Genomic DNA, 446504 nt, shown 5'->3' with positions numbered 1-446504 from the left:
GTGCGGTTGTCACCGGTGTGGACGATGGTCTGGTCCGGGGTGGACTTGTTGTTGAAGAAGACGAAGTGCGCGTCGGAGGCGACCTTTCCGGCGGCGTCCACGCCGATCGCGGAGGCGTCGAGGTCGAAGTCGGTACCGGTGGTCGTACGGACGTCCCAGCCGAGGCCCACGGTGACGGCGGTGAGGCCCGGAGCCTCCTTGGTCAGGGAGACGTTGCCGCCCTTGGACAGGCTTACAGCCATGGGAAGTCCCTTTCGTCGTGCTCTTCGTGAGGTCGTCACCCGGGATAACGCGGACGGGGCCGCCCCGGTTCCAAAACAGGATGACGGGCACGCCCCCGTCCGGGGAACATGGAGGACATGTCTGGTCCGTATCTGATCCGCGGCTCCGTCTCGCTGCCCGAGGCCGAGCTCATGTGGCGTTTCTCGCGGTCGTCCGGGCCGGGCGGGCAGCACGTCAACACCAGTGACTCGCAGGTGGAGCTCCGCTTCGACCTCGCGTCGACGGAGGCGCTGCCGGAGGTCTGGAAGGCGCGCGCCCTGGAGCGGCTGGCGTCACGGCTGGTGGGCGGGGTGGTGACGGTCCGCGCCTCGGAGCACCGCTCGCAGTGGCGCAACCGCGAGACGGCGGCGGTGCGCCTGGCCGCGCTGCTCGCGGAGGCCACGGCGCCGCCGCCGAAGCCGCGGCGCGCGACGAAGATCCCACGGGGGATCAACGAGCGCCGCCTGAGGGTGAAGAAGCAGCGCGCCGAGACGAAGCGGGGCCGCCAGGGCCGCGACTGGGGGTGACGGGGGCCTCCGGCGCCCCGTCGTACCCCCCGGGGTTACGGCCCCGGTTCGTCGCGCGCCCCCAAGGGCGCCCCCGTGCAGGCGCCTCTGCCCCGACCGCCCCGCACGTGAGCGCGGGCCCTCTGGGTGGACGGGGCCCAGGGAGCGGAAGCGCCGGCAAGGGCGCCGTCGTGTGTGCCCACCCGCCCTTCCCCCCAGGGCTTCGCCCTGGGGGGACCCCAGCGGGACGATTGCCCACACGGGGGTGCCCCCGGGCTCAGGCCAGTCGGCGGTACTTGCCGCGGAAGTACGTCAGGGGGTTGCCGTCCGAGGACGGGAACGAGGCCGTCAGGACGCGGGCCACGACCAGGGTGTGGTCGCCGGCCACCACGCGGTTCTCGGTGCGGCACTCCAGGGTCGCCAGCGCGCCGCCCACCAGGGGCGCGCCGCTCTCCTCGCCCCGGGTGTACGGGATGTCGGCGAAGAGCAGGCGGTCGCTCACGCGGCCCTTCATCGCGAAGCGGCCCGCGACGTGGCGCTGGCTCTCGGCGAGGACCGAGACCGCCCAGACCGGGATCTCGGACAGCAGGTCGTCCATCCGGGAACCGTTGCGCAGGCTGACCAGGACCAGCGGCGGGTCCAGGGAGACGGACATGAACGCGGTCGCCGTCATCCCGACGTCCTCGCCGCGCGGGCCGTCGTCGGGGTCATGGGCCGTCACCAGCACCACGCCCGCCGCGAGGCGGGACATCGCCGCCCGGAACTCGTCGTTGCTCACCCCCTCAGCATGAGGGATCGCCAGATCCGAGGTGGGGGGCGAGTCGGAGGTCGTCGTCAACACACCTCGCACGCTAGCCCCGCCCCGCGCGCCCTCACATCGGGCCCTGGGACCAGTCCCGGCCCCCTCGCCGGTCCTAGGACCTCCGGTTCCGGGGCCGTCCCGCACGGCCGTCCCGCACCGTTCGCTTTGCGTTCAAGAAAGAACGGGAGCGCTTTCCGACAGCCCCTGACAGTCTTCATCATCTGTTGTGACTTGAGTCACAGAGAGCAGTATTTGTTGACCCTGTGTACCGGGTGGACAGCTCGCTGTGATTCAGTGGCGGGGACAATGCAGCACGAGAGCCGATGAGAACCCTGGAGTTGCTGTCGAGGTCAGTCTCGGGGAGAGCGAGCGATGGAGACCGAGTCGGAGCCGTACGTCCGTCTTGCGACCCTGAGGCAACTGCATCAGGTCGTAGCCGACCTCAATACAGCCCGCAGCCTGGCGGACACCCTGCAGACCGTCGCCGACGGCATCGTCGCCGGCCTCAACTACGAGCTGGCCTGCGTCAACCTCGTACGACCCGACGGAGACCTCGTCGTCGCCGCCTTCGCCGGCAGCCCCGCCGCCGAAGCGCTGATCACCGGCCGCGTCGGCTCGCGCGCCTCCTGGGAACGCCGCCTCGCCATGGGCATCCCCTGGGGCGACCTCCGGTTCATCCCCCACACCGAGGGCTGGGTCCTCATCGAGGACGACGTCCCGCAGTGGCACACCGAGGGCCCCGCCCCCCGCTTCGAGGACGAGTGGCACCCCCACGACCGCCTCTACGCCCCCATGTACTCCCCCGGCGTTCGCTCCGCCCACCCAGGGGGTCCCCCGGGCTCCGGCCGCGAGCTCCTCGGCGTCATCTCCGTCGACCGGCCGCGCAACGGCAGACACCCCGGCCCCTGGGGGCAGGAAGCCCTCCAGATGTACGCCTCCCAGTCGGCCATTGCGATCAGCAACGCCCGGCTGCGAGCAAACATGCAGCGCGCCCTCGTCCGCCTCGAGCGCGAGCAGCAGGCCCTGCGCGCCAGCGAAGAGTCGTTCCGGCAGGCCTTCGAGTACGCGCCCTCCGGCATGGCCATCGCCGAGATGGGCGGCGACCAGCACGGCCGCCTGCTGCGCACCAACGACGCCCTGTGCCGCCTCCTCGGCCGCCCCGCCTCCGTCATGCGCCGCTACTCCTTCGCCGACCTCGTCCACCCCGAGGACATAGGCACCCTGCTGCGGACCTCCGCCGAGGGCGGCCGCGCCGAGCTCCGGCTCGGACGCCGCGACGGCACCTACGTCTGGGTCTCCCTCCGCAACTCCGTCGTCGCCGACACCGCCGACGGCCCCCGCTTCCTCCTCACCCACGTCGAGGACATCGAGGAGCGCAAGCGCCACGAGCTCCAGCTCGCCCACCGCGCCTCCCACGACGCCCTCACCGGCCTCCCCAACAGCGCCGAGCTCCGCTCCCGCCTCAGCGCCCGGCTCTGCGAGCGCCCGAACGCCACGCCGGAGACCGACTACGACGCCCCGTACGGACACGAGCACGGCTTCGGCTTCGACGCCGGGCCAGGACCCGCCGGACCGTACGACCACCACGTCCACACCGTCGCGCCCACCGGCGGCGAGATCGACGACGGCACCAAGGGGCTCGCCGTCCTCTTCTGCGACCTCGACGGCTTCAAGTCGATCAACGACCGCTTCGGGCACCACACCGGCGACGCCGTCCTCATCGAGGTCGCCCGGCGGCTCACCAGCGGCGTACGGGACGGGGACACCGTCGCCCGGCTCGGCGGCGACGAGTTCGTCGTCCTCGCCGACGGGCTGGGCGCCGCCGACGCCGCCGACCTGGCCGTACGGCTGCGCAACGCGATCATCCCGCCGATCCGGGTCGACGGGCGGGTCAGGGTCGGCGCGAGTTTCGGCATCGGCTGGGCCGAGTGCGGCATGACCGTCGAAGAGGTCCTGAACTCCGCCGACCAGCGGATGTACATCGAGAAGCGGTCCCGTGCGAAGGTCCACCGCCGCGCCGGATAGGCTCCCCGGCCGCCGCACTTGTCAAGGACCGGATCGCCGCGTTCCCCGTACGAGGTAGGCTCGGCCGGTCGGCGACGGCTGGCGAGCATGGATAGGAGTGACCCGGATGGCTGCCGGTAACGACGGCGCGAGCAAGCCCGAGGACGACGATCCGTTCGGCTACCTGTACGCGGACGGCCAGGCCGCGGGCGCCCAGCCGCCCGGCCAGGGCGGCGGCTACGGCTACCCCGGACCGGCCGCGCAGCCAGGTGTCCCCAGGACCTCGTACAACCAGGTCAGAACGGTCGGCGAGCGCCAGTACGGGCAGGGCGGACCGGGCGGGCACGCGCCGCACGGGCAGGTCCCGCACCAGCCCGCGTACGGCCAGCCGCACCCGCAGTACGCCGCTCCGGAGACCTACCCCGGCGGCGCGCAGACCCGTCAGTCCCCGATCCCGTCCCAGCGCGGCGGCTCCGGCCGCGGCCCCAACACGCGGGGTCTGCTGCTGGGCGCGATCGCCGTCGTCGCGGTCGTCGTGATCGGAATCACGGTGGCGGTTCTCAACAACAACGGCGGGAACGGCGAGACCGGCGGCACCGCGGGCGGCAAGCCGACCGGCGGCTCCACGCAGGTCCAGGAGGCCCCCAGCACGCAGCCCAGCGCCGAGGAGACCCCGGCCGAGCTGCCGCAGCAGGACGCGGCGACGCTCAAGCTGGGCGGTTCCGCGCTGCTCGCCAAGGACATCAAGGGCGCGGAGGGCGCGGACGGCGCCTATGTGACCGGGTTCAACGCGATCGGCTCGTCCGCGACCTGGCAGACCGAGGTGCCCGAGGCCGGCACGTACAAGATGGAAGTGCGGTACGCGATCCCCGCCAAGGACGCCAACGCCACCGTGACCGTCAACGGCAAGGCGAACACGAACCCGATGAATCTGAAGAACTTCATCGGCTCCTCGGACCCCAACTGGGAGAAGAACTGGCAGACCACCTGGTCCCAGGTCTCGCTCCAGAAGGGGCAGAACACGATCAAGCTCTCCTGCGAGCAGGGGAACCAGTGCGACGTGATCTTCGACTGGGTGAAGATCAGCAATCTCTGAGCCGTACGGCTCCGCTACGGCCCCGTGGAACCTGGTTCCGCGGGGCCTTCGCTATGCCGCCTCGGCCCCGTCGGTCACCGTCACCCGCGGCAGCAGCTCCTCGTACGCGCCCCGGTCGAACTCGCCCGCCACCGGCGAGAGCACCGTCGCCGCCGATAGCGCGACCGCGCGGGTCAGCCGGTCCGGCCACGGGAGCCTGTCGACCAGGCCCGACAGCAGGCCCGCCACGGCGGAGTCACCGGCGCCGGTCGGGTTGCCCTTCACCGCCGCCGGCGGGGACGCGTGCCACAGGCCGTCCGGGGTCGCGGCGAGCATGCCCTGCGGGCCGAGGGAGGAGACGACCGCGTGCGCGCCGCGGCGGCGGGCGTCGCGGGTCGCGCGGTGCGGTTCGCGGGAGCCGGTGAGCTGGGCGAGCTCGTCGGCGTTGGGCTTGACCAGGTCGGGGCGGGCGGCGATGCCGCGCCGCAGGGGTTCGCCGCTGGTGTCGAGCAGGACGGGGACGCCGGCGCTCCGGGCGATCCGGATCAGCTCCGCGTACGCGCCGACGTGGATGCCGGGCGGCAGGCTGCCGCACAGGGCCACCGCCTGGGCGCCGGTGAGCAGCTCGGTGTAGCGGGCGGTGAGCGTGGTCCACTCGGTGGGGGTGATGGCCGGGCCCGGCTCGTTGAGCTGGGTGGTGTCGCCGGACGCGGTGTCGACGATCGCGACGGTCCGGCGGGTGGGGCCGGCGGTCGGGACGAGCGCGTCGGCCAGCGGCAGGCCGGCCAGGTGGGCGCGCAGGACCTCGCCGGTCGGGCCGCCCGCGAAGCCGGTCACGACCGTCTCGTAGCCGAGGGCGGCGAGGACGCGGGCGACGTTGAGGCCCTTGCCGCCGGGGCGTTCGATGACCTGGGTGACGCGGTGGGAGGCGTGCGGGGTGAGGGCGGGGACCCGGTAGGTGAGGTCCAGTGCCGTGTTGAGGGTGACCGTGAGAATCACCTGTCTCACCCCCGTAGAAGCGCTTACTTTGCTGCTCGGCCCGCTGTTCGCGCCCCGATCATGCCAAAGAGAAGGCGGTTGGCCCAGTCCCCGGGTCGAACGCCTTCACTTCGGCTCGAAGTCATGCGTGGACGAAATCAGCCCAGTTGGGGCGGGGCCACCCAGGCGCCCCGGCGCATCACGCCCTTGACGTCGAAGCGCTCGTCGAGAATCACCAGGTCGGCGTATTTGCCGGGCTCCAGCGAACCGACCTTGTCGTCGAGGCCGAGCAGCCGGGCCGGGTTGGCGGAGATGGCCTGGACGATGGACTCGACGGGCAGCTTGTCGATGGTCGCGGCCCGCTTGAACGCGCGGTCCAGGGTGAGGGTCGAGCCGGCGATGGAGCCGCCCTCGACGAGCCGCGCGACGCTGTCCTTCACCTCGACCTCGAGCGTGCCGAGCATGTAGTGGCCGTCGCCGAACCCGGCCGCGTCCATGGCGTCCGTGATGAACGCGACCCGCTCCGCGCCCGCGTGATGGAACGCCAGCTCCAGCGAGGCCGGGTGCAGATGCGTGCCGTCGTTGATCAGCTCGACCGTGATCCTCTCGTCCTCCAGGAGCGCGGCGATCGGGCCGGGGGTGCGGTGGCCGAGGCCGGGCATCGCGTTGTAGAGGTGGGTCGCCACGGTGGCGCCGGCGTCGATGGCCTCGACGGTCTGCTCGTACGTCGCGTCCGTGTGGCCGATCGCGGCGATCACGCCGTGTTCGGCGAGGAGGCGTACGGAGTCGATGCCGCCGGGCAGTTCGGTCGCGAGGGTGACCATCTTGGCCTGCCCGCGGGCGGCGTCGACGAGCTTGCGGACCTCGGCCGGTTCGGGGTCGCGCAGCAGCGTCTCGTCGTGCGCGCCCTTGCGGCAGGGGGAGATGAAGGGGCCCTCGAAGTGGATGCCCGCGATGTCGCCCTGCTCGGCGAGTTCGGACAGGAGGCCGGCGCGCTGGGTCAGGAAGTCCATGTCGCCGGTCACGAACGAGGAGACGACGGTGGTGGTGCCGTGCAGCCGGTGGGTGTGGACGCCCGTGAGGATGTCCTCGACGGTGCCGGAGGTGAAGGACGCGCCCCCGCCGCCGTGGTTGTGCATGTCGACGAAGCCGGGGACGACCCAGTGGCCGGTCAGGTCGAGGGTGGGGGTGTCCTCGGGGGTACTGCCCGAGATGCGACCGCCTTCGACGATCACGCGTCCGTTCTCGACGATTCCGGTCGGCAGCACTACGCGGGCGCCGGCGAGAACTGTGCGATCGGCCATCAGGCGGATACCTCCGAGTCGGACTCGTTGTGGGTGGGGCCCTCGTGGTGGGTGGGGCGCTGATCGGTGGGGCGCTGATCGGTGGGCGTTCGCGCGGCGAGCAGGTCCCAGGCGAGGAGGCCCGCGCCCAGGCATCCGGCGGTGTCCCCGAGGGCCGCCGGCACGACGGCGGGCAGCTTCTGGAACGTCACGCGCTGCTCGACCGCGGCCCTGAGGGGTGTGAACAAGGTTTCCCCGGCCTCGGCGAGACCGCCACCGATGATGAGCGTGCGGGGGTCCAGCAGGGTGAGCGCCGTGACCAGGCCGTCCGCGAGGGCGTCGACGGCGTCCTGCCAGACCTGTGCGGCCCGGGCGTCGCCGGATTCGACGGCCTTGGCGCAGTCGGCGGCGTCCGCGTCCGGGTCGCCGGAGGCCGCGGCCCAGGCGAGGGAGACGGCGGAGGCGGAGGCGTACCGCTCCAGGCAGCCGCGCTGGCCGCAGCCGCACTCGGCGCCGCCGGGGCGGACGACGATGTGGCCGATCTCGCCGGCGTAGCCGTGGGCGCCGGCCTCGATGGAGCCGCCGATCCCGATGGCGCCGGCGATCCCGGTGCCCAGGGGCACGAAGAGGAAGCGGTCGGCGCCGTTGCCGGCCCCGATCCGGCCCTCGGCGAGGCCGCCGGTGCGCACGTCGTGGCCCAGGGCGACGGGGATGGCGTCGAGGCGCTCGCTGAGCAGGGCGCGCATCGGCACGTCCCGCCAGCCGAGGTTGGCGGCGTAGACGGCGATGCCGTTCTCGGCGTCGACGATGCCGGGGACGGCGACTCCGGCGGCCGCGGCGGGCTGTCCGTACCGCTCCAGGCCGTAGGCGCGCAGCTCGGCGGCGAAGTCGAGGATCGTCTCGACGACGGCCTCGGGCCCGCGTTCGCGTCCGGTGGCGCGCCGCGCCTCGTGGAGCAGGGTGCCGTCCGCCCCGACGAGGGCGGCCTTCATGCCGGTGCCGCCCACATCGAGGGCGATGACGTGTCTCACGGGGACAGTCTCGCGCGTGAACGCCTGAAAGGTCTAGTCCACTGGCCGATATTGTTGCGCGGTCATACAAATCCGGTTCGCGCGCGCCGGGGGAGGCGTCCGGGGGCGTCCGCGCGTAGCCGAAGCGATACCGAAGTGGTGTAGACCTTATGCTTTCTCTCCTGTGAAAATCACAGCTCAACGACGAGCAGAGGGTGGGACAACGCTGTGCAGCGGCGATTCCTTGGACTGACCGCGACCATCGCCGCGCTGGGCCTGACGGCGGCACTCTCCGGCTGCGGCCTGACCGGCGAGGACTCCGGCGACGTGACCCTGAAGCTGGTCGCCGCCGACTACGACCTCACCGGCGGCGACACCACCCGGAAGTACTGGGACGGCCTCGCCGCCGCCTACGAGGCCAAGAACCCCGGCACGAGGATCGACGTCCAGATCGAGTCCTGGAACGACGTCGACCGCAAGGTCGCCGACATGGTCAAGGCCGGCCAGGCCCCCGACATCGCCCAGATCGGCGCCTACGCCGACTACGCGGCCGCCGGCGACCTCTACTCCGCCGACGAGCTGCTCTCCATACCCGTCCAGGCCAACTTCCTCGCCCCGCTCGCCTCCGCCGGCGAGAACAAGCGCACCCAGTACGGCCTGCCGTTCGCCGCCTCCACCCGGCTGCTCTTCTTCAACCAGGAGCTCTTCGACCGGGCCGGGATCACCAAGCCGCCGGCCACCTGGGCCGAGCTGGCGGCCGCCGCGGAGAAGCTGAAGGACGACGACGTCCCATACCCCTTCGCGCTGCCGCTCGGCCCGGAGGAGGCGCAGGCCGAGACGATGATGTGGCTGCTCAGCGGCGGCGACGGCTACACGGACGCCACCGACCGCTACCGGATCGACTCCGAGCGGAACATCGCGACCTTCGACTGGCTGAAGAAGAACCTGGTCGAGAAGGAGCTCACCGGCCCCGTCGCCCCCGGCAAGCTCAACCGCAAGGACGCCTTCGCCGCCTTCTCGCGCGGCGAGGTCGGCATGCTCAACGGCCACCCCTCGCTCATGCAGGAGGCCGAGAAGAAGGGCGTCAAGGTCGGCAAGGTCGCGCTGCCCGGTACGACGGGCAAGGCCAAGGCGTCCATGGGCGTCGCCGACTGGATCATGGGCTTCAAGCAGAACGGTCACCGCAAGGAGATCGGCCGGTTCCTCGACTTCGTCTTCAGCGACGAGAACGTGCTGAAGTTCGCGGGCGACAACGACCTGCTGCCGGTCACCGTCAGCGCGTACACCCGGATGGAGAACGAGGAGGAGCACAAGAGCCTCCGCGAGTTCCTCGCGGAGCTGCCGAACGCGCAGCTCCCGCCGGTCGGCAAGACGTCCTGGGCGCAGGTCAGCGAGAACATCAAGAAGAACATCGGCAAGGCCGTCACGCCCGGGGCCAAGCCTTCCGAGGTCCTGGGGAAGATCGCACGCGAGGCGACGGCGGCGGAGAGCGCGGAGTAGGAGCGCCGAGCAGGAGCGCGGAGCAGGAGCGCGGAGCAGGAGCGCGGAGTAATAGGTTGTTCGTATGACCGACTCGAGCGACTCCGGACTCGGCGAACGGGAGCGGGCCGTCCTCGCTCTCGAACGCCGCTCCTGGCCCGGCCCCGGCGCCAAGGAGCGGGCCGTCCGCGAGCGGCTCGGCCTGTCCGCGACCCGCTACTACCAGCTCCTCAACGCCCTCCTCGACGACCCGCGCGCCCTGGAGCACGACCCGGTGACCGTCAACCGGCTGCGGCGGGTCCGTGCGGAGAAGGAGCAGCGCCGCTGAGGCCGCGTCGGTAGGGTCGTCGTATGGTCAGCAGCCTTCCGCACCCGACCACATCCGCAGGCCGTGACGGCCTGGCCGCGCTTCTCGCGCGGCCGGACAAGGCCGTCGTCGCGCTCGACTTCGACGGGACGCTCGCCGAGATCGTCCCGGACCCCGAACAGGCCCGCGCCCACCCCGGCGCCGTCCCCGCGCTCTCCGCGCTCGCCCCCGAGGTCGCCTCGGTCGCGGTGGTGACCGGCCGCCCGGCCGGGGTCGCGGTCCGCTACGGCGGCTTCGCCGGAGTCCCGGGCCTGGAGCACCTCGTGGTCCTCGGCCACTACGGCGCGGAGCGCTGGGACGCGCGCACCGGCACCGTCCAGGCCGCCGCCGTCCACCCGGGCGTGGCCTCCGTCCGCGCCGAACTCCCCGGCTTCCTGGACAGTGTCGGCGCCTGGCCGGGCACCTGGATCGAGGAGAAGGGCCGCGCGGTCGCCGTCCACACCCGCCGCGCCGCCGACCCCCAGGGCGCGTTCGAGGCGCTCAAGGCCCCGCTCGCCGACCTCGCCACCCGCCACGGCCTGGTCCTCGAACCCGGCCGCATGGTCCTGGAGCTGCGCCCGCCGGGCATGGACAAGGGCGTGGCGCTGGCGGAGTACGTACGGGAGGTGGGCGCCGGATCCGTCCTGTACGCGGGCGACGACCTGGGCGACCTGCCGGCCTTCGCGGCCGTGGAGAAGCTCCGCTCGAACGGGACCCCGGGCCTGCTGGTCTGCAGCGGCTCGACGGAGGTCCAGGAGCTCGCGGAACGGGCCGACCTGTCGGTGGCGGGCCCGCTCGGCGTGGTGGAGTTCCTGACGGAACTGGCGAAGGCGGTACGGGAGGCCCGCTGAGGGACCGCCCGCACCGCCTTCACAGGGTGGCTGTGCCGGTGCCTTACGACGCCGGGTTGACGACGCTGATCGTCAGGTCGTCACCGGCGTCGCCGGTCACCGTGACCTTCACGCCGTGGCCCGCGACCTTCACGCTGGCCTGCGGGGCCGTCGTGTCGTAGTACGCGTTCGGGTTCGTGTCGTCGAAGACCGCGATGCCCGGGACCGACGGCGCGCAGGCCGCCATGGTCACGACCGTCTGGGCCTTGCCCTTGCCCGACAGGGCCTCCTTGTGGAGGCAGGTCGCGTCCGTGGCCTCCAGGCCGAAGGTCGCGTCGAAGGGCTGACGGCGGTTGCTCGGCGCGGTGCCGTCGGCGTACCGGAACGGCGTCGGACGGGCGTCGACCGCCATGGCCTGGCCGCCGCCGGGGTGGCTGCTGACGTTGTTGTCGTCGAAGGAGCGGTCCACGTACCAGACCAGCATGCCGTTCTGGTAGCGGAAGTACTCCACCCAGTCCGGGGCGGTGATGCCCTTGCTGAACTGGTACGGGCCCTCGGCGAGCAGGGCGTCGCTGCCGACGTACTCGCGGTTCTCGACCAGGTAGTAGCGCGGGTAGGTGGCCGTCTCCGTACCGGTCGAGATCTTCCACCGGCCGTCGGCGGTCCAGCCGCCCACGCCCTGCTCGACGTCGTCGGCAAGCAGCGTCGTGCCGCCGGACGTGAAGCGGATGTCGTCCAGGAACGCGCCGGCGAAGTGGACGCCGCCGTCGGTCTGGTAGCGGAAGCGGAAGAGGGACTCGGCGCCGCCCGCGTTGTACGAGTAGCGCAGGCTCGTCCACCTGCCGGCGGAGGAGCCGTCGACGGCCGCGCCCGCGCGGGACCAGTTCTTGCCTCCGTCGAGGGAGTACTCGGCGAAGAGGTAGTCGTAGTCGGCCTCGATCTCGTACCAGGCGCTCGCCTGGACGGTGACGCGCGAGGTGGCCGGGAGGGAGCGGGTGATCGACTCGTTCAGGCCGTCGGCCGAGCCGGTCCACCAGGCGTGCGAGCCCGAGACGGGGGTGGCGTAGGTGGTGCTGGCCGTCTTGTCCGGCAGCGCGATCCGGACGGCCTGGTCCTTGCCCGGGACCTGGAGCTGCGCCGGGTTGAGGGTGTAGGTGCCGGAGCTGCCGAGCGCGGCGTCGGAGTAGTCCAGCCAGCCGAGGAACATCTTCTCCTCGGCGCCCATCAGACCCGGGTGGGTGCCGATGCCGGCGTTGGCCGCGGCGCCGTGGCCGAGCCAGGAGCCGGAGCTCATCAGGGTCCAGAAGGCGGTGGAGTTCTCGCCGCCGTTGGTGTCGTAGTAGTCCGGCAGGCCGAGGTCGTGGCCGAACTCGTGGCAGAAGACGCCGAGTCCGCCGTTCTCGCCCTCGGTGGTGTAGTCGCCGAGCCAGTACTTCGACTGGCCGATGCGGGCGCCGCCCGCCTTGTTCTGGGCGCCGGAGACGTCCGGGCCGGTCAGGCCGTAGTCGTCGCCGTTGACGTACCAGCGGTGCGACCAGATGGCGTCCTCGCCCTGCGCGCCGCCGCCCGCGTCCTCGCCCATGCCGGCGTGGACGGCCTGGAAGTGGTCGATGTAGCCGTCGGCCTCGTCGAAGTTGCCGTCGTGGTCCCAGTCGTTGCGGTCCCAGACGTCGAACTGGGCGAGGTAGGCGTCGATCTCGGCGGGCGTCTTGCCGGCCGCGATCTGCGCGTTCCACCAGGCGTCACCGGTGTCCTGGATGAAGGCCCACGAGCCGCCGTTGTCCTCGACGGCGTTGTCGCCGTAGAAGGAGGCGTTGTAGGGGACCTTGACCCAGTCCTCGACGGTGTTGGTGACCGAGTAGCGGCCGTTCGAGAGGTTCTCGTAGTACGTCTTCATCGACTCGCCGGAGCCGTTGAAGAGGTTCTCGTAGTACGCCTTGTCGAAGTCGGCCGTCCAGGCGTTGGAGTTGTCCACGCTCCGGTCCGGCTGGGCTATCTGGTTGTGCAGGGGGCCGGGGGTGGAGCCGTACCGTCCGGCGCTCTGCTCGCCGAACTCGGAGAGGATGGTGAAGATCTTCTCCTGGCGGACGGTCGTCTCGGTCGTGGTCTCCACGAACTTGCCGGGCGCGATCTCGACGACGCCACGGGCGTTCGCCTTGGCCTGCCCCTTGGCGATCTTGTCGATCGCCTGCTTGCGCAGCTCGGTGCGCTGCTTCGTGAGCGGTCCGGGACGGTTGTCGCTCCGGGGGGAGGCGGCCCCCGGTGCGGTGTCCCGGGCCTCCTGCGCGGCGGCGGGCTGTAGCCCGGCGGCGAGGAGGGCGGTGAGCGCCGACCCTAGGGTCATGCCCACGACAATCTTCTTCACGTGCGCGATCCCTTCGCATGGTTCGCATGGTGTGCGCGATACGCGTGGTTCCGTATGAGCGTGTACGGATCGCCTGGGGGAACGATCGCCGCAGAGTCTGACACGAAAGGAGTCGTGGAGAGGAGGGGTCGATCGCGTAAATTCGCCGCCCCGGGCCGGGTTTTACCGGGAGGCAACGCGGCGCGGGCGCGGGCCCGGCCCCGAGGTCGGTCGCGCGGTCAGTCGCGAGGTCAGTCCCGAGGTCGGTCGCGCGGTCAGTCGCGCAGCGCCGCCAGCTGGTCCAGGAACCACCGCTGCGGCGGCAGCGCGGTCGCCGCGGCCGCGAGGCGCTTCGTGCGCTCGGCGCGCTCGCTCGCCGGCATCGTCAGGGCCCGGTGCAGGGCCTCGGCGGTCTCGGACACGTCGTACGGGTTGACCGTCAGGGCGTCCTCGCGCAGCTCGGCGTAGGCGCCCGCGCCCGTCGAGAGGACCAGCGCACACCCCGCCTCCGACACCACCGGGATCTCCTTCGCGACGAGGTTCATGCCGTCGCGGATCGGGTTGATCAGGGCCACGTCCGCCATCCGGTACGCCGCGAGCGAGCGCGTGAAGTCGTCCCTCACCGACAGCAGCACCGGCCGCCACTGCGCCGTGCCGAACTCCGCCTCGATGTCGTCCGCGAGCGTCGCCACCGCCGCCGTGTAGTCGCGGTACACCGCCAGGTCCTGCCGGGACGGGTACGCCGAGGCCAGGTGGACGACCTCGCCCCGCCACTCCGGCCGCTCCCGGAGCAGCTCCCGGTACGCGAGCAGTCCCCGCACCACGTTCTTCGACAGCTCCGTACGGTCCACCCGCACGATCGTCTTCCGGTCGCCGACCTCGGCCCGCAGCGCCGCAAGCCGGTCGTCCACCTCCGGCGTGTGGGCCAGCGCCCGCAGGTCGTCGCCGTCCACGCCGAGCGGATGGACGCGCACCCGCGTACGTCGCTTGGGACCGCCCCACCTGCGGTGCTCCACCCCGCGCCACGGGTCGCCGCTCGGCCAGAGCCCGTCCGCCGTGCCGCTCGCGCTGTCGATGCGCGCGCCGCTCATGAACGACGAGGCCCATCCCCAGGTGTGGAAACCGAGCTCGTCCGCGCCGAGCATCCCCCACACCAGCTCCTCGCGGACGTCGTCCGGAAGCATGCGCATGTACTCCGACGACGCCCACGGCGTGTGCGTGAAGTGCGCGATCCGCAGGTCCGGGCGCAGCTCGCGCAGCTGACCCGGCACCAGCGCCAGGTGGTAGTCCTGCACCAGGACCGCCGCGCCCTCGGCCGCCCGGGCCGCCAGCTCCTCGGCGAAGGCGAGGTTGTAGGCCCGGTACGAGTCCCACAGGCGCCGGAACTCCGCGTCGAAGACCGGCTCGCGCGGCACGTCCCACAGGTGGTGGTGGAGGAACCACAGCACCGAGTTCGCGATGCCGTTGTACGCGTCGTCGTAGACCGCCGGGTCCACGGCCAGCATCCGGACGCCCGGCTCGGAGACTCCCCGGCGCACCGCCTCCCGGTCCCCGTCCGACAGCGCCGCGCACACCCACAGCGCCTCCGGCTGCTCGGCGAGCGCGGACGAGAGGCCGGAGACGAGGCCGCCCCCGCCGCGCCGGGCACTGAGCGTGCCGTCGGCGGCGAGGGCGTACGAGAGGGGGCCCCGGTTGGAAGCCACGAGCACAGATGCCATGTGGCGAACCTAGCCCGTCCCGGAAACGCTCAAACGTACGTATACAAGGCGTGGCGGGTTGTCGCCGCCGTGCGACGCCGGCGACATCATGGTTCGCGCCGGCCGCGCTGCGCGGCCTTCGCCACGACGCCCGCCGCCGCCAGGGTCAGCGCGAGACCGCCGAGCAGCCACAGCCGCTCGCCGTGGGCGCCGGTCGCGGCCATCGAGCCGCCGGGGCCGTGCGGGGCGGACCGTGGCGGGCGGGCCGTCGGCGCGGGGTCCGTCGGGGTCGGCGTGGGCGTGGGCGCCGGGTCCCCGCGCACCGGGTCCTCGACCGGGTCCCCGCGCACCGGGTCCTCGACCGGGTCCCCGCGCACCGGGTCCTCGACCGGGTCCTCGATCGTGACCGAGTAGGCGATCGTGGCCGCATGGGCGGCCGGGGCGGACGCGGCGAGGGAGAGCGAGCCGGCGGCGAGGACGAGCGCCGCCGGCAGCGTGGCCAGGTGAGCGTGGAACCGCATGAAACGGAAATTTAGGCAAAAAGCATCATCGTGCGGCGCTACGCCACGCGGCGGTGCGCGTACTCCGCGATGTCGATCATCGGCGGCCGCTCCTCCGTGTCCACGTCGTACGTCCGCGGGGTGAACCCGTCGTCCTCCCGCTCGAACTGCGTCAGCTTCGGACGCACCAGATGCCCGCGGGACAGCCGCAGCTGCGCGGTCCGGTAGATGGCCGCCGCCATCCGGCCGAGCGCCCGCCCGTCCTGATGGCGGTGCTTGCGGACGCCCACGTCCACCTGCCCGAGCGCGTCGAGGCCCACCGTGTGCAGCGCGTCGACGAGCAGGCCCAGCTCCACTCCGTAACCGACGGGGAAGGGCAGCCGTTCGAGCAGCGAGCGCCGCGCCGCGTACTCGCCGCCCAGCGGCTGCACGAAGCCGGCCAGCTGCGGCCAGTGCAGATTCAGCAGCGGCCGCGCCACCAGCTCCGTCACCCGGCCGCCCTGACCTGGAGTGTCGCCCAGCGGCCGGTCGTACATCGCCTTCACGAAGTCGACGTCCGGGTCGGTGAGGAGCGGGCCGACGATCCCGGAGACGAAGTCCGCGGAGAAGTCCCGCAGGTCCGCGTCCACGAAACAGACGATGTCACCCTCGGTCACCATCAGTGACCGCCACAGCACCTCGCCCTTGCCCGGGACGGCCGGTATGCGGGGCAGGATCGCGTCCCGCGCCACCACCCGCGCCCCGGCCGCCGCCGCGACCTCGGCCGTACGGTCGGTGGACCCGGAGTCGATCACCACCAGCTCGTCGACGAGCGGGACCGCGTCCGACATCAGCTCGCGGCGGATCACGGAGACGATGTCGCCGACCGTCGCCTCCTCGTTGAGCGCGGGCAGCACGACACTGACCGTGGCGCCGTGTTTGGCCGCCAGGATCCGGTCGAGCGAACGGTCCGCCACGGACCAGGACCGCCGCCCCAGCCAGCGCTCCACTTCATCCAGCACGTGATCTCCATCTCGCGGTTCGGACGACCATCTCAACCGTCCGGGCCTTCGGTTACAGTCTTGAACAACGCGGATGCCCGATGCATGTCGGGGTGCCGCCCGCGTCTCACAATCGAATACCGCTCATCCAGAGGGGCAGAGGGAAACGGCCCGTTGAAGCCCCGGCAACCCTCCAGTCGGTCTCGTCCGCGACACAACGCGCGCCAGCGAGGCTCCCGGCTAGGGAAGGTGCCAAATCCGTCTCATGGCGACGTTCGTCATGGGAAAGATGAGGAGAAAGGGCCTCGCCTCCATGGCTGTACAGACTGTTTCCACCCCTGAAGCCACCACCACGTCGGTCGACCTCGGTCCCGCGTCCGGACTTTCCTGCCGGGAATGTGGTGAAGTCTTCGCTCTCGGTCCCATTTTCGCCTGTGAGCTCTGTTTCGGTCCGCTCGAAGTCGCGTACGACCTTCCCCTCGGTGACCCCGAGGCGCTGCGCAAGCGGATCGAGGCCGGCCCCGCCAACATCTGGCGCTACGCCCCGCTGCTGCCCGTCCCCGCCGACGTCGCCGAGAAGCCGAACCTGAACCCGGGCTGGACCAAGCTCGTCCAGGCCGACAACCTCGCCCGCGAGCTGGGCGTCGAGCCGGGCAAGCTCTACGTCAAGGACGACTCCGGCAACCCGACGCACTCCTTCAAGGACCGCGTCGTCGCCCAGGCCCTCGAGGCCGCCCGCGCCTTCGGCTTCACCACCCTGTCCTGCTCCTCCACCGGCAACCTGGCCGGCGCCGTCGGCGCCGCCGCCGCCCGCGCAGGCTTCCGCTCCTGCGTGTTCATCCCGCACGACCTGGAGCAGGGCAAGGTCGTCATGGCCGCCGTCTACGGCGGCGAGCTCGTCGGCATCGAGGGCAACTACGACGACGTCAACCGCTTCTGCTCCGAGCTCATCGGCGACCCGCTGGGCGAGGGCTGGGGCTTCGTGAACGTCAACCTGCGCCCGTACTACGGCGAGGGCTCCAAGACGCTCGCGTACGAGATCTGCGAGCAGCTCGGCTGGGTCATCCCGGACCAGCTGGTCATCCCGATCGCCTCCGGCTCGCAGCTCACGAAGATCGACAAGGGTCTGCAGGAGCTCATCAAGCTGGGCCTCGTCGAGGACAAGCCGTACAAGATCTTCGGCGCCCAGGCCGAGGGCTGCTCCCCGGTGTCGGCGGCCTTCAAGGCCGGCCACGACGTCGTACGGCCCCAGAAGCCGAACACCATCGCCAAGTCGCTCGCCATCGGCAACCCGGCCGACGGCCCGTACGTCCTGGACATCGCGCGCCGGACGGGCGGCGCGGTGGAGGACGTGGACGACGAGCAGGTCGTCGAGGCGATCAAGATCCTGGCCCGTACCGAGGGCATCTTCGCCGAGACGGCGGGCGGTGTGACGGTCGGTGTGACGAAGAAGCTGGTCGAGGCCGGCCTGATCGACCCGAACCTCACCACGGTCGTGCTGAACACGGGCGACGGCCTCAAGACCCTCGACGCGGTGGCCGATACCTCGCAGGCGACCGCCACCATCCGCCCGAGCCTGGACGCGTTCCGCGACGCCGGCCTCGCCCACTGACCACCCCCGTTACGGAAGGCAGCACCACGATGAGCGTCAACGTCCGCATCCCCACCATCCTTCGCACGTACACGGGCGGCGAGTCCGAGGTCAAGGCGGAGGGCGCGACCCTCGCCGAGGTCATCGCCGACCTGGAGAAGAACCACACGGGCATCGCGGCCCGCGTCCTGGACGACCAGGGCAAGCTGCGCCGCTTCGTGAACGTGTACGTGAACGACGACGACGTCCGTTTCGAGCAGGGCCTGGAGACGGCGACGCCGGACGGTGCGGGCGTCTCGATCATCCCCGCGGTCGCCGGCGGTTGCTGAACCGCGAGGCGTGAAACGCCGAGCGCCGAGTTACCCGCGGTCATCTGAATTGCCCCCTCCGCACGAGAAGCGGAGGGGGCAATTCTGCATGGTTGAGCGGGGTAGAGTTGGGGAAGTCCCCTCAGCTCCCCTCCGCTGCTCATGCCAGGCGCATATGAGAATGCGTCCGCAGGCGACAAGAAGCAGCCAAAGTGTCCGAGCGTTGTGCACCTTCTGCGTACTTTGCCGGGCCCGACTTGCCCCGGGATTCAGTGAATTCTCCGCAATTCTCCTTTACGCCGCGCCCAGAATTCTCGTCCGATTGACCTGTTGCAGAGGGCAGTTGGGCAGATACATTCAGCCGCGGTCGACGCGTTCCGGCGCAGGGTCTGACCCGGGTCCGCGAAGTGCGGTCCCGCGCAAGGGCCAGTAATAGGGGAGTTAGGCATGGCTCAGGGCACCGTCAAGTGGTTCAACGCGGAGAAGGGCTACGGCTTCATCGCGGTCGACGGTGGTGCGGATGTTTTCGTCCACTACAGCGCGATCCAGATGGACGGGTACCGCACCCTTGAAGAGGGTCAGCGGGTCGAGTTCGAGATCTCGCAGGGCCAGAAGGGTCCGCAGGCGGACATGGTCAAGCTCGCCGTCTGAGCACGGCGCGATCGGCCACCACGTACGCACTCACGCCGAGGGGTCCGCATCCTGACCAGGATGCGGACCCCTCGTGCGTGCGCGCCCGGTCTTCCCGATCCATGAGAGTCGCTTGCACTCGCATGGGTCGAGTGCTAATCATTGCGTTAGCACTCTGAAGGTGAGAGTGCTTACGAGGATCGGGCAGACGAGGCCCGCTGGCCAGGTGGGGCAAGGAACCGCCGGGCAGGCAGGCCGTCCGTCGCGGGCGTCGGCGCGGTCCTGGAGCGTTATCCACCCCATGTCCGGGAGGACCACTTCACATGGCCAAGATCATCGCGTTCGACGAGGAGGCACGGCGCGGTCTCGAGCGCGGGATGAACCAGCTCGCCGACGCCGTCAAGGTCACCCTTGGCCCCAAGGGCCGGAACGTCGTCCTCGAGAAGAAGTGGGGCGCCCCCACGATCACCAACGATGGTGTGTCCATCGCCAAGGAGATCGAGCTCGAGGACCCGTACGAGAAGATCGGCGCCGAGCTGGTCAAGGAAGTCGCCAAGAAGACGGACGACGTCGCCGGTGACGGTACGACCACCGCGACCGTTCTCGCCCAGGCGCTCGTCCGCGAGGGCCTGCGCAACGTGGCCGCCGGCGCCAACCCGATGGCTCTGAAGCGCGGCATCGAGAAGGCCGTCGAGGCCGTCTCGGGCGCCCTGCTCGAGCAGGCGAAGGATGTCGAGACCAAGGAGCAGATCGCTTCCACGGCCTCCATCTCCGCCGCCGACACCCAGATCGGCGAGCTCATCGCCGAGGCCATGGACAAGGTCGGCAAGGAAGGCGTCATCACCGTCGAGGAGTCCCAGACCTTCGGTCTGGAGCTGGAGCTCACCGAGGGTATGCGCTTCGACAAGGGCTACATCTCGGCGTACTTCGCGACCGACATGGAGCGCATGGAGGCGGCCCTGGATGACCCGTACATCCTGATCGTCAACTCCAAGATCTCCTCCGTGAAGGACCTGCTCCCGCTCCTGGAGAAGGTCATGCAGTCGGGCAAGCCGCTGCTGATCATCGCCGAGGACGTCGAGGGCGAGGCCCTGTCGACCCTGGTCGTCAACAAGATCCGCGGCACCTTCAAGTCCGTCGCCGTCAAGGCCCCGGGCTTCGGCGACCGCCGCAAGGCCATGCTGAACGACATCGCCATCCTCACGGGCGGCACGGTCATCTCCGAGGAGGTCGGCCTCAAGCTCGAGAACGCCGGCCTGGACCTGCTGGGCCGCGCCCGCAAGGTCGTCATCACCAAGGACGAGACCACGATCGTCGACGGTGCCGGTGAGAGCGACCAGGTTGCCGGTCGCGTCAACCAGATCCGCGCCGAGATCGAGAACTCGGACAGCGACTACGACCGCGAGAAGCTGCAGGAGCGCCTGGCGAAGCTCGCCGGCGGTGTTGCGGTCATCAAGGCCGGCGCCGCGACCGAGGTCGAGCTCAAGGAGCGCAAGCACCGCATCGAGGACGCCGTTCGCAACGCGAAGGCGGCCGTCGAGGAGGGCATCGTCGCCGGTGGTGGCGTGGCCCTGCTGCAGGCCTCCTCGGTCTTCGAGAAGCTCGAGCTGGACCTGACGGGCGACGAGGCCACCGGTGCCAACATCGTCAAGCTGGCGCTCGAGGCCCCGCTGAAGCAGATCGCCGTCAACGCCGGCCTCGAGGGCGGCGTCGTGGCGGAGAAGGTCCGCAACCTGCCCGTCGGCCACGGCCTCAACGCCGCGACCAACGAGTACGTGGACCTCATCGCCGAGGGCATCATCGACCCGGCGAAGGTGACGCGTTCCGCCCTGCAGAACGCGGCCTCCATCGCCGCGCTGTTCCTGACCACCGAGGCCGTCATCGCCGACAAGCCGGAGAAGGCCGCCGCGCCGGCCGGCGGCGGCATGCCGGGCGGTGACATGGACTTCTGATCCTTCTGGATCGGAAGCTCCTCGCTGACGCGACCGAGGGCGGCACTCCCTGCTGGGGGTGCCGCCCTCGGGCGTTCGGGGTGATGCTGGTGGAGTGGCATCCCTCACGACGGGAGCGGATCCATGATCACGTTGCTGACGACACCGGCCGACCGCGAGCTGGTCATCACCCGGACCTTCGACGCCCCGCCCGCCCGCGTCTGGGAGGCGTGGACGAAGCCCGAGCACGTCCGCCAGTGGTACGGAGTGGCCGCGCTGCCCACGGTGGTCTGCGAGATCGACCTCCGGGTCGGGGGCGCCTGGCGCTGGGGCCAGAGGGCGCCGGACGGCCGGGAGATCGTCTTCTCCGGCACGTACGAGGAGATCGTCCCGAACGAGCGCCTCGTCTACACGGAGGTCTTCGAACTGATGCCGGGCCCGCCGGTCCACGTGACGCTCACCTTCGACGACACCCCGGACCGCGGCACGGCCCTGACGAGCACATCGATCTGGCCGTCCTCCGAGATCCGGGACCAGGCGCTGGCGACGGGGATGGAGGCGGGCGTGAAGGAAGAGTACGACCGCCTCGCGGCGTACCTGGAGACGATGTGAGCCTGGACGTCCCGCGCCTGGCCGCCGGGGCGTTCGAGCTGCGCCCGTGGGAGCGCGCCGACCTCCCGCTGGTGGAGGAGGCGTCGACGGACCCGTACATCCCGCTGATCACGACCGTCCCGCCGGTCTACTCGCCGACGGAGGGCGAGGCCTACCTCCGCCGCCAGTGGAGCCGCGCGGAGACCGGCGCCGGCTACCCCTTCGTCATCGTCCGCCGCCGCGACACCCACCCGGTCGGCATGATCGGCCTCTGGCTGCGCGACCTCCCGGAGGGCCGCGCGACCCTCGGCTACTGGATCGCCCCCTCCTACCGCGGCGAGGGCGCGGCGGCCGCGGCACTGACGGCGGTGAGCGACTGGGCCCTGACCGAACTGGGCGTCCCCCGCCTCCAGTTGCTCGTCGAACCCTGGAACGACGCCTCGTCCCGCACGGCGGAACGCGCGGGCTTCGCCCGGGAGGGCCTGCTGCGCTCCTGGCAGGAGGTGGGCGGTGAGCGGCGGGACATGGTGATGTACGGGCGGGTGCGGGGAGGCGGGGGTCAGCCGTAGTCCTTGGGCTTCCGGGCGTTCAGGGCAGCTCGCGGCGGACCAGCGCGCGGGCGAAGGGCTCGCCCGTCCTTCGGGCGTACGTCATCCGCTCACGGACCTCGCCGAGCGTCCGGGGCCGGTACCCGGGGCCGCCGCAGCAGCTCTTGTGGAACCGCACACCCGCGTTCAGCAGCACCGAGAGCGTGCGCCACGCCGCTGTGTCCCGGCGGCGGGGAGCGGCGAAGGCGGAGCCGACATGGATCAGTGTCCGCGCGCAGCGCGGGCAGCGTCGCTCGCTGCTGCTCTGCCGGTCGCCGTAGGGCTGCTTGTACGAGGCCCGGCACGGCAGGCAGACGCAGGAGGTCTTCGCGTAGCCCATGGGGGAAGGGTAAGGGGGATCAGGGCCGGGTCTCCCACCACCCTGGGCACGACCGACGGCTGGTCCGACCGATTCGGGCCCTGTTACGGCTGCGTGGTCACGGCGCAGGTGACCTCGGCCGAGCCCGGCGCGACCACTCGCACCGTCACGCTGGAGTCCACCCGCGAGCTCAAGCCCGTGCGCTTCTTCAGCGCCTCGGGCCGGTACGTGCACTTCCTCGCCACCGAGAACTCATGGGGCCGCTCGGTCGTCGCGGACATCGAGGCGGGCCAGGTGCTCCGAGTCGCTGTGGGGCAACCGGCTCTGGGTCGCGTCCACGACGGACGACACCGTCTCCGCGATCGACCTGCGCACGGGCGCGACCATCGAGACGATCGACCTCGGGACTGACTGCCGGTCCTACAGCTTCGACGTCGTCGGCAATGGATCTACTCGCTCTGCCCGGACGGAACCTCCGCGACGGTGTACGACCGGGACAAGAAGGCCTCGGTCGACTTCCAGATCCCCCGCTCCACCCAGGCACACCTCGGTGACGGATTCTCGCCTACTCCACCACCGCGGGCCTGGCCGGGGACGACGGCTTCGGTGACCTGCTGGTGATGGACACGGCGGGTCTGGTGTCGATGTACCGGGGTACGGGCGCGGGCGCTGTGTCGGCGCGGATCGCGGGGACGGGGGCGGCGTTCCCGACGTCCTCGGTGCTGGTGCCGTTCGGTGACGTCGACGGCGACCGCTGCGCGGACGTGCTGGTGAAGGTCGGCGACCAGCTGCGGGCGTACCGCCCGGGGTGCGGAAAGCTGGTGTCGGCGTCGTCGCCGTACACGCTGATCGGCGCGGGCTGGGGGCAGTACGACGTGCTGACCTCGCCGGGCGATGTGAATGGCGACGGGTTCGTGGACCTGGTCGTGCGTCAGGCGTCGACCGGTGACATGTACTTCTACGCCGGTACGGCCGACCACCGGGTGAAGGCCCGGGTCCGGTTCGGTACGAACTGGAAGCTGTACACGAAGATCGTCGGCGCGGGCGACCTGAACGGCGACGGCCGCGGTGATCTGCTGGGCGTGGACGCGTCGGGTGTGTTGTGGCGCTACTACGGCACGGCGACCGGCGGCGTGTCGGCGCGGGTCAAGGTCGGCGGCGGCTGGGGCGTGTACTCCTCCCTGGTCGGTGTGGGCGACCTGTCGGGTGACGGTCGCGCCGACCTGGTGGCACGGGACACGGCCGGCAAACTGTGGCGGTACAGCGGCACGGGAACGGGCCTGTACGGCGCGCGGGTGCTGATCGGCACGGGCGGCTGGAACGGCTTCAAGGGCCTGTACTGAGCCGGGAGGCTCCGCTGTCGATCTGGGGCTTGGCCTCTCTCCGTACGGTACGGAGAGAGGCCAAGCCCTTTCGTTCGGGTCAGCGGGCGTAGTCCTTGAGCTTCTCGGTGTCGAGGGTGATGTCGACGGGGCCGGGGAGGGGCGCGGTGGCGCCGAAGGGGTACGCGGCGCGGTGCTGGTAGACACCGTGCCGGGGCTCGCTGAAGACGATGAGGGAGCCAGCCTCGCGGTCGACGAGGAGATAGACGGGGATCTCGGCGGCGGCGTATCCGTCGCGCTTCTCGATGCGGTCGCGGCGGTGGGTGTCGGAGTCGTGGGACGTGATCTCGACGACCATGAGGACGCCCTCGGGCTCGCCCCACTCGGGCTTGGCCGCGAAGTGCCCGAGTGGGGCGAGGGTTCCGTCCGGCTTCGCGCAGCCTTTGCGGTACGTCTTGATGGCCATGCCCCACTCCGGGTAGAGGCCGAGCTCGGGACGGTGCTGCATGCACTGGCGCATGAGCCACATGTAGATCTCAGCGTGATCGCCGTCAGGCACGGGCTTGACCCTCAGTTCTCCGTTGATCAGTTCGAGGGTGACGCCCTCGGGTGCCACTCGGGCGAGTTCCTTGAAGTCGTCGACGTCGATCGGGCCGTGTCTGACGACGAGCCGGCCGTTCAGGAATTCGAGCTCCACCCCTTCCGGAGCGCGCTCGGCGAGTTCCTCGAAGTCCTCGACGGAGATGTCCGGGCGGTCATTGGCGGTGCTGGGGGTCATGGCTTCGCCTCCTCCCCTCCATCGTGCCCCGCCATCGGTGCGGATGAGCTGAACCGTCATGTGGGAGTCCCTTCTCGGGCACGGATGGCCGCCGCGTGGGCGTGGACGCGGGCGGCGGGGAGGGGGATGCGAGGGCGCGGGGTGGGGGGTTCGCCCCGGCAGGGGCCGCATTCGCCCTCGTGCAGGGCCTCGGCGTAGCCGGGGGCGCCGCACCTGGTGCACTCCAGGAGGCGGAGGCGTGGCCGGTCGCGACGGATGGGCTCGGGTGGGAGCTTGGTGGTGAGGCGCCTGCGGGCGAGGGCGGCCGGGTGGTGGACGGGGGTCGGCAGGCCGGTGGTGAGGGCACGCGTCACGTCGTCCTCGGTGGCGTCCCGGGCGAACCAGTCGTTGACCAGGGGCGCGAGGGCCTGGCACTCGGCGTGGGAGAGGGACATCGCGGAGTTCGTACGGCCGAGGGCGGCGAGGAGGACGTACGCGCGGGAGAGGGTGGGTCGCTGCCTCGGCACGTCTCCGCGCTCGAAGGCGGACCACCAGGCGTCGTCATGTGCCGTACGGGACCACCACGTTCGGGTGATCCAACGCCCGTTGAGGCACTCGCGTCCACGGCGCAGATGTCCGGCCCGGGTGATGCGGGTGAGGGCGGTGCGCACGGCGCACTGGCCGTAGGGGAGGTGCTTGGCCAGCATCTTCACGGACATGTCGCTGCCGTCGGGGAGGCGATCGACGTACGCGGCGATGGCGGCCTCGCGGGGCCGGAGGTGTGCGAAGTCGGTGGGGGAGGGCGGGAGTTGGTGCGGGGTGGAGCGTTTGCCGTAGCCCGGGTTGGCAAGGGGGTGGGGCTCAGCACTAAGCTCGGCGACAGCCATGGATCGGACCTCGTCAGCCTTCGATCGGTGGTCAGACCCCCGCAGGTGTTCCCGCACCTGGTGGGGGTCGTTCGTTTTCCGGACACGCTAGAGGCATATGACGCTGCGTGGCAAGTCGGTCGCGTGGAGTCAACTCTTGGGGTGGGCGGGCGGGTTGAACCCAGACCCGTACCCCTTCCGTAGAACAGGGCTCGAAGCCCGGAGCTTGAGCTTCGGGATGGTCGGATACGGTGACGGCGTGACGGAAAGCCTGCCCCCCGACGTGGCCGAGGTGCTTGAGGCCGTCCTGAACACGGATGATCCGCTTCACCTTGCGCTGCGTCGGCAGATTCCGTACCTCAGTGTCCACGGTCGCTGCACATGCGGGTGCGGCACCGCGTACTTCGACCTCGACACGAGCGCCGTTCCGGCGGCACCTACCGAGACCACCACGGGCGTGGCAGCCGAGGCGCAGCTGTTCACCGAAGCCGGGGAGTGCCCCGGGGAGATCCTCGTGTTCACGCAGGGTGGGTACCTGTCGTGGCTTGAGGTCTGTTCCTGGAGCGATGACATCGAGGTGACGCTGACCGCCGCCCGGCGGTGGCTGCGGCCACACCGCTGACCCGCGTTCGGCCGCCGAGGCCGTAAAGCGGTGGACAGTCCTCTGGTGCTGGGCGAGCATCGCCGCGATGAACAGCGAATCTCTCTCCATCACCAAGCGCGTCCGCTTCGTCGAGCTCAACGCAAGGGCGCTGCGGGCGCTCGCCGACGGTGACCTCGCCGGCGGCAGCGCCGAGGCCGGGGTCGTCCTCGACGAACACTTCGTAGGGGACCGGGCCCGTGCGATCTTCGGGTATCGCGCTGACCAGCTCGCCAAGGACCCGTCCGTCGCTCCCTGGACCGTGCGGGCGGCGGTGTCCGAGCCGGACGGGGTCGTCGTCGGCGACGCCGGGTTCCATGGGCCGCCGGACGAGGCGGGCATGGTCGAGGTCGGCTACACCGTCGTGCCCGGGTACCGCCGCCGGGGCTATGCCCGCGCCATGCTGAGGGAACTGCTCGTCAGGGCCGCTGCCGAACCCGGTGTCAGGACCGTGCGGGCCACCATCAGATCCGACAACGCCGCCTCCCTGGCCACCATCGCGGGCTTCGGTTTCACGCGCGTCGGCGAGCAGGGGAACGAGCGCGACGGGCTCTCGATCGTCTTCGAGGTCCCGGTGGACGCGATTCAGGCCATCAGCAGGCGCCGTCGGTGACGGTCGCGGTGGCGCGGTAGAAGGCGAGGCTGCCGGGGGTGGGGGGCGGCGGGTCCGGGGCTCCCGGCAGGAGGACAGGGGGCTGCTTGTCCAGGGTCAGGGTGATGCGCACGCAGTACTGGGTCTCGGTGTCCTCGGTGCTGACGTTGTAGCCGTCCTCGTCCCGGCGCGCGTCGACACCGTGGCCCGGACCGGTACCGCTCTCCCGGATCGCCTCCGCGATCAGGTGGCCGTGGTCGCTGTCCGGGGTGGTGCGGTGGCGCTTGCTGTTCACGTCCTGGACGCCCTTGTGGACGGCCTCGCGGAATTCGCCCTCGCTCCAGTGCACGCTGCTGTAGTACCCGTACAACACGCCGATCGCGACGAACGGCGTGAGGATGAAGAGGGCGCGTCCGACCGGGTTGCGACGGTTGTACATGTACTGGCCGGACCGCCCGTGTCGTATGAAGACGGGCTCGTCGTTCAACGAGCTGCCCTCACGCCGCCGACGAACTCCGCCCAGGCGGCCTCCAGGCAGTTGCCGCCGTCGACGCCGCTGTAGCTGGACGTGAACCAGACGGCCGTGCCCAGGACGTCATCGGATGCGCTGATCTCCATGGGCGTCATCCTCCACCACGGACTCGATCAGGGCCAGGGACTCGCGGGGGCGGTCGCCTTGACCAGACCCCCACCCCGCCCCGGGGGGTAGCCCCACCCGGGACTGTCCCGGCTGCCGGATGGGGGTGTGAGGCTCCGTCAACAAGGCTTGTGCCATGACGACTTACGGACGCACCAGCCTGGCTCTCGCCCTCTCCACCGCCGCTGTCGCGGCCTCCCTCACTGCCCTCACCGCCGTCGCCCGCGCCGCCGAACCCGTCGCCCTCCTCGACTGGAAGGCGTGCGGGCCCGCCGGGCTCGGGCAGGAGTGCGCCACCCTGTCCGTGCCGCAGGACTACCGCGACCCCGACGGGCCCCGGCTCGACCTCGCCGTCTCCCGGATCAGCAGCACGCGGCCCGAGGCGCGGCGCGGGACGCTCATGGTGATTCCGGGCGGGCCCGGGAGCTCCGGGGTGCAGCGGCTGTCGCAGAAGGGGGCCGCGCTGGTCGAGGAGCTGGGTGGGGCGTACGACCTTGTGGCCTTCGATCCGCGGGGGGTCGGCGGCAGTTCGACCGCGCGCTGCGGGCTCCCGGACGACGACCGGCGACTGGTGAACCTGCGGTCCTGGCCCGCCGCCGACGGGTCGATCGACGAGAACGTCGCACGGTCCCGGCGGACCGCCGAGGCCTGTCTGCGCAACGGCGGGGAGCGGCTGCTCAGCTTCACCACCGCGAACCAGGTCCGCGACCTGGACCGGCTCCGGCAGGCGCTGGGGGAGGAGAAGATCTCCGCGTACGCGGTCTCCTACGGGACGTACGTCGGGGCCGTGTACGCGCAGAAGTACCCGCGGCACACCGACCGCTGGGTCCTGGACAGCAGCAGCGACCCGGACCCGAAGCGGGTCGCGCAGGGCTGGATGCGGTACATGGCGCAGGGCGCGGAGGAGCGGTTCCCCGACTTCGCGGCGTGGGCGGCGCACCCGGACCGGGCGGAGGTGGGGCTGCGGCTTGCCGAACGGGCCGAGGACGTACGGCCGTTGGTGCTCGACCTCGCAGCGCGCCTGGACCGGGAGCCGAAGGAGTCCGCCACTCCCGGCGTACCGCTGACCGGGAACGTGCTCCGGCAGGCGCTCCAGAACGCCCTGTACTCCGACGGCGCGTTCCCGTCCTTCGCCCGGCTGGTGCGGGACGCCCGGGACCCGCGCGCCACGCCCGTCCTGCCCGGGGCCCTGGTCGCGCCCCTGCCGGATACGGACGCCGCGATCACCATCGGCGTGATCTGCAACGACGTGAAGTGGTCCGGGTCCGTACGCGGCTACGACCGCGCCGTCGCCACCGACCGTGCCCGCCACCCGCTCACCGCCGGGTTGCCCGCCAACATCACGCCCTGCTCCTTCTGGAAGGCCCCGGTCGAGAAGCCCACCCGGATCACCGACGACGGGGCCTCCGACATCCTGATGATCCAGAGCCTGCGCGACCCCGCCACCCCCTACGCCGCCGGCCTGAAGATGCGCGCCGCCCTGGGCGAGCGCGCCCGCCTGGTCACGGTCGACCAGGGCGGGCACGGAATGTACCTGGGCAACGGGAACGCGTGCGGGGACCGGGCGGTGACGGCGTTCCTGCGCGACGGGGTGCGGCCGGCGGCGGACACGTACTGCGGGTAGCGGCAGGGCCCGCTCCTCCGGCCAGTACGGCGGAGGGGCGGGCCCTGGTTTCCTGGGTGGGCCGTCATTCACACGCCGATGAGGCCGGCCGCCGTCCCGCAGACCGCTGCGCCGAGGGTGCAGAGGTCGGCGATCCAGGAGATCCTGACCTTCTTGGACATCGGGACGCTGCTCGCGCGGGACCGGTTTCGTCTGACACGCGACTCGATGCGTTCGACCGCCCGGTCCGCGGAGCCCACGAAGTTGTCGATCAAGGAGCCTCCGAAGGAGGTCGCGTGGATCTCGTGTCCCGCGCGCGTCACGATGTTCAGCGTCCCTCCTCCGCCTCCGCCTATCCGTGCGATGTCCGTGTAAGGAACGGTGTAGGTCATCAGCGGATTGACGACGACGAGGCTGTCGTCACGCAGGGTGATGCGGGAGCCGCTGACACGCTGCGTGAGGGCCACGATTCCGAGAGCGACGGCTGTGCCTGACAGCGGACCTCCTTCGAAGCCCGTGGAGAAACCCGCCGCGACGAGACCGGCAGCCACGGTCCCGAAAACGAGAGTGAGGGACCAGGAAAGGATCTTCTGGGACGTCCGTCGCAGAGTCTCGTCGGAATTCTTGCGTGACATGGGGATACGTTCTTCCTGATATTGATGGTCCCATGGGCACGGAGTGGGGTGGTGGGGATATGCGCCCGCCACCCCACTCCGACGCGAAAGCTAACAGCCTCCGAACAGGTTTCCGGCGCTCAGGCTACCCGCACCGCAGAAGCCCGCGTTGAACCCCGCGTTGATGCCCATGTTTCCGTAGGTGGCGCCCCAATTGATCGCTCCCTTGGGATTGTCGATCAACACCGGCGACTTGCGGCCTCCGCCGACCCCGCGGACACCCGGGACCTTGGTCTTGATGACCTGGGGAACACGTGCGACGGCGTTGCCGCTATAGGCCGCGGACCAGCTCCTCGCGGCACCCGTCGCCCGGCCGAACGCGGCTGCGGCACCGCCGCCGACCGCTGTCCAGGCGAGGTCCTTGGCGAGTGCCTTGCCATCCCACTTTCCGTACCCGAGTCCGTCGCCGAGGAATTTCGCCCCGGCTATCGCCGCGCCGACCGCGATGCAGGTTCCTGCCGAGGCGACGACGCAGACTCCGAACGCGACAAGAGTGGAATAGAACTTGATGTCCTCCCAGTTGTCGCCGACCCATTGGCCGACGGACGATTCCTTCGCGTTGTCCCAGGCGTTGCTGAAGTTGCCCTTCATCAGGCTTCCCCAGACGCCGTCCTTCTTGCGCTGCTCCCGCTCGGCCTTCGCCTTCGCCTCGGCGAGGGCCTTCTGACGGGCGGCCGCCTGCTGCGCGGCCCGCTGCTGGGCGGCGCCGTCGTCGATCAGGTAGTGGGTGGGGTTCGCCTTGTAGGCCGCGTACTTCTGCTGGGAGACGGGGTCGTTCTTGGGCGTCTCCTTCCAGTTCCACTTCCCGCCCTCGTAGGTGTACCCGGCGTCCATGCCGCGGTCCTTCGCCCACTGGTTGTCGTGGTCGATGCCCTCGCCGGTCGGGCCGAGCGGACGGAGGCCGTCCGGGTCGGAGAACGTGACCGGGGAGTTGTTGGCGTAGCTGTAGCCGTTCAGCGACTGGGGCTGCTCCAGCGCGAGGAGCGGGTCGACGCTGATGAACTGACCGATGGACGGGTCGTACTCGCGTGCCCCGATGTGGGTGAGTCCCGTGCCCGCGTCGGCCGTCGCGCCGAGGAAGCCGCTGTCCGTGGGCCAGCCGCCGCCCGTCGTGGTGCCGCGGTCGGCGCCGAACGGGGCGGAGCGGCGCTTGACCGGCGCCTGGGTGGTGTCGGAGGCGATCGCCAGCGACTGGGTGCCGTGGTGGTCGCCCGCGAGGTAGAACAGCTTCTGGCTGCCCGACTGATTGGTGCGGACCGCGACGGTCTGGCCGGCCGCGCCGTAGCTGCGCTTGGCCCAGGTGGTGCCGTCGGCCCTGAGGTGCAGTTCCGTGGCGCCGAGGTAGAGGACGCGCTCGCCGCCCGCGGCCGAGCGGATCAGCAGGCTGCCGTCGGCGTCGTAGAGGTAGTCGGTGTCCTTTCCGCTCTCGGTGACCTTGCTGACCTTGCCCTCGGGGGACCAGGCGAGGTCCTGGGCGCCGGTGGCGCCGGGCCGCTTGGTGGTGTTGCCGCTGGCGTCGTACGCGTACCCGGGGGTGAACAGCCCGCAGCCGGAGCCGCTGGTGCCGCTCAGGGTGTGCGGCTTCGCACCGGTGTAGCAGTAGTCGGTGGCGGTGTCGCCCGCGGCGGTGTGCCGGGTGTGGCGGGTGCGCTGGCCCGCCGTGTTGTACGTGTACGAGTCCCAGTACGGGGCCGGGCCGCCGAGCGCGGAGGCGTTGCGGGCGTCCGCGCAGTTCTGCGAGGACGGGGTCCACGCCTCGGTGAGACGGCGGTGGCCGTCGTACGCGAAGCACTGGGTCTCGGCACCGGTGGTGCCGCCCAGCGTGGTCGGGTCGGCGATCGAGGTGATGTTGCCGGCCTGGTCGAAGCCGTAGTTCAGGTCCTGCAGCATGTACGGGTGTGTCTGGTCCGTCACATGGCTGCGGGTGAGCCGGCCGGTGCCCTCCTCGTAGGTGTTGGTGATGTAGACGTTCTTGGCGCCCGTACCGCCGGTGCCGAGCGTGAGCTGCTGCACCTGGCTGAGGGCCGAGTAGTCCGCGGCGCGCAGGTAGCCGGTCGCGCCGGTCACGGAGGTGACGTTGCCGAGACCGTTGTAGCCGTAGCCGACGATCTCGGAGGGCAGTCCGCCGAGTGCCGGTTCGGAGCTGTTCTGCAGGGTGCCGTCGATGTTGTAGTAGCTGGAGAAGTCGACGGTCGTGGGCGCGCCGGCGGCGACCAGCGGGTCGGAGGCCGGCAGGGTGAGCCGCGTCCCGGTGGGCCGGGACAGGCTGTCGTAGGCAGTGACGGACTTGGTGTACGCCGCGCCCGCTGTGCCGCCGACGTACCGGGTCGTGCTTTCGGGCAGGCCCTTGAGCACGGTGTCGTACGTCCGCGCCGTCAGCTGGTTGGCGTCGGTCTTGGACCCGTTCCAGGTGCCGGTCTGGCGGCCCAGCTCGTCGTAGGCGGTCAGAATCGACGTGCCACGGGCGTCCGTGGTCTTCACCGGCTGGTCGAGGGCGTCGTACTCGGTGGTCGAGGTGCCCTTGTCCGGGTCGCCGACGGTGGTCTGACGGCCGAACAGGTCGTAGCCGTACGTCCAGCCGGCGCCGTCGGGGCCGGTGATCGTCGTCTTCTTGTCGTCGAGCGTGTACGTGTACTTCACCGAGGCGTAGCCGGTGCCGAGCCCGCCGTACTGGGGGTCGGAGGGGCTGGTGGAGGCGTACTCGCGCGATTCCACCATCCGTCCGCGGGCGTCGGTGATGGTACGGGTGGCGTTGCCGCCCTGTACGGCGCTGGTGGCGGTGGAGTCACCGGTGTAGCTCGTCGTGGTGGTCCACTTCTTGACGCCGTAGACGTGGAGTGTGCTGGAGACGGCGCGGCCGGCCCCGTCGAAGACGGTCTCGGTCTGCGTCGGCGCCTCGCCGTACTCGGCCCGCGTGTACGTGCCGTTCGGCGCGGTGGTGGGGTCGAAGATGTCCGTGTACGTCTCGTAGGCGTGGCCGCGGGAGTCGTACCGGGTGTCGGTCAGCAGCCGCCCGCCCTGCGGGCTCGGCGCCTGGGTCTGCAGGGGACGCAGCAGCGCGTCGTACAGCGCGTAGCTGGTGTTGTAGGTGGTGCCGTCGGCCTTGAGGGACGAGGACGACACCCACGACGGGGCACTCGCCTGCATCTGGTAGGTGAAGGTGGTGGTCGCGGCCTGGCCCCCGGCCTTGGAGCGGTCGGGACCCCAGACCCCGGTCAGCCGGCCGAGGGCGTCATAGGCGCGCTCGGTCTTCTTCAGGTTCGCGTCGTAGGAGCGGACGGGGACGCCACGGCGCGGGTCGAGGTACTCGGCCGTGCGGAAGCCCTTGGCGTCGGTGTGGATGGTCCGGGTCAGCGGACCCTCGGTCGCGGGGGTGTAGGCCGTCGACGAGGGGTGGCCCGCGGCGTCGGTGGTCGACAGGGTGCGGCCCAGGACGTCGTACGTCTCGGTGGCGAGCGTCTGCCAGCTCGGGGTGCCGGTGCCGTCGTAGCCCTTGGCCCGGCCGGTCCAGGTGGCCAGGCCCTTGGTGGGGGTCTGGTTCTCGGTCCAGGTGGTGGCGTTCGGGTCGTCGTAGACGGTGGCGGTGTCGGAGAGGACGTCGCCGCGCGTGCCGGTGTCGGCGGGCAGGTCGAGGTCGGCGTCGGCGACGGTGCACTGCTTGCCCACGGTTCGGCTGCGGGAGACCAGGTCGGTCAGTCCGGCGGCGTCGTTGCGGGCGTACCAGGTGCGGGTGCAGGTCTCGTCACCGGCGGTGCCGTACAGGCCGGAGTCGTACTCCGTGACCGGCATGCCGTAGTCGTCGAAGGTGGTCTGGACGGCCCGGCGACGCCAGGTGTCCGAGGCGGTCAGGTACGTGTACGTGGTGGTCTGCTTGGTACGGACGTACCGGGCGACGTGGTCGGCCGAGTCCGGCACACCGGTCTGGCGCGCGGTCTCCTCGGACCACGGCTGGTAGGCGGCGACGGAGATCGGCTGGGCGCCGTCGTAGACGACCTTCTCGCGCAGCTGTCCGGCGTACTGGTCGCTGTCGGTGAGGGTGGCGAGGCCGACGGCGGGCTGGGCCAGCGGCGCGAGCGTCACCGACTTGGTGGTGCCGTCCTTCTTCTTGTCGCCGTGCATGCCCTGCATGTAGAGGGAGACGGTCTTGTGCTGCGGCTTGGTGGTGCCGGACGCGCCGCTGTAGACGGTCACCTCGCGGTAGCCGCGCCAGTCGGACCAGGTGCGCTCGCTCTGCGGAGTGAAGGGGGAGTCGCTGTGGTGCCAGGCGGCGCCCGCGTACGCGTACGAGTTCTCGACCGACTCGCTGTGGCCCGCCGGGTCGGAGGTGACCACGGCGAGGACGCGGTACTTGTGGAACCAGTCGACGGAGGCTTCCTGGGCCCCGTTGATGTTCCAGAACTGCGGGTAGCAGCTACGGGTGTTGGTGTCCTCGGCGGCTCCGAGGACCTCGCTGCGCACGCACTCGGGCGCGGAGAGGGTGACCGTGGTGATGGCGCCGGTCTCGGACGTGATCGTGGAGATCCGGGGCCGGGTCAGCGGCAGGATGTCGTCCGTGCCGTCCACCCGGTTGGGAAGCAGCTGGTACGTGAAGCCGATCGGGGCCACCGTGATGGCGGTGCCGGCCTTGGCGGTGCGCTGGAGCGACTTCAGCGTCAGCACGTGGTCGGAGGAGTCGCCGATGTCACCGCCGTCCAGGTACTGCTGCGTGAGCTTCCAGGAGTCCACCGGGTCGTAGGCGGCGGTCGAGGCGTTCCAGGTGAAGGTGTCGACGCCGGTCAGCCGCTTGCGTGAGAAGAACGACGGCGAGGTCGTGTAGCAGCCGGTGGCGTCCTTGGCGCAGAGCGCGTCGAAGGGGACGTCCGGCCAGTTCTCGGCGGTCTCCTTGGTCAGCGAGGAGCAGTCGGCGGCGGTGCAGCGCTCGGCGTGAGCGAAGGTGACCTTGGCGTCGGCCTTGTCGGAGAACAGGGCGGCCGCGCGGAGACCGTAGTCGATCTCCCTCAGGTAACCGCCGCGCGTGTACGGCGTGTTCGCCGTGGTCGCCTTGTTGCGGGGGTAGTGGTTGGTCTCCGCCGTGTACCAGTACGTGGCGGCGTTGCCGTAGGGGTCCTCGACGTAGTCGAGGTTCCAGCGCCAGGCCTGGTTGAGCCAGCGGTCGGCGAACGTGGAGCCCTTGGAGTAGCCGGGCTCGCCGGAGTCGTCGCCGAACACCGGGACGGTCCAGGTGGAGTTGGTGCGCTCGGTGCCCGCGCCCGCCAGCTTGTTCAGGCCGAAGACGTACTTCGTTCCGTCGCCGGTGGTGACGGTCCAGTGCTCGCCGTCGTCGTCGCCGTTGTCGGCGCCGGTGGAGCGGACCACTTTGGAGGCGTCGTCGTCGGACAGCCGCCACGCGCCGGTGGTGGAGTCCTTCACCAGCTTCGACGACTTGCCGTTCAGCACCAGGGTGGCGTTCTCGTACTTCCAGCACTGGTCGTACAGACCGCTGTGACCGTCCTTGTCACAGCTGCCGTAGGCGCGCTCGATGTACGACTCGGTGATGCTGAAGCCCTCACCGGTCGCGCTGCCCTGGTTGTTGGAGGTGGCGGTGCGGCCGTCGATACTGCCCGAGTCGTAGGAGAGGGACAGCGACGGGGCGGGGCCGGCGGCCGCCGACGGCAGCGGGAACTCGTGGGACCAGGAGAACGATCCCGAGCTCTTGCCGGCCTCCCAGGACGACGACGCCGCCAGCGGGGTGGCGGAGTAGTTGCCCGTACCGGAGGAGGACGGGCCCGAGCCGCCGGAGGCGGTCAGGGCGAACACGGAGCCGCTCTCGACGCTCTGCGTGGACACGCCCGCCACGTTGGCGCGGTCGAGCGAGACGGCGGCGGTGAGGGTGTGGGCGGAGATGTCGTTGGTCGACTCCACGGCGGTCTGCGTACGGCACTCCGCCCTTTCGGGCGTGGTCAGCGCGCAGTCGGGGAGCTGGACGAGCCGCAGCCGTCCGCCCCAGCCGCCGCCCACGGCGCCGGCGAGGGTGCTGTAGTCGATGCGCAGGTCGGCCCGGCCGGGCTGCTCGGCGGCGGCGGTCAGCAGGACGCCGGTGATCCCGACGCGGCGGGACGCGTCCTGGTTCAGGACGGCCACCTCGACGGTGCCCGCGGCCGGGTTCTGCGCGCCGGCGTCGGCGGTGGTACGCGTGGAGGGGCCGGTGCTCTTCGGTGCGGAGAGGCTGACGGGCAGTCCGCCCGGCGTGGCGGCGGCGGCCTTGCCCGGGGCGAGGCCGACGGTCGCCTCCCCTCCGGAGGGCCAGGAGGACGTGCGCTCGGCCGCCGCCTCGCGGGCGAGCGCGGCGTCCGCCTTCCGCTCCTTGGCCACGCGGTCGCGGTCGCGCTTCGCCCCGAGGGCGGACACCTCCTTGACCTTGCTCGGCCGGGAGTCCGGTACATCGGGCCGGCCCAGGGCCTCCGCGGCCACCGCGACCGGAGCCAGCCCGGTCGGGACGGCGAGCGCCATGGTCAGGACGGTCGCCACCGGGCGGGCCCGGAAGCGGGCTCTGCGCCGCGCCGTTCCGCCCGGTGGGCTCGTCGGGGTGGGTATGCCGAATCTCATGGGTGCCTTCTTCGTCCTTCGTCCGGTCCCCGAAGCGGGGGACAGATGGAATCGGCGGCGGGCGGAGCCGGACCGGGACCGGGACCGGATGGAGAAGGGAGCCGGGAGGGTGCCCTCGGCCGTGGTGCCGGGTCACGAGGGCGCGGCCGAACCGGCCCGCCGCAGGGGCGTACGCCGGGACCGTGCCCGGGGTACGCGTTCCCCGGAGGGCCGTCGCTGGCGGACGGCCCTCCGGGGAAGGGTCAGTCGCCGATGAACTCGGTGATCTGCGTCGGCGAGGCCATGGCGCCGGCCCACACACGGAGGTCCGTGAGGCGCACGGGCAGGTGGTGCTGCCAGGAACCACCGTCGAACGCCATGCCGACGGCGAACTCGCCGGAGCCGCTCACCGGGGCGAACGGGGTGGAATCACCCTGGCGGTTGTGGCCGAGGTAGAGGCTGACCTTCGGTTCTCCGCCGTCAGAGGCGTCGAACACGCCGGTCAGCCGGACGGCGCTGTCGAGCGCGGCGGGGGCACTCGACGTCACCGAGGTGAGGGTGCCGTCGCTGTTGAGGCGTCCGAAGTGCCACGTTCCGATGGGGATCGTGCGCTCCTCGAAGGTCTCCTCGTCGAGGACCGTCTCCTTGCCGGTCAGCTTGAACCACAGACCCCAGGAGGAGCCGTCGGCGGTGCGCTGGCCGAGGACCTGGCCCGTGTAGCCGATGCTCTTGGACGCCAGTGCGGTGCTGTCGAGTTCGGCCAGGGTGGTGACGGTGAACGAACCCGTGTCGTCTACCAGCGGTCCGGGGGCGGTGCCCGCGTCGTCCGTGCCGTCGAGCACGATCTGGCCGTCGGCGAGGGAGGCCCCGCCCGAGAGGGTCAGGGTGCGCCCGTAACCGGAGGTGCTGTCCGGGATGGTGGTCCCACTGCCCTGGGTGGCCGGCCAGTCGGCCACCAGCTCGGCGCCGGCGAAGCTCTCGGAGGTGAGCAGCTTCGACTCGTCGGCGATCTCGGTGGCGCTCAGCGTCCGCTGCCAGACGGCCACCTCGTCGATGGAGCCGACGGCGGGGTCGGTGTAGACGTCCGACCAGAAGACGCGGCCGATCTGGAGCGGCCCGGTGGAGGCCCAGGTCGTCGTGTAGGGCGCGGCGCCCTGAAGCCTGCCGTTGACGTAGAGGGCCACGGTCTTGGCCGTCCCGTCGTACACGCCGGTCAGATGGGTCCACACGCCCAGGGTGGCCGGGGCGGTGGACTTCACCCGGCTGTAGGACCAGCTGCCGTCCTTGGGGGCGTCGTTGTTGACGGCCCGGAAGGTCCACGCACCGTAGCTCTGCTCGTAGCCGAGGTAGAACAGGCTGCGATGGGTGCCGTTCTGGCTGACGAAGGTGCGATTGCGGCCGGCCTGGTCCATGCGGACCCAGGCGGAGACGGTGTAGGAGGAGCGGGTCTCCAGGACCTGACCGGAGGTGGCCGCGTAACCGCCGCTGCCGTCGAGGGCGAGGCCCTTGTCGGTGACCGGTGCGGGCAGTTCCGTGCCGTTGGTGTCGTGGGTGATCAGCCCGCGCCGTCCGCGGTCGTCGCGGATGGCGGCGCCGCCCAGCGACGCGTCATGACCGGAGCCCGTGGCGTCCAGTGCCGCTCCGGAGGACTCGTCGAAGTGCCACCGCGCGAGGGGCCCGGCGCCCGCGGCGACCAGGAAGTCCACCACGTTCTCCGCACCCCAGCGGCCCAGGTTGTCCTTGGCCTGCACGTAGAGCCGGTAGGTGCCCGAGCTGTCCGGGGTGATCTCCGCGGTCGCCGTGGAACCGCTCAGTGGCGTCCAGCCGGCGGTCTGGGTCAGCCGGTACTGGTAGGCCACGTTCGAGGTGTCCCCGTCCGCGGGGGAGAAGACGAAGGTCCCCTTCACGCCCGGACCACCCGCGCCCTGGCAGGCGTTGGCCGTGCATTCGGTGTAGGGCCCGCTGAAGGCGATCTTCGGCGCCTTGGGCGCGGTGGGGTCGACCTTGAAGTAGCACCAGCCGGTGGTGGAGGCGTTCGACGGACCCGAGAGGTAGTCGGTTCCGTTGTCGTAGTAGGAGCGCGTCCAGGCCCGGTAGCGGTAGAGCTTGCCCTCGCTCAGGGTCGACCAGTCGAGCGTCACCTTGACGTTGTCACCGACGAAGCCGCTGGTCGGTCGCACATCGCCGTTGCCCGGCGGGGTGTCGGACCAGGTGCCGTCGCTGTTCTTGTGGTCGATGTCGTAGCCGACCCGCAGCTTGGCACCCGACTCGCCGCCCGCCATGGTCTGGGGCGTCGCGGTCAGCGCCGGGGTCGGGTCGGAGACGACGGAGGGAGCGGACTCGGTGGTCGAGCACACCTGGCTGGTGCCGGCGACCACGCCGATGTTGCTCGGCTTGTCCGGCAGGCCGACGTACGTGACGGCGAGGACGGCGTCGTTCTTGAACCGCTTCCAGGCGGAGGTGTCGGACTCGTCGTGTGCCCGCAGCTCCAGGGTGAGCCGGGAGAACTTGCCCGCGGCGAAGTCCTTCACCGTCGGGGTCAGATTCTCGTTGGTCTCTTCCGGGTTGTCGTGGAACTCGATCGCAGCCTCCGGCTGCGAGGGGCTGCAGGCCGTGCCGCGGCCGGCCGAGACGTACCGGTCGCCCATCCAGTCCAGCTCTGTGGGCCGGCTGGACCAGGTCGTGGACGAGGAGATGTTGTTCGTACGGACCAGGTCGACCCAGCGCGCGTCACAGGTGAACGACCAGGTCTCGGTGGCACGGAACGTGGCGTCCAGGACTTGCTTGCCCTTGAGGCTGGCCGGCGAGAACTCGAAGTACAGCTTCTGGACGTAGCCGGGCCCGCAGTAGTAGCCGTTCCAGGTGCCGCACTTGCCGACGCCCTGGCCGCGGCCGTCGGAGCCGTTGTCCCAGCCGTACGACTCGTAGCCGTCGGAGCGCAGCAGAGTGCGCTCGGACTCGCCCCAGGTCACGGTGGGGTCGATGTAGAGGGGGTACTGCTCGGCGGGGGTCTCGCGGATCAGCTCCGGGTCGGGGACGACCGACACCGAGCCACGGCCGACCGTGGTCTTCATCTTCCGGACGGTGTCACCCTCGCCCGGCCGCTGCGAGCGGTCGACGTGCAGCTCACCCGAGTGGCCGCCGTTCGTGCCGGGGGCCGCGGGGCCGGCGTGACCGGAGGGCGGGGCGGCGCGGAGGAGTTCGGGGCGGGCGGTCTCGTCGGGCCGGCCGGCGGAGTTCCACATCTGGGCGGCGGGGGCGCGGAACACCGTGCGGCCCTGCTCGTCGGTGGCGGCCAGCGCGCCGCCGGGCATGGTGCGGATGGTCAGGCCGTCGGCCCTGAGTCCGTAGTCGATCTCGCGGAGCTGCGGGTTACGGGCGGCCTTGGGGGTCTTGACGACCAGGACCTGGCGGAACCCCTCCACGCTCGCGGTCATCTTGAGGTCCACGTCCGGCAGCACGTTCTTGTAGAGCGCGCTCGGGCCGTCAAGCTCGGGCGCGGGCAGCTTGCCCGGCCAGCCGAGGCGGAGGGAACGGCCGTGCTTGGTGATCGTCACCAGCTCGTCGCCGCTGCCGCCGCCGGAGAAGTCGACGTTCACGGCGGCGGCCTTGGGGGACACGGTGCCGTCGGCCTGACGGACCAGCGTGGCGTCGGGCTTCTGCCAGCCTCCGCCGGACTTCGTCACGCGGACGGGCACGGAGGACTGTTCGAGGGTGAAGGAGAAGCCGTCCGGGTTGGCGTAGGTCGTCGCGCGTTCGGTGCGCTCGCCGACCACCTCCACTCGCTGTCCGGTCTTCAGGGCCTCGGCGAGCGCCCTGTGCCCCTCGGTGAGGGCCGGTCCGTCCGCGGCGGTGGCGGCTGCGGACGGAGCCGCCGTCAGCGCGGGGATTCCCCCGACGAGGGCGGCGGCCACCATTCCGGCGATCGCGCGTCTACCGGAACTGGATCTGTCGCGTCGCCGAAGACCCGGCCACCCTCTGGCCATGGAGAACCCCCACACATATCGATCACTCAAAACGGAAGCAGAAGCAAAACCGTCTGACTCGCCGTTGGGCAAGTGAGGATCGAGGGGGTGTTGTATGCCGAGAAGTGAGCTGAAATGAGCTTATAAGGTCCAGAGCGATCTCCGGTTGATCTTCGTGTCGAGTGTGGATTTCCGGGGGCTCTGATGGGGGATTCGAACGCGAGGAGGGATGCGCCCGGGCATTAACCTTTGGCCTGTGCAAAGGAATTAATTCCCCGTCATGTTCGGGGGGTTGGTTCCGGGAGGCGGGCGCCGGCGGGGCATGCAGGGGGAGCGGGGCTCGCAGAGTTGTGATGGAAAGGTGACCTTCGGGTTTCGGGCGCGGCGGGCGGGTGGGACTCCGGCATTCCAGGTGATTCGTCCGGATTCATTCGCGTGACGTATTCGCGTGACGTATTCGCGTGATGTATTCACGTGACGAAACGTCAATCGGCGTCCGGGGTTTCTCCTTTGCGCAGGGCGGCGCGCAGGTGGCCCTGGGAGTTCTTGAGCCGCTGGTCGGCGGCCTTGGCATCGATGTCGGCGAGGATCATCAGGATCGCCGTCTTCACCTCCCCGTCCGCCGCCGCGAGGGCGCTTTCGATCTGCTCGTCCGGCGCGCCGGTGGCGAGGGCGACGATCCGCCGCGACCGTGCCTGGAGCTTGTCGTTGGAGGCGCGTACGTCGACCATCAGGTTTCCGTACGTCTTGCCGAGCCGGATCATCGTGATCGTCGAGATCATGTTGAGGACCAGCTTCTGGGCGGTGCCGGCCTTCAACCGGGTGGAGCCGGTGAGGAGTTCGGGGCCGGTGACGACCTCGATGCCGTGGTCGGCGGCCGCCGCCAGGGCGCTGTCCGGGTTGCCGGACAGGCCGATCGTCAACGCGCCCTTCGCGCGGGCGTGTTCGACCGCCCCGATCGCGTACGGGGTACGGCCGGAGGCGGAGATGCCGACCACCGTGTCCTCGGCGGTGATGTGGAGGGTGTCGAGGTCCCGCGCCGCGAGGTCCTTCGAGTCCTCGGCTCCCTCGACGGCCTTCACCATCGCCGTCGGGCCGCCCGCGATCAGGCCGAGGACCTCGGAGGGGTCGGTGTTGAAGGTGGGCGGGCACTCGCTCGCGTCGAGGACGCCGAGCCGGCCCGCCGTACCGGCTCCGGCGTAGATCAGCCGGCCGCCGCGGGCCATGCGCGCGGCGGTGGCGTCGATCGCGGCGGCGATCGCCGGGAGCTGGGCGGCGACGGCGGCGGGGACGGTCTGGTCCTCGGCGTTCATCAGCGCGGCGATCTCGGCGGTGGGGAGCTGGTCGATCTCGGCCAGTTCCGGACGGAACGCTTCGGTGGTGAGGGAGGCCAGTTGGGCGCGCAGTTCGGAGTACGTAGCAGACACGTGCGGCTCTTTCGCGGTTTACCGGGTGCGGGGGGAGTGCCGGTGGGCCAGGGCTTCGTACGACGCCGCGAGGGCGGGGGCCGCCGTCTCGTACGTACGTTGCGTGACGCAGGTGAACAGGCAGTCCACGACCAGGAGTTGGCTGGTACGGGACGACATGGCGGCGGGGCGCAGTTCGCTCTCGCGGGCCGTGGAGGTGGTCAGTATGTGATCGGCGTACTGCGTCACCGGCCCGTCCGGGCGGCCGGTGATCGCGACCGTGGTCGCGCCGTGGTCGAAGGCGACGCGCAGCGGTTCTATGACGTCGCCGGTCGAGCCGGAGTGGGTGATGGCGATGGCGACGTCCCCGGAGCGGAGCTGCACGGCGTTGGTGACGGCGAGGTGCGGGTCGCTGTGCGCGTGCGCGAGCAGGCCGATACGGAGCAGCTTCTGGCCGAGGTCCTGGGCGACGAGGCCGGAGGCGCCGACGCCGTAGATGTCGATGCGGCGGGCGGCGGCGAGGGCGGCGACGGCGGCGCCGAGCTGGACGGTGTCGAGTCCGGCGGCGGTGTCGGCGAGGGTCTGCTGCTCGTCGTAGGCGAGCTTGGCGACGACGTCGGCGATGGGGTCGTCGACGGCGATGTCGGCGGTGACGGAGGGCGCGCGGCCGGACTGCTGCTGGGCGGCGAGGCCGGCGAGGGCGAGGCGCAGGTCGCGGTAGCCGGGGTAGCCGAGGAGGCGTGCGGTGCGGACCACGGTCGCCTCGCTGGTGCCGGTGAGCTCGGCGAGGCCGGTGACCGTGAGGGCGGCGCAGCCGGCCGGGTCCCCGGCGACGGCCTCGGCGACGCGCTGCATGGAGCGGGTCATGGACGGCGCGAGGGTGCGTACCTTGGCGGCGAGGGCGGCGGGCGCGGGCGGGGCGTCGCGGCCGGGCTGCCCGGTGAAAATTTCCTTCACGTCATTGGTCACACCTGAAAGATATTTTCGGAGGTAGGGGGCGTCAAGACCCCCTGGGTCCCCACCGGGGAGGGGGAGAATGGCCGCATGGACGACATCGACCCCGTGGAACAGGCTCTTCATGCCGCCCGCGCCCTCGTGCTCGCCGATCTGGTCGCGCGCGAGGTCGCCATGGCCGAGGTCGTGTCGATGGTGGAGGACGCCGTCACGCACCGCCGCTGGTGGGTCGAGCAGTGGCCCGAAGGGCTCACGTACGTGGCCGGCCTGATCGCCCAGGACGTCCAGGACGCCCTGCTCGAACGGTACGGCCGCTGGCCGCTCTGCCCGGTCTGCTCCTCCGGCGACCCGCACGCCCTCGACGTCGAACCGGAACTCGGCCCCGACCCGCACTGGGTCTGCGGCAAACAGGGTGTGGTGGTCGCCCCCGTGGGCGGCCTCGCATGACCCTCTACATCGACCCGCCGACCTGGCCGGGCCATGGCCGCATGTGGTCGCACCTGGTCAGCGACGTCTCGTACGACGAACTCCACGCCTTCGCCGCCTCGATCGGCGCCCCGCCGCGCGCCTTCGAGCGCGACCACTACGACATCCCGTCGGACCGGTACGCGGACGCGGTGGCGGCGGGCGCGGTCGAGATCGGCTCGAAGGAACTCGTACGCCGGATCACGGAGGCGGGACTGCGGCGGCCGAAGTTCCCGCGACGGGAGCCGGAGCCGGGCGTCTGAGCCCTACTCCGTGAGGGCGGGAACCTTTTCCGACTGAGCGGTGGCGGTGGTGGCCTGCGGGGTGGAGGAAGCCACCACCCGCGAGCGGGACTTGTGCAGCCGCAGGGACAGCGCGACGGTCCCCAGCGCCACCACGGTCATCGCCGCGCCCGCCCACGCCGTCGCCGCGAAGCCGAAGTCCGCGTCGATGACCGTGCCGCCGAACCAGGGGCCCGCGGTGTTGCCCAGGTTGAAGGCCGCCGTCGTCGTGGCGCCCGCGAGGGTCGGGGCGGCGCCCGCCACGTTGAACATGCGGGCGTTGAGGGCGGGGGCGGTGTAGAAGGCAGAGACGCCCAGGAGGAAGGAGAGGGCGATCACGGCGACCGGGCTGGAGGCGAAGAAGGCCAGGGCGACCAGGAAGACCGTCGAGGCGGTGACACCGCTGAGCAGCACGCCGAAGAGGTGGGCGTCCGCGACCCGGCCGCCGATCGTCGTACCGATCAGTGCGCCGATGCCGAAGAGGCCGAGGATCGCGGAGACCCAGCGGGTGTCGATCCCGGCGACGTCCGTGATGACCGGGGCGAGGTACGAGAACGCGCAGAAGACGCCGCCCGCGGCGAGCGCGGTGATCACGATCGAGAGCAGCACCTGGCGGTCGCGGTAGATCACCAGCTCGCGCTTGAGGCGGGGCTTCGTCGCCGGGAGCGGGATGTGCGGGATGCGGGTGACCACGCCGACGAGGGCGACGGCGGAGGCCACGCCGACGGCCCAGAACGCGGAGCGCCAGCCGAGGTGCTCACCGAGGAAGGCGCCCGCGGGGACGCCGAGCACGTTGGCGATGGACAGCCCGCCGATCATGACCGCCATCGCCTTGGCGCGGGCACCGACCGGGACCATCGCGATGGCGACGGCGGCGCCGACCGCCCAGAACCCGGCGCAGGCGAGCGCGCTCACGACGCGCGAGGCGAAGAGGACGGCGTAGTTGGGCGCGAGGGCACCGGCGACCTGGCCGAGGCCGAAGACGGAGATCAGCGTGACCAGCGTCGTCTTGCGGGGCAGGCGCAGGGTCGCGACGGCGAGCAGCGGGGCGCCGACGACCATCCCGACGGCGAAGGCGGAGATGAGCAGGCCGGCGCGGGGGATGGAGACGTTCATGTCGTCGGCGATGGGTGGCAGAAGGCCGGACAGCATGAATTCGCTCGTGCCGAGCGCGAAGACGGAGAGGCCGAGGATGTAGACGGCGAGGGGCATCCGGGCGGGGCGAGCGCGCTCGGCGGAGGGTGACGGCATGACATGCGTCAACGGGCCGTTTGTGCCTGACATTCCCCCGCACGGGGATGTCTCGCGATCCGGACCGGGGCGCCACGGGGGCTTCGTCGTGGATCAGTAGTGGTAGCGGGCCTGGGCGATCTCCACGGCCTCATCCCGCACGCGGTACACCAGGCGGTGCTCGTCGGTGATCCGGCGGGACCACCATCCTGAGAGGGTTTCCTTGAGCGGTTCCGGCTTGCCGGCGCCCTCGAACGGCGTTCGCTGGATTTCCTTGATCAGACGGTTGATCCTCTTGAGGACCTTCGGGTCGGCTGTTGTCCAGTAGGTGTACTGGTCCCACGCCCGGCCGGAGAAGACGACCTTCACGCGGCGGACCCTTCGGTGTCGTCTGTGTCGATCAGTTCCCTGGCCTGGCCGCGGCCGGCGTCCAGCTCTGCGATGGACTCCATGAGGATCTGTGCGTTGCGCGGCGAGCGCAGGAGATACACCGTCTCCTGCCAGGAGCGGAAGTCCTCGGCGGACATGATGACGATGTCCCCGTGCTCGCGGGAGGTGACCTCTATCGGTTGGTGATCTTCGTTGACCTGCTTGATCAGCGGGTAGAAACGCTGGCGGGCCTCGTTCGCCGAAATCGACACGGTCTGACCTCCGAGCATGCCTGAACTTCGGGACTAGTCGTACGGCATTACCGTACCAGTCCCGAGTAGGCCGTGCTCAGCTCGCTCGGTCCGCCGGAGTGCCAGGCCAAGCACCCCAGCCCGCGCGAGGTTCCGGCCGTGCCGGGCCGGGGGTGGGCCCCCGCCGGCCGAGCGTTCCTGGGCACTGTGGGCTGACAGAGCGCTGCCCCGGGCTCCTGTCGGGAGGTCCGGGGCAGCAGTGCCGTCAGCGGCCGCCTGTCACCCGAGGGTGAGCAGGCCGGTCCAGCCTCCTTCGCCGACGAGGGTGGAGGTGCCGTGGGTGGTGCGGGCTCCGGCGTAGAAGCGGAGGGTGCCGTCGGCCATGACGGCCCAGAGGTCGGGGATGCCGTCGCCGGTGGCGTCCGGGGTCCCCTGGATCTTGGGAATGCCGGCTCGGTTCCAGCCGCCGGTTCCGTAGACCTCGTCCGCGCCGGTGCCGGAGCTCGACGCCAGCGCGAGCGAGTTCAGGTCGACGCCTCCACCCGTGGCCGCCTTGCCGTGCCGGAGCAGAAGCCCACGCCCGGTCTCCTCTCCCCGGAAGAGGAGGTCGGCGACGCCGTCACCGGAGATGTCCCCGACGGTGACGATGTCGCGGGTGTCCCAGGCGCCACCGGCCAGGAGCCGGGCGTCGGTGAAGCTGCCGCCGGTGTATCCGGTGAAGGCCCACAGCTGGGTACCGGCCCGGGCGAACATGTCGGGCAGTCCGTCGCCGGTGATGTCGCGGGTGACCGCGAGCTGGGTGAGGGAAGCCGGGCTGGGCGAGCCGGCGGGGAGGAGGATGTCGACGCGCTCGTCGACGTTGAAGCTGCCGTATCCGTCACCGGGGTAGAGGTAAAGCTTGCCGTCCGGCATACGGGCGACGATGTCGTTGATGCCGTCGCCGGGGAACCAGTCGGTGGCGTGGCTGATGAGCGCGGGCTTCTGGCCGGTGGAGTCCGTCCAGTAGCCGTCGTCGAGTTCGCCCGACGTGTTGTAGGCGCCTGTCATGTTGACGTTGACGTCGCCTCCGGGTTCGGCGGGGTAGGTGCGCAGGTTCCCGGTGTTGTCGATGGCGAGGAGGTCGGGTGTGCCGTCGCCGCTGAGGTCACCGGGTGGGTCGATGACCTTGCGTGGGGTGACGAAGAAGGCGTACTTGGCGGGCTGGGAGCGGTTGCCCGCATTGTCGACAGCCCATGCGTACAGAATGTTGACTCCGGCCATCGGCGGCTTGAGGGTCTTGCCGACTGTGGCTCCCTGGGTGGTGGTCAAGGGAGCGTTGAGGGTGTGGTTATTGGTGTTGAGGCTGTATTCGTAGCGGACGACGCTGGCATCCGTGGGGGCGGTGGCGAAGGTGAAGTTGCCTTCCGTCCCGAACTCGACCGTGCTCCACGTGTTCTTGTCATCCCCAGGCGGGGGGAAGCGACCGTCAGAAGAGGTGATGACCGGGCTGCTGGGGGCTGTGTGGTCGACCATGAACTGGCAGTAGGACGTGGTCCCATACGGGCCCCACGACGATCCGGATTGCTCCCAGTCGACGGTCCATGCGGTCCAGGAGTAGGTCTTGCCGCCTGTGAAGGATTCCCAAGGGACCAGCTCGGAGATGACGCCATCACTTGCCGGCACCTTGGCCTTGTCGATCACGGGGTGGGCTGGGTCGCCGGTCGGCCAGACTTTCAGGTGCACTTCCTTCAGGTCGCCGTCGATGTCTCTTCCTGTGACGGTGAACCTGATGTCGGACTTGCCGACGGAGGGGAAAGGAGCGCTGTAGTCGCAGGTGCCTCCGGGGGAGAGCTTCATCTCCGACTGCAGGGGCTCGTTCGGCTTGTGGTTGAAGAGGGTCTCGATGTACGGCGAACTTTCGCCGTTGGCCATGAACTTCTTCCAGGCGGCGGTGTCCCCCTCGTTTGCGGCCCGCAGGCCCAGCGTGATGGAGGTCCAGTGCTTCGCGGCGGCGTTCTGGGCTGCGGAGTCGATGCGTACCCCGACCCACTTGTCCGGGCAGGTGTCGGATCTGTAGCCGTGCCCGTTGGTGACGTTGCCGACGACCGCGCCCCAGCTGCTGTTGGGGAAGGTGTTGAAGGTGGTGCTACCGGAGATGGTGTTGGTGAGGTGAATGTTGTACTGGCGTGCGGAGCAGCCCCAGGAGTAGGTCTGCAGCACGCGGAAGTACGACTCCTTGATGGTGGCGTCGTACAGCTTCTTGTCGTGCTCGAAGGTGAAGACGGAGCGGGACAGCCCGCCACTGTCTGCTTCGTACCCTACGCGTGCCTCGTTGGTGCCGTTGTTGAAGTTCTGCCCGTTGTAGAAGCTGGAGTTGGGGTACTTCTGGTAGAGCAGGGTCCAGTTCGCCTTGCGTCCCTTGAAGGACGGGTCGATGAAGACCGGGTACACGGTGTCGGGGTCGGCGAGAACCTTCGTGTTCACGGCCAGGTCGAGGACACCGTCTGTCGTGAGGGTGGCGTCGAGGACACTGTCGTGGCTGCCGGGCTGCGGCCCGGCGAGGCCGGGCAGTGCGAGGGCCGTGTCGCCGATCGCGGGGTCGATCTGCGGGGCCGGTTCGCCGATGGTCGCCCTGACGGCGCCGGCGGAGTCCCACAGGTAGGGCGTGGGCGAGGTCGCCATCTCCTGGCCCGTGCTGTCCATCGCGCTGACGACATCGGAGGTGTCATTCAGCTTGAAGGTCAGTGTGGGAGAGGTCAGGCGGTAGTCGAGGTCGGCGAGGAGCGGGTCCTTGGCCGCCTCTGGGGTGTGGACGATCAGCACATGGGAGTAGCCGCCGTCACGTGCGGTCAGGAGCAGGTCGATACCGGGGCGCACGTTCTCGTACAACGCCCTTGGGCCGTCGACAACTGGTGCTGGCAGAGGGCCTGGCCAGCTGACGACGAGGTCGTGCCCGTCCGTTGTGAGCCGGACGAGTTCGTTCCAGGAGCGGCCGTCGTCGGTCGTGGCGGCTGAGAGCATCGAGGTGCGGTGCACGCCTCGTGAAGCACGCGTCTGGCCGCTGGTCGTGCCGGGGCTGCCGGCGCTGAACAGCAGTGGATCGTTGACGGCGGCGGGCGCGTAGCCGTCCTTCACCCGCTTGAGCGTCGTGTCGATCTTCTTCCACTCGCCGCCGACCTTGGCCCGGATGGTGTCGCTGTAGGTGCGGATCCGCATCAGGCCGTCGGGCTGCGCCCAGGTGGTCGAATTGGTCGTTCGCTCCGCGGTGACCTCGACGTCCTTCCCGGTCCGCTTCGCCTCCCGGGCTGCTTCGGCGGCGCTCAGCGGGTGCGGCTCGGTGTTCTCGAGCTCCGCCTGGGGGCCCGTCGGTACAGGCTCGTCCTGAGCGAGGTGCACGGCCAGGGGCAGCGCGACAGCGGCCGCGATCACTGCCGACAGCGCGGCGTATCGGCGTCGACGGCGTGCTGCCTTGCGTTCACCTGCCGTGGGGGCGGTCTGTCCCGGTGCCTCTTCGGGAGCGGGTGCCTGTCCCGTGGTTTCCGGTGTGGTCGAGGCGTCCATGAGTTCCTTTCCCCCCTTGGGCGCCTGGATGCTGAGCGGCCCGCGGAATTCCTGCTGTGCGCACACGTGTGCCAGCAGAGCATGACTCATCTTCACGGTTTCGTCACCGCTCGATTTCGCTGGCGAGGAATGGAACCGGGGTGTGGCGGCATGCGTTTTCCCCGGTGGAGCCTCTCTCCCCATGGGGTGTGTTGGCGCAGGTCAACCAGATTCAGATGGTGCACAAAGGGCAAAATCGCATGCGGTTTGCCCCAGCTGAAGCACGGTCAATCCTTAAGTCGTGCATGACGCATTGATCCTCTGTCTCAGAATATGTCACCTATCTTCCTTAATTAATCCGGCTGATGATGAATTGACGCCTGTTGCTCCTGTGATGGACGCCACGCATGTGGGCTACATGTGGATTTTCCGTGCCTGTGCCCTGCACAATCTGCTGGCTATTCATCGTTTTTCCCCGTGCGCATGGATCCTCTGGTCTGTTCGGCGGTGGAAGTGGGGGTCTCATGTCCTCGTCCGGTAAGGGACGTCCGTTCCGCCTGCCCGCACGCGGAAGCCGACGCACAACGCGGCCGGGCGGGTTCCGATTCGCCAGACGTGGAGTGCGCCGAGTTGGCGTCGTGCTTTCGGCGCTCGTGGCTTTCTCGTTGCTACCGACGCAGGCGTGGGCTTTGCCGCCGGTCGACCCGAAACCCGACGCTGTCGAACTGCCCGCGCTGCAGGAGACCGACGAGGCAGCCGCGGACCAGGCAAAGATCGACGAACTGACCAGTTGGTCGGGCGCGCCAGTCGAGCCTCCCGCCGAGTACAACCCCACCGCCGTGGCGCCGCCGGCCCAGGATGCGGGCTCGGTCAGCCTCGACCAGGCGGGCGATCAGCTACTCCAGGTCGAAGACCTCCCGGTGAAACTCGGCCAGGCGACCCCGACGGCGGAGGAACCCACTCCGCCGGCGCCCTCGGGTAGTTGGGCTGTCAGCGTCGAAGCGCGGGAAGCTACCGAATCCGCGGGCGTCGACGGTGCGATCATTAAGGTCACTCCCCCATCGACCGGGGCTACTCCAGTCGATGTCGAGCTGGACTACGGCACGTTCGAGGACCTGTACGGCACTGAGTGGGCCTCCCGTCTGGAGCTGACGCAGCTTCCCGAGTGTTTCCTCACCACTCCCGAGCTCGAGGAATGCGCCACTCCGGTGGAGGTGCCGAGCACGAACGATCCTGCGACGGGCACAGTGCGGGCCACCATCGATCCTGCCGCGGGGCAGGTACAGGGGTTGTCCACGCAGGCCGGAGGCGGTTCTGTGGTGCTGGCCGCCACCGACTCCGCGTCGGGTGCGGGCGGCACGTACAAGGCGACCTCGCTTTCCCCGTCCGGCTCCTGGACAGCGGGCGGCAGCGGAGGCGGCTTCTCCTGGAGCTACCCCCTGACCGTGCCTGCCCCGCCGGCCGGACCGGCCCCGAAGATCGCGTTCTCGTACTCCTCCCAGTCCGTGGACGGCAAGACGTCGGTCGCCAACAGCCAGGCGTCCTGGATCGGTGACGGTTGGGACTACCACCCCGGGTTCGTCGAGCGGCGCTACCGCTCCTGCTCCGAGGACCGGAAGAACAGCCCGAACAACGACAACGCGACCGACAAGAAGAAGTCGGACCTGTGCTGGGCCAGCGACAACCTGGTTCTGTCCCTGGGCGGTTCGACCACCGAGCTCGTACGCGACGACGCCACGGGCAAGTGGGTGCCGGCCAACGACGACGGTGCGAAGGTCGAGTATCTCGCGAAGGACGACACAGCCAAGGCCAAGCAGACCGGCGGGTACGACGGCGAGTACTGGAGGGTCACCACCCGGGACGGCACGCGTTACTACTTCGGCCGCAACGACGTCGACGGCAGCGGCACCCGAGCGGTCACCAACTCGGCCTTCACCGTCCCCGTCTTCGGCAACCACACCGGCGAGCCCTGCCACCAGGCCACCTACGCCGCTTCCTTCTGCACCCAGGCATGGCGCTGGAACCTCGACTACGTCGAGGACGTCCACGGCAACGCCATGATCATCGACTGGAAGAAGGACACCAACCGCTACGCCAAGAACGGCAAGTTCAAGCAAGCGGTGGATTACGTCCGCGATGGCTACCCGACCCAGATCCTGTACGGTCTGCGCGCAGGTAACCTCGATGGGGCCCCGGCCGGCAAGGTCGAGTTCGCGGTCGACGAGCGCTGCATCAGGGAGGGCACGACATCCTGCTCCCTCGCGGAGTTCGAGTCCAAGAACTACGAGGAGAAGCAGCCCTGGTGGGACACACCCTCCACGCTGCACTGCAAGGTCGGAGTCCCCGACTGCTACGTGACCGCTCCGACCTTCTGGAGCCGGATCATGCTCAGGTCGGTCAAGACGTACGGCCAGCGCACCCCGGGCTCCACCGCGCTCTCGCTCGTGGACACCTGGAACCTGAAGCAGTCGTTCCCCAAGCAGCGCACCGACACCCACCCGCCGCTGTGGCTTGAGTCGATCACCCGCACCGGGTACGGCACCACCAAGGACGAGAACGGCAACCAGACGAGCACCCCGCTCCCCGCGGTGTCCTTCGTCCCCAACGTCATCGACATGCCCAACCGCGTCGCCACGAGCACGACGGACGCCACTCCGGACTTCGACCGACTGCGCGTGGAGACGATCCGCACGGAGACGGGCGGCGACATCTATGTCGAATACTCCGACCCGTGCCCCGTCGGCACCACCCACCCCACACCTGAGGCGAACACCAGCCGCTGCTTCCCCGTCCACTGGTCACCGGACCCCGACCTGGAGAAGCCGCCGCTGGAGTGGTTCAACAAGTACGTCGTCGACCGCGTCGTCGAGAAGGACCGCGCTACCCGCCAGCCGGACGTCGTCACGACGTACACCTATGAGGGCGGCGGTGCCTGGGCAAAGGCCACCGACGAGTTCTCCAAGCCGGAACTGCGCACCTACAACCAGTGGCGCGGCTACGCGAGCGTCACCGTCACGCGTGGAGAGACCGCGAACACCGGCGGTACGGACGCCACCGTGCAGTCCAAGACCCAGACTCGCTACTTCCGTGGCATGTCCGGGGACGCCGGCCGCGCGACCGTCATGATCAAGGACTCGACCGGGACCGAGACCCTGGGTGAGGACCTGCCCGCCTACCAGGGACGTGTCGCAGAGACGATCACGTACACCATGGCGGGGACGGGTGGCACCGTCCACGCCCGCCAGCTGTCCTGGCCGTACGTGAAGACGATGGCGACGCGGGTGCGCGGAGACGGCCTTCCTGATCTGAAGGCCTACCGGACGAGCACCGTCCGGAGCGACGCGATCGAGACCGTCAGCACGGGCAAGCGCACCGCCCGCACGGAGACGACGTACGAGGACACGTACGGTCTCCCGACATCCACGTACTCGTACACCCTCGGCACGGACGGCACCACGAGGGCGAACGAGTCCTGCACGAAGCCTATGTACGTCCACAACACCATCAAGAACCTCATTGGCTTGCCCCAGCGGGTCCGGACCACGGTCGGCCCCTGCACGGTCGCGCCGCTGGTGACCGGTGACGGGATCATCTCCGACAGCCGCACGTCCTACGACGCTCTGAACGCCTTCGGTACCGCGCCGACGAAGGGTCTCCCCTTCCAGACCGACACGGTCTCCGGTGACGGCACCGGTTGGATCACCTCGGCGCGGACGGAGTACGACGCGCTCGGCCGCGCCCTCAAGGTCACCGACGCCAAGGGCAACGCCACCACCACCGCCTACAGCCCGACCACCGGTCCGGCCTTCCAGGTCACCACGACCAACGCCAAGACCCACACGGGGATCTCGACCCTCGACCCGGCCCGTGGCTCGGTCCTGTCGGCCACCGACCCCAACAATCGCAAGGTCACGAGCACCTACGACGACCTGGGCCGGGTCACGGCCGTCTGGTCGCCCTCGCGGCAGGGCAGTTCCAAGGCATCGGTCTATTTCGACTACCAGATCAGCAACAGCAAGGTTCCGGCGGTCACCACCCGGACTCTGCGGGACAACGGCACCTACGAGGACTCGGTCGTCCTCTACGACGGTCTGCTGAGGCCCCGTCAGACGCAGACCGAGGCGCTCGGCGGCGGCCGGATCGTCACCGACACCCACTACAACTCCAGCGGCACGGTCCGCGAGACGTGGAACGGCTACCTCGCCGAGAACGAGCCGACGGCCGAGGTCTTCGTCCCCCTGTCTCTCTCGGACATCCACAACTCCACCAAGACGGCCTACGACGGACTCGGCCGCGCCGTGCGCAGCACGACGCTGTACGAGGGCAACCCTCAGCACTCCAGCACCGTCCAGTACGGCGGTGACTGGACCCTGGCCCGCACCGCCATCTCGGTCGAGGACGGCACGACCCCGTTGTCGGGCAGCCGGGCCGTCAGGACCGAGACCGACGCCCTCGGCCGCACGGTCAAGGTCCAGCACTACACGAACGTCACCGGCCCCGCGGCCACCATCGACACCCAGTACACGTACGACCCCCGGGGCAAGCTGGCCAAGGTCACCGACCACGCTGGCAACAACTGGACGTACACCTACGACGTGCGCGGCCGGCTGATCGCCTCCTCGGACCCCGACATGGGGGCCGCGAGCTTTGGCTACAACGAGCTCGACCAGCAGATCTGGTCCGAGGACACCCTCGGCCGCACCCAGCACACCCTCTACGACGAACTCGGCCGCACCACCGAGCTGCACGACGACTCGGCCACCGGCCCCCTCGTCGCCAAGTGGACGTACGACACCCTGCCGGGTGCCCTGGGCTACCCCGTCGCCTCCACGCGCTACAACGACGGCGCCCCGTACACGAGTGAGGTCACGGGGTACGACACCGAATACCGACCCACGGGGACGAAGATCACCATCCCGGGCGGCACCGCCACGGCCGGTCTCGCGGGCACGTACGCGTACGCCAACACGTACACCGAGACCGGGAAGCCCCAGTCCGTGACGCTTCCGGCCACCCCGGGCGGCCTGGCGGCGGAGAAGATCATCACCCGCTACAGCGGTGAGGGCGCGCCCCTCACCACCTCCGGACTGGCCTGGTACACCGGCGGCACCACCTACAGCCCCTTCGGCGAAGTGCTGCGTACGGTCTCCGGCGAGGCACCTCGCCGGATCTGGACCACGAACGACTACGACGCGAACACCGGCCGTCTCACCGGGACGACGAGCGATCGGGAAGCCACCATCCCGAACTCGCGCATCTCGACTCTCACGTACGGCTACGACACGGTCGGCAACGTCACGTCCATCAAGGACGAGCAGTCGACCGCGGCGATCGACCAGCAGTGCTTCGCCTATGACCCCATGGGCCGCCTGGTCCACGCCTGGACGGGCACCACCGGATGCCCCAGGGCCTCCGGTGCCCAGGGCGACGGACCGAACGCCACCCAGGTTTCGCCCGGGATCAACGGCGGCGGCTACTGGCAGTCGTACGAGTTCGACGCCATCGGCAACCGCACCAAGCTGACCGTCCATGACCCGACGGGCGTCAAGCCGGCGGAGGAGTACGCGTACACCTACGGCCGGACGGAAACCAACAACGGCACCCAGCCCCCCACGACGGCGCAGCCTCACACTCTCACCGACATCAAGAGCAAGCAGGTCATCGAGGGATCGACTTTCACCCTCCGCCAGAGCTACGGCTACGACGCGTCGGGCAACACCACGGAACGCATCACGGCGGGTGGCGACACCCAGGTGCTCGAATGGGACCGCCGCAACAAGCTCACCAAGGCCATCGGCTTCGCCAACGGCAAGGGCGCCCTGGTCAGCCCGTCCGGAAAGTGCCTGGACGTCCAGAGCGGCAGCACCGCCGACGGCACCCCGATCCAGCTCTACACGTGCAACGGCACCGCCGCGCAGCAGTGGCGGCTGGTCGACGGCGCCCTCAAGGCCCTCGGGAAGTGCGCCACCGCCAGCGGCATGAATCTGGTGCTCTCCACCTGCAACGGCGGCGAGGCGCAGAAGTTCACTCACCGCCCCGGTGACGCCTCCCTGTTCAACCAGGCCGCCAGCGCCTGTGTCGACGTCCCCAACGCCGACTACACCGACGGCAAGGACCTCCAGCTCTCCGCCTGCAACCAGAGCGACCAGCAGAAGTGGAACCCCGGCGACACCACGAGCTACCTCTACGACGCCGGCGGCAACCGCCTGATCGAGACCACGGCGACCACGCGCACGCTCTTCCTGCCGGACGCCCAGATCACCGCGACCACGAGCGGAACCCCGCTGCGGGCCGAGCGCTACTACACGCACCCGGGCGCCCCGACCACGGTCCGCACCACCCAGGGCGGCACCACCGGCCACAAGCTCACGGTCCTGCTCAGCGACCACCACAACACCGCGACGGTCGCCGTCGACCAGTCCGAAGGCCAGCCCCTCACCCGCCGCGCCTTCGACCCCTACGGCAACCCCCGAGGCACCGAACCCACGAAGTGGCCCGGCCGCCAGACGTTCCTCGGCACCGGAACGGACGACCCCACGACGGGCCTGACCCACATCGGCGCCCGCGAATACGACTCGACGACGGGCCGCTTCATCTCCGCCGACCCGCTGATCGACATCACCGACCCGCTCCAGATGAACGGGTACACGTACGCCAACGGCAGCCCCGTCACGCTCTCCGACCCTGACGGGTTGCGGCCCATAGGCGACTGCGAGCGAGGCTGCAGCAGCAGCAACGGAAACACCACCACCTACAAGCAGGACTACTTCTACCTGGGAGGCAACGGAGAGTACATCTACAACTCCACCAAGACGGCTGTCACGACAAACAACAAGTTCCGCACCACCGTCACAGTCAAGGGCACGTACAACCCGCGCAAGGGGCGAACCGACCACGCCACAGTCCGGCAGGAAGTGAAGTCGACCGGGAGTCGCAAGGAGGGCACGGTCGGCGGGTGGAATCCCGTCAAGGTATACGACAGCGAGGGGATGCACCTGGCTCTGGACGCGGTGGGACTTGTTCCAGGCGCCGGGGGCCCTGCCGACGTAGCCAACGCCATCCTCTATATGTCAGAAGGAAACTGGACGGAGGCAGGCTGGAGCCTCGTCGGCATCATCCCCATCGTTGGTGAATTCGCCACCGTAACCCGCAAGGGGGACAAGCTCCTTGACGTGGGATCGGCTTCCAGGAAGGGTCCGGGCACCTGCCCGGTAAACAGCTTCGTCGCAGGCACCAAAGTCCTGATGGCCGACGGCTCCATCAAACCCATCGAGGATCTGCAAGTCGGCGACGAGGTCATAGCAACCGATCCCGAGACGGGCGAGACCACCGCCAAGACGGTGACTGCCACGATTCTCACCGAGGATGACAAGTCCTACGTCGACCTCACCGTCTCCACGGAGGACGGCGCCGAGATCATCGCGACGACGGACCACCACCCCTTCTGGTCCGAGTCGGACCAAGCCTGGCTCGACGCAGGCGAGCTCAAGCCGGGCATGACCCTTCGCACTGACACCGGCGCCACCGTCACCGTCGCCGCTGCACGCTCCTACGCAGCCCGCCAGGACACCTACAACCTCACCGTCGCGGACCTCCACACGTACTATGTGCTGGCGGGGCAGACTCCGGTACTCGTTCACAACAGCAACTGTCCGACCGCGTCAAAATATGAGGACATCACTAGTCCTGGCGCCCGCATGCTGAACAAGTCGACGGACGTCGGTCCCGTGGAGTTCGGAAAGAACCTTGAGGCCAATGGGTGGGCTCGCACCGACAAGGGCCCGAACATCATGTACGAGAAGGATGGGGCAAGGTATTTCCTTCGCGGGAAGGCGAACAGCCACGAGGGGTGGACGGCTGACTACTACAATCCGGGGTCCAAGAAGGCCGACATCAAGATCAGGCTGGGTGAGGACTAATGGCAGAGGCGGGTTCGATAGTGATCGATCGCAACGGCTATCTGGATGTTCGCTCCCGTAGCGCAGCCACCTTCGATCTTGATGCCAGGCTGCCTGGCCAGGTCTTCAAGGAGGGTGCGGAGGACTCGCTGTTCTGTGAGTTCGATGCGGTCCTCACCCCGGAATTCTGGCCGGCGCTCTGCACGATGGCCCGGTGGCATGGTGACAGGCACGTCGAACTGCTGGTTCTTGAGCCGGACTGCGACGCGTTCTACCTCCCGGAGTATCGGATGTACCCGGCGTTGTCGTTGCCCGTCGAGGCCGACGTGGACGACTACTGGGCGGCGATCGGTCATGAGCCGGACGGCGACATCATGGGGTCGATCGCGATCTCTGCGAACGTCATCGCTGTGACTGGACCTTCCGGAAAGTGGGGGTGTTGGGGTGAAAGGGATCCCGAGGTTGCAATCTTCCGGGGTTTTCCGAACGTGGCCGCACGGAACAAATGGCGCGCGCAGTTCGGGCCCTTCCTGGAGGTGTCAGGCGCACTGGAGTCGTATCTCCCGCTGACCTTCGCGGGGCGGACCGTTCCGGACGAGTACGCCGCAACCCTGACCGTCAACTATGGACCTCCGAGCGGTAGATGGCCGTAACGTCACGGAGCGGCCCGCCGGAGTCGATCCGGCCCAGGTGCTGAGCCCTGTGCAGTAGTACGCTTGTGCAAATCTGAAGCCCCGCCAGGTGTGTCCTGGCGGGGCTTCTGTGTGGGGTGACGGCAGTAGTTGACGGCAACGTCAGCGGACGGGGGCGGCGCAGGGCGGCGGTTCGCCGCCATCGGTACTGGCCGCCATGACGGTCACCGGGCTGTCGAGGGCAGTGCTGAGGGTGTCGATGGCGTCGCGCTGGAGGCGGAGCCTGACGTGGGCGTAGACGGTGGCGGTGACGCCGATGTGGGCGTGGCCGAGGAGTTCCTTGATCACGACGAGTTCGACGCCCTGTTCCAGGAGCAGGGTGGCGGTGGAGTGGCGGAGGTCGTGGAAGCGTATGCGGCGGAGGCCGGCCTTGCGGAGGAGTGTAGTGAAGGTGCGGGTGAGGTTGGTCGGGTCGATCGGTCGGCCCTGCGCAGTGGTGAACACGTGCCCGTCGTGCTGCCACGTGGTGCCCGCGGCCTCACGCTCGGTCTTCTGCTGCTCGTGGTGGAGCTTCAGCGAGTGGACGCAGCGGGTGGGGAGGGCGATGCGGCGCTCGGAGGCCCGCGTCTTGGTGGGCAGCGTGGTGAGCCCGCCTGCGGTGGTGCGCTGAAGGGTGCGGCGGATTGCGGCGGTGCCCGTGTCGAGGTCGAGGTCTTCCCAGCGCAGTCCGAGGAGTTCGCCCTTGCGGAGTCCGGTGTGGAGGGCGAGTTCGAACAGCGCGTGCAACCGGTGACCTTCCGCGGCGGTGAGAAACTGCCGGGCTTCTTCGGCGGTGAGGGGTTCGAAGCGGCGGGGCCGCGGAGTGCCGGTGCGGACGTTGCGGGCCACGTTGCGCGGGATCTCTTCCTCGCGCACGGCGTGCTCCAGGGCGGACTTGAGCACGGAGTGGACGTAGGTGAGCGTCAGCGGGGAGAGCAGCTTGTGGCAGCACTGGCCAGCGGCGCAGCAGCGGGGCTCATCACGCCGGGCGTCGATGCCGCGCGTGCAGCACTGGCAGGTGGTACGGAGCTGGTTGAGCCAGGTGCGGACGTCCTTGGCGGAGAGTTTGGCGAGCTTCTTCTTGCCCAGACCGGGGACGAGGTACCGGCTGACGCAGGTGGTGTAGCGGGCGTGGGTCTTCTCCCGGAGCTGGTAGACGGCGACGTTCTGAAGCCAGTACGTCAGGTACGCGGCCACGCTGCCTTGCGCGGAGGGGACGGGAAGGCCGCGGTTGCTGGCGGCGATCTTCTCGGTGAGCTTGGCGAGGGCTTCCTTGCGGGTGGTGCCGTAGACGCGGATGCGCTTGCGGGTGTTGCTGGCGGCGAGGACGTATCCGGCGGCTTCCCAGCGGCTGTCCTTGCGCTGGTAGACGGTTCCGTCGCCATTGGCGCGGGTTCGGCGGGAGGCGGGGGTGTCTCGGGGTGTGGTCATCAGGCGGCGGCTTCCTGGTCGAGGCGGGTGCGGATGAAGTCGGTGAGGGCGTGGGTGGGGATGCGGCGGGCGCGGCCGAGGGTGATGGAGGCGAGCTGGCGGGTGCGGAGCAGGTCGTAGACGGCGGAGCGGCCGAGCTGGAGGCGGGCCATGACCTGGGGAACTGTCAGCAGTTCCGTGCCGGCGGTCACGCGGCGGCCCCAGGCCGGACAGCACTGGACAGCCGATCAGTGGAGTGACCGACCGGCTGACCGGCGCGGTCACCGGAGCGCTTCGAGCGTCGGGTTCGGGTCGGTTGCTCGGGTCGGGTCTGCCACGTCGCGGCCAGGAGGTCGGCGAGGTGTTCGAGTTCGGGCAGGAGGCCGGTTCCGGCGTACTGCCAGTGGGAGATGACCAGCGTCGTGCCCGAGCCCACGCGCTGACCGGCGATGTTGCCGTGACCGAGACGGTGACCGGCGGCCAGGTCAATGGAGTGTCCGGCGCGGTCACCGATTGGACTGCCGCCTGTCTGACCGGCCTGCGTCTCCGCCGACGCCGACGCCGACGTCGGGGCGGGGGTCTGGGCGTCGTGTCGGCCGATTCGCCAGGCGGTGCGTTCGGCTCGGAGGTGGGCGTGGGTGGTGGAGTAGTTGCGGGTGCGGGTGGAGAAGTGGCCTGGGAAGCCGAGCATGTGGGCCCATTGGCGCAGGCGAAGGTGGGCGTGCTGGGCGTGGGTGGCGAGGTGCCAGGCGGTGTGGATCACGCGGCGGGCGTGGTCGGTGATGTCGTGCGTGACGAGTTCTGCGAGGAAGCGGAGGCGCCGGTCGAGGGTGCCGGTGGTCGTCTCGGCTCCCTTGGTGGCGTACTTGGCGATGTAGGCCGCGACGTGCCGCTCGGTGACCGGGCCGTCTCCGGTGAAGTCGGTGCCGCGGATCGCCCGGACATCGACCTGCCGCCCGAACCGGAACACCAACCACCCACTGCGGCCTTCGTCCTGGGGCTTACCTGCGTGGTGGACGCGGGTGCGCGCGGCGGCGGCACGGACGGCCTGGTTGAGGAGCTGGGTGGTTGCCCAGGCGGGCGGCTGACTGCCGGGGCCGGTGGGTCCGTCGAGGCGGATGAGGCGTGGAAGTGGACCTGGCCGCGTTTCTGGTACTCGGCGACCTGGCGTACGAGAGCGTGGCGTAGTGGCGCAGGGCCCGCTGCGTGAGCCCAGCGGCTTTGGCGATTTCGCGGCGCAAGTGGGTGGTGAAGCGGGCCCACAGGGCCGGGGCGTGCGCGTTCCACAGGACCGCGCCCGCGTAGTCGTAGCGCGCGGGGTCGAGCGGGGCGCCGAGGAGCTGGTCATTGTCGGGGTGGGTGTGGCCGCAGTGGCAGCGGCCGGTGTCGGGCTGGTTGTGGACGGGCCCGAAGCCAGGTGCGGTGAGGGTGGCGAACACGCGCGGGTGGGCGGCGACGCTGGTGGGGACGGTCTTGCCGCCGCGCAGGCCGGCGGCGATGAGCTGGTAGGTGTCGTAGCGGTAGACCGTGGAGCAGGCGGGGCAGCGGGTGCCGCGGCGGTTGCCGCAGCGGACCAGCAGCTCGCCCGCTGGGAGCTGCCCGGAGTCGAAGTGGTCGAGGACCTCGCCCGTCGCGCTGTCCAGGCGGGTTCGGTGCCCGGTGAGGCGGATCGGGTGCGCGCAGCCGCCGAGCGTGCTGATCTGTCGTGCGAGGGGTGCGAGTTGGTCGGTGGCGGCGAGCTTCGCCAGCTTGCCGGTGAGCCTGGCGCGGCGCTCCAGCGCCGACCGCCCTGCCGCCGAGGCGGTGACGTCCGCCGGGCTGCTCGGCATGGTGAACGCCGGCGACGGACGCGAGGCGGTCGGAACGGTTGCCGGGTACGGGAGTTGGAGCTGTGTGGGCATGCGGAACAGGGCCTTTCGGCGGGAGTGCGGAAGCAGCACGACGTGACGGTGGGCAGGCCGAGGTGATCGGCTCACAGGGAACGGGGCGCCTCGAAGTTGGGCGCGGAGGCCGGGGCCGGCGGGGCCTGGTCGGCGGGGCGCGGTGGTGATCACCGGCGGGTGCGTGACGTTAACATCGCCCCACTGGCACATTCAAGTGCATCCCTCCTCATTCCTTTCTGTGGGTGGTGGGACGCGGGTAGTGTGGGGCCGGTTTCCCGGTTTGGACGGGCCGGAATTGGCTGGTAGTGGGCACGGAGAGCGGGGTCGCAGGCGTGGTGACGACGCGGCGCGGGCGCAGGCCGGCGGCCGGCGGGGTACCGCTGACATTCGAGGTCATCGCTGAGACCGTGCGCGAGCTCATCCGCTCTGGTGGGCTGCGGCCCGGTGATGCGTTGCCCACGCAGGCCGTGTTGATGCGGGAGTTCGGGGCGTCGAGCCTGACCGTGCAGAAGGCCATGGCCCTGCTGAAGCACGAGGGGTGGGCCGTCTCCCGCCCCGGCAAGGGAGCCTTCGTCGCCCACCACGACCACGCCGACCGCGACGCTGATGACCTCGACGCCCCCGAGGCGACCGTGCCCGCCATCGGGACGACGGCCCGCGTCGAGGCGCTGGAACGTGCGATGGCCGAGGCCGCTCAGCAGATTGCCGACCTTCGTGGCCGCATCGAGGCCCTGGAGTCAGGCAGCGACGAGCGGGGCCGCTGACCCACCCGTGCCGCGTGGCTCAGGACCGGACAAGCATGACCCGGGGGCGTGCGTTCAGATTTTCTCTACGAGATTCAAGGCGGGCCCGCCCGCCAAGGCTGGCCGCCGTCGCCGACAAACCCCGCCGTCTACTCCCGCGATCACGCGCCACCGGAGGACCGAGCCGAAACGGTAGCTGGGCTGCGAAAGCGGCAATCAGCCAGATTGCCGGATGACCTGAGCCGGGCTCCTGGCGGAGCAAGCTATCGCCTACGACCGTCCTACGGCCGGATCGCAGGCAAGGGCCGACCAGGGGGCCGACCCTTCACATGCGTCGCGCAGGCTCACCGGGGGCGGTGGCCGGCACCACGCCAGCGGGGGTGAACCTCTGTCGATCCAGCTGCCCCAGGCCGCAGGGTCGTCCTACACTGCTGGCGTGACCGCTGCATACGACTACGAGGACATGCACCACCTGGTGGACCGGCTCACCCCGACCCAGGTGCGACGCCTGCGCCTGCTTGTCACCCAGGACGAGGAACTTTCCCAGGTCGCTCAGTCCCTGCCGGCAGTCGAGGCGAACGAGGACGAGGAGTCGGTCCCGGCCGGGCTGCTCGCCCTGATCGGCAGCGTGAACGGCCCAGAGGATCTGGCTGAACGGCACGACGACTACATCCGCGAGCGGATGCGCGAGCGCTTCGGCGACTCGGCGTGATCGCCACGGTCCTGGACACCGGACCCCTGGCTGCGGCGTTCAACGCGGCCGACCGGCGCCACCCGGAGTGCGCCTCCCTGCTGACGTCGCTGACCGGCCGCCGTCTGCTGCCCAGCCCGGTCATGACCGAGGTCTGCTGGCTGCTGGAACGCTGGCCCCAGGTCGAAGCGGCGTTCCTCGCCGAGGTCGCACGGGGAACATTCGAGCTGGTCCACCTCACTCCCGCCGACCTGAAGCGCATGGGTGAGCTGGTCCTCCAGTACGCCGACTTCCCGCTCGGCGGGGTCGACGCCTCGGTCATCGCGGTGGCCGAGCGCTTCGGCGTGGACCGGGTAGCCACCCTCGACCGGCGGCACTTCAGCGTCGTCAAGCCCGCCCACGTTCCCGCGCTGACACTCCTGCCGTAGCTCGATCGGTGGTCTATACCGCTGACGGCAACAAGCGCGTACGCCAGGGCACGGCCACGGACGCCAGCGGAGCACGAAACCACCGCTGACCTGCGAAAACGCAGGTGGGGGTGGGGTGCGTAGCACACGTACTATGTGCTGGCAGGCGCCACGCCGGTACTCGTCCACAATTGTGGCGGCTATTTCCCGGGGCACGCCGACTCGTGCACATGTGAGGGCATCGGTGACATCACACCCAGGGCGGTCCCTAAGGCTGCCAATCCGGCTGATGACTTCACGCGTCACGCAATGCAGCGTCTGGAACAGCGTGGGGTTTCGGCAGAGGATGCTCAAGCCGTTCTTAGGAGAGAGCCCTTCTCCTATCATCATGATGATCAATGGAAGATGGGCTACTGCGATCCCAATTCCAAGGTGTTCGTCGCCAAGACCGTCGATGGGAACATAAACACGGTGATGACCAATGTGGACAGGTCATACATCAACCGCCTCCAGGGAGGGCGCTGACCATGGCGGACGTCCGAATCACATACGACCAGAAGGCGAACGCTGCGTACGTCTACTTCGCTGATCCGCAAGCGCATCCGAAAGTGGCACGCATGTATCCCTGCGATCCGGTCGAAGTCGGAGGCATGATCAACCTCGACTTCGACGAGAACGGGTGCCTCATTGGCATCGAAGTGCTGGCAGCCAGTTCAAAGCTGCCGCAGTACATGCTCGATGCAGCGGAGCGACTCGACGTAGAGGGTGCATGAGCGGCGCCAACAGTTTCGAATCGATTTCTCGAATTTGGAGATTTCCTTTCTGAGGGTGCTGCCCGGCGTCTTCGGAAGTGAGCAAGCCGCCCCCATCGGAGACGAATCCAGTGGGGGCGGTTGCGGCACTCTGGGATACCTGACGGCAGTAGTCGACGCTGGGTTTGAAAGGCTGGGGTGACAGAGTTTTGGGAGCGCCAGGACACAGTCCGGTCTCGCCGAAGACGGCCTCGAGGGCTCCCGAGTGGCGCTGAAGGTTCCACAGCTTCGCCGGTAGGGGGGCTTCGCTCCCTGGCCGGGGTGTCGGGGCTACCGGCATTGGTGGTGCTTACGTGGGGAGGCGAACATCAGGGGGGCGGACGCTACCGAGCGGTCCAGGTCCCCAACGTGCTCTTCGGACGAGGTGCCACGGCCAGTGTCCCGCTTTGGTCTTGGAGTTGGCATGAGTGGATCTCAGGCGGCGTGCGCGAAGTCCGGTGGGGGTGCGAGTTCGCACCAGAGGAGTTTGCCGCCGCGGCCGAAGAGGTCGTCGCCCAGGGGGTAGCCGCCCCAGTTGTCGGCGCAGAGTTGGACGAGCAGGAGGCCGCGGCCGGTGTCGCTGTCGGCGGTCGGGTGGGTGGGGACAGCGCGGAGTGCGCCGGGAGGCCGGTTGAACGGGGCCGGGATCGTCGGGTTGGTGTCCCAGACGCTGATGCGGAGCCAGCCGCCGTCCATGTGGCGCAGGCGGAGCATGGCGGGTCCGTGGGAGTGGCGGTAGGCGTTGGTGATCAGCTCGCTGGCGAGGAGTTCGGCGGTGTCGAGGCGGTCGGTCATGCCGTGGCCGGCGAGGGCGGCGCGCAGGGTTGTGCGGGCGATGTGGGGTGCGCGGGGGTCGTGGGGGAGGTGGAGGGCGTTCGACCAGGGGGCGTGCGGGGATACGGTGGTCACGGAAGTCTCCTGTGGGGAGGTGGAGTTGGATCACTCGACTACGGCCCTCGGTATCAGCCAGGCGCGGGTCAGTAGCATCGAGTCGGGCCGCTATCCGGTGAGCGCCGAGCGCGTGCGCACCTTCGCCCGCACGTACGACTGCGCGGACGAGGCGCTGATCGAGGCACTCTGTGCGATGACCGGTGGGCGGACCCGAGGCTGGTGGGAGGAGTACCGGGAGCACCTGCCGGCCGCCTTGGTCGATCTGGCCGAACTGAAGCATCACGCGACCGAGTTGCGCGTCGCTCTGGTGATCCACATTCCGGCCCTGCTGCAAACCACGGACCATGCGCGAGCCCTGTTCAAGGAGGTGGCCCCCCCTCTGCTGCCCTACGAGGCGGAGCATCGGCTGTCCCACCGCATCAAGCGCCAGCAGATCCTCTACCGGTCTCGACCCATTCAGTACACGGCGCTGATCCACGAGGCCGCGCTGCGCATGGGTTTCGGGGGACAGGAGGTCGCCCGGGCGCAGTTGGAGCACATTGTTGAGATGAGCGAGCGGGACAACATCTCCGTTCGGGTGCTGCCCTTCGGAAGCGGCGCCTTTCCCGGCACGGGGCAGCCCATCGACTACGTATCGGGTGCGGTGCCCAAGCTGGACACCGTCCAGGTCGACACCCACTTCGGCTGCGAGTTCCTTGACGCTGAAGCTCAGCTGATCAAGTTTCGGTCCGTGCTCGATCGGCTGGAGGCGTCAGCCCTCAAGCCGCCCGAGTCGCGGGACTTCATCCACCGGATCGCTCGTGAGATGTGAGGAGGGGCGCGAAATGCCCACGTATCAGTGGAGGAAGTCCTCCTATAGCCCTGACGGCTCCAACTGCGTCTGCGTGGCACTGGCGCCTGACGGAACGGTGCGGCTGCGCGACAGTAAAGCGCCGGAGAGGCTCGTCGCGGTCGGCGGCGGTGCGCTGCGGGTGTTCGTGGAGGCGGTGAGGGGCAGCGGGATGCAATCGTGTTCTGGCTGGTGACCCCGTGGTCACTCCGGCTCGCTCATTCTTACAAGAGGATTACAGACCTCCACATCGCTCGCACGATCCGCGAGGCTGACCCGATGCTCAAGCACACCACCAGCGTCACCGTCGCGTCGCTCGCTCTCCTTACCCTGACGTCGTGCGGTGGCAGCGAGCGGAGCGACGCGCCCTCCACCGTTGAGGCGCCTCGCTACACGGTCATCAAGGAGACTGACCGCGTCGTCGAACTCCTCCTGGAAGGCGCCACCGCCGAGATCGCCACCGCCGCTATCTGGGATTGGATCGACAAGGGGGTTGGGGACCGGGAAGTCTTCACCATCCAGGTCGTCCGGGACAGGGAAGCCGGCGCCGTCGTCTGTCGCGGCGAGTACTACATTTCCAAGCACCACCAAGAGTTCTACAGTGGCAAGTTTGTCGACAACAAGGGCGTGTGGCCCCGCACGCTGATCGACTGCCCGGACCCGGCCGGCCCCTGACCTGGCTGTGTCGGGCAAGCCCTGATTCTGTCCGCATGACGGCGAACGCACAGCCGGCTCCGTCGTTCCGGGGTGCGGGAATCCCCCCGACCGCTCAGGCCGTCAGGCCCGCCAGTTCCCGTTCCAGGTTCGCGCGGGCGCGTTCCTCCCAGGCCGCCGCGCCGTACGGGGTGTGGAACAGGCGGGGTAGGGACAGGAGCTGGCGCAGGACCGCCGCGCGGCCGTCCCTGAATGCCGCGTCCGGGACGAAGGCGTACTCCTCGCGGACCGCCGACGCATACCCCCTGTACGTATCCGGGGCGCTCGCCAGGATCGCCAGGTCCGCGTCGCAGAGGATCTCGCCGTTGATGTCGCCGTCCGCCGGGTCGTGGGTGAGCGTCAGGCGGACGAGGCGGGCCACCTCCGCCACCTCGTGGGGGGTCAGGCCCGCCTCCGTCAGGGCCTTTTCGGCCAGGGTCGCCGAGCGTTCCTCGTTCTCGGAGCGGTCCGGGCGGTAGACCGCGTCGTGGAACCAGGCGGCCAGCCGGACCAGCTCCAACTCCCCGCCCTCGCCGCCCTTTTCGGCGAGTTCGTCGATCCGTTCGAGGACCGCCCGAAGGTGGTCGACCGTGTGGTACTTGCGCTGCGGCTCCGCCCAGCGGGCCAGCAGGTTCCGGCCGTACGGGGCCGGGTCGGGGCCCTCGCGGCCCGAGCGGGCCGCCAGGAGCGTCGAGGTCCAGCGGGCGAGGAGGTCGTGGTCCGCATCGGTGGTCATGAGGGGATCCTCTCACTCTTACATACCCCCCGTGGGTATGTTACGGTGCTCCGCGAGGTACCCCCTAGGGGTATGTAACCGAGTGAAGGAGCAGGGCAATGTCAACCGTCAATCCCCGGCGCTGGTGGGCACTTGTCGTGCTCGCCGCCGCCCAGTTCATGGTCATCATGGACACCTCGATCATCGGGGTCGCGCTCCCCGAGATGCAGAAGGACCTGGGCTTCTCGCAGAGCGAGCTCCAGTGGATCTTCAACGCCTACGTCATCGTCTTCGGCGGTCTGCTGCTCCTCGGCGGCCGCCTCTCCGACCTCGTCGGAGCCCGCAGGATCTTCGTCTCCGGCTGGGCGATCATGATCGCCGGCTCGGTCGTCGCCGCCGCCGCGCAGACCGCCTGGGTCGAGATCGTCGGGCGCGCCGTCCAGGGCGTCGGCGGTGCGCTGATCGCGCCCTCCGCCATGACCCTGCTGATGATGCTCTTCATGCACGACCCGAAGGAGCTCGGCAAGGCGATGGCGCTCTACGGCGCCGCGGCCCCCGCCGGCGGTACCGCGGGCGTCTTCCTCGGCGGTGTCTTCACCGAGTGGATGAGCTGGCAGTGGGTCTTCATCATCTACATCCCGATCGGCCTCGCCACCCTCGCCGCCACCAAGCTGCTCCCGGACGTCGCCTCCCGTCGCGGCTCCGTCGACATCCTCGGCGCCGTCGCCGTCACCGCCGGTCTCGCGCTCGCCGTCTTCGCCGTGGTCCGCGCCCCCGAGGTCGGCTGGGGCGCCACCGCCACCATCCTGGAGCTGGTGGGCGCGGCCGTCCTCCTCGGCCTGTTCTTCGTGATCCAGAAGTCGGTCCGCGAGCCGCTCATGCCGCTCAGCGTGTGGCGGGTCCCGCGCCTCGGCTCGGCCAACCTGGCGATGACGCTGCTCGGTGCCGCGTGGATCCCGATGTGGTACTTCCTCAACCTCTACCTCCAGCAGGTCCTCGGCTACGGCGCCTTCGCCTCCGGTGCGGCGCTGCTCCCGATGACCGTGCTGCTGATGATCTTCATGACGGCCATCACAGCCCGCCTCATGGGCAGGTTCGGCGCCAAGCCGCTCATCGCCGGCGGTCTGCTGGTCCTCGCGGCCGGTCTGGTCTGGCTGGCGGCCGTCCCGCCGACCGGCACCTTCCTCGTCGACGTCCTGCCCGCCTCGCTGGTCGCCGCCCTCGGCATGTCCCTGGCCTACATCCCGGCGATGATCGCCGCGATGTCCGGCGCCCCGCAGGAGCAGGCCGGTCTCGCCTCCGGCATCGTCAACACCACCTACAACGTCGGCTCCGCCCTCGGCCTCGCCGCGCTGACCGCGCTCGCCCTGTCCCAGGGCGCCGACCAGCTCGGCGACCTCCCGGCCCTCACCGACGGCTTCTCGGCCGCCTTCATCGGCGCCGCGGTCATCGCCGCCGTCGGCGGGGTCATCACGCTCCTCGTCATGAAGAGCGACAAGGCCCTCGCCTCCGAGTCCCCCGCCCCCGCCCCGCAGCAGGGCGAGAAGGCCTCCGTGTGACTCCGTGTGACCCGCGCGCACCCGCGTGTTCCCAAGGGGCCGCCCGATGTCCGTCCCGGACATCGGGCGGCCCCTTTTCCGCAGAGAAGGAGAAGAGATGGACATCCGTACCCGGGCCGTGCACGTCGTCAACGAGCCGCCGGCCGCCGGCAGCCGGCCGCTGACCGTGCCCCTCGTGCAGTCCTCGGCCTTCGCCTTCGACTCGGCCGACGCCCTCGCCGAGGCGATGGCCGGACCCGACGGCCCGTACGTCTACAGCAGGCGCGGCAATCCGACCGTACGGGCCCTGGAGAAGACCCTCGCCGGGCTCGAAGGCGGCGCCGGAGCCATCGCCTTCGCGTCGGGCATGGGCGCCATCAGCGGTGTGCTGCTCGCCCTGCTGCGGCCCGGAGACCGGGTGATCGCCCAGCGATGTCTGTACGGAGGGACCTACGCGGTCCTCTCCGACCTCTCGGCGCGCTACGGGATCGAGGTCACGTACGTCTCCGGGGACGACGTCGCCGAGTTCGAGGAAGCGGCCGTCCGCGAGCCCCGGCTCCTCGTCCTGGAGACCATCGCCAATCCGACCGGCCAAGTGGCGGACCTCCCAGGCCTGTTGGCGGCGGCCCGGCGCCTCGGGGTCACCTCCCTCGTCGACAACTCGCTCGCCTCGCCCGTCCTGTGCCGACCCCTGGAGCTCGGCGCGGACATCGTCGTCCACTCCACCACCAAGTACCTCTCCGGCCACTCGGACGTGCTGGGCGGCGCGGCGGTCTTCGCCGACGACGCGCTGCGCCGTACGGTCTGGCCGCGCACGGTCGAACTGGGCGCCTGCGCCGACCCGTTCGCCGCCTGGCTGACGCTGCGCGGGATACCGACGCTCCCGCTGCGGATGCGGGAGACCTGCGCCAACGCCGCCGTCCTGGCCGGGCGCCTCGCCTCGCGCGCCGACGTGACGGCCGTCCACTACCCGTGGCTCGCGGGCCACCCCTCGTACGACACCGCCCGCAAGGTGCTCTCCGGGGGCGGCGGGCTGCTCTCCTTCGAGCTCACGGGCGGGCGGGAGGCGGGCAGGGCCTTCATCGAGCGGGTACGGATCGCCCGGCTCGCGCTCTCCCTCGGCGGGGTCGAGACGCTGGTGACCCACCCCGCGTCCACCTCCCACCGGGAGCTGGACGCCGAGGCGCTGGAAGCGGCCGGCATAGGGGCCGGTCTCGTCCGGGTGTCGGTCGGCATCGAGGACGTCGAGGACCTGTGGGGGGATTTCGAGCGGGCGCTCGGCGACAGCGGCGGTGAAGAGCCGGGCGACTGGGGCCACATGAGTCTTCTTTTGGGTTGACAAAATAAATGAGCAATTCGTAGATTGGGTGATGCCAGGGAACGACCATCCTTTAGGTCAAGGGGGGCGCGGATGCGCTACTTCGAGGACTTCCGGCCCGGCGACGTCCATGAACTGGGCACCGTCACCGTCACCGAGGAAGAGGTGCTGGAGTTCGGCAGGCGCTTCGATCCGCAGCCCTTCCACACGGACCCCGTACTCGCCGCCGGTTCGCAGTTCGGCGGACTGATCGCCAGCGGCTTCCACACCCAGGCGATGTTCATGCGGCGCTACGTGGACGGACTGCTCGCCTACAGCGCCTGCATGGGCTCGCCCGGCATCGACGAGGTCCGCTATCTGCGTCCCGTACGACCCGGGGACGTCCTCACCGCCCGCGTGGAGATCCTCGGCTCCACCCCGTCGCCGTTCAACCGCGCCACCGGCACCGTGAAACCCCGGTGCACGCTGGTGACCACCGACGGGACGGCCGTGTTCAGCATGATCCTGCACAGCATCTTCCGGCGCCGTCCCGCCGGTACCGAGGCCGAGCATCTGTCGTCGATGCCCGCGGCCGAGGACCCCGTTGCCTGTGCGCGCGTGAGTGCCTGAACACGGCCGTCCGTACCTTTTCCCACCAAGTGAAGGGGGACCTCCTGTGGAGGCCGTATCCCGCACCGCCCAGTGGACCGCCGCCGCGCGCGCCCTGGAGACCGAGCGCGAGGACCGGCTGTTCGCCGATCCCTACGCGCGCACCGTCGCCGACCGGATCGGCTTCGAACTGCTCGAGCGCTACGCCGGGGCCGGCACCGTGCCGTTCCTCGCCATCCGCACCACCTACCTGGACCGGGCCGTCGTCAAGGCGGTGGAGGAGCGCGGCATACGCCAGGTCGTCTTCCTCGCCGCCGGCATGGACACCCGCTTCTTCCGCCTGCCCTGGCCCGACGGCGTCACCGTCTACGAGCTCGACCGCCCGGCCCTCCTGGAGGCCAAGGCGAAGATGCTCGGCCAGGAGCCCCTCCCGGCCGGCCGCACCCGGATCACCGTCCCGGTCGACCTGACCCAGGACTGGACCGGCCCCCTCAAGGAGGCCGGCTGGAAGAGCGACGAGCCGGTGCTGTGGGTGGTCGAGGGGCTGCTGTTCTTCCTGCCCGAACAGGCCGTACGGACCCTCATCTCGACGCTCTCCGCGCACGCCGCGCCCGGCTCCGTACTGCTCGGCGACGTCATCTCCAAGGCCGCCCTGGAGAACCCGCTCTCCCGCCCCTTCCTGGGCGCGCTGAAGGAGGACGGCAACCCGTGGCTCTTCGGCACCGAGGAGCCCGAGGCGCTGCTCGCCGACGGCGGCTGGGAGGTACGCGAGGTCAGGCAGCCCGGAGAGGAGGGCGCCGACTTCGACCGCTGGCCCTACCCGGTCCCGCCGCGTTCCGTGCCCCGTGTCCCGAGGTCGTTCCTCTTCACGTGCGACCTGCCGGCGGTGTCCGGCACGGGTTCGGGGGCAGCCGCGTGAGGTGCGTGTACTGCGTGAGGCGCGTGTGCCGCATGAGCCAAGCGACCCATGTGAGGCCCAGGACGGCCGGCCGCCGTACCCCGACCCGAGAGGAGATACCCGCATGAGCGCGCACGACTTCCACCAGAAGGTCATCACCGACGCCGGGGCCGCCGTGCGCGGCCTGACCGTCGCCCTCGGCGAGCGGCTCGGCCTCTACAAGGCCCTTGCCGAGCACGGCCCGCTCACCTCCGGGCAGCTCGCCGAGAAGACCGGCACCAACCCCCGGTACATCGAGGAGTGGTTGCACGCCCAGCTGTCCGCCGGATACGTCGAGCGCCACCCGAGCTCTCTCACGTACACGCTCCCCGCCGACCACGTCGAGGTCCTCGCCGACCCCGAGGCCGTCACCTTCGCCGCCGGGTTCTTCACCGCCCTCAAGGCGCTGTACGCCACCGAGGACCTGCTCGTCGACGCGTACCGCACCGGCGACGGCGTCGGCTGGGCCGAGCACGACGCGGCCCTCGACACCGGCATGGGCTCCTTCTTCCAGCCCACCTACGAGCACAAGCTCGTACCGGACTGGCTGCCCGCCCTCCACGAGGTCACCGACAAGCTGGCCGCCGGCGGCACCGTCGCCGACGTCGGCTGCGGCGTCGGCCACACCACGCTGCTGATCGCCAAGGCGTTCCCGCAGGCCACCGTCCACGGCTTCGACTACTCCGAAGAGGCCATCACGATCGCCCGGCAGCTCGCCGAGGAGGCCGGCCTGTCCGACCGGGTCGTCTTCGAGGTCGCCTCCGCCGACGACTACCCGGGCACCGGCTACGACCTGGTCTGCTTCTTCAACGCCCTGCACGACATGGGCGACCCCGTCGCCGCCGCCCAGCACGTCCACAAGTCCCTGGACGCGGACGGCACCTGGATGCTCGTCGAGTCGAACGTCTCGCCCGCCGACATCGACACCAACACCCCGGCCGCGCGCATGTTCATGGCCCTGTCCGCCGTGATGTGCCTGCCCGTCGCGGTCGCCCAGCGCGGCCCGCACGCACTCGGCAACCACTCCGGCGAGAAGGCCTTCCGCGCCATCGCCGAGGAGGCCGGCTTCACCCGCTGGCGGCGCGCCACCGAGACCCCGGTCAACGCGGTCTACGAAGTCAGGCCCTGAAGTTCCCCTGATCAGCGAGGAGTTGGCTATGGGCGTCAGCGCCCCCCTGCCCGTCACCGACCGGTTCATGGAAGTCCTGGAGCGGCTCAGTTCCCGCTCCATCGAGGAGTACTACAACCCGTACCAGCAGTTCGACTGGCCCGAGCGGCTGGAGGAGAAGCAGCTGTGGATGACGCCGGAGCTGCTCACCGTCCACGGCACCCCGTACTACGACGAGCTGGGTGAGGAGACCATCCAGAAGCTGTCGAAGTGGGAGTCGATCAACTTCTACAGCCTCAACGTGCACGGCATCCGCGAGCTCCTCATCGAGGTCGTCGGCCGTATCCACATGCCCGGCTTCGAGGTCCCCTCGGACTTCTTCCACCACTTCATCGGCGAAGAGAACGAACACATGTGGTTCTTCGCCGAGTTCTGCCGCCGCTACGGCAACAAGATCTACGGCTCCACCGCGATGCGCGCCGACTCCGCCTGGGAGCCGGAGGTGGAGAACTTCCTCGTCTTCGCCCGCATCCTGTTCTTCGAGGAGCTCGTCGACCACTACAACACGCGGATGGCCCAGGACGAATCCCTGTGCCACACCATCCGCGAGGTCAACCGGATCCACCACCAGGACGAGTCCCGCCACATCGCCTTCGGCCGCGAGCTCGTCTCGCTGCTCTTCACCCGGATGCGCGAGGCGGTCCCCGCCGAGCGGGTCGCGGAGGTCGAGGCGTACCTCAAGCGGTACGTCGTCTACAGCGTCAACTCCCTCTACAACCCCCACGTCTACCGCGACGCCGGCGTCGCCGACCCGCTGGCCCTGCGCAACGCGCTGGTCGCCGACGAGCGCCGCCGCCCGTACGAGCGCAAGGCGATCCGCAAGCCGCTCGCCTTCTTCCTGAAGACCGGGATCTTCTCCGACGACACCCTGCCCGTCGTCTGAGCGACACCCTCACCCGAGAGGTGCACCGATCATGACCGTGACGACCCCCGCGAACGTCGGGGAGACCAGGGGCCTGCCGTCCCTGGGGCCCGAGGCGACCGCCCTGCTGCGGCTCCTCGACGACACCTTCGAGAGCTGGGGGGTGGCCGCGGGCGCCCGCCCGATGACCATGCCGCCGCTGCTGCCTGCCGCCGACCTCGCCCGGCTCGACTACTACGACAACTTCCCCCACCAGGCCGTCGTCGCCGCCCCGCTCGACCTGGAGCGCCGCGAGACCTCCGCCTTCCGCACCGACACCGGCTGCTTTCCGTGCGACGCGCTCGAACCCGCCGCGCTCGGACTGCCCTCGGCGTCCTGCTACGCCGTCTACCTCGACCACCAGGGCCGGCGGGTCGCCGACGACACCCTGGTCACCATCTGCTCCTGGTGCTTCCGCAAGGAGACGCACTACGAAGGCATGCGGCGCCAACTCGGCTTCCGTATGCGGGAGATCGTCGCCATCGGCGCGCGCGAGCACGCCGAGACGCATCTCGCCGACTTCACCGCCCGTATCCACTCCTTCGCCGAGGCGCTCGACCTGCCGCTGCGCCGGGAGGCCGCCTGCGACCCGTTCTTCGACAAGGGCGGATCCAAGGCGGTGCTCCAGCGCCTCACCCCGGTGAAGCACGAGTTCCTGTACGAGGACCTGGCGATCGCCTCGGTCAACACGCACCGCAACTTCTTCGGCGAGCGGTGTGCCATCACGCTGGAGTCGACCGGCGGGCCCGCGTTCACCAGCTGTGTCGCCTTCGGCCTGGAGCGCTGGCTGTCCGCGCTGACCCGGCGCCACGGCAGCTGGGAAGCGGCCACCCGGGCGGTACGGGACGCGGCCGGGCCGGTGATCTGACGTGCCGGCCCGACCCGTCGCCCCGCCGGCGGGCGGCCTGGGCTGGGCGAACCTCGGCATGGACATCGTGTCCGTCAACCGTGTCCGCCGACTGCTCGCCGAGTACGGCGAGCCGTTCTTCGAGCGGATGCTCACCCCCGGCGAGCTCGCCGACTGCCGCACCTCCACCGGGCTCGACGTCCTGAGCCTGTGCGGACGGATCGCGGCCAAGGAAGCGGCCTTCAAGACCCTGCGGGTCAGGGGCAGGTTCCTGCCCTGGCCGGACATCGTCGTACGGCGCTCCGAGGGCGGCTGGCCGCTCGTGGAGCTGCACCGGAGCGCGGCCGTGATGGCCGCCGAGTCCGGCATCACCGAGATCACCGTGTCCATCAGCCACGACGTGGACTACGCGGTGGCGGTGGCCGCCCCCATCATCGCCCCCACTTCCGTACCCAGTAGCGAGACCCAGTAGCGAGAAGGAGAAGCACCATGGCCGACGGCCTGCAGCAGGTGAAGAACTGGATCCTGGACCGTCACCCCGAGCGGAACGACATCGCTCCCGACCTCGACCTCATCGAGAACCGTCTCATCGACTCGCTGTCCTTCGTCGAGTTCGTCTTCCTGCTGGAGCAGCAGAGCGGCACCTCCATCCAGATGGAGACCCTGGAGGTCGACGAGATCCGGACGCTCGCCGCCATCGAGACCCACTTCTTCGCGGGCACGCGTGCGGAGGTGGGCCAGGCATGAGCAGCAGCAGCCGCCGCCTGTTCACCTCGGAGTCGGTGACCGAGGGACATCCCGACAAGATCGCCGACCGGATCAGCGACACCATTCTCGATGCGCTGCTCGCCGAGGACCCGGGCTCGCGGGTCGCGGTCGAGACCCTGCTCACCACGGGTCTCGTGCACATCGCGGGCGAGGTGACCACGACCGCGTACGCGCCGATAGCGAAGCTGGTGCGCGAGGCGATCCTCGACATCGGCTACGACTCCTCCATGAAGGGCTTCGACGGCGCCTCCTGCGGTGTCTCGGTGTCCATCGGCGCGCAGTCGCCGGACATCGCCCAGGGCGTGGACACCGGTGGCGCCGGCGACCAGGGCCTGATGTTCGGGTACGCCTGCGACGACACGGCCGAGCTGATGCCGCTGCCGATCGCGCTGGCCCACCGGCTCGCGCGCCGGCTGACCGAGGTCCGCAAGAACGGGACGGTCCCGTATCTGCGGCCCGACGGCAAGACGCAGGTCACCATCGAGTACGACGGGGACCGCCCGGTCCGCCTGGACACGGTGGTGGTCTCGTCGCAGCACGCGGCGGACATCAGCGTGGAGGGTCTGCTGGCCCCGGACATCCGGGAGTTCGTCGTCGAGGCGGAGCTGAAGGCGCTCGCCGAGGAGGGCGTCAACCTGGAGTCCGACGGCTACCGGCTGCTCGTGAACCCGACCGGGCGCTTCGAGGTCGGCGGCCCGATGGGCGACGCGGGCCTGACCGGCCGGAAGATCATCATCGACACGTACGGCGGCATGGCCCGCCACGGCGGCGGCGCGTTCTCCGGCAAGGACCCGTCGAAGGTGGACCGCAGCGCCGCGTACGCGATGCGCTGGGTCGCCAAGAACGTCGTCGCGGCCGGTCTCGCCCGGCGCTGCGAGGTGCAGGTCGCGTACGCGATCGGCAAGGCGGAGCCGGTGGGCCTGTTCGTGGAGACCTTCGGCACCGGAACGCTCCCGGACGAGGCCATCCAGGACGCCGTGTCGAGCGTCTTCGACCTGCGGCCGGCCGCGATCATCCGCGACCTGGACCTGAAGCGGCCGATCTACGCGCAGACGGCGGCGTACGGCCACTTCGGCCGCGAGCTCCCGGACTTCACCTGGGAGCGCACGGACCGCGTGGAGGCCCTGAAGAAGGCTGCGCAGAAGGACGAAGGGGTCTGATTCCATGCGTATCGCTGTCACGGGATCCATCGCGACCGACCATCTGATGACCTTCCCCGGCTGGTTCAGCGAGCAGCTGCTCGCCGACCGGCTCGACCGGGTCTCCCTGTCGTTCCTCGCCGACAACCTGGAGGTCAGGCGCGGCGGAGTGGCAGCGAACATCGCCTTCGGGCTCGGGGTCCTCGGGCTGCGTCCGGTGCTCGTGGGCGCGGTCGGCGCCGACTTCGAGCCGTACCGGGTCTGGCTCAAGGACCATGGTGTGGACACCGACTCGGTGCGCGTCAGCGCGTCGCTCCACACCGCCCGGTTCGTCTGTACGACCGACCGGGCGCAGAACCAGATCGCCACCTTCTACGCCGGGGCGATGGCCGAGGCCCGCGAGATCGACCTGCGGGAGGTCGTCGCCCGGACGGGGCGTCTGGACCTGGTCCTGGTCTCCCCGGACGACCCCGAGGCCATGCTCCGGCACACCCGCACCTGCCGCGAGCTGGGGGTCCCGTTCGCCGCCGACCCCTCGCAGCAGCTGGCGCGGCTCGGCCGGGAGGAGGTGCGGGAGCTGGTGGACGGGGCGCGATGGCTGTTCACCAACGAGTACGAGACGGCGTTGCTCGGCGAGAGGTCGGGCTGGTCGGAGGCGGAGATCCTGCGCCGGGTGGGGACATGGGTCACCACGCACGGCGCGGCGGGCGTCCGGATCCGAGGGGAGGGCCGCGAGCCGCTGGCCGTGCCGGCGGTGGAGATGCCCGGGGTCGTCGACCCGACCGGGGTCGGGGACGCGTTCCGTGCCGGGTTCCTCGCCGGGACGGCGTGGGGCGTGCCGGAGCGGTGCGCGGCGCAGCTGGGCTGCGCGGTCGCCGCGACCGTCCTCGACTACGTGGGCACGCAGGAGTACCGCCTGCACCGGGACTCCCTCCTGGACCGGATCAGGACGACGTACGGCGTCGGGTGCACGGCCTCGCTCCTCACCCATCTGAGGGGGCTGTCATGAGCGCGATCACGAGGCGCTCGCTGCGGGAGGAGTTCGCCACGCGGGTCGTGGTCGCCGACGGGGCGATGGGCACCATGCTCCAGGCCGCCGACCCGACGATGGACGACTTCACGGGCCTGGAGGGCTGCAACGAGATCCTGAACGTCACCCGGCCCGACATCGTCGCCTCCGTCCACGACGCCTACTTCTCCGTCGGCGTGGACTGCGTCGAGACCAACACCTTCGGCGCCAACCTGGCGGCGCTGGGGGAGTACGGGATCGAGAACCGGGTCTACGAGCTGTCCGAGGCCGGCGCCCGGATCGCCCGTACCACCGCCGACGCCCACACGGCCGCCGACGGCCGGCCCCGCTGGGTCCTCGGTTCCATGGGCCCGGGGACGAAGCTGCCGACGCTCGGCCACATCACGTACGAGCCGCTGCGCGAGGCGTACCGGCAGAACGCCGAAGGCCTGATCAGGGGCGGCGCCGACGCCCTGCTGATCGAGACCTCGCAGGACCTGCTCCAGACGAAGGCGGCCGTCATCGGCGCCCGCCGGGCCCTGGAGTGGTGCGGCCTCGACCTGCCGCTGATCGTGCAGGTGACGGTGGAGACCACCGGCACCATGCTGCTCGGCTCGGAGATCGGGGCGGCGCTCACCGCCCTGGAGCCGCTCGGCATCGACATGATCGGCCTGAACTGCGCCACCGGCCCTGCCGAGATGGCCGAGCACCTGCGGTATCTGTCGCGGCACGCGGGGATCCCGGTCTCCGTGATGCCGAACGCGGGCCTTCCGGTCCTCACCTCCGACGGCGCCCACTATCCGCTGTCGCCGGCCGAACTGGCCGATGCCCAGGAGCGTTTCGTACGGGAGTACGGCCCCGCGCTCGTCGGCGGCTGCTGCGGTACGACCCCGGAGCATCTGCGCGAGATCGTCGAGCGGGTCCGGGGCGCGGCCGTCCCGGCGCGCACTCCGGTCGCGGAGCCGGGCGCCTCGTCGCTCTACAGCCATGTCCCCTTCCGCCAGGACACGTCGTATCTGGCGATCGGGGAGCGGACCAACGCCAACGGCTCGAAGAAGTTCCGCGAGGCGATGCTGGAGGGCCGCTGGGACGACTGTGTGGAGATGGCCCGCGACCAGATCCGCGAGGGCGCGCACATGCTCGACCTGTGCGTGGACTACGTGGGCCGGGACGGGGCGGCCGACATGGCCGAGCTGGCGGGCCGGTTCGCGACGGCCTCCACCCTCCCGATCGTGCTCGACTCCACGGAGGTGCCGGTGCTGCGCGCCGGTCTGGAGAAGCTCGGCGGCCGGGCGGTGATCAACTCGGTCAACTACGAGGACGGCGACGGGCCGGAGTCGAGGTTCGCGCAGGTCACGGCGCTCGCGAAGGAGCACGGGGCCGCGCTGATGGCGCTGACGATCGACGAGGAGGGCCAGGCCCGGACGGTGGAGGCGAAGGTCGCCGTCGCGGAGCGGATCATCGCCGATCTGACCGGGACGTGGGGCATCAGGGAGTCCGACATCCTGATCGACACCCTCACCTTCACCATCTGCACGGGCCAGGAGGAGTCCCGGCGCGACGGCATCCACACCATCGAGGCGATCCGGGAGCTCAAGCGCCGCCACCCGGACGTCCAGACGACGCTCGGCCTGTCGAACATCTCCTTCGGGCTGAACCCGGCGGCGCGGATCGTGCTGAACTCGGTCTTCCTCGACGAGTGTGTGAAGGCCGGTCTCGACTCGGCGATCGTGCACGCGTCGAAGATCCTGCCGATCGCCCGTCTGGAGCCGGAGCAGGTCGAGGTCGCGCTCGATCTCGTCTACGACCGGCGGCGGGAGGGTTACGACCCGCTGCAGAGGCTGTTGGAGCTCTTCGAGGGCGCGACGGCGATGTCCCTGAAGGCCGGGAAGGCCGAGGAGCTGCTCGCGCTGCCGCTGGAGGAGCGGCTGAAGCGGCGGATCGTCGACGGCGAGAAGAACGGCCTGGAGGCGGATCTGGACGCCGCGCTGGCCGGCCGTCCCGCGCTGGAGATCGTCAACGACATCCTGCTGGGCGGGATGAAGACGGTCGGCGAGCTGTTCGGCTCCGGGCAGATGCAGCTGCCGTTCGTGCTCCAGTCCGCCGAGGTCATGAAGACGGCCGTGGCGTATCTGGAGCCGCACATGGAGAAGGTCGAGGGCGCCGAGGGCAAGGGCACGATCGTCCTCGCGACCGTCCGGGGCGACGTCCACGACATCGGGAAGAACCTCGTCGACATCATCCTGTCCAACAACGGCTACAACGTCGTCAACATCGGCATCAAGCAGCCGGTGTCGGCCATCCTGGAGGCCGCCGAGGAGCACCGGGCCGACGTCATCGGCATGTCCGGGCTCCTGGTCAAGTCCACGGTGATCATGAAGGAGAACCTGGAGGAGCTGAACGGCCGCGGGCTGGCCCCGAAGTTCCCGGTGATCCTCGGAGGCGCCGCCCTGACCAGGGCGTACGTCGAGCAGGACCTGCACGAGCTGTACGAGGGCGAGGTGCGCTACGCGCGGGACGCCTTCGAGGGCCTGCGTCTGATGGACGCGCTGATGGCGGTCAAGCGGGGCGTGCCCGGAGCCGTACTCCCGGAGCTGAAGCAGCGCCGGGTGCCGAAGCGGGAGACGCCCGTCCTCGACGTGCGGGAGCCAGAGCCGGCCGGCCGCTCGGACGTGGCCACCGACAACCCCGTACCGGAACCGCCGTTCCTCGGCACCCGGGTCGTCAAGGGCATCCAGCTCGCCGATTACGCCTCCTGGCTCGACGAGGGCGCCCTGTTCAAGGGCCAGTGGGGCCTCAGGGACGCCGGGACGATCGAGTCGGAGGGCCGGCCGCGGCTGCGCGGCTGGCTGGACCGGCTCCAGACCGACCAGCTCCTCGAAGCGGCCGTCGTGTACGGCTACTTCCCCTGTGTGTCCAAGGGCGAGGACCTGATCGTCCTGGACGAGGACGGAGGCGAGCGGACCCGCTTCTCCTTCCCCCGCCAACAGCGGGGCCGCCGCCTCTGCCTGGCCGACTTCTTCCGCGCCGAGGACTCCGGGGAGGTCGACGTCCTCGCCCTCCAGGTAGTGACGGTCGGCTCCCGGATCGGCGAGGAGACGGCGAGGCTCTTCGCCGCCGACCGCTACCGCGACTACCTCGAACTGCACGGCCTGTCGGTGCAGTTGGCCGAGGCCCTGGCCGAGTGCCGGCACGCGCGGGTGCGCGGGGAGTGGGGCATCGCGGGCGCATCGGAGCCCGCTGACATCGAGGGGATGCTGCGCACCGAGTACCAGGGCTGCCGGTACTCGCTCGGCTACCCGGCCTGCCCGGACCTGGAGGACCGGGCGAAGATCGCCGACCTGCTGCGGCCGGAGCGGATCGGGGTCCGGCTCTCGGAGGAGTACCAGCTGCACCCCGAGCAGTCGACGGACGCGTTCGTCGTCCACCACCCGGAGGCGAGCTACTTCAACGCGGGAGGCCGGCGGTGACGCGGGCGCCCTCGACATGCATCGCACGATCCAGAACTCAAGGAGTCTCAGTGTCCGCTGAATTCACGGACTTCAAGGTCGCCGACCTCTCGCTCGCGGAGTTCGGCCGCAAGGAGATCACCCTCGCCGAGCACGAGATGCCCGGCCTGATGGCGATCCGCCGCGAGTACGCCGCCGCCCAGCCGCTGGCCGGCGCCCGGATCACGGGCTCGCTGCACATGACGGTGCAGACCGCCGTCCTCATCGAGACGCTGGTCGCGCTGGGCGCCCAGGTGCGCTGGGTGTCCTGCAACATCTACTCGACGCAGGACCACGCGGCCGCCGCGATCGCCGCCGCAGGCATTCCGGTCTTCGCCTGGAAGGGCGAGACCCTGGAGGAGTACTGGTGGTGCACGGAGCAGGCGCTGACCTGGCCGAACACGCCCACCGGCGGCCCGAACATGATCCTGGACGACGGCGGTGACGCCACGCTCCTGGTCCACAAAGGCGTGGAGTACCAGAAGGCCGGCGAGGTGCCGGACCCGTCGACGGCCGACAACGACGAACACCGCGTGATCCTGGAGCTGTTGGCGAGGACGACGCTCGACTGGTCCGCGCTCGCGTCCGAGATCCGGGGCGTGACGGAGGAGACCACGACCGGTGTCCACCGCCTGTACGAGATGCACCGCGAGGGCGGGCTGCTGTTCCCGGCGATCAATGTGAACGACGCCGTGACGAAGTCGAAGTTCGACAACAAGTACGGCTGCCGTCACTCGTTGATCGACGGCATCAACCGTGCCACGGACGTCCTGATCGGTGGGAAGACGGCGGTCGTGTTCGGGTACGGCGATGTCGGCAAGGGCTGTGCGGAGTCGCTGCGTGGCCAGGGCGCGCGTGTGATCGTCACCGAGATCGACCCGATCTGTGCGCTGCAGGCGGCGATGGACGGCTACCAGGTCGCGACGCTGGACGATGTCGTGGAGACGGCCGATATCTTCATCACGACGACCGGGAACAAGGACATCATCATGGCGTCGGACATCGCCAGGATGAAGCACCAGGCGATCGTGGGGAACATCGGTCACTTCGACAACGAGATCGACATGGCGGGCCTGGCGCGGATCCCGGGGGTCGTGAAGGACGAGGTGAAGCCGCAGGTGCACACCTGGACCTTCGCCGACGGCAAGGTGGTCATCGTGCTGTCGGAGGGCCGGCTGCTGAACCTGGGCAATGCGACGGGGCATCCGTCCTTCGTGATGTCGAACTCGTTCGCGGACCAGACCCTGGCCCAGATCGAGCTGTTCACCAAGCCGGAGCAGTACCCGACCGATGTGTACGTGCTGCCCAAGCACCTGGACGAGAAGGTCGCCCGTCTCCACCTCGACGCGCTGGGTGTGAAGCTCACGACCCTGCGTCCCGAGCAGGCGGCGTACATCGGCGTCGACGTCGAGGGTCCGTACAAGCCGGACCACTACCGCTACTGATGTGTGCCGCCGACCCGCGTGACCCGTGGCTCCCGGACCGGCTGCTGCGGACGGAACGGGACGCGCTGATGCCCCTGCTGCGCCGCACCCCGGAGGCCTCCTTCGAGCTGCGCACCGCCTGCCCGGGCTGGACGGCCCGGCAGGTGCTCGCCCACTGCGCGGCGGCCCTCGTCCGGATCGTCGAAGGCCGCCTGGAGGAGGGCGTCTTCCTGCCCGAGGCCAACGCGGCCGACGTCGCCGAGCGGGAGTCCTGGCCGCTCGGCCGGATCCTCGACGAGCTGGAGCGCGGCTTCTCGGAGGCCGGCCCGGTGATCGCGGAGACGGACGACGGCACGCTGGACGCCGTCGCGCTGGGGGAGTGGGTCCACGCCGGAGACGTACGGGAGGCCTTCGGCGAACCCGGCGCGTACTGCGGGGCGAGCCTGGAGCTCGCCCTCCCGCTCCTGGAGGTCACCAGCCGCAGACGGGACACCCCCCGGCTGGTGGGCGTCCTGGACGGCCGCCCCGCGCCCGTGGACCTCGGGAACGCGATCGAGGGCCGCCCGCCGGCCCGGTACGAGGGCGACGCGGCGACCCTGATCCGTCTCTACGCGGGCCGCCCGCTGGTCCGCACCCGCTACGCACTGACGGGCGCGACGGAACAGGAACTGCTCATCTACCGCTGAGGGGTGGGGACGTCGTCCGGTTGGCCGCGGTCGCGGTGCGGTGCTCCTCCGCCGCTGTTCGACTGAGGGGTACCGCATCCCCGTCCCCGCGGATCAGAGAGCAGGTACCACCATGGCGATCATCGTCGTCATCGAAATGCCGGGCGTCACGAAGGAGCAGTACGAGGAGAGCTGGAGGAAGATCCACTCCGCCCCGTGGTGGCAGGCCGACGGCTTCATCTCCCACGCGGGCGCCCCGGGGGACAACGGCTGGCTCGTGGTGGACCTCTGGGAGTCGGGGGAGGCGTTCGAGAAGTTCGTGGAGAAGGCGACGCCCATCTTCGAGGAGGCCGGATTCCCCCGGAGCGTCCAGCCGAAGATCTACGAAGCGGTGCACGTGGACACGCGCTGACGGTCGCCCCGGAAAACTCGTTGCGGGTTCGAGGCCGGGCGCGCCACGCTTCCGCGCATGACCTCCCATCCGATGCCCGGCCCCGTGGCGGACCTGTTCTCCGCCGAAGGACGCCTGAAGGCGATCCCGCGACGGGCCCCGCGCCGTGCCCAGCTCCTCGCCCATCTGGCCGAGACGCTCTTCGAGCCGGACCGCTCCTACAGCGAGCGCGAGGTCAACGAAGCGCTGCTCAGCGTCCACGAGGACTTCCCGGCCCTGCGCCGCTACCTCGTGACCGACGGCCGCCTGGCCCGGACGAAGGACGGCGCGAGCTACCGCCGACAGCAGCAGCCCGGCTCCCCCGGAGGCGCGATCCCGTCCGTCGCGTGACGGCCGCGGTGGTGGCCGGCCTGCTGGCCGGTTACGGCATCGCGATCCCGGTCGGCGCGGTCGGCGCCTACCTGGTGGCGGTCACGGCGCGCACGAGCTGGCGTACGGGAGCGGGCGCGGCCCTCGGGGTCGCGACGGCGGACGGCGTGTACGCCCTGGTGGCCGTCCTCGGCGGCTCGGCCCTTGTGCCGCTCCTCGCCCCGTTCATGGTCCCGCTGCGCTGGGTCTCGGCGGTGGTCCTCGTGGGCCTGGCGGTCCGCTCGGCGTGGACGGCGGTACAGGCCTATCGCGTACGGAACCTGACGTCGCGTGACGACGGTGACGGCCCGCTCGGCCCCTTCCGCGCCTACCTCACGTTCCTGGGCATCACGATCCTGAACCCCATGACCGTGATCTACTTCGCGGCCCTGATCCTGGCCACCGGCCCGTCCGGCCCGGCCACCCCGCTCGACCGGACGGCCTTCGTCGCGGCGGCCCTGGCGGCCTCCGCCAGCTGGCAGCTCTTCCTGGCCTCAGGGGGCGCGCTCCTCGGCCGGGGCCTGACGGGTCCGCGCGGCCGGCTCGCGACGGCGCTCGCGTCGAGCGCGCTGATCACAGGCCTGGCGGTGCACCTGGTGAGCTGATCAGGCGGCCGTAGCCGGGGCGCGACGAGTGGTCCACGCCGTGCGCGGCCCATGTGTAGAGGTGGAGTTCGAGTCCGTCGGGGTCGTTGAAGACCAGCAGCCAGCCGATGGACGCCTCGATGACGGGCGAGTGCGGAATCTCCAGTGCGTCGAGGTGCGCCGCCCAGGCGACCACGTCCTCGCGGTCCTGGAGGGCGAAGCCGACCGGGTCGAAGCCCTGGCAGCCTCGGGCCGCCTCGGCGTTCTCACGGAAGCCGACCAGGGTGGTGCCGAGGCCCGGCATCTCGCCCGCGACCCCGCGCACGGTGCCGTCCGCATCCGGGAACTCGATCACGGGCTTGAACCCGAACACGCGGCCGTACCACTCCACGGCCCGAGGGAGTTCGGTGACGGGGATCTTCACATGGTGGATTCCGGCGAGTTCCGGCATGGTGAGCGCCTCCTCGATGCCGCCGATTTCACCACAGTGCGACTGCGGTTAATTTCTCTTACACTCCTCCTCATGGGCGAGGACGTCAAGAGGCGGTACAGGTCGTCGAAGCGGGCGGAATCGGCGGCGCGGACCCGCGCCCGTATACGGGAGGCGGCCGCGCGGCTGTTCGTGGAGAAGGGGTACACGGGGACGCGGATGAAGGAGGTCGCGGCGGAGGCGGGAGTGGGGGAGCGGACCTTGTACGACGTCTTCCCGACCAAGGTCGAGCTGTTCGGCCACACGCTCGGTGTCGCGACCGTCGGCAACGAGGACGCGGTCGCCGTCGCCGACCGGCCCGAGATCCGGGCCCTGCGGGAGGAGGGTGATCCGGCGGAAGCGGTCACCGCCATGGTCGTGTACGCCGCCGATCTCCTGGACCGCGCCGGCGACCTGATCATGGTCAGCGTGGAGGCGGCCGGAGCCGACCCGGACATGCGGGCCGCGACGGAGGCCGGCGCCGCCGCCACCCACGGAGTCCATCTCTCCCTCACCACGGCTCTGGCCGCCCGCTCCGCGCTCCGCCCCGGCCTGGACGCGGCGGACGCCGCCGACATCCTCTACGCGCTGGCCTCCCCCCACATGCACCAGCTCCTGCGCCGCCACCGCGGCTGGCCCCCGGACCGCTACCGCGCCTGGCTCACCCGCGCCGTGCTCCACGAACTCCTCGGCGCGGGTGCCTAGCTGATCGAGAAGCAGGCGACGGCCCGCGATGGTGACCGATCGCGACCAGATCCCGCTGTACCGCGCTGATCTTCGGCCAGGGGCCGTCCCGTGCGGGGACGCGGCCGAAGCTCTGGCTGAGCATGGTGAAGAGCGGTTCGTAGTCGCGTTCGACCCGCAGGCCGAGCATCAGCTCCGACTCCGCCGGCGGGCAGAAGGCCACGGTCCCACGTGCCACCCGATCCGGCCGGGGGCGCCGGTCGTCCGCGCTGATCGCCGCCGCCATGGTCAGCGCCGGTCGCCTAACCCTCCGGCGCGGGGGCGATGTTCTGGGTGTGGTGGAAGACGTTGTCGGGGTCGTACGTGCGCTTGATCAGCGCCAGCCGGTCGTAGTGGCCCCGATACGTGGCCTTGACCCGCTCCTCGCTCTCGCCCGCGCCGAGGAAGTTGACGTACGCGCCGCCCATCGAGTGCGGGTGCAGCTCCTCCCAGTACTCCACGCACCACTGGCGGATCCGCTCCGCGTCGGCCGGATCGGGGCTGATCCCGCCGATCACCCCGGACCAGACGGCGTCCCGGTACGCCCAGGCCGTGTCCATGGGGCCCGCCTGGTGCGCGGCGCCGTCGACCGGGTAGAGGTGCATCGTCGACAGCTCGGTGGGGATGTTCTCCAGGTACGTCGCGTGCACGTCGATCGATTCGTCCGCGATTCGGTCGAAGAAGTCACCGCGCCAGTACCACTGCAGACCCTTCGGGATCAGGTGGTCGAACATCGCCTGCTGTGCCGGGTACGGGATCGGCGTCGCGAAGTGGAAGGCCGGCCGCGCCGGCGCGTTCACCGGGGCGAAGACCTCCGCGAGCCGGACGTCGTCCGCCTTGCCGGAGTAGCACCACACCACGCCGCACATCTTCCGCCCGTACAGCTCCTCGGGGAACGGCGGCTCGGGGGCGATGACGAGTGTCGCGAAGAAGCCGTACAGCTCCGGTGGCGCGGACGGCAGGAACTCCCGGTACCAGCGCAGGACGTCACCGATGTGCTCGGGGTCCCACACGGTCACGCCCAGACCGACGGTGTCCACCGGATGCAGTCGGTACGTGAACGAGGTGACCACCCCGAAGTTGCCGCCGCCGCCCCGCAGTGCCCAGAACAGCTCGGGGTGCTCGTCGGCCGACGCCGTGACGAGCGAGCCGTCGGCGAGCACCACGTCCGCGGCGAGCAGGTTGTCGATGGTCAGCCCGTGGGCGCGGGTCAGATACCCGTGCCCGCCGCCGAGCGTGAGCCCGCCCACGCCCGTGGTCGACATGACCCCGGCGGGGGTGGCCAGGCCGAAGCCGTGCGCCTCGTGATCGAGGTCCCCGAGCTGTGACCCGCCGCCGACCTGCGCGGTTCGGGCCTCGGGGTCGACCCGTACCCAGCGCATGCGTGAGAGATCGACGGTCAGGGCGTCGTCGGCGACGCAGAGCCCGCCACCGCTGTGGCCACCGCCGCGTACGGCGATGTCCAGCTCGTTCTCGCGGGCGAACCTCAGCGCCGCTCTGACGTCCGTGACGTCCGCGCAGCGCGCGACCGCGGCGGGCCGACGGTCGATCATCGCGTTGTAGACCGCGCGGGCGTCGTCGTAGGCGTCCCCGTCCTGCGGTCCGACGACCTCGCCGCGCAGCGTCTCGCGCAGGGTGTCCAGTGCAGTGACGTCCATGGGAGCTCCTCGCCCCCCGGTCACCGACCGCGCCACGTCTTCAGTCTCCTCCCGACGGGGCGCCCGCGCGCGTCGTGCCCGCGTACCCTGCCGTCCGTCCCGCATGCTGACGGAATGAACGGTGACGGCTCAGGCGGTGGTGGACTTCAGGCGTCGGCGCGCGGGTGGCTGACCCTGCAGCTGGCCGTGCTGGGGTTCGTGGGGCTGTGCGGGGCGCTCAAGAGCGGGGGCGGGACGTCGGCCCCGAGGACCGTGGAGGCGGTGGCGGGCGTGCTCGTCCTGCTCGCGCTGGCCGTCGCCTGTGCGGCGACCTATCTGGTGGCGCGAACCGCCTGGCCGCTGTTCGGTGCCCCGGGGACGGACGGTGACGCGGCGGCCGCGCGGCGGCTACGGGTGGGCATCGGGCTCACCTTCGTCGCCGTGGCCCTGACGGCGGCCGCCGCCACGGCCGCCTGGTGGCCGGAGCCGGAGCAGGAGTCCGGGCGGTCCGCCGGGCTGGTGGAGGTCGCCACCTCGTCGGGCACCTGGTGCGGGGCGCTGCGGCCCGGCACCGAGGGCGCGGTCCGGCTGCGCGCGTCGGGTCAGTCCGTGGACGTGCCGCTCGCGGGTGTGCTCAGCGTGACGCCCGTGGCGGCGTGCCGCTGAAGGGTGTGGGCTCGGGCCCGGCGGACGACGAGATGACCGACAGCGACCTTCAGCAGGACGGCGAGCAGGACGGCGCCGACGGTCCAGCCCGTCCATGAGAGGGAGGCCAGGGCGGCCCCGCCGAGCCCCAGGTGCAGGGCGACGATCAGCACCACGGCTGCCGCCAGGACGACCGTCCTGCCGCGGCCGCGGCCCCGGCCTCGGCCCCGGCCGCGGCCTCGGCCGCGGCAGGGGGCGGGTGAGGGTGAGTCGGAGGCGTCGACGGATTCCGGGGTGGCGTGGTGCCAGGTCACGGTCAGCCCCTCGCGCCGGCCGATCTTCTCGATGCGCCCGGCGATGCCGTCCTGGAGCCTCCGCAAGGTGTCCTCGTCGTCCGCCTCGACGTGGAGCGTGAGGGTGTCCGGGGTGGCCTTCAGGGTCCACCGGCCGTCGGCGAACCGGACGGTCCCCTCGGTGTCGGACCAGTCGACGTGCCGGATCTCGGGCGCCCTGTGGTGCGTCATGTGCTGCCGCGGGCCGCCGCTCATGTGACCGGCGTGCCGGCAGAGCTGGACGAGGTAGCGGCTCGCGCGGCCGGTCGGGATGCGTGCTTCGGCGGTGGGCATGTCGACAGCTTTATCGAGACACATTGTCTCCGTCAAGTCATCGTGTCGCGGTCGCGCCGCTGCGTATCCTGGCAACGTGCCGAAGCTGTGGAACGAGACGATCGACGCGCACCGCCGCGCGGTGCGCGACGCGACCCTGGAGACCACCGCGGCGCTGGTGGCCGAGCACGGACTCGCGTCGGTGACGATGTCGCAGATCGCCAAGGAGACCGGCATCGGGCGCGCGACGCTGTACAAGTACTTCCCGGACGTCGAGTCGATCCTGGTCGCCTGGCACGAACGCCACGTCGGCGCCCACCTCGAACGCCTCGCCCACGTCCGCGACCAGGCGGACACCCCCGGAGAGCGGCTCGCGGCCGTCCTGCACGCCTACGCACTCATCACCCACAAGCGCCCGCGCGGCAGCGAGATCGCGGCCCTCGTGCACCGGGGCGAGCACCTCGCCCCCATCCAGCAGCACCTCACGGACCTCGTCCGTGACCTGGTCACCGAGGCCGCCGAGACCGGAGACGTCCGCACGGACGTCTCCGCGGACGAGCTGGCGGCCTACTGCCTCCACGCCCTCGCGGCCGCCGGCGGCCTGCCCTCCGAAGCCGCCGTCCACCGCCTCGTCGAGGTCACGCTGAGCGGCCTGCGCCCCTGATTCGGCCGGCGGGAATGTTCGTCCGCCCGGTGGGACAATCACGAGGGGGAAGCGGGGGACCGCAGCGTAGGAGTGCGCATGAGTCGTGGTGTCCCCCGCCGCGTGGCGGAGACGGCCGTCGTGGTCGGCGCGAGCATGGCCGGACTGTGCGCCGCGCGCGTTCTGTCGGAACGCTTCGACCAGGTGGTCGTGATCGACCGCGACCCCCTCCCGGACGAGCCCCGCCGGCGCCCCCACGTGCCCCAAGGCCGCCAGCCCCACCTCCTGCTGTACGCGGGGGCGGAGCTTCTGGAGGGCTGGTTCCCGGGCATCGTCAAGCAGTTGTACGACGGCGGAGCGACCGAGTTCGACGTCTGCCGGGACTTCTACTGGCACCAGAGCGGCGGCGTGCTGACCAGACCGGAGTCCGAGCTCCGCGGCCCGGCCATGTCGCGGCCGCTCCTCGAGACCACGGTGCGAGAGCGCCTCGCCGCGCTCCCCTCCGTCACCCTGCGCGACCGGACCACGGTCGAAGGGCTGGAGGCCGACGCCACGGGCACCCGGATCACCGGTGTCCGGCTCGCCGGACAGCCCACCCTCGGCTGCGATCTGATGGTCGACGCCACCGGGCGGCAGGCACGGAGCCTGGGCTGGCTCAGGGAACTGGGATTCCCCGAACCGCCCCTGTCCGTGGTCACCGTGGACACCCACTACGCGAGCCGGATCTACCGCCGCGACGAGGCGACGGCTCCGGACTGGAAGGCGGCCGCGGTGATCGGGGACCCCGCGACGCGGCGGCTCGCGATGGCCCTCCCGCTGGAGGGCGCCCGGTGGATCGTGGCCCTGGTCGGCATCAACGGCGAGGTGCCGCCGACCGACGAGGCGGAGCGAGTGGCCTTCGCCCGCTCCCTGGGCTCGCCGGTCATCGCGGACCTCATGGCCGCCTGCGAACCGCTCACCGAGCCGGTGGCCTACCGATTCGCGTCCAACCAGCGGCGCCACGTGGAACGGTTGCGGCGTTTCCCCGTGGGCTGGGTGCCGGCCGGCGACGCCGTCAGCAGTTTCAACCCGATCTACGGGCAGGGCATGACCTCCGCGGCCCAGCAGGCGACGGTCCTCGGAGCCTGCCTCGACCACACGGGGAGGGTCGACCGCCACTTCGCCCGCCGGTACTTCCGCGCCGCCGCCCGCACGGTGGCCGTCCCGTGGTCCATCGCCGTCGGCGGCGACTTCGCCTACGCGGGCACCACCGGGAAGAAGCCGCCGGGAACCGACGTGCTCAACCGGTACGTGGATCGCGTCACCCGCGCCGCCCAGCACGACGACACGGTCACCCGCCGCTTCAACGAGGTCGCCGGCCTCGCCCGCCGGCCCGAGTGGCTCCTCGCCCCCGCGTTCGTCCTCCGCGTCCTGCGCTCCGGACGGTGAGGCGCGGGACATCCCCCGCCATGTTCGTACGGGCCTGGCCCGCGAATGATGGGGGGCGATCTCCCATGTGCCGGACCGGGCCCAGGGCGTTTCATGAACGCACGCCGATCACACGGGAGGTGAACCACATGGCAGTCCTCAAGCTTCAGTCGATGCGGCCGACCGTCGCCGCGTACAGTGCCGGCGTCTCCAGCCTGACGAGCAGCGTCGCCCACTGCTGCAACAAGGATCCGGACTGATCGCCCGTCACCGATCACCCTTCGGGGGGCGCTGCGCGCCCCCCGAAGGCCGTGGAGTGGAGGAAGGGCCGCGAGGCCCCGGTGCCCTGGAGGGTCAATTCATCCGGCCGCCGCGAGGGGGAGCGGCACGGTCGGGATCCGGACACAGGTGGCAGCGCCCCGGTCGTCACGGAACGCGACGGAGAGGTGGCGTCGGCCCAGGTGAAGGGCGCCCTCCTCGCCCGCCGTGGCTTGAGGTTCCTCTGAGGTAACCGGCCGCAGAAATGGCGCAATTCGATCCCCTCGCGTGACCCGCGTCACTTCTGATTGCGTCGCCTGATCGCCGCGCGGTAGGAACGGCCAACGCACCTCACCCCGAGCTTCTCTCATGCATCGCTCAGGGTGACCGCTTCGGCTCCCTGACCAGGAGTCAGGAGCGAGGAGGTGTCTCCATCCACTCATGAATCGGGGAAACATGAGCCACATCGCCATGCGCACCGCGCTCCCTCTCATAACCGCCGCAGCCGTGCTGCTGGCCGGAGCCGGCGCCAGTGCCGCCGCTCCGGTCGACGTTCCGGTCGGTGAGCCGGTTCCGGCCGAGGGGGCGCGGATCGTGCTGGACGACGGGCGGGTCGTCGGTGTCGGCGACTCCGTCAGCTTCACGTTCGAGGGGGACGAGGAGCCGGCGGTCCAGCCCAAGCCGGGCAAGGGGGACATGGCCGCGATGGCCTGTCCCGAGGTGAACGACCGGCCGACGTACACCGTCAAGGGATCGCCGTACTTCATCCCGGACAAGGCCAAGCCCCAGTCGACGTGGCTCCTGCCCCGTCAGACCGTGTCCTGGACCGTGACCGGCAGCCACACCTTCACCTGGGACATCGGCGGGAGCGTCGAGGCGGAGGCGGGGGCGATCCTGGCCAAGGCCAAGGTCAGCGTCGACACGAAGATCAGCAACTCGTGGACGTGGACCGGGACGCAGACCGTCACCGACACGAACACCACCTCGAAGGGGTACCGTGCGGTGCTCGGGCAGGTCGGCTGGAAGCTGACGGGCGTCAAGACGTGGATCGCCCCGCCCTGCACCGTCAAGAAGAAGACCATCGTCGTGCTGGCTCCGCGCAAGGGCGACATGTCGATCGGGCGGCAGAACTCGTGACGCGGACCAAGGGACTCGGACTCTCCGTCGGCCTCTGCGCCGCCGCGCTGCTCTGCGCGTCGGCGTGCGGCCCGGGCGAGGAGGCGAGCAAGCCCTCCCGGAGTCCCGGCGTCACCGGGTCCGCCTCGCCGACGGCGTCCGCGAGGCCCGGCGCGGACGTGGCGAAGGCCGTCCTGGAAGGGGCGTTCGTCGGACGGGAGTCCCTCGGGAGCGGGTCCGGACAGCTCCAGCGGCAGTTCGGCAACACCCACCCCGCCACCCCCGACGGCGTGCTGAGCGTGACGTTCGCGTTCACCTGCACGGGCGGCGCGGACACCAAGGTGGCGCTGAGGTTCGCCGTCGCGGACGCGTACGTGCCCTCGGCCGAGGACACCGCGGTCTGTGACGGCTCCGTCTTCCAGCGGAGTATCGACGTGACCAAGTCCGGTCCGTTCCGCTTCGAGGCCGGGCTCACCGGCTCCGAGGACGGCGGGTACGCCTACGCCTACTACGTCGAGAAGAAGCAGCTTCCGTAGCCGGGACGCCCGGTCCGAGCTCTGAGCCCCCTGCGCTGCCTGCCCGGGCGCGGGGGGCTCAGTCGATGTGCACGATCTGGAACGCCTCCGCCATCCGGCCCGCCGGCAGGCCCCCCGCCGTCGCGTGTTCGCTCAGCCACTCCCGTAACAGGCCCGCCAGGTCGTCGAAGTGGGCCGTCTGGGACGTGTGGATCCGCAGGGCCTCGACCTTGCGGTCGAAGACGCCCGTGACGTCCACGTACTGATTGGGCGTCGGGCCCGTCATCAGCCACAGTTCATGGACGATCCAGGGCTCCAGGCCCTCCTGCTTCAGCAGGGACGCGTGGGCGAAGGGGTTGCGGGCCTCCGGGTAGATCGCGCGGAGGCAGGCGTCGCCGACGGCGCGGTGGTCGGGGTGGAGGTCGGCGACGCGGGCCCAGTTGATCTCGGGGGAGGGGATGATCGCCCGCTGCGGGCGCACCTCGCGGATGATCCGGCACAGGTCGCGGCGCAGCTCCACGCTCGGCTCCACGAAGCTGTCGGGGTAGCCGAGGAAACGGACGTCCGCGACGCCGCTGAGCTTGGCGGAGTGGACCTGTTCGGCGCGGCGCAGGTCCGCCATCGCCTGGCGCGGGAGCTGTTCGTCGTAACCGCCGGCTCCGCCGTCCGTGACGATGCAGTACGTGACGCGGGTGCCGCGCGCGACCCACTGCATGACCGTGCCGCTGACGCAGAACTCGATGTCGTCCGGGTGCGCGGCCACCACCAGCAGGGATTCGGGGGCGGTGCGGTTGAAGTCCTCCATGGGGCCAGCCTGTTGGGGTGGCGGGGGCGTCGCAAGGCCATGTCGTGGCGTGAACCGGACATGGCACTTACGCGCCATTCAAAAACTTGGTAGATTCAAATCATTGGTGAACTGAGAACAGGCAGAGACGCAGACGAACCGGAGGCGACCGGCATGTGCAGGATTTTCGGCTCCTTCGCCGCCGGGGCGGCGGCCCACGCGGCCCGCCCCGAGCCGGCCGAGCTCTCGGCGGTCTCCGCCCGCCAGCGGCACGGCGGCCCCGACGAGCACGAGGTGCTCAGCGGGGCCGGCTGGTCGCTGGGGTGCGACCGGCTCGCCGTCACCGACCCCTGCGGCGGGCAGCAGCCCTACCGGCTGCCGCACCTGCCCGGGATCCTCGCCGTCCTCAACGGCGAGATCTACAACCACGCGGCACTGCGCCGGCACCTGGCCGCCCGCGGACACCGCTTCCCCGACCGCTGCGACGGCACGGTGCTGCCCGCGCTGTACGCCGAGTACGGCCCCGGGTTCGCCGAGCACCTCGACGGCATGTTCGCCGTCGCCGTCCTCGACCTGCGGGCGGGCAGGCCCCAACTCGTCCTCGCCGTCGACGACATGGGCATGAAGCCCGTCCACTGGCACCACGACCCCGCCGACGGCTCCACCCGGTTCGCGTCCGAGATCCCCGCGCTCCTCGCCTTCGAGGGCGTGCGCATCGCCGTACGCGAGGACTCCCTCGACACCGTCCTCGCCACCCGCACCTCGTTCTCGGCCCGGACCGCGCTCGACGGCATCGAGGTGCTGCCGCCGGGCGCCACCGCCGTCGTACGGCCCGGGTGTCCGCCCGCCGTACGGCGCCGGGCCCCGCAGACCCCGGCGGTCGCCCCCGTGGGCGACACCGAGGACGTGCTGCGGCGCGAGGTGCGGCGGCTCACCCAGGCCGAGGTGCCCGTCTGCGCGATCACGAGCGGCGGCCTCGACTCCGGGCTCGTGACCGCGCTCGCCGCCGAGTACGCCCGCGAGACCGACGCGCCCCCGCTGCACACCTTCCACCTCACCTACCGCGGCAAGTGGCCCGACTCCGAGTCCGCGTACGCCCGTTCGGTCGCCCGCCGGACCCGGACCGTGCACCACGAGGTGGCGCTCGACCCCGACGAGCTCGGCTCGCTGCTCACTCGTACCGTCCGCCACCTCGGCCAGCCCAACGCCGACCCCATCGCGCTCTCCACCTACGCCCTGTTCCGCGCCGTCCGGGAGGCCGGCTTCACCGTCGCACTCGCCGGTGACGGCGCGGACGAGCTCTTCGGCGGGTACGAGCGGATGCGCGCCGCGCTCGCCGCACCGGAGGGCGCGGACTGGGCGGGGGCGTACGCGGACGCGCTGTCGGCGGCCCCGCGGATGCTGCGCGAGCACCTGTACACCGCCGGGTACCGCGCGTACATCGCCGAACAGGGCTCGGCCGCCGACCGGATCGAGCAGGAGCTGCGCTCGGCGGGGCCCGACAGGATGGCGGCCCTCACCGCGTTCGAGACGCGGTGGCGGCTGCCCGCGTACCACCTGCGGCGCGTGGACCATCTGTCGATGGCGTGGGCGGTCGAGGCGCGGCTGCCGTTCTGCCAGCCGGGGGTGGTGGCCCACGCGCGCTCGCTGCCGCCGGCCGCGCTGCGGGGCAAACGGGCGCTGTACGAGGCGGGGCGCGAACTGCTGCCGGCGGCGGTCCTCGCCCGCCCCAAGCAGCCCTTCACCCTCCCGATCGCGGCGATGCTGACCCCCGGCAGCCCGCTCCTCGACACCGTCCGCGACCTCCTCTCCCCGGCCCGCCTGGTCCTGGGCGGCAAGGTCCGCGCCGACCGAGTCCAGAAACTCCTCACCCGTCACCTCGAACGCCCCTCGCACCAGGACGCCCTGGCCCTGTGGGCCCTCGCCGTCCACGAACTGTGGACGGACGTCGTCCAGGGCATGCGCATCCCGGTGGGCTGCGCGGCGTGAGAGGCCCGGGCCCGGGCTTCGTCCACGCCGCCGTCGTCATGGCCGAGGGCGCGCCCGGGCCCACGCTCGTCGTCGCGTTGGGTGAACTGCCCGCCGGGGCACTCGCGTCGGGCGGGGAGCTCGCCGCGGTGCGGGGTGCCCTCGTCGGGACGGAGTACGCGGGGGTGAACAAGTTCGCCCTGTACGGGGCCTCGGCGTACCCCGGTTGCGAGCTCGACTACCGCTTCGTCCAAGGGCTCCCCGGCGGCCGCTTCGACTTCCGTACCGGATGCGGGCACTCCCTCCTCGCCTGCGTCGTCGCCGCCGCCCGCCCCGGCCGCCCGCTCGCGGTCCGCGCCGTCACGACGGGCGACCTCGTGCGCTGCGTCCCCGAGGCGGCCACCGGTGCGTACGGCCTCCACTTCCTCCGCGCACCCGACGACCCCGGCACCCTGCCCACCGGGCGGCCCGTCGACGTCGTCGGCGGGCTGCCGGTGTCCCTCGTCCGGTACGGGAATCCGTACGTCTTCGTCGACGCCGCCCACGTGGGCATCCCCACCGCCGACGCCCTCTTCCGCGCCGGGGACGACACCCTGCGCCGGCTCCTCGCGCTGCGCGCGCACGCCGCCCGCAGGCTCGGGCACCCGCCCCACTCCGCCCTGCCCAAGATCGCCGCCTTCACCGTCCGTGACGGGCGGACCGCCGTCCGGGCCCTCACCGTCGGCGGCTGGCACCCCCGCCTCGCCCTCACCGGGGCCGCCGCCCTCGCCGCCGCCGCCGTGATCCCCGGGACCGTCGTGCCGGAGCTCCACGGGCCCGTCCGCACCCCCGGCGGCCCCGTCACCGTCTCCGCCGGGCCCCGCCACATCGGCGTCCACCACAAGCGCGCGACCGTGCTCGACAGGCTCCGGCTGCCGTGGCGTATCCACGCAACGGCGTGAACGCGCACCCCTCTCACCGGGCCCCGGCCCCTCTCCCTCTGCCACGCTGAATTCGACCGCATTCGCCCGCCGGGCAGGGGAGACCAGACGAGCATGAAATTCGAGAATCTGCGTGTCGTCGTGACCGGCGCGTCCCGCTATTTCGGCCGCGCACTCGCCGTCGGATTCGCGCATCTCGGCGCCGAGGTCTATGTATCGGCCCGCACCGTCGAGGCCGCCGAGCGCACCCGTACCGACGTCATGGGCTCCGCCCGTGACCGTATCCACGCCTTCGGCTGCGATCTGAGTCGACCCGCCGAGATCCGGGAGTTCGCCGCCAAGGTCGGCGAACACACCGACCGCGTCGACCTGCTGGTCAACAACGGCGCCCGCTGGCTCGACGGCATGGACCTGGAGGCGGCCAGCGACGACCAGATCGTGGAGACGATCGAGTCGACCGCCGGCGGCACCGTCCTGATGGTCAAGCACTTCCTGCCGCTGCTGCGCGCCTCGCTGCGACCCGACATCGTCAACATGGTCGCCGTACGGGATGCCGAGGGCGCCTCCGCCGCCACAGCGGGCGCCGCCCACGAGGCGTTCTGGACGGCGAAAAGCGCGCAGGCCGGTTTCGCGGACATTCTCTCCCGCAGACTCCGGCCCTCCGGAGTCCGTGTCTTCTCGCTCTACCCGCCCGACTTCTCGACCTCCGATCCGCGCTTCGCGGAATGGGACGGATCGAATCCGGACGGAATAGCCCCGGACGAGAAGCTCACCACCCAAGCCCTTTTCGAATGCATCGTCTACGCGGTCGAGCAGCCTCGTGACTGCTTCATCCGGTCCTTTCACTTCGAACCTCGCTGACGCTCAGGAGGTCCCCCATGAGCACCCCTGTCTGGATCACCGCGACCCCTCCGGCCACCCACGGCGAACTGCACATCGGTCATCTCGCCGGGCCGTACGTCGCAGCCGACGTGCTGACCCGTTTCCTGCGCGCCGAGGGCGAGCCCGTACGGTTCACCACCGGCACCGCCGACCACGCCAGCTCCGTCGAGGTCCGGGCGCTGCGCCACCACCGCAAGCCCGAGGAGGTCGCCGAGGGCTACCGCGCGGCGATCACCGCCGACTGGCTGCGCTCGGGCGTGGAGTTCGACCACATCGTCCGGCCGCGCCGCGACCGCGGCTACGGCCGCTGGGTGCAGGACCTCTTCGGCCGGCTGTACGCGCAGGGCGTCATCGCCCCGCGCACCCGCCTCCTGCCGTACTGCGAACCGTGCGAGCGCTGGCTGTACGGCGCGCACGTCACCGGCACCTGCCCGCACTGCGGCGCGGTCAGCGACGGCGGCATGTGCCACGAGTGCGCCCGCCCCAACGACGGCGGCGACCTGATCGCGCCCCGCTGCTCGCTCTGCGACACCCCCGCGCTGTCCCGCCGCTGCCGCCGCCTCTACGTGCCCCTCGAACCCTTCCGGGACGCGCTCTCCGACTACTGGGCCGCCGCCGGTCTCCCGCCCCGCCTCGCCGCGCTGTGCGAGTCGCTGGTGGAGGACGGGCTGCCCGACGTCGCGGTCGGCCACCCGGGCGAGTGGGGGCTCCAGGTGCCCGTCGAGGGCTTCCCCGACCACCGCGTCGACGGCTGCTTCGAGGCCGCCGCGATGCATCTGTTCGGCTACGACACCAAGGGCCCGCTGCCCCGCCGCGCCATCCACTTCTGCGGCTTCGGGCACGCCTTCTGCCACGCCGTGCTGCTGCCGGTGCTGCTCCTCGCCCAGGACATCAAGCTGCCGCAGGACTTCTGCGTCAACGAGTCGTACGTCATCGAGGACCCGCAGCACGTGTGGGCGCTCGATCTGCTCACCGAGTACGGCTCCGACACCCTGCGCCGCCATGTCCTGCAGGCCCGCCCGACGGGCCGCCGCACGGTCTTCCACCGGGACCGGCTCGCCGCGGCCCGCCGGGAGCTGGACGAGTCCTGGAACAGCTGGCTCTCGCGGCTCTTCGCCTCCGTACGCGAGGAGTGCGCGGGACTCGTCCCGCAGGCGCTGCCGGGCGGCACCGGCTGGGAGATCCTGGAACGGCGGCTGCACCGGGCCGTCGAGGATCTGCGGGAGGCGTACGGCCCCGACGCCTTCGACCCCCGGCGCGCGGTCGCCGTCCTCGACGAGATGGTCCGCTCGGTGGCCGACTTCGGCCATGTCAACGCCCACGAGCGCTGCCGGCCCACCACCGCCTGCCGTCATCTGCCCGCGCTGGCCGCGCAGTTGGCCGTGGCCTCGGCGCTCTCGGCCTGGGCGCGGCCGGTGATGCCGGAGGGCGCCGACCGGCTGGCCGCCGCGCTCAGGGTCGAGCCGGGACGGGCGATCGACCCGGCCGCCCTGACCGCGCCCCTGCCGGGGACCCGGCTCGCCCCACCGTCCGGCCCCGTCTTCGGTTTCTGACCCACTGTTCATCCTCACCGCCGCGTGGCCGTGCGCGACGCAAACGCAGGGACACGTGGCCCGCCCTCACAGGAGCCCCACGTGTCCCTGCGCGTCGCCATGCTCAGCGTCCACACCTCCCCGCTCCACCAGCCCGGCACCGGGGATGCCGGCGGCATGAACGTCTACATGGTCGAACTCTCCCGGGCCCTCGCCGAACAGGGCGCCGAGGTCGACCTGTTCACCCGCTGCCGGGGCGAGGGCCGCCCTCCGGCGGTCGATCTCGCCCCGGGCGTCCGGGTCCGCCATCTGCACGCGGGCCCGCGCGAGGCACTCCCCAAGGAAGCCATGCCGGGTCTCGTCGTGCCGTTCTCGCTGGCCCTGCTCAAGGAGGACCGGCGCTACGACCTGGTGCACTCGCACTACTGGCTCTCCGGGCAGGCCGGCCGCATCGCCTCGGCCGGCTGGCGGATACCGCTCGTCCACACCGCGCACACCCTGGCCCGGGTGAAGAACGCGGCCCTGGCGGACGGGGACACCCCCGAGCCAGAGCTGCGGATCCGCGGCGAGCACCAGGTCGTCCACTCCGCCGACCGGTTGATCGCGAACACGGACGGCGAGGCCGAGGCCCTCCGGTCGCTGTACGGGGCGGCGGCGCCGCGCACGGAGGTCGTCCGGCCGGGGGTCGACCTGCGCACCTTCGGACCGGGGGACGGACCGGGGGACGGGCCGGACGCAGGCCGGGCGGCCGCGCGGGCTCGGCTCGGCCTGCCTGTCGATGCGTTCGTTCCCCTCTATGCCGGGCGCATCCAGCCCCTCAAGGGCCCCGACGTGCTCGTACGGGCGGTCGCCGAGCTGCTGCGGATGGCGCCGGAGCTGCGTCCCCGTCTCCTCGTCCCCGTGATCGGCGGCCACTCGGGGGCGACCCGGGAGGGCACCGCCTGGCAGCTGGCGCACGAGCTCGGGGTCACCGATGTGCTGCGCCCCTGTCCTCCCGTACCGCAGGAGCGGCTCGCGGAGTGGTACCGGGCGGCGGACGTGCTCGTGGTGCCCTCGCGCAGCGAGTCGTTCGGCCTGGTGGCCCTGGAGGCGCAGGCGTGCGGGACGCCGGTGCTCGCGGCGGCGGTGGGCGGGCTGCCGACGGCGGTGTGGGACGGGGTGACGGGGCTGCTCGTACGGGGGCACGACCCGGTGGAGTACGCCCGTCGGCTGCTGTGGCTCGCGGCGCATCCACGGGCGCGGGCGACGATGGGGGAGGCGGCGGTCTGTCACGCCCGCGGGATGAGCTGGCGGGCCTCGGCCGCGCGGACGATCGAGGTGTACGAGGCGGCGCGCGGGGAGGCGGCGCGAAGTGGGGCAGGAGCGGCGGCACGCCCCTGCCCCGGCGGCCCCTCTCTCCTGGAGGAACGAGAAGGCCGTACCACAAGCCTAGCATCTCTTTTGGTCTAACCAAAGATATGGGACGCTCCGGATCCCTCAATTCCGTTGTTCCGGCGGCGCATTGACGCATCCACGCCATGGCGAGTCCACGCATGGGGAAACTATGGATTCGCTTCCGGGGCCGGGCCAATATGGAGATGTCTTCAGGGAGCGCCCGGCGGCACGGGCCCCCAGAAGCGGAATTCCCATTCCAACTCCTGGAGGAATCATGTCTGCTGTGCGTCACTCCGGTATTCGCAAGACCGTCCGCCAGTTCTGCGTCGCCATGGTGGCCTGTACGGCCGTCGCGGCCGGCGCCGCCCTGGTGGCCGCGCCCGGCGCGACCTCGGCTCCCCGCTACGAGATCGCCGGCGCGGAGACCGACCCGACGCCGGCGCCGACGTCGTCCCCGTCGAACGGCAACGAGTGGAATTCCGCTTCCCCGGCTCCCGCTCCCGCCAACTGATCTTCCGGCGGACCTCAACAGGCCTGAACAGACCTGCCACAGAACGGCTCCGTGGTCACCGAATGGGGTGGCCACGGAGCCGATTTGTTTTTTGGAGGCGACTCGTCCGGTCAGTCCAGCCAGCCGAGCCGGAATGCGCGCACGCCCGCCTCGAAGCGACTGGTGGCACCCATTTCCTGCATCAGCTCGGACAGCATGCGGCTCACCGTGCGCAGGGAGACCCCCAGATTGCGGGCGATCTTCTCGTCCTTCATGCCCGAGGCGAGCATCCGCAGCGCCGCGCGCTGCTGCTCGGAGAGGCCGTCGCCGCCGTGCTCGGGCGCGATGCCGTCGCCGTACGGGGTCGCGGTGTGCCAACAGTGCTCGTACAGCGCCAGATACGAGCGGACCAGCGCGGGCCCGCGGGCCAGCACCGCACCCGCCATCGGCTCCGCCGGGTTGGCCGGCAGCACGGCGAACTGCGCGTCCGCGATGATCATGGTCATGGGGACGACGGGCGAGACGCGGATCTCGACGCCCAGCTCCACCCTGCGCCGGAGCAACTCCGTCACCTCGGGGGAGGCGTTGACCCGGTTGCTGTACAGGGCGCGGACCCGCACCCCGTTCTCCAGCTGGCGACGGTCCCGGCTGAGCACCCGGTCGGCGACCTCCCGGACCAAGGACGTCGGGTGCATCGACGCCAGACTGTGCTGGATGACGTCGGTGATGTCCTCCAGCACCTGCTGGATCCGCCGGTAGTCGCCGAGAACCTCCACCTCGACGTCGGAGCGGGCCAGGGAGCCGGCCCGCAGATACGTTCCCGCGAGCGTCTCCAGGGTGCTGTACGCGCGGTCGGCCTCCTCGAGGTGGACGCGCAGCCGTTCACGCTCCCGCTGTAACAGCCGGAGCAGGGCGATCTCCGGGTCGATCACCGCCACCGTGTCGTCGTCCGGTGCCCAGGTGCCGCCCTGGAGGTCCTGGCGGGCCGCATGCGTGGCCGTCGTCGGCACGATGAGCCCGAGGGAGATCAGTTCGCCGCGACATCGCTCGTACTCCTCGGGCGCCAGCGCGAGTTCCTCGTAGACCTCTCCGAAGCTGGAGACGCCGCGCCTGCGCAGCTCCTGATAGAGGGTCAGCGCGGGATCGACCGCCTGACTCCCGACGCCGCCGCCGCCCGTCGTGACCATGGCGAAGTGACCCCCCTTGTCGTCCGAGTCGCCCCGCCTCACCTTGTCATACGGCTCGGCGGGTGTCCGTCATGCCGATCTTCCCAGTGTCACCCGTCACGCGATACGCCACCCGAACTCCCGCGCCTACCCGACCCGTTCGTAACCCTCGCCGTCGAGCAGGCCGAGCCGCGCCGCCTTCACGCCGGCCTCGAAGCGGCTCGCGGCGTCCAGCTCCTGCATCACCTCGGACAGCAGCCGGCTGACCGTGCGCAGCGAGACGCCCAGATTCCGTGCGACCTGTTCGTCCTTGATCCCGGAGGCGAGCATCCGCAGCGCGGCCCGCTGCTGTTCGGAGAGCCCGTCGCCGCCGTGCTCGGGGGCCGCCTGCCGGTCGCCGTACGGGCCGGCCGCGTGCCAGCAGTACTCGTACAGCGCGAGATACGAGCGGACCAGACCGGGCCCGCGCGCGAGGATCGTCGCGGAGTCGGGGCTGTGCGGATCGGTGGGCAGCATCGCGAAGTTCTCGTCGGCGAGCACCATGTTCATCGGTACGACGGGGGAGAGCCGGATCTCGACCCCGAGGGCGGCCCGCTCCTCCAGGTGCTGCGCCATGTCCGGTACGGAGCTGATCCGGCGGCTGTACATGGCGCGGACCCGCAGCCCGCGCCCGGTGCGGCACCGGTCGCGCGCCAGCTCCTCGGCCATGTCCTCGCGCCGTAACGAACCGGTGTGCATGGAGTGGACGGAGCGGCGCACGGTGTCGGTGAGCCCGGCCAGTTCCTGCCGGACGCGCTGCGGATCGGAGACGATCTCGACCTCGACCTCGGAACGGGGGACGGCACCGGCCCGGAGGAAGGGGCCCGCCAGCGTCTCCAGTGTGGCCTGGGCCCGGCCGGTCTCGGCGAGCCGGTGCGCGAGCCGGTCGCGTTCGTGCTGGAGGAGGCGGACCAGGGCGAGGTCGGGGTCGATCACCGGGCGCTTCGCGGTGGGTTCGATCAGGCCGAGGGTGGTGAGTTCGCCACGGCAGCGGTCCCGCTCCTCGGCGGAGAGGGCCAGGCCGTCCGCGACCTCGTCGAAGGAACAGGCGGGCCGGGCGCGGAGCTCGAGGTAGATCGCGAGGGCCTGTTCGCTTCCCGTACGCGTCCCGGTGGCGTTTTTGGACACAGCGCAGCAGACTCCCCTCGGATCCCTGAGGATCCCGTTGAATCGCCCCGCTAGACCCTGCCATACATTCGAACGCCACGCATGGGGTTCAAGTGGTCTCGGACGACGCCTAGGACGACGTCTCGGACGACTGTGCACAGTCGGGGCACAGTCCCTTGAAGACGATCTCGGCGTCGCTGGTCCGCCAGTCGGGCAGGGCGCCGCGGGGCGGCTTCGGGGCCGGGGCGTCGACGTTCTCCACGCGGCCGCACCGCACGCAGAGCGCGTGCTGGTGCGGCGGTCCGGAGATCTCGAAGACGGCCGGGAGGCCGGGGCGGTCGAACTTGCTGACCAGGCCGGTCTCCTGGAAGTGGCGGAGCATCTCGTACACGGCCTGGCTGGTGAGCGTGCCGAGGCGCTCGCGGGCGGTGGTGGTGATCGCCTCCACGTCGAGATGGCCGGCCGAGGCGAGGACCGTGAGCACCTCCAGGCGGGGGCCCGTGACCCGCAGACCGACATCGCGCAGGCGCTGGATCACCGCCTCGCGGCCCGTCAGCTCTTCCACGACTGCCATCTTCTCCGCCCGCCACCTGGTCGGCTCAAACGTTTGTGGGCATCGTACCTCTTTGTCAATCATCCGTCCGGCAGACGAGCAGGACGCTCTCGGTGCGTTCGTCGATACGGTGCCGCCGCCGGCCCTCGATGTGCAGGCCCGCGGAGTGCAGCTCGGCGGCCAGGTGCTCGGGGTCGACGATCCACTTGTCGGTGGTCAGTACGGCCCGTTCGGTGGAGAGCTTGCCGGTCCTGGCCGCGTAGTAGGTGATCCGCTCGCTCATCGCGCGCAGATCGAAGACCTGCCGGGCCACCACCCACTCGTCGATCCCGTCGAACCGCGGGACCTGGAAGGCCCAGGTCCGCTGCGGCTCGGCGACGAGACCGGGGAGCAGGTGGGCGGTGTAGTCCAGGGCGAGGGCGCCGCCGGTGTCCAGGTGCGAGGCGATCTCGCGCAGCAGACCGGGGCGGGCCTTCGGGGGGACGGCGGACACCATGGCGCCGGCGAGCAGCGCGAGCCGGTAACTGCCGTGCAGGCGGAGCTCGGTGAGGTCGGCCCGGGTGGTGACGATCAGCTCGGCGACCTGGGGGCCGATGCGCCGGGCCCAGGCCTCGAGCCGCTCCAGGGCGGCGGCGTCCCGGTCGACGGCCTCGACGGCGAAGCCGTGCCGGGCGAAGGGGACGGCGAGCCGCCCCGCACCGGAGCCGAGGTCGAGGACGGGGCCGCCGGTGGCGCGGGCGAGGCCGAGGTAGCGGACGATGTCCGCGCTGTGGGGGCCGAGGAGGGCGTCGTACAGCCAGACCGAGTGCTCGTCGCCGGGGGCGACAGACTCCAGGCCGGGGAGGATGTCGGCCACCGTGTCGTATCGGGACGGCAGGACCGGCGCGAGCGCGGCGCCGCTCGGTGTGTGCATCGCTCCTCCAGGGGCTCGCTCGGTCCATGCCGTCCGGACGAGGCACCCGTGCCGCCGGGGTCCACGCCGCTGCCCCCATCCTGAATCGACGGCCCCCCGCCTCGCCAGCGCTTCCCACGGCGCAAACACGCGATGGCGCACATCTGCCACGCCTGCCCGCAACCCGGGGAGGGGAGGGTCAGAGCGCTTGCGTCAGGCGGGTCGGGGTCAGTGGGGTGAAGCCGCTCGCTTCGTAGAAGGGGAGCCACGGGTCGCGCTCCGACGGGAGGGTCACGCGGAGTTCCCGCGCCCCGAACCCCCGCATCCGATCCGCCGCCGCCGAAAGCAGCGCCGCCCCCACCCCCCGCCGTCGCGACCCCTCCGCCACGCACAGCGCGTACAGCTCGCCCTCGCCCGGGACCGGCACCCCACCCGCCGCCGCGCCGACGAGCGTGCCGTCCTCGGCCGTCGCCACCAGCCAGCCCAGCCAGCCCGGCGCGCCGCCGGGAATTTCAATTTCCGCGCGGATACGGGGAAGTGCGCATTGCGTCGAGATCAGACGCCGGACGGCGATTTCGTCGAGGATTCCGTCGTAGCTGCCCCGAATGGCGTCCGCCAGCAGCCTGGATATCGTCGTCGCGTCGGACGCAGCCGCCGTCCGCACGTCAGCCAGCTGCATTGGTTCGTACCCTTCGACGTGCCGAGCCTGAGCGCCAACGTACCCACGATAGCCGGGAATTCAGACCGATGTGACCGATGTGAAATCTACGAATTCACTTAGTAATGAGGCGATGAACCGAGTCAATTACCCGGGCACGGAACAACACGCGATGGCCAGCGGCGTCACGGCCCCCGCCCCCGCCGCGATCGTCAACAGCCCCCGCAGTACCGGATGTCCCGCACTGTGCGGAGCGAGAATGCGCCGCATCCGCAGCGCCGCCGACGGCCCGCCCGCCCCGAACGCCTCGCGCGGTGCCTGGCCCGCGGCGAGCGCGTACAGCGCGGTGGCCAGCGCGTCGCGCGAGCAGCGGCGCAACGCGCGGTCGTCCGCGGCCATTTCGAGCAGCAGCGGTACGGCCGTCCCGCCGTGCCGTGCCAGCGGGAGCCGGGGGAACACGGCCGCGAAGGACTCCGCCGCCGCGACGAGCAGGTGGTGCCGGCCGGCGATGTGCGCCCGCTCGTGCGCGAGCGCCGCCGCCAGCTGGGGCGCGGTCAGGGTGTCCACGGCGCCCGAGGAGACGACGACCCGGCGCGCGCGGCCTGGCAGGCAGTAGACGGCGGGCCGCGCGTGGTCGAGCACGGTCGCCCGCAGCGCGGGGTCGTACCGTCCGACGAGCCGCAGGACCCCCGCGTGCCGCTGCCGTGCCCGCCGGGCCCGCAGCACCTTCCGTACGAAACCGCAGGCGGGCAGCGCGAGGACCGCCAGGGCCAGGCCGAGGGCGAGGTATTCGCGCCCCGACAGGGCGAGCAGGGTGGCGGGGGAGGGGAGCGAGAGCGTGAGGAGCGTGTCGGTCAGCCGGTGGCTGCTGTCCCCGGCGAGCACCAGCTGGGCGGGGAGCAGCGCGGCCGAGAAGGCGAACACCGCGCCGCTCGCCGCCCACACCGCCAGACCGAGCCGCGGCACCTGCTGGGCCCAGCGGGCCCGTACGAGGAGCCAGGGGATCAGAAGCCCGGTGGACAGGGCGAATCCGAGGGGGAGCAGCGCGTGGTGGTTCACGCGACGCCCCCACGCATGGTCGCCTCGTGCGTCCCGCCCCCGGGACCGCCCCTGGGGCCACCCCCGGGCCCGCTTCCAGGTCCATCCCCAGGGCCGCTCCAGGGTCCGCTTCCAGGTCCACCCCCGGGGCCGCTCCAGGGTCCGCTTCCAGGTCCAGCCCCGGGCCCGCTCCCGGATCCGCTTCCAGGTCCAGCCCCGTGCCCAGCCCCGTGCCCAGCCCCGTGCCCGCCCTCGGCGCGGCCGCGCGCCGTACGCAGCGCCGCGTCCAGGGCCTGCATGTCCTCGGGCGAGATGGTCTCCACGAAGCGCAGCAGCGCGGCCGGGCGGTCCGCGCTGTCGCCGAGCGCGTCCTGCATCAGGGCCGCGGTGTACTCCTCGCGGCTGCGGACCGGTTCGTACAGCCAGGCCCTGCCCGCCTTCTCGCGGCGGAGCCAGCCCTTGCGGTGGAGTATGTCCGCCACCGTCATCACCGTCGTGTAGGCGACGTGCCGCCCCAGATTGATGTCGTCGACGATCTCGCGGACGGTGGCGGGCCGTTGCCAGGCCCACAGCCGGTCCATGATCTCGGCCTCGAGGTCTCCCAGCCGGCGCACGCGCATCCCCTCCCCCTACGGGCCGCCCATCGTACGGGCCGCTCACCCGGCGGAGATATACCCCCTAGGGGTACGATGACCGGATGTCGACCCTCATGAGGAACCGCCCCTGCGCGAAGGTCTGCGGCCCCGGCCTGCCCGGTTCGGTGGAGCTGACGCTCCTCCGCCAGGTGCTCGGGCTCTGTCTTCGCCTGAGCGTCAAGCTGTCCGCCGACTGCCCTTCGCACAAGGGCGGTTGAGATCCTTCTCGTCCGGTTCTACGTCCTGATCAGCCGGGCGATGGCCTTCGAGGCCTCGCCCACCTTCACCTTCGCCTGGTCCCCGCCCTGGGCGATCGCCTCGGTGACGCAGCAGCTGAGGTGCTCGTCCAGGAGGGCCACGGCGCAGGACTGCAGGGCCGCGTTGATCGCGGAGACCTGGGTCAGTACGTCGATGCAGTAGACGTCCTCGTCCACCATCCGCTGCACCCCCCGGACCTGACCCTCGATGCGCCTCAGGCGCCGGATGATGTCTTCCTTGTGCTGTACGTAACCGGCCACGGCGAACTCCTCATCGGTCGGCGGCCTGGAAGCCGCGCAGGCGCAGGCTGTTGCCGACGACGAAGACCGAGGAGAAGGCCATCGCGGCACCGGCGATCATCGGGTTGAGCAGTCCGGCCGCGGCGAGCGGCAGGGCGGCCACGTTGTAGGCGAAGGCCCAGAAGAGGTTCGAGCGGATCGTGCCGAGCGTCCTGCGGGAGAGCCGGATCGCGTCGGCCGCGGCCCGCAGGTCCCCCCGTACGAGCGTCAGGTCGCCGGCCTCGATGGCGGCGTCCGTGCCCGTGCCCATCGCCAGGCCCAGGTCGGCCTGGGCGAGCGCGGCGGCGTCGTTGACGCCGTCGCCGACCATGGCGACCGAACGCCCCTCGCCCTGAAGGCGCTTGACCACGTCCACCTTGTCCTGCGGCATGACCTCGGCGATGACCTCGTCGATGCCGACCTCGGCGGCGACGGACTCGGCGACCGCCTTGTTGTCACCGGTCAGCAGGATCGGGGTCAGGCCGAGCGCGCGCAGCCGCTCGATGGCCTCCGGGCTGGTCTCCTTGATGGCGTCGGCGACCTCCAGGACCGCGCGCGCCTCGCCGTCCCAGGCGACCGCGATCGCCGTCCTGCCGGCCTTCTCCGCCTCGTCCTTCGCGGACTTGAGGCCCTCCGGGAGCTCCATGGCCCACTCTTCGAGCAGCTTCTCGCGGCCGACGAGGACGGCGTGGCCGTCGACGACGCCCTGGACGCCGAGCCCGGGGATGTTGGCGAAGTCCTCGGGGGTGGGGAGCGTACCGACCTTGGCCGCGGCGCCGGTGGCGACGGCCTGGGCGATGGGGTGCTCGGAGGAGTGCTCCAGGGCGCCCGCGAGCCGCAGGACGTCGGTCTCGTCCACGCCGTCGGCGGTGTGGACCTTGATCAGGGTCATCCGGCCGGTGGTGACGGTGCCGGTCTTGTCGAGCACGATGGTGTCGACCTTGCGGGTCGTCTCCAGGACCTCCGGGCCCTTGATCAGGATGCCGAGCTGCGCGCCGCGGCCGGTGCCGACCATGAGCGCGGTCGGGGTGGCCAGGCCCAGGGCGCAGGGGCAGGCGATGATCAGGACGGCGACCGCGGCGGTGAACGCGGCGGTCAGACCGGAGCCCGTACCCAGCCAGAAGCCGAGCGTGCCGAGCGCGAGCGCGATGACGATCGGCACGAAGACGGCGGAGATCTTGTCGGCCAGGCGCTGGGCGGCGGCCTTGCCGTTCTGGGCGTCCTCGACGAGCTTGGCCATGCGGGCGAGCTGGGTGTCGGCGCCGACGCGGGTGGCCTCGACGACCAGGCGGCCGCCGGCGTTCAGGGTGGCGCCGGTGACGGAGTCGCCGACGGAGACCTCGACCGGTACGGACTCGCCGGTGAGCATGGAGGCGTCGACGGCGGAGGAGCCCTCGACGACCGTGCCGTCGGTGGCGATCTTCTCGCCGGGGCGGACCAGGAAGCGGTCCCCGACCTGGAGTTCGGCGGTCGGGACGGTGACCTCGCGGCCGTTCCTGAGAACGGTCACCTCCTTGGCGCCCAGCTGCATCAGCGCCTTGAGCGCCGCGCCCGCCTTGCGCTTGGAGCGCGCCTCGAAGTACCGGCCGGCCAGGATGAAGGCGGTGACGCCCGCCGCGGCCTCCAGGTAGATGTTCCCGGCGCCGTCGGTGCGGGCGATCGTGAACTCGAAGGGGTGCGTCATGCCGGGCGTACCGGCGGTGCCGAAGAACAGCGCCCACAGGGACCAGAGGAACGCGGCGATCGTGCCGACCGAGATCAGGGTGTCCATGGTGGCCGCGCCGTGCCGGGCGTTGGTCCAGGCGGCGCGGTGGAAGGGCCAGGCTGCGTAGACGACGACCGGGGCGGCGAGCGTGAGGCTCAGCCACTGCCAGTACTCGATCTGCAGGGCCGGGACCATCGCCATCGCGATGACGGGCACGGCGAGCGCGACCGCGGTGATCAGGCGCTGCTTGAGGGGCCGCAGCTCCTCGTCGGCCTTCTCCTCGTCGGACGGCCCTTCGTCGCCGGCGCCGGCGGCGGCGACGCGCTCGCGCTCGGGCTCGGCGGCGGTGTAACCGGTGGCCTCGACCGTGGCGATCAGATCGGCGACGGAGATGTCGGCGTCCGCGTCGAAGGTGACCTTCGCCTTCTCGGTGGCGTAGTTGACGGTGGCCTCGACCCCGTCCATGCGGTTGAGCTTCTTCTCGATACGGGCCGCGCACGAGGCGCAGGTCATGCCGCCGATGGCGAGCTCGACCTGGGCGGCGCCGGGGGTCGTCGTGGTCATTTCCTGCTCCTCGGTACAGCGGGAGGTCGGGGGCCGGGGCCCATGGATGGACGGGCCCCGGCGGCCGGGTTCGTGGGCGCGCTGGATCAGGCGCGGCCGGTGAGCTCGTAGCCGGCGTCGTCGACGGCGGCGGCGATCGCGGCGTCGTCGGGGGCGCCGCCCGTGGTCACGGTCACCAGGCCGCCGGCGACGTCGACGTCCACGGAGATGACGCCGTCAAGCGCGGAGACGGAGGTGGTGATCGCGGTCTTGCAGTGTCCGCAGGTCATGCCCGACACGGCGTAGACGGTGGCGGTGCTGTCGGCGACGGCGGTGGCGGTCGTGGCCTCGCCGGCGCCGGTCGAGCAGCTGCCGTCAGGAGTACAGCAGGAAGACATGTCTTCTCCTCCGAATTCAGCGATGAATACCCGTGGGGGGTATCTGGAACTGACTCATGTATACCCCCCAGAGGTATTCCACGCAAGCGTTCGCCTCGGCTTGACTTGATACCCCCCAGGGGTATGGTGTGGGCATCGAAAGGTTACTCACGTACGGGAGAGCTGCCATGAACACCGGGCTGAAGATCACCGCCTTCGCCGCCGCGCTCGCCGCGACCTTCGGGACCGCGTACGGGGTCGGCAAGGGCGTCGGACCCGTGAACGAGCCGGCGAAGGCCGCGCACGGGGAGCACGCGGAGCAGGGGGAGCAGGGAGAGCAGGGGGAGCACGCGGGGCACGAGGAGGGCACCGGCGCGGCGAACGCCCCCGCGGCCGGGGGCCTCCAGGTCTCGGAGGGCGGCTACACGCTGGCCATGGAGACGCCGAGGCCGGCGGTGGGCAAGAGCGTGCTGAGGTTCACGGTCAAGGACGCCGGCGGCAAGAACGTCACCGCGTACACGACCGAGCACGGCAAGGAACTCCACCTCATCGTGGCCTCGCGCGACCTCACGGTCTACCGCCATCTGCACCCCGTACGGGCGGCCGACGGCACCTGGTCGGCGCCGGTCGACCTGCCCGCCGCGGGCGGCTACAAGGCCTTCGCCGACTTCAAGCCCGCGGTGAAGGGCGCGCAGGGCGTGACGCTCGGCGTCGACCTGGCCGTACCGGGCGCGTACGCGCCGCAGCCGCTGCCGGCCGCCGCGCCGACCGCGACCGTCGACGGCTACCAGGTCACGCTGGGCGGCACCCTCGACCCGGGCAAGGCGGGCGAGCTGCGGCTCACGGTCAGGAAGGGCGGCAAGCCGGTCACCGACCTGGAGCCGTACCTCGGGGCGTACGGCCATCTCGTCGCGCTGCGCGACGGCGACCTCGCCTACCTCCACGTCCACCCCAACGAGGGCGGCCCCGGCCCGGACGTCTCCTTCACGGCGACGGCGCCGAGCACGGGCACGTACCGGCTGTTCCTCGACTTCCAGCACGGCGGCACGGTGCGGACGGCGGCCTTCACGGTGCACGCGGGAGCGGGTCCCGCGCCTGCGCCCGCCGCCACCACCGAGGCGACGCGCGATGCGGGCGGCCACACGCACGGCTAGTCTGTCCATTGGACTAGACCTGTAGCCGCCCCTCACGGAAGAAAAGGTGCAATGAGCAACCGTGCAGTCCTTGAGGTGATCGCCCTCGACGAGGAGGACGCGGTCGCCGCCCAGGCCGGCGGGGCGGACCGCCTCGAACTGGTCACCGACATGGCGGCGGACGGGCTGACCCCGTCCCGTACGGGCTTCGCGGCGATCCGCGCCGCCGTGGACATCCCGCTGCGCGTGATGCTCAGACTGACCGACGGCTTCGCGGCCGGCGACGTGAACGCCCTGGTGGCCCGCGCGTCCGACCTCCGGGACGCGGGTGCGGACGAGTTCGTGCTCGGCTTCCTGACGGCGGAGGGCGACGCGGACCTGGTGGCGGTCGAGCGGCTGGTCGCCGTCCTGGACGGCTGCCACTGGACCTTCCACCGGGCCATCGACCGCGCGGCCGACCGCGACACCCTGCGCAAGCAGCTCGCGGACCTGCCGGGCCTCGACACCTACCTCACGGCGGGCGCCCCGACCGGCGTCGACGACGGCCTCCCCGTCCTCAGGTCCGAGGCATCCCGCACCGGCCGCCCGGGCTACGAGCCCCAGATCCTCGTCGGCGGCGGCCTGCGCCTGGACCACCTCCCGGAACTGCGCTCCGCCGGCCTCACCGCCTTCCACATCGGCGGCGCGGCCCGCCCCCACGGCTGGACGGCCCCGGTCTCGACCGACGCGGTCCGGACCTGGCGCGCGGCGATCGACGCGTAGACCGGCCAACACCCGCCACCGGCCCCCCGGCACGACGGGACCGCCACCCGGCACCCGTCACCCGGCACGTCGGGGCATCGCGGACCTGTAAGGGATCCCTGTACTTCACCGACGAGTGAGGTACGCGTGGATCCCGGTGGGGCCGGGCGGTCGAGTGCCGGCCGGCCCCCCGGCCGCGGTCCCGTCAGCGGCCGCCCGCTACCCGCAGGACCGTGCCCGTCGTGTACGAGGCGTCCGGGGAGAGGAGCCAGGCCACCGCCGCGGCGATCTCGGACGGTTGGCCCGGGCGGCGCAGGGGGATCGTGGTGGCGGCCTTCGCCGGGCGGTCGGGGGCGCCCATCGTGGCGTGCATGTCGGTCTCGATGATGCCGGGGGCCACCGCGTTGACCCGGATGCCGTCCGGGCCGAGCTCCTTGGAGAGGCCCATGGTCAGGGCGTCGGTCGCCGCCTTCGTCGCCGCGTAGTGGACGTAGTCGCCGGGGCTGCCGAGCGTGGCGGCGGCGGAGGAGATGTTCACGATCGCGCCGCCGCCGTGGGCCGTCATGTCGCGGGCGGCGCGGCGGCAACACAGCAGGTAGCCGAGGAGGTTGACCTCCACCACCCGGCGCAGATCCTGCGTCGTGGCGTCCGCGAGGCGCCCCAGCGGGCCCGTCACGCCCGCGTTGTTGACCAGGCCGGTCACCGGGCCCAGTTCGGCCTCCGCCGTGTCGAAGAGCCGTTCCACGTCCGCCTCGACGGAGGTGTCCGCCCGGACCACGACGCAGCGCGCGCCCGCTGCCCGGACCGCCCGCGCCGTCTCCTCGGCGGCGGCGGAGTCCCGTACGTACCCGAGCACCAGGTCATGGCCCTCGGCGGCGAGGCGTACGCAGGTCGCCGCGCCGATCCCGCGGCTGCCGCCCGTGACGACGGTCGTGCCGGTCATGGTGTTCCGCCCTTCTCTCGGTCGCGCCGCCCCCACCGTAATTCGATGGCCCGGCGAAGATCGCGCTGGCTACCCTCCCCGTCATGGTCGACCTCGTGCGCAGACTGATCGCCGCCCAGTTCCCGCAGTGGGCGGAGCTGCCCGTCACCCGGGTGCCGTCGGCCGGCACCGACAACGACATGTACCGCCTCGGTGACGGCCTCGCGGTCCGGCTGCCCAAGACCGCCGAGACCGCCCGGTCCATCGGCAAGGAGCAGCGCTGGCTGCCCCACCTCGCCCCGCACCTCCCGCTGCCCGTGCCGGTCCCCGTGGGCAACGGCGTCCCAGGGGAGGGCTACGACCTGCCCTGGGCGGTGTACGACTGGCTCGACGGCGCCAACGCCTTCGACGAGCCGATCGCCGATCTCGCCCACGCCGCCGTCGAGTTGGGGCGCTTCGGCGCCGCCCTGCGGCGCGTGGACGCCACCGGCGGGCCGAGGTCGAGCCGGGGCGGCCACGTCACCGAGTGGGCGGACGGCTCTATGGAGGGTGCGATCCGGGACCTCGGCGACGAGGGCGTCTTCGACCCGGACGTCGTGACCGAGGTCTGGGAGTCCGTGCTGCGGCTGCCGCAGTGGGACGACCGCCCGCCCGTCTGGGTCCACGGCGACCTGCTGCCCGGCAATCTGCTGGCCCGGGACGGCCGGCTGAGCGCCGTCATCGACTTCGGCGCCATCGGTACCGGCGACCCCGCCTGCGACATGATCGCCGCCTGGAGCCTGCTCACCGCCGAGACCCGCCCGCTGTTCCGCGAGGCCGCCGAGGTCGACGACGCGACCTGGGCGCGGGGGCGTGGCTGGGCCCTGTGCTGGGGCGTGGTGTCGGAGCACTACTTCCGCGACACCAATCCGGTCCTGGCCACGGTCGCCCGCCGTACGCGGGCCGAGGCCCTCGCCGAGTACGAGTACGAGTACGTGTAGGAGTGACCAGGGCGTGAACTCCGGTCCTGCACAGGGCTGTTCATCCATGACCGCAGGCCCCACCATGCTCCTCACTACTCGTGCGTAACACCTCGTAGGGGGAAGCGTGTTGAGGACCTGCGTCAGGATCGTCCCGTTGTTCGCCCTGGTGGCGTGCCTGCTGGCGCAGGCTCCCGCCGAGGCCGCCGCCGCCCGTACCCCCGTCGTCTTCGTGCACGGCTACAACGCCGACCCCGGCGTATGGGGCGGCCTGCGCGAGGACTTCAAGGCGGACGGGTACACCGACGCCGAGCTGTACTCCTTCGGGTACGACACCCACCGGTCCGTCAACGAGGTCCTCTCCGGTGAGCTCGCGGCGTACGTCGAGAACGTCAGGCGGCAGACCGGCGCGAGCCAGGTCGACCTCGTCGCCCACTCCTTCGGCAGCCTCGTCACCCGCTGGTACGTGAAGTTCGACGGTGCCGGCCAGTCGTCCGTCGCCCACTGGGTCTCCCTCGCCGGCCCCAACCACGGCACCAGCACCGCCTGGGCCTGCGCCCTGTGGGATCAGGCCTGCCGGGACATGACGCCCGGCTCGTACGTCCAGAAGCGGCTCGCGGAGGGCGACGAGACGCCCGGGGCCGTGCGGTACGCCACCTGGTGGTCGAACTGCGACGAGGTCATCAACCCGGACAGCAGCGTGCCGCTGACCGGGGCCACCAACAACGCCGCGGGCTGCCTCGACCACAACGCGCTGCTCGGCGACGACGGGGTGTCCCAGGGCGTCCGCGCCTTCCTCAGCTCCTGATCCGTCAGGTCAACTGCGCGGGCAGCGGCGAGGAGTGAAGGACCGTCAGGCCCGACACGGCGCGCGTCAGCGCCACGTACAGCCTCCGCAGCCCGGTCCGCTCGTCGGGCTCCCCGTCGACGACGGCCGCCGGGTCGTCCAGGACGACGTAGTCGTACTCCAGACCCTTCGCCAGCGAGGCCGGGACGAGGGTCAGGCGGGACTCGGCCGTCGTCTCCTCGCCGGGGGAGAGGTGCGCGAGACCGGCGGCGGTCAGCGCCTCCGCCAGCGGGGCGATCCGCGCGTCGGCGGCGATCAGGCCGATGGAGCCCTCGTGGGCCAGGGACTCCACGCAGGCCGCGACCACGGCCGTGTCCAGCTCCGCCGGCGTGCAGGGGCGGACCGCCAGCGAGCCCGGGTTCTCGCGGACCGACTCGACGGCGGCCAGGCCGGGGGACATGTGGGGGAGCAGCCGGGAGGCGTACGCGATGACCTCGCGCGGCACGCGGAAGCCCGCCGTCAGCTCCTCCACCACGGCCTCCGGCTTGCCCAGATGCGCGAGCGCCTGCGTCCAGCTCTCCGTCGCCCACGGGGTCGTGCCCTGCGCGAGGTCGCCCAGGATCGTCGCCGAGCCGGTCGTGCAGCGGCGGCCGACCGCGCGGTACTGCATCGGGGACAGGTCCTGCGCCTCGTCCAGGACCACATGGCCGAGCGAGTGCGTGCGCTCCACCAGGTCCTTCGCCTCGTCGATCAGGACGGCGTCCGCCGCCGACCACTTCGCCGACTTCGCGCTGCGGGCCGGCTTCTGCCAGAGCAGCAGCTTCTGCTCGTCCTCGGTGAGGATCCCCTCGGCGTGCTCCGCGAGGAACGGGGCGTCGCTCAGCAGCCGCAGCACCAGCTTCGCGGGGTCGACCGGCGGCCAGACCGCCTTCACCATCGCCTTCACCGCCGTGTTGCGGGCCACCGCGTCCTGCACCCGGTCGTCCGGGGCCTCGCCCGCCTGCTCCATCCGCACCAGGACGGCGTGCGCGACGCGCTGCGGGAGCGCGTCGCGGGCGGCCCCGTAACGGATGTCCCGGTCCAGCAACTCGCGGACGATCTCCTCCAGTTCGTACGCGGGAACGCGCCAGCGGCGCGAGCCGCGCACCACCATCAGCGGCTCGGCCGGCAGCGTCACGTGCGAGCGGACCGCCCGGCGCAGCACCTCCGCCATCCTCGCGTCGCCCTTGACGACCGCCGTCGCCGCCTCGTCCGCGCCGCGCACCTCGACATGCGCCACGAGATCGTCGACGGTCGCCTGCTGCACCTCCAACTCGCCGAGTGCGGGCAGCACTTGCTCGATGTAGTGGAGGAAGGAACGGTTCGGCCCGATGACCAGCGTGCCGGTGCGGGCGAGCCGCTCCCGGTGTGCGTAGAGCAGATACGCGACCCGGTGCAGACCCACGGCCGTCTTTCCGGTGCCGGGCCCTCCCTGCACGCACACGGTCCCGCCGAGCCCGGACCGGACGATCTCGTCCTGCTCGGGCTGGATGGTGGCGACGATGTCCCGCATCGGGCCCACGCGCGGGCGCTCGATCTCCGCCTGAAGCAGCCGGCTGGTCTGTTCCAGCTCCGCCGGGTCGGAGAGATGCTCGTCCTCGTACGCGGTGAGCTCGCCGCCCGTGTAACCGAACCGGCGCCGCAGCCCCACGTCCTGCGGGTCCTTCTTCGACGCCCGGTAGAACGGCTGCGAGACCGGTGCGCGCCAGTCGATCACCATCGGGTCGCCGCCGGCGTCGTGGACGTGACGGCGGCCGATGTAGAAGCGCTGCCCCTCCTGCGTGGTGTGGAGGTAGTCGAGCCGGCCGAAGAAGAGCGGGGTGTGGGAGAGGTCGGCCAGCGCCTTGATCCGCTCCTCGATCTGGCGTCCGAGCACCACGGAGTTGACCCAGTTCGCGGTGACGTCCTTGATGTCGAGCGATTCCACGTCCTCGCGCATCGCGCGCAGCGCGGCGCGCGAGTCGGCGAGATGGGCGCGTTCGCGCGAGAGCGGATCGGACGTGGACATGCGGAAGCCTCCAGGTGCGTACGCGGACATGCCAGGGCGGCCGCCGGTTTCCGACCGGGCGGCGGCACTCCACTCGGGGAGGCGGGGAAGTCGGAGATTGTAGCTCTGGGGCTCGGGTGGCGGCGAATGGTTTTCGTCGGGTCGGGCGCAGGGACGACCCGTAGGGGTCGGGGTCCGACGTGAGGGGGACCCGGGTTCCACCCCCAGGGCGATGTGTTCGGAATGTCCGAATTCCATCATGGAGGCATGACCACAGCGACCTTCACCCCGGACCGTACGATCCCCCGCTCCCGCCGCCTCGCCACCGCGCTGCGCGGCATACGCGCCTTCACCGGCGCGGCCGTCGAAGTCGTCGTCCTCGGCCGGTACGCCGAGGAGGCGGGGGTGCGGAACCCGCGTCCTGAGTACGTGGGAGGCCCGGACTGAGTACGCGGGCGCATACCGCGGCCCCGGCCCGGCTGATGTGATCGGGGCATGACGACCTCGGCAGCGACCACGAGCACGAGCACGACCACGAGCACGACCACGAGCACGGCAACGACATCGACGGCACCGGCGCCGACCTCCCCTTCCACCGGCGGGCTGCGCATCATGGCCCTCGGCGGTTTCCTGGCCCTGTTCGTCTCCTTCGTCCTGACCGCCGTCGTCGCGCTGGAGGACGCCATCGGGGGTGACGGCGTGAGCGGTCCCGCTGTCACGGCGGGCTTCTGGGCCGTGGGGCTCGGTGCCGTGGCCGGCGCCCTGGCCGCCGTACTGCCGGGCAGCGTGCTCGGGTACGGCGCGCGCAGGGGCGCGGTGGTCCTTCAGTACGCGCTGGCCGTGATCGCCCCGGTCATCGCGCTGATGGACTGACCGCCGTCGGTCATCTCTCCGCGGCGTCGTCGGCTTCCCAGCGCAACAGATCTCCCGGCTGGCACGCGAGCACCTCGCAGAGCGCGGCGAGCGTCGCGAAGCGCACCGCCTTCGCGCGGCCGTTCTTGAGGACCGCCAGGTTGGCGGGGGTGATCCCGACGCGTTCGGCGAGCTCGCCCACCGACATCTTCCGCCTGGCCAGCATCACGTCGATGTCGACCACGATCGGCATCAGATCACCTCGTCGAGCTCGGCCTGCATCCGCGCCGCCTCGACGTCGCGCGCCACGGCCTGGGCGAGCAGCATCCGCAGCACGAGCACGATGAGCGCGACCCCCAGGATGGCCACGCCGACCCCGCCCATGATGACGGTGACGCCCGGGTCGTCCCGCTGGCCCGGCGCATTGACGGCCGTGACCGCGAACCACAGGAGGGCGGCCGCCACGATCGCGCCGATCACGCCGTCCACGTACCGGAAGGCGGCGTGGGAGAAGACGGTTCCGCGTCGCACCATCGTCACCAGCCGCCATACGCAGACCAGGGCGGCCTGGACCGACGCCATGCCCAGGATCGTGATCACGCGCAGCGGGGTCAGCGGGAGCGACCCGTCCTCAGGGTCGGTGGCCAACGCCCACACCATCAATGCCTGTACGAACACGGTGCCGGCGAGCACCATCACGAGCACGGCGCGCAGCGCACGCATTGCCAGCTTTCCCACGCCCCATCCTTCCATCGAGTTACGATGGGAATCTATCGATTTTCGATCGGTCCGGCAAGGGGCTACGCGGTCAGGAGGCCGCGAGGCCGCGAGGTCAGGTCAGTCGGCGCACCAAGGCGACGGCCTCGTCCGCGCGCCCCGCGCCGCAGGTGCGCAGGATCTCGGCCAGGCCGGGATGCCGGGGCTCGACAAGGGCGGCCGCGTCCAGGATGTCGACCGCGCCCGCCGTCGAGGTGAGGAGGTCGCGCAGCCGCCGCGCGAACCGGAGGTCGGCGTCCGCCGCGGACTCGGCCGGGTCTTTACGGCGAACTGCCCCCGCCCGTCGGCCTGTTGATCGCCGAACAGCTCCTCGACGCCCTCGCCGCTGTCCACGCCGCCGGGCTCGTGCACCGCGATGTGAAACCCTCGAACCTGCTGCTCGCGGCGAGCGGCCACGGCCGCCCGCACGCGTTCCTCGGCGACTTCGGGGTGGCCCGGGTCCTGCCGCATCTGCAGCTCACCTCGCCCGCGCTCGTGGCGGGCACCCCCAACTACCTCGCGCCGGAGGTCCGCGCCGGGGCGGGCAGCTCGCCCGCCCAGGACGTGTACGCGGCGGGACTGGTCCTGCGCGCCCTGGGAGGCCCGCCCGCCCTCGTCGCCGCGCTGGCCGCCGACCGGCCGGAACAGCGCCCGTCGGCCGCGGCCGCCCGCGACGAGATCGCCCGGGCACGACACGCGCTCGGCCCGGAGCGGTGGCCGGTGATCTGGCAGGACGAGCCTGTCCTCGTCCCGGACCGGTTCGGGGACGCCCCGCCCCCGCCCCTACCCCCGCGCCCATCCCCGCCCGCGCCCGTCGCCGTACCGGGCCACCGCCCCCGCGTGGGGTGGGTGGTGGCTGCCGTCGCCGCCGCAGTGGCGCTCGCCGTGGCGTCCGCCGTCGCACTGACGGCCGACGCCACCGAGAAGGACGGCCCGCCCGCCCGTACCGTCCCGGCCGACACCGTCATGGGCCCGCCGGACCCCGAGGGCCCGACGGCCTTCACCGAATGCGCCGCCGAGAAGTACCTCGACGTCGCGTTCAGCCCCGAGGGCTACGCGCTCCTCTGCACCCGGACACCCGGCACACGACGCTACGAGTGGACCCCGACCACCTAGTTCTCCTTCTCGCCCGCCATCAGCTCGTCCGCGTCGACGATCCGGTACGCGTACCCCTGCTCCGCCAGGAACCGCTGCCGGTGCGCCGCGAAGTCCTGGTCGATCGTGTCCCGCGCGACGACCGAGTAGAAGTGCGCCTGGTGCCCGTCGGCCTTCGGCCGCAGCACCCGGCCCAGCCGCTGCGCCTCCTCCTGGCGCGAGCCGAAGGTGCCCGACACCTGGATCGCGACCGTCGCCTCGGGCAGGTCGATGGAGAAGTTCGCGACCTTCGAGACGACAAGCACGCTGATCTCGCCGTTACGGAAGGCGTCGAAGAGCTTCTCGCGCTGCGCGTTCGACGTCTCGCCCTTGATGACCGGCGCGTCCAGGTGCTCGCCGAGCTCGTCCAGCTGGTCGATGTACTGGCCGATGACGAGGATCTGCTGCCCGGCGAACTTCCTCACCAGCGCCTCGGTCACCTTCCGCTTCGTCGCCGTCGTCGCGCAGAAGCGGTACTTCTCCTCCGTCTCCGCCGTCGCGTACGCGAGCCGCTCGGAGTCGGTCAGATTGACCCGGACCTCGACGCAGTCGGCGGGCGCGATGTACCCCTGCGCCTCGATCTCCTTCCACGGCGCGTCGAACCGCTTCGGACCGATCAGCGAGAACACGTCCGACTCGCGCCCGTCCTCCCGCACGAGGGTCGCCGTGAGCCCCAGCCGCCGCCGCGCCTGCAGATCGGCGGTGAACTTGAAGACCGGCGCCGGCAGCAGGTGCACCTCGTCGTAGACGATCAGGCCCCAGTCGCGGGAGTCGAAGAGCTCCAGGTGCGGATAGATGCCCTTCCGCTTGGTCGTCAGGACCTGGTACGTCGCGATGGTGACCGGCCGGATCTCCTTCTTCGTACCGCTGTACTCGCCGATCTCGTCCTCGGTCAGCGAGGTCCGCTTCACCAGCTCGTGCTTCCACTGCCGCGCGGAGACGGTGTTGGTGACCAGGATCAGCGTGGTCGCCTTCGCCTGCGCCATGGCACCGGCCCCGACCAGCGTCTTCCCCGCGCCACAGGGCAGCACGACGACACCCGAGCCGCCGTGCCAGAAGCCCTCGACGGCCTGCTTCTGGTACGGGCGCAGGGCCCAGCCGTCCTCGGCGAGATCGATACGGTGCGCCTCACCGTCCACGTAACCGGCGAGGTCCTCGGCCGGCCAGCCCAGCTTCAGCAGCGTCTGCTTGATCTGCCCGCGCTCGGACGGGTGCACGGCGACGGTGTCCGGATCGATCCGGGCGCCGACCAGCGGCTGCACCTTCTTCGACCGGAGGATCTCCTCAAGGACCGGCCGGTCGGTCGTGGTCAGCACGAGCCCGTGGGTGGGGTGCTTGGAGAGCGTGAGTCGCCCGTAGCGGGCCATGGTCTCGGCGACGTCCACGAGCAGCGCGTGCGGCACGGGGTAGCGGGAGAACTCCACGAGCGCGTCGACGACCTGCTCGGCGTCGTGCCCGGCCGCCCGCGCGTTCCACAGCCCGAGCGGGGTCACCCGGTACGTGTGAATGTGCTCGGGCGCCCGCTCCAGCTCCGCGAACGGCGCGATGGCCCGCCGACAGGCATCCGCCTGCTCGTGGTCCACCTCCAGGAGCAGCGTCTTGTCACTCTGGACGATGAGTGGTCCGTTCACGCCTTCAGGGTCCTTCCCGCCGTGCCGTGACGCGAGTGCCGCGACGGCCAATCCTCCAGTGTGCCCGACGGCAGCGCGGTGTGCGGCTGAGCAGCGCGTCTGAGTACGGGGCGTGGGGGGGGATTGAGTACGTGCGCGGTGGGGCGGGGGTGGGGTCGGGCGGTGGGATGGGGGCATGACGTTCAACGCCTCGATGCCCGCCGTCGCCCCCTCGGTCCCGGGGGACGAGCCCGACCCGCGCTGGTGGGTGGCCCCGCTCGTGGGCAGCGTGGTCGCGCCGGTGCTCGCGGTGGCGGCCGCCGGCTCGCAGGGCATGTGGGCGGATGCTCCGTTCATGCTCGTCGGGAGCCTGGTGTCGGCGTTCGCGCTGATCGTGCCGAGCTGGTTCCTCGCCCGGACGCGGCGGCGGCATCAGCGGCGGATCACGCTCGCGGCGCTGGGCTGTGGGCTCGCGGCGGGGTTCCCGCTGCTGCTCGCGACGGTCGGCTGGACGGTCTTGATCGTCATGCTGCTGACCGGCAACGTGCACTCCTGAGCGGGGCCGTGCGGGCCGTGCGGGCCGTGCGGGCCGTGCCGGCTCAGACCTGGTCGTCGGCCAGTTCCGCCACGCCCGTGATGCGGTGCAGCGGGTACGTGCGGACCTCGTCCGCCGTGTGGTCGTAGCCCGTCACGAAGCCGCCCTCCACGCGGACCGGGGCGATGACCCGCTGGCTCGCCGCGCCCTCCGCGTTGACGTAGCCGATCCAGACGGCCGAGCCGGTCATCGCGGCGGCCTGGACGGTGGCCAGGGTCTCGGCGGGGGAGGTGCGGGGGAGTTCGCCGCCCGCGAGCGGCCGGCCCTCCGGGCGTTCCTTGCGGACGGCCGTCGAGGCGAGGTCCCCGGCCCGGATCGCCCGGACCGCCGCGGCGAGCAGGGTCGTGTCCGGGGCGGGCGGGCCCTCGGGGACGGGCGCGGGCGCGGTGCGGGGGCCGGTGCGGTAGGCGTCGGCGCGGGTGATCAGGACGTCGCCCTCCGAGGACTCGGCGGCCGGGGCGTACCCCATCGACCGCAGCCCGTCGAGCAGCGCCGCCGGGTCGGTCTGGGCGGCGAGCACGGTCGGCGCGAGGCGGCGCAGCCGCAGCGACGCGGACCGCTTGTCGGCGAGGATCTCGCCGAGGAGCGCGTCGTCGTCGCAGCGTACGTAGGCGGAGGCGGCGCCGATCCGGAGGTGGCCGTGCTTCCGCGCCACGTCGTCGATGAGATACGCGAGGGGCTGCGGAACCGGCGTACGGGAGTGTGCCGACAGGAAGTCGTGCAGATCGGACGCGCTGCGTCCGGCGTCGAGCGCGCGGCGCACCGAACCGGGCGTGAACCGGAAGACGGTCGCGCCACCTTTCGATTCCACGTCCGCGAGCACGGAGAGCATGTCGGCGAGCGGGCGCCGGAGCGGGCCGGGCGCGACGGCGGTGAGGTCGGCCTGGAGGAGTACGTGGTCGACGGGCTCGGGGAGCAGCGGCGCGAGGAGGGTCGCGGCCCGGGAGGCGGCGACGGACAGCTCGACGCCGTGGACGGCCACCGGTTCGGTCGCGGCCTCGGCGAGGGGCAGGTTGAGCAGCGCCCGCGCGGGCGAGGCGAGGGCCCCGCGGCCGGTGACGCCGAGCATCTCGGCCTCGGTGAGCGTCCACACGGCGATCCGGGACCGGAGGTCGGCGGTGGCCCCGGAGGCACCCTGGCCGTAGGCCGTACCGGCGCCCGCGCCCGCCCCTGTGCCGTAGGCCGTACCGGCGCCCGCGCCCGCCCCTGTGCCGTAGGCCGTGCCGGGGCCCGCGCCCGTGCCCGTACCCGCGCCTGCGCCGTACGCCGTGCCGGCGCCCGTGCCCGCAGCGGAGCCCGTACGCGTACCAGCCCCCGCACCGCCCGACGCGACCGCGCCCGCCCCGCCCGCCCCGCCCCGCAGCGGGCGCTCCCACCGCAGCCTGGCCAGCAGCGCCTCCGGGTCCGCCGCCGAACCCGGCGGCAGCGTGGCCTGAAGCGTCAGGACCCGGCGCCGCACCTCCGGCGCCGCGCCCCGGTCGAGGTCCGGGCCCAGGGCCGACAGTGTGCGGCCCTTCGCGTCCTGGCCGCCGACCAGGCCCGCGGTGCGCGTCCCCACCATCCAGGACGTGACGAGCCGGGCCCAGCGCTCGGCCGGGGGCAGGTCGAGCCAGTCGTCGTACGCGGGCGTCGGCGCGTACCGCTCGTCCGCCTCGCCGTCCGAGGCCAGCAGCCCCGCCCCGTGACAGAGCTCCAGCCAGAACGCCGCGACCGGCTCCGCCACGTCCAGCGCGACGGCCGTCCGCTTGAGGTCCCGTACCGACAGGCCTCCCGCGCGCAGCACGGCGGGACCGCCCTGGTCCCACCCCTTCAGCAGCTCCTCGACCGTCGCGAGCGCCGTGGACGCCTGGCCGGCCGCCGCGTTGTCCACAACCTGGGGACGGTACTCGCGCAGGACGGTCAGCTCAGGTGCGTGCGGCTCCGGCGCCCGGTGCGCCCGGCCGCCCCGCAGATGCAGCGCGGCCTCCCTCGGCAGGACCACCGTCCGCGGCGAGGCGGGCAGCAGCAGGCCGCGGTCGCGCAGCCACCGCACGGGCGGGGCCGGGTTCGCCGTCACCTCTCCGTACGGCGGTCCCCACACCAGCCGGTCGAGCACGGCCAGCGCCTCCGGCGGCGCGGTGTCGAGCAGCGCCCCCATCCGGTCCCGGTCGGTGAACAGCTCGGTCAGCGCCGCCACCGCCGAGACCGGGTCGTGCGTCGCGGGCAGCCCGGCCGTCGCGATGATCTCCTGGATCCGGCCCGGCGACATTCCGGCCGTGGCCTCGGCGACGGTCGGCCCGAGACCCGTCGGGGAGGGGTGCTGCGGCGAGGGCGCGAGCAGCTCCCGCGCGGTCCGTACGAGCCGCAGCCGGTCCTCGTCGCCCCAGATCAGGGCCTGTTCGCGCAGCACCTCCACCGCGCGCGGCAGCGCCGCCTCGATGTCCGGGTCGCCGTCGTCGCCGCTGAGCAGGCCGAGGAGTACGGGATACGGGGCCGGGTCCGGGGCCACGGCCAGCGCCTCGGCGGTCTGGAGCGTGAACCGGTCGAGGCGTTCGAGCGCGCGGACGACGGAGCCGCGCGTGCCGGCCCGGGTGGCGAGCTGGGTCAGGTCGTTCGGCACCGGGGAGAGCAGATCCGGGCGCGCCCGCAGCAGCGCGGCAAGCCCTTCGTCGCCGCGTGCGCGCAGCGCCTCCGCGAGCGTGCGCGGCGCAGCGGCAGCGCCAGTTCCTCCGGGCACGTGCGCCTCCCGATCGAGCTCACCGATCCCCATCCGCCCCACGTTAGCCCCTGTGCGGGCGCTAACGTCGGGGCGTACCGGCCGTGGAGGGGCACTGTGGGGATCGAGAGCGACCAGTTGGTCTTCGACTATCTGAGCCGGGTCGGTGATCTGGCGCAGCAGCGGCAGCTGTCGTCGAGCGCGCGGATGCGGCTGGTGTCGGGGCTCCGGGGCGAGATCGACCGCCGGCGCGCCACGTACGGCCAGGAGAGTCCGACCGTCGTGCGCGGCATCCTCGAACAGCTGGGAACGCCGGACGAGGTGGTGGACCGCGCGGCGGGGATCCCGCCCGTACCGGCGCCGGCCGGGCTCGAGCGGCCGGAAGTGCCGCGGCAGCGGGGGCGGTCGCGGAAGAAGCGAGCGGTACCGAAGCCGCGTACGGAACCGCAACCGCGCCCGCAACCCGAACCGAGTCCTGGGCCTGACGCGTGGGCGACCGCACCCCACCTGGCGGGGACGGACGAGGTCGGGGTGGCCGACACCGAACCGGACTGGTGGCGCCTGGACGACACACCGCGACCGGGGGACGACCTCGTACCGGGGTTCAAGGGCGGCGTGGAGATCCCGGAACTCCTCAAGCCGCCGGTGGAGGAGACGGACGAGGCCGATGAGCCCGTCGAGGAGGACGAAGCGCCGCGCCGGGGCTGGAAGCGTCTGCTGCGCCGCCCTCGTAAAGCCTCCGTACCTGCCGCCGACCCGGATCCGGACGCGGACGAGGACGTGGACGCCGCCCCCGCCACCGAGGCAGCGCGCCGCGTCCGCCTCGGCAACCCGGTCCTCCTGCTCGCCGCGCTCCTCCTCGTCGGAGGCGCCGTCTTCGGCTCCCTCCTGGCCCTCGCGGGCGGCTGGCTCCTCGCCTACGCCTCCCGCCGCCTCTCGCGCGTCGAGACCCAGTGGGCCGTCGTCGTCCTCCCGGCCCTCGCGGCCACGGCGGGCGCCGTCTGGATCTGGGGCCGTATCGGTCGCCGCTGGGGCGCCCCGATCGCCGAGGGCGGCGAGGCGATGGGCGCGGCGATCTCGGAGACCTGGCCGTGGACCCTGCGGTCCGCGGCGGTGGCCTCAGCCCTCTTCCTGATCTGGCGCGCCCGCCGCCACTGACTCACCCCGGGCCTCCGCGCCCCACGGCGCCCCGGGCACGACCAGCGGCGAGCCCGTCACCGGGTCCGGGACCACCACCGAGTCGAGGCCGAACACGTCGCGGACCAGGTCCGCCGTCACGATGTCGTCCGGGTGGCCCTCCGCCACGACGCGCCCGGCCTTCATGGCGACCAGGTGGTCGGCGTACCGCGCCGCCTGGTTCAGGTCGTGGAGCACGACGACGACCGTCCGGCCGCGCGCCACGTTCAGGCGGCGCACCAGGTCGAGGACCTCCACCTGGTGGGAGATGTCCAGGTACGTCGTCGGCTCGTCGAGCAGCAGCAGGTCCGTCTCCTGCGCGAGCGCCATCGCGATCCAGACCCGCTGCCGCTGCCCGCCCGACAGCTCGTCCACGGACCGTTCGGCGAGCGCGGTGACGTCCGTCCGCTCCATCGCGTCGACGACCGCCCGCTCGTCCTCCTCCGACCACTGCTTCCACCAGGCCTGATGCGGCTGGCGGCCGCGCGACACCAGATCGGCGACCGTGATCGCCTCCGGGGCGACGGGGCTCTGCGGCAGCAGACCGATCTGCTGCGCGATCCGCTTCGTCGGGATCTTCGCGAGCTCCTCGCCGTCGAGCAGCACCGCCCCGCCCGCCGGCTTCAGCAGCCGTCCGAGCGCCCGCAGCGTCGTCGACTTCCCGCACGCGTTCGGGCCGACGATCACCGTCACCTTGCCGTCCGGGACGGCGAGGTCCAGATCCTGCACGACCGTACGGTCCTCGTACGCGAGCGTCAGCCCGCGCGCGGTCAGCCGACTCACGACGCTCCTCCAGCGATAGCGGTAGCGGTACGGCTCCGGACGATGAGCCAGATCAGATACGGGGCGCCGACCGCCGCCGTCAGGACGCCCACCGGCAGTTCGGTCGGCGAGAACAGCCGCTTGCCGAGCAGGTCGGCCAGGACGACGATGAACGCCCCCGTCAGGGCCGAGCACAGCAGCGGGATCTGTGCCGTGGGGGCGCCCCCGCCCCGGCGCAGCCGGGAGCGGGGGAGAGTCATCCGCCGGGCGATCTGCGGCGCGAGCAGCGCCACGAAGTCCACCGGCCCGGCCACTCCCGTGGCCACCGACGCGAGGACGACCCCGACGCCCACGAGCCCGAGCCGGACCCGCCCGAGCCGCACGCCCAGCGCCGTGGCGGTGTCGTCGTCCAGGGAGACCGTCCGCTGCGCGCGGGCCGCCCACAGGATGGCGGGCAGCAGCACGATCAGCGTCCAGCGGATCGGCGCGGCCTCGTCCCAGCCGCGCCCGTTGAGCGAGCCCGTCATCCAGATCTGGGCCTGCTGGGCCACCAGGTAGTCGCCCTTCGTCATGAACAGCGTGATCAGTGAGCGCAGCGCGATCGCGAAGCCGATGCCGATGAGGACGAACCGGGTCGCGTGCAGCCCGCCGCGCCACGCGAAGACGTAGACGAGCGCGGCGGCCGCGATCCCGCCGAGGACCGAGAGGTAGGGCAGGACGGCGTACGAGGTGAGGCCGAAGGTCATCGCGCCGACCGTCAGCGCGCCCGCGCCCTGGCTGATGCCGATGATGTCGGGGCTGGCGAGCGGGTTGCGGGCGACGGTCTGGATGAGGGCCCCCGCCACCCCGAACGCGGCGCCGACCATGAGTCCGACCGCGAGCCGCGGCATCCGCAGCTCCTCGACCACGAACGCGGACCGCGAGTCCTGCCCGAAGAGCACCTTCAGGACCTCGGACGGTTCGACGAACTTCTCGCCGACACAGAGGTACGCGACACAGGTCGCCGCGAGCACCAGCCCGAGGGCCAGGGCGACGAACGCCGAGCGCCGGTGCAGCAGGAACGATCCGCTTCCGGAGCGTACGACTCCGTACCCGGCGGGCCGTACAGAAGTCGCCGTCATGCCGGCACCGCCTTCCGGCGCACCAGCGTCACCAGGAACGGCACGCCGATGAGCGCCGTCATCACACCGGCCGGCACCTCGCCCGGCGGGAACAGCACCCGCCCGATCACGTCCGAGACCAGCAGCATCACGGGGCCCACGAGCGCCGCCATCGGCAGCACCCAGCGGTGGTCGCTCCCCACGATCGCGCGGGCGATGTGCGGGACCGCGAGGCCGACGAACGCGATCGGACCGGCCGCCGCGACGCCCGCGCCGGTCAGCACGGTCGCCCCCAGGCCGCCCACGATCCGTACGGTCGCGACCCGCTGGCCGAGCCCCTTCGCCACGTCCTCGCCGAGCGCCAGCGCGTCCAGGCCGCGGGCCACGGACACCACGAGGACCGTGCCGAGCAGCAGGAAGGGCCAGACCTGGCCGACGACGCCGACATCCCGCCCGTCGAGCGAGCCGATCTGCCAGAACCGGAACTCGTCGAGCGCCGACGCCCGCGTCGTCAGGATCCCGGTCGTCACCGAGAGCAGCAGCGCGTTGATCGCGGCGCCGCCGAGCGCGAGCTTCACCGGCGTCGCCCCGCCGCGCCCGCTGGAGGCGATCGCGTACACCGCGACCGAGGCGAGGGCCGCGCCCGCGAAGGCGAACCACACGTACCCCGTCAGCGTGTGCACCCCGGCGAAGGCGATCGCGAGGACCACGCCCACCGAGGCGCCCTGGCTGATGCCGAGGATCCCGGGGTCGGCGATCGGATTGCGGGTGATGCCCTGCAGGGCCGTCCCGGCCAGGGCCAGCGCGGCGCCGACCATCAGCCCGATCAGGGTCCTGGGCACCCGCAGTTGGCGTACGACCTGGGCGTCGTCGCTCGTCCCGCCGTGCAGCAGCGCGTCGAGGACGGTGGAGGGGGCGATGGGCCGGGCGCCCACGGCGAGACTCAGCAGGATCGCGAGAAGGAGGGCGACGACGGCGGCGACGGCGGCGAGGACGCGTCGGAAACGGAAGGCGGCTGTCATCGAGGCCCATCGGGAGATACGGGTGGTGCACGTGCTTGCTTCGGTAAGGCTTGGCTCAGTAGCCGGTGGCTCAGTCTAAGCAGTGGCCTGATTCGAACACCCGGGCACAATGTCCCCCATGACTCTCACCGTCGGCTTCGACCTCGACATGACGCTGATCGACTCCCGCCCCGGCATCAAGGCGGCCTTCCAGGCCTTCTCCGCCGAGACGGGCGTCCCGATCGACGCCGACCTCGCGGTCTCCCGGCTCGGGCCGCCGCTGCACCACGAGCTGGCGCACTGGTTCCCGGAGGCGGAGATCGAGGAGCGGGTCGTCCAGTACCGCGCGCTTTACCCCACGTACGCGATCGGTCCCTCGCTCGCGATGCCCGGCGCAAGGGATGCGATTCAAGCCGTTCGCGACGCGGGCGGCCGGGCGATCGTCGTCACCGCGAAGAACGGGCCACACGCCGAACTGCACCTCTCCCACCTCGGCATCGACCCCGACGCCGTCATCGGCGGACTGTGGGCCGAGGGCAAGGCGGAAGCCCTGCGCGAGTACCGAGCGGGCGTGTACGTCGGCGACCACACGGGCGACGTGCGCGGCGCCGCGACCGCGGGCGCCGTATCGGTCGCCGTGGCCACCGGACCGTGCGACGAGCGGGAGCTGCGGGCGGCCGGCGCGGACGTCGTCCTGCCCGACCTGACAGAGTTCCGCCCCTGGTGGGAGGCGTATCAGGCCTGACGGGCCGGGGCCACGGCCGACTTCGCCTGGCGTCGCTGCGCCGCGATCGAGCGGAGCACACCGGCGCCCGCGACCAGGAATCCGACGCCCATCAGCATGCACACCGCGTACGCGACCGGCGGGAACGGATCCGTGCCCAGGAACAGCGGGGCCACCGTGACCAGCGTGGCCACCGCGCCGATGATGAAGACGATCGCACCGGCGCGGACGAGCCCGTCACCCGGAGCGGTGTCGTCCGACGTGGCCGAAGGGGTTTCACTATGCATTCGGCCAGGGTAGTTCCCAGGCCGAAGGAACAAACCGGCGACGTCTTGTCACCGGCCCGAAGCCCATTAGCCTTGGTGCCGGCGGGTCGGGCGACCCGCTGTATCGCTCTCCAGAGCCGGAATCCCGGCGCATCCATCGAGTACGAAGACGAGGACAGACGTGCCTACCGGCAAGGTCAAATGGTTCAACAGCGAGAAGGGCTTCGGCTTTCTCTCCCGCGACGACGGCGGCGACGTCTTCGTCCACTCGTCGGTGCTCCCTGCCGGAGTCGACGCCCTCAAGCCGGGGCAGCGTGTGGAGTTCGGGGTCGTCGCCGGCCAGCGCGGCGACCAGGCGCTCTCCGTGACGGTCCTCGACCCGACCCCGTCCGTCGCCGCGGCGCAGCGCCGTAAGCCCGACGAACTGGCGTCCATCGTGCAGGACCTGACGACGCTCCTGGAGAACATCACGCCGATGCTGGAGCGCGGCCGTTACCCCGACAAGGTGCACGGCAAGAAGATCGCCGGCCTGCTGCGGGCGGTCGCGGACCAGCTCGACGTGTAGGACCCGTTTCGGGTCAGGGGAACGCCAGCGCGTCCGGGCCGAGGGGCGGTACGAGCCCCTCGGCCGCCGCGCGCGTGAGCAGCCCGCGTACGGCCGCGTAGCCGGCCTCGCCGAGGTCGGCGGTGAACTCGTTGACGTACAGGCCGATGTGCTGATCGGCCACCTTCGGGTCCATCTCCTGCGCGTGTTCGAGTACGTACGGACGTGACGCGGCCGGGTCGTCCCAGGCCATCCGGACCGACGCGCGGGCCGCGTGCGCGAGGCGACGCAGCATGTCCGCGCCCAGCGAGCGCCTGGCGATGATCGCGCCCAGCGGGATCGGCAGGCCGGTGGCGTCCTCCCAGTGGGCGCCCATGTCCGCGAGGGCGTGCAGGCCGTAGTTCTGGTAGGTGAACCGGGCCTCGTGGATGACGAGTCCCGCGTCGACCTTCCCGTCCCGCACGGCGGGCATGATCTCGTGGAACGGCATGACGACGACGTTCCCGACGCCGCCCGGGACGACGTCCGCCGCCCAGAGCCGGAAGAGGAGATAGGCCGTCGAACGCTCGCTCGGCACCGCCACCGTCTTCCCGGTGAGTTCGACTTCGGGCTCGCGGGTCAGGACCAGCGGGCCGCAGCCGCGGCCCAGCGCGCCGCCGCAGGGCAGCAGCGCGTACTCGTCGAGGACCCAGGGCAGCACGGCGTACGAGACCTTCAGGACGTCGTGCTCGGACGCGCCGCTCTCCGCCCAGCCGTTGGTGAGGTCGATGTCGGCGAACGTCACGTCGATGCGCGGGGCGCCCGGGACGCGGCCGTGGGCCCAGGCGTCGAAGACGAAGGTGTCGTTCGGGCAGGGCGAGTACGCGATCTTGAGCTTGGAGGTCATGGGGCGGGCTCCACGAAGACGGTGTGGCTGAGCAGCTGGAACGTGCGGCGCAGCGAGTCCAGCGCCTCGCCGATCCGCCAGGCGCCGCGGTCGCGCGGGCCGACGGCGTTGGAGACGGCGCGGATCTCGACGACGGGCACCCCGTGCGCGGCGGCGGCCTCGGCCACCCCGAACCCCTCCATCGCCTCGGCGGCGGCGCCCGGATGACGCCCTGCCAGCTCGGCGGCGCGCTCGGCGGTGCCGGTCACGGTGGAGACGGTCAGGACGGGCGCGACGGTGTGGGCCTGCTCGCCCCGGGTGAGGGCCGCGGAGATCCGCCGGGTGAGCGCCCCGTCCACGGGGTGCACGGACCGCCCGAACCCGAGCTCCTCGACGGTGAGGTAGCCGCCGGGCGTCTGCGCCCCGAGATCGGCGGAGACGATCGCGTCGGCGACGACGACGGACCCAAGGGGCGCGAGGGGCTGGAACCCGCCGCCGATCCCGGCGGAGACGACGAGGTCGTAGGGGAGGCGCCCACCGGAGCCGCCCAGGGCGGCCGTGTCGCCGTGGCTCTGCGCGGGTGCCGACGGTTCGGGAGTGGGTGCGTGGCTCTGCGCGGGTGCCGAGGGTCCGGGGGCCGCGGCGTGGGCGAGCGCGGTGGCGGTGGCAACGGCGGCGGCGGCCGGCCCGACGCCGCCGGTGAGGACGTCGAAGACGACGTCGACGACGGGACGCACCTGTGTCTGCGCCGGCATGCCGGACCGGGCCCCACCGGGCCGGGCCTCGGGCGGCGCCAGGGGTGCGGGTGTGCCGTCGGTGGCCTGGCCGGTGTCAGGGCCGTTGCCGGGCGCGGGAGCCGGCCCGGTCACCTGCCTGGTGTCAGGGCCGTTGCCGGGCGCGGGAGCCGGCCCGGGCGCTTGCCTGGTGTCAGGGCCGTTGCCGGGCGCGGGAGCCGGCCCGGGCGCTTGCCCGGTGTCAGGACCGAAACCGACGCCGGAGGCGGGCTCGGCGCTGAGCGCGCGGGCCGGGCGCACAGCACCGGCCGGAGGCACGGCGCCGGGCAGCGGCGCGGTGCCCGGCCTCGGGATCGTGCCCGTGTGGCGGTGCAGGGTGAATCCGCCCGGGAGAGGGATCTCGCCCGAGCCCGGTCCGCCGGAAGGAAGGCCGCGGGCGACGGAGTCCGCCTCCGCCGCCACGGCCGTCACGATCAGGATCCGGAGGATCACCGGAGGATCAGGAGTCCTTCTTCAGCTCGAAGTGCCAGATGCCGGTCAGCTTCTTGCCGTCGGTCTCCACGATGGTGACCTGGGTCTTGTCGGTGGTCTCGCCGGTCTGGCTGGAGAAGAAGGCGCTGGCCGGAATCGTCCGGTACGTCTTCTTGTACGGCTCGGGCTCGGCCTGCTGGCCACCGAGGAAGATGGTCCAGCCGTTGTCGGCGATCTCGGGGTCGACGCCGAAGCGGACCTTGTCGTCCATGGAGACCGTGATGGTCTTCTCGGCCTTCTTGTTGAGGCACTGCTGGATCTGCGACTCCTTGATGGCGTCGCCGTCGTTGTAGCAGGCGGCCTCGGAGTGCACCGAGTTCGTCCCGACCGTCACGGTCGCGAGCGGAGTCGGCTTGTCGCAGGCGGAGAGTACGAGGAGCCCGGCGGAGACGGCCCCGAGGGCGACGGCGGCCCGGCGGCGCGAGCTGGTGAAGAACGCAACGGTCATGGCCCGAAGGCTATCGGGCGTGTCGAGCTGCGCCACGCGGGGGTGCGGCGCGCCGCGTTTTCCGCCCCGTCCGCCAGTCCCGGCTCACGCGGCCAGTCCCGGCTCGCGCGGCCAGTCCCGGCTCACGCGGCCTTCGTCTCCGGGCCCTCCGGCTTGCGCGCCGCCGACAGCAGGCCGCGCACCGCCAGCAGGGCGCCCAGGCCCAGGATGCCCGCCGCGACCGACATGCCCACCGTGCCGGTCAGGGGCAGCGAGATGCCGATCGCACCGCCCACCACCCACGACATCTGCAGCAGCGTCTCCGACCGCGCGAACGCGGACGTGCGCACCACCTCCGGCACGTCCCGCTGGATCAGCGCGTCCAGCGACAGCTTCGACAGCGCCTGCGTCAGGCCCGCCACCGCGCCCAGCACCGCCACCATCAGCCCGCTGAAGAACACCGCGGCCAGGATCGCCGCTGACAGCACGATGGTGATCATCGTGGCGATGATCACCTCCGGCGCGTGGCCGCGCTCCTTCAGGAGCGAGCCGACCGCCGTCCCGCACGCGTTGCCGACCCCGGCCGCCACCGCCACCATCGCCAGCGACACCGCGGCGCTCTGCCCCGGCAGCGGATGCTCGCGCAGCAGGAACGCCAGGAAGAAGATCAGGAACCCGGACAGCATCCGCTGCGCCGCGTTCGCCTGCAGCCCGTGCAGCACCGACGGGCCCACCGTCCGCAGGCTCGGCTTCTTCTCGCCGTGCGTCAGCAGATGCGCCGGCCGTTCGCCCTTCGCCGAGTCGACCTTGTGCGGCATCCGGAACGCCCAGTATCCGCCCAGCAGGAACAGCGCGCACGCCCCGTACAGCGGGTACGGCGGGCCGATCTGCTGCAGCCCCGCCCCGATCGGCGCGGCGATACCGGTCGCGAGGAGGCCCGCCAGAGTGACCCGGGAGTTCGCCTTCACCAGCGAGAAGCCGTGCGGCAGCAGGCGCGGCACGACCGCGCTGCGCACCACCCCGTACGCCTTCGACGCCACCAGGACGCCCAGCGCCGCCGGATACAGCTCCAGGCCCCCGGTGGCCACCGCCCCCGACATGGTCAGCGCCAGGACGGCCCGGGTCAGCATCGCCCCGGCCATCGCCGCGCGGCGCCCGTGCGGGAGCCGGTCCAGGAGCGGACCGATCACGGGGGCGAGAAGGGTGAACGGGAGCATCGTGATCGCCAGGTAGAGCGCGACCCTGCCGCGTGCCTCGTCCGTCGGTACGGAGAAGAAGACCGTGGAGGCGAGCGCGACGGTGATCATGACGTCGCCGGCGCCGTTCACGGCGTGCAGCTCGATCAGCTTGCCCAGGCCCGACTCGCCCGCGCCGTGGGCGTGCGTCGCCCTTCTGATGCCCTTCGCCGTGCCGGTGAACGGCAGGTGGAGGGCGCGCCCGACCGCCCGGGACGCTCGGTTGAGCGGCCCGGCATGATCGTGGGATCGTGCGGACGACCGTGCGGCTGCCACTCCGTCATAGTGCCCCACACCTTTCCCGTACGAACCGTGGCGCGGCCTCGCGCCGCCTTTTGGGACGGGCAGGTGGGCGGCGGCCTGAGAACGGGGTAGCGTGCGTAGCGCGCCACCGGCGGAAGTTCTCGGCCGCGCGCCTCTTCGGCATCCCGCAGAATGGATGACGATAGGTGTGCCCGAGACGCGCGAGACATGTCGGGTGCGGACGTCGATGCGGCCCTCTGGTCCGCTCCGCCCGCCGCCCGCGGCTTCGCTCCCGTGCCTCGGCCGGCGCACCCGTGAGACGGCGTAGGAGAGAAGCGAGACCTGTGAGTGCTGCGACGACGCGAAGCCGTACCCCGCGTACCCCGCGTACCCCCGACCGCCTGTGCGCCGAGGCGGTAGACCTGGCGCGGGCGGCCGCCGAGGAGGCCGCCGCACCCGGCATCGTCGGGCCGCACGTGGAGGTCGTCGCCGAGGGTGACCGGGTCGTCACGCACTTCTTCGAGTGCGCGGAATCCGGCTACCGCGGCTGGCGCTGGGCCGTGACGGTCACCCGCGCCTCCCGGGCCAAGAACGTCACCCTTGACGAAACCGTCCTGCTGCCGGGCTCCGACGCCCTCCTCGCCCCCGAGTGGGTGCCGTGGAGCGAGCGCCTGCGCCCCGGCGACATGGGGCCGGGCGACCTGCTGCCGACGGAGCAGGACGACCTCCGTCTCGAGCAGGGCTTCTCCGGCGAGGACGCGCCCCCGCCGAACTCCGCGGTCTCGGAGGAGATGGCGGACCACCTCGACGCCGAGGACGCCGAGATCGTCTCCCGTACGCCGTCCCGTGGCGCGATCGCCTCGGTCGCCGAGGAGCTCGGCATGCGGCGCGCGCGGGTGCTCTCGCGGTACGGGCTGCACGTGGCGGCGGACCGCTGGGACGAGGCGTTCGGAGCGAAGACCCCGATGGCACAGGCCGCGCCCGCGTCCTGCGAGTCCTGCGGCTTCCTGGTGCCGCTGGCCGGCTCGCTGAAGCAGGCCTTCGGCGTCTGCGCGAACGAGTTCTCCCCGGCGGACGGGCGGGTCGTCTCCCTCTCGTACGGCTGCGGCGGGCACTCCGAGGCGGCGGTCATGCCGAAGCCCCCGCGCCCGGCGCCCCCGGTCCTGGACTCGATGGGCGCGGACTCGTTCCCGCTCCGCCCGGCGAAGGACTCGGGTTCCACGACCGAACCGGACGGCGTCTCCGAGGATCTGGGCCACTCGTAACCCGAGGGGCGAGACCCGAGGGCGAGACCCAAGGGCGAGACCCAAGGGGCGGACGGCTCCGGGGCACTCACCGGGCACTCGCCGGGCACGCGCGTGGCACTCGCCGGGCACCCGCCCGGAACGGGCGACGCGAGAGGCCCGCAGGTCGCGGTACCTTCGGGCCCCGGCACAATCCCGCCCCGCAGAGTGGAGTCAGACGTGAGCGTCAGCGTCAGGACGTCGACCGACGGAGCCGACCCCTTCGGCACCGCCCGGCTGCGCCGAGGCGTACTCGATTCCTGGGGAGCCGGCCCCGCCCGGTTCCGGGAGGACGCGAACGCCGAGGAGGACCTCGCCCTCGGCGGCTACCGCGACCGGCTCGTGGTCGAGCTCGCCCAGAACGCCGCCGACGCCGCCCACCGCGCCGGCGTCACCGGCCGCCTCCGGCTCACCCTGCACCCCGCGGGTGCCGACACCCCCGCCGTCCTGGCCGCCGCCAACACCGGCGCCCCGCTCGACGCCACCGGCGTCGAGTCGCTCTCCACCCTCCGGGCCTCCGCCAAGCGCGAGCACGAGCGCGGAGCGGTCGGCCGCTTCGGCGTCGGCTTCGCCGCCGTCCTCGCCGTCAGCGACGAGCCCGCCGTCCTGGGCCGCCACGGCGGTGTCCGCTGGTCCCTCGCCGAGGCCCGCGAGCTGGCCGCCGAGACCGCCCGGCACAGCCCCGGCCTCGGTGACGAACTGCGCCGCCGCGACGGCCACGTCCCGCTGCTGCGTCTCCCGCTGCCCGCGGAGGGCACGGCCCCCGACGGCTACGACACCGTCGTCGTGCTCCCGCTGCGGGACTCCGCCGCCGTCGACCTCGCCGAGCGGCTCCTCGCCTCCATCGACGACGCCCTGCTCCTGACCCTCCCCGGCCTCGCCGAGATCGTGGTCGAGACGCCGGAGGGCGTACGGACGCTGCGCCGCTCCGAGGAGGACGGTTACGTCCACATCGCCGACTCCGCGACCGGCACCCACCGCTGGCGGACCGTCAGCCACGGCGGCCCCCTCGACCCCGCGCTCCTCAAGGACCGGCCGGTCGAGGAACGGCTGCGCCCGCACTGGTCGGTGACCTGGGCCGTACCGGTGGACGGCGAGGGCGCCCCGCTGTCGCCCCGTACCGCCGCCGTCGTCCACGCCCCCACCCCCACCGACGAACCGCTCGGCATGCCCGCCCTGCTGATCGCCTCGCTGCCGCTGGACACCGCCCGCCGTCACCCGGCGCCCGGGCCGCTCACCGACTTCCTCGTCGAGCGCGCGGCCGACGCGTACGCCGAACTCCTCGCGGACTGGCAGCCCGTGACGGTCGCCACGATCGACCTGGTGCCCGGCCCGCTCGGCAAGGGCGTCCTGGACGGGGCGCTGCGCTCGGAGATCCTGCGGCGGCTGCCGCGCGTGGCCTTCCTGGCGCCCGAGGCGCCCTCCGAGGAGCTGCCCGCGCTGCGGCCCGTGGAGGCCGAGGTCGTCGAGGGCGCGGGCCACGAGACCGTCGCCGTCCTGGCCGAGGTCTTCCCGACCCTGCTGCCCGCGGGCCTGGAGCGGCGGACCGAGCTGCGCACGCTCGGGATCGGGCGGGTGCCGCTGACCGAGGCGATCGACCGGCTCGCCGGGGTGGACAGGGCGCCGTCGTGGTGGTGGCGCCTGTACGACTCCCTCGCGGGCGTGGACCCGGACCGGCTGACGGGCCTGCCGGTCCCGCTGGCGGCCCCGGACGCGGACGCGGGCCCGGACGCGGGGCCGGACAGCCCGTACGCGGACGGCGGGGAAGGCCGCGAGGAGCAGGCCGCCCGGATCCGCACCACCATCGGCCCCCGGCACGTGCTGCTTCCCCAGGACCGCACCCCCGCCGACCTGACCCGCCTCGGTCTGAAGGTGGCCCACCCGGAGGCCGCCCACCCGCTCCTGGAGAAGCTCGGCGCCCTGCCGGCCACTCCGCGCGCCGTGCTGACGACTCCCCAGGTCAGGGCGGCGGTCGCCGGATCCCTCGACGCGGGGGAGATCTGGGACGAGGACGCGGACACCCTGGACGCCGACGAGCTCGCCGAGACCGTCCTCACGCTCGTACGGGACGCGGAGCTGGAGCCCGGCGACGAGCCGTGGCTCGGCGCGCTGGCCCTCCCCGACGAGGACGGCGAACTCGCGCCCGCCGGTGAACTGGTCCTGCCCGGCAGCGCCTTCGCCGCCGTGATGCGCGAGGACGAACTCGCCCTGGTCGACGGCGAACTGGCCGCACGCTGGGGCGAGCAGCCGCTCGCCGCCTGCGGGGTGCTCGCCGGCTTCACCCTGGTCAGGGCCACCGACCTCGTCCTCGACCCGGACGAACTGGAGCCCCGCGAGGGGGACTTCGCCGAGCCCGACGACGCCGGGCTCCTCGACGCGGTCGACGTGTGGTGCGAGGACGTCCTCGACCGGCTGCCGGAGGCCCCGGTGCCGCCGGTGGCGACCGAGATCGTCGCCGTACGGGACCTGGACCTGGTCGACGACGACGCCTGGCCGCAGGCGCTCGCGATGCTCGCCCGGCCGCCGCTGCGGGACGCGCTCACCCAGCCCGTACGGGTCCTGATGCCGGACGGGACGACCGAGACCGTACGGTCGTACACCGCCTGGTGGCTGCGCGACCACCCCGTCCTCGACGGCCGGCGCCCCGCCGGTCTGCGGGCCGCCGGCACGGACCCGCTGCTCATCGGCCTGTACGACTCCGCCGACGCGACCGGTTTCGAGGACGAGCAGGTGCTGCGGGCGCTCGGCGTGCGTACCTCGGTCACCTCGCTCCTGGACGAGCCGGGCGGCGCGGCCGAACTCCTGGCCCGCCTGGCCGACCCGGCCCGCGAGGTGTCCGGTGCCCAACTGCACGCCCTGTACACGGCCCTGGCCTGGCTGGACCCCGAGCAGGTCACCCTCCCCGACGAGCTGCGCGCGGTCGTGGACGGCGCGCTCGTCGTGGTCGACGCCTCCGAGGCGCTGGTCGCGGACGCCCCCGACCTCCTGCCGCTGGCGGGCGGGCTGCCCCTGCTGCCGGTCTCCCCGTCGCGGGCGGCGGACCTGGCGGAGCTCTTCCAGGTGCGGCGGCTGAGCGAGTCCGTCGAGGCCGAGGTCACCACGGTCGGCGAGGAGCACGACGTACCGCCCTCGGTCCACGCGCTCCTCGGCCCGGCGACCCCGGCCTCGTACATCGAGCACGAGGAACTCCGCGCCGCCGGCGTCGAACTCGACTGGCGCCGCACCCCCGACGGGACCATCCACGCCGCCACCCTGGAGGGCGTCGCCGCCGGCCTGGCCTGGGCGGCCGGCCAGTGGCCCCGCCGCTTCGAGGTCGCGGCGCTCCTGGAGGACCCGTCGAGGACTGCGGAGCTGGCCCGCGACCGCTGGTTCGACTAGCCCTTGTCGCGGCGGCGGCCGAAGAGCACCGCCGCCGCGCCGAGGACGACGACCGCGCCGCCGATGACGGCGAGCGTGGTCGTCGCCCCGGAGGCGCCGGTCTCGGCGAGCCGGCCGCCGTGGTTCGGGGCGGGCGTGTTCGACGCGGTGGCCGTCGGGGTCGGCGTGGGCGTCGGGCTCGCGGTCGCCGTCGGCGTGGGAGTCGGCGTCGGCGTCGGCGTCTTGCTCGGCGTCGGCGTCGGCGTGGGCGTGGGCGTCGGGGCCGTGGTCGGCTTCGTGTCGACGGGCTTGATGCGGAAGGTGTCGTTGGCGCGGGCGTATCCCGTGCAGTCGACCTCCTTGCCGGTGTCCGGGTAGCGGTAGACGTCCGCGAACGCCCCGGAGAAGGCGAACTCCGCCCACGTGAGGTCGGCGGGTAGCTTGCCGACCGCCTGGACGCGCAGCTCGAAGCTCCGGGTCTCTCCGGCCTTCAGCAGCGCGATCTCCCCGACGCCCGCGGGCCCCGTCCCGAGGTCGTGCCAGCTTCCGTCGGCCGCCTTCACCTGCGCCTTCACATAGTCCCTGAGGTCGTACTCCGGGAACTCGACCTGCCGCCAGGGGTAGCCGCTCACCGTGACGTCCGGCAGGTCCTCGGCACCGATGTTGGTCACCGCCCCCTCGACCGGCTGCCAGCCGCTGCCCGCGACGAGCGTCTCGGGGACCACGTTCACCGTCGCGGTGAGGGACTTCTGCTCGTAGTCCCCGTAGGCGGTCGAGACGTCCTCACAACTGGGCAGCGCCGCCGGAGCCTCCGCGGCACGGCCGGCGGGTACGGCGAGGAACAGTACGGCGGACGTGAGGGCCACGGTGGCGGCCGGGCGAAGTCTCATGGGGTGTTCCCTCCCGCAGGCGCCCGACGACACCTGCTGTGCTCTCAAGACGCTCTCAGGACGCTCTCAGGACACGCGTGCGCACAAGGAGGACACCCGAGCCGGCCGAAGGGTTGTCCCGCCGGGCCCGTCACTCAGGCGGGGAACCGCCGGTCCACCCACCGCCAGGCGAACTCCAGGAGCGCCGCGCCCGCCGCCGCGATGCCGACCGCCGTCCACGGCATCGTCACGCCCACCAGCTTCAGGGCGAAGAAGTCCTGGAGCCAGGGGACGACGAGGACGAGGAGGAAGGCGCCGCCCATGGTGGCGACCAGGGCGAGGCGCCACCAGGTGTAGGGGCGGGCGATGATCGCGAGGACCCAGAGGGAGACCAGGAAGAGGGTCAGGGTCGCCGCGCTGGTCTCGGCGTCGAGCGCGCCCGTGCCGCTGTAGTGGGAGCGGGCGAGCAGATACGTGGTGAAGGTGGCCGCCGCCGCGACGATGCCGCCCGGGATCGCATACCGCATCACCCGGCGTACGAAGTGCGGCTTGGCGCGTTCCTTGTTGGGGGCGAGGGCGAGGAAGAAGGCGGGGACGCCGATGGTGAGGGTGGACAGCAGGGTCAGGTGCCGGGGCAGGAAGGGGTACTCCACCTGGGAGCAGACCACCAGCACGGCGAGCAGCACGGAGTAGACGGTCTTCGTCAGGAACAGGGTCGCCACGCGCGTGATGTTGCCGATGACGCGGCGGCCCTCGGCGACCACCGAGGGCAGGGTGGCGAAGGAGTTGTTCAGGAGGACGATCTGGGCGACGGCCCGGGTCGCCTCGGAGCCCGAGCCCATGGAGACGCCGATGTCGGCGTCCTTCAGGGCCAGGACGTCGTTGACGCCGTCGCCGGTCATGGCGACCGTGTGGCCGTGGGACTGGAGCGCGCCGACCATGTCCCGCTTCTGTTGCGGGGTGACGCGGCCGAAGACCGCGTTGTCGTCGAGGGCCTGCGCCATCTCGTCCCGGTCGGTGGGCAGCCGGCGGGCGTCGACCGTGTGCTCCGCGCCGGGCAGGCCGAGTTTGCCCGCCACGGCTCCCACGGACACCGCGTTGTCGCCGGAGATGACCTTGGCGGCGACGTTCTGGTCGGCGAAGTAGGCGAGCGTGTCGGAGGCGTCGGGCCGCAGCCGCTGTTCGAGGACGACGAGGGCGGCGGGGCTCGCGTCGTGGGCGGCCTCGGGGGAGTCGAGCTCGCGGGTGGCGCGGGCGAGGAGCAGGACGCGCAGGCCCTGTTCGTTGAGGCCGTCGATCTCGGCGAGGACCGGGTCCCCGGTGTTCAGGAGGACGTCGGGGGCGCCGAGCAGCCAGGAGGAGCTCTCCCCGTTGCCCTCGCTGAAGGCCGCCCCGCTGTACTTGCGGGCGGAGGAGAAGGGCAGCGACTCGGTGCAGCGCCAGTCCTCGGAGTCCGGGTAGGCGTCGATGATGGCCTGGAGGGAGGCGTTGGGGCGCGGATCGGACTCGCCGAGGGCGCCGAGGACCTTCCGTACGTACGCCTCGTCGCTCCCGTTCAGCGTGCGCAGCTCGGTGACGTCCATGCCGCCCTCGGTCAGCGTGCCGGTCTTGTCCAGGCAGACGACGTCGACGCGGGCGAGGCCCTCGATGGCGGGCAGTTCCTGCACGAGGCACTGTTTGCGCCCGAGCCGGATCACGCCGATCGCGAAGGCGACGGAGGTGAGGAGGACGAGCCCCTCGGGGATCATCGGGACGATGCCGCCGACGGTCCGGGCGATGGAGTCCTTGAAGTTGGTGTCCTTGACGACGAGCTGGCTGATGACGAGGCCGGTCGCGGTCGGGACCATCATCCAGGTCACGTACTTGAGGATGGTGGAGATGCCGGAGCGCAGCTCGGAGTGGACGAGCGTGAAGCGGGAGGCCTCCTCGGCGAGCTGGGCGGCGTAGGCCTCGCGCCCGACCTTGGTGGCGGTGAACGCGCCGCCGCCCGCGACCACGAAGGAGCCCGACATCATCGGGTCGCCGGGCTTCTTGACCACCGGGTCGGCCTCGCCGGTCAGCAGTGACTCGTCGATCTCCAGGCTGTCGGCCTCGGCCACCTCGCCGTCGACGACGACCTTGTCGCCGGGGCCGAGTTCGATGAGGTCGCCGAGGACGATCTCGGAGGTGGAGACCTCGGCGGCGACCCCGTCGCGGCGGACGGTCGGTTTGGCCTCGCCGATGACGGCGAGTCCGTCGAGGGTCTTCTTGGCACGCAGCTCCTGGATGATGCCGATGCCGGTGTTGGCGATGATCACGAAGCCGAAGAGGCTGTCCTGGATCGGCGCGACGAAGAGCATGATCACCCAGAGCACGCCGATGATCGCGTTGAAGCGGGTGAAGACGTTGCCGCGGACGATGTCGGCGGTGGAGCGGCTGGAGCGGACGGGTACGTCGTTGACCTCGCCGCGGGCGACGCGCTCGGCGACCTCGGCGGAGGACAGTCCGGCGGTGCGGTGGACGACGCGGGGTCGGTCCGCCGCGATCTCACTGCCGTCCGTGTCGATCTTCGCCCGCTGAGTCATGTTCTCGACGTTACGACCGGAATGGGTCGTTCACCCGCCGAGAAAGCAGAACATCAGACCACGGGAGGACGGAAATGGTCCCCCGGTACTACGGGGGCCGCGGGGGGCCCACGGTGCCGAGGGGGCCCACGGTGCCGAGGGGGGCGAGGGTGCCGAGAGGGCCGCGGGCGGCTAGTGGTGGTCCCGCACGGGGACGTCCGGTGCGAAGTGGGTGACGGCGGCGAGCAGCCGGTCCTTGTCGAGGCGCCACCCGACGACCGCCCGGGACGCCTGCGCGACATCGGCGGAGACCGGCGTGAGGAACTCCAGGACGGCACGGTTCGCCGGCCCGCTCCCGGGCAGCGGCGGTGCGCCCTCGCGCCGGGCGACCCCTACATAGGGCACGGTGGTGCGGCCGGTGCGCTGGCGCCAGAGGACGACGCCCGTGATGTCGGCCCAGGGCACATGGGCGGTGGTGGCGCGGTACCTGGCGGCGTTCCCGCCGAGGAGCACCCCCGTCTCGTCCACCCGGAACGCGACCTTGCGGCTCATGGCGACGTACGCCAGGAAGAGCCCGCCCGCGCCGAACAGCGGCAGGCCCAGGATCCGCCCGAGCAGGGGCATGTCGGGGAGCAGCAGGACCACGGTGAAGAGGGCGGAGAGCGCCACGACACCCGTGGTCCTGCGGTCCCAGCCGTAGCGCGCCCGGTACACGGGCGTCGTCGTGTCAGCCATGGCTGGATCATGACAAGGCAGGGGGCCCTGGGGAAGGCCCCGGGCCTAGGAGTCCGACGCCTTCGCCGCTTCCGCCGCCCGCTTGATCGCCGCGTCGCGCTTGCGCACGTACCAGATGCCGATCAGGCCGAGGCCGGCGCCGGCCAGGCAGGTCCACACCCACCAGGTCAGGTCCCGGTCCTCGAACCAGCCGTAGAAGGGAACCTGCACCAGGAACAGGACGAACCACAGGATCGTGCCGCCGGTGATGGTGGCGACGACGGGCCCCTCCAGGGGCTCGGGTGCCTCGTGCTTGGGGGTCCACTTCGCCATGCGGTCAGTCTAGGCGGCCGGAAATCGTGTCTACGCGCGGAGATGGACGCTCACTCGCTCATGTGTTCATACTGAAACGGTTTGCCTCTGGCGGGTTTCTCTCGTATGAACCGCCACATTGGACGCCCGAAGAGGAACCCCATGAGCACCACGGCCACCTCCCCCGCAGCCGCAGGCGGCGCGGGCGGTACCCCCACGGCCATCACTCCCGAGCCCGCGAGCCCCCAGGGACCGGCCTCGGGACTCGACCGCTTCTTCAAGATCTCCGAGCGCGGCTCCACCGTCGCCCGCGAGGTCCGCGGCGGTTTCGCCACCTTCTTCGCGATGGCCTACATCATCGTGCTGAACCCGATCATCCTCGGCAGCGCCAAGGACATGTACGGGCACCAGCTCGACGGCGGCCAGCTGGTCACCGCGACCGTACTCACCGCGGCCTTCTCGACGCTCCTCATGGGTGTCATCGGCAACGTCCCGATCGCTCTCGCGGCCGGCCTCGGTGTCAACACCGTCGTCGCCCTCCAGCTCGCGCCGAAGATGTCCTGGCCGGACGCCATGGGCATGGTCGTCCTCGCCGGCCTCGTCGTGATGCTGCTCGTCGCGACCGGTCTGCGCGAGCGCGTGATGAACGCGGTCCCGGTCGGCCTGCGCAAGGGCATCGCGATCGGTATCGGCCTCTTCATCATGCTCATCGGCCTCGTCGACTCGGGCTTCGTCTCCCGTATCCCGGACGCCGCCCACACCACCGTCCCGCTCCAGCTCGGCGGCGGCGGTCACCTCACCGGCTGGCCGGTGCTCGTCTTCATCCTGGGCACGCTGCTCACGCTCGCGCTGATCATCCGCAAGGTGCCGGGCGCCATCCTCATCTCCATCGTCGTGATGACGATCGTGGCGATGGTGATCAACGCCGTGGCGGAGATCCCGTCCTGGGGCCTGACCACCCCGACCTGGCCCGGCAACCCGGTCGCCTCGCCCGACTTCGGCCTGGTCGGCGAGGTGAGCCTGTTCGGCGGGTTCGAGAAGGTCGGGATGCTGACCGGCGTCCTGTTCGTCTTCACCGTGCTGCTGTCCTGCTTCTTCGACGCGATGGGCACGATCCTCGGCGTCGGCGACGAGGCGAAGCTGATGGACAAGGACGGCAACCTCCCCGGCATCAACAAGGTCCTGCTCGTGGACGGCCTCGCCGTCGCCTCCGGCGGCGCGACCTCCTCCTCGGCCACCACCTGCTTCGTGGAGTCCGCGGCGGGCGTCGGCGAGGGAGCGCGCACCGGCCTCGCGTCGGTGGTCACCGGCGGTCTGTTCTCGGTGGCGCTGTTCCTCACGCCGCTCGCCACGATGGTGCCGTCCCAGGCCGCCACGCCCGCGCTGCTCGCGGTCGGCTTCCTGATCCTGGCCGGTTCGGTCAAGGACATCGACTGGAGCGACTTCACCATCGCCGTGCCGGCGTTCCTGGCGATGGTGATGATGCCGTTCACGTACTCGATCACGAACGGCATCGGCATCGGCTTCATCGCCTTCAGCGTGCTGCGCCTCGCGGCCGGCCGGGGCCGCGAGGTCCCGGTGGCGATGTACGTCGTGTCGGCGGTCTTCGTCTTCTCTTACGCGATGCCGGCGCTCGGCCTCACGTAGCGCTCGTGGGCTTGGCCCCGTAGAACTTCTCCGTCTCGTCGACGGCGGACTTGAACCGTTCGTCGAAGTCATCGCGGACGAGCGTCCGGACCACATAGTCCTGGACGCTCATTCCGCGTTTGGCGGCGTGCCCTCGGAGCCGGTCGAGCAGCTCACCGTCGATGCGCAGGCTGAGCACTGTCGATCCCATGTCCATGTCCGTCAGGGTCGTGGCACAGACGGCCCGCGTGCGTCACTTTCCGGAATCATCTCACTCGTTTGGGTGACACATTCGGTCATGCGCATTCCGAATGGTATTTAGACTGGGTAATGAGTTACGCTAACAAACATGCCTGACCTGTCCCACGGCACCGCCGACGACGCCGCCGCCGTGAACGCGCTCCGCTCCTCCGTCATGCGACTGAGCCGACGCCTCAAGCACCAGCGCGTCGACGAGTCGCTGAGCCCGACCGAGATGTCGGTGCTCGGCACCCTGGCCCGCTGCGGCACCGCCACCCCCGGCGAGCTGGCCCGCAAGGAGCACGTACAGCCGCCGTCGATGACCCGCATCGTCGCCCTGCTCGAAGCCAAGGGACTGGTCCGGCTCGAGCCGCACCCCGACGACCGACGGCAGAAGGTCGTCAGCCGGACCGAGCAGGCCGAGGCCATGCTCGAAGAGTCCCGCCGCAAGCGGAACGCCTGGCTGGCCTCCCTCGCCGAAGGCCTGGACGAGGACGAATGGGCCAAGCTGCGCGCGGCCGCCCCCGTCCTGGAGAAGCTCGCACACCTCTAGTCGAACGAGCCGAGGAGGCGACGCACTTTGAGTACGGGACCCGGAGCAGACTCCGCACCCGTCCACAAACCCGACACCGACACCCGCGGGCGGGGGGAAACCTTCTCCTCACTCCGCATACGCAACTACCGGCTGTTCTTCACCGGAGCGATCGTCTCCAACACCGGCACCTGGATGGCCCGGATCACCCAGGACTGGCTGGTGCTCAGCCTCACCGGCTCCGCCGCCGCCGTCGGCATCACCACGGCACTGCAGTTCCTGCCGATGCTGCTCTTCGGCCTGTACGGCGGTGTCATCGCCGACCGCTACCCGAAACGGCGCATCCTCCTGGTCAGCCAGGCCGCCCTCGGCCTCTGCGGACTCGCGCTCGCCGCCCTGACCCTCTCCGGCCACATCCAGGTCTGGCACGTCTACCTGGTCGCGTTCCTGCTCGGCATGGTCACCGTCGTCGACAACCCGACCCGGCAGTCCTTCGTCTCCGAGATGGTCGGCCCCGACCAGCTGCGCAACGCCGTCTCGCTGAACTCCGCGAACTTCCAGTCCGCCCGGCTCGTCGGCCCGGCCGTCGCCGGCCTGCTGATCGCCACCATCGGCAGCGGCTGGTCGTTCCTGCTCAACGGCCTGTTCTTCCTCGCCCCGCTCGCCGGCCTGCTGCTGATGCGCCCCGCCGAGTTCCACAAGGTGGAGCGCGCCCCGCGGGGCAAGGGCCAGCTGCGCGAGGGACTGCGGTACGTGGCCGGCCGGCCGGACCTGATCTGGCCGATCGTCCTCGTGGGCTTCGTCGGCACCTTCGGGTTCAACTTCCCGATCTGGCTCACGGCCTTCGCCGACGACATCTTCCACGTGGGCGCGGGCACGTACGGCTTCCTCAACACCCTGATGGCGGCCGGCTCGCTCGCGGGGGCGCTCTTCGCCGCCCGGCGCGGCAGCACGCGGCTGCGGATGCTGGTAGGCGCCGCGGCGGTCTTCGGCCTGCTGGAGATCGCGGCGGCCGTGTCCCCGTCGTTCTGGCTCTTCGCGCTGCTGCTCGTCCCGATCGGCATGTTCGGCCTCACGGTCAACATCACCGCCAACTCGGCCGTCCAGCTCGCGACCGACCCGGCCATGCGGGGCCGGGTGATGAGCCTCTACATGATGGTCTTCGCGGGCGGCACCCCGATCGGCGCGCCGCTCCTCGGCTGGATCACCGACACCTACGGGCCCCGCGTCGGCTTCGCCACGGGCGGCCTGGTCTCGCTGGCGGCGGCGGGCGTCGTCGCCCTGATCCTGGCGAAGGTCGGCGGCCTGAGGATGGCGGTGGGCTGGCACCACGGCCACCCCCAGGTCCGCTTCGTCGCCCGCGAACGCCTGGCGACGGCGGCGTAGCCGGTGACGTGGGCGGGCCCCGCCCGGGCCCCGCCCGGGCCCCGCGTTGTTCCGGCCCGGGCCCCGCCCCCTCACCCGTCAGACCCGCCGCTCCAGCACCTGGCCCGGCCAGTCGCCGACCTGGAAGGGCACCGTCCGCGTGAAGCCCTGGCGCTCGTAGTACGCCACGAGCCGCCCCTCGCTCCCCGCGAAACAGTCCACCCGCAGCAGCGACACGCCCTGCCGGCGGGTCTCCTCCGCCGCGTGGGCCAGGAGCGCCGCGCCCACGCCCCGCCCGTGGAACCGGGCGTCCGTCGCCAGGATGCGGACGTACAGCTCCGGCTCGTCCACCCGCGGCACGCCCGGCCCGGGATGCGGTGTCAGCGTCAGCGTCCCGGCCGGCACCCCGTCGATCTCGGCGATCCACGGCGTCCCCTCGGCGACGGTCTCCTCGACCCTCTTCACCGCCGCGGGCCGCGCGGACCACGGATCGGTGCCCCACTGATCCGTGATGCCCTGGCTGTTGAGCCACACCACGGCGCTGTCCAGCAGCGCGAGTATCGCGGGGACGTCCTCCGCCCCGCCCTTCCTGATGGCGATCTTCATCCGCCCGAGGTTAGTCGTACAACTCTTCGATGCGGTGGTGAGTCCCTCATGGCATATCCGTGTTGTTAGGGGAGGAACACGCCTTGCGTACTGCTTTGTCCCGAGGACGGCTCGCGGTTTCGGTCGGGATCGTGCTCGCCGCCGTGGCGGCCACCCCGCTCACCGCCCCGGCCGCGTCCGCCGCACCCGCGGCCTCTGCCCCGCTCACCTCCGCCGCCCTCACCTCCGCCGCCCGGACGCAGACGGCCGGCGACCCGATCCCGGTGCCGTTCCTGGCCGTAGGAGGCGACCTCGTCAGCGCGGGAACCACCGGCTTCCTCTCCACGGACCGTGACGGCACGTCACGCTGGACCCGGTACGCGGACGGGGTCTCGAAGGTCGTCGAGGTCCCGGAGTCCGGTGCCGTCCACGGCTCCCGCTCGGACATCGTGGTGGTCGCGAAGAACGCGTCCCAGCGCCACTACACCGAGTCCGTGACGCTGTACGACATGGCCACCGGCGCCGCGCCCGTCACCATCGACCTGCTGCAGCCCGCGGCCTCCGGCTACGTCATCGGTGCCGTGGGAGCGACCCTTCTCGTCGAGTCCGGCTCGACGCTGAAGCTCGTCAGCAAGGCCGGGGGCTCCGTGTCCGTCCGCACGGTGACCGGAATGCCCTCCACCGAAGGCTTCCATCTCTACGACAGCCTGCCCGGCGCCGCGCTCGTCACCTACCAGACCCTCGGCGAGCGGGACGAACAGGCCGTCGTCGACCTCGCCACCAGCCGCGTCGTCGAGACCTACCTGATGACCCCGAGCCTCTATCCGCGACGCGTCTCGGTCCTCTCGCCCGGCCGCGTCGCGTGGACGGAGCGGACCGACGGCAAGACCGTGCTCGCCACGGCGGCCCGGGGCTCGGGCGACGTCCAGCGGACCCCGCTCGGCCCCGACGACCAGGCGAACATCACCGGCGGCCTGCTCGGCGACTGGTTCGCGTTCGGAGCCGACACCACCCCCGGTCACACGCTCACGGCCCGCTCGCTGACGGACGGGACGACCGCCGAGCTTCTCGACATCGTCGAGGACGTCGTGCCGGGCCCCGACGGGAACCTGCTCGTCCTCGGCGGCACGTCCACCCAGGGCGAGGGCCTCTACCGGATCACGATCGGCGCGGACGGGAAGCCGGCCGCCGAACTGGTCGCGTCCACCGGCGAGCCCATCGGCGACGTCGCCCCCGTCACCTACAGCGGCAGCGGGATCCCGGCCGTGCTCGACCTCGACGGTGTCGCCCGGTCCAGCCTGACGTGGACGTTCTCCACGACCAGGGCGGACCTCTCCGTCGAACTCACGCACAAGGAGACAGGACGGACCTTCCGCAAGCTCGTCCGGCCCACCCCCGAGTCCGCCGGCACCGGCGTCCACCCGGACGGCCGACTCGGCCTCGACTGGGCGGGCGAGTTCAACGGGTACGGCTCGCAGGCGCAGGCCGCCTTCAACGGCGCCTACACCTGGAAGGTCACGGCGATGCCGTGGAACGGGACGCCCGACGTCACCGCCACCGGCGCCTTCACGGTGGTCCGTACTCCCCGGGCGCACGACTACAACGACAACGGCTCGCCCGACCTCTTCGCGCGGGACACCGCCGGTGACCTCTGGCGGATCGACACGCGCTTCGACGACGCCACGCGACGGCTCGTCGCCGCCGACAACGGGAGCTACGCCGGCGCGTTCGGCAGCGGATGGCACATCTACGACCGCCTCGGGAACGCCGGGGACATCGCCGGGTCGTCCGCGGCCGACACGATCGCCCGTGACAAGAGCGGCGTGCTCTGGCTCCACCAGGGCACCGGGAGCGACTCACGGGTCGGCTTCGAGTCGCGGGTGCGGATCGGCGGCGGCTGGCAGATCTACGACAAGCTCGCGGGCGGCAGCGATCTGACCGGCGACGGCCGGGCCGACCTCGTCGCCACCGACAGGGCCGGCGACCTGTGGCTCTACCAGGCGACGGGCTCCACCACGGCCCCGTACGCGCCCCGGAAGAAGATCGGTTTCGGCTGGGGCATCTACAACCGGCTGACGGCCGTGGGCAACGTCGCCGGAGCCCCCGCGGGTGACCTCGTCGCCCGCGACACCGCCGGAGTGCTGTGGCTGTACCTCGGCAAGGGCGACGGCACCTACGCACCCCGCGTCAGGGTCGGCGCCGGCTGGAACGCGTACACCGACCTCGTCGGCATCGGCGACGGCGACAAGGACGGCCGCCCCGACCTGTACGTGCGCGGTCCGGAGAACACCTCGTACTTCTACGCGGGTACGGGCGACTGGCGGGCCCCCTTCAAGCCCCGCAGCTCCACCTCGGTCGCGCAGGCGCCGTACAACCAGGTCTTCTGACCGAGGCCCGGTCCCGGCCAAGGGGTTCCGGCGGCTCACGGGCCGCCGGAACCCTGCCAGACTTCCCTCATGAGGCTTTTCGCTGCCGTGCTGCCACCCCAGAAGCAGCTCACCGAACTCGCTCATGCCGTGGACCGCCTGGCCCATCTCCCCGGCGCCAAGCGCTTGCGCTGGACCTCCCGGCCCGGATGGCACTTCACGCTCGCCTTCATGGGCGAGGTCGACGAGGACCTGCTCCCCGACCTCCACGCGCGGCTCGCCCGCGCCGCCCACCGCACGCGGCCGTTCGGCCTCCGCCTCCACGGCGGCGGCCACTTCGGGCGGGCGGTGCTGTGGACGGGGGCCGCCGGGGACCTCGACGAGATGCGCCTGCTCGCCGAGCGCGCCGACGCCGCGGCCCGCCGCGCGGGCGTCCCGATGGACGAGCACCGCGCCTACCACGCCCACCTCACGGTCGCCCGCTCGCGCGACGGCGTCGACCTGCGCCCCTTCGTCGACGCGCTCGCCCCCTTCGAGGGCACCCGCTGGCAGGTCCCCGAGCTGGCGCTCGTCCGCAGCAACCTCCCGGGGGGCGGCGCGCCGGGGGAGCAGCCGCGCTACGAGACGGTCGGCGCCTGGCCCCTGGGCGGGGCTCCCGAGGGGACCGGGTGACCTCCGGGTTAACCTCGAAGGTGTGGACCCGAAAACCCGTAACCGGATCATGGCCGGTGTGCTCGTGCTGATGTTCGCGATCGTCGCGCTGTCGTCGGTGCTCGGCCAGTAACCGCCGAGCCGGCCGGCAACCGCCGGGCGAGCCCGGCCAGTACCTCCTCCGAGCGCTCCGGCTCGACGACCGCCCGCGGCGCGCTCTCCAGCCGCGCGGCTCACGCCGTCACCCCTGCTCCGTTCGCGCCCTCGCCCGTACCCCCGGTCGGCTGCGCGGGCGGGGCCGGCGCGGGCTGCCGAGCGTCCGACGGGCCGGTCGTCCCGGCCTGCCTGATCTCCCTCAGGTAGTCCAGGGCCTGTTTCCTGGACACCTCGCCCAGGAGCCGGTTCTCGTGCAGCCCGCGGCGCGCTTCGTTGCGGGCGTTGACGAGCGCCTCGGCCCGCAGGACCAGCAGGCCGCCGAAGGCCAGGGCGCCGATCACCCACCAGGGCGCCTCGGCCATGACGCCGAGCCCGGCCGTCAGCAGGCCGCCGAGGGAGGCGAGAAGGCGGGAAACCGTCATGGGTGAACTCCTCGAAGGTGACGTGGCGCGTGCCTCGGACGGCGGGCGGGGCGCGGGCGGCTCCGGCGGATCCACCAACGAATGCCCCGAACCCCGCCGTTGGCCGTACAAGCGCCGCTCGGCTGGCCAAGATGGTGCTTCGGGCAGAGACGGCGGGCCCCGGCGACTCGGCCGGCGGCAACTCCCGCCGACCACGTTTCTACGCCCGCCGCACGGCGCCGACCAGGGACTTCCGGCAGCGGTGAATGAGTGAAAGCCAATGAACGGGCCACGAACGAGGAGAGCGAATGGCAGGACCTGGAGGCTTCCGACCGAAGGGCCCCCAGCGCCCCGACCCGGCGGCGGCCGCACCGGAGAAGCGGTCCTGGGCGGCGCTCATGCGCCTCGTGTACGACGAGCTCTACGAAGGGCTGGCCCCGGCCGAACGCCCCACGGTCACGGCCCTGGGCAGAGCGGCCCATCTCAGCACCTCCTACGTCTCGGAGTCGTTCTCCGGCAAGAGGCGTCCGGAGCTGACCGCGTTCCTCTCGATGGTCACGGTGCTGCGCGGGGATCCCCGCGAGTGGGAGCCGCGCTGGCACAGGGCCGCGGCGCAGCAGGAGCCGGCCGCCGACGTGGAGCCGCCGCCCCTGCCGCTTCCCGGGGTCGAGGAGGAGACCCCTGAGACCGGCGGGACGGAAGAACCCCTGTCGTCTCCCGGCACGGAACTCCGCCGCTACCCCCTCCGCAGGTTCGTGCGGGCCACCCTCGCGTGGGTGGCCGCCGTGTTCGCCTGGCCGGTCCGGGCCCGCAGGGACAAGGCCGCCGTGCGGATGCGGCGCAGGCTCGTCAAACAGGTCATGAACAGGGCGGCGGCCGACTTCGGGCGCGCCGAGACCCACCACTACCTCGAGCCGCGGTTCGTGATCCTCGCCGAGCCGGGGGAGGACGACTCCGGGAGCAGGCGTCGGGGCAGGAGACAGCGGCGGGCCGAGCCCGTGCCGGTGCCGACCTCGGTGAGCAGCGTCCGCGCGCTCTACGGAGCCATGGACGAACTCGTGGTCCTCGGCAGGCCGGGCATGGGCAAGACCACACAGCTCGCCCGGCTCGCCCACCGGCTGGCCGAGGAGGCCCTCGCGGGCGAGGACGAGAGCGAACCCCCGTACATTCCGGTGTACCTGCGCCTCGACGGCTACCGCGGCGAGCCGATCGAGGAATGGCTGGCCGCGGAGATGAACAACGCCTTCCGTGGGGTCTCGGCGGTGCTCGTGCGCAGTTGGCTGGACGAGCACCTGCTGCTCCCGGTGCTGGACGGCCTGGACGAGGTCCCGGAGGCGGATCGGCCCACCTGCGTCAGGGAGTTGCTGCGTCTGCGCGAGCTCTGCCCGGGCATGGCCGTCGGCTGCCGTACGGACGAGGGCGATCTGCGCCGTCTCGCCCGCAGCCTGTGCGCGCTGCGTTACGTGGAGATCCAGCCGCCCACCCGGCAGGACGTCCAGGCCTTCCTCAACGCCGACAAGGCGGCCCTCGCCGACGTGCACGCGGCGCTGGAGGAGGACCCGGACCTGTGGCCGCTGCTGCAGTCGCCGATGATGCTCAACGTCATCCGCATCACCTACGGCAACCGGTCGGCGGACGACCTGCGCCTGCGGGGCAGCCTCGCCGACCGCCGCAGCCGGATCTTCGACTCCTACATACGGGAGTGCCTGCGGCGTGGGCGCCCGCTGCCGGACACGGCTCCTGAGCGGACACTCGCCTGGCTGACCTGGCTGGCGCGGACGCTCACCGAACGCGGGGAGCACGTCCTGTACCTGGACCGGTTGGACCTGAGCTGGCTGTCGCGCAGGGAGCGGACGCTGCCGCGGGTCGTCCCGACCGTGGCCATGGCGTCCTTCGGCCTCGGGGTCCCCGTGCTGTGGGTGGCGGTGGCCGACCGGGCCGGGGTGCTGCACACCAGCGTGTCGAGCGCCGCGGTGGTGGCCCTGGCCATGGTGTGCAACACCGCGGCGCAGGCGTACAGGTCGGAGGAGCATTTTCTGCGGACCCCGGAGGGCGGGGGCAGGGCCGACAGGAGGGAGCGCGGTGCCCTGCTGGTCCCCATGAGGGACAACGGCCCGACGATGTTGGTCATCCTGTTCCTTCTGCTGCTGACGGGCGTCGACCTGGTCACCCCGGGAACCATCGTGGTGGGACTCGCCTACCTGTGGGTCATGGCCACACAGATCGAGGGCACCCTCACCGACGTGTTCTCACCCGTGGAGCAGATGCGGTGGACCTGGCGGCGGCGCGAGCGCGCGATCTCACCGGGCCGGTTCGACGTACAGCGTTTCGCGCTGTCCGTCTGCGTGTGGATCGCCGTCGAAAGCCTGGTGGGCTACGTCGTCCACCTGCTCTCCCCGGACCCGGAGTGGATCGCCCCGGTCGCGGCGCTCATGCTGGGCCTGGTCTACATCGTCGGCAACCAGTTCGAACCCTCGCTCCAGGACCGGCGCCCCCGTCCCAACGAGGGCATCCGTCGGACGGTCCGCTTCTCCCTGGTCCACGGGTTCGCGGGCCTGGTCGTGGCCGCCGTGTGCCTGACCACGCTCATCGGCCTGGCCTCACCCGACCGCGACCTGCGCGCCGCCGCCTTCGTCGCCGCCCTGCTGGGCATGCTGTTCGCCGTGGTGCGGGCCTTCCGCTACGGAGGCCTGGCGGTCGTACGCCACTGGACGATCCGCGCGGTCCTCGCCCACCGGGGGCGCACCCCGTTCCGCTACCGGCGCTTCCTGCACACCGCCGAGCAGCGCATCCTCCTCTTCCGCACGGACAGCGGATACTTCTTCCCGCATCGCCTGATCCAGCTGCACATGGACACCACCGCCGAGGCCCTGCTGCCGCGCGTGGTGTCCCGGGCAGGCGCCACGTCGGGCCCGGCCCCGGAGGCGTGACGCGATGGGAGGAGGTGGGCGGCTCTTGCCTGGAGTGGACTCGAAGCAGTTGGCTTGTGGTCCATGAAGTACACGCAGCTCGGACGCACCGGACTCAAGGTCAGCCGACTCGTCGTCGGCACGATGAACTTCGGTCCGCAGACAGACGAACCGACCAGTCACGGCATCCTGGACGCCGCGCTCGACGCGGGCCTGAACTTCGTGGACACCGCCAACGTCTACGGGTGGGGCGAGAACAAGGGCCGTACCGAAGAGATCATCGGCACCTGGTTCGCCCAGGGCGGCGGCCGGCGTGAGAAGACGGTCCTCGCGACCAAGGTCTACGGCTCCATGTCACGCCGGAGCGAGACCTGGCCCAACGAGGACCGGCTGTCGGCGCTGAACATCCGGCGGGCCGTCGACGCCTCCCTCAAGCGGCTGCGGACGGACTACATCGACCTGTACCAGTTCCACCACATCGACCGGCGGACCCCCTTCGAGGAGATCTGGCAGGCGGTCGACGTCCTGATCCAGCAGGGCAAGATCCTCTACGCCGGGTCCTCCAACTTCCCCGGCTACAAGATCGCCCAGGCCAACGAGACCGCCGCCCGGCGCGGGATGGTCGGGCTCGTCAGCGAGCAGTGCCTCTACAACCTCGCCGAGCGGCGCGCCGAGATGGAGGTCCTCCCGGCCGCGCAGGAGTACGGACTCGGGGTCATCCCCTGGTCCCCGCTGCACGGCGGGCTGCTGGGCGGGGTCATCAAGAAGGAGGCCCAGGGCGGACGGCGGGCATCCGGCCGGTCGGCCGACGCGCTGGCCAGCACGGCGGTGCGGGCGCAGGTCCAGGCGTACGAGGACCTGCTCGACAAGCACGGCCTGGAGCCGGGCGAGACGGCCCTGGCGTGGCTGCTGACCAGGCCCGGGGTCACCGGCCCGATCGTCGGTCCGCGCACGGTGGAGCAGCTGGACAGCGCCTTGCGCGCCCTGGAGCTGGAGCTGAGCGACGAGGTGCTGACCGCTCTGGACGAGATCTTCCCCGGCACGGGTCCGTCGCCGGAGGCCTTCGCCTGGTGATCACGTAGGGGGTCGCGAGCGGCGGTCACTCACGGGGGAACCCGTCGGTCTTGAGGACGAGGCCGAGGGGCGTGCGGGAGAGGTCCAGGTCCGCGCCGAAGTCGACGACGAGTTCGCTGACGTACTGCCCGTCCTTCGGCTCCGTATAGACGTGGCACCTGCCCTGGTAGGGGTCGGCGATCAGGTAGACGGGCACTTCGGCGGTCGCGTAGGCGGCCTTCTTGGGCTCGTAGTCGTTGCGGGCGGTGCCCTTGGAGATGACTTCGGCGACGAACTCGACATCGGCGTGGTCCCAGTGCCCCCGACTGTCCGGAACGGCTTCGTCGCTGAGCTTCGCCACGTCGGGGCAGAAGCCGTTCTCCCCGCCCGGGAAGTCGATGCGTACGTCGGAGAACACGCGGGCCCTGCGGCCGAACTTGTCTCCAAGCGCCCAGAGGATCTCCCGGATGATCTCCCAGTGAGTGCTCCGCTGCGGTGTCATGAAGACGTCCCCTTCGACGATCTCGACCCTGTATCCCTCGGGGACGGGCATACGCTCCAGAGCCTCGAACATCTCGTCCAAGGTCGGCCGCTCACCGCTGGTCTCGGCCATCTCGATCCTGTCGTCTACGGCAGTCATCGTGGCGCTCCTCCCCGGCTGCCGCTCGAGTGCGGGCAGCCGCGCACTCCAACGATACGCACGGCGGCGCCGACACGCGGGTGGCGACAACACGCCACCGGGGCGTGGAGGTCAAGGCTCAGGCGCTCGGCGTCGGCGTGTACGTGCCGCCCACGCCCCACGCCTGGTGCATCGCGTCGGCGAAGGCGCCCGCCAGCTTCTGTTCGCCGGTCGGGCCGGGGTGGGTGCCGTCGTAGGTGTCCGTATGGATGTCGTACGACTCCGGTGTCGTCGCGAGCAGCAGGGGCGACGCGGCCGTGTCCAGGTCCGCGACCGCCTTCGCGAGCAGCTCGTTGAAGCGCTCGCACTCATCGGCGAAGGGGGCGTCGTACTCGGCCCGGATGTTGGGGATGACCGGCATCAGGACGGCCTTGACGCGCGGGTTCGCCGCGCGGGCGGCGGCCGTGAAGGCGCGGACGTTCTCGGCGGTCTGGTCGCTGTTGGTGTAGAAGCCGAGATCGATCAGGCCGAGGGAGACCAGCAGGACGTCCGCCCCGGTGGCCGTCACCGCCTCGCCGATCAGCGGCGCCATGTGCAGCCAGCCCTCGCCCCAGCCGGCCAGATGGCGCCGGGCGGGTGCGGGGAAGTCCGGGTCGGCGTAGGCGTGCGACAGGGGCGCGTCGGCGGCGGTGTCGTACAGCTCGCTGCGCGGGCCGACGATCTCGTACCGGCCGCCGCCGAGGGTGGATTCCAGGTGCTGCCACATGCGGTAGCGCCAGGTGAAGTCGCCGGCGCGTCCGATGGTCATGCTGTCGCCGACGAACATAAAACGCATGACGCTCATCATCGCCGAGAGCGACGAGAGCGCCGAGGCCCGGCGACGTGATCCCGGACACGGCGACTCCATCCCTTCTTGACGCATTCATGACGCATTCATGACCACATGGGCGGCCCGGTACCGAAGATCACCTCATGTCACCTCTTTGCGGTCGCTCCTTCGCGATCCTTCCGTCCTTCTCGGCCAACTGACCGCCCTGGCTGATGAATTGGCGTGTGCGGCGAGGTGAACTCGTGCACTATTTCCCGCGTGCAACAGATCACCGAAGTGACACTGACCGCACGAGGAAGGGAAGCCGTGCAGAGATCCACGGGCAAGGGAAACCGCCGTCGGGCGGCGGGACTTGTGGCCTTCGCCAGCGCCATGGCGATAGGCGTCGGTGCCGGCGTGGCATGGGCCGCCGTCACCGACAACATCCATCCCACCGCGAACAACACCGGTACGTGCCACAACGACCCGGACGGCGGTGACGGCCGGGTCACCTGCCGCACGGACAACGCCACCGTGACGTACTACATGGACAGCAGCGGCGAGTACGAGCTGGAGACCCCCGACCGCGACGCGGTCCGGAGCACCATGACCAACGACTACGCGCCCACCGACCTGACCATCTCCTACGACTCGTCGCCCACGTTCAGCGGGTCGGCCGAGACCGACATCATCTACCAGGAGGGGTCCACCAACCTCTCCGACAGCTCGGACGGCGTCACCTGGTGCAACGACGCCGTCGACGGCAGCAGTTACGGGTGCGACCAGCAGTACGTCCGCATCCGGGGCAACGGCCACTACACGCGCGGTCTCTCCTGCCACGAGACAGGCCACGCCATCGGACTGCTGCACGGCGCCCAGGCGTCCCCGGCGCTCTCCAACACCAACACCGCCCTGGGCTGCATGGTGACCCCCGTCAGCTCCGGGACGGGGCTCGGCTCCAACAACCGGGACAACATCAACTCCGTCTTCTAAGGGGGAACCGTGAGACGCCGTACACGTATCGCAGCCGTCGGGGCGACGTCCCTGGCCGCGGCCCTGGTGACCGCGACCCTGCTCAGCGGGTCGAACGGAGCGGGCGCGCCGACGGAGCTCGGGGCGAAGAGCCAGGCCGGCTCCGTCCTCCTCGCCGAGGCCAGCGACCACCTGCCCAGCGAGACCGCCACCGACTGGGTCACCTACGCCGACCACGTCGTCGTGGTCTCCGCCGTCTCCGAGCGGCGCGTTCCGGCGAGCCGCGCCGAGGTCGAGCGGGGCGAGGGCGTCATCGGACGCCAGGTCACCCTGAAGATCGACAAGGTGCTCTGGTCCCGCGCCGGGGCCCCCAAGGCCGCGCCCAAGACCTGGGACTACAACGCCACGGGCTGGCAGTTCACCGACGGCAAGGTCGACGCGCCCCGGAAGATGGCCCTCCACGAGCGCCCCCGGGTGGAGCCCGGACACACCTACATCATGGCGATGGTGTGGGAGGAGGCCAGGTGCTCGCCGGGAGACACCCCGGAGCCCGCACGCTGGCGCGGCCTCGGCGCCGGTTCCGAGATCCCGTACGACGCGGGCATCATCGGCAACGGCGAGTTCGAGGGCGGTACGCAGAAGGTCGCCAAGGCCCAGAAGGCGCCGGCCCCGGTCTCGCCCCTCGGTCTGGACGCCACCGCCGCGGTCCTGGAGGAGCGGCTCGACGGCCAGGCCGCCGACGTGCTGGCCGCGGAGCTGAAGTCCGCGAAGCCGGGCGTGAAGCGGCAGTTCGCCGCCGCGGCGGGGACCACCTGCGGCTGACGTCCGTAGCGGAGGAGTCGTCCCCGGGCGCGATCAGCGTCCGGGGACGGCTTCACCGGCACCCATGGCAGGCTTGATCGCATGCGATCTGCTCTGTGCGTCTTCGGTGCGGCGGCTCTCGTCCTGCTCACGACGGGCGCCGGCACGGCGTCGGCCGCCGGACCGGCCGACGAGGACTTCACGATCAAGGACTCCCGGATCACCGAGTCCAGCGGTCTCGCGGCCAGCCACGCCCACCCCGGCGTCTACTGGACGCACAACGACCAGGACCAGCCGCTGATCTACGGCATCGACTCCCGCACCGGCGAGACCGTCGCCACCCTCACCATGAGCGGGGTCGGCACACCCCGCGACATGGAGGCCATCTCCGTCGGCCCGGACGGCGACATCTACGTCGGCGACATCGGCGACAACCGCGACGGCACCTGGGACCACGTCTGGATCTACCGCTTCCCCGAGCCGAAGCAGCTCAAGGACCAGACGGTCCGCGCGAAGCAGTACGTCGTGAAGTACGCCGACGGCCCGCGCAACGCCGAGGCCCTGATGGTCCATCCGAAGACCGGCCGCGTGTACATCGCCAGCAAGAACGAGGACACCGGCGGCCTGTACGCGGGCCCGGAGCGCCTCTCGTCCACGGGCACGAACGTCTTCCGGCGCGTCGACGACGTGCCGTGGGTGACGGACGGCGCCTTCTCGCCGGACGGCGGCACGCTCGTCCTGCGCGGCTACTTCAGCGCCAGGGCGTACGCGTGGAAGGACGGCCGCCTGGGGGACGACGGCGAGTCCGTGGGGGCGCCGTTCCAGGGGCAGGCCGAGTCGGTGACGTACACCGAGGACGGCTCGGCGCTGATGTTCGGCTCGGAGGGCAAGCAGAGCCGGGTCGTACGGGTGGAGGTCGACAAGGACCGGGCTTCGACGCCGCCGCCGTCGCAGGGCGGTGGCAGCAAGGCCCCGTCCGAGCCGTCCGGCGCCGCGCCCGCCGACGGCGACACCGGCGGCTTCGGCCTGGGGATCGTCGTCCTCGCCGTCGCCACCGCCCTCGTCATCGGCGGCAAGCGCCTCCTGCGCCGCCCGTGAGCCCGTGAGCGCGTGAGAACGAAAGGGCCCGGCATCGACCATGTCCGATGCCGGGCCCTTCGTACGTACAGCGGTTACAGCTTCTCGATCACGTAGTCGACGCAGGCCGTCAGCGCCTGCACGTCCGCCGGGTCGATCGCCGGGAACATCGCGATCCGGAGCTGGTTGCGGCCCAGCTTGCGGTACGGCTCGGTGTCCACGATGCCGTTGGCGCGCAGCACCTTGGCGACCGCCGCCGCGTCGACCTCGTCCGAGAAGTCGATCGTGCCGATGACCTGCGAGCGCTTGGCCGGGTCGGACACGAACGGCGTCGCGTACTTGGACTCCTCGGCCCAGCCGTACAGGTTCCGGGAGGACTCCTTCGTACGGGCCACGGCCCAGTCCAGACCGCCCTGGCCGTTGATCCACTTCAGCTGCTCGTTGAGCAGGAAGAGGGTCGACAGGGCCGGGGTGTTGTACGTCTGGTTCTTCAGCGAGTTGTCGATCGCCGTCGGCAGGGAGAAGAACTCCGGGATGTGGCGGCCCGACGCGTGGATGCGGGCGGCGCGCTCCAGGGCGGCCGGGGAGAAGGCCGCCAGCCACAGACCGCCCTCGGCGGCGAAGGACTTCTGCGGGGCGAAGTAGTAGACGTCCGACTCGGTGATGTCGACCGGCAGGCCGCCCGCGCCGGAGGTCGCGTCGACCAGGACCAGCGCGCCCTCGTCGGCGCCCGCGACCCGCTTGACCGGGGCCGCGACACCCGTGGAGGTCTCGTTGTGCGTGTACGCGTACACGTCGACGCCCGCCTCGGCCCGCGGCTCCGGGTGGGTGCCCGGGTCGGAGGAGATCACGGTCGGCTCGGCCAGCCAGGGGGCCAGCTTCGCGGCCTTCGCGAACTTGGAGGAGAACTCGCCGAAGGTGAGGTGCTGGGACTTCGACTCGATGAGCCCGTGGGTCGCGATGTCCCAGAAGGCGGTGGAGCCGCCGTTGCCCAGGATCACCTCGTAGCCCTCGGGCAGCGAGAAGAGGTCACGCACGCCGGCCCGTACCTCGCCGACCAGGTTCTTGACCGGAGCCTGGCGGTGGGACGTGCCGAGGAGGGAAGTGCCGGTGGCGGCCAGGGCGTCCAGCGCCTCCGTACGCACCTTGGAGGGGCCCGCGCCGAAACGGCCGTCGGCGGGCTTGATGTCAGCGGGAATCCGGATCTCAGCCACGAGGCGGAGCGTATCCGGTCGCAGGAGCCGCGGCGGACGATGTCCGCCGGATGAGACGACGGGTGAGACATCCTGACCTCGTGCGAAAACACCACGAACGGTCGGAGCTGGAGGCGGCGCTGCGCGCGGCCGTGGCAGGAGACGTCGACTTCGGCACCTCGGCGAGGGCCCTGATGACGATGGACGCGTCCAACTACCGGCGCGTGCCGGTGGGCGTGGTCGCCCCCCGGGACGCCACGGACGTGGCGGCGGCACTGTCGGTCTGCCGCTCGAACGGAGTACCGGTGGTGGCGCGGGGCGCCGGCACGTCGATCGCCGGGCAGGCGACCGGCACGGGCGTCGTGCTCGACTTCACCCGCCACATGCGCGCGATCGTGTCCGTCGACGCCGAGGCACGAACGGCCGTCGTCCAGCCGGGTGTGGTCCTGGACCGGCTGCGCGACGCGGTGCGCCCGTACGGACTGACCTTCGGCCCCGATCCGTCGACGCGCAGCCGCTGCACCCTCGGCGGCATGATCGGCAACAACGCGTGCGGGGCGCACTCCGTGGCCTGGGGCACGACCGCCGACAACGTGACCTCGCTCGACGTCCTGACGTACGGGGGCGAGCGGCTCCGCCTCGGGCAGGACTGGCAGGGCGCGCCGGCCGGGCTGCGGGAGCTGGTCGGGCGGAACCTGGCGGCGCTGCGCACCGGCTATCCGCCCGGCCTGCCGCGCCGGATCTCCGGCTACGCGCTCGACGCGTTGCTGCCCGAGCGGGACGCGGACGTGGCGCGCTCGTACTGCGGCAGCGAGAGCACGCTGGGGGTGCTGACGGAGGCGACCGTACGGCTGGTCCCGCTGCCCGCCGCGCCGGTCCTGGCCGTTCTCGGGTACGCGGACGAGAGCGCGGCGGCGGACGCGGCGGCGGGGCTGCTGGCGTACGGGCCGCTGACGGTGGAGGGGATGGCGTCCGACCTCGTGCGTGACAGCGCGCGGGAGCTGCTCCCGAGGGGCGGGGCGTGGCTCTTCGTCGAGACGGACGGGGAGGGCGCGGCGCGGTCCCTCATGCGGGGAGCGGACGCGCTGGACGCGACGGTCGTGACGGACCCGGCCGGGCAGCGGGCGCTGTGGCGGGTACGGGAGGACGCGGCGGGCACGGCGACGAGGATGCCCGACGGGGCGGAGGCCTGGCCGGGGTGGGAGGACTGCGCGGTGCCGCCGGCGCGGCTGGGTTCGTACCTGCGCGAGTTCCGCAGGCTGCTGAAGGAGTACGGGCTGCGAGGGTCGCCGTACGGCCACTTCGGCGACGGCTGCGTCCACGTCCGTATCGACTTCGACCTGTACACGCCGAAGGGGGTGGGGCACTTCCGGCGCTTCTCGGAGGCCGTGGCGGACCTGGTGGTGGCACACGGGGGCTCGCTGTCGGGGGAGCACGGGGACGGGCAGGCGCGGGCGGAGCTGCTGCCGAAGATGTACGGCACGGAGCTGGTTGGCCTCTTCGGGGAGGTCAAGGACGTGTGGGACCCGGAGCGGGGTCTGAACCCGGGGATGCTGGTGCGGCCGGGGAAGCTCGACAAGAACCTGCGGTTCAAGGGCCTGGGTTCGGTGCCGGAGGCGGCCCGGTGCGTGGGGGTCGCCAAGTGCCGGGTGGAGGGGCCGAGTACGGGTCCGGGGGTGATGTGCCCGTCGTACCGCGCGACCGGGGAGGAGAAGCACTCGACGCGGGGCAGGGCGCGGCTGCTCCACGAGATGGCGCTGGGCGAGGTGATCACGGACGGCTGGCGCTCGGAGGAGGTCATGGAGGCGCTCGACCTGTGCCTGTCGTGCAAGGGGTGCCGGAGCGACTGTCCCGTGGGCGTGGACATGGCCGCGTACAAGGCGGAGTTCCTCGACCGCCACTACGAGGGCAGGCGGCGGCCGTGGTCGCACGTGACGATGGGCCGGCTGCCGCAGTGGCTGCGCCTGTTCGGGCCGGCGCTGAACCTGGGCCGGGCGCTGCCCTCCCGTTTCGTGGGCGTGACCCCGGAGCGGGAGCTGCCGCGGGTCGCGTCCCGGACGTTCGTGTCGTGGTTCGGCACGCGCCTGGAGACGGTCTCCGACGTCCTGCTGTGGCCGGACACCTTCACCAACCATCTGGCGCCGCAGGTCGGCCGGTCGGCGGTCCGGGTCCTGGAGGCGGCCGGGGTGCGGGTGGGGCTGCCGCCGGGGCGGGTGTGCTGTGGGCTGACGTACGTCTCGACGGGCCAGCTCGACCGGGCGCGCACGATGATGCGCAGGACGCTGGACGTGATGGACGCGGTGCGGGAGCCGGGGCATCCGGTGGTGGTCCTGGAGCCCTCGTGCGCGGCGACGCTGAGGACGGACCTGCCGGAGCTGCTCGCGGACGACCCGCGGGCGGCGCGGCTTGCGTCCTCGGTACGGACGTTCGCGCAGGCCTTGGAGGAGTTCGCGCCGGAGTGGGAGCCGCCGCGTGTCGACCGCCCGGCCGTCGGCCAGACCCACTGCCACCAGCACGCGGTCCTGGGCGACGCGGCCGAGCGCCGGCTGCGGGAACGAGCGGGCCTGGCGGGCGAACTGAGCGGCGGCTGCTGCGGCCTGGCGGGCAACTTCGGGTTCGAGCCCGGCCACTACGAGGTGTCGGTGGCCTGCGCGGAGGACCAACTGCTTCCGGCGCTGCGGGACGCGGACCCGGAGGCGGTGGTGCTCGCGGACGGCTTCTCCTGCCGCACGCAGGTGGCGCACCTGACGGACCGGCGGGCGCGGCACCTGGTGGAGGTGCTGGCGGAGCGCCTCGCGGGCCACTGAGGCGGGCGGCCGGGAACGTTGCCGGGCGCGGGCAATGTGCGGGGCCGGCGGGCCGACGAGAGTGGGGCCCATGAGACGGAGCTTCCTCGTGCACGCCGGTATCGCGGGCGGTCTGGGCGCCTTGATGGTGCTGACCGCCGCCCTCACCCTCCTGCCGGGCCCCCTGCCGCTGCCCGGCGCGGGGGTGTTGATGGGGGTGGGCCTCGCCGCGACCTTTCCGCTCTTCGGCGTCGCGATCGTGCGCGGCTTCGTGGTGCCGAAGGAGGAGCAGTGGCCGGCCTTCCGCTGCCTGCCGGGCTGGGTGCAGCTGACGCTCGCGCTCCTGCTCGGCGCGGGAATCGCGGTGAACATGGTGCGCGGCGAGGAGGTCCGCGGCCAGGACGCACAGATCCGCGACGGCCGCTACCAGGTCTTCGTGACGGCGCAGGGCAAGCGGGGCTGGGCCGACGTGGGCCGGGACGAGTACCTGCGCGTCCGCGAGTCCGACCAGCGCTCGGCCCTGGCGATCCCGGGCACGCTCCTCGCCGGAGCCGCGACCCTCTCCCTCATCACCGGCGAGGCCCGCCGCGCCTGAGCGCGGCGGGCGGGGGAGGCGTGCACTCCTCCGGCCCGGTCCCTCACTCGTCCCGCGTGATCTCACGGGCCAGGGCCACCAGCAGGTCCGTCGCCGGGTGGGGGGAGGTGTCGCGCCAGGCGAGGACCACGTGGAGGGGTGGGGCGTCGGGGAGGGGGCGGTAGGTGACGCCCGGGTGGGGGTGCATCGCGGCCGTGGAGGCGGAGGAGACGCCGACGCCGCGGGCCGCCGCGATCGCCGTGAGCCAGTCGTCGGTGTTGGCGACCGTGAGCGTGGCGGACGGGCGGGTGTGCGGGGGCCAGAGGTCGAGGGTCGTCGTGCCGGAGACCGTGTTCAGGACGATCGTCTGCGTGGCCAGGTCCGCCAGCGTCAGGGACGCGCGGGCCGCGAGGTCGCTGTCCGCCGGGACCGCCGCCACCCGGGTCTCGGTCGTGAGCTCCGCCGTCGCGAGGCCCGGCGCGTCCACCGGCCCCCGCAGCAGCGCCGCGTCCACCTCGCCCCATACGAGACCGGCCGTGCGGTCGTCGACGCGCAGGAGCTCCAGCGGGGTCTCGGGGTGCTCGCGCTGCCAGCGCCGTAGCAGGGGAGTGGTGTACGGGCCGAACGCCGACCACGCGTGGCCGAGCCGCAGCGGCCGGTGGCGCAGCCGTTCCGGGTCCAGGGCCGCGTCGAAGGCGGCGACGGCCGCCACCGCCCGGTCGTGGAAGGCGCGGCCCTCGGGGGTGAGGGAGAGGTGGTGGGTGGTGCGGTCGACGAGCCGGACGCCGAGGTGTTTCTCCAGGGCGGCGAGCGTGCGGGAGGCGGCGGGCTGGGTGAGGTGGAGCCGGGCCGCGGCCCGGGTCACGTTGCCTTCCTCGGCGATGGCGAGGAAACAGCGGAGGTGGCGGAGCTCGATGCTCGTGCGACTCATGCGTCCGGAGCATAAGCGCAGCCCAATCGGCATTTCACGCGCCGCGCGGTGACTCGTAGCGTGAAGATGGGCGCCCATGGGCTGGGTGCATTATTCTGGACCTCAAGTCCAATGAATTGGACCATCGATCATGCAAGGGGAGTGAGCCGGTGGACACCCCGGTCAAGGACATCGCCGCCGTCTCCGTACCCGAGGCCGTCTCCGTGCCCGAGGCCGTCTCCGTGCCCGAGGCCGCCACTGTGCCCGAGGCCGCCACTGTGCCCCGCGTCCCCGCGAGGTCCACCCGCCTCGGGCCCGTCGCCCTCGTCGTCGCCGGCGGGCTGTCCGTGCAGTTCGGGTCCGCCGTCGCCGTACTGCTCATGCCCCGCGCCGGCGCCCTCGGCGTCGTCACCCTGCGGCTCGTCCTCGCCGCCGCCGTCCTGCTGATCGTCTGCCGCCCCAAGGTTCGCGGCTACGGCCGCGCCGACTGGGGCACCGTCCTCGCCTTCGGCGCCGCCATGGCGGGCATGAACATCCTCTTCTACCAGGCCGCCGACCGGATCCCGCTCGGCGCCGCCGTGACCCTGGAGGTCCTCGGCCCGCTGATCCTCTCGGTGATCGCCTCGCGCCGGCCGGCGAACCTGCTCTGGGCCGGGCTCGCCCTCGGCGGCGTCGTCCTGCTCAGCGGCGGCGGCTTCGACCGGCTCGACCCCGTCGGGGCCGCGTTCGCCCTCGCCGCGGGCGCGATGTGGGCCGCGTACATCGTCTTCAGTGCCCGCACCGGCCGCCGCTTCCCGCAGGCGGACGGCCTCGCGCTCGCGATGGCGTTCGGCGCCGTCCTCAGCCTGCCGCTCGGGATCGCGGAGGCGGGCGACACGCTCCTCGTCCCCTCGACGATCGGCCTCGGCCTCGCCGTCGCGCTGATGTCCTCCGTCCTCCCCTACACCCTCGAACTCCTCGCCCTGCGCCGCCTCCCCGCCCCCACCTTCGCCGTCCTCATGAGCCTCGAACCGGCCATCGCCGCGACCGCCGGCTTCCTCGTCCTGAGCCAGGCCCTGTCGATGACCGACGCGCTCGCGATCGTCCTCGTCATCGCGGCGAGCATGGGCGCCGTCCGCACCCAGACGCGCAGGATCCCGCCGCAAGGCTGAGGATCAGGCCCTGTCCCGATCCTGGCGATCTTCGGCCCGCGCGGGGGCTTTCCGCCGCCCCGCCCGCAGGCAGGATCGAGCCATGGCCCTGGACATGCGCACCCTGTGCGAACGCTGCGAGATCACGACCCTGCCCGTCGACGCCGCCGCCCGCATCTGTACGTACGAGTGCACCTTCTGCGTGCCGTGCGGCGAGGCGATGGACGACATCTGCCCCAACTGTGGCGGCGAGTTGGTGCCCCGCCCCCGTCGCGCCGTCCCGAACGAAGAGGCCGCGCATTAATCAAGCAAGCGTGCTTGATTGTTTCCTCTCCCGCTGCCATGCTCCTCGGCACACGCCCGTGTCCCACCCTGCCGAGGGGAGCGCACCGTGTCCGACCCTGCCGTCGTCCTCGACGACCTGCGCGGCGAGAGCGAGGAGGTCGACCGGCTCGTACGGGAGCTGGGCGACGAACAGTGGGCCGCGCCCACCCCCGCGCCCGGCTGGACGATCGCGCACCAGATCGCCCATCTCGCCTGGACCGACCGGGCGGCCCTGCTCGCCGTCACCGACCCCGAGGGCTTCGCCGCCGAGGCCGAGAAGGCCCTCGCCGCCCCCGAGCGCTTCGTCGACGACGGCGCCGAGGAGGGCGCGGCCCTGCCGCCCGGCGAGCTGCTCGGACGGTGGCGCGTGGGGCGCGAGCGGCTGCAGATGGCCCTGCGCACGGCCCCGCCCGGCGCACGTTTCCCCTGGTACGGGCCGCCCATGAGCGCCACCTCCATGGGGACCGCCCGGCTCATGGAGACCTGGGCGCACGGGCAGGACATCGCCGACGCCCTCGGAGCCGTACGCGAGCCGACCGCCCGGCTGCGGCACGTGGCCTGGATCGGCATCCGGGCCCGCGACTACGCCTATCTCGTACGGGGCCTCACCCCGCCCGCCGAACCCTTCCGGGTCGAACTGACCGCCCCCGACGGCGAGGAGTGGGTGTACGGGCCCCAGGACGCCGCCCAGAGGATCACCGGGCCCGCGCTCGACTTCTGCCTCCTCGTCACCCAGCGCGTCCACCGCGACGACACCGCCCTGCGGGCCCACGGCCCCGACGCCACGCACTGGCTCAGCGTCGCCCAGGCCTTCGCCGGGCCGGCCGGCACCGGCCGCCCCGCCCAGGGGCAGGCATGACCCTCCGCATCGGCAACGCCTCCGGCTTCTACGGCGACCGCTTCGACGCCGTCCGCGAGATGCTGACGGGCGGCGGACCCGGAGGCGAACTCGACGTCCTCACCGGCGACTACCTCGCCGAGCTGACCATGCTCATCCTCGGCCGGGACCGGCTGAAGGACCCGTCCGCCGGATACGCCAAGACCTTCCTCCGCCAGATGGAGGAAGGACTCGGCCTCGCCCACGAGCGGGGCGTCCGCATCGTCACCAACGCCGGCGGCCTCAACCCCGCCGGCCTCGCCGACGCGCTGCGCGAACTCGCGGACAGGCTCGGGATCCCGGTGCGGATCGGTCACGTCGAGGGAGACCGGCTCCCGCCCCGCGACGGAGTCCTCACCGCGAACGCCTACCTCGGCGGCGCCGGCATCGCCGCCTGCCTCGCCGAAGGCGCCGACGTCGTCGTGACCGGCCGGGTCACCGACGCCGCCCTCGTCACCGGCCCCGCGCAGTGGCATTTCGGCTGGCCGGCCGACGCGTACGACGAGCTGGCGGGCGCGGTCGTCGCCGGGCACGTCCTGGAGTGCGGCACCCAGGCCACCGGCGGCAACTACGCCTTCTTCCGCGACCACGACCCGCGCACACTGCGCCGCCCCGGCTTCCCGATCGCCGAACTCCACGCCGACGGCACGGCCGTCATCACCAAGCACCCCGGCACGGGCGGGGTCGTCGACCTCGGCACGGTCACCGCCCAGCTCCTGTACGAGACGTCGGGCGCGCGGTACGCGGGACCCGACGTGACCGCCCGGCTCGACACCGTACGGCTCACCCAGGACGGCCCGGACCGGGTCAGGATCGACGGCGTACGCGGGGAGGCCCCGCCGCCCACCCTCAAGGTCGGCCGGGGCCGGCTGGGCGGCTTCCGCAACGAGGTCGTCTTCGTCCTCACCGGCCTCGACATCGAGGCGAAGGCGCGGCTCGTACGCGACCAGATCGAGGACGCGTTCGCCCACGCCACATCGCGTCCCGCCGAGGTCCGCTGGGAACTCGCCCGCACCGACCACCCGGACGCCGCCACCGAGGAGACCGCGAGCGCGCTGCTCCGGCTCGTCGTCCGCGACCCCGCCCCCGAGCCCGTCGGCCGCGCCCTGACCGGCGCCGCGATCGAGCTCGCCCTCGCCAGCTACCCCGGCTTCCACGTCACCGCCCCACCCGGCAAAGGCGCGCCCTACGGCGTCTTCGAGGCCGCGTACGTACCGGCCGCCGACGTCCCGCATACGGCCGTGCTCCCGGACGGGACGCGCCGCACCCTGCCGCCCGTACACGTACCGCCGCACTCGCGGGAACCGGAGCCGGTCGCGGAACCCCCGCTGCCCGAGCCGCTGCCCGAGGGCCCGGTGCGGCGCGCCCCGCTCGGGCGGGTCGCCGGGGCCCGCAGCGGCGACAAGGGCGGCGACGCGAACATCGGCGTCTGGGTCCGTACGGACCGGGAATGGCGCTGGCTCGTCCACACCCTCACCGTGGACCGGCTCCGCGAACTCCTGCCGGAGACCGCCGGCTTGGACGTCGTACGCCACGTCCTGCCGAACCTGAGGGCGGTGAACTTCGTCGTCACCGGGCTCCTGGGCGAAGGCGTCGCCTCCCAGGCCCGCTTCGACCCCCAGGCCAAGGCCCTCGGCGAGTGGCTGCGCGCCCGCGAGCTCGACGTACCGGAGGAACTGCTGTGACCGTCCTCGCCTCCGCCCTCGACACGGGCGGACCCGACTACGCGGCCCACCGCGCCGCCATGCTCGACAAGCTCGCCGCCCTCGACGCCGAACACGCCAAGGCGCTCGCGGGCGGCGGCGAGAAGTACACCGAACGGCACCGCAGGCGCGGCAAGCTGCTCGCCCGCGAGCGGATCGAGCTGCTCCTCGACCCCGACACGCCCTTCCTGGAGCTGTCCCCGCTCGCCGCCTGGGGCAGCGACTACCCGGTGGGCGCCTCGATCATCACCGGCATCGGGGTCGTCGAGGGGGTCGAGTGCCTGATCACCGCCAACGACCCGACCGTGCGCGGCGGCGCCTCGAATCCGTGGACGCTGAAGAAGGCTCTGCGCGCCAACGAGATCGCGTACGCCAACCGGCTCCCCGTCATCTCGCTCGTCGAGTCCGGCGGCGCCGATCTGCCGTCCCAGAAGGAGATCTTCATCCCCGGCGGGGCGCTGTTCCGCGATCTCACCCGGCTCTCGGCCGCCGGCATCCCCACCCTCGCCGTCGTCTTCGGCAACTCCACGGCCGGCGGCGCGTACGTCCCCGGCATGTCCGACCACACCGTGATGATCAAGGAGCGGTCGAAGGTCTTCCTCGGCGGGCCGCCGCTGGTGAAGATGGCGACGGGGGAGGAGAGCGACGACGAGTCGCTCGGCGGCGCCGAGATGCACGCCCGCGTCTCCGGTCTCGCCGACCACTACGCCGTCGACGAGACCGACGCGCTGCGCCAGGCGCGGCGGATCGTCGCCCGCCTCAACCACCGCAAGGCGCGGCCTGATCCGGTCTCCGTCGCCGAAGCGCCCACGTACGACGAGGACGAGCTGCTCGGGATCGTGCCGGGGGACCTGAAGACCCCGTTCGACCCGCGCGAGGTGATCGCACGGATCGTGGACGGCTCGGACTTCGACGAGTTCAAGCCGCTGTACGGGCCGAGCCTGGTGACGGGGTGGGCGTCCCTCCACGGCTACCCGGTGGGCATCCTCGCCAACGCCCAGGGCGTGCTGTTCTCCGCGGAGTCCCAGAAGGCGGCGCAGTTCATCCAGCTCGCCAACCAGCGCGACGTCCCGCTGGTCTTCCTGCACAACACAACCGGCTACATGGTCGGCAGGGAGTACGAGCAGGGCGGGATCATCAAGCACGGCGCGATGATGATCAACGCGGTGTCGAACAGCCGGGTCCCCCATCTGTCCGTCCTCATGGGCGCGTCGTACGGCGCCGGGCACTACGGCATGTGCGGCCGGGCCTACGACCCCCGCTTCCTCTTCGCCTGGCCGAGCGCCAAGTCGGCCGTCATGGGCCCGCAGCAGCTGGCGGGCGTCCTGTCGATCGTGGCGCGGGCTTCGGCGGCGGCCAAGGGGCAGCCGTACGACGAGGAGGCGGACGCGGGTCTGCGCGCGATGGTCGAGGCGCAGATCGAGTCGGAATCGCTGCCGATGTTCCTGTCGGGACGGCTGTACGACGACGGCGTCATCGACCCCCGCGACACCCGCACGGTCCTCGGACTGTGCCTGTCCGCGATCCACACGGCACCGGTCGAGGGCGCGCGCGGCGGCTTCGGCGTCTTCCGAATGTGAGGCTCCCGTGATCTCTTCTGTTCTTGTCGCGAACCGGGGCGAGATCGCCTGCCGGGTGTTCCGTACGTGCCGGGAGCTGGGCGTCGACACGGTCGCGGTGTACTCGGACGCGGACGCCGGCGCCCTGCACGTACGGGAGGCGGACGCGGCGGTACGGCTGCCGGGGGCGACGCCCGCGGAGACGTATCTGCGCGGCGATCTGGTGGTGAAGGCGGCGCTGGCGGCGGGCGCGGACGCGGTGCATCCGGGGTACGGCTTCCTGTCGGAGAACGCGGAGTTCGCGCGGGCGGTGCTCGACGCGGGTCTGGTGTGGATCGGCCCGCCGCCGGAGGCGATCGAGTCGATGGCGTCGAAGACCCGGGCGAAGGAACTCCTGGGCGTGGCTCCGCTCGTGGACGTCACGGAGTCGGACCTGCCGGTCCTGGTGAAGGCGGCGGCGGGCGGGGGCGGCCGGGGCATGCGGATCGTCCGCGACCTCGGGTCCCTGGCGGACGCGCTCGAGGCGGCGTCGGCGGAGGCGCTGGGCGCGTTCGGGGACGGCGAGGTGTTCGTCGAGCCGTACGTGGAGAACGGCCGCCATGTGGAGGTCCAGATCCTGGCGGACGCGCACGGCACGGTGTGGGCGCTCGGCACCCGCGACTGCTCGCTCCAGCGCCGCCACCAGAAGGTCGTCGAGGAGGCCCCGGCGCCGGGCCTGCCGGAGGAGCTGGAGTCCGCGCTCGTGGACATGGCCGTCCGGGCGGCGAAGGCGGTCGGCTATACGGGCGCGGGAACGGTCGAGTTCCTGGTCGCGGACGGCCGGGCCCACTTCCTGGAGATGAACACCCGCCTCCAGGTCGAACACCCGGTGACGGAGGAGGTCTACGGGGTCGACCTGGTGGCCCTCCAACTCGCGGTGGCCGAGGGCCGCGCCCTGCCGCCGGAACCCCCCGCGCCCCACGGCCACGCGATCGAGGCCCGCCTCTACGCGGAGGACCCGACCGCGTCCTGGACCCCACAGACGGGCGTCCTGCACGCCCTGGAGTTCCCCACCCACCCGCCCGTGCCTCTGGGGGACGGGGTCCCCCAGCCCCCCTACGGCCCGCAGCCTCGCGCGGGCGAGCGAGCCGCGGGCGAGCGGGCCGTGGGCGGCGGCGCGGCGCGTGGCGCGGGCCAGGCCTACGGTCTCGGCGGGAGTCGTCCGCACAGCGGCAGCCCCGCCGCTGCCGGCGCCCCGCGCCTGCGCGTCGACAGCGGGTACGCCTCCGGGGACGTCATCGGCGTCCACTACGACGCCATGCTCGCCAAGGTCGTCGTCCACGCGCCCAGCCGGGCCGCAGCCGTGCGGAAGCTCGCCCATGTCCTTGAGCGGGCCACCGTCCACGGGCCCGTCACCAACCGGGCGCTGCTCGTCGCGTCGCTGCGGCATCCCGACTTCCAGGACGAGGACCGGCTCGACACCGGCTTCTACGAGCGGAACCTCGACGCGCTGACGAAGTCGCCCGACGGGGAGGAGTACGCCGCCGTCGCCGCCGCGCTCGCGGAGGCCGAGGGGCGCCGGGGGCGGTTCGGCGGGGCGTGGCGGAATCTGCCGTCGCAGGACCAGACCAAGGCGTACGGGGACCACGAGGTCCGCTACCGGCCCACCCGCGACGGCTACACCGTCACCGCCCCCGACGGCGTCCGTGTCGTGAGCGCCGCACCCGACCGCGTGCGGCTCGAAGTCGACGGTGTCGTACGGCACTTCGACGTCGCCCGCCACGGCGGCGACGACACCGTCCACATCGGCCCCCACCGGCTCACCGCCCGCCCCCGCTTCCCCGACCCCCGGGCGCAGACCGCGCCCGGCTCGCTGCTCGCGCCCATGCCCGGCACCGTCGTCCGCCTCGCGGAAGGCGTCGAGGCCGGCGCGCGCGTCACCGCCGGGCAGCCGCTCCTCTGGCTGGAGGCCATGAAGATGGAACACCGCGTCGTCGCCCCCGCCTCCGGCACGCTCACCGCGCTCCACGCCGCCCCCGGCCGCCAGGTCGAGGTCGGTGCCCTGCTCGCCGTCGTACAGGAGGAACAGTCCGCATGAGCGTCATCGAATCCGCCGAGCACACCGCCCTCCGCGCCGCCGTCTCCGCCCTCGGCCACCGTCACGGCCCCGGCTTCGACCGGGCCGCCCTGTGGGCCGAGGCCGGCAAGCTCGGCTACCTGGGCGTGAACCTTCCCGAGGAGTACGGCGGCGGGGGCGGCGGCATGGCCGAACTCTCCATCGTCCTGGAGGAGGCGGGCGCGGCCGGGGCCCCGCTCCTCATGATGGTCGTCTCGCCCGCCATCTGCGGCACCGTCATCGCCCGCTTCGGCACGGAGGACCAGAAGCGCGCCTGGCTGCCCGGCCTCGCCGACGGCACCCGCACCATGGCCTTCGGCATCACCGAGCCCGACGCCGGTTCCAACTCCCACCGGATCACCACCACGGCCACGAAGACCGAGGAGGGCTGGGTCCTCAACGGCCGCAAGGTCTTCGTCTCCGGCGTCGACATCGCCGACGCCACCCTCATCGTGGGCCGCACCTCCGACGCCCGCACCGGCAGCCTCAAGCCCTGCCTCTTCATCGTCCCCAGGGACGCGCCCGGCTTCGGCCGCCGCCGGATCGACATGGAACTCGACGCCCACGAGAAGCAGTTCGAGCTCACCCTCGACGACGTCCACCTCCCCGCCGACGCCCTCGTCGGCGACGAGGACGCCGGTCTCCTCCAGCTCTTCGCGGGGCTCAACCCCGAGCGGATCATGACCGCCGCGTTCGCGATCGGCATGGGCCGCTACGCCCTCGACAAGGCCGTCTCGTACGCCAAGGAGCGCCAGGTCTGGAAGTCCCCGATCGGCGCCCACCAGGCCATCGCCCACCCCCTCGCCCAGGCCCACATCGAGCTGGAGCTCGCCCGGCTGATGATGCGGAAGGCCGCCCACCTCTACGACGCCGGTGACGACATCGGCGCGGGCGAGGCCGCCAACATGGCGAAGTACGCCGCCGGGGAGGCCTGCGTGAAGGCCGTCGACCAGTCCGTCCACACCCTCGGCGGCAACGGCCTCACCCGCGAGTTCGGCCTCGCGCGGCTCATCACCGCCTCCCGCGTGGCCCGGATCGCGCCCGTGAGCCGGGAAATGATCCTGAACTACGTATCGCACCAGTCCCTGGGTCTCCCCAAGTCGTACTGACACACGCGATCCTGGCGCCACCTTCCACCTCTCCAGGGGGCCACGCATGGTGTTCCACAGCGAGTACGAGCCCGTCCCGACCGTCTCCCTCCCCATCCACGACGCGGTCCTCGGACGGGCCGCCGAGTACGGCGACACCCCCGCCCTGATCGACGGGGCCGGTGCACTGTCCCTCACGTACGCGCAGGTCGACGCCTTCCACCGGCTCGTCGCCGCCGGGCTCGCCGAGGCCGGGGTCCGCAAGGGCGACGTGCTCGCCCTGCACAGCCCCAACACCGTGCTGTTCCCGATCGCCTTCTACGCCGCCACCCGCGCCGGGGCCTCCGTCACCACCGTCCACCCCCTGGCCACGCCCGAGGAGTTCGCGAAGCAGCTCCGGGACTCCGCCGCCCGCTGGATCGTCACCGTCTCACCGCTGCTCCCGGCGGCCCGGGCGGCGGCCGAACTCGCGGGCGGCATCGAGGAGATATTCCTCTGCGACCAGGCCCCCGAGGGGGAGGACGTCCGCTCGCTCCAGTCCTTCCTGGCGTCCACCGCCCCCGCACCGGCCGTGGAGTTCGACCCCGACGAGGACGTGGCGGCCCTCCCGTACTCCTCCGGCACCACGGGCATCCCCAAGGGCGTGATGCTCACCCACACCTCGATCGCCACCAACCTCGCGCAGCTGGAGCCCTTCATCCCCATGGGCCCGGGCGACCGGATCCTCGCCGTGCTGCCCTTCTTCCACATCTACGGGCTCACCGCCCTCATGAACGCGCCCCTCCGCCAGGGCGCCACCGTCGTCGTCCTGCCCCGCTTCGAGCTCGACCAGTTCCTCGCGGCGATCGAGAAGCACCGCATCAACGGCCTGTACGTGGCCCCGCCGATCGTCCTCGCGCTCGCCAAGCACCCGGCCGTCGCCGACTACGACCTCTCCTGCCTGGAGTACATCGTCAGCGCCGCCGCCCCGCTCGACGCCTCCCTCGCCGAGGCGTGCTCGGCCCGGCTCAAGCTGCCGCCGGTCCGCCAGGCGTACGGGATGACCGAGCTGTCCCCGGGCACGCACGTCGTCCCCCTCGACGCCGTCAACCCGCCGCCCGGAGCCGTCGGCAAGCTGCTCCCGTCCACCGAGATGCGGATCCTGTCCCTCGACGACCCGGCGCGCGACGCCGAGCCGGGCGCGGAGGGCGAGGTCGCCATCCGCGGCCCGCAGGTCATGAAGGGCTATCTGGGCCGCCCGGACGCCACCGCCGCCATGATCGACGCCGACGGCTGGGTGCACACCGGCGACATCGGGCGGGTCGACGAGGGCGGCTGGCTCTTCGTCGTCGACCGGGTCAAGGAACTCATCAAGTACAAGGGCTTCCAGGTCGCCCCGGCCGAGCTCGAAGCCCTGCTGCTCACCCACGAGGGGATCGCGGACGCCGCGGTGATCGGGGTGACGGACGAGGCCGGCAACGAGATACCGAAGGCGTACGTCGTCCGGCAGGCGAGCGCGGCGGACCTGAGCGGCGAGGACGTCATGGCGTACGTGGCCGAACGGGTCTCCCCGTACAAGAAGATCCGGCGGGTGGAGTTCGTCGACGGGGTGCCGCGGGCAGCGTCGGGGAAGATTCTGCGCCGAGAACTGAGGGATCGCGAATGAAGCTGGACCGTGGCATCGCCACTCTGACGCTGGACTCCCCGGAGACCCGCAACGCCCTCTCGGCGGCCCTGGTCGCCGAGCTGGCGGAGGCGCTCACGGAGTGCGGGCAGGACCCGGCGGTACGGGCGGTGGTCCTCACGCACACCGGCTCGACGTTCTGCGCGGGCGCCGACCTGAAGGCGCCGCCGAGCCCGTACGCCTTCGTGGACCTGCTCCGGCGGATCGTGGAGCTGCCGAAGCCGGTCGTGGGCGTCGTGCGGGGCCATGTGCGGGCGGGCGGCCTCGGGCTGCTGGGGGCGTGCGACATCGTGGTGGCCTCGGACGCGTCGGACTTCGCGCTGACGGAGGTACGGATCGGGGTCGCGCCCGCCGTCATCTCGCTGACGCTGCTGCCCAGGCTGGAGCCACGGGCGGCGGCCCGCCACTACCTGACGGGGGAGGGCTTCGGCGTGGCGGAGGCGGTACGGATGGGCCTGGTGACGGCCGAGGAGGAGGCCCTTCCCGGCATCCTCGACGGCCTGCGCCGGGCCTCCCCGCAGGGCCTGGCCGAGTCGAAGCGCCTGCTCACGGCTAAAGTCCTGGAGACCTTCGAGTGTGACGCGGAGGACCTGGTGCAGAGGTCGGCCTCCCTGTTCGCCTCCGCCGAGGCGCGCGAGGGGATGACGGCCTTCCTCGAACGACGGGACCCCGAATGGCGGTTGTGACCGGCCCCAAGCAGGGCCCGAAGCAGGGCCCGAAGCAGGACAGGAGCCGCGCCACCCGGCAGCGGCTCCTGGAGGCGGCGGTGGCCTGCCTGGCCGAACACGGCTGGGCGGGCTCCACCGTCTCCGCGGTGGCCGAGCGCGCCGGCGTCTCGCGCGGAGCCGCCCAGCACCACTTCCCGACCCGGGAGGACCTGTTCACGGCGGCCGTCGAGTACGTCGCCGAGGAACGCTCCCAGGCCCTGCGCACCCTCCCGGCCCGCGACCGCCACGAGGCCGTCGCGGCCCTGGTCGACCTCTTCACCGGCCCGCTCTTCCGCGCGGCTCTCCACCTCTGGGTGGCCGCGGCCCACGAGCCCCAGCTCCACGCCCGGGTCACCGAACTGGAGGCCCGCGTCGGCCGCGAGTCCCACCGCATCGCGGTGGAGCTCCTCGCCGCGGACGAGTCCGTCCCCGGCGTACGGGAGACGGTCCAGGGCCTGCTCGACATGGCCCGCGGCCTGGGCCTTGCCACCCTCCTGACCGACGACGCGGCGCGCCGCGAACGGGTCGTGGCCCAGTGGTCGAAGCTCCTGGACGAGGCCCTCGGCTGAGCGCCGCCGCCCACACTGCCCGGGGGCGTGACCGGCGCCACATACGTACCGCGCGCCCCGCAGTACGCTGGTCGCATGCTTTCGCTCGTACGCCGCCGCCACGTGGACTTCCTCCGCGTCGCGAGCATGGGCTGTCCGCGTCACCCCTGACCCAGACGCCCACCCCACCCCCCCAGGCCACACGCGGAGAACCCGCAGGCCAGGGGCCCGTACGGACACCCCGCGGACGCACACCATGACGCACAGCTCCTCGTACGCATCCCAGCTTCCGATCGTCGACCTCTCCGCCGCCGACCGCGGCCCCCAGGCCCGGCGTCTCCTCCACGCGCAGCTCCACAGCGCCGCCCACGACGTCGGCTTCTTCCAGCTCGTCGGGCACGGAGTGAGCCAGGCCGAGACCGACGCGCTCACCTCCGCCATGCGGGCCTTCTTCGCGCTTCCCGAGGCCGACCGGCTCGCCCTCGACAACATCAACTCGCCGCACTTCCGTGGCTACACCCGCATCGGCGACGAGCGCACCGGCGGCTCCCGCGACTGGCGCGACCAGCTCGACATCGGCGCCGAGCGCCCCGCGCGCGTCCCCGGCCCCGGCGAGGCCCCGTACTGGTGGCTCCAGGGCCCCAACCAGTGGCCCGCCGCCCTCCCCGAGCTGCGTCTGGCCGCCCTGAACTGGATCGAGCGGCTCAGCGGGGTCGCCGAGCGGCTGCTGCACGAGCTGCTCGCCTCGATCGGCGCGCCCGCCGGCTTCTACGACGACATCTTCGGCGACCGGGCCCACCCGCACCTCAAACTGGTGCGCTACCCGGGCAGCGCCGGCGACGGCGCCGACCAGGGCGTCGGCGCCCACAAGGACTACGGCTTCCTGACCCTGCTCCTGCAGGACCAGGTCGGCGGCCTCCAGGTCGAGCGCGAGGACGGCCTCTTCCACGACGTACCGCCGCTGCCGGGCGCGTTCGTCGTCAACCTCGGCGAGCTCCTCGAAGTGGCGACCAACGGCTATCTCCTCGCCACCAACCACCGGGTGGTCTCCCCGCCCGGAGCGACGGAACGCTTCTCCGTCCCGTTCTTCTACAACCCACGGCTCGACGCCCGGATCGCCCCGCTGCCCTTCCCGTACGCCTCCACGGCGCCCGGGGTCACGGCCGACCCGGCGAACCCGCTGTTCGCCGAGTACGGCCGCAACGAACTCAAGGGCAAGCTGCGCGCCCACCCGCTGGTCGCGGCCCGCCACCACGCGGACCTGCTCCTCGCGGAGAATCGGCCCGCAGTACCCGCATAGTCGTCGTTCGGTCGTTTCGGAGACGGCGGTGCACGGCGCGATCCGGCGTTACGTTTTCCTCATGACCGATTTCTTGATCGTGATGACGACGGTGGATTCCCAGGACGCCGCCCGCAAGCTTTCTCGCTCGGCAGTGGAGGCGAATCTGGCGGCTTCAGGCCAGGTGACCGGACCCATTGAGACGACGTATCGGCATCTCGGTGAGGTTTGTGAGGGCACGGAGTGGCAGGTGACGTTCCGTACGACCGCCGACCGCCGTGCGGCCCTGGAGGAGTGCCTGGTGGCCAAGCATCCTTACGACTCACCCGAGGTCATCGCCCTGGGAGTCGATTCGGGGCGGGCCGAGTACCTGGAGTGGGTCACCAGGGCCACCCGCTAGACCTCTGCGCGCTCCAGCAGCGCGCTCACGGGGGCGAGGGTCCTGTGGGCCCCCAGCCGCTTCATGATCAGCCGCGCCCGCCCCGCCGGACGAGTCGACGCCAGCCCTTGAGAGAGGTCCAGAACCCGACCGGTGATCGCCGCTGCCTGTTCGACCTCTCCCGCGTCCAGGTACGCCGAAGCCAGCCACGACAAATACAGAGCCTTGTCCCGGGCCCGAGTGTCGTCGTACCGGCTCAGCGCGTCTTCCAGCGCCGGGATGGCCCGGAGCGGCCGGTGCAGCTCCGCCCAGCAGCGTCCCGTCATGATCGCGATTTCGTCGTGGTCGACCCAGTACGCCCAGTCCGGCGTGGGGTGGTCGGAGTGCTCGTTGATCGCTTCCTCCGCGAGCTTGAGCGCGTAGTCCGCTTCGCGCTCGTGGCCCGACGTGGCGTGCTGCCAGGCAAGCCGGTCCGCCAGCAGCGCCCGCACGGCCGGAGCGAAGCCGGCGCGACCGATCACCTCCAACCCTGCTGTCGCGTACGCAATGCCTGCACCGCCGCCCACAGTCCACTCAAGGTAGGCAAGGAACGCGAGGGAGTTGCCTTCCAAGGCCGGGTCCTCCGCTGCCTTGGAGGCCGCCAGCGCGGTCATGTAGTGGCGGCGGGCCTCCTCGTACTGGCCGGCGTCGTACGCAGCCCACCCGGCGAGCTGAGCCTGCTCGGCGATGATCCCGCGCAGCGCCCTGCCTGTCTGCTCGGTATAGACGCCCTCGCCGGCGAGCCTGGTCGTGACCGACAACTCGTCGACGTACATGTGAAGGGTGTCGCCGCCACCGACGAAGTCGTCAAGGCGCCGCAGCCGGGCCGTGCGCGCGCTCAACTGCCGTGGCACGTCGGACCCGAGCCTCCGCCCTGAAGAGAGCAGCGAAGCGGGCTGTATGACGGCGATGCCGACGCCCGCCGAAGCGGCGATGAATTCGCGGCGGTCCACATCCGACTCCTGCTCGTTCCGGAGGGCGTCGTGCCGCTGGCGGCGAAGACGCCGGGCAAGTACAACCGCGCGTCTCAGCGTCTCCTCCGGCACGCCGAACTCGGCCGACAGCAGCTTGCGTGACACCGGGTCGGGAAGCCGATCCTCGTTCTCCCACCTCGACACCATCGCCTGCTCCAGCGGGTAACCCCGCCGTGCGGACAGGTGCGCCGCCAGCTCCTCCTGCGTCCGCCCGCTTGCGCGACGCAACCGTCGCAGAAGTGGGCCGACGGTCTCGACTCGGTCCTCGTGCCTACTCATCATCGCCGCCCCTCGGCCGTGCCCGGCGCCCGGAAACCAGCCTGGCCATATTTCCTGGCCATGTCACCGGAATGGCCATGCCTCCTGGCCCATCTGTCCAAACGCACATGGCGGTTGACTGGTCACACGCCACTCGGATGCTGAACGCCCCTCCGGGTGGCTCCCCGAAGCAGCGGGCCGCAACGCGTCCCGTCCGTCGCACTACGGCCTGCTGCACCAACCCCGCCGAGGAGAAGCCGATGACCACGCTCTTCCCTCGCTGTGCGCCGGACACCAGCACCAGCGACGAGCCGCAGCCGTACGGTGCGCCAAGCGCCGCCCTGATGGCCCGAGCCGAATCCGGCTTCGAGAAGTTCCTGGAACGGATCGGCGAGGGCGAGCAGGACGCCGAGGAGCCCGAACAGAGCAGCGCCAGCTCCTTCTTTCATGAGGACGTCCACCCGTGGCTGCACAAGAAGGTGCGCGATGTCGCGAGCAGGGGTGAGGGGGAGCTGACCGCCGTGGTCCATGAGAAGACCAATGGCCGCGTCGTTCGTGTCGCGTACATCAGGGCCACGAGCAACGTCGAGTGGACCACGGCGGCCGACAACATCCAGCTCGTCACGTAACCCGAGGACTTCCGCCCCGCACGCCGGATCAACGGCCCGGAGCGGATGCATCAACCAGGCAGCACTCGAAACACCGTCGAGAGGAGTACCACCCCATGACCACCACCATCACCGCCGAGCGCCGTGAGCTCGGCCGCTTCCTGGTCATCGCTGGCCAGCGGTTCGAGAACGGCGAGAACGCCCCCGAGATGTTCTCGCGGGCCGTCGATGCCGAGTGGCACCGGATGCTCGGCTCCCCCGAGTACGCGGCGTTCTGCACCGACAACGCCGGGGCCGTCCTGGGCCACCGCGAGATGAGCGGCACCGGTCCGATCGGCTGGGTGGCCGCGTACGAGGAGGCGTACGGGCCGCTGCCTGAGATCTGGTTCACCGACGACAAGGGCGTCCTCGACGAGGCCGCGTTCGCCCGCTACAAGGAGACCGGAACGGTCGTGGCGGAGTGGGACTGCGGCCCCACCACCGGGGACGGAGACGACGTCGTGCCGGGCACCACGTGACCGTCATGCGTATCGACGGAGCGTCCCGGCCGACCGCTGGGGCGCTCCGCCTCGTCGAGCCCCGCACCGGCGAACCGAAGTCCGTGGACGTGACCGACTACATCCAGCAGATGGCAGCCCACTGCCCCTACCTTGCCCCGTCCGTCGAGCGCGAACTCACCGGCTGGACGGTCTACCGGGCGGACGGCGACGCCGAGGCGGTGGAGGCGGAGCTGTTCCACGCCGGGACGCAGGCAGCCGAATGGATACGACCCCTTGCCGGCCGCCCCCACGGCGCCCTCGTGTGCGAGAACATCGTGCTCCTGGGTGACGTTACCGGGGCACGACATCGCGAACTGATGACGTGGCCGCATTGGGCGCTCAAGAACCTGTACGGGCCGGTCGGTGTCATGTTCGGCAAGTTCTATGAAGGCGATGAGGAGATCAGCCAGATAGGAGAGCGAATCCCGGCCGCTCCTTTCTCGTTCATCGCCGTGCGGGCAGCGGTCCGCCGACGCGATCCACGGTTTCTGCAAGCCACCCCGGACTTGGCCGCCGCGCTCGCTGTGGCCCAGGACGACGGTCGCGATGTGTTCGAGCACGTACCTTACGACTGGAAGGAAGTCCGGGCATGGGCCCAACAACTCCTCCTCCCGACGAGGCCGTCGACCTCCTCACCGAGCGGTTCGGCGTGCCCCTCACGGCCCGCCTCCTGAGCGACCGGCGCGGCTCGCGGGCCTGGAAGCTGAGGGGTGACGGCCTTGATCTGGCGCTCAAGGCCAACGTCCCCGACGCCGCCCGTGCGCGGGACAAGGCCGTCGAGCTGGAGCAGGAGAACGGCAACCTCGTCCGCCTCGTGAACGCCGGCGCGATCGACAGCTCGTATCGGATCGACGCAGGCCCATGGAAGGGCGGCCGGTGGCTCGCGGTGCGCTGGGTCGACGGGGTACCCCTGTGGCGTTCGCTGGCCCTGGCTCGTGGCCCGGAGGGAGACCGTCCCTCGGTCCGTCCGTGGCTCCTCGGCGTCGCCCGGACCTGGGCCCAGTGCCTCGTCGACATGCACGCCGCCGGTTGGGCACACGCCGACGTACAGCCCACCAACACCCTCGTGGACGCGGGCACCGTGCACATCATCGACTACGCCCTTGCCTGCGGCCCCGGCAACGACCCGCAGGTGCCCTACCGAGGAGCACTCACCCACACCACGGCCCCCGAGATCGCCGACACGATCCTGTCCACGGCAGACGACACCCACATCCACGCCCGGCCCCCAGCCGACATCTGGGGCCTGGGCGCCTCCCTGTTCTGGTGCTGGACCGGACAGCGACCCGTCGGGTACGAGGACGACACCCCTCGTGCCGACAAACTCCACGCGATCGCTCAGGCCCGTACGCTCCGCCTCGCCGAGGCGCGGCCGTGGCCGTTCCCCGCCTTCGAGGAAGCGATCAACGCCTGCCTGGCCCCGGAGCCGGACACGCGGCCCACCGCCGCCGAACTCGTGTCTGCCCTCACGACGGAGGCCCACCCGTGATCACCTTGCGCCCGCTGGTCCCGGACGACGCCCCAGCTCTCTGCCGCGTCTACAGCGGCGCCTCGGTCCGCTTCACCTCCGGCAAGTCCCTCACGGCGGACCAGGCGGAGGACAAGATCCGCGCCATCCTCGCCGCCGCCGAAGCGACGCCACGAGACCTGTGGACATGGGGAGTCGTCGTCGCGGGCGAGCTGATCGGATGTGTGGGTCTGCGACCAAGGTCCGCGACCATGGCCACCATCAGCTACATCCTCCGGGAAGACGCCTGGGGCCACGGCTACGCCACCAAGGCAGTCGCCAACCTGCTCGCCTTTTCCTGCACCCTGCCAGGTCTGGAGTCCGTTGAGGCCAAGCATCACCCTGAGAACCCCGCCTCGGGCAGAGTCCTCACGAAGAACGGGTTCGCCCGCATCGGTGACACGGACATCTTGTCGGAAGCGGGTGTTACCTGCTTTCCGACGTATGGGCTCCACCTGTATCAGCGCGGTAGTCCCTCGCGCGAATGTTCTTGTGCGTGGTGGTGATCGGACCGTACTACGGTGATCGTCATGCAGCTTCGGTGCAGCTTTCGCCTGTACCCGAACGGTCCTCAACCTGCTGCGCTGGCACGGGCATTCGGGTGTGCGCGGGTGGTCTACAATGACGCGCTTCGCGCTCGTGAGACCGCCCGTGCTGCGGGCGAGTCTTTCCCGAAGTCCGCTGAGCTGTCGAAGCTGCTGATCACGGAGGCGAGGAAGACGCCCGCCAGGGTCTGGCTGAGCGAAGTCTCTGCGGTCGTCCTGCAGCAGTCCCTGCGGGATCTGGATGCGGCGTATCGGAATTTCTTCGACGGCTTGAAAGGCAAGCGCCCGCGAATGGGGGCGCCTCGACTGAAGAGCCGGAAGGACAGCCGGGTCTGTGCGCTTCACCGCGAACGCCGGTTGGAAGATCACTTCCCGTGGAGACCTGTCGTTGCCGAAGGTTGGCAAGGTGCGGGTGAATGGTCCCGGTCTCTGCCTTCGGTGCCACCGTCGTTGACGGTGGTCAAGGATGCCGCTGGTCGGTACTTCGCCTCCTTCGTGGTGGAGACCGAACCCGAGACACCGCCCGACACGGATTCCGTGGTCGGCATCGACCTCGGGCTGGGGCACTTCGCCGTCCTGTCGGACGGCACGAATGTCGACGCTCCGCGTTTTCTTCGCCGGGCGGAGAAGAAGCTCAAACGCACGCAACGGGCTCTGAGCCGCAAGGCGAAGGGGTCGAAGATTTGGGACAAGGCCAGGGTCAAGGCAGCCCGCGCTCACGCGCGGGTGTCCGACGCGCGGCGCGAGTTCCACCACCAGCTCTCCACCAAGCTGATCCGCGAGAACCAAGCGGTCGCGGTGGAGGACCTGGGGTGAAGGGACTCGGCCGGACGCGCCTCGCGAGGTCCGTGTACGACGCCGGATCGGCGGCGTTCGTCGCGATGCTGGAGTACAAGGCCGCGAAGTACGGTCGGACCTTCCACCGCGTTGGACGCTTTGAGCCGACCTCGCGGGGGTCTGCTCGGCCTGCGGTGTGAAGGATGGTCCCAAGCCCCTCCACGTCCGCGTGTGGACGTGCGGGTGCTGCGGGGCCGTCCTCGACCGGGACATCAACGCGGCCGTCAACGTCGCCAAGGCCGCCGGACTGGCGGTGTCAGCCTGTGGAGCGCAGGTAAGACCGGTATCCGTACCGGCACAGCGCGGTGAAGCAGGAACCCACCGAGACGGTCGGCTGACCGCGGTAGGAATCCCCACCCGGTAGGGAATGGGGAGCGGAAGTCAAAACCCGCGGTTCGACACTCGGCCGACCCGGCGAACCCGCTGTTCGCCGAGTACGGCCGCAACGAACTCAAGGGCAAGCTGCGCGCCCACCCGCTGGTCGCGGCCCGCCACCACGCGGACCTGCTCCTCGCGGAGGAGCGGCAGCTCACCACCGCCGGCTAGAACCCGGCCGCCGGGCTCAGCCCGCGAAGTCGGCCAGGTCGGCGTAGCCCGCGATCTCCTGCGGGTTGCGCCGCGCCGGGCCGGTGTAGCGCGCCGACGGCCGCACCAGGCGCCCCGTGCGCTTCTGCTCCAGGATGTGCGCCGACCAGCCCGCCGTACGGGCGCAGGTGAACATCGACGTGAACATGTGCGCCGGTACCTCGGCGAAGTCGAGGACGATCGCCGCCCAGAACTCGACGTTCGTCGCGAGCACACGGTCCGGACGCCGGTTGTGCAGCTCCTCCAGAGCCGCCTTCTCCAGCGCCTCCGCGACCTCGAAGCGCGGCGCGGCGAGCTCCTTGGCCGTACGGCGCAGAACGCGGGCGCGCGGGTCCTCGGCGCGGTAGACGCGGTGGCCGAAGCCCATCAGCCGCTCGCCCTTGTCGAGCGCCTGCTTGACGTACGCCGTGGCGTCGCCGGTCCGCTCGATCTCCTCGATCATGCCGAGGACGCGGGACGGGGCGCCGCCGTGCAGCGGCCCGGACATGGCACCGACGGCGCCGGACAGGGCCGCGGCCACGTCCGCGCCCGTCGAGGCGATGACGCGCGCGGTGAACGTCGAGGCGTTCATGCCGTGCTCGGCGGCCGAGGTCCAGTACGCGTCGACGGCCTTGACGTGCTTCGGGTCCGGCTCGCCGCGCCAGCGGATCATGAACCGCTCGACGACCGACTGCGCCTTGTCGATCTCGCTCTGCGGCACCATCGGCAGGCCCTGACCGCGCGCCGACTGGGCGACGTACGACAGCGCCATGACGGCGGCCCGGGCGAGGTCGTCGCGGGCCTGCTCGGCGTCGATGTCGAGAAGCGGTTTGAGGCCCCAGACGGGGGCGAGCATGGCGAGCGCGGACTGGACGTCGACGCGGATGTCGCCGGAGTGCACCGGGATCGGGAACGGCTCGGCCGGCGGCAGACCGGGGGCGAACGCCCCGTCGACCAGCAGGCCCCACACGTTGCCGAACGAGACGTGACCGACCAGATCCTCGATGTCGACGCCGCGGTACCGAAGAGCGCCGCCCTCCTTGTCGGGTTCGGCGATCTCCGTTTCGAACGCGACGACTCCCTCGAGTCCGGGTACGAAGTCGGACATCAGGCGGCTCCTCTATCGATGATCAATCATCCGTGTTGGTCGGGAAGTAACAGTCATCCAGCGGAAGAGTCTGTACGGTTCCGATGATGCGGGGAAGCGTGACATCCGGCACACTCCGCCGATCCGGCGAGGAAGGATTAGCGGCACGCGATGCCGGGCAGACTGCGCCTCTGCGGCAGGATGGCCCCTGTGACTGACGCTCTCGATCCCGCCGACATGCGCGAGCAGTACCGCACCACGGAGCTGACCGTGGCCGACCTCGCCCCCGAACCGATCGAACAGTTCACGCGCTGGTTCAAGGACGCCGCCACGAACCCGGCGATCCACGAGCCGAACGCGATGGTCGTCTCGACCGCGACCCCCGACGGCCGCCCGTCCTCCCGCACGGTGCTGCTCAAGCACTTCGACGAGGCCGGCTTCGTCTTCTACACCAACTACGGCTCCCGCAAGGGCGGCGAACTGGCGGCCAATCCGTACATCTCGCTGCTCTTCCCCTGGCACCCGCTGGCCCGCCAGGTCATCGTCACCGGCCGCGCGGCCCGCACCGGCCGCGACGAGACCGTGGCGTACTTCCGCACCCGCCCCCACGGCTCCCAGCTGGGCGCGTGGGCGAGCCACCAGTCCACGGTGATCGAGTCCCGCGACGAGCTCCTCACCCGCTACGAGGAGCTGGCCGCGCGCTACCCGGACGACGAGCAGGTGCCGGTGCCGCCGGAGTGGGGCGGCTTCCGGATCGTGCCGGAGACGGTGGAGTTCTGGCAGGGCCACGAGAACCGGCTGCACGACCGGCTGCGGTACGTACGGATGGGGGACGGCGACGACTGGCGGGTGGAGCGCCTCTCACCCTGAGACCGGTGCCGCCTCGCCCTGAGGGTGCGTGTCTCCGCGTGTCTCACTGCGAGGGCGCGCGTCCCTGCGCGAGCGCCGTCTCGACGGCGTGCGGGATGTCCGTGACCGGGAACTGCTCATGCCGTACGGCCCGCTCCCGGTCCACGACGAGGACCGCGCGCTTGAGCCGCAGCGCCTGCCCGGCGCGGAAGGTCGGCAGCCGTAGCGCCGCCGCGAGCCGCGGTCGTCTTCCTCGCCCTGCTGGTCAACGGCGAGCGGCAGCGTGACGGTCGGCCCGAAGGACACGACACTCCCGAGCACGGCAAGCGAGAGCCCCCGCTCGCCGCCGGCGGGCCGGGTCGCGCCCGCGGCCCAGTACACATGCACGAGCGCGAGCACGGCGAGCAGTACGGCACCGACCCGGGCGGCACTGATCCCCACCATGGCTTCCCCCCTCCGTCACGACATCCGACACCCAGAGGAGGAGCGGGAGAGGGGAGACGTTCCCTGTGCCCTGCGTCACACCGGAAACGCAGACGACCCGTGGGCCTTGGTCCCGTCCGCTCGAGTTCGGACGAGAGCCGGCCGGACTTACCGGCGGCCCACGGGTCGGGTGACTGCTTGGGTTTCGGCAGATGACCTGCCGAGGTGCACAGAGTGCGACGGCAGGCCGTTAGCCCGCAGTCACCTCACGAGTCCGAAAAGAAACCATTTTTTCGGATCACCTCCTTTCAGCGTGTGCTCCACACCTTAGGAACCCTTCCGCGAAGCCTCAAGCGATTTATTCGATTCAGGCGGGGAGGGCGTCGACGGTGGGGACGACCGTGCCGAACAGGTCCGTGACGGCGGTCAGTGCGGCGGTCTGGAGGGCGGCGGCGGGCAGGAGTGTGCCGTCGGGGGCCGTGAGGGTGCGGGTCGCCGTGGTCTCGGCGACGACCGTGGGGCGATATCCGAGGTTGAAGGCTCCCTGGGCGGTGTGGTTGACGCACATGTGCGTCATGAAGCCCGCCAGTACGAGGTCCTTGCCGCTGCCGGTTTCGATGCCCAGGGTGGTCAGGGTCTTCTCCAGGTCGGTGGCGTGGAAGGCGTTGGGGACGCGCTTGACCACCACCGGCTCGCCGCCCGCCGGGGCGACCTCGTCGCTGATGGCGCCGATGTGGGCGCGGATGTCGTACGGGGTGTTCTCGCCGCCGTCGTTGACGATGTGGATCACGGGGGTGCCGGCGGCGCGGGCGCGCTGCAGGAGGCGGGCGGCGGCGGCGAGGGCTTCCTCGGCACCTTCCAGGGCCATGACGCCGGTGCGGTAGGTGTTCTGGAAGTCGATCATGATCAGGGCGGAGTCGCTCAGCCTGGGCGGCCGGTTGTCGAGGCCGATCACGTCGCGCAGGGTCGTGGAGGGCTGGTTCGTGGAGGGCTGGTTCGTGGTCATGGGGTTCCTCTCGTGGGGGAACGGGGCATGGCGAAGCCATGTCGCTCATGTCGCTCGGTCAGGTGGTGCGGAAGCGGCGGCGGTAGGCCGCCGGGGTGGTGGCGAGCTGGCGCCTGAACGCCCGGTGCAGGGTCTCGACCGAGCCGAGCCCGGCCGCGGCCGCGACCTGGTCGAGCGGGCGGTCGGTGGTCTCGAGGAGGCGCCGGGCCACCTCGACCCGGGCGGCTTCGACGTAGGCGCCGGGGCAGGCGCCCGTCTCCTGTCTGAAGACCCGGGCGAAGTGCCGCTCGCTCAGGCACATCCGGGTCGCCAGTGCCTCGACCGACAGGTCCTCGTCGAGGTGGTCGGCGATCCACAGCCGCAACGCGTCGATGTCGCGGCGGGAGGCGGCGGGCCGGCTGAGCGGTACGGAGAACTGGCTCTGCCCGCCCTGCCGCTTCAGGTACATCACCAGCTGCCGGGCCACGGCCAGGGCCACGTCCTCGCCGAGGTCCTCGGCCACGAGCGCGAGCGCGAGGTCCAGGCAGGCGCTGATCCCGGCGCCCGTCCACACCCGGCCGCGGTCGGTGCGGACGAAGATCGGGTCCGGGTCGACCGTGACGGCCGGATGGTCGGCGGCGAGCTGGGCGGCGGTCGACCAGTGCGTGGTCGCCGTCTTCCCGTCGAGCAGCCCGGCCGCCGCCAGCACGTGCGCGCCCACACACACCGACGCCACCCGCCGGGCGTGCGGGGCGGTCTCCTTCACCCACGCCACGACCTCGGCGTCGACGCGGGCGACGGGCCCGTCGCCGGTCATGTCGACCGCGCCGGGCACCAGCAGGGTGTCCACCTCCCCGCCGACCTCGCCGAAGCCCAGGTCGGCCACGACCCGCACTCCCGCCGACGTCCGTACCGCCCCGGCGACCGGCCCGGCGAGCCGGACCTGGTAGCCGGCGTGTCCGGCTCGGCCGGCGGTCTCCCGGTTGGCCAGTGCGAAGACCTCGGCCGGGCCGGTGACGTCGAGGAGATCGACATCGGGGAAGACCGCGATGACGACGCGGTGCGGAGTGGGGGTGGGCATGTACGAATCCTCGGCGCCGCCGCGGAGGGCCGCAATGACGGTTCCCTGTCACATCCGGACACGTGCCACGCGCCGTCCGTTCGTTTCCGGGACGCAACGATTTCATGGAACCGGGTGTGTCCTGCGTCACGTTCAAGTTGAATGATCGGGGCGTGCGGATGCACGCGCGTACACCGTCCTGCAGGGGGTGCCGGGATGAGTGCTGCCAGGAGCGAGACCACGTCCGTGCCAGGGGCCGATCTGTTGGCCGCGTTGCTCGACGGGATGGACGCGGCGCTCTGTGCCTTCGACGCCGACGGGACCGTCACGCACTGGAACCGTGAGGCCGAGCGGATTCTCGGCTGGTCGGCCGAAGAGGCCGTCGGGCGGCGGGGGTTCGACGGGTGGGCGGCGCGGCGGGCCGACGCGGCGGAGGCGTTGGCGCGGTTGATGGGGGCGATGCAGGCGCCGGGGCGGCTGGTGCACGAGTTCGCGCTGCTGCGGAAGGACGGCGGCCGGGTGCTCGTACGGACGCAGTCGGCGGGGGTGCGGGGCGCGGACGGCGCGCCGGCCGGGGTGTACTGCGCGTTCAGCGAGGTGCACGCGCAGATCGACCTGGAGCGGTCGATCGCGTTGAGCGAGGCGCTGTTCGAGGACGCGCCCTGGGGTCTCGTACTCGTCGACGTGGACCTGCGGCCGACGGTCGTCAACGGGCATGCGGCGCGGGCGATGGGCGCGGGCCGTACGACGCTGCTCGGGCGGCCGCTCGGTGAGCTGGTCGTGCAGGGTGTGGAGGAGCTGGAGGGCGCGCTCCAGCACGTGTTGGCGGAGGGCCCGCCGCGGGGCCCGGCCGAGGTGTGGGTGACGTTGCGGACCGCGGAGGGCGAGCGGCGGCGGTGCTGGCGCAGCGGGTTCGTGCGGCTGGCGTCGCCGCTGGCGGAGGAACCGGTGCCGCTGGGTGTGGGGTGGCTGTTCCAGGATGTCACCGAGGAGCGGCTGGCGGAGCAGGAGGCGGACCGGCTGCGGTTCCGGTACAGCCAGTTGCACCGGGCGGGTGCGGCGGCGGCCGAGTGCGAGGACCCGAGGGAGGCGGCGACGGTCCTGCTGGACTTCGCGCTGGCCGGTTTCGCCGACCACGCGCTGCTGGACGCGGCGGCGGGGGAGCGGCGGCTGGTCCGCGTGGCCGCCACTCCGACGGCCAGGCCCGGCCCGGTCGTCCCGGTGGCGGGCGGGGGCATTCCGCTGCGCTACCCGTCGGGCCATCCGGTGCTCCAGGCCCTCTCCCGTACGGGCCCGGTCCGGGCGTCGTCCGTCGCGTCGACCCCGCAGGCAGCCGAGGACTGGGCGGCGGAGCGCCACTGGCCGCGCGACGCGGTCCACGCGCTGTGCCTGCCGCTGCGCAGCCGCGGCCGTACCGTGGGCGCGGTGACCTTCCTCCGCGCGGCCTCGCGTACGGCCTTCGAGCGGCCGGACGCGGTGTACGCGGAGGCGGTGGCGGGCCGGGTGGCGGCCTACCTGGACCTGGCCGACTCCGTGAACGCGACGGGCTCGGCGGGATACCGCCCCGATGGACACGGGGACGGATGACGCGCACCGGTGGCCGGCCGGGGAGGGCGTCACGGAGGCCCGCGACGGCGCGTGTGGGTCGAAGCCGACCGCCCGGAGCGGCGGCTGACGGTGCTCGACGTCGCCCAGGACTGGGCGGGCGCGGTGTTCACCGATGAGCGTCTGGACGCGGCCGGGCAGGTGCGGCCGGCGTTCGCGCTCCTTGATCTGCTCGACGTGTACGGGCCGGGCTGCGCACGGTCCTGGCCGCCGGGCACCGCAACCACTACCGCGGCCCGCACGCGTGGGACGGGGCCCGGGGAGACGCCCCCGGGCCCCGCCGTCGAAGAGCTCACCGGGCTCCTCCCTACACCGCCCCCAGCGCCAGCGTCGGTGACAACCGCGACGCCCGGACCGCCGGGTACAGGCCCGCCACCGTGCCGATCACGAGCGTCGCGCCGAAGCCGCCGCCCACCGCCCACAGCGGCACCACCCACGGCAGCCCGCCCGTGGACGCGTACGCGCCCGTCGCCGCCGCGCCGAGGGCCACGCCCGCCAGGCCGCCGAGGCCGGAGAGCAGCAGGGACTCGGTGACGAACTGGATCCTGATCTGGCCCCTGGTCGCGCCCAGGGAGCGGCGCAGGCCGATCTCGTGGCGGCGTTCCAGGACCGAGATGATCATGGTGTTGGCGACGCCGACCCCGCCCACCAGGAGCGCGATCCCGCCGAGGCCGAGGAGCAGCGTCGAGAACGCGCCCTCCGTCGCCGCCTTCGCCTTGAGCGCCGATGACGGGTCGCCGACCGCCACGTTCTGCGGGTTCTGCGGGTCGATCGTCGGGGCGAGGAGCCGCTGGACGTCCCGTACGGACGCGTCCGTGGACCGCTCGTACACCGCCGTCGGGTGCCCGTCGAAGCCCAGCAGCCGCTCCGCGCCCTCCCAGCCCACCAGCGCCGAGCGTTCGATCTCGGGGGCGAGCGGCAGCGGGTCGAGGATGCCGATGACGGTGAAGTACCGGTCGTCGACCCAGACCTGCTGCCCCGGCCGGGTGATGCCGAGCCGCTCGGCCGCGACATGGCCCAACACCACCGACGGATAGCGGCCGTTGGCGGCGTTCAGCCACGTCCCGGACGCCGTCCCGCCGCGCAGCACGTCGAGGAGTCCCTCCGTGGCCGCCTTCACCGCGATCCCGCCGGTCTCGGCTTCGGGGATCTTCTCGGAGCGGCGTACCGAGTGGGTCAGGTCGCCGGTCGCGGCTGCCTCCTCCACGCCCTCGATACGGCCGACCATGCCCACAGCGTCCTTGGGCAGCTTGACCTCCTGCCCGCTGAACATGCCCTCGCCCGGCTTCGCGACCAGCATGTTCGTGCCGAGCGCGTCGAGCTGCCGGAGCAACTGGGCCTGGCTCGAGGCCGAGATGCCCACCACCGCGATCATCGTCGCGATGCCGATGGCGATCCCGAGCGCCGAAAGCACGACCCGTACGGGGCGGCTGCGCAGCCCCGCCGAGCCGACGTGGAGGACGTCCCGAGGGCCGAGCCGGGCCGCCTTCAAGGTGCGTGTAGGAGACGTGTGCGTACGAGACCTGCGTGTACGAGACGTACGTGTACGGGACATCAGACCGCGACCTTTCCGCGTGCCGTGTCCGCCACCACCCGGCCGTCCCGGATCCGGACCTGGCGCGGCAACCGCCCCGCGATCTCCGTGTCGTGCGTGATGACCGCGATCGTCGCGCCGTCCGCGTTCAGGTCGTGCAGCAGCTCCATCACCGCCTCGCCCGACGCCGAGTCGAGCGCGCCCGTCGGCTCGTCGGCGAGCAGCAGATCGGGTGCGCCGACCACCGCACGGGCGATGGCGACACGCTGCTTCTGCCCGCCGGACAGCTCGTGCGGCCGGTGCGTCATCCGGTCGGCGAGCCCGACCCGGGCCAGCGCCTCGGCGGCCATCGTCCGCCGCCGGGCCCGGGGCAGCCCCGAGTACAGCAGCCCCTCGGCGACGTTCTCCAACGCGCCGACCCCCGGCACCAGATGGAACGCCTGGAACACGAACCCGATGTGCCGGGCGCGCAGCGCCGACAGCCTGCGGTCCGTGAGCGAGGCGACGTCATGGCCGGCGAGCTCCACCGTCCCGGCGGTCGGCCGGTCCAGCGTGCCGACGATGTGCAGCAGGGTCGACTTCCCGGAGCCGGACGGGCCGACGATCCCCAGCAACTCCCCTTCCATGACCGTGAGATCGACGCCGTCGAGGGCGCGGACGCCGCCCGCGTACTCCTTGGTGACTCCGCAGAGCCGCACCACCGTGCCGCCCGCGCCGACCGTGCCGCCCGCGCCGACCGTGCCGCCCGCGCCAGCCGCGCCGACCGTGCCGCCCGCGCCGGCCGCGCCGCCCGCGCCGACCGTGCCGCCCGCGCCGGCCGTGCTGACCGCGCCGGCCGTGCTGACCGTGCCGCCCGTGTTCGCCGTGCTCATGCGGACGGCACCCCGACCTTCATGCCCTCGCGCAGCCCGTCCCCGCTGATCTCGACCCGGCCCTGCCCGAACATGCCGAGCTCGACCGCCACGTCCCGGGCCGTCCCGTTCTCGACGACCTGGACCCCGAAGCCGCCGCCGGGCAGGGCGAGCAGCGCGTTGACGGGTACGGACAGGACGTCCTTACGGGTCTCGCCGGTGAGGTCGACGGTGACCGGGGACTGGTCGATGCCCTTGACCTTCCGCGGGTCGTCGAAGGAGACCGTGATGTCGATCTTCGGGGTCCTGTCCTGAGGGTTCTGCGGGTCCTCGCCCGCCGACGCGTTCTTCCCGACCCCCGACACCTTCCCCGGCAGCTCGGTACCGTCCGGCAGCCGGACCTTCACCCGGGTGCCGGCCTTCGCCGACTCCGCGTCCGAGACCGGGATCCGGAAGCGCACGACCCGCTCGGAACCGGTCACGGTCAGCAGCGGACCGCCCGGCGCGACCTGGTCGCCGGGCGCGGCGCCCGCCTCCTTGACCCGTACCGCACTGCCCGCGAACGCGATCCGGTCCGGGCCGACGGTGCCGGTCTGCTTCAGGTCGTGGGACTTCTGCCAGCGCTTGACGGCCGCCGCCGTCTTCGCCGTGTACTCCTCGTCGACGTCGAAGCCGGTGTAGCCGAGCGCGGCGAGGTTCTCCTCCAGCTGCCGCACGTCCTTGCCCTTGTCGCCCGTCTTGAGCGTCCGGTACATGGGCTCGGCGCCGTACATCAGCCGGACCGGCTCGCCGTCGACCTCGTAGAGCCGCTCGTCCCGCTCGACGACCGACCCGGCCGGGGCGAGCCAGGTGAGGACCCCGGCCGTACCGGCGCCCGCGTTGATCTTCCGCTCGCCGAGATGGCCCAGGGTGCCGTCCTGCTGGGTGCTGTTGCCGAGGTCGCCGCGGGTGATGGGGGCGGTGGCGTACGGCAGCCCGGAGTCCTTCGTGACCGGCCGCGGTCCCGGCGCGGACAGGGCGGTGACGGCCGCGCCCCCGCCCGCGACCGCCAGGATCGCCACCAGGGCGACGACGAGCTTTCGCCTGCTCATCGGACGCTCGCTCATCGCGCCGCGCCTTCGCACGCCTTGTTCGCCTTCTCGAACTTCTGCCGCTCCGCGCCCTCCGGTACCGGCATGGCCTGCTGCGCGCCGCCGTCGAACTTCGGATCGGGCATGTTGAACCCGTTCTCGCGCATGCACTTCGCGTACGCCAGGGCCTTGTCTTTGTCGGCCTGCGTCGGCTCCTTCCCCATCCCGGCGCCGCCGCCCTTGCCCTGACAGGCCTTGAACGCCTTCTCCATCTTCTCCTTCGACATGCCGTCGCCGCCGATGGTGAGCCCGACGCCCTCCTCGCCCGGCTTGGGCTCGGGCACGTCAAGACCCTGCTCGCGCAGGCACTTGCGGTGCTCGAAGGCCTGGTCGGCCTTCTTGCCCTCCTCGCTGGTGCCTGTCGTCCCGGCCTTGTCGCCGGAGGCGGAGCAGGCGGCCGTGGTGAGGAGGGAGAGCGAGGCGAGCGCAGCAGCGGCGGCCAGCTTGATGTCGCGGCGAGTCGTCAGCCGAGTCGTCAGTCGAGTGGTCAGTCGAGTGGTCAGTCGAGTGGTCAGTCGAGTGGTCAGTCGAGTTGTCATGGGCGGGAGCGTGCCGCGAAGGGATGTTTCGCTTCTCTCAGCGGATTGGTTAACACCGGCGAAAGGTCCCTTTCGGATACACAGGGGCCATGCGCGTACTGCTGGTGGAGGACGAGGCGTTTCTCGCCGAGATGATCGCCGAGGGGCTGCGCCGCGACGCGCTCGCCGTGGACGTCGCGGCCGACGGCCTCGAAGCCCTGCGGAAACTGCGGCTCGGGGAGTACGACGTCCTCGTCCTGGACCGTGACCTGCCCGGGATGCACGGCGACGACGTGTGCCGCCACGTGGTCGAGCAGCGGCTGATGACCCGGGTGCTGATGCTGACGGCGGCGGGGACGGTACGGGACCGGGTCGAGGGCCTCGGCCTCGGCGCCGACGACTACCTGGCCAAGCCCTTCGCGTACGACGAGCTGCTCGCCCGGGTCCTGGCGCTCGGCCGGCGCGCCCGGCCCGCGCTGCCCCCCGTCCTGGAACAGGCTGGGATCGTCCTGGACACCGCCCGCCGCCAGGCCAGCCGCGACGGGCGCCACCTGCACCTGTCCCGGAAGGAGTTCGCGGTCCTGGAGGCGCTGCTGAGGGCCGAGGGGGCCGTGGTCAGCGGCGAGGACCTGATCGAGCAGGTCTGGGAGGAGCACACGAGCTACCGGACGAACGCGGTACGGGTGACGCTGAGCAAGCTGCGGGCCAAGCTGGGCGAGCCGCCGGTGGTGGAGACGGTGCCGGGCGCCGGCTACCGGATCGCGTCATGATCCCCTTCGTACGGAGTGAACGGGCCCGGCTGACGACCCTGTACGGAGGGCTGCTCGTCCTCGCGGGCGCGCTGCTCACGGGGGTCGTGTACGTGCTGGTGAAGGAGGGCCTGTACTCGTCGATCAGCATGGCCGTCACCACCGCCGTACCGGCGCAGCGGCTAGAGGACCTGCCGACGTCCTTCCCTACGGACCTCCCGAGCGCCGCGCCGGCCAGCCCCGGTCCGATCCCGCCCGGAGCCGTACCCCGCCAGGCGCTCGCGATCACGCGGACGGTCAGCGACGCGGCCGAGTCCGCCGCCCTGGAGCGGCTCCTGACGGTCTCGGTCACCGTCCTCGCCGTGTACGCGCTGCTCTCCGTCCTGGTCGCCTGGTGGGTGGCGGGCCGGGTGCTCCGCCCGGTCGCCGTGATCACCGAGACGGCGCGAAGGCTGTCGGGCGAGAACCTGCACGAGAGGATCGCGCTCGGCGGGCCGCCGGGCGAGCTGAAGCGGCTCGCCGACACCTTCGACGGGATGCTGGGCCGGATGGAACGGCTCGTCTCCGCCCAGCAGCGGTTCGCGGCGAACGCCGCGCACGAACTGCGCACCCCGGTCGCCGTCCAGCGGGCGGCGGCCGAGATCGGTCTCGCGGGGGAGCCGTCCCCGGAGCGGGTGGCCCGGATCCGGTCGAAGCTGATCGAGGTCGCCGACGACAGCGAACGGATCATCGAGGGGCTGCTGCTCCTCGCCGCCTCCGACCAAGGGCTGCGGGAGCGGCGGCCGGTGCCGGTCCACGAGGCCGCCCGGAAGGCGGTGGCCGCGCTGGCGGACGAGGCGGCGGAACGCCGGGTCACGGTCTCGGTACGGGCCCGGCCGCTGACCGTCGACGGGGACCCGGTGCTCCTGGACCGGCTGATCCACAACCTGCTCGCGAACGCCGTACGGCACAACGCACCCGAGGGCAGGGTGGAGGTCCGTACCGGCCCGGACGTCGGCATCGAGGTGACGAACACCGGGCCCGAGGTCCCGGCCGCCACGGTCCCGCTGCTCTTCGAACCCTTCCGCCGCCTGACCGAACGCGCCCACGCCCCCGGCGAGGGCGCGGGCCTCGGCCTGTCGATCGTGGACTCGGTCGCCCGCGCCCACGGCGCCACGGCGACGGCCTCGCCGAACGCGGAGGGCGGCGGCCTGACGGTCCGGGTGCGGTTCGGGGACGCCTGACGGCTCTCAGCTCAGCAGGTGACCGAGGACGGACCGCGCCGCCCGGTCGACGGCGTCGCGTGTCTGCTCGCTGTGGTCGATCGTCTCGAACCCGTGGTGGGCGAGCGGCACATCGATCACCTCGACATCGGCCCCGGTGTTCCCGGCGGCGGTCAGGAACTCCTCGACCGTCGTCGCGATCACGTCGTGCTCCAGACCCACCCGGGTCAGCACGATCGGCAGGGCCCCCGCCGAACCCACCGTGGACGCCGGCCGGAACCGGCTGTCCACGAGCGTCCAGCCGGGCGGCGGCGCGAGTACGGGATAGCTCATCGCCACACAGCGCAGCCACGGCGGGGGCGCCGCGAGCCAGTCCGAGGACAGCAGCCCGCCGGCGGAGAAGAACCACAGCGCGACGCGGTCTTCGTCGACGCGCGGGTCCGCCCGGACGAGTTCGACCGCTTCGGCGAGGTCCTCGGCGGCACGCGCGTAGTCCGCGAGGCCGTGCAGCCGGTGTTCCGGCATCACACCGATCGCTCCCATACTCGCCGCCAGCCGGCTGTAGCCGACGTACATGGGCCAGTCGCGCGGGCCGGGCCGCTGGTCGGGGGAGATCGGGCCGCCGTGGACGAACACCACGGCGGGACGCGGGTGATCTGCATCCGGCAGATCGGCCGGCAGATGGAGGTCGACCCGCCCGATGCGCTCGCGGGGCGCCTCCGCCACGTCCATGAGGAACGGCCCGAGATACTGCGGCCGTTCGTGCTCCGCCGGCGCGCTCACCCGGTGCCCCTCGCCCACGGCCGCCCGGAGCAGCACCCCCGCCAGCTCCTCCGGGGCGGACAGCATCGGCCAGTGGCCGGTGCCGAGTTCGAAGAAGGTCACTTCGGGCCCCGCGAGCACCCGGAACTGCGGCGGCCCCGAGGCGACCGCCATCTCGACCATGGCGAGGGAGGAACCGTTGGCGGTGCAGAGGACGCCCGTCACCGCCCGGTCGAAGGGGGAGCCGGAGAGCCGGAGCGGCTGGGTCAGCGTCTTCGACGGCTGGGGTACGGAGAGCCGGTCGAGCCGGTCGAGGGCATCGACCGGGATCCCGTCGGTGCTGCCCCAGTGCTCCCAGCCATCCCCCGACGGCGGAGGAACGGTCGGCCCGCCCTCCCCCGACGACAGCCGCTCGCGGACCTCCTGATCGGGTACGAACGCGAGGGCCGGGTCACCGTCCCGGGGCATCCCGGCGTCGAGGTAGACGATCCGGGCGATCCGCACCGGACGCCGGTCGGCGGCACCCAGGACCGGGTGGATCCCGTAGTCGTGCCCGACGAGCACCACGCCCGGAGCATCGATCCGGTCGATCAGCCGCACCAGGTCCTCGATGTGCGTCTCCAGGTCCGTGTCGGGTCCCGCCGGATCCCCCATGCCGGTGAGCGTCACCGGATACACCTCGGCCCCCGACTTCTGGAGCCGGGCGGTCACCTCGTCCCACACCCAACCGCCCGTGAAGGGGCCCGACACCAACACGAAAGTCGCCATGATCGTCTCCTCGCCGTCTGCTCTTTCGGCCTCGCCGGTACCGTAGGAACTCCCCCTGAGGGAGGTTCAAGTCGTGGCCGCCGAAGGCATATGGAGCATCGGAGAGCTCGCCGAGCGCGCGAGCGTCACCGTCAAGACCGTGCGCTTCTACTCCGACCGAGGTCTGCTGCCCGAGGCCGGCCGCAGCAGCGGCGGCCACCGCCGGTACGGGCCCGAGGCGCTCGACCGGCTCCGGCTGATCCGCTCGCTGCGCACCCTCGACCTGCCGGTCCCGACGGTGGGCCGGGTCCTCGACCAGGACGACACGCTGGAGGACGTCATCGCGGGGCGGCTGCGGGAGCTCGGCTCACGGCTGACCGCGCTGCGCTGGCAGGAGGCGTCCCTCCGGCTCCTCCAGGACTGCACCGCCGGGGAGCGCGCGGAGCGCCTGCGGCTGCTCGGGGCCGTACCCGCCCTGCCCGACACGGCGGCCCTGGTGCGTTTCTGGCGCCGTACGCTCCCCGTACGGCTTCCGGCGCGGGTCGCCGCCACGGTCGTCGACGCGGCGGTTCCGCAGCCACCGGAGGATCCGACGCCTGCCCAGGTGCTGGCCTTCGCCCGCCTGCACGCCCTCGTCTCCGACGCCATGGCCGACGGGCGTCGACTCGTCGTGCATCCCGACGACGGGGACGGCCGCCCGAGCGTGCTCTACGAGGGGCTCGGCGAGGCGTACGCACTGGCCGCGCCGGACCTGCGGGCCGGGCGGGCACCCCGCGCGGGCGAGGCGCTCGACTGCTTCGTCTCCGCCTACGCCCGCTCGCACGGCACGCGGGGCACGGCGGACACCCCCGCCTTCCGCCGCAGCCTCAAGGGCACGCTCGCGCAGGGTGCCCATCCGGTGATCGGCCGCTACTGGCAACTCGCCGCCGAACTGGCCACCCCCGCGTCCGGCCCGGCGGAACCCACCCCCGGCGCCGCGCACTACTGGCTCTGCGCCGCGCTGGGCGGGGACATAGCAGCAGACGTAACAAGGGACACCCCCTAACCAAGGGGGTGTCCCTTTCTATGTCCGTACGTGGCGTCCCGTACGTACCGTCAGTCGGTCCCGGACTCCATCGCCGCGTGGTCGAGCAGCTCGTCGTCCTCGTCCGTCTTCCCGCCGGACGCGATCGCCTCGGCGCCGCCCTCGTGCAGCGCGCCGATCAGGCTGGTCGTCCGGGCGGCACCGATCGGTGCCGGGGTCGGGGTGCCGATCATGCCGAGTCCGGCGTACAGCTCCAGCTTGGAGCGGGAGTCGGCGATGTCGAGGTTACGCATGGTCAGCTGACCGATGCGGTCGACCGGCCCGAAGGCGGCGTCCTCGGTCCGCTCCATGGAGAGCTTGTCCGGGTGGTAACTGAACGCGGGGCCCGTGGTGTTGAGGATGGTGTAGTCCTCGCCGCGACGCAGCCGGAGGGTCACCTCGCCGGTCACCGCCGTGCCGACCCAGCGCTGCAGCGACTCGCGCAGCATCATCGCCTGCGGGTCCAGCCAGCGGCCCTCGTACAGGAGCCTGCCGAGCCGCCGTCCCTCGCTGTAGTAGATCGAGAGGGTGTCCTCGTTGTGGATCGCGTTGACGAGCCGCTCGTACGCCGCGTGCAGCAGCGCCATGCCCGGCGCCTCGTAGATGCCCCGGCTCTTGGCCTCGATGACCCGGTTCTCGATCTGGTCGGACATGCCCATGCCGTGCCGGCCGCCGATGGCGTTGGCCTCCAGGACCAGGTCGACGTCGGAGGCGAACGTCTTGCCGTTGATCGTCACCGGCCGGCCCTGCTCGAAACCGATCGTGACGTCCTCGGCGGCGATCTGCGTGGCGTCGTCCCAGAACCGCACGCCCATGATCGGCTGGACGGTCTCCATGCTCGCGTCGAGGTGCTCCAGCGCCTTGGCCTCGTGGGTCGCGCCCCAGATGTTCGCGTCCGTGGAGTAGGCCTTCTCCGCGCTGTCCCGGTAGGGCAGGTCGCGCTCGAGCAGCCACTCGGACATCTCCTTGCGGCCACCGAGCTCGGTGACGAACTCGGCGTCCAGCCACGGCTTGTAGATCCGCAGGGAGGGGTTCGCCAGCAGGCCGTAGCGGTAGAACCGCTCGATGTCGTTGCCCTTGAAGGTGGAGCCGTCGCCCCAGACCTGCACGTCGTCCTCGAGCATCGCGCGCACCAGCAGGGTGCCCGTGACGGCCCGCGCCAGCGGCGTGGTGTTGAAGTACGCGCGGCCGCCGGACCGGATGTGGAACGCCCCGCACGTCAGGGCCGCGAGCCCCTCCTCCACGAGGGCGGCCCGGCAGTCGACCAGGCGGGCGATCTCGGCGCCGTACGCCTTGGCGCGACCGGGCACCGACGCGATGTCGGGCTCGTCGTACTGGCCGATGTCAGCGGTGTAGGTGCACGGCACGGCACCCTTCTCCCGCATCCAGGCGACCGCTACCGAGGTGTCGAGGCCCCCGGAGAAGGCGATTCCGACACGAGCGGCGACGGGCAGGGAGGTGAGCACTTTGGACATACGCAGAAGTATGCACTCCTTCGCATGAACATGCAACGCCCCCTGGTGGAGGGGGTGCGCCCCCGGCGCTCAGCGGCGGTAGAAGATCCGGTCGCGGTACTCGTCCATCACGCGTCCGTTCCACTCGTGCCCGCCGTCGACGTTCCCCGAGCGCAGCAGCGGCGGCTCGATGCCGAGGCGGACCATCTCCTCGGCCGCCGCCGCCATCGTGGCCTGCATCAGGGCGCTGGTGACGACCGTCGAGGCGGGGGCGAAGGGGGCCTCGATGCCCTCGTGGGTGAGTTCGGCGTCGCCGATGGCGATCTTCGAGTCGAGGACGATGTCGCAGTGGTCCTTCAGATACGTCCCCGAGACGTGCCGGGACTTCGTCTCCGTCGCGTACGCCACCGAGGTCACCCCGATGACGGTCAGGCCCAGGGCGCGGGCGTTCATCGCCATCTCGACGGGCAGGGCGTTGCGGCCGGAGAGGGAGACGATGATCAGGACGTCTCCGGACCGGGCGGGCGAGGAGTCGAGCACCGCGCCCGCGAGGCCGTCCACGCGTTCCAGGGCCGAGCCGAGCGTCGCCGGCATGACGTCGACGCCCACGACCCCCGGTACGGCCAGCAGGTTCATCAGGGCGAGGCCGCCCGCACGGTAGACGACGTCCTGGGCGGCGAGGGAGGAGTGTCCGGCACCGAAGGCGAAGAGGTGATGGCCCGAGGCGACGGCGGCGGCGATCGCGGCGCCGGCGGCGGCGATCTCCTCCGCGTCCTCGTCGCGTACCCGCTGCAGCAGACCGATCGCGGCGTCGAAGAACTGCCCGGCCAGCTTGCTCTCGCTCATCCCAGAGGCCCTTCTCGTCGTGTCACGTCGCCGTGTCGCGGATCACGTTGCGGTCTGGACCATTGCCCTGTCAATACCGCCCTTCGGTCAGCGCGGCACGGTTGTCGGTGGGATGCGTCAGAATTGGGGCAGGGCCAGCGCACGACTCATCGAGGGGCACGTATGTCCGGACTGATCGACACAACGGAGATGTATCTCCGCACCATCCTCGAGCTGGAAGAGGAAGGTGTGGTCCCCATGCGCGCCCGGATCGCGGAGCGGCTCGATCAGAGCGGCCCCACGGTGAGCCAGACGGTGGCCCGTATGGAGCGCGACGGTCTGGTGGCTGTCGCCTCCGACCGGCACCTGGAGCTGACGGACGAGGGCCGGCGGCTGGCCACGCGCGTCATGCGCAAGCACCGGCTCGCCGAGTGCCTGCTCGTCGACGTGATCGGCCTGGAGTGGGAGCAGGTCCACGCGGAGGCGTGCCGCTGGGAGCACGTGATGAGCGAGGCCGTGGAGCGGCGCGTGCTGGAGCTGCTGCGGCACCCGACGGAGTCGCCGTACGGCAACCCGATCCCGGGTCTGGAGGAGCTGGGCGAGAAGGCCGAGGCGGAGTCCTTCCTCGACGACTCGATGGTGTCGCTCGCGGACCTGGACGCGAGCGGCGAGGCCAAGACGGTGATCGTGCGCCGGATCGGCGAGCCCATCCAGACGGACGCCCAGCTGATGTACACGCTGCGGCGTGCGGGCGTGCAGCCCGGCTCCGTGGTGAGCGTGACGGAGTCGGCGGGCGGTGTCCTGGTCGGCAGCAGCGGCGAGGCGGCGGAGCTGGCCGCGGACGTCGCGGCGCACGTCTTCGTCGCCAAGCGGTAGGCCCCACCATCTACCGGCCCGGCCGGTTGCGAGGTGCTCTCAGGAGTCTCTCGCAACCGGCCGGGCCCGTTTTACGGCGGAATCGCCACGGCCGCATTCTCGGCGTGCCAGGCTGGGGTCAGGTCGTGCGAGGCCGGGTGCGAGGCCGGGGAGGGTCTGCGATGAGGGCGTCGGGGGCGGTGCGTCATCAGACAGAGGGCCCCGGCGCCCATGGGCGCCGGGGCCTGTCCTCCCCTGTGCTGACCCGGAGCCCCGAGCTCCCAGGGTCATCCCCTCGGACCGTTTTCCCCGAGCGGTCCGCCTCCCGCAGAAGATCTCCCCTCGGCAGCGCGCGCCAATCCTTGAGCGCTGTCACTCGAACGAGGGGTGTTGCGTGGCAGAAGCGCATTTTCGAATAAGGGTTCGATAGTCTGGCGGAGCTCGACACGCTCGATGGGAAGAGGGGGTGCCAGGGAACATGGTCCGACGTCATGACGTCACCGGAGCCGACGGCGTACGCCTGGCTGCCTGGGAGTTCGGGGAGAGCCGGGCGCCGGGGGGAGGTGAGGGCGCCGGTACGTCCGGAGGATCGGCGGCGTCCGGGGTCTTACTGCTCCATGGCCTGATGGGACGCGCTTCCCACTGGGCCCCCACGGCGCGCTGGCTCGCGGGCGGCCACCGGGTCCTCGCCCTCGACCAACGCGGCCACGGCCACAGCGAGAAGCCGGCCGCCGGCCCCTTCACGCGCGAGGCGTACGTCGCGGACGCGGCCGCCGCCGTCGAACAGCTCGACCTCGGCCCCGTCACCCTCGTCGGCCACTCGATGGGCGCCCTCACGGCCTGGCAGCTCGCCGCCGAACGCCCCGACCTGGTACGGGCCCTGGTCATCTGCGACATGCGGGCCTCGGCCCTCGGAGCCAACTCGCAGCGCGAGTGGCAGGACTGGTTCCGCCGCTGGCCCGCCCCCTTCCCGACCCTCGACGCCGTACGGAAGTGGTTCGGCGAGGACGACCCGTGGCTCGAGCAACCCCACCCCGCGCGCGGCGAGTTCTTCGCCGAGGTGATGACCGAGCGCGCGGACGGCTGGCACCCCGTCTTCGACCCGGCCCAGATGCTGACCTCCCGCGAGACCTGGGTCCACGACGCCCACTGGGACTCCCTCGCCCAAGTCACCTGCCCCACCCTCGTCGTCCGCGGCCTGGACGGCGAACTGGGCCGCGCCGAGGCCCAGGAAATGGTCCGCGTCCTCCCCCACGGCGCCTACGCCGAGGTCCCCGACGCGGGCCACCTCCTCCCGTACGCCTCCGAACACGCGAAGGCCTGGCGCGACGCCGTGGAGCCGTTCCTCAACGGGGTCCTGACGTCCTGACGTGGTTCAGGGAGTGAGGTCCAGGACACGGACCGGCTCACCTGCCCACCGACCGGGCTCGGTGGTGGCGATGATCGCCCCGTCGGGCCGGTCCGCGGTGGGCTGCGCCGCGTACTGACTGTGCGCCGCGGCCCAGGTCTCCTGCCGCGCCACGGCCAGGGCGGCGGGAAGATCCAGATCGAGGACGGTGATCCCGGGCAGTGCGGCGAGGTGCTCCGCCGTCCCCGGCCGGGCACGATCGGCTTCGACGAGGGCGCAGGCAGGGACGTACAGGAACCATCCCGATTCGGCGTGGGCCCGGTGGATCAGGCGAGAGGCAAGGACATTGCCCTGTCCGGCAGCCGCCATCGCGGTGTCGTCCAGAACGATGTGCACGGCGTCGCTCACCGGGTGGTCACCTGCGCCAGGCGCCGGTCCAGCTCGCTGTCGAGGTCCTGCTGCTCAGCGGCGGTCGGAGAATAGCCGTTCCATTCCTTCAACGCGGCCAGCGCCCGCTCCGCCCGCTCGGCCCGCTCGGCGGGGGTGAGCAGGGTCTCGGCCAGGCGGGCCAGGTAGGCGCGCAGCGACAGGCCCTCGGCGGCCGCTATGGCGGCGAGCCGGTCCTTGGCTTCCTCAGGGATGCGGACGTTGGCATCGGACATGGTTGTACTCCTTCCCAGCCCCAGGGTACGGGTACGTACCCGTACCCCCGCCAGGGGGCGTATGGACATGATCGGGCGGCGGCGCTCACGATGGGGCGCATGCTGAGCACTCTTCTCGCCTTTCTCGGCGCCTGCACGCTGATCGCGGCCTCGCCCGGCCCGAGCACCATGCTGATCATCCGGCAGTCCCTGCGCAGCAGGCGCGCCGGCTTCCTCACGGTGCTCGGCAACGAGACCGGCGTCTTCATCTGGGGTGTCGTCGCCGCACTGGGGCTCACCGCACTGCTCCTGGCCTCTCAGCTGGCGTACGACATCATGCGGATCGCGGGTGCGATCACCCTGATCGTCTTCGGCATCAAGGCGCTGATCGACGCCCGCCGAGGGCCTGGCGAGGAGGGCGACCGGGAGGCAGCGGCCGCCGTGCGCTCGGGATGGACCTCGTACCGCTCCGGCCTGCTGCTGAACCTGGCCAACCCCAAGGCCGCCGTCTTCGCGATGTCCTTCCTCCCGCAGTTCGTACCCGCGGGCGCACCTCATCTGCCCACCATGATCGGCCTGGCGGCGATCTGGGCGATCTTCGAGGTCGGCTATTACGGCCTGTACGTATGGTTCGTCGGCCGAATGAGGAAGGTCATCTCACGAGCCAACGTACGCAAGCGACTTGAGCAGGTCTCCGGCGGTGTTCTGCTCGCCCTCGGCGTCCGGATGGCTGTCGAGGGCTGACGGTGCGCCCGCTCTCCGAGCGGGCGCGGCACGTCACGCAGCGAGGTCCTGGAGGAAGGTGGACCAGGCGGCGGGGGAGACCGTGAAGGCGGGGCGGGTGGTGTCCTTGGAGTCGCGGACGTGGACGGTGTGGGGGCAGGCGGCGACCTCGACGCAGTCGCCACCCTGGCCGCTGCTGTAGCTGCTCTTGAACCAGTTGAGGTCGGTGCTCATAGCTCTCGTTCCACCTGTTCGATCAGTCGTACGGAGTCCTCCGGGGTGAGGGCCTGCGCCCGCAGGGTGCTGTATCGGGCGAAGGCGTCCCCCACGTCCGGCTGTTCGCTGAGAAAGTACCTTCCGCCCTGTCCTTCGACATAGACCAGTTGACTGCGGCGCTCCTCGGTCTCCAGCAGGGTGAAGGGACCGCTGAGCCCTGCGTGCGTCTCCCGATCTTCTGGCATCACCTGGATCTCGACGTTGGGCAGCTGCCCGACTTCGAGGATGTGCAGCAGATTCTTTCGGAGGACGCCCTTGCCGCCGAGGGGCTTGGTGAGCGCTGCCTTCTCCAGGACGAAGGTGACCAGAGGCGCGGGCCTGCGGAAGAGCAGCGGCTGCCGCGCCAGTCGGGCCGCGACACCCGCCTCGATCTCCTCCTCGTCCAGCGGCGGGCGCTCGGAGACGAAGGCGGCGTGCGCATAGTCCTCGTTCTGGAGCAGCCCCGGAATCAGATGGTTCTCGTACTTGTGGATGCCCGCCGCCTTCAGCTCCTCCACCAGGTAGTCCTCGAACCACGCCGCCACCCCACTCGCCGTCACCTCCTCCGCGACCTCCAGCAGTGCACCTTGTGCACTCAGCATCCCGTCCGCGATCTCGACGAACCGACCCTTCGCCCGACGCTCCCCGCGCTCGATCATCGCCACCTGGGACTTGGAATATCCGGTCTCCTTCCCCAGCAGCTCCTGCGACACCTTCGCCCGCTCCCGGTAGAACCGCAGCAGTCTTCCGAACGCCTTCGCGGCCCCTGGGCTCCCGTTGTTCCCGTTGTTCACGCCAGACCTCCCCGAGTGCACAGTCCGCCACAAACAGCCTGTGGCGCTGGTCACAGTAGAGCCGGGCCGGAAAGCTGGCGTCATGAATTCGCGCAAGTCACTTGACAGGGTGCCTTCTTGGGTACCCGCGACCGGGCACGCCCTCCGTCACGTGGGCGTTCACTTCGACGCCGTACGGATCGGCGGGTTCCTCGGGGAGGACGTGGCGTACCGGCTCATGGAGTTCACCGACTTCCACGCCGGGCCGATCGTCCGCGAGGCCACCGGCGAGCGGAACCTGCACTTCCTGCTGCCGCCGGAGTCCGCCGCCGTCCATGCCTGGCCGGCCCCGGCCCGCGCGCTCAGCCGCGAGGGCAGGAGCGCCGCCTTCGTCGGCATCCCCGCCCTCGCCGGCACGACCTGGCCCCTGGACTGGCGCTCCCGGCCCACGGACGAGGACCCCTTTGTGGATCCGGGCCTGCTGTACGAGATGGTCACCCGCGCGGTGAGATGACGGCGGCCGCCTGTACGGTCCTCCTCGCGGCGCGCTTGAGAACCTGTGCGCGTCGCATCAGGGAGGGAATGAATGCGCATATCACTGCTTCGGCGTCTGGCCACGGTGGCCACGGCGCTGGGGCTTACGTCGCTCGGCCTGCTGGGTGCGGGCGCGGCGCCTGCGCAGGCCGCGGTCAGCGACTGCCCGTCGGGCTACTTCTGCGCCTGGAAGACCGACAACAACACGGGGTCGATGTTCCAGACGAACACGAGCAAAGCGACGCTGGGCACCTGGGACAACACGCTCGTCGGGGCCGTCAACCGCACGTCCATGATCGCCTGCATCTTCGATGAGCCGAACTACGGTCTCACGCAGGGGTACTTCACGATCGAGCCCGATCCCATCGCTACGCATTGGGGCGGGCCCAGTTCCGTCAGCTCGGTGAAGCTCGTCCGCACCGCGCGGGAGTGCGAAACGCTCGCTTACCCCAACTGGCACGCGGAGATCGCGCCCAAGCTGTCTGGCTTCGGCGATATGAACGCCGACCGCAAGGCGGACGTCGTCGTCCGGGACGAGGCGGGTCGCCTGTGGTTCCTGCCCGGTGACGGCAGCGGACGAATGATCGGTTCCGGTGGCTGGAACGGTATGAACGCCCTCACCCGGCACGGTGACTTCAGCCGTGACGGCCGTGAGGATCTCATCGCCCGTGAGGCGTCCACCGGGAAGCTGTGGCTCTACCCGGGCACGGGGACGGGCAGCCTGGGTACCCGCAAGCTGATCGGCAGCGGTGGCTGGAACGGCATGTCGAAGATCACGGCCTTCGGTGATCTGACCGGGGACGGCCGTTCGGATCTCCTCGCGGTCGAGAAGTCCACCGGGAAGCTCTGGATGTACCCCGGTACCTCCACGGGCACGCTCGGCGCCCGCAAGATGATCGGTTCCGGTGGCTGGAACGGCATGAACGCCCTGGTCGGGGCGGGTGACATGAACAGTGACGGCCGAGCCGACCTGATCGCCCGCGAGGCGTCCACCGGCAAGCTCTGGCTCTACCCGGGCAAGGCCGGATACATCGGGTCCCGCGTGCTGATCGGCTCCGGCGGCTGGAACGCCATGGAGACCTTCCTCGGCGTGGGGGACGTGAATGGCGACGGCCACTACGACCTCGCCACCCTCGACGGACTGGATTGCCTGCTCCTGTACGCCGGTCGCGGCACCGGCGGCCTGTACGCGGGCGAACCGCGGAGTTACGGATGGTGGCGCCTCAACGGCGCCTTCTGAGCCGCCTTCCGACCACATGGCAAGGGCCTCCGCTTCCAGGCGGGGGCCCTCGTGCTGTACGGTGACCGCGCAATCACGCTCCGTGAGAAGCGGAGCGGCCCCCGGTGGTGCGCCAACACCAGGATCCGAGGGCCTTCACTACCAGTGGAAAGCAGTCCACCGGAAATGCTTCGGCATGCTATCGCGCCCATGCGCTGCTTCACGAAGGTCTCGCACGACGTCGTGCGTCATCCGCGTCTGACCAGCGACGCGAAGATTCTGATCATCTACATTCAAGGTCTCCCCGAGAGCGCATCCGCCAAGCCCCTCGGCGAGCACGCCGCCGACCTGGGGATGAAGCCCCGGGCGTACCAGAAGGCGAAGGAAGCCCTGGTCGCGTGCGGGTTCTTACATGAGTGGAAGTGGCAGGGCGGGCGCGGGCGTTGGATCACCGAGCAGCTGATCTCGAATGTCACCCTCACGCGTGAGGCCGCGAGCGCCGTCAAGGACGGAGTCCCGCCACCGAGTCCCCCGAAACCGACGGTCGGTCCTCCGGCGCCCCCGAAATTCGGTGGCTCTCCTCCGGAACATGAAGACGGAGAGAAGAACACTCCCCACCCACCCCCCGAAACCCCGAAGGTCCCTGAAACCCCGAAGGCCCCCGAAACCCCGCAGGTCCCGGAAGTCGCCGAGGCCGAGCGCCTGTTGCTGTCGCTGCGCCACACCAACCGGGACCTCCTCCTCGGTGTCCGCGAGGCCCGTGGCCTCGCCGAGGCGGCGGCGGAGTGGCTTCGGCGCGGCATCCCCGTCGCCGATCTGCGCCACGCCCTGACCTCGCACCTGCCGCCCGGCGGCGTCCGGTCCGCGGTCGGCTTCCTGCGTCATCGCCTGGTCGAGAAGCTCCCCGTGCCAGCGCCGCCGCCGCCCACCGCCGCCCCCGCGCCGGCCGCCATGGTCACGTGCGACGGCCCCGGCGACGAGCACCTGTTCCGCCCGGTCGCCGACGAGACCCGCTGCCGCCCCTGCCGTACCCACGACGCCGCCCGCCGCCAACCCCCGAACCGCCCGCCCCGCACTCCGTGGCGGACGCTCGTCGATCAGCTCGCGGAAGGCCCCTGAGCCCGCCTCGTGGCGTGAAGGCATGAGATGCGGTGTGATCTCCGCTTCCACCCGTCCCGGGGTCCCTTCCAGGGAGGGGTAGCAGCAGAGGAATCGAATGTGAGTTCATGCGAGGATCGATGCATGCTCCAGCGCCTCCTCTACGCCTTGGCTGCGCTACCAGGCGCTGCAATCCTCTTCGGCTCAGCCGTGCTCGGCGCCTGGGCAGACGACCACCATCACGTCTGGATAAGTCGCGCCTGCGTTGCCGGTGCCGCGATTGGACTGGTCGTGGCCGGGAGCTGCCTCTTGTTCGCGATGACGCCCCGGACCATGCGCCGGATCGTTTTCCCGCACTGGCCTGAAGGCCAGGATGGACTGTTCGAGCGCAGCCAGCTGAAGCTCCCCCCTCCGCGAGGGAGCCGGGGACTCGGGACGGCAGGTAGGGGTCTGGGTGTCTCCTGGGGTGAAGTGGCGCTTGTGGCCTCGGTCTGTTGGCTGGTCACCGGCGTCGGGTATGCCGTGTTCGCCGCCCTCGACGAGCCGGGACTCTCTGTCGCGCCGCTCCTCGGCTTCGGGCTGGTTCAGTGGGTCTGGGCGCGGCACCGTGACTTGACGTCCGCACTTGCGGCGGCCTTCGCGGGAGCCGTCATCCTGTTCGGGCTTGTCGACGTCCTGCGGCCGGGCCTGGGCCGGTACGTCGGGGACGCGCTTGCCACGGGGTTCGGGACAACGGTAGCCCTGATCGTCTTCACCCTCGCCGGCCGCTTCCGAACACGGACGGGGCACTGACATTCCAGCACCCCTAACCGGCGGGAGTTTCGGGTGCTCACCGCCGCCTCGCCCAGAGCACCCTTCGGGCCGGCGCTTCTTCAGACTCCCGCCATGCACCCTGCGTGTCTCTTGTTCCCGGCAGTGCCCTCCTACGGGCTGTCGGCCATGTGCTCATTGTGCAGCCGCGTCAGGTCCGCGACCACGTCGTCGACGCAGCTTCGCCGCTTCAGGAGCCCGGCGATGTTGGCGCGCTGGACGGCCCAGCAGCGGACTTCCCGGCCGTCTGCGAGCACGATGACGACTCGGTCCTCGGCCCGGAAGTCCCTCACCTTCGCCCATGACAAGCGCCGGGTCTGCAGCGGGCTGCGGACCTGCACCCCGTGGGTGCCGGCGACGATGGCCGACCAGACGAAGGCCCTGGCGATCAGCGTCACCGCGACGGAGCTGAGCACGGTGTAGAAGGCGATGCCACCGCCGGTCTCCGCGCCCGCCCGCATGTCCAGGTACGCGACGGCCGCCACAACGATCGCGAGCACACCCAGCGAGCACACCCAGGTAGAGGTAGGCGCCGTTACGGAACCGCGCATTGCCTTTGGTCACGGGCACCTCGTTGTCCACCAGCGGGGCCGCGCCGACCGGTGTAGTAGCCGGGCGGACGAGCTGTTCACAGGGTGGTCATGGGGATGACACCGGGACGATGCCGGGGCCGCGGGGCGTCGAGAATCCGGCGCCCCGCAGCCCCGGCCTGAGCGCGCTAGACGGCGAAGACCGTCATCCAGAGGCCCCACGTGATCAGCACAAGGATCACGATCGTGCCCCCGCTGAGCCGGTGGCTGATCCAACCCAGGGTGCTCGTCTCAGCCGTCACGGCTCGCAGAGCCCGCCGGGTTAGCACTGCCAGCAGACCCCCGACGGCGAGCAAGCTGCGATCACGAACCACAGCCAGGAGCGGAGGGCCAGCGCATCTGTAGCCGGCCTCCACGCGACGTTCATGTCGTGTCTACGGATCGTTCCGTGGTGTGCCTGGAGAAGGTCCTGCACTGCTTTGTCGGCCTCAGCGGCAGCGCTCGCTGCTTCCTGCCTGTCGCCCTTGGCGAGCGCCAGGAATGCCAGATGGGTGAGGGCGCGTCTCCACCGGCCGTAGGTTCCTGCCGTGGCAATCGATCAGCGCAACCATCGGCGCCATCCTTCCTGCCATCGCATCGCCCGCAAGGGCATCGAGTCCTCGCAGCGGCTCGGGCGTCACCGCTGGACCATCGAACGCACCATGGCCTGGCTCGCCGGCTGCCGCCGACTCCACCGCCGCTACGAACGCAAAGCCGAACACTTCCTCGCCTTCACCAGCATCGCCTGCACCCTCATCTGCTACCGCAGACTCGCCAAATGAGATGATCTCAAGGAGGTTGGGAGCCGGAAGTGAAGTGGACGTGCTGCTCGCCGCCGATCTGGAAGGCGGCGGGGCCGTTGAACGTGTTGCCGCTCACGCCGTCCCCGCGCCCGGCGGCTCCGCTCCCGTCCCCGGCTCCGCTCCCGTCCGCGGGGCCGGTCGCGGCTCGCGGTGGAAGTGAACGCTCTGCGTCCTGCTGACCTGGAAGGCCGTGGGGCCGTTAAACGTGTTGCCGGACTCTTCGGCGGGGCCGGCGTCCGCGGGGCCGGGCTGTGGGCGGGCCTGGGCCAGGAGTTCGCTGAGCTCCGCCACCGACTGGTCGCGCTCGACCCCGTCCAGGTCCTCCAGCAGGGTTTTGATCCGGCTCTGCCAGACGGCCTCCTGCCGCACCCGGAGCCGCTCCACCTCGTCCTGGCCGGCCGTCGTCAGTTCGGACGCACTGCGGTCCAGCCGCTCCAGCTCACGGCTCTCCCGCACCGCGTCCCCACGCCCGAACCACTCGGCGACCCGGCCCCGAAAACCGTTCCACAGGTCAGTCCCCGCCGTCTGGACCACTGCGGATCCGCCCGCCGCCGCTGCCGCCAATGCCAACTCGTCCAGCATGCCACCCCCTCCAACTCCCGTGCCCCTGCGGGCATTACGCCCCTAGCGCGCGAAGGGCGCCCGCTGAGGGACCTCGCACCTGGTCGGTGCCCGGCAAGGTCGACGCCCTCGATGGCGTCAGCCGCTCCGGTACGGAGCGGCCCAGCACCGCGTGGGACTACCTCGCCTCGGTAGTCCCCTGAGCCGGTCCCCGCCCGTCTCCCGGCGCTTTCCGCCGCGTTGGGTCGTCCTGCTTGCGTTGTGGGCTCACCCCGACCTATTATCGTCATCGTGACGATAATCGCCCAGTGGTCCCCGCTCCCTGCAGGCGTTGACTCCAGGGGCTTCGAGTCCCTCCACGGACTCGAAGCGCACAAGTACGTGGCCCGCGGTCACGACGGCCTCAGCATGGAGAAGTGATCATGTTCGAAATGCCGGTAAATCCCTTTGAGCTCTCCGAAGAAGTGCTGAGCCGAATATCTGCCGATGACTCATGGACCCCGATCGAGTCGGAGATCCCAAAGGCCAACGCCAAGGTGATTCGCCATTTCCTCACCCCGGCCGAAGTGGAGGCATTCGCGACCGAACTAGCCGCCCAGCACTTTGTCCCGGTGGGCCGAGACGGCATTGCCGCCAACTATGCAGAGGGAGATCCGGTCGCTCATCTCCGCGCCACGGCCGAATCCGCATCCCTGGCGGCTGAATTCTACCGCAGGCTGCGGACGCTTCTATCGCTTGAAGTGGGATCGGGCGATCCGACGGATTCGGACGGAAGGCCCTGGAGGCCGACGGCCGTCAATCCGCGTATGCGCTTCATCACGTACGAACACGGCGGATTCATTGTCCCGCACTATGATTCGCCATATTTCGCCCCCGACGGAAGGCGCACTCTCCTGACGGTCGTCGTCTACCTGTCGTATGAGGCCGTGGGCGGAGAAACGCGGTTCATCGCCGATAAGCAGAACGATCTTCCCTTTGCGCAACGTGACTTCTCTGACTGGCCGCGGCTCGCGAAGCCTGAGGAAATATTGAGTGCCCACCGCCCCGAACCGGGCGATGCGCTCCTCTTCTGGCATCGGACGCTTCACGACTCGGCCCCGCTTCTTGAGGGTACGAAAACAATACTCAGAACCGACGTGCTCTACGAGCCCGTAGATGTGCCTTGAGCAGCGGCAAGGCCACCGTCGCGTTGTCCCTCACCCCGGAGACCGACGTCCGGCACGCCGTGATCGCCCACCTCCGGGCCGGGCGGCATCGGGCCCTGCCCGCGGCCGGGCATCGAATCCACTCGCACCGAACGGCAGGGAGAGCAGCATGACCAACGGGAGGATCCGCACCGACTGGGTGGAGACGGTGTCTCAGAACGGCCTGCACCTGATGCAGACGCGCTTGGAGGTGAGAGTTCCTACGTCTGAGGGTCGCAAGTTCATCACCTGCGGTCTAGCCCGGAAGACGTACGTGGTGAAGGACGGTATTGCCTGTCAGGTTTCGTCATACGCACTCGGCCGCGACCTGGGCAGCCCGGGCAACTACGACTTCGAGATCGTTTCCGCGACGGGGGGCCCTCCGATCCGGAGGTTCTTCAACTGTGACGGCGTGCCGGCCGAGATACGCGAGGGCGCTCTGTTCGACGCGCATGAGGGGCTTGACGATGGCGAGTACATCGTCCGGATCGCGGCGGGAATGACGACCAGCTGGGACAGCGGGACGGGACAGAGCATCGAGCTCCCTGTCCCGCGCCACGAGCTCGCATTCGTCGTGGTGGGATCCGCACCGCAGGAGGTGCGCGCGAGTACCGGCGGCCCGTGGGCGGCGCGGCCCTCCGTGGAGATCCCCGTGGTCGATTGGCGCGATCAGCCCACGGCGGAGGCGGCATGGGAGGCCTACCTGAACGGGAACAGAATCAGTCTGGATGCCTACGGGATCTTCTCCCCAAAGCATCTGATGAGGAATCAACGGGATACCGCTCTGGAGATTCTCCGGAGCGAGGGCTACTCCATACCGCGAACCCCGGAACCCGCCGAGACGCCGGGGACCTGGCTGGGCCACTGGGGTGGAGCATGGATGCCGGCCGATGTGCTCGCGGCCCTTCACACTGTGCCGGACGACACCGCGCAACGTGCGTGGTATCAGGGAGCGAAGGAATCCCTGGACATCGCATGGGATATGCACCGCCTGTGGACCACCGACGTGTTCTGACCGGGCCCGCGCTCCGTCCATGACCACCGTGGCGGGCCATCGGCAGTCACCCTGCACCGAGGTGCCGAGTACCGGCCGCAGCCCGGTCCGCCTCCGGCCTGACTGCCGGTCGCGGCCCGGGCGAGGATGTACGGCAGCACCAGAAGGTGCGCCCGCGAGGTTGCGCCAGCGCGGCATCCGCCACCGCATCGCCCGCAGGGGAATCGAGTCCTCGAAGCGGCTCGGACGCCACCGCTGGACCATAGAACGACCATGGCTCCGAATCGCAGGGTCGGCTGACCTGAATTGAATGGCCAGCCGACCCCTGGGTCATGCAGGTTGATTACACCGACAGGTCATTCACCAGCGGAACGATCGCGATCTTCTGTGGCTGCGGAATTGCTTTGCGTGCCGCCCGCCACGGGGGAACCATCTGACCAGCGCACGCCCCGCGCCGTAGCGGGCTCCGGCCCCGAGACCGAAGCCGAGAGAGGATGTGCCTCCGCCGTAAATAGCTGCACGTCCGACGTGCCCCCAAGTCGCTTTACGGTTTCCCCACTTCTTGGCAACACCTCCAGCGAGCATACCGACGCCCACGGCGCAGGCGACGCCAGCCATTCCGAAGGAGACCATGCCGCACGCAACACCGGCCGCGCCGGCGGCCAGGCCAACCCTGTGCCGGTGGGCAAAGCTCACGCCCTTGTTCCACGTGCGGCCGCCTCGGCAGCCACCACCCTTGCGCTTGCCCAACAGGCACCAGCGCCCGTCGAGGTCGTACTTGTTCAACGGGTCGCCGTAGACGTAGTTGTGCGCCGTGGCGTTACCTCCGTACACGGGGTCCATGGAGAGGAACAGGCCGTTGCGGGCGTTGTAAAGGCGGACGCCCATGAGGACGAGACCGGTCAGGGTCTCGCTGGAGCGCTGCTTTCCGCCGAGCCAGTTGTAGCGGGTGATGGGCTGGCCGGTGCGGGGGTTTCCGTACTCGTCGCTGTCCAACACCAACGGGGCGTCGGCCGCGTTCAGCGGGAGCTGGAGGGCGACGTCGCCGGAGGCCGAGGTGACGTTGCGGCTGATGATGCCCTTGGCTGCGTCCTCGGTGATCCAGCGGGGGTTGTCGCCGTCGCTGTCGTAGTGGTTGATCTTGGCGGCTGTCTGGTTCCAGGTGCCGTCGGTGTTCTCTTCGACGGTCCAGGAGCGGAAGCGCTGGATGGCGTCGAGCTGTCAGGTTTGGCGCTGGCCGTTCGCGGTCTGCTGGTGGACCAGGTCGTTGGCGTAGTAGCCGATCTGGCTGCCCGGCAGGGCGGTGGTGCGGCCGAAGGCGTCGTAGACGTAGCCGGCGTCGGTGAGCCGGTCGGCGCTGTCGTAGGTGTGCGTGGTGGTGGTTCCTCCGGTGGTCGGGCAGACCGCGCCCGGGGTGCCTTCGGCGGTGGTCAGGCCGGTGCGGTTGGTGCGCTTGTCGAAGCCGTAAGACCGGGCGGTGCAGACATCGCCGGCGGTGTCGTTCACCTGGGTGAGGCGGCCTGTGGCGTCGTAGGTGTAGTCCTGGCCGGACCAGCCGGAGTGGCGGGTGACCTGGCCGTGGACGGATTCGTCGACGGTGTCGGAGTAGACGACCTGGCCGTCGCTGTCGCGGGTGTAGACCCTTGACAGGGTGGCGCCAGTCGTGTCCTCGGTGATGGTGAGGGTGTAGCCGCCGGGGAGCTTCTCGGTGGCGACAGAGCCGTCCGCGTCGTAGCGGGCCTCGAAGGCACCGGCGATCGAGTCGGTCGTCTTTGTGGCCAGGCCCCGGGGCTCGACGGTCGTGTCGTACGTGTAGGTGACCGTGGACGGGGCCGAGTCAGTGGCCTTGACCGGCCGGTCCAGCAAGTCGTACTCGGTCCGCGTCACGCTGTCGTCGGTGTCGGTGTACGAGATGAGTCGGCCGAGCTTGTCGTACTCCCTCGTGATGGTCCCGCCGGTGGGCGAGGTGGTCTTGACGGCCTGGCCGGTTGCCGGGTCGTACTCGGTCGTGGCCTCCGGGACGGCCTGGCCGAGTCCGCCGGTGAGGGCGGCCTTGGTCTGGCGACCGGCGTTGTCGTAGGTGTTGGTGGTGGTCGGCAGCTGCGACGGGTTGGTGCCGCCGCCGGTGATCGCGCCGGCCGGGCCGGTGGAGCAGACCTGATCGGCCCACTCCGGTCGTCCCTGGCAGGTGCCGGTGCCGGTCGCGGACCAGTAGGTGGTTACTCGGGTGCCCGCGTCGGTGCCGGTGGCACCGGGCAACATCTGCTTGGTGACGCGGCCCAGGGTGTCGTACTTGGTGGTCTCGGTGATGGCGAGACCGGCCGGGTCCTTGATTGTCTTGATTGGCAGGCCCTTGACCCAGTCGAAGAGGGTCTGAGTCACCCGCGCGTCGGCCATCGTGCTGGTGCCGAGGACCTGGGCGCCGGTGGTGACCTTGGTGACCTGGTTCGCGACCTTGGCGGTGCCGTCGGTGGGGCGGCCGGCGTCGTACTCGTTGACCGTCCAGGAGCCGGCCGCGGCCGACTCGCCGGTGCCGGTGCCGGTCAGCGTGACGCGGCGCAGCGGGCCGAACTCCTCCAGCTCCCGGATGCCCTTGGTGTCGAACACCGAGCGGGTGGAGAGCAGTGAATGGGGGTGTGTCTTCCGTGCGATTTCGATGTCGGAGCTGTATTGACGCCTCCGGCGTGGGCGCAGCCCGCGCTCCACTGGTCGGTCAGGCCGCTGCCGGAAGCGGTGCGGGCGGCTGAACCGACCCTTCTTCGAATGCAAGGGGCCGCCCGGCGGCGTTCGGGCCCGGTCGGCTGACCGTGGGCTCAGGTGTTCGGGTGTGTGCAAAAATTGCGGCACCGCACAGGTAATGATCTTGGAAAGGGGGGCCTGCGCGCATATGACTGTTTGTTCCGCCCGCATACCGTGCCGCAGCTCGTTGAAGGCTGCGGTGGCCACCGCAGCCTGGGTCGGCGTCCTCGACCCCACGGCACGGGTTGCCTCCGTCGCACCGTCGCAGCCGGACAACGAGGCCTTCCCGCCATGTCACTGACTCGCCGCAGTCTCCTGACCGCCCTGGCCGCCGCGCCGGTCCTCGCCCCCATCGGAACCGCGCGGGCCACCGGCCATCAGGCCCTCCTCGCAGCCGACCCCATCGCCGAACAGCAGCAAGGGGCCATCCTGCACACCGCGCAGAACCGGTTCGATCTGCGAGCCGAACCCGTCGATCTGTTCGGCAGGGAGATCGCGCTGAAGCAGGGCAGGGTCCACCAGCAGGTCGCCTTCGATTCGGTGACCGGCCTGGCCTACGTGACGCAGATCATCAGCGACGGCCGCCAACTCGCCGACGAGCCCGCTCCCGTACCCGGCGCCGACCGCGATCGCCGGGGCGATCTGTGCATCAACGAGGTCACTCCCGATGGCACCGTCCGCTCGGTCATGTACCTGAGGGGCGTCGGCCACGGCGGCGGACTTGGCGTCGAGCACACCGACGGCCGTCCCTGGCTCTGGCTGGAGACCGATGCGGACCCCGTCGACAGCGGCTTCGCCTACGGCAAGCGCATCGGCCGTGTCGCGTTCACTCCCGACGCCGTCGTTGATGCGGGGAGCGAACAGATCGAGGTGTTCGACCCCGTCCCAGGGTCCTCCCGTACCACCCCGTCCCTGGATGTCGATCATGGCCGAATAGGGGTACGGCACGGGCCGCACGACGCCGAGGAGTACCGCGTCTACGACCTCGACGCCTTCAAGCGCCGGGACTTCACCCCGCTGTACAGCTTCCCGGCCCGGTATCGCACCCAGTCCTGGTGTCTGTACGGGGATCTCGTCTATCAGAACGAGGGCAGCGCCTATGGCGCGGACAACCCGATCCCCGGAAACTCCTGGTGGAACGTCTACGACGTCACCACCGGCCAGATGATCGAGCGACGCTTCAACACCACCGCTCTCGAACTGTCCCACCGCGAGACCGAAGCCATCACCGTGCGCCCGACGCTCAACGGACCACAGCTCGTTTTCGGCTTCGCCACACAAGAACCAGGACCGCGCCGCATGGCTCTCTTCGGCATCACCAGCACCACCGACGGCACCGGCGACCACGTCCCGTGGACCAGCCTGGACTACGCCACCGGCATCTACACCCCCAACTCCAGCAACTACATTCCTCAGTACCGCCAGCTCGGCAATCGCATCGACCTCCACCTTCGACTGTCCCGCACGGATGGGGCCCCGTGGACCAACGGTGAGGAGATCCTCGTTCTCCCGCCGCACATCCGCCCCAACCGCACCCAGGGCATGGTCGGTCAGGTCAGCGGCTCCGGGGTCTCCGACTCCCTCACCGTCCGCTGGGAGGTCCATACCGACGGCTCGCTGCACCTCTACGATCAGCGCAACCTCACCGGCTGGATCGGGCTCGACGCCGGCTACTTCACCAGCTGAACGTCGGGATCGCGGGGGCAACGGGCATGACGGCATCGTCGGGGACCCGGGGGGCGCGTTCGGGTTCTCCCTGGGCTCCGGCGCCGCGGACGACGTCCTCTCGGCCCTGAGCCGCCAAGCGTCCCTAGTGTCCCTGGCGGCCCTGATCGCCGCTCCTTCGACGCCCGGCCACGGCCACGATCAGGGCCGAGACGCCGAAGGTCGCCGCGAGGCTGCCCGCCATGACCAGGCCCACGCCGATCCCGAACAGACCGGTGGCGTCGTCCGACCAGTCGAAGCAGGCGGCGACGGTCAGTCCGGCCGTGGTGCCGACCGCGGCCCCCACGACATGCCGCCGGGACGCCGCCCAGTACACCGGCACCAGCAGGGTCAGAACGAGCCCGACGACCTGCCACGCCTCGTACGGGCCGGTCACGTGGCCGTCCGGGTGTACATCGCGCTCCTGGTCCCAGCCCAGCCACGCGGCCCATGCCGCGACCGACACGAGCGCCGTCAGGTAGGGGGCGAAGGAAGCGAGCCTCGGCTTCAGGGAGTTGTTGTCCATGGTCCCAGCGTCCCGGCCCGCCCGGCCCCCGGGCAGAGCGCCCGTACTCACTTCCCCCTGAGTGCCGCGTCGTACGAGGCGACCGAGGCGTACGCGCCTCCTGCGGCCGCCCGTACTTACGGACCGCCCGGGACGAGACCCCGCCCCGAAGGCCGTGCGGCGCCTGCTTCGTCCCCGTCGCCGATCTGCGCCACGCCGGCCGCCATGGTCACATGCGACGGCCCCGGCGACGAGCACCTGCTCCGCCCGGTCGCCGAAGGCACCTGAGGACGGCCGCCGTTCAGCTCGCGAGCGTGGAGCGGCAGGCCGCGATGGCCAGGCGGTCGATCGAGGGCGGGGGCACCGTGCCCGCGAGCAGGTGGCGGTGGACCGCCGCGTACACGACGTCGACCAGCGCGAACGTCACCCGCTCAAGCGCCTCGCCGGACTCGTTCCCGTACCGCTTGCGGGTGTGGGCGCGCAGGGCCCGTACGACGCTGTCGTTGAGCGTCGCCAGCTCCGGGCCGAGTTCGTCCGGCCACTGTGCGACCAGGTCCTCGCGGCGGTGGAGCAGGAGGACGCGGGCCTCGTCCGGGTGTTCCCGGACCCAGGCCAGGGTGTGGAGCACCGACCCCTCCGCCGCCTCGTCGATGTCGTCGGCGGACAGGGCGTCGAGGAAGACGGCCTGGAAGTGACGGACCGCGCGCAGCCACAGGCGCGCCAGGAGCAGGTCCCGGGAAGAGAAGCGGTGGTACACGGAGCCGACCGGGGCGCCGGCGCCCTCGGCCACCGCCGCCATGGTCACCGAGGCGGCGCCGTGCTGGGCGGCGATCCGCATCGCGGCGTCGAGGAAGTCCTCGTCGGTGAACTTCGGCTTGCGTCCCACGCGGGCATTCTATGGGTTGACGCGTTCTAGAGTCATGATTCTAGAATGGAGAAACCAATAAAGCCGGAGACGGAGAGGACCGCGCGATGACCACAGCGCAGCAGCCCGAGGTCCAGCAGCCCACCGATGTGCTCGCGCTCGCCGTGAGCACGGCCAGAAGGAACCCGTACGGCTTTCTCGCCAGCACCAGCACCAGCACCAGCACCAGCGCCGGCGACGCGGGGCACCCGCACGTGCGCCTGACGCAGCACCTCGCCGTCGACGACGACGCGACGGTGTGGATCGGCACAAGCCCGCGCTCGCGCAAGGCTGCGGAAGTCGCGGGCGCTCCCGAGACCGCCTACGCGATCGAGGACCGCGCGGCGTTCTCGTACGTCACGTTCTACGGGCGGGCGCGGCTCGTCGACGACCGGGCCAGGTGCCTCGAACTGTGGGACGACGAGCTCGGTTTGCGGTTCTTCCCGGACGGGCCGACCGGCGGCGACTTCGTCCTGCTGGAGCTGGTTCCGCACCGCATCGAGGTGGTGGACTTCAGTGCGCGGGTCCACCCCGATCCGTACGGGCTGGTCCCCGCCGTGATCGAGAAGGCGGGGACCGGGTGGGAGCCGAGGCTTGCGGAGCGCGACCGGCGCCCCGATCGGGGCGCCGGTCCACGCTGACCGTCGGAAGCCGGCCGTCAGAAGCCGGCCGTCAGAAGGAGAAGACCGAGTTCCTGGCCAGACCGGTGTGCATCTGGCACGTGTTGCCGTAGGTGGCCGACCAGTTGATGCGCTTGCCCTCCCAGACGCCGTCGCCGGTGACCGTGATCGGGTCCCACAGGTGGGTGCACGGGCTGCTCGCGCTCCACGCCACGGCCAGCCGGGCGAGGTCCCCGTCGATCGCCTTCAGTTCCGCGCAGGCCGACTTGGGGGCGGGGTGGGTGCCGCTGGGCGTGGGGGAGCAGCTCAGGGTCACCGCCCTCTCGACCGTTGCCGTCGCCGGGTCCTCGCCCTTGCCGATCGTGAGCACGAGCGCGGAGGGCGCGTAGAGGCCGGCGGATGCGGCCGGTGCGGCAGGCGCGGCGGGCGCGGCGGATGTGGCGGGCTCGGCCTGGGCGAGGTCGCCGGTCGCCGCGCCGATGAGCGCGACGCCGGTGGCGAGGGCGGTGGTGAAGGCGGTGTTACGGAGGAGGTAGCGCACGGAGGGTCCCTTCGGGGCGGGTGCTGCCTGGTTGCGCGCCGGAGTCTTGCCGATGCGGAGGGTGATCGCACATCCTGCGCCGCTTTCCGGCCGGGTGCGCCCGTCAGGCCCCGACCGATCACTCGTTCGGGCAGTTGGGAGCGGGTGCGGCACGCCGCCGGGAGGCTTCCGGCGCAGCGGATACGGCAGGTGGTGCAAGCCCGAACGACCCCCTGACCTGTGAGGATCCGTAAATTGTTCCACGTTGGAGCACTCTGGGCGGGCGTTGTTCGACCGGAAGGGACCCGATGCGATCCGCTGCTATCCGGGCGAACGGCGCCTTCTGAATCACGGACGCCCCGGACAGCGCGGGCGGCCGGCCACACGGCCCGGCCGCCCGCGCCGCATTCCGCTCACGCCTTGCTGACCGCCGTCAGGATCTCCGGCAGCCGCGCCGCCGTCCGCGGTGCCGCCACCTTCAGGCCGGCCCAGGCGATCAGGGCGCCGTACAGGGTGCCGCCCGGCAGCAGGAGCCAGAGGAAGGACTCCTCGTCGGCGAGGTGGAGGTAGACCGTCGCGCCGATCACCGGTGCGCACAGCAGCGCCGCCGCGAGCATCCCGCCGAAGATCGAGATCCAGGCGAGCCCGCCCTGCCCCGGCGCCACGTTCTTGTACGCGCTGTCCTGCGGGATCGAGTACGGGAAGTTCGCCGAGGCCACCGCGCCCGTCGCCAGCATCGCGCCGAGCAGCGCGAAGGCCAGGCCCAGCGCCTGCGGAAGCGCGGACCAGTCGCCGAGGACCGCCGCCGTCGCCGCCGTCACCAGGGCCGTGTACGGGAGGGTGATCACCATCAGCGCGAGTGCACGGGCCCGTAGTTCGGCGTACGCGTCCGCCGGCGTCGAGATCGTCTGCGCGACCATCCAGAACGCCGAGGTGTCCTGCCCGAACTGGTTGTACATCAGGATCCCGAGCATGCCCGAGGCGAAGCACGCGAAGTAGATCGAGCCCGTCCCCTGCAGCGCGTTGAAGATCGGCACGATCAGGCCGATCGCGAGCGACGAGACCCAGGCCCCCTTCGTCTTCGGGTCGCGCCAGATGTACCGCAGGCTGCGCTCCATCACCGTGCCCGTACGCCCGCCCGGCAGCAGCCGGCCGAGCAGCCCCGAGGCGGCCGAGGTGTCCTTCGCGGCGTCGCCCGCCGCGCCGATCGTCGAGCCGTCCGGCTCCGTCATCAGCCGCACCAGACTCCGCTGCCACCAGGAGAGCAGTGCCCCGAGCGCGGCCGCGGTGAGAAGGAGCCGGGCGGCGGCCGTCACGTACCGGCCCTCGCTCGCGTCCTCCACGGCCGCGATCGCCGAGGCCGGCGGCAGCCAGCCCACCACCGCGGCCGCCGGTTCGAGGGTGTCGAGCCCGCCGGACCGGCTGAGCCGCTGGGCGCCGAAGTTGACCAGCTGGATGCCGACCGCGATCAGCAGGCCGCTCAGCACGGCCAGGTCGCGGCCCTTGCGCGAGGTGAGCAGCCGTACGTTCGCGGCGGCGACGGCCCGTGAGAGCGCCACGCACACCAGCACCACGAGCGGCACGGCGAGGACGGCGACCGCCGTGCCTGCCGCGCCCCGGACCAGCGCCATGGCCGCGCCGAGCGCTATGCACAGCGTGAAGAGGGGCCCGATGCCGACCAGCGAGGCCACCAGCAGCGCCCGGACCAGTGGCTGGGGCCGCAGCGGCAGCATCACGAGCCGCGACGGGTCCAGCGTCTCGTCGCCGCTCGCCACGAACAGCGGCATCACCGTCCAGGCGAGGGCGAGGACGCCGGTGAAGAGCACCGCGATCGTGTCGGCGTCGCGGATGCCCCGCATGAGGAGGAAGGAGATCAGAATGGCCGCCGCGAAGAGGGCGGAGACCACGATCGAGGTGACGTAGGCGGCCGTACGCCCGGCCGACTGGCGCAGACCGTTGCGCAGCAGCGACAGCTTGAGCCGTACGAAGACCGACGTGAGCGACCCGACAGGAGAAGCGGCAGGAGAAGCGGTGGGAGAGGTGGTGGGGGGAACGGCGGTGGTCATCGCTGCTCCGCCCCGCCGCCCAGCCAGTCCAGGGTGTCCCCGGCGTCCCGCCCGTTCGCGCCGACCAGCTCCAGGAACGCGGCCTGCAGCGACGGCGCTTCACCCCGTACGGCCTCCAGCGGGCCCTGGGCCCTGATCCGGCCGGCGGCCATCACCGCGACCCAGTCGCACAGCGACTCCACCAGCTCCATGACATGGCTGGAGAAGACGACGGTCGCGCCGGAACGGGTGTACTGCGTGAGGACGCCCCGGATGGTCTGCGCGGACACCGGGTCGACGCCCTCGAACGGCTCGTCGAGGAAGAGCACCTCGGGGTTGTGCAGCAGCGCGGCCGCGAGCCCGATCTTCTTGCGCATACCGGTCGAGTAGTCCACGACCAGCTTGTTCTGCGCGCCCGCGAGGTCCAGGACGTCGAGCAGCTGCGCGGCCCGCTTGTCGACCTCGGCGCCGGGCAGCCCCCGCAGCCGCCCGCTGTACGCGAGGAGTTCGCGGCCCGAGAGGCGCTCGAAGAGCCGCAGGCCCTCCGGCAGGATGCCGATCCGCGCCTTGACCTCGGCCACCGACTCCGGGTCGCGCCAGACGTCGTGACCGGCGACCAGGACCCGCCCGTGGTCGGGCCGGAGCAGGCCGGTGATCATGGAGAGGGTGGTGGTCTTGCCGGCGCCGTTGGGCCCGACGAGACCGATGAACTTGCCCGCGGGCAGCACGAGATCGATGCCGTGCACCGCGATCTGCTGCCCGAAGCGCTTCCACAGCCCCTCGACGCGAACGGCGGGCACCGCGCCGGGTTCCTCCGGTGCGGTGCCCGCCTGTTCGTACACTCCGTCAAATGCCTGGTCAGGCATAGTGCGTCAACCCTTCGGTTGTCCCCGTAGATACGAGCACACCCTAAAGGGACCTCATGGGCGACCTCTCACGGCCGGCGGGCCCTCTCCGCCGCCGCTTCCCGCCCGCACGCGTACGCGAGTGGACTGATCAACTCCTCGGCGTCCGGCAGCCAGCGGTTCGCCGCGGTGGGCCGCCGGGCCCACTGCACGGCCCCGGACCCGCCGATCCGGGTGGGCGGCGCCGCCACGTAGTGCCCCTCGCCCCGGGTGACCAGGTCGATCGAGGTCGGGGCCCAGCCCAGCTTGCGGACCAGGTCCGGGACCTTGGTCGCGGCGCCCGGCAGGACGAAGAAGAACATCCGGCGGTCGGGGGTGCAGGTCACCGGGCCGAGCGTGAGCTCCATGCGCTCCATCCGGGCCAGCGCCAGGAAGCCGGCCGACTCCGGCACCTCGATCGCGTCGAAGGTGCGGCCGGTCGGCAGCAGGATCGACGCCTTCGGCTGCTTCGACCACATCCGCCGCGCCCCGACGGCGCTGCCGGTCGCCTGGGTCGACCAGTCGGGCCTGGCCGGGTGGGCGCCGGGGGTGGCGCAGCTGTCGACGCCGCAGGAGCAGCGCTCCCTGCCCTCCACGGCTTCCAGCCAGGTCCCGGGGAACACGTCCCAGTGCCGCTCTTCCGCGTACCGCACGGCGCAGTCCAGCAGCAGCTCGCCTCGCTGCTTGGGGATGTGTGCGGCTTCCGTGACTCCGATGGTCTCTTCCACGGTGAACTCAACTCCCGCCGTCACCTGGGGTTACGGGCGCGGCGAAGAGCGGTGTGGCGCATCGATCCTGCATGCGGGGCGCATGGGTGCACGGGTGGGGGCGCGCGTGCGGCCGGGGAGCGGTGGAGGGGTAGCCACACGTGGGGGGTGTCGGCCGAACCCGTGGTCGATGCGTCCGGTTTCGCGTGTTCACATCGGCATTGACCGGATATCCGCCGGGCAGTGATCAGTTCTCCGTCGAACTCACACCGGCCTCAGGGGGTAGTTGTAGTGATGGCAGCCAGGCCACTCGTCGCCCGTCAGCCGAACGAACGGCTGCAGGCGCTCATTCAGGAGGCCGCGTGTTCCAACGCCGGCCTTGCCCGCAGGGTGAACATGGTCGGGGCCGAGCGCGGTCTCGATCTGCGGTACGACAAGACGTCGGTGGCGCGCTGGCTGCGCGGGCAGCAGCCGCGCGGCCGGGCGCCGGGGATCATCGCGGAGGCGCTGGGCCGGAAGCTGGGCCGTACGGTCACGATCGACGAGATCGGGATGGCGAACGGCAAGAACCTGGCCGCCGGTGTCGGGCTGCAGTTCGCGCCGACCGTGCTCGGCGCGATCGAGCAGGTCTGCGAGCTGTGGCGCAGTGACGTGGGGCGCCGGGACTTCCTGTCGGGTTCGACGGTGGCGGCCTCCGCGCTGGTGGAGCCGAGCCGGGACTGGCTGATCACGGGCGCGGACGCGCAGGTGGCCCGGTCGGCCGGGGCGCGCGTCGGGGCGTCGGACGTGGAGGCGGTCCGGGCGATGACGGACGCGCTGGTCGACCTGGACCGGCGGTTCGGCAGCGGGCATGTGCGGCCGGTGGTGGTGCACTACCTCAACAGCGTGGTGTCGGGGATGCTCTCGGGCTCGTACCGGGACACGGTGGGCCGGCAGCTGTTCGCGGCGGTCGCGCGGCTCACGGAGCTGGCCGGGTACATGGCGGTGGACACCGGGCAGCCGGGGCTCGCCCAGCGGTACTACATCCAGGCGCTGCGGCTCGCGCAGGCGGCGGGCGACCGCGGCTACGGCGGCTATGTGCTCGCGGCCTCGATGAGTCATCTGGCCGCGCAGCTCGGGAACCCGCGGGAGATCGCGCAGCTGGCGCGGGCGGCGCAGGAGGGCGCGCGGGGGCGGGTGACGCCGAGGGCGGAGGCGATGTTCTACGCGGCGGAGGCGCGGGGGCACGCGCTGCTCGGGGACGCCCGCGCCTTCGAGGCCGTCGCGGGGAGTGCCGTACGGGCCCTCGACCGGGCGGATCCGGAGTCGGGGGACGACCCGTCGTGGATCGCGCACTTCGACCACGCGTATCTCGCGGACGAACTGGCCCACTGTCACCGGGATCTGGGTCAGGCAGAGGCGGCGGCGCGGGCGGCGGAGGAGTCGCTGAGCGGCCATCCTCGGTCGCGGGCCCGGCGCCGGGCGATCGGTCTGGTGCTGCTCGCGTCGGCGCAGGTGCAGCGGCGCGAGGTGGAGCAGGCCTGTCACACGGGCAACCAGGCGCTGGATCTGCTGGCCTCGCTGCGGTCCTCGCGGGGGGCGGAGTACCTGGACGATCTCAAGGAGCGACTGGAGCCGTACGCGGGGGAGCCGGCGGTGCGGGAGTTCGGGGCGCGTCTGGAACTCCACGCGGCGTGAGCGCTGCGACGGGTGTCGCGGGTGCGGTTGTTGTGGGTGTGTAACCGGGGTCACACGTGTGTGCGCGGCGCTGGACGCACCCGGTAGCGTGAGCCGACGATTCCGTAGGTCCATCAGTAGGAGTCCCGGTGACGCAAAGCGGACAGGGTCCGGAGCCGCAGTATCCGGCGGTACGGCCCACGCACGAAGGTGTCGTGCTGCCCGCCGACGGCGGTGTGGAGACCGGCCCGGCCGCAGGCCCGGCCGGTGGTCAGCCGTGGGGCGGCGCCTGGGGCCCCGCCGGGGGACCGCAGGGATCCCAGGGATCGCAGGGGCAGCCACTGCCCCCGGCCCAGCCGCTGCCGCCGGAGGCCGTACCGGGCGGGGCCGCGGACATGCAGGCCACGCAGTACATCGCGCCGGTCCCGCCGCAGGGCGCCATGCCCGGGGCGCCGGGGCAGATACCGGGCGCGCACCCGCTGCCGCAGAGCGGTTACGGATACCCGCAGACCGCCGCGCCCGCGCAGGGGTACGGCTACCCGCCCGCGCAGCCCGCGGGCGACATGCAGGCGACCCAGCACATCCCGCCCGTCGCGGCGGCGCAGGGCGGCTCGGACACGCAGTTCCTCGGCACCGGGCCGCTGCACCAGCAGCCGCGCGGGGCCGGTCAGCCGCACGGGGCCGGTCAACCGGCCGGGGCCTCGGACGCGACCCAGTACATCGCTCCCGTACCGCCGCAGATGCCCGGCGAGCGGCAGCCGCCCGCCGAGTTCGACAACCTCTTCCGCACAGACGCGACGCAGCACCTGCCGCAGCCGCCCCAGCCGCAGCAGCGCCAGCAGCAGTTCCCGCCGCAGCAGCAGTTCCACCAGCCGCCGCCGCCCCCGTTCCAGGGCGGCTACCAGCAGGACGCGTACGACGACGGCTACGACGACGAGCCCGAGCCGCGCCGCAAGTCGCCCGTCGCGCTCATCGCCGCCGTCGTCGTCGGCTGCGCGGTCGTCGGTCTCGGCGCCGGGGCGCTGCTCAGCGGCGGCGACGGGGACAAGGACAAGAAGCCCGGCCGGAACGTGGCCGCCACGACCGGCGCCCCGTCCGCCGAGCCGACCGCGAAGGCAGCCGCCGACCCGGCCGAGCCCCAGGCGAAGGCGCTCGACAAGCTGCTCGCGGACAGCAACAACAGCCGTGACGCGGTGATCCGTTCGGTCGAGAACATCAAGCAGTGCAAGAACCTCGACCAGGCCGCCACCGATCTGCGCGGCGCCGCCGAGCAGCGCCGCGGTCTGGTGACCCGGCTGCAGGGCCTGACCGTCGACAAGCTCCCGGACCACGCGGCGCTGACGTCCGCGCTCACCCGGGCGTGGCAGGCCTCGGCGTCCGCCGACGACCACTACGCGGCCTGGGCGGTGCAGCTGAAGGGCAACGACAAGCTCTGCAAGGGCGGCAAGGCCCGCAACACCAGCCACACGGTCGCGGCGGGCCAGAAGAGCTCCGACGCCACGATCGCCAAGCGCGAGGCGGCCGGGCTGTGGAACCCGACCGCCGTGAAGTTCGGACTGTCGAAGCGGACCCCCACCCAGCTGTAGGGGGCGGGGGCCGCGAGGCCCGCGGGCCTAAGGGGCGGTGAGGACGGTCGCGCCGACGTCGACGAAGCCGGGCTTCTGCGCCACGAGCCGCCCCTTGCGGACCACTTGGAACGTCACCTCGTGGTTGACGATCCGGGGGAAGCGGGGCGCACCGAGCATGTCCTCGTAGCGCCAGCGCAGTTCGGGGGTGAGACCGCCGGTGTCGATCTTGTCGCCGCGGTCGAGGGCGTGCGAGACGGCCCCCGCCGTGATCGAGTCACGGTCGAGCGACTCGATCACCTTCTTCAGGACGGTGTACGCGATCCAGGTCGTCTGCACCCCCGCGTCGGCCGGGTCCACGCGGTTGTCGGCGAACGCGTGCTCCTGGATCACCTTGCGCATCGGCGCCCAGCGGGCGTCGCTCGCCTCCGGGTACCAGCCGGTGACGAACGCGCCCTCGAAGGGGCTGCGCGCGCCGCCCGTACGGTCGATGACGGGCTGGCTGACGCTGCCGAGCACCGAGGAGATCCGGACGGCCGCCTTCCCGTTCTCGCTCTCGTTCTCGTTCTCGTTCCTGGTCTCCTCCGACTCGGGGAGTCGCCGGAAGGAGTCGAAGAAGGTCTGGGTGCGCTCGCCGAGGACGGCCGCGACGCAGCCGTCCTTGCTGCCGGCCTTGCTGCGGGCCCGGTCGGCCTGTTGCGTGTACTCGGCGGCGTCCTCGACGGCCGGGATGTCGGTGGCGCCGTGGTGGCGGCTCTTGCGCAGTCCGGAGTTGAGGAGATCGGGCAGCTTGTCGCCGGCGAGGGTGTCGGGCCGGACGAGGGAGACCTTGCGGCAGGACTCGGCCAGTTGCATGCCGTGGCCGGCGATGAGCGAGGCCTGGCCGCCGTTCACGGGGTAGGAGATCGGGCTGGTGAACTCGTCCTCGGAGATGCCGTAGCCGCCGATGTACGGGATTCCCGCGGCCTCCAGGGGGGCCATGAAGGCGCGCCCGTTCTGGCTGTAGGAGCCGACGACGGCGACGGCCTTCTCGCGGACGGCCCGGCGCGCGCAGGCCGCGGCGCCGCTGGAGGAGTTCTGCTCGTTGCAGGTGAGGATGCGCAGTTCGTGGCCGTCGATGCCGCCGGACGCGTTGACCCAGCGGGCGTAGGCCTGGGCCATCGCGGGCATGCCGGGCATGTTGGTGGCACGGGTGCCGTCGGGTGCCCAGGTCATGACTGTGACGGGCTCCCTGGATCCCCCCGTGGTCCCAGGGAGCACACCACATCCGGTGAGCAGCGACGCCCCGGCCGCCGCCGTCGTGACACATACGAGGAGTGAGGTCAGTCGCCTACCGGTCATGGGCATGCACATTTCCGTCCCACGGGTAACGCGGGAGTGAGCACGGTTCAACGTTGGGTGACGTGAAGGTGAATTACGGGGGGCTGTCGGCGGCCGTCGTAAGGGAACGTACGATCGAAACGTGTCCAGTCCAGTCGTCTCCAGTCCGGTGAACCCTTCCCGTCGCGGCCGTCGCTCCTCCACCATGGGCGGCATGCCGCTCAATGACATGCCGTGGTGGCGCTGGCGCAGCAATGTGCGCTCGGCGCTGCACATGCTCTCCGACCCCGGGTTCCACGAGACGACCTGGCTGGCCGGCCACGAGGGGTACGGCGACGTCACCGACGCCGTCTACCGCCTGGTCGAGGACACCTGGCTGGACAACTGGTCCGCCGAGAAGTACGTGGGAACGATCTTCCGCGACTCCGGCGAGGCCGCGATGGTGGACGTGGCCGTGCTGCGGGTGCTGCGGATCATGCACCAGGTGGGACCCGACGCCCCGTTCTCCGCGTACATGGAGCACCACGGGTGGCCGGAGGCCGTGCGGGCCGCCCGCGAGGCACACGTACGGCTGGCGTCGGCGGACGGGGAGGACCCGGACACGCCCCCGCACTCGCTGGACGTGCTCCGTATCATGACGCGGTCCGCCTGACGGACGGCCGCCCTGCCGTACCGGGGGTTGTGGCACCCTACAAGGATGACTGACCAGTACGTCCTCACACTCTCCTGTCCGGACAAACAGGGCATTGTGCACGCCGTGTCGAGCTATCTGTTCATCACCGGCTGCAACATCGAGGACAGCCAGCAGTTCAAGGACCGGGACACGGGTCTCTTCTTCATGCGGGTCCACTTCTCGGCGGAGGAGCCGGTCACCGTGGAGAAGCTCCGCGCGAGCTTCGCGGCGGTGGGTGACTCGTTCGCGATGGACTGGCACATCAACCGGGCCGACGAGCGCATGCGGGTCGTGCTGATGGTGTCGAAGTTCGGGCACTGCCTGAACGATCTGCTGTTCCGCTCGCGGATCGGGGCGCTGCCGGTCGAGATCGTCGCGGTCGTCTCCAACCACACGGACTTCGCCGAGCTGGTGGGCTCGTACGACATTCCGTTCCGGCACATTCCGGTCACGAAGGACAACAAGCCGGAGGCGGAGGCGGAGCTCCTCGAGCTCGTCCGCACGGAGAACGTGGAGCTGGTCGTCCTGGCCCGCTACATGCAGGTGCTCTCCGACGACCTGTGCAAGCAGCTGTCGGGCCGGATCATCAACATCCACCACTCCTTCCTGCCGAGTTTCAAGGGCGCCAAGCCCTACCACCAGGCGCACGCGCGCGGCGTGAAGCTGATCGGCGCGACGGCCCACTACGTGACGGCCGACCTCGACGAGGGCCCGATCATCGAGCAGGAGGTCGAGCGGGTGGGCCACGAGGTCACCCCGGACCAGCTGGTCGCCGTCGGCCGCGACGTGGAGTGCCAGGCGCTGGCCCGCGCGGTGAAGTGGCACGCGGAGCGCCGGATCCTCCTCAACGGCCGCCGCACGGTGGTCTTCGCTTAGGGGGCGCGGCCCCCTGGGCCACAACCCGGGTGAGGGTGGGCGGCGCCCTGCGGGACGCCGGCCCACAACCCGGGGGGCGGGTTACATCCGGCTCAGGGACGCCGCCGCGAAGAGGACGTCTCGGATCGCCTCGCGGTCGCCGTCCTGGCCTGCCGCCGCTTCCTCCGGGGGAACGTGGCCCGCGACGAGCTGGCAGAACTCGACGCCGTCCATGGCCACCTGGGCCACCGCGTGGTCCGGGGAGCCGACGGCCGCCGGGGAGTCCAGGGCGATGTACCAGTGGCCGCCGCCCGAGCCCTCGACCTCCAGGTGGAGCGAGCGGCCCGGGGCGCCCGCCGCGACCAGGTGGCGCGGTGGCGCCGCCAGGCCCGCGCGGCGGCGGTCGGCCAGGGCCGCGGGGAGCAGCCGGGCCGCCAGGTCGATCATGCCGTGCAGATGCGCACCGCTCGGCGGCTCGTACGGATACGCCACCGCGTTCGCGATGTCGTCCGCGTGCACCCAGCACTCGAACGCCCGCTCAAGCAGCGAGTCCCGCATCGGCAGCGCGAAGTCCCCGTACGTCACCGTCAGATCCGCGACACCCCGCCCCGCGAACGACACCGTGCGGATCAGGGTGTGGCTCTGCTCGCGCCACGGCTCGCGCACCCCGCGCGACGGCGGATGGTACGAGCCCTGCCAGTACGCCTCCGTCCGCTCCGCCGGCGTCACCGCCGTCGCCTTCGGGCCCAGCGGGTCGTCAAGCCCCAGCGCCGTCGCCACCAGGCCGTCCACCGTCAGCAGATGCCCGATCACCCCGGCCACGGTCGTCTTGCGGGTCACCGGCCGCTCGCCCTCGAACCACTTCAGCCGCACCGGCGCGTGCCACTCCGACTCGCCGATGTCCCGCAGCAGCGCGTCGAGCCGGGCCGTCTCCGCGTCGTACGGCGTCGCCCAGGCAGGCACCGGGATACGGGCGGGGCGCCGGCCCAGGCAGTTCTCCAGGACCCGGGAGCGCAGCAGCGGGTCGAGGTCCAGGTCCCGCTCGGCGTGCAGCAGCCCGACCGCGTCCCGCAGCCGCAGCGCCTCCTCCGCGCACGGGGCGCACTCGGTGAGATGGTCCTCGACCGCCTGGGTCTCCTCCGCCGAGCACGCGGACAGCGCCCAGGCCCCGAGAAGGGACTTGAGCACACTGTGCGGCGGAGGCGGAGGCGGCAGCGGCGGGGGCGGAGGCGGCGGGAGGTCCTCGACCGGCTCGGGGGTGGTCACGGCAGGCGTTCCCGTCAGGTCCGCGTGATCGTCCGCGGCCGACCGCGGGCCCGGTATCCACGGAGCACGCGAGACCTCCTCGGGCGTGTCGTCCGGGCCGTTCACAGCGAGCGTCCGTAGCCGGGCGGTGAGGACCCCTCCAGCGGGCGGGTGTTCGCCGTCGACAGCAGCTGCAGCCCGAGCCGCAGCCGGCGCCGCGCCTCGTCCTCCGTCACCCCGAGGTCCGCCGCGGTCTGGCGGTAGTCGCGCCGCTGGAAGTACGCCAGCTCCAGCGCGGCCCGCAGCGGCGCCGGCATCGACGTGACGATGTAGTCGGCGCGGGCCGCGACCGACGCCCGCCGCACCTTCTGCTCCAGCTCCTCCGCGGAGCCCTCGCCGGTCTCCGCGTACGCCGTCGCCTCCGACTGCCGCAGCCGGTGGACGGCCTGCCGCTGGGTCAGTTTGGCGACCCAGGAGCGCATGTTCCCCTGCTTCGGGTCGTACGCGTCGGGGTTCTCCCAGATGTAGCCGAACACCTCGCGGGTGACCTGGTCGGCGGCGCTGTCGTCGTCGAGCACCCGGTGGGCGAGGCTGTGCACCAGGGAGGCGAATCGGTCGTAGAGCTCGCCGAGCGCCGCGGCCTCACCGCGCGCCAGCCGCTGCTGCATCCTGCGGTCCCAGCGCGGTGGTGTGTCCTTCGCCATGCGTTGACCCTCCGGAGCTGTTCGGCGGCCCTCCCGACCCGAGTTCACCGTCCAAAGTAATGCGCCGTACCGAAAGCGCACGCACCTTTGTGACAAGTACGCCCCCAGGAGCCATGTGATGGTAAGGAAAGCGCCATCCATGGAATCGGGGGTTTCGGTCAGCTGTGGCGGGGCAGCGGGAGGGGACGGGAACGACTGCCTCCGCTTGAAGGGCGCGACGCGTGACGCTCTACGTCGACGAAGACGAGCAGGGCCCCTGGACGGTGCTGCGTGTCCACGGGGAGCTGGATCTGCTGACCTCCCCGCTGGTCCGCAGGCGGGTCCACGCCGCGGTCGCGGGCGGCCGTCACGACGTGGTCCTCGACCTGTCGGGCGTGGTGTTCTGCGACTCCAGCGGGGTGGGCGTGCTGGTCGCCTCGCGCCGGCTGATGCGCTCCTGCCGCGGCCGGCTGCGCATCGTCCTGCCCGCCCAGGGGTCCATGGACGGCTCCCACGTCAACCGCGTCCTCGCCGCGCTCGGGGTGCGCCGCCTCTTCGACGTGTACGGGAACGCGGCGGCCGCGGTCGACGACGAGGCGCGCCCCCTCTCGGCATAGCGGCCCTCCCCGCGTACGCTCGCGCGCATGGAGCCCATGGAAACCCAGCAGGACCCCGGACAGCTCTACCGGCGCCGTATCGCCTCCCGGTTCGCCGCCTTCGACCAGGACGGCGACGGGACCATCTCGCGCGAGGACTTCACCACCGCGGCGACACGGCTGCTCACCGAGTTCGGCACGCCCTTCCGCTCCGAGCGGGGGCAGGCGCTGTGCAACGGCGCCGAGGCGTTCTGGCAGGGCATGGCGGGCATCGCGGACGTCGACGGCGACCAGCGGGTGAGCCACGCGGAGTTCGTCGGCGGCGCGGTGAAGAGGCTGCACGACCACCCCGAGCGCTTCGCCGAGATCGCCCGGCCCTTCCTCCGCGCCGCCCTCGCCCTCGCCACGACCCCCGCCGACGTGGAGCGCGGTCTGCTCGCGCTCGGCGTCTCCCCGCTGGCGGCCGCGCTGAGCGCCCGTACCCTGCCGACGGTCGCCTCGGGCGCGGTCGACGAGGAGGCGGCGGTGGCGGCCTTCGCCCGCTATTTCATGACGGAGTGACCGCGCCGCCGGAGTCGCGCTCGCGGCCGCCGGAGTAGCGCTCCCGCAGCTTGTACTTCAACACCTTGCGCAGGGTCTCGTTGCGGGGCAGGGCGTCCACCACCTCCAGCTGTTCCGGCAGCTTGTGCACGGAGAGCCCTTCGGCGCGCAGGAAGCCCGTCACCGACGCCAGGGTCAGGGCCTGTGCCCCCGGCGGCTGCTCGATCACCGCGCAGACCCGTTCGCCGCGGTCGGGGTCGGGGAGGCCGATGACGGCCGCGTCGCCGACCGCCGGATGCCGGTGGAGGAGGTCCTCGATCTCCTTGGCCGAGATGTTCTCGCCCTTGCGGATGATGATGTCCTTGATCCGGCCGGTGAGGACCAGGTGCCCGGACGCGGTCACATGCCCCACGTCACCGGTGATCAGGAAGCCGTCCTCGTCGAAGGCGGCCGCCGTCTGCGCCGGGTCCAGATAGCCCTGGCAGACCGCCTCGCCCCGCAGCCGTACCTCCCCGCCCTCGGCGATCCGTATCTCCATGCCCGCGGGCGGCCGGCCCTCCGTCGTCGCCAGGTTCTCCGCGGTGTCGTCCGGCGAACCCATCGTGATCATGGGGACCTCGGTCATGCCGTAGCCGTGGGTGAGCCGGCAGCCCATCTCCCGTACCACCGCGTGGTAGATCTCCGGCGGCTTCGGGGCCCCGCCGCCCGCGAGCAGCCGCAGGCTCGGGATCAGCTTCTCGCCGGGCCGCTTGCGCTGCTCGGCGAGGAACATCGAGTAGAACGCGGTGGATCCGCCGGCTACGGTCACCCCGTGCCTGCGGTACTCCTCCAGCGCGCCGGGCAGCGCGAACTGTTCGAACATCACGGCGGGGAATCCGTACAGGAGGAGCATCACCGTGTAGTCGGGCCCGGCGATGTGCGCGTACGGGAAGGCCATCGAGCCGATGTCGTGCTCGCTCAGGCGCAGCGCGTGGGCGAGGCAGGAGCCGCCCGCGATGAGGGAGCGGTCGGTGTGCAGGACGCCCTTGGGGTCGGAGGTCGTGCCCGAGGTCCAGTAGATCCAGCGGACGTCGGTGCCGGAGGCGGGCGGGGCGGGAAGCACCGCCGGGTCGCCGTCGGGCAGGGACGCGGAGTCGTACGCCTCGAAGATCCCGCGCGCTCCGAGCCGCCGGGCCATCTCCGTGTGGTCGTGGCCGCGCCACACCCCGGGGACGGCGAAGAACTCGGCCTTCGACTCGCGCAGCGCGAAGCCGACCTCGCGGTCCCGGTAGAAGGGGATGACCGGGGACTGTACGGCGCCGATGCGGGCGAGCGCGAAGGAGAGGACGGCCGTCTCGATCCGGGTGGGCAGCTGCCAGGCGACGACCGTGCCCGGCCGCACCCCCATCCCGTACAGGCCGGCGGCGCACCGCTCGGCGCGCTCGCGCAGCTCGCCGAAGGTGAGGGTCCTGTCCCCCTGGAGGAGCACGGGCCGGTCGGGGGTGAGGGCGGCGCGGCGGTCGACGAGCTCCCAGAGGGTGCGGGACTCGCCCAGGGCGTGTGCGGTTTCGGTCACGACGACTCCCCTAACTGACTCTCCGTCAGATCGTGCGGAGAGCGTAGAGGGCCGGTCCTTGTCGGTCCAGGGGTGCGCAGCTAGCCTGATGCCCAGTCCGTATCTGACGGGTCATCAGAAAATGGAGGGGTCATGACGGAACTGCCCCGCATCATCAGCGTCGACGACCACGTGATCGAGCCGGCCCACCTCTTCGCGACCTGGCTTCCGGCGAAGTACCGGGACCGGGGGCCCCAGCCCATGACGGCGGGCATCGGGGAGCTGGAGTACGTCGGCGGGAAGTACCGCATCACCATGGACCCGGACGGACCGCCGACCGACTGGTGGATCTACGAGGACCTCAAGTTCCCGTACAAGCGCAACATCGCCGCCGTCGGCTTCGACCGCGACGACATGACCCTGGAGGGGATCACCAGGGAGGAGATGCGGCGCGGCTGCTGGGACCCGGTCGAGCGCCTGAAGGACATGGACCTCAACCACGTCGAGGCCTCCCTCTGCTTCCCCACCTTCCCGCGCTTCTGCGGCCAGACCTTCGCCGAGGCAAAGGACAAGGAGGTCGCCCTCGCCTGCGTCCGCGCCTACAACGACTGGATGGTCGAGGAGTGGTGCGGCGGCAGCGGCGGCCGGCTCATCCCGCTCTGCATCATCCCGCTCTGGGACATCGACCTCGCGGTCGCGGAGATCCGGCGTAACGCGGCCCGTGGCGTGAGGGCCGTGACCTTCTCCGAGATCCCCACCCACCTCGGGCTGCCGTCGATCCACTCCGGCTACTGGGACCCGTTCTTCGCGGTCTGCCAGGAGACGGGGACGGTCGTCAACATGCACATCGGGTCCTCGTCCCAGATGCCCGCCGCGTCCCCCGACGCCCCGCCCGCCGTCCAGGCCTCGCTCTCCTTCAACAACGCGATGGCCTCGATGATGGACTTCCTCTTCAGCGGGGTGCTCGTGAAGTTCCCGACGCTGAAGCTCGCCTACAGCGAGGGCCAGATGGGCTGGATCCCGTACGCCCTCGAACGCGCCGACGACGTGTGGGAGGAGCACCGGGCGTGGGGCGGCGTGCGCGACCTGATCCCCGAACCCCCGTCCACGTACTACTACCGGCAGATCTTCTGCTGCTTCTTCCGCGACAAGCACGGCATCGCCTCGCTGGACGTCGTGGGCCGCGACAACGCCACCTTCGAGACCGACTACCCGCACGTCGACTCCACCTTCCCGCACACCAAGGAAGTCGCCCTCGACCACGTCAAGGGACTCGACGACGAGACCGTCTACAAGCTGATGCGCGGCAACGCGATCCGCATGCTCGGCCTGGACCTCGACGAGGGCCGCTGATGGACCTCGCGTACACCGAGGAGGAGGAGGCCTTCCGGGCCCGGCTGCGGGACTGGCTCGCGGGCGTCCTGCCGAAGCTGCCGCCGAAGCCCGATCCGCTGGACTGGCCGGCGCGGCGCGCGTACGACTGCGGCTGGCAGCGGGCGCTGTACGAGGCGGGGTACGCGGAGGTGCACTGGGACGCCTCCCCGACCCGGCGGCTGATCTTCCTGGAGGAGACCGAGCGCGCCGGGGCCCCGTACGTCGGCGCCAACTTCGTCGGACTGCTGCACGCCGGGCCGACGATCGCCGCCGAGGGGACCGCCGAGCAGCGGGAGCGCTGGCTGCCGCCGGTGCTGCGCGGCGACGAGGTGTGGTGCCAGGGCTTCAGCGAGCCGGAGGCCGGGTCGGACCTGGCATCGTTGCGGACGAGGGCGGTACGGGACGGGGACGCGTACGTCGTCACCGGCTCGAAGATATGGACCTCGCACGCGGAGGTCGCCGACTGGTGCGAGCTGCTGGTGCGCACGGACGCGGGGGCGGCTTCGAAGCACCGGGGGATCACCTGGCTCGCGATGCCCATGGACGCCCCCGGCATCACCGTCCGGCCGCTGCGGACGCTCGCCGGGTCGACGGAGTTCGCCGAGATGTTCCTCGACGAGGTGCGGGTGCCGGTGGAGAACCGGGTCGGGGAGGAGAACGACGGCTGGCGCGTGACGATGGTGACGCTGTCGTTCGAGCGCGGCACCGCCTTCGTCGGCGAGGTCGTCGCCTGCCGCCGCGTCCTGGGCCAACTGGCGCACGAGGCACGGAAGAACGGGCGCTGGGACGACCCGGCGGTGCGGCGCCGGCTCGGACGGCTGAGCGCGGAGTTCCGGGCGCTGTGGCGGCTCACCCAGTGGAACGTCAGCGAGGCGGAGGCGACGGGCGGGGTTCCGGGCACCGGCGGCTCCGTCTTCAAGCTGCACTACTCGCACGCGCGGCAGGAGCTGTACGACGCGGCCGCCGCCGTCCTCGGCCCGGACGCCCTCGATCTCGGGCGCGAGTGGAACCTGGACCGGCTGTCCTCGCTCTCGTACACGATCGCCGCCGGTACGTCCCAGATCCAGCGGAACATCGTCGCCGAGCGCATCCTCGGCCTGCCGAAGGGGCGGTGACCGGCGTGGACTTCCGGCTGACGGACGACCAGAAGGCGCTGAAGGCGGGTGTACGGGCGCTGCTCGAAGGGCGCTTCGACCGGGACGCGCTGCGGGCGGCCGTCGAGGACGGCGGGCTTGACCGGGACCTGTGGCGGGCGCTCGGGGAGGCCGGGTTCTTCGCGCTGCGGCTCCCGGAGGAGGCGGGGGGCGTCGGGCTCGGACTCCCGGAGGCGGTCCTCGTCTTCGAGGAGGCGGGGCGGGCGCTGCTGCCGGGGCCGCTGATCGCGACGCACCTGGCGGCGGGGACGGTTCCTGGGGCGGCGGAGGGGGAGGTGGTGGTGACGGCGCCCGACGGGGCGTTCGTGGAGTGGCTGGACGAGGCGGACGTGGTCGTGGGCGATGCGGAGGGTGCCGTACGGGTGCGCTCGGTCGACCCGCTGACGCCCTTGCACCGGTTGCCCGGTCCCGTGGGGCGAATGCCCACAACGGGGGTGGCGGGGGTGGGGGCGCTGCTCACCGCCGCCGAGCAGCTCGGCAGTGCCTCCCGTACCACCGAGACGGCCGTCGCGTACGCCCGGACCCGGGAGCAGTTCGGGCAGGTGATCGGGGGGTTTCAGGCCGTCAAGCATCTGTGCGCGCAGATGCTCGTACGGACGGAGGTCGCACGCGCGGCCGTCTACGCGGCCGCCGTGAGTGGTGACCCGGTCGAGGTCGCCGGGGCCAAGCTGCTCGCCGACGAGGCGGCGGTCGACTGCGCCCGTGACTGCCTTCAGGTGCACGGCGGCATGGGCTTCACATGGGAGGCGGACGTCCATCTGCACCTGAAACGGGCCTGGGTGCGGGCCGAGCGCGGGCCGGTGAAGGCGGACGCGGAGGAGGCGGAGGCGGCCGCCCTGTAGGCGCCACGTGTCCGGGTGCTCACGGAGCGTCGATATCGGGTTGTGTCCTTCGGGCGGGCCGTCACGGCCCGGAGTCGGGGGTCCGCTCCGGTACTCTCCGTGGGATGCGAGTGGTTGTGGGCCCGGATCGTGCCGGTGTCGCCGAAGCGGCGACTCCGGGTCCGGCGATGCCCGCCGCTCGTACCCCTTGGAGGCGCTGGGCGCCCTCCTGTTCGACTCCCCGCAGCGTGCGTCGCACAGTATGGACCATGCGTACTCCTTCGCGCTGGAATATGCCTGAAGCGCTTGTTGCGGTGACTGTACGTCAACCATGCTGTCTCACAAGGGAATCACGGTCCGTAAGGACGTCGATGGCTGTGAGGCGCGAGGCGATGTGTCCGCCGGTTCGGATGGTGTGAGCGGTGCAGGTGCTTCAGGTTCAGTTGGAGGTCGGGCCGGACCCGGCGGAGGTGGGACGAGCCCGGCGATGGGCCCGTTCGAGGCTCGCCGGATCGGGTATAGGGGATGACGAGCCGCTGGCCGAGACGCTGGTGCTGCTCATCTCGGAACTCGTGACCAACGCCGTGGTGCACACCGGCTGTCCGGCCGTGCTGCGGATGCTGTTCGGCGGCACCGCGATGGTGCGGGTGGAGGTCGCCGACGCGAGCGACCGGCCGCCGATGCCGCGCCACGCGGAGGGCGAGGACACCAACGGGCGCGGCCTGGAGCTGGTGGACGGCCTGGCCGACCGGTGGGGCTGGCAGCGTGAGGGTGCCGGCAAGAGCATCTGGTGCGAGGTGGACCGGGGCGTGCCGATGGCCCAGGCTCCGTCGGCGGTGGCGCCCGCGACGAACCCAGCGGCTTCGGCGCACTGTTGACGATTCGTCCGCTTTTGCTCAATCTTGGGTGAGCGATTCGTTGCGAGGGGAGTCGAGGGTCCTCGCACCCTCGGCGTATGCGGGTCGCGGCCGGGTGGCGGCGGTCGTGCCGTGCTCGGGGCGCGCGCGAGTGCGCCGCCACCCGCTGGAACGCGCCGGCCTGGGGTGGGGCCGGGGTGCGGGGGTCTGGGGGGCGTCCTAGGCTGAATGAGGCGGGGGACAGCCGGTTTCGACGAGAGAAGAAACCATGGCCGAGAACCAAGTACGACAGGTACGCCGTGTAGCCCGTGTACGGGGAAGCCGTAGAACCGCCCGGACATGGGCCTGTTTGGGTGTCGCTGTGGCCAGCGGCCTCTGGGGTCTGACAGCCCCGGCCGAGGCGGCGCAGCAGCGGCCGGTGGGCACCGGCTGGTACGAGGTCGTCGCCCGGCACTCCGACAAGTGCCTGGACGTGGCCTGGGCCAGTCCCGCCGACGGAGCCAACGTGATTCAGTGGGGCTGCTCGGGCCAGGGAAACCAGCAGTGGCGCCTGATACCGCAAGGCGACGGCATGTATCAGATCGTCGCCCGTCACTCGCGCAAGTGCCTCGACGTGGAGCAGGCCGGCGTCCACAGCGGCGCCAATGTCATCCAGTGGGGCTGCTGGGGTGGAACCAACCAGCTGTGGTCGTTCCGCACGCCCGATGGCCGCGCCATCGACCGGCCCGAGATCGGCCGGAACGTGAAGATCGTGGCCGAGCACTCCGGCAGGGTCCTGGACGTCCTCGACGGCAGCACCGCCGACGGCGCGAACGTCATCCAGTGGGAGCCGTGGGACCCGGGATTCAACCAGCAGTGGCGCTTCAGGGGTCCGAAGTAGGGCTTCAGAGGACCGCCACCGGGGCCACGGGGGTGCCCGTGCCGCCGACGAAGGGCTCGGGCATCGCGGAGAGGAGGAAGCTGTAGCGGCCCTCTTCCGCACAGGCTGTGGACAGGGCTTCGAGGTTCCAGTTCTGGCCCTGGTGCATGCCCATCTCGACCAGGTCGAGGGCGTGGACGGGCAGCCAGAGGTTCTCGATCTCCGGTGGGAAGATCTCGAAGGTGAGCGTGTCGTTGGCGACGGCCGCCACGTCCCGGGCGTGGAACCACTCCGGCGTGCGGACGGACAGGCCCGGTGACGGGAAGCCGTAACCGTGTTTGTCGCCGGTCAGGTAGACCTGGACCTGGCCGGTGCGGACCAGCACGATGTCCCCTGCCCGTACGGTGACGCGCCCGAACTCCTCCGCCTCGGCGAGGTCCTCCGGGGTCACCGCGTGGTCGCCCGGCAGCCGGTCCACGCCCTTCGCGCGGGCCACGTCGAGCAGGACCCCGCGCGAGACGATGGGGGTGGCCTTGTCGATGCCGCTGAACTCGGCGCGGGAGTGGGCGGTGATGGTCGTGGCGGGGCGGCCGTTGTAGATCTTCCCCGAGTGGGAGACGTGCGTCAGCGCGTCCCAGTGGGTGGCCGCCTGCAGGCCCATGGTGACGGCGTCGTCGCTGCAGGCCACCGTGCCCGGACCGAAGATCTCCTGGTTGATCTGGACCATGGTGTGGAGGGGGTTGATCCGGCCCGGGATCAGCCCGGCCTGGACGCCGTCCTCCTTCAGGGGCAGGGCGAGCGGTATCCGGCGGCCGGTGCGGACCTGGCCGGCGGCGGCCCGTACGACGTCTCCGGTGATCAGGTTCAGCGTCCCGATCTCGTCGTCGGCTCCCCAGCGACCCCAGTTGTTCACGCGCTTGGCGATGTCGAGGAACTCGGCGGGCAGGGACATGGGACCTCCTGAGGTCTTGTGCTCGCGGACCCGACGGGCCTTAAATCTAACGGTCCGTCAGAAATCGCGGGAAGGGGCCGGGCGTGGGGAACTTCTTGGCAGGCAAGGTCGTGGCGGTGACCGGGGCCGGGCGGGGGATCGGGCGCGCGGTGGCCCTCGCCTGCGCGGCGGAGGGGGCGAAGGTCGTCGTCAACGACTACGGGGTCTCCATCGAGGGAGGCGAGCCGACCTCGGAGGTCGCGCTGTCGGTCGTCAAGGAGATCGAGGCGGCGGGGGGTTCGGCGGTCGCGGTCGCCGACGACATCTCGACGATGGCGGGCGGACAGCGGGTCGTGGACGTGGCGCTCGCCGAGTACGGGCGGATCGACGGGGTCGTGTGCGTGGCGGGGATCCTGCGCGAACGGATGCTCTTCAACATGTCGGAGGAGGAGTGGGACCCGGTCGTCGCGACGCACCTGAAGGGCACGTTCACGGTGTTCCGGGCGGCGTCGGCGGTGATGCGCAGGCAGGGGGCCGGAACGCTGATCGGCTTCACGAGCGGCAACCACCAGGGCTCCGTGGCCCAGGCCAACTACGCGGCGGCGAAGGGCGGCATCATCTCGCTCGTACGGAGCGCGGCGCTCGGCCTGCACAAGTACGGGGTCACGGCGAACGCGGTGGCGCCGGTGGCGCGGACCCGTATGTCGGCGAACGTCCCGATGGAGCTGAAGGAGATCGGCGAGCCGGAGGACGTGGCGGCGCTCGTCGTCTACCTGCTGTCGGACCGGGCGCGGGAGGAACGGATCACGGGCCAGGTCTACACGATCGCGGGCCCGAAGATCGCGGTGTGGGCGCAGCCGAGGGAGCTGAGGGCGGGCTACGCGGAGGGCGGCGCGTGGACGCCGGAACGGATCGCGGACTTTTTGCCGGGGACGGTGGGGGTGGACCCGATGCCGATGCTGGCGCGGCTTGAGGAGATGGCAAGAGCGGCAGCGCACGGCACCCGCCCAAACGCCTAGCGGTGCCCACGCGGTGCGGGCAACCGTCCCGCAGGGGCGTGGGGGGTTCGAGGTGCGGAGGTGGCGTCGGGGGGTGTGGGGGCCGCGCTCCCAGGTCTCGTCAGGGTTTCGGGAAGGGGTGGGGTGGGGGAGATCCCCCGCCCCCGGACAACGGAGGCGCACGTCATGAGAGGTGTCGTTTACGACGGCAAGCACGTTCAGGTGGTCGACGATCTGGAGGTCAGGGACCCCGGGCCCGGCGAGGTGCTCGTGCGCGTCGGAGCCGCCGGGCTCTGCCACAGTGATCTGTCCGTCATCGACGGGACCATCCCCTTCCCCGCCCCCGTCGTCCTCGGCCACGAAGGCGCCGGCGTCGTCGACGCCGTCGGCCCCGGCGTCACCCACGTCGCCCCCGGCGACCATGTCGCCCTGTCCACGCTCGCCAACTGCGGCGCCTGCGCCGACTGCGACCGCGGCCGGCCCACCATGTGCCGCAAGGCGATCGGGATGCCCAAGCAGCCCTTCTCCCGCGGCGGCACGCCCCTCTTCCAGTTCGCCTCCAACTCCTCCTTCGCCGAGCGCACCCTCGTCAAGGCCGTCCAGGCCGTGAAGATCCCCCGCGACATCCCGCTCACCTCCGCCGCCCTCATGGGCTGCGGCGTCCTCACCGGCGTCGGCGCCGTGCTCAACCGCGCCAAGGTCGACCGCGGGGAGACCGTCGTCGTCATCGGCACCGGCGGCATCGGGCTCAACGTCCTCCAGGGCGCCCGGATCGCCGGCGCCCTCACGATCGTCGCCGTCGACACCAACCCCGCCAAGGAAGAGGCGGCCCGCCGCTTCGGGGCCACGCACTTCATGACCTCCGCCGACTCCGTACGGGACATCCTGCCCACCGGCGCCGACCACGTCTTCGAATGCGTCGGCCACACCGGCCTCGTACGCACCGCGATCGACCTCCTCGACCGCCACGGCCAGGCGATCCTCCTCGGCATGACCGCACCCACCGCCGAGGCGAGCTTCGCGCCCGCCGCGATGTTCCTGGACAAGTCGATCCTCGGCTGCCGCTACGGCTCGTCCCGCCCCCAGAAGGACATCGCCCTCTACGCCGAGCTCTACCGCGAGGGCCGCCTCCTCCTCGACGAACTCGTCACCACGACCTACCCGGTCGAGGAGTTCGCCAAGGCGGCCGAGGACGCCGAGCAGGGGCGGGTCGCGCGCGGAGTCCTGACCTTCCAGTGACCTCCGAGCGGCGTTATGGTCATGACCATGTCGTGCCGCGAGCTCGCCACCCGCCCCGTCCTCACCTGGTCGGTCTCCTCCAGGCCCCGGCGATGCTCACCCGCGACCTGCTCCGGGCCCGGCGCAGCGGGGGAGAATGCCGCACCCGCCCGACGGCGCACGGCCGGCTGGAACGGCCCTGGGACCGGCGCGTGACCTCAACCGCCTCGTCCCCGCTCGTACTTCACGGGCGCCTCGGGCAGCGCGCCCGGTTGCGCTCGGGTGAGTTGCTGCTCGAGTCCGGGCGGGAGGTCCGGCGCGTTCCGGTGGCGGCGATCGACCGCGTGGAGGTGCGCGGCCGCGGCGGGCGCCGGCTCGCCGTCGTCCTGACCGGGCCGGAGAACGGTGTGCCCGAGACGTACCTGCTGACCTCCCGCAGCCGGATCGCCGTGGAACGGTTCGCCACCGTGCTGAGCGAGGCGCTGCCGGTACGGGACGCGGCCGAGCCACAGGTTCCCGGCCCACGGCGGGTGACCGTGGAGCGGCGGGAGCGGCGGACGCGGCCGGGGTGGCGACGGATCCTCGCCGTCGAGCCCGGGACAGCGGTGGCCGCCGCGTTCTGCCTGGTGATGGTGGCTCTGCTGGTCACCGGGTCCTGGGCAGGCGCGCTCTGCTGGTTGTTCGTCCCGCTCCTGGGCGGTGCCGGCGTCTCGCTCACGAGCCTCGGCTGGAAGACTGCCCGGGACGGTTGGGTCCTGGTGACCCGGGGGATCACGGTGGACGGCCGGCGGAAGAACTCGGGCTCCATCGACCACGGCGACACCGACGCGCTGTACGTCTATCTGTTCACCGACACCGACGGGGCACCCCGCGCCTACCGGGGTTCGAACGGCGGCCGGGACGAAGAGGAGATCACCTACGATCCGCGGGACCCGGGCGTGTCCCAGCTGCGGCGACGCACGGTGGCCCAGCTGGTGGCCGGACTGGCGCTGCTCCTCGTTCTCGTCCTCCCCCTGCTCGCCGGTGGCGTGGTCCTCGGCCTGCTGGCGTTCGCCGACCTGTTCGGCTTCGGCTTCTGGTCGTTGGGCGAGTTCTAGGGCGTTCACGGGTCCACCGCGCTACGGGTCCACCGCGCTACGGGCCGACCGCGCTACGGGTCCACCGCGCTACGGGCCGACCGCGCCCGCCGACCGGAAGGTGCGCCGGTAGGTCGTCGGCGTCACGCCGATCGCCGCCTGGAGGTGGGAGCGGAGCGACTGGGGCGTGCCGAACCCGGCGTCCCTCGCCACCTGGTCCACCGGGAGGTCCGTGGACTCCAGGAGGTGCCGGGCCCGTTCCACGCGCTGCCGGGTCAGCCACTGGCCCGGGCTGATGCCGACCTCCTCCCGGAAGCGGCGCGTGAACGTCCGTACGCTCATGGCCTCCCGTACCGCCAGATCGCGCAGCTGGATCGGCTCGTGCAGATGCGCCAGCGCCCAGGCGCGGGCCGCGGTCGTGGTCGCCGTCCCAGTCCCCGGGAGCGGGCGCTCGACGTACTGGGCCTGGCCGCCGTCCCGGTGCGGCGGTACGACGGTCCTGCGGGCCACCTCGTTGGCGACGGCGCTCCCGTGGTCCTTGCGCACGATGTGCAGGCACAGGTCGAGTCCGGCGGCGACGCCCGCCGAGGTCAGCACGTCCCCGTCGTCGACGAACAGCACGTCCGCGTCGACCCGCACGCGCGGGAACAGCCGCTGGAAGTGCTCGGCCGAGGCCCAGTGCGTGGTGGCCGGGCGCCCGTCGAGGTAGCCGGCGGCGGCTAGGACGTACCCGCCGGTGCAGATGGACACGAGGCGCGTCCCGGGCCGGATGTGCGCGAGCGTGGCCGCCAGTTCGTCGGTCAGCCGGCCCTCCTCGTAGACCGGGCCCAGCTCGTACGAGGCGGGGACGACGACGGTGTCCGCCGTCGCGAGGGCCTCGGGGCCGTGCTCCACGTGGACGGCGAAGTCCGCGTCGGTGGGGACCGGGCCCGCGACCGGGGCGCAGGTCGCGATCTCGTAGAGGGGGCGGCCGCTCGCGGGGTCCTTGGCGCGGCCGAAGATCCGGTGGGGAATGCCCAGTTCGAAGGGGAGGAGGCCGGGCAGGGCGAGGACGGCGACACGGTGCGGCACGAGTAAATCCCTTGGTGGTCCAGACCACTTGCTGCTACAAGTCGGGTCCGTGACGGACAAGCAGGCGGAAACAGCGGAGCACTACTCGTACAAGTCTGAGGTCCGGGAGAGCGTTCCCGCACCTGTCGGGGCTCCCGCCCTCTGGAACCGTAACTTCCGGCTCTTCTTCGTGGCCCGTGCCGCCGCCGTCTTCGGTGAGGGCATGGTGCCCGTCGCCCTCGCCGCCGGTCTCCTCGGCGCGGGCCGGCCGGACTCCTCCGTCGGCTACGCGCTGGGCGCCTGGATCGGCCCGTTCGCGCTGTTCGTCGTCTTCGGCGGTGTGCTCGCGGACCGGTTCACCGCCCGCCGGATGATGATCCTCGCGGATGTGCTGCGGCTGCCAGGGGCGGCCGTCCTCGCCGTCTCGTTCGCCGTCGGCAGCCCGCCGCTCTGGGCGGTGTACGCGCTCAGCGCCGTCAGCGGTGTCTGCGCCGCGCTCTTCCAGCCCGGGGTCGCCTCCACGATCCCGCGCATCGCGCCCGACGTGCAGCGCGCCAACGCCGTCCTGCGGGTCGTCGAGTCCCTGATGGCCATGGCGGGCCCGGCCGTGGCGGGCCTCCTCGTCGCGCTCGTCGGCGCCGGAGCGGCCTTCGGGGCCAACGGCGCGACCTTCGCCGTCAGCGCTCTCTGCCTCGCGCTGACGCGCATACCCGCGGCCGCGGCCGCGGGCGACGCGGCGGTACGGGGGTCACTGCGGGCCGAAATGGCCCTTGGCTGGCGGGAGTTCCGGGCCCGGAACTGGCTGTGGGGGGTCATCGCGATCTGGACCGTGTACGGCCTGACGGTCGCCGGCCCGCTGGTGCCGCTGACGGCGACCCTGGTGACCGGCGACCACGGCTCGGCCGCGTACGGGACGCTGATGGCGGTCAACGGCGCCGGCAGCGCCGCGGGCGGCCTGCTCGCCCTGCGCCTGCGCCCGCGCCGCCCGCTGGCGGCGGGCGCGGTGGCGCTGCTGGGCCTGCCGGTGAACCTCGTCCTGCTCGGCGCGGGGGCGTCCGTGGCGCTGCTCGGGGTGGGGCAGTTCCTGGGCGGGGCGGCGTTCGCGTTCTGGCTGGTGATGTGGTCGACGTCGGTCCAGACGCACGTACCGCAGGACGCGCTGAACCGCATGCACGCGTACGACGTGGCCGGCTCGCTCCTGATGATGGCGGCGGGCCGGACGCTGGCGGGCCCGGTCGCGGAGGCGGTGGGTACGGAGGCGGTCCTGCTGGCGGGGGCGGGGATCGCGGTGCTTGTGGTGGTGGCGCTGCTGGTGGTGCGGCCGATCAGGACGCTGCCGCGGGTGTGAGGGACCCGATCCCATGGCCTGATTCTTGTCAAAGCTGTCATTCGGGCCAATGGTCCGGGTGGTGGGGGATCACGATGCTGAGTGACGTGAGCCAGACAACCGAGACCCCCGCGCCCGTCTCCTCCCGTACCCCCCGCACGCCCCGCACCACCCGCATCCACCGCGCCTGGTTCGTCGCGGGCGTCACCTTCGTCACGATCATCGGCGCGGCGGCCTTCGCCTCGCTGCCCGGCCTGCTGATCGAGCCGCTGCACGGCGAGTTCGACTGGTCGCGCGGCACGATCGGCTTCGCGGTGTCGGTGAACCTCGCGCTCTACGGCCTCACGGCGCCGTTCGCCGCGGCCCTGATGGACCGCTTCGGCATCCGTAAGGTCGTCGCGGTCGCGCTGAGCGTGATCGCGCTCGGCTCCCTGCTGACCGTGTGGATGACGGCGGCCTGGCAGCTCGTCCTCTTCTGGGGCGTCCTCGTCGGCCTCGGCAGCGGCTCGATGGCGCTGGCGTTCGCGGCGACGGTGACGAACCGGTGGTTCGTGGCGCGGCGCGGCCTGGTGACGGGCATCCTCACGGCGGCCGGGGCCTCGGGCCAGCTGGTCTTCCTGCCCCTGCTGTCCTGGCTGGTCGAGAACCACGGCTGGCGCCCGGCCTCGGTGACCGTCTCGCTCTCCGCGCTCGCGGTCGTCCCCTTCGTCTGGCTGCTGCTGCGCGACCACCCGGCGGACGTGGGCCTCGCCCCCTACGGAGGCACGTTCGCGCCGAGGCCCGCCCCGGTCACGGGCGCGGCGCGCCGGGCCGTGACCGTCCTGTCCAAGGCGGCCCGCACCGGCCCCTTCTGGCTCCTGGCCGGCACCTTCGCGATCTGCGGCGCCTCGACGAACGGCCTGGTCAAGACCCACTTCGTGCCCGCCGCCCACGACCACGGCATGCCGATCACCGCGGCCGCGTCACTCCTCGCCGTCATCGGGGTCTTCGACGTCGTCGGCACGATCGCCTCGGGCTGGTTCACGGACCGCTTCGAGGCGCGCCGCCTGCTGGCCGTCTACTACGCCCTGCGCGGCGTCTCGCTCCTCTTCCTGCCGATGCTCCTCGCCCCGTCCGTCCACCCGCCGATGATCTTCTTCATCGTCTTCTACGGCCTGGACTGGGTCGCCACGGTCCCGCCGACGATCGCCCTGTGCCGCGAGCACTACGGCGACGACTCCGCCATCGTCTTCGGCTGGGTCCTCGCCTCCCACCAGGTCGGCGCGGCCCTCGTCGCCTTCGCGGGCGGCGTGGCCCGTGACGTCTTCGGCTCCTACGACGTCGTCTGGTACGCCTCGGGCGCCCTGTGCGCGGCGGCGGCCCTGATGGCCCTGGTGATCCGCCGCCGACCGACGGCTCCGGCCGCGGCGTGACCGCGCGACCGCGACGCCAGTGCTTCCCTGGGGGACGGGGCGGTCAGCCCGCCCGTTCCAGTGGCTCGAACCCGACCTGGAGGCGCATCCCCAGAGCAGTCGCGAGGCGTTCGAGGAGGGGAAGTGTGGGCATGGTGCCACCGGCCTCGAAACGGGCGACCGCGGGCTGCTGGAGCCCGGCGGCGCGCGCGAGCTGAGTCTGCGTCATCCCGAGCTCCTCCCGCCGCTCACGCACCGCGCGCCCGAGCTCGAAGCGGATCCGTGCGGCGTCATAGGAAGCCTGCGCCTCGGGGTGGTCCAAGGCTTCCTCGCGCAGCCCGTTCCAGCTCTTCCGGTCGCTCATCGAGTCACCCCTCATCGACTGTGTGCTCCTGCGCGACACACTGCGCCCAGGCCCGCACGGCCCTCTCGACCTCGGCAGCGTCCCGCTGCCGGGTCTTGCGGAACACGGTCAGGAGAATGATCCTGCGACCGGTGGCGATCCAGTACGTGACGCGGATCGCGTCGCCGTCCAGATGAAACCGCAGCTCCCGCACCTTGCCGGACAACTGCTTCGTGTACGGCTCGCCGAGATGCACCCCGTGGTCGGCGAGCAGGTCGACGTAGAACGCGACGGTACCGCGGTGGCTGTGGCTGAGCCCGAGGAACCACTTCTCCACCTCCGGCTCGACTTCGACACTTCCCCATGACATAACACGGACGTTATGACCACCTTACCCGGTCCGTGTGCGGATGGTCCTGGACTACTCGAAAGGGTGAGGAGTGCCCCGTCGCATCGAATCGCGGGCGAGTGCACCCGCCGGGCGGACGAGGCGAGGCCATCGTTCTCACCAGCCTGTTCGCCTCGCGTTACCGGCAAACCATCCCCGGCTGCCGGCCGAAGCGGCACAGCGACTCGACATCGCGCCTCATCAGCTTCCGCTGCATTTCACTCCGCGGCTGTCAGCGTCGATTCTCATCATGGGAGACATGACCAACCCGGACCTCACCACCGGCAGTACCTGGCGGCTCCACCACGGCGACCAGGAGATTGCCCGGCCGGCCATGACCGGCGCCGATATGCCCTGGACTCACGCTGAAGCTGGCTGACCGGAGCCCCCAGCTGCTCCGCTGCCCAGCCAGGCGCTCATGACCTGCTTCATCTGCCCGGGATCCGGACGATGAGTGCCGTCCGGCCCGCTCGAAACCCACTCGTGCTGTCAGCGGTCATGACGCCGCATGGTGTCAGCTCTGCCGCGGACAGCGCGCTCCCTTTCCGCTCGCCCTACCCGCTGACGCGTCCGAAGCGGCCGAACCGCCCCTGGTGGAACAGCAGGGGGTCGCCGTCGGTCGTCGCGCCCAGGGTCTCCACCCTGCCCACCACGATCAGGTGGTCGCCGCCCGTGTGGACGGTGGTGATCGTGCAGTCGATCCAGGCCGGGGCCCCGGTGAGGCGCGGGGAGCCGGTCGCCGGGGCCGCGTCGTAGGGGACCTCCGCGAACTTGTCCGCGCCGCTCTTGGCGAAGCCCAGGCACAGGTCCCCCTGGTCCGCGCCCAGGATGTTGACGCAGAAGGTGCCGGCGCGGGCGATGCGCGGCCAGGTGGTCGACGTGCGGGCGACCATGAAGGCCACCAGGGGCGGGTCCAGGGACAGGGACGCGAAGGACTGGCAGGCGAAGCCGGCCGGGCCCTCGGGGGTGAGGGCCGTCACGACTGTGACCCCGCTCGCGAAGTGGCCCAGCACGCGCCGGAACTCGGCCGGATCGACCGGTGGCCGCTCCCCGTCCCGTACCGCCCGCAGCCGCGGCCGGGGGTGCGCTTCCACGGCCGTGGGCGAACCGGCCGACCTGAGGTATCGGACGGCGGTGGCCGCCATCCCAGCGTGTCCCATCACACGGTCCATTGAAGCTGACGATCCGTCAGATAGGAACCCTCGGGCCGGCCCCTCGTCCGGCAGTGCCGCGATCAGATCAAGGCGTTCTTGTACGCGATGTTCACCCGGCGGTCGCCCGAGACGCCCGAGGCGAAACCGAAGGTCAGCCGCGGGAGGTAGCCGCCGGCGTTGGCCGGGTCGGGAACGAGCATGATGTTCATGCCCTCGGGCTCCCTGTAGACGAGGCTCTTCAGCGCGCGCGTGAGGGCTCGCTCCGAGACCCCGGTGTTCAGGTCGACCCTGGTGATGTGGGTCGTCCCCACGTCCGTCGTGTCGGTCGGCCCGCCGCTGGCGTAGGCCTCGCCCTCCAGCATGTACATGTACGAGCCGTAGAGGCAGAAGCCCTGCGCGTCGTACACCGGCCTCGGCAGGTTCGCGAAGTGGTGCAGCGGCGCGCCCAGCGGGGCGGCGGCCGCGGTGTCCAGGTCCCAGACCGCGCACTGCAGCTGCCCGTTGCGGTTGAAGCGCACCAGCAGTCGGCGGTGGTGCATGTCGACGACCGCCCGCGGCGCGGTCAGCGTGCTGCCGGCGCCCGGCAGCTTGAGCGGGTCCGGCGTACGGTCCTTGAAGTCCATGGCCGTACGGTCCGCCGCGACGTCCCAGTGGAAGCTGCGCGGCGGGGCGTCGGCCGCGGGTCCCACGTACTTGATCCGGCACACCTTGGTGCCGAAGCCCGTGGTGCCCTCCGCGTTCGGCTCGGAGTCGTACTCGATCCAGATGTACGGGGCCGAGCCCTTCGCCGTCGTCTCGATGCCGATCTGGGCGCCGTGCCCGAACCCGCGCAGATACATCCGGCCGAGCTTGGTCGAGCCGTCCTCGCTCAGCTTGGTGATGGCGATGTCGCCCTCGAGCTTGCGCGTCGCGTAGGACACCCCGTCGCCCGGGTTGTACATGACCTGGGCGACATACCAGTGCTTGTTGAGATGGTCGTAGCCCGCGCACTGCATCACGGTGGGACACCAGGCCTGCTTGTGCATGAACAGGGCGTCCGACGGGTCGCTCAGGTCGAAGGCCTTCGAACCCGGCAGCGCCGTGACCGCGGCTTCCTCGGCCGCGATCCGCGCCTGCGCCGTCGAGGCGGTGACGCCCCCCAGCACCAGACCGGCGACGGCGCCCCCACCGAGCCGTATGAGCCCTCTCCGGCTGACAGGACCCGTACCGAAAGCGTTCATCACATGTTCCCCTCGAGGAAAGGACGTTGAGGGGACAACCTAGCTGCTCACCGCTACCGGCCCTCGTACCGCGGAGTCCGTCGTTCCACGAAGCTCGCCACGCCCTCGTTCGCGTCCCGCGTCGTCATGTTGATCTCCTGCGCGGCCGCCTCCGCCGCGAACGCGCTCGCCCGGTCGGCCTCCAGGGACGCGTTCACCAGCTGCTTGGTGAGCGCCAGGGCCCGCGTCGGGCCCTGGGCCAGGCGCTCGGCCCATTCCCGTGCCGTCTTCTCCAGCTCCTCGTCCGCGACGACCCGGTTCACCAGGCCCATGTCCCGGGCGTCGTGAGACGTCACCGCGTCGCCGAAGAACATCAGCTCCTTCGCGCGCCGCGGGCCGACCAGCCGGGGCAGCAGATACGCCCCGCCCCCGTCCGGCACCAGGCCCCGCCGTACGAACACCTCGATGAACCGCGCCGACTCCGCCGCCAGCACCAGATCGCACGCGAACGCCAGATGCGCCCCGATCCCGGCCGCCGTCCCGTTCACCGCCGCGATCACCGGCTTCTCGCAGTCCAGTACGGCCCCGACGAGACGCTGCGCCCCCAGCCGGATCATCCGCGCCACGTCCCCGGCGATCCGTTCCCGGGAGTCCCCGGAGGGTGGACTCGCGCGCAGGTCCGCCCCCGCGCAGAAGCCCCGCCCCGTCGCCGTCACCACCACCGCCCGTACGTCCGGGTCCGCCGTCGCCTCCCCGAGCAGCGCGATGATCCGCTCCCGCTGCTCCCAGGTGACCGCGTTCATCGCCTCCGGGCGGTTGAGCGTGATCCAGGAGACGCCGTTGTCCACGGCGTGCAGTACCTCTTCCATCACGGCTCCTATCGGCACACCGCCAGCGCGTCCAGCGCCACCGCGCCCTGCCCGCGCGGCAGCACCATCAACGGGTTGATGTCCAGCTCGGCGAGGTCGCCGTCCAGCTCCAGGGCCATCCGCTGCACCCGCAGCACGACCTCCACCAGCGCGTCCACGTCCGCCGGCGGAGCACCCCGTACGCCCTTCAGCAGCGCCCGCCCGCGCAGTTCGCCGAGCATGTCCCTGGCCTGGTCCTCGCCGAACGGCGGCACGCGCACCGCCGCGTCGTTCAGGACCTCGACCAGGACGCCCCCGAGCCCCACGGTGACCGTCGGACCGAACAGCGGGTCACGCGTCACGCCCACCACCATCTCGACCCCCCGCCCGACCATCTGGCAGACCAGGATCCCGTCGAGGTCCACACCCTCGTAGCGGGCGATGTCGGTCAGCTCCCGGTACGCGTCCCGCACCTGGCTCGCCGAGGTCAACCCCACCTTCACCAGGCCCAGTTCGGTCTTGTGGGCGAGCTGCGCGCCCGACGCCTTCATCACCACCGGGTAGCCCACCAGGCCGGCCGCCCGCACCGCCGCCGCCGCGCTCGTCACCAGCTGCTCGCGCGGCACCCGGATCCCGTACGCGCGCAGCAGCTGCTTCGCCGCGTGCTCGCTGAGCTGCACACCGGGCCGCATCAGGGCCCGCGCCTTGCGGAAGGAGGGCGAGGGGGTGCGCGGGGCCTCGTCGAAGGGGGAGCGGTAGCCGGTGGTGAAGCGGTGGTGGTCGAGGTAGGCCTTCACGGCTCCGACGCAGTTGGAGAACGTACGGAAGGTGGCGACGCGCGAGGAGCCGAGCAGGGTCTCCCGGTAGGCCGCCTCGGTCCCGAGCGGTGAGCCCCACACCACGCACACCAGCTTGTCGGTGGCCTCGGCCGCGTCGACCAGGTCCTGGGCGAGCTTGTCGCTCATGGGTGGGAACGGCCCGGTGATCGGGCAGATCAGGACGCCGACGGACGGGTCGGCGAGGACCGCGTCGATGATCTTTCGCCCGCGCCAGTCGCCCACCGGGTGCCCGCCGTTGTCGACGGGGTTGGCGACGTCGAGATACGGCGGTATCCACTGGTGGAGTTCCGCCTGCTTGCCCTCCGAGAGGGTGGGCAGGCGCAGCCCGGCCGCCGTGGCCAGGTCGGAGAAGTGGGCGCCGGTGCCGCCGGAGATCGAGTAGACGACGACACCGTCCGCGACGGGCCTGCGCGCGCGGGCCAGCAGTGCGGCGGTGTCCTGGAGTTCGTCGAGCCCGTCGACCCGGATCACGCCGAACTGCCGCATGGCCGCGTCGACGACCTGGTCCGCGCCGGTGAGCTTGCCGGTGTGCGAGGCGGCCATCCGCGCTCCGGTCTCGGTCCGCCCGACCTTCACCGCGACGACGGGCACGCCCTCGCGTGCGGCGCGGTCGGCGGCGAGCAGGAAGGAGCGGCCGTCCTTGAGCCCTTCGACGTAACAGGCGATGGCCCCGACCTCGGGCCGGGTCGCGAAGTACGAGATGAAGTCGGCGGTCTCCAGGTCGGCCTCGTTGCCGGTGGGCGCCCAGTGGGAGAGCCGTACGCCCAGCTCCTGCATCGTGAAGACCGGCCGGCCCTGGTGGCCGGACTGGGTGATCAGGGCGATCGCCGGGCCGTCGAGGTCCTCGCGGAACCGCTCGAAGGCGTTGAGGTTGGTGTTCGGGCCGAGCAGCCGGATCCCGGATCGGCGGACGGCGGCGGCGAGCCGCTCCTGCGCGGCGGCGCCCTCCTCGCCGGTCTCGGCGAAGCCGGAGGCGAAGGCGACGGCGAACCGCACCTTGGCCTCCGCCAGCTCCTCGACGACCGGCAGCGGGTCGGCGACGAGCAGGACGGCGAGGTCGACGGGCTCGGTGATCGCGCCGACGGAGGGCACGCAGTCGATCCCGAAGACGCGCGTACGGGTGGGGTGCACGGGCACGAGCCGGGCGCCCACCCGCTCGGCCCAGGCGATCAGCTGCCGGGTGATCCCGGTGTTGGGCCGCCCCTCGGCGTCGGAAGCCCCGACGACGGCGACCGACCCGGGCCGGAAGAACCGGTCGAGGTCGGGCACGGGGGCGTACAGCGGCCGCCCACTGACGTCGCGGTCGCCGTCCACGGCGGTGCTGCCGTGCACGGCGGTGCCGGGCGTCCCGGGGTGCTCGCCGCAGGCGACCACGCGGGCGCGGAGATCGGTGGTGAAGGTGCCGTGAGTCGATCCGAGCATCGTTTCCGCTCCACCCTTCCGCCCCCTGCGACTGTTCTGACGCTTAGTCAGATTACAGAACTGACGGCCAGTCAGGAATGGGTGTGCGCGTACGTGATGTGGCGGAGAGACGGGGGGCGGGGAGAAGGGGCAGGGCCCGCCGGGCGTCCGGCGGGCCCCTCCGGGGTCGTACCCCGGTGTCAGCTGTTGGTGTAGCGGTTCACGAAGTTCACGCGGGCGAAGGTCCACCCCGTCGCCGTGGACCAGCCGGTCTGCACGGTGCCGAGTGCGCCCCCGGCCAGGGCCGGCCAGGTGAACATCTTCACGCTGCCGTCGGTGTAGCCGTACATCGTGGCGAGGTCGTCACGACCGTCACCGTTGTAGTCACCGATGACGATCTTCATCTGCGCCGCCGTCAGGTCACCGGCCTTCGCGTTCAGGGCCACCGAGGGAGTGCCCACCGTGCCGTCCGCGCGGCCCTTCAGGACCTGGAAGGCGTCGTGGCCGTCGACGTAGTCGTACCAGAGGCCGACGTCGTCGCGGCCGTCGCCGTCGAAGTCACCCGCGTGGACGCCGGTGCGGTCCAGGGCGCCCCACGTGTCGGAGGACCAGGCCTGCTTCGCCGTGAAGCCGCCGGCCGGGGTGGCCGTGAACAGCCACAGCTTCACGGCGGTGTCGCTGTATCGGTACAGGGCGCCGAGGTCGTCGCGGCCGTCTCCGTTGAAGTCGCCCGTGACGTACTTGGCGTTGTTCGCGGTCCAGCTCCCGGTCGGGGCGGACCAGCCGCTGAACGGCGTGGCGAAGGCGCCGCGCGTGTCGGACAGGAAGGTGAACAGCGCGTCGTGGCCGTCGGCGTAGTCGTACCAGGCCACGACATCGTCGCGGCCGTCGCCGTTGAAGTCGCCGCTGTGCAGCCGGACCCGGGAGAAGGTCCAGTTGCCCGGCGCGACGGACCAGGACGAGAACGGGGTCGCGAAGGTGCCGTCGGGCCGGCCGAGGAACGTCCACAGCTTCACGGCGCCGTCGGAGTACCCGTAGAACACGGCGACATCGGCGCGTCCGTCGCCGTTGAAGTCGCCGGACACCTTCTTCATGTTGTCGTGGTACCAGTTGCCGGCGGGCGTGGTGAACGCGGTACGGGGCGCGGTGATCGCGCCGGTGTCGGAGCCGCCGAAGAGGTGCATCGCGTCGTGGCCGTCGGCGTAGTCGTACCAGTCGACCATGTCGGCCTTGCCGTTGCCGTCGAAGTCGTTGCGGACGGCGGTGCCGGTGGTCCACTGGGACTGGCCCTGGGCGTTGTACACGACGAGGTTGCCGCGCTCCTGGAGGACGACCGAGCCGGAGGCGGCGGCGGTGCCGGACTGCCACAGGGTGGCGGTGTCGGCGGCGTTGCGCACGACGAGGTTGCCGTCGGCGCCGAACAGGGCCGTGGCGCCCGCGTTGCCGGCGGTGTTCGTGGACCAGAGAGCCTTGCCGGCCTTGGTCGTGACGACGAGGTTGCCGTCGGCGCGCATGGTGAGCGTGGCGGCGGCGGAGGCCAGCGTGTCACCGGGCAGCAGCCGCTGTCCGGCGGCGAGCCGGGAGCCGGTCGCGACGCCGTCCGTCCGCGCGGCCACGGCGCCGTTGCGGGTCTCCGTCACGCCGAAGCAGCCACCCTGCCAGGAGCGGCTGCTGACGCCGACCAGCTCCACGGCGCCGTTCCGCTCGCGCAGCACCGGGCCGCCGCTGTCGCCCATGCAGATCGCGTCGTCGGCGGTCCGGCCGGTGATCGCGAGCGAGGCGGCGTCGGCCGTGTTCACGTCGAAGGACGCCACGTGCAGCCGGTCCGGCACCCACTGGGTCTTGGTCCGGCCGTAGCCCGCGACCTTCAGGGCGTCGCCGGCCGCGGCGGGCGTCGACGCCATGGCCACCGGCTGGATCCCGGTGGCGGGCGTGGCGAGGCGCGCCAGGACGAGGTCCCGCCCGGCGCGCGGCACCAGCTCGGTGACCTCGGTGACGTGCCCGCCGGTGGTCGCGGTCAGATCGGCGCGGCCGATGGTCGCCACGGTCTTCAGCGCGGGTGCGCCGGCCGCGACCGCACCACCCTGTAACGGGCTGGCGGCGAAGCAACTGGCCGCGGTGACGATCCAGTTGGGGTCGATGAGGGCGCCGGAGCAGCCCCGCATCTGGTCGCCGCTGCCGATCTGGAGCTGTGCCGTGAAGGCGTACGAGGTGTCCGTGACCGGGGTGCCGATCGCCGCCTGCGCGGGCGTGGCGGTCAGGACGGCGGGTCCCACGATCAGGGCGGCCGCCAGTGCGGTCAGACGCACGGGTCTGGTGTGCCGGGCATGACTGGTGTGACTGGTGTGTCGCATGAGTGAGTTCCTTGGTGGCAGGTCTGATGAAGGGAGTCGGCCGGGCGCTACTTCGAGGTCCTGATCTCCACGAGCATGTGGGGGCGGCCCTGTTCGTCCGCGCTCTCGCCCACCGCCTTCCAGGAGTTCGCGGGGACGTCGTAGGACTTCGCCTCGGTGCCGACGGTCATGTCGACCTCGGTCGCGTACTCGGGGGCCTTGATGCCGTACACCGACGGGATCTCCAGCGTCAGCCAGCCGCTGGTGCCGGTGGCGCGGAAGCAGACGCGCTGCTTCTCGCGGGACCAGACCTCCAGCAGGCCTGTCCCTGAGGCGCAGTCGGCGAGGAGGATGTGGCCGTCGCCGCGCTTCAGGACGATGCCCTGCTCCGCGAGGATCCTGTCCGCCTCCGGGTAGTTGTAGTCCTCGATCGCGAAGCCCGGGGCCTCGTCGGCGATGGCCTCGGCGGAGGTGACGTCCCCGGTCGTGACGCCCCCGGCGGTGACGTCCCCGGCGGGCGTTCCCGCCGGGGCGCCCGCCATCACGAGCCAGGCCAGGGCGCCCGCGGCGACGGCGGCGGCCAGCGTGCGCCCCGCGAGGCGCTTGGTTCTTGACGCAATGGTGCTACGTGCCTTCATCACAGTCCTCATGTCGAGTTCCGGCCACGTGCTCGGAACGTACGCGTAGATAGCGCTTGCGGAATGGCCGGAAAGCATGCGCGACCAGGGATTGCGCATGCTTTCGGAATCACCCCCGGCACCCCCCAGCGCCCCTCGAACAATCAGCGGGAGAACATCCCCGAATGGGGAGACAACGCGAAGATCGCGCCCCGCAGCCCCCGGTATTAAGGCCGCACTCCGAGCGTTTGTCCATGAAACAAACCGTCACAAAGGAGCTATATCTCCAAGCTTGACTGTGACCTGCCTCACGCTGCAGGAACGTCGATCGGCACTTGTGAAGGATCCGTGGCGGTGGCGAAGAGGTTCGGCGATATGCCGTTCGCCGTCGAGTTGCGCGTGTCATTTCGTTCTCCCCGCGCCCAGAATTCGCCTTCCGGAAAACGGGTGGAGAGTCGGCAGAGGCCGGGTAATGTGCGCGCCTGTACTGCTGGATTCGACATTCGTCACTGCACCGTCGTATTTCGTACGGGAAGGATGCATACTTTGTCAGCGTCACTGTGGAGCAGACGCCGCATACTCACGACCGTCGCCGCGGCGACCGCCACTCCCGCCCTGCCCTCCATCCTCACCCTGACGGCGACACCCGCCCGCGCCGCCGGCACGGCCGTGGCCGAGACGGGCACCGGACTGCCCGACACCGACCGGGGCAGGGCCGTCTGGGCGTACAAGGTCGGAGGCCGGGCCGTACGCGAGGCCGCCGCGGCCGCCCTCGTGGGATCCCCGGCCGCCGTCTCCGCCTTCCTCACCGCCGAACTCCCCGCGGCGAAGGCGGAGGACAACCGCTTCGCCGTCCTCACCAGCCTCCCCTACGCGGGCAAGTCGGCCCGCCAGACGGCCGAAGCGGCGTTATCCGCGGGTGACGACGCCATCGCCGCCTTCCTGCGCGACGGCTATACGCAGTCCGTCGAGACGGACCTGCGGGTGGCGGTCTTCACCATCATGAACAACGCGGGCGCGGCCGTGAAGCGGGAGGCCACCGCGGCCCTCGACCAGGGCACCCAGGAAGCACTGAAGACGTTCCTGGTGCAGACCCAGCACACAGCACGGCAGGAGGACGAGAGGGTCGAGGCCCTCACCATCCTCGACACCGCCTCCCCGGAGGTGAGGAAGTACGCGGAGCGCGCCCTGACCGACGGGTCGCCCGAGGCGATCCGCCAGTTCCTCGTATCCGGCCAGTACATCGCCCGCGCTCGCGACGAAGAGGCCGCGACGATCGGCCAGTTGGTCGCCATCGTGGAACGCGAGGGCGAGCGGGCCAGGCTCAAGACGGAGCAGGCCGTCGCCGCCTCCGACCGCGCGAAGGAGGCCGCCGAGAAGGCCAAGGCCGCCGCGCTGAAGGCCGCAGAGGAAGCGCGGGCCGCCCAGCAGGACGTACGCAAGTCGGCGGCGGCGGCGAACAACGCCGCGAGCGCCGCACGGGGCGCCGCCGACGCCGCCTCCACCGCGATCGCCGCCTCCCGCACCGCCCAGTCCGCCTCCCACCGCGCCGCGCTGGCCGCCCAGGCCGCCGCTGCCGCCGCCGCGTCCGCCGGCAACGCCGCGTCCCGCGCCTACAGCGCCGCGATCGCCGCCTCCAAGGACGCCACCAAGGCCTCCGCCGCCCGCGCGGCGGCCCAGGGCGCGCGGGACGCCGCCCAGCGCGCGAGCACCGCCGCGCAGGCCGCCGACCAGGCCGCCATCGCCTCCCAGCAGGCGTCGTCCGCCGGGTCCGCCGCCGCGAGCGCCGCCCAGAACGCCGCCGCGGCCGCGAACGCCGCGGCCGACGCCGCCGCCTCCGCGGGCGCCGCCCAGTCCCAGGCCGCCAAGGCGCGGCAGGCGGCCGCCGAGGCCAGTGCCGCCGCCGCACGGGCCACCCGGGCCGCGTCCACCGCCCAGGGACTGGCGAACAGGGCCGCAGCCGCGGCCCGCGTGGCCCGCGACGCGGCCAACAGCGCCGCCGCCCACGCGCTGAAGGCCGCGGCCGCCGCCGACGAGGCGGCCGACCACGCGGGCGAGGCGGTCGAGTACGCCAAGCGGTCCACCGAGTACGCGGCGGCGGCGATGCAGGCGGCGACCGCGGCCGCCGACGCCGTCAAGGAAGCCCAGGCGGTGGAGCAGGCGGCCCGCGAGGCGGAGACCGCCCGCATCGCCGAGGACACGGAACTCGGGATCCTGGAGGCCCGGCTCAGGGCCCAGGCCGAGATCGACGACGTCACCCAGGCCGAGCGGCAGCGCACGGAGGCGGACAAGACCGCCACGGAGATCAAGGACCTCATCGCCGCCGCCGAAAGGGCGTTGAGCGCCGGAGACACGGCCACGGCCCTCACGACCGGCCGGAAGGCCGCCGTCAGGCTCCTCGACGCGACCGGCACCTGGACCCGGGAGGCCGCCGAGTTCGCGGTCGCCGGCACCGACCAGGACCTGCTCAACTGGATCGACACCGACCGCGTCCTCGCCCAGCGCACGGACGACCGCGAGACCGTCCTGGCCATCGCCAAGGCGGCCAAGTCCGCCGTCGGCCAGGCCGCCTACGCGGCGCTGGCCAGCGACGCCCCGGACGCCGCGCGCAACTTCCTCGACCACGGGGTCATCGAGGCGGCGGCCACGGACAACCGCGTCAACGTCTTCCGGATCCTGGGCCAGAACCCGGGCCGGGCCGTCAAGGCGAAGGCCGAGGCCGCGCTGAACGCCGGTACGGCGCTGGCCCTGCACCGCTTCCTCAGCGTCGAACTGCCGGTGGCGATCAAGGAGGACGACGCGGTCGAGGTGTTCCGCCTCCTCGACACGGGCGGCATCTACATGCAGTCGGCGGCGAAGATCGTGCTGGAGGGCTCCGCCCGCATGCGGCGCAGCTTCGTCAGCCACGACAAGTACAACATCGCGCGCCTCGACCACGACCACGCCACCCACGTCTCCGCCATCCGCGCCGCCATCGCGCACGCCGCGAAGGTCGCAGCGAAGGCGCTGGAGGACGCCGCACTGGCCTCCAAGGCCGCGGCCGAGGCCCGCCAGGCGGCCGCGGAGGCGACCGAGTGGGCGGCGAAGGCGCAGACCTACGCCACGGACGCCGCGAACTCGGCGCAGCAGGCGAAGGCGAACGCGGACGCCGCCGACAAGTCCGCCGCCGACGCGGCCCAGTCGGCGGCGAGCGCGAAGGCCGCCGCGTCCGTGGCGCGCGGGGCCGCCCGGTCGGCGAACTACTCGATGCGGCAGGCGGCGGCCTCCGCGCAGCAGGCCGTCGCCTCGGCGACGAGCGCTCAGGCCTCCGCCTCCAGCGCGGCGGCCTCCGCGACCCAGGCCGGCCAGGACGCGCAGGCCGCGGCGAACGCCGCGAGCCAGGCCCGCAGCATCGCGGCGCAGAAGCGGCAGGCCGAGGCCGCGGCGGCCGCGAAGGCGGCGGCCGAGGCGGCGAAGCAGCACGAGCAGTCCGGGACCAGCCCCGTCGCGGAGGACGACGACGCCGACACCAAGTTCTGGGGCCTGTGGCCCGAGGACATGTCGGACGCCAAGGACTGGGCGGCCGTCACGGGCCACTGGAGCACGATCGCCGGCACCGCCTCCGTCGTGCTCGGCGTCGGCGCGCTGTTCTTCCCCCCGCTGGGCGTGGCCGCCGTCGTGGCCGGCGTGGTGTCCTGGGGCCTTCAGGGAGTGAGCGCCGTGCTCAGCGGAGTCGGATACGGCTGGGACAGCAGCGACTTCAAGACGGCCCTCGGCATCTTCGTGGTCGGCGGTCTGTTCCTCGGCAAGGGAGCGCTGTTCAAGAAGTTCGGCGTGGCGGAGGAGATCGGCGCCAAGGTGTCGAACATCGCGAGCGATGTGACGACGACGGTGATCGGCTGGCTGACCTGGTAGGCGGCCCCGCGCACCCCGGTGGGCCGGGACGCGAGGTGATCGCGTCCCGGCCCGTCCGGGCGTGCGGACGGACGGGCGCCCGGGCGTCCGGACGGACGGACGGACGAACGGAAGGACGGAGAGAGGAAGTTCATGCTGACGTCGACGCTGTCCACCGGTCAGTGGTGGGTGGCCGCCATCGTGTCCGGCATCGCCCTCGCGCTGGCGGCGCAGTCCATGGCCACCACGACACGGGACAAGCTGATCGCGGTGTCGCTTCCGCTCGTCGGTGCCGTCGGCATCGTCCTGAACTCGGCGGCACGCGGGTACGAGGGCCGGACGCCGCTGGTGCTGTACACGGCGACCATGATCGTCCTGGTCGTGCTGCGGATCCTGTTCGCCCCGTACGTCTCCCGCCAGCTCGCGCTGAAGCGCTCGGGGAAGCCCATGGAGGACATGACCGGGAAGCAGACCGCCCTCTTCTTCCTCGCCTTCGTGGCCACCCTGATCTCCGTGGCCTTCCTTCTGTGACGAGCTCTGTGACGAGCTCTGTGACGAGCGGGATTCCGTGACGAGCGGGCGGCTCGTCAGCGGTTTGCCGTCCGGGCGATCCGCCGGGCGATCTTCTCCGCGTCGATGGCCATCTCGCGGAACATCCCGCTGATCGGGTTCGTGAACCCGGTGAAGTAGAGCCCCGGTGCCTCGCGCGGGCAGCGCGCGCCGTGCACCGTCGGCCGGCCGCGCTCGTCGAGCACGCCGAGGTGCCCGACGAGGGGTTCCAGGGCGCGGCGGTAGCCGGTGGCCGCGATCACCGCGTCCGGGGTGATCGCGGAGCCGTCGGCGAGGACGACCTTGTCGCCGTCGAAGGACTCGACCGCGCCGACGACCTCCACCTTCCCCTGCCGTACGGCGTCGATCAGACCCACGTCCTGCACCGGAACCGCCCCCTCGCGCACCCGCGAGTACAGCCCCGTGTCCGGGCGCGGCAGCCCGTGCGCCGAGAGGTCCGGCACGGAGACGCGGCCCATCACCTCGCCCGCCTTGTCGACCAGGCGGACCGGCAGCCGCCGCACCAGGATCCCCGTGCGCTGGGCCGGCCACCCGGCGGTGGAGCGCCGCACGATGTGCGGCACCGTGCGCACCGCGAGCCGCACCCGGGCGGCCCCGCCCTCGGCGAGGTCGGCCGCGATCTCGGCGCCGGTGTTCCCCGCACCGACGACCAGGACGTCCCGCCCGGCGTACGGGGCGGGGTTGCGGTACGCGCTCGCGTGCGCGATCTCGCCGCCGTACGCGTCGAGGCCGGGCCACTCGGGCAGGCGCGGGGTGTGGTTGTACCCGGTGGCGACGACGACCGCCCGCCCCGTCAACCGCCGCCCGCCGGTCGCGTGCAGGAGCCAGTCGTCGCCGGAGCGCTCGATCCGGGAGACCTCGACGCCCGTCACGATCTCCAGCTCGTGCGTCTCCGCGTACTTCTCCAGGTACCGCACGACGTCCGCGCGGGCGACCCAGCGCCCGAAGGAACGGGGCATCGGCAGCCCGGGCAGAGCGGACAGCCGGCGGGTGGTGTGCAGCCGGAGCCGGTCGTAGTGGGCGCGCCACGAGGCGCCGACGGCGTCGGACTTCTCCAGGACCACGGCCCGTACGCCCCGCTTGCGCAGGGTGGCGGCGACGGCGAGTCCGCCGGGTCCGCCGCCTATGACGTAGACGGGGTGGTCGGGTCTGGAATGGGGGGTGTTGGTCATGAATGCTCAGCGTAATGACGCGCTCACTTGTTGGGTCTCGGTCAAGAGGGAAATCGGTTGCGAAACGGTCACGTCTGCGCGGGTTGTGCAGAGGGCTTGCGCGGGGGACGGGGATCCGCTGAACTGACGTACCGTCAGATAGTGGTTCGGGGAGGGACAGGTACGAGTGATGCAGACCATCTGGCTCACCGGCGCCGAGTGGCTCGCCGTCCTCCGCATCGGCCTCGGCCTGTGGTGGCTGGAGAGCTGGCGCCACAAGGACAAGAAGGGCTGGTTCGAGCGCGGCACGGGCATCGCGTGGGCGGCCGACGTCGCGGGCAAGCACCGCTGGCCCTTCGTGAAGCGCGGCTTCGAGTCGGTCGTCGCCCCGCGCCCGAAACTGATGGCGTACGTCGTCGTCTACGCGGAACTCGCCCTCGGCCTGGGCCTGATCGCCGGCTTCCTCACCCCGATCGCCCTCGTCGGAGGCCTGCTCCTGAACCTCCTCTACCTCGGCCTGATGATCCACGACTGGGCCGAGCAGGGGCAGAACGCGATGATGGCGCTGATCTCACTGGTCGCCCTCTTCGCGATGTCCTGGCAGACCTGGTCCCTCGACCACGCGATCGGACTCTTCTGATGACGGCCGCCGACCCCGACATCGACGCCTTCACCCGCCCCTACTGGGAGGCGGCGGGGGAGGGCCGGCTGCTGCTGCGGCGCTGCGGCGCGTGCGGCCGCGCGCACCACTACCCGCGCGAGTTCTGCCCCCACTGCTGGAGCGAGGACGTGCGCTGGGAGCGGGCGAGCGGCCGCGCCACGCTCTACACCTGGTCCGTCGTCCACCGCAGCGACCTCCCGCCCTTCGGCGACCGGGTCCCGTACGTGGCGGCGGTGGTGGACCTCGCGGAGGGGCCGCGGATGATGACCGAGGTGGTGGGCGTGGAGGAGGGCGACCTCCGGATCGGGATGGACCTGGAGGTCACCTTCCGGGCGGAGGGGGACGTCACCGTCCCCGTCTTCGGCGTCCTCGGCCCGGGCTCACACGGGTGAGATGTTCCGCCAGAGCTGGGCGCGACTTCCGGAGTCACAGGTGGTCGTCATCACGAACGGAGGGCCAGCCGTCAGGCACTGGCCGCTGTTCATGTTCACGAAGGTCCGCCCGGAGGACGTGGTGGCGCCGATCTTCCACGACTGGAGGCTGGAGCCGTTGCAGGCGACGGCCGTGGCGCCGGGGTTCCCGTTCGGCTGCAGGCAGTGGCCGGTCTTCTTGTTGACCAGCCGGAAAGTTCCGTTCGCGCCTGCCGAGTAGGTCCAGACGTACGAGACGCTGCCACTGTTGTTGGGCAGGGAACCGCACTCGTAGGTGTTGGCGAAGACGCCGTAACCCGCGTTGTACTCGCCCAGGCACTGGCCGTTGGAGGCGTTCTCCAAGGAGTACGTCCCCGAGGGCGCGGAGCCGCCGGTGGACGGCGGGGGCGCCGGGCGCGTCGTCTTGCCCCCGGACGGGCTCGTGGTGGCGCCCGAGCCGCCGGAAGTGGTGGTGCTGGATCCGCCCGACGCGCTCCCGGAGCCGCCGGTGGTGCTCGACCCACCTGACGCGCCCGATCCACCCGACGCGCCTCCCGCGGCCGCTCCGCCGGTCGCCCCGCCCGGCGGAGGCGCGGGGTTCGGGCCGCCTGAGGGGGAGCCGCTCGGCGGGAGGGGGGAGGACGGTGTCGTGGTGTGGGGCACGCGGTTGTCCGGTACCGGCTGGGACGCGGTGACCGACGGCGGCGGGGTCGAGGGCCCGGGCCCCGCGCCCCGCTGGGAGAGGTCGTACGGGGCGAGGGCGAGGGTCAGGGTCGTGCCCGTCGCCACCACGACGGGGAGCGCGACCAGCAACACGCGGCTGCGCCGCTCACGCCGGACGGCGGGCGCGGGGGCGGCGGTGTCGGCCGCCTTCGGGGAGCCGGACGTGTCCGGGACCGCGGGGCTCGCAGGAGTATCAGGCTTCTCCGGGCTCTCCGGACCCGAGGGAGTCTTCTCCTCCTCCGCGCCCCGGGCGATCAGTTCGGCCGTCGGCGGGTCGGCGGCGAAGGCCTGCCGCCGGCCGATCCGCTCCGCCACGACCGCGGGCCACGGCGAGGCCGCCCCCGCGGCCACGTGACCGGCGGACCGCTCGACGAGCTCGGCGGCCGACGGCCTGTCCGAGGCGTCCTTGGCGAGGCAGGAACGCACGACCTCGGCCAGCTCCGGGTCGGCCTCGGTCAGCTGCCCGAAGTCCGGTTCGGCGTGGACGACCCGGTAGAGCAGGTCCGGCCCGGAACCGTCCCCGAAGGGCGGGCGCCCGTTCGCCGCGTACAGCAGCAGACTGCCGAGCCCGAACACATCCGCCGCACCGGTCAACTGCCGGTCGGCGACGGCCTGTTCCGGTGCCATGTACGCCGGGGTCCCGATGACCATGCCGGTCCTGGTCAGCCGGCTCTGGTCGGCCGCGCGGGCCACGCCGAAGTCGATGAGCGTCACGCCGTCCGACGTCAGCATGACGTTGGACGGCTTGAGGTCGCGGTGCACCATGTCGGCGGCGTGCACCGCGCGGAGTCCGTTCGCCGCGTCGTGCAGCAGCCGCCACAGGGCGTCGCCGGTCAGCGGCCCGCGGTGCAGCCGGATCGCCTCGCTCAGGGTGATCCCGGGGATGAACTCGGTCGCGAACCACGGCGGCCGCGCGGTGCGGTCGCTCGCGAGGAGCCGCGCGCTGGCACCGGCGGGCAGCCTGCCCAGGTTGTCCAGCTCGTGCCCGAAGTGGCTCAGGAAGTCCTGGTCCTCGGCGAGGGTCGGCAGCACCTGCTTGACGGCGGCGTACCGCCCCGGCACGGCGCCGAGATACACCCGCCCCATCCCGCCGGAACCGAGCACCCCGAGCAGCCGGAACGCCCCGATTCGCCGCGGATCCCCCGACTCGAGCGGCATGGCCCCGCTACCCGTCAAACTAGAGCTATTTTCCAGTCCCCCATGCATGGGCACAGACTAGCCGAGGCGGTTGCGGTTCTGAACAGACTGTCAAGTCGCAGAGCCGCACGAAGGGTTGCCCCCGTGCGCCGCCCGGTCAGGCGATGTGGTTGTACGGCCGTCCGGGACCTCGGGACTCACACCGTGCCGGCGAAGGCCAGGATCTCCGGGGCCGCCGCGGCCAGCGACGGGAAGTGGCGGTGGGCGCCGCCCTCCGGGGCGTCGGGGCTGTTGACGGTCCAGACCGTCATCCCGGCGTCCAGGCCCGAGCGGACGCCCGAGGGTGCGTCCTCGACGACCAGACAGTCGGCGGGGGAGGCGCCCAGGCGGTCCGCGGCCAGGAGGTACGGGGCCGGGGACGGCTTGCCCTCGGTGACGGAGGCGGCGTCCACGACGAGGTGGGGCAGCGGAAGCCCGGTCCGCTCGAAACGGCCCCGGACGCGGTGCTCGTAGTTGGAGGTGACGAGCGCCCAGGAGCCCGTGGGAAGGGCGGTGAGCAGCTCGGCGGCCCCGGCGAAGGCGCTGTACTCACCCGAGCGGACGTCCGCGTCCTCCAGCTCGTGCAGGAGCGTCAGACACACGTCCGGGTCGAGGTCGGGTACGACGGCGGCGAAGGTCTCGACGGGCCGGGTACGGAGAGCCACCGCGTACACCTCGTCCCCGTCGAGCCCGTGCCGGGCCGCCCAGGCGTGCCAGACCCGGCGCTGGTTCGCGACGGCGTCCATCAGGGTGCCGTCGACGTCGAAAAGAATGAAGTTCCTACGGGGCATAGCCCTGATGCTATGCATTCGGTGACCCGGGCAAGACGTGCCTCGTTGGGCGGGACATGAACGTGAAGACCGCCTCCGCGCTCGCCGCCACCGCCCTCGTGAGCCTGACGCTCGGGGCCGCCTCCCCGGCGTCCGCCGCAGCACCCGCCGCGGACCCCGCCCAGCTGATCCTGACCGCCTCCTCGCAGGTCGACGGCAGCCTCCGCGCCGTCTCCCTCCTGTGCGGACCGGCCGGCGGCACCCACCCCGACGCCCACGCCGCCTGCGCGGCCCTGGACGCGGTCGACAGCGACCTCGACAGGCTCCCGGTCTCCGAGAGGCCGTGTGCGCAGATCTACGACCCGGTACGGGTCACGGCGACCGGCACGTACGCGGGCCGCCTCGTCCGCTGGGACAAGACCTACGGCAACACGTGCGAGCTGGAGCAGGCCACCGGCGCGGTCTTCCGCTTCTGACCGGTGGCCACACTCCCGTACGTACGTCAGACGGTGGCGTACGACACGAACGACGCCCACGCGGCCGGAGCGACGGCGAGCTGGGGGCCCTGCGGGACCTTGGAGTCGCGGACGTGGACGGTGGTGGGGTGGGCGGCGACCTCGACGCACTCGCCGCCTTCGCCGCTGCTGTAGCTGGACTTGCGCCAGTCGTAGGCGACTTCGATGCACTCGCCGCCCTCGCCATCGCTGTAGCTGCTCTTGAACCAGGCCAGTTCCGTGGTGCTCATAGCTCTCCCAGCATCTTCTCGATTGCCGCCAGGGACTCGTGGGGCGTGAGTGCCTGCGCCCGGATGATCCCATAGCGCTCGGTGTACTGACGTACCTCCTCCGGGTCGGTGATCAGCCGGGCATGACCGTAGATCTCGGTGTACGCCACCTCGCGCCGCCCCTTCGGGGTCAAGAGAGTGAACGACCCACCCAGGCACGGATGTTCCGTGCGTTCGGTCGGCATGATCTGGAGGTGGACCGTGCGAAGGCGGGCGACCTCCAGGATGCGGCGCAGCTGCTCGCGGAATGCCTCGCGACCACCCATGGGGCGGTTCAGGACTGCCATCTCCAGCACGAAACTGATGGTGGGCGCGGGCCACTTGTCGAAGAGCGTCTGACGGGCGAGCCGGTCCGCCACTCGCTTCTCGACCGTCTCCTCGTCGTACAGCGGCCGACGCTCCCTGAAGACCGCCCGCGCGTACGACTCCGTTTGGAGAATGCCCGGCATGGCCTGCACCGCGTAGTAGTGCAATGCCAACGCCTCCGCCTCCGCATCGGCAAAGCGCCGGAACCAGTCCGGGTGCCGCGTCCGCGCCCTCGCCAGTGCCTCCCGCACGTCCTCCACCGCTGCTGCCAGCACCCCGCCCGCGCCCAACGCCGAGTCCGCCCGCAGCAGGAAGTCCGGCTGAGGCGTCCGTACTCCGCGCTCCACCGACGAGACCAGGTCCTCGCTGCAGTGCGTGGCCTCCGCGAGTTGGGCCTGGCTCATGCGCGCGTTGCCCCGCAGCGCCTTGATCTGTTTGCCCAGCGCACTGAACAAGTGCGCCGTACCGTCTACTTCGGACGGCCGTTCCGGCCGTTCCTCCTCGTTCCCCGACATCCGTACCGCCTTCTTGGCGTACCCGTACAGTTACTCAGCGTCGTGGCGTCGCTGCTGGTCAGCGTACGGCCGACAGCCCAGGCTCGGGGCCATGAAGTCCGAAAACGCCACCCCAACCGGTGAGTTCACCGGTGAGTTCGTCCTCCGCCTGTCGGCCACCCGCCGCGGCGCCCGGCTCGCCCGGCTGCTCGCCGTGCAGCAGCTCCACGACTGGGACGTGCCGGATCCCGACGCCGCCGCACTGGTCGTCGCCGAGCTCGCGAACAACGCCGCCACCCACGGCCGGGTGCCCGGGCGGGACTTCGAGGTGCGGATGGAGCGGGGCGAGGACCACGTCCGGATCGAGGTCTCCGACACGCGGGGCGAGCGGGAACCCGTTCCGGTGGCTGTACGGGACGAGGGCGGATACGGGCTGCTGCTCGTATCCGCCCTCGCGAGCGCCTGGGGCGTCAAGGCCCGCTGTGTCGGCAAGACGGTCTGGGCGACCGTCCCGTGCCGGGCGGTCAGAACACCGAGTTGAGGCCTGCGACGTTCGTGTGCAGGGACGAGGGCGCGCCGGGCTTGAAGGGGGCGGCGGTGTCGCCGGTGCCCGCGTAGAACCTGGCGTCGCCCGAGGCTCCGACCGCGTAGAGGTCGGCGCGGCCGTCGCGGTCGGCGTCGCCGATGCCGACCAGGTGGGTGAAGACGCCCCAGCCGGCGCCGATCCTCACGCGAGGGGCGTAGGAGCCGTCGCCCGTGCCCTCGTACAGCCACAGGACGCCGTCCTTGTCGCGGGCGACGAGGTCTCCGGCGGGGGAGCCGGCGATGTCGCCGGTGGCGGTGATCTGGTTGTAGATGCCCCAGCCCCATCCGATCTTCGTGCGGGGCGCGAAGGGCGCGCTCCAGCTGCCCGTGCCCTTGTAGAGGTAGAGGCCGCCGGAGGTGTCGGTGGCGAGGAGGTCGGCCTTGCCGTCGCCGTCGAGGTCGCTGCCGCCGGTAATCTTGTTGTAGACCTGCCAGCCGCCGCCGACCTTGATGCGGGTGGCGAAGGTGCCGTCGCCCTTGCCCAGGTACAGCCACAGGACACCGGAGGCGTCACGGGCGACCAGGTCGCCGGCCCCGGCTCCGGCGACGTTGCCGACGGCCTCCAGCTGGTTGTAGATCTGCCAGCCGCCGCCGATCCGTACCCGTCCGGTCGCGTACGCGTCCGGCGTGGACGGCACCTTGACGGTGTCGTCGCGCCACAGCACACCGGAGGCGTCACGGGTCAGCAGGTCAGGGCTGCCGTTGTCGGTGTAGTCGTGCGCGCCGGCCGCGCGCGCGACCTTGAAGGCGCCGGTCTGCTTGAGGTCCGGGCCGATGCCGTTGAGCGGGGTGGCGGAGAACTCCCAGGTGTAGTCACCGCTGGGCGCGAACTCCTTGGTGTTGTCGGCGTTGGGGAGGAGCCCGTCCCAGCGGAAGTCGACGGACCCCTTGCCCTCGTAGCTGGCCGCCCGGGCGAAGTCGTACCGCACGCTGCGGCCCGTGCCGACATGACGTACCGTCACGGACCCCTGGGCGTTCGTCCGGGAGATCACCCAGCGGAGCAGGGCCTGACCGTCGTTCTTGTCGAGGTCGATGACCGGGGGAGTGGACGCGGTGTACAGCGTGAGCGCGGTCGGCTCGCCGGTGCTCGCGACGAGCGTGGCGGTGGGCTTGCCGTCCGCCCCGAGCGCGATCCGGTAGACCCCTTCGCCCTGGGCGACCGTACCGCCGCGCACCAGGAGCGCGCCGTCGGCGGTGGGGACGGTGGACGAGGCGTGGTCGAGGAGCTTGACCGTGGACTTGTCGACGAGGCTGACGGCGTTGAGCGCGTACTTCGCGGACGGCTCCGTGGCGACGTCGCCGCCCGGCGTGGCGTACGTCACCCAGTCGCCCAGGACGCCGATGTGCGGGCGGATGGAGTTGCCCAGGTCGACCGCCTCCACGGCCGGCGCGCCCGCCGAACCGTCGCGGGAGGCGTACATCAGCTTGGCGTTCGCGGTCGTCGGGGTGTCGACCCAGACCCAGTGGTCCCCGGAGAGGGCCATGTCGGCGTCGTACACGGACACGCCCACCTCGCGCTTCTCGACGACGGAGGCGGTGGCGACGTCCACGACGGCGAGGTAGGAGCGGTCGGTGTCGGCATCCGCCGAGATGTACCGGACGAGCGCCTGGCTGTCCGACAGGGCCTCGACGCTCTGGACCCTCGAGTTCGGCGTGAGGCCGGTCACCTGCCGGTCGCTGCCCGCCTGGTTGCCCTCGCCGATCAGGCGGAGCTGGCCCACCTGGGTCTGGCTGTCCCAGGACGAGAAGACGAGGGTCCTGCCGACCACGCCCTTCCAGAAGAGCCGGGTGTCGGGCTGCTCGATGACCGCGGGAGCGCTGCCCGGCGACGACATGTCGTGGAGCAGGTACCGGGACGTGCCATCCTCCTTGGCGACGACGGTGTCGGAACCGTTTCCGCCGCGGTACCCGCTGGACCACTCCGGGAGTTCCGTGTGGGTGCCGTCCACGGTGCTTGTCCAGAAGTACTCCCAGCCGCCCATGAAGCCGTCTCTGAACGCGGAGGTGAGGAATCCGGTCGGGCCGACACTGAGGATCCGGTCGGCGCCGGAGATCGAGATGACGCCATCGGCGGTCGCCTGCGCGTCGGCGGGTGCGGCGTCCGCGGTGACGGCAGCGGTGGGCGTCGCGGCGATCGCGGGTGCCGTGGCGAGAGCCGCACCGGCGGTCACGGCGAGTACGGCGGTCACGGCTGCGGCGAGTCTGCGCCGCGGCACGCGGGTCTGGATCACGTTCGGTTCCTTCGTTGGGGGGACGGTGTGTGTCAGGAGACGTGGTCGTACGAGGGGCCCTCGTGGCCGAGGAGGACCTCGGTGGGCGTGCGCGTCGTGAACGGCGCGCGCCAGTCGCCCGTACCGGCGTAGAAGTACGAGGAGTTGTTCGGGCCGTACGCGTAGAGGTCGGGGCGGCCGTCCTTGTCGCCGTCGCCGATGCCGACAACATGGGTGTACGCGTTCCAGCCGCCGCCGATCTTGACCCGGCTGGCGAAGGTGCCGTCGCCGTTGCCGAGGTAGAGCCAGAGGACGCCGTCCTTGTCGCGGGCGACGAGGTCTCCGGCGGTGGCTCCGGCGATGTTGCCGGTGGCGGTGAGCTGGTTGTAGATGCCCCAGCCCCAGCCGATCTTCACGCGGGGCGCGAAGGGGGCGGAGGCGTTCCCCGTGCCCTTGTAGAGGTAGAGCCCGCCGGAGGTGTCGGTGGCGACCAGGTCGGCCCGGCCGTCGCCGGTCAGGTCGCTGCCGCCCGTGAGCTTGTCGTAGATCTGCCAGCCGCCGCCGACCCTCACCCGGCTCTGGAACGGGTAGTACGAGGACGAGCTGCCGGTGCCCTGGTAGAGCCAGAGGACACCGTCCTTGTCCCGGGCGACCATGTCGGCGGCGCTGCTACCGGCGACGTCACCGACCGACTCCATGCGGTTGTAGATCTGGTAGCCGTAGCCGGCCTCGTGGCGCTCGTGCGTGGGCGTGAACCGGTTCTTGTACGTGTCGAAGTTGGTGTCGACGCGCCACAGCCGGCCCGAGCTGTCCCGCGCCAGCAGATCCGGGGAGCCGTTGTCGCTGTAGTCGTGCGCGGCGGGCTTGCGGACGACCTTGAACGCACCGGCCTGCTTCAGCTCCGGGCCGATGCCGTTGCGCGGGACCGCACGGAACTCCCAGGTGTAGTCGCCGTTGAACGCCGACTGGCCCGTCGGGGAGAAGTCGTCGAGGTTCCCCTGCCACGTGATGCCGAAGGTCTGGTCGTCGAAGGTCCACTGACCGCTCGACTCGCGGTCGAGCACCATCGTCCTGAAGAGGGTCCGGCCGGTCTGCTGGTGGGTCAGCTTGAGGTGGACGGTGGCGTTGAGGCGCGACATCCGCCACCGCAGTTCGACCTCGCGGTCGCGGTCGAAGTCGATCACGCTCGGGACCTGGGCGCCGAGGTAGGTGAGCGCCGTCGGCTCCCCGGTGGACGCTACGAGTTCGGCGGTGGGCGCGGCGCCCTCGCCGACGGAGAGGCGGTAGAGCCCCTCGCCCTGCGCGACCGTGCCGCCGCGCACCAGCAGCGACCCGTCGGGGCCGGGGGCGGCGGAGCTCATGTAGTCCATGAGCTCGACGGTCGCCCCGGTCGTGAGGTTCTTGGCCGTGACGGCCTGCAGGGGAGGCTCCCAGCCATCGGTGAGCTTGGACGGCGCGGCGTACGTCACCCAGTTCCCCACCAGATTGACGTGGAACTCCTCGGGGTGGCCGAGGGAGATCCGCTGCTCCTTCCCGGTGGACCGCTCGACGGCGACGACGCTGACATCGCCGGCGCTGTAGTCGGTCCATGCCACGTGGGTGGCGGAGAGGGTGAGCGGGGCGCTGAGGTAGCCCGGCTCGGGTGTCCCGTACGTCTCGATCGCCGCCCCGGTGGTGATGTCCACGACGGCCCGGCCGCCCGTCTCGGTGTCGGCGGGGCCCGTGGCGTAGCCGACGAGGGCGGCGCCGTTCAGGGCAGGCGCGTTGGTGAAGAAGTCGCGCGCGTCGGCGGGGAGGCCGGTGACCTCGTGGTCGGTCACGGCGTCGCCGTTCTTCGCGACCAGGTGCAGTTCGGCCGTACCGTCGTCCTTGGCCACCTGGGCGAGGACCGATGTCGGGCTCACGGCCTTCACATAGGTGGCGCCGAGGGCGCCGAGGTCGATCTCGACGGGCGCGGCGCCGGTCGCCATGTCGTGGAGCTTCACGACCCGGAACTCGAACGGGGCGGGCGCGTCGCCCACCACGACGACGTCGGAACCAGTCCCGTCGACGCCGTAGTCGGAGGTCGACGAGAGGACGGTCGAGGTGCCGTCCGCGTACCGGGTCCAGCGGAGCTCCGGCTTCTCGTACGAGCCACGGGTCAGGAACCCGGTCGTACCTGCGGCGGCGACGGCACTCGCGCCCACGGGGTACGGGACGGCGGCCTGCTGCTCGGCCTGCTGCTCGGCCTGCTGCTCCGCGGAGGCGGCAGCGGACGTGGGGGCGGCGGTCGCGGGAGCCGCGACGAGGGTGCCGAGAGTGACGGCGAGAACGGCGGTGACGGCCGCGGCGAGGTGGCGGCGAGTGGCGGCTCGTTCGGTGGACAAGAGTGTTTCTCCCCCAGAGAAGACCGGGCGCGACATGCGCCACGCCCGGTCAGACTCATGATCGGGGAGGAAGGTTGTACGACTGTTCGGCAGTCGATCAGGCGACGGCGGGGTTCCCCTTCAGCTGGCCGTCCACTCCTGTGAGCTCCCTCCCCCGGAAGGGGGCGCTCCAGTTGCCGGTGCCCCTGTACAGGTACCCGGTGCCCATGGTGTAGCTGTCGCCGGGCGTGTACGCGTAGAGGTCGGGGCGGCCGTCGCGGTCGGCGTCGCCGATGCCGATGAGGTGGGTGTACGTGTTCCAGCCGCCGCCGATCTTGATGCGGGTGGCGAAGGTGCCGTCGCCGTTGCCGAGGTAGAGCCAGAGGACGCCGTCCTTGTCGCGGGCGACGAGGTCTCCGGCGGCTCCGCCCGCGATGTTGCCGACAGCGGTGATCTGGTTGTAGATGCCCCAGCCGTAGCCGATCTTCACGCGGGTGGAGAAGGGTGCGCTCCAGTTGCCGGTGCCCTTGTAGAGGTAGAGGTCACCGGCCTTGTCGGTGGCGAGGAGGTCGGACTTGCCGTCGCCGTTGAGGTCGCTGCCGCCGGTGATCTTGTTGTAGACGCCCCAGCCCCCGCCGATCTTGACGCGGCCGGCGAAGGTGCCGTCGCCCTTGCCCAGGTACTCCCACAGGACGCCGGAGGAGTCGCGGGCGACCAGGTCACCGGCGGAGGCTCCGGCGATGTTGCCCACGGCCTCGATCTGGTCGTAGATGCCCCAGCCCGAGCCGATGACCTTCTTCTCCACCTCGACCCACTGGCCGATGTACGGGGAGTAGGAGGAGCCGATACGGGTCAGTCGGCCCGACGAGTCCCGCAGGAGCACGTCCGGCGAGCCGTTGTCGCTGTAGTCGTGCGGCGCGGCCTTCCGGACGACCTTGAACGTGCCGGAGGAGGTCAGGGTCGGCCCGATGCCGTTGAGCGGCCGGGCGCTGATCTGCCAGGTGTAGTCGCCGTTGTACGCGTTGTCGCCCCACGGAAGCCGGGCGATTCGTTGCCGGACGAGTGCATCCTGGGCAGGGGCCAGGTAGAACGTGTTCGTCGTTCCGGTGCGCGCGTGGCGCACGATGACCGTCATGTCCACGTTGACCCGGGACAGTTCCCAGTCCAGATTGACCACGCCGCTGTTGCGGTCGAGGTCGATCACGCTCGGGATGTTGTGCCGGACCAGGGACACCTGCGTCGGCTGTCCGGTGGTCGCCACGAGGGTGGCGACCGGAGTGCCGTCCGGGCTGGGCGCGATCCGGTACAGGCCTTCGCCCTGGGCGAGCGTGCCGCCGCGCACCAGCTGCGTGCCGTCGGGGGCCATGACCTCGGACGAGACGTGATCGAGGAGCTTGCGCGTGGATCCGTCCTTGAGGGAACGGGCGGTCAGGACGTACAGGGGGTTCGGTCCGTAGCTCTCGAGCCCTCCCTGCTCCGCGTATGTCACCCAGTCACCCGCGAGGCCGACGGCGGGCCGGGACATGTCTCCCAGCGGCAGGCGCTGCGTCGCGCCTGTCTGCCGTTCGACGACGACCACCGTCGTGTCCCAGGAAGAGGGTGCCTTCTCCGCCCAGGCCCTGTGGGTCTCCGACTCGGCGGAGTCGATCACGACGGTCGAACCCGATGCCGGGAGATCGCGGATATCGACGACCGTGGCGGTCGCGAGGTCCACCACGGCCTGCTGCCGCTTCGTCCCGGTCGAGTAGGACACGTTCGCCGTGCCGGGCTCGGCGCCGGCTTCGCCCGTCGTGATGTCGGCGTCCGAGGGCAGTCCGGTCACCGTCCTCCGCTGCACCGCGCCGTCGATCACGCTGTACAGCCGGAGGTATTCGCCCCCGCTTCCGTCGAAGACCGCGGAAAGGATCGTGGAATCGGCGGCGCCGATGGTCCATCCGTCGGGGTAGCCCACCTTCTCGGGTGGGACGACCACGATGTCCGATCCCGTGGCCATGTCCTTCAGTGCGAACCCACCCCGCGCCGCGTTGTCGATGACGACGCGGTCCGTACCGGGGACGCCGATGACTCTGACGTTCGAGAGAACGGTTGAGACTCCGTCCGAGAACCTCGTCCACCGGTACTCGTTGGACGCCCACGACCGCGTCAGAAAGCCGGTGCGGCCCGCGAAGGTGATGTGGGCGTCCTTCGGGAACTCGATCACGTCCTGCTGGTCCGTCGCCGAGGCCGGCAGGACCGCACCCTCGGTGCCCGGTGCGGCGACGGCCGGTCCGGCCGCCAGGGTGCCCGCCGTGACGGCGAGGACGGCCGTGATCGTCGCGGCGAGGCGGCGGGTGGTACGTATGGAACTCAAGGACTCTCCCTGGGAGGTGCCGTTCGAGGAGGCTGCCGATCAGGCGAAGTGGTTGTACGAGCGCCACTCTTCGAAGTGCTCGCCGACCTGCTCGCGGGACCGGAAGGGGGCACGCCAGTTGCCCGTCCCCTTGTAGAGGAACGAGGACGAGGTGGTGGAGCCCGAGGCGTAGAGGTCGGGGCGGCCGTCGCGGTCGGCGTCGCCGATGCCGATGAGGTGGGTGTACGTGTTCCAGCCGCCGCCGATCTTGATGCGGGTGGCGAAGGTGCCGTCGCCGTTGCCGAGGTAGAGCCAGAGGACGCCGTCCTTGTCGCGGGCGACGAGGTCTCCGGCGGTGGCGCCGGCGATGTTGCCGGTGGCGGTGATCTGGTTGTAGATGCCCCAGCCGTAGCCGATCTTCACGCGGGGTGCGAAGGGGGCGCTCCAGTTGCCGGTGCCCTTGTAGAGGTAGAGGCCGCCGGAGGTGTCGGTGGCGAGGAGGTCGGACTTGCCGTCGCCGGTGAGGTCGCTGCCGCCGGTGATCTTGTTGTAGACGCCCCAGCCTGCGCCGATCTTGACGCGGCCGGCGAAGGTGCCGTCGCCCTTGCCCAGGTACTCCCACAGGACGCCGGAGGAGTCGCGGGCGACCAGGTCACCGGCGGAGGCGCCCGCGATGTTGCCCACGGCCTCGATCTGGTCGTAGATGCCCCAGCCCGAGCCGATGAGCCTGTCCGGGTGTTGGTCGAGCTGATTGACGTAAGGCGAGTAGAAGGTGTCGGCGAGCCACAGCCGCCCCGAGGCGTCGCGTCGCAGGATGTCAGGGTGGCCGTCGTTGTCGTAGTCGTGCGGGGCGGGCTTCCGGGCGAGGTCGAACGTGCCGGAGCTGACCAGGTTCGGGCCGATGCCGTCCAGCGGCTTGGCGTTGATCTCCCAGGTGTACGCACCACTGCGCGCTCCGGTGAGCATGTCCCGGTCGCCGTTCCAGCTGACGTCGCCCTGCCAGTCGAGACGGACGAGGTGGGGATCGTCGAGGAGATCCCCGGAGGGGTACACGACCTCCCTCTTCGTCTCCCCGCTCTGGACGTGGCGCAGCGTGACCGTCACTTCCGCGTTGACCCGGGAGAGGCGCCAGTCGAGCCGTATGCGGCCGTTGGCGGGATCGGGCGTGACCTTCGCGGGGATGCCACCCAGGAGGGTGACCTTGGTCGGCTCGCCGGTGCTCGCGACCAGTTCCGTGACCGGGGCTCCGTCGGCGCCGACCGAGATCCGGTACAGGCCCTCGCCCTGCGCCACCGTTCCGCCCCGTACGGACTGTGTCCCGTCGGGGCCTTGCACGGCCGACTTCACGTGGTCGAGCAGCTTGCGCGTCTCACCGGTCGTCAGGTGGCGTGCCCTCAGGGCGGAGAAGGGGTTCGGGTGGTAGTCCCCGAAGCCGTCGCGATCCGCGTACGTCACCCAGGTCCCCACCAGGCCGATCGAGACGCGGCTCGCGCCGTCCATGGGTACACGCTGTGTCTTTCCCGTCCCGCGATCGGCGACGACCACCACCGCCGGGGAGGTGGAGCCGTACTCCACCCAGGCGACATGGGTCTCCGACAGTGCGACCTCGCCGGTCCACTGGGCCGGAGTGACGATCTCACGCGTCTCGGTGACGGCGCCGGTGGAGAGGTCCAGGAGCGCCCAGAACCGCTTGGCCACCGTGCCGGTACCGGTCTGGTACGTCAGCAGGACGTGATCGGATGTGGCCGCGGCGGCGAACATGGCGGTGGCGTTCGCCGGCAGGCCGGTCACCGTACGGTCCGTCAGGGTGCCGTCGGTCTTGCTCAGGAGGTGGAGGTCCTCGCCGCCGACCCCGTTGGAGGTCCGGGCGAACAGGGTCGAGCCGACGGCTCCGCCGTACTGCCCGCCCGAGCCCACGCTGCGCAGGTCGACGGTGAGGAGGTTCGCGCCGGCGGCCATGTCCCGCAGGGTGACGAGCGAGTTGTCGTTCAGGACGACGACGTCGGAGGCGCGTGAGCCCACGACCCAGGTGCCGCCCGACGACAGGACGGTCGACGAACCGTCAGCGAACCTCGTCCAGCGGTGCTCCACGCTGCTTCCCGAAGTCCCGAGGGTCAGGAAACCCGTCCTTCCCGCGCTGATGACCCGCGCGTCGAGCGGGTAGGGGACGACGGTCTGCTGGGCGTCCGTGGCCGTCGTCACCGCGGTGCCGTCGGGTGTGGTCGTGGCGGGCGCTGTGCCGTCGATCGGGGCGGCGACGGCAGGGGCGGCCAGGGTGCCCACCGTGACGGCGATCGCCGTGCCGATCGCGGCGGCGAGTCTGCGGCGGGACGAGAAAGCGTGATGCAACGTACGGTCCTCCCCAAGAGGCGGCACGCCGACGGCGTGCGGCCACGATGCGCGGAAGCGCCGCCGGAGGATCCCCCACCCGGCGTGTGTGCCCCCGCGTCCAGATGCGGGGGAGGATAGCAACGCGCGTTCGAGAACAACCCGGCAGGTCAGGCCTTTTGACCGCGCTCCACCAGGCCCCGTACGTACGCCGCTTGGCCCGCGTGCTGGTTGTCCTCCGCGATCACGCTCACCAGGCGGACGCCCAGGGTGACCGGCGGGTCCCAGGAGTCGTCCACGACGCGGTCGAGGTCGGCGTTGGTCAGGCCGGCGAGGTGCTCCAGGGTCCGTTCGTGGACGGCGTCGTAGTAGCCGAGCAGCAGCTCCGCGGGGGCCCGGACCGCGGCGACCTGGCTCGTGGAGTGGCCGAAGCCGGTGGCGCGGGCGGGGAAGGGGAGGCCGAAGCGGGGCTTCCAGCCGTCGGACGTCCACACCTGGTCGGTGTCGAACGCGTCCGCGATGTGGTCGTCCTGGATACGGGTCAGGTGCCAGACCAGCCACGCGATCGAGTTCGCGTCCTCGTCGACGCGGACCGCCAGCTCCTCCTCCGACAGGCCCTCGACGGCCCCGTACACGGCCTCCTTCACCCGGCTGAACGCGTCCAGCAGCAGGTCGGCGCTCTTCATGGGGGCTCCCTCACGTCTCGGCGGTCGGTTGCGTCGCTGCCGCTCAGGCTCCCCGGGGTGAGGTGCGGGCCGGCCGGTGGCCGGGCCCTCGCCCGCCGAGATTCACCCGGCCGGCCGAGGCCGAGGGGCTCGGCTCAGGCCCTGCCGTCCGTCTTCCGGGCCGCCCGCGCCGCCCGCGCCGCCCGCGCCGCCCGCCACTCCGCCAGCGTCGCCTCCACGTCGAACGGCGTGAGGTTCAGCGGCGGGCCCGCCGGTGGCCGACGGAGGGCCTCGGCGATCTTGGTGTTGATCTCGCCGAGGATCCGGCGCACCTGCGCCTCCGAGACGGCCCGGTCGACCGCTTCCCGCGCGTCCTCGGCCTCCTTGCGCAGGGCCAGCGCGGGCGGCAGTACGGACGCGCCCTCGCGGTGCAGCTTGCGCTTGATCCACCACAGCTCGTCGTAGGGGGCGCTGTCGTCGGCGAGCGGCCTGCCGAAGCCGGGCAGCTTCCGGAACTCGCCACGCTCCGCGGCCTCGCGGATCTGCTTGTCCACGAATGACTCGAAGCTGACGCCGGGCGGTTTGCGTTCGGTCATATGTCCAGGCTAAATGCAGGCAGGAGCCCCGCTCGTGCCCGAAAGCACGGAGCGGGGCTCCTTGGGTACTTCTCTAGCCGTGCGCGATCGCCGACCCGGGCAACTTAGGCCGGGGTGACGTTCTCCGCCTGCGGGCCCTTCGGGCCCTGGGTGACGTCGAAGTTCACGACCTGGTTCTCCTCGAGGGAGCGGAACCCGGACGCGTTGATCGCGGAGTAGTGGACGAAGACATCCGGGCCGCCGCCGTCCTGGGCGATGAAGCCGAAGCCCTTTTCAGCGTTGAACCACTTGACGGTTCCGGTAGCCATAAGCCCTCCTTGGGCCAAAGGGTTGCCCTGCTCCAGAACCTGCAAACAAGTCTGAAAACTACAAAAGCCTGCGGGTCACATGCTCCGCAGGCTCTGTACTGCAAGGGAAACCAAACTGCAACTTGCGATGAGCGTAGCACGCAGGGTGCGCGTGACACTAGAGGGAAAGATCACGTCACCCACACGTTTGACGTGCTTCTCATGTGCTGACGCGCGCCCCGGCGATGTCCACCGTACGAGACGGGTCTAGCCTCGCGATGTGGACAATGCAACCGACGACCACCAGCGCAGCCGGCCCCGCGTCGGACACATCCAGTTCCTGAACTGCCTGCCCCTCTACTGGGGCCTGGCGCGTACCGGAACGCTCCTCGATCTGGAGCTCACGAAGGACACCCCGGAGAAGCTCAGTGAGCGGCTGGTGGGTGGCGGTCTCGATATCGGCCCCATCACCCTCGTCGAATATCTTCGCAACGCGGACGATCTCGTCGCCCTGCCGGACATCGCCGTGGGCTGCGACGGCCCCGTCATGTCGTGCGTGATCGTCTCCCAGCGGCCCCTGGGGCAGCTGGACGGGGCGCGGGTGGCGCTCGGGTCCACCTCCCGTACGTCCGTACGGCTCGCGCAGCTGCTGCTCGCCGAGCAGTACGGCGTACGGCCCGACTACTACACGTGCCCGCCCGACCTCGGCCTGATGATGCAGGAGGCCGAGGCGGCCGTCCTGATCGGCGACGCCGCCCTGCGGGCCTCGCTGCACGACGCCCCGCGGCTCGGCCTCCAGGTCCATGACCTGGGGCTGATGTGGAAGGAGTGGACGGGCCTGCCGTTCGTCTTCGCGGTGTGGGCGGCGCGCAAGGACTTCCTGGCCCGCGAGCCGGAGACCGTGCGCGAGGTCCACGAGGCCTTCCTGGCCTCGCGCGATCTGTCCCTCGAGGAGGTCGCCAAGGTCGCGGAGCAGGCCGCACGCTGGGAGTCCTTCGACGCGGAGCTCCTGGAGCGGTACTTCCGGACGCTGGACTTCCGCTTCGGGCCCGAGCAGCTGGCGGGGGTGCGCGAGTTCGCCCGCCGGACCGGTCCGACGACCGGCTTCCCGGCGGACGTGAAGGTGGAGCTGCTCGGCGCCCGCGAGCGGTGACGCCTCGGACGTGTGTCAGGGGGACGGGATCGGCGCCTGCATGTGCCGGCTGATCCAGGCGATCGAGCCGTCCCCCATGCCCTTCACATACGTCTTGGCGTTGTGCCTGCCGCCCTCGATGACATGGAGGCGGGTCTTCACCGGCCCCTTCGTGTAGTCCTTCACGAAGGTCTTCAGCCGGCCCACGCCCCCCTCCTCCGTCCCGACCTGGAACGCCAGGTAGACGCGGTTCTCCTCGGTGTCCGGCTTCGCGCCGAGCGCCTTGGCGAGCTTCTCCGGGTTGTTCGCCTGCCGCTCGGCCTCGTGCCCCGACCAGAGCGGGGAGTCCGGGACGATGTCGGGCCCCGACGCGATCACGGCCTTGAACCGGTCCGGACGCTGGAGCACGGCCTTGAGTCCGGCGAAGGCACCGGAGGACGACCCCATGAACGCCCAGCCGTCACGGGACGCGAACGTACGGAAATTGGCCCGGACGAAATCGGGTACGTCCTCGGCCAGCCACGTGCCCATTTTCGGCTGCCCCGGAATATCACTGCCGTCGTAGTAGTACTTGTCGTCGGGGTTGAGAACAGGCATCACGACAATGAACGGAAGGCTCTTTCCCTCCTCCGACCACGCGCTGATGCTCGACTGGAGCTTGAGGTCCGTGCCCATCCAGTAATTCTTCGGATAGCCGTTCCCGCCCGGCAGCGCCACGAGGACCGGGAAGCCGCTCTCGGCGTACTTCGGGTCGAAATACTGCTTCGGGGCCCACACCCACACCTTGCCCGTGAAACCGGACTTCGCGCCCGCGAGCGTGGTCACACCGATCTTGGTGCCGTCGTCCAGAGTGTTGGCCGTACGGAAACTCGCCTTGGGGCCGGTCGGAAACACGGTCTGGGGGTCGTCCGCCGTGGACGTCTGCGGCTTGCTCGGCTTGTCGGCCGTGGCCGTGGCCGTCGATCTCGGGGTGTCGAAGGTGACGGGCGCGCCTTCGCCGCAGCCGGTGACCAGGGCCAGGGCGACAGTGGCGGCACCGAGGGCGACAGCGGCGGAACGGATCCGCGGGATCATGAGGCGACTCCGGGTGTTTCGGGCAGTGTTCGGACGCGGCGGGGGGTTACGGAGGGAAGGAGGGGCATGGTGGGCGATCGGTTGGCTGGGTACGGTTCCGAATCGTGGTGATCCGGCCCACCAAGGGCTCCGCGCCGCTGAACGACGGGGGAGACATGCAGCCGCTCGAAGCAGAGGAACCGAGGACCATCGGCGGTTACCGGCTCCTCGGCAGACTCGGCGCCGGCGGCATGGGGCGCGTCTACCTCGCCCGCAACGAGGGCGGCCGGACCGTCGCCGTGAAGATCGTGCACCCGCACTTCGCGCTGGACGAGCAGTTCAGGGCCCGGTTCCGGCGCGAGGTCGAGGCCGCCAGGCTCGTCGGCGGCCGGTGGACGGCCCCCGTCCTCGACGCCGACCCGGAGGCCCGCGTCCCGTGGGTGGCGACCGGGTACGTGGCGGGGCCGACGCTCACCCGGGCCGTCGAGACGACGAGCCCGCTGCCCGAGCACACGGTACGGACTCTGGGCGCCGGCCTCGCCGAGGCGCTGGCGGGCGTCCACGCGCTGGGACTCGTACACCGCGACGTGAAGCCCTCCAACGTCCTCCTCGCGATCGACGGGCCCCGGCTCATCGACTTCGGCATCGCCCGCGCCACCGACGGCACCGCCTCGCTCACCGCCACGGGCGTCTCCATCGGCTCGCCCGGCTACATGGCGCCCGAGCAGATCCTGGGCCAGGGAGCGACCGGCGCCTCCGACGTCTTCTCGCTCGGCGCGGTCCTCGCGTACGCGGCGACCGGCGCGCCGCCCTTCCCCGGGGACACCTCCGCGGCCCTGCTGTACAAAGTGGTCCACGAGGAGCCGGTCCTTGACGGCGTGCTGCCGGAGGAGCTGCGCGAGCTCGTCGCCGCGTGCCTCGCCAAGGACCCGGCGGCCCGCCCGAGCCCGGCCGCCGTCGCGGCCCGGCTCGCTCCGGGCGGCGCGGCGGCGCTGGTGGCGGCCGGCTGGCTGCCCGGCCCCCTGGTGGAGGAGGTCAGCCGCACGGCGGTGGGGCTCCTGGAACTGGACGCGGGCGAGACGGGCGAGACGGGCGCGGCTGGTACGGCTGGTACGGCTGGTACGGCTGGTACGGCGGGCCCGGGATCGGGATCGGTGCCGGCTCCGCCCGACCCGTACGCCTCCGGCCCCGTCCCGTTCACGGCGCCGTCCGTGACGCCTCCGGGCACCTTCGGCCCACCCGTCGAACCGGCGCCGGGCGCCGCCTGGCCGACCCCGACCCCGGCCCCGGGCCCCGAGACGGTGACCGGCGCCGTGCCCCCGCCCCGTACACCGGCAGGCACGGCAGGCACGGCAGGCGTGGCAGGCACCGAAGGCAACGGACGCAGGATGTCCGTCTCCCTCGCCGCCGGGCGGCGGGTCAGCTGCACGCTCGCCCTCGCCGTCGCCGGGGCGCTCGCCGCCGTGACGCTGGGGGCAGGCTTCCTGTTCGACCTGATGCCCGGTGGGCGGCGGGACGCCAACGCCGACAAGACCGGGGCGAAGACGAGCAGCCCGCCCGCCGCCACCGAGCCCGGCGAAGGGGCGGCCGCCGGCGCCGTGCCCGAGGCCTTCCTCGGGACCTGGACCGGTCCCACCACCGAGCGCAACGGCTCACCGCACGGCGACCTCACCGCCGTCGTCGCCAAGGGCAGGACCGGTCAGGACGTCGTCCGGACCACGCACACCATCAGCCTCCTCGGCACCACCGTGCAGTGCCACGGCATCGGCAAGCTCACCTCCGCCACCGCCACCGAGCTCCGCATCGCCGACCGCACCGACCCCGACCGCCCCGGCACCGCGGGCCTCTGCACCGGCGGGACCTCCTCCTTCACCCTCACCCTGGGCGCCGACGGCACCCTCGCCTACCGGTCCGACGAGGAGGCCGCCGGACGACCGACCGGCACCCTGCGGAAGCGGTGAGATCCCCTGGCGTAGGCTGGTTCGGTCTGTCAGTACCCCTCCGAAAGGGACACATCCGGTGACCGAGAAGGCCGACCTCCAGTCCGTTCTCGACCGCGCCGCCGCGGGTGGCCGGATCACCCCCGAGGAGGCGCTCGACCTCTACCGTTCGGCCCCGCTGCACGCGCTGGGCGCGGCGGCCGACGCCGTACGCCGGCGCCGCTACGCCGGTACGGAGCACATCGCGACGTACATCATCGAGCGGAACATCAACTACACGAACGTGTGCGTCACGGCGTGCAAGTTCTGCGCCTTCTACGCGCCGCCCAAGGACAAGGCCAAGGGCTGGACCCGCGACCTCGACGACATCCTGCGCCGCTGCGCGGAGACCGTGGAACTCGGCGGCACCCAGGTCATGTTCCAGGGCGGCCACCACCCTGACTACGGCGTCGAGTACTACGAGAAGCACTTCTCCGCCATCAAGCAGGAGTTCCCGCAGCTGGTCATCCACTCCCTCGGCGCGTCCGAGGTCGAGCACATGGCCCGCATCTCCGGCGTCTCCGTCGAGGAGGCGATCACTCGCATCCACGCGGCCGGTCTCGACTCCTTCGCGGGCGCCGGCGCCGAACTGCTGCCCGCGCGCCCGCGCAAGGCGATCGCCCCGCTCAAGGAGAGCGGCGAGCGGTGGCTGGAGATCATGGAGATCGCGCACGGCCTCGGCGTCGAGTCGACCTCCACGATGCTGATGGGCACCGGCGAGACGAACGCCGAGCGCATCGAGCACCTGCGGATGATCCGCGACGTGCAGGACCGGACGGGCGGCTTCCGGGCCTTCATCCCGTACACGTACCAGCCCGAGAACAACCACCTCAAGGGCCGTACGCAGGCCACGCTCTTCGAGTACCTGCGGATGATCGCGATCGCGCGGCTCTTCATGGACAACATCGCCCACATCCAGGGCTCGTGGCTGACGACCGGCAAGGAGGTCGGCCAGCTGTCGCTGCACTACGGCGCGGACGACCTGGGCTCGATCATGCTGGAGGAGAACGTCGTCTCCTCGGCCGGCGCCAAGCACCGCTCCAACCGCCTGGAGATCATCGACCTGATCCGCAAGGCGGGCCGCGTCCCGGCGCAGCGCGCGACGACGTACGAACACCTCGTCGTCCACGACGACCCGGCGAACGACCCGGTCGACGAGCGGGTGGTCTCCCACATCTCGTCCACGGCGATCGAGGGCGGCACGGCGCACCCCGAGCTGAAGCTGCTGAACGCGAACTGAGGCCACCGTGCTGACGATCCACGTCGCCGAGGCGTCGCCCGAGACCGCGGTCCTGGTCGACGGGGCGCGCCTCGCCGCCGTCGGCCCGTACGAGGACCTGGCCGCCGCGCGTCCGGAGGCACGGGTGCGGCGGTGGCCCGGCATCCTCACGCCCGGGCTGCTCAACCCGTACGCGCCCGAACTGCTCGAAGGCACCTACCACCCGGACCCGCGGGAGGCCGAGCAGTTCGGCACCGCGCCGATCACCGGGCTGCGCGCGCAGGAGATCTTCCGGGCCGACGCCTCGCGGCGGGGCGCCTCCGCGCGGCGCGGCGTGCAGCGGATGCTGGCGCACGGGACGGTCGCCGTCGCCGGTGAACTGCGCAGCCGGGCGGCCCTGGACGCGGTGCGCAGGGCCGGGCTCGCCGTCGGGCGGCGCCCGGAGGTGCTGCCGGGGCCCCCGTCCTTCTCGCCGGTGCCGCTCGTGCTGCTGCCGCGACTGGCGCCGGGCGGCCCCGCCCGCTTCGCCGTCTTCGACGTCCCCGACACGGCCGCGCTCGTGCGCCGCGGCGCCTCGACGTGCGTGGCGACGGTCATCGACGGCCGGCTGGTCCACCGCCGCCGCTAGGGGGTGTCCGGCGGATCAGGGCCGGGGCCGCGACGCCTGGCGCGGCACCTCGCTGCATCCCCTAGGCCCTGGGGGCCTGGGGAGACCCCATGCCGAAAAGCCCGAATAGCTCCGCTATTAGGTCATTCCGGCGCCTTGCGATGCACCGCACCAGACGCCGCGTCCTATCCGGCCCTGATCCACCGGACACCCCCTAGGTCACCTGGGCCCGCGTCCCGCGGGGCCGGTCCCGGGTCGGTGAGGGGGCGGCTGCCACAATGGCCGGGTGACCCGAGCTTCCCTGGACAAGCAGCCGCACGAAGTCGCCTCGATGTTCGACGACGTGGCGGCGAACTACGACCTGACGAACGACGTGCTCTCGCTCGGACAGGACCGGCGCTGGCGCAAGGAGGTCGCCAAGGCGGTCGACGCGCGCCCGGCGCAGCGGATCCTGGACCTGGCCGCGGGGACGGCCACCTCCTCGCAGCCCTTCGCCCGCGCCGGGGCCTACGTCGTGCCCTGCGACTTCTCGATCGGCATGCTCCAGGTCGGCAAGAAGAAGCACCCGTGGATGCCGTTCACCGCCGGCGACGGCATGAACCTGCCCTTCCGTGACGACGTCTTCGACGCCGTGACGATCTCCTTCGGTCTGCGCAACATCCAGGACACGGAGGCCGCGCTGCGCGAGCTGTACCGGGTGACGAAGCCCGGCGGACGCGTCGTGATCTGCGAGTTCTCGCACCCGACCTGGGCGCCGTTCCGCACCGTGTACGAGGAGTACCTGATGCGCGCCCTGCCGCCGGTGGCCCGCGCGGTCTCCTCCAACCCGGACGCGTACGTGTACCTCGCCGAGTCCATCCAGTCCTGGCCCGACCAGCCGACCCTCGCGGGGCTGCTGCGGAAGGCCGGCTGGTCCAAGGTGGCCTGGCGCAACCTGACCGGTGGTGTGGTGGCGATGCACCGGGGCTTCAAGCTCTAGAGCACACAGCCCCGAGCCCCGAGCCCCGAAGGCCTGACCGGCTCGACCGGGCCCGCCCCGGATCCCCGGAACCTCCGCAATAGACTGCAACCGACCTGCCCTCGAACCCTTCGGGAGACCCCGCCGTGACCGAGCCCCTCTCCGAGCACACCGCAGATGTGATCGTCGTCGGGGCAGGCCCGGCCGGTTCCACGACCGCGTACTACCTGGCCAAGGCCGGACTCGACGTCCTGCTCCTGGAGAAGACCGCGTTCCCCCGCGAGAAGGTCTGCGGCGACGGGCTCACCCCCCGCGCCACCAAGCAGCTCGTCGCCATGGGGATCGACATCTCCGAGGAGGCCGGCTGGCTGCGCAACAAGGGCCTGCGGATCATCGGCGGCGGTGTCCGGCTCCAGCTCGACTGGCCGGATCTCGCCTCGTACCCGGACTACGGACTCGTCCGCAAGCGCGACGACTTCGACGAGCAGCTCGCCCGCCAGGCGCAGAAGGCCGGCGCCCGCCTGTACGAGCGCTGCAACGTCGGCGCCCCGATCGTCGACGACCGCACGGGCCGGATCACCGGCGTGCACGCCAAGCTCGGCGAGGAGAAGCGCGAGGTCACCTTCCACGCGCCGCTCGTCGTCGCCGCCGACGGCAACTCCACCCGGCTCTCCCTCGCCATGGGCCTGCACCGGCGCGAGGACCGGCCGATGGGCGTGGCGGTACGGACGTACTTCACCAGCCCCCGCCACGACGACGACTACCTGGAGTCCTGGCTGGAGCTGTGGGACCGGCGCGGCCCGCAGGACCGTCTCCTTCCCGGCTACGGCTGGATCTTCGGCATGGGCGACGGCACGTCCAACGTCGGCCTCGGCATCCTCAACTCCTCCTCCGCCTTCAAGGAGCTGGACTGGCGCGAGGTCCTCAAGGCCTGGTGCGCCTCGATGCCTGAGGACTGGGGCTTCACCCCGGAGAACATGACGACGCCGATCCGCGGCGCCGCCCTGCCGATGGCCTTCAACCGCCAGCCGCACTACACCAAGGGCCTGCTGCTCGTCGGCGACGCGGGCGGCCTGGTCAACCCGTTCAACGGCGAGGGCATCGCGTACGCGATGGAATCCGGCCAGATCGCGGCCGACGTCATCGTCCAGGCGCACGCCCGCGCGACCCCGGCCCAGCGCGAACTGGCGCTGCACAACTACCCGAAGATCCTCAAGGACACCTACGGCGGGTACTACACGCTCGGCCGCGCCTTCGTGAAGATCATCGGCAACCCGAAGATCATGAAGATCGCGACGCAGCGGGGTCTGACCCACCCGGTCCTGATGAAGTTCACGCTGAAGATGCTGGCGAACCTCACCGACCCGACCGGCGGCGACGCGATGGACCGCATCATCAACGGCCTGTCGAAGGTGGCCCCGAAGGCCTGAACCTCCTGCGGTAGTCGGACGGGGAGACGCCGACGGTACGGGTGAAGTGGCGGCGCAGGTTCGCCGCCGAGCCCAGACCGCTGCGCTCCCCGACCAGCTCCACCGGCAGGCCGGTCCCTTCCAGGAGCGCCTGCGCGCGGGCCACCCGCTGGTGCAGCAGCCACTGCAGCGGCGTGGTCCCGCAGGCCTCCCGTACGCGGCGGTGGAAGGTCCGCGGGCTCATCCGGGCCCGCAGGGCCAGCGCGTCCACGGTCAGCGGCTCGTGCAGGTGCTCAAGGGCCCACTGGAGCACCGGGCCGAGCGTGTCCTCCTCGCCCGCCGGCAGCGGCGCCTCGACGAACTGGGGCCGGTCGCCCGCCCGGTGGGCCGGGACGACCAGGCGCTGGGCGAGGGCGCCCGCGACCGTGGCGCCGAGGTCCTTGCGTACGAGATGCAGGCACAGGTCCAGGCCGGCGGCGGCGCCCGCGCTGGTGAGCACGGTGTCGTCATCGGTGTAGAGGACCGAGGCGTCGACGGTGACCCGCGGGTGGCGGGTGGCGAGTTCGCGCGCGTACTCCCGGTGGAGGGTGGCCCGTCGGCCGTCGAGGAGCCCGGCCGCGGCGAGGGCGAAGGCCCCGCTGCACATCGACACCATCCGCGCCCCGGCGTCGGCCGCCGCGCGCAGCGCGTCCACGAGCTCGCCGGACAGCTCCTGGCGGCCCTCGACCACCGCGTCCGGGACCGACGGCACGATGACCGTGTCCGCGCCGGCGAGTCCGTCCAGGCCGTGGGAGGCGTGCGGGGCCGGTCCGCAGACCCGCAGCGCGTACCAGGGGTCGGCCAGATCCGTGTGCGGGATCCCGAACACCATGGACACGGTGGAGAGTTCGTACAGGTCCCAGGCGGAGATCCCCGCGCTGTCGTCGGGTACGAGGGCGACGGCCACGACTCCTGCGCTCATGTCCGCGAGCCTATGGCAGGAATGGTGCGCAGACCGTCGGTCCTTCTCCTGTCGGCCGGATCGCGCCGCTGCGAGCGTGGAGTCCATGAACGCACAGAGCATCACGGTCCTCGGGCTCGGACAGATGGGCACCGCCCTCGCCGACGCCTTCCTCGCCGCAGGTCACCCCACCACCGTCTGGAACCGCACCCCCGCCAAGGCCGAACCCCTGGTCGCCCGGGGCGCCACCCGCGCCGCCACCGTCGCGGAGGCGGTCGCCGCGAGCGAGCTCGTCGTGGTCTGCGTCCTGGACTACGCCGCCGTACGCGAACTCCTCGAACCGGTGGCCGGCTCGCTGAGCGGCCGGGTCCTGGTCAACGTCACCACCGGCTCGCCCGAGCAGGCCCGCGCGGAGGCGCGGTGGGCCGCGGGCCACGGCATCGGCTATCTCGACGGCGGCATCATGACGACACCGCCCGGGGTCGGCGACAGCTCCAGCATGATCCTGTACGCGGGCGGGCCGGAGCTCCTCGCCCGGCACCGGGCGACCCTGGCCGTGCTCGGCGACCCGGTCGACCTCGGTGCGGACGCGGGGCTCGCCTCGCTCTACGACGCCGGGCTGCTCGGGCTCATGTGGTCGGTCTTCGGCGGCTGGCTGCACGCCACCGCCCTCGTGGGCGCCGACGGGGTGCCGGCGAAGGAGTTCACGGAGGTCGCCGGCCGCTGGCTGAAGACGGTCTCCTGGTTCTTGACCGGGTACGCCGAGCAGATCGACGCGGGGGAGTACCCGGGCGCGGACGCCACGATCGACGTCCAGGTGGCGGCCATCGGGCATCTGCTGCACGCGGGGGAGGCGCGCGGCATCGACAACCGGCTGCCGGAGCTGCACCTGGAGCTGATGCGGGGCGCGGTCGAGGCCGGCCACGGCGGCGACAGCTACGCCCGGATCGTCGAGGCGTTCCGAAAGTAGGGCAAACGTAGGCAAGAAACGCGAAGAGCCGTCATTCCCCCGAGGAGTGACGGCCCTTCGCGTTCGAGCGAGTGGAGATCAGCGGATCCGGACGGCGCCGGAGGGCATGTCCCAGTCCAGGGAGCGCTCGACGACACCGGTCGACGGGTTCTGCGCGCCGACGTACTTGCCGCCGCCCACGTAGATGGCCACGTGGTACGAGCCGCTGCGGCTGCCCCAGTACAGGATGTCGCCCGGCTGCAGGTTGCTCAGCGAGACGGAGGTGCCCATGCTCGACTGGGAGCCCGAGACGCGGGGCAGGTCGATGCCGGCCTGGCGGTAGGCCGCCTGGACGAGGCCGGAGCAGTCCCAGGAGTTGGGACCGGTGCCGCCCATGACGTAGGCGTCGCCGATCTGGGCGCGGGCGAAGGCCACGATCGCCGCGGCGGAGCCGGTGGCCACCTGAGAGCTGCTGCTGGACGAGGAGCCGGAGGAGGACGTGGAGAGCGTGGTGCGGGCCTCGGTGCGCGAGGCGCGCTCCTGGGCCTCCGCGCGGGCCTTCTCGGCGCGCTCGGCCTCCGCCTTCGCGGCCTCGGCCTTGCGGTCCGCCTCGGCCTTGGCCTTCTTGGCCTCCTTGGCGGCCTTGGCGATGGCGGCGTCCTCCTGGGCCTTCAGGCTCAGGTCGAGGGCCTCCTGCTTGGCCGCCTCGGCCGAGGCGGAGACGGCGCTCGCCAGCTCGGTGTCGAGCGAGCCCAGCGTGGGCATTTCGATGGTCTCGGTCACCGGCTCGGCATTCGCCGGCCCGGCAGCACCGGCCACCGCGATGGTGCTGAGGACGCCACCGGCAACTCCGGCACGGAGCGCGAGCTTCGAAGCGCTGCGGCGGGGCTTCCGGTGGCTGGGTATGTGAGCGGTGTGGGACATGAGTACAACCGCTATCAGGGCCTCCCGGTTCCCTTCAAGAAACGTGTGTTGCGCCACAGTTACGTCCGGAACGGGCTAATCCGCTTCTCTGGCGCCTTTATTGACGCCGTAACGGACAATCCGGGCACGGCCGATCAGGCCCTTGATCACGGGTTTTCCGTGAAACGTCCGAATTGACCGCCACTTACCACCTCTTCACACCGATGGCCAAGCCCCGCTTTCCCTGAGCGGGTGAAGGTGTGGTGCAGGTCACATTCGAGCTCGTGAATGCGCGCACGCGTCCACTCCCGTCCGCCGGAGCCCCCGACCGGGCGATGGGCGGATGCTTTATCACTCGGACAGCGTCCATTGCCAATTTGCTTGCATGCTCCATCTCTTGATAGTGCGCCACCCCCTCCGACCAGCGGTTTCCGGTCCGGATGTCACATCTGGTGATCACCTGGGCGCTTCGAGTGCCAAGATCACCGCTCATCCGACTTCATGATCCTTCGTCAGGTGGTGGAGATCACAAAGACGTTGGCGCACCCCGTGTCGCAGATCACAGAGGGGCAGGCATAAGATGCGGGGCAGTCGGGCTTGTGAACTGCCTCACATGGGGGCGATCTTCCGCGACCCGGCGGTGCGGTCCAACGGTCAAGGACGACTGGAAGGAGCGAGGAGCGTGAATGCGTACGCGCCCATCCTCGTGCTCGGTGCCCTGGGTGCGGGGTTTGCGATCTTCTCCGTGGTCATGGCCACGCTAATCGGCCCAAAGCGGTACAACAGGGCAAAACTTGAGGCGTATGAGTGCGGCATCGAGCCGACACCCAGACCGGCCGCGGGCGGTCGCTTCCCCATCAAGTACTACCTGACGGCGATGCTCTTCATCGTCTTCGACATCGAGATCGTCTTCCTCTACCCCTGGGCCGTCACCTTCGACGCCCTGGGGCTTTTCGGGCTCGTGGAGATGCTGCTCTTCGTGCTCACCGTCTTCGTCGCCTACGCGTATGTGTGGCGGCGCGGCGGCCTGGAATGGGACTGAGGGGCTGAGGGGCACCTATGGGACTCGAAGAGAAACTGCCGAGCGGCTTTCTGCTGACGACGGTCGAACAGGCCGCGGGCTGGGTGCGCAAGTCGTCCGTCTTTCCGGCGACCTTCGGCCTCGCCTGCTGCGCCATCGAGATGATGACGACCGGCGCCGGCCGTTACGACCTGGCGCGCTTCGGCATGGAGGTCTTCCGCGGCTCGCCGCGCCAGGCCGACCTGATGATCGTGGCCGGCCGCGTCAGCCAGAAGATGGCGCCCGTTCTGCGGCAGGTCTACGACCAGATGCCGAACCCCAAGTGGGTCATCTCCATGGGAGTTTGCGCATCTTCGGGTGGAATGTTCAACAATTACGCGATTGTGCAGGGCGTTGACCATGTTGTGCCGGTTGACATCTATTTGCCGGGTTGCCCGCCGCGCCCGGAGATGCTGATGGACGCGATCCTCAAGCTCCACCAGAAGATCCAGAGCACCCCCCTCGGCGTGAACGCGGAGGAAGCGGCGCGCGAGGCGGAGGAGGCGGCGCTCAAGGCTCTGCCGACGATCGAGATGAAGGGTCTGCTGCGGTGACCGACGCACGCGCGGCCGCCGGGCCGCAGACGACGACGGAAGCCGCGCCTCTGCGCCGCGTGGGCGGAGAAGGGAACGGGACGGCACAGTGAGCGACGAGACTCCCAATCCGGAGAAGGACCTCAGCGCGCAGAACCTGCCCGGTCAGCGCGGCGAGCACGGTGAGGAGGTCCGCGTCCAGCGCGGGATGTTCGGCGCCGACAACGGCGGCGACACCTCCGGCTACGGCGGCCTCGTCCGCTCCGTACGCCTCCCCGGCGCCGCCACCCGCCCCTACGGCGGCTGGTTCGACGAGGTCGCCGACGAGCTCGAAGGCGCCCTCGACGAGCAGGGGCTCCTCCCCGAGAACGCCATCGAGAAGACGGTCGTCGACCGCGGCGAGCTCACCTTCCACATCGCCCGCGAGCACCTGGAGCGCGTGGCGAGGACCCTGCGCGACGACCCCGCCCTGCGCTTCGAGCTCTGTACGGGCGTCTCCGGCGTCCACTACCTCGGCGACAAGGGCCGCGAGCTGCACGCGGTCTACCACCTGCGCTCGCTCACCCACGGCCGGCTGATCCGCCTGGAGGTGTCCGCCCCGGACACCGACCCGCACATCCCGTCCCTCGTCGCCGTCTACCCGACGAACGACTGGCACGAGCGCGAGACGTACGACTTCTTCGGCATCGTCTTCGACGGCCACCCCGCCCTCACCCGGATCATGATGCCGGACGACTGGCAGGGCTTCCCGCAGCGCAAGGACTACCCCCTCGGCGGCATCGCCGTCGAGTACAAGGGCGCCCAGATCCCGGCTCCTGACCAGCGGAGGTCGTACAGCTGATGAGCACCGAACACGCCTCCGCACGGGAGACCACCGAAGGCACCGTCTACACGGTGACCGGCGGCGACTGGGACGAGGTCGTCGAGTCCGCAGCCAAGGCCGACGACGAGCGGATCGTCGTCAACATGGGCCCCCAGCACCCGTCCACGCACGGCGTGCTCCGCCTGATCCTGGAGATCGACGGCGAGACCGTCACCGAGGCCCGCTGCGGCATCGGCTACCTCCACACCGGCATCGAGAAGAACCTCGAATACCGGACCTGGACGCAGGGCACCACCTTCGTCACGCGCATGGACTACCTCACCTCGTTCTACAACGAGACGGCGTACTGCCTCGGCGTCGAGAAGCTGCTCGGCATCACCGACCAGATCCCCGACCGCGCCACGGTCGTCCGCGTGATGCTGATGGAGCTCAACCGGCTCTCCTCCCACCTGGTGGCCATCGCCACCGGCGGCATGGAGCTCGGCGCCACCACGATCATGATCTACGGCTTCCGGGACCGCGAGATGATCCTGGACCTGTACGAGCTGATCACCGGCCTGCGCATGAACCACGCGTTCATCCGCCCCGGCGGCCTCGCCCAGGACCTCCCGCCCGGCGCCGTCGACGCCGTGCGCGAGTTCGTGAAGACCATGAAGAAGAACCTGCCGGAGTACGACAAGCTCGCCACCGGCAACCCCATCTTCAAGGCCCGCATGCAGGACGTCGGCCACCTCGACCTCACCGGCTGCATGGCGCTCGGCGCCACCGGACCGATCCTGCGCGCCGCGGGCCTCCCGCACGACCTGCGCAAGACCGACCCGTACTGCGGCTACGAGAACTACGAGTTCGACATCCCGACCGCCGACACCTGCGACGCCTACGGACGCTTCCTCATCCGGCTCGAGGAGATGCGGCAGTCCCTGCGGATCGTCGAGCAGTGCCTCGACCGGCTGGCGCCCGGAGCGGTCATGGTCGGCGACAAGAAGATCGCCTGGCCCGCGCAGCTCGCGCTCGGCCCGGACGGACTCGGCAACTCCCTCGACCACATCAAGAAGATCATGGGCACCTCCATGGAGGCCCTGATCCACCACTTCAAGCTGGTCACCGAGGGCTTCCGCGTCCCCGCCGGACAGGCGTACGCCGCCGTCGAGTCGCCCAAGGGCGAGCTGGGCGTGCACGTCGTCAGCGACGGCGGCACCCGCCCCTACCGGGTCCACTTCCGCGACCCGTCCTTCACCAACCTGCAGGCCATGGCCGCGATGTGCGAGGGCGGCCAGGTCGCCGACGTCATCGTCGCCGTCGCCTCCATCGACCCCGTGATGGGAGGCGTCGACCGATGACCGACCACATCAGCCTCGGCATGCCCCAGCTTCCCGCCCCCGAGTACCCGGCCGAGGTACGCGCCCGGCTGGAGGCGGACGGCAAGGAGATCATCGCCCGCTACCCGGACTCCCGCTCCGCGCTCCTGCCGCTGCTGCACCTCGTGCAGGCGGAGGAGGGCCATGTCTCCCGTACGGGCATGAAGTTCTGCGCGGACATCCTCGGCCTGACCACCGCCGAGGTCACCGCGGTCGCCACCTTCTACACGATGTACCGCCGCAAGCCCTCCGGCGACTACCAGGTCGGGGTCTGCACCAACACGCTCTGCGCGGTCATGGGCGGCGACGCCATCTTCGAGGAGCTGAAGCAGCACCTCGGGATCGGCAACAACGAGACGACCGACGACGGCAAGGTCACCCTCGAGCACATCGAGTGCAACGCGGCCTGCGACTACGCGCCCGTGGTGATGGTCAACTGGGAGTTCTTCGACAACCAGACGCCCGAGTCGGCCAAGAAGATGGTCGACGACCTGCGGGCGGGCCGCCCCGTCGAGCCGACCCGCGGCGCGCCCCTGTGCACGTACAAGGAGACCGCCCGCATCCTGGCGGGCTTCCCCGACGAGCGCGAGGGGGCCGTCGAGGCCACCGGAGGGGCCGGCCCGGCCTCGCTCGTCGGGCTGCGGCTGGCCAAGGGCGAGTCCCCGCACCACAAGATCGTCCACCCGCGCGGCGAATCGGCCAGTGGGGAGGGGGAGTGATGACCTTGGCACCCGAGATCAACAACAGCAGCCCCGAGAAGCTTCTCGCGCCGGTCCTTTCGGCGTTCTGGGACCAGCCCGACTCCTGGACCCTGGAGACGTACAAGAGGCACGAGGGGTACGAGGGCCTGAGGAAGGCCCTCGCGATGGCGCCCGACGACCTCATCGCGTACGTCAAGGACTCCGGCCTCCGCGGCCGCGGCGGCGCCGGCTTCCCCACCGGAATGAAGTGGCAGTTCATCCCGCAGGGCGACGGCAAGCCGCACTACCTCGTCGTCAACGCCGACGAGTCCGAGCCCGGGACCTGCAAGGACATCCCGCTTCTCTTCGCCAACCCGCACTCCCTCATCGAGGGCATCGTGATCGCCTGCTACGCGATCCGGTCGTCGCACGCCTTCATCTATCTGCGCGGCGAGGTCGTCCCCGTCCTGCGCCGCCTCCACGAGGCCGTGCGCGAGGCCTACGAGGCCGGCTTCCTCGGCGAGAACATCCTCGGCAGCGGCATGAACCTCGAACTCACCGTGCACGCGGGCGCGGGCGCGTACATCTGCGGCGAGGAGACCGCCCTGCTCGACTCGCTCGAAGGACGGCGCGGCCAGCCCCGGCTGCGTCCCCCCTTCCCCGCGGTCGCCGGTCTGTACGCCTGCCCCACCGTGGTGAACAACGTCGAGTCCATCGCGTCCGTTCCCGCGATCCTCAACCGGGGCAAGGACTGGTTCAAGTCGATGGGCAGCGAGAAGTCCCCCGGCTTCACGCTCTACTCGCTCAGCGGGCACGTCGCCTCGCCCGGCCAGTACGAGGCCCCGCTCGGGATCACCCTGCGCCAGCTCCTCGACATGAGCGGCGGGATGCGGCCCGGGCACCGGCTGAAGTTCTGGACCCCGGGCGGCTCCTCCACCCCGATGTTCACCGACGAGCACCTCGACGTGCCGCTGGACTACGAGGGCGTGGGCGCGGCCGGCTCGATGCTCGGCACCAAGGCGCTTCAGTGCTTCGACGAGACCACCTGCGTCGTACGGGCCGTGACCCGGTGGACCGAGTTCTACGCCCACGAGTCCTGCGGCAAGTGCACGCCGTGCCGCGAAGGCACCTACTGGCTCGTGCAGTTGCTCCGTGACATCGAGGCGGGCAAGGGCCGGATGTCCGACCTCGACAAGCTGAACGACATCGCCGACAACATCAACGGCAAGTCGTTCTGCGCGCTCGGCGACGGCGCCGCCTCCCCGATCTTCTCCTCGCTGAAGTACTTCCGCGCGGAGTACGAGCAGCACATCACCGGCCGGGGCTGCCCCTTCGACCCGGCCAAGTCGACCGCCTGGGCGGACAACCACAAGGAGGTGAAGGCGTGACCGTCACGACGTCGAACCCCGCCGGAGGCGGCAGTGCGGCGGTACCGCCCGAGGACCTCGTCACGCTGACCATCGACGGCGCCGAGATCTCCGTCCCCAAGGGGACCCTGGTCATCCGCGCCGCCGAGCAGCTCGGCATCGAGATCCCGCGCTTCTGCGACCACCCGCTCCTCGACCCGGCCGGCGCCTGCAGGCAGTGCATCGTCGAGGTCGAGGGCCAGCGCAAGCCGATGGCCTCCTGCACGATCACCTGCACCGACGGCATGGTGGTGAAGTCCCAGCTGACCTCGCCGGTCGCGGAGAAGGCCCAGCACGGCGTGATGGAGCTGCTGCTCATCAACCACCCGCTGGACTGCCCCGTCTGCGACAAGGGCGGCGAGTGCCCCCTGCAGAACCAGGCCGTGTCCCACGGGCAGTCCGAGTCCCGCTTCGAGGGCAGGAAGCGGACGTACGAGAAGCCCATCCCGCTCTCCCCGCAGGTGCTCCTGGACCGCGAGCGGTGCGTGCTCTGCGCCCGCTGCACGCGGTTCTCGCAGCAGATCGCGGGCGACCCGATGATCGAGCTCCTGGAGCGCGGCGCCCTGGAGCAGGTCGGCATCGGCGAGGGCGAGCCCTTCGAGTCGTACTTCTCCGGCAACACCATCCAGATCTGCCCGGTGGGCGCGCTGACCTCGGCGGCGTACCGGTTCCGCTCCCGCCCCTTCGACCTGGTGTCGTCGCCGAGCGTCTGCGAGCACTGCGCGGGCGGCTGCGCCACGCGTACCGACCACCGGCGCGGCAAGGTCATGCGACGGCTCGCCGCCGAGGACCCGGAGGTCAACGAGGAGTGGGTGTGCGACAAGGGGCGGTTCGCCTTCCGGTACGCGCAGCAGCGTGACCGGCTCACCACCCCGCTCGTACGGAACCCCGAGACCGGTCGGCTGGAGGCGGCCTCCTGGCCGGAGGCCCTGGAGGCGGCGGCCCGCGGGCTCGTCCGCGGCCGCACCGGCGTCCTGGCCGGCGGGCGGCTGACCGTCGAGGACTCCTACGCGTACGCCAAGTTCGCCCGGGTCGCCCTCGACACCAACGACGTCGACTTCCGCGCCCGCGTCCACTCCAGCGAGGAGGCCGACTTCCTGGCCTCGCAGGTCGCGGGCCGGGGACGGGACCTGGACGGCAGCGGCGTCACGTACACCTCGCTCGAGGCCGCCCCGGCCGTGCTGCTCGTCGGCTTCGAGGCCGAGGAGGAGGCGCCCGGCGTCTTCCTGCGGCTGCGCAAGGCCTGGCGCAAGCACGGCCAGCGCACCTTCGGGCTCGCCACGCACGCGACCCGGGGCCTGGAGAAGGCGGGCGGCACGCTGCTTCCGGCCGCGCCCGGCACCGAGACCGAGTGGCTGGACGCCCTCACCTCGCGGGTCGGCCTGGAGGGCGCCGGAGCCGAGGCCGCCGAGGCGCTGCGCCAGGACGGCGCGGTCCTCGTCGTCGGCGAGCGGCTCGCGGCCGTGCCGGGCGGGCTGACCGCGGCCGTACGGACCGCGACGGCGACCGGAGCGAAGCTGGTGTGGATCCCGCGCCGGGCCGGCGAGCGCGGTGCGCTCGAAGCGGGTGCCATCCCGACGCTGCTGCCCGGCGGCCGCCCCGCGACCGACCCCCGCGCGCGTGAGGAGGTCGCGGCCGCCTGGGCCGTACGCGACCTCCCGCACGGCTACGGCCGCGACACCGGCCAGATCGTCGAGGCCGCCGCCACCGGCGAACTGGGCGCGCTGGTCGTCGGCGCCGTCGAGGTACGCGACCTGCCCGACCCGGCGCGCGCGCGTGAAGCCCTCGACGCGGCCTTCGTGGTCTCCCTTGAGCTGCGGCCGAGCGAGGTCACCGAGCGGGCGGACGTGGTCCTGCCGGTCGCCGCGGTCGCCGAGAAGCCCGGCACCTTCCTCAACTGGGAGGGCAGGGCTCGGCTCTTCGAGGCCGCGCTCAAGCCCGAGCAGATGACCCGCCCATTGCCGCCGTCGGACGCGCGCGTGCTCCACATGCTCGCCGACGCCCTCGACGCGCACCTGGCCCTGCCCGACCTGCGCTCGGCCCGCCGGGAGCTGGACCGGCTCGGCGGCTGGGACGGCGAGCGGGCCTCCGAGCCCGTCGAGCCCGCGCAGCCCGCGCCCCGCCCGGGCGAGGGCGAGGCGGTCCTCGCCGGACACCGGCTCCTGCTCGACCTGGGCCGCCTCCAGGAGGGCGACACGGCCCTGGCCGGCACCCGCCACGCGGCGGTCGCCCGCCTCTCGGCCGCCACCGCCGCCGAGACGGGCGTGAAGGACGGCGACCTCCTCGCGGTCACCGGCCCGGCGGGCTCGACCCGACTCCCGCTCCAGGTCACGGAGATGCCCGACCGCGTGGTATGGCTCCCGCTGAACTCCACGGCGGGCGGAGTCCTCTCCGACACGGGCGCCCACCCGGGCGACCTGGTCCGCATCGGGCCCGCGGGCACCGCCGACGCGGTGGAGGTGCGCTCATGACCGCGATCGACGCCCGCCCGGCCGCAGCGGCGGCCCGCCCGGCCCCGACGCCCGGCCCGGCACCGCGCGCCGCAGCCGTCCGCCGAGTGGCGGCGGGCACGAGCCCGCTCGCCGGGGCGCTGTCCGCGCCCGCTTCGGGGCTGGGACATCCTGCCGTCTCCGGCATGCCCGGCCTCGCGGCCGGGCACCGTGCCGCGGGCCGGTACGCCTGCCCCGCCGCAGCGGCGGCCCGCCCGGCCCCGACGCCCGGCCCGGCACCGCGCGCCGCAGCCGTCCGCCGAGTGGCGGCGGGCACGAGCCCGCTCGCCGGGGCGCGGCCCGAGCCGGGCCCCGGGGTCCGTACCCACGTCGTCCGGCCGGGCGAAGCCCTGGCCGCCCCCGCACGGGAGGTGCGCGCATGACCGCCCTCGATCGACTCGCGGACGCACAGCGCGGCGTCCTCGCCGCGGAAGACCTGTCCATGTTCGGGACGGACCCCTGGTGGCTCGTCGCGATCAAGGCCGTCTTCTGCTTCGCCTTCCTGATGGTGACCGTGCTCTTCTCCATCGTGTGGGAGCGCAAGGTCGTCGCCTGGATGCAGCTGCGCATCGGCCCCAACCGGCACGGACCCTGGGGTCTCCTCCAGTCCCTCGCGGACGGCATCAAGCTGATGCTCAAGGAGGACGTCGTCGTCAAGCACGCCGACAAGGCCGTCTACATCCTCGCCCCGATCATCGCCGCGATCCCCGCGTTCATGGCGATCGCCGTGATCCCGTTCGGCCCGGCCGGCAACGAGATCTCGATCTTCGGCCAGCGCACCACGATGCAGCTGACCGACCTGCCGATCGCCATGCTCTACATCCTCGCGGTCGCCTCCGTCGGCATCTACGGCATCGTCCTCGCGGGCTGGTCGTCCGGCTCCACGTACCCGCTCCTCGGCGGGCTGCGCGCGGCCGCGCAGATGATCTCGTACGAGATCGCCATGGGCGCCGCGTTCGCCTCCGTCTTCCTCTACTCCGGGTCCCTGTCGACCTCGGCGATCGTCGAGGCGCAGGCGGACCGCTGGTTCATCGTCCTGCTGCCGGTCTCGTTCATCATCTACGTCGTCACGATGGTCGGCGAGACCAACCGCGCCCCCTTCGACATGCCGGAGTCCGAGGGCGACCTCGTCGGCGGCTTCAACACCGAGTACAGCTCCATCAAGTTCGCGATGTTCATGCTCGCCGAGTACGTGAACATGGTGACGGTCTCCGCCGTCTCCGTGACGCTCTTCCTCGGCGGCTGGCGCGCCCCGTACCCGATCTCCACCTTCTGGGAGGGCGCGAACCACGGCTGGTGGCCGATGCTCTGGTTCGTCCTCAAGGTGCAGCTGCTGCTCTTCTTCTTCATCTGGCTGCGCGGCACGCTGCCCCGCGTCCGCTACGACCAGCTGATGAAGCTCGGCTGGAAGGTCCTCATCCCGGTCTCGGTGGTCTGGCTGATGCTGGTCGCCACCGTCCGCGCGCTGCGCAACCAGAACTACGAGTTCCAGACGATCGTGCTCTACGTCGCCGGCGCGGTCATCGCCGTCCTGCTCCTCTCCTTCATCGCCGACATGTTCCGCGACAAGAAGGCGAAGGCGGCCGCGGCCGAGCCCGAGGACGGGCCCTCGTTCGACCCGATGGCCGGCGGCTTCCCCGTACCGCCCAAGCCCGGACAGTCCCTGCCGCCGGTGCCGCGGCGCAGGCCGCGGCACGACCGCGACCTGGTTGTCAGTGGCGCCCCCGATACTGCTACTTCGAGTGATGGAAAGGAGACGGACGGTGTCTGATTTCCAGAATCCGGTGGCCGGCTTCGGCGTGACCTTCAAGGCCATGTTCAAGAAGCGGCTGACCGAGCAGTACCCGGAGCAGCAGAAGACGACGGCGCCGCGCTTCCACGGCCGGCACCAGCTCAACCGTCATCCGGACGGTCTGGAGAAGTGCATCGGCTGCGAGCTGTGCGCCTGGGCCTGCCCGGCGGACGCCATCTACGTGGAGGGCGCGGACAACACCGACGAGGAGCGCTACTCCCCGGGTGAGCGCTACGGCCGCGTCTACCAGATCAACTACGCCCGCTGCATCTTCTGCGGACTGTGCATCGAGGCCTGCCCGACGCGGGCCCTGACGATGACCAACGAGTTCGAACTGGCCGACTCCTCCCGCGCGAACCTGATCTTCACCAAGGAGCAGCTCCTCGCGGGCCTGGAGGAGGGCATGGTCGAGGCGCCGCACGCCATCTACCCGGGGACGGACGAGCAGGACTACTACCGGGGCCTGGTCACCGAGGCCGCACCGGGCACCGTCCGCCAGGTCGCCACCTCCAAGGGGGAGAACGGCGAGCCGGAAGAGGTGGACGCATGAGCACCCATCTCGCGGCCGAGACCCTCGCGGCGTACGCCACCTCCGGCGGCGAGGCCTTCCAGTTCTGGGTCCTCGGCACCGTCGCCGTCCTCGGCGCCCTCGGCATGGTCCTGCTGAAGAAGGCCGTGCACAGCGCGCTCTCCCTCGCCGGGACGATGATCGTCCTGGCGGTCTTCTACCTCGCCAACGGGGCGTACTTCCTCGGCGTCGTGCAGATCATCGTCTACACCGGCGCGATCATGATGCTCTTCCTCTTCGTCGTCATGGTGGTCGGTGTCTCGGCCGCGGACTCGCTGAAGGAGACCATCAAGGGCCAGCGCTGGTGGGCCGCCGCCTGCGGGCTCGGCTTCGGCATCCTGCTGGTCGCCGGCATCGGCCAGGCCTCCCTGAAGGAGTTCAACGGACTCGGCGCGGCCAACACCGCGTACGGCGGGAACGTGGAGGGCCTCGCCGCCCTCATCTTCACCAAGTACGTCTTCGCCTTCGAGATCACCGGCGCGCTGCTGATCACCGCGGCCGTCGGCGCCATGGTCCTCACCCACCGCGAGCGCACCGAACGGGCCCGCACCCAGCGCGAGATGTCCGAGCAGCGCGTACGGGAAGGCAAGCACCTGCCGCCGCTGCCCGCGCCCGGTGTCTACGCCCGGCACAACGCGGTGGACATCGCCGGTCTGCTGCCCGACGGCACGCCCGCGAAGCTGACCGTGATGGAGACCCTGCGCAAGCGCGGCCAGATCCGCGACGTGTCCACGGAGGCGCTGGCCGACCTCAAGGCGCTGGAGCAGCGCTCGCAGGAGCGGCTCGGCCGGGACCGGGGCGAGCTCGGCCGGGACGAAGAGGAGGCCACGCGATGAACCCCGTCAACTATCTGTACCTCGCCGCCCTGTTGTTCACCATCGGCGCGGCCGGGGTGCTGATCCGGCGCAACGCGATCGTGGTCTTCATGTGCGTCGAGCTGATGCTCAACGCCTGCAACCTCGCGTTCGTCGCCTTCTCCCGGATGCACGGCAATCTCGACGGCCAGATCATCGCCTTCTTCACGATGGTCGTGGCCGCCGCGGAGGTCGTCGTCGGGCTCGCGATCATCGTGTCGCTGTTCCGTTCCCGCCACTCGGCCTCGGTCGACGACGCCAGCCTGATGAAGCTGTAAGGGGCTGAATTGTGGAGAACCTGATTGCGCTGCTGATCGCGGCGCCTCTGCTGGGAGCGGCCGTCCTGCTGTGCGGCGGACGACGTCTCGACAAGGCCGGGCCCCTGCTCGGCACCCTGCTCGCGGCCTCCTCCTTCGTCATCGGCGTGGTCCTCTTCGCCGACATGCTCGGCAAGGCCGCCGACGACCGGACCCTGTACCAGCGGCTGTTCAGCTGGATCGCCGTCGGAGACTTCCGGGCGGACGTCGCCTTCCAGCTCGACCAGCTGTCGATGACGTTCGTGCTGCTGATCACCGGCGTGGGCTCGCTGATCCACCTGTACTCGATCGGGTACATGGAGCACGACGAGCGCAAGCGCCGCTTCTTCGGCTATCTGAACCTGTTCCTCGCGGCGATGCTGCTCCTCGTCCTCGCCGACAACTACCTGCTGCTGTACTTCGGCTGGGAGGGCGTCGGCCTCGCCTCGTACCTCCTGATCGGCTTCTGGCAGCACAAGCCCACCGCGGCGACCGCCGCGAAGAAGGCCTTCCTGGTCAACCGGGTCGGCGACATGGGCCTGTCGATCGCCATCATGATCATGTTCACCACCTTCGGGACCTTCACCTTCGGGCCGGTCCTGGAGTCCGCCGGCAAGACGTCCGAGGGCACGCTGACGGCGATCGGGCTGATGCTGCTCCTCGCCGCCTGCGGCAAGTCGGCCCAGGTGCCGCTGCAGTCCTGGCTCGGGGACGCGATGGAGGGCCCGACCCCGGTCTCGGCCCTCATCCACGCGGCCACGATGGTCACCGCCGGCGTCTATCTGATCGTCCGGTCCGCCGCCATCTTCAACGGCGCCCCGGACGCGCAGCTCGCGGTCACCGTGGTCGGCGCGGTCACGCTCCTCTTCGGTGCGATCGTCGGTTGCGCGAAGGACGACATCAAGAAGGCCCTGGCCGGCTCGACGATGTCGCAGATCGGCTACATGATCCTGGCCGCGGGCCTCGGCCCCATCGGCTACGCCTTCGCGATCATGCACCTGGTGACGCACGGCTTCTTCAAGGCCGGGCTCTTCCTCGGCGCCGGTTCGGTCATGCACGGCATGAACGACGAGGTCGACATGAGGAAGTACGGCGGCCTGCGGAAGTACATGCCGATCACCTTCGTGACGTTCGGCCTCGGCTATCTCGCGATCATCGGCTTCCCAGGCCTGTCCGGCTTCTTCTCCAAGGACAAGATCATCGAGGCGGCCTTCGCCAAGGGCGGCACCGAGGGCTGGATCCTCGGCGCGTGCGCCCTGCTGGGCGCGGCCCTCACCGCGTACTACATGACCCGCGTGATGGTCATGACGTTCTTCGGTGAGAAGCGCTGGCAGCCCGCCCCCGACCCGGACAAGGCGCCCGGCATCGAGCCCGGCGTCGAGGCGCGTCCCGGCGACATGCCGCACCCGCACGAGTCGCCGCGGTCGATGACGATCCCGATGATCCTGCTCGCCTTCGGATCCGTCTTCGCCGGTGGCTTCTTCGCGATCGGCGACCGGTTCGTGACGTGGCTGGAGCCGGTCACCTCCTTCGACCACGGGCACCCGCCGATCAGCGCCGGAGCCATCACCACCGCCACCGTCGCGGTCATGGTGCTCGGTGTCGCGGTCGCCTACCTCCAGTACGGGCGCAGGCCCGTCCCGGTCACCGCCCCGCGCGGCTCGCTGCTCACCCGGGCCGCCCGCCGCGACCTGCTCCAGGACGACTTCAACCACGCCGTCTTCGTCACGGGCGGCACGCACCTCACCCGCTCGCTCGTCTACGTCGACCACAGCCTGGTCGACGGGGTGGTCAACGGCACCGCGGCCTCCATGGGCGGCCTGTCCGGCCGGCTGCGCAAGCTGCAGAACGGCTACGCCCGCACGTATGCGGTCTCCATGTTCGGAGGTACGGCGGTGCTGATCGCCGCGACCCTGCTGATGAGGGCGGTGTAACCGTCATGTCCTTCCCGCTCCTTACGGTGACTGCAGCGGTGCCGGCGGTCGGTGCGATCCTGACCGCCGCCGTCCCCGCCGCCCGCCGCACCGCGGCCAAGTGGCTGGCGCTGCTCGTCTCGCTGGTCACACTGGTGCTCGCCGCGGTCGTCATGGTCCGCTTCGAGCCCGGCGGCGACCGCTACCAGCTCACCGAATCCCACGCCTGGATCAAGGACTTCGGGGTCCGCTACGAACTGGGCGTGGACGGCATCGGGGTGGCGCTCATCGCGCTCACCGCGCTGCTGATCCCCTTCATCGTCCTGGCCGGCTGGCACGACGCCGACCCGCTGGAAGACGCCGCATCCATCAGCGGCTCCGCCGCGGGCTCGCGCTGGCGGCCCACCCAGGGCTTCTTCGCCCTGATCCTGATGGTCGAGGCGATGGTGATCCTCTCCTTCGAGGCCACCGACGTCTTCCTCTTCTACATCATGTTCGAAGCCATGCTCATCCCGATGTACTTCCTCATCGGCGGCTTCGGCGACCGGGCGCACGCCGGCTCGGACGAGAACGCGGCGGCCCAGCGGTCGTACGCGGCGGTCAAGTTCCTGCTCTACAACCTGGTCGGCGGACTGATCATGCTGGCCGCCGTCATCGGCCTCTACGTGGTCGCGGGGAACTTCTCGCTCACGGAGATCGCCGCGGCGCGGGCGGACGGCTCGCTGGAGATGGCGACCACCACCGAGCGGCTGCTCTTCCTCGGCTTCTTCTTCGCCTTCGCGGTGAAGGCGCCGCTGTGGCCGCTGCACACCTGGCTGCCGAACGCGATGGGGGAGGCGACCGCCCCGGTCGCCGTGCTCATCACGGCGGTGGTCGACAAGGTCGGCACGTTCGCGATGCTCCGCTTCTGCCTCGGGCTCTTCCCGGAGGCCTCGAAGTGGGCGACCCCGGTGATCATCGCGCTCGCGCTGGTCAGCATCGTCTACGGGGCGCTGCTCGCGGTCGGCCAGCGGGACATCAAGCGCCTGGTCGCGTACGCCTCGATCTCGCACTTCGGCTTCATCATCATGGGCATCTTCGCGATGACCAGCCAGGGCCAGAGCGGTGCCACGCTCTACATGGTCAACCACGGGATCTCGACGGCCGCCCTGATGCTGGTGGCCGGCTTCCTGATCTCCCGGCGCGGCTCGCGGCTCATCGCCGACTACGGCGGTGTGCAGAAGGTCGCCCCGGTGCTCGCCGGCACCTTCCTGATCGGCGGTCTGGCCACCCTCTCGCTGCCGGGCCTCGCGCCCTTCGTCAGCGAATTCCTGGTGCTGGTCGGCACGTTCGCCCGCTACCCGGTGGCCGGCATCATCGCCACCACCGGCATCGTCCTCGCCGCGCTCTACACCCTGGTCCTCTACCAGCGGACGATGACGGGCCCGGTGACGGAGAAGGTGCGCACGATGCCGGACCTGCGGGTGCGCGAACTCGTCGTGGTCGCACCGCTGATCGCCCTGCTGATCTTCCTCGGCGTCTTCCCGAAGCCGCTGACGGACATCGTCAACCCGGCCGTCGGTCACACCATGTCCGACGTCCAGCAGAGTGACCCCCAGCCCACCGTTCCTCTCCAAACCGTGGAGGCCAAGTGAGTGCGACGGCTGTCCACAGCCTGTGGACGACGGCTGCCGAGCCGGTCAGCAAGATCCCGGCACCGCACATCGAGTACGTCCAGCTCTCGCCCGTACTCATCGTGGTCGGCGCGGCCGTCCTCGGCATCCTCGCCGAGGCCTTCGTGCCGCGCAGGGGCCGCTACCACACCCAGGTGTTCCTCAGCGTCCTGGCGCTCGTCGCCGCGTTCGCCGCCGTCGTCGGCCTCGCCGCCGGCGGCTACGGCTCCACCAAGGCCCACATCGCGGCCATGGGCGCCATCGCCGTCGACGGCCCGGCGCTCTTCCTGCAGGGCACCATTCTGCTGGCCTCGGTCGTCGCGATCTTCACCTTCGCCGAGCGCAGGCTCGACCCGGCCGACCACGGCCACAAGGTCGACTCCTTCGCCGCCGAGGCCGCCGCCGTCCCCGGCAGCGAGCAGGAGAGGGCCGCGGTCAAGGCCGGGTTCACCACCACCGAGGTCTTCCCGCTGATGCTGTTCGCGGTCGCCGGCATGCTGGTCTTCCCGGCCGCCAACGACCTGCTGACGCTCTTCATCGCCCTGGAGGTCTTCTCCCTCCCGCTCTACCTTCTGTGCGCGGTCGCCCGCCGCAAGCGGCTGATGTCGCAGGAGGCGGCGGTCAAGTACTTCCTGCTCGGCGCCTTCTCCTCGGCGTTCCTGCTCTTCGGGATCGCCCTGCTCTACGGCTACGCGGGCTCCGTCTCGTACGCCACCATCGCGAACGTGGTCGACGGCTCGGTCACCGCCGTCGACCCGGCGCTCGCCCAGACCATGGGCAACGACGTCCTGCTGCTCATCGGCTTCGCCCTGGTCCTCATGGGCCTGCTCTTCAAGGTCGGCGCCGTCCCGTTCCACATGTGGACCCCGGACGTCTACCAGGGCGCGCCGACCCCCGTCACCGGCTTCATGGCGGCCGCGACGAAGGTCGCCGCGTTCGGTGCGCTGCTGCGCCTGCTGTACGTGGTGCTGCCGGGCCTCACCTGGGACTGGCGGCCGGTCATGTGGGGCGTCGCCGTCGTCACCATGCTGGGCGGCGCGATCGTCGCGATCACCCAGACCGACATCAAGCGGCTCCTCGCGTACTCCTCGATCGCGCACGCCGGCTTCCTGCTCGCCGGTGTCATCGCCGCCACGCCCAGCGGCATCTCGTCCGTCCTCTTCTACCTGGCCGCGTACTCCTTCGTGACGATCGGCGCGTTCGCGGTCGTCACGCTGGTCCGGGACGCGGGCGGCGAGGCGACCCACCTGTCCAAGTGGGCGGGCCTGGGCCGCCGTTCACCGCTCGTGGCGGCGGTCTTCGCGGTGTTCCTGCTCGCCTTCGCAGGCATCCCGCTGACCTCCGGCTTCTCCGGGAAGTTCGCGGTCTTCAAAGCGGCGGCGGAGGGCGGCGCGGGCGCGCTGGTCGTCGTCGGTGTCGTCTCGTCGGCGATCGCCGCGTTCTTCTACATCCGGGTGATCGTGCTGATGTTCTTCAGCGAGCCGAAGGCGGACGGCCCCACGGTCGCCGTGCCCTCGGCCTTCACGGCGGTCACGATCACGGCCGGCGTGGCCGTGACGCTGGTGCTCGGCCTCGCGCCGCAGTACTTCCTGGATCTGGCCGGCCAGGCGAGCGTCTTCGTACGGTAGCCACAGGCCGCGAGGCCGTTCAGGGCCCGGTCTCCGCGCAGAGCGGAGGCCGGGCCCTGTCGTGTGTCTACGACGCCGCCTCCTCGGGTGGGCAGCACTGCACCTTCGGGTTGTACGGGGTGAACACGCCCTTCGGGTTCTTCTTGTGGATCCAGGCGTGGAGCGTGAAGACGTCGCCCACCGGGGGGATCACGGCCGGTCCGTCGAACTCACGGCCGAAGATCAGCGGCGTGGGCCGGCCCTCGTTGGGGACCACGTACTCGACCGCGACCAGCTCCCGCCCGCCCTTCTTGTCGTCCGCGTACAGCAGGGCGGCGGGCTTCTCCGGGTCGGTCGAGCCGAGGTTGGCCGGATTGACGTAGTGGTAGCCCATGCCGCCGAGCGTCTCGTGCTCCACGCACTCGTCGGTCCTGAGGTAGCCGTCGTCCAGGGCCGCCTGCTCGGACTTGTACTTCACCGTGGCGGAGTACGCCTTCTCCAGATCGCCTGAGAGGCCCTGGCCCTTCGTCTGCGTGGCCGTGGCGGGTGCCGCCAGGGTTATGGAGGCGAGGGCGGCGAGGCCGACGGCAGCCATGACCGGACGGGGACGGGATCGTACGGGCATCTGCGTTGCTCCTTGAGCGGGCTGCGCGCCCCTCGGGGCGCCGGATGCGAGCGGGCTCTCCCCAGTTCCCACTGTGAGCAGCATGGGCCGCCCGGCCGGAGCACCGCACGCGGGGTGGCCCATTGGGACGTACCGCTCAGTCCTCGCCGCCGGCGCGGCCCCATGCCTCCCGTACGGCGGTCAGGACCGCGGTCTCGTCCGCGCCCAGCGTGCGCGCCGCCGCCGTGAACTCGTCGGCGAGCGCGGCCAGTCGGGCCGGATCGGGTCCGGTCGCGGCTTCCGGCGCCCGGTGGACGCGGGTGCCGCCGCCCCGGCGGGTCCGGACCAGGGACGCGGCCTCCAGCTCCCGGTAGGCGCGGGCCACCGTGCCGGTGGCGAGGCCCAGGTCGGAGGCGAGCTGTCGTACGGTCGGCAGCCGTTCGTCCTCCGCCAGGCGCCCGGAGTGGATCAGGGCCGCGAGCTGGGCGCGGATCTGCTCGTACGGGGGGACCGGGCCCGCGGTGTTCACGCGGACGACGGGACCGCTCATCGGCGGTCCGCGCGGGGCGAGAGCACGGTGTACAGGCACCAGAGCGTGGTGCACAGGGCGAGCAGGGCCACCGGGAGGAGCACCCAGACCGCCGCGGTGCCGATCGCGCCGTCACAACTCAGGCCGCGCAGCGTGGCGCCCGCCCGGACGGCGGTGCCCGCGAGCGTCCCGGCGACCAGGATCCCCCAGGCGGCGACGATCGCGGAGGCTCGTTCGAGGCGTCGCTCCGGGTCGCCGGGGCGGTGGGTGACACGGCGCAGGGAACCGGCGCAGACGACGGTGGCGACGGTCACGGCGACGGCGGCCGGCAGACCGTAGAAGAGGCCCGGCCACGGGCCGGCCGCTTCGGTCATGCCGTGGCAGGACGCCACCAGGCTCCGTCCGGCCCGGCCCATGTCGTCCGGCGAGGCCAGCGCCGCCGCCACGGCCAGCAGGACGGCGAGGAACCCGCCCTGGGCCAGCAGGAGCGCGGTCAGCCGGCGCGGTGCCAGGTCGCGCATCCGGCGCGGGGTGAGCCCGGCGGCCCGGACCGTGCCGGTCGGGCGTGGGGTGAGCGCGTCGCCGAGCAGGACGCCGGCGACGGCGCACAGGCCGAAGGCGGGCAGGGCGAACAGCAGGCCGATCCCGAGCGAGTCCGTCCCGGCGACGTATGTGGCGGCCCCGGCTCCGGCGACGAGGCCCGCCCAGCGGGCGTACCGGTCAGCGGATGTGGCGGGTGTGGTGGTGTCGAGCAAGGAAGTCCCCCGGGGTGGCGTGCGGCCCACTTGTATCAACTGGTGAGTACAAGATGACGCCCCCGGGGGACTTGTGTCAAATGCTTGATACAAGGATTAGGTAGCGGGGACGATCCGGCCCTTCACCTCGCCGAGCGCGACCTGCGTGCCGTCCGGGCCGGGCGCCCACGCGGTGAGCGTGACCTCGTCCCCGTCCTCCAGGAACGTCCGCTTCCCGGCGGGCAGTTCGAGCGGATCGCGGCCGTTCCAGGTCAGTTCGAGCAGCGAGCCGCGCTGGTGCACCTCGGGGCCCGAGACCGTCCCGGAGCCGTACAGGTCGCCGGTCCGCAGCGACGCCCCGTTGACCGTCATGTGGGCGAGCTGCTGGGCGGCCGTCCAGTACATCGTGGCGAACGGGGGCTCGGAGACCACCTCGCCGTTGATCTCGACGGTGATCCGCAGATCGAAGCCGCCGGGCTCCTCGTCGCCGGAGTCGTCCAGGTACGGCAGCAGATCGAAGTCCCGGGCCGGCGGCGCCGTGCGGGCCGCGTCCAGGGCCTCCAGGGGGGTCACCCAGGCGGACACGGACGTCGTGAACGACTTGCCGAGGAACGGGCCGAGCGGCACGTACTCCCAGGCCTGGATGTCCCGCGCCGACCAGTCGTTGAGCAGCGTCAGACCGAAGACGTGCTCGCGGAAGTCGTCGAGCGGAACCGGCGTGCCGAGGGTGGAGGGGGTGCCGACGACGAAGCCGACCTCCGCCTCGATGTCCAGCTTCACCGAGGGCCCGAAGACCGGCGCCGGGTCGGTGGGTGCCTTGCGCTGCCCCGCGGGGCGTACGACATCGGTGCCGGAGACCACGACCGTGCCCGCGCGACCGTGGTAACCGATCGGCAGATGCTTCCAGTTGGGGGTGAGCGGGTCGCCGTCGGGGCGGAACATCCGGCCCACGTTGGTGGCGTGGTGCTCGCTCGCGTAGAAGTCGACGTAGTCCGCGACTTCGTACGGCAGATGCAGGGTCACGGAGTCCAGTGGGTGCAGCAGCGGCTCGATGTCCGACCGGTGCGCGGGCACGGTCACCCAGGCGGTCAGCGCGCGGCGCACATCGCGCCAGGCGGTGCGCCCGGCGGCGAGCAACGGGTTCAGGCTGGGCTGCGCGAGCAGCGCGGCGTAGGGCGAACCGAGCGCGTGCGCCGCGGCCCCGGCGTCGAGCACATGCCCGCCGATGCGGACGCCGACCCTCCGCCGGCCGGGCTCGTCGGCGGTGGAGAAGACGCCGTACGGAAGGTTGTGCGGGCCGAAGGGATCGCCCTCGGCCAGGTCGAGCGGGGACTGCTCGGGCATCGGTGCTTGCCTCGCTTTCCACGGGTGTGTGGGGACACGTTACGGGGCGGGCCGCTGGGCGCGGATGACATGGGTCACACAAAAAGTGGGGCCTCCGTGCACAACTGTCCATGTTCGCGCGCTTTATGCGTGCTGTGCGGGGGCTGTGCGTCTGAGCGCGTTCAATTCCCCCTTTTCCAGGGTCTTATCCGGGTCATACGATCGGGCTGCATCGCGCCGCGTGAGGTCCCCGTAGGCGCGATCCCCACATCATTTTCAGTCGTCTTCACCGACCGGGAAAAAGGTCCACCTTGAAGATTCGCCGCATTCTCGCGACTGCCGTGGCCGCTGCCGTGACCACGCCGGTTGTGCTCCTTTCCGCTGCCCCGGCATTCGCGGAGACCAACCCGTCCACGTCGCAGACGCAGGAGCAGCAGCCGACGATCGAGCAGCTGAAGCTCGCGGTCGCCGCCGCCCAGAAGGCCTACGACATCGCCGTCATCGCCGAGGCCGACGCCCAGAAGGCGGTCGCGGCGCTGCAGGACCCCGAGAACGCGCTCCAGATCGCCGTCAGCGAGGCCAAGGAGCTCTCCGGGAAGGCCGCCGAGGACAAGGCCGCCGCCGACGCCAAGGTCGCCGAGGCCGAGACCGCCCTGGCCGCCCTGCCCGCCGACGCCACGGAGGAGCAGAAGGCCGAGGCGGAGAAGGCTGTCACCGACGCCAAGGCTGTCGCCGAGACCGCTGCCGCGGCCAAGACCGCAGCCGACGCCAAGGTGACCGAGGCCCAGAAGGCCCTCGAGGACGCCAATGTCGCCGCTTTCACCAAGCTCGGCACCGCGCAGAAGACCAAGGAAGAGGCCCTCAAGGCGCTCAAGGCGGCGGAGAAGGCGCTCGCCGAGGCCGAGGAGGCCGAGGAGGGTGAGGAGCCGGTCGAGGACTGCGTCCCCGAGCCGGACTTCACCACCGTCGTCAAGGGGCTGCCGGAGAAGGTCGTCGCCGGTACGACCGTCAACTTCACGCTGCGCGTGACGAACGGCACCGACAAGAAGATGGACGAGGTGTACCCGTACGCCGCCGTCCACGCCTTCGACGAGAAGGGCCTCAAGGAGCTCGACAAGTTCCTCACCCTCGAGTGGGCGCCCGTCAACTCGGAGTGGACGGAGCTCACCGGGGCCGAGAGCCTGGAGATCGGCTCGCTGAACGCCAAGTCCTCCGTCGACGTCAAGCTGCGGCTGACGCTCGACGCGGACACCCCGGCCGGCCAGGGAGCCACCTTCGTCGCCGGTGACTACTGGAACGACGACGAGTCCTGCGGTGGTACTCCGGACCTGGAGTACTACGAGTTCGAGATCCTCGCCAAGGGCACCGACCCGGGCAAGGTCGACGACGCCACGGGCCAGAAGGGCAACAACAACACCACCCAGCAGGGTGGCACCTCCACCACCCCCGTGACCGGTGGCACCACCGGCTCGCTCGCCAAGACCGGTTCGAACAGCGCCGTTCCGCAGATCGCCCTCGCGGGTGGCGCGGCCGTCGTTCTCGGTGCCGGGGCGATGTTCGTCGTCCGTCGCCGTAAGGCCGGCGCCGACGCCTGACAGCGATGAAAGGCCCCGCCTCCCTTTTCGGGAAGCGGGGCTTTTCCCTTTCGTACGAGAGGAGTTCACCCCGCCGTACGCGGAATTCGTTGTTCCCATGTCCGGTGGAAGACGACTTCCCCGCCCTCCTTGCACACCACCTCGTTCGACGTGACGAATACATCCGCCTCGCACGAGATCTCCGAATGCGACTCGACCGTCACGTCCCACGCCGACTCCGGCCGGTGCAGCCGGATCGACCAGTCCGAGCGGGTGCGGGCGGACAGTGGGTCGGATTCGTGGACCGTGTACGTCTCCAGGGCGTCCTCGGTGAATTCCAGGCCGTCCGGATGGACCCGCGTGCCGCCGTACCGGGGATCGACCTCCAGGCGCCACTCGCCCTTGGCCACGTCACGCACCACGAGCCGTTCCGGGCGGGGCTCCTCCAGGGTCGCCGGGATGCTCACGAGCAGCGGCTCGGAGTGTTCCGGCTGCTGCCACTCGACCGCGTCGTGGGTGTGGCGGCGCACCGGCAGGGTCAGGTTCGAGGAGGACGGGTCGAGGGTGAAGCCCGCCGCGTCGGGCTGGGGCCAGATCCAGGGCCAGTACGCGGAGGAGACCGCGAGGCGGACGCGGTGGCCGGGCGGGAAGGTGTGGCCGATGCCGTTCAGTTCGAACACGTACGCCTCGCTCTCGCCGACCACGGCCTCCACCGCCCGGTCGTGCCCGTAGCGGGCGGAGAGGTTCAGCGCCCCGCGCGTGACGAGGGTCGAGGCGCCGTCAGGGGCGATGTCGCAGAGGCGGGCGATCACCTGGCCCGTGGGGGCGCCGGGCCGCAGGGAGAGGCTCACGCGGGGCCGGCCCAGGATCTCGATCGGCGCGCCGTCCTCCGGGACCGCGAAGTCGAAGCAGGCCGAGTGGGCGTCCTCGTCGCGCTGGTCGGGCGGCAGGTCGGCGTCCTTGCCGAGGGGGAGGAAGCGCCCCGCGTCCAGGCCGGTCTGCTGGGGGGAGTCGACCACGACCGGGTCGCCCTGGAAGGCGTACGTCACCGGGGTGATGTTCGGGGACGGCCAGGCGGGGTCGGCGACCCAGCGGCCCGGCAGCTCCTCGTACACCGTCGCCGGCGGGTGCGACGCGCTGATCCAGGAGCGCAGCAGCGGCTCGGCCATGACGTCGTTGTCGGCGCCCTTGAGGTGGTGGTCCCACCAGCGCAGGGTCTCCTGGAGGAAGCCGATCGCCGGGCCCGGCGGCAGGTCGCGGTCCGGGTAGTGGTGCGACCAGGGGCCGATGATCCCGCGGACCCGGTCCTGGGGGAGGTGCTCGACGAGCCGCAGCACGGTGTCGCGGTACGGGTCGTGCCAGCCGCCGACCGCGAGCACGGCGGCCCGGATCGCGCCGTAGTCCTCGCGGACGCTGCCGTGCTTCCAGTACGCGTCCCGGGTCTGGTGGGCGAGCCAGGTGTGGACGAGCGGCTCCACCCCCTCCAGGCGCCGCAGCCACATGGACCGCCACTCGTCGCCCACGTACCGCGGGTCCGGCGGCCGGCACACGAAGGCGAGCATCGTGGCCGACCAGGCGTGCATGTCCACGGCGAGGACGGAGCCGCCCATGTAGTGGCCTTCGTTGTCGTAGCGGTCATCGGTCGAGCAGACCGTGACGACGGCCTTCAGCGGCTCGGGGGCGAGCGCGGCGATCCGGAGCGCGTCGGTGCCGCCCCAGGAGATCCCGAACATGCCCACCCGCCCGCTGCACCAGGGCTGCTCGGCGAGCCAGTGCACCACCGCCACACCGTCGGCCAGCTCGACCGGGTCGTACGGGTCGCCGGGCAGCCCCTCACTGTTGCCGTGCCCGCGCACGTCGACACGGACGGAGGCGTAGCCGTGCCCGGCGTACCAGGGGTGGCGCTGCCGGTCGCGGGGCGCGGTCCAGTCGGTGAGGCGGTACGGGAGGTACTCCAGGAGGGCGGGGACGGGCTCGTCGGTGAGCGGCCGCCACACGCGCGCGTACAGCCTGGTGCCGTCCGGCAGCGGGATCCGGACATCTTCGTGGGACGTCTCGTACGGGAACTCGGTGCGGATGCGCATGACGGACCTCCCTCGGTCGGCCGAAGAGAGCATGATCGACCTGAGGCGGTGGCCGCTCGCCGTTCGTGTCGGGGTCGATCACTGTTCGGGGCAAACCACCCACTCCTGGTCGTATGAGCTGATCACGAACATACCGGGGGTGGCGGGAAGGCGCCCACGGTGATCGAAACGCGACCGGATACGCTGACTTGAGTGAATCGAGCGACACATCGACAATCCGTGTGATCGTCAGCAGGCGTCAGCAGACAGGAGACCCCCTCGTGACCGTCGTCGGGCCGTTCGGTCTTAGCGTGCGGGACCAGGCTCTTGAGGCCGATGTCCAGACCGGATTGGCGGCCGTGGAGGCAGGGCTCCTCGACGCCACCAAGAGCGAGGTCCCGTTCATCACGGAGGCCGCGCAGCACCTCGTCCTGGCCGGCGGCAAGCGCTTCAGGCCGCTGCTCGTGATGCTCGCCGCCCAGTTCGGCGACCCCTACGCGCCGGGTGTCGTGCCCTCGGCCGTCGTCGTCGAGCTCACCCATCTGGCCACGCTGTACCACGACGACGTCATGGACGAGGCCGACGTACGGCGCGGTGTCGAGAGCGCGAACACCCGATGGGGCAACTCGATCGCCGTCCTGACGGGTGACTTCCTCTTCGCCCGCGCCTCGCACACGCTCGCGGACCTCGGACCCGAGGCCGTACGCATCCAGTCGGAGGCGTTCGAACGCCTGGTCACCGGCCAGATCCTGGAGACGGCCGGCCCGCAGGGCGACCGCGACCCGGTCGAGCACTACCTCGACGTCCTGGGCGGCAAGACGGGCTCGCTCGTCGCCGTCTCCTGCCGCTTCGGCGCCATGATGTCCGGCGCGGACGAGGGCGTCGTCGACATCCTCACCCAGTACGGCGAGCGGCTCGGCGTCGCCTTCCAGCTCGCCGACGACGTCCTCGACATCGCCTCCGACTCCCACGAGTCCGGCAAGACCCCGGGCACCGACCTGCGCGAGGGCATCCCGACGCTCCCGGTCCTCCACCTGCGGGCCCAGGCGGCCGCGCACGGGCGCCCGGAGGACCTGGAGCTGGTCGAGCTGATCGACGGCGACCTCGGCGACGACGCGCGCCTCGCGGAGGCCCTGCGGCGGCTGCGGGTCCACCCGTCCCTGGAGCAGGCCCGGCGGGACACCGTGCGGTACGCGGAGGAGGCGCGCGCGATGCTCGCGCCGCTGCCCGAGGGATACGCGAAGGCGGCCCTGGAGGAGCTGTGCGACGCGGTGGTCCACCGGGCCGGGTAGCCGGGGGCCGGTAGGCCGGGCGGGGTAGGTCTCCCTAGGGGGCTGTCATCCCGTAGCAGTACGTGAGGTTGAGCCCGGAGTCTGACGATTCCGTACCGCCGCTTTGGTCAGATGGAGTCATCGACCACGGAGGTAGAGCAGACCATGGCAGACACCCGTAAGACGAGCCGCTACGTCGTCCCGGTCGCGGTGGCCGGGGTGGCAGCGGCGACCATCGGGCTCGTACCGGCGCTGGCGGCGTCGGGTGACCCCGACCTGCCGGAGATCACGGCGCAGCAGCTCATCGAGAAGATCGCCGCGTCCGACACCCAGACGCTCTCCGGCACGATGAAGATCAGCACGGACCTGGGGCTGCCGTCCTTCGCGGGGCTGCTCGGCGGGGCGGCCGGCGGCTCGGCGTCCGCGGACCCGCAGGAGAAGCTGACGCAGCTGGTCTCGGGGACGCACACGCTGCGCGTGGCCGCGGACGGCCCGGACAGGCAGAAGCTGACGATCCTGGACGGCGCGGACGAGTACAGCCTGATCCACAACGGCGACGACGTCTGGGCGTACGACAGCAAGTCGAACGAGGCGTTCCACGAGAAGGGCGCGGGCCGCGCGGGCGAGGCGCCGGAGAAGGAGCTCCCGACCACCCCGAAGGAGCTCGCGGACGAGATCCTGAAGGCCGCGGACGGCACGACGTCGATCACGGTGGGCGGGACGGCGAAGGTGGCCGGCCGGGACGCGTACCAGCTGGTGATCAAGCCGAAGCAGAGCGGCTCGACGGTCGAGTCGGTGAAGGTCGCGGTGGACGCCCAGAACGGCACCCCGCTGAAGTTCACGCTCGCCTCGGTCGAGGGCGGCAAGCCGGTCGTCGACGCGGGCTTCACGAAGGTCGACTTCGGCAAGCCGGCGGCCTCGACGTTCGACTTCAAGGCGCCGAAGGGCGCGAAGGTGACGGAGGGCGCTCCGGAGCACGAGAAGGCCCCCGAGGACTTCGCGAAGGAGTTCGGCGGCCTCGCGGAGCTCACCGGCGCCAAGGGCGAGGGCGTGAACGTCATCGGCGAGGGCTGGACGACGATCGCGAAGCTCGACACCGGCGCCCCGGCGCCGAAGACGGACGAGGCGCCGAAGGAGGCCCAGGGCTTCCTGGACGCGCTCGGCGACAGGGTGACCGGGAAGTTCGGCTCGGGCACCGTCTTCAAGACGAAGCTCGTCAACGCGCTGATGACGGACGACGGCAAGGTCTACGTCGGCGCGGTCACCAAGGACGCGCTGGTGGACGCGGCGAACGCCGGTAAGTGAGTGGGACCCCGGGTGGGTCGGGGCTGAGTGTCACCGACCCACCCGGGCGCTTTTCTCGTACTGGCTCGTACTGGCTCGTACTGGCTCGTACTAGAACGTCAGCTTGAAGCTGTTGATGTAGCCGGTGTCGTACGCGGCCTTGTCCTGGACCCGCAGCTTCCAGGCGCCGTTGGCGACCTCGCTGGAGGCGTTGACCGTGTAGGTGGTCTGGACGTTGTCGGCCGAGTCGGAGGACGAGAACGGCTTGAGGTTGTAGACCGAGCCGTCGGGGGCCACGAGGTCGACGACCAGGTCACCGCGCCAGGTGTGGATGATGTCCACGCCGACCTTGAGCGTGGCGGGCGCGTTGCCGGTGACACCGGTGACGTTGACCGTGGAGGTCACCGCGGCGCCGTTGTCCGGGATGGACACGTCGGCCGTGTTCTCGAAGACGGGCCCCGGCGGCGGGGTCGTCGTGCCCGCCGACAGGGTCCAGATCGCGTGGGCGACGGCGTCGCTGTTGCGGTCCAGGGCGGTGTCGTTGATGTTCGCGGTGGTGTCGCAGGAGGAGTGGTAGCAGCGGTCGAAGGCCGTGGCCGTACCGCCCCACTTCTGGACCTGCGCGCTGGTCTTGACCCGGCTGGCGCCGGTGAAGAGCCCGCCGACGGGTATGCCGACGTTCTTGAACGAGGCGTGGTCGGAGCGGCCGTCGCCCTCGGTCTCGATCTCGGTGGGCACGCCGAGGCCGGCGAAGTAGTCCTTGAAGGTCTGCTCGATCGCCGGGTCGTCGTCGTAGACGAAGTAGCCGGGGTTGGGCGAGCCGATCATGTCGAAGTTCAGATAGCCGCTGATCTTCGAACGCTCGGTGGTCGGCAGGTTGTTGACGTAGTACTTCGACCCGACGAGCCCGAGCTCCTCGGCGCCCCACCAGCCGAAGCGCAGATGCTTCGTGGGCTGGAGCCCGGCCCGGGAGACGGCGAGCGCGGTCTCGAGGATCGCGGCGGACCCGGAGCCGTTGTCGTTGATCCCGGCGCCGGAGGAGACGGAGTCGAGGTGCGCGCCGGCCATGAGGACCTGGTTGGGGTCGCCGCCGGGCCAGTCGGCTATCAGGTTGTAGCCGGTGGTGCCGTTGTACGTGAACTGCTGGATGGTGGTGGTGTATCCGGCCGCGTCCAGCTTGGCCTTCACGAAGTCGATGGACGCCTTGTAGCCGGTGCGGCCGTGGGCGCGGTTGCCGCCGTTGGCGTTGGCGATCGACTGGAGGTCGGCGAGGTGCTGCTTGACGTTGGCGACCGGGATGTCGGGCGCGGCCAGGGTGGCGGCGGGCGTCGCGTTCGCGGACGCGCCGGTGAACCCGGCGAGGGTGAGCGCGGCCGTCAGGGAGAGCGCGGCGGCGCGTCTGGGCACGGAGAGATTCATGTGGGGGCTCCGAATTCCGAACTGGGGATGGGACGGAACGTGCGAGACGCCCCGTGGCGTGGGAGCCGCGAGGCGTTGGAGCTGTGCGAGTGCTGCGCTGTGCGGTGCCTGGTGTGCGTGGTGAATGTTCAACGAGAGTTTGACTTACCGTCAAGAGCGGAAACCGGTCAGGACTGTTCGCTCACCGGACGCGCGTCCGTCACCGCGCTTCCCGTACGTCGGGATCGGGATCCCCGGCCAACTCGCGGAGCAGGAAGCCGACTTCGGGGCGGGGTCCGCGTGCCCGCAGCCGCTGTGATCCGTACTCCCCGCGGACCTGACACCCGGCGCAGAGACAGGGCGTCGTCCCATGGGCGTCGGGGAAGTAGCGCCACCCGTTGACCTGTCGTACCCCGCGGATCCCGGAGCGCGCGCACCGTGCGCACGGCCTCGGCGGCCGTCGTCTCCGGTGTCAGGTGCACGAAGATCGCCATGCCGGCCCGCCGGCCTTGCCCGCGCCCCCGGCCGACCGCAACGCGCTTACGGCTGAGAGGATCGCGGTGACCGTCATCGCAAGAGATCACAAGAGATCACAAGAGGGGGATCAACATGGCCGTACTCGTCCTGTCCGGCGTCCTCGTGCTCGTCGTCGGAGGATGCGTCTGCGTCGTCTGGGCGGCGCGGGGCGGCCCACGGTGGGTGCGGGCGGTGGCCACCGCGACCCTGGTGCTGGGCGAACTGCTGCGCCGGGAGCGCCGCAAGAGCCGGTCCCTGGACCGGAGCGGCGGCTCGGGCTCGGGCTCGGTCGACTAGACCGCCGACGGGGGTCCTTTCTCCACGCCCCCGGACACCTCCGTGTCCGAAGACCGCCAGCGCTCAGTGGCCTCCCGCGTGAGCCTGGGCGCATGACCACCTACACCGTGCGGGCCATCGAGCCCGCTGCCCTCGTCCGGCTTCGGGTCGTCGACGACGCCGGGCGGCCCTGCGTGCCCTTCACCGCCGCCGAGGCGGGGGACCCGTTGCGCTGCTGTCTCCGGGGTGTCGAGCCGGGGGAGCGGATCGCGCTCGTCTCGTACGCGCCGCTGCGGCGCTGGGCGGCCGAGACCGGGGCCGGGCCCGGGGCGTACGACGAGCAGGGGCCGGTCTTCATCCATGCCGAGGAGTGCGGCGGGCCCGCGGCCGGTCGCACGGAGGCGTACCCCTTCGACCGGCCCGGCGCCCTCCGTGTCCTTCGCCGGTACGACGCCGAGGGGAGGATCGTCGGCGGGCGGCTCCTGGAGATTCCGCAGGAGGCGACCGCGGGCTTCGACAAGGCCTTCGGGGAGGCCTTCGCCGACCCGCGCGTCGCTCTCGTGCACGTCAGGGCCGTCGAGTACGGCTGCTTCCAGTTCGAGGTGCGGCGGCCGGTCTGACGGTCACTGCACGCAGAACTCGTTGCCCTCCGGGTCCGCCATGACCACCCACGTGCCGCCCTGTTCCGACACCCGGCGCAGGACCGACGCGCCCAGGGACTCCAGGCGCGTGACCTCCGCCTCCCGGCCACCCGTTTCGGGGCCGGGGTGGAGGTCCATGTGGACGCGGTTCTTGACGGTCTTCTTCTCCGGGACGCGCTGGAAGAGCACGCGGCGGCCCAGGCCGGCGTCCGAACCGGCGTCGTGCGGGTCGTCCGGGTGGCGGACGGCGGCCAGATCCCGCCAGGAGAGGCGTCCGTCGACGGTGACCGTCTGCTCGGGCGGCGCGGCGCCGGCGGCGAGAAGGCGTTCGATGAGGGCGCTGTGGTCCTCCTGCCGGTAGCCGAGGGCGGCGGCCCAGAAGGCGGCCTGGGCGTGCGGATCGCCGGCGTCGATCACGAGCTTCCAATGGATCGGTGTCATGTAACCAGTTATACTAGTTACGTGATGCAGGCCACAACCGGAATGTCCCTTGTCGCCCTCGATGGGCAGCGGTTCCGCTTCGACGCGGGCGCGCTCTGCCTGGAGCTGCTGCTCACGGGCGGTCCCGGCCCCGTGGCCGCGCGGTACGAAGTCCTCGACGAGCCCGACGGGCTGCTGGACTGGGCCCGCCGGTGCCGGCTCGGGCTCGGCTCCCGGACCGGGAGCGGGCTCGACGTGACGGTCACGGCGGCCGAGCTGGCGCGCGTACGCGAGACACGGGACGCGCTGTGGGGGCTCGCCCATGCCCGCGTGTACGGCCACCCCTTCGCGCCGGAGGACCTCGCCCTCCTCAACGAGGCCGCCGCCCGGCCCCCGCTCGTCCCGCGGATGACCGCCGACGGCGCGCACGCCTGGGCCCCGGGGGCCACCGCGACCGCGCTGCTCTCGACCGTCGCGCGCGACGCGATCGAGCTGTTCACCGGCCCCCACGCCGACCGGATCCGCGAATGCGGCTCCGACGACTGCTACCTGCTGTTCGTGGACACGTCCCGCCCCGGGCGCCGCCGCTGGTGCGCCATGGAGCGGTGCGGCAACCGTCACAAGGTGCGGGCGCACCGGGCCCGTACACACGCGGAGGGAGAGACGGCATGACGACGACAGGCCTGACGAAGGACGCCGGCTGGGAGATCGGCGTCTCGAAGACCCTGCCCCTGCCCGCCGCCGCCGTCTGGGACTTCATCGCGAGCCCCGAGGGCGTGGCGCTCTGGCTCGGGGAGGGGATCGAACTGCCCACGGAGAAGGGCGAGTCGTACGCCTTCGGCGAGGTGCGCGGCTACCGGCCCGGCGACCGCGTCCGTCTCACGTACGGCACGACCACCCTGCAGGTCGCCGTCTCGGCGGCGGGCGACGGCAAGGCCGTGCTGCGCTTCCACCAGGAGCGGATGGCGGACGCGGAGGAGCGCGAGCGGCAGCGGGCGCACTGGAAGAGCGTGATGGCACGGGTGGAGGCGACGCTGCTGGAACAGGAGGCGTGAACCCCGACGGTCACGGCGACCGGGGCGCGGAGCAAGGGGGCCAAGGGGTGGCCCAAGGAGCGACCCAAGGCGCCCATGGCACATGAGGCTGCCGGCGCGCCGGAAGTTCCGGAATCTGCGACCAAGGTCACTGTCTCGCGGGCCGGACGTCGTCCTAGTGTGGAGGAATGAACGATTCCCCCGGCTGCCCGCTGGTCGGCGTCGCCGCCCAGTACATGCCCCGGCTCTCGGAGTTCTCCTCCGATCCGGGGCTCGTGGCCGCGGTCGATCAGCACGCGGCCGCGGTGTGCGACGCCCTGATCCCCGCCCAGCGGGGATCGGAGATCCCGGCGGTCCGGCGGGCCGTGCGGCGGGAGGACCTGTCCGACTACGTCCTCGGTTTCACCGACTGGCTGGCGGAGGTCGACTGGGTCGAGCCGGTCGGGTACGACTTCGCGACGCTGCGGCTCACGGCGGTGTGCTGGCTGATCCGGGAGTACGACCTGCTGGGCGCGTGAGCACCCCGGAACCCCGGTGTGCCGGCCTGCCGGCCTGCCGGCCTGCCGACCCGCCGGCCTGCCGGCCTGCCGGCCTGCCGACCCGCCGACCCGCCGGCGGGACGAGCTCAGCGGCCGGGCTGGGGCGAGGGGGCCTCGGCCACCGTGGCAGGGGAGTGGGCGGCCGTCGCGGCGGCGAGGGCGGCCTCCGCCCGCGCCCGGCTGCGCCGTGCCGTGCGCAGCGCGTCCCAGGTCAGGATCGTCAGCGCCAGCCACACCAGCGAGAAGCCCGCCCAGCGCTCCGGCGGCATCGCCTCGTGGAAGTACGCGACCCCCAGCAGGAACTGGAACGTCGGCGCCAGGTACTGCAGCAGCCCCAGCGTCGACAGCGGCACCCGGATCGCCGCCGCCCCGAAGCAGACCAGCGGCGCGGCCGTCACGACGCCCGTCGCCGCGAGCAGCGCCGCGTGCCCGGCGCCCTCGGCGCCGAAGGTGGCGGAGCCCTGCGCACCGAGCCACAGCAGATAGGCGAGGGCGGGCAGGAACTGGACCGCGGTCTCGGCGGCCAGCGACTCGAGCCCGCCGATGTTGACCTTCTTCTTCACCAGGCCGTAGACGGCGAACGAGAACGCCAGGATCAGCGAGATCCACGGCGGCCGCCCGTACCCGATCGCGAGGACGAGGACGGCCGCGAAGCCGACACCGACCGCCGCCCACTGCGCGGGCCGCAGCCGCTCCTTCAGGAGCAGGACGCCCATGGCGATGGTGACGAGGGGGTTGATGAAGTAGCCGAGGGAGGCCTCGACGACCTGGCCGGAGTTGACGGCCCAGATGTAGAGGCCCCAGTTGACGGTGATCACCGCCGCGGCCACCGCGATCAGGCCCAGCTTGCGCGGGCTGCGCATCAGGTCGCGTATCCAGCCCCAGCGGCGCAGCGCGAGGAGCGCGATGCCGACGACGGCCAGTGACCACACCATCCGGTGGGCGAGGATCTCGACCGCCCCGGCCGGCTTCAGGAGCGGCCAGAAGAGCGGGACCAGGCCCCACATGCCGTAGGCGCCGATCCCGTAGAGGAGTCCCGCACGTCTCTCGCTCTGCTCGTTCACCGAATCTCCCGCCCTGCCCTGCCTGCGCCGCGCCGTCCTGTCGACGGTAGCGCCACACAGGGCAGGCTGTCATGCCCGTATCGCGATACGGTCATGACGTGCAGGGGGCGAGGCGTGCCGCGCGAGCACCGCCGGATCATCCCAATGATGTTGTAACCAGGGCGTGTTGGACCCGTGCGTCGTACGATCTGCTCACCACTCGGGGAATGTGTGAGCGTGCGTGGGGGATGCGTGACGTACGGGTATCGAAGCGTGCTGCTGCGCGCCTGCGGCTCCTTACTGACCTGCGGCCTGATCCTGACGGGCTGCTCGGGCTCGGGATCGGGATCGGGCTCGGAGGACGACGGGAAGCGCCCCGAGAGCAAGGGAAGTCCCGGTGGCACGACCGCGCCGCCCGCGACCGCACCGCCGCCCACGTCCACGCCCACGGGGCTCGGCTTCACCCCGGACCCGAAGCGCGCCCCGAAGAACGAGGCCGACGCCAAGCGGCTCGCCCTCGCGGTCGTCGCCGGCCCCGACTCCTGGGGCTCGGACTACGTCGAGCGCACCCCGCACCTCAGCCCCGACGGCTACTGGCCCGTCCTCGGCAAGCAGTGCACGTGGGAGACCGGCACCCGCCCGGCGTCCGTGCTCCACAGCGTCACCGCCTACAGCGAGATCCCCGCCGGCGCGGGCAAGGGGGCGCTGCGGGTCTCCGCGATCGTCACCGTCCACCGCACCGAGACCGACGCCGACTGGGAGATGGCCGAGACGCTGGAGGAGGCGCTGCGCTGCCCCGACCAGCGATTGCGCGACGGGGAGCGGATCAGCGGCCTGATGTCCCTCGGCAGCCCCTTCGGCGTCGGCGGCAACTTCACCGCCGTGGACTCGCTCAGGGAGGCGGGGACGTACGTCAACGACTCCGTCAAGGGCGAGCAGACGTACTCCTGGTACCAGTCCCGCGTCGGGCAGGTCACCGTCACCGCCGTCGTCAAGGGCGCGCCCGGCCACACCGCCAAGGACACCGACAACGCGCAGGTCCAGGCCCTCGTCAGAATGGTCGAGCGCGCCGAGGACCAGCTGGAGGTCCGGTCGTGAGCCCCGCCGCACTCCAGTCGCTGCTGCCCTCCGATCCCTCGTCGATCGCCGGCTACCGGCTCCTCGGCCGGCTCGGCGCCGGTGGCATGGGCGTGGTCTACCTCGGCCGTACGGACAACGGCGAACTCGCCGCCGTGAAGGTCACCCACGCCGACCAGGCCGACCAGGCCGACTTCCGTGCCCGCTTCCGCCGCGAGGTCGAGGCCGCCCGCCGGGTCTCCAGCCCCTGGGCCGTCCCCGTCACCGGCGCCGACCCGGACGCGCCCGAGCCGTGGATGGCGACCGCCTTCGTCCCCGGGCCCTCGCTCGGCGAGGCCGTGACCGCGCACGGCCCGCTGACGGAGCGCGGCGTACGGATCCTCGGCGGCGCCGTCGCCCGCGCGCTCGCCGCCGTGCACGAGGCCGGTCTCGTCCACCGGGACGTCAAACCCGGCAACGTCCTCCTCGCCGTCGACGGCCCGCGCCTCATCGACTTCGGCATCGCGCGGACGACGGGGGAGACCGCGCTCACCTCCACCGGCATGGTCGTCGGCACCCCCGGCTTCCTCGCCCCCGAACAGGCCGAGGCCCGCGCCCCCGAGATCGGCCCGCCCAGCGACGTCTTCGCCCTCGGCTGCCTCCTGGCCTACGCGGCGACCGGGCGCCCGCCCTTCGGTACGGGAGCGGTCGACGCCCTGCTGTACCGCACCGTCCACGACGAGCCCGACCTCGACGGCGTGCCGGACGGGCTCCTGGACCTCCTGCGGGCCTGCCTCACCAAGGACCCGGACCGACGGCCCACCGCCGAGGAGATCGCCGCCCGCCTCACGGAGGACACGCCGGGCGCCGCCGCCGACTGGCTGCCCGCGCCCGTCGTCCGGACCATCGCCGAACGCTCGGCCGCGATGCTCGCCCTGCCCGAGATCGACGCCACGCAGCTCGACGCATCGGACACCGGCGACCAACCGGCTCCCAGCAGACGGAAGTTCCTGCTCCTGGCGTCAGGGGGAGGGGTCGCCCTCGCCGCGGGAGGTGGCATCGCCGCCTGGGCCGCGCTGCGGGACGACGGCAAGGAGGACCGGAAGGCCGGTCCGACGCCGAAGAAGCGACGCTGGATCATCGGCGTGCACGCGGATCTGACCGGCCCCGCCAAGAACATCGGCCGCGCGCAGGAACGCGGCGCCCGACTCGCGGTCGAGCAGTTCAACGCCCGTAAGGACAAGCCCTTCACCCTCGAGCTCAAGGTCTCCGACGACGGCGGGGACAAGAACAGGGCTCTGGCCGCGGCGCGCGTCCTCACCGGTGACCCCGACGTCCTCGGCGTCCTCGGCCCGACCTCCGACTACACCGGTCTGGCCGCGCTCCCGGCGTACGACGAAGCACTCCTGCCCCTGATCACGGTCTCCGCCGGGTCGAACATGCTGATCAACGCCAACCTCGGCCAGGGACTCTCGATGCTGCAGGCATGCCCGCAGCACGCCATCGCGGGCACCTGCCTCGCCTATTACGTCCTCACGAAGACCCGGAGCGTCCGGCCCGGCATCCTGCAGGACCGCACCGACGACACCTACGCCTGGCAGTACATCGGCGGCGCGAACTTCGCCTTCCGGCAGACGGGTCTCGTCCCCGTTCCCCGCGTGGTGCCCGCGGGGACCACGGACTACAAGCGCGTGCTCGGCGAGATGATGGCGGAAGGCATGGACGCGTACGTCCACTGCGGCCTCACCCCGAGCGCCGTCCTCGCCGCCCGGGCGCTCGACGAACTCGGCTTCACGGGCATGAAGATCACCGGGCAGCACGTGTTCGAGCCCCGGTTCCCGGCGGAGGCGGGGGACGCCGCGGAGGGCTGGGTGCTCGGCGCCCCGGTCGTCGACGCCACGACCGTCAAGGCGGCGTCGCCCTTCGTCGCCGCCCACCGCAAACGGTACGGCGCGGCCCCCGCCTTCTACACGGGCGAGTCATTCGACGCGGTCAACATCCTGCTCCAGGAGGTGGAGAAGGCCGCCAAGGGCGGGAAGCGCCCCGACCGCACCGAACTCGTGCCCCTCCTGCGCAAGGTGCGGTACCAGGGCGTCATGGGCGGCTATGTCTTCGACGCCCAGACCGGCGAACTGCACCCGGGGGCCGTCGGCACCTTCATGTACGCGGTGGAGAACGGCCGCTACAAACCACTGGAGTTCGCCCCCGGCGGCCCGCCGAAGAAGAGACGGACCTGACACGTGCAGCCCCTCCGCCCCGCCGATCCGTCGGCGATCGCCGGATACCGCCTGCTCGGCCGGCTCGGTGCCGGCGGCATGGGCGTCGTCTACCTCGCCCGGTCCGCCGGCGGCGCGCTCGCCGCGCTCAAGCTGATCCGCGCCGAGCACGCCGCCGACCCCGGCTTCCGGGAGCGGTTCCGGCGGGAGGCACGGGTCGCCGAGCGGATCACCGGCCGCTGGGTGGTCCGCGTCCTCGGCTCCGACCCGGAGGCCCGGGAGCCCTGGCTGGCCACCGAGTTCGTGCCGGGGCCCTCGCTCGCCGAGGCCGTCGGCGTGCACGGCGCCCTGCCCGAGCCGACCGTACGGGCCCTGGGCGCCCGGCTCGCCGACGCGCTCACGGGCATGCACGAGGCGGGACTCGTCCACCGGGACGTCAAGCCCGGCAACGTGCTGCTCGCACTCGACGGGCCGCGCCTGATCGACTTCGGCATCGCCCGGTCGGCCGGGGTCACCGCCCTCACCGCCACCGACGCGATGATCGGCACGCCCGGCTTCCTCGCCCCCGAGCAGGCCCGCGTCACCGGCGCCGGTGAGGTCGGTCCGCCGAGCGACGTCTTCTCGCTGGGGTGCGTGCTCGCGTACGCGACGACCGGCCGGCGCCCCTTCGGTACGGGCGGGGTGGCCGCGGTCGTGTACCGCACCGTCCACGAGGAGCCCGACCTCGACGACGTACCGGAGGCGCTGCTGCCGCTGGTGACCGCCTGTCTGGCCAAGGACCCCGCGGACCGGCCCACGGCGGCCGAGGTACGAGCCGCGCTGGGGCCGGCCGAGGGGCCGGCCGAGGGGCCGGCGGGGGACTGGTTGCCGCCCGGCCTGCCCGCGCTGATCGCGGAGCGCTCCGCACGGGTCCTGGACCTGCCCGTGGCGGAGCCGACCGTCCTGGTGCCCTCCGCCGGACCGGCCCGTACGTCGCCGTCACGGCGGCGTGTCCTGGCGCTGGGCTCCGCGGCCGCCGTCGCCGGGGCCGGCGGACTGACGGCCTGGCTCGTGAACCGTGACCGCGCGCCGGGCGGCGCGGGCGGGTCGCCCACGGCCCTGCCCACGTACACGATCGGAGTCCAGACCGATCTGAGCGGCACCCGCAAGGCGGACGGACGCGCCCAGGAGCGCGGGGCGAGGCTGGCCGTCGAGACCTTCAACGCCCGCTCCGACCGGCCCTTCGGCCTGGCGGTGAAGGTACGGGACGACGGGGGTGACCCGACCCGGGCCGCCGCGGTGGCGCGGGAGTTCGTGAAGGACGCGGCCGTCATGGCCGTGCTCGGCCCCACCACCCGCGAGACCGTGATGGCCGTCGCGGACACGTACGACAAGAGTCGGCTCGTGTTGGCGACCGTGGCCGTCGGCATCGACCAGGGCGACATCTCCGGCCAGACCTCCAACCCCACCTACCGCGAGCTGCGTGTCGCTCACGGCATGCTGCAACTGCCCTTCAACGGTCTCGCCCTCGCGCGGGGCGCCAAGCGGGTCGCCGTCGTGGACGACCGGGCGGCGGGTGAGTACAGCTGGCAGACGGCCAACTCCACGAAGACCACCATGAGCGCGGCGGGCGAGACTGTGACGGTGCATCAGATGGCGGCGACCGGTGAGGACTTCGGGCCGACGGTGCGTGACGTGATTGCCGCCCGCCCCGACGCCGTGCTCTACGCGGGCGTCTCCCCGCGCCGGGCCGGGCTCTGCGCCAAGGCCCTGAAGCAGCAGGGCTACGGCGGCATGTGCGGCGGCGTCGAGTACGCGCTGGGGCCGGAGTTCCTCTCCGTCGCGGGGCCGGCCGCCGAGGGCTGGTACTTCGGCACCACCTATGTCGATCCGGCGCTGGTGCCCGAGGCCAAGGCGTTCACCGCCGCCTACCGCAAGCGCTGGGGGCTGTCGGCCGCGGCGCCCGTCGAACGGTACGCGGCGGAGGCGTACGACGCGGTCACCGGCCTGGCCGAGAGCATGAGGGGCCTGGTGTCGAGCCAGCACCTGGACGTCGCACGGGTCGCTCTGCGAGGGGCGATGCGGACGTTCCCGTACCAGGGGATCACGAAGAGATACGGGTTCGACGAACGGAACGTGCTGAACTTCACGTACATCGAGGAGCTGTTCCTGTACCGGATCGAGCGGGGCGTCCCGCGCTTCCTCGGCCAGTTCGAGAAGGCGGCGGACGACGAGAAGAAGCGCTGGAAGAAGCAGTGAGGGGCGCGGCCTCGCGTGGCCGCGCCCCTCTCCGTACTGCTGTCGTCAGCCGACGACGGTCCAGGTGTCGTTCCCCGCGAGCAGCTGCCCCAGGTCGCCCTTGCCGTGCTGCTCGATCGCCGTGTCCAGCTGGTCGGCCATCAGCGTGTCGTACACCGGGCGCTCCACCGACCGGAACACCCCGATCGGGGTCTGGTGCAGCGTGTCCGGGTCGGCCAGCCGCGACAGGGCGAAGGCGGTCGTCGGGGAGGCGGAGTGGGCGTCGTGGACCAGGATCTGCGCCTCGTTCTCGGGGGTGACCGTGACGACCTTCAGGTCGCCGGTGGCCTGGTCCCGTACGACTCCCTTGTCCAGGCCGGTGCCGAAGCGGATCGGCTGCCCGTGCTCCAGGCGGATCACGGCCTCCTGGGCCTGGTCCTTGTCCTTCAGGACCTCGAAGGCGCCGTCGTTGAAGATGTTGCAGTTCTGGTAGATCTCCACGAGCGCCGTGCCGGGGTGGTCGGCGGCCTGGCGCAGGACCTCGGTGAGGTGCTTGCGGTCGGAGTCCACCGTCCGGGCGACGAAGGACGCCTCCGCGCCGATCGCCAGCGAGACCGGGTTGAAGGGCGCGTCGAGCGAGCCCATCGGGGTCGACTTGGTGATCTTGCCGAGCTCGCTGGTCGGGCTGTACTGGCCCTTGGTCAGACCGTAGATCCGGTTGTTGAAGAGCAGGATCTTGAGGTTGACGTTGCGGCGCAGGGCGTGGATGAGGTGGTTGCCGCCGATGGAGAGCGCGTCGCCGTCACCGGTGACGACCCACACCGACAGGTCGCGGCGCGAGGTGGCCAGGCCGGTGGCGATGGCCGGGGCGCGGCCGTGGATGGAGTGCATCCCGTACGTGTTCATGTAGTACGGGAAACGGGAGGAGCAGCCGATGCCGGAGACGAAGACGATGTTCTCCTTCGCCAGGCCGAGTTCGGGCATGAAGCCCTGCACGGCGGCGAGGACGGCGTAGTCACCGCACCCGGGGCACCAGCGCACCTCCTGGTCGGACTTGAAGTCCTTCATCGACTGGGTGGCTTCGGCCTTCGGCACGAGGTTCAGGAGTGACTCAGTCATCGATGGCCTCCTTGAGTGCCGCGGCGAGCTGCTCGGCCTTGAACGGCATGCCGTTCACCTGGGTGTGGCTGCGGGCGTCGACGAGGTACTTCGCCCGGACGAGGGTGGCGAGCTGGCCCAGGTTCATCTCCGGGACCACCACCTTCTCGTACTGTTCGAGGATCTCCCCGAGGTTCTTGGGGAAGGGGTTGACGTGGCGCAGGTGGGCCTGCGCGATGGGGTGTCCGGCGCGGCGCAGCCGGCGGACGGCCGCGGTGATCGGGCCGTACGTGGAGCCCCAGCCGAGGACGAGGGTCCGCGCGCCGTCCGGGTCGTCGACCTCGATGTCCGGGACGTCGATGCCGTCGATCTTGGCCTGCCGGGTGCGGACCATGAGGTCGTGGTTGGCGGGGTCGTAACTGATGTTGCCGGTGCCGTCCTGCTTCTCGATGCCGCCGATGCGGTGTTCGAGGCCGGGGGTGCCGGGCACGGCCCAGGGCCGGGCGAGGGTCTGCGGGTCGCGCTTGTACGGCCAGAAGACCTCGGTGCCGTCCGCGAGCTCGTGGTTCGGCCCGGTGGCGAACTGGACGCGCAGGTCCGGGAGTTCGTCGATGTCGGGGATGCGCCAGGGCTCGGAGCCGTTGGCGAGGTAGCCGTCGGAGAGCAGGAAGACCGGCGTGCGGTACGTGAGCGCGATCCGGGCCGCCTCGATGGCGGCGTCGAAGCAGTCGGCCGGGGTCTTCGGGGCCACGACCGGGACCGGGGCCTCGCCGTTGCGCCCGTACATCGCCTGCAGCAGATCCGCCTGCTCGGTCTTGGTCGGCAGACCGGTCGAGGGGCCGCCGCGCTGGATGTCGACGACGAGCAGCGGCAGCTCCAGGGAGACCGCGAGTCCGATCGTCTCGGACTTGAGCGCCACACCCGGGCCGGAGGTGGTGGTGACGGCGAGCGAGCCGCCGAAGGCCGCGCCGAGCGCGGCGCCGATGCCGGCGATCTCGTCCTCGGCCTGGAAGGTGCGGACGCCGAAGTTCTTGTGCTTGCTGAGCTCGTGCAGGATGTCCGACGCGGGAGTGATCGGGTACGAGCCCAGGTAGAGCGGCAGGTCGGCCTGGCGGGAGGCGGCGATCAGGCCGTACGACAGGGCCAGGTTCCCGGAGATGTTCCGGTACGTGCCGGTGGGGAACGCCCGGGTCGCGGGGGCGACCTCGTAGGAGACGGCGAAGTCCTCGGTCGTCTCGCCGAAGTTCCAGCCGGCCCGGAACGCGGCCACGTTCGCCTCGGCGATCTGCGGCTTCTTCGCGAACTTCTGGCGCAGGAAGGTCTCGGTGCCCTCGGTCGGCCGGTGGTACATCCAGGAGAGCAGCCCGAGCGCGAACATGTTCTTGCTCCGCTCGGCCTCCTTCCGCGACAGGCCGAACTCCTTCAGCGCCTCGACCGTCAGCGTCGTCAGCGGCACCGGGTGGACCCGGTAGCCGTCGAGCGAGCCGTCCTCCAGGGGCGAGGTCTCGTAGCCGACCTTGGCCATGGCGCGCTTGGCGAACTCGTCCGTGTTGACGATGACCTCGCTGCCGCGCGGCACGTCGCCGATGTTGGCCTTGAGGGCGGCGGGGTTCATCGCGACCAGCACGTTCGGGGCGTCGCCCGGGGTCAGGATGTCGTGGTCCGCGAAGTGCAGCTGGAAGGAGGAGACGCCCGGCAGCGTGCCGGCGGGGGCCCGGATCTCGGCGGGGAAGTTCGGCAGCGTCGAGAGGTCGTTCCCGAAGGACGCCGTCTCGGAGGTGAACCTGTCACCCGTCAGCTGCATACCGTCACCGGAGTCACCGGCGAAGCGGATGATCACCCGATCGAGGCGCCGGACTTCCTTCTCGTCGCCGTGGCGGGGCGCGGCCGGAGCGCTGCGCTGCTCCCCGACCAGGGCCTCGCCGGCCTCGCTACTGACCTGGCTGGTCACTGAACTGGACCTCCCTCGCGGCAAGGGCTCTCTCCGCCGGAGGCGGGAGAAGGCTCGGGGGACGGTCGGCTGACCGGCCGTCCCGTGGCCCACCCTACGACGGTGAGGGGGGCCTTCCCGGGACTTCTCGCATCATGGACCTCGTTTTGAGATGCCTGTTTGCTCTGAATCGTCACGTTCTGTCGCCCCCCAGACTGTTCCGGTGCCAGGTTCGCGTCGCATATCTGACAGAGTGTCAGGCCATCAGGAGTTCAGGTAGGTCAACACCGCGAGTACCCGGCGGTGATCCCCCTCACTCGGCGAAAGGCCCAGCTTCAGGAAGATGTTGCTGACGTGCTTCTCCACCGCGCCGTCGCTCACGACCAGCTGTTTCGCGATCGCCGAGTTCGTCCGCCCCTCGGCCATCAGACCGAGGACCTCCCGCTCGCGCGGGGTCAGATTCGCCAGCACGTCCTGCTTGCGGCTCCGGCCGAGCAGCTGCTGGACGACCTCCGGGTCCAGCGCCGTACCGCCCCGGGCCACCCGGACGACCGCGTCCACGAACTCGCGGACCTCCGCGACCCGGTCCTTCAGGAGATAGCCCACGCCCCGGCTGGATCCGGCCAGCAGTTCGGTGGCGTACTGCTCCTCCACGTACTGCGACAGGACCAGGACCCCTATACCCGGGTACTCCTTGCGCAGCCGCACCGCCGCCCGCACGCCCTCGTCGGTGTGGGTCGGCGGCATCCGTACGTCCGCGACCACCACGTCCGGCAGCGCGCCCTCGCCGGCGAGCCCGGCGACGGTCTTCACGAGGGCCTCCCCGTCCCCGACCCCGGCGACGACGTCGTGCCCCCGGTCGGTCAGCAAACGGGTCAGGCCCTCACGGAGCAGCACCGAATCCTCGGCGATGACCACACGCACCCTGTCCGCCACGTCTTCCACGCCCTGAGCCCCCATGTTCGATGTTGCGATGCGCTCCCCAGCATCGCACCTGGGCCCCCTGGGTTGTGGGCGACTGCCCCGCTGGGCGGCGCCCACGACGGGGCGGAGGGCTCAGGTCCTCCAGGGGAGTTCCGCCGTGATCGTCGTCGGGCCGCCGGCGGGGGAGTCCACCGCCAAGACCCCGTCCACCGCCCCCACCCGCCCCACGAGCCCCGCGAGCCCGCCCCCCGCCTCCACGTCCGCCCCGCCCCGCCCGTCGTCCCTGACCTGCAGCATCAGCCGGTCACCGGCCCGCCACACATCCACCCAGGCGCGCCGCGCCCCGGCGTGCTTGGACACGTTCTGGAGCAGCTCGGACACGGTGAAGTACGCGATGCCCTCGATCGCGGGCACGGGCCTGGCCGGCAGGTCCACCTCCACCGACACCGGGACCGCGCAGCGCGACGCGATCGCCGACAGCGCCGCGTCCAGACCGCGGTCCGTCAGGATCGCCGGGTGGATGCCCCGGGCCAGGTCGCGCAACTCCTGCAGCGCGGTCTTCACCTCGCCGTGCGCCTCCTCGACCATCCGCGCCGCCGCCTGCGGATCCCGCGCCAGCTTCTCCTTGGCCAGCCCCAGATCGATGGCGACGGCCGCCAGCCGGGCCTGCGCGCCGTCGTGCAGATCGCGCTCGATACGGCGCAGGTCGGCGGCGGCGGTGTCCACGACCACGCCCCGGTCCGTCTCCAGCTCCGTGACCCGCGTCGCGAGCCGCGACGGGCCAAGGAGACCGGCGACCATCACCCGGTCCACCGCCGCCAGGCCCCGGAAGATCCACGGCCCGGCGAGCACGAAGAGCAGACCGACCCCGCTGGTCACGGCGAGCTCGAAGGGGGAGTCCAGATAGAAGGTGTGCGTGCCGTCGCCGTACAGCTGCAGGCCGTCCTGGCCCGCGTACATCGGGAAGACCCACTGCCACAGGGGGTACGTGAAGAGGGCCCAGCCGTACACCCAGAACGTCACCGACACCGTGAAGGCGAAGATCGCCCACGGCAGGTGGAGGATCGCGTACAGCAGGTGACGCCAGGACGCGCCGCTCTTCAGCATCGCCCCCATCCAGGACAGCGCCCCGCCCGTACGGCCCCGCACCGGTTCGGGCGCCGCCACGTCCAGGCCGAGCAGACCGCGCGCCCGGGCCCGCTCCACCGCGCCGAAGCCGCGGCACATGGCGAGGGCGCCGGCGAGGACCGGGATGCCGAGGAAGGTGACCAGCAGCCCCGCGCCGGCCGAGACCAGGGCGACGGAGAGCGAGAAGTAGAGGCAGCTCAGCGGCAGCCCGAGCACCAGATAGCCGAACTCGCGCCAGGTGCGGGCCTCGAACGGGGCGCGGATCGCGGCGGGAAGACGGAGACGGTCGGTGGCCATCGCTGGTGTCCGTTTCTGCTCGGAGAAGTCGGCGGAGTCGGAGAAGTCGGCGGAGTCGGCGGAGTCGGAGAGGTCGATACGGCAAGACTTCCGGCCCACGACGCGCCGGACCATGAGGGAAGTGGGCCTCTGCGCCCGGGGGTTTTCCCCACCGAACGAGGGGGGCAGGACCTACGCGGACCTACGCCGACGGACGGGCCCGCCACGGCAGTTCCGCCGTGACCGTCGTCGGACCGCCCTCCGGCGAGTCGAGGACGAAGAGCCCGTCGACCGCCCCCAGCCGCTCCGCGAGCCCCGCCATCCCCGTACCGCCGTCCAGCCGGGCCCCACCGCGCCCGTCGTCCCGTACCTGCAGGAGCAGCCGGTCCCCCCGCCGCCACACCTCCACCGAGGCGGAACGTGCCTGCGCGTGCTTGGAGACGTTCTGGAGCAGCTCGGAGACGGTGAAGTACGCGATGCCCTCGATGGCCTCGGCCGGCCGCTCGGTCAGGTCGACGGTCACCCTCACCGGCACCGTGCACCGCGCGGCGATCGCCGACAGCGCGGCATTGAGCCCCCGGTCGGTCAGGACCGCCGGATGGATGCCCCGGGCCAGGTCACGCAGCTCCTGCAGCGCCAGCTTCACCTCGCCGTGCGCCTCGTCGACCATCGCGGCGGCCGCCTCCGGGTCCTCGAGAAGCTTCTCCTTCGCCAGACCGAGCCCCATGGCGAGCGCGACGAGCCGGGCCTGCGCGCCGTCGTGCAGATCGCGCTCGATACGGCGCAGATCGGCGGCGGCGGTGTCCACGACCACGCCCCGGTCGGTCTCCAGCTCGGCGATCCGCCGCTCCAGCTCGTCCGAGGGCGAGAGCAGACCGCGGACCATGGCCCGGTCGGCGTTGGACAGACCGCGGGCGACGAACGGCAGCACGGGCCAGAGCACGATCAGCGAGACCAGGGCGACGGCGAACGTCAGGACGCCCCAGGGCAGCCGGATGAACATGTACAGCACCGTCCGCCACCCCACCGGGTCCTTCAGCGCCGCCCACAGCCAGGGGAGGAAACCGTGCTGGCGGGGGAGCGGGCTCGGCTCCTCCACCCGTACGCCGAGCAGCGCCCGGGCCCTGGCCCGCTCGGCCCGGCCCATCCCGCGCGCCCCGGCCAGCCCGAGGGCGAGCAGCGGCAGACCGATCACCGTGACCGACAGGCTCACGCCGACGGCGACCGACGCCACCGCGTACACGAAGCCGACCAGCGCGATCGGCAGATTGGCGAGCAGGAAGGAGATCTCCTTCCAGGTCTGCCGGCCGTAGGCGAGGCGCACGGGCGGCAGCCGGTCGCTGTCAGGGGTTTCGGTGTCGACGCTCATGGTCCAAGACTGCCGGTCGGCGAGGATCGCACGCCATGGGGTTCGTGGGTGAGCCGGAGTAGGGATATCCCTACCGCTCACTCTGTGACACGACCGCTTACGGCGTCTTTAGCAGGGCCTAGACTCCCGTGCGTACAGATCGTCGAAACGGGCAGGGAGCGAGGGGTGGACGTGCCGGATCCGACCGTACGGGCGGGACTCGGACTCGCGGCGGACTACTTCCAGTCGTACTCCGTCGTGGGACTGCTCGCCGTCATCGGCGTGCTCTTCGTCGCCGTCGCGTTCGGCGCGGGCCGGCTGCTGCGGCCCGTCGTCCCGACGCCGGAGAAGCTGCTGACGTACGAGTGCGGCGTCGACCCGGTGGGGGAGGGCTGGGCGCACACCCAGGTGCGGTACTACGTGTACGCCTTCCTCTACGTGATCTTCGCCGTCGACTCGATCTTCCTGTTCCCCTGGGCGACCGTCTTCGCCGCGGCCGGGTACGGCGCGACGACGCTGGTCGAGATGTTCATCTTCCTCGGCTTCCTGGCCGTGGGACTGCTCTACGCGTACAAGAAGGGCGTCCTGACATGGACGTGACCCCTACTCCGACCCCGACGCCGCTTCCGGCCCCCACCCTGGGGCCTTTGGCCCGCCTGGCCCCCGAGCCGATGAAGGTGGTCCTGAACTGGGGCCGCCGCTACAGCCTCTGGGTCTTCAACTTCGGGCTCGCGTGCTGCGCGATCGAGTTCATCGCCGCGTCGATGGCCCGCCACGACTTCATCCGTCTCGGCGTGATCCCCTTCGCGCCCGGGCCGCGCCAGGCCGACCTCATGATCGTCTCCGGCACGGTGACGGACAAGATGGCACCGGCGGTGAAGCGGCTGTACGAGCAGATGCCCGAGCCCAAGTACGTCATCTCCTTCGGCGCCTGCTCCAACTGCGGCGGGCCCTACTGGGACTCGTACTCGGTGACGAAGGGCGTCGACCAGATCATCCCCGTCGACGTGTACGTGCCGGGCTGCCCGCCGCGGCCCGAGGCGCTGCTGCAGGGGATCCTGAAGCTGCAGGAGAAGATCGCGCGCGAGTCCTTGACCTCGCGGTACTCGGGCCCCTCGGTCGGCCAGCTGACGAGCGGTCTGGTCACCCCGCCGGCGCCGGCGCCGGGAGGCGCGGCATGAACGCGTACGACACCCTTCCCGAATCCGTCACCGAGGTCTTCGGCGAGGAGGCGACGGCGGAGCGGGCGTACGACCTGCTGACGGTCGACGTGCCGGTGGGCTCGTGGATCCCGGCGCTGGAGACGGCGCGCGACAAGCTGGGCTGCACGTACTTCGACTGGCTGAGCGCGGTCGACGAGCCGGGCGTGGGCTTCCGGGTGTGCGCGCATGTGGTGGCGCTGGAGGCGGGCGTCGTGCGCCGCCTGCTGGTCCGCACGACGGTCCCGCACGCCGCTCCCTCCCTCCCCACGGCGGTGGAGATCTACGCGGGCGCGGCGTGGCACGAGCGCGAGACGCACGAGATGTTCGGCGTCGAGTTCACCGGCCACCCCCACCTCGTCCCGCTCCTGCTGCCCGAGAACTTCGAGGGCCACCCGCTCCGCAAGGACTTCGTGCTCGCGGCGCGCGTCGTGAAGGCGTGGCCGGGCGCGAAGGAGCCGGGCGAATCGGAGCACGGCGGCCCCAAGCGCCGCCAGATGCTCCCCCCGGGCGTCCCCGACCCCAACGACTGGGGCCCCCTCAAGGGCCAACTCCCCCCTGCCCCGACCCGCCCGGCCCGCGCGACCGCGGGCGAACGCCCACCGCGCCGCGCCCGCACGACGGCGGAGGGCTCGGCGACCCAGACCCCCGAGACACCCACCGCACCGCGCCGCGCCCGCACGACGGCGGACGGCTCCACGAGCCAGACCCCCGCGCCGGAGCCGACGACCGACACCGCCACGCCCACCCCACCCACCGGGCCGCGCCGCTCGCGCAGCGTGAGCGAGGGCTCGTCGACCCAGCGCGCCGAGGAGCCGATCACCCCGGAGGCCGAGGCCGGCGCGCCGGAAGGCCCCGCCGGGGCCCCGCGGCGCAGCCGAAGTGCCGCCGACGGTTCCGTGAGCCAGACGACTCCGGGCGTACCCGCCGAGCCCGACACCCCGGCCGCTCCGCCTGCCGGGACGCGGCGCAGCCGAAGGGCCGCCGACGGTTCCGTGAGCCAGACGACTCCGGGCGCACCCGCCGAGCCCGAGCAGCCGGAGCCCCCGGCGAGCGAGGCCAGCGTGCCGGAAGGCCCCGCCCGGGCCCCGCGGCGCAGCCGCAGCGTGGCTGACGGCTCCGCGAGCCAGGCGCCCGCCGCCCCCGCCCCGCCGGCGCGGACCCGGAGCGCCGACGCCCCCTGGCACCACGCCCGTCCGGCCTTCGACGAGGAGGCCGCCGAGGCCGAGCCGGCCCCCGAGGCCGAGGCCGAGGCCGACGGCACCGACGCCCGCACCCGTACCGACAACCCGCCCACCCCCACCGACCCCGCCGGAGGCGAATCCGCGTGAACGACGTACTCGACGTCGCCCTCCGGCTGCTCGTCGTCTTCGGCGTGTTCCTCGTCCTGCCCCTCGTCGTCGGGCAGACCGAGCACAAGGTCATGGCCCACATGCAGGGCCGCCTCGGCCCCATGTACGCCGGTGGATTCCACGGCTGGGCCCAGCTCGTCGCCGACGGGGTCAAGTTCGCGCAGAAGGAGGACGTGGTCCCGGCCAACGCCGACCGCCGTATCTTCCAGCTCGCCCCCGCCGTCGCCCTCCTCCCGTACCTCCTCGTCCTCGTCGCCATCCCCATCGGCCCGAGCGAAGGAGCCGTCGGCCAGCTCGTCGACGCCGGCATCTTCTTCGTGCTTGCCGTCATGGGCGTCGGCGTCCTCGGCAGCCTCATGGCCGGCTGGGCATCGGCCAACAAGTTCTCCCTGCTCGGCGGCCTGCGCACCGCCGCCCAGCTCCTCGCCTACGAGCTCCCCATGCTCCTGGCCGCCGCCTCCGTCGCGATGGCCGCCGGCACCGTCTCCCTCCCCGGCATCCTGAACGCCTTCGAGTGGTGGTGGCTGCCCTGGCAGATCGTCGGCGCGCTCGTCTTCTTCGTCGCCGGTCTCGCCGAGCTCCAGCGCCCGCCGTTCGACATGCCGGTCGCCGACTCCGAGATCATCTTCGGCGCGTACACCGAGTACACCGGGCTTCGCTTCGCGCTCTTCCTGCTCGCCGAGTACGCCGGCATCGTCGTCCTCTGCGGTCTCACCACCGTCCTCTTCCTCGGCGGCTGGCACGGCCCCTTCGGCGGCGACGGACTCGGCTGGGTCTGGACCCTGCTCAAGACCGCCGTCCTCGCCTTCGTCGTCATCTGGCTGCGGGTGTCCTACCCCCGGCTCCGTGAGGACCAGCTCCAGAAGCTCGCCTGGACGACCCTCGTCCCGCTCGCCCTCGCGCAGATCGCGCTCACCGGCATCGTGAAGGTGGCGATCCAGTAATGCCCATCCCCGGCTCCGGCCTCGCCAAGGGCCTCGCCGTCACGCTCCGTACGATGACGAAGCGCGCGCACACCGCGCAGTACCCGGACAAGCAGCCCGAGCTCCCGCCCCGCACCCGCGGCGTCATCGGACTGTTCGAGGAGAACTGCACGGTCTGCATGCTCTGCGCCCGCGAGTGCCCCGACTGGTGCATCTACATCGACTCCCACAAGGAGACGGTGCCGGCCGCCACCCCCGGCGGCCGCGAGCGCAGCCGCAACGTCCTCGACCGCTTCGCCATCGACTTCGCCCTCTGCATGTACTGCGGTATCTGCATCGAGGTCTGCCCCTTCGACGCGCTGTTCTGGTCGCCCGAGTTCGAGTACGCGGAGACGGACATCCACGAGCTCACCCACGAGCGCGACAAGCTCCGCGAGTGGATGTGGACGGTCCCGGAACCGCCCGCGCTCGACCCGCGCGCCGAGGAGCCCAAGGAGATCGGCGCGGCCCGCAAGGCCGTCGAGAAGGCCGCGGCCGCCGCGGCCGCCGCCGCCCAGGCGCAGGCGCAGGCCGAGGGGGACAAGCAGTGAACCTCGCCGCAGCCACCCCCGGCTTCCTCTCGCCCTCCGGCGTCGAGATCGCCTTCCTCCTCGTCGGCCTCGCCACCCTCGGCGCGGCCGTCGTCACCGTCACCACCAAGCAGCTCGTCCACGCCGCGCTCTGGCTCGTCGTGACGCTCGGCGGCCTCGCCGTCGCCTATCTGCTCCTCACCGCCGAGTTCATCGCCTGGGTCCAGGTGCTGATCTACGTCGGTTCCGTCGTCGTCCTCCTCCTCTTCGGCCTCATGCTCACCAGGGCCCCCATCGGCCGCTCCCCGGACGCCGACTCGGGCAACCGCCCGGCCGCCCTCGTCGTCGCGCTCGCCGCGGCTGCCGCCCTCGTCTGGGTGGTCGTCGACGCGTTCCGCACGACCTGGATCGATCTGGACGGACCGGCCCAGGGCTCCACCAAGGTGACCGGCGAGATCCTCTTCCGGCACTGGGTGCTGCCCTTCGAGGCGCTCTCCGTCCTCCTCCTCGCCGCGCTGGTCGGCGCGATCGTCCTGTCCCGCAAGAACGCCAAGGAGGCCCGGGACTGATGCATCTCGCCTACCCCGCCGTCCTCGCCGCCCTGCTCTTCTGCGTCGGCCTCTACGGCGTCCTCGCCCGCCGCAACGCGATCCTGGTCCTGATGTCCGTCGAGCTGATGCTCAACGCCGTCAACCTCAACCTGGTCGCCTTCGACATCTGGCTCCGCGACACCCTGCACGCCGGCCAGGCGCTCACCCTCTTCACCATCGCCATCGCCGCCGCGGAGATCGGCATCGGTCTCGCGATCGTCCTGATGGTCTACCGCAACCGCGGCACCTCGGACGTCGACCGCCTCCGCGACAACGCCGAGCACGAACCGACCACCGCACCGACCGAGACCGACGAGAAGGCCGAGGCCACCGCGTGACGACCACGACCCTCGCCGTCCTCGTCCCCCTCCTCCCGTTCCTCGGCTCCGTCGCCGGACTCCTCCTCGGCCGCACCGCCCCCGGCTTCGTCCGCCCCCTCGCGGTCCTCCCGACGCTCGCCGCCGCCGTCCTCGCCGCCGTCGTCGCCGCCCGCCAGGGCGGCGGCAAGCCCATCGAGGCCGCCACCCGGCTCACCCCCACCGGCTCGGTCCCCATCGACCTGGCCCTGGACATCGACGGCTTCGCCGCTCTCGTCGCCGTCCTCGTCGGCGTGGTCGCCTCCTGCGTGCAGATCTACTCGACCGGGTATCTGCGCGACGACCCGCGCTACCCCTCGTACGCCGCGCTTGTCTCCCTCTTCACCTCCGCGATGCTGCTCGTCGTCTACTCCGGCGACCTGATGGTGCTCCTGGTCGGCTGGGAGATCATGGGCATCTGCTCGTACTTCCTCGTCGGCCACTACTGGGAGACCCGCGAGGCACGGTCCGCCTCCCTCAAGGCCTTCCTGGTCACCAAGCTCGGAGACGTCCCCTTCCTGATCGGCCTGTTCGCGCTCGCCGCGGACGCGGGCACGTTCCGGATCGACGGGATCCTCGGCGCCGTCGCCGCGGGCGCCCTCGACCACCCCACCGTGATCGCCCTGCTGCTCCTCGCCGGTGTGGCGGGCAAGTCCGCGCAGTTCCCGCTGCACACCTGGCTCCCCGACGCGATGGCCGGCCCCACCCCCGTCTCCGCGCTCATCCACGCGGCGACGATGGTCGCCGCCGGTATCTACTTCGTGGCCCGCCTGCTGCCCGTCTTCGCCGCCTCCGCCGCGGCGCTGACCGTGCTCGCCGTGATGGCCGCCGTCACGATGGTCGGCTCGGCGCTCGCCGCGCTCGCCCAGGACGACATCAAGCGGGTCCTGGCCTACTCGACCATCGGCCAGCTCGGCTACATGGCGGGCGCCCTGGCCGTCGGCGACCGCGGGGCCGCCGTCTTCCACCTCCTGTCGCACGGCGCCTTCAAGGCGCTGCTCTTCCTCGCCGCCGGCGCGGTCATCCACGCCGCCGGTACGAACTCGCTCGCGGCCATGTCCCGGATGAGCGGCCTGACGAAGCGCATCCCCGACGCGTACTGGACGATGACCGTCGCCCTCCTCGCGCTCGCCGCGATCCCGCCCTTCGCCGGCTTCTTCTCCAAGGACGCCGTCCTCGTGGCCGCCGAGCACACCGCCCTCGGGGACCGCACCGTCGCCCCCGCCGGGGCCGGCTGGACCGTCCTCGTCGCCGGGCTGCTCACCGCCCTCGTCACCGCCGCCTACGCGGCCCGCCTGTGGCTGCTCGCCTTCCGGGGCCGGGGCGCCGAGGCGCCCGACCACGGCCGCCAGCCCGTCGCCATGACCACCGTCCTGTGGGTGCTCGCGATCCCCTCCCTCGGCTTCGGCCTGACGGTCACCTACCTCGACGACTGGTTCGACGGCCACGCCCTCACCCCGACCGCCACCACCGCGGTCCTGGGCACGGGTCTCGCCCTCGCCGGCGCCGTGATCACGTACGCGGTCTGGCGCGCCCTCGCGGGCAAGGCCCTCGCCCGCACCCCGCTGGCCGCGACCGTCGCCCACCCCGACGCCGAAGCGGGCCAGGTCGAGGCCGAGGCCCTGCACCTGCCGCACCCGGCGGAGGACCCGGCCGACCCCGGCCGCGTCCTGCTCGGCCCGCTGCACCGCCACGCCGCGACCGGCTTCCACCTGGACGCCCTCTACGCCGCCCTGTTCGTCCGCCCCGTCCTGGCCGCGTCCTCCCTGGTCCGCTTCCTGGACCGCGAGGTCGTCGACACCTACGTGAGCGGCGCGGGCACGGGCACTCAATGGCTCGGCTGGCTCGTCCGCCGCGCCCAGACCGGCAACGTGCAGACCTACCTCAGCGCCCTGCTCGCCGGCTCCGTCGTCCTGGCGCTCGCCGCCGTACTCGTCGCCGCCGGAGCGTGAGACGTGATCGATATCAGCGAATCCGTGATGCAGTTCCTTCTCGCGTTGATCGTCGCCGGCCCGCTCGTCGGCGCCGCCGCCGCTCTCCTCCCGCCCCCGCCCGGGTTGAAGGGAAAGTCGCCCGACCAGGCCGTGCTCCGCCACGGCGTGATCGTGACCGGCGTGATCCTCGCCGCCGCGATCGTCCTCACCCTCGGCTTCGACCACGACCAGCCGTCGAGGATGCAGGCGAGCACGGACATCACGTGGATCCCCGCACTCGACGTGCGCCTCCACCTCGGTGTCGACGGCATTTCCCTCCCCCTCCTGGTCATGACCGCGCTGCTGACCTTCCTCTGCGCGCTCTACAGCTACTTCAAGATGCCTGCGGGCCCGTCCCCGAAGGCATTCGTCGCCCTGCTCCTCGTCCTCGAGTCCGGCACGCTCGCGACCTTCGCCGTCCTCGACCTCGTCCTGTTCTTCCTGGCCTTCGAGATGGTCCTCATCCCGATGTACTTCCTCATCGCCCGCTGGGGCGGCGAGGGCAGGCAGGCCGCCGCCTGGAAGTTCATCCTCTTCACGCTGCTCGGCTCGGTCGTCATGCTGCTCGGCCTGCTCCTCATCGGACTGAAGGCCGGCACCTTCGACATGGTGGCACTGGCCACTGACAACGGCCGTGGACTGACCACATCCGTGCAGGTCATCGCCGTTCTCGCGATCGGCATCGGGCTCGCGGTGAAGACCCCGATGTGGCCGCTGCACAGCTGGCTCCCCGACGCCCACACCGCCGCCCCGACCGTCGGCTCGGTCCTCCTCGCCGGCGTGCTGCTGAAGATGGGCACGTACGGGTTCGTCCGCATCGTCCTGCCGATCGCCCCGGACGGCATGCGGGTCTTCGCCCCCTACCTCGCCGCCTTCGCCGTCGCCGGGATCGTCTACGGATCGCTCGCCTGCCTCGCCCTCGCGAAGCCCGGCAACAAGGGCGACCTCAAGCGCCTGATCGCGTACTCCTCCGTCGGCCACATGGGCTTCGTGCTCCTCGGCATCGCGACCATGACCCCCACCGGAGTCAACGGCGCGCTCTTCGCCAACATCGCCCACGGCCTCATCACCGGCCTCCTCTTCTTCCTGGTCGGCGCGCTCAAGGACCGGTACGGCACCGCCGACCTCGACACCCTCGCGGGCGCCACCGGCGCCGCCCTCTACGGCCGCGCCCCGCGCCTGGGAGGCCTGCTCGCCTTCGCCGCCGTCGCCTCCCTCGGACTGCCCGGCCTCGCCGGCTTCTGGGGCGAGATGCTGGCCCTGTTCGGCGCCTTCGAGCCGGCCGCGGGCCTCAGCCGCCCCGCGTTCCTCACCTTCATGGCGATCGGCGCCTTCGGCACCCTGCTCACCGCCGCGTACCTGCTCGCCGTCGTCCGCCGGGTCTGCATGGGCGGCCCCCGTCCCAGCGGTGAGACGGCGATCGCCGACATCCAGGGGTACGAGTTCGCCGCCTGGACCCCGCTCGTCGCCCTCACCGTCCTCGCCGGCCTGTGGCCCGCGGTCCTCCTCGGCCTCACCGATCCGGCCGTCCAGAAGCTCCTCGCGGGAGGGAACTCGTGACGACCACGAACCTCGTCCAGTCCGTCGACTGGCTCGCGATCGCGCCGCCCACGCTCACCGCGGTGGTCGCGCTGGCCGTGCTCGTCGCCGACCTCTTCGTCCCCGCGCGGCACAAGCGGCTCCTCGGCTGGACCGCGATCGCCGGGCTCGTCGCCTCGATCGCCCTGCTCGTCCCGCTGCGCGCCGGCGACCGCTCCACCTTCTGCCTCACGACCGACCCGGCCGCGACCGCCGCGTGCAGCTACACCGCCGACCGCTTCACCCTGGTCATCCAGTTCCTGGTGTTCGGCGGCGCGCTCCTCGCCGCCCTGCTGTCCCTCCCCGACACGCGCGACAAGCTCCCCGCCGGAGAGTTCTGGTTCCTGCTGCTCTCCTCGGCCGCCGGCGCCGCGCTGCTGCCCGCCTCCCGCGACCTCGCGACCCTCGTCGTCGCCCTCGAAGTGGCCTCGCTGCCCGCCTTCGCGCTCGTCGGCATGCGCAGGGGAGACCGGCAGTCCAGCGAGGCCGCGCTGAAGTTCTTCCTCTCCTCGGTCGCCGCGACCGCCGTGACCCTGCTCGGCGTCAGCTTCGTGTACGGGGCGACGGGCACCCTCCACCTCACCGAGATCGCCCAGCGCCTCGACGACGTCCCCGGGCAGCTGGAGACCCTCACCCAGGTGGGCGTGGCGCTCACCCTGGTCGGCTTCGCCTTCAAGACGGCCGCCGTCCCCTTCCACTTCTGGGTCCCCGACACCTACATCGGCGCTCCGCTGCCCGTCGCCGGCTACCTCTCGGTCGTCGGCAAGGCCGTCGGCTTCACCGGCCTCATCCTGGTGACCGTCGTCGCGTTCCCCTCGTACGCCGACGTCTGGGGCCCCGCGCTCGCCGTCCTCGCCGCGCTCACCATGACCGTCGGCAACGTGGCCGCCCTGCGGCAGGTCTCCACGCGCGCGTGGAGCGCGGTACGGCTGCTCGCCTGGTCCTCCGTCGCCCAGGCCGGCTACCTCCTGGTGCCGATCGCCGCCGCCGCGTACTCCAGCGACGACCAGATCGGCGCCACCGTCGCGTACGCCCTGATGTACGCCGTGGTGAACCTCGGCGCCTTCGCGGTGGCCGCGCTGGTCTCCCGTACGCATCCCGAGAACCGGATCGCCGACTACCGCGGCCTGTACGCCACCAGCCCGCTCACCGCGCTCACCATGGGCTTCTTCCTGCTCAACCTGGCCGGCCTGCCCCCCGGTATCATCGGTCTCTTCGCCAAGGTCACCGTCTTCTCGGCGGCGGTCGACGCGGGCCTCGGCTGGCTGGCCGTGATCATGGGCATCAACGTCGTGATCGGCCTCTACTACTACCTGCGGTGGACGGCGGTGCTCTTCCGGGCGCCTGAGGGCGAGCCGGTACGCCACAAGGCTCCCGCGGCGGTCACCGTGGCGATCGGGCTGGCCGCCGTCGTCGGTGTCGTGCTGTCGGGCTACCCCCAGTTCGCCCTCCGCTTCGCGGCGGACACCCTCTTCTGAAAACGCCTCAAGGAGCAAGCGCAGTGCTGAACGGTTTCAAGGACTTCATACTCCGCGGAAACGTCATCTCGATGGCCATCGGTCTGGCCGTCGGATCGGCGTTCACAGCCGTTGTGACCGGCTTCAGCCAGGCGTTCATCGCCCCCCTCATCGGTCTGGCCACCGGAGCGGCCGGCGACTTCAGCAAGGCCAAGTTCTCGATCGGCGAGACGGACTTCCCCTACGGTCTGGCCATCGCCGCCGCCATAGCGTTCGTGATCACCGCCGCTGTGCTCTACTTCTTCATCGTCGTCCCCATGGCGAAGGTCCAGGCGAAGTTCGCGAAGGAGGAGGCGGCCGACCCCAAGTCCGCCAAGCGCGACTGCCCCCGCTGCTTCACCGAGATCCCGGCCATCGCCACCCGCTGCGCCCACTGCACCAGCGAGGTCGAGCCCGTCGCCACCGCCCTGGAGAAGGCGGGCCTCCCGGCCCCGCGCTGATCACCCGTACGGCTCAATCCGCCCCCCGTGGGGGCAGGGGAACCCGTGCCTCCCGCCTGGCGTTGACCTGTACGGGAGGTTCCACTGGACGAGTGGACCACCGAGCAAAGGGTTCCCCTGCCGCACCACTTGGAGGGCGTACCGTGCACCGCCGGCACAACGGGCTGAGGACCGCCGTACTCCTCGGAGGGCTCTCCGCCCTCATCATCGTCATCGGCAGCTTCTTCGGGCGTACGGGGCTGATCGTCGCGCTCGTCGTGGCGCTCGGCACCAACGCGTACGCCTACTGGAACAGCGACAAGCTGGCGCTGCGGGCCATGCGGGCCCGCCCGGTCAGCGAGTTCGAGGCCCCCGCGCTCTACCGGATGGTGCGTGACCTCTCCACGCAGGCCCGCCAGCCGATGCCCCGGCTCTACATCTCGCCGACCCAGGCCCCCAACGCCTTCGCGACCGGCCGTAATCCGCGCAACGCCGCCGTGTGCTGCACCGAGGGCATCCTGCAGATCCTCGACGAGCGCGAGCTGCGCGGAGTCATCGGCCATGAGCTGAGCCACGTCTACAACCGGGACATCCTGATCTCCTCGGTGGCCGGAGCGCTCGCCTCCGTGATCCTCTTCCTGGTCAACTTCGCCTGGCTGATCCCCGTCGGCCGCTCGGACGACGACGACGGCCCCGGCCTGCTCGGCATGCTGCTGATCATGATCCTCGGCCCGATCGCCGCCTCGGTCATCCAGCTCGCCATCTCCCGCTCGCGGGAGTACGAGGCGGACGCCTCCGGCGCACAGCTCACCGGTGACCCGCTCGCCCTCGCGAGCGCCCTGCGCAAGCTCGAGGCGGGCACGAAGCAGCTGCCGCTGCCGCCCGAGCCCCGGATCGAGACCGCGAGCCACATGATGATCGCGAACCCCTTCCGGCCAGGCCAGGGGATGACCAAGATGTTCTCCACGCACCCGCCGATGGCGGAGCGCATCGCCCGACTCGAACAGATGGCAGGTCGCCGCCCGTGAAGACAATCCTGAACATCATCTGGCTGATCCTGTGCGGCTTCTGGATGTTCCTCGGCTACATGCTGGCCGGCGTCCTGCTGTGCATCACGATCATCGGTATCCCCTTCGGTCTCGCCGCCTTCAGGATCGGGATCTACGCCCTCTGGCCCTTCGGCTACACGGTCGTGGACCGCCGCGACGCGGGCGCGCCGTCCTGTGTCGGCAACGTGCTGTGGCTGATCCTGGCGGGCTGGTGGCTGGCGCTCGGTCACATCACCACCGGCATCGCGCTCTGCATCACGATCATCGGCATCCCGCTGGGCATCGCGAACTTCAAGATGGTGCCGGTCTCGCTGCTGCCGCTGGGCAAGGAGATCATCCGCACGGACCAGGCGGCGTACCCGTACATGGGCCGCTAGCGCATGGGCCGCTAGCCCGCGGTGCCCTTACTCGGGCGGGTGTGCGGAGCGTCCGCGTGTGACCGCGTACGCGACCGTCCCCGCCGCGAGGACGCCCACGCCCGCCAGGACGGAGACGAGCGGCAGCGCGAACGCCAGCGCCCCGCACCCGGCCAGGCCGAGCGCGGCGAGCAGCCGGCGCGCACGGCCGCCCAGGGCCCAGGAGGAGGCGTTGGCGATCCCGTAGTAGACGAGCACGCCGAAGGACGAGAAGCCGATCGCGCCCCGCACGTCCGCCGTGGCCGCCACGACGGCCACCACCGCGCCCACCGCGAGCTCCGCCCGGTGCGGCACCTGGAAGCGCGGGTGGACGGCGGCCAGCGCGCCCGGCAGATGCCCGTCGCGGGCCATCGCAAGCGTCGTACGGGAGACCCCGAGGATCAGCGAGAGCAGCGAGCCCAGCGCCGCGACGGCCGCGCCGACCGTGACGACGGGCACCAGCCATGCGGCGTCGGCGGCCCGGGCCGCGTCCGTGAGCGGCGCGGGGGAGGCGGCAAGCGCCTGCGGGCCCAGGACGGCGAGGACGCACACCGCGACCGTCGCGTAGACGGCGAGGGCGATGCCGAGCGCCAGGGGGATCGCCCGGGGAATGGTCCGGGCCGGATCGCGTACCTCCTCGCCGAGCGTGGCGATCCGCGCGTACCCCGCGAACGCGAAGAACAGCAGCCCCGCCGCCTGGAGGACCCCGCTCGCCGTCGCGTCCCCGCCCAGCGCCAGCCGTTCGAAGTCGGCTTCCGCGGAGGTCAGGGAGGCCACGACGACCGCGGCCAGGACCGCGAGCACCAGCGCCACGATCACCCGCGTCAGCAGGGCGGACTTCTGCACGCCGCCGTAGTTCACGGCGGTCAGCGCCACCACGGCCGCGACCGCCACCGCGTGCGCCTGCCCCGGCCAGACGTACGCCCCGACCGTCAGCGCCATCGCCGCGCACGAGGCCGTCTTGCCGACGACGAAGGCCCAGCCTGCGAGGTACCCCCAGAATGGGCCGAGGCGTTCGCGACCGTACACATACGTGCCGCCCGAGGCCGGGTAGCGCGCGGCGAGCCACGCCGAGGCCATGGCGTTGCAGTACGCCACGATCGCGGCGAGTCCGAGCGCCGGCAGCAGCCCCGAGCCGGCCGCCCCGGCCGCCGGGCCGAGCGCGACGAAGATTCCGGCGCCCACCATCGAGCCGAGCCCGATGACGACGGCATCGAAGACGCCGAGCGAGCGGCGCAGTCCCTGTGTCATGCACCGCACACTACGGCCCGCCGCAACCGAGCCCGACGCCCCGGCGTCCTACCGGGCATGAACGTCATCAGTTGGATCGTCCTGGGCCTGTTCGCGGGTGTCATAGCCAAGGTCCTGCTCCCCGGCCGCGACCCGGGCGGGTTCATCGGCACGACCGTCATCGGCATCGCGGGAGCCTTCATCGGTGGCTGGATCTCGTCCACCTTCCTGGACCGCCCGATCGCCACCGGCTTCTACGACACGGCCACCTGGATCTCGGCCGTCGGCGGCGCGCTGGTGCTGCTGATCGCGTACCGGATCCTCTTCGGCCACTCGCGCGAGCGCTGAGGCCGCCTCAGAGCCCGGTCTCCCGCAGGGTGATGTTGAGCCGCCCGGTCAGCCCGAGCGCCGGATCGGCCGTCCCCGGGTACACCTTCGGCACCCCGTGGTACGCGAAGCGCGAGGGGCTGCCGAAGACGAACAGATCGCCGGACGCCAACTCCACATCGGTGTACGGCCTCCCGCGGGTCTCGGTGTTCCCGAACCGGAACACGCAACGGTCCCCGAGGCTCAGCGACACCACCGGCGCACCGGACCGCTCCTCCTTGTCCTGGTGCAGCCCCATCCTCGCGCCGGCGCCCGCGTCGTAGAAGTTCACGAGCGCGGTGTCGGGCGCGTAGCCGCCGTCGTCCCCGTACGCCTCGATCACCGCCTCACGCCCCAAGTCGGTGAGCCACCCGGGCAGTTCCACGTCCGTCCGGTCGAGATAGCGGTACGGAACCCAGCGCCGCCCCAGACAGAGCGACCGCACGGACATCACCCCGCCGCCCGGCAGCACGGTGTGCCGGTACGGGACGGGCCCGCGCCCCCACTCCCGGCAGGCGGCCACCAACTCCCGCTGCCGGTCCGGGGAGAGCCACCCCGGGACGTGCACCGCGCCCGGGGCGACGACCGCGCGCTCCCGGGGGAACAGCGTGTCCGTCACCTCGCCCGCTCCAGGCCGAGGAGCCGCTCCTTGCGCTCGAGCCCGGCCGCGTACCCCCGCAGACTCCCGTCCGCGCCGATCACCCGGTGACAGGGCCGCACCACGAGCAGCGGGTTCCGCCCGATCGCGGTGCCGACGGCCCGTACCCCGGCCCCGGACGAACCCACCTGCCGGGCGATGTCCCCGTACGAGACGGTGGCGCCGTACGGGATGCCGTCGAGCGCCCGCCAGACGCGCCGCTGGAAGTCGGTCCCGCTGTCCGCGAACGGGATGTCGAAGCGGTCCCGCCGCCCGGCGAAGTACGCGTCGAGCTGCCCGGCGATCTCCTCGAACGCCTCGGGCACGTGGCGCCACCCGTCCTCGACGACGGCGCCGCCCTTCTGTCCGGGCAGCGACAGCGAGACCAGCGCCGTCCGGCCGTCCCCGGCATCCCGCCCGACGAGCAGCATCTCGCCCAGGGGCCCGCCGACGTACGCGTACACGGTCTGCCCGGTCATGGCTCGTTCCTCTCCTCGCATGCTCGCTCGGTGTCCAGTGTGCGGGGCCCGCCGACCTCACGGCTGGCGGTTTTCGGACGCCCAGCTCATCGCGGTCGTCGCCGTCGAAGCCGACCGCACCTGCGTCGACGCGGACGAGAAGGGCTGCTGCTGAGATGGCGTCGATATCCCTCGGGCCGGGTCCGGCCCGCCGCGACGCGCTCGCCCGGCGCGTACGGCTGCTGGTCGCCGCCACGATCGCCTACGACGTCGTCGAGGCGATCGTCGCCCTCACCGCCGGCGCGATGGCATCCTCCACCGCCCTGATCGGTTTCGGCCTCGACTCGGTCATCGAGGTCTCGTCCGCGGCGGCGGTCGCCTGGCAGTTCTCCGCCACCGATCACGCCGTCCGCGAGGCCCGCGAGAAGACCACCCTGCGGATCATCGCGGTCTCCTTCTTCGCGCTCGCCGCCTACGTCACGGTCGACGCGGTCCGCGCGCTCACCGGCACCGGCGATGCCGGGCACTCCGTCCCCGGCATCGTGCCGGCCGCCCTCTCGCCGGCGGTCATGCCGTTCCTGTCCGCCGCCCAGCGCAGGGCCGGCCGCGCACTCGGCTCCGCCTCCGCCGTCGCGGACTCCAAGCAGACCCTGCTCTGTACGTACCTGTCCGCGGTGCTGCTCGCCGGACTCCTGCTCAACCTGCTGCTCGGCTGGTCCTGGGCCGACCCGATCGCCGCCCTCGTCATCGCCGCCATCGCCGCCAAGGAAGGCCGCGACGCCTGGCGAGGGGACAGCTGCTGCGCCCCCGCCCCCTCTTCACGGCCCGACTGCGACTGCTGCGCCTGACAACTCGGCCCCCGCCGCGCGAGGCACGCGCGACGAGGGCCGTAGAGCCGATCAGCGGTAGTTCACGAACTGGATCGCGAAGTCGAAGTCCTTGCCCTTGAGCAGCGCCTGCACGGCCTGCAGGTCGTCCCTGCTCTTCGAGCTGACCCGCAGCTCGTCACCCTGGACCTGCGCCTTGACGCCCTTGGGGCCCTCGTCGCGGATGACCTTGGAGACCTTCTTGGCGTTCTCCTGGGAGATGCCCTCCTCGATCGTCGCGAAGATCTTGTACTCCTTGCCGGACAGCTGCGGCTCGCCCGCGTCCAGCGACTTCAGCGAGATGCCGCGCTTGATCAGCTTGGTCTCGAAGATGTCGAGGATCGCCTTCACGCGCTCCTCGCCGTTGGCCTGCATCAGGATCTTGTCGCCCTGCCAGGAGATCGAGGCGTCGGTGCCCTTGAAGTCGTAGCGCTGCGAGATCTCCTTGGCGGCCTGGTTGAGGGCGTTGTCGACCTCCTGCCGCTCGACCTTGGAGACGATGTCGAAACTGGAGTCGGCCATGACGTGTGGCTCCTTGCGTCGAATGCGTTGCGGTTGCGTTGGCGTACAGCGCAAGCCTAGTCACCCGATCCCGTACGAACTGCTGATCAATCCGGTGGCGAAGCACCCCTGAGGATCAGGTATCGTTTACGTCGTTGCCACGGAGCACCGCCGAAAAGCGGCTCCGAGCAGCAATCCCATGGCGGTGTGCCCGAGTGGCCAATGGGAGCGGACTGTAAATCCGTCGGCTTAGCCTACCCAGGTTCGAATCCTGGCGCCGCCACGCGATAAGAACGGCCCCTGATCTGCGGAAACGCGGATCAGGGGCCGTTCTGCTGTGTGCGTGAGGTACGTTCGCCGAACATGACCGGACGAAACCCCACCAACCGTCGCGATCCAGGCAGCCCCGCGGTGTACGGCGAGGCCCGCTGGCCCATGGCGGCGGCCGTCGTCGGCGTCATGGCGCTGACCCTGGTGCTCCCCGACGATCTGCGGCTGGGGCCCCGCTGGCTGCTGCCCGCCGTCGAAGGGCTGCTCCTGGTGGCGCTGATCGCGGGCGACCCGGGCCGGATCGACCGCCGGTCGGTCGCCCTGAGGGCCCTGTCGGTCGCCCTGGTCGGCGTGCTGGTGCTCAGTGCCGTCTGGTCGACCGTCCAGCTGATCGACGACCTCGTCCACGGCGGGCAGGAGACCAGCTCCGCCGCCGGCCTGCTGACGGCCGGCGGCAGCGTCTGGGCCTCCACCGTCCTCGCCTTCTCGCTGCTGTACTTCGAGCTCGACGGCGGCGGAGCGGCCGCCCGGGCCCATGGGATGCCCGCCACGCCCGAGCTCGCCTTCCCCCAGCAGCTCAGCCCCGAGCTGAACGCGGAGCACTGGCGCCCCCGCTTCATCGACTACCTCTACCTCGGGGTCACCAACTCCACCGCCCTCAGCCCCACCGACGTCATGCCCCTGGCCCCCTGGGCCAAGATCGCCATGGCGGTCCAGTCCCTCGTCTCCCTGCTCATCCTCGGACTCGTGATCGCCCGGGCCGTCAACGTCCTCGCCTGACGTCCCGTGCCCTCGGTGGGACCACCCCGGCGGGGACCGTAGGCGAGCCGGAGGCCAACCCGTTCTTCCCCAAGGGCGCACCGTCGGCGTCTCCCGCCTGGCCAAGGACGCCATGGCCACCGGCAACGAGAACATCTGGCACAGCGACCACTCGTTCATGGCCGCTCCGGCACTCGGCTCCGTCCTGCGCGCCGTCGAGGTCCCCTCCGCCGGCGGCGACACCATGTGGGCGGACATGTCGGCCGCCTACGACAACCTCACCGAGTCCATGAAGGCCCGGATCGACGGACTCACCGCCGTGCACGACTGGGTGCCCAGCTGGGGCTCGGTCATGACCGAGGCTCAGATCGCGGCGCACCGTCAGAACCTGCCGGCCGACGAGGCGGCCCGCTGAGCCCACCGACTGGCTGAGCACACTGGCCGGCCGAGTACGCCGTCCTCGCGGGCCGGGGCTCACTCGCCCGCGACGGCCTTCACCGCGACCGCCACCGGGATCGAGCCGCTGACCAGCTCCAGGGTCAACCCGGCCGTCGCCGGGTCTCCAGGAGTTCCGCCAGGACCGCCGCCACGTCGTCGCGGGGGACCGGGCCCCGGCCCGTCGAGGCCTCCAGGCGGACCAGGCCCGTTCCGGCGTCGTTCGTGAGCATGCCGGGGCGCAGGATCGTCCAGTCCAGGGACTCGCGCGCCCGTACGTCGTCGTCCGCCGCGCCCTTGGCGCGCAGATACGCGTCGAAGACCTCGTCACCCGGGTGGTCGGCGTCGGCGCCCATGGACGAGACGACGAGATAGCGGCGTACGCCCGCCCGCTGCGCCGCTTCGGCGAAGAGGACCGCCGCGGCGCGGTCCACGGTGTCCTTGCGGGCCGCGCCGCTGCCCGGGCCCGCGCCCGCCGCGAACACCGCCGCGTCGGCGCCCTGCAGGACCGCCGCGACCATCTCCACCGACGCCGACTCCAGGTCGAGCACCACCGGCTCGGCGCCCACCGCACGCAGGTCGTCGGCCTGTTCGGGATTGCGGATGAGCCCCGCCGGCTCGTGCCCCGCCGCCGAGAGCAGGCGCTCCAGGCGCAGGGCGATCTGACCGTGTCCTCCAGCGATGACAATGCGCATACTCACGACCGTACGACGGGACCGGCCGGAGGGCTTCCCGGCTCCGGGCGTTCCGGGCGGGCCTGGCGCGGCAGGTCGAGCGCCGCCGCCGAGTCGCAGTACTCCCGCACCGCGCTCGTCCGGGCCACCACCCGCCCCCGGTGCACCACGATCCGGCTGTACGCGAGGGACAGCACGCCCGCGAGGCGTTCCCCGCGCACCGCGAGCAGCTCCGCGGGGAACCCGGCCTCCACCCGTACCTCCGCGAGCCCCATCGCCGTACGGGCCCCCGCGCTCACCGCCCCGTACGCGTCCTGGGCCGGCAGGCCGCCCAGGGAGGCCAGCAGATACGCGGCCTCCAGCGGATCCCCGCGCCCCACCGGGTTCGCGACGTCCCGCAGCGCCCCGCTGCCCGCCGCGATCCGTACGCCCGCGGCCCGCAGCAGCCGGACCGGCGCCGCGCCCCGCAGCTCGGTCGTCCCGCAGCCCCCCTGCGGCAGGCAGACCACCGTCACCCCGGCCGCCGCCAGCTGGTCGGCGGCCCGCCGCGCCACGTCCGAGGGCAGCCGGGACAGACCCGCGCACGGCCCGATCGTCACCCCGGGCCGCAGCCCGCCCGCCATCGCCGCCAGCCGCGCGAGGCGGGCCGGGTCGTCACCGTCCGTGTGCAGGTCGACGGGGCAGCCGTGCTCCGCCGCCACCTCCAGGACCGCCTCCACGTACCCGCCCGGGTCGGGGTCGACGTCCGGGCAGCCGCCCACCACGCTCGCGCCCATCTTCACCGCGTCCCGCAGCATCGCGAGCCCGTCCGCGCCCGCCGCGCCGGTGAGCAGCCGGGGCACGGCGACCGTCGTCAGGTCCGCGAGGCCGCGCAGCGAGCGCCGGGCCTGGAGCACGGCCTCGAGGGCGCCGAGGCCCTGCACGTCGCCGATCCGGACGTGTGCGCGCAGCGCGGTCGCGCCGTGTCCGAGCTGGAGCAACGCGGCCTCGGTGGCCCGCCGCTGCACCTCCTCGGGTGTGTACGAGACGGGGCCGGGGGAGTCGGCGCTGAGCGCGGTGTCGGCGTGCGCGTGCGGTTCCGCGGGGGCGGGGAGCAGCAGATAGCCGGAGAGGTCCACGCGGGCTCCGACGGCCGTGAGGCTGCCGGCCGTGCCCACCGCCTCGATCCGGCCGCCGCCGAGCCGGACGTCGACCGTCCGCCCGTCGGTGAGCCGGGCGTTGGAGAGCAGGAGCGAGGTGGAGTCGGCGGTGGCAGCTGACCGGTCGTCGGGCGGCTGGGGCTGCTTGCTGTCGGCTGACATCGGGCTCCTCAAGGCTCCTCAAAGTTCAAGCTCAAGATCAAGATCACGCAGCGTGGGGCCGAGCCTAGGGGCGCACGGGGCCCCCTTCGAGGAGGAGCGCAATAGTCGTACTGATGAGGCCACGAGTGGCGTACGGGGCGGGCGGGACGGGTCCACGTGCGGCTCACGCACACGCCACGCACACGACACGCGCGTGCCCGCGCGCGATCCCTGCGCGTGCGCGGAGAAGGGCTCGGGAAACGGATTTGGGCGATCGGCGGAGGACCGTGTAATGTCTTCATCGCTCGCCCCAATAGCTCAGTCGGTAGAGCGTCTCCATGGTAAGGAGAAGGTCTACGGTTCGATTCCGTATTGGGGCTCTGGTGAGAAGGACCCGCCTTCGGGCGGGATCCGGATCATCAAAGCGGTGTAGCTCAGTCGGTAGAGCAAGCGGCTCATAATCGCTGTGTCACCGGTTCAAGTCCGGTCACCGCTACACACAGTAGCCGATTGTGGGGTCGGTCCTTCGATCGGCTACTCTTCTATGCGTTCATCCGTCCATCCGTCCGTCCAAGGAGCACTCACGTGGCTGCCACCGACGTCCGCCCGAAGATCACGCTGGCCTGCGTGGAGTGCAAGGAGCGGAACTACATCACCAAGAAGAACCGGCGTAACAACCCGGACCGTCTTGAGATGAAGAAGCACTGCCCTCGCTGCAACTCGCACACGGCGCACCGCGAGACGCGCTAATCAGGCTCGTACACGAGGCCGTCCCCACCAGGGGGCGGCCTCGTGTCGTTTGTCGGCAACAAATCCAGGAGGTATCGAGTCCATGGCGCTCGACCAGTCCTTCGTGGGCCGGACCTATCCGCCCACCACGCCGTATGAGGTCGGCCGCGAGAAGATCCGCGAGTTCGCCGAAGCCGTCGGCGACGCGAATCCCGCTTATGTCGATCAGGAAGCGGCGAAGGCGCTCGGTCACCCCGATGTGATCGCTCCGCCGACGTTCGTGTTCGCGATCACGTTCAAGGCCGCGGGGCAGGTCGTCGAGGACCCGCAGCTGGGCCTGGACTACAGCCGTGTCGTGCACGGTGACCAGAAGTTCGCGTACACCCGGCCGGTGCGGGCGGGGGACCGGCTCTCGGTCACCTCGACCATCGAGGCGATCAAGTCGCTGGCGGGCAACGACATCCTGGACATCCGCGGCGAGGTGCACGACGAGAGCGGCGAGCACGTCGTGACCGCGTGGACCAAGCTCGTGTCGCGAGCCCCCGAGGAGGCCTGAGGATGACCGCGAAGATCGCTTACGACGAGGTCGAGGTCGGCACGGAGCTGCCGGCACAGTCCTTCCCCGTGACGCGCGCCACGCTGGTGCGGTACGCGGGCGCCTCCGGTGACTTCAACCCGATCCACTGGAACGAGAAGTTCGCGCGCGAGGTCGGCCTGCCCGATGTCATCGCGCACGGCATGTTCACCATGGCCGAGGCCATCCGCGTCGTGACCGACTGGGCCGGCGACCCGGCTGCCGTCGTCGAGTACGGCGTGCGCTTCACCAAGCCGGTGATCGTGCCCAACGACGAGACGGGTGCGCGCGTCGAGGTCAGCGCCAAGGTCGCGGCCAAGCTCGACGACCACCAGGTCCGCGTCGACCTGACGGCGACCTCGGACGGCCAGAAGGTGCTCGGCATGTCCCGGGCCGTGGTCAAGCTCGCCTAGCGCGAGCGCCGAGAGAGCGGCCGCCTTCCGGTGGCCGCTTTTCTCGGGTTGACATAGTTAGTGATTGAGCACTAACTTAGCTGCATGGTCAGGATGAGTGCGGAGGAGCGGCGTGAGAGTGTGATCCGCGCGGCGATGAGCGAGTTCAGTCGCGGCGGCTACTACGGCACGTCCACCGAGGCGATCGCCAAGCGCGTCGGCGTCTCGCAGCCGTATCTCTTCCGGCTCTTCCCGAGCAAGAAGGCGATCTTCCTCGCGGCGTCCGAGCGCTGCCTCGCCGACTCGCGGCGCGTGTTCGCGGAGGCGGCGGAGGGGCTGGAGGGCGAGGACGCCCTGCATGCCATGGCCAACGCGTACACCAGGGTCATCGCCGAGGAGCCGGAGCGGCTGCTCATGCAGATGCAGGTGTACGTGACGGTGGCCGCGGCCGAGGCGGCCGGGGAGCACGAGTTCGGCGAGGTCGTGCGGGCCGGCTGGCAGGAGCTGTGGGACACGGTCCACCTGGCGCTCGGCGCCGACGTCGACGAGACGACGACCTTCATGGCGTACGGGATGCTGATCAACACGATGGTCGCCCTGGGGTTCCCGCCGGAACACCGGGTCTGGGAGGGGCTCTATCCCTCCGCTCGCGCCAAGGGCCGTCTCGAGGCGTAATCGCGCCCGCGGGCCTGGGCGCTCGCGGGCCCGCGGGCCTCCGGCCCGCTCCGGAGGTCCGGTGTTCTGGCGTTTCTCTGCCCGGGAAAGTTAGTCATCAATAACTAACCTCGTCTCTGAAGGGGACAGCGATGAACGAGCACACGACCGACCGACGCGGCGGGGCCGTCTGGGCCCTCGTCATCACCGGGGCCGCCGGCTTCATGGCGGCCCTCGACAACCTCGTCGTCACCACCGCCCTGCCCTCGATCCGCGAGGACCTCGGGGGAGCGCTCCACGACCTCGAATGGACGGTGAGCGCGTACACCCTCACCTTCGCCGTCCTGCTGATGTTCGGCGCCGCCCTCGGAGACCGTTTCGGACGCAGGCGGCTGTTCATCGTCGGGCTCGGGATCTTCACCGCGGCCTCGGCGGGCGCGGCCCTCGCGCCCGGCATCGACACCCTGATCGCCGCCCGCGCCGTCCAGGGCGTCGGCGCCGCCATCATGATGCCGCTCACCCTGACCCTGCTCACCGCCGCCGTACCCGCCGCCAAGCGCGGCATGGCGTACGGCATCTGGGGCGCCGTCAACGGCCTCGCGGTGGCCTCAGGGCCGCTCATCGGCGGCGCCCTCACCGAGCACGTCTCCTGGCAGTGGATCTTCTGGCTGAACGTCCCGATCGGCCTCGCCCTGCTGCCGCTCGCCCGGCTTCGCCTGGCCGAGTCGTACGGCCCCGGCGCCCGGCTCGACATCGCCGGCACCCTGCTCGCCAGCGGCGGTCTCTTCGGGATCGTGTACGGACTCATCCGCGGCCCGATCGACGGCTGGACCAGCGGAACCGTCCTCACCGGCCTGATCGCGGGCGGCGCGCTCCTGGGCGCCTTCGTCCACCACGGCATCCGCACCAAGGCGCCGATGCTCCCGATGCGCCTCTTCCGCAGCCGCGCCTTCAGCGGGATCAACGCGGCGAGCCTGCTGATGTTCCTCGGCATGTTCGGCTCGATCTTCCTGCTCAGCCAGTACATGCAGGGCGTGCTCGGCTACTCGCCGACCGAGGCGGGCCTGCGGATGCTGCCCTGGACGGGCATGCCGATGATCGTGGCACCCCTGGCCGGCTATCTGTCCGACCGGATCGGGGGCCGCCCCGTCGTCGCGGCCGGTCTCGCGCTCCAGGCCCTCGGCCTCGGCTGGTCCGCGCTCGTCGTCGCCCCCGACATGGCGTACACCGCCCAGCTGCCCGCCCTGATCATCAGCGGGATCGGCATGGCCCTCTACTTCGCGCCCGCCGCCAGCCTGGTCATGTCCAGCGTCCGCCCGTCCGAGCAGGGCATCGCCTCCGGCGCCAACAACGCCCTGCGCGAGGTCGGCGGAGCCCTCGGCGTCGCCGTGATGGCCTCGATCTTCGCCGCCCAGGGCGGCTACGGCTCCGGGCAGGAGTTCGTGGACGGACTGCGGCCCGCGCTGTGGGTCGGAGCCGGGTTCGTCGTCCTGGGAGCGGTGGCGGCGCTGTTCGTGCCCTCGCGGCGGCCGGCCCGGCCGTCCGCCGAGGCCGAGAAGCCCGAGCTGGTCGCCGTGTGACGGCGAGCTCACCGTCCCCCCGGGGGGCGGCCCTGCCCGGACGGGCCGGGCCGCCCCCGTACTCTTGAGCGCGTGCAGGTACTCCACGACGCTCCCCTCGCCCCCCTGACCACCTTCCGGCTCGGCGGTCCCGCGACCCGGCTCGTCACGGCCACCACGGACGACGAGGTGATCGCCACCGTCCGCGAGGCGGACGCCACGGGCACCCCGCTGCTGATCGTCGGCGGCGGCTCCAACCTGGTCATCGGGGACAAGGGCTTCGACGGGACCGCCCTGCGCATCGCCACCAAGGGCTTCGAGCTCGACGGCACGAAGCTGGAGCTGGCCGCGGGCGAGGTCTGGACGGACGCCGTCGCACGGAGCGTCGAGGCCGGGCTCGCCGGGATCGAGTGCCTGGCCGGGATCCCCGGATCCGCGGGCGCGACCCCGATCCAGAACGTCGGCGCGTACGGGCAGGACGTCTCCGCCACCATCACCGAGGTCGTCGCGTACGACCGCCGGGCCGACGAGACGGTCACCCTCACCAACGCGGAGTGCGCCTTCTCATACCGCCACAGCCGCTTCAAGGCCGACCCGGACCGCTACGTCGTGCTGCGCGTCCGCTTCCGGCTGGAGGACGCCGACGGGCTCTCCGCGCCGGTCAAGTACGCGGAGACCGCCCGCACCCTCGGCGTCGAGGCCGGCGACCGCGTCCCGCTGGACCGGGCCCGCGAGACCGTCCTGAGCCTGCGGGCAGGAAAGGGCATGGTCCTGGACCCCGAGGACCACGACACCTGGTCCGCCGGCTCGTTCTTCACCAACCCGATCCTGACGGCGGGGGAGTACGAGACCTTCCTCGCGCGCGTGGCCGGGCGCCTCGGCCCCGACGTCACCCCGCCCGCCTTCCCCGCGGGCACGGACGGCCACGTCAAGACCTCGGCGGCCTGGCTGATCGACAAGGCCGGCTTCACCAAGGGGTACGGCTCCGGCCCCGCCCGTATCTCCACCAAGCACACCCTCGCCCTCACCAACCGCGGCGAGGCCACCACCGAGGACCTCCTCGCACTCGCCCGCGAGGTCGTCGCGGGCGTACGGGACGCCTTCGGGATCACGCTGGTGAACGAGCCGGTGACGGTCGGCGTCAGCATCTGAGCATTCCGTGGAACCCTTCGGGTTCCCCAGGTTGTCGAGTGGGTGACAGGCTCCCGGGAAGCGGGGGCCGCACGCTCGTCGAGGGGGAACGGTGGAGGGGACGGGCCCACCGGATTTCGCCGCTTTCGCGGAGTCGGCGTACGCCTCGCTGCTCCGCACGGCCCGGCTGCTGACCGGCGACCCGCACGCCGCCGAGGACCTCGTCCAGGCAGCGCTGGTCAAGGTCTATCTGCGCTGGGGCGGCTCGGCGCGCTGGGACTCGCCCCAGGCGTACGCCCGCAAGGTCGTCGTGAACCTCTACGCGACCTGGCGCCGCCGCCGCTGGCACACCGAGGTCGTGCGCCCCGAGAACGACAGCGCACCCGACGCACACGACATGGCCGCAGGCGCGGACGCTCGCCTCGAACTGGCCCGCGCGCTCGCCTCCCTGCCCCGCGCCCAGCGCGCGGTGGTGGTGCTCCGCTTCTACGAGGACCTGTCCGTGGAACAGACGGCCGAGCTGCTCGGCTGCTCGCCCGGGACGGTCAAGAGCCGTACCAACAGGGCCTTGGAACGGCTGCGCGCCGGGGGCGCGCTCGCCGGATACGCGGGAAGGGGCGCGTGATGGACGAGCACTCCGAGGACGCTCTGCGGCGCGGACTGCGCGCGCTGGCCGACGGGGACGCGGGACCGGCACCCGTCGGCGAGGTCGTGGGGCGCGGGCGGCGGATCCGGCACGTACGGCGCTCGCTCGTGGCGGGAGCGGCGACGCTCGTGGTCGCGGGCGGCTCGATCCTCGGCGTCCGCTGGTCGGAGCAGGCGCCGCCCGCCCTGCCTTCGGGCCCGACCGCCGGGCCGGCCACCCCCTCGTATCCGTACGAGGGGAAGTACCGGCCCCAGCCCCCTTCCGGACCCCACGACCCACTCGACACCGGGCCCCACGCGCCCGTGGAGAACGTGCGCTACCGCTACGACCTGTCGGCCGTCTGCGACCTGCGGTACGCCGCCTTCGGCGGGCGGGTCTGGGAGCGGGCCGACGGCGGATCCTCGGCCACGGTGAGGTGGGCGGCGGACCGTATGCGGGGCTACATGAGCTGGACGGACGGCCGGCGCGCCCGCTCCGAGCCGGACTCGGCCGTCTTCGAGACGGACACGCCGGCCATGCCCGCGATCGTCTTCCGCCCGCTGGCGGGGCCCGCGCCGGAGTGCCTCGCGCAGGAGCCCGAGCGGCGGTACGGGGACGCGCCGGCCGCCACGCTCGGCCCGGACCGGCCGGTCCTGGGTGTCCGGTACCCGTACGACATGACCAAGGAGTGCGGGATGCGCTACGCGGTCTTCGGGGGGCGGCTGTGGCGGGCCGAGGCCGGGCGGGACGGGACGACCGAGGCGATCGACTGGGTGAACGACCTGCCGCTGGCCGCGTTCATGACCCTGACCTCGCCCGGGACGGCGGTCCTGGAGTGGCCGAGCCTGCCCGGCGAGAGCCCGCGCACGAGCACGTACCGCCCGGTGGCGGGGAAGGGCGACGACTGCGCGTAGCCGTCGGCGTCGGGGTCCGTGAGGTCCGCGCGGTAGACCTCCAGGCGCTCACCCGCGACGGCGAACCGCGCCACCCCCGCCGGTGCGGTGCCCGCCCGTACCCGGCCACCCGCCTCCGTCGTGGGCCTTGGTTCCGCTGTGGCGGTGCCCGCCCCTACCTCCGCCACCCCCGTTGTGGGCATTCGTCCCGCTGGGGCGGGACGGGTGGGCACACGGGACGGCGCCCTTGCCGGGCCCAGGCTCCCCGTGCCTGCGGTGCCCACGGGTGCGGCGCCGTTGTCGGGTTGTGCCCACCCGTTCCGCCCTGCGGAACGCCTGCCCACAACCCGGGGAGGGGTGAGGGTGGGCACTGCCCTGCGGGACGCCTGCCCACGACCCGGGGAGGGGTGAGGGTGGGCACTGCCCTGTGGGACGTCTGCCCACGACCCGGGGAGGGGTGAGGGTGGGCACCGTCCTGTGGGACGTCTGCCCACAACCCCGGGAGGGGTGAGGGTGGGCACCGCCCCAGCGGGGTGGAGGCCCACGACAGGGGTGGCGGGCACCGCCCAGTGGGGCGGAGGCTCACAACGGGGCGGCGGCACCCCTACGTGGTCGGGGTCGAGAGCCAGTCGTCGATGCCCGAGAGGAGCTTCTGTCTGATGTCCTCCGGTGCCGCCGAGGCGCGGATCGACTGGCGGGCCAGCTCGGCCAGTTCCGCGTCCGTGAAGGCGTGGTGCCGGCGGGCGATCTCGTACTGGGCGGCCAGGCGTGAACCGAAGAGCAGCGGGTCGTCGGCGCCCAGGGCCATCGGGACGCCCGCCTCGAAGAGCGTCCGCAGCGGAACGTCCTCGTGCTTCTCGTAGACCCCGAGCGCCACGTTCGAGGCCGGGCAGACCTCGCAGGTCACGCCCTTCTCGGCGAGCTTGCGCAGCACCCGGGGGTCCTCCGCCGCCCGCACCCCGTGGCCCACCCGGGCCGCCCGGAGGTCGTCCAGGCAGTCCCGTACGGACGACGGACCCGTCAGCTCCCCGCCGTGCGGCGCCGCCAGCAGGCCGCCCTCGCGGGCGATGGCGAAGGCGCGGTCGAAGTCGCGGGCCATGCCCCGGCGCTCGTCGTTGGAGAGCCCGAACCCGACCACGCCCCGGTCCGCGTACCGCACCGCGAGCCGCGCCAGCGTGCGGGCCTCCAGCGGGTGCTTCATACGGTTCGCGGCCACCAGGACCCGCATCCCGAGCCCGGTCTCCCGCGAGGCCGCGTCGACCGCGTCCAGGATGATCTCCAGCGCCGGGATCAGGCCGCCCAGCAGAGGGGCGTACGAGGTCGGGTCGACCTGGATCTCCAGCCACCCCGAGCCGTCGCGCACGTCCTCCTGGGCCGCCTCGCGGACGAGACGCCGGATGTCCTCCGGCTCCCGCAGGCAGGACCGGGCGATGTCGTACAGGCGCTGGAAGCGGAACCAGCCGCGCTCGTCGGTCGCCCGCAGCTTGGGCGGTGTGCCGCTGCTCAGCGCCTCGGGGAGGTGGACGCCGTACTTGTCGGCCAGCTCGATGAGCGTCGTGGGCCGCATCGAACCGGTGAAGTGCAGGTGCAGGTGGGCCTTGGGCAGCAGGCTGATGTCGCGTGAAACGTGCTCCATTGGGGGATCTTGCCGCACCCGAATGGACGAGGACAGCCCCTTTCCCCGATCGGGACCTTGCTAGAACGTAAAAGCGGGCCCCTGGTTCCGGAGAACCAGGGGCCCGTGCGGGACCGGCGAGACTAGTCGCGGGCCTCCGCGAGCAGCTTCTGGATCCGGGACACGCCCTCCACCAGGTCCTCGTCACCCAGCGCGTACGAAAGGCGCAGGTAGCCCGGGGTGCCGAAGGCCTCGCCCGGGACGACCGCGACCTCGGCCTCGTCCAGGATCAGGGCGGCCAGCTCGACCGAGCTCTGCGGGCGCTTGCCGCGGATCTCCTTGCCGAGCAGGGCCTTCACGGACGGGTACGCGTAGAACGCGCCCTCCGGGGTCGGGCAGAGGACGCCCTCGATCTCGTTGAGCATCCGCACGATGGTCTTGCGACGCCGGTCGAAGGCCTCGCGCATCGTGGCGACCGCGTCCAGGTCGCCGGAGACGGCGGCGATCGCGGCCGCCTGCGCCACGTTGCTCACGTTCGACGTGGCGTGCGACTGCAGGTTGGTCGCGGCCTTCACCACGTCCTTCGGGCCGATGATCCACCCCACGCGCCAGCCCGTCATCGCGTACGTCTTGGCGACGCCGTTGACCACGATGCACTTGTCGCGCAGCTCCGGCAGGACCGCCGGCAGGGAGACGGCGGACGCGTCCCCGTAGACCAGGTGCTCGTAGATCTCGTCCGTCAGCACCCACAGGCCGTGCTCGACGGCCCAGCGGCCGATCTCCTCGGTCTCGGCCTCGCTGTACACCGCGCCGGTCGGGTTGGACGGGGAGACGAAGAGGACGAGCTTGGTCTTCTCCGTGCGCGCCGCCTCCAGCTGCTCCACCGAGACGCGGTAGCCGCTGGTCTCGTCGGCGACGACCTCGACCGGGACACCGCCCGCGAGGCGGATCGACTCGGGGTACGTCGTCCAGTACGGCGCCGGGACGATGACCTCGTCGCCCGGGTCGAGGATCGCGGCGAACGCCTCGTAGATCGCCTGCTTGCCGCCGTTGGTCACCAGGATCTGGGACGGGTCGACCTCGTAACCGGAGTCCCGCAGCGTCTTGGCGGCGATCGCGGCCTTCAGCTCGGGCAGGCCGCCGGCCGGCGTGTAGCGGTGGTACTTCGGGTTCTTGCACGCCTCGACGGCGGCTTCGACGATGTAGTCCGGCGTGGGGAAGTCGGGCTCACCCGCGCCGAAGCCGATCACCGGGCGCCCGGCGGCCTTGAGGGCCTTGGCCTTGGCGTCGACGGCGAGGGTCGCGGACTCGGAGATCGCACCGATGCGGGCGGAGACCCGGCGCTCGGTCGGAGGAGTAGCAGCGCTCATGCGGCCCATCGTCCCAGACCCGCTTCCCGCCCGGCACACAGGTTTCAGGGAGCGGACAGGAACGATCATTCCCGGTCGTACGAGGGCCTGCGGAGGGTCCGCGAGAGGTCTGGCGCGCTTTCTGTTCGACGCAGCGCTCATGAACACGTACACTCACTGCTCGTTGGCCCTCACCGACCACATCTCACGATGCGGTAGGTTGGGGGAGCCACAAAGGGTCGTAGCTCAATTGGTAGAGCACTGGTCTCCAAAACCAGCGGTTGGGGGTTCAAGTCCCTCCGGCCCTGCTACACACACCGCCAGGATGTGTGCGCATGTACGTACTTCGATGCACCGCCGTGCGGATCCACCCGGCACGGCACTGCCATGACCCGGGATCAGGTGAGAAGCGTGACGGACGCCGTGGGCTCCATCGACATGCCTGATGCCGAGGACGAGGCTCCGGACTCGAAGAAGAAGGCCCGTAAGGGCGGCAAGCGCGGCAAGAAGGGCCCTCTGGGCCGTCTCGCGCTCTTCTACCGACAGATCGTCGCGGAGCTTCGCAAGGTCGTCTGGCCCACTCGCAGCCAGCTGACGACGTACACCACGGTAGTGATTGTCTTCGTCGTCATCATGATCGGCCTTGTGACCGTGATTGACTATGGCTTCCAGGAAGCAGTCAAGTACGTCTTCGGCTGATTTCTTGTTCCACCACAATCTGTATCCAGGAAGAAGCAGCCACCGTGTCTGACCCGAACCTGAACGAGTCCGTTTCTGAGGACGAGCTCGACATCCTCGAGGCGGCCGACGAGGACCAGGCTGAGGCTGCTGACGCCGGTGCGGGCGAGGCGGCCGAAGAGGCCGCCCTGCACGTCGAGGACGACTCCGTGGAGACCGACGAGGACTCCGAGGACGAGGACACCGACGTCGAGGCCGAGGCCGACGAGGCTGAGGCTGACGAGGCCGAGGAGGCCGACGAGGAGCCCGCCGCTCCGGTCGACCCGATCCAGGCCCTCCGCGACGAGCTGCGCGGCCTGCCCGGCGAGTGGTACGTGATCCACACCTACGCGGGCTACGAGAAGCGCGTGAAGGCCAACCTCGAGCAGCGTGCCGTCTCGCTGAACGTCGAGGAGTTCATCTACCAGGCCGAGGTGCCCGAGGAAGAGATCGTCCAGATCAAGAACGGCGAGCGCAAGAACGTCCGGCAGAACAAGCTGCCCGGTTACGTTCTCGTCCGCATGGATCTGACGAACGAGTCCTGGGGCGTCGTCCGGAACACCCCCGGCGTCACCGGCTTCGTGGGCAACGCCTACGACCCGTACCCGCTGACCCTCGACGAGATCGTCAAGATGCTCGCCCCCGAGGCCGAGGAGAAGGCCGCTCGCGAGGCCGCCGAGGCCGAGGGCAAGCCGGCTCCGGCCCGCAAGGTCGAGGTCCAGGTCCTGGACTTCGAGGTCGGCGACTCGGTCACCGTCACCGACGGCCCCTTCGCCACCCTCCAGGCCACGATCAACGAGATCAACGCCGACTCGAAGAAGGTCAAGGGCCTCGTCGAGATCTTCGGTCGCGAGACCCCGGTCGAGCTCAGCTTCGACCAGATCCAGAAGAACTAACCTCACAGGTTTCCGACCAGGTCAGAGTGGCTCTCGCAGCCGTTCTGACCTGCTCGGTTTTTAGCCGCGCGTGTATACCCGTTATCGTTGTGCGGTATGCCTCCATCCGGATGACCGGATGGCGGGCTGAACACTCTCACTAGGACCCGGAGAGAGCAATGCCTCCCAAGAAGAAGAAGGTCACGGGGCTTATCAAGCTCCAGATCAACGCCGGTGCGGCCAACCCGGCCCCGCCGGTCGGCCCCGCGCTCGGTCAGCACGGCGTCAACATCATGGAGTTCTGCAAGGCCTACAACGCCGCGACCGAGTCGCAGCGTGGCATGGTCGTGCCGGTGGAGATCACGGTCTACGAGGACCGCTCCTTCACCTTCATCACCAAGACTCCGCCGGCCGCCAAGCTGATCCTCAAGGCCGCGGGTGTGGAGAAGGGCTCCGGCGAGCCGCACAAGACCAAGGTCGCCAAGCTGACGGCCGCCCAGGTCCGCGAGATCGCCACGGTCAAGCTCCCCGACCTGAACGCCAACGACCTGGACGCCGCGTCCAAGATCATCGCTGGCACCGCCCGTTCCATGGGCATCACGGTCGAGGGCTGATCACCCCCCGTCTGACCTTTCAGTGGTAGGGCCAGCGCCGGCCCGGACCACGACTCCATACCTGAACCAACAGGAGAAGAAGTGAAGCGCAGCAAGGCTCTCCGCGGCGCGGACGCCAAGATCGACCGGGAGCGGAACTACGCCCCCCTCGAGGCCGTCCGTCTCGCCAAGGACACCGCCACCACCAAGTTCGACGGCACCGTCGAGGTCGCCTTCCGCCTGGGTGTCGACCCGCGCAAGGCCGACCAGATGGTCCGTGGCACCGTGAACCTTCCGCACGGCACCGGTAAGACCGCCCGGGTCCTGGTCTTCGCGACCGGTGACCGTGCCGAGGCCGCGATCGCCGCGGGCGCCGACATCGTCGGCTCCGACGAGCTCATCGACGAGATCTCCAAGGGCCAGCGCCTGAACGAGTTCGACGCCGTGGTGGCCACCCCGGACCTCATGGGCAAGGTCGGCCGCCTCGGCCGCGTCCTCGGCCCGCGTGGTCTCATGCCGAACCCGAAGACCGGCACCGTCACCCCCGATGTCGCCAAGGCTGTCAACGACATCAAGGGCGGCAAGATCGAGTTCCGCGTCGACAAGCACTCGAACCTGCACTTCATCATCGGCAAGGTCTCCTTCGACGAGACGAAGCTGGTCGAGAACTACGCCGCGGCTCTGGAGGAGATCCTCCGTCTGAAGCCGTCCGCCGCCAAGGGCCGCTACATCAAGAAGGCGACCCTGACGACGACGATGGGCCCCGGCATCCCGCTGGACTCCAACCGCACCCGCAACCTCCTCGTCGAGGAGGACCCGGCCGCGGTCTGAGCCCTTCCGGCTCACTGAGTGGTCACCGGCCCCCCGCACCTCTTCGGAGGCGCGGGGGGCCGGTTTCTGTCTGGGGGATACCGTTCGGTGGAACGACGAACAGATGACCAAGGGGTGGGGACTCATGAGTATGTCCGCATGGAAGCGCGCGGGCGTCTCGCTGGCGGCCGTGGCCGTGGTGGCCGGTGTCGCGGGCTGTCAGGACGGCGACGGGGGCGGGAAGGCCGCTGAGGCGCCTGTGAAGCCGAAGCCGCAGGCGCAGAGCCAGGAGGCCGTCACGAAGGTCATCCAGGCCGCGTACACGAAGACGGCCGAGGCCAAGTCCGCGAAGGTGCGGATGACGGTCTCCGTGACGGGCGCCGGGGCGGACTCCGGCACCACCGAGATGAGCGGTGTGCAGGGCTGGGACCCGGCTGTCATGGACGTCACGATGAACGGCTCGATGCTCGGCTCGGCCGGCGAGTCCGGTATGCCCGACAAGATCCGCGTGATCATGCGTGACAACGTCATGTACATGGACATGGGCACCGAGTACGGCGCCCAGCTGGACGGCAGGCGCTGGATGAAGATGGACTTCGCCGCGCTCGCGGAGCAGGCCGGCGACAAGAGCCTCCAGAAGCAGATGACCCAGGGCCTGGACGGCATTAACCAGGACCCCGCGCAGCAGCTCGCCCTGCTCCTGGAGTCCCCGAACCTCAAGCACGTCGGCCCGGCCAAGGTCGAGGGCGTCCCGACCCAGCACTACAAGGGCACGCTGAGCGTCGAGGACATGCTGAACGCCAACAAGGCCTATGACGAGCTCATCCCGGAGAAGGACCGCAAGACCCTCCTCGCCAACATCGAGAAGGCGGGCATCACGGGGTACGACACCGAACTCTGGGTCAACGAGGACGGCTACCCGGCGAAGATGGTCGTGGGGATGAAGATGCCCCAGGGCGCGATGAACATGACCGCGCACTACTCCGACTACGGCACCCAGGCCACCGTCCAGGCCCCGCCCGCCAAGGACACCGTGGACCTGATCGAGATGCTGAAGGGCCTCGGCGAGAGCTGAGCCGTACGGGCGGATTTGCTCCGTGCCCGTGGCGTCACGTACTCTTCCACAGAAGCCAAAGACCGCTGGTCGTTGCCGTGCGCTCGTAAGAGGGTGCGGCGGCCGAAGGATTCGCTGAGATGCGAACGACCCGCGCAGGTGATCGTGGATGAGTTCCCGGATCGTTCGATCCGGTCGAGCTGAGCCCCGTGCGCCTGCGCCGGGGCGTTTCTCTTTGTTCAGCCCCTTCTGAGCGGTCCTCATCACCCGGAAGGAGGCCGACGCTCTATGGCAAGGCCCGACAAGGCTGCCGCGGTAGCCGAGCTGGAGGACAAGTTCCGCAGCTCGAACGCCGTCGTGCTGACCTCGTACACGGGGCTCACCGTGGCGCAGCTCAAGACGCTGCGTCGTTCGCTCGGTGAGAACGCCCAGTACGCCGTGGTGAAGAACACGCTGACCAAGATTGCGGCCAACCAGGCCGGGATCGCCGCGCTGGACGACCAGCTTGCTGGTTCGACCGCGGCCGCCTTCGTCACCGGTGACCCGGTGGAGTCGGCGAAGGCTCTGCGTGACTTCGCCAAGGAGAACCCGAACCTCGTCATCAAGGGCGGTGTCCTTGACGGCAAGGCGCTGTCCGCCGACGAGTTCAAGAAGCTTGCGGACCTCGAGTCCCGCGAGGTTCTGCTCAGCAAGCTGGCCGGCGCGTTCAAGGGCAAGCAGTCCCAGACTGCCTCGCTCCTCCAGGCGCTGCCGTCGAAGTTCGTCCGCACCGCGGAGGCGCTTCGCGTCAAGCTCGCCGAGCAGGGCGGTGCCGAGTAATTCGGCTCGCGCAATGATCGCCGCCCGCTAGGGCGACGGTCGCAGCGGGCCGAACGTACGCCCGCCTACATGTACATCCGGCACCTGCCGAATTAGTGGAAGGACGCCATCATGGCGAAGCTGTCCCAGGACGACCTGCTCGCGCAGTTCGAGGAGATGACCCTCATCGAGCTCTCCGAGTTCGTGAAGGCCTTCGAGGAGAAGTTCGACGTCACCGCCGCCGCGGCCGTCGCCGTCGCCGGCCCCGCCGCCGCGGGCGCCCCGGCCGAGGCCGAGGCCGAGCAGGACGAGTTCGACGTCATCCTCGAGGGTGCGGGCGACAAGAAGATCCAGGTCATCAAGGTCGTGCGTGAGCTCACCTCCCTGGGCCTGAAGGAGGCCAAGGACCTCGTCGACGGCACCCCGAAGCCGGTCCTCGAGAAGGTCGCCAAGGAGGCCGCGGAGAAGGCTGCCGAGTCCCTCAAGGCCGCCGGCGCCTCCGTCACGGTCAAGTAAGACCCTGCGAGTCTCCTGACTCGCTCAGGCGCCCTTCAGGCGCCTTCGAGGGGCGATCACCCATCCGGGTGGTCGCCCTTCGGCGTACCCGGGACGGGCGTGGCGAGGGTCGTGCGCGCCGTCCGGGGCGGAGTATGGTGATCTTCGCCGTGCGCCCCCGCGGACCGGGGGGCCTTGACGAACCGCACGCAGCGCGCAATTCTCAGGACGCGTCGTCACAACGATCCGTATCCGAGGCATGGATCGACGACGGAACGGGCAGTATCGAGGTGCGCCGCATGGCGCGAGGTACGGCGGAGTTGAGAACAACGAGGGTCGCGAAAAACTCGCCCTGGACATCAGTGGGCCAAGTGGCTACACTGACCCTTTGCGCTGCCTGTTAGCTGCCCCCTGCCCGTCACCAGGGGCATACCCTCGCACCTGCATCGTTGGCAAGACTGTCCTGACCTGGCCTTTCGGTCGAATCGGGAAAGTTCCGCCCTCGTGCTCCGCTGGGGACCGGTACGCGCGTAGTGAGTCCGAGCCCTCGGAAGGACCCCCTCTTGGCCGCCTCGCGCAACGCCTCGACCAATACGAACAACGGCGCCAGCACCGCCCCGCTGCGCATCTCCTTTGCAAAGATCAAGGAGCCCCTCGAGGTTCCGAACCTCCTCGCGCTGCAGACCGAGAGCTTTGACTGGCTGCTCGGCAATGCCGCCTGGAAGGCTCGCGTCGAGGCAGCTCTCGAGTCGGGACAGGACGTCCCCAGGAAGTCGGGTCTGGAGGAGATCTTCGAGGAGATCTCTCCGATCGAGGACTTCTCCGGGTCGATGTCGCTGACCTTCCGCGACCACCGCTTCGAGCCCCCGAAGAACTCGATCGACGAGTGCAAGGACCGTGACTTCACGTACGGCGCCCCGCTCTTCGTCACGGCCGAGTTCACCAACAACGAGACCGGCGAGATCAAGTCCCAGACGGTCTTCATGGGCGACTTCCCGCTCATGACGAACAAGGGCACCTTCGTCATCAACGGCACCGAGCGTGTCGTCGTCTCGCAGCTGGTCCGTTCGCCGGGCGTCTACTTCGACTCCTCGATCGACAAGACGTCCGACAAGGACATCTTCTCGGCCAAGATCATCCCGTCCCGGGGTGCCTGGCTGGAGATGGAGATCGACAAGCGCGACATGGTCGGTGTCCGCATCGACCGCAAGCGCAAGCAGTCCGTCACCGTCCTCCTGAAGGCGCTCGGCTGGACCACCGAGCAGATCCTGCAGGAGTTCGGCGAGTACGAGTCCATGCGCGCCACCCTGGAGAAGGACCACACCCAGGGCCAGGACGACGCGCTGCTCGACATCTACCGCAAGCTCCGTCCGGGCGAGCCGCCGACCCGTGAGGCCGCTCAGACGCTGCTCGAGAACCTCTACTTCAACCCGAAGCGCTACGACCTCGCGAAGGTCGGCCGCTACAAGGTGAACAAGAAGCTCGGCGCGGACGAGCCGCTGGACGCCGGTGTCCTGACCACCGACGACATCATCGCCACGATCAAGTACCTCGTGAAGCTTCACGCGGGCGAGACCGAGACGATCGGCGAGTCGGGCCGGGAGATCGTCGTCGAGACCGACGACATCGACCACTTCGGCAACCGTCGTCTGCGCAACGTCGGCGAGCTCATCCAGAACCAGGTCCGTACGGGTCTGGCTCGTATGGAGCGCGTCGTGCGCGAGCGCATGACCACCCAGGACGTCGAGGCGATCACGCCGCAGACCCTGATCAACATCCGGCCGGTCGTCGCCTCCATCAAGGAGTTCTTCGGCACCAGCCAGCTGTCGCAGTTCATGGACCAGAACAACCCGCTGTCGGGTCTCACCCACAAGCGCCGTCTGTCGGCTCTTGGCCCGGGTGGTCTCTCCCGTGAGCGGGCCGGCTTCGAGGTCCGAGACGTGCACCCGTCCCACTACGGACGCATGTGCCCGATCGAGACCCCCGAAGGCCCGAACATCGGTCTGATCGGTTCGCTCGCCTCGTACGGCCGCGTCAACGCGTTCGGCTTCATCGAGACGCCGTACCGCAAGGTCGTCGACGGTCAGGTCACCGACGAGGTCGACTACATCACCGCCGACGAGGAGGACCGCTTCGTCATCGCCCAGGCGAACGCGACCCTGAGCGACGAGCTCCGCTTCACCGAGCCGCGCGTCCTGGTCCGCCGCCGTGGTGGCGAGGTCGACTACGTCCCGCCGACCGAGGTCGACTACATGGACGTCTCGCCGCGCCAGATGGTGTCGGTCGCGACGGCCATGATCCCCTTCCTCGAGCACGACGACGCCAACCGTGCCCTCATGGGCGCGAACATGATGCGTCAGGCGGTGCCGCTGATTAAGTCCGAGGCCCCGCTCGTCGGTACCGGCATGGAGTACCGCTGTGCCACCGACGCCGGTGACGTGCCGAAGGCCGACAAGGACGGTGTCGTCCAGGAGGTCTCGGCCGACTACATCACCGTCGCCAACGACGACGGCACGTACACCACGTACCGGATGGCCAAGTTCTCCCGCTCGAACCAGGGCACCTCGGTCAACCAGAAGGTCGTCGTCTCCGAGGGCGACCGGGTCATCGAGGGCCAGGTCCTCGCCGACGGTCCGGCCACCGAGAACGGTGAGATGGCGCTCGGCAAGAACCTGCTCGTGGCGTTCATGCCGTGGGAGGGTCACAACTACGAGGACGCGATCATCCTGTCGCAGCGCCTCGTGCAGGACGACGTCCTCTCCTCGATCCACATCGAGGAGCACGAGGTCGACGCCCGTGACACCAAGCTCGGCCCGGAGGAGATCACCCGGGACATCCCGAACGTCTCCGAGGAGGTCCTCGCCGACCTCGACGAGCGCGGCATCATCCGTATCGGTGCCGAGGTCGTCGCCGGCGACATCCTCGTCGGCAAGGTCACGCCCAAGGGTGAGACCGAGCTGACCCCGGAGGAGCGCCTCCTCCGCGCGATCTTCGGCGAGAAGGCCCGTGAGGTCCGTGACACCTCGCTGAAGGTGCCGCACGGCGAGACCGGCAAGGTCATCGGCGTCCGCGTCTTCGACCGCGAGGAGGGCGACGAGCTTCCCCCGGGCGTGAACCAGCTGGTCCGCGTCTACGTCGCCCAGAAGCGCAAGATCACCGATGGTGACAAGCTCGCCGGCCGTCACGGCAACAAGGGTGTCATCTCCAAGATCCTGCCGATCGAGGACATGCCGTTCCTCGAGGACGGCACCCCGGTCGACATCATCCTCAACCCGCTGGGTGTCCCGTCCCGAATGAACCCGGGACAGGTCCTGGAGATCCACCTCGGCTGGCTCGCCAGCCGCGGCTGGGACGTCTCCGGTCTCGCGGACGACTGGGCGAAGCGCCTGCAGGCCATCGGCGCCGACCAGGTCGCCCCGGGCACCAACGTCGCCACCCCCGTCTTCGACGGTGCGCGTGAGGACGAGCTCGCGGGTCTGCTGCAGCACACGATCCCGAACCGCGACGGCGAGCGCATGGTGCTCCCCTCCGGCAAGGCGCGTCTGTTCGACGGCCGCTCCGGCGAGCCGTTCCCGGACCCGATCTCGGTCGGGTACATGTACATCCTCAAGCTCCACCACCTGGTCGACGACAAGCTGCACGCCCGGTCGACCGGTCCGTACTCGATGATCACCCAGCAGCCGCTGGGTGGTAAGGCCCAGTTCGGTGGCCAGCGCTTCGGTGAGATGGAGGTGTGGGCGCTGGAGGCTTACGGCGCCGCGTACGCCCTCCAGGAGCTGCTGACGATCAAGTCCGACGACGTGACCGGCCGCGTGAAGGTCTACGAGGCCATCGTCAAGGGCGAGAACATCCCTGAGCCCGGCATCCCCGAGTCCTTCAAGGTGCTCATCAAGGAGATGCAGTCCCTGTGCCTCAACGTGGAGGTGCTGTCCTCGGACGGCATGTCCATCGAGATGCGCGACACCGACGAGGACGTCTTCCGCGCAGCGGAGGAGCTCGGTATCGACCTGTCCCGGCGCGAGCCGAGCAGCGTCGAAGAGGTCTGACGGGAGTCCGGCAGGGGGACCAGCGATGGTCCCCCCGCCGGCCCCAGGACCCCCGTTTCAGACCCCTAAGACTTACAACCCTGAGAGGGATTGACGCATAGTGCTCGACGTCAACTTCTTCGATGAGCTCCGGATCGGTCTGGCTACCGCTGACGACATCCGTCAGTGGAGCCACGGCGAGGTCAAGAAGCCCGAGACCATCAACTACCGCACCCTGAAGCCCGAGAAGGACGGACTCTTCTGCGAGAAGATCTTCGGTCCGACCCGGGACTGGGAGTGCTACTGCGGCAAGTACAAGCGTGTCCGCTTCAAGGGCATCATCTGTGAGCGGTGTGGCGTCGAGGTCACCCGCGCCAAGGTGCGCCGTGAGCGGATGGGCCACATCGAGCTCGCCGCCCCCGTCACCCACATCTGGTACTTCAAGGGCGTCCCGTCGCGCCTGGGATACCTGCTGGACCTCGCGCCGAAGGACCTCGAGAAGGTCATCTACTTCGCCGCGTACATGATCACGTTCGTGGACGACGAGCGCCGCACGCGTGACCTGCCGTCGCTGGAGGCCCACGTCTCCGTCGAGCGCCAGCAGATCGAGAACCGTCGCGACTCCGACCTGGAGGCCCGCGCCAAGAAGCTCGAGACCGACCTGGCCGAGCTCGAGGCCGAGGGTGCCAAGGCCGACGTGCGCCGCAAGGTGCGCGAGGGTGCCGAGCGTGAGATGAAGCAGCTGCGTGACCGTGCGCAGCGCGAGATCGACCGTCTCGACGAGGTCTGGAACCGCTTCAAGAACCTCAAGGTCCAGGACCTGGAGGGCGACGAGCTCCTCTACCGCGAGCTGCGTGACCGCTTCGGCACGTACTTCGACGGTTCGATGGGTGCCGCGGCGCTGCAGAAGCGCCTGGAGTCCTTCGACCTGGAGGAGGAGGCCGAGCGCCTCCGCGAGATCATCCGTACCGGCAAGGGCCAGAAGAAGACCCGTGCGCTCAAGCGCCTCAAGGTCGTCTCCGCGTTCCTGCAGACCGCGAACAGCCCCAAGGGCATGGTTCTCGACTGCGTGCCGGTGATCCCGCCGGACCTGCGTCCGATGGTGCAGCTGGACGGTGGCCGCTTCGCGACCTCCGACCTGAACGACCTGTACCGCCGTGTGATCAACCGCAACAACCGTCTGAAGCGTCTGCTCGACCTCGGTGCCCCCGAGATCATCGTGAACAACGAGAAGCGGATGCTCCAGGAGGCGGTCGACGCCCTCTTCGACAACGGCCGTCGTGGTCGCCCGGTCACGGGCCCCGGCAACCGTCCGCTGAAGTCCCTCAGCGACATGCTGAAGGGTAAGCAGGGTCGATTCCGTCAGAACCTGCTCGGTAAGCGTGTGGACTACTCCGCGCGTTCCGTCATCGTCGTCGGTCCGCAGCTGAAGCTGCACCAGTGCGGTCTGCCCAAGGCCATGGCCCTTGAGCTCTTCAAGCCGTTCGTGATGAAGCGCCTGGTCGACCTGAACCACGCGCAGAACATCAAGAGCGCCAAGCGGATGGTCGAGCGCGGCCGCACGGTCGTGTACGACGTCCTCGAAGAGGTCATCGCCGAGCACCCGGTTCTGCTGAACCGTGCGCCCACGCTGCACCGCCTCGGCATCCAGGCCTTCGAGCCCCAGCTGGTCGAGGGCAAGGCCATCCAGATCCACCCGCTCGTCTGCACCGCGTTCAACGCGGACTTCGACGGTGACCAGATGGCCGTCCACCTGCCGCTCTCCGCGGAGGCGCAGGCCGAGGCCCGCATCCTGATGCTGTCCTCGAACAACATCCTCAAGCCGGCCGACGGCCGTCCGGTCACGATGCCGACCCAGGACATGGTCCTCGGTCTGTTCTTCCTGACCACCGACGGTGAGCTCCGTGACACCAAGGGCGAGGGCCGCGCGTTCGGCTCCACGGCCGAGGCGACCATGGCGTTCGACAACGGCGAGCTCGCGCTCCAGTCGTCCGTCGACATCCGCTTCCCGATCGGCACCGTTCCGCCGCGCGGCTGGGTTCCCCCGGTCGCCGAGGAGGGCGAGCCGGAGTGGCAGCAGGGTGACTCGTTCCGTCTGCGTACGTCGCTGGGCCGCGCGCTCTTCAACGAGCTGCTGCCCGAGGACTACCCCTTCGTCGACTACTCCGTCGGCAAGAAGCAGCTCTCCGAGATCGTCAACGACCTCGCCGAGCGCTACCCCAAGGTCATCGTGGCGGCGACGCTCGACAACCTGAAGGCGGCGGGCTTCTACTGGGCGACCCGTTCCGGCGTCACCGTGGCCATCTCCGACGTCGTCGTGCCCGAGGCCAAGAAGGCCATCGTCGCGGGCTACGAGGCGCAGGACGAGAAGGTTCAGAAGCAGTACGAGCGCGGTCTCATCACCAAGGAAGAGCGCACTCAGGAGCTCATCGCGATCTGGACCAAGGCGACCAACGAGGTTGCCGAGGCCATGAACGAGAACTTCCCCAAGACGAACCCCATCTTCATGATGGTTGACTCGGGTGCCCGAGGAAACATGATGCAGATGCGGCAGATCGCCGGTATGCGTGGTCTGGTGTCGAACGCCAAGAACGAGACGATTCCTCGTCCCATCAAGGCGTCCTTCCGTGAGGGCCTCACCGTTCTGGAGTACTTCATCTCCACGCACGGTGCTCGTAAGGGTCTCGCCGACACCGCCCTGCGTACCGCCGACTCGGGTTACCTGACCCGTCGTCTGGTGGACGTCTCGCAGGACGTGATCATCCGCGAGGAGGACTGTGGCACCGAGCGCGGTCTGAAGCTGCGGATCGCCGAGAAGGGTGCCGACGGCATCCTGCGGAAGACGGACGACGTCGAGACCTCCGTGTACGCGCGGATGCTCGCCGAGGACGTCGTCGTGGACGGCAAGGTCATCGCGCCGGCCAACGTCGACCTGGGTGACGTCCTGATCGACGCCCTGGTCAACGCGGGTGTCGAGGAGGTCAAGACCCGCTCGGTCCTGACCTGTGAGTCCGCGGTCGGCACCTGTGCCTTCTGCTACGGCCGCTCCCTGGCCACCGGCAAGCTGGTCGACATCGGTGAGGCCGTCGGCATCATCGCCGCCCAGTCCATCGGTGAGCCCGGTACCCAGCTGACGATGCGTACCTTCCACACCGGTGGTGTGGCCGGTGACGACATCACCCAGGGTCTGCCCCGTGTCGTCGAGCTCTTCGAGGCCCGTCAGCCCAAGGGTGTCGCCCCGATCTCGGAGGCGGCCGGCCGCGTCCGTATCGAGGAGACCGAGAAGACCAAGAAGATCGTCGTCACCCCGGACGACGGCAGCGACGAGACGGCGTTCCCGATCTCGAAGCGTGCCCGTCTGCTGGTGGGCGAGGGCGACCACGTCGAGGTGGGCCAGAAGCTCACCGTGGGTGCCACCAACCCGCACGACGTGCTGCGGATCCTCGGTCAGCGCGCGGTCCAGGTCCACCTGGTCGGCGAGGTCCAGAAGGTCTACAACTCGCAGGGTGTGTCGATCCACGACAAGCACATCGAGATCATCATCCGGCAGATGCTGCGCCGCGTGACGATCATCGAGTCCGGCGACGCGGAGCTGCTGCCGGGCGAGCTCGTCGAGCGCTCGAAGTTCGAGACCGAGAACCGTCGTGTGGTCACCGAGGGCGGTCACCCCGCCTCCGGCCGTCCGCAGCTGATGGGTATCACCAAGGCCTCGCTGGCGACGGAATCCTGGCTGTCGGCCGCCTCCTTCCAGGAGACGACCCGAGTCCTGACGGATGCGGCGATCAACGCCAAGTCCGACAGCCTCATCGGCCTCAAGGAGAACGTCATCATCGGTAAGCTCATCCCGGCCGGTACGGGTCTGTCCCGCTACCGCAACATCCGGGTCGAGCCGACCGAGGAGGCCAAGGCCGCGATGTACTCGGCCGTCGGCTACGACGACATCGACTACTCGCCGTTCGGCACCGGCTCCGGCCAGGCCGTTCCGCTGGAGGACTACGACTACGGTCCGTACAACCAGTAAGTAGCTCGAAACCGAAGGGCGGCACCCCGAAGCCGGGGTGCCGCCCTTCGGCGTACGCGCTACCGGCCCGCCAGCTCCCAGATCGCGAGCATCAGGCCGGCGCTCGCCGTGAGCGCGGCGATGCTGGTCAGCGGCCAGCGGGCGCGCTCCAGGGCATCCAGCCGGGACTCCATGTCGGCGAGCTGCTTGTCGGTCTGGTCGCTGCGCTGGACGAGCAGCGCGAGCGAGCCGTCGACACGGGCGAAGCCGGCCTCCAGCGTGCCGCGCAGCCGCTCGAGCTCGACGGCGACGGTGACGGGGTCGTGCTGTTCAGACTCGGTCATCGGCCGCCCCCGGGGAGGTGCGCAGCCACGAGGGCAGCAGGTTCTGCACGGCCGGTATCGCCATCACGCGGGTGAGGGCGCCGGCGGCGGCGAGCGCCCCGGCGACCCAGGGGAGGGTCGCCGGGACGCCGGAGGCGTCGACGACCGCGGGGAGCACGATCGCGATGCCGACGGCGGTCTGCAGGACGGTACGGGCCGTGCGCTTGGCGGCCTCGGACATGTGGGGCTCCTTCATCGGGTGTACGGGACCTTGAGCGCGTTCCAGGACATGGCGCCCGGCCAGCCGTCGGCGTCGGAGCCGCTGAAGCCGAGCTTGCGCTGCCACTTCGCGTAACTGCGCCGGTCCGCCTCGCTCCAGCGCGGGGACGGGCCGACGGTGTACGCGGAGCAGCCCTCGGCGACGAGCCGGCGGCCCATCGCGGTGACGATCGGGGAGCTGGGGTTGTTCTTGAAGAACGAGGCGCCGGGGAAGGGCTGGTAGCGCGGGGCGGACGGCTCCTGGGCGGCCGGGGGCCGCTGCTTGGCGGGGGCCGCGGCGAGCCGCTTCTGGACCCGCCCGCGCATGCCCGGCATGGCGAAGCCGCGCGGGTCGCTCTTCCAGTCGGACCACTCCAGGTGCCCGATGACGGACTTGGCGCCCCAGCCGTGGGCCCGGCACAGTGCGGCGGACGTCCGCTCGATGGCGTCGAGCTGTGCGGCCGGCCAGGGGTCGCTGCCGTTGCCGAGGTTGACGCACTCGAAGCCGTAGAAGCGGGAGTTGCCGTCGACGGCGCCGGAGCTGCCCTGGTGTTCGCGCGGGACGGGCGGCCGGTCCCCGTACGTCTCGGTGATCACGGCCTGCAGGACCGAGGGGTCGCCGCCGCCCGCGTGGTTGGCGCGGCCGTTGCCGACGAGGTGGACCGTGCCGTCCTTGGCGATCACGCCGTGGCAGAGCGGGCCCGGGAGGCCGGCGTAGCCGTTGTAGCAGAGCTCGACGGACGAGGCGGTGCCGCTGGAGACGGTGTGGTGGATCATCACGCCGACCACGGGGCCCCAGGCTCCGGCCTGGTTGCGGTGGTGGGTGCGCCAGCCGTCGTGTTCGACGACCTTGACGCCTTCGGCGCGGAGCGCGGCGACGAGCCGGTCCGCGGTCAGGGGAGTGGCCATGGTGGTTTCCTCCGGGCATGAAAAAGGCCCGCACGCGGGCGGGCGGACGTGCGGGTGGGGCGAGGACGTTCTCTACGGGGCGGGCGCGGGCGCGGGTGCGGGTGCCCAGGCCGCGCAGAGGGCCGCGCAGGCGGCGCGGCGGGTCTCGAAGTCGGCGAGCGCGGTGTCGACGGCCCGCTGTACGGCGGCCGGGTCGGGCGCGGCCGGGGTGCCGCCCTGGGCGTTGACGATCTCCAGGCCGAAGCCGCGCAGGGCGGCGCCCGCGTCACCGGTCTCGGCGACCTGGGCGGTGACGTACACCGCCGGGTACTGGCCGGTCAGCGGGTCCGGCTCCAGGGCGCCGCCGAGGGTGTTGTCGTAGATCCGTACGTCGAGGGTGTGGCCGTTCTCGGTGAGGGTGGCGCGGCCCGCGTAGTCGATGGCCACGCCCCAGGGCTGGGTCGGGTCGGGGGTCATGGGGGCTCCTTGGTCAGGTCTGCGTGCCGTGCATCAGGTGGGTCTGGGCGTAGACGGTGCCGCCGCTGCTGACCATCGCCTGGACCTCCACGGTCATCGTGGAGCCGAAGCGGGACTGCATGTCCGTGGTGACCGGGCCGGTGTGGTCGAAGGTGGTGCCGGCGTTGACGGTCGGGCCGAACTGGGCGCCGTCGACCATGACCCGGACCTGGCCGGTGGCCCCGCTGGACACCCGGGTGTTGAGGACCAGCCGCAGCTTCGGCTGCCAGATCGGGTTGGCGGAGCGGGCGATGGCGGTGAACGCGGTCGCGGTGGTGGACGGCCAGCGGGCCTGGTTGACGTCCTGCGGCGGCAGCAGCGCCAGCCAGGGCCGGGCGAGGCCGCCGGTGAGGATGTCGTCCGAGAAGATCTCGTGGTTGTACCCGTCGTTGATCCGGATGACCGGCTTGGTGTTCGACGCGGTGCTGCTGCCGATCTGCAGGATGGTGTTGACGGTGTTGTCGACGGTCCGCCGCACGGTGAGCGCGCCGTCGATGACCTCGTTGAGCGCGGGCCGGGTGTTGACCGCGGTGGACAGGGCCTGGATCCGGCGCTCCATCTGGACGAGCCGGTCGATGATGTCCTCGGGCAGCTGGGGCATCAGGCCTCCTCAAGGTAGAGCTCGGCGGTGTCGGGGCGGCCCCGCTCCGGCGGGCTGACCTTGACGCCGATGATGCGGTAGCGGGCGTCGAGGCCCTGCGGATGCCACTCGTCGGTGATCCGGATCCGGGCGGAACGGCCGAGCAGCGCCGGCGGGACCACCCCGCCGAGGCGGATGCTGATCGCGGGGATGACGACGGCGCCGCGGGTCTGGGCGAGGTTCGCGGCGGCCAGCGAGTTCAGCGTGCCCTTGCTCGTGATCTCGTTGTGGTCCGAGGACAGGTCGATGCGCGGCCAGCCGCCGTCGATCAGGTCCTGCGCCACCGCCTCGGTGGAGTACAGCGGCCGGGACTCGGCGGCGGCGTTGGTGTTGACGGACGCGCCACGGGCCACGGCGGTGGTGCCGCCACGGGTCGCGTCGCGCGGGAAGGAGTACGACAGGATCGTGCCGGGCCGGTCGAAGACCAGGTCGGTGGCGCCGGTGCGGATCTTGGGGAAGCCGAGCCGCAGCCGGCGGATCCGCTCTCCGGTGACCGGGTCCCGGTAGACCATGATCTGGTGCTCGAAGCCGTTCTCCAGGGCGGCGAGCTGCTCCAGCGCCTCGGAGTAGAGGGTTTCGTCCCCGTTCCGCCAGGACACCTCCCGGGTGACCTCGGAGACCTCCTGTCCGTACGTCACCTTGATGTTGCCGCCGGGTTCCTTCTGGAGCTCCTGCCACAGGATCCGCGCGAGCGCCAGCTGGTCGCTCTCCGAGGGGAGCGTGATGTCCTTGCGGATGCGGCGGCGGGCCGCGTACGAGTCGAAGGTGGCGGCCTGGATGCCCAGGGTCAGTACCCCGCGCGCGCTGCTCTGCAGGGTGCTCGTCCAGATGATGCCGCCCCACCACAGGTCCCCGCCGCGCTCCAGGTAGATCGCGGTGCGGCCCTCCTCGACCTTGCGGGCGCGCGCGGCGATGGCCTGGTCGGGGATGGGGACGGTGCCGGACAGCGAGCCGGCCTTGCCGATGTAGTCGTCGAACTGGACGTCCCGCAGCGGCAGGATGTCGATGGTCTGGTCGGTGACCAGGTCGCAGAAGATCGCCCGGTAGGGCGTTTCGAGGCTCATCGGACTCCCTTCACTGGACGTAGGTGGCGGTGATGCGCAGGGGCCGGCCGGCGGTCAGGACGCCGTTGCCGGACCAGGTGCGCACATGGACCTGCCCGCCGGGCGAGAAGGTGAAGGCGCCGGAGCCGTAGAAGTCGGTGCCGGTGGCCTCGTACTCGATCGCGGGACGCCATCCGGCCGGCAGGGTGCACACCAGCTCGTCGGGGCTGAGGTTGCCGGCGGTGGTGGCGGTCAGGTCGGCGCCGGCGCGGGTCACCGTCACGGAGGCGGTGCACACGCCGCGGGTCCTGCGGGCCGCGAAGCCGGACAGCGTCCAGCCGGTGGCCGCGGTGGCGCCGGTGTTGGTGGTCTCCACCTCGACCGGAGGCTGGTGGTTCACCCAGGCGGTGCCGTTCCAGCGCTGGAGGACACCGTTCGCGTCCCGGTACTGGCCGGCGTAACTGCCCGTGGACACGGTGCCGCTGGGCGCGATGCCGCCGATCTCCTTCGGGTACGCGACCCAGGCGGTGCCGTCCCAGCGCTGGAGGAAGTGGGCGTTGTCGTTGTCCTGGTACTGGCCCGGGTAGGCGCCGGGCACCCCGGCGTTGTTGTAGACGGGCAGGATGCCGCCGGCGCTCACGAGCGTGGTGCGCAGATCGGTGGCGGCACCCCCCGCCCAGTCGATGCCGCCGGTCCCGGCGGACGCTCCGGCCTTGACCTTCACGGTGAACAGGACCAGCGAGCGGTCGGGGACGGTCGGGGGCACCGGGGCGGGCGCCGCCTCGCCCTTGATGATCTCGATGCCGGCCTCGTACTTCCCCAGGGCGTCGGCGTCGTTGTCGTACACGCGCAGGACGACGAGGTCGATGCGCGGGTTGAGCGGGTCGCCGTCGCCGAAGGTGATGGTGATGTCCTCGTCGAGCGCGACGGGGTAGGAACCGTCGGTCGTGCGGCCCTGGATGACGGCTCTGCCGTGGTAGACGGTGGCGGTCATGGGCCCGCTCGACCCCATCCACAGGCCGCCGACGCGGTACTTGCCGTCGTAGGTGCCGGGCAGGATGCCGGAGCGGGAGGCGAGGGGGTTGACCGGGGTGGTCGCGCCGAGGGCGGTGATACGGGTGTTCTGGCGGGTCTGACCGGTGGGTGTGAGCCAGCCGGAGCGTACGGGCATGGGAGTGACTCCTGTCGGGCGGGCGGACGGTCAGTTCTGCGGGTCGACGCGCAGGTAGACGTTGTCGAACCAGGCCTTGAGGTTGAGGGTGTTGGCGACGACCCGGTGCATCACCGTGATCGAGTAGCTTGCGCCGGGGGTCAGGTTCGTGAGGCGCTGGACCGTGCCGACCGAGGTGTAGTGGACGCTGGCGCAGACGGCCGAGCGCTCGTCGTCCGGCTCCCAGACGACCGTCGAGCCCTGCGTGACCTTGACGCTGATGTACGCGTAGTGGTCGGCGCTGGCGGAGAGCGACCTGGACCCGAAGCTGATCAGGACGGCCTTGGAGGGCGGGGCCGTGAACGTCAGCGTGACCGGATTCGTGGTCTCCTTGTCCAGCAGGGTCGGGGTGTAGGTCGTCGACGTGGTGTAGCCGGCGTCGTTGGAGCCGGTGAAGTACGGTCCCGGCACGGCGGGCGCCCACGCCGAACCGTTCCAGCGCTGGAGCTGGCCGCCCGCCGAGTCCCGGTACTGGCCCGTGTAGCTGGCCGTCAGCGTGCTCGCGCTGTTCGGGATGATGCCGCCGAGCGCCGACGGGTACGGCACCCAGGCGCCGCCGTCCCAGCGCTGCAGGGCGCCGCCGGAGTCCTGGAACTGGCCCGGGTAGGCGCCGGGGAAGACCTGGCCCTCGACCGGGAGGATGCCGCCCACGGAGACGACCGGGGTGCGCAGGTCCTTCAGCGCGGTGTTCCAGGGGATGCCGCCGTTGCCCGCGCTGGCGCCGGCCGGGACGGTCACCTCGTACAGGGCGAGGCTGCGCGCCGGGATCTGCGGGGCCTGCGGGGTCGGGTCCGGCTTGCCCTGGAGGACCTCGATGGTCGCCTCGTTGCGGGTCAGCCCGTCGTAGAGGTTGTCGTAGACCCTGAGGACGACCAGGTCCACGCGGGCGTACTGGTCGTTGCCCGCGGCGAAGGTGACCGTCTGGGACGTCGGCAGGGACACCGGGTAGACGCCCTGGGAGATGTCGCCCTGGATGACGGCCCGGCCGTCGGCGATCGTCGCCGACATGGCGGCGGAGCCCGACATCCAGAAGCCGGAGAGGCGGAACTGGCCGCTGTAGGAGCCCGGCAGGATGCCGGAGCGGATCTGGACGGGGTTGACCGGCGTGGTCGCGCCGATCTGGTTGAGCCGGGTGTCCTCGCGGGTCTGGCCGGTCTCGGCGACCCAGCTGCTGCGCAGGTTCATGGGTTCTCCAAATCAGAGGAGGAAGAGGGAGGCGGGGGTCAGGACTTGATCCACTCGGCGGAGAGGGTGCAGGCGTAGCCGGAGCCGCCGAGCGTCTTCACCGCCGCGGTGTGGCTCTGGTAGCCGGCCAGCTGGACGGTGTTGCCGGCGGTGAGCCTGATCAGGCCCTGGCCGCCGACGACGACGGCGCCGTTGGCCGCCGGGGTGAGCCAGGTGGTGCGAGGCAGGCCGGCGCCGTTGACCAGGACGCGGGCGCCGCGCATGCCGGTCTGGGCGTCGTTGGCCCAGACGGCGTGCCCCGAGATCCGCCACCAGCCGGAGCGGGGCACGACGTAGGTGTCGGTCCCGTTCCAGCCGGCGGAGTCGTCCACGTCGACGGTCGGCAGGGTGAGCGGGGTCCATGTGTTGGGTGCGACGCTCTGCGCCTGGCCCGACAAGGACTGCGAGGCGCTGAAGAGGATGCTCGACCGGCCCTCGGCGTACTGCCAGGCGGAGCCGTCCCAGCGCTGGAGGATCCCGGAGTTGTCGCGGTACTGGCCGGTGTAGCCGCCGGTCGAGACGGTGCTGGGCGCGATGCCGCCGATCGCCTTGGGGTACGAGATCCAGGTCGCGCCGTCCCAGCGCTGGAGGATGCCGCCCGCGTCCCTGTACTGGCCGACGTACGCGCCCTTGAAGCCGCTGGTGGGCATGATTCCGCCGAGCGCGACGACCGGCCAGTGCTGGGTGGTGACCCCGCCGGAGGTCCAGGCGATGCCGCCGGTGCCCGCGGAGGTGCCCGCCTTCACGGTGACCGTGTAGAGCGGGAGGGTGCTGCCCGGGCCGCTCGCCGGGGCGGCGGGGGCGGGCTGCGCGGTGCCCTTGACCAGGCGTACGACGGCCTCGGTGGCCCCGGTCTTGTCGTACGCGTCGTCGACGACGGCGAGTTCGATCAGGTCGATCCGGTCGTACTGGGGGTCACCGTCGTCGAGGGTGAGCGTCTCGGGGGAGACGGCGGCGACCAGGTAGGCGCCCTGGTTGGTGTCCTTGCCCTGGACGATCGCGCGGCCGGTGCCGATCACGCACTGCATGGGCGCGGTCCCGGTCAGGACGAAGCCCCCCGGCAGGATGCCCGGCCGCGAGCGCAGCGGCGTCTCGCCGGCGCTCTGGCCGCTGGGGGTGAGCAGGGCGGCGAGGGTGAGGCGGGTGTCCTCGCGGGTCTGTCCGGTGGGCTGGAGCCAAGCGGCCCGTACGGTCATGGTCTTCTACCTCTCGGTCGAGGGGGCGGTCTTGCGGGAGGTCACCACTCGGCGCTGCGCCAGCGGACCGTCATCAGCGCGTCCGGGGTCGCCTCGTCGGGGCGGAAGGACAGCTCGGCCCGGCCCGGCTCCAGCGTGAAGAGCTCTTCCGGGCTGGAGTCGGCCATGGCGGTGTGGCGGCGTGAGGCGGTGTTGTTGAGCATGACCGTGCCGTTGGCGGTGTCGACGACGAGTTCGTCGCCGGCGGCCAGGTCGATCGCGTACCGCAGCCGGCGGCGGCTGAACCGCTCGGTGACGGTCGGCATGGAGCAGGGGCCGCGGAAGACGATCACCGGGTGGGTGGGCGCGGAGCCGGTGTTCTCGGCGATGGCGTCGCCGGTGCTCGTCGCCTGTCCCCAGTTGAGCGGCCAGGTCAGCGGCCAGGTCAGTCCGGACTCGGGCTGCGGGGCCGTGGTGGTGGCGGTCTGCTCGTTGACGACATAGCGGCGTGGGTCGGCCGCCAGCCACTGGACGGACATCCTGGAGCTGCCCTGGGTGGCGAAGCCCTGGTCGGCGGGGACGACGCGCTGGGCGATCCGCGCGCGTACGGCGAGCAGCTCGCCGTGCAGGCGTACGGTCAGCCAGCGCTCCTCGTCGAGCAGGGCGAGTGCCTGCCGCAGGGCACGGATGGCCTCGGTCGCGGCGTCGTACTCCGGCATCAGCACGATCGTCCCGCCGACCTTGCGCGGCTTGGCGTAGCGGGAGCCCGGCCAGGCGCCGTGGGAGGTGGGCCGGTCGGCGTCGGAGGAGTCGTACTCGGGCAGGTCCTCCCAGCCGCTGAGACCGGAGCGGTCGACGGCGAACGGTGTGCCGGGGCCGATGAGAAGCCCGGCCCACTGGATCTGCCCGTCCTGGGTGATCAGTGAGCCGGGCGCGTGGTCGGTCGTGTAGGCGTTTCCGGCGTATGCGGTTGTGGTCTCGGCCATGGGGCCGTCACCTCACTTCTGATGGGGTGTCAGGGGTGGGCCGGCTCAGGCGTGGGCGCTCGCGAGGAAGAGCAGGTCCTCTGCGGCCGACCGGGGGCCCGCGCCGGGCTCCTCGTGGAAGTCCCGTATGCGGTGCGGCGGTCGGGGCGGCTCGGTGAGGGCCGGGACGCGACGGTTCTCGAGCACGGTGAGCGGATCGATGCGCGGCGCGTCGGTGGCGCCGGGGAAGACGACACCGCCCTCGGCGAGCATCGGGATCTTGTCGATGTCGACGCCGAACTTCTTGCCGAGGATGTTGACGCTGAGCTTGTTGAGCCCGTCGATGATCCAGTTGGCGAAGGCGATGAGACCGTTGATCGGCCCCTTGACGACGCCGACGACGGCGCTCAGAGCGCCCTTGACGAGGTCGCCGATCCCGCGCAGGGCCCCGCTGACCGCGTTCTTGGCGGTACGGAAGAAGCCGGGGATCTTGTCGGTGACGAAGGTCAGGATCGGCCGGACGGCGTTCTTGATCCCGCCGATGGTCCGCGAGGCGATCCCGCGCAGGGCGTTCGACGCGGAGGACACAGCGGAGCCGATCTTCGAGATCCCGCCGATGGCGGAGCCGACGACCTTGATCACCCCGGTGATCAGGGCGAGATAGCCCTTGAAGTAGGTCCCGACCGCGGTCCCGATCGTCTTGACGAACGGGCCGATGAACCTCCAGATCGCCTGGACCGCCTTCAGGGCCTGCTGGAAGATCTGCTTCATGATCCGCTGACCGGTCTCGGAGTTCATCGCGAACTCGATGAGGTACGCGGCGATGGGCACGATCAGGCCGACGAGGAAGCCGATCGGGTTGGCCCGCATGGCGACGTTGACGGCCGTCATGGCGACGGCGGCGACCGTCATGACGGTGCCGAAGGTGCTCATCAGGCCGGTGACGATGTCGGCGACGGGGAGCATCGGCGCCAGGATGGCGAGGATGCCGCCGATGCCGGTGCCGACCTTGCCGATGGCGGACCTGGCGCGGCCGGCCCGGGTGCCGAGGGTCTTGACGCCGCGGTGGGCGGTCGAGCGGCCGAGCTTGCCGAGGGACTGCGCGCCGCCGGAGGCGTTCTGGGCGAAGGTGCGCACGGAGGTGCTCGCCGTCCGCGCTCCGGTGCCGAGCCGGGCGAGCCCGCCGGCCGCCCGCTGGACGACCTCCTTGAGTCGCCGTACCGCGCCGTTCGCCTGTGCGGTGTTCCGGCGAAACGCGCTGAACGCCGACGCGGTGCCTGCGAGCGGATTGAGCGGCATGGCCATGGCCGCACTCATCCGCGTGCCTTCGCCAGATACATGAGCGCGTCCGCGGTGGACTGCGGGTCGCTGCCGCGGGCCGCGTGGTAGTGCTCGATGTGCAGTCCGGCGCCGGCGCCACGACCCGCCTGGGTGTGCGCCGCCATGCGGGCACGGCGGGCGGTGAGGGCGAGCAGCCGGTCCAGCTTGGAGAGCGGGAGGACGGCCTCGGCCTCGCCGGCCTCGGCGAGGATCGCCGGGACACCGCCGTGGCGGGGCATGACGACACCACCGGTGGCGAGCATGGGGATGGTCGGGATGTTGACGCCGAAGGTCTTGCCGCCGACGAGCGGCACCCAGCCGGGGACGCTGACCTTGACCCGGTTGAGGCTGCCGATCATCCGGTTGATCAGGCCGATGACGGCGTTGATCGGGCCGGACACACCGCTCTTGATGCCGTTGAACGCCCGGGACGCGATGTCCTTCAGGCCGTTCCAGATGGACGACATCTTGTCCTTGACGGCCCGGAAGGCGTTCGGGATCGCGGTCTTGATCCAGTTCACCACCGGGGTGATGACGGCCTTGATGCCCTTCCAGACGGCGCTGATGACCGTCTTGATCGCCTTCATGACCGTGGTGATGACCGTCTTCCAGATCTTCACGTAGGTCTTGATGACGGTGGCGACGGCCTTCACGACGGTGGAGACGGCCTTCTTGATGCCGTTCCAGACCGTCTTGATCAGCCGGCCGGCCTTCTTCATGATCGGGCCGATGGCCTTCATGACCGAGCTGATCACGGTCTTGATGGCGCCGAAGGCCTTCTTCATGATCGTCTGCATGGTCTTCGAGCGCATCGCCATCTCGACGATCTTCTCGATGAGCGGCATGAACAGCTCGATCAGACGGGCCAGGAAGTTGCCCTTCATGGACTTGTTGAGCCTGTCCTGGCCCTTGGCTGCCTTGTTCGCGCCGGACTCGAACTTGCCGAGCTTGGTCCCGGCGGACTGGCCGGTCCGGCCGGCCCTGGCCATGGCGCGCTCGGCTTGGTCCGAGGCGGTCTTGAGGTTCTTCAGCTGACCAGCTGTTCCCTGCGCGGAGGTTCTCAGGGCACGGAGCCCGCTCTCACCGGCGGTCGCCTTCTGGCGGATGCCGTCGGTGGCGCGAGCGGCGTCCGCCGCCCTGTCCTTGAACCCCTTGAGAGCGCCGGAGGTCGATGTCAGCGACTTAACGAGAGACATGTCTCCCTCACTTCGCGGTTGTTTTGTTCGTCAGAGAGAGCCGAGTGACCTGATGAGCTCGTCCACCGAGCTGCGCAGGTTCTTCACGTCCTTGGCCACGGGGCCGATCGACGGCGATTTGGCGTCGACGCCCTTGTGGTTCGCACGGAGTCCGGTCCGGTCGTCACGTGCTGCCTTGGCGCTCGCGCCCGCGCCCTTCAGCGCGGCGAGGATCCTGTCGATGTCCCTGGTGTTGATGGCGACCTTGCGCGGAAGATCCCGGATGTGTGCCTGCAGGCGCTCTTCGTGGCTCTTCTTCTTGTCCGCCTCCCGCTTCTCCTGTTCCTCCCGACTCCTCCGCTCGGCCGCCGCCTGTCTGCGGATCTGGTCCTTCAGCCACCGCCAGACGCTTCCGTCTCCCTTGCTGGTGAGCGCCTTGAACCCCTTCTGGAGCTGGTCGATCGGCTTCTTGAGGAGCCAGACGTTCTTCTCGTCGATCTTCTTGAGCAGGGTCAGATCGATCTTGATGGCCTGGACGTCGAACTTGACGATGGTTCCGGCGATCGCGTAGCCGAGAAAGATCTGTCGATCCAGCTTGATGTTGTCGGACAGCGCCACGATCTGCGCTTCGATCGTGGTCAGTCGGTCGGCGACGGTTTTTCCCGGGGGAGCGGGCAGGTTGCCCAGCTTCGCCCTGATGTCTCTGACGTCGTTCTGGAGTGTCCCAACCGCCGGGACCGTGGTCGTCTCGATGGTGTGGACCGCAGCGTCCAACGCCGGTAGATCTCGCGGCATGTCACCTCGTCCTCGGATGAGAAGGGCATGAAAAAACCCGGCCTCACGGGCCGGGTCCTCGACTTCTGGAGATGTGTCGGTCAGGGAATGAGTTCGCGGGTGAGTGTGACGAGGGCGGCGATCGCCAGGACGGCGAGGATGCCCATGGTCAGGATGGAGCCGTAGCCGCCGTACCCCGGGTCGAGCGCGGGGAGGTAGACGTGCTGTGGCCGGTGCCGGTCGTACACGATCTCGACCAGGTCCCCGACGCTCCCTGTTTCGGTGTGTGGGGTTCCCGTCGGGGATTCGGCGCTGATCTCCGAGCCGTCCGGAAGAGTGAAGGAGACCACGGGGGAGTACCGCGGTGTGCCGTCGGTGTCCTCGGACCTCTCGAACCTCACGATCCTGGCCGTGGCCCGAACCCCCCTGCCCCGCAGCCGGATCCGGCGCCACGACTCATGGACGGCGGCCACGAGGACGAAGCCGAACATGAGGATGAAGAAGACACCCAGGACTGTCTTGCTCGTCATGTTCGCGACCGTACGCACAGGCCGGCGATCTGTCAGGCCCCCGACGGTCGCCGGGAGTCGCGTTCCGTCGCTTGACGGGGAGTGCGACGGAGTTCGGCCGCGGCGTCGTTCCAGCCCGCCGCGTACGCGAGGGTCTCGCGGCGGGTGACCTCGGCGTACAGCGTGCCGAGCAACGCTCTCTTGTCGAGGGCGACGGGTCCGTCGAGGAGCTGGCGGAGGCGGTCCTGGAGCGGGATGTGCGGTCGCGATGCCTCGGCCTGCTGAGTCATGGACGCCTGCCTTCCGGTTGCTTGCCCGTGCGTGCGTGGCGGCGCTGCGGAGTGAGGAGCGGGGGCGCCACGTTTTCGAACTTCTGTGCGAATGCAGTGTGGAACACCCGTTCGGGGTTTGTCGAGCGCGAATCGCCTGACGGTCCGTCTGCACGCACATGTTCAGGTCGGGTTGGACTGGATCATGGGGGCTTCGGCCGACCGGGTACGCTGGATCCACGTTCCCTGGACCGGACCAGTCCGGGGGGCCAAGGGTGTCGGGGGCGCGAGGGGACCCTGGGGGGCTGGAAGGCAGTGCTTACGCATGGACAGGGAGCCGGGCGCCAGACGCCGTGCGCAGATCATCGACTGGCTCGAGATGAATCCCGATCTGCCTCATCTGTTCGCGCGGCTGTCCGAACTCGTCCACGTCGCCGGATACGCGCCCGAGGACCTCGTGGTGGTCTCCCGCGCCGAGATCGACCGGCGCGAGACGGCCGCCTTCACCGCCGGCTGGGCCGAGGCGATGTCGGAGGAACTCCCGCGCATACGCCGTGAGTACGAGAAGCGCGTCGCCGACGCCTACGCGCAGGGACAACGTGACGCGCGTGGAATCCGCCGTCCCCAGCGGCGCACGGAAGGCGGCGAGGACGGCGCCAGGGTCATCCCACTGCCCTTCGCCCGCTTCCTCGAACCGCCGGTCGCCGTGCTCCAGGCCGAGGAGCGGATACGCAGCGAGCGCGAGCTCCTCGAACGACGGCCGGAGCCCGACCCGGATCCCGCTGTGGAGCCCCGGCCCGACCCGGACCTGGAACTCCAGCACGCGACCGCGCCGCCGGACGACGAGCACTCCCGCCCCCGGGCCGACGAGTCCGCCCTCGCACCGGACGTACTGCCGACCGCCCAGGACGTCCGGGCGCGCCGGGCCCCGCAGCCGGTACGGAAGGTCGTCCGCGGCAAGGGCGGGCGCCCGATAGTGCCGCCGCTCGGCGTTCCCGTGCAGCCCGGATCCGGCGGCGACCGCCGGAGCGCCGGGGCCGGCGAACCGGACTCGCGCGCGCAGGGGCGCCGCCTCTCGGAGCGGGCCAGGGCCCTGGAGGAGGAGCTGGTCGACCGAGCACAGGAAGCGCCCCCGGAGACCGATCCCTGACGGGAACGGACCCCGGGGGCCGTGGGGGAGTGGCATCAGCCGAAGAACCGGGCGAGGGCTCCGGGGGAGACCCCGTCGCCGGCGCTCTCCCCCTCCGGGGAGTCCTCGTCCCGCCCCTCCCCGTCCTCGTCGGTGGCACCCGGACGGGGAACGGGCTTCGGGGGATCGGGCTGGTCGCCCTCCTCGGAGTTGACGCACGTGAACATCCAGTTGGCGACGGCCAGATGGTCCACCGCCGCCGCGAGCAGATGGTCGCTGATCGACCACTCGGCGGCCTCCCCGTGGATCTCGCGCTGGACGGCGCTGTCCGTGGGCAGGTGCTTGATCAGCGCGAGGACGCGCCGGCTGGAGAGTTCACCACGGTGCCAGTCGAGGAGGTCGACGCCGTAGTAGCGGAGGAGGTCCGCCTCGAGCGCCTCGGCGTGTTCGTCGACGAACTCGACGAGGCTCAGTCTTCCCCCAGGCCGAGCCCGGTCTCGCGGCCGTAGGCCTCGAGGATCGCGGCGATGTCCTGCATCGTCACGTCGTGCTGCTCGAAGCGAGCGAACTGCTTCTCACCCATCAGGAGCGCGAGCAGGCCGTCCACGTCGTTGTCGTCGAGCTTGCGCAGCGCCTTGGCGGTCGCGCGGCTCAGTTCGGTCGGAAGGGTGTAGCTCTCGCCGTCCAGCTCGAAGGACCAGGCGTGGCCGTGGGCCTCCTGGCGCTGGGCGCGGGCGGCGTTGACGTCGAAACGGGCCATGGTGATGCGTACTCCTTGTTCGAGTGAGTGAAGAGGAGAAGGGGCGGGGCGGGACAGCGGTCCGCCGTCCCGCCCCGGGGGAGAGGGATCAGACCGCCGCGCCGTACTGGCTGTCCTTCATGAGGAAGGTGGCCAGCGGCTTGCTGTCGCCGTTCGACATCGCGCTGAAGGTGACGCCCAGCGTGGACGCCGCCTTACGGGCCAGCTTGATGTCGTCGGAGGCGGTGACCTGACCGCGCGGGATGATGAAGCGGTACGTGACCGCGGTGGTGCCACCGGCCTTGACGTCGGTGAACTCCAGGCCGAGGGCGCGCGCGTCGGCGTACGGACGCTCGGCGATCTCGTACTTGTACGTCTCCGTCGACGCGGCCGGCTCCGCCTCGACCTTGCCGCCGCCCATGAAGAACGGCAGCGTGTCCTCGTTGAACTGGAGCATGGAGAACTTCAGCGAGAGGTCACGGGCCGAGTAGATGTAGTGGATCGGGGAGACCGACTGCCACGAGTCGATGGCCTCCAGCTTGTCCTTCTTCGAGAAGGTGACGCCGTCGCCCGTGGTGAAGCCGAGGTCGGTCCAGCCGGTCCAGTCGGCGGCGGAGTCGCCGCTGCCGAAGGCCGGGGCGGCGGTGCCGACCTTGGCCACGTAGAGCTTGCCGATGCCTGCGACGCGGATCTCGGCGGAGTTGTTACCTGCCATGGTGGGGTTTCTCCTTGGTGAGAGGGTGATGAGAGAGCACCGCCCCGGGCGTCGGGCCCGGGTACGGCAAAGGCCCCGCCGGGTGGCAGGGCCTGGTCTGTGGGGTCGAGTGCGCGCCGGCTGGGCGCCGGTCCGTCAGAAGACGGTCACGGACAGCCGGATGAGGCACACGTAACGGTTGGCGCCGCGGTACAGGTAGTCGGGCATCCAGCGCGGGCCGTCCTGCTCCTCGACGTCGTGGAAGACGTTGCTGCCGACCTGCTTGCCGAGGGTCGCGAGCAGCGCCTGCCGGGCCGCGTTCGCGAGGATGTGGGCGGCGTTCTTGGTCGGCCCGTACACCTCGAACTCGATCACCGGCATGTCGACGTGCTGATCGCCGATCCAGGCGCCGCCGCGCCGGTTCACGAGGACGGCGCTCTGGGTGCCGTCGAAGCCGGCCGGCGGGGTGACGGCGACCGTGGCGCCGGCGAGGGCGGGGGCGGCCTTGAGGACGTCGACGACCAGCTTCTCGACGTCTGGGAAGGCACTCGGGGGAGTGGTCATGACGGTTCTCCTCAGGAGCGTGATGGCGTGAGCCGCTGCCGGGGCGCTCCCGCGGGGAAGGGGGGCGCACGGCACGGGAGCGCACCCGGACAGCGAACGGCGGAGCTGCGGCCCGACTCGCGGGCACAGCTCCGCCGCTGCACCAACTGTGACAGAGAGCGTGCGCGCACGCAACTAATTCGCGGAGCGGGTTACGGAACGGGGCCCGGGGGCCCTCGCCGCGGCCCCCGGGGCCCTTCGCCGCGCGCGGTCCGGCCGACGCCGGGCGCCGGTGACCTCGGCGTACCACGGTGTGCCGCACGTCCTCGTGGGTCGGCGTCGCCGCGCCCGGGTACGGCGCCGCCGTCGGGCCGCGGGGAAACGCGGAGCGCCCCCTGTCCGGGGCGGACAGGGGGCGCTCGGTGGGGCACGGGCAGGCGTCAGACGGAGGCGCGGGGCTTCCTGCGCGCCGCCCGCTCCGCGGCGAAGACGTCCTCCAGGCGGAAGAGCTGCGCCCGGCCGGCCTTGCCGGCGGCCCTCAGATGGCCCAGCTGGACCCACTTGCGGATGGTCGCCGGGGCGACCCCCGCCTCCTCCGCGGCGAGCGGTCCCGGGATCAGGGCGGGTAGCGACAGGGTCTTCAGCACGGGGTCTCCTCCATCGCGGCTTCGAGTTCCTCGGTACGGCAGCCCGCCGCGTCCGCCAGGTCGCCCCACTCGGCCTCGGGCCACAGATGGCGGTACGCGGGGTCGTCCTGGCAGCCGCACTCCTCGTCGGCGCACGTACAGGCCGGGTTGACGCACAGCACGGCCCGCCGGTCGGGGAAGGCCCGCAGCGACACCGAGTCGCACCAGGGGCAGCGCCCCGAGACCCGTACCACCGCCTCCGTGTCGCCGAGCGTCCGCGCACAGCGGCGCGCCATCCGGCGCAGCTCGTCGCGCACGTGCCGGGCCAGGTCGGGGTGGGCCGCGATGTCGTCGAGCAGCGCGGTCGTCCGCCGCAGGCGCTCGACGACCGGGGCCCGGCCGGGGCGCGGCAGGCCGAGCCGGGCGCGTACCGCCTCCTCCAGCTCGACCACGCCGTCGGTGATGTCCCGGATGGCGTCGGATATGTGCAGCCGGATCGGGGCGGCGCCGTGGCCCGGGACGACGAGGCCGTGCCGCTGCTGGAGGAGCAGGGCCTCGCGGCGCTCCTCGCGGATGAGCTCGTCCCGGCCGGGGTGCGGCGCGGCGGGGGCGGTGCCCGACGGGGAGCGGCGGCCGGGCGCGAGCTCCTCGGCGAGCTCGGGGAACTGGCGGACGAGCGAGGCGGTCCACAGGGCGATGTCGGTGCGGATGCGGTCGATGGCGCGGTCAGTCACGGACGCTCCCGGCGGTGGAGGGTGTGGAGGTGATGGCGCCCGCGCCCGCGGCTCCCGTCGCCGTACGGTCTGCGGCGCCCGCCTCCGTAAGGGCTGGGGTCGCCGTCGTCGCACGGACCGCGGCGGCTTCCGCGGTGCCGGCCGGCGTCGCCGCACGGGCCACGGCGTCCGTCGCCGCACCGGCCGTCGCGCCCGGCGCCGGACGAACCCGCGCCGCCTTCGCCGTACGTGACGTACGTGCCGCGGGCGCAGGGCGGCCGTTGCGCCACAGGCGGCCCGCGCAGACGCCGTCGAACCAGCTCTCCGCCGGTGCGACGGCCTGCTCGCACTCACGGCGGACCGGGCAGACCGCGCAGGCGCGCAGGGCCGGGGCCGCCTGCTGGGCGCGCCGGGAGAAGACGACGGCCGGAGGGAGGCCGGCGCACGCGGCGGCGGCCCGCCAGGAGGGAGAGTCGGACAGCAGCAAGGTTGTTCTCCAGGGTCCGGGGCCAATGGGCGTCCCGTGGGGCCTATGAGGTCCCTGGGGCTCAGGAGGCCGATGCGGTCGGCGGCGAGCCAGCGTTACATGTTGCGTGCGAGCGCGCAACAAACTTGTGGAGATCCCTTTACCGATTCGACACGGTGCGCGCCCGAAAGCACGTAATTCCGTGCGCGCAAGCACGCTAGAGTGTGCCGCCTGGAGGACTGAGGAGCGTGAGATGACCACTCGTGGGCTGGACGAGTTCGCAGGCTGGGTCGAAGGCCTGATGAGAGAGCGCGGCTACGACATCGACAGCCCGCGCGGCGGCGGGAAGTCCCGGATCGCGGACGAGGCCGGCGTTCACCGTGCCGCCGTGACCCGGCTGCTGCAGCGGCAGAGCATGCCCGACCTGGAGACCATGCGCAGGATCGCCCCGCTGCTCGGGGTGTCCGTCCGCGACATGCTGATCCGGTCCGGCCGGGTGACCCCCGAGGAGCTGCCGCTCGCGGCGGACCTGCTCCCGCCGAACGACTGGCAGCCCTCGCTGGAGGACTTCGCCCGCTGGCTCGGTGTGCCGGATGAGCGGCTCGGTGTTTTCATCAAGGTGGTGAACCAGTTCCTGGAACCCGAGGATGAGGGCGTGGAAGGTGGCGAAACGACCGAGGCGAGGCGTACCGCTCGCGACTGAGCGGCGTGCTCGCGTGCGCACGGGGGAGCCGGGGTGACGACCGCCCCGGCTCCCCTGCGCGTGGGTACCCCGGTCGTCCGCGTCGCCCGAGGTCGGCCGGGCCTTGGGGGGCATGGGCATTTGTTTTGACCGGAGTCCGTACGGTAGGTACGCTCAGACCTTGTGCCTGGGGTGTGCCTGGGCTCGTGTGCGTGTCCTCAACCGCACGGCGAGTTCGTCAACGGCCACCGCAATCTGCGCTTTTTCCGCCCTCGGCGGAGGTCCGCAGTATTCGACACACCCGACCGCGTGGGTCGGTGCTGTGTTCCAGGTTAGTTTTACGACGGCACACAGAAACCGGAGAAGTAGTGCCTACGATCCAGCAGCTGGTCCGGAAGGGCCGGCAGGACAAGGTCGAGAAGAACAAGACGCCCGCACTCGAGGGTTCCCCTCAGCGTCGCGGCGTCTGCACGCGTGTGTTCACGACCACCCCGAAGAAGCCGAACTCGGCCCTCCGTAAGGTCGCGCGTGTGCGTCTGACCTCGGGCATCGAGGTCACGGCCTACATCCCGGGTGAGGGTCACAACCTGCAGGAGCACTCCATCGTGCTCGTGCGTGGTGGCCGTGTGAAGGACCTGCCGGGTGTTCGTTACAAGATCATCCGCGGTTCCCTCGACACGCAGGGCGTCAAGAACCGTAAGCAGGCTCGCAGCCGCTACGGCGCCAAGAAGGAGAAGTAAGAATGCCTCGTAAGGGCCCCGCCCCGAAGCGCCCGGTCATCATCGACCCGGTCTACAGCTCTCCTCTTGTCACCTCGCTGATCAACAAGATCCTGCTGGACGGCAAGCGTTCCACCGCCGAGCGCATCGTCTACGGTGCCATGGAAGGCCTCCGCGAGAAGACCGGCAACGACCCGGTCATCACGCTGAAGCGCGCCCTCGAGAACGTGAAGCCGTCCCTCGAGGTCAAGTCCCGCCGTGTCGGTGGCGCCACCTACCAGGTGCCGATCGAGGTCAAGCCCGGTCGCGCCTCCACCCTCGCTCTGCGCTGGCTCGTGGGTTACTCCCGCGCCCGCCGCGAGAAGACCATGACCGAGCGCCTCATGAACGAGCTCCTCGACGCCTCCAACGGCCTCGGTGCTTCGGTCAAGAAGCGTGAGGACACGCACAAGATGGCCGAGTCCAACAAGGCCTTCGCGCACTACCGCTGGTAGTCGCAACCCACATCGAGACCGAGAGAAGACTGAGCCGATATGGCTACCACTTCGCTTGACCTTGCCAAGGTGCGCAACATCGGCATCATGGCTCACATCGACGCGGGCAAGACGACCACCACCGAGCGGATCCTGTTCTACACCGGCGTTTCGTACAAGATCGGTGAAGTCCACGACGGCGCTGCCACGATGGACTGGATGGAGCAGGAGCAGGAGCGCGGCATCACCATCACGTCCGCCGCGACGACCTGCCACTGGCCGCTCGAGGACGTCGATCACACCATCAACATCATCGACACCCCGGGCCACGTCGACTTCACCGTCGAGGTGGAGCGTTCGCTCCGCGTGCTCGACGGTGCCGTGACGGTGTTCGACGGCGTCGCCGGTGTCGAGCCCCAGTCCGAGACTGTCTGGCGTCAGGCGGACCGCTACGGCGTTCCGCGTATCTGCTTCGTCAACAAGCTCGACCGTACGGGCGCCGAGTTCCACCGCTGCGTCGACATGATCGTGGACCGCCTCGGCGCCGTCCCGATCGTCATGCAGCTCCCCATCGGTTCCGAGATGGACTTCCAGGGTGTCGTGGACCTCGTCCGCATGAAGGCCCTGGTCTGGTCCGCGGAAGCGACCAAGGGCGAGATGTACGACGTCGTCGACATCCCGGCCACGCACACCGAGGCCGCTGAAGAGTGGCGCGGCAAGCTGGTCGAGACCGTCGCCGAGAACGACGAAGAGATCATGGAGCTCTTCCTCGAGGGCCAGGAGCCCACCGAGGAGCAGCTGTACGCCGCGATCCGTCGTATCACCATTGCCTCCGGCAAGGGTGGCGGCGAGAAGACGATCACCCCCGTCTTCTGTGGCACCGCGTTCAAGAACAAGGGTGTTCAGCCCCTGCTCGACGCGGTCGTGCGCTACCTCCCCTCCCCCCTGGACGTCGAGGCCATCGAGGGCCACGACGTCAAGGACGCGGAGCTGGTCGTCAAGCGCAAGCCGTCCGAGGAGGAGCCGCTTTCGGCCCTCGCGTTCAAGATCGCGAGCGACCCGCACCTCGGCAAGCTCACCTTCGTCCGGATCTACTCCGGTCGCCTGGAGGCCGGCACCTCGGTGCTGAACTCCGTCAAGGGCAAGAAGGAGCGCATCGGCAAGATCTACCGCATGCACGCGAACAAGCGTGAGGAGATCGACTCGGTGGGCGCCGGCGACATCGTCGCCGTCATGGGCCTGAAGCAGACCACCACCGGTGAGACGCTGTGCGACGAGAAGAACCCGGTCATCCTGGAGTCCATGGACTTCCCGGCGCCGGTCATTCAGGTCGCGATCGAGCCCAAGTCCAAGGGTGACCAGGAGAAGCTGGGTGTCGCCATCCAGCGTCTCGCGGAGGAGGACCCCTCCTTCCAGGTTCACTCGGACGAGGAGACCGGCCAGACCATCATCGGTGGTATGGGCGAGCTTCACCTCGACATCCTCGTCGACCGTATGCGTCGCGAGTTCAAGGTCGAGGCGAACGTCGGCAAGCCGCAGGTCGCGTACCGCGAGACGATCCGCAAGGCCGTCGAGCGCGTGGACTACACCCACAAGAAGCAGACCGGTGGTACCGGTCAGTTCGCCAAGGTGCAGATCGCGATCGAGCCCATCGAGGGCGGCGACACGTCGTACGAGTTCGTGAACAAGGTCACCGGTGGCCGCATCCCGAAGGAGTACATCCCTTCGGTCGACGCCGGTGCGCAGGAGGCCATGCAGTTCGGCATCCTGGCCGGCTACGAGATGACTGGCGTCCGCGTCATTCTTCTCGACGGTGCCTACCACGAGGTCGACTCCTCCGAGCTCGCGTTCAAGATCGCCGGTTCGCAGGCCTTCAAGGAGGCCGCGCGCAAGGCTTCCCCCGTCATCCTTGAGCCGATGATGGCCGTTGAGGTCGTCACGCCCGAGGACTACATGGGTGAGGTCATCGGCGACATCAACTCCCGCCGTGGTCAGATTCAGGCCATGGAGGAGCGCAGCGGCGCTCGCGTCGTGAAGGGCCTCGTGCCCCTCTCGGAGATGTTCGGCTACGTCGGAGACCTCCGCAGCAAGACCTCGGGTCGCGCAAGCTACTCGATGCAGTTCGACTCCTACGCCGAGGTTCCCCGGAACGTCGCCGAGGAGATCATCGCGAAGGCCAAGGGCGAGTAACTCTCCCGAGTTCACGCTTTAGGCTTGACACCAGTCGCCGGGGCTCAGTCCCCCGAAACCCGAGGGATCGGGCCCCGGCGCCTGGCATCCCAGCAAAGATCACCTGGCGCCGATGAAGCAAGGCGTTCAGAACCACTCCAGGAGGACCCCAGTGGCGAAGGCGAAGTTCGAGCGGACTAAGCCGCACGTCAACATCGGCACCATCGGTCACATTGACCACGGTAAGACGACCCTCACGGCCGCCATTACCAAGGTGCTGCACGACGCGTACCCGGACCTGAACGAGGCCTCGGCCTTCGACCAGATCGACAAGGCTCCTGAGGAGCGCCAGCGCGGTATCACCATCTCCATCGCGCACGTCGAGTACCAGACCGAGTCGCGTCACTACGCCCACGTCGACTGCCCCGGTCACGCGGACTACATCAAGAACATGATCACGGGTGCGGCGCAGATGGACGGCGCCATCCTCGTGGTCGCCGCCACCGACGGCCCGATGCCGCAGACCAAGGAGCACGTGCTCCTGGCCCGCCAGGTCGGCGTTCCGTACATCGTCGTCGCCCTGAACAAGGCCGACATGGTGGACGACGAGGAGATCCTGGAGCTCGTCGAGCTCGAGGTCCGTGAGCTCCTCTCCGAGTACGAGTTCCCGGGCGACGACCTGCCGGTCGTCAAGGTCTCGGCGCTCAAGGCGCTCGAGGGCGACAAGGAGTGGGGCCAGTCGGTCCTGAACCTGATGGCCGCCGTCGACGAGGCGATCCCGCAGCCCGAGCGTGACGTCGACAAGCCGTTCCTGATGCCGATCGAGGACGTCTTCACGATCACCGGTCGTGGCACCGTCGTCACCGGCCGTATCGAGCGTGGTGTCCTCAAGGTCAACGAGACCGTCGACATCGTCGGTATCAAGCAGGAGAAGACCACCACCACGGTCACCGGCATCGAGATGTTCCGCAAGCTGCTCGACGAGGGCCAGGCCGGTGAGAACGTCGGTCTGCTCCTCCGTGGCATCAAGCGCGAGGATGTCGAGCGCGGCCAGGTCATCATCAAGCCCGGTTCGGTCACGCCGCACACCGAGTTCGAGGCCCAGGCCTACATCCTGTCGAAGGACGAGGGTGGCCGTCACACCCCGTTCTTCAACAACTACCGCCCGCAGTTCTACTTCCGTACCACGGACGTGACCGGCGTCGTGACCCTCCCCGAGGGCACCGAGATGGTCATGCCGGGCGACAACACCTCCATGACCGTCGAGCTGATCCAGCCCGTCGCCATGGAGGAGGGCCTGAAGTTCGCCATCCGTGAGGGTGGCCGGACCGTGGGCGCCGGCCAGGTCACCAAGATCAACAAGTAATTGTCGATCGCTTGACCTGTGCCGCTCCTGACGGAGCGTCATAAGAGGGCCCCCGGCCCGCCGTTCGCGGCGGACCGGGGGCCCTCGTCGTTTCTCCCGCGTGGCTACAGCCGGGGTGCCGACACCGGCCGCCACAGCCACGGGTGGGCGTCGGCGCCCAGCCCGACGGCGAGCGGGCCGCCCGGGACGAGATGCAGCGCGGCGGCCTGCACGGCCACCGTTCCCTGCGTACGGGTGTGGAGCCGGCCGCCCTGCCGTAGCTGGATACGCCCCCGCAGGTCCCTGCCCAGCAGCACGGTTCCGCTCGCGTCCGCGCCGGCGGCCACGGAACCGTACCCGTCGAAGAACGCGTTCCCGCTGTCCGTGCTTGCCAGCAGGGTCTTGTCGGCGGGCTTGCGGTAGTACACCGCCACGCCGTCGGGCCCCGGGACGGCGGCGACGGGATCACCGGCGAGGGGCAGTGGCCCGGCGAGTGTCCCGTCGACCCAGTGCACGACGGACGCCCGGCCCGCGGCCAGCAGATGCACGCGCCCGGCGCCGTCGACCGCGGCGGCCAGACCGTCCTGGACCTCGTCGGTGCCCTCCAGGGCCCGCCACGCGGACCACGCGCCGTCGGCGTCCCGTACCCGCGTCGAGACACCCTTGTCCGCGTTGCGTACGAAGAGATGGACCCGCCCGTCGGGGGCGGTCACGGCCACCGGCACACCGACCCGGCGGCCCCGGTCGTCGCCCCGCTCCGGACTGCCCAGGCCGCGCCAGGCGAGGAACGGGCCGCCGGGGGAGCGCTGCTCCAGGAGGACCACCTCCCGCTTGTTCGGGCCGCCACGGCCGGCGAGCGCGGCGAAGCGCACCCCGAACAGCAGGGCGCGGCCGTCGGGGAGCGTGGCCGAGCCCAGCGCGGGCGCGAGCGGCCCGCCGCCCAGGTCCACCGGCTCGCCCCACCGGCCGGAACCCTTCTCCGTCTCCTGCCAGCGGACCGCGCGCAGCCCGAGCACCCCGTACGCGTCCAGCCGCCCGTCGGGGCGCGCGACGACGGCCGGACCTGCGCCGGGCCAGCGGTGGTGGGTGGCGCGCACCCAGCCTTTCCAGTTGGTGAGGGGACGGTCCCCGCCGACGCCGTAGTCCCCGCAGCCCGACGGATTGCCGCACTCCCAGGACGGATCGCCGCCGTACGGGACGAGATGGCCGGCCTTCTCCTTGAGGACCTGCGGCGGGAGGTTCTTGGGCCAGTGTCGGTTGTAGTAGCCGCGGAACGCGGTCGCGACGAACGCCGGTATCGCCCCCGGGCCCTTCTGCGCCTCGGCCACCCAGCGGATCAGCGCGGCCCAGGAGAAGCAGGCGACGGCGGTGTGGTCGCCGTGGTCGGAGTAGCCGGGCTGCTCGCTGTCCCGCTTCCGGGTCGCCTCGTCGCTGACCTGGATGTCCGGGTCCGGGTCCAGCGTCTGCACGACGGTCGGCCGGTAGCGGTCCAGGAGGCCGACCAGGACGTCGATCAGCTGGTCGTGGTCGTAGGTGTCGGACCGCTCGACGGGGGAGTCGGCGGACAGGTGCGTACGCAGTTCGAGGGCGCGGTCCTTCCACAGCGCGGGCAGGGCCATGTAGCGGCGCGAGGTGTGCATGGGCAGATTGAGGAAGATCAGCTCGACCCGGCGGCCGTCGTGGACCAGCGTGTCGATCTCGGCCCGCCGCCCGCCCCGGAGCGTGATGACGTCCTTCTGCCAGGGCGTGAACGCGTCGAGCCCGAGGAGCGTCGCGTACGCCTGGCGCAGGCCCTGATGGCGTGCGGAGGAGTACGCGGCCCGGTCGGGCGGCACCTCGGGCATCCCGGCGACACGGTTGCGGCCCGTGTGCTCGCCGGCGGTGACGTACACGGAGACGAGCGGCACCCCGGCGTCGAGCATGCGCTGGGTGTCCGGGTTCATGAAGTACAGGTCGTCGTCCGGGTGCGCGGCGAACTGCATCAGCTGCGCGCGCCGCGTACGGGCGATCGGCATCCCGGGCGCGGGATCCGCGGTCGGCCCGGTCCGCCGCGGCGCGGGCACGGAACACCCGGCGAGGGCCGCGGCCCCGATCGCGGCGGCGGTCGCGAGCACACGGCGACGACGGGGCGCGTGTTCCGTGCCCCCTGCTATGTCGGCTTCTATGCCGTCCACTGCCACTGCTGCGTCCCCCCGTGCTGCGTACCGTTCCCCGGATTCGGCGGAGGGCCTGGTCGGGGCCGTGATCCGCGCCTAGCTAGACGGCTGCGCGGCACCAAGGGTTGCGGGGGAGCGCGCACTTCGCGCGGGCGTCGGTGGCTGTGAGAGGCTCCGCTTCGCACAATGTGCGGGCTGATCAAGGGGTGGGGTACATGAGCTGGGAGAACGACGGGCAGAGCGCTTTGGGGCGCATGGTGTCCGGGGCGGTCGGGATCGTGGTGACCGCCGGTCTGGCGATTCTCGTGATCCGGCCCGAACTGATGCCGTGGCGCGACGCCGGGGACAGCACACCGCTCGCGGCGGAGACCGCGCGGCCGTCCGAAGCGCCGTCCGAAGAGGCGTACGCGGACATGCCGACGCTGACCGAGCCCTTCAAGGGCTCGCCGGCCCTCCGCTGGGCCGACGGGCCCGCCGGGATCGAGCTGCCGCAGGCCAAGGCGGTCGGCTGGATGTCGAAGGACCAGGTCGCCGCCGCGATGACGAAGACGAAGGAGTTCCTCGTCGCGGCCAACCTCGACCCGGCTGTCATCAAGGGCGACAAGCCCGCGAAGGCGCTGGCGCTCCTCGACCCGCAGCAGCCGGGCGTCCGCGCGGGTGTGGAGAAGGGCCTGGCCAAGCCCACCGAGGAGGACGATCCGACCCTGCTGTTCAGCCGCTTCAGCCCGGCCGAGGTCCGGCTCGTGGGCTCCGTGGTGAAGACCCGGGGGCGGATGACCGTGGAGCACGGCAAGGGTGAGAACGCCCGTGACGTCCTGATCTACACCGATTACACCTTCGTCTACCCGCTCGTGAAGACGCGGCCGGGAGCCGCAGAGGTGACCCGGACGATCGTGCGCCGCCAGGTCACGTTCGCACTGCCAGACCCGGAGAAGTTCGTGGTGACGAGGGGCAAGCTGTCGGTGTACGAGTGGAGCTCGAACGTCGGCAATGACGACTGCGAGCACCCCGTGGACGGCTTCTTCCACCCGCAGTTCGACGAGGACCTGCTGGCGGACCTCGCCGCCGGGGGCTCGGGCGGCCCGGCGGTGGACCCGTACGACCGCAGCCGGGACCTGGACGAGCTGCCACAGGAGTGCGGAACGTCCTCCCGGACGTGAGCGTCACGTACGTTCGTCGACTCAGGCGGCCTGAGAGGCGGCCTGGGCCGGCGGGCGATCAATCCCCCGGCCCGTACTCGAACGTCGTGCATGTACGCCACGTGCCGTCGTCGTAGCGGCACGTCAGCTGCCCGTCCTTGAGCGAGGGGTGGGGCGAGTGCCTGACCGTGCCGTTCATGACGTCGCCTGATCCGTCGGGATCCTCGACCGCCCACGCGACGGCTTGGAAATGCTTGCCGTTCAGGTCGCTCACGGAGCATTGCCCCTGGTCACTGAACCAGGTGCCCTGGGGATTGATCCAGACGTCCTTCCGCTGATAGTTCCCCTGAGGGCAGTCCCTCTGAGTGCCGTCGGTGTACTTCACTTGCACCCGGGCGACCACCTGACTCTTGCCTACGTTTCTCACCATGACGCCGAATGTCGCGCTGGAGTCGGCTGTTTTGACCTGAACACAGGATGCGAGCTGGAGAGTCGTCGAGGGACCGGAAGACCTCCACTCCCCGCAGTAGAGGTTCTCTCCCGAGAACGGAACACTGCCGGTCGCGGCTTTGAGCGTGCTCGTCACCTTCGGGTGGGCGAGCACGCTGTCCAGGGCCCCGGCTCCGGCCGCACCCAGTGCGCCCTGGGCGACTGCGGTGGCCACCGACTGGGCAAGCGCTATGTCCAGGTGTCTCTCCGAAAGCGACCTGCGCCAGGCTCGGCGCACCGCACCGCCTGGTCCTGATCCGACGTTGGGTCAGATGATGGCAGAGTGCGGTCTGATTCGACCAACTGAGCGTGAGAACCGGCCAGTTGGCCAAAACGGAGAGCTGGGTGTCGACCAGGGTGGTTGGTCATGCGGCGCGCGCGGGTGGGTGGGGGCGGCAGTCGCGGCAGCGGCCTGGTTCGGGGGAGCGGAAGGGGCGGTCGCAGCCGTCGCAGTCCTGGAACGGGGGGAGGGTCGCCTGCGGCCTGGCCGGTGGTGGGGGTGGGAGCAGGGCGGCGAGGCGGTGGGCGAGGAACCCGGCCGGGTGGACCAGGTCGTCGGGGAGACGCGCGCCGAGGGTGCGCAGGACGGCTTCGGGGTGGGCGCCGCGTTCGAGCCAGGTGGTGACGCCGGGGGCGAGGCGGTGGATGTCGCGTTCGGCGAGGAGGAGCCGGGGCTCGTGGAGGTGAAGGCGGGCAAGCAGGTCGGCGGCGGGGCGGTGGGCCTGCGCGAGCGGCGGCCGTGGCGCAGGGGGCCGAGGCGGGATCGGAGGCGAGGCCGGAGGCGGGGCGTCCGGCGGCGGTTCCGGCGTCCTCGGTACGGGGTCTGGTTCAGCCCCTGGTCGGTTGTACGAGATCGTGCGTGGAGCCAGTCGGCCGTTGGGCAGTCGCTCGTTGAACCGCTCCAGGTAGCCGTGGGCTTCCAGCTCCCGCATGGCGCCCGCGATCCGCAGCTCGCTCTCCGGGAACCTGGCGGCCAGGGCCTTGATTCCGACCGATGCCCCTGCGGGCAGCGACTGGAGGTGGACGGCCAGCCCGATGGCGAGCAGCGAGAGCTTGCGGTGCTGGGCGAGGTGGTTGCCGACGACCGTGTAGCGGGTCGTGTGCTTGACGTTGCGGTGAATGAGCCCGGAGGCGCGCGAGGGCGCGCTAGGCTGCGAGTAAGCCATCAGGAAGCGCTACTTCCGTGGTGGTCAGGCCCTCGATCGGGAGTGCTAGTCCCGGCCGGGGGCCGACGTATGTCTGGGGGTTGTCGGCGAGAGCATATGCCAGGCAACCGGCCCCAAATCCAGCCTAGTTAGCACAGATCACCCGTGTGAGTGACGGGTGCGCGGCGGGGAGGCTGGAGGGGTTGGGAGGGGTGCTTGCCCCGGTTCCTTAAGTCTTTTCCGTCGTGGGCCGCCGCGACACGGAAGGCCACGTCGCGGTTCCGATCTCCGCCCAGACCGTCTTGCGTGGCACAGGCCCCGTAGTGACGCCCCACCGGTCCGAGAGCGCCTCGACGAGGAGGAGCCCGCGCCCCGACGACGTCTCCGTCGGCCGGCGGACGGCCGGGAGGCGGTCACCCCGTGTGTCCGTGACCTCGATCCGTAGGGCGGTTTCCGTGGAGAGGAGGGCCAGGCGGAAGTCCCGTCCCGGGACGCGGCCGTGGGTGACGGCGTTCGCTGCCAGCTCGGCGACGATGTGGGCTGCGGTGTCCGACACGGCCTCCAGCTCCCAGGAGCGCAGCTGTTCGACGGCCAGGAGACGGGCGAGGCGGGCGCCCCGACGGGTAGCGGAGAGCTGGATTCCGAACTGGCGTACAGACGCCAAGAGTTGGGTTTGATCGTGGTTCATGTCACTCAGAGTGGCGGGGTGTGCGTACGCTGCCCAGCGAACATGCCCTTACGTACGGTGACTGTCCCGAGACTGTCCGGGCTTGTCTCGGCTGTCCGGTGCGACCGGCAGGGTAGGGGCCGCTGAGGAGGTGGGCGCGCATGAGCGTGGACAGTGTGGACGGTACGGACGGTGCGGGGACGGAAGAGCCGGGGTGGGAGGTCGAACCAGGCGACGAGTCCGGCGCGGCGGTCGTCGCGACGGTGGGCCGCCAGATCAAACTGTGGCGGGAGGCGAAGAGCCTGCGGGCGGCGGAGTTCGGCGAGCGGGTCGGGTATGGCGAGGACATGATCCGCAAGATCGAGCGCGGCGCGCGGATCCCACGCCCGGAGTTCCTGGACAAGGTGGACGAGGTGCTGGGCGCCGGCGGGCTGATCTCGGCCATGAAGCAGGACGTGGTGGAGGTCCGGTACCCGAAGAAGGTGCGGGGTCTGGCGAAGCTGGAGGCGCAGGCGGTCGAGTTCTGCCTGTACGGCAACTACAGCATCCACGGTCTGTTGCAGACGAAGGAGTTCGCGCAGGCGCTGTTGCGGACGCGTCGACCGGCGTACGGGGCGGAGGAACTGGAGCGGCTGGTGGCGGCGCGGGTGGCGCGCCACGCGGTCTTCGAGAGGGGACCCGGACCCGAGCTCAGCTTCGTCCAGGAAGAGGTGACGCTGCGGCGCCCGATCGGAGGGAGAATGGTGCTGCGTCGTCAGCTCGAACGTCTGCTGGAGGTGGGGGAGTTGCCGAACGTCGAGATCCAGGTGATGCCGACCGAGCGCGCGGACCATCCCGGTAATGGCGGGCTGATCGAGGTCCTGAAGTTTGGGGACGGCACGGCGGTCGGGCGCTCTGACGGTGCCTTCAACGGCCGGCCCGTATCCGATCACAAACGGCTCCGGATCTTGGAGCTTCGCTATGGCATCATCCGAGCTCAGGCTCTCACCCCGGGGGAGTCGCGGGCCTTCATCCAACAACTGCTGGGAGAGACATGATCCGCAAGCCCGAGCTGGAGTGGTTCAAGAGCAGCTACAGCAGCAACAGCGAAGGTGATGACTGCGTCGAGGTCGCCACCACCCCCGCCACCGTCCACGTCCGTGACTCCAAGGACGTCGAGGGCCCGCGCCTGGCCTTCGGCCCCGGTGCCTGGACCGGCTTCGTCACGTACGCGTCCCAGCGCTGACCTCGTCGGCCCACCGCACCTCGCCCGTACCCAGCGCGACCGTCGCGCGTACGCGCATCGGACCGTCCGCGCGGCGGGAGAGGAGCACCAGCTCCCGCACCCGGGCCGTCATCGAGCCGAGCAGGGCCTCCGAGGTGGTGGCGAGCTGGTGGGGGTCGGTGCTCCGGCCGAGGGAGAGGTGCGGGGTGAACCCCTTGGCGCGCCCGCCGCACAGCGGGAAACGGATCTCCAGGGCCTCCCGCAGGCGGACCCACGGCTGCTCCCCGGCGGCACAGGGGTCGAGCCAGACCGTGGCGTCCTCGCGGTGCCCGAACCAGTGCACCCCTTCGAGCCGGGCCGTGAACGGCGGCACGGCGGCCGCTGCGGCGGCGACGAGCGGCGCCGCCCGTTCGTACTCGTCCTCCGGTACGAACCCGAAGAGGACGTTGACGTGCGGCGGCCAGCGGTGGATCTGCCGGTCGTGCTCGCGGCGGATGTGCTGGATGCGCGGCCACAGCTCGGCCGGCGGCAGCCACGCCACCGCGCTCCGACTGGTCGACGGCACGGCGAGCACCTCACCGGGCGTGACGGGCTCGGCCTCCGCCACCACGATCTCGTCGAGCCGGTCCACCCCCGTCGTCCGGTCCCAGACGACCGCGCCGTCGACCTCGAAGAAGACCACCCGGTGCCAGGGGATCTCCCCACCGGGAACGAAATCGACCAGGTCCATCCGCTGGGGCCGGCCCCCGCGCTCGGCGATCCCCATGACGAAGCGCTCGGGATCGAAGCGGGGATCCCACAGGACCCGGTGGTAGATCTCGTCACTCGTGTGCATGCTCGGCGACTGCCCGCAGAGGGCGCGGCTCACTCCGGGGCGGGGCGTCGTCCGGGGGCGTTCCAACGAACGACTGCCCAGCGGGCGGCTCGCCCCGCGCACGATCTCGTACAACCACCCAGAGGCTGAACCCGCCCCCACGCCGCCGACACCGGAGCCGCCCCCGTACCCGCGGGTCTGCAGCTCCCGCGATCCGCGGCTCGCTCTTCGGGAACCCGCCGGCCAGGGCCTTGATTCCGACGAATGCTCCGACGAGCGCTCCGGCGGGCAGCGGTTGGCAGTGGACAGCGAGCCCGACGGCCAGCAGCGATGGCTCGTGGCGCTGGGCGAGGTGGTTGCCGGCCCTCGAAGGCCCCCGCCTCGCCTTCGGCTCCGTCGCCTGGGTCGGCTTCGCCCCGTACCCCTTCGAGGGCTGACTCGCCGGGCGGGGTGATCGTTCGCGTCTTAGGGTCCAGGTGTGAAGCCCAGGGCAGGGGGCGCGCTCACCTCGATCATGATCGTGCTCACGCTGACGACCGGCATGATCGAGGCCGTCAGTTTTCTCGCGCTCGGCCCGGTCTTCACCGCGATGCAGACCGGGAATCTGCTCCTGCTCGCGTTCGCGCTCACCGGCGCCGCCGGGCTGTCGCCGGCCGCTGCGGGAGTCTCCGGCGCCGGCTTCGTGGTCGGCGCGGTGCTCGGCTCACTGCTGGAGTCGAGCGTGGACACCCGCGGCCGCCGATGGTTCGTACCCGCGCTCCTCGCCGAGGGGCTGCTGCTGGGCGGCGCGGCGCTGGTCGCGTGGCGCACCGGTGTCGTCGGACCGGCTGGACCCGTGGCCGGTCACCATTTCGCCGTGACCGCGCTGGTCGCCGCCGCCATGGGGGTGCGCAACATCACGACCTTGCGGGTACGGGTTCCCGATGTGCCCACGACGCTGTCCACCCGTGCCCTGACCGCGTTCCTCGGCGGTCTGCCGCGCGTCGCGGACCCCCGCATCGGCTCGGGTGCCCGCCCTGAGGGTCGCCGCTTCGCCTCGATCGGGGCGATGTTCGCGGGAGGGCTGCTGGGCGCCTGGCTGCTGCACGAGGGGGTGGGCCCGGCGGCGGTCCTGGGCGTGCCCTGCGCGCTGGCCCTGTTCCTGGGCGTGGCCTTCTGGGTGGCGCCGGAGGGGCGTACGTCCCAGCCGGGGTGACCGGCGCGCTCGGAGGGTCGGCGTTTGACGTGCGTCACGTCCGGGGTATTCTCTCCGGCTCGATTGGCCAGGCCAGCACCCCGTATGGCAGACTGTCGGGGTTGCTCGGTTGAGTGCCGATGCTGCGCGCCTCCCGTCGGGAGGACCGGAAGCGAGTCCCACAGTACTCGTCGACCCCTCGGGTCGGACGTACGGGAATCTTCCGGGAAGCGTCAGCGGGGTGCCGACCAGGCACTCGGTGGCCACTCTGTGGATGTCACAGCCTGACCCCGGCTCGCGGTTCTGGGACCGCACCCCCTTGGTTGGGAAATCCTTAGGGATTTCTGCGTAGAGGGAGTGCGACACGCCCGACCGCGTGGGTCGGAGAAGGGTCCAGAGAGTCGCCGAGTTCCAGAGCGTTAATACAAGAGACAGGACTACTGAGTAGCCATGGCGGGACAGAAGATCCGCATCCGGCTCAAGGCCTACGACCACGAGGTCATCGACTCCTCGGCGAAGAAGATCGTCGAGACGGTGACGCGCACTGGTGCGTCGGTTGCAGGCCCGGTGCCGCTGCCCACTGAGAAGAACGTGTACTGCGTCATCAAGTCGCCGCACAAGTACAAGGACTCGCGCGAGCACTTCGAGATGCGCACGCACAAGCGCCTCATCGACATCCTCGACCCCACGCCGAAGACGGTTGACTCGCTCATGCGCCTCGACCTGCCGGCGGGCGTCGACATCGAGATCAAGCTCTGAGGTGACGCGCGAGATGGCTAAGAACATCAAGGGCATCCTGGGCGAGAAGCTCGGCATGACGCAGGTCTGGGACGAGAACAACCGGGTCGTCCCGGTGACCGTCGTCAAGGCCGGCCCGAATGTCGTGACCCAGGTGCGTACGAACGACACCGACGGCTACGAGTCGGTCCAGATCGCCTTCGGCGAGATCGACCCTCGCAAGGTGAACAAGCCCCTCAAGGGTCACTTCGCCAAGGCCGATGTCACCCCGCGCCGCCACCTGGTGGAGCTCCGCACCGCTGACGCCTCCGAGTACACGCTCGGCCAGGAGATCACCGCCGAGGTCTTCGAGGCCGGCGTGAAGGTCGACGTCACCGGCAAGAGCAAGGGCAAGGGCTTCGCCGGTGCCATGAAGCGCCACAACTTCCGTGGTGGCAAGGCCTCCCACGGTGCCCACCGCGTGCACCGCAAGCCCGGTTCGATCGGTGGCTGCGCCACCCCGGGCCGTGTCTTCAAGGGCATGCGCATGGCCGGCCGTATGGGCAACGAGCGCGTGACCACCCAGAACCTGACCGTTCACGCCGTTGACGCGGAGAAGGGCCTGCTCCTGATCAAGGGTGCGGTTCCTGGTCCGAACGGCGGCCTCGTCCTGGTCCGCACCGCGGCCAAGGGGGCCTGAGGATATGAGCACCATTGACATTCTGTCGCCCTCCGGCGACAAGACCGGGACCGTCGAGCTCCCGGCCGAGATCTTCGAGGCCAAGATCAGCATCCCGCTGATCCACCAGGTCGTCGTCGCGCAGCTGGCCGCCGCCCGTCAGGGCACGCACAAGGTCAAGACGCGTGGCGAGGTCCGTGGTGGTGGCAAGAAGCCGTACCGCCAGAAGGGCACCGGCCGCGCCCGTCAGGGTTCGACCCGCGCCCCGCAGTTCGCCGGTGGTGGCGTCGTGCACGGTCCCGTGCCGCGTGACTACTCGCAGCGGACCCCCAAGAAGATGAAGGCCGCCGCCCTCCGCGGTGCCCTCTCCGACCGGGCGAACCACTCCCGTATCCACGTCGTCTCCGGCGTGGTCGAGGGTGGCATCTCCACCAAGGCCGCCAAGACGCTGTTCGGCAAGATCTCGGAGCGCAAGAACCTGCTCCTGGTCGTCGAGCGCTCCGACGAGGCCGCGTGGCTGTCCGCCCGCAACCTGCCCCAGGTGCACATCCTGGAGCCGGGCCAGCTGAACACGTACGACGTGATGCGATCCGACGACGTGGTCTTCACCCAGACCGCGCTCGAGTCCTTCGTGTCTGGCGCTGCGAAGTCGTCGGCTGCTGACACCGAAGGGAGCGAGGCCTGATGTCCGAGGCCACGATCACCAGCAAGACCTTCACGGACCCGCGCGACGTTCTCGTCAAGCCGGTTGTCTCCGAGAAGAGCTACGCGCTGCTCGACGAGAACAAGTACACGTTCATCGTTGCGCCCGGCGCCAACAAGACCCAGATCAAGCAGGCCGTCGAGGCGGTCTTCTCGGTCAAGGTCACCGGGGTCAACACGATCAACCGCCAGGGCAAGCGCAAGCGCACCAAGGCCGGTTTCGGTAAGCGCAAGGACACCAAGCGCGCCATCGTGACCCTTGCCGAGGGCAACCGTATCGACATCTTCGGCGGTCCGACCGCCTAAGGGCGGTCTGGATCGTCCGGAATCGGACGAGGACTGAGAAATGGGAATCCGCAAGTACAAGCCGACTACGCCGGGCCGCCGTGGCTCCTCCGTAGCCGACTTCGTCGAGATCACGCGGTCCACGCCGGAGAAGTCGCTGGTCCGCCCGCTGCACAGCAAGGGTGGCCGTAACAACACCGGTCGTGTGACCGTCCGTCACCAGGGCGGTGGCCACAAGCGCGCCTACCGCGTGATCGACTTCCGTCGTCACGACAAGGACGGCGTGCCGGCCAAGGTCGCTCACATCGAGTACGACCCGAACCGCACCGCTCGCATCGCGCTGCTCCACTACGCGGACGGCGAGAAGCGCTACATCATCGCCCCGCGCGGTCTCGCGCAGGGTGACCGGGTTGAGAACGGCCCTGGCGCCGACATCAAGCCCGGCAACAACCTGGCCCTCCGCAACATCCCGGTCGGTACCACGATCCACGCGATCGAGCTCCGTCCCGGCGGTGGCGCCAAGTTCGCCCGTTCCGCGGGTGCCTCCGTGCAGCTGCTGGCGAAGGAGGGCACGATGGCCCACCTTCGTATGCCGTCCGGTGAGATCCGTCTCGTCGACGCCCGCTGCCGCGCCACCATTGGTGAGGTCGGCAACGCCGAGCAGTCGAACATCAACTGGGGCAAGGCCGGCCGCAAGCGCTGGCTGGGCGTTCGCCCGACCGTTCGCGGTGTGGCGATGAACCCGGTCGACCACCCGCACGGTGGTGGTGAGGGCAAGACCTCCGGTGGTCGCCACCCGGTCTCCCCGTGGGGTCAGAAGGAGGGTCGTACTCGTTCGCCGAAGAAGGCTTCGAACAAGTACATCGTCCGCCGCCGCAAGACGAACAAGAAGCGCTAGGAGCGGGTTTAGATGCCGCGCAGTCTCAAGAAGGGGCCCTTCGTCGACGACCACCTCGTAAAGAAGGTGGACGCCCAGAACGAAGCCGGCACCAAGAACGTCATCAAGACCTGGTCCCGTCGCTCGATGATCATCCCGGCCATGCTCGGCCACACGATCGCGGTGCACAACGGCAAGACCCACATTCCGGTGTTTGTCACCGAGTCGATGGTCGGCCACAAGCTCGGCGAGTTCTCGCCGACGCGCACCTTCCGGGGTCACGTGAAGGACGACCGGAAGTCGAAGCGCCGCTAGTAGCGGGGTGGAATGACCATGACAGACACTGGAAGGACAACCATGGAAGCCAGGGCCCAGGCGCGGTACATCCGCGTCACGCCCATGAAGGCCCGCCGAGTGGTGGACCTTATCCGTGGCATGGACGCCACGGAGGCTCAGGCGGTCCTGCGTTTCGCCCCGCAGGCCGCGAGCGTGCCGGTCGGCAAGGTGCTGGACAGCGCCATTGCCAACGCCGCGCACAACTACGACCACAGTGACGCCTCTTCGCTGTACATCAGCGAGGCGTACGTGGATGAGGGCCCGACCCTGAAGCGGTTCCGTCCGCGTGCTCAGGGCCGTGCCTACCGGATCCGTAAGCGGACCAGCCACATCACCGTGGTCGTCAGCAGCAAGGAAGGAACCCGGTAATGGGCCAGAAGGTTAACCCGCATGGGTTCCGGCTCGGCATCACCACGGACTTCAAGTCCCGCTGGTACGCCGACAAGCTGTACAAGGACTACGTCAAGGAAGACGTCGCCATCCGTCGGATGATGACGTCCGGCATGGAGCGCGCCGGCATCTCGAAGGTTGAGATCGAGCGCACCCGTGACCGCGTGCGGGTGGACATCCACACCGCGCGTCCCGGCATCGTCATCGGCCGCCGTGGCGCCGAGGCCGACCGCATCCGCGGCGACCTCGAGAAGCTCACGGGCAAGCAGGTCCAGCTGAACATCCTCGAGGTCAAGAACCCCGAGGTCGACGCTCAGCTCGTGGCCCAGGCCGTTGCCGAGCAGCTGTCCTCCCGCGTCTCCTTCCGTCGGGCCATGCGTAAGAGCATGCAGTCCGCCATGAAGGCCGGCGCCAAGGGCATCAAGATCCAGTGTGGCGGCCGCCTCGGCGGTGCGGAGATGTCGCGCTCGGAGTTCTACCGCGAGGGTCGTGTGCCGCTGCACACGCTGCGCGCGAACGTCGAGTACGGCTTCTTCGAGGCCAAGACCACCTTCGGCCGCATCGGCGTGAAGGTCTGGATCTACAAGGGCGACGTCAAGAACATCGCCGAGGTTCGCGCCGAGAACGCCGCTGCCCGCGCCGGCAACCGTCCGGCTCGTGGCGGCGCTGACCGCCCGGCCGGCCGCGGTGGCCGTGGTGGCGAGCGTGGCGGTCGCGGCCGCAAGCCGCAGCAGTCGGCTCCCGCCGCCGAGGCCCCCAAGGCCGAGGCTGCTGCCGCTGCTCCGGCTGAGAGCACCGGAACGGAGGCCTGACCGAAATGCTGATCCCCCGTAGGGTCAAGCACCGCAAGCAGCACCACCCGAAGCGCAGCGGTATGTCCAAGGGTGGTACGCAGGTTGCGTTCGGCGAGTACGGCATTCAGGCCCTCACTCCGGCGTACGTGACCAACCGCCAGATCGAGGCGGCTCGTATCGCCATGACCCGCCACATCAAGCGTGGCGGCAAGGTCTGGATCAACATCTACCCGGACCGTCCGCTGACCAAGAAGCCTGCCGAGACCCGCATGGGTTCCGGTAAGGGTTCGCCGGAGTGGTGGATCGCGAACGTCAAGCCCGGTCGGGTGATGTTCGAGCTGTCCTACCCGAACGAGAAGATCGCGCGCGAGGCCCTGACCCGTGCGGCCCACAAGCTGCCGATGAAGTGCAAGATCGTCAAGCGCGAAGCAGGTGAGCTGTGATGACCGCCGGTACCAAGGCGTCCGAGCTGCGCGAGCTGGGCAACGAGGAGCTTGTCGCCAAGCTCCGCGAGGCCAAGGAAGAGCTGTTCAACCTCCGCTTCCAGGCGGCGACGGGCCAGCTCGAGAACCACGGGCGGCTCAAGTCCGTCCGTAAGGACATCGCGCGGATCTACACCCTGATGCGTGAGCGCGAGCTGGGCATCGAGACGGTGGAGAGCGCCTGATGAGCGAGAGCAACGTGACTGAGAAGACCGAGCGCAACGCCCGCAAGGTCCGTGAGGGCCTGGTCGTCAGCGACAAGATGGACAAGACCGTCGTCGTCGCCGTCGAGGACCGCGTCAAGCACGCGCTGTACGGCAAGGTCATCCGCCGTACGAACAAGCTCAAGGCTCACGACGAGCAGAACGCTGCCGGCGTCGGCGACCGCGTCCTCCTGATGGAGACCCGGAAGCTGTCCGCCACGAAGCACTGGCGCGTCGTCGAGATCCTCGAGAAGGCCAAGTAATCACCTGAGGGGTTTCCCTCAGGTTCGTTCCGCCAGGCTCGGCGAGGGGTTCCGGTGACGGACCCCCTCGCCGGGAACCGGCAGACAATCAGGAGATAGACGTGATCCAGCAGGAGTCGCGACTTCGCGTCGCCGACAACACTGGTGCCAAGGAGATCCTTTGCATCCGTGTTCTCGGTGGCTCGGGTCGCCGCTACGCGGGCATCGGTGACGTCATCGTCGCCACCGTCAAGGACGCGATCCCCGGTGGCAACGTGAAGAAGGGTGACGTCGTCAAGGCGGTCATCGTTCGCACCGTCAAGGAGCGCCGCCGCCAGGACGGCTCGTACATCCGCTTCGACGAGAACGCCGCTGTCATTCTCAAGAACGACGGCGACCCTCGCGGCACCCGTATCTTCGGCCCCGTGGGCCGTGAGCTGCGCGAGAAGAAGTTCATGAAGATCATCTCGCTCGCGCCGGAGGTGCTGTAAGCATGAAGATCAAGAAGGGCGACCTGGTCCAGGTCATCACCGGTAAGGACAAGGGCAAGCAGGGCAAGGTCATCGCGGCCTTCCCCCGCGAGGACCGTGTCCTGGTCGAGGGTGTCAACCGGGTCAAGAAGCACACCAAGGCCGGCCCCTCGCAGGCCGGTGGCATCGTCACGACCGAGGCCCCTGTCCACGTGAGCAACGTTCAGCTCGTCGTGGAGAAGGACGGCAAGAAGGTCGTCACGCGCGTCGGTTACCGCTTCGACGACGAGGGCAACAAGATCCGCGTTGCCAAGCGGACGGGTGAGGACATCTGATGGCTACCACCACCACTCCGCGTCTCAAGACGAAGTACCGCGAGGAGATCGCGGGCAAGCTGCGTGAGGAGTTCTCCTACGAGAACGTCATGCAGATCCCCGGCCTCGTCAAGATCGTGGTCAACATGGGTGTGGGCGACGCCGCCCGCGACTCCAAGCTGATCGAGGGCGCCATCCGCGACCTCACCACGATCACCGGTCAGAAGCCGGCCGTCACCAAGGCCCGCAAGTCCATCGCGCAGTTCAAGCTGCGTGAGGGACAGCCGATCGGTGCCCACGTCACCCTCCGTGGCGACCGCATGTGGGAGTTCCTGGACCGCACCCTGTCGCTCGCGCTTCCGCGCATCCGCGACTTCCGTGGTCTGTCCCCCAAGCAGTTCGACGGGCGTGGCAACTACACCTTCGGTCTCACGGAGCAGGTCATGTTCCACGAGATCGACCAGGACAAGATCGACCGTGTCCGGGGTATGGACATCACCGTGGTCACCACGGCGACCAACGACGACGAGGGCCGTGCCCTTCTGCGTCACCTCGGCTTCCCGTTCAAGGAGGCGTAAGCGAGATGGCGAAGAAGGCTCTCATCGCGAAGGCTGCCCGCAAGCCCAAGTTCGGTGTGCGTGCGTACACCCGCTGCCAGCGCTGCGGTCGCCCTCACTCCGTGTACCGCAAGTTCGGCCTGTGCCGCGTGTGCCTTCGTGAGATGGCTCACCGTGGCGAGCTGCCGGGCGTGACCAAGAGCTCCTGGTAATCCCTTAGTTGGGATGACCGGAGTCTCTCGGTAAGCATTGGGTTGGCGGAGGCCCATCCCTCCATGGCTTAGGCTAGGAGGGTTGGGCGTCCGCCGCCCGTACGACTTACTACGCCGTAGGTCCCCGCGCCGCACCCGTCCCGCCCCTGTGTGGGGAGAGGGATGGCGCACTGGAAACCCCGGCGAGAGAGGCCGAAGGCCAATTCATGACCATGACTGATCCGATCGCGGACATGCTGACCCGTCTGCGTAACGCGAACTCGGCATACCACGACTCTGTGACGATGCCGCACAGCAAGATCAAGTCTCACATCGCGGAAATCCTCCAGCAGGAGGGCTTCATCACGGGCTGGAAGGTCGAGGACGCCGAGGTCGGCAAGAACCTCGTCCTCGAGCTCAAGTTCGGTCCGAACCGTGAGCGCTCCATCGCGGGCATCAAGCGGATCTCGAAGCCGGGCCTCCGGGTTTACGCGAAGTCCACCAACCTGCCGAAGGTCCTCGGCGGCCTGGGCGTGGCGATCATCTCCACGTCCCACGGTCTCCTGACCGGCCAGCAGGCGCAGAAGAAGGGCGTGGGTGGGGAAGTCCTCGCCTACGTCTGGTAGTCGGGAACGGAGGAATAGCTAATGTCGCGTATTGGCAAGCTCCCCATCACGGTTCCCGCCGGCGTGGACGTCACCATCGAGGGCCGCACGGTCACGGTGAAGGGTTCCAAGGGCACCCTGAGCCACACCGTCGCCGCGCCGATCGAGATCGTTAAGGGCGAGGACGGCGTTCTGAACGTCACCCGTCCGAACGACGAGCGTCAGAACAAGGCCCTGCACGGCCTGTCCCGCACGCTGGTGGCCAACATGATCACCGGTGTGACCCAGGGGTACGTGAAGGCGCTCGAGATCAGCGGTGTCGGTTACCGCGTTGCCGCGAAGGGCTCCAACCTGGAGTTCCAGCTCGGCTACAGCCACCCGATCCTGGTGGAGGCCCCCGAGGGCATCTCCTTCAAGGTCGAGTCGCCGACCAAGTTCTCGGTCGAGGGCATCGACAAGCAGAAGGTCGGCGAGGTCGCCGCGAACATCCGCAAGCTTCGCAAGCCCGACCCCTACAAGGCCAAGGGCGTGAAGTACGCGGGTGAGGTCATCCGCCGCAAGGTCGGAAAGGCTGGTAAGTAAGCCATGGCATACGGCGTGAAGATTGCCAAGGGCAAGGCCTACAAGGGCGCTGCTCTGAAGCGTCGCCACATCCGGATCCGCAAGAAGATCGCGGGTACGACCGAGCGTCCGCGCCTGGTCGTCACGCGTTCCAACCGCGGCATCACCGCTCAGGTGATCGACGACCTCGCGGGCCACACGCTCGCGTCGGCGTCGACCCTGGACTCGTCCATCCGCGGCGGCGAAGGCGACAAGTCGGCGAAGGCGAAGCAGGTCGGCCAGCTCGTGGCCGAGCGTGCCAAGGCTGCCGGCATCGAGGCTGTCGTGTTCGACCGTGGCGGCAACAGGTACGCCGGGCGCATCGCCGCCCTGGCGGACGCCGCCCGCGAAGCCGGCCTGAAGTTCTGAGCCGGTTCCGTAGCTCAGCGGATAACGAAGAGAGGTAATTCCAATGGCTGGACCCCAGCGCCGCGGAAGCGGTGCCGGTGGCGGCGAGCGGCGGGACCGGAAGGGCCGTGACGGCGGCGCAGCTGCCGCCGAGAAGACCGCTTACGTTGAGCGCGTTGTCGCGATCAACCGTGTCGCCAAGGTTGTGAAGGGTGGTCGTCGCTTCAGCTTCACCGCGCTGGTCGTGGTGGGCGACGGTGACGGCACCGTGGGTGTCGGTTACGGCAAGGCCAAGGAGGTGCCGGCCGCCATCGCCAAGGGTGTTGAGGAGGCCAAGAAGCACTTCTTCAAGGTCCCCCGTATCCAGGGCACCATCCCGCACCCGATCCAGGGTGAGAAGGCCGCGGGCGTCGTCCTGCTCAAGCCGGCTTCCCCCGGTACCGGCGTTATCGCCGGTGGCCCGGTGCGTGCCGTGCTCGAGTGCGCCGGCGTTCACGACATCCTGTCGAAGTCGCTCGGCTCCGACAACGCGATCAACATCGTGCACGCGACCGTGGAGGCCCTGAAGGGCCTGCAGCGTCCCGAGGAGATCGCGGCTCGCCGTGGTCTGCCCCTCGAGGACGTCGCCCCCGCGGCTCTGCTTCGTGCTCGTGCGGGAGCGGGTGCGTAATGGCTCGCCTCAAGATCACGCAGACGAAGTCGTACATCGGCAGCAAGCAGAACCACCGCGACACCCTGCGTTCGCTCGGGCTCAAGCGCCTGAACGACGTGGTCGTCAAGGAGGACCGCCCCGAGTTCCGCGGAATGGTGCACACCGTCCGCCACCTCGTGACGGTCGAGGAGGTCGACTGACATGGCGGAGAACAACCCGCTGAAGGTCCACAACCTCCGTCCCGCCCCGGGCGCCAAGACCGCCAAGACCCGTGTGGGTCGTGGTGAGGCGTCGAAGGGTAAGACGGCCGGTCGTGGTACGAAGGGTACGAAGGCCCGTTACCAGGTTCCGGAGCGCTTCGAGGGTGGCCAGATGCCCCTCCACATGCGTCTTCCGAAGCTGAAGGGCTTCAAGAACCCCTTCCGCACCGAGTACCAGGTCGTGAACCTGGACAAGCTGGCCGCGCTCTACCCGCAGGGTGGCGAGGTCACGGTGGCCGATCTGGTCGCCAAGGGTGCGGTTCGTAAGAACCAGCTCGTCAAGGTGCTCGGCACCGGCGAGGTCTCCGTGGCGCTGCAGGTGACGGTCGACGCCGTCTCCGGCTCCGCCAAGGAGAAGATCGCCGCCGCCGGCGGCACCGTCACCGAGCTCGTCTGAGACGACTCGATGGCCTGAACATCCGACCGGGGATGCCTCCCAAAAGGGGCATCCCCGGTTGGTCGTTCCTAGGGGGGCATGGTCGCCGGTAAGGTGGCGTGCACGTCTATGCTCCGTGCGGTATGCCCGCACGGTTCTCATGACCGGTAACTATTCGTCGAACCTCAAGACCGTCACCTCTGACGCATAGCGCGGGGGTCGCAGGAGGCACCGTGCTCACCGCGTTCGCCCGGGCGTTCAAGACGCCCGACCTGCGCAAGAAGCTGCTCTTCACGCTCGGCATCATCGTGCTGTACCGGCTCGGGGCACACATCCCCGTCCCCGGTGTCAGTTACAAGGCCGTCCAGCAGTGTGTGGACCAGGCAAGCCAGGGCAACAATTCCCTGTTCGGCCTGGTGAACATGTTCAGCGGCGGGGCGCTGCTGCAGATCACCATCTTCGCGCTCGGCATCATGCCGTACATCACGGCGAGCATCATCCTTCAGCTGCTGACTGTCGTGATCCCGCGCCTGGAAGCCCTCAAGAAGGAAGGGCAGTCGGGCACGGCCAAGATCACGCAGTACACGCGTTATCTGACGATCGCCCTCGCCATCCTTCAGGGCACCGGTCTGGTCGCCACGGCCCGTACGGGTGCGCTCTTCAGTGGCTGCACGGTGGCCAACCAGGTCGTCCCCGACCAGTCGATCTTCGTGACCGCCACCATGGTCATCACCATGACCGCCGGTACCGCCGTCGTCATGTGGCTCGGTGAGCTCATCACCGACCGCGGCATCGGCAACGGCATGTCGATCCTGATGTTCATCTCGATCGCGGCCGGCTTCCCGGGCGCCCTGTGGGCCATCAAGGAGAGCGGCAACCTGGCCCAGGGTTGGATCGAGTTCGGCACGGTCATCCTGATCGGCTTCGTGATGGTCGGCCTCGTCGTCTTCGTCGAGCAGGCCCAGCGCCGGATTCCGGTGCAGTACGCGAAGCGGATGATCGGCCGCAGGTCGTACGGCGGTACGTCCACTTATATCCCGCTCAAGGTGAACCAGGCAGGTGTGATTCCTGTCATCTTCGCCTCGTCGCTGCTCTACATCCCGGCCTTGATCGCCCAGTTCTCGAACTCCACCGCAGGGTGGAAGACCTGGATCGAAGCCCACTTCGTCAAGGGTGACCACCCCTACTACATCGCTACGTACTTCCTCCTGATCGTGTTCTTCGCCTTCTTCTACGTGGCGATCTCGTTCAACCCCGAGGAAGTCGCGGACAACATGAAGAAGTATGGTGGCTTCATCCCGGGTATCCGGGCTGGTCGACCTACTGCCGAGTATCTGAGCTACGTGCTCAACCGGATCACTTGGCCGGGCTCGCTGTATCTGGGTCTGATCGCTCTTGTGCCGACGATGGCGTTGGCAGGCTTCGGTGGCGCCAATGCCAACTTCCCGTTCGGCGGGACGAGCATCCTCATCATCGTGGGTGTGGGGCTGGAGACCGTGAAGCAGATCGAGAGCCAGCTCCAGCAGCGCAATTACGAAGGGTTCCTCCGCTGATGCGAATCGTCCTCGTCGGACCGCCCGGTGCGGGCAAGGGAACGCAGGCCGCGTTCCTTGCCAAGAACCTGGACATTCCGCACATCTCCACGGGTGATCTGTTCCGTGCCAACATTTCGCAGGGCACGGAGCTGGGCATGAAGGCCAAGGCGTACATGGACGCCGGCGACCTCGTGCCCGACGAGGTGACCATCGGGATGGCCAAGGACCGCATGGAGCAGCCGGACGCCGTGAACGGCTTCCTGCTCGACGGATTCCCGCGGAACGTGGCCCAGGCCGAGGCGCTGGATGTGGTCCTCAAGGCCGAGGACATGCAGCTGGACGCGGTCCTGGACCTGGAGGTCCCCGAGGACGAGGTCGTGAAGCGGATCGCAGGTCGCCGCACCTGCCGCAACGACAGTGCGCACGTGTTCCACGTGATGTACAACATGCCGAAGACCGAGGGCGTCTGCGACGTCTGCGGCGGCGAGCTGTACCAGCGCCCGGACGACTCCGAGGAGACCGTCCGCAAGCGCCTGGAGGTCTACCACACGCAGACCGAGCCGATCATCGACTACTACCGGGCACAGAACCTGGTCGTGACGATCTCGGCGCTCGGCAAGGTGGACGAGGTCACCGCGAAGGCGATGGCCGCGCTCAAGAAGTAACCCTGGTTCGTCCGATACGGCCGCGGTGCCCCTCAGGGGCGCCGCGGCCGTATCGTTGTTCTGTTCCCCGTACTCCAAGGAAAGGCCGCGGCCACGATGGTGCAGATCAAGACCCCCGAGCAGATCGCGAAGATGCGCGAGGCGGGGCTGGTCGTCGCGGCCATCCACGCGGCGACCCGTGAGGCGGCCGTGCCGGGCGCCACGACGAAGGACCTGGACGAGGTCGCGCGGAAGGTCATCGCGGACCACGGGGCGAAGTCGAACTTCCTGGGGTACGGCGGTTTCCCCGCGACGATCTGCACCTCGGTCAACGAGGTCGTCGTCCACGGCATCCCGGACGAGAAGACCGTCCTCAAGGACGGCGACATCATCTCCATCGACGCCGGCGCGATCGTCGACGGCTGGCACGGTGACGCGGCCTACACGGCGTTCGTGGGCACCGGGCACGCTCCGGAGCTCGTCGAGCTCTCGCGGGTGACCGAGGAGTCGATGTGGGCCGGCATCGCCGCGATGCGCAACGGCAACCGGCTGGTGGACATCTCGCGCGCGATCGAGACGTACATCCGCCGCCAGCCGAAGCCGGGCGGCGGCAAGTACGGCATCGTCGAGGACTACGGCGGCCACGGCATCGGCACCGAGATGCACATGGACCCGCACCTGCTGAACTACGTCTCGCGCAAGCGCGGCAAGGGTCCGAAGCTGGTCCCCGGCTTCTGCCTGGCGATCGAGCCGATGGTCTCGCTCGGCACGCCCCACACGGAGGTCCTGTCGGACGACTGGACGGTCATCACGACCGACGGCACCTGGTCCTCGCACTGGGAGCACTCGGTGGCGCTGACGGAGGAGGGCCCGCTGGTCCTGACCTCGCCGGACGGCGGCAAGGCGAAGCTGGCGGAGCTGGGTGTGACCGCGGCGCCGGACCCCCTGGCGTAGCGGGGTCGTACTGCGGCGTGGCTCCTTGCGTAAGGCCCGCCGCGGTAGCGGCTGATTAGACACAGCCTGAGGTGGGCATTCTTCCTGGATTCGTCTTTTCCAGGGGCCTGACGTAGACTGATGCGTCGGCTCTCGTGTACCCGTGTGCCCGCATACGGGATCGAGAGTCGATCAAGGTAGCCGATTCGAAAGGCGAAGCGTGGCCAAGAAGCAAGGTGCCATCGAAATCGAGGGCACCGTGATCGAGTCCCTCCCGAACGCCATGTTCAAGGTGGAGCTCCAGAACGGTCACAAGGTCCTCGCGCACATCTCCGGCAAGATGCGGATGCACTACATCCGAATCCTTCCGGACGACCGGGTCGTTGTGGAGCTCTCTCCGTACGACCTGACGCGTGGCCGGATCGTCTACCGCTACAAGTAGATCTTGCCCGCACCCCGCCTCCGCGCGCGGGTGGTGGCACTGACCCGGAGAACCTCACCCACATGAAGGTCAAGCCGAGCGTCAAGAAGATCTGCGACAAGTGCAAGGTGATCCGCCGCCACGGTCGGGTCATGGTCATCTGCGACAACCTGCGCCACAAGCAGCGCCAGGGCTGACGCACGCCGACCGACCTGCATTTCGCAGTTCTTCGCGCGACGCAAGCAATACGTACATACGCAAGGCCCGCCCAGCCCGCAAGGGTCGGCGGCACCTCCGGCGGGGGCCGGAGACCCGGTTCGTACCTCATACGGCCTGCCGGGAGCGGCCTTGCGGAAGACCCCCGAACACACAGGAGCCATTGAATGGCACGCGTTTCCGGTGTTGACATCCCGCGCGAAAAGCGTGTGGAGATCGCACTCACCTACGTCTTCGGTATCGGGCGCACCCGGTCCAAGGAGATCCTCGCCTCCACCGGCGTGAACCCGAACACCCGCGTTCGTGACCTGGCCGAAGAGGACCTCGTCAAGATCCGCGAGTACGTGGACGCCAACCTCCGTACCGAGGGTGACCTCCGCCGCGAGATCCAGGGCGACATCCGCCGCAAGATCGAGATCCAGTGCTACCAGGGCATCCGCCACCGTCGCGGCCTGCCGGTCCACGGTCAGCGCACCAGCACGAACGCCCGTACCCGCAAGGGCCCGCGTCGCGCCATCGCCGGTAAGAAGAAGCCGGGCAAGAAGTAGTCCTCAGCGGACGCTTGACCACACGGTCTTCGCTGTAGGACCGACCACCTCCCGTAGGAGATATAGATGCCCCCCAAGGGTCGTCAGGGTGCCGCCAAGAAGGTGCGCCGCAAGGAAAAGAAGAACGTCGCTCACGGCCACGCGCACATCAAGAGCACGTTCAACAACACGATCGTCTCGATCACGGACCCCTCGGGCAACGTGATCTCCTGGGCCTCCGCCGGCCACGTCGGCTTCAAGGGCTCGCGCAAGTCGACCCCGTTCGCCGCGCAGATGGCCGCCGAGTCGGCCGCTCGCCGCGCGCAGGAGCACGGCATGCGCAAGGTTGACGTCTTCGTCAAGGGTCCGGGCTCCGGCCGCGAGACCGCGATCCGCTCCCTCCAGGCCACGGGCCTCGAGGTCGGTTCGATCCAGGACGTCACCCCCACGCCGCACAACGGCTGCCGTCCGCCGAAGCGCCGCCGCGTCTGACGCACGGCCTTGGCCACGGCGGCTGCCTGCTGGGGGTCCGGGGGTTATCCCCCGGGAATTCGCAGCACGGCTGCCGTCCGCCGAAGCGCCGCCGCGTCTGACGCACCGCGTCTGACGCACGGCGACCGGTCACGGTTGTTCTGAGGGATGGGCGGTACGGCTCTTCGGAGCGGTGCCGCCCGTACCCTTGCAGTAAGCAGTACCTGTCGGACGTCAAATAGTGGGCGTCCACAACCGAAGGATTCACACCATGCTGATCGCTCAGCGCCCCTCGCTGACCGAAGAGGTCGTCGACGAATTCCGCTCGCGGTTCGTCATCGAGCCCCTGGAGCCGGGCTTCGGCTACACGCTCGGCAACAGCCTCCGTCGTACGCTCCTCTCCTCGATCCCGGGTGCGGCTGTCACGTCCATCCGTATCGACGGTGTCCTGCACGAGTTCACCACCGTGCCGGGCGTCAAGGAGGACGTCACCGACCTCATCCTGAACATCAAGCAGCTGGTCGTCTCCTCGGAGCACGACGAGCCGGTCGTGATGTACCTGCGCAAGCAGGGTCCCGGCCTGGTCACCGCTGCCGACATCGCCCCGCCGGCCGGAGTCGAGGTGCACAACCCCGACCTGGTGCTCGCCACGCTCAACGGCAAGGGCAAGCTGGAGATGGAGCTGACCGTCGAGCGCGGTCGCGGCTACGTCTCCGCCGTGCAGAACAAGCAGGTGGGCCAGGAGATCGGCCGTATCCCGGTCGACTCCATCTACTCCCCGGTGCTCAAGGTCACGTACAAGGTCGAGGCGACCCGTGTCGAGCAGCGCACCGACTTCGACAAGCTGATCGTCGACGTCGAGACCAAGCAGGCCATGCGCCCGCGTGACGCCATGGCGTCCGCCGGCAAGACCCTGGTCGAGCTGTTCGGTCTGGCGCGCGAGCTCAACATCGACGCCGAGGGCATCGACATGGGCCCGTCCCCCACGGACGCCGCCCTCGCCGCCGACCTGGCGCTGCCGATCGAGGAGCTCGAGCTCACCGTTCGTTCGTACAACTGCCTCAAGCGTGAGGGCATCCACTCCGTGGGTGAGCTCGTGGCGCGCTCCGAGGCCGACCTGCTCGACATCCGCAACTTCGGTGCGAAGTCGATCGACGAGGTCAAGGCGAAGCTGGCCGGCATGGGCCTGGCCCTCAAGGACAGCCCGCCCGGATTCGACCCGACCGCCGCCGCCGACGCCTTCGGCGCCGACGACGACGCGGACGCCGGGTTCGTCGAGACCGAGCAGTACTAAGAGCTCGGGCCATACGGTCCGTACCCGGGTGCGGGTGCGCTGTGCTTGATCGCGCCCCCGCGACGGAGTCGCGTATCGACACCGCCCCGCGCCCCTTCCAGGCCCCTGACGGGGCCTGGATCTCCGACGGGTAACCGCCCGCTCGGACACTGACATCGGTACCTCATACGGCCGGTGCAGATCACAAGGAGAAACACCATGCCGCGTCCCGCCAAGGGTGCCCGCCTCGGTGGCAGCGCCGCTCACGAGCGTCTGCTGCTCGCCAACCTGGCGAAGTCCCTCTTCGAGCACGGCCGCATCACCACGACCGAGGCCAAGGCCCGCCGCCTGCGTCCGGTCGCCGAGCGCCTGATCACCAAGGCGAAGAAGGGCGACATCCACAACCGTCGCCTGGTGCTGCAGACGATCACGGACAAGGGCGTCGTCCACACGCTCTTCACCGAGATCGCCCCGCGCTACTCCGAGCGCCCGGGTGGCTACACCCGTATCACCAAGATCGGCAACCGTCGTGGCGACAACGCCCCGATGGCCGTGATCGAGCTGGTCGAGGGCGAGATCGCCAAGAAGGCGACCGTCGCCGAGGCCGAGGCCGCCACCAAGCGTGCGGTCAAGGAGGCTGACGAGGCCAAGGTCGAGGAGACCAAGGTCGAGGACGCCGCCGAGGCTCCGGCGGAGGAGTCGAAGGACGCGTAAGCGTTCCGACGTTTCTCGTGTGCGGGCCCGTACCCCCAGGGGTGCGGGCCCGCTCCCGTGTTCTGAGGCTTTGAGAGGATTTACCGCGTGAGCGACGACGTGCAGCCCGGTTTCGTACGGATCCGGCTCGACCTTTCGTACGACGGCAAGGACTTCTCCGGCTGGGCCAAGCAGGCCCGCGGGCAGCGGACCGTCCAGGGTGACATCGAGGACGCCCTGAAGACCGTGACCCGGTCCAAGGAGACGTACGAGCTGACCGTCGCCGGCCGCACCGACGCCGGTGTGCACGCCCGTGGACAGGTCGCGCACGTCGATCTGCCCGTCGAGCTGTGGGCCGAGCACCGCGACAAGCTGCTCAGGCGGCTCGCAGGGCGGCTCGCGCACGATGTGCGGGTCTGGCGCCTGACCGAGGCCCCCAGTGGCTTCAACGCCCGTTTCTCGGCCATCTGGCGCCGTTACGCCTACCGCGTCACCGACAACCCCGGCGGCGTCGACCCGCTGCTGCGCGGGCATGTCCTGTGGCACGACTGGGCCCTCGACATGGACGCCATGAACGCCGCCGCCGAGCGCCTGGTGGGCGAGCACGACTTCGCCGCGTACTGCAAGAAGCGCGAGGGCGCGACCACCATCCGTACGCTCCAGGAGCTGCGCTGGGAGCGGCGGCCCGGCGGCGTCCTCGAAGCGACCGTGAAGGCGGACGCCTTCTGCCACAACATGGTCCGCTCGCTGGTCGGCGCGCTGCTGTTCGTGGGCGACGGGCACCGGCCGGTCGACTGGCCGGCGAAGGTCCTGGCCGCGGGCGTACGGGACTCCGCCGTGCATGTCGTACGGCCGCACGGGCTCACCCTCGAAGAGGTCGGCTACCCGGCCGACGAGCTCCTGGCCGCCCGCAACCGGGAGGCCAGGAACAAGCGGTCACTCCCCGGGAGCGCCGGCTGCTGCTGAGGCCTGGGTGCGGCCCCGGGCGTAGATCTGGTTGAAGGCGAAGGTACCCAGGTCGTCGCTGGCCTGGAAGACGCCCTTGTCGGCCGTGGTCACCTTCTTGCCGTTGGTGAAGCCGGCCTGGGTGAAGTAGGCGTACCGGCCGATCGAGTTCGCGCGCCGCAGGCAGACCGTGGCGTGGCAGAAGTCGCCGACGCCGGCGCCGGTCAGCGGGGCGATGCCGCCGCTGGCCTGGTTCTTCGCCTTCAGCGCCTCCGCCTCGGTGGAGAAGACGGCCACGCCGACGGTGATGGCGACCCCGTCCTTCACGTACGTGGCGCGGATCACGCGGTCGCAGCCGTTCTTCTGCAGGACCGAGCCGAGGGCGCCCTGGGTGACGCTCGCGCACGCGGTGGTGGAGGAGGTCGCGCCCTTCGTGTAGACGCGGCCGCTCATGGTGAGCTTCTTGCCCGGGAAGAGGCCCTCGGCGCTCAGCGGGGCCTTGTCCTTCTTCTCGTTCGAGATGAAGTCCTTGGGGTTGGGCGGGGGAGGCGGCGCCACGGAGGAGAACGACGGTCCCGGCGTGGGGGAGCCGGTGGGGGAGGCGGAGTCGGTGGGGGTGACCGTGTCGTTCTTCCCGTTCGTGGTGGTGTTGTTGCTGTTCACCACCGCGGTGGCGACGATCGCGCCGACCGCGAGGGTCGCGAGCACGCCGCCGCCGATCATCAGCCAGCGCTTACGGCGCCGGCCGGCCGCGGACGCGTCGGCGAGGGCGCCCCAGTCGGGTGTGTGCGTCCCCTCCGCGCCCGGGAACGGGCCGGGCTGCTGATACGCCGGCTGCTGTCCGTACGGCTGCTGTCCGTACGGCTGCTGTCCGTATGGCTGCTGACCCGGCTGCTGCGGCTCCTGTGGCCACTGCGGTCCCCCAAAGCTCATGCCGCGCATCCTAAACCGGTTGGGGGACGGCGATGTCGCCGGTGACAATGCACCTCATGGGACATGTCGAAGCGGCGCATCTGGAGTACTACCTTCCCGACGGGAGGGTCCTGCTCGCGGACGCCTCCTTCCGGGTCGGGGAGGGCGCGGTCGTGGCCCTGGTCGGGGCCAACGGCGCCGGGAAGACGACGCTGCTGCGGATGATCTCCGGCGAGCTGCAGCCGCACGGCGGCACGGTCACCGTGAGCGGCGGCCTGGGCGTGATGCCGCAGTTCGTCGGCTCGGTGCGGGACGACCGTACGGTGCGTGACCTGCTCGTCTCGGTCGCCCAGCCCCGTATCCGCGAGGCGGCGAAGGCGGTCGACGAGGCCGAGCACCTGATCATGACGGTCGACGACGAGGCCGCCCAGATGGCGTACGCCCAGGCGCTCAGCGACTGGGCGGAGGTCCAGGGGTACGAGGCCGAGACCGTCTGGGACATGTGCACGATGGCGGCGCTGGGCGTCCCGTACGAGAAGGCGCAGTTCCGGGAGGTGCGCACGCTCAGCGGGGGCGAGCAGAAGCGTCTGGTCCTGGAGTCGCTGCTGCGGGGCACCGACGAGGTGCTGCTGCTCGACGAGCCGGACAACTACCTGGACGTCCCCGGCAAGCGGTGGCTGGAGGAGCGGCTGCGGGAGACCCGTAAGACCGTGCTCTTCATCTCCCACGACCGGGAGCTGCTCGCCCGGGCCGCGGAGAAGATCATCGCGGTCGAGCCGGGGCCCGCCGGGTCGGACGTCTGGGTGCACGGCGGTGGCTTCGAGACCTTCCACGAGGCGCGGCGGGAGCGGTTCGCGCGCTTCGAGGAGCTGAAGCGGCGCTGGGAGGAGAAGCACGCGCAGCTGAAGAAGCTGGTGATCAACCTGCGGCAGGCGGCGGCGGTGAGCCATGAGATGGCGTCCCGGTACGCGGCGGCGCAGACGCGGCTGAAGAAGTTCGAGGAGGCCGGCCCGCCGCCGGAGCCGCCGCGCGAGCAGGACATCCGGATGCGGCTGCGCGGCGGTCGGACCGGGGTCCGGGCGGTGACCTGCGAGAACCTTGAGCTGACCGGACTGATGAAGCCGTTCTCGCTGGAGATCTTCTACGGGGAGCGGGTCGCCGTCCTCGGTTCGAACGGCTCGGGGAAGTCGCACTTCCTGCGGCTGCTCGCGGGGGACCCGTCGGTGGCGCACACGGGGCTGTGGAAGCTGGGGGCGCGGGTCGTCCCGGGCCACTTCGCCCAGACCCACGCCCATCCGGAGCTGCGGGGGCGTTCCCTCGTGGACATCCTGTGGTCGGAGCACGCCAAGGACCGGGGCGGGGCGATGTCGGTGCTGCGGCGGTACGAGCTGGAGGGGCAGGGCGACCAGGCCTTCGAGAAGCTCTCCGGCGGCCAGCAGGCCCGTTTCCAGATCCTGCTCCTGGAGCTGTCGGGCACGACGGCGCTGCTGCTCGACGAGCCGACGGACAACCTGGACCTGGAGTCGGCGGAGGCGCTGCAGGACGGCCTGGAGTCGTACGAGGGCACGGTCCTGGCGGTCACGCACGACCGGTGGTTCGCGAAGACCTTCGACCGGTATCTGGTCTTCGGCTCCGACGGGGTCGTACGGGAGACGAGCGAGCCGGTCTGGGACGAGCGCCGGGTGGATCGGGTGCGCTGACCTGGTGTCTCGCGGCGTTTTGACCCGTCGGGGGCGGCGCGGGTACTGTTGCGGTTTGTTATGCGTATTGGCCTCGTCGTTCTCGTGCGAAGGGCCCTTACGTAAGTTCCCTGGAGCAGTTACCAGTGGCTCGCATACGGGCAGTGTTCCCGGCAGTGCAGGCCCCAGCTGCATGATCGCTTCAGGTGTGTCTGGACTCCATCCACTGAAGAAGCGAAGGCTACGAAGTGCGTACGTACAGCCCCAAGCCCGGCGATGTCACTCGCCAGTGGCACATCATCGACGCGCAGGACGTTGTCCTGGGCCGTCTGGCGACCACGGCCGCGAACCTCCTGCGAGGCAAGCACAAGCCCGTCTACGCCCCCCACATGGACATGGGCGACTTTGTCATCATCATCAACGCTGACAAGGTGCACCTGTCCGGCAACAAGAAGACCCAGAAGATGGCGTACCGCCACTCCGGTTACCCGGGTGGTCTGCGCTCCGTCCGCTACGACGAGCTTCTGGACAAGAACCCCGAGAAGGCCGTCGAGAAGGCCATCAAGGGCATGATCCCCAAGAACTCCCTGGGCCGTCAGATGCTCTCGAAGCTGAAGGTCTACGCGGGCGAGAACCACCCGCACGCTGCCCAGCAGCCGGTCCCGTTCGAGATCACCCAGGTCGCGCAGTAGTTCCGGCCACACCCCCTAAGAACGAAAGAAATCTGAGGAGAATCGTGGCCGAGACCACTGTTGAGAGCCCCATCGAGGGCGAGGAGACCTACGCCGAGGTCACCACCTTCGAGTCCGAGGTCCCCGTCGAGGGTGAGTACACCTCGGAGTCCCTGGCTTCCCGCTTCGGCGAGCCGCAGCCGGCCGCCGGCCTGGGCCGTCGCAAGAACGCCATCGCCCGCGTCCGGATCGTTCCGGGCACCGGCAAGTGGAAGATCAACGGTCGCACCCTCGAGGACTACTTCCCGAACAAGGTGCACCAGCAGGAAGTCAACGAGCCCTTCAAGGTGCTCGAGCTCGACAACCGCTACGACGTCATCGCCCGCATCTCGGGTGGCGGCGTCTCGGGTCAGGCCGGCGCCCTGCGCCTCGGCGTGGCCCGCGCGCTGAACGAGGCGGACGTGGAGAACAACCGCGGTCCGCTGAAGAAGGCCGGCTTCCTCTCCCGCGACGACCGTGCGGTCGAGCGCAAGAAGGCCGGTCTCAAGAAGGCCCGCAAGGCCCCGCAGTACAGCAAGCGCTAATCGCCTGCTCGACCTGCTTTGCACGTACGCCCCGGCGGCACTGCCCGTGCTGCCGGGGCGTACGTCTTTTCCTCCCCCTGAGGCCTTTCTGGGCAGCTTTGGCGTGAAAACGGGCATCAGGCGCTCAGGGGATCGCATTTACGGAGCAGTTTCGGAGGACAGCTGTGGGACGACTCTTCGGCACGGACGGTGTACGCGGTGTTGCCAACGCGGATCTGACGGCGGAGCTCGCGCTCGGCCTGTCGGTCGCGGCGGCGCATGTGCTCGCCGAGGCGGGGACCTTTGAGGGCCATCGGCCGACCGCGGTGGTCGGGCGTGACCCGCGTGCGTCGGGAGAGTTCCTGGAGGCCGCCGTCGTGGCGGGCCTCGCGAGCGCGGGCGTGGACGTGCTGCGCGTCGGCGTGCTGCCCACCCCGGCTGTGGCCTATCTCACCGGAGCGCTCGGCGCCGACCTCGGTGTGATGCTCTCCGCCAGCCACAACGCGATGCCCGACAACGGCATCAAGTTCTTCGCCCGCGGCGGCCACAAGCTCGCCGACGATCTCGAGGACCGGATCGAGTCCGTCTACGAGGAGCACCGCACCGGTGCCCCGTGGGAGCGGCCGACCGGCGCCGGTGTCGGCCGGGTCCGTGACTACGACGAGGGCTTCGACAAGTACGTCGCCCACCTCATCGCCGTCCTGCCGAACCGGCTCGACGGACTGAAGGTCGTCCTCGACGAGGCGCACGGTGCCGCCTCGCACGTGTCGCCCGAGGCGTTCTCCCGGGCCGGTGCCCAGGTCGTCACCATCGGCGCCGAGCCGGACGGCCTCAACATCAACGACGGCTGCGGCTCCACCCACCTGGGGCTCCTGAAGGCCGCGGTCGTCGAGCACGGCGCGGACTTCGGCATCGCCCACGACGGCGACGCGGACCGCTGCCTGGCCGTGGACGGCGCGGGCAACGAGGTCGACGGCGACCAGATCCTCGCCGTGCTGGCGCTCGCCATGCGCGAGGCCGGGACGCTGCGCGGCGACACCGTCGTCGCGACCGTGATGTCCAACCTCGGCTTCAAGCTCGCCATGGAGCGCGAGGGGCTGAACCTGGTCCAGACGGCGGTCGGCGACCGGTACGTCCTGGAGTCGATGAAGGAGCACGGCTACGCGCTGGGCGGCGAGCAGTCCGGGCACGTGATCGTGCTCGACCACGCCACCACTGGCGACGGCACGCTGACCGGCCTGATGCTGGCGGCCCGCGTCGCGGCCACCGGCCGGTCGCTCGCGGAGCTGGCCTCCGTGATGGAGCGGCTGCCGCAGGTCCTCATCAACGTGCCCGACGTCGACAAGTCCCGGGTGAAGACCTCCGGCGAGCTGGCGGCGGCCGTGACCGAAGCCGAGCGCGAACTGGGCTCCACCGGCCGGGTGCTGCTGCGCCCCTCGGGCACGGAGCCGCTCGTACGGGTGATGGTCGAGGCCGCCGACATCGAGCAGGCGCGGTCCGTGGCCGGCCGTCTCGCGGACGTGGTGAAGTCGGCCCTGGGCTGACGGTCGGCCAGGCGGTCCGTCAGGCGGCCTGCCGGGCAGTCGGTCAGGCGCGGGCGCGGCTCCTGGCCCAGAAGAACTTCTGGGCCAGGAGCGTGAGCGTCCCCGAGAGCACGATCGCGCCGAGGTTCGTCAGCAACTGCTCGGTCGAACCCCAGAATTGGCCGTAGTCCGTGTACGCGAAGGCCGCCGCCGCGTTCGCCGCGGCCGGGACCGTCGTCACCGAGATCGCCACGCCGATCAGCGCGCCCGACTTCGACGAGGTCAGCGAGAGGGTCCCCGCGATGCCGGCCAGGAGGCCGACGACGAAGGACATCCAGTCCGGGTCGAAGATGAAGGCAGTGTTCGGGCGGTCCGCCTCGATCATGTCGCGGTCGAAGAGCCCGAGCACGTCCATGAACCAGGTGAACCCGGCCGTCAGGGCCATCGCCGCGGCGAAGCCCACGAGCAGGGCCGCCAGCGAGCGCAGCACCAGGTGAGGTGCCCGCTGCACCAGGGCCGTGGAGATGCCGGCCAGCGGGCCGAACTCCGGTCCCACCGCCATCGCGCCCACGACGAGAACCGCGTTGTCGAGCATCACACCGCACGCGGCGAGCATCAGCGCGACCGACAGGAACGCGACGTACGTGACGCTGAGCGTCGACTCCTCCTGGGTCGCCTCCTCCAACTGCTCCCACAGCACCGCGTCCGCGGCGTCGCCCGGCGCCCTCTTCTCGGCCTTCTCGGCGCTCTCGGAGAGCGACAGCTCGATGTTCTCGACGGCGATCGAACCGAGGTGGTCGATCCCCATCGCCCGCAGGTCGCCGATGAGTCCCTCGGCCGCCTCGCGCGCCACGTCGCACAGGACGAGATCGCCGGCCGGCTCGCGCGCGGCGCCCGCCAGGACGGCCAGATGCGTCGTCCCCACCGTCGTCCTGATCGCACGGACGACCTCGTCCGTGCGATCGGCCGGGACGATCAGGCGCATGTGCAGCACGGTCGGGGCTCCTCCGACTCAGAGTTTGCGCAGGGAGAGGCGCTGGACCTTGTGGTCGGGACCCTTGCGCACGACGAGGGTCGCGCGGCCGCGGGTCGGGGCCACATTCTCCAGCAGGTTCGGCTTGTTGATGGTCCGCCACATCGTGCGGGCGTACTCCAGGGCCTCCTCCTCGGAGACCTGCGTGTAGCGCTGGAAGTACGAGAACGGGTTCTGGAACGCCGTCTCGCGCAGCTTGCGGAAGCGGTTGAGGTACCAGCGCTCGATGTCCTCGGGCCGGGCGTCCACGTACACCGAGAAGTCGAAGTAGTCGGCGAGCCCGACCCGCGTGCGGCCGTCCTTGCCGGGCAGCGCCGGCTGCAGGACGTTGAGCCCCTCGACGATCAGGATGTCGGGGCGGCGCACGACGAGCCGCTCGCCGGGCACGATGTCGTAGATCAGGTGGGAGTAGACCGGGGCGGTGACCTCGTCCTTGCCGGCCTTGATGTCGGCGACGAACCGGGTCAGCGCGCGACGGTCGTACGACTCCGGGAAGCCCTTGCGGGACGTCAGACCGCGCGCCTTCAGCTCCTCCATCGGGTAGAGGAAGCCGTCGGTGGTGACGAGCTCCACGCGCGGGTGCTCCGGCCAGCGGGCGAGCAGCGCCTGGAGGAGACGGGCCACGGTGGACTTGCCGACGGCGACGGAGCCGGCGACGCCTATGACGAAGGGGGTGCCGCGCTGCTCCCCCCGCTCCCCGAGGAACGTGTTGAGCGCGCCCCGCAGGCCGCTGGTGGCCTGGACGTACAGATTGAGCAGCCGGGACAGCGGCAGATAGACGTCCCGGACCTCGTCGAGGTCGATGACGTCGCCGAGCCCGCGCAGCCGCTCGACCTCGTCGGCGGAGAGCGGCAGCGGCGTCTTGTCCCGCAGCGCGCTCCACTCGGCCCGGGTGAGGTCGACGTACGGCGTGGCCTCGGCACGGCGCTGGCCGTTGCCGTTGCCCTTGGGGCTGCCGTTGCCGTGGGGGCTTCGTGGCGGCGAAGTGATCACCCCGCCATTGTCGGGGGTGCGGGGGGATTGTGGGGGGTGGGGTCGGTCACGCGAAAACCCGTTGTCGGACCTCCGCTCTAGGGTGATCATGCAGATTGCCCGCGTGGGCTGTGGACTTCGCGCGGGGGGACGCCGCCCAGGTGCGGCAGTAGAGGACAGAAGGTCACACCGCCATGCGTACGTCCAAGGGAACCGCGGCAGCCGCCGCCACCGCCGTCTCGCTCGCGCTGCTGCTCACCGCCTGCAGCGGCGCGAAGGAGGAGAGCGGCGACAAGGGGAAGGACGCCCCCAAGGCGTCCGCGTCCGCCACGTCCGCCGTGCCCGATGCGAAGGCGCTGTCCGTCGCCGAGCTGGAGAAGCTGATCGTCGAGCAGGCCGATCTCAAGGGCCACCAGGTGCAGAAGGCCAAGCCCGCCGATGTGGTGAAGTCCGGTGACGTCACCACGGACAAGCCCGGCTGCAAGCCGCTCGCCGACGCCATGTCGTTCGTCGCGACCGGGACGCCGGGCGCCAGCGTGCAGCGCAAGGCCATCGAGGTGCCGAAGACGAGCGGTGCCACCGCCTCGCCCGAGGAGGCCCTGGGCGCGCTCGCCGCCCCGGTGACGGCTGTCACCCTCGGCTCGTACGACGGGAGCGGGGCGCACGACGCGTTCGCCTCGCTGAAGAAGGCCGGTGCGGAGTGCGCGGGCGGCTTCACGCTGATCGGCGGCGGCGAGAAGACGACGATCCACAAGGTCACTCCGGAGAGCGTCACCGCCGGTGAGGAGTCGGTGGCCTTCACCGTCATCACCGACATGGACGGCAAGCCGTTCATCACCAACGTGGTGGCCTTCCGTAAGGGCAACACGCTGGCCTCCCTCTCCACCCTCAGCCTCGGCGGCAAGGTCAAGGAGCTGCCCCAGGCCGTCATCGACGCGCAGGCCGCCAAGCTGGGCTGAGTCCGGTCCCACGGGCGCCTTCGGTCGTAGGCTGCCGCCATGTGCGGAATCGTGGGTTACGTCGGCGGGCAGTCGGCGCTTGATGTGGTGATCGCGGGCCTCAAGCGGCTCGAGTACCGGGGCTACGACTCGGCCGGCGTCGCGGTGCTCTCCGACGGGGGACTGGCCGCGGCGAAGAAGGCGGGCAAGCTCGTCAACCTGGAGAAGGAGCTGGTGGACCGGCCGCTGCCGAGCGGCTCCACCGGTATCGGACACACCCGCTGGGCCACCCACGGCGGGCCGACCGACGCCAACGCGCACCCGCATCTCGACAACGCGGGCCGCGTGGCCGTCGTCCACAACGGGATCATCGAGAACTTCGCCGCCCTCAGGGCCGAGCTGGAGGAGCGTGGGCACGACCTGGCGTCCGAGACGGACACCGAGGTCGTGGCCCATCTGCTCGCCGAGCAGTTCTCCTCCTGCGGCGACCTGGCGGAGTCGATGCGGCTCGTGTGCCGGCGGCTCGACGGGGCGTTCACGCTGGTCGCCGTACACGCGGACCAGCCTGATGTCGTGGTCGGCGCCCGGCGGAACTCGCCGCTGGTGGTGGGTGTCGGCGAGGGGGAGTTCTTCCTCGCCTCGGACGTGGCCGCCTTCATCGCGCACACCCGGTCCGCGATCGAGCTGGGGCAGGACCAGGTCGTCGAGCTGTCCCGGGAGGGCGTCGAGGTCACCGACTTCGCCGGCGCCCCCGCCGACGTACGGGCGTACCACGTGGACTGGGACGCCTCGGCCGCCGAGAAGGGCGGCTACGACTACTTCATGCTCAAGGAGATCGCCGAGCAGCCCAAGGCCGTCGCCGATACGCTTCTCGGCCGGATCGACGCAGAGGGGCATCTGCGGCTCGACGAGGTGCGCATCCCCGACGCCGTCCTGCGCGAGGCCGACAAGATCGTCATCATCGCGTGCGGCACGGCCTTCCATGCCGGGATGATCGCGAAGTACGCCATCGAGCACTGGGCCAGGATCCCCTGCGAGGTGGAGCTGGCCAGCGAGTTCCGCTACCGCGACCCGATCCTCGGCCAGCGGACCCTCGTCATCGCGATCTCGCAGTCCGGCGAGACGATGGACACCCTCATGGCGCTGCGGCACGCGCGCGAGCAGGGCGCGAAGGTGCTCGCCGTCTGCAACACGAACGGTTCGACGATCCCGAGGGAATCGGACGCCGTGCTGTACACGCACGCCGGGCCCGAGGTCGCCGTCGCGTCCACGAAGGCCTTCCTGACGCAGCTCGTGGCCTGCTATCTGCTGGCGCTGTATCTGGGGCAGGTGCGCGGGACGAAGTGGGGCGACGAGATCCACGCGGTGATCGGGGAGCTCGCCCGGATCGCCGACGAGGTCGAGCGGGTCCTGGAGACGATGGAGCCGGTACGCGCGCTGGCCCGTTCGCTCGCCGACAAGAACACGGTGCTGTTCCTCGGCCGGCACGTCGGCTACCCGGTGGCCCTGGAGGGCGCGCTGAAGCTGAAGGAGCTGGCGTACATGCACGCCGAGGGCTTCGCGGCGGGCGAGCTGAAGCACGGGCCGATCGCGCTCATCGAGGAGGACATGCCGGTCGTGGTGGTCGTGCCGTCGCCGCGCGGGCGGTCCGTCCTGCACGACAAGATCGTCTCGAACATCCAGGAGATCCGGGCGCGCGGGGCGCGGACGATCGTGATCGCGGAGGAGGGCGACGAGGCCGTCGCCCCGTACGCCGACCATCTCATCCGCATCCCGGTAACGCCTACGCTGCTCCAGCCGCTGGTCTCCACCGTGCCGCTGCAGGTCTTCGCGTGCGAACTCGCGACGGCGCGCGGCAACGAGGTGGACCAGCCGCGGAACCTGGCGAAATCTGTGACCGTGGAGTGAGCGAATGATCATCGGGGTGGGGATCGACGTGGCGGAGATCGACCGCTTTGCCGCGTCGATCGAACGGACGCCGGGGCTGCTTCAGCGTCTCTTCATCGAGCGGGAGCTGCTGCTCCCGAGCGGTGAGCGGCGCGGGACCGCCTCCCTCGCGGTGCGGTTCGCCGCGAAGGAGGCGGTGGCCAAGGCGCTCGGCGCGCCCGGCGGACTGCACTGGACGGATGCCGAGGTGTACGTCGAGGACAGCGGCCAGCCACGGCTGCGCGTACGCGGCACGGTGGCGGCGCGGGCGGCCGAGCTGGGCGTCCGCCACTGGCACGTCTCGCTGAGCCACGACGCGGGGGTGGCGTCGGCGGTGGTGATCGCGGAGGGGTAGAGCGCCGGGCGGTCAGCGGGCGGTGGTGGTCTCGGTGCGTCGCGGGAGTCGACCGGCAGGACCGGCAGGACCGGCAGGACCGTCGTCGGCGGCCGGTCCGGCGGCGGCCTCCGTGCCCCGGACCACCGGCCGCCCTGCTCCGTACGGCCCCCGGGCGGCGGCTTGGGGCGTGCGGCAGACTGCGGACCATGCGTACCGCTTACCGCGTGGAGACCGTACGGGCCGCCGAGGCCGAACTGATGGCGATGCTGCCCGAGGGCGCGCTCATGCAACGGGCCGCGGCCGGGCTCGCCGCCGCCTGCTTCTCGCTCCTCGGGCGCGGCCATGTGTACGGGGCGAGGGTCGTGCTCCTCGTCGGCAGCGGGGACAACGGGGGCGACGCCCTCTACGCGGGCGTGCGGCTCGCGCGGCGCGGGGCGGGCGTGACGGCCGTCCTGCTCGGCCCGCGCGCCCACGAGCGCGGGCTCGCGGCGCTGCTGGCGGCCGGCGGGCGGGTGGCGGACGACCCGTTCGAGGCGCTGGCCGTCGCCGACCTCGTCCTGGACGGGATCACCGGCATCGGCGGGAGCGGCGGTCTGCGGCCGGACGCCGTCCCGGTCGCGCGGGCGGCGCGCGGCTCGGACGCGGTCGTGGTCGCCGTCGACCTGCCGAGCGGCGTGGACGCGGACTCGGGCGAGGTCACGGGGGAGGCGCTGCGGGCGGACGCGACGGTGACGTTCGGGACGTACAAGCCGGGTCTCCTCGTCGATCCGGCGCGCGAGTACGCGGGGGCGCTGCGGCTCGTGGACATCGGCCTCGGGGATCACCTGCCGTCCGTGCCGGAGCTCCAGGCGCTCCAACACGAGGACGTGGCAGGGATGTTGCCCGTGCCGGGCGCGGAGAGCGACAAGTACCGGCGGGGGGTCGTCGGCGTGGTCGCCGGCTCGGCGCGCTATCCGGGCGCGGCGGTGCTCGCGGTGGCCGGGGCGCTGCGGGGCGGGGCGGGCGCGGTGCGGTACGTCGGTCCGGCCGGGGACGCGGTGATCGCGCGGTTCCCGGAGACGCTGGTGCACGCGGGGCCGCCGGGGAAGGCGGGGCGCGTACAGGCCTGGGTGGTGGGGCCGGGGCTCGGCGACGGGCCGGGGGTCGCGGACGTCCTCGCCTCGGACGTACCGGTCCTGGTGGACGCCGACGGACTGCGGGACCTGGACGCGGCGGTGGTGCGCGGACGTACGGCCCCCACGCTGCTCACCCCGCACGCGGGGGAGGCGGCGGCGCTGCTGGGCGTCGCGAGGGAGTCGGTGGAGAGGGAACGGCTCGCGGCGGTACGGGAGCTGGCGGCGCGTTACGGGGCGACGGTGCTGCTCAAGGGCTCGACGACGCTGGTGGCGGAGGCCGGGGGGCGCGGGCCGGTCCGGGTGAACCCGACGGGCACGTCCTGGCTGGCGACGGCGGGCAGCGGGGACGTGCTGTCGGGCCTCGCGGGGTCCCTGCTGGCGTCGGGCCTGCGCGCGCTGGACGCGGGCTCGGTGGCCGCCTACCTCCACGGCCTGGCGGCGCGCCGGTCGTCGGCGGGCGCGCCGATCGCGGCGGGAGACGTCGCGGCGGCGCTGCCGGACGCGTGGCGGGACGTGATGTCGTAGGGGTGCCCTCGTCGTAGGGGGCCCTCGCGTCGCCCCGTGCCCCGGTCGGGGGAAACCGTTGGACCAGGTGTGGGGTTGGGCGGGCGGAGGTCCGGGCGCGCGGTTTGGCTGGGCGGGTGATCAGATGGACAACGCGCTGCGGCACCACCCTTCTTCTCGTGGTGGCCGCCTCCCTCCCCCTCTCGCCCGCCTTCTCCGAACCCGCCCCGCCCGTGCCCGCGGACGACGTCCTCGTCCCCGGCGTGGCCGGTGCCGCGGAGCCCGAGTACCCCATGGACACGCCCGACCAGGTCCTGCCGCCGCTCCCGCAGGAAGGCGAGGGGACTCCCGTCCCCGAGCCCGAGGCCACCGTCGACGAGCTCGTCGAGTACATGCCGCGCAGCGCCGTCGGGGCCGCCTGCACCGCCACGACCGGCAGTCACCAGCGCCTCGTCGAGCGCCTCCTCAAGCTCCGCGTCGACGGCAAGCAGTCGGCCGCCGACTGCAAGGCCATCCGTGCCTTCCAGCTCAAGGAGAAGATCAAGCCCGCCAACGGCTACGCCGGCCCCGTCACCTGGGCCCGCGCCGAGCTCCTCGCCGCCCGCAAGAACCCCAACGCCGCCGGAAAGTGCCCGGTCAAGACGTACACCGTCGCCTGCGTCGACCTGGATCGCGAGCTGATGTGGGTGCAGAAGAACAAGAAGGTCACCTTCGGACCCGTCAACATCCGCAGCGGCCGCCCCGGCTACCGCACCCGCACCGGCTGGAAGAAGATCTACTGGCGCAACAAGGACCACTGGTCCACCCTCTACAACACCCCCATGCCCTACGCCCAGTTCTTCGACGGCGGGCAGGCCTTCCACGCCGTCTACGGCCAGCTCGCCACGCCGACCGGAAGCCGCGGCTGCGTCAATCTCAGCTACGACCACGCCCGGAAACTCTGGGACGTCCTGCGCAAGGGTGACCGGGTCTACATCTGGGGAAAGCGGCCCGGGAGCTGACACCTGAGAGACTGGGCGCGATGACTGAGACACCGCCGCCCCGCAGAGCCCGCGCCGAGATCGACCTCGGTGCGCTGCGTGCGAACGTCCGCACGCTGCGTGCCCGCGTCGCGCCCCACGCCCAGGTGATGGCCGTGGTCAAGGCGGACGCGTACGGACACGGCGCCGTCCGGTGTGCCCGCGCCGCCCTCGACGCGGGCGCCGCCTGGCTCGGCACCGCCACCCCGCACGAGGCGCTCGCCCTGCGCGCGGCCGGGATCACGGACGCACGGATCCTGTGCTGGCTCTGGACCCCCGGTGACCCCTGGGCCGAGGGCATCGAGGCCGGCCTCGACATGTCCGTCAGCGGGATGTGGGCCCTCGCGGAGGCCGTCGAGGCCGCCCGGTCGACCGGGCGGGCCGCCCGCGTCCAGCTCAAGGCCGACACCGGCCTCGGCCGCAACGGCTGCCAGCCCGCCGACTGGCCCGAGCTCGTCGGCGAGGCCCTCAGGGCCGAGAAGGAAGGCCTGGTGAAGATCACCGGGCTCTGGTCGCACTTCGCCTGCGCCGACGAGCCGGGACACCCCTCCATCGCCTCCCAGCTCGACGTCTTCCGCACGATGCTGGAGTACGCCGAGAAGGCCGGCGTCGAGCCCGAGGTCCGGCACATCGCCAACTCGCCGGCCACCCTCACCCTGCCCGAGACCCACTTCGACCTCGTACGGCCCGGCATCGCCATGTACGGCATCTCGCCAAGCCCCGAGCTCGGCACCTCCGCCGACTTCGGCCTGCGCCCGGTGATGACGCTGGCGGCGAGCATCGCACTCGTCAAGCAGGTCCCGGCCGGGCACGGCGTCAGCTACGGACACCACTACGTCACCGAGGACGAGACCCACCTCGGCCTGGTACCGCTCGGGTACGCCGACGGCATCCCGCGCCACGCCTCGGGCCGCGGCCCCGTCCTGGTCGGCGACCGGGTCCGCCGGGTGGCCGGCCGGGTCGCCATGGACCAGTTCGTCGTCGACCTGGGCGGCGACGCCGTCGAGCCCGGCGCCGAGGCGCTGCTCTTCGGCCCCGGCGACCGGGGCGAGCCGACCGCCGAGGACTGGGCGGTGGCCGCCGACACCATCGCGTACGAGATCGTCACCCGCATCGGCGCGCGCGTCCCGCGCGTCTACACGAACGAGTAACGAGTAACGAGCCACGGGAGCGGCAGTGAGCGAGTCCAGCACCGACAACTGGCGGCGTGCCGGGTTCGCCGGCGCCGCGATAGGCGTGCTCGCCGCCGGTGCGGCGGCCGGTGTCGCCATCGAGCGGCTCACCGTCGGGCGCGGCATGCGGCAGAAGGCACGGCTCGCCCTCGACGCCTCCGGCCCGTACGGCTCCCTGCGCGGCACCTCGGGCAGGGCGCTCGCCGACGACGGCACCGAGCTGTACTACGAGATCGACGAGGTCGAGTCGGACGCGCCGGCCCCGCGTCGCCGGCGGCTCTTCGGCCGCAAGGCTCCCGCGCCCGTCACCGTCGTCTTCAGCCACGGCTACTGCCTGAGCCAGGACTCCTGGCACTTCCAGCGGGCGGCGCTGCGCGGCCTGGTCCGTACCGTGCACTGGGACCAGCGCAGCCACGGACGGTCGGCCCGCGGGGTCGCCCAGTCGGGTCCCGAGGGCGTGCCCGTCTCCATCGACCAGCTCGGCCGTGACCTCAGGGCCGTCATCGACGCGGCGGCGCCCGAGGGGCCGCTGGTCCTCGTCGGGCACTCGATGGGCGGCATGACGATCATGGCGCTCGCCGCGCACTACCCCGAGTTCGTCCGGGACCGGGTCGTCGGCGTGGCGTTCGTCGGCACCTCGACGGGGAACCTCGGAGAGGTGAACTACGGGCTGCCGACGGCCGGGGTCAACGCGGTGCGGCGCGTCCTGCCGGGGGTGCTGAAGGCGCTCGGTTCGCAGGCGGAGCTCGTGGAGCGGGGGCGCCGGGCGACGGCCGACCTGTTCGCCGGGCTGATCAAGAAGTACTCGTTCTCGTCGCGGGACGTGGACCCGGCGGTCGCGCGGTTCGCGGAGCGGATGATCGAGTCGACCCCGATCGACGTCGTCGCCGAGTTCTATCCGGCCTTCGCCGAGCACGACAAGTCGGCGGCGCTGCAGGCCTTCCGCGAGCTGCCGGTGCTCGCGCTCGCCGGTGACCGGGACCTGGTGACCCCCAGCTCGCACACCGAGGCCATCGCGGATCTGCTGCCGGACGCGGAGCTGGTCATCGTGCCGGACAGCGGGCACCTGGTGATGCTGGAGCATCCCGAGGCGGTCACGGACCGGCTGGCGGACCTCCTCGCCCGGGTCGGGGCGGTCCCGGCGACGGCGGGGAAGGCGGCGAAGGCGGGTTCGGGCAACGGTTAGGTTTGCTTGTATGGAAGAACCGCTGACCGCTGCCTCCGGAGCCACGCTCGACGTCGACTCCCCCGAGCAGATGCAGGAGATCGGCCGCCGCCTGGCCAAGTTGCTCCGCCCCGGCGACCTCGTCATGCTCACCGGCGAGCTCGGCGCCGGCAAGACGACGCTCACCCGCGGCCTGGGCGAGGGCCTCGGCGTGCGCGGCGCCGTCACCTCCCCGACCTTCGTCATCGCCCGCGTCCACCCCTCCCTGGTGGGCGGCCCGGCCCTGGTCCACGTCGACGCGTACCGCCTCGGCGGCGGCCTCGACGAGATGGAGGACCTCGACCTGGACGTCTCGCTGCCCGAGTCGGTCGTCGTCGTGGAGTGGGGCGACGGCAAGGTCGAGGACCTGACGGACGACCGGCTGCACGTACTGATCCACCGGGTCGTCGGCGACACGGACGACGACCGGCGCACGGTCGTGCTGCGCGCGATCGGGGCGCGATGGGCCGACGAGAACCTCGCGCTCCTCTGAACGTACGTAGGTTCCGACAAGGTGTCGGGAAGATGTTGCATCGGTCCTACGAGCCGTGGTCACATGGATGCACGAGGCTGGTTAGGTGTACCTAACCTACGGGAGGCAGGCATGGCGACGCCAGAGCGCGAGCGCGCGGAAGAGCGCATCTCGATGAGTGAGCTGCTGGCGTCCTGTGCCGCGGCGAGCGCGGTGTCGACACCCCCGCGCAGAACGGACCCGCAGGCCTCCGACCCGGCGACGGCCGAGCCGGACGAGGAGCTGGGCAACCCGCTCCGCCGCGAGGCGGCGTGACGCTCACGAGCGCTCAGGAGCGGTGAACGGCGCGGCCCGGCCGTGGGTCAGGCGACACCCGGCCGTGGGTCAGGCGCGGCCCGGCCGTGGGTCAGGCGACGACGACGATCTTCGCGCCGATCACCGCGAACGTCCACATCGCGTCGCCGTCCGCCCGCTTCATCCGGATGCCGCCCGTCTTCCGCGACGGGTCCGGCTTCGGGAGCGTGCCGTCGACCGCCGCGCTGAAGCCGATCGCGACGTCGTCCACGTTCGTGAACCGCACCACGTGCTCGATCCGCACGCCGTCCGAGCCGCGGACCGAGCCCGAGCGCGAGGTCACGCTGTAGGCGCCCGGGACCGGGTGGACCGTGCTCGGCATCACCGAGAAGGTGTGCGTGGCCTGGTTCTTCTCGTTCACCAGCCACACCCGGCGCTCCGCCAGCGCGTACACGACGCGCGCGCCGCTGCCCGAGTCCGCCGGGACGGCGAGGGGGTCCTTCACGGGCTTCTTCGGGGTGTCGGTCGCGGCCGCCGACGGGGCCGTGCTCGGTGTCCTCGGCTTCGCCGACACGTCGGCGGGCGCGTTCGCCGACGCCTGGTAGGCGAGGAAACCGACCACGGCGAGTGCCGCCGCGGTGAGCCCGGCCACGAATCCCGAGCTGCTCCTTGCCACCGTGCCAACCTCCCGTACGTATGTATCGGTGGTGACGGTAGCAGCCGCGGACGGGTCGCACGGGGCGCCGTGCCGCCTCCTGGGGCCGACCGGCGTCCGACCGGCGTCCGGCCGACTCCCGTCGGCCCGCCCCGCCCGGGAGCCGTAGGCTGTTTGCGTGCTCTTGCTCGCCATGGATACCGCCACACCCGCCGTCACCGTCGCCCTCCACGACGGCGATTCCGTCGTCGCCGAGTCGCGCCAGGTCGACGCACGCCGCCACGGGGAGCTGCTGCTGCCCGCCGTCGACCGGGTCATGAAAGAGGCCGGGCTGAAGCTCGACGCGGTCACCGGCCTCGTGGTCGGCGTCGGACCGGGGCCGTACACCGGACTGCGCGTCGGTCTGGTCACCGCCGCCACCTTCGCCTCCGCGCTCGGCGTGCCCGTGCACGGCCTGTGCACGCTGGACGGGCTCGCGTACGCCTCCGGGATCGAGGAGCCGTTCGTCGTCGCGACGGACGCGCGCCGCAAGGAGGTCTACTGGGCGCGGTACGACAACGCCCGTACGCGCGTGACCGACCCGGCCGTCGACCGGCCCGCCGAGATCGCCGAGCAGGTCGCGGGCCTCCCGGCCGTCGGCGCGGGCGCGCGGCTGTACCCCGAGGTCTTCCCGGACGCCCGTGACCCCGAGCACCAGTCCGCCGGGGCGCTCGCCGCGCTGGCGGCGGAGCGGCTGAGGGAAGGCGCGGAGTTCCTCGACCCGCTGCCGATGTACCTGCGCCGCCCCGACGCGCAGGTGCCGAAGAACTACAAGGTGGTCACGCCCAAGTGAGCGGGGTGACCCTGCGCGAGATGCGCTGGTGGGACATCGAGCCCGTGCTCACGCTCGAGCACGAGCTGTTCCCCGAGGACGCCTGGTCCGAGGGGATGTTCTGGTCGGAGCTCGCGCACGCGCGCGGCCCCCGGGCCACCCGCCGCTATGTCGTCGCGGAGGACCCGCAGGACGGTGGGAGGCTCGTCGGCTACGCCGGGCTCGCCGCCGCCGGCGGCCTCGGCGACGTCCAGACGATCGCCGTCGCCCGCGACCAGTGGGGCACCGGGCTCGGCGCCCGGCTGCTCACCGATCTGCTCCAGCACGCCACCGCCTTCGAGTGCGACGAGGTGCTGCTGGAGGTACGGGTGGACAACACCCGCGCCCAGAAGCTGTACGAGCGCTTCGGCTTCGAGCCCATCGGCTTCCGGCGCGGCTACTACCAGCCGGGCAACGTCGACGCGCTCGTGATGCGACTGACCGTTCAAGGAACAGAGACTGACTGATGGCTGCTGACGAACCGCTCGTACTCGGTATCGAGACCTCCTGCGACGAGACCGGAGTCGGCATCGTCCGGGGCACGACGCTCCTCGCGGACGCCGTCGCCTCCAGCGTCGACACCCACGCCCGCTTCGGCGGGGTCGTGCCCGAGATCGCCTCCCGCGCGCACCTGGAGGCCATGGTCCCGACCATCGAGCGCGCCCTGAAGGACGCCGGGATCTCCGCGCGCGACCTCGACGGCATCGCGGTGACGGCCGGCCCCGGCCTGGCGGGCGCGCTGCTCGTCGGCGTCTCGGCGGCGAAGGCGTACGCGTACGCGCTCGGCAAGCCGCTGTACGGCGTGAACCACCTCGCCTCGCACATCTGCGTCGACCAGCTGGAGCACGGTCCGCTGCCCGAGCCGACGATGGCGCTCCTCGTCTCCGGCGGTCACTCCTCGCTGCTCCTCGCGCCCGACATCACCGCCGACGTCCGGCCGATGGGTGCCACGATCGACGACGCGGCCGGCGAGGCCTTCGACAAGATCGCGCGCGTGCTCGACCTCGGCTTCCCCGGCGGCCCGGTCATCGACCGGCTCGCCAGGGAGGGCGACCCGAAGGCGATCGCCTTCCCGCGCGGGCTGAGCGGCTCCAAGGACCCCGCGTACGACTTCTCCTTCTCCGGTCTCAAGACCGCCGTGGCCCGCTGGATCGAGGCGAAGCGCGCGGCGGGCGAGGAGGTGCCGGTACGGGACGTGGCGGCGTCCTTCCAGGAGGCGGTCGTCGACGTGCTGACCCGCAAGGCCGTGCGGGCCTGCAAGGACGAGGGCGTCGACCACCTGATGATCGGCGGCGGCGTGGCGGCCAACTCGCGGCTGCGGGCGCTGGCCGAGGAGCGGTGCGAGCGGGCCGGGATCCGGCTGCGGGTGCCGCGGCCGGGGCTCTGCACGGACAACGGCGCGATGGTGGCGGCGCTGGGCGCGGAGATGGTGGCACGGAACCGGCCGGCCTCCGACCTGGAGCTGTCGGCGGACTCCTCGCTGCCGGTCACGGACCCGCACGTGCCGGGCAACCACGACCACGACCATGACCACGTGCATGAGGTGAGCAAGGAGAACCTCTACTCATGAGGGTCGCCCTGATGTGGGAGGCGCGCGCGGTCCAGGGCCGCGGCGCCGAGCTCCTGGAGTGGGCGCGGGCGCAGGAACTGCCGTACGAGCCGCTGCGCCGCGAGATGTTCCGCGCCCCGCAGGACCGGGTCCTCGTCCTGACCTGGTGGGAGACGGACGCGTTCGACGCCGAACTGCCCGAACTCCCGGAACCGGCCGCGGACCTGATCACCCGCCCCGTGCATCGCTGGCGCTTCGAGTCGTTCGGCGCCGAGGTCGAATAGGGCACTTGTACGATGACGCCCTCGTGGGGGAGGGGGAGTCATGGCGAGGAAGAAGCGGCAGCATCACAGCCCGCACCACAGCACGCCCAAGGGGCGGGACAAGGGGCGGGGCAACGGGCGGGACAAGGGCACGCGCAAGGGGCCCGGCGGCGAACCGCGCGAGCGCCCGGCCCACGCGCCACGCCCGGGATCGCGCAAGGCGCGTGCGCAGCGCAGGGAGGATCGCCGCACCCGCGTCAAGGGAGCGCTGTCCCTGGCCGGAGGCGTGGTCCTCGTGCTCTTCTCCCTCGTTCTCGTCCTCGGCGTGCGGCCCGGCCAGGTGGCCGAGGAGCGCGCCTTCCGGACGGCCGTACCCTGCGACGCCGCCGCCGCCGGCGGTGCGGCGGCGACGGGGGACCGGCGTGAGGACTGCCTGCGTACCGAAGAGGCGACCGTCCAGAAGGTACGCATCGAGACCGCGGGCAAGAGCACGTACCGCGAGGCGAGGCTGCTCGGACCCGGGCCGGTCACCGGAAAGGTCGACTTCGGGGAGACCCGGCCGCTGCTGGAGCGCCTTCGCCCGGGGGACGAGGTCCAGGCGGTCGTCTGGCGCGGCGAGGTGGTGGAGCTGACCGCGTGGGGCGTGCGGCAGACGACCACGGCCCATCCCGTCGGTGACGCCCTGGACGTGTCGACCGCCGCCGTCATGGCGAGCGCCGCCGGAGTCGTGGCGCTCGGTTTCGGCTGGTGGGCGATCCGCCGGCGGCCGCCGGCTCCGGCGCACTGGGCGGGCCTCGGCGTCCTCCTCGTGGCGCTCTTCGTCGTCATCGGCGTACAGCCGTAGCCCTCGGCCCGGACCGGCCGGGTGGAACCCGGAGAGCCTCGCGCGCATCAAGCAGTACGTCAGTACTCCATTCGTATAAATGACCGGTGCGTCCGTGCGCCCACCCGTGGGTCCACGTGTTCCCGTACCCGTACCCGTACCCATGGCCCACGAGGCTCGACCGGAAGAACGAGGTGGCCGCGTGGCCAGGAAGCTTGCGGGCGCGGCGCTGGCCGCGGCCCTGCTCGTCACAGGCTGTTCGGCGGGGGACCAGCAGCCCGGGAAGCCCGCGTCGTCCGCCCCCACCAGCGCGGCCTCCTCGGTCCCCTCGGCCCCCTCGGCCGCCGCGGCGCCGCCCGCCGGCGACGCGAACGCGCCCGCAGGCGCCGGCGTCGCGTACGCCCGGTGGGGCCTCAAGCCCTTCGCCGCCCCGCCCGCCCCGCCGAGGACGAAGCCGGTGAAGCGGCAGCCCGGCGGGCCCGTGCCCGTCATCAGCGAGATCCCGACCGACGAGAAGGTCGTCTTCATCACCGTCGACGACGGAGCCGAGAAGGACCCGGAGTTCCTGACGATGATGCGGGAGCTCAAGGTGCCGGTGACGATGTTCCTCACCGACTCCGCCATCCGCGCCGACTACGGCTACTTCAAGCCGCTCGCCGCCCTCGGCAACGGCGTCGCCAACCACACCCTCACCCACCCCAACCTGCGCACGCTCGGCCGGGAGGCCCAGCGGCAGGAGATCTGCGGTCAGCAGACCAGGCTGGCGAAGGAGTACGGGACGACCCCGAGGCTCTTCCGCCCGCCCTACGGCAACTGGAACGAGGACACCCGCGCCGCCGCGGGGACCTGCGGGGTCGACGCGATCGTGCTGTGGCGCGAGTCGATGCAGATCAAGAACATGCAGTACCAGCGCGGGGACCGGAAGCTGCACCCCGGCGACATCATCCTCGCCCACTTCCGCGGCCCGTCCGAGCTCAAGGGCACGACGATGACCGAGATGACGGCGAACATGCTCCGCCACATCCAGGAGCAGGGCTTCACGGTGGCCCGTCTGGAGGACTACGTCTAGCCCCCGAAGAACTTCTGCTCGTGGTGTCGATGCGGGGCCCGGCCGTTCGACGTATGTGTGAGAGGCGGGGAACGGCCCCGCCGTCGCACCACCCGAGGAGACACCATGCCCCGCTACCTGACGATGGTCCGCATCGAGGAGGGCGCCTTCCGTCTGGAGGACGCGGACCCCGGCTTCGAGGAGCGCATGGGCGCGCTGTTCGAGGAGATCACCAAGGCCGGCGTGATGCTGGAGACCGCCGGACTCAAGCCGACCTCCGAGTCCACCCGCATCACCTGGGAGGGCGGGAAGCTCAGCTACACCGACGGCCCGTTCACCGAGACCAAGGAGGTCGTCGGCGGCTACTCGATCACCCAGTGCCGGGACATGGCCGAGGCCATCGAGTGGTCGAAGCGGTTCCTGGAGGTCCACCCGGCGGAGTGGAAGGTGACCTGCGAGGTCCGCGAGATCGAAGAGATGTAGGCACCGCCGGGGCGGGTGCTGTCATGGTGGAGCCATGACCGCACCCGCCCCCGCCGCTGTCGAGACGGTCTTCCGGATGGAGTCGCCGCGGATCATCGCGGCCGTGGCGCGGATCGTGCGCGATGTCGGCATCGCGGAGGAGCTCGCCCAGGACGCGCTCGTCGCCGCCCTGGAGCAGTGGCCGAGGACGGGCGTCCCGGAGCGGCCGGGCGCCTGGTTGACGGCCGCCGCCAAGAACCGCGCCGTCGATCTCGTACGGCGCCGTGAGACGTACGCGCGCAAGCTGGCGGAGGTGGGCCGCGAGCTCACCGAGGAGACGTACGACCCCGAGCCGTCCGGTCCCGACGACATCGACGACGACCTGCTGCGGCTGATCTTCACCGCCTGCCACCCGGTGCTCTCCCCGGAGGCGCGGACCGCGCTCACCCTGCGGCTGGTCGGCGGGCTGCGGACGGACGAGATCGCCCGCGCCTTCCTCGTACCGGAGGCGACCGTCGCGCAGCGGATCGTCCGGGCCAAGCGCGCCCTGGCGAAGGCCGGGGTGGAGTTCGAGGTGCCCTACGGAGAGGACCGGGCGGCCCGGCTCGGATCTGTACTGGAGGTCATCTACCTGATCTTCAACGAGGGGTAC

Annotated in this window: 441 protein-coding genes, 4 tRNA genes, 7 pseudogenes and 1 riboswitch (2 of these 453 only partly in view); of the genes and pseudogenes, 278 read left to right on the top strand and 174 right to left on the bottom strand. The window is 71.1% G+C overall.

The features are described from left to right. A protein-coding gene (locus FDM97_RS33695; protein ID WP_137994265.1) for a TerD family protein crosses the window boundary here: on the bottom strand, positions 1-242 show its 5' end (the start). Its footprint begins 334 nt before the window's first position; the window shows 242 of its 576 coding nt (coding positions 1-242); its start codon is at positions 240-242; its stop codon lies beyond the left edge, outside the window. A 108-nt stretch (positions 243-350) separates the two neighbouring features. Here FDM97_RS33695 and arfB point away from each other — a divergent pair, with 108 nt between their 5' ends. Then, complete coding sequence (gene arfB / locus FDM97_RS33690; protein WP_137994264.1) at positions 351-788, top strand: alternative ribosome rescue aminoacyl-tRNA hydrolase ArfB; 438 nt, start codon at positions 351-353, stop codon at positions 786-788. Positions 789-1044: 256 nt separating this feature from the next. Here arfB and FDM97_RS33685 read toward each other — a convergent pair whose 3' ends face one another. Continuing rightward, on the bottom strand, positions 1045-1608 hold the full coding sequence (locus tag FDM97_RS33685; protein ID WP_254705848.1) for a flavin reductase family protein: 564 nt from the start codon (positions 1606-1608) through the stop codon (positions 1045-1047). 333 nt (positions 1609-1941) lie between these two features. On the opposite strand from FDM97_RS33685, the gene cdgB reads away from it, so the two are divergent. Both cdgB and FDM97_RS33675 read left to right on the top strand, forming a co-directional pair. Further along, the gene (gene cdgB, locus FDM97_RS33680; protein ID WP_137994263.1) at positions 1942-3594 is read left to right on the top strand and encodes a diguanylate cyclase CdgB; all 1653 of its coding nucleotides are present in this window, start codon (positions 1942-1944) and stop codon (positions 3592-3594) included. A gap of 106 nt (positions 3595-3700) precedes the next feature. Further along, positions 3701-4669 (top strand): CBM35 domain-containing protein, encoded by a 969-nt coding sequence (locus tag FDM97_RS33675; RefSeq protein ID WP_137994262.1) that lies wholly within the window; start codon positions 3701-3703, stop codon positions 4667-4669. 51 nt (positions 4670-4720) lie between these two features. Here the strand turns inward: FDM97_RS33675 and FDM97_RS33670 are convergent, their stop codons facing one another. From FDM97_RS33670 to FDM97_RS33660, 3 genes are all read right to left on the bottom strand, one after another. Beyond that, the gene (locus FDM97_RS33670; RefSeq protein ID WP_137994261.1) at positions 4721-5647 is read right to left on the bottom strand and encodes a 1-phosphofructokinase family hexose kinase; all 927 of its coding nucleotides are present in this window, start codon (positions 5645-5647) and stop codon (positions 4721-4723) included. 137 nt (positions 5648-5784) lie between these two features. Beyond that, complete coding sequence (gene nagA, locus FDM97_RS33665; RefSeq protein ID WP_137994260.1) at positions 5785-6930, bottom strand: N-acetylglucosamine-6-phosphate deacetylase; 1146 nt, start codon at positions 6928-6930, stop codon at positions 5785-5787. Then, positions 6930-7940, bottom strand: a complete 1011-nt coding sequence (locus FDM97_RS33660) for an ROK family protein (RefSeq protein WP_254705847.1) — start codon at positions 7938-7940, stop codon at positions 6930-6932. The genes nagA and FDM97_RS33660 overlap by 1 nt, the downstream gene beginning before the upstream one ends. A gap of 207 nt (positions 7941-8147) precedes the next feature. Between FDM97_RS33660 and FDM97_RS33655 the strand changes: the two genes are divergently transcribed. From FDM97_RS33655 to otsB, 3 genes are all read left to right on the top strand, one after another. Continuing rightward, positions 8148-9419, top strand: coding sequence for an ABC transporter substrate-binding protein (locus FDM97_RS33655; RefSeq protein WP_137994259.1), 1272 nt, complete (start codon positions 8148-8150; stop codon positions 9417-9419). A 64-nt stretch (positions 9420-9483) separates the two neighbouring features. Next, positions 9484-9726: a DUF3263 domain-containing protein gene (locus tag FDM97_RS33650; protein ID WP_137994258.1), complete on the top strand. Its 243-nt coding sequence runs from the start codon at positions 9484-9486 to the stop codon at positions 9724-9726. 23 nt (positions 9727-9749) lie between these two features. Beyond that, on the top strand, positions 9750-10595 hold the full coding sequence (otsB, locus tag FDM97_RS33645) for a trehalose-phosphatase (protein ID WP_137994257.1): 846 nt from the start codon (positions 9750-9752) through the stop codon (positions 10593-10595). A gap of 43 nt (positions 10596-10638) precedes the next feature. Here the strand turns inward: otsB and FDM97_RS33640 are convergent, their stop codons facing one another. From FDM97_RS33640 to FDM97_RS33625, 4 genes are all read right to left on the bottom strand, one after another. Continuing rightward, entirely contained in the window at positions 10639-12939 is a 2301-nt protein-coding gene (locus FDM97_RS33640; RefSeq protein ID WP_137994256.1) for an immune inhibitor A domain-containing protein, read from the bottom strand. A gap of 254 nt (positions 12940-13193) precedes the next feature. Next, positions 13194-14636 (bottom strand): alpha,alpha-trehalose-phosphate synthase (UDP-forming), encoded by a 1443-nt coding sequence (locus FDM97_RS33635; protein ID WP_137994255.1) that lies wholly within the window; start codon positions 14634-14636, stop codon positions 13194-13196. A gap of 86 nt (positions 14637-14722) precedes the next feature. After that, positions 14723-15136 carry a hypothetical protein gene (locus FDM97_RS36100; RefSeq protein WP_175439332.1) on the bottom strand — a complete coding sequence of 138 codons (414 nt, stop codon included), beginning with the start codon at positions 15134-15136 and terminating at the stop codon, positions 14723-14725. Positions 15137-15174: 38 nt separating this feature from the next. Beyond that, complete coding sequence (locus FDM97_RS33625; protein WP_137994254.1) at positions 15175-16116, bottom strand: glucosyl-3-phosphoglycerate synthase; 942 nt, start codon at positions 16114-16116, stop codon at positions 15175-15177. Positions 16117-16236: 120 nt separating this feature from the next. After that, positions 16237-16391, top strand: a riboswitch (SAM riboswitch). Between the two features lie 17 nt (positions 16392-16408). On the opposite strand from FDM97_RS33625, the gene thrC reads away from it, so the two are divergent. The 6 genes from thrC (at position 16409) to FDM97_RS36735 (ending at position 21715) form a co-directional block, all read left to right on the top strand. Next, positions 16409-17707: a threonine synthase gene (gene thrC, locus FDM97_RS33620; protein WP_254705846.1), complete on the top strand. Its 1299-nt coding sequence runs from the start codon at positions 16409-16411 to the stop codon at positions 17705-17707. A 29-nt stretch (positions 17708-17736) separates the two neighbouring features. After that, complete coding sequence (locus FDM97_RS33615; protein ID WP_137994252.1) at positions 17737-18015, top strand: MoaD/ThiS family protein; 279 nt, start codon at positions 17737-17739, stop codon at positions 18013-18015. 426 nt (positions 18016-18441) lie between these two features. Beyond that, the gene (locus FDM97_RS33610; protein ID WP_005315736.1) at positions 18442-18645 is read left to right on the top strand and encodes a cold-shock protein; all 204 of its coding nucleotides are present in this window, start codon (positions 18442-18444) and stop codon (positions 18643-18645) included. A 302-nt stretch (positions 18646-18947) separates the two neighbouring features. Beyond that, complete coding sequence (gene groL / locus FDM97_RS33605; protein ID WP_137994251.1) at positions 18948-20576, top strand: chaperonin GroEL; 1629 nt, start codon at positions 18948-18950, stop codon at positions 20574-20576. 123 nt (positions 20577-20699) lie between these two features. Continuing rightward, on the top strand, positions 20700-21167 hold the full coding sequence (locus FDM97_RS36740; protein ID WP_254705845.1) for an SRPBCC family protein: 468 nt from the start codon (positions 20700-20702) through the stop codon (positions 21165-21167). Further along, positions 21164-21715, top strand: a complete 552-nt coding sequence (locus FDM97_RS36735) for a GNAT family N-acetyltransferase (protein ID WP_254705844.1) — start codon at positions 21164-21166, stop codon at positions 21713-21715. Before FDM97_RS36740 ends, FDM97_RS36735 begins: the two co-directional genes overlap by 4 nt. A gap of 19 nt (positions 21716-21734) precedes the next feature. On the opposite strand, the gene FDM97_RS33595 is transcribed toward FDM97_RS36735, so the two are convergent. Together FDM97_RS33595 and FDM97_RS36095 are read right to left on the bottom strand one after the other, a co-directional pair. After that, on the bottom strand, positions 21735-22073 hold the full coding sequence (locus FDM97_RS33595; protein ID WP_137994249.1) for a deoxyxylulose-5-phosphate synthase: 339 nt from the start codon (positions 22071-22073) through the stop codon (positions 21735-21737). A gap of 83 nt (positions 22074-22156) precedes the next feature. After that, positions 22157-22333: a hypothetical protein gene (locus FDM97_RS36095; RefSeq protein WP_175439331.1), complete on the bottom strand. Its 177-nt coding sequence runs from the start codon at positions 22331-22333 to the stop codon at positions 22157-22159. A 339-nt stretch (positions 22334-22672) separates the two neighbouring features. Here FDM97_RS36095 and FDM97_RS33590 point away from each other — a divergent pair, with 339 nt between their 5' ends. Further along, positions 22673-23395, top strand: coding sequence for an FG-GAP repeat domain-containing protein (locus tag FDM97_RS33590; protein ID WP_254705843.1), 723 nt, complete (start codon positions 22673-22675; stop codon positions 23393-23395). A 79-nt stretch (positions 23396-23474) separates the two neighbouring features. Here FDM97_RS33590 and FDM97_RS33585 read toward each other — a convergent pair whose 3' ends face one another. Then, a complete protein-coding gene (locus FDM97_RS33585; protein ID WP_137994248.1) occupies positions 23475-24152 on the bottom strand; it encodes a Uma2 family endonuclease in 678 nt (225 codons plus the stop codon). 56 nt (positions 24153-24208) lie between these two features. Beyond that, complete coding sequence (locus FDM97_RS33580) at positions 24209-25018, bottom strand: hypothetical protein (RefSeq protein WP_137994247.1); 810 nt, start codon at positions 25016-25018, stop codon at positions 24209-24211. Between the two features lie 238 nt (positions 25019-25256). On the opposite strand from FDM97_RS33580, the gene FDM97_RS33575 reads away from it, so the two are divergent. Together FDM97_RS33575 and FDM97_RS33570 are read left to right on the top strand one after the other, a co-directional pair. Further along, positions 25257-25619, top strand: a complete 363-nt coding sequence (locus FDM97_RS33575; RefSeq protein WP_137994246.1) for a hypothetical protein — start codon at positions 25257-25259, stop codon at positions 25617-25619. Positions 25620-25686: 67 nt separating this feature from the next. Next, on the top strand, positions 25687-26250 hold the full coding sequence (locus tag FDM97_RS33570; RefSeq protein WP_137994245.1) for a GNAT family N-acetyltransferase: 564 nt from the start codon (positions 25687-25689) through the stop codon (positions 26248-26250). Here the strand turns inward: FDM97_RS33570 and FDM97_RS33565 are convergent. Both FDM97_RS33565 and FDM97_RS33560 read right to left on the bottom strand, forming a co-directional pair. After that, on the bottom strand, positions 26231-26716 hold the full coding sequence (locus FDM97_RS33565; RefSeq protein ID WP_137994244.1) for a hypothetical protein: 486 nt from the start codon (positions 26714-26716) through the stop codon (positions 26231-26233). The two genes, FDM97_RS33570 and FDM97_RS33565, sit on opposite strands and share 20 nt — an antisense overlap. After that, positions 26713-26847, bottom strand: coding sequence for a DUF397 domain-containing protein (locus tag FDM97_RS33560; protein ID WP_175439330.1), 135 nt, complete (start codon positions 26845-26847; stop codon positions 26713-26715). The genes FDM97_RS33565 and FDM97_RS33560 overlap by 4 nt, the downstream gene beginning before the upstream one ends. 155 nt (positions 26848-27002) lie before the next feature. Here FDM97_RS33560 and FDM97_RS33555 point away from each other — a divergent pair, with 155 nt between their 5' ends. Then, positions 27003-28490 (top strand): alpha/beta hydrolase, encoded by a 1488-nt coding sequence (locus tag FDM97_RS33555; RefSeq protein ID WP_137994242.1) that lies wholly within the window; start codon positions 27003-27005, stop codon positions 28488-28490. Positions 28491-28558: 68 nt separating this feature from the next. On the opposite strand, the gene FDM97_RS33550 is transcribed toward FDM97_RS33555, so the two are convergent. From FDM97_RS33550 to FDM97_RS33530, 5 genes are all read right to left on the bottom strand, one after another. Continuing rightward, complete coding sequence (locus FDM97_RS33550; protein WP_137994241.1) at positions 28559-28936, bottom strand: hypothetical protein; 378 nt, start codon at positions 28934-28936, stop codon at positions 28559-28561. Between the two features lie 258 nt (positions 28937-29194). Beyond that, on the bottom strand, positions 29195-35728 hold the full coding sequence (locus FDM97_RS33545) for an RHS repeat domain-containing protein (protein ID WP_137994240.1): 6534 nt from the start codon (positions 35726-35728) through the stop codon (positions 29195-29197). A 242-nt stretch (positions 35729-35970) separates the two neighbouring features. Beyond that, the gene (locus FDM97_RS33540) at positions 35971-39624 is read right to left on the bottom strand and encodes a LamG-like jellyroll fold domain-containing protein (protein WP_137994239.1); all 3654 of its coding nucleotides are present in this window, start codon (positions 39622-39624) and stop codon (positions 35971-35973) included. A 533-nt stretch (positions 39625-40157) separates the two neighbouring features. Beyond that, a complete protein-coding gene (gene murQ / locus FDM97_RS33535; protein ID WP_137994238.1) occupies positions 40158-41099 on the bottom strand; it encodes an N-acetylmuramic acid 6-phosphate etherase in 942 nt (313 codons plus the stop codon). A gap of 18 nt (positions 41100-41117) precedes the next feature. Continuing rightward, a complete protein-coding gene (locus FDM97_RS33530) occupies positions 41118-42047 on the bottom strand; it encodes a MurR/RpiR family transcriptional regulator (RefSeq protein WP_137994237.1) in 930 nt (309 codons plus the stop codon). 75 nt (positions 42048-42122) lie between these two features. Between FDM97_RS33530 and FDM97_RS33525 the strand changes: the two genes are divergently transcribed. Together FDM97_RS33525 and FDM97_RS33520 are read left to right on the top strand one after the other, a co-directional pair. After that, on the top strand, positions 42123-42479 hold the full coding sequence (locus tag FDM97_RS33525) for a hypothetical protein (protein WP_137994236.1): 357 nt from the start codon (positions 42123-42125) through the stop codon (positions 42477-42479). Continuing rightward, positions 42476-42760, top strand: coding sequence for a DUF4031 domain-containing protein (locus tag FDM97_RS33520; protein ID WP_137994235.1), 285 nt, complete (start codon positions 42476-42478; stop codon positions 42758-42760). The genes FDM97_RS33525 and FDM97_RS33520 overlap by 4 nt, the downstream gene beginning before the upstream one ends. Before the next feature lie 3 nt (positions 42761-42763). Here the strand turns inward: FDM97_RS33520 and FDM97_RS33515 are convergent, their stop codons facing one another. The 4 genes from FDM97_RS33515 to FDM97_RS33500 form a co-directional block, all read right to left on the bottom strand. After that, the gene (locus FDM97_RS33515) at positions 42764-43990 is read right to left on the bottom strand and encodes a Cmx/CmrA family chloramphenicol efflux MFS transporter (protein WP_175439449.1); all 1227 of its coding nucleotides are present in this window, start codon (positions 43988-43990) and stop codon (positions 42764-42766) included. A gap of 132 nt (positions 43991-44122) precedes the next feature. Then, positions 44123-44377 carry a Txe/YoeB family addiction module toxin gene (locus FDM97_RS33510; protein ID WP_137994233.1) on the bottom strand — a complete coding sequence of 85 codons (255 nt, stop codon included), beginning with the start codon at positions 44375-44377 and terminating at the stop codon, positions 44123-44125. Beyond that, positions 44374-44649, bottom strand: coding sequence for a type II toxin-antitoxin system Phd/YefM family antitoxin (locus FDM97_RS33505; RefSeq protein WP_137994232.1), 276 nt, complete (start codon positions 44647-44649; stop codon positions 44374-44376). Before FDM97_RS33505 ends, FDM97_RS33510 begins: the two co-directional genes overlap by 4 nt. 258 nt (positions 44650-44907) lie before the next feature. Then, a complete protein-coding gene (locus tag FDM97_RS33500; RefSeq protein ID WP_137994231.1) occupies positions 44908-48036 on the bottom strand; it encodes an FG-GAP-like repeat-containing protein in 3129 nt (1042 codons plus the stop codon). Positions 48037-48836: 800 nt separating this feature from the next. Between FDM97_RS33500 and FDM97_RS33495 the strand changes: the two genes are divergently transcribed. Together FDM97_RS33495 and FDM97_RS33490 are read left to right on the top strand one after the other, a co-directional pair. Further along, the gene (locus FDM97_RS33495; RefSeq protein WP_254705842.1) at positions 48837-56066 is read left to right on the top strand and encodes a polymorphic toxin-type HINT domain-containing protein; all 7230 of its coding nucleotides are present in this window, start codon (positions 48837-48839) and stop codon (positions 56064-56066) included. Positions 56067-56086: 20 nt separating this feature from the next. Beyond that, positions 56087-56698, top strand: coding sequence for a hypothetical protein (locus FDM97_RS33490; RefSeq protein ID WP_254705841.1), 612 nt, complete (start codon positions 56087-56089; stop codon positions 56696-56698). 141 nt (positions 56699-56839) lie between these two features. Here FDM97_RS33490 and FDM97_RS33485 read toward each other — a convergent pair whose 3' ends face one another. The 3 genes and pseudogenes from FDM97_RS33485 to FDM97_RS33475 all read right to left on the bottom strand — a co-directional run. Then, on the bottom strand, positions 56840-58147 hold the full coding sequence (locus FDM97_RS33485) for a tyrosine-type recombinase/integrase (RefSeq protein ID WP_137994228.1): 1308 nt from the start codon (positions 58145-58147) through the stop codon (positions 56840-56842). Beyond that, positions 58147-58338: a helix-turn-helix domain-containing protein gene (locus tag FDM97_RS33480; protein ID WP_137994227.1), complete on the bottom strand. Its 192-nt coding sequence runs from the start codon at positions 58336-58338 to the stop codon at positions 58147-58149. The genes FDM97_RS33485 and FDM97_RS33480 overlap by 1 nt, the downstream gene beginning before the upstream one ends. Before the next feature lie 167 nt (positions 58339-58505). Then, positions 58506-59874 (bottom strand): annotated as a pseudogene (locus FDM97_RS33475) (replication initiator); the annotation flags it as partial. A 467-nt stretch (positions 59875-60341) separates the two neighbouring features. Between FDM97_RS33475 and FDM97_RS33470 the strand changes: the two are divergent. The 5 genes from FDM97_RS33470 to FDM97_RS33450 all read left to right on the top strand — a co-directional run bounded on the left by FDM97_RS33470 (position 60342) and on the right by FDM97_RS33450 (position 62623). After that, complete coding sequence (locus tag FDM97_RS33470) at positions 60342-60773, top strand: winged helix-turn-helix domain-containing protein (protein ID WP_137994226.1); 432 nt, start codon at positions 60342-60344, stop codon at positions 60771-60773. A 415-nt stretch (positions 60774-61188) separates the two neighbouring features. After that, a complete protein-coding gene (locus FDM97_RS33465) occupies positions 61189-61464 on the top strand; it encodes a hypothetical protein (RefSeq protein WP_254705840.1) in 276 nt (91 codons plus the stop codon). Then, on the top strand, positions 61461-61871 hold the full coding sequence (locus FDM97_RS33460) for a type II toxin-antitoxin system VapC family toxin (RefSeq protein WP_137994225.1): 411 nt from the start codon (positions 61461-61463) through the stop codon (positions 61869-61871). The genes FDM97_RS33465 and FDM97_RS33460 overlap by 4 nt, the downstream gene beginning before the upstream one ends. Positions 61872-62006: 135 nt before the next feature. After that, positions 62007-62375, top strand: coding sequence for a DUF4258 domain-containing protein (locus FDM97_RS33455; protein ID WP_137994224.1), 369 nt, complete (start codon positions 62007-62009; stop codon positions 62373-62375). Positions 62376-62377: 2 nt separating this feature from the next. Next, positions 62378-62623, top strand: a complete 246-nt coding sequence (locus FDM97_RS33450) for a DUF2283 domain-containing protein (protein WP_137994223.1) — start codon at positions 62378-62380, stop codon at positions 62621-62623. Between the two features lie 453 nt (positions 62624-63076). Here the strand turns inward: FDM97_RS33450 and FDM97_RS33445 are convergent, their stop codons facing one another. Beyond that, positions 63077-63550: an ATP-binding protein gene (locus FDM97_RS33445; protein WP_137994222.1), complete on the bottom strand. Its 474-nt coding sequence runs from the start codon at positions 63548-63550 to the stop codon at positions 63077-63079. A gap of 25 nt (positions 63551-63575) precedes the next feature. On the opposite strand from FDM97_RS33445, the gene FDM97_RS33440 reads away from it, so the two are divergent. From FDM97_RS33440 to FDM97_RS33430, 3 genes are all read left to right on the top strand, one after another. Further along, the gene (locus FDM97_RS33440) at positions 63576-64343 is read left to right on the top strand and encodes a helix-turn-helix domain-containing protein (RefSeq protein WP_254705839.1); all 768 of its coding nucleotides are present in this window, start codon (positions 63576-63578) and stop codon (positions 64341-64343) included. Positions 64344-64356: 13 nt separating this feature from the next. Beyond that, entirely contained in the window at positions 64357-64557 is a 201-nt protein-coding gene (locus tag FDM97_RS33435; RefSeq protein WP_137994221.1) for a DUF397 domain-containing protein, read from the top strand. A gap of 83 nt (positions 64558-64640) precedes the next feature. After that, on the top strand, positions 64641-65036 hold the full coding sequence (locus FDM97_RS33430) for a hypothetical protein (RefSeq protein WP_137994220.1): 396 nt from the start codon (positions 64641-64643) through the stop codon (positions 65034-65036). A gap of 94 nt (positions 65037-65130) precedes the next feature. On the opposite strand, the gene FDM97_RS33425 is transcribed toward FDM97_RS33430, so the two are convergent. After that, positions 65131-65790 (bottom strand): HD domain-containing protein, encoded by a 660-nt coding sequence (locus FDM97_RS33425; protein WP_137994219.1) that lies wholly within the window; start codon positions 65788-65790, stop codon positions 65131-65133. 98 nt (positions 65791-65888) lie between these two features. On the opposite strand from FDM97_RS33425, the gene FDM97_RS33420 reads away from it, so the two are divergent. The 17 genes from FDM97_RS33420 to FDM97_RS33340 all read left to right on the top strand — a co-directional run bounded on the left by FDM97_RS33420 (position 65889) and on the right by FDM97_RS33340 (position 82963). After that, the gene (locus FDM97_RS33420; RefSeq protein ID WP_137994218.1) at positions 65889-67328 is read left to right on the top strand and encodes an MFS transporter; all 1440 of its coding nucleotides are present in this window, start codon (positions 65889-65891) and stop codon (positions 67326-67328) included. 97 nt (positions 67329-67425) lie between these two features. Next, positions 67426-68646: a trans-sulfuration enzyme family protein gene (locus tag FDM97_RS33415; protein ID WP_137994217.1), complete on the top strand. Its 1221-nt coding sequence runs from the start codon at positions 67426-67428 to the stop codon at positions 68644-68646. A gap of 72 nt (positions 68647-68718) precedes the next feature. Next, entirely contained in the window at positions 68719-69234 is a 516-nt protein-coding gene (locus tag FDM97_RS33410; protein ID WP_137994216.1) for a MaoC family dehydratase, read from the top strand. Between the two features lie 46 nt (positions 69235-69280). Beyond that, the gene (locus FDM97_RS33405) at positions 69281-70132 is read left to right on the top strand and encodes a class I SAM-dependent methyltransferase (protein WP_137994215.1); all 852 of its coding nucleotides are present in this window, start codon (positions 69281-69283) and stop codon (positions 70130-70132) included. 103 nt (positions 70133-70235) lie between these two features. Then, positions 70236-71279, top strand: a complete 1044-nt coding sequence (locus tag FDM97_RS33400) for a class I SAM-dependent methyltransferase (protein ID WP_137994214.1) — start codon at positions 70236-70238, stop codon at positions 71277-71279. Between the two features lie 28 nt (positions 71280-71307). Then, the gene (locus FDM97_RS33395; protein ID WP_137994213.1) at positions 71308-72201 is read left to right on the top strand and encodes a diiron oxygenase; all 894 of its coding nucleotides are present in this window, start codon (positions 71308-71310) and stop codon (positions 72199-72201) included. A gap of 31 nt (positions 72202-72232) precedes the next feature. After that, positions 72233-73087 (top strand): class-II aminoacyl-tRNA synthetase family protein, encoded by an 855-nt coding sequence (locus FDM97_RS33390; protein WP_137994212.1) that lies wholly within the window; start codon positions 72233-72235, stop codon positions 73085-73087. Position 73088: 1 nt separating this feature from the next. Further along, complete coding sequence (gene acpS / locus FDM97_RS33385) at positions 73089-73538, top strand: holo-ACP synthase (protein WP_137994211.1); 450 nt, start codon at positions 73089-73091, stop codon at positions 73536-73538. A 17-nt stretch (positions 73539-73555) separates the two neighbouring features. Continuing rightward, positions 73556-73813: an acyl carrier protein gene (locus FDM97_RS33380; RefSeq protein WP_137994210.1), complete on the top strand. Its 258-nt coding sequence runs from the start codon at positions 73556-73558 to the stop codon at positions 73811-73813. Continuing rightward, entirely contained in the window at positions 73810-74994 is a 1185-nt protein-coding gene (metK, locus tag FDM97_RS33375) for a methionine adenosyltransferase (protein WP_137994209.1), read from the top strand. The genes FDM97_RS33380 and metK overlap by 4 nt, the downstream gene beginning before the upstream one ends. A 4-nt stretch (positions 74995-74998) precedes the next feature. Continuing rightward, entirely contained in the window at positions 74999-75982 is a 984-nt protein-coding gene (locus FDM97_RS33370; protein WP_137994208.1) for a carbohydrate kinase family protein, read from the top strand. Continuing rightward, positions 75979-79452, top strand: a complete 3474-nt coding sequence (metH, locus tag FDM97_RS33365) for a methionine synthase (protein WP_137994207.1) — start codon at positions 75979-75981, stop codon at positions 79450-79452. The genes FDM97_RS33370 and metH overlap by 4 nt, the downstream gene beginning before the upstream one ends. 50 nt (positions 79453-79502) lie before the next feature. Continuing rightward, positions 79503-80915, top strand: a complete 1413-nt coding sequence (ahcY, locus tag FDM97_RS33360; RefSeq protein ID WP_137994206.1) for an adenosylhomocysteinase — start codon at positions 79503-79505, stop codon at positions 80913-80915. Beyond that, positions 80915-81580 (top strand): maleylpyruvate isomerase family mycothiol-dependent enzyme, encoded by a 666-nt coding sequence (locus FDM97_RS33355; protein WP_137994205.1) that lies wholly within the window; start codon positions 80915-80917, stop codon positions 81578-81580. The genes ahcY and FDM97_RS33355 overlap by 1 nt, the downstream gene beginning before the upstream one ends. Positions 81581-81692: 112 nt before the next feature. After that, on the top strand, positions 81693-81971 hold the full coding sequence (locus tag FDM97_RS33350) for a hypothetical protein (protein ID WP_137994204.1): 279 nt from the start codon (positions 81693-81695) through the stop codon (positions 81969-81971). A gap of 57 nt (positions 81972-82028) precedes the next feature. Beyond that, positions 82029-82340 (top strand): DUF2087 domain-containing protein, encoded by a 312-nt coding sequence (locus FDM97_RS33345; protein ID WP_137994203.1) that lies wholly within the window; start codon positions 82029-82031, stop codon positions 82338-82340. Then, positions 82337-82963: a LysE/ArgO family amino acid transporter gene (locus FDM97_RS33340; RefSeq protein ID WP_137994202.1), complete on the top strand. Its 627-nt coding sequence runs from the start codon at positions 82337-82339 to the stop codon at positions 82961-82963. The genes FDM97_RS33345 and FDM97_RS33340 overlap by 4 nt, the downstream gene beginning before the upstream one ends. On the opposite strand, the gene FDM97_RS33335 is transcribed toward FDM97_RS33340, so the two are convergent. Next, positions 82932-83393, bottom strand: a complete 462-nt coding sequence (locus FDM97_RS33335; RefSeq protein WP_137994201.1) for a VOC family protein — start codon at positions 83391-83393, stop codon at positions 82932-82934. The two genes, FDM97_RS33340 and FDM97_RS33335, sit on opposite strands and share 32 nt — an antisense overlap. 72 nt (positions 83394-83465) lie before the next feature. Between FDM97_RS33335 and FDM97_RS33330 the strand changes: the two genes are divergently transcribed. Next, a complete protein-coding gene (locus FDM97_RS33330) occupies positions 83466-84116 on the top strand; it encodes a TetR/AcrR family transcriptional regulator (protein WP_175439329.1) in 651 nt (216 codons plus the stop codon). A gap of 281 nt (positions 84117-84397) precedes the next feature. Here the strand turns inward: FDM97_RS33330 and FDM97_RS33320 are convergent, their stop codons facing one another. Next, the gene (locus tag FDM97_RS33320; protein ID WP_137994199.1) at positions 84398-85792 is read right to left on the bottom strand and encodes an FAD-binding oxidoreductase; all 1395 of its coding nucleotides are present in this window, start codon (positions 85790-85792) and stop codon (positions 84398-84400) included. A gap of 114 nt (positions 85793-85906) precedes the next feature. On the opposite strand from FDM97_RS33320, the gene FDM97_RS33315 reads away from it, so the two are divergent. Next, positions 85907-86437 carry a hypothetical protein gene (locus FDM97_RS33315; protein ID WP_137994198.1) on the top strand — a complete coding sequence of 177 codons (531 nt, stop codon included), beginning with the start codon at positions 85907-85909 and terminating at the stop codon, positions 86435-86437. Here FDM97_RS33315 and FDM97_RS33310 read toward each other — a convergent pair. After that, entirely contained in the window at positions 86374-87042 is a 669-nt protein-coding gene (locus tag FDM97_RS33310; protein WP_175439328.1) for a DUF2218 domain-containing protein, read from the bottom strand. The two genes, FDM97_RS33315 and FDM97_RS33310, sit on opposite strands and share 64 nt — an antisense overlap. Positions 87043-87118: 76 nt before the next feature. On the opposite strand from FDM97_RS33310, the gene FDM97_RS33305 reads away from it, so the two are divergent. The 5 genes from FDM97_RS33305 (at position 87119) to FDM97_RS33290 (ending at position 90981) form a co-directional block, all read left to right on the top strand. Next, positions 87119-87685: a TetR/AcrR family transcriptional regulator gene (locus tag FDM97_RS33305; RefSeq protein ID WP_137994196.1), complete on the top strand. Its 567-nt coding sequence runs from the start codon at positions 87119-87121 to the stop codon at positions 87683-87685. 78 nt (positions 87686-87763) lie between these two features. Beyond that, complete coding sequence (locus FDM97_RS33300) at positions 87764-89092, top strand: FAD-dependent oxidoreductase (protein ID WP_137994195.1); 1329 nt, start codon at positions 87764-87766, stop codon at positions 89090-89092. 128 nt (positions 89093-89220) lie between these two features. Then, on the top strand, positions 89221-89331 hold the full coding sequence (locus FDM97_RS36225) for a class III lanthipeptide (protein ID WP_217510275.1): 111 nt from the start codon (positions 89221-89223) through the stop codon (positions 89329-89331). Between the two features lie 454 nt (positions 89332-89785). Then, a complete protein-coding gene (locus tag FDM97_RS33295; protein WP_254705838.1) occupies positions 89786-90466 on the top strand; it encodes a hypothetical protein in 681 nt (226 codons plus the stop codon). Further along, a complete protein-coding gene (locus tag FDM97_RS33290; RefSeq protein ID WP_137994194.1) occupies positions 90463-90981 on the top strand; it encodes a hypothetical protein in 519 nt (172 codons plus the stop codon). Before FDM97_RS33295 ends, FDM97_RS33290 begins: the two co-directional genes overlap by 4 nt. 58 nt (positions 90982-91039) lie before the next feature. Here the strand turns inward: FDM97_RS33290 and FDM97_RS33285 are convergent, their stop codons facing one another. Then, positions 91040-91765: a PIG-L deacetylase family protein gene (locus FDM97_RS33285; RefSeq protein WP_137994193.1), complete on the bottom strand. Its 726-nt coding sequence runs from the start codon at positions 91763-91765 to the stop codon at positions 91040-91042. 153 nt (positions 91766-91918) lie between these two features. Between FDM97_RS33285 and asnB the strand changes: the two genes are divergently transcribed. From asnB to FDM97_RS33255, 6 genes are all read left to right on the top strand, one after another. After that, positions 91919-93733 carry an asparagine synthase (glutamine-hydrolyzing) gene (gene asnB, locus FDM97_RS33280; RefSeq protein WP_137994192.1) on the top strand — a complete coding sequence of 605 codons (1815 nt, stop codon included), beginning with the start codon at positions 91919-91921 and terminating at the stop codon, positions 93731-93733. After that, complete coding sequence (locus FDM97_RS33275) at positions 93730-94653, top strand: PrpF domain-containing protein (protein WP_137994191.1); 924 nt, start codon at positions 93730-93732, stop codon at positions 94651-94653. Before asnB ends, FDM97_RS33275 begins: the two co-directional genes overlap by 4 nt. A 93-nt stretch (positions 94654-94746) precedes the next feature. Beyond that, entirely contained in the window at positions 94747-95493 is a 747-nt protein-coding gene (locus tag FDM97_RS33270) for an SDR family oxidoreductase (RefSeq protein ID WP_137994190.1), read from the top strand. 17 nt (positions 95494-95510) lie between these two features. Then, positions 95511-97067, top strand: coding sequence for a class I tRNA ligase family protein (locus tag FDM97_RS33265; RefSeq protein WP_137994189.1), 1557 nt, complete (start codon positions 95511-95513; stop codon positions 97065-97067). Between the two features lie 81 nt (positions 97068-97148). After that, positions 97149-98495 carry a D-inositol-3-phosphate glycosyltransferase gene (mshA, locus tag FDM97_RS33260; RefSeq protein WP_432816269.1) on the top strand — a complete coding sequence of 449 codons (1347 nt, stop codon included), beginning with the start codon at positions 97149-97151 and terminating at the stop codon, positions 98493-98495. A gap of 199 nt (positions 98496-98694) precedes the next feature. Next, positions 98695-98931, top strand: coding sequence for a hypothetical protein (locus tag FDM97_RS33255; protein WP_137994188.1), 237 nt, complete (start codon positions 98695-98697; stop codon positions 98929-98931). 110 nt (positions 98932-99041) lie between these two features. Here the strand turns inward: FDM97_RS33255 and FDM97_RS33250 are convergent, their stop codons facing one another. The 7 genes and pseudogenes from FDM97_RS33250 to FDM97_RS33220 all read right to left on the bottom strand — a co-directional run. Further along, a complete protein-coding gene (locus FDM97_RS33250) occupies positions 99042-100097 on the bottom strand; it encodes a helix-turn-helix domain-containing protein (protein ID WP_137994187.1) in 1056 nt (351 codons plus the stop codon). A 126-nt stretch (positions 100098-100223) separates the two neighbouring features. Continuing rightward, positions 100224-101243, bottom strand: coding sequence for a helix-turn-helix domain-containing protein (locus FDM97_RS33245; protein WP_137994186.1), 1020 nt, complete (start codon positions 101241-101243; stop codon positions 100224-100226). A gap of 109 nt (positions 101244-101352) precedes the next feature. Further along, positions 101353-101796: a Fur family transcriptional regulator gene (locus FDM97_RS33240; RefSeq protein ID WP_254705837.1), complete on the bottom strand. Its 444-nt coding sequence runs from the start codon at positions 101794-101796 to the stop codon at positions 101353-101355. Between the two features lie 55 nt (positions 101797-101851). Further along, positions 101852-102688: an SAM-dependent methyltransferase gene (locus FDM97_RS33235; RefSeq protein WP_137994184.1), complete on the bottom strand. Its 837-nt coding sequence runs from the start codon at positions 102686-102688 to the stop codon at positions 101852-101854. Positions 102689-102866: 178 nt separating this feature from the next. Next, positions 102867-103346: a GNAT family N-acetyltransferase gene (locus FDM97_RS33230; RefSeq protein ID WP_137994183.1), complete on the bottom strand. Its 480-nt coding sequence runs from the start codon at positions 103344-103346 to the stop codon at positions 102867-102869. A gap of 126 nt (positions 103347-103472) precedes the next feature. Further along, positions 103473-104384, bottom strand: a complete 912-nt coding sequence (locus tag FDM97_RS33225) for a M56 family metallopeptidase (RefSeq protein ID WP_137994182.1) — start codon at positions 104382-104384, stop codon at positions 103473-103475. Positions 104385-104623: 239 nt separating this feature from the next. Next, positions 104624-104977, bottom strand: a pseudogene (locus FDM97_RS33220) (BlaI/MecI/CopY family transcriptional regulator); the annotation flags it as partial. A gap of 83 nt (positions 104978-105060) precedes the next feature. On the opposite strand from FDM97_RS33220, the gene FDM97_RS36090 reads away from it, so the two are divergent. Continuing rightward, positions 105061-105216 (top strand): hypothetical protein, encoded by a 156-nt coding sequence (locus FDM97_RS36090; protein ID WP_175439327.1) that lies wholly within the window; start codon positions 105061-105063, stop codon positions 105214-105216. 18 nt (positions 105217-105234) lie between these two features. On the opposite strand, the gene FDM97_RS33215 is transcribed toward FDM97_RS36090, so the two are convergent. From FDM97_RS33215 to FDM97_RS33205, 3 genes are all read right to left on the bottom strand, one after another. After that, positions 105235-105516, bottom strand: coding sequence for a metal-sensitive transcriptional regulator (locus FDM97_RS33215; RefSeq protein ID WP_137994181.1), 282 nt, complete (start codon positions 105514-105516; stop codon positions 105235-105237). A gap of 10 nt (positions 105517-105526) precedes the next feature. Continuing rightward, on the bottom strand, positions 105527-107803 hold the full coding sequence (locus tag FDM97_RS33210) for a heavy metal translocating P-type ATPase (protein WP_137994180.1): 2277 nt from the start codon (positions 107801-107803) through the stop codon (positions 105527-105529). Between the two features lie 86 nt (positions 107804-107889). Continuing rightward, positions 107890-108180 (bottom strand): cation transporter, encoded by a 291-nt coding sequence (locus FDM97_RS33205; RefSeq protein ID WP_137994179.1) that lies wholly within the window; start codon positions 108178-108180, stop codon positions 107890-107892. Between the two features lie 167 nt (positions 108181-108347). On the opposite strand from FDM97_RS33205, the gene FDM97_RS33200 reads away from it, so the two are divergent. Together FDM97_RS33200 and FDM97_RS33195 are read left to right on the top strand one after the other, a co-directional pair. After that, positions 108348-109313, top strand: coding sequence for a hypothetical protein (locus tag FDM97_RS33200; RefSeq protein ID WP_137994178.1), 966 nt, complete (start codon positions 108348-108350; stop codon positions 109311-109313). A gap of 51 nt (positions 109314-109364) precedes the next feature. Beyond that, positions 109365-110054, top strand: a complete 690-nt coding sequence (locus tag FDM97_RS33195; RefSeq protein ID WP_137994177.1) for a copper homeostasis protein CutC — start codon at positions 109365-109367, stop codon at positions 110052-110054. A gap of 184 nt (positions 110055-110238) precedes the next feature. Here FDM97_RS33195 and FDM97_RS33190 read toward each other — a convergent pair whose 3' ends face one another. Then, positions 110239-110976: an SDR family NAD(P)-dependent oxidoreductase gene (locus FDM97_RS33190; RefSeq protein WP_137994176.1), complete on the bottom strand. Its 738-nt coding sequence runs from the start codon at positions 110974-110976 to the stop codon at positions 110239-110241. Between the two features lie 83 nt (positions 110977-111059). On the opposite strand from FDM97_RS33190, the gene FDM97_RS33185 reads away from it, so the two are divergent. Further along, positions 111060-111935, top strand: coding sequence for an aminoglycoside phosphotransferase family protein (locus FDM97_RS33185; protein ID WP_137994175.1), 876 nt, complete (start codon positions 111060-111062; stop codon positions 111933-111935). A gap of 106 nt (positions 111936-112041) precedes the next feature. Then, entirely contained in the window at positions 112042-112722 is a 681-nt protein-coding gene (locus tag FDM97_RS33180; protein ID WP_254705836.1) for an esterase/lipase family protein, read from the top strand. Positions 112723-112726: 4 nt separating this feature from the next. Here FDM97_RS33180 and FDM97_RS33175 read toward each other — a convergent pair whose 3' ends face one another. After that, positions 112727-114748 carry a HelD family protein gene (locus FDM97_RS33175; RefSeq protein ID WP_254705835.1) on the bottom strand — a complete coding sequence of 674 codons (2022 nt, stop codon included), beginning with the start codon at positions 114746-114748 and terminating at the stop codon, positions 112727-112729. 246 nt (positions 114749-114994) lie between these two features. On the opposite strand from FDM97_RS33175, the gene FDM97_RS33170 reads away from it, so the two are divergent. Together FDM97_RS33170 and FDM97_RS36085 are read left to right on the top strand one after the other, a co-directional pair. Then, positions 114995-115174 carry a hypothetical protein gene (locus FDM97_RS33170; RefSeq protein ID WP_137994173.1) on the top strand — a complete coding sequence of 60 codons (180 nt, stop codon included), beginning with the start codon at positions 114995-114997 and terminating at the stop codon, positions 115172-115174. Between the two features lie 48 nt (positions 115175-115222). Further along, a complete protein-coding gene (locus tag FDM97_RS36085) occupies positions 115223-115600 on the top strand; it encodes a hypothetical protein (protein WP_175439326.1) in 378 nt (125 codons plus the stop codon). A 10-nt stretch (positions 115601-115610) separates the two neighbouring features. Here FDM97_RS36085 and FDM97_RS33160 read toward each other — a convergent pair whose 3' ends face one another. Together FDM97_RS33160 and FDM97_RS33155 are read right to left on the bottom strand one after the other, a co-directional pair. After that, a complete protein-coding gene (locus tag FDM97_RS33160) occupies positions 115611-115832 on the bottom strand; it encodes a helix-turn-helix domain-containing protein (protein ID WP_137994172.1) in 222 nt (73 codons plus the stop codon). Beyond that, on the bottom strand, positions 115832-116317 hold the full coding sequence (locus FDM97_RS33155) for a DUF2975 domain-containing protein (protein WP_137994171.1): 486 nt from the start codon (positions 116315-116317) through the stop codon (positions 115832-115834). Before FDM97_RS33155 ends, FDM97_RS33160 begins: the two co-directional genes overlap by 1 nt. A gap of 330 nt (positions 116318-116647) precedes the next feature. Between FDM97_RS33155 and FDM97_RS33150 the strand changes: the two genes are divergently transcribed. Continuing rightward, on the top strand, positions 116648-117451 hold the full coding sequence (locus FDM97_RS33150; RefSeq protein ID WP_175439325.1) for a protein kinase domain-containing protein: 804 nt from the start codon (positions 116648-116650) through the stop codon (positions 117449-117451). On the opposite strand, the gene FDM97_RS33145 is transcribed toward FDM97_RS33150, so the two are convergent. Further along, a complete protein-coding gene (locus tag FDM97_RS33145) occupies positions 117448-119100 on the bottom strand; it encodes a DNA repair helicase XPB (protein ID WP_137994169.1) in 1653 nt (550 codons plus the stop codon). The two genes, FDM97_RS33150 and FDM97_RS33145, sit on opposite strands and share 4 nt — an antisense overlap. 175 nt (positions 119101-119275) lie before the next feature. On the opposite strand from FDM97_RS33145, the gene FDM97_RS33140 reads away from it, so the two are divergent. Beyond that, positions 119276-119635 (top strand): hypothetical protein, encoded by a 360-nt coding sequence (locus tag FDM97_RS33140; RefSeq protein ID WP_137994168.1) that lies wholly within the window; start codon positions 119276-119278, stop codon positions 119633-119635. A 43-nt stretch (positions 119636-119678) separates the two neighbouring features. On the opposite strand, the gene FDM97_RS33135 is transcribed toward FDM97_RS33140, so the two are convergent. After that, positions 119679-122423: a helicase C-terminal domain-containing protein gene (locus FDM97_RS33135; RefSeq protein ID WP_137994167.1), complete on the bottom strand. Its 2745-nt coding sequence runs from the start codon at positions 122421-122423 to the stop codon at positions 119679-119681. A 63-nt stretch (positions 122424-122486) separates the two neighbouring features. Between FDM97_RS33135 and FDM97_RS33130 the strand changes: the two genes are divergently transcribed. Further along, positions 122487-123527, top strand: a complete 1041-nt coding sequence (locus FDM97_RS33130; RefSeq protein ID WP_137994166.1) for a hypothetical protein — start codon at positions 122487-122489, stop codon at positions 123525-123527. Here FDM97_RS33130 and FDM97_RS33125 read toward each other — a convergent pair. Genes FDM97_RS33125 through FDM97_RS33115 form a run of 3 tightly spaced genes read right to left on the bottom strand, consistent with a single transcriptional unit; the run spans position 123489 to position 126429 of the window. Next, entirely contained in the window at positions 123489-124328 is an 840-nt protein-coding gene (locus tag FDM97_RS33125; protein WP_137994165.1) for an ABC transporter ATP-binding protein, read from the bottom strand. The two genes, FDM97_RS33130 and FDM97_RS33125, sit on opposite strands and share 39 nt — an antisense overlap. Continuing rightward, positions 124325-125428, bottom strand: coding sequence for a FecCD family ABC transporter permease (locus FDM97_RS33120; protein ID WP_137994164.1), 1104 nt, complete (start codon positions 125426-125428; stop codon positions 124325-124327). Before FDM97_RS33120 ends, FDM97_RS33125 begins: the two co-directional genes overlap by 4 nt. Then, positions 125425-126429 carry a FecCD family ABC transporter permease gene (locus FDM97_RS33115; protein ID WP_137994163.1) on the bottom strand — a complete coding sequence of 335 codons (1005 nt, stop codon included), beginning with the start codon at positions 126427-126429 and terminating at the stop codon, positions 125425-125427. The genes FDM97_RS33120 and FDM97_RS33115 overlap by 4 nt, the downstream gene beginning before the upstream one ends. A gap of 118 nt (positions 126430-126547) precedes the next feature. On the opposite strand from FDM97_RS33115, the gene FDM97_RS33110 reads away from it, so the two are divergent. Continuing rightward, the gene (locus FDM97_RS33110; protein WP_137994162.1) at positions 126548-127153 is read left to right on the top strand and encodes an HAD family hydrolase; all 606 of its coding nucleotides are present in this window, start codon (positions 126548-126550) and stop codon (positions 127151-127153) included. On the opposite strand, the gene FDM97_RS33105 is transcribed toward FDM97_RS33110, so the two are convergent. Next, on the bottom strand, positions 127144-127419 hold the full coding sequence (locus FDM97_RS33105) for a hypothetical protein (protein WP_137994161.1): 276 nt from the start codon (positions 127417-127419) through the stop codon (positions 127144-127146). The genes FDM97_RS33110 and FDM97_RS33105 overlap by 10 nt on opposite strands. A 160-nt stretch (positions 127420-127579) precedes the next feature. Here FDM97_RS33105 and FDM97_RS36940 point away from each other — a divergent pair, with 160 nt between their 5' ends. Beyond that, positions 127580-127963, top strand: coding sequence for a cold-shock protein (locus FDM97_RS36940; protein ID WP_031073201.1), 384 nt, complete (start codon positions 127580-127582; stop codon positions 127961-127963). 13 nt (positions 127964-127976) lie between these two features. Here FDM97_RS36940 and FDM97_RS33095 read toward each other — a convergent pair whose 3' ends face one another. From FDM97_RS33095 to FDM97_RS33075, 4 genes are all read right to left on the bottom strand, one after another. Next, positions 127977-128828, bottom strand: coding sequence for a 1,4-dihydroxy-6-naphthoate synthase (locus FDM97_RS33095; protein ID WP_137994160.1), 852 nt, complete (start codon positions 128826-128828; stop codon positions 127977-127979). Further along, positions 128825-129562 carry a futalosine hydrolase gene (locus FDM97_RS33090; RefSeq protein WP_137995173.1) on the bottom strand — a complete coding sequence of 246 codons (738 nt, stop codon included), beginning with the start codon at positions 129560-129562 and terminating at the stop codon, positions 128825-128827. Before FDM97_RS33090 ends, FDM97_RS33095 begins: the two co-directional genes overlap by 4 nt. A gap of 478 nt (positions 129563-130040) precedes the next feature. Next, entirely contained in the window at positions 130041-130520 is a 480-nt protein-coding gene (locus FDM97_RS33080) for a DUF2771 domain-containing protein (RefSeq protein ID WP_137994159.1), read from the bottom strand. Between the two features lie 122 nt (positions 130521-130642). Beyond that, entirely contained in the window at positions 130643-132010 is a 1368-nt protein-coding gene (locus FDM97_RS33075; RefSeq protein WP_137994158.1) for an MFS transporter, read from the bottom strand. 311 nt (positions 132011-132321) lie between these two features. Here FDM97_RS33075 and FDM97_RS33065 point away from each other — a divergent pair, with 311 nt between their 5' ends. Both FDM97_RS33065 and FDM97_RS33060 read left to right on the top strand, forming a co-directional pair. Continuing rightward, positions 132322-133242 (top strand): DUF3027 domain-containing protein, encoded by a 921-nt coding sequence (locus FDM97_RS33065; RefSeq protein WP_137994157.1) that lies wholly within the window; start codon positions 132322-132324, stop codon positions 133240-133242. Positions 133243-133428: 186 nt separating this feature from the next. After that, positions 133429-136638, top strand: a complete 3210-nt coding sequence (locus FDM97_RS33060) for a sacsin N-terminal ATP-binding-like domain-containing protein (protein ID WP_137994156.1) — start codon at positions 133429-133431, stop codon at positions 136636-136638. Here FDM97_RS33060 and FDM97_RS33055 read toward each other — a convergent pair. The 4 genes from FDM97_RS33055 to FDM97_RS33040 all read right to left on the bottom strand — a co-directional run bounded on the left by FDM97_RS33055 (position 136635) and on the right by FDM97_RS33040 (position 141076). Further along, the gene (locus FDM97_RS33055) at positions 136635-137507 is read right to left on the bottom strand and encodes an LPXTG cell wall anchor domain-containing protein (RefSeq protein WP_137994155.1); all 873 of its coding nucleotides are present in this window, start codon (positions 137505-137507) and stop codon (positions 136635-136637) included. The two genes, FDM97_RS33060 and FDM97_RS33055, sit on opposite strands and share 4 nt — an antisense overlap. Before the next feature lie 134 nt (positions 137508-137641). Next, positions 137642-140050, bottom strand: coding sequence for an HAD-IC family P-type ATPase (locus tag FDM97_RS33050; RefSeq protein ID WP_137994154.1), 2409 nt, complete (start codon positions 140048-140050; stop codon positions 137642-137644). A gap of 171 nt (positions 140051-140221) precedes the next feature. Further along, entirely contained in the window at positions 140222-140764 is a 543-nt protein-coding gene (locus FDM97_RS33045; RefSeq protein ID WP_137994153.1) for a hypothetical protein, read from the bottom strand. 45 nt (positions 140765-140809) lie between these two features. Continuing rightward, a complete protein-coding gene (locus FDM97_RS33040; RefSeq protein WP_137994152.1) occupies positions 140810-141076 on the bottom strand; it encodes a DUF2530 domain-containing protein in 267 nt (88 codons plus the stop codon). Between the two features lie 141 nt (positions 141077-141217). On the opposite strand from FDM97_RS33040, the gene FDM97_RS33035 reads away from it, so the two are divergent. Continuing rightward, on the top strand, positions 141218-142702 hold the full coding sequence (locus tag FDM97_RS33035; protein ID WP_175439324.1) for an NCS2 family permease: 1485 nt from the start codon (positions 141218-141220) through the stop codon (positions 142700-142702). Here FDM97_RS33035 and FDM97_RS33030 read toward each other — a convergent pair. Continuing rightward, the gene (locus FDM97_RS33030) at positions 142695-142898 is read right to left on the bottom strand and encodes a ribbon-helix-helix protein, CopG family (RefSeq protein WP_137994151.1); all 204 of its coding nucleotides are present in this window, start codon (positions 142896-142898) and stop codon (positions 142695-142697) included. The genes FDM97_RS33035 and FDM97_RS33030 overlap by 8 nt on opposite strands. Before the next feature lie 132 nt (positions 142899-143030). Between FDM97_RS33030 and FDM97_RS33025 the strand changes: the two genes are divergently transcribed. Together FDM97_RS33025 and FDM97_RS33020 are read left to right on the top strand one after the other, a co-directional pair. Then, complete coding sequence (locus FDM97_RS33025) at positions 143031-143474, top strand: MarR family winged helix-turn-helix transcriptional regulator (protein ID WP_137994150.1); 444 nt, start codon at positions 143031-143033, stop codon at positions 143472-143474. 27 nt (positions 143475-143501) lie between these two features. Next, a complete protein-coding gene (locus FDM97_RS33020; protein ID WP_137994149.1) occupies positions 143502-144839 on the top strand; it encodes an MFS transporter in 1338 nt (445 codons plus the stop codon). Between the two features lie 78 nt (positions 144840-144917). Here the strand turns inward: FDM97_RS33020 and FDM97_RS33015 are convergent, their stop codons facing one another. Next, positions 144918-145424 (bottom strand): GNAT family N-acetyltransferase, encoded by a 507-nt coding sequence (locus FDM97_RS33015; RefSeq protein ID WP_137994148.1) that lies wholly within the window; start codon positions 145422-145424, stop codon positions 144918-144920. 83 nt (positions 145425-145507) lie between these two features. Here FDM97_RS33015 and FDM97_RS36080 point away from each other — a divergent pair, with 83 nt between their 5' ends. Then, entirely contained in the window at positions 145508-147790 is a 2283-nt protein-coding gene (locus FDM97_RS36080; RefSeq protein ID WP_175439322.1) for an FG-GAP repeat domain-containing protein, read from the top strand. Positions 147791-147859: 69 nt separating this feature from the next. Beyond that, the gene (thpR, locus tag FDM97_RS33005) at positions 147860-148441 is read left to right on the top strand and encodes an RNA 2',3'-cyclic phosphodiesterase (RefSeq protein WP_137994147.1); all 582 of its coding nucleotides are present in this window, start codon (positions 147860-147862) and stop codon (positions 148439-148441) included. A gap of 212 nt (positions 148442-148653) precedes the next feature. Here the strand turns inward: thpR and FDM97_RS33000 are convergent, their stop codons facing one another. Further along, positions 148654-148998, bottom strand: coding sequence for a hypothetical protein (locus tag FDM97_RS33000; RefSeq protein ID WP_137994146.1), 345 nt, complete (start codon positions 148996-148998; stop codon positions 148654-148656). Between the two features lie 287 nt (positions 148999-149285). On the opposite strand from FDM97_RS33000, the gene FDM97_RS32995 reads away from it, so the two are divergent. Together FDM97_RS32995 and FDM97_RS32990 are read left to right on the top strand one after the other, a co-directional pair. Then, positions 149286-151907 carry an NACHT domain-containing protein gene (locus FDM97_RS32995; protein ID WP_137994145.1) on the top strand — a complete coding sequence of 874 codons (2622 nt, stop codon included), beginning with the start codon at positions 149286-149288 and terminating at the stop codon, positions 151905-151907. Between the two features lie 63 nt (positions 151908-151970). Then, on the top strand, positions 151971-152960 hold the full coding sequence (locus tag FDM97_RS32990) for an aldo/keto reductase (protein ID WP_137994144.1): 990 nt from the start codon (positions 151971-151973) through the stop codon (positions 152958-152960). 25 nt (positions 152961-152985) lie between these two features. Here the strand turns inward: FDM97_RS32990 and FDM97_RS32985 are convergent, their stop codons facing one another. Both FDM97_RS32985 and FDM97_RS32980 read right to left on the bottom strand, forming a co-directional pair. Beyond that, positions 152986-153579: a Uma2 family endonuclease gene (locus FDM97_RS32985; protein WP_137994143.1), complete on the bottom strand. Its 594-nt coding sequence runs from the start codon at positions 153577-153579 to the stop codon at positions 152986-152988. Between the two features lie 118 nt (positions 153580-153697). Then, positions 153698-154393: a GDSL-type esterase/lipase family protein gene (locus FDM97_RS32980; RefSeq protein ID WP_137994142.1), complete on the bottom strand. Its 696-nt coding sequence runs from the start codon at positions 154391-154393 to the stop codon at positions 153698-153700. Positions 154394-154693: 300 nt separating this feature from the next. Between FDM97_RS32980 and FDM97_RS32975 the strand changes: the two genes are divergently transcribed. The 3 genes from FDM97_RS32975 to FDM97_RS32965 all read left to right on the top strand — a co-directional run bounded on the left by FDM97_RS32975 (position 154694) and on the right by FDM97_RS32965 (position 157237). After that, positions 154694-155359, top strand: a complete 666-nt coding sequence (locus tag FDM97_RS32975; protein WP_254705834.1) for a hypothetical protein — start codon at positions 154694-154696, stop codon at positions 155357-155359. A 9-nt stretch (positions 155360-155368) separates the two neighbouring features. After that, on the top strand, positions 155369-156160 hold the full coding sequence (locus FDM97_RS32970; protein ID WP_137994141.1) for a hypothetical protein: 792 nt from the start codon (positions 155369-155371) through the stop codon (positions 156158-156160). Between the two features lie 81 nt (positions 156161-156241). Continuing rightward, the gene (locus tag FDM97_RS32965) at positions 156242-157237 is read left to right on the top strand and encodes a WD40 repeat domain-containing protein (protein ID WP_137994140.1); all 996 of its coding nucleotides are present in this window, start codon (positions 156242-156244) and stop codon (positions 157235-157237) included. Positions 157238-157311: 74 nt separating this feature from the next. On the opposite strand, the gene serC is transcribed toward FDM97_RS32965, so the two are convergent. Beyond that, on the bottom strand, positions 157312-158430 hold the full coding sequence (gene serC / locus FDM97_RS32960; protein ID WP_137994139.1) for a phosphoserine transaminase: 1119 nt from the start codon (positions 158428-158430) through the stop codon (positions 157312-157314). A gap of 50 nt (positions 158431-158480) precedes the next feature. Between serC and FDM97_RS32955 the strand changes: the two genes are divergently transcribed. Both FDM97_RS32955 and FDM97_RS32950 read left to right on the top strand, forming a co-directional pair. Then, entirely contained in the window at positions 158481-161216 is a 2736-nt protein-coding gene (locus tag FDM97_RS32955; RefSeq protein WP_137994138.1) for an FAD-binding and (Fe-S)-binding domain-containing protein, read from the top strand. A 70-nt stretch (positions 161217-161286) separates the two neighbouring features. Beyond that, on the top strand, positions 161287-161790 hold the full coding sequence (locus tag FDM97_RS32950; RefSeq protein WP_137994137.1) for a hypothetical protein: 504 nt from the start codon (positions 161287-161289) through the stop codon (positions 161788-161790). Positions 161791-161833: 43 nt separating this feature from the next. Here FDM97_RS32950 and FDM97_RS32945 read toward each other — a convergent pair whose 3' ends face one another. Continuing rightward, the gene (locus FDM97_RS32945; protein ID WP_137994136.1) at positions 161834-162733 is read right to left on the bottom strand and encodes a LysR family transcriptional regulator; all 900 of its coding nucleotides are present in this window, start codon (positions 162731-162733) and stop codon (positions 161834-161836) included. A gap of 206 nt (positions 162734-162939) precedes the next feature. Between FDM97_RS32945 and FDM97_RS32940 the strand changes: the two genes are divergently transcribed. From FDM97_RS32940 to cutA, 12 genes are all read left to right on the top strand, one after another. Further along, positions 162940-163830 carry an EamA family transporter gene (locus FDM97_RS32940; RefSeq protein WP_254705994.1) on the top strand — a complete coding sequence of 297 codons (891 nt, stop codon included), beginning with the start codon at positions 162940-162942 and terminating at the stop codon, positions 163828-163830. A gap of 82 nt (positions 163831-163912) precedes the next feature. Beyond that, a complete protein-coding gene (locus FDM97_RS32935) occupies positions 163913-164113 on the top strand; it encodes a DUF1272 domain-containing protein (protein WP_137994135.1) in 201 nt (66 codons plus the stop codon). An 87-nt stretch (positions 164114-164200) separates the two neighbouring features. Further along, a complete protein-coding gene (locus tag FDM97_RS32930; protein ID WP_137994134.1) occupies positions 164201-164992 on the top strand; it encodes a TIGR03084 family metal-binding protein in 792 nt (263 codons plus the stop codon). Continuing rightward, positions 164989-166695 carry an acyclic terpene utilization AtuA family protein gene (locus FDM97_RS32925; RefSeq protein ID WP_137994133.1) on the top strand — a complete coding sequence of 569 codons (1707 nt, stop codon included), beginning with the start codon at positions 164989-164991 and terminating at the stop codon, positions 166693-166695. Before FDM97_RS32930 ends, FDM97_RS32925 begins: the two co-directional genes overlap by 4 nt. After that, the gene (locus FDM97_RS32920) at positions 166692-168293 is read left to right on the top strand and encodes an acyl-CoA carboxylase subunit beta (protein ID WP_137994132.1); all 1602 of its coding nucleotides are present in this window, start codon (positions 166692-166694) and stop codon (positions 168291-168293) included. The genes FDM97_RS32925 and FDM97_RS32920 overlap by 4 nt, the downstream gene beginning before the upstream one ends. A 7-nt stretch (positions 168294-168300) precedes the next feature. Next, entirely contained in the window at positions 168301-170349 is a 2049-nt protein-coding gene (locus tag FDM97_RS32915; RefSeq protein ID WP_137994131.1) for an acetyl/propionyl/methylcrotonyl-CoA carboxylase subunit alpha, read from the top strand. After that, a complete protein-coding gene (locus FDM97_RS32910; RefSeq protein ID WP_137994130.1) occupies positions 170346-171476 on the top strand; it encodes an acyl-CoA dehydrogenase family protein in 1131 nt (376 codons plus the stop codon). Before FDM97_RS32915 ends, FDM97_RS32910 begins: the two co-directional genes overlap by 4 nt. Before the next feature lie 46 nt (positions 171477-171522). Beyond that, positions 171523-173100, top strand: a complete 1578-nt coding sequence (locus tag FDM97_RS32905; protein WP_137994129.1) for a 4-coumarate--CoA ligase family protein — start codon at positions 171523-171525, stop codon at positions 173098-173100. After that, positions 173097-173804, top strand: coding sequence for an enoyl-CoA hydratase family protein (locus FDM97_RS32900; protein ID WP_137994128.1), 708 nt, complete (start codon positions 173097-173099; stop codon positions 173802-173804). Before FDM97_RS32905 ends, FDM97_RS32900 begins: the two co-directional genes overlap by 4 nt. Beyond that, positions 173792-174394 carry a TetR/AcrR family transcriptional regulator gene (locus tag FDM97_RS32895; protein WP_137994127.1) on the top strand — a complete coding sequence of 201 codons (603 nt, stop codon included), beginning with the start codon at positions 173792-173794 and terminating at the stop codon, positions 174392-174394. Before FDM97_RS32900 ends, FDM97_RS32895 begins: the two co-directional genes overlap by 13 nt. 235 nt (positions 174395-174629) lie before the next feature. Beyond that, positions 174630-175673 (top strand): isopenicillin N synthase family dioxygenase, encoded by a 1044-nt coding sequence (locus FDM97_RS32890; protein ID WP_137994126.1) that lies wholly within the window; start codon positions 174630-174632, stop codon positions 175671-175673. 61 nt (positions 175674-175734) lie between these two features. Next, the gene (cutA, locus tag FDM97_RS32885; RefSeq protein ID WP_137994125.1) at positions 175735-176052 is read left to right on the top strand and encodes a divalent-cation tolerance protein CutA; all 318 of its coding nucleotides are present in this window, start codon (positions 175735-175737) and stop codon (positions 176050-176052) included. Here the strand turns inward: cutA and FDM97_RS32880 are convergent. Further along, positions 176049-177191 carry a tetratricopeptide repeat protein gene (locus tag FDM97_RS32880; protein ID WP_137994124.1) on the bottom strand — a complete coding sequence of 381 codons (1143 nt, stop codon included), beginning with the start codon at positions 177189-177191 and terminating at the stop codon, positions 176049-176051. The genes cutA and FDM97_RS32880 overlap by 4 nt on opposite strands. A 371-nt stretch (positions 177192-177562) precedes the next feature. On the opposite strand from FDM97_RS32880, the gene FDM97_RS32875 reads away from it, so the two are divergent. From FDM97_RS32875 to FDM97_RS36725, 7 genes are all read left to right on the top strand, one after another. Next, positions 177563-177931, top strand: coding sequence for a hypothetical protein (locus FDM97_RS32875; RefSeq protein ID WP_137994123.1), 369 nt, complete (start codon positions 177563-177565; stop codon positions 177929-177931). A gap of 95 nt (positions 177932-178026) precedes the next feature. Beyond that, complete coding sequence (locus tag FDM97_RS32870) at positions 178027-178428, top strand: hypothetical protein (RefSeq protein WP_137994122.1); 402 nt, start codon at positions 178027-178029, stop codon at positions 178426-178428. A 5-nt stretch (positions 178429-178433) separates the two neighbouring features. Next, complete coding sequence (locus FDM97_RS32865) at positions 178434-179123, top strand: DUF6875 domain-containing protein (RefSeq protein WP_137994121.1); 690 nt, start codon at positions 178434-178436, stop codon at positions 179121-179123. Further along, entirely contained in the window at positions 179039-179938 is a 900-nt protein-coding gene (locus FDM97_RS32860; protein WP_137994120.1) for a protein kinase domain-containing protein, read from the top strand. The genes FDM97_RS32865 and FDM97_RS32860 overlap by 85 nt, the downstream gene beginning before the upstream one ends. Further along, a complete protein-coding gene (locus tag FDM97_RS32855) occupies positions 179935-180462 on the top strand; it encodes a GNAT family N-acetyltransferase (RefSeq protein ID WP_137994119.1) in 528 nt (175 codons plus the stop codon). The genes FDM97_RS32860 and FDM97_RS32855 overlap by 4 nt, the downstream gene beginning before the upstream one ends. 24 nt (positions 180463-180486) lie before the next feature. Next, a complete protein-coding gene (locus FDM97_RS32850; RefSeq protein ID WP_254705993.1) occupies positions 180487-181317 on the top strand; it encodes an RNA-guided endonuclease InsQ/TnpB family protein in 831 nt (276 codons plus the stop codon). A 157-nt stretch (positions 181318-181474) separates the two neighbouring features. Beyond that, positions 181475-181702 carry a zinc ribbon domain-containing protein gene (locus tag FDM97_RS36725; RefSeq protein WP_349775397.1) on the top strand — a complete coding sequence of 76 codons (228 nt, stop codon included), beginning with the start codon at positions 181475-181477 and terminating at the stop codon, positions 181700-181702. Between the two features lie 198 nt (positions 181703-181900). Here FDM97_RS36725 and FDM97_RS32845 read toward each other — a convergent pair whose 3' ends face one another. Continuing rightward, on the bottom strand, positions 181901-183010 hold the full coding sequence (locus FDM97_RS32845; protein WP_137994118.1) for a citrate synthase 2: 1110 nt from the start codon (positions 183008-183010) through the stop codon (positions 181901-181903). Between the two features lie 216 nt (positions 183011-183226). On the opposite strand from FDM97_RS32845, the gene pdxH reads away from it, so the two are divergent. Continuing rightward, a complete protein-coding gene (gene pdxH / locus FDM97_RS32840; RefSeq protein ID WP_137995169.1) occupies positions 183227-183859 on the top strand; it encodes a pyridoxamine 5'-phosphate oxidase in 633 nt (210 codons plus the stop codon). Between the two features lie 43 nt (positions 183860-183902). On the opposite strand, the pseudogene FDM97_RS32835 reads toward pdxH, so the two are convergent. From FDM97_RS32835 to FDM97_RS32825, 3 genes and pseudogenes are all read right to left on the bottom strand, one after another. Then, positions 183903-184079: pseudogene (locus FDM97_RS32835) on the bottom strand (winged helix-turn-helix transcriptional regulator); the annotation flags it as partial. Between the two features lie 549 nt (positions 184080-184628). Then, entirely contained in the window at positions 184629-185267 is a 639-nt protein-coding gene (locus FDM97_RS32830) for an isochorismatase family protein (RefSeq protein WP_137994117.1), read from the bottom strand. Positions 185268-185325: 58 nt separating this feature from the next. Beyond that, positions 185326-186327 carry a GlxA family transcriptional regulator gene (locus tag FDM97_RS32825; protein WP_137994116.1) on the bottom strand — a complete coding sequence of 334 codons (1002 nt, stop codon included), beginning with the start codon at positions 186325-186327 and terminating at the stop codon, positions 185326-185328. 195 nt (positions 186328-186522) lie between these two features. Between FDM97_RS32825 and FDM97_RS32820 the strand changes: the two genes are divergently transcribed. Continuing rightward, on the top strand, positions 186523-187893 hold the full coding sequence (locus FDM97_RS32820; protein ID WP_137994115.1) for a PAS domain-containing protein: 1371 nt from the start codon (positions 186523-186525) through the stop codon (positions 187891-187893). A 325-nt stretch (positions 187894-188218) separates the two neighbouring features. Here FDM97_RS32820 and FDM97_RS32815 read toward each other — a convergent pair whose 3' ends face one another. Genes FDM97_RS32815 through FDM97_RS32795 form a run of 4 tightly spaced genes read right to left on the bottom strand, consistent with a single transcriptional unit; the run spans position 188219 to position 191965 of the window. Continuing rightward, entirely contained in the window at positions 188219-189466 is a 1248-nt protein-coding gene (locus tag FDM97_RS32815; protein WP_432816268.1) for an ABC transporter permease, read from the bottom strand. Next, positions 189466-190317: an ABC transporter ATP-binding protein gene (locus FDM97_RS32810; RefSeq protein WP_254705833.1), complete on the bottom strand. Its 852-nt coding sequence runs from the start codon at positions 190315-190317 to the stop codon at positions 189466-189468. The genes FDM97_RS32815 and FDM97_RS32810 overlap by 1 nt, the downstream gene beginning before the upstream one ends. Next, positions 190314-191387 (bottom strand): peptidoglycan-binding protein, encoded by a 1074-nt coding sequence (locus tag FDM97_RS32800; protein ID WP_137994112.1) that lies wholly within the window; start codon positions 191385-191387, stop codon positions 190314-190316. The genes FDM97_RS32810 and FDM97_RS32800 overlap by 4 nt, the downstream gene beginning before the upstream one ends. A gap of 11 nt (positions 191388-191398) precedes the next feature. Next, positions 191399-191965, bottom strand: coding sequence for a hypothetical protein (locus FDM97_RS32795; RefSeq protein WP_254705832.1), 567 nt, complete (start codon positions 191963-191965; stop codon positions 191399-191401). A gap of 89 nt (positions 191966-192054) precedes the next feature. Between FDM97_RS32795 and FDM97_RS32790 the strand changes: the two genes are divergently transcribed. Both FDM97_RS32790 and FDM97_RS32785 read left to right on the top strand, forming a co-directional pair. Next, entirely contained in the window at positions 192055-192714 is a 660-nt protein-coding gene (locus FDM97_RS32790) for a response regulator transcription factor (RefSeq protein ID WP_137994111.1), read from the top strand. Then, positions 192711-193916 carry an ATP-binding protein gene (locus FDM97_RS32785; RefSeq protein ID WP_137994110.1) on the top strand — a complete coding sequence of 402 codons (1206 nt, stop codon included), beginning with the start codon at positions 192711-192713 and terminating at the stop codon, positions 193914-193916. The genes FDM97_RS32790 and FDM97_RS32785 overlap by 4 nt, the downstream gene beginning before the upstream one ends. Positions 193917-193922: 6 nt before the next feature. Here the strand turns inward: FDM97_RS32785 and FDM97_RS32780 are convergent, their stop codons facing one another. Further along, on the bottom strand, positions 193923-195425 hold the full coding sequence (locus tag FDM97_RS32780) for an alpha/beta hydrolase (protein WP_137994109.1): 1503 nt from the start codon (positions 195423-195425) through the stop codon (positions 193923-193925). A gap of 73 nt (positions 195426-195498) precedes the next feature. On the opposite strand from FDM97_RS32780, the gene FDM97_RS32775 reads away from it, so the two are divergent. Beyond that, the gene (locus FDM97_RS32775; RefSeq protein ID WP_137994108.1) at positions 195499-196449 is read left to right on the top strand and encodes a helix-turn-helix domain-containing protein; all 951 of its coding nucleotides are present in this window, start codon (positions 195499-195501) and stop codon (positions 196447-196449) included. 50 nt (positions 196450-196499) lie between these two features. On the opposite strand, the gene argG is transcribed toward FDM97_RS32775, so the two are convergent. Further along, positions 196500-197942 (bottom strand): argininosuccinate synthase, encoded by a 1443-nt coding sequence (argG, locus tag FDM97_RS32770; protein ID WP_137994107.1) that lies wholly within the window; start codon positions 197940-197942, stop codon positions 196500-196502. A 69-nt stretch (positions 197943-198011) separates the two neighbouring features. Continuing rightward, the gene (locus FDM97_RS32765) at positions 198012-198767 is read right to left on the bottom strand and encodes an SIS domain-containing protein (protein WP_137994106.1); all 756 of its coding nucleotides are present in this window, start codon (positions 198765-198767) and stop codon (positions 198012-198014) included. Between the two features lie 162 nt (positions 198768-198929). Here FDM97_RS32765 and FDM97_RS32760 point away from each other — a divergent pair, with 162 nt between their 5' ends. Further along, on the top strand, positions 198930-199622 hold the full coding sequence (locus FDM97_RS32760) for a metal-dependent transcriptional regulator (RefSeq protein ID WP_137994105.1): 693 nt from the start codon (positions 198930-198932) through the stop codon (positions 199620-199622). 457 nt (positions 199623-200079) lie between these two features. After that, positions 200080-200970: an alpha/beta fold hydrolase gene (locus FDM97_RS32755; RefSeq protein WP_137994104.1), complete on the top strand. Its 891-nt coding sequence runs from the start codon at positions 200080-200082 to the stop codon at positions 200968-200970. 6 nt (positions 200971-200976) lie between these two features. Here FDM97_RS32755 and FDM97_RS32750 read toward each other — a convergent pair whose 3' ends face one another. Both FDM97_RS32750 and FDM97_RS32745 read right to left on the bottom strand, forming a co-directional pair. Further along, on the bottom strand, positions 200977-201357 hold the full coding sequence (locus tag FDM97_RS32750; RefSeq protein ID WP_175439321.1) for a PIN domain-containing protein: 381 nt from the start codon (positions 201355-201357) through the stop codon (positions 200977-200979). Beyond that, entirely contained in the window at positions 201354-201611 is a 258-nt protein-coding gene (locus tag FDM97_RS32745; RefSeq protein WP_137994103.1) for a hypothetical protein, read from the bottom strand. The genes FDM97_RS32750 and FDM97_RS32745 overlap by 4 nt, the downstream gene beginning before the upstream one ends. A gap of 99 nt (positions 201612-201710) precedes the next feature. Here FDM97_RS32745 and FDM97_RS32740 point away from each other — a divergent pair, with 99 nt between their 5' ends. Next, complete coding sequence (locus FDM97_RS32740; protein ID WP_137994102.1) at positions 201711-202334, top strand: LysE family translocator; 624 nt, start codon at positions 201711-201713, stop codon at positions 202332-202334. 33 nt (positions 202335-202367) lie between these two features. Here FDM97_RS32740 and FDM97_RS32735 read toward each other — a convergent pair whose 3' ends face one another. Next, complete coding sequence (locus FDM97_RS32735; RefSeq protein WP_137994101.1) at positions 202368-202547, bottom strand: DUF397 domain-containing protein; 180 nt, start codon at positions 202545-202547, stop codon at positions 202368-202370. After that, entirely contained in the window at positions 202544-203362 is an 819-nt protein-coding gene (locus FDM97_RS32730; protein ID WP_254705831.1) for a helix-turn-helix domain-containing protein, read from the bottom strand. The genes FDM97_RS32735 and FDM97_RS32730 overlap by 4 nt, the downstream gene beginning before the upstream one ends. A gap of 82 nt (positions 203363-203444) precedes the next feature. On the opposite strand from FDM97_RS32730, the gene FDM97_RS32725 reads away from it, so the two are divergent. The 4 genes from FDM97_RS32725 to FDM97_RS36720 all read left to right on the top strand — a co-directional run bounded on the left by FDM97_RS32725 (position 203445) and on the right by FDM97_RS36720 (position 206984). Continuing rightward, positions 203445-203855, top strand: a complete 411-nt coding sequence (locus FDM97_RS32725) for a hypothetical protein (protein WP_137994099.1) — start codon at positions 203445-203447, stop codon at positions 203853-203855. A 72-nt stretch (positions 203856-203927) separates the two neighbouring features. After that, positions 203928-205115, top strand: coding sequence for an FG-GAP-like repeat-containing protein (locus FDM97_RS32720; RefSeq protein ID WP_137994098.1), 1188 nt, complete (start codon positions 203928-203930; stop codon positions 205113-205115). 189 nt (positions 205116-205304) lie between these two features. Further along, positions 205305-206213, top strand: coding sequence for a hypothetical protein (locus FDM97_RS32715; RefSeq protein WP_137994097.1), 909 nt, complete (start codon positions 205305-205307; stop codon positions 206211-206213). Positions 206214-206336: 123 nt separating this feature from the next. Next, positions 206337-206984 (top strand): hypothetical protein, encoded by a 648-nt coding sequence (locus FDM97_RS36720; protein ID WP_254705830.1) that lies wholly within the window; start codon positions 206337-206339, stop codon positions 206982-206984. 131 nt (positions 206985-207115) lie between these two features. On the opposite strand, the gene FDM97_RS32705 is transcribed toward FDM97_RS36720, so the two are convergent. Next, entirely contained in the window at positions 207116-207502 is a 387-nt protein-coding gene (locus tag FDM97_RS32705) for a PH domain-containing protein (protein ID WP_254705829.1), read from the bottom strand. Between the two features lie 662 nt (positions 207503-208164). On the opposite strand from FDM97_RS32705, the pseudogene FDM97_RS32700 reads away from it, so the two are divergent. Next, a pseudogene (locus FDM97_RS32700) lies at positions 208165-208353 on the top strand (transposase); the annotation flags it as partial. Positions 208354-208446: 93 nt separating this feature from the next. Here FDM97_RS32700 and FDM97_RS32695 read toward each other — a convergent pair. Continuing rightward, positions 208447-208956, bottom strand: a complete 510-nt coding sequence (locus tag FDM97_RS32695; RefSeq protein WP_137994096.1) for a hypothetical protein — start codon at positions 208954-208956, stop codon at positions 208447-208449. 270 nt (positions 208957-209226) lie between these two features. Here FDM97_RS32695 and FDM97_RS36935 point away from each other — a divergent pair, with 270 nt between their 5' ends. The 4 genes and pseudogenes from FDM97_RS36935 to FDM97_RS32680 all read left to right on the top strand — a co-directional run. Beyond that, complete coding sequence (locus FDM97_RS36935) at positions 209227-209355, top strand: hypothetical protein (RefSeq protein WP_284440308.1); 129 nt, start codon at positions 209227-209229, stop codon at positions 209353-209355. A gap of 2 nt (positions 209356-209357) precedes the next feature. After that, on the top strand, positions 209358-210101 hold the full coding sequence (locus FDM97_RS32690; RefSeq protein ID WP_254705991.1) for a 2OG-Fe(II) oxygenase: 744 nt from the start codon (positions 209358-209360) through the stop codon (positions 210099-210101). Positions 210102-210249: 148 nt separating this feature from the next. Beyond that, complete coding sequence (locus tag FDM97_RS32685; RefSeq protein WP_254705828.1) at positions 210250-211134, top strand: hypothetical protein; 885 nt, start codon at positions 210250-210252, stop codon at positions 211132-211134. 160 nt (positions 211135-211294) lie between these two features. Then, positions 211295-211393 (top strand): annotated as a pseudogene (locus FDM97_RS32680) (IS5/IS1182 family transposase); the annotation flags it as partial. Positions 211394-211473: 80 nt separating this feature from the next. Here the strand turns inward: FDM97_RS32680 and FDM97_RS32675 are convergent. Next, positions 211474-213894: pseudogene (locus FDM97_RS32675) on the bottom strand (RHS repeat-associated core domain-containing protein); the annotation flags it as partial. A 249-nt stretch (positions 213895-214143) separates the two neighbouring features. Between FDM97_RS32675 and FDM97_RS32670 the strand changes: the two are divergent. Further along, positions 214144-215538 (top strand): phage baseplate protein, encoded by a 1395-nt coding sequence (locus tag FDM97_RS32670; RefSeq protein WP_137994093.1) that lies wholly within the window; start codon positions 214144-214146, stop codon positions 215536-215538. Positions 215539-215662: 124 nt separating this feature from the next. On the opposite strand, the gene FDM97_RS32665 is transcribed toward FDM97_RS32670, so the two are convergent. Both FDM97_RS32665 and FDM97_RS32660 read right to left on the bottom strand, forming a co-directional pair. Beyond that, positions 215663-216082: a hypothetical protein gene (locus tag FDM97_RS32665; RefSeq protein ID WP_175439320.1), complete on the bottom strand. Its 420-nt coding sequence runs from the start codon at positions 216080-216082 to the stop codon at positions 215663-215665. A 280-nt stretch (positions 216083-216362) separates the two neighbouring features. Further along, positions 216363-216947 carry a TetR/AcrR family transcriptional regulator gene (locus FDM97_RS32660; protein WP_137994092.1) on the bottom strand — a complete coding sequence of 195 codons (585 nt, stop codon included), beginning with the start codon at positions 216945-216947 and terminating at the stop codon, positions 216363-216365. A gap of 86 nt (positions 216948-217033) precedes the next feature. Here FDM97_RS32660 and FDM97_RS32655 point away from each other — a divergent pair, with 86 nt between their 5' ends. Next, positions 217034-217606 carry a pyridoxamine 5'-phosphate oxidase family protein gene (locus FDM97_RS32655; RefSeq protein WP_137994091.1) on the top strand — a complete coding sequence of 191 codons (573 nt, stop codon included), beginning with the start codon at positions 217034-217036 and terminating at the stop codon, positions 217604-217606. A 31-nt stretch (positions 217607-217637) separates the two neighbouring features. Here the strand turns inward: FDM97_RS32655 and FDM97_RS32650 are convergent, their stop codons facing one another. The 4 genes from FDM97_RS32650 to FDM97_RS32635 all read right to left on the bottom strand — a co-directional run bounded on the left by FDM97_RS32650 (position 217638) and on the right by FDM97_RS32635 (position 221762). Continuing rightward, positions 217638-218126: a subtilase-type protease inhibitor gene (locus FDM97_RS32650; protein WP_254705827.1), complete on the bottom strand. Its 489-nt coding sequence runs from the start codon at positions 218124-218126 to the stop codon at positions 217638-217640. 392 nt (positions 218127-218518) lie between these two features. Next, the gene (locus FDM97_RS32645) at positions 218519-220171 is read right to left on the bottom strand and encodes a transporter (protein ID WP_175439319.1); all 1653 of its coding nucleotides are present in this window, start codon (positions 220169-220171) and stop codon (positions 218519-218521) included. Next, entirely contained in the window at positions 220168-221016 is an 849-nt protein-coding gene (locus FDM97_RS32640) for an ABC transporter ATP-binding protein (RefSeq protein ID WP_137994090.1), read from the bottom strand. The genes FDM97_RS32645 and FDM97_RS32640 overlap by 4 nt, the downstream gene beginning before the upstream one ends. Positions 221017-221084: 68 nt before the next feature. Further along, complete coding sequence (locus tag FDM97_RS32635; RefSeq protein WP_175439318.1) at positions 221085-221762, bottom strand: bifunctional DNA primase/polymerase; 678 nt, start codon at positions 221760-221762, stop codon at positions 221085-221087. A gap of 273 nt (positions 221763-222035) precedes the next feature. Here FDM97_RS32635 and FDM97_RS32630 point away from each other — a divergent pair, with 273 nt between their 5' ends. Both FDM97_RS32630 and FDM97_RS32625 read left to right on the top strand, forming a co-directional pair. Continuing rightward, the gene (locus FDM97_RS32630; protein WP_137994088.1) at positions 222036-223418 is read left to right on the top strand and encodes a transcriptional regulator; all 1383 of its coding nucleotides are present in this window, start codon (positions 222036-222038) and stop codon (positions 223416-223418) included. Positions 223419-223546: 128 nt separating this feature from the next. Further along, positions 223547-224983 (top strand): hypothetical protein, encoded by a 1437-nt coding sequence (locus tag FDM97_RS32625; RefSeq protein WP_137994087.1) that lies wholly within the window; start codon positions 223547-223549, stop codon positions 224981-224983. 27 nt (positions 224984-225010) lie between these two features. Here the strand turns inward: FDM97_RS32625 and FDM97_RS32620 are convergent, their stop codons facing one another. Further along, positions 225011-226315, bottom strand: a complete 1305-nt coding sequence (locus FDM97_RS32620) for an ABC transporter substrate-binding protein (protein ID WP_175439317.1) — start codon at positions 226313-226315, stop codon at positions 225011-225013. A gap of 172 nt (positions 226316-226487) precedes the next feature. On the opposite strand from FDM97_RS32620, the gene FDM97_RS32615 reads away from it, so the two are divergent. Both FDM97_RS32615 and purU read left to right on the top strand, forming a co-directional pair. Continuing rightward, positions 226488-226934 (top strand): SCO4402 family protein, encoded by a 447-nt coding sequence (locus tag FDM97_RS32615; RefSeq protein ID WP_137995160.1) that lies wholly within the window; start codon positions 226488-226490, stop codon positions 226932-226934. Positions 226935-226979: 45 nt separating this feature from the next. Beyond that, positions 226980-227831 carry a formyltetrahydrofolate deformylase gene (purU, locus tag FDM97_RS32610; RefSeq protein WP_137994086.1) on the top strand — a complete coding sequence of 284 codons (852 nt, stop codon included), beginning with the start codon at positions 226980-226982 and terminating at the stop codon, positions 227829-227831. A gap of 81 nt (positions 227832-227912) precedes the next feature. Here purU and FDM97_RS32605 read toward each other — a convergent pair whose 3' ends face one another. Beyond that, on the bottom strand, positions 227913-229181 hold the full coding sequence (locus FDM97_RS32605; RefSeq protein ID WP_175439316.1) for a zf-HC2 domain-containing protein: 1269 nt from the start codon (positions 229179-229181) through the stop codon (positions 227913-227915). Beyond that, positions 229178-229759, bottom strand: a complete 582-nt coding sequence (locus FDM97_RS32600) for a sigma-70 family RNA polymerase sigma factor (protein ID WP_137994085.1) — start codon at positions 229757-229759, stop codon at positions 229178-229180. The genes FDM97_RS32605 and FDM97_RS32600 overlap by 4 nt, the downstream gene beginning before the upstream one ends. Positions 229760-229980: 221 nt before the next feature. Here FDM97_RS32600 and FDM97_RS32595 point away from each other — a divergent pair, with 221 nt between their 5' ends. Next, positions 229981-230355: an STAS domain-containing protein gene (locus tag FDM97_RS32595; protein ID WP_137994084.1), complete on the top strand. Its 375-nt coding sequence runs from the start codon at positions 229981-229983 to the stop codon at positions 230353-230355. 27 nt (positions 230356-230382) lie between these two features. After that, a complete protein-coding gene (locus FDM97_RS32590; protein ID WP_284440307.1) occupies positions 230383-230895 on the top strand; it encodes an EF-hand domain-containing protein in 513 nt (170 codons plus the stop codon). On the opposite strand, the gene FDM97_RS32585 is transcribed toward FDM97_RS32590, so the two are convergent. After that, positions 230882-232429: a class I adenylate-forming enzyme family protein gene (locus FDM97_RS32585; protein ID WP_137994083.1), complete on the bottom strand. Its 1548-nt coding sequence runs from the start codon at positions 232427-232429 to the stop codon at positions 230882-230884. The two genes, FDM97_RS32590 and FDM97_RS32585, sit on opposite strands and share 14 nt — an antisense overlap. Positions 232430-232561: 132 nt before the next feature. On the opposite strand from FDM97_RS32585, the gene FDM97_RS32580 reads away from it, so the two are divergent. From FDM97_RS32580 to FDM97_RS32555, 5 genes are all read left to right on the top strand, one after another. Further along, positions 232562-233761: an amidohydrolase family protein gene (locus tag FDM97_RS32580; RefSeq protein WP_137994082.1), complete on the top strand. Its 1200-nt coding sequence runs from the start codon at positions 232562-232564 to the stop codon at positions 233759-233761. Continuing rightward, positions 233761-234897: an acyl-CoA dehydrogenase family protein gene (locus tag FDM97_RS32575; RefSeq protein ID WP_137994081.1), complete on the top strand. Its 1137-nt coding sequence runs from the start codon at positions 233761-233763 to the stop codon at positions 234895-234897. Before FDM97_RS32580 ends, FDM97_RS32575 begins: the two co-directional genes overlap by 1 nt. A gap of 5 nt (positions 234898-234902) precedes the next feature. Next, positions 234903-235778, top strand: coding sequence for an acyl-CoA dehydrogenase family protein (locus FDM97_RS32570; RefSeq protein ID WP_137995157.1), 876 nt, complete (start codon positions 234903-234905; stop codon positions 235776-235778). Between the two features lie 401 nt (positions 235779-236179). Next, on the top strand, positions 236180-236635 hold the full coding sequence (locus FDM97_RS32560) for an ATP-binding protein (RefSeq protein WP_137994079.1): 456 nt from the start codon (positions 236180-236182) through the stop codon (positions 236633-236635). 340 nt (positions 236636-236975) lie between these two features. Continuing rightward, positions 236976-237494 carry an RICIN domain-containing protein gene (locus FDM97_RS32555; protein ID WP_175439315.1) on the top strand — a complete coding sequence of 173 codons (519 nt, stop codon included), beginning with the start codon at positions 236976-236978 and terminating at the stop codon, positions 237492-237494. A gap of 4 nt (positions 237495-237498) precedes the next feature. Here the strand turns inward: FDM97_RS32555 and FDM97_RS32550 are convergent, their stop codons facing one another. Beyond that, positions 237499-238425: a cyclase family protein gene (locus FDM97_RS32550; protein WP_137994077.1), complete on the bottom strand. Its 927-nt coding sequence runs from the start codon at positions 238423-238425 to the stop codon at positions 237499-237501. Positions 238426-238508: 83 nt separating this feature from the next. Here FDM97_RS32550 and FDM97_RS32545 point away from each other — a divergent pair, with 83 nt between their 5' ends. The 3 genes from FDM97_RS32545 to FDM97_RS32535 all read left to right on the top strand — a co-directional run bounded on the left by FDM97_RS32545 (position 238509) and on the right by FDM97_RS32535 (position 241717). Then, positions 238509-239423 (top strand): SDR family oxidoreductase, encoded by a 915-nt coding sequence (locus tag FDM97_RS32545; RefSeq protein WP_137994076.1) that lies wholly within the window; start codon positions 238509-238511, stop codon positions 239421-239423. A gap of 165 nt (positions 239424-239588) precedes the next feature. Then, complete coding sequence (locus FDM97_RS32540) at positions 239589-240641, top strand: Zn-dependent alcohol dehydrogenase (protein ID WP_137994075.1); 1053 nt, start codon at positions 239589-239591, stop codon at positions 240639-240641. Positions 240642-240733: 92 nt separating this feature from the next. Next, positions 240734-241717: a hypothetical protein gene (locus FDM97_RS32535; protein WP_137994074.1), complete on the top strand. Its 984-nt coding sequence runs from the start codon at positions 240734-240736 to the stop codon at positions 241715-241717. A gap of 69 nt (positions 241718-241786) precedes the next feature. Here the strand turns inward: FDM97_RS32535 and FDM97_RS32530 are convergent, their stop codons facing one another. Continuing rightward, complete coding sequence (locus FDM97_RS32530; RefSeq protein WP_137994073.1) at positions 241787-242767, bottom strand: GlxA family transcriptional regulator; 981 nt, start codon at positions 242765-242767, stop codon at positions 241787-241789. 49 nt (positions 242768-242816) lie between these two features. Between FDM97_RS32530 and FDM97_RS32525 the strand changes: the two genes are divergently transcribed. Both FDM97_RS32525 and FDM97_RS32520 read left to right on the top strand, forming a co-directional pair. Further along, positions 242817-244094 carry an MFS transporter gene (locus FDM97_RS32525; RefSeq protein ID WP_137994072.1) on the top strand — a complete coding sequence of 426 codons (1278 nt, stop codon included), beginning with the start codon at positions 242817-242819 and terminating at the stop codon, positions 244092-244094. Positions 244095-244168: 74 nt separating this feature from the next. Beyond that, positions 244169-245485 (top strand): MFS transporter, encoded by a 1317-nt coding sequence (locus tag FDM97_RS32520; RefSeq protein ID WP_137994071.1) that lies wholly within the window; start codon positions 244169-244171, stop codon positions 245483-245485. Between the two features lie 43 nt (positions 245486-245528). Here FDM97_RS32520 and FDM97_RS32515 read toward each other — a convergent pair whose 3' ends face one another. The 8 genes from FDM97_RS32515 to FDM97_RS32480 all read right to left on the bottom strand — a co-directional run bounded on the left by FDM97_RS32515 (position 245529) and on the right by FDM97_RS32480 (position 254607). Then, entirely contained in the window at positions 245529-245828 is a 300-nt protein-coding gene (locus FDM97_RS32515; RefSeq protein ID WP_137994070.1) for a helix-turn-helix domain-containing protein, read from the bottom strand. 4 nt (positions 245829-245832) lie between these two features. After that, entirely contained in the window at positions 245833-246177 is a 345-nt protein-coding gene (locus FDM97_RS32510; protein ID WP_137994069.1) for a type II toxin-antitoxin system RelE/ParE family toxin, read from the bottom strand. Between the two features lie 572 nt (positions 246178-246749). Next, entirely contained in the window at positions 246750-247340 is a 591-nt protein-coding gene (locus FDM97_RS32505; RefSeq protein WP_137995156.1) for a flavin reductase family protein, read from the bottom strand. An 89-nt stretch (positions 247341-247429) separates the two neighbouring features. Beyond that, entirely contained in the window at positions 247430-248569 is a 1140-nt protein-coding gene (locus FDM97_RS32500) for a hypothetical protein (protein WP_137994068.1), read from the bottom strand. Between the two features lie 53 nt (positions 248570-248622). Continuing rightward, complete coding sequence (locus FDM97_RS32495; protein WP_137994067.1) at positions 248623-249417, bottom strand: enoyl-CoA hydratase/isomerase family protein; 795 nt, start codon at positions 249415-249417, stop codon at positions 248623-248625. Between the two features lie 8 nt (positions 249418-249425). Beyond that, positions 249426-251657, bottom strand: coding sequence for an acetate--CoA ligase family protein (locus FDM97_RS32490; RefSeq protein WP_137994066.1), 2232 nt, complete (start codon positions 251655-251657; stop codon positions 249426-249428). A gap of 179 nt (positions 251658-251836) precedes the next feature. Further along, a complete protein-coding gene (locus FDM97_RS32485) occupies positions 251837-253990 on the bottom strand; it encodes an FG-GAP-like repeat-containing protein (RefSeq protein WP_137994065.1) in 2154 nt (717 codons plus the stop codon). A 47-nt stretch (positions 253991-254037) separates the two neighbouring features. After that, on the bottom strand, positions 254038-254607 hold the full coding sequence (locus FDM97_RS32480) for a hypothetical protein (RefSeq protein ID WP_175439314.1): 570 nt from the start codon (positions 254605-254607) through the stop codon (positions 254038-254040). Positions 254608-255132: 525 nt separating this feature from the next. Between FDM97_RS32480 and FDM97_RS36930 the strand changes: the two genes are divergently transcribed. Both FDM97_RS36930 and FDM97_RS32465 read left to right on the top strand, forming a co-directional pair. After that, entirely contained in the window at positions 255133-258480 is a 3348-nt protein-coding gene (locus tag FDM97_RS36930) for an ALF repeat-containing protein (protein WP_432816267.1), read from the top strand. A 132-nt stretch (positions 258481-258612) separates the two neighbouring features. Beyond that, the gene (locus FDM97_RS32465) at positions 258613-258990 is read left to right on the top strand and encodes a hypothetical protein (protein WP_137994062.1); all 378 of its coding nucleotides are present in this window, start codon (positions 258613-258615) and stop codon (positions 258988-258990) included. Positions 258991-259046: 56 nt separating this feature from the next. Here FDM97_RS32465 and FDM97_RS32460 read toward each other — a convergent pair whose 3' ends face one another. Beyond that, a complete protein-coding gene (locus FDM97_RS32460) occupies positions 259047-260201 on the bottom strand; it encodes a flavin-containing monooxygenase (RefSeq protein ID WP_137994061.1) in 1155 nt (384 codons plus the stop codon). A 169-nt stretch (positions 260202-260370) separates the two neighbouring features. Here FDM97_RS32460 and FDM97_RS32455 point away from each other — a divergent pair, with 169 nt between their 5' ends. Beyond that, a complete protein-coding gene (locus FDM97_RS32455; RefSeq protein WP_137994060.1) occupies positions 260371-260820 on the top strand; it encodes a DoxX family membrane protein in 450 nt (149 codons plus the stop codon). Continuing rightward, positions 260820-261233, top strand: a complete 414-nt coding sequence (locus FDM97_RS32450; protein WP_137994059.1) for a Zn-ribbon domain-containing OB-fold protein — start codon at positions 260820-260822, stop codon at positions 261231-261233. Before FDM97_RS32455 ends, FDM97_RS32450 begins: the two co-directional genes overlap by 1 nt. On the opposite strand, the gene FDM97_RS32445 is transcribed toward FDM97_RS32450, so the two are convergent. Together FDM97_RS32445 and FDM97_RS32440 are read right to left on the bottom strand one after the other, a co-directional pair. Then, complete coding sequence (locus FDM97_RS32445; RefSeq protein WP_137994058.1) at positions 261222-263132, bottom strand: serine/threonine-protein kinase; 1911 nt, start codon at positions 263130-263132, stop codon at positions 261222-261224. The two genes, FDM97_RS32450 and FDM97_RS32445, sit on opposite strands and share 12 nt — an antisense overlap. Positions 263133-263308: 176 nt before the next feature. Continuing rightward, positions 263309-263941: an HAD family hydrolase gene (locus tag FDM97_RS32440; RefSeq protein WP_137994057.1), complete on the bottom strand. Its 633-nt coding sequence runs from the start codon at positions 263939-263941 to the stop codon at positions 263309-263311. A gap of 56 nt (positions 263942-263997) precedes the next feature. Between FDM97_RS32440 and FDM97_RS32435 the strand changes: the two genes are divergently transcribed. After that, positions 263998-264396, top strand: coding sequence for an SSI family serine proteinase inhibitor (locus FDM97_RS32435; RefSeq protein ID WP_137994056.1), 399 nt, complete (start codon positions 263998-264000; stop codon positions 264394-264396). A 26-nt stretch (positions 264397-264422) separates the two neighbouring features. On the opposite strand, the gene FDM97_RS32430 is transcribed toward FDM97_RS32435, so the two are convergent. Next, on the bottom strand, positions 264423-264665 hold the full coding sequence (locus FDM97_RS32430) for a DUF397 domain-containing protein (protein WP_137994055.1): 243 nt from the start codon (positions 264663-264665) through the stop codon (positions 264423-264425). Next, entirely contained in the window at positions 264662-265525 is an 864-nt protein-coding gene (locus FDM97_RS32425; protein WP_137994054.1) for a helix-turn-helix domain-containing protein, read from the bottom strand. Before FDM97_RS32425 ends, FDM97_RS32430 begins: the two co-directional genes overlap by 4 nt. Before the next feature lie 91 nt (positions 265526-265616). On the opposite strand from FDM97_RS32425, the gene FDM97_RS32420 reads away from it, so the two are divergent. Next, on the top strand, positions 265617-266045 hold the full coding sequence (locus tag FDM97_RS32420; protein WP_137994053.1) for an ATP-binding protein: 429 nt from the start codon (positions 265617-265619) through the stop codon (positions 266043-266045). Here FDM97_RS32420 and FDM97_RS32415 read toward each other — a convergent pair. The 7 genes from FDM97_RS32415 to FDM97_RS32385 form a co-directional block, all read right to left on the bottom strand. Further along, the gene (locus FDM97_RS32415) at positions 266029-268320 is read right to left on the bottom strand and encodes an FG-GAP repeat domain-containing protein (RefSeq protein WP_137994052.1); all 2292 of its coding nucleotides are present in this window, start codon (positions 268318-268320) and stop codon (positions 266029-266031) included. The genes FDM97_RS32420 and FDM97_RS32415 overlap by 17 nt on opposite strands. A gap of 32 nt (positions 268321-268352) precedes the next feature. Next, positions 268353-270665, bottom strand: a complete 2313-nt coding sequence (locus FDM97_RS32410; RefSeq protein ID WP_175439313.1) for an FG-GAP repeat domain-containing protein — start codon at positions 270663-270665, stop codon at positions 268353-268355. A gap of 97 nt (positions 270666-270762) precedes the next feature. Beyond that, positions 270763-272994 carry an FG-GAP-like repeat-containing protein gene (locus tag FDM97_RS32405; RefSeq protein ID WP_137994050.1) on the bottom strand — a complete coding sequence of 744 codons (2232 nt, stop codon included), beginning with the start codon at positions 272992-272994 and terminating at the stop codon, positions 270763-270765. Positions 272995-273033: 39 nt separating this feature from the next. Then, complete coding sequence (locus FDM97_RS32400) at positions 273034-275322, bottom strand: FG-GAP repeat domain-containing protein (protein WP_137994049.1); 2289 nt, start codon at positions 275320-275322, stop codon at positions 273034-273036. A gap of 149 nt (positions 275323-275471) precedes the next feature. After that, positions 275472-275987, bottom strand: a complete 516-nt coding sequence (locus FDM97_RS32395) for a mycothiol transferase (protein WP_137994048.1) — start codon at positions 275985-275987, stop codon at positions 275472-275474. 134 nt (positions 275988-276121) lie between these two features. After that, positions 276122-276562: a DnaJ family domain-containing protein gene (locus FDM97_RS32390; RefSeq protein WP_137994047.1), complete on the bottom strand. Its 441-nt coding sequence runs from the start codon at positions 276560-276562 to the stop codon at positions 276122-276124. 104 nt (positions 276563-276666) lie between these two features. Beyond that, on the bottom strand, positions 276667-276870 hold the full coding sequence (locus tag FDM97_RS32385; RefSeq protein WP_003967102.1) for a cold-shock protein: 204 nt from the start codon (positions 276868-276870) through the stop codon (positions 276667-276669). A gap of 259 nt (positions 276871-277129) precedes the next feature. Here FDM97_RS32385 and FDM97_RS32380 point away from each other — a divergent pair, with 259 nt between their 5' ends. Continuing rightward, the gene (locus FDM97_RS32380; protein WP_137994046.1) at positions 277130-278002 is read left to right on the top strand and encodes a menaquinone biosynthetic enzyme MqnA/MqnD family protein; all 873 of its coding nucleotides are present in this window, start codon (positions 277130-277132) and stop codon (positions 278000-278002) included. A gap of 15 nt (positions 278003-278017) precedes the next feature. On the opposite strand, the gene FDM97_RS32375 is transcribed toward FDM97_RS32380, so the two are convergent. Continuing rightward, positions 278018-279055, bottom strand: coding sequence for an alpha/beta hydrolase (locus tag FDM97_RS32375; RefSeq protein ID WP_137994045.1), 1038 nt, complete (start codon positions 279053-279055; stop codon positions 278018-278020). Between the two features lie 155 nt (positions 279056-279210). On the opposite strand from FDM97_RS32375, the gene FDM97_RS32370 reads away from it, so the two are divergent. From FDM97_RS32370 to FDM97_RS32350, 5 genes are all read left to right on the top strand, one after another. Continuing rightward, positions 279211-280995 (top strand): serine/threonine-protein kinase, encoded by a 1785-nt coding sequence (locus FDM97_RS32370; RefSeq protein ID WP_137995154.1) that lies wholly within the window; start codon positions 279211-279213, stop codon positions 280993-280995. A gap of 58 nt (positions 280996-281053) precedes the next feature. Beyond that, the gene (mqnC, locus tag FDM97_RS32365) at positions 281054-282253 is read left to right on the top strand and encodes a cyclic dehypoxanthinyl futalosine synthase (RefSeq protein WP_137994044.1); all 1200 of its coding nucleotides are present in this window, start codon (positions 281054-281056) and stop codon (positions 282251-282253) included. Positions 282254-282260: 7 nt separating this feature from the next. Beyond that, positions 282261-282860, top strand: coding sequence for a hypothetical protein (locus tag FDM97_RS32360; protein ID WP_137994043.1), 600 nt, complete (start codon positions 282261-282263; stop codon positions 282858-282860). A gap of 265 nt (positions 282861-283125) precedes the next feature. Continuing rightward, positions 283126-283818 (top strand): demethylmenaquinone methyltransferase, encoded by a 693-nt coding sequence (locus tag FDM97_RS32355; protein ID WP_137994042.1) that lies wholly within the window; start codon positions 283126-283128, stop codon positions 283816-283818. A 125-nt stretch (positions 283819-283943) separates the two neighbouring features. After that, positions 283944-285227: a geranylgeranyl reductase family protein gene (locus FDM97_RS32350; protein WP_137994041.1), complete on the top strand. Its 1284-nt coding sequence runs from the start codon at positions 283944-283946 to the stop codon at positions 285225-285227. Here the strand turns inward: FDM97_RS32350 and FDM97_RS32345 are convergent. After that, complete coding sequence (locus tag FDM97_RS32345) at positions 285193-286167, bottom strand: helix-turn-helix domain-containing protein (protein WP_137994040.1); 975 nt, start codon at positions 286165-286167, stop codon at positions 285193-285195. The two genes, FDM97_RS32350 and FDM97_RS32345, sit on opposite strands and share 35 nt — an antisense overlap. Here FDM97_RS32345 and FDM97_RS32340 point away from each other — a divergent pair. Continuing rightward, complete coding sequence (locus FDM97_RS32340) at positions 286076-287116, top strand: NAD(P)-dependent oxidoreductase (protein WP_349775396.1); 1041 nt, start codon at positions 286076-286078, stop codon at positions 287114-287116. The two genes, FDM97_RS32345 and FDM97_RS32340, sit on opposite strands and share 92 nt — an antisense overlap. A gap of 78 nt (positions 287117-287194) precedes the next feature. Here the strand turns inward: FDM97_RS32340 and FDM97_RS32335 are convergent, their stop codons facing one another. Continuing rightward, positions 287195-288019, bottom strand: coding sequence for a C40 family peptidase (locus FDM97_RS32335; protein WP_137994038.1), 825 nt, complete (start codon positions 288017-288019; stop codon positions 287195-287197). A 661-nt stretch (positions 288020-288680) separates the two neighbouring features. Between FDM97_RS32335 and FDM97_RS32330 the strand changes: the two genes are divergently transcribed. The 15 genes from FDM97_RS32330 to nuoN all read left to right on the top strand — a co-directional run bounded on the left by FDM97_RS32330 (position 288681) and on the right by nuoN (position 305050). Further along, on the top strand, positions 288681-289040 hold the full coding sequence (locus FDM97_RS32330; protein ID WP_137995153.1) for an NADH-quinone oxidoreductase subunit A: 360 nt from the start codon (positions 288681-288683) through the stop codon (positions 289038-289040). A 17-nt stretch (positions 289041-289057) separates the two neighbouring features. Beyond that, the gene (locus tag FDM97_RS32325; RefSeq protein ID WP_137994037.1) at positions 289058-289612 is read left to right on the top strand and encodes a NuoB/complex I 20 kDa subunit family protein; all 555 of its coding nucleotides are present in this window, start codon (positions 289058-289060) and stop codon (positions 289610-289612) included. Between the two features lie 88 nt (positions 289613-289700). Further along, positions 289701-290432 (top strand): NADH-quinone oxidoreductase subunit C, encoded by a 732-nt coding sequence (locus tag FDM97_RS32320; protein WP_137994036.1) that lies wholly within the window; start codon positions 289701-289703, stop codon positions 290430-290432. Next, on the top strand, positions 290432-291754 hold the full coding sequence (locus tag FDM97_RS32315; protein ID WP_137994035.1) for an NADH-quinone oxidoreductase subunit D: 1323 nt from the start codon (positions 290432-290434) through the stop codon (positions 291752-291754). Before FDM97_RS32320 ends, FDM97_RS32315 begins: the two co-directional genes overlap by 1 nt. After that, positions 291751-292491, top strand: a complete 741-nt coding sequence (nuoE, locus tag FDM97_RS32310) for an NADH-quinone oxidoreductase subunit NuoE (RefSeq protein ID WP_175439312.1) — start codon at positions 291751-291753, stop codon at positions 292489-292491. Before FDM97_RS32315 ends, nuoE begins: the two co-directional genes overlap by 4 nt. Then, positions 292488-293840 (top strand): NADH-quinone oxidoreductase subunit NuoF, encoded by a 1353-nt coding sequence (gene nuoF, locus FDM97_RS32305; RefSeq protein ID WP_175439311.1) that lies wholly within the window; start codon positions 292488-292490, stop codon positions 293838-293840. Before nuoE ends, nuoF begins: the two co-directional genes overlap by 4 nt. After that, on the top strand, positions 293837-296329 hold the full coding sequence (locus FDM97_RS32300) for an NADH-quinone oxidoreductase subunit G (protein ID WP_137994033.1): 2493 nt from the start codon (positions 293837-293839) through the stop codon (positions 296327-296329). Before nuoF ends, FDM97_RS32300 begins: the two co-directional genes overlap by 4 nt. Beyond that, the gene (locus tag FDM97_RS32295) at positions 296326-296730 is read left to right on the top strand and encodes a hypothetical protein (protein ID WP_137994032.1); all 405 of its coding nucleotides are present in this window, start codon (positions 296326-296328) and stop codon (positions 296728-296730) included. Before FDM97_RS32300 ends, FDM97_RS32295 begins: the two co-directional genes overlap by 4 nt. Next, a complete protein-coding gene (nuoH, locus tag FDM97_RS32290) occupies positions 296727-298118 on the top strand; it encodes an NADH-quinone oxidoreductase subunit NuoH (RefSeq protein WP_137994031.1) in 1392 nt (463 codons plus the stop codon). The genes FDM97_RS32295 and nuoH overlap by 4 nt, the downstream gene beginning before the upstream one ends. Beyond that, entirely contained in the window at positions 298111-298689 is a 579-nt protein-coding gene (nuoI, locus tag FDM97_RS32285) for an NADH-quinone oxidoreductase subunit NuoI (protein WP_284440306.1), read from the top strand. The genes nuoH and nuoI overlap by 8 nt, the downstream gene beginning before the upstream one ends. Beyond that, positions 298686-299543, top strand: coding sequence for an NADH-quinone oxidoreductase subunit J (locus tag FDM97_RS32280; protein WP_137994029.1), 858 nt, complete (start codon positions 298686-298688; stop codon positions 299541-299543). The genes nuoI and FDM97_RS32280 overlap by 4 nt, the downstream gene beginning before the upstream one ends. Beyond that, positions 299540-299839, top strand: coding sequence for an NADH-quinone oxidoreductase subunit NuoK (nuoK, locus tag FDM97_RS32275; RefSeq protein WP_069927518.1), 300 nt, complete (start codon positions 299540-299542; stop codon positions 299837-299839). Before FDM97_RS32280 ends, nuoK (FDM97_RS32275) begins: the two co-directional genes overlap by 4 nt. Positions 299840-299850: 11 nt before the next feature. Then, entirely contained in the window at positions 299851-301791 is a 1941-nt protein-coding gene (gene nuoL, locus FDM97_RS32270) for an NADH-quinone oxidoreductase subunit L (protein WP_137994028.1), read from the top strand. A 5-nt stretch (positions 301792-301796) separates the two neighbouring features. After that, the gene (locus tag FDM97_RS32265) at positions 301797-303404 is read left to right on the top strand and encodes an NADH-quinone oxidoreductase subunit M (RefSeq protein ID WP_137994027.1); all 1608 of its coding nucleotides are present in this window, start codon (positions 301797-301799) and stop codon (positions 303402-303404) included. After that, positions 303401-305050, top strand: coding sequence for an NADH-quinone oxidoreductase subunit NuoN (gene nuoN, locus FDM97_RS32260; RefSeq protein ID WP_137994026.1), 1650 nt, complete (start codon positions 303401-303403; stop codon positions 305048-305050). Before FDM97_RS32265 ends, nuoN begins: the two co-directional genes overlap by 4 nt. 67 nt (positions 305051-305117) lie before the next feature. On the opposite strand, the gene FDM97_RS32255 is transcribed toward nuoN, so the two are convergent. The 4 genes from FDM97_RS32255 to fahA all read right to left on the bottom strand — a co-directional run bounded on the left by FDM97_RS32255 (position 305118) and on the right by fahA (position 308240). Beyond that, positions 305118-305654 carry a hypothetical protein gene (locus FDM97_RS32255; RefSeq protein WP_137994025.1) on the bottom strand — a complete coding sequence of 179 codons (537 nt, stop codon included), beginning with the start codon at positions 305652-305654 and terminating at the stop codon, positions 305118-305120. A gap of 136 nt (positions 305655-305790) precedes the next feature. Continuing rightward, positions 305791-306183, bottom strand: coding sequence for a GntR family transcriptional regulator (locus FDM97_RS32250; protein ID WP_137994024.1), 393 nt, complete (start codon positions 306181-306183; stop codon positions 305791-305793). Beyond that, complete coding sequence (locus tag FDM97_RS32245; protein ID WP_254705825.1) at positions 306180-306917, bottom strand: hypothetical protein; 738 nt, start codon at positions 306915-306917, stop codon at positions 306180-306182. Before FDM97_RS32245 ends, FDM97_RS32250 begins: the two co-directional genes overlap by 4 nt. A gap of 96 nt (positions 306918-307013) precedes the next feature. After that, a complete protein-coding gene (gene fahA, locus FDM97_RS32240) occupies positions 307014-308240 on the bottom strand; it encodes a fumarylacetoacetase (RefSeq protein WP_137994022.1) in 1227 nt (408 codons plus the stop codon). Positions 308241-308572: 332 nt separating this feature from the next. On the opposite strand from fahA, the gene FDM97_RS32235 reads away from it, so the two are divergent. Continuing rightward, the gene (locus FDM97_RS32235; RefSeq protein WP_175439310.1) at positions 308573-309814 is read left to right on the top strand and encodes an LPXTG cell wall anchor domain-containing protein; all 1242 of its coding nucleotides are present in this window, start codon (positions 308573-308575) and stop codon (positions 309812-309814) included. A 65-nt stretch (positions 309815-309879) separates the two neighbouring features. Here the strand turns inward: FDM97_RS32235 and FDM97_RS32230 are convergent, their stop codons facing one another. Further along, the gene (locus FDM97_RS32230; RefSeq protein WP_137994020.1) at positions 309880-311877 is read right to left on the bottom strand and encodes a CocE/NonD family hydrolase; all 1998 of its coding nucleotides are present in this window, start codon (positions 311875-311877) and stop codon (positions 309880-309882) included. Positions 311878-312137: 260 nt separating this feature from the next. Here FDM97_RS32230 and FDM97_RS32220 point away from each other — a divergent pair, with 260 nt between their 5' ends. After that, complete coding sequence (locus tag FDM97_RS32220; RefSeq protein WP_137994019.1) at positions 312138-313148, top strand: polyprenyl synthetase family protein; 1011 nt, start codon at positions 312138-312140, stop codon at positions 313146-313148. A gap of 144 nt (positions 313149-313292) precedes the next feature. Continuing rightward, positions 313293-314432: a LolA family protein gene (locus FDM97_RS32215; RefSeq protein WP_175439309.1), complete on the top strand. Its 1140-nt coding sequence runs from the start codon at positions 313293-313295 to the stop codon at positions 314430-314432. A gap of 90 nt (positions 314433-314522) precedes the next feature. On the opposite strand, the gene FDM97_RS32210 is transcribed toward FDM97_RS32215, so the two are convergent. After that, positions 314523-315830, bottom strand: a complete 1308-nt coding sequence (locus FDM97_RS32210) for a M28 family peptidase (RefSeq protein WP_137994017.1) — start codon at positions 315828-315830, stop codon at positions 314523-314525. A gap of 588 nt (positions 315831-316418) precedes the next feature. Here FDM97_RS32210 and FDM97_RS32200 point away from each other — a divergent pair. Next, on the top strand, positions 316419-316622 hold the full coding sequence (locus FDM97_RS32200) for a hypothetical protein (RefSeq protein ID WP_137994016.1): 204 nt from the start codon (positions 316419-316421) through the stop codon (positions 316620-316622). A 92-nt stretch (positions 316623-316714) separates the two neighbouring features. After that, entirely contained in the window at positions 316715-317221 is a 507-nt protein-coding gene (locus tag FDM97_RS32195) for a DUF1203 domain-containing protein (RefSeq protein WP_137994015.1), read from the top strand. A gap of 3 nt (positions 317222-317224) precedes the next feature. On the opposite strand, the gene FDM97_RS32190 is transcribed toward FDM97_RS32195, so the two are convergent. Continuing rightward, the gene (locus FDM97_RS32190) at positions 317225-317683 is read right to left on the bottom strand and encodes a VOC family protein (protein WP_175439308.1); all 459 of its coding nucleotides are present in this window, start codon (positions 317681-317683) and stop codon (positions 317225-317227) included. 24 nt (positions 317684-317707) lie between these two features. On the opposite strand from FDM97_RS32190, the gene FDM97_RS32185 reads away from it, so the two are divergent. The 3 genes from FDM97_RS32185 to FDM97_RS32175 all read left to right on the top strand — a co-directional run bounded on the left by FDM97_RS32185 (position 317708) and on the right by FDM97_RS32175 (position 319214). Beyond that, positions 317708-318334 (top strand): CGNR zinc finger domain-containing protein, encoded by a 627-nt coding sequence (locus FDM97_RS32185; RefSeq protein ID WP_254705988.1) that lies wholly within the window; start codon positions 317708-317710, stop codon positions 318332-318334. Further along, a complete protein-coding gene (locus FDM97_RS32180; RefSeq protein ID WP_137994014.1) occupies positions 318331-318717 on the top strand; it encodes an SRPBCC family protein in 387 nt (128 codons plus the stop codon). Before FDM97_RS32185 ends, FDM97_RS32180 begins: the two co-directional genes overlap by 4 nt. Before the next feature lie 167 nt (positions 318718-318884). Next, positions 318885-319214 (top strand): DUF6401 family natural product biosynthesis protein, encoded by a 330-nt coding sequence (locus tag FDM97_RS32175; RefSeq protein WP_137994013.1) that lies wholly within the window; start codon positions 318885-318887, stop codon positions 319212-319214. Positions 319215-319321: 107 nt separating this feature from the next. Here FDM97_RS32175 and rarD read toward each other — a convergent pair whose 3' ends face one another. Next, entirely contained in the window at positions 319322-320242 is a 921-nt protein-coding gene (gene rarD / locus FDM97_RS32170) for an EamA family transporter RarD (protein ID WP_432816291.1), read from the bottom strand. 288 nt (positions 320243-320530) lie between these two features. On the opposite strand from rarD, the gene FDM97_RS36700 reads away from it, so the two are divergent. From FDM97_RS36700 to FDM97_RS32160, 3 genes are read left to right on the top strand one after another with little or no spacing between them, the layout of a single operon-like run. Continuing rightward, the gene (locus FDM97_RS36700; RefSeq protein WP_254705824.1) at positions 320531-321376 is read left to right on the top strand and encodes a hypothetical protein; all 846 of its coding nucleotides are present in this window, start codon (positions 320531-320533) and stop codon (positions 321374-321376) included. After that, entirely contained in the window at positions 321373-323571 is a 2199-nt protein-coding gene (locus FDM97_RS32165) for a bifunctional serine/threonine-protein kinase/ABC transporter substrate-binding protein (protein ID WP_254705823.1), read from the top strand. The genes FDM97_RS36700 and FDM97_RS32165 overlap by 4 nt, the downstream gene beginning before the upstream one ends. 3 nt (positions 323572-323574) lie before the next feature. Beyond that, positions 323575-325788, top strand: a complete 2214-nt coding sequence (locus FDM97_RS32160) for a bifunctional serine/threonine-protein kinase/ABC transporter substrate-binding protein (protein WP_137994010.1) — start codon at positions 323575-323577, stop codon at positions 325786-325788. A 45-nt stretch (positions 325789-325833) separates the two neighbouring features. Here the strand turns inward: FDM97_RS32160 and FDM97_RS32155 are convergent, their stop codons facing one another. From FDM97_RS32155 to FDM97_RS32135, 5 genes are all read right to left on the bottom strand, one after another. Next, positions 325834-326886 carry a 2-oxoacid:ferredoxin oxidoreductase subunit beta gene (locus FDM97_RS32155; RefSeq protein WP_137994009.1) on the bottom strand — a complete coding sequence of 351 codons (1053 nt, stop codon included), beginning with the start codon at positions 326884-326886 and terminating at the stop codon, positions 325834-325836. Beyond that, the gene (locus FDM97_RS32150) at positions 326879-328816 is read right to left on the bottom strand and encodes a 2-oxoacid:acceptor oxidoreductase subunit alpha (protein ID WP_137994008.1); all 1938 of its coding nucleotides are present in this window, start codon (positions 328814-328816) and stop codon (positions 326879-326881) included. The genes FDM97_RS32155 and FDM97_RS32150 overlap by 8 nt, the downstream gene beginning before the upstream one ends. Before the next feature lie 243 nt (positions 328817-329059). Further along, on the bottom strand, positions 329060-329719 hold the full coding sequence (locus tag FDM97_RS32145; RefSeq protein ID WP_137995149.1) for a response regulator transcription factor: 660 nt from the start codon (positions 329717-329719) through the stop codon (positions 329060-329062). A gap of 132 nt (positions 329720-329851) precedes the next feature. Beyond that, positions 329852-331144 (bottom strand): sensor histidine kinase, encoded by a 1293-nt coding sequence (locus FDM97_RS32140; RefSeq protein WP_137995148.1) that lies wholly within the window; start codon positions 331142-331144, stop codon positions 329852-329854. Between the two features lie 181 nt (positions 331145-331325). Then, positions 331326-332492, bottom strand: a complete 1167-nt coding sequence (locus FDM97_RS32135; protein WP_137994007.1) for a sensor histidine kinase — start codon at positions 332490-332492, stop codon at positions 331326-331328. Positions 332493-332663: 171 nt separating this feature from the next. On the opposite strand from FDM97_RS32135, the gene FDM97_RS32130 reads away from it, so the two are divergent. The 13 genes from FDM97_RS32130 to FDM97_RS32070 all read left to right on the top strand — a co-directional run bounded on the left by FDM97_RS32130 (position 332664) and on the right by FDM97_RS32070 (position 344373). After that, positions 332664-333071 carry an NADH-quinone oxidoreductase subunit A gene (locus FDM97_RS32130; protein WP_175439307.1) on the top strand — a complete coding sequence of 136 codons (408 nt, stop codon included), beginning with the start codon at positions 332664-332666 and terminating at the stop codon, positions 333069-333071. After that, a complete protein-coding gene (locus FDM97_RS32125) occupies positions 333062-333652 on the top strand; it encodes an NADH-quinone oxidoreductase subunit B (RefSeq protein ID WP_137994005.1) in 591 nt (196 codons plus the stop codon). Before FDM97_RS32130 ends, FDM97_RS32125 begins: the two co-directional genes overlap by 10 nt. After that, on the top strand, positions 333649-335001 hold the full coding sequence (locus FDM97_RS32120) for an NADH-quinone oxidoreductase subunit C (RefSeq protein WP_137994004.1): 1353 nt from the start codon (positions 333649-333651) through the stop codon (positions 334999-335001). Before FDM97_RS32125 ends, FDM97_RS32120 begins: the two co-directional genes overlap by 4 nt. Then, complete coding sequence (locus tag FDM97_RS32115) at positions 334998-335966, top strand: complex I subunit 1/NuoH family protein (protein ID WP_137994003.1); 969 nt, start codon at positions 334998-335000, stop codon at positions 335964-335966. Before FDM97_RS32120 ends, FDM97_RS32115 begins: the two co-directional genes overlap by 4 nt. Beyond that, entirely contained in the window at positions 335966-336535 is a 570-nt protein-coding gene (locus FDM97_RS32110; RefSeq protein WP_137994002.1) for a NuoI/complex I 23 kDa subunit family protein, read from the top strand. The genes FDM97_RS32115 and FDM97_RS32110 overlap by 1 nt, the downstream gene beginning before the upstream one ends. Continuing rightward, complete coding sequence (locus FDM97_RS32105) at positions 336532-337083, top strand: NADH-quinone oxidoreductase subunit J family protein (RefSeq protein ID WP_137994001.1); 552 nt, start codon at positions 336532-336534, stop codon at positions 337081-337083. The genes FDM97_RS32110 and FDM97_RS32105 overlap by 4 nt, the downstream gene beginning before the upstream one ends. Continuing rightward, complete coding sequence (gene nuoK, locus FDM97_RS32100) at positions 337083-337442, top strand: NADH-quinone oxidoreductase subunit NuoK (protein ID WP_137994000.1); 360 nt, start codon at positions 337083-337085, stop codon at positions 337440-337442. Before FDM97_RS32105 ends, nuoK (FDM97_RS32100) begins: the two co-directional genes overlap by 1 nt. After that, a complete protein-coding gene (locus tag FDM97_RS32095; RefSeq protein ID WP_137993999.1) occupies positions 337439-339412 on the top strand; it encodes an NADH-quinone oxidoreductase subunit 5 family protein in 1974 nt (657 codons plus the stop codon). The genes nuoK (FDM97_RS32100) and FDM97_RS32095 overlap by 4 nt, the downstream gene beginning before the upstream one ends. A gap of 27 nt (positions 339413-339439) precedes the next feature. Beyond that, the gene (locus FDM97_RS32090; RefSeq protein WP_137995147.1) at positions 339440-340993 is read left to right on the top strand and encodes a complex I subunit 4 family protein; all 1554 of its coding nucleotides are present in this window, start codon (positions 339440-339442) and stop codon (positions 340991-340993) included. Beyond that, the gene (locus tag FDM97_RS32085) at positions 340990-342489 is read left to right on the top strand and encodes an NADH-quinone oxidoreductase subunit N (protein WP_254705822.1); all 1500 of its coding nucleotides are present in this window, start codon (positions 340990-340992) and stop codon (positions 342487-342489) included. Before FDM97_RS32090 ends, FDM97_RS32085 begins: the two co-directional genes overlap by 4 nt. A gap of 23 nt (positions 342490-342512) precedes the next feature. After that, positions 342513-342968, top strand: a complete 456-nt coding sequence (gene mscL, locus FDM97_RS32080; protein ID WP_137993997.1) for a large conductance mechanosensitive channel protein MscL — start codon at positions 342513-342515, stop codon at positions 342966-342968. Positions 342969-343111: 143 nt separating this feature from the next. Continuing rightward, positions 343112-343975 carry a zinc metalloprotease HtpX gene (htpX, locus tag FDM97_RS32075; protein ID WP_137993996.1) on the top strand — a complete coding sequence of 288 codons (864 nt, stop codon included), beginning with the start codon at positions 343112-343114 and terminating at the stop codon, positions 343973-343975. Further along, a complete protein-coding gene (locus FDM97_RS32070; protein WP_137993995.1) occupies positions 343972-344373 on the top strand; it encodes a YccF domain-containing protein in 402 nt (133 codons plus the stop codon). The genes htpX and FDM97_RS32070 overlap by 4 nt, the downstream gene beginning before the upstream one ends. Before the next feature lie 27 nt (positions 344374-344400). Here FDM97_RS32070 and FDM97_RS32065 read toward each other — a convergent pair whose 3' ends face one another. Continuing rightward, on the bottom strand, positions 344401-345642 hold the full coding sequence (locus FDM97_RS32065; protein ID WP_137993994.1) for an APC family permease: 1242 nt from the start codon (positions 345640-345642) through the stop codon (positions 344401-344403). Positions 345643-345699: 57 nt separating this feature from the next. Between FDM97_RS32065 and FDM97_RS32060 the strand changes: the two genes are divergently transcribed. Continuing rightward, a complete protein-coding gene (locus FDM97_RS32060; RefSeq protein ID WP_137993993.1) occupies positions 345700-345969 on the top strand; it encodes a GlsB/YeaQ/YmgE family stress response membrane protein in 270 nt (89 codons plus the stop codon). 7 nt (positions 345970-345976) lie between these two features. Here the strand turns inward: FDM97_RS32060 and FDM97_RS32055 are convergent, their stop codons facing one another. Together FDM97_RS32055 and FDM97_RS32050 are read right to left on the bottom strand one after the other, a co-directional pair. Then, a complete protein-coding gene (locus tag FDM97_RS32055) occupies positions 345977-346606 on the bottom strand; it encodes an alpha-ketoglutarate-dependent dioxygenase AlkB family protein (RefSeq protein WP_137993992.1) in 630 nt (209 codons plus the stop codon). After that, on the bottom strand, positions 346603-347103 hold the full coding sequence (locus FDM97_RS32050) for a methylated-DNA--[protein]-cysteine S-methyltransferase (protein WP_137993991.1): 501 nt from the start codon (positions 347101-347103) through the stop codon (positions 346603-346605). The genes FDM97_RS32055 and FDM97_RS32050 overlap by 4 nt, the downstream gene beginning before the upstream one ends. Positions 347104-347258: 155 nt before the next feature. On the opposite strand from FDM97_RS32050, the gene FDM97_RS32045 reads away from it, so the two are divergent. Continuing rightward, entirely contained in the window at positions 347259-347930 is a 672-nt protein-coding gene (locus FDM97_RS32045) for a cation efflux transmembrane domain-containing protein (protein ID WP_137993990.1), read from the top strand. Between the two features lie 51 nt (positions 347931-347981). Here FDM97_RS32045 and FDM97_RS32040 read toward each other — a convergent pair whose 3' ends face one another. Continuing rightward, positions 347982-348470: a YajQ family cyclic di-GMP-binding protein gene (locus FDM97_RS32040; RefSeq protein WP_137993989.1), complete on the bottom strand. Its 489-nt coding sequence runs from the start codon at positions 348468-348470 to the stop codon at positions 347982-347984. A 180-nt stretch (positions 348471-348650) separates the two neighbouring features. Here FDM97_RS32040 and FDM97_RS32035 point away from each other — a divergent pair. From FDM97_RS32035 to FDM97_RS32025, 3 genes are all read left to right on the top strand, one after another. Beyond that, positions 348651-348732 (top strand) — tRNA-Tyr (locus FDM97_RS32035). Positions 348733-348812: 80 nt separating this feature from the next. Next, positions 348813-349499, top strand: a complete 687-nt coding sequence (locus tag FDM97_RS32030) for a hypothetical protein (protein WP_137993988.1) — start codon at positions 348813-348815, stop codon at positions 349497-349499. A gap of 112 nt (positions 349500-349611) precedes the next feature. Further along, the gene (locus tag FDM97_RS32025; protein WP_254705821.1) at positions 349612-349893 is read left to right on the top strand and encodes a TauD/TfdA dioxygenase family protein; all 282 of its coding nucleotides are present in this window, start codon (positions 349612-349614) and stop codon (positions 349891-349893) included. 59 nt (positions 349894-349952) lie between these two features. Here FDM97_RS32025 and FDM97_RS32020 read toward each other — a convergent pair. Next, positions 349953-350608: pseudogene (locus FDM97_RS32020) on the bottom strand (NAD(P)H-binding protein). A 2-nt stretch (positions 350609-350610) separates the two neighbouring features. Beyond that, complete coding sequence (locus FDM97_RS32015) at positions 350611-351888, bottom strand: amidohydrolase family protein (RefSeq protein ID WP_137993987.1); 1278 nt, start codon at positions 351886-351888, stop codon at positions 350611-350613. Between the two features lie 286 nt (positions 351889-352174). On the opposite strand from FDM97_RS32015, the gene FDM97_RS32010 reads away from it, so the two are divergent. The 10 genes from FDM97_RS32010 (at position 352175) to FDM97_RS31965 (ending at position 358445) form a co-directional block, all read left to right on the top strand. Continuing rightward, positions 352175-352247: transfer RNA gene (locus tag FDM97_RS32010), tRNA-Thr, on the top strand. 43 nt (positions 352248-352290) lie between these two features. Then, a tRNA-Met gene (locus FDM97_RS32005) sits at positions 352291-352363 on the top strand. Positions 352364-352452: 89 nt separating this feature from the next. Further along, complete coding sequence (gene rpmG / locus FDM97_RS32000) at positions 352453-352617, top strand: 50S ribosomal protein L33 (RefSeq protein WP_003956487.1); 165 nt, start codon at positions 352453-352455, stop codon at positions 352615-352617. A gap of 82 nt (positions 352618-352699) precedes the next feature. Further along, positions 352700-353152: a MaoC family dehydratase N-terminal domain-containing protein gene (locus FDM97_RS31995; protein WP_137993986.1), complete on the top strand. Its 453-nt coding sequence runs from the start codon at positions 352700-352702 to the stop codon at positions 353150-353152. A 2-nt stretch (positions 353153-353154) separates the two neighbouring features. Continuing rightward, positions 353155-353583: a MaoC family dehydratase gene (locus FDM97_RS31990; RefSeq protein WP_137993985.1), complete on the top strand. Its 429-nt coding sequence runs from the start codon at positions 353155-353157 to the stop codon at positions 353581-353583. An 84-nt stretch (positions 353584-353667) separates the two neighbouring features. Then, complete coding sequence (locus tag FDM97_RS31985; RefSeq protein WP_175439306.1) at positions 353668-354237, top strand: TetR/AcrR family transcriptional regulator; 570 nt, start codon at positions 353668-353670, stop codon at positions 354235-354237. Positions 354238-354368: 131 nt separating this feature from the next. Next, positions 354369-355796 carry an MFS transporter gene (locus FDM97_RS31980; RefSeq protein WP_137993984.1) on the top strand — a complete coding sequence of 476 codons (1428 nt, stop codon included), beginning with the start codon at positions 354369-354371 and terminating at the stop codon, positions 355794-355796. Positions 355797-355868: 72 nt separating this feature from the next. Continuing rightward, positions 355869-356927, top strand: a complete 1059-nt coding sequence (locus FDM97_RS31975) for a UDP-N-acetylmuramate dehydrogenase (protein WP_137993983.1) — start codon at positions 355869-355871, stop codon at positions 356925-356927. Positions 356928-357018: 91 nt separating this feature from the next. Next, a complete protein-coding gene (locus tag FDM97_RS31970) occupies positions 357019-357531 on the top strand; it encodes a SigE family RNA polymerase sigma factor (protein WP_137993982.1) in 513 nt (170 codons plus the stop codon). Continuing rightward, positions 357531-358445, top strand: a complete 915-nt coding sequence (locus FDM97_RS31965; RefSeq protein ID WP_137993981.1) for a hypothetical protein — start codon at positions 357531-357533, stop codon at positions 358443-358445. Before FDM97_RS31970 ends, FDM97_RS31965 begins: the two co-directional genes overlap by 1 nt. 583 nt (positions 358446-359028) lie before the next feature. Here FDM97_RS31965 and FDM97_RS31960 read toward each other — a convergent pair. Both FDM97_RS31960 and FDM97_RS31955 read right to left on the bottom strand, forming a co-directional pair. Further along, the gene (locus FDM97_RS31960; protein ID WP_175439305.1) at positions 359029-360060 is read right to left on the bottom strand and encodes an adenosine deaminase; all 1032 of its coding nucleotides are present in this window, start codon (positions 360058-360060) and stop codon (positions 359029-359031) included. A 122-nt stretch (positions 360061-360182) separates the two neighbouring features. Beyond that, positions 360183-361409, bottom strand: coding sequence for a pyridoxal phosphate-dependent aminotransferase (locus tag FDM97_RS31955; protein WP_137993979.1), 1227 nt, complete (start codon positions 361407-361409; stop codon positions 360183-360185). A gap of 214 nt (positions 361410-361623) precedes the next feature. On the opposite strand from FDM97_RS31955, the gene FDM97_RS31950 reads away from it, so the two are divergent. The 10 genes from FDM97_RS31950 to FDM97_RS31900 all read left to right on the top strand — a co-directional run bounded on the left by FDM97_RS31950 (position 361624) and on the right by FDM97_RS31900 (position 374776). Then, positions 361624-361696, top strand: a tRNA-Trp gene (locus FDM97_RS31950). 103 nt (positions 361697-361799) lie between these two features. Next, positions 361800-362087 carry a preprotein translocase subunit SecE gene (secE, locus tag FDM97_RS31945; RefSeq protein ID WP_137993978.1) on the top strand — a complete coding sequence of 96 codons (288 nt, stop codon included), beginning with the start codon at positions 361800-361802 and terminating at the stop codon, positions 362085-362087. A 44-nt stretch (positions 362088-362131) separates the two neighbouring features. Further along, positions 362132-363001 (top strand): transcription termination/antitermination protein NusG, encoded by an 870-nt coding sequence (gene nusG / locus FDM97_RS31940; RefSeq protein ID WP_137993977.1) that lies wholly within the window; start codon positions 362132-362134, stop codon positions 362999-363001. Positions 363002-363159: 158 nt separating this feature from the next. Next, entirely contained in the window at positions 363160-363594 is a 435-nt protein-coding gene (rplK, locus tag FDM97_RS31935; protein ID WP_137993976.1) for a 50S ribosomal protein L11, read from the top strand. An 81-nt stretch (positions 363595-363675) separates the two neighbouring features. Next, positions 363676-364404: a 50S ribosomal protein L1 gene (gene rplA, locus FDM97_RS31930; RefSeq protein ID WP_137993975.1), complete on the top strand. Its 729-nt coding sequence runs from the start codon at positions 363676-363678 to the stop codon at positions 364402-364404. 124 nt (positions 364405-364528) lie between these two features. Beyond that, positions 364529-365458 carry an SCO4651 family lipoprotein gene (locus tag FDM97_RS31925; RefSeq protein WP_137993974.1) on the top strand — a complete coding sequence of 310 codons (930 nt, stop codon included), beginning with the start codon at positions 364529-364531 and terminating at the stop codon, positions 365456-365458. 267 nt (positions 365459-365725) lie between these two features. Beyond that, positions 365726-366256 (top strand): 50S ribosomal protein L10, encoded by a 531-nt coding sequence (gene rplJ, locus FDM97_RS31920; RefSeq protein WP_137993973.1) that lies wholly within the window; start codon positions 365726-365728, stop codon positions 366254-366256. Positions 366257-366367: 111 nt separating this feature from the next. Next, positions 366368-366751, top strand: coding sequence for a 50S ribosomal protein L7/L12 (rplL, locus tag FDM97_RS31915; protein ID WP_093874561.1), 384 nt, complete (start codon positions 366368-366370; stop codon positions 366749-366751). 542 nt (positions 366752-367293) lie between these two features. After that, complete coding sequence (gene rpoB, locus FDM97_RS31905; protein ID WP_137993972.1) at positions 367294-370776, top strand: DNA-directed RNA polymerase subunit beta; 3483 nt, start codon at positions 367294-367296, stop codon at positions 370774-370776. A 100-nt stretch (positions 370777-370876) separates the two neighbouring features. Beyond that, positions 370877-374776, top strand: a complete 3900-nt coding sequence (locus FDM97_RS31900) for a DNA-directed RNA polymerase subunit beta' (protein ID WP_137993971.1) — start codon at positions 370877-370879, stop codon at positions 374774-374776. A gap of 59 nt (positions 374777-374835) precedes the next feature. Here the strand turns inward: FDM97_RS31900 and FDM97_RS31895 are convergent, their stop codons facing one another. The 15 genes from FDM97_RS31895 to FDM97_RS31825 all read right to left on the bottom strand — a co-directional run bounded on the left by FDM97_RS31895 (position 374836) and on the right by FDM97_RS31825 (position 387065). After that, positions 374836-375099: a hypothetical protein gene (locus tag FDM97_RS31895; RefSeq protein ID WP_137993970.1), complete on the bottom strand. Its 264-nt coding sequence runs from the start codon at positions 375097-375099 to the stop codon at positions 374836-374838. Further along, the gene (locus FDM97_RS31890) at positions 375086-375319 is read right to left on the bottom strand and encodes a hypothetical protein (RefSeq protein WP_137993969.1); all 234 of its coding nucleotides are present in this window, start codon (positions 375317-375319) and stop codon (positions 375086-375088) included. Before FDM97_RS31890 ends, FDM97_RS31895 begins: the two co-directional genes overlap by 14 nt. A gap of 11 nt (positions 375320-375330) precedes the next feature. Beyond that, entirely contained in the window at positions 375331-376245 is a 915-nt protein-coding gene (locus tag FDM97_RS31885; protein WP_137993968.1) for a peptidoglycan-binding protein, read from the bottom strand. Between the two features lie 72 nt (positions 376246-376317). Continuing rightward, entirely contained in the window at positions 376318-376701 is a 384-nt protein-coding gene (locus FDM97_RS31880; RefSeq protein WP_137993967.1) for an ATP-binding protein, read from the bottom strand. Between the two features lie 13 nt (positions 376702-376714). Continuing rightward, entirely contained in the window at positions 376715-377341 is a 627-nt protein-coding gene (locus FDM97_RS31875; RefSeq protein WP_137993966.1) for a hypothetical protein, read from the bottom strand. Further along, positions 377341-378444, bottom strand: a complete 1104-nt coding sequence (locus FDM97_RS31870) for a hypothetical protein (RefSeq protein WP_137993965.1) — start codon at positions 378442-378444, stop codon at positions 377341-377343. Before FDM97_RS31870 ends, FDM97_RS31875 begins: the two co-directional genes overlap by 1 nt. 10 nt (positions 378445-378454) lie before the next feature. Beyond that, positions 378455-379594, bottom strand: coding sequence for a hypothetical protein (locus tag FDM97_RS31865; RefSeq protein WP_137993964.1), 1140 nt, complete (start codon positions 379592-379594; stop codon positions 378455-378457). A gap of 30 nt (positions 379595-379624) precedes the next feature. Further along, positions 379625-380818, bottom strand: coding sequence for a hypothetical protein (locus FDM97_RS31860; protein ID WP_137993963.1), 1194 nt, complete (start codon positions 380816-380818; stop codon positions 379625-379627). A 38-nt stretch (positions 380819-380856) separates the two neighbouring features. Beyond that, positions 380857-382053, bottom strand: a complete 1197-nt coding sequence (locus FDM97_RS31855) for a hypothetical protein (protein WP_137993962.1) — start codon at positions 382051-382053, stop codon at positions 380857-380859. A 41-nt stretch (positions 382054-382094) separates the two neighbouring features. Beyond that, entirely contained in the window at positions 382095-383018 is a 924-nt protein-coding gene (locus FDM97_RS31850) for a phage distal tail protein (RefSeq protein ID WP_137993961.1), read from the bottom strand. A 45-nt stretch (positions 383019-383063) separates the two neighbouring features. Then, positions 383064-384314, bottom strand: coding sequence for a phage tail protein (locus FDM97_RS31845; protein WP_137993960.1), 1251 nt, complete (start codon positions 384312-384314; stop codon positions 383064-383066). Beyond that, positions 384311-385513: a phage tail protein gene (locus FDM97_RS31840; RefSeq protein ID WP_137993959.1), complete on the bottom strand. Its 1203-nt coding sequence runs from the start codon at positions 385511-385513 to the stop codon at positions 384311-384313. Before FDM97_RS31840 ends, FDM97_RS31845 begins: the two co-directional genes overlap by 4 nt. Positions 385514-385543: 30 nt before the next feature. Continuing rightward, positions 385544-386287 (bottom strand): hypothetical protein, encoded by a 744-nt coding sequence (locus FDM97_RS31835; RefSeq protein WP_137993958.1) that lies wholly within the window; start codon positions 386285-386287, stop codon positions 385544-385546. 80 nt (positions 386288-386367) lie between these two features. Then, positions 386368-386796 (bottom strand): DUF3592 domain-containing protein, encoded by a 429-nt coding sequence (locus FDM97_RS31830; protein WP_137993957.1) that lies wholly within the window; start codon positions 386794-386796, stop codon positions 386368-386370. A 32-nt stretch (positions 386797-386828) separates the two neighbouring features. Then, positions 386829-387065: a hypothetical protein gene (locus FDM97_RS31825; protein WP_137993956.1), complete on the bottom strand. Its 237-nt coding sequence runs from the start codon at positions 387063-387065 to the stop codon at positions 386829-386831. A gap of 304 nt (positions 387066-387369) precedes the next feature. Here FDM97_RS31825 and FDM97_RS31820 point away from each other — a divergent pair, with 304 nt between their 5' ends. Further along, the gene (locus FDM97_RS31820; RefSeq protein WP_137993955.1) at positions 387370-388194 is read left to right on the top strand and encodes a hypothetical protein; all 825 of its coding nucleotides are present in this window, start codon (positions 387370-387372) and stop codon (positions 388192-388194) included. Positions 388195-388229: 35 nt separating this feature from the next. On the opposite strand, the gene FDM97_RS31815 is transcribed toward FDM97_RS31820, so the two are convergent. Further along, complete coding sequence (locus tag FDM97_RS31815; protein WP_432816266.1) at positions 388230-388427, bottom strand: hypothetical protein; 198 nt, start codon at positions 388425-388427, stop codon at positions 388230-388232. Between FDM97_RS31815 and FDM97_RS31810 the strand changes: the two genes are divergently transcribed. After that, the gene (locus FDM97_RS31810) at positions 388419-388682 is read left to right on the top strand and encodes a hypothetical protein (RefSeq protein ID WP_137993953.1); all 264 of its coding nucleotides are present in this window, start codon (positions 388419-388421) and stop codon (positions 388680-388682) included. The genes FDM97_RS31815 and FDM97_RS31810 overlap by 9 nt on opposite strands. Here the strand turns inward: FDM97_RS31810 and FDM97_RS31805 are convergent. From FDM97_RS31805 to FDM97_RS31780, 6 genes are all read right to left on the bottom strand, one after another. Then, entirely contained in the window at positions 388643-388933 is a 291-nt protein-coding gene (locus tag FDM97_RS31805) for a hypothetical protein (protein WP_137993952.1), read from the bottom strand. The genes FDM97_RS31810 and FDM97_RS31805 overlap by 40 nt on opposite strands. Positions 388934-389021: 88 nt before the next feature. Next, a complete protein-coding gene (locus FDM97_RS31800) occupies positions 389022-389627 on the bottom strand; it encodes a phage tail tube protein (protein ID WP_137993951.1) in 606 nt (201 codons plus the stop codon). 135 nt (positions 389628-389762) lie between these two features. After that, positions 389763-390170: a hypothetical protein gene (locus tag FDM97_RS31795; protein ID WP_137993950.1), complete on the bottom strand. Its 408-nt coding sequence runs from the start codon at positions 390168-390170 to the stop codon at positions 389763-389765. A 419-nt stretch (positions 390171-390589) separates the two neighbouring features. Then, positions 390590-390796, bottom strand: coding sequence for a MerR family transcriptional regulator (locus FDM97_RS31790; protein WP_254705820.1), 207 nt, complete (start codon positions 390794-390796; stop codon positions 390590-390592). Further along, positions 390790-391509 carry a hypothetical protein gene (locus tag FDM97_RS31785; RefSeq protein WP_137993949.1) on the bottom strand — a complete coding sequence of 240 codons (720 nt, stop codon included), beginning with the start codon at positions 391507-391509 and terminating at the stop codon, positions 390790-390792. The genes FDM97_RS31790 and FDM97_RS31785 overlap by 7 nt, the downstream gene beginning before the upstream one ends. Beyond that, positions 391502-391975 (bottom strand): WhiB family transcriptional regulator, encoded by a 474-nt coding sequence (locus FDM97_RS31780; RefSeq protein ID WP_175439304.1) that lies wholly within the window; start codon positions 391973-391975, stop codon positions 391502-391504. The genes FDM97_RS31785 and FDM97_RS31780 overlap by 8 nt, the downstream gene beginning before the upstream one ends. Before the next feature lie 232 nt (positions 391976-392207). Between FDM97_RS31780 and FDM97_RS31775 the strand changes: the two genes are divergently transcribed. The 5 genes from FDM97_RS31775 (at position 392208) to tuf (ending at position 397363) form a co-directional block, all read left to right on the top strand. Continuing rightward, positions 392208-392657, top strand: a complete 450-nt coding sequence (locus FDM97_RS31775; protein ID WP_137993948.1) for a helix-turn-helix domain-containing protein — start codon at positions 392208-392210, stop codon at positions 392655-392657. Between the two features lie 347 nt (positions 392658-393004). Beyond that, complete coding sequence (gene rpsL, locus FDM97_RS31770) at positions 393005-393376, top strand: 30S ribosomal protein S12 (RefSeq protein ID WP_003948652.1); 372 nt, start codon at positions 393005-393007, stop codon at positions 393374-393376. A 2-nt stretch (positions 393377-393378) separates the two neighbouring features. Then, positions 393379-393849 (top strand): 30S ribosomal protein S7, encoded by a 471-nt coding sequence (rpsG, locus tag FDM97_RS31765; protein WP_003966970.1) that lies wholly within the window; start codon positions 393379-393381, stop codon positions 393847-393849. Positions 393850-393888: 39 nt separating this feature from the next. Further along, positions 393889-396018 carry an elongation factor G gene (fusA, locus tag FDM97_RS31760; RefSeq protein ID WP_137993947.1) on the top strand — a complete coding sequence of 710 codons (2130 nt, stop codon included), beginning with the start codon at positions 393889-393891 and terminating at the stop codon, positions 396016-396018. Positions 396019-396169: 151 nt separating this feature from the next. Then, on the top strand, positions 396170-397363 hold the full coding sequence (gene tuf / locus FDM97_RS31755) for an elongation factor Tu (protein WP_137993946.1): 1194 nt from the start codon (positions 396170-396172) through the stop codon (positions 397361-397363). 104 nt (positions 397364-397467) lie between these two features. On the opposite strand, the gene FDM97_RS31750 is transcribed toward tuf, so the two are convergent. Next, positions 397468-399456 (bottom strand): PIG-L family deacetylase, encoded by a 1989-nt coding sequence (locus tag FDM97_RS31750; protein ID WP_254705819.1) that lies wholly within the window; start codon positions 399454-399456, stop codon positions 397468-397470. Between the two features lie 257 nt (positions 399457-399713). On the opposite strand from FDM97_RS31750, the gene FDM97_RS31745 reads away from it, so the two are divergent. Then, a complete protein-coding gene (locus FDM97_RS31745; protein ID WP_254705818.1) occupies positions 399714-400658 on the top strand; it encodes a hypothetical protein in 945 nt (314 codons plus the stop codon). 58 nt (positions 400659-400716) lie between these two features. Here the strand turns inward: FDM97_RS31745 and FDM97_RS31740 are convergent, their stop codons facing one another. From FDM97_RS31740 to FDM97_RS31730, 3 genes are all read right to left on the bottom strand, one after another. Beyond that, positions 400717-401241 carry a hypothetical protein gene (locus FDM97_RS31740; protein ID WP_175439303.1) on the bottom strand — a complete coding sequence of 175 codons (525 nt, stop codon included), beginning with the start codon at positions 401239-401241 and terminating at the stop codon, positions 400717-400719. Between the two features lie 250 nt (positions 401242-401491). After that, positions 401492-402292, bottom strand: a complete 801-nt coding sequence (locus tag FDM97_RS31735; protein ID WP_137993944.1) for a helix-turn-helix domain-containing protein — start codon at positions 402290-402292, stop codon at positions 401492-401494. A gap of 208 nt (positions 402293-402500) precedes the next feature. Next, complete coding sequence (locus FDM97_RS31730; RefSeq protein ID WP_137993943.1) at positions 402501-402959, bottom strand: ATP-binding protein; 459 nt, start codon at positions 402957-402959, stop codon at positions 402501-402503. Between the two features lie 140 nt (positions 402960-403099). Here FDM97_RS31730 and FDM97_RS31725 point away from each other — a divergent pair, with 140 nt between their 5' ends. Together FDM97_RS31725 and FDM97_RS31720 are read left to right on the top strand one after the other, a co-directional pair. Beyond that, positions 403100-403975, top strand: coding sequence for a helix-turn-helix domain-containing protein (locus FDM97_RS31725; RefSeq protein WP_137993942.1), 876 nt, complete (start codon positions 403100-403102; stop codon positions 403973-403975). Then, complete coding sequence (locus FDM97_RS31720) at positions 403972-404163, top strand: DUF397 domain-containing protein (protein WP_137993941.1); 192 nt, start codon at positions 403972-403974, stop codon at positions 404161-404163. Before FDM97_RS31725 ends, FDM97_RS31720 begins: the two co-directional genes overlap by 4 nt. On the opposite strand, the gene FDM97_RS31715 is transcribed toward FDM97_RS31720, so the two are convergent. Further along, positions 404141-404977 (bottom strand): RNA repair domain-containing protein, encoded by an 837-nt coding sequence (locus FDM97_RS31715; RefSeq protein WP_137993940.1) that lies wholly within the window; start codon positions 404975-404977, stop codon positions 404141-404143. The genes FDM97_RS31720 and FDM97_RS31715 overlap by 23 nt on opposite strands. A gap of 457 nt (positions 404978-405434) precedes the next feature. Here FDM97_RS31715 and FDM97_RS31710 point away from each other — a divergent pair, with 457 nt between their 5' ends. The 32 genes from FDM97_RS31710 (at position 405435) to truA (ending at position 423889) form a co-directional block, all read left to right on the top strand. Continuing rightward, positions 405435-406151 carry a YoaK family protein gene (locus FDM97_RS31710; RefSeq protein WP_137993939.1) on the top strand — a complete coding sequence of 239 codons (717 nt, stop codon included), beginning with the start codon at positions 405435-405437 and terminating at the stop codon, positions 406149-406151. A gap of 429 nt (positions 406152-406580) precedes the next feature. Continuing rightward, positions 406581-406889: a 30S ribosomal protein S10 gene (gene rpsJ / locus FDM97_RS31705; protein ID WP_003948644.1), complete on the top strand. Its 309-nt coding sequence runs from the start codon at positions 406581-406583 to the stop codon at positions 406887-406889. A gap of 13 nt (positions 406890-406902) precedes the next feature. Beyond that, complete coding sequence (gene rplC, locus FDM97_RS31700) at positions 406903-407547, top strand: 50S ribosomal protein L3 (protein ID WP_137993938.1); 645 nt, start codon at positions 406903-406905, stop codon at positions 407545-407547. A 4-nt stretch (positions 407548-407551) separates the two neighbouring features. After that, the gene (gene rplD, locus FDM97_RS31695) at positions 407552-408211 is read left to right on the top strand and encodes a 50S ribosomal protein L4 (RefSeq protein WP_137993937.1); all 660 of its coding nucleotides are present in this window, start codon (positions 407552-407554) and stop codon (positions 408209-408211) included. Continuing rightward, complete coding sequence (gene rplW, locus FDM97_RS31690; protein ID WP_137993936.1) at positions 408211-408534, top strand: 50S ribosomal protein L23; 324 nt, start codon at positions 408211-408213, stop codon at positions 408532-408534. The genes rplD and rplW overlap by 1 nt, the downstream gene beginning before the upstream one ends. A 40-nt stretch (positions 408535-408574) precedes the next feature. Continuing rightward, positions 408575-409411 (top strand): 50S ribosomal protein L2, encoded by an 837-nt coding sequence (gene rplB / locus FDM97_RS31685; RefSeq protein ID WP_137993935.1) that lies wholly within the window; start codon positions 408575-408577, stop codon positions 409409-409411. Positions 409412-409423: 12 nt separating this feature from the next. Then, positions 409424-409705: a 30S ribosomal protein S19 gene (gene rpsS, locus FDM97_RS31680; RefSeq protein WP_019888752.1), complete on the top strand. Its 282-nt coding sequence runs from the start codon at positions 409424-409426 to the stop codon at positions 409703-409705. 42 nt (positions 409706-409747) lie between these two features. Continuing rightward, positions 409748-410095, top strand: coding sequence for a 50S ribosomal protein L22 (gene rplV / locus FDM97_RS31675; RefSeq protein WP_030208989.1), 348 nt, complete (start codon positions 409748-409750; stop codon positions 410093-410095). After that, a complete protein-coding gene (gene rpsC, locus FDM97_RS31670; RefSeq protein WP_137993934.1) occupies positions 410095-410928 on the top strand; it encodes a 30S ribosomal protein S3 in 834 nt (277 codons plus the stop codon). Before rplV ends, rpsC begins: the two co-directional genes overlap by 1 nt. Before the next feature lie 5 nt (positions 410929-410933). Next, positions 410934-411353: a 50S ribosomal protein L16 gene (gene rplP, locus FDM97_RS31665; protein ID WP_015035580.1), complete on the top strand. Its 420-nt coding sequence runs from the start codon at positions 410934-410936 to the stop codon at positions 411351-411353. Next, entirely contained in the window at positions 411353-411577 is a 225-nt protein-coding gene (gene rpmC, locus FDM97_RS31660) for a 50S ribosomal protein L29 (RefSeq protein ID WP_028797851.1), read from the top strand. The genes rplP and rpmC overlap by 1 nt, the downstream gene beginning before the upstream one ends. Further along, complete coding sequence (gene rpsQ / locus FDM97_RS31655) at positions 411577-411858, top strand: 30S ribosomal protein S17 (protein WP_137993933.1); 282 nt, start codon at positions 411577-411579, stop codon at positions 411856-411858. The genes rpmC and rpsQ overlap by 1 nt, the downstream gene beginning before the upstream one ends. Positions 411859-411959: 101 nt before the next feature. Then, positions 411960-412328: a 50S ribosomal protein L14 gene (gene rplN, locus FDM97_RS31650; RefSeq protein ID WP_003956455.1), complete on the top strand. Its 369-nt coding sequence runs from the start codon at positions 411960-411962 to the stop codon at positions 412326-412328. Positions 412329-412330: 2 nt separating this feature from the next. Then, complete coding sequence (gene rplX, locus FDM97_RS31645) at positions 412331-412642, top strand: 50S ribosomal protein L24 (RefSeq protein WP_137993932.1); 312 nt, start codon at positions 412331-412333, stop codon at positions 412640-412642. Continuing rightward, a complete protein-coding gene (rplE, locus tag FDM97_RS31640; RefSeq protein WP_137993931.1) occupies positions 412642-413199 on the top strand; it encodes a 50S ribosomal protein L5 in 558 nt (185 codons plus the stop codon). The genes rplX and rplE overlap by 1 nt, the downstream gene beginning before the upstream one ends. A 5-nt stretch (positions 413200-413204) precedes the next feature. Continuing rightward, the gene (locus FDM97_RS31635; protein WP_003956452.1) at positions 413205-413390 is read left to right on the top strand and encodes a type Z 30S ribosomal protein S14; all 186 of its coding nucleotides are present in this window, start codon (positions 413205-413207) and stop codon (positions 413388-413390) included. 206 nt (positions 413391-413596) lie between these two features. Next, on the top strand, positions 413597-413995 hold the full coding sequence (gene rpsH, locus FDM97_RS31625) for a 30S ribosomal protein S8 (protein WP_006347222.1): 399 nt from the start codon (positions 413597-413599) through the stop codon (positions 413993-413995). A 21-nt stretch (positions 413996-414016) separates the two neighbouring features. After that, a complete protein-coding gene (gene rplF, locus FDM97_RS31620; protein WP_137993930.1) occupies positions 414017-414556 on the top strand; it encodes a 50S ribosomal protein L6 in 540 nt (179 codons plus the stop codon). Positions 414557-414559: 3 nt separating this feature from the next. Continuing rightward, entirely contained in the window at positions 414560-414943 is a 384-nt protein-coding gene (gene rplR / locus FDM97_RS31615; RefSeq protein WP_137993929.1) for a 50S ribosomal protein L18, read from the top strand. A gap of 43 nt (positions 414944-414986) precedes the next feature. Then, entirely contained in the window at positions 414987-415592 is a 606-nt protein-coding gene (gene rpsE, locus FDM97_RS31610; protein WP_030201551.1) for a 30S ribosomal protein S5, read from the top strand. After that, positions 415592-415774 carry a 50S ribosomal protein L30 gene (gene rpmD, locus FDM97_RS31605; protein WP_005313525.1) on the top strand — a complete coding sequence of 61 codons (183 nt, stop codon included), beginning with the start codon at positions 415592-415594 and terminating at the stop codon, positions 415772-415774. Before rpsE ends, rpmD begins: the two co-directional genes overlap by 1 nt. 1 nt (position 415775) lies before the next feature. Beyond that, positions 415776-416231: a 50S ribosomal protein L15 gene (gene rplO, locus FDM97_RS31600; protein WP_137993928.1), complete on the top strand. Its 456-nt coding sequence runs from the start codon at positions 415776-415778 to the stop codon at positions 416229-416231. 212 nt (positions 416232-416443) lie between these two features. After that, on the top strand, positions 416444-417763 hold the full coding sequence (gene secY / locus FDM97_RS31595; RefSeq protein WP_137993927.1) for a preprotein translocase subunit SecY: 1320 nt from the start codon (positions 416444-416446) through the stop codon (positions 417761-417763). Then, complete coding sequence (locus tag FDM97_RS31590; RefSeq protein ID WP_137993926.1) at positions 417763-418410, top strand: adenylate kinase; 648 nt, start codon at positions 417763-417765, stop codon at positions 418408-418410. Before secY ends, FDM97_RS31590 begins: the two co-directional genes overlap by 1 nt. 96 nt (positions 418411-418506) lie before the next feature. Further along, complete coding sequence (map, locus tag FDM97_RS31585; RefSeq protein ID WP_137993925.1) at positions 418507-419343, top strand: type I methionyl aminopeptidase; 837 nt, start codon at positions 418507-418509, stop codon at positions 419341-419343. A 199-nt stretch (positions 419344-419542) separates the two neighbouring features. Beyond that, complete coding sequence (gene infA, locus FDM97_RS31580) at positions 419543-419764, top strand: translation initiation factor IF-1 (RefSeq protein ID WP_003956442.1); 222 nt, start codon at positions 419543-419545, stop codon at positions 419762-419764. Positions 419765-419826: 62 nt separating this feature from the next. After that, complete coding sequence (gene rpmJ, locus FDM97_RS31575; RefSeq protein WP_003956441.1) at positions 419827-419940, top strand: 50S ribosomal protein L36; 114 nt, start codon at positions 419827-419829, stop codon at positions 419938-419940. 186 nt (positions 419941-420126) lie between these two features. Beyond that, positions 420127-420507, top strand: a complete 381-nt coding sequence (rpsM, locus tag FDM97_RS31570; RefSeq protein WP_007265919.1) for a 30S ribosomal protein S13 — start codon at positions 420127-420129, stop codon at positions 420505-420507. Positions 420508-420573: 66 nt separating this feature from the next. After that, on the top strand, positions 420574-420978 hold the full coding sequence (gene rpsK / locus FDM97_RS31565) for a 30S ribosomal protein S11 (RefSeq protein ID WP_003956432.1): 405 nt from the start codon (positions 420574-420576) through the stop codon (positions 420976-420978). Between the two features lie 250 nt (positions 420979-421228). Beyond that, positions 421229-422251: a DNA-directed RNA polymerase subunit alpha gene (locus FDM97_RS31560; RefSeq protein WP_003966937.1), complete on the top strand. Its 1023-nt coding sequence runs from the start codon at positions 421229-421231 to the stop codon at positions 422249-422251. A 198-nt stretch (positions 422252-422449) separates the two neighbouring features. After that, positions 422450-422944 (top strand): 50S ribosomal protein L17, encoded by a 495-nt coding sequence (gene rplQ, locus FDM97_RS31555; RefSeq protein ID WP_137993924.1) that lies wholly within the window; start codon positions 422450-422452, stop codon positions 422942-422944. Between the two features lie 87 nt (positions 422945-423031). Continuing rightward, positions 423032-423889, top strand: coding sequence for a tRNA pseudouridine(38-40) synthase TruA (gene truA / locus FDM97_RS31550; protein ID WP_137993923.1), 858 nt, complete (start codon positions 423032-423034; stop codon positions 423887-423889). Here truA and FDM97_RS31545 read toward each other — a convergent pair. Continuing rightward, a complete protein-coding gene (locus tag FDM97_RS31545; RefSeq protein WP_137993922.1) occupies positions 423860-424801 on the bottom strand; it encodes a hypothetical protein in 942 nt (313 codons plus the stop codon). The genes truA and FDM97_RS31545 overlap by 30 nt on opposite strands. 56 nt (positions 424802-424857) lie before the next feature. Between FDM97_RS31545 and FDM97_RS31540 the strand changes: the two genes are divergently transcribed. The 4 genes from FDM97_RS31540 (at position 424858) to glmM (ending at position 429237) form a co-directional block, all read left to right on the top strand. Further along, positions 424858-426480 (top strand): ABC-F family ATP-binding cassette domain-containing protein, encoded by a 1623-nt coding sequence (locus tag FDM97_RS31540; protein WP_175439302.1) that lies wholly within the window; start codon positions 424858-424860, stop codon positions 426478-426480. A gap of 227 nt (positions 426481-426707) precedes the next feature. After that, the gene (gene rplM, locus FDM97_RS31535) at positions 426708-427151 is read left to right on the top strand and encodes a 50S ribosomal protein L13 (RefSeq protein ID WP_031076703.1); all 444 of its coding nucleotides are present in this window, start codon (positions 426708-426710) and stop codon (positions 427149-427151) included. A 44-nt stretch (positions 427152-427195) separates the two neighbouring features. Beyond that, entirely contained in the window at positions 427196-427714 is a 519-nt protein-coding gene (gene rpsI, locus FDM97_RS31530) for a 30S ribosomal protein S9 (RefSeq protein ID WP_137993921.1), read from the top strand. A 164-nt stretch (positions 427715-427878) separates the two neighbouring features. Further along, positions 427879-429237 (top strand): phosphoglucosamine mutase, encoded by a 1359-nt coding sequence (glmM, locus tag FDM97_RS31525; RefSeq protein WP_137993920.1) that lies wholly within the window; start codon positions 427879-427881, stop codon positions 429235-429237. 43 nt (positions 429238-429280) lie between these two features. Here glmM and FDM97_RS31520 read toward each other — a convergent pair whose 3' ends face one another. Then, complete coding sequence (locus FDM97_RS31520; protein WP_137993919.1) at positions 429281-430210, bottom strand: DUF389 domain-containing protein; 930 nt, start codon at positions 430208-430210, stop codon at positions 429281-429283. Positions 430211-430228: 18 nt separating this feature from the next. Next, a complete protein-coding gene (gene coaA / locus FDM97_RS31515) occupies positions 430229-431242 on the bottom strand; it encodes a type I pantothenate kinase (RefSeq protein ID WP_137993918.1) in 1014 nt (337 codons plus the stop codon). Between the two features lie 173 nt (positions 431243-431415). On the opposite strand from coaA, the gene FDM97_RS31510 reads away from it, so the two are divergent. From FDM97_RS31510 to FDM97_RS31470, 9 genes are all read left to right on the top strand, one after another. Further along, the gene (locus FDM97_RS31510; protein ID WP_137993917.1) at positions 431416-432180 is read left to right on the top strand and encodes a hypothetical protein; all 765 of its coding nucleotides are present in this window, start codon (positions 431416-431418) and stop codon (positions 432178-432180) included. Positions 432181-432219: 39 nt separating this feature from the next. Further along, on the top strand, positions 432220-434067 hold the full coding sequence (gene glmS, locus FDM97_RS31505) for a glutamine--fructose-6-phosphate transaminase (isomerizing) (RefSeq protein ID WP_137993916.1): 1848 nt from the start codon (positions 432220-432222) through the stop codon (positions 434065-434067). A gap of 4 nt (positions 434068-434071) precedes the next feature. Continuing rightward, positions 434072-434440 carry a holo-ACP synthase gene (locus tag FDM97_RS31500; protein WP_137993915.1) on the top strand — a complete coding sequence of 123 codons (369 nt, stop codon included), beginning with the start codon at positions 434072-434074 and terminating at the stop codon, positions 434438-434440. 188 nt (positions 434441-434628) lie between these two features. Continuing rightward, entirely contained in the window at positions 434629-436062 is a 1434-nt protein-coding gene (locus FDM97_RS31495; RefSeq protein ID WP_137993914.1) for an NAD(P)H-hydrate dehydratase, read from the top strand. A gap of 116 nt (positions 436063-436178) precedes the next feature. After that, on the top strand, positions 436179-437042 hold the full coding sequence (locus FDM97_RS31490) for a L,D-transpeptidase family protein (protein WP_254705817.1): 864 nt from the start codon (positions 436179-436181) through the stop codon (positions 437040-437042). A 20-nt stretch (positions 437043-437062) separates the two neighbouring features. After that, entirely contained in the window at positions 437063-438211 is a 1149-nt protein-coding gene (gene alr, locus FDM97_RS31485) for an alanine racemase (RefSeq protein ID WP_137993913.1), read from the top strand. A gap of 25 nt (positions 438212-438236) precedes the next feature. Beyond that, the gene (locus FDM97_RS31480; protein WP_137993912.1) at positions 438237-439418 is read left to right on the top strand and encodes an alpha/beta fold hydrolase; all 1182 of its coding nucleotides are present in this window, start codon (positions 438237-438239) and stop codon (positions 439416-439418) included. Positions 439419-439428: 10 nt separating this feature from the next. Then, complete coding sequence (tsaE, locus tag FDM97_RS31475) at positions 439429-439929, top strand: tRNA (adenosine(37)-N6)-threonylcarbamoyltransferase complex ATPase subunit type 1 TsaE (RefSeq protein WP_137993911.1); 501 nt, start codon at positions 439429-439431, stop codon at positions 439927-439929. Positions 439930-440040: 111 nt separating this feature from the next. Further along, the gene (locus FDM97_RS31470; RefSeq protein WP_137993910.1) at positions 440041-440223 is read left to right on the top strand and encodes a hypothetical protein; all 183 of its coding nucleotides are present in this window, start codon (positions 440041-440043) and stop codon (positions 440221-440223) included. Between the two features lie 91 nt (positions 440224-440314). Here FDM97_RS31470 and FDM97_RS31465 read toward each other — a convergent pair whose 3' ends face one another. Next, positions 440315-440878, bottom strand: coding sequence for a hypothetical protein (locus tag FDM97_RS31465; protein ID WP_175439301.1), 564 nt, complete (start codon positions 440876-440878; stop codon positions 440315-440317). Between the two features lie 157 nt (positions 440879-441035). Between FDM97_RS31465 and tsaB the strand changes: the two genes are divergently transcribed. The 8 genes from tsaB to FDM97_RS31425 all read left to right on the top strand — a co-directional run. Beyond that, complete coding sequence (tsaB, locus tag FDM97_RS31460; protein WP_137993909.1) at positions 441036-441689, top strand: tRNA (adenosine(37)-N6)-threonylcarbamoyltransferase complex dimerization subunit type 1 TsaB; 654 nt, start codon at positions 441036-441038, stop codon at positions 441687-441689. Positions 441690-441709: 20 nt separating this feature from the next. Then, complete coding sequence (rimI, locus tag FDM97_RS31455) at positions 441710-442174, top strand: ribosomal protein S18-alanine N-acetyltransferase (RefSeq protein ID WP_175439447.1); 465 nt, start codon at positions 441710-441712, stop codon at positions 442172-442174. Then, positions 442174-443277 (top strand): tRNA (adenosine(37)-N6)-threonylcarbamoyltransferase complex transferase subunit TsaD, encoded by a 1104-nt coding sequence (gene tsaD, locus FDM97_RS31450; protein WP_137993907.1) that lies wholly within the window; start codon positions 442174-442176, stop codon positions 443275-443277. Before rimI ends, tsaD begins: the two co-directional genes overlap by 1 nt. After that, a complete protein-coding gene (locus FDM97_RS31445; RefSeq protein ID WP_137993906.1) occupies positions 443274-443540 on the top strand; it encodes a hypothetical protein in 267 nt (88 codons plus the stop codon). The genes tsaD and FDM97_RS31445 overlap by 4 nt, the downstream gene beginning before the upstream one ends. A 40-nt stretch (positions 443541-443580) precedes the next feature. Beyond that, positions 443581-444363 carry a MerC domain-containing protein gene (locus tag FDM97_RS31440; RefSeq protein ID WP_137993905.1) on the top strand — a complete coding sequence of 261 codons (783 nt, stop codon included), beginning with the start codon at positions 443581-443583 and terminating at the stop codon, positions 444361-444363. Between the two features lie 142 nt (positions 444364-444505). Then, the gene (locus FDM97_RS31435; protein WP_137993904.1) at positions 444506-445411 is read left to right on the top strand and encodes a polysaccharide deacetylase family protein; all 906 of its coding nucleotides are present in this window, start codon (positions 444506-444508) and stop codon (positions 445409-445411) included. A 105-nt stretch (positions 445412-445516) separates the two neighbouring features. Further along, the gene (locus FDM97_RS31430; protein ID WP_137993903.1) at positions 445517-445873 is read left to right on the top strand and encodes a YciI family protein; all 357 of its coding nucleotides are present in this window, start codon (positions 445517-445519) and stop codon (positions 445871-445873) included. 34 nt (positions 445874-445907) lie between these two features. Then, positions 445908-446504 carry the beginning of an RNA polymerase sigma factor gene (locus tag FDM97_RS31425; protein WP_137993902.1) on the top strand. It continues 648 nt past the right edge of the window, so the window shows 597 of its 1245 coding nt (coding positions 1-597); the start codon lies at positions 445908-445910; its stop codon lies off the right edge, out of view.

The organism is Streptomyces vilmorinianum (assembly GCF_005517195.1).
In the GTDB taxonomy this organism is placed as follows: Bacteria; Actinomycetota; Actinomycetes; order Streptomycetales; family Streptomycetaceae; genus Streptomyces; species Streptomyces vilmorinianum.
The sequence above is the reverse complement of the archived record's forward strand: the minus strand, read 5'-3'. Positions and strand labels throughout refer to the sequence as shown.

Excerpts from the sequence above, each read along its gene's own strand:
- FDM97_RS31850 (WP_137993961.1), bottom strand. The coding sequence starts at position 383,018 with ATGGCCGAGACCACAACCGCATACGCCGGAAACGCCTACACGACCGAC.
- FDM97_RS32215 (WP_175439309.1), top strand. The coding sequence starts at position 313,293 with ATGGCAGACACCCGTAAGACGAGCCGCTACGTCGTCCCGGTCGCGGTG.
- FDM97_RS31810 (WP_137993953.1), top strand. The coding sequence starts at position 388,419 with ATGGTCCACCGCCGCCGCGAGCAGATGGTCGCTGATCGACCACTCGGC.
- FDM97_RS33210 (WP_137994180.1), bottom strand. The coding sequence starts at position 107,803 with ATGACCACGACGACCCCCGGCGCCGCCCAGGTCGAGCTCGCCATCGGC.
- FDM97_RS32790 (WP_137994111.1), top strand. The coding sequence starts at position 192,055 with ATGCGCGTACTGCTGGTGGAGGACGAGGCGTTTCTCGCCGAGATGATC.
- FDM97_RS33200 (WP_137994178.1), top strand. The coding sequence starts at position 108,348 with ATGAACACCGGGCTGAAGATCACCGCCTTCGCCGCCGCGCTCGCCGCG.
- otsB (WP_137994257.1), top strand. The coding sequence starts at position 9,750 with ATGGTCAGCAGCCTTCCGCACCCGACCACATCCGCAGGCCGTGACGGC.
- FDM97_RS33090 (WP_137995173.1), bottom strand. The coding sequence starts at position 129,562 with ATGCCGGCGCAGACACAGGTGCGTCCCGTCGTCGACGTCGTCTTCGAC.
- fahA (WP_137994022.1), bottom strand. The coding sequence starts at position 308,240 with ATGCCCGAGCAGTCCCCGCTCGACCTGGCCGAGGGCGATCCCTTCGGC.
- thpR (WP_137994147.1), top strand. The coding sequence starts at position 147,860 with ATGAGGCTTTTCGCTGCCGTGCTGCCACCCCAGAAGCAGCTCACCGAA.
- FDM97_RS33570 (WP_137994245.1), top strand. The coding sequence starts at position 25,687 with ATGAACAGCGAATCTCTCTCCATCACCAAGCGCGTCCGCTTCGTCGAG.
- FDM97_RS31995 (WP_137993986.1), top strand. The coding sequence starts at position 352,700 with ATGGCGCTCGACCAGTCCTTCGTGGGCCGGACCTATCCGCCCACCACG.
- FDM97_RS33315 (WP_137994198.1), top strand. The coding sequence starts at position 85,907 with ATGAACGGTGACGGCTCAGGCGGTGGTGGACTTCAGGCGTCGGCGCGC.
- FDM97_RS32295 (WP_137994032.1), top strand. The coding sequence starts at position 296,326 with ATGACCGCGATCGACGCCCGCCCGGCCGCAGCGGCGGCCCGCCCGGCC.
- FDM97_RS32860 (WP_137994120.1), top strand. The coding sequence starts at position 179,039 with ATGGGCCCAACAACTCCTCCTCCCGACGAGGCCGTCGACCTCCTCACC.
- FDM97_RS32615 (WP_137995160.1), top strand. The coding sequence starts at position 226,488 with ATGGGCGGCATGCCGCTCAATGACATGCCGTGGTGGCGCTGGCGCAGC.
- FDM97_RS32110 (WP_137994002.1), top strand. The coding sequence starts at position 335,966 with ATGCCCATCCCCGGCTCCGGCCTCGCCAAGGGCCTCGCCGTCACGCTC.
- FDM97_RS33190 (WP_137994176.1), bottom strand. The coding sequence starts at position 110,976 with ATGACCGGCACGACCGTCGTCACGGGCGGCAGCCGCGGGATCGGCGCG.
- FDM97_RS31990 (WP_137993985.1), top strand. The coding sequence starts at position 353,155 with ATGACCGCGAAGATCGCTTACGACGAGGTCGAGGTCGGCACGGAGCTG.
- pdxH (WP_137995169.1), top strand. The coding sequence starts at position 183,227 with ATGCGCGAGCAGTACCGCACCACGGAGCTGACCGTGGCCGACCTCGCC.
- FDM97_RS32090 (WP_137995147.1), top strand. The coding sequence starts at position 339,440 with ATGCAGTTCCTTCTCGCGTTGATCGTCGCCGGCCCGCTCGTCGGCGCC.
- FDM97_RS36090 (WP_175439327.1), top strand. The coding sequence starts at position 105,061 with ATGTCGACCCTCATGAGGAACCGCCCCTGCGCGAAGGTCTGCGGCCCC.
- FDM97_RS32870 (WP_137994122.1), top strand. The coding sequence starts at position 178,027 with ATGACCACCACCATCACCGCCGAGCGCCGTGAGCTCGGCCGCTTCCTG.
- FDM97_RS32325 (WP_137994037.1), top strand. The coding sequence starts at position 289,058 with ATGGGACTCGAAGAGAAACTGCCGAGCGGCTTTCTGCTGACGACGGTC.
- FDM97_RS31435 (WP_137993904.1), top strand. The coding sequence starts at position 444,506 with ATGGCCCACGAGGCTCGACCGGAAGAACGAGGTGGCCGCGTGGCCAGG.
- FDM97_RS33435 (WP_137994221.1), top strand. The coding sequence starts at position 64,357 with ATGCCCACGTATCAGTGGAGGAAGTCCTCCTATAGCCCTGACGGCTCC.
- rplQ (WP_137993924.1), top strand. The coding sequence starts at position 422,450 with ATGCCGCGTCCCGCCAAGGGTGCCCGCCTCGGTGGCAGCGCCGCTCAC.
- rpmC (WP_028797851.1), top strand. The coding sequence starts at position 411,353 with ATGACCGCCGGTACCAAGGCGTCCGAGCTGCGCGAGCTGGGCAACGAG.
- FDM97_RS31865 (WP_137993964.1), bottom strand. The coding sequence starts at position 379,594 with ATGCCCGTACGCTCCGGCTGGCTCACACCCACCGGTCAGACCCGCCAG.
- FDM97_RS32465 (WP_137994062.1), top strand. The coding sequence starts at position 258,613 with ATGCTGACGTCGACGCTGTCCACCGGTCAGTGGTGGGTGGCCGCCATC.
- FDM97_RS33390 (WP_137994212.1), top strand. The coding sequence starts at position 72,233 with ATGACCGTGACGACCCCCGCGAACGTCGGGGAGACCAGGGGCCTGCCG.
- FDM97_RS31725 (WP_137993942.1), top strand. The coding sequence starts at position 403,100 with ATGAGCGTGGACAGTGTGGACGGTACGGACGGTGCGGGGACGGAAGAG.
- FDM97_RS32190 (WP_175439308.1), bottom strand. The coding sequence starts at position 317,683 with ATGACACCGATCCATTGGAAGCTCGTGATCGACGCCGGCGATCCGCAC.
- FDM97_RS32950 (WP_137994137.1), top strand. The coding sequence starts at position 161,287 with ATGAGACGGAGCTTCCTCGTGCACGCCGGTATCGCGGGCGGTCTGGGC.
- rpsQ (WP_137993933.1), top strand. The coding sequence starts at position 411,577 with ATGAGCGAGAGCAACGTGACTGAGAAGACCGAGCGCAACGCCCGCAAG.
- FDM97_RS33545 (WP_137994240.1), bottom strand. The coding sequence starts at position 35,728 with ATGAGATTCGGCATACCCACCCCGACGAGCCCACCGGGCGGAACGGCG.
- FDM97_RS33420 (WP_137994218.1), top strand. The coding sequence starts at position 65,889 with ATGTCAACCGTCAATCCCCGGCGCTGGTGGGCACTTGTCGTGCTCGCC.
- nuoE (WP_175439312.1), top strand. The coding sequence starts at position 291,751 with ATGACCGACCACATCAGCCTCGGCATGCCCCAGCTTCCCGCCCCCGAG.
- FDM97_RS33270 (WP_137994190.1), top strand. The coding sequence starts at position 94,747 with ATGAAATTCGAGAATCTGCGTGTCGTCGTGACCGGCGCGTCCCGCTAT.
- FDM97_RS33400 (WP_137994214.1), top strand. The coding sequence starts at position 70,236 with ATGAGCGCGCACGACTTCCACCAGAAGGTCATCACCGACGCCGGGGCC.
- FDM97_RS33320 (WP_137994199.1), bottom strand. The coding sequence starts at position 85,792 with ATGGACGTCACTGCACTGGACACCCTGCGCGAGACGCTGCGCGGCGAG.
- FDM97_RS32690 (WP_254705991.1), top strand. The coding sequence starts at position 209,358 with ATGTTCGAAATGCCGGTAAATCCCTTTGAGCTCTCCGAAGAAGTGCTG.
- rplK (WP_137993976.1), top strand. The coding sequence starts at position 363,160 with ATGCCTCCCAAGAAGAAGAAGGTCACGGGGCTTATCAAGCTCCAGATC.
- tsaD (WP_137993907.1), top strand. The coding sequence starts at position 442,174 with ATGGCTGCTGACGAACCGCTCGTACTCGGTATCGAGACCTCCTGCGAC.
- FDM97_RS32695 (WP_137994096.1), bottom strand. The coding sequence starts at position 208,956 with ATGCTGGACGAGTTGGCATTGGCGGCAGCGGCGGCGGGCGGATCCGCA.
- FDM97_RS31835 (WP_137993958.1), bottom strand. The coding sequence starts at position 386,287 with ATGCCGCGAGATCTACCGGCGTTGGACGCTGCGGTCCACACCATCGAG.
- FDM97_RS32485 (WP_137994065.1), bottom strand. The coding sequence starts at position 253,990 with ATGCGACACACCAGTCACACCAGTCATGCCCGGCACACCAGACCCGTG.
- FDM97_RS32210 (WP_137994017.1), bottom strand. The coding sequence starts at position 315,830 with ATGAATCTCTCCGTGCCCAGACGCGCCGCCGCGCTCTCCCTGACGGCC.
- FDM97_RS33045 (WP_137994153.1), bottom strand. The coding sequence starts at position 140,764 with ATGGCTGACACGACGACGCCCGTGTACCGGGCGCGCTACGGCTGGGAC.
- FDM97_RS33170 (WP_137994173.1), top strand. The coding sequence starts at position 114,995 with ATGACCACAGCGACCTTCACCCCGGACCGTACGATCCCCCGCTCCCGC.
- FDM97_RS32515 (WP_137994070.1), bottom strand. The coding sequence starts at position 245,828 with ATGAGCGACCGGAAGAGCTGGAACGGGCTGCGCGAGGAAGCCTTGGAC.
- FDM97_RS33610 (WP_005315736.1), top strand. The coding sequence starts at position 18,442 with ATGGCTCAGGGCACCGTCAAGTGGTTCAACGCGGAGAAGGGCTACGGC.
- FDM97_RS32455 (WP_137994060.1), top strand. The coding sequence starts at position 260,371 with ATGCAGACCATCTGGCTCACCGGCGCCGAGTGGCTCGCCGTCCTCCGC.
- FDM97_RS31870 (WP_137993965.1), bottom strand. The coding sequence starts at position 378,444 with ATGAGCCTCGAAACGCCCTACCGGGCGATCTTCTGCGACCTGGTCACC.
- FDM97_RS32665 (WP_175439320.1), bottom strand. The coding sequence starts at position 216,082 with ATGGACAACAACTCCCTGAAGCCGAGGCTCGCTTCCTTCGCCCCCTAC.
- FDM97_RS32195 (WP_137994015.1), top strand. The coding sequence starts at position 316,715 with ATGACCACCTACACCGTGCGGGCCATCGAGCCCGCTGCCCTCGTCCGG.
- FDM97_RS32945 (WP_137994136.1), bottom strand. The coding sequence starts at position 162,733 with ATGCCGATTGGGCTGCGCTTATGCTCCGGACGCATGAGTCGCACGAGC.
- tsaE (WP_137993911.1), top strand. The coding sequence starts at position 439,429 with ATGGAAGAACCGCTGACCGCTGCCTCCGGAGCCACGCTCGACGTCGAC.
- FDM97_RS33370 (WP_137994208.1), top strand. The coding sequence starts at position 74,999 with ATGCGTATCGCTGTCACGGGATCCATCGCGACCGACCATCTGATGACC.
- FDM97_RS33585 (WP_137994248.1), bottom strand. The coding sequence starts at position 24,152 with ATGACCCCCAGCACCGCCAATGACCGCCCGGACATCTCCGTCGAGGAC.
- FDM97_RS32795 (WP_254705832.1), bottom strand. The coding sequence starts at position 191,965 with ATGACAACTCGACTGACCACTCGACTGACCACTCGACTGACCACTCGA.
- FDM97_RS32370 (WP_137995154.1), top strand. The coding sequence starts at position 279,211 with ATGCAGCCGCTCGAAGCAGAGGAACCGAGGACCATCGGCGGTTACCGG.
- FDM97_RS32910 (WP_137994130.1), top strand. The coding sequence starts at position 170,346 with ATGAGCGTCATCGAATCCGCCGAGCACACCGCCCTCCGCGCCGCCGTC.
- FDM97_RS33110 (WP_137994162.1), top strand. The coding sequence starts at position 126,548 with ATGACTCTCACCGTCGGCTTCGACCTCGACATGACGCTGATCGACTCC.
- FDM97_RS31495 (WP_137993914.1), top strand. The coding sequence starts at position 434,629 with ATGCGTACCGCTTACCGCGTGGAGACCGTACGGGCCGCCGAGGCCGAA.
- FDM97_RS33425 (WP_137994219.1), bottom strand. The coding sequence starts at position 65,790 with ATGACCACCGATGCGGACCACGACCTCCTCGCCCGCTGGACCTCGACG.
- FDM97_RS31885 (WP_137993968.1), bottom strand. The coding sequence starts at position 376,245 with ATGGCCACTCCCCTGACCGCGGACCGGCTCGTCGCCGCGCTCCGCGCC.
- rarD (WP_432816291.1), bottom strand. The coding sequence starts at position 320,242 with ATGTGGGGCCTGGTCCCGCTCTTCTGGCCGCTCCTGAAGCCGGCCGGG.
- FDM97_RS33635 (WP_137994255.1), bottom strand. The coding sequence starts at position 14,636 with ATGGCATCTGTGCTCGTGGCTTCCAACCGGGGCCCCCTCTCGTACGCC.
- FDM97_RS32340 (WP_349775396.1), top strand. The coding sequence starts at position 286,076 with ATGGACACGGTGGAGAGTTCGTACAGGTCCCAGGCGGAGATCCCCGCG.
- rplB (WP_137993935.1), top strand. The coding sequence starts at position 408,575 with ATGGGAATCCGCAAGTACAAGCCGACTACGCCGGGCCGCCGTGGCTCC.
- FDM97_RS33185 (WP_137994175.1), top strand. The coding sequence starts at position 111,060 with ATGGTCGACCTCGTGCGCAGACTGATCGCCGCCCAGTTCCCGCAGTGG.
- FDM97_RS31895 (WP_137993970.1), bottom strand. The coding sequence starts at position 375,099 with ATGACCGAGTCTGAACAGCACGACCCCGTCACCGTCGCCGTCGAGCTC.
- FDM97_RS32985 (WP_137994143.1), bottom strand. The coding sequence starts at position 153,579 with ATGACTGCCGTAGACGACAGGATCGAGATGGCCGAGACCAGCGGTGAG.
- FDM97_RS33520 (WP_137994235.1), top strand. The coding sequence starts at position 42,476 with ATGACCCTCTACATCGACCCGCCGACCTGGCCGGGCCATGGCCGCATG.
- FDM97_RS32520 (WP_137994071.1), top strand. The coding sequence starts at position 244,169 with ATGCTGAGTGACGTGAGCCAGACAACCGAGACCCCCGCGCCCGTCTCC.
- FDM97_RS32460 (WP_137994061.1), bottom strand. The coding sequence starts at position 260,201 with ATGACCAACACCCCCCATTCCAGACCCGACCACCCCGTCTACGTCATA.
- FDM97_RS33240 (WP_254705837.1), bottom strand. The coding sequence starts at position 101,796 with ATGGCAGTCGTGGAAGAGCTGACGGGCCGCGAGGCGGTGATCCAGCGC.
- FDM97_RS32140 (WP_137995148.1), bottom strand. The coding sequence starts at position 331,144 with ATGGCCACCGACCGTCTCCGTCTTCCCGCCGCGATCCGCGCCCCGTTC.
- FDM97_RS32875 (WP_137994123.1), top strand. The coding sequence starts at position 177,563 with ATGACCACGCTCTTCCCTCGCTGTGCGCCGGACACCAGCACCAGCGAC.
- nuoK (WP_069927518.1), top strand. The coding sequence starts at position 299,540 with ATGAACCCCGTCAACTATCTGTACCTCGCCGCCCTGTTGTTCACCATC.
- FDM97_RS32280 (WP_137994029.1), top strand. The coding sequence starts at position 298,686 with ATGAGCACCCATCTCGCGGCCGAGACCCTCGCGGCGTACGCCACCTCC.
- FDM97_RS31720 (WP_137993941.1), top strand. The coding sequence starts at position 403,972 with ATGATCCGCAAGCCCGAGCTGGAGTGGTTCAAGAGCAGCTACAGCAGC.
- rpsM (WP_007265919.1), top strand. The coding sequence starts at position 420,127 with ATGGCACGCGTTTCCGGTGTTGACATCCCGCGCGAAAAGCGTGTGGAG.
- rplW (WP_137993936.1), top strand. The coding sequence starts at position 408,211 with ATGTCCGAGGCCACGATCACCAGCAAGACCTTCACGGACCCGCGCGAC.
- FDM97_RS36225 (WP_217510275.1), top strand. The coding sequence starts at position 89,221 with ATGGCAGTCCTCAAGCTTCAGTCGATGCGGCCGACCGTCGCCGCGTAC.
- metK (WP_137994209.1), top strand. The coding sequence starts at position 73,810 with ATGAGCAGCAGCAGCCGCCGCCTGTTCACCTCGGAGTCGGTGACCGAG.
- FDM97_RS32590 (WP_284440307.1), top strand. The coding sequence starts at position 230,383 with ATGGAGCCCATGGAAACCCAGCAGGACCCCGGACAGCTCTACCGGCGC.
- FDM97_RS31715 (WP_137993940.1), bottom strand. The coding sequence starts at position 404,977 with ATGCACACGAGTGACGAGATCTACCACCGGGTCCTGTGGGATCCCCGC.
- FDM97_RS31510 (WP_137993917.1), top strand. The coding sequence starts at position 431,416 with ATGCGTACGTCCAAGGGAACCGCGGCAGCCGCCGCCACCGCCGTCTCG.
- FDM97_RS32895 (WP_137994127.1), top strand. The coding sequence starts at position 173,792 with ATGGCGGTTGTGACCGGCCCCAAGCAGGGCCCGAAGCAGGGCCCGAAG.
- FDM97_RS33355 (WP_137994205.1), top strand. The coding sequence starts at position 80,915 with ATGTGTGCCGCCGACCCGCGTGACCCGTGGCTCCCGGACCGGCTGCTG.
- FDM97_RS32810 (WP_254705833.1), bottom strand. The coding sequence starts at position 190,317 with ATGAGCACGGCGAACACGGGCGGCACGGTCAGCACGGCCGGCGCGGTC.
- FDM97_RS33115 (WP_137994163.1), bottom strand. The coding sequence starts at position 126,429 with ATGACAGCCGCCTTCCGTTTCCGACGCGTCCTCGCCGCCGTCGCCGCC.
- FDM97_RS32755 (WP_137994104.1), top strand. The coding sequence starts at position 200,080 with ATGGTCCGACGTCATGACGTCACCGGAGCCGACGGCGTACGCCTGGCT.
- rplF (WP_137993930.1), top strand. The coding sequence starts at position 414,017 with ATGTCGCGTATTGGCAAGCTCCCCATCACGGTTCCCGCCGGCGTGGAC.
- FDM97_RS32500 (WP_137994068.1), bottom strand. The coding sequence starts at position 248,569 with ATGAACGCTTTCGGTACGGGTCCTGTCAGCCGGAGAGGGCTCATACGG.
- rplO (WP_137993928.1), top strand. The coding sequence starts at position 415,776 with ATGGCGGAGAACAACCCGCTGAAGGTCCACAACCTCCGTCCCGCCCCG.
- FDM97_RS32120 (WP_137994004.1), top strand. The coding sequence starts at position 333,649 with ATGAACGCGTACGACACCCTTCCCGAATCCGTCACCGAGGTCTTCGGC.
- FDM97_RS32480 (WP_175439314.1), bottom strand. The coding sequence starts at position 254,607 with ATGAAGGCACGTAGCACCATTGCGTCAAGAACCAAGCGCCTCGCGGGG.
- FDM97_RS32990 (WP_137994144.1), top strand. The coding sequence starts at position 151,971 with ATGAAGTACACGCAGCTCGGACGCACCGGACTCAAGGTCAGCCGACTC.
- FDM97_RS33430 (WP_137994220.1), top strand. The coding sequence starts at position 64,641 with ATGCTCAAGCACACCACCAGCGTCACCGTCGCGTCGCTCGCTCTCCTT.
- FDM97_RS33235 (WP_137994184.1), bottom strand. The coding sequence starts at position 102,688 with ATGCACACACCGAGCGGCGCCGCGCTCGCGCCGGTCCTGCCGTCCCGA.
- FDM97_RS32175 (WP_137994013.1), top strand. The coding sequence starts at position 318,885 with ATGAACGATTCCCCCGGCTGCCCGCTGGTCGGCGTCGCCGCCCAGTAC.
- rplP (WP_015035580.1), top strand. The coding sequence starts at position 410,934 with ATGCTGATCCCCCGTAGGGTCAAGCACCGCAAGCAGCACCACCCGAAG.
- FDM97_RS32040 (WP_137993989.1), bottom strand. The coding sequence starts at position 348,470 with ATGGCCGACTCCAGTTTCGACATCGTCTCCAAGGTCGAGCGGCAGGAG.
- glmS (WP_137993916.1), top strand. The coding sequence starts at position 432,220 with ATGTGCGGAATCGTGGGTTACGTCGGCGGGCAGTCGGCGCTTGATGTG.
- FDM97_RS33615 (WP_137994252.1), top strand. The coding sequence starts at position 17,737 with ATGAGCGTCAACGTCCGCATCCCCACCATCCTTCGCACGTACACGGGC.
- FDM97_RS31955 (WP_137993979.1), bottom strand. The coding sequence starts at position 361,409 with ATGAGCGCTGCTACTCCTCCGACCGAGCGCCGGGTCTCCGCCCGCATC.
- argG (WP_137994107.1), bottom strand. The coding sequence starts at position 197,942 with ATGTCCAAAGTGCTCACCTCCCTGCCCGTCGCCGCTCGTGTCGGAATC.
- FDM97_RS33345 (WP_137994203.1), top strand. The coding sequence starts at position 82,029 with ATGACCTCCCATCCGATGCCCGGCCCCGTGGCGGACCTGTTCTCCGCC.
- FDM97_RS31430 (WP_137993903.1), top strand. The coding sequence starts at position 445,517 with ATGCCCCGCTACCTGACGATGGTCCGCATCGAGGAGGGCGCCTTCCGT.
- FDM97_RS31735 (WP_137993944.1), bottom strand. The coding sequence starts at position 402,292 with ATGGCTTACTCGCAGCCTAGCGCGCCCTCGCGCGCCTCCGGGCTCATT.
- FDM97_RS33255 (WP_137994188.1), top strand. The coding sequence starts at position 98,695 with ATGTCTGCTGTGCGTCACTCCGGTATTCGCAAGACCGTCCGCCAGTTC.
- FDM97_RS31545 (WP_137993922.1), bottom strand. The coding sequence starts at position 424,801 with ATGAGCTTTGGGGGACCGCAGTGGCCACAGGAGCCGCAGCAGCCGGGT.
- FDM97_RS32060 (WP_137993993.1), top strand. The coding sequence starts at position 345,700 with ATGAACGTCATCAGTTGGATCGTCCTGGGCCTGTTCGCGGGTGTCATA.
- FDM97_RS32375 (WP_137994045.1), bottom strand. The coding sequence starts at position 279,055 with ATGATCCCGCGGATCCGTTCCGCCGCTGTCGCCCTCGGTGCCGCCACT.
- FDM97_RS32865 (WP_137994121.1), top strand. The coding sequence starts at position 178,434 with ATGCGTATCGACGGAGCGTCCCGGCCGACCGCTGGGGCGCTCCGCCTC.
- FDM97_RS31800 (WP_137993951.1), bottom strand. The coding sequence starts at position 389,627 with ATGGCAGGTAACAACTCCGCCGAGATCCGCGTCGCAGGCATCGGCAAG.
- FDM97_RS32135 (WP_137994007.1), bottom strand. The coding sequence starts at position 332,492 with ATGAGCGTCGACACCGAAACCCCTGACAGCGACCGGCTGCCGCCCGTG.
- FDM97_RS32200 (WP_137994016.1), top strand. The coding sequence starts at position 316,419 with ATGGCCGTACTCGTCCTGTCCGGCGTCCTCGTGCTCGTCGTCGGAGGA.
- FDM97_RS31560 (WP_003966937.1), top strand. The coding sequence starts at position 421,229 with ATGCTGATCGCTCAGCGCCCCTCGCTGACCGAAGAGGTCGTCGACGAA.
- FDM97_RS32155 (WP_137994009.1), bottom strand. The coding sequence starts at position 326,886 with ATGACTGAGTCACTCCTGAACCTCGTGCCGAAGGCCGAAGCCACCCAG.
- FDM97_RS32575 (WP_137994081.1), top strand. The coding sequence starts at position 233,761 with ATGGACCTCGCGTACACCGAGGAGGAGGAGGCCTTCCGGGCCCGGCTG.
- asnB (WP_137994192.1), top strand. The coding sequence starts at position 91,919 with ATGTGCAGGATTTTCGGCTCCTTCGCCGCCGGGGCGGCGGCCCACGCG.
- FDM97_RS32655 (WP_137994091.1), top strand. The coding sequence starts at position 217,034 with ATGACCACAGCGCAGCAGCCCGAGGTCCAGCAGCCCACCGATGTGCTC.
- FDM97_RS33055 (WP_137994155.1), bottom strand. The coding sequence starts at position 137,507 with ATGAGACTTCGCCCGGCCGCCACCGTGGCCCTCACGTCCGCCGTACTG.
- FDM97_RS33285 (WP_137994193.1), bottom strand. The coding sequence starts at position 91,765 with ATGGAGGACTTCAACCGCACCGCCCCCGAATCCCTGCTGGTGGTGGCC.
- FDM97_RS32980 (WP_137994142.1), bottom strand. The coding sequence starts at position 154,393 with ATGCGTTTTATGTTCGTCGGCGACAGCATGACCATCGGACGCGCCGGC.
- FDM97_RS31880 (WP_137993967.1), bottom strand. The coding sequence starts at position 376,701 with ATGACCCCCGACCCGACCCAGCCCTGGGGCGTGGCCATCGACTACGCG.
- cdgB (WP_137994263.1), top strand. The coding sequence starts at position 1,942 with ATGGAGACCGAGTCGGAGCCGTACGTCCGTCTTGCGACCCTGAGGCAA.
- FDM97_RS32580 (WP_137994082.1), top strand. The coding sequence starts at position 232,562 with ATGACGGAACTGCCCCGCATCATCAGCGTCGACGACCACGTGATCGAG.
- FDM97_RS33025 (WP_137994150.1), top strand. The coding sequence starts at position 143,031 with ATGCCTGACCTGTCCCACGGCACCGCCGACGACGCCGCCGCCGTGAAC.
- FDM97_RS32780 (WP_137994109.1), bottom strand. The coding sequence starts at position 195,425 with ATGGCGACTTTCGTGTTGGTGTCGGGCCCCTTCACGGGCGGTTGGGTG.
- FDM97_RS33675 (WP_137994262.1), top strand. The coding sequence starts at position 3,701 with ATGGCTGCCGGTAACGACGGCGCGAGCAAGCCCGAGGACGACGATCCG.
- FDM97_RS32345 (WP_137994040.1), bottom strand. The coding sequence starts at position 286,167 with ATGAGCGCAGGAGTCGTGGCCGTCGCCCTCGTACCCGACGACAGCGCG.
- FDM97_RS31855 (WP_137993962.1), bottom strand. The coding sequence starts at position 382,053 with ATGACCGTACGGGCCGCTTGGCTCCAGCCCACCGGACAGACCCGCGAG.
- FDM97_RS32335 (WP_137994038.1), bottom strand. The coding sequence starts at position 288,019 with ATGTCCCACACCGCTCACATACCCAGCCACCGGAAGCCCCGCCGCAGC.
- FDM97_RS32925 (WP_137994133.1), top strand. The coding sequence starts at position 164,989 with ATGACCCTCCGCATCGGCAACGCCTCCGGCTTCTACGGCGACCGCTTC.
- rplJ (WP_137993973.1), top strand. The coding sequence starts at position 365,726 with ATGGCAAGGCCCGACAAGGCTGCCGCGGTAGCCGAGCTGGAGGACAAG.
- FDM97_RS31470 (WP_137993910.1), top strand. The coding sequence starts at position 440,041 with ATGGCGACGCCAGAGCGCGAGCGCGCGGAAGAGCGCATCTCGATGAGT.
- rpsG (WP_003966970.1), top strand. The coding sequence starts at position 393,379 with ATGCCTCGTAAGGGCCCCGCCCCGAAGCGCCCGGTCATCATCGACCCG.
- nuoH (WP_137994031.1), top strand. The coding sequence starts at position 296,727 with ATGACCGCCCTCGATCGACTCGCGGACGCACAGCGCGGCGTCCTCGCC.
- FDM97_RS31635 (WP_003956452.1), top strand. The coding sequence starts at position 413,205 with ATGGCGAAGAAGGCTCTCATCGCGAAGGCTGCCCGCAAGCCCAAGTTC.
- FDM97_RS31960 (WP_175439305.1), bottom strand. The coding sequence starts at position 360,060 with ATGGAGCACGTTTCACGCGACATCAGCCTGCTGCCCAAGGCCCACCTG.
- FDM97_RS33395 (WP_137994213.1), top strand. The coding sequence starts at position 71,308 with ATGGGCGTCAGCGCCCCCCTGCCCGTCACCGACCGGTTCATGGAAGTC.
- FDM97_RS33230 (WP_137994183.1), bottom strand. The coding sequence starts at position 103,346 with ATGCAGCTGGCTGACGTGCGGACGGCGGCTGCGTCCGACGCGACGACG.
- FDM97_RS32820 (WP_137994115.1), top strand. The coding sequence starts at position 186,523 with ATGAGTGCTGCCAGGAGCGAGACCACGTCCGTGCCAGGGGCCGATCTG.
- FDM97_RS33205 (WP_137994179.1), bottom strand. The coding sequence starts at position 108,180 with ATGTCTTCCTGCTGTACTCCTGACGGCAGCTGCTCGACCGGCGCCGGC.
- FDM97_RS32045 (WP_137993990.1), top strand. The coding sequence starts at position 347,259 with ATGGCGTCGATATCCCTCGGGCCGGGTCCGGCCCGCCGCGACGCGCTC.
- FDM97_RS32250 (WP_137994024.1), bottom strand. The coding sequence starts at position 306,183 with ATGAGCGGTCCCGTCGTCCGCGTGAACACCGCGGGCCCGGTCCCCCCG.
- FDM97_RS32620 (WP_175439317.1), bottom strand. The coding sequence starts at position 226,315 with ATGTGCATGCCCATGACCGGTAGGCGACTGACCTCACTCCTCGTATGT.
- FDM97_RS31805 (WP_137993952.1), bottom strand. The coding sequence starts at position 388,933 with ATGGCCCGTTTCGACGTCAACGCCGCCCGCGCCCAGCGCCAGGAGGCC.
- FDM97_RS32430 (WP_137994055.1), bottom strand. The coding sequence starts at position 264,665 with ATGAGCACCACGGAACTGGCCTGGTTCAAGAGCAGCTACAGCGATGGC.
- FDM97_RS32720 (WP_137994098.1), top strand. The coding sequence starts at position 203,928 with ATGCGCATATCACTGCTTCGGCGTCTGGCCACGGTGGCCACGGCGCTG.
- FDM97_RS33295 (WP_254705838.1), top strand. The coding sequence starts at position 89,786 with ATGAGCCACATCGCCATGCGCACCGCGCTCCCTCTCATAACCGCCGCA.
- FDM97_RS32850 (WP_254705993.1), top strand. The coding sequence starts at position 180,487 with ATGCAGCTTCGGTGCAGCTTTCGCCTGTACCCGAACGGTCCTCAACCT.
- FDM97_RS32315 (WP_137994035.1), top strand. The coding sequence starts at position 290,432 with ATGAGCACCGAACACGCCTCCGCACGGGAGACCACCGAAGGCACCGTC.
- FDM97_RS32535 (WP_137994074.1), top strand. The coding sequence starts at position 240,734 with ATGCTCACCCGCGACCTGCTCCGGGCCCGGCGCAGCGGGGGAGAATGC.
- FDM97_RS31830 (WP_137993957.1), bottom strand. The coding sequence starts at position 386,796 with ATGACGAGCAAGACAGTCCTGGGTGTCTTCTTCATCCTCATGTTCGGC.
- FDM97_RS32265 (WP_137994027.1), top strand. The coding sequence starts at position 301,797 with ATGTCCTTCCCGCTCCTTACGGTGACTGCAGCGGTGCCGGCGGTCGGT.
- FDM97_RS33135 (WP_137994167.1), bottom strand. The coding sequence starts at position 122,423 with ATGGGGATCGGTGAGCTCGATCGGGAGGCGCACGTGCCCGGAGGAACT.
- FDM97_RS31965 (WP_137993981.1), top strand. The coding sequence starts at position 357,531 with ATGGACGAGCACTCCGAGGACGCTCTGCGGCGCGGACTGCGCGCGCTG.
- FDM97_RS31840 (WP_137993959.1), bottom strand. The coding sequence starts at position 385,513 with ATGTCTCTCGTTAAGTCGCTGACATCGACCTCCGGCGCTCTCAAGGGG.
- FDM97_RS32955 (WP_137994138.1), top strand. The coding sequence starts at position 158,481 with ATGAGACGACGGGTGAGACATCCTGACCTCGTGCGAAAACACCACGAA.
- rimI (WP_175439447.1), top strand. The coding sequence starts at position 441,710 with ATGCGCTGGTGGGACATCGAGCCCGTGCTCACGCTCGAGCACGAGCTG.
- FDM97_RS32745 (WP_137994103.1), bottom strand. The coding sequence starts at position 201,611 with ATGTCCGATGCCAACGTCCGCATCCCTGAGGAAGCCAAGGACCGGCTC.
- FDM97_RS32890 (WP_137994126.1), top strand. The coding sequence starts at position 174,630 with ATGACGCACAGCTCCTCGTACGCATCCCAGCTTCCGATCGTCGACCTC.
- FDM97_RS33595 (WP_137994249.1), bottom strand. The coding sequence starts at position 22,073 with ATGGGCTACGCGAAGACCTCCTGCGTCTGCCTGCCGTGCCGGGCCTCG.
- FDM97_RS31820 (WP_137993955.1), top strand. The coding sequence starts at position 387,370 with ATGGACAGGGAGCCGGGCGCCAGACGCCGTGCGCAGATCATCGACTGG.
- rpsE (WP_030201551.1), top strand. The coding sequence starts at position 414,987 with ATGGCTGGACCCCAGCGCCGCGGAAGCGGTGCCGGTGGCGGCGAGCGG.
- FDM97_RS33035 (WP_175439324.1), top strand. The coding sequence starts at position 141,218 with ATGAGCACCACGGCCACCTCCCCCGCAGCCGCAGGCGGCGCGGGCGGT.
- FDM97_RS32435 (WP_137994056.1), top strand. The coding sequence starts at position 263,998 with ATGAACGTGAAGACCGCCTCCGCGCTCGCCGCCACCGCCCTCGTGAGC.
- rpsH (WP_006347222.1), top strand. The coding sequence starts at position 413,597 with ATGACCATGACTGATCCGATCGCGGACATGCTGACCCGTCTGCGTAAC.
- rpsJ (WP_003948644.1), top strand. The coding sequence starts at position 406,581 with ATGGCGGGACAGAAGATCCGCATCCGGCTCAAGGCCTACGACCACGAG.
- FDM97_RS33120 (WP_137994164.1), bottom strand. The coding sequence starts at position 125,428 with ATGACGGCGACTTCTGTACGGCCCGCCGGGTACGGAGTCGTACGCTCC.
- FDM97_RS32505 (WP_137995156.1), bottom strand. The coding sequence starts at position 247,340 with ATGGCGGCCACCGCCGTCCGATACCTCAGGTCGGCCGGTTCGCCCACG.
- FDM97_RS33140 (WP_137994168.1), top strand. The coding sequence starts at position 119,276 with ATGACGTTCAACGCCTCGATGCCCGCCGTCGCCCCCTCGGTCCCGGGG.
- FDM97_RS33000 (WP_137994146.1), bottom strand. The coding sequence starts at position 148,998 with ATGACGGTTTCCCGCCTTCTCGCCTCCCTCGGCGGCCTGCTGACGGCC.
- metH (WP_137994207.1), top strand. The coding sequence starts at position 75,979 with ATGAGCGCGATCACGAGGCGCTCGCTGCGGGAGGAGTTCGCCACGCGG.
- FDM97_RS31795 (WP_137993950.1), bottom strand. The coding sequence starts at position 390,170 with ATGACCACTCCCCCGAGTGCCTTCCCAGACGTCGAGAAGCTGGTCGTC.
- thrC (WP_254705846.1), top strand. The coding sequence starts at position 16,409 with ATGGCTGTACAGACTGTTTCCACCCCTGAAGCCACCACCACGTCGGTC.
- FDM97_RS32510 (WP_137994069.1), bottom strand. The coding sequence starts at position 246,177 with ATGTCATGGGGAAGTGTCGAAGTCGAGCCGGAGGTGGAGAAGTGGTTC.
- FDM97_RS32735 (WP_137994101.1), bottom strand. The coding sequence starts at position 202,547 with ATGAGCACCGACCTCAACTGGTTCAAGAGCAGCTACAGCAGCGGCCAG.
- FDM97_RS32180 (WP_137994014.1), top strand. The coding sequence starts at position 318,331 with ATGACGACGACAGGCCTGACGAAGGACGCCGGCTGGGAGATCGGCGTC.
- FDM97_RS32825 (WP_137994116.1), bottom strand. The coding sequence starts at position 186,327 with ATGCCCACCCCCACTCCGCACCGCGTCGTCATCGCGGTCTTCCCCGAT.
- FDM97_RS33030 (WP_137994151.1), bottom strand. The coding sequence starts at position 142,898 with ATGGACATGGGATCGACAGTGCTCAGCCTGCGCATCGACGGTGAGCTG.
- FDM97_RS33160 (WP_137994172.1), bottom strand. The coding sequence starts at position 115,832 with ATGCCGATCGTGGTCGACATCGACGTGATGCTGGCCAGGCGGAAGATG.
- FDM97_RS36095 (WP_175439331.1), bottom strand. The coding sequence starts at position 22,333 with ATGTCCGCGACGACCGAGCGGCCCCATGAGTTCTCGGTGGCGAGGAAG.
- FDM97_RS32540 (WP_137994075.1), top strand. The coding sequence starts at position 239,589 with ATGAGAGGTGTCGTTTACGACGGCAAGCACGTTCAGGTGGTCGACGAT.
- FDM97_RS32740 (WP_137994102.1), top strand. The coding sequence starts at position 201,711 with ATGCTGAGCACTCTTCTCGCCTTTCTCGGCGCCTGCACGCTGATCGCG.
- fusA (WP_137993947.1), top strand. The coding sequence starts at position 393,889 with ATGGCTACCACTTCGCTTGACCTTGCCAAGGTGCGCAACATCGGCATC.
- FDM97_RS31845 (WP_137993960.1), bottom strand. The coding sequence starts at position 384,314 with ATGAGTGCGGCCATGGCCATGCCGCTCAATCCGCTCGCAGGCACCGCG.
- FDM97_RS31980 (WP_137993984.1), top strand. The coding sequence starts at position 354,369 with ATGAACGAGCACACGACCGACCGACGCGGCGGGGCCGTCTGGGCCCTC.
- FDM97_RS32845 (WP_137994118.1), bottom strand. The coding sequence starts at position 183,010 with ATGTCCGACTTCGTACCCGGACTCGAGGGAGTCGTCGCGTTCGAAACG.
- FDM97_RS31590 (WP_137993926.1), top strand. The coding sequence starts at position 417,763 with ATGCGAATCGTCCTCGTCGGACCGCCCGGTGCGGGCAAGGGAACGCAG.
- FDM97_RS32440 (WP_137994057.1), bottom strand. The coding sequence starts at position 263,941 with ATGCCCCGTAGGAACTTCATTCTTTTCGACGTCGACGGCACCCTGATG.
- FDM97_RS31730 (WP_137993943.1), bottom strand. The coding sequence starts at position 402,959 with ATGAACCACGATCAAACCCAACTCTTGGCGTCTGTACGCCAGTTCGGA.
- FDM97_RS33590 (WP_254705843.1), top strand. The coding sequence starts at position 22,673 with ATGGACACGGCGGGTCTGGTGTCGATGTACCGGGGTACGGGCGCGGGC.
- FDM97_RS31500 (WP_137993915.1), top strand. The coding sequence starts at position 434,072 with ATGATCATCGGGGTGGGGATCGACGTGGCGGAGATCGACCGCTTTGCC.
- FDM97_RS32490 (WP_137994066.1), bottom strand. The coding sequence starts at position 251,657 with ATGCTCGGATCGACTCACGGCACCTTCACCACCGATCTCCGCGCCCGC.
- FDM97_RS32450 (WP_137994059.1), top strand. The coding sequence starts at position 260,820 with ATGACGGCCGCCGACCCCGACATCGACGCCTTCACCCGCCCCTACTGG.
- map (WP_137993925.1), top strand. The coding sequence starts at position 418,507 with ATGGTGCAGATCAAGACCCCCGAGCAGATCGCGAAGATGCGCGAGGCG.
- FDM97_RS32600 (WP_137994085.1), bottom strand. The coding sequence starts at position 229,759 with ATGGCGAAGGACACACCACCGCGCTGGGACCGCAGGATGCAGCAGCGG.
- FDM97_RS33095 (WP_137994160.1), bottom strand. The coding sequence starts at position 128,828 with ATGACCTCCAAGCTCAAGATCGCGTACTCGCCCTGCCCGAACGACACC.
- FDM97_RS32670 (WP_137994093.1), top strand. The coding sequence starts at position 214,144 with ATGTCACTGACTCGCCGCAGTCTCCTGACCGCCCTGGCCGCCGCGCCG.
- FDM97_RS31775 (WP_137993948.1), top strand. The coding sequence starts at position 392,208 with ATGACCACTCGTGGGCTGGACGAGTTCGCAGGCTGGGTCGAAGGCCTG.
- FDM97_RS33040 (WP_137994152.1), bottom strand. The coding sequence starts at position 141,076 with ATGGCGAAGTGGACCCCCAAGCACGAGGCACCCGAGCCCCTGGAGGGG.
- FDM97_RS31825 (WP_137993956.1), bottom strand. The coding sequence starts at position 387,065 with ATGACTCAGCAGGCCGAGGCATCGCGACCGCACATCCCGCTCCAGGAC.
- FDM97_RS32715 (WP_137994097.1), top strand. The coding sequence starts at position 205,305 with ATGCGCTGCTTCACGAAGGTCTCGCACGACGTCGTGCGTCATCCGCGT.
- FDM97_RS32015 (WP_137993987.1), bottom strand. The coding sequence starts at position 351,888 with ATGTCAGCCGACAGCAAGCAGCCCCAGCCGCCCGACGACCGGTCAGCT.
- FDM97_RS36085 (WP_175439326.1), top strand. The coding sequence starts at position 115,223 with ATGACGACCTCGGCAGCGACCACGAGCACGAGCACGACCACGAGCACG.
- FDM97_RS32425 (WP_137994054.1), bottom strand. The coding sequence starts at position 265,525 with ATGTCGGGGAACGAGGAGGAACGGCCGGAACGGCCGTCCGAAGTAGAC.
- purU (WP_137994086.1), top strand. The coding sequence starts at position 226,980 with ATGACTGACCAGTACGTCCTCACACTCTCCTGTCCGGACAAACAGGGC.
- FDM97_RS33380 (WP_137994210.1), top strand. The coding sequence starts at position 73,556 with ATGGCCGACGGCCTGCAGCAGGTGAAGAACTGGATCCTGGACCGTCAC.
- FDM97_RS33015 (WP_137994148.1), bottom strand. The coding sequence starts at position 145,424 with ATGAAGATCGCCATCAGGAAGGGCGGGGCGGAGGACGTCCCCGCGATA.
- FDM97_RS33650 (WP_137994258.1), top strand. The coding sequence starts at position 9,484 with ATGACCGACTCGAGCGACTCCGGACTCGGCGAACGGGAGCGGGCCGTC.
- FDM97_RS32065 (WP_137993994.1), bottom strand. The coding sequence starts at position 345,642 with ATGACACAGGGACTGCGCCGCTCGCTCGGCGTCTTCGATGCCGTCGTC.
- rpsK (WP_003956432.1), top strand. The coding sequence starts at position 420,574 with ATGCCCCCCAAGGGTCGTCAGGGTGCCGCCAAGAAGGTGCGCCGCAAG.
- FDM97_RS32125 (WP_137994005.1), top strand. The coding sequence starts at position 333,062 with ATGGACGTGACCCCTACTCCGACCCCGACGCCGCTTCCGGCCCCCACC.
- FDM97_RS32815 (WP_432816268.1), bottom strand. The coding sequence starts at position 189,466 with ATGTCCCGTACACGTACGTCTCGTACACGCAGGTCTCGTACGCACACG.
- FDM97_RS33350 (WP_137994204.1), top strand. The coding sequence starts at position 81,693 with ATGGCGATCATCGTCGTCATCGAAATGCCGGGCGTCACGAAGGAGCAG.
- FDM97_RS33335 (WP_137994201.1), bottom strand. The coding sequence starts at position 83,393 with ATGCCGGAACTCGCCGGAATCCACCATGTGAAGATCCCCGTCACCGAA.
- FDM97_RS32185 (WP_254705988.1), top strand. The coding sequence starts at position 317,708 with ATGCAGGCCACAACCGGAATGTCCCTTGTCGCCCTCGATGGGCAGCGG.
- arfB (WP_137994264.1), top strand. The coding sequence starts at position 351 with ATGGAGGACATGTCTGGTCCGTATCTGATCCGCGGCTCCGTCTCGCTG.
- FDM97_RS33310 (WP_175439328.1), bottom strand. The coding sequence starts at position 87,042 with ATGCCCACCGCCGAAGCACGCATCCCGACCGGCCGCGCGAGCCGCTAC.
- FDM97_RS32785 (WP_137994110.1), top strand. The coding sequence starts at position 192,711 with ATGATCCCCTTCGTACGGAGTGAACGGGCCCGGCTGACGACCCTGTAC.
- FDM97_RS32880 (WP_137994124.1), bottom strand. The coding sequence starts at position 177,191 with ATGGTGTCGAGGTGGGAGAACGAGGATCGGCTTCCCGACCCGGTGTCA.
- FDM97_RS32255 (WP_137994025.1), bottom strand. The coding sequence starts at position 305,654 with ATGCCCGTACGATCCCGTCCCCGTCCGGTCATGGCTGCCGTCGGCCTC.
- FDM97_RS32645 (WP_175439319.1), bottom strand. The coding sequence starts at position 220,171 with ATGACCACCGCCGTTCCCCCCACCACCTCTCCCACCGCTTCTCCTGCC.
- alr (WP_137993913.1), top strand. The coding sequence starts at position 437,063 with ATGACTGAGACACCGCCGCCCCGCAGAGCCCGCGCCGAGATCGACCTC.
- FDM97_RS36100 (WP_175439332.1), bottom strand. The coding sequence starts at position 15,136 with ATGCGGTTCCACGCTCACCTGGCCACGCTGCCGGCGGCGCTCGTCCTC.
- rplL (WP_093874561.1), top strand. The coding sequence starts at position 366,368 with ATGGCGAAGCTGTCCCAGGACGACCTGCTCGCGCAGTTCGAGGAGATG.
- FDM97_RS33515 (WP_175439449.1), bottom strand. The coding sequence starts at position 43,990 with ATGCCCCTCGCCGTCTACATCCTCGGCCTCTCCGTCTTCGCGCTCGGC.
- FDM97_RS32385 (WP_003967102.1), bottom strand. The coding sequence starts at position 276,870 with ATGGCTACCGGAACCGTCAAGTGGTTCAACGCTGAAAAGGGCTTCGGC.
- FDM97_RS31985 (WP_175439306.1), top strand. The coding sequence starts at position 353,668 with ATGGTCAGGATGAGTGCGGAGGAGCGGCGTGAGAGTGTGATCCGCGCG.
- FDM97_RS32765 (WP_137994106.1), bottom strand. The coding sequence starts at position 198,767 with ATGAGCGAGAGCAAGCTGGCCGGGCAGTTCTTCGACGCCGCGATCGGT.
- groL (WP_137994251.1), top strand. The coding sequence starts at position 18,948 with ATGGCCAAGATCATCGCGTTCGACGAGGAGGCACGGCGCGGTCTCGAG.
- rpmJ (WP_003956441.1), top strand. The coding sequence starts at position 419,827 with ATGAAGGTCAAGCCGAGCGTCAAGAAGATCTGCGACAAGTGCAAGGTG.
- rplC (WP_137993938.1), top strand. The coding sequence starts at position 406,903 with ATGGCTAAGAACATCAAGGGCATCCTGGGCGAGAAGCTCGGCATGACG.
- FDM97_RS33415 (WP_137994217.1), top strand. The coding sequence starts at position 67,426 with ATGGACATCCGTACCCGGGCCGTGCACGTCGTCAACGAGCCGCCGGCC.
- FDM97_RS31745 (WP_254705818.1), top strand. The coding sequence starts at position 399,714 with ATGAGCTGGGAGAACGACGGGCAGAGCGCTTTGGGGCGCATGGTGTCC.
- rplR (WP_137993929.1), top strand. The coding sequence starts at position 414,560 with ATGGCATACGGCGTGAAGATTGCCAAGGGCAAGGCCTACAAGGGCGCT.
- FDM97_RS32725 (WP_137994099.1), top strand. The coding sequence starts at position 203,445 with ATGAATTCGCGCAAGTCACTTGACAGGGTGCCTTCTTGGGTACCCGCG.
- FDM97_RS32395 (WP_137994048.1), bottom strand. The coding sequence starts at position 275,987 with ATGAAGAGCGCCGACCTGCTGCTGGACGCGTTCAGCCGGGTGAAGGAG.
- FDM97_RS32630 (WP_137994088.1), top strand. The coding sequence starts at position 222,036 with ATGGCAGCCAGGCCACTCGTCGCCCGTCAGCCGAACGAACGGCTGCAG.
- cutA (WP_137994125.1), top strand. The coding sequence starts at position 175,735 with ATGACCGATTTCTTGATCGTGATGACGACGGTGGATTCCCAGGACGCC.
- FDM97_RS32420 (WP_137994053.1), top strand. The coding sequence starts at position 265,617 with ATGAAGTCCGAAAACGCCACCCCAACCGGTGAGTTCACCGGTGAGTTC.
- FDM97_RS31860 (WP_137993963.1), bottom strand. The coding sequence starts at position 380,818 with ATGAACCTGCGCAGCAGCTGGGTCGCCGAGACCGGCCAGACCCGCGAG.
- FDM97_RS33080 (WP_137994159.1), bottom strand. The coding sequence starts at position 130,520 with ATGACCGTTGCGTTCTTCACCAGCTCGCGCCGCCGGGCCGCCGTCGCC.
- FDM97_RS32800 (WP_137994112.1), bottom strand. The coding sequence starts at position 191,387 with ATGAGCAGGCGAAAGCTCGTCGTCGCCCTGGTGGCGATCCTGGCGGTC.
- FDM97_RS33485 (WP_137994228.1), bottom strand. The coding sequence starts at position 58,147 with ATGACCACACCCCGAGACACCCCCGCCTCCCGCCGAACCCGCGCCAAT.
- nagA (WP_137994260.1), bottom strand. The coding sequence starts at position 6,930 with ATGGCCGATCGCACAGTTCTCGCCGGCGCCCGCGTAGTGCTGCCGACC.
- FDM97_RS32445 (WP_137994058.1), bottom strand. The coding sequence starts at position 263,132 with ATGCCGCTCGAGTCGGGGGATCCGCGGCGAATCGGGGCGTTCCGGCTG.
- FDM97_RS32935 (WP_137994135.1), top strand. The coding sequence starts at position 163,913 with ATGGCCCTGGACATGCGCACCCTGTGCGAACGCTGCGAGATCACGACC.
- FDM97_RS33050 (WP_137994154.1), bottom strand. The coding sequence starts at position 140,050 with ATGACTCAGCGGGCGAAGATCGACACGGACGGCAGTGAGATCGCGGCG.
- rplX (WP_137993932.1), top strand. The coding sequence starts at position 412,331 with ATGAAGATCAAGAAGGGCGACCTGGTCCAGGTCATCACCGGTAAGGAC.
- FDM97_RS33265 (WP_137994189.1), top strand. The coding sequence starts at position 95,511 with ATGAGCACCCCTGTCTGGATCACCGCGACCCCTCCGGCCACCCACGGC.
- FDM97_RS32390 (WP_137994047.1), bottom strand. The coding sequence starts at position 276,562 with ATGACCGAACGCAAACCGCCCGGCGTCAGCTTCGAGTCATTCGTGGAC.
- FDM97_RS32640 (WP_137994090.1), bottom strand. The coding sequence starts at position 221,016 with ATGCCTGACCAGGCATTTGACGGAGTGTACGAACAGGCGGGCACCGCA.
- rplD (WP_137993937.1), top strand. The coding sequence starts at position 407,552 with ATGAGCACCATTGACATTCTGTCGCCCTCCGGCGACAAGACCGGGACC.
- FDM97_RS32495 (WP_137994067.1), bottom strand. The coding sequence starts at position 249,417 with ATGGAAGAGGTACTGCACGCCGTGGACAACGGCGTCTCCTGGATCACG.
- FDM97_RS33580 (WP_137994247.1), bottom strand. The coding sequence starts at position 25,018 with ATGGCTGTCGCCGAGCTTAGTGCTGAGCCCCACCCCCTTGCCAACCCG.
- nuoK (WP_137994000.1), top strand. The coding sequence starts at position 337,083 with ATGCATCTCGCCTACCCCGCCGTCCTCGCCGCCCTGCTCTTCTGCGTC.
- FDM97_RS31440 (WP_137993905.1), top strand. The coding sequence starts at position 443,581 with ATGGCGAGGAAGAAGCGGCAGCATCACAGCCCGCACCACAGCACGCCC.
- FDM97_RS33105 (WP_137994161.1), bottom strand. The coding sequence starts at position 127,419 with ATGCATAGTGAAACCCCTTCGGCCACGTCGGACGACACCGCTCCGGGT.
- FDM97_RS36740 (WP_254705845.1), top strand. The coding sequence starts at position 20,700 with ATGATCACGTTGCTGACGACACCGGCCGACCGCGAGCTGGTCATCACC.
- FDM97_RS33450 (WP_137994223.1), top strand. The coding sequence starts at position 62,378 with ATGGCGGACGTCCGAATCACATACGACCAGAAGGCGAACGCTGCGTAC.
- FDM97_RS31925 (WP_137993974.1), top strand. The coding sequence starts at position 364,529 with ATGAGTATGTCCGCATGGAAGCGCGCGGGCGTCTCGCTGGCGGCCGTG.
- FDM97_RS32550 (WP_137994077.1), bottom strand. The coding sequence starts at position 238,425 with ATGTCCCTGCCCGCCGAGTTCCTCGACATCGCCAAGCGCGTGAACAAC.
- FDM97_RS33195 (WP_137994177.1), top strand. The coding sequence starts at position 109,365 with ATGAGCAACCGTGCAGTCCTTGAGGTGATCGCCCTCGACGAGGAGGAC.
- FDM97_RS32830 (WP_137994117.1), bottom strand. The coding sequence starts at position 185,267 with ATGACCACGAACCAGCCCTCCACGAACCAGCCCTCCACGACCCTGCGC.
- FDM97_RS32685 (WP_254705828.1), top strand. The coding sequence starts at position 210,250 with ATGACCAACGGGAGGATCCGCACCGACTGGGTGGAGACGGTGTCTCAG.
- rplE (WP_137993931.1), top strand. The coding sequence starts at position 412,642 with ATGGCTACCACCACCACTCCGCGTCTCAAGACGAAGTACCGCGAGGAG.
- rplV (WP_030208989.1), top strand. The coding sequence starts at position 409,748 with ATGGAAGCCAGGGCCCAGGCGCGGTACATCCGCGTCACGCCCATGAAG.
- FDM97_RS33175 (WP_254705835.1), bottom strand. The coding sequence starts at position 114,748 with ATGTCCACGTCCGATCCGCTCTCGCGCGAACGCGCCCATCTCGCCGAC.
- FDM97_RS33250 (WP_137994187.1), bottom strand. The coding sequence starts at position 100,097 with ATGGTCACGACGGGCGGCGGCGGCGTCGGGAGTCAGGCGGTCGATCCC.
- FDM97_RS33300 (WP_137994195.1), top strand. The coding sequence starts at position 87,764 with ATGAGTCGTGGTGTCCCCCGCCGCGTGGCGGAGACGGCCGTCGTGGTC.
- rpmD (WP_005313525.1), top strand. The coding sequence starts at position 415,592 with ATGGCTCGCCTCAAGATCACGCAGACGAAGTCGTACATCGGCAGCAAG.
- FDM97_RS32905 (WP_137994129.1), top strand. The coding sequence starts at position 171,523 with ATGGTGTTCCACAGCGAGTACGAGCCCGTCCCGACCGTCTCCCTCCCC.
- FDM97_RS32230 (WP_137994020.1), bottom strand. The coding sequence starts at position 311,877 with ATGCGCATCCGCACCGAGTTCCCGTACGAGACGTCCCACGAAGATGTC.
- FDM97_RS33540 (WP_137994239.1), bottom strand. The coding sequence starts at position 39,624 with ATGGTGGCCGCCGCCCTCGTCGGGGGAATCCCCGCGCTGACGGCGGCT.
- FDM97_RS33555 (WP_137994242.1), top strand. The coding sequence starts at position 27,003 with ATGACGACTTACGGACGCACCAGCCTGGCTCTCGCCCTCTCCACCGCC.
- rpsC (WP_137993934.1), top strand. The coding sequence starts at position 410,095 with ATGGGCCAGAAGGTTAACCCGCATGGGTTCCGGCTCGGCATCACCACG.
- FDM97_RS31540 (WP_175439302.1), top strand. The coding sequence starts at position 424,858 with ATGGGACATGTCGAAGCGGCGCATCTGGAGTACTACCTTCCCGACGGG.
- FDM97_RS31875 (WP_137993966.1), bottom strand. The coding sequence starts at position 377,341 with ATGCCCCAGCTGCCCGAGGACATCATCGACCGGCTCGTCCAGATGGAG.
- FDM97_RS32995 (WP_137994145.1), top strand. The coding sequence starts at position 149,286 with ATGGCAGGACCTGGAGGCTTCCGACCGAAGGGCCCCCAGCGCCCCGAC.
- FDM97_RS32050 (WP_137993991.1), bottom strand. The coding sequence starts at position 347,103 with ATGACCGGGCAGACCGTGTACGCGTACGTCGGCGGGCCCCTGGGCGAG.
- FDM97_RS32025 (WP_254705821.1), top strand. The coding sequence starts at position 349,612 with ATGGCCACCGGCAACGAGAACATCTGGCACAGCGACCACTCGTTCATG.
- FDM97_RS32030 (WP_137993988.1), top strand. The coding sequence starts at position 348,813 with ATGACCGGACGAAACCCCACCAACCGTCGCGATCCAGGCAGCCCCGCG.
- FDM97_RS33525 (WP_137994236.1), top strand. The coding sequence starts at position 42,123 with ATGGACGACATCGACCCCGTGGAACAGGCTCTTCATGCCGCCCGCGCC.
- rpsS (WP_019888752.1), top strand. The coding sequence starts at position 409,424 with ATGCCGCGCAGTCTCAAGAAGGGGCCCTTCGTCGACGACCACCTCGTA.
- FDM97_RS33560 (WP_175439330.1), bottom strand. The coding sequence starts at position 26,847 with ATGGAGATCAGCGCATCCGATGACGTCCTGGGCACGGCCGTCTGGTTC.
- FDM97_RS31445 (WP_137993906.1), top strand. The coding sequence starts at position 443,274 with ATGAGGGTCGCCCTGATGTGGGAGGCGCGCGCGGTCCAGGGCCGCGGC.
- FDM97_RS33330 (WP_175439329.1), top strand. The coding sequence starts at position 83,466 with ATGGGCGAGGACGTCAAGAGGCGGTACAGGTCGTCGAAGCGGGCGGAA.
- FDM97_RS31890 (WP_137993969.1), bottom strand. The coding sequence starts at position 375,319 with ATGTCCGAGGCCGCCAAGCGCACGGCCCGTACCGTCCTGCAGACCGCC.
- FDM97_RS32760 (WP_137994105.1), top strand. The coding sequence starts at position 198,930 with ATGTCCGGACTGATCGACACAACGGAGATGTATCTCCGCACCATCCTC.
- FDM97_RS32900 (WP_137994128.1), top strand. The coding sequence starts at position 173,097 with ATGAAGCTGGACCGTGGCATCGCCACTCTGACGCTGGACTCCCCGGAG.
- FDM97_RS32965 (WP_137994140.1), top strand. The coding sequence starts at position 156,242 with ATGCGATCTGCTCTGTGCGTCTTCGGTGCGGCGGCTCTCGTCCTGCTC.
- FDM97_RS36720 (WP_254705830.1), top strand. The coding sequence starts at position 206,337 with ATGCTCCAGCGCCTCCTCTACGCCTTGGCTGCGCTACCAGGCGCTGCA.
- FDM97_RS33410 (WP_137994216.1), top strand. The coding sequence starts at position 68,719 with ATGCGCTACTTCGAGGACTTCCGGCCCGGCGACGTCCATGAACTGGGC.